Origin of the sequence: Cellulomonas shaoxiangyii, from assembly GCF_004798685.1 — a bacterium.
GTDB classification, from domain to species: Bacteria; Actinomycetota; Actinomycetes; order Actinomycetales; family Cellulomonadaceae; genus Cellulomonas; species Cellulomonas shaoxiangyii.
Window position 1 is genome coordinate 1,827,081 of the sequence record NZ_CP039291.1, and the last position, 461,373, is coordinate 2,288,453.

At 75.4% G+C, this 461,373-nt stretch carries 408 protein-coding genes, 4 tRNA genes, 3 rRNA genes, 1 pseudogene and 2 riboswitches (2 of these 418 running past the window's edge); of the genes and pseudogenes, 143 read left to right on the forward strand and 273 right to left on the reverse strand.

The window, feature by feature from the left end; translation table 11 throughout:
* The 4 genes from E5225_RS08320 to E5225_RS17510 all read left to right on the forward strand — a co-directional run.
* Window positions 1-728, forward strand: the 3' portion of a protein-coding gene (locus E5225_RS08320; protein WP_135971837.1) for an NAD-dependent epimerase/dehydratase family protein. It extends 166 nt beyond the left edge of the window; only the last 728 of its 894 coding nucleotides appear in the window; the start codon falls outside the window, past its left edge; its stop codon occupies window positions 726-728.
* Window positions 729-768: 40 nt separating this feature from the next.
* Window positions 769-3,174 carry a family 43 glycosylhydrolase gene (locus E5225_RS18125; RefSeq protein ID WP_279633247.1) on the forward strand — a complete coding sequence of 802 codons (2,406 nt, stop codon included), beginning with the start codon at window positions 769-771 and terminating at the stop codon, window positions 3,172-3,174.
* A gap of 177 nt (window positions 3,175-3,351) precedes the next feature.
* Complete coding sequence (locus E5225_RS08330; protein WP_166436069.1) at window positions 3,352-4,716, forward strand: serine/threonine-protein kinase; 1,365 nt, start codon at window positions 3,352-3,354, stop codon at window positions 4,714-4,716.
* Window positions 4,713-5,378, forward strand: coding sequence for a hypothetical protein (locus E5225_RS17510; RefSeq protein ID WP_167306017.1), 666 nt, complete (start codon window positions 4,713-4,715; stop codon window positions 5,376-5,378). Before E5225_RS08330 ends, E5225_RS17510 begins: the two co-directional genes overlap by 4 nt.
* On the opposite strand, the gene E5225_RS08340 is transcribed toward E5225_RS17510, so the two are convergent.
* Window positions 5,375-7,546, reverse strand: coding sequence for a SpoIIE family protein phosphatase (locus tag E5225_RS08340; protein ID WP_135972782.1), 2,172 nt, complete (start codon window positions 7,544-7,546; stop codon window positions 5,375-5,377). The genes E5225_RS17510 and E5225_RS08340 overlap by 4 nt on opposite strands.
* 219 nt (window positions 7,547-7,765) lie before the next feature.
* On the opposite strand from E5225_RS08340, the gene E5225_RS08345 reads away from it, so the two are divergent.
* Window positions 7,766-9,157: a UTP--glucose-1-phosphate uridylyltransferase gene (locus E5225_RS08345; protein WP_135972781.1), complete on the forward strand. Its 1,392-nt coding sequence runs from the start codon at window positions 7,766-7,768 to the stop codon at window positions 9,155-9,157.
* An 83-nt stretch (window positions 9,158-9,240) separates the two neighbouring features.
* Window positions 9,241-10,200 (forward strand): glycosyltransferase family 2 protein, encoded by a 960-nt coding sequence (locus tag E5225_RS08350; RefSeq protein WP_243738142.1) that lies wholly within the window; start codon window positions 9,241-9,243, stop codon window positions 10,198-10,200.
* A gap of 108 nt (window positions 10,201-10,308) precedes the next feature.
* Here E5225_RS08350 and E5225_RS17515 read toward each other — a convergent pair whose 3' ends face one another.
* Window positions 10,309-10,458, reverse strand: a complete 150-nt coding sequence (locus E5225_RS17515) for a hypothetical protein (RefSeq protein WP_166435923.1) — start codon at window positions 10,456-10,458, stop codon at window positions 10,309-10,311.
* A 257-nt stretch (window positions 10,459-10,715) separates the two neighbouring features.
* Between E5225_RS17515 and E5225_RS08355 the strand changes: the two genes are divergently transcribed.
* The 4 genes from E5225_RS08355 (at window position 10,716) to E5225_RS08370 (ending at window position 13,479) form a co-directional block, all read left to right on the forward strand.
* Window positions 10,716-11,945, forward strand: a complete 1,230-nt coding sequence (locus E5225_RS08355) for a glycosyltransferase family 2 protein (RefSeq protein ID WP_135972791.1) — start codon at window positions 10,716-10,718, stop codon at window positions 11,943-11,945.
* 121 nt (window positions 11,946-12,066) lie between these two features.
* On the forward strand, window positions 12,067-12,582 hold the full coding sequence (locus E5225_RS08360; protein ID WP_135972780.1) for an RNA polymerase sigma factor: 516 nt from the start codon (window positions 12,067-12,069) through the stop codon (window positions 12,580-12,582).
* Entirely contained in the window at window positions 12,579-13,196 is a 618-nt protein-coding gene (locus E5225_RS08365; protein WP_135972779.1) for a methylated-DNA--[protein]-cysteine S-methyltransferase, read from the forward strand. The genes E5225_RS08360 and E5225_RS08365 overlap by 4 nt, the downstream gene beginning before the upstream one ends.
* A 10-nt stretch (window positions 13,197-13,206) precedes the next feature.
* Window positions 13,207-13,479, forward strand: coding sequence for a DUF2277 domain-containing protein (locus E5225_RS08370; protein WP_135972778.1), 273 nt, complete (start codon window positions 13,207-13,209; stop codon window positions 13,477-13,479).
* Window positions 13,480-13,537: 58 nt separating this feature from the next.
* Here E5225_RS08370 and E5225_RS08375 read toward each other — a convergent pair whose 3' ends face one another.
* Both E5225_RS08375 and mqo read right to left on the reverse strand, forming a co-directional pair.
* Complete coding sequence (locus E5225_RS08375; protein ID WP_243738141.1) at window positions 13,538-13,864, reverse strand: hypothetical protein; 327 nt, start codon at window positions 13,862-13,864, stop codon at window positions 13,538-13,540.
* 5 nt (window positions 13,865-13,869) lie between these two features.
* Window positions 13,870-15,360 carry a malate dehydrogenase (quinone) gene (mqo, locus tag E5225_RS08380; protein ID WP_135972777.1) on the reverse strand — a complete coding sequence of 497 codons (1,491 nt, stop codon included), beginning with the start codon at window positions 15,358-15,360 and terminating at the stop codon, window positions 13,870-13,872.
* Window positions 15,361-15,565: 205 nt separating this feature from the next.
* Here mqo and E5225_RS08385 point away from each other — a divergent pair, with 205 nt between their 5' ends.
* A complete protein-coding gene (locus E5225_RS08385) occupies window positions 15,566-15,778 on the forward strand; it encodes a hypothetical protein (protein WP_135972776.1) in 213 nt (70 codons plus the stop codon).
* Window positions 15,779-15,865: 87 nt separating this feature from the next.
* Here the strand turns inward: E5225_RS08385 and E5225_RS08390 are convergent, their stop codons facing one another.
* The 3 genes from E5225_RS08390 to ligD form a co-directional block, all read right to left on the reverse strand.
* Window positions 15,866-17,044, reverse strand: a complete 1,179-nt coding sequence (locus E5225_RS08390; RefSeq protein WP_135972775.1) for an App1 family protein — start codon at window positions 17,042-17,044, stop codon at window positions 15,866-15,868.
* The gene (locus E5225_RS08395) at window positions 17,041-17,625 is read right to left on the reverse strand and encodes a Dps family protein (RefSeq protein WP_135972774.1); all 585 of its coding nucleotides are present in this window, start codon (window positions 17,623-17,625) and stop codon (window positions 17,041-17,043) included. Before E5225_RS08395 ends, E5225_RS08390 begins: the two co-directional genes overlap by 4 nt.
* Before the next feature lie 126 nt (window positions 17,626-17,751).
* Window positions 17,752-18,633 (reverse strand): non-homologous end-joining DNA ligase, encoded by an 882-nt coding sequence (gene ligD, locus E5225_RS08400; RefSeq protein WP_135972773.1) that lies wholly within the window; start codon window positions 18,631-18,633, stop codon window positions 17,752-17,754.
* Window positions 18,634-18,778: 145 nt separating this feature from the next.
* On the opposite strand from ligD, the gene ku reads away from it, so the two are divergent.
* From ku to E5225_RS08415, 3 genes are all read left to right on the forward strand, one after another.
* Window positions 18,779-19,765, forward strand: a complete 987-nt coding sequence (gene ku / locus E5225_RS08405) for a non-homologous end joining protein Ku (RefSeq protein ID WP_135972772.1) — start codon at window positions 18,779-18,781, stop codon at window positions 19,763-19,765.
* On the forward strand, window positions 19,762-20,817 hold the full coding sequence (locus E5225_RS08410) for a PHP domain-containing protein (protein WP_135972771.1): 1,056 nt from the start codon (window positions 19,762-19,764) through the stop codon (window positions 20,815-20,817). Before ku ends, E5225_RS08410 begins: the two co-directional genes overlap by 4 nt.
* Window positions 20,818-20,983: 166 nt before the next feature.
* Entirely contained in the window at window positions 20,984-21,265 is a 282-nt protein-coding gene (locus tag E5225_RS08415) for an HU family DNA-binding protein (protein ID WP_135972770.1), read from the forward strand.
* Between the two features lie 50 nt (window positions 21,266-21,315).
* Here the strand turns inward: E5225_RS08415 and E5225_RS08420 are convergent, their stop codons facing one another.
* On the reverse strand, window positions 21,316-21,936 hold the full coding sequence (locus E5225_RS08420) for a DUF6328 family protein (RefSeq protein ID WP_341867950.1): 621 nt from the start codon (window positions 21,934-21,936) through the stop codon (window positions 21,316-21,318).
* 157 nt (window positions 21,937-22,093) lie between these two features.
* Here E5225_RS08420 and E5225_RS08425 point away from each other — a divergent pair, with 157 nt between their 5' ends.
* Window positions 22,094-23,149, forward strand: a complete 1,056-nt coding sequence (locus tag E5225_RS08425) for a threonine aldolase family protein (protein ID WP_243738140.1) — start codon at window positions 22,094-22,096, stop codon at window positions 23,147-23,149.
* 93 nt (window positions 23,150-23,242) lie between these two features.
* Here the strand turns inward: E5225_RS08425 and E5225_RS08430 are convergent, their stop codons facing one another.
* The 3 genes from E5225_RS08430 to E5225_RS08440 all read right to left on the reverse strand — a co-directional run bounded on the left by E5225_RS08430 (window position 23,243) and on the right by E5225_RS08440 (window position 28,465).
* Window positions 23,243-25,030 (reverse strand): cellulase family glycosylhydrolase, encoded by a 1,788-nt coding sequence (locus E5225_RS08430; protein ID WP_135972768.1) that lies wholly within the window; start codon window positions 25,028-25,030, stop codon window positions 23,243-23,245.
* A 190-nt stretch (window positions 25,031-25,220) separates the two neighbouring features.
* On the reverse strand, window positions 25,221-27,128 hold the full coding sequence (locus E5225_RS08435) for a glycoside hydrolase family 6 protein (RefSeq protein ID WP_424945123.1): 1,908 nt from the start codon (window positions 27,126-27,128) through the stop codon (window positions 25,221-25,223).
* A gap of 197 nt (window positions 27,129-27,325) precedes the next feature.
* Entirely contained in the window at window positions 27,326-28,465 is a 1,140-nt protein-coding gene (locus E5225_RS08440) for a LacI family DNA-binding transcriptional regulator (protein ID WP_135972766.1), read from the reverse strand.
* A gap of 126 nt (window positions 28,466-28,591) precedes the next feature.
* Here E5225_RS08440 and E5225_RS08445 point away from each other — a divergent pair, with 126 nt between their 5' ends.
* Window positions 28,592-31,210: a substrate-binding domain-containing protein gene (locus tag E5225_RS08445; RefSeq protein WP_243738138.1), complete on the forward strand. Its 2,619-nt coding sequence runs from the start codon at window positions 28,592-28,594 to the stop codon at window positions 31,208-31,210.
* 58 nt (window positions 31,211-31,268) lie between these two features.
* Here E5225_RS08445 and E5225_RS08450 read toward each other — a convergent pair whose 3' ends face one another.
* Window positions 31,269-33,032, reverse strand: coding sequence for a DEAD/DEAH box helicase (locus E5225_RS08450; protein WP_135972788.1), 1,764 nt, complete (start codon window positions 33,030-33,032; stop codon window positions 31,269-31,271).
* A gap of 252 nt (window positions 33,033-33,284) precedes the next feature.
* Complete coding sequence (locus E5225_RS08455) at window positions 33,285-33,701, reverse strand: CoA-binding protein (protein ID WP_135972764.1); 417 nt, start codon at window positions 33,699-33,701, stop codon at window positions 33,285-33,287.
* A 132-nt stretch (window positions 33,702-33,833) separates the two neighbouring features.
* On the opposite strand from E5225_RS08455, the gene E5225_RS08460 reads away from it, so the two are divergent.
* From E5225_RS08460 to E5225_RS08495, 8 genes are all read left to right on the forward strand, one after another.
* Entirely contained in the window at window positions 33,834-34,442 is a 609-nt protein-coding gene (locus E5225_RS08460; RefSeq protein ID WP_135972763.1) for a CDP-alcohol phosphatidyltransferase family protein, read from the forward strand.
* A complete protein-coding gene (locus E5225_RS08465) occupies window positions 34,439-35,428 on the forward strand; it encodes a DUF881 domain-containing protein (protein ID WP_135972762.1) in 990 nt (329 codons plus the stop codon). The genes E5225_RS08460 and E5225_RS08465 overlap by 4 nt, the downstream gene beginning before the upstream one ends.
* Entirely contained in the window at window positions 35,425-35,757 is a 333-nt protein-coding gene (locus tag E5225_RS08470; protein WP_135972761.1) for a small basic family protein, read from the forward strand. Before E5225_RS08465 ends, E5225_RS08470 begins: the two co-directional genes overlap by 4 nt.
* A complete protein-coding gene (locus E5225_RS08475) occupies window positions 35,754-36,965 on the forward strand; it encodes a DUF881 domain-containing protein (protein WP_135972760.1) in 1,212 nt (403 codons plus the stop codon). The genes E5225_RS08470 and E5225_RS08475 overlap by 4 nt, the downstream gene beginning before the upstream one ends.
* A 144-nt stretch (window positions 36,966-37,109) precedes the next feature.
* On the forward strand, window positions 37,110-37,583 hold the full coding sequence (locus tag E5225_RS08480) for an FHA domain-containing protein (RefSeq protein ID WP_135972759.1): 474 nt from the start codon (window positions 37,110-37,112) through the stop codon (window positions 37,581-37,583).
* 124 nt (window positions 37,584-37,707) lie between these two features.
* Window positions 37,708-38,373, forward strand: coding sequence for a transcriptional regulator FtsR (ftsR, locus tag E5225_RS08485; RefSeq protein WP_135972758.1), 666 nt, complete (start codon window positions 37,708-37,710; stop codon window positions 38,371-38,373).
* 98 nt (window positions 38,374-38,471) lie between these two features.
* On the forward strand, window positions 38,472-38,996 hold the full coding sequence (locus E5225_RS08490) for a bifunctional nuclease family protein (protein ID WP_243738137.1): 525 nt from the start codon (window positions 38,472-38,474) through the stop codon (window positions 38,994-38,996).
* 153 nt (window positions 38,997-39,149) lie between these two features.
* Window positions 39,150-39,737 carry a MerR family transcriptional regulator gene (locus tag E5225_RS08495; protein ID WP_135972757.1) on the forward strand — a complete coding sequence of 196 codons (588 nt, stop codon included), beginning with the start codon at window positions 39,150-39,152 and terminating at the stop codon, window positions 39,735-39,737.
* A 99-nt stretch (window positions 39,738-39,836) separates the two neighbouring features.
* Here the strand turns inward: E5225_RS08495 and E5225_RS08500 are convergent, their stop codons facing one another.
* Complete coding sequence (locus E5225_RS08500; protein WP_135972756.1) at window positions 39,837-40,604, reverse strand: ParA family protein; 768 nt, start codon at window positions 40,602-40,604, stop codon at window positions 39,837-39,839.
* 146 nt (window positions 40,605-40,750) lie between these two features.
* On the opposite strand from E5225_RS08500, the gene E5225_RS08505 reads away from it, so the two are divergent.
* The 4 genes from E5225_RS08505 to E5225_RS08520 all read left to right on the forward strand — a co-directional run bounded on the left by E5225_RS08505 (window position 40,751) and on the right by E5225_RS08520 (window position 43,085).
* Window positions 40,751-41,404, forward strand: coding sequence for an MBL fold metallo-hydrolase (locus E5225_RS08505; RefSeq protein ID WP_135972755.1), 654 nt, complete (start codon window positions 40,751-40,753; stop codon window positions 41,402-41,404).
* Window positions 41,405-41,475: 71 nt separating this feature from the next.
* Entirely contained in the window at window positions 41,476-41,682 is a 207-nt protein-coding gene (locus E5225_RS08510; RefSeq protein WP_135972754.1) for a hypothetical protein, read from the forward strand.
* 35 nt (window positions 41,683-41,717) lie between these two features.
* On the forward strand, window positions 41,718-42,242 hold the full coding sequence (locus E5225_RS08515) for a GNAT family N-acetyltransferase (RefSeq protein WP_135972753.1): 525 nt from the start codon (window positions 41,718-41,720) through the stop codon (window positions 42,240-42,242).
* 210 nt (window positions 42,243-42,452) lie between these two features.
* The gene (locus E5225_RS08520) at window positions 42,453-43,085 is read left to right on the forward strand and encodes a hypothetical protein (protein ID WP_135972752.1); all 633 of its coding nucleotides are present in this window, start codon (window positions 42,453-42,455) and stop codon (window positions 43,083-43,085) included.
* Between the two features lie 41 nt (window positions 43,086-43,126).
* Here E5225_RS08520 and E5225_RS08525 read toward each other — a convergent pair whose 3' ends face one another.
* Window positions 43,127-43,999 carry an NAD(P)H-binding protein gene (locus tag E5225_RS08525; protein WP_135972751.1) on the reverse strand — a complete coding sequence of 291 codons (873 nt, stop codon included), beginning with the start codon at window positions 43,997-43,999 and terminating at the stop codon, window positions 43,127-43,129.
* A 184-nt stretch (window positions 44,000-44,183) separates the two neighbouring features.
* On the opposite strand from E5225_RS08525, the gene E5225_RS08530 reads away from it, so the two are divergent.
* Window positions 44,184-44,759 (forward strand): hypothetical protein, encoded by a 576-nt coding sequence (locus tag E5225_RS08530; RefSeq protein WP_135972750.1) that lies wholly within the window; start codon window positions 44,184-44,186, stop codon window positions 44,757-44,759.
* Window positions 44,760-44,801: 42 nt separating this feature from the next.
* Here E5225_RS08530 and E5225_RS08535 read toward each other — a convergent pair whose 3' ends face one another.
* On the reverse strand, window positions 44,802-45,752 hold the full coding sequence (locus tag E5225_RS08535) for an aldo/keto reductase (protein WP_135972786.1): 951 nt from the start codon (window positions 45,750-45,752) through the stop codon (window positions 44,802-44,804).
* A gap of 226 nt (window positions 45,753-45,978) precedes the next feature.
* On the opposite strand from E5225_RS08535, the gene E5225_RS08540 reads away from it, so the two are divergent.
* Window positions 45,979-46,323 carry an RNA polymerase-binding protein RbpA gene (locus E5225_RS08540; protein ID WP_135972749.1) on the forward strand — a complete coding sequence of 115 codons (345 nt, stop codon included), beginning with the start codon at window positions 45,979-45,981 and terminating at the stop codon, window positions 46,321-46,323.
* A gap of 170 nt (window positions 46,324-46,493) precedes the next feature.
* Here E5225_RS08540 and lnt read toward each other — a convergent pair whose 3' ends face one another.
* The 8 genes from lnt to E5225_RS08580 form a co-directional block, all read right to left on the reverse strand.
* On the reverse strand, window positions 46,494-48,059 hold the full coding sequence (gene lnt, locus E5225_RS08545) for an apolipoprotein N-acyltransferase (protein WP_135972748.1): 1,566 nt from the start codon (window positions 48,057-48,059) through the stop codon (window positions 46,494-46,496).
* Window positions 48,060-48,661: 602 nt separating this feature from the next.
* Window positions 48,662-50,293 (reverse strand): amidohydrolase, encoded by a 1,632-nt coding sequence (locus tag E5225_RS08550; RefSeq protein ID WP_135972747.1) that lies wholly within the window; start codon window positions 50,291-50,293, stop codon window positions 48,662-48,664.
* Between the two features lie 28 nt (window positions 50,294-50,321).
* On the reverse strand, window positions 50,322-53,165 hold the full coding sequence (locus tag E5225_RS08555; RefSeq protein WP_135972746.1) for a DEAD/DEAH box helicase: 2,844 nt from the start codon (window positions 53,163-53,165) through the stop codon (window positions 50,322-50,324).
* A 104-nt stretch (window positions 53,166-53,269) separates the two neighbouring features.
* Complete coding sequence (gene tatC, locus E5225_RS08560) at window positions 53,270-54,100, reverse strand: twin-arginine translocase subunit TatC (RefSeq protein ID WP_135972785.1); 831 nt, start codon at window positions 54,098-54,100, stop codon at window positions 53,270-53,272.
* 49 nt (window positions 54,101-54,149) lie between these two features.
* The gene (gene tatA, locus E5225_RS08565; protein ID WP_135972745.1) at window positions 54,150-54,443 is read right to left on the reverse strand and encodes a twin-arginine translocase TatA/TatE family subunit; all 294 of its coding nucleotides are present in this window, start codon (window positions 54,441-54,443) and stop codon (window positions 54,150-54,152) included.
* A 136-nt stretch (window positions 54,444-54,579) separates the two neighbouring features.
* A complete protein-coding gene (locus E5225_RS08570; RefSeq protein ID WP_135972744.1) occupies window positions 54,580-54,912 on the reverse strand; it encodes a hypothetical protein in 333 nt (110 codons plus the stop codon).
* Window positions 54,913-54,914: 2 nt separating this feature from the next.
* Window positions 54,915-55,922: a helix-turn-helix transcriptional regulator gene (locus E5225_RS08575; RefSeq protein ID WP_135972743.1), complete on the reverse strand. Its 1,008-nt coding sequence runs from the start codon at window positions 55,920-55,922 to the stop codon at window positions 54,915-54,917.
* Window positions 55,915-57,000 (reverse strand): helix-turn-helix transcriptional regulator, encoded by a 1,086-nt coding sequence (locus E5225_RS08580; protein WP_135972742.1) that lies wholly within the window; start codon window positions 56,998-57,000, stop codon window positions 55,915-55,917. The genes E5225_RS08575 and E5225_RS08580 overlap by 8 nt, the downstream gene beginning before the upstream one ends.
* An 86-nt stretch (window positions 57,001-57,086) precedes the next feature.
* Between E5225_RS08580 and E5225_RS08585 the strand changes: the two genes are divergently transcribed.
* Window positions 57,087-58,241 (forward strand): DUF3866 family protein, encoded by a 1,155-nt coding sequence (locus E5225_RS08585; protein ID WP_135972741.1) that lies wholly within the window; start codon window positions 57,087-57,089, stop codon window positions 58,239-58,241.
* Between the two features lie 27 nt (window positions 58,242-58,268).
* Here E5225_RS08585 and E5225_RS08590 read toward each other — a convergent pair whose 3' ends face one another.
* The 24 genes and pseudogenes from E5225_RS08590 to pyrR form a co-directional block, all read right to left on the reverse strand.
* Complete coding sequence (locus E5225_RS08590) at window positions 58,269-58,742, reverse strand: PH domain-containing protein (protein WP_135972740.1); 474 nt, start codon at window positions 58,740-58,742, stop codon at window positions 58,269-58,271.
* A 2-nt stretch (window positions 58,743-58,744) separates the two neighbouring features.
* Window positions 58,745-59,593, reverse strand: a complete 849-nt coding sequence (hisG, locus tag E5225_RS08595; RefSeq protein WP_135972739.1) for an ATP phosphoribosyltransferase — start codon at window positions 59,591-59,593, stop codon at window positions 58,745-58,747.
* Between the two features lie 71 nt (window positions 59,594-59,664).
* On the reverse strand, window positions 59,665-59,928 hold the full coding sequence (locus tag E5225_RS08600; protein WP_135972738.1) for a phosphoribosyl-ATP diphosphatase: 264 nt from the start codon (window positions 59,926-59,928) through the stop codon (window positions 59,665-59,667).
* Window positions 59,929-59,989: 61 nt separating this feature from the next.
* Window positions 59,990-60,688: a nicotinamide riboside transporter PnuC gene (gene pnuC / locus E5225_RS08605; protein ID WP_135972737.1), complete on the reverse strand. Its 699-nt coding sequence runs from the start codon at window positions 60,686-60,688 to the stop codon at window positions 59,990-59,992.
* 1 nt (window position 60,689) lies between these two features.
* Window positions 60,690-61,157: a 6,7-dimethyl-8-ribityllumazine synthase gene (gene ribH, locus E5225_RS08610; protein WP_135972736.1), complete on the reverse strand. Its 468-nt coding sequence runs from the start codon at window positions 61,155-61,157 to the stop codon at window positions 60,690-60,692.
* A complete protein-coding gene (gene ribB / locus E5225_RS08615; RefSeq protein ID WP_208012489.1) occupies window positions 61,154-62,512 on the reverse strand; it encodes a 3,4-dihydroxy-2-butanone-4-phosphate synthase in 1,359 nt (452 codons plus the stop codon). The genes ribH and ribB overlap by 4 nt, the downstream gene beginning before the upstream one ends.
* Window positions 62,509-63,152, reverse strand: a pseudogene (locus E5225_RS08620) (riboflavin synthase). The gene ribB and the pseudogene E5225_RS08620 overlap by 4 nt, the downstream one beginning before the upstream one ends.
* Entirely contained in the window at window positions 63,152-64,171 is a 1,020-nt protein-coding gene (ribD, locus tag E5225_RS08625) for a bifunctional diaminohydroxyphosphoribosylaminopyrimidine deaminase/5-amino-6-(5-phosphoribosylamino)uracil reductase RibD (protein ID WP_135972783.1), read from the reverse strand. Before ribD ends, E5225_RS08620 begins: the two are co-directional and overlap by 1 nt.
* 190 nt (window positions 64,172-64,361) lie before the next feature.
* Window positions 64,362-64,493: riboswitch (FMN riboswitch) on the reverse strand.
* A gap of 89 nt (window positions 64,494-64,582) precedes the next feature.
* Window positions 64,583-65,254, reverse strand: a complete 672-nt coding sequence (gene rpe, locus E5225_RS08630; RefSeq protein WP_135972734.1) for a ribulose-phosphate 3-epimerase — start codon at window positions 65,252-65,254, stop codon at window positions 64,583-64,585.
* Window positions 65,255-65,329: 75 nt separating this feature from the next.
* Window positions 65,330-66,844, reverse strand: coding sequence for an RsmB/NOP family class I SAM-dependent RNA methyltransferase (locus E5225_RS08635; RefSeq protein WP_135972733.1), 1,515 nt, complete (start codon window positions 66,842-66,844; stop codon window positions 65,330-65,332).
* Window positions 66,841-67,812 carry a methionyl-tRNA formyltransferase gene (fmt, locus tag E5225_RS08640; protein ID WP_135972732.1) on the reverse strand — a complete coding sequence of 324 codons (972 nt, stop codon included), beginning with the start codon at window positions 67,810-67,812 and terminating at the stop codon, window positions 66,841-66,843. Before fmt ends, E5225_RS08635 begins: the two co-directional genes overlap by 4 nt.
* A 78-nt stretch (window positions 67,813-67,890) precedes the next feature.
* Window positions 67,891-70,077, reverse strand: a complete 2,187-nt coding sequence (locus E5225_RS08645) for a primosomal protein N' family DNA-binding protein (protein WP_136225387.1) — start codon at window positions 70,075-70,077, stop codon at window positions 67,891-67,893.
* A gap of 51 nt (window positions 70,078-70,128) precedes the next feature.
* Window positions 70,129-71,328: a methionine adenosyltransferase gene (gene metK, locus E5225_RS08650; protein ID WP_135973707.1), complete on the reverse strand. Its 1,200-nt coding sequence runs from the start codon at window positions 71,326-71,328 to the stop codon at window positions 70,129-70,131.
* A complete protein-coding gene (gene coaBC, locus E5225_RS08655; RefSeq protein WP_135973708.1) occupies window positions 71,325-72,617 on the reverse strand; it encodes a bifunctional phosphopantothenoylcysteine decarboxylase/phosphopantothenate--cysteine ligase CoaBC in 1,293 nt (430 codons plus the stop codon). Before coaBC ends, metK begins: the two co-directional genes overlap by 4 nt.
* A gap of 10 nt (window positions 72,618-72,627) precedes the next feature.
* Entirely contained in the window at window positions 72,628-72,891 is a 264-nt protein-coding gene (gene rpoZ / locus E5225_RS08660; protein WP_135973709.1) for a DNA-directed RNA polymerase subunit omega, read from the reverse strand.
* A 160-nt stretch (window positions 72,892-73,051) separates the two neighbouring features.
* Entirely contained in the window at window positions 73,052-73,621 is a 570-nt protein-coding gene (gene gmk, locus E5225_RS08665; RefSeq protein WP_135973710.1) for a guanylate kinase, read from the reverse strand.
* Window positions 73,622-73,722: 101 nt separating this feature from the next.
* Window positions 73,723-74,034 carry an integration host factor, actinobacterial type gene (gene mihF, locus E5225_RS08670; RefSeq protein WP_135973711.1) on the reverse strand — a complete coding sequence of 104 codons (312 nt, stop codon included), beginning with the start codon at window positions 74,032-74,034 and terminating at the stop codon, window positions 73,723-73,725.
* 157 nt (window positions 74,035-74,191) lie between these two features.
* Entirely contained in the window at window positions 74,192-75,061 is an 870-nt protein-coding gene (pyrF, locus tag E5225_RS08675; protein ID WP_135973712.1) for an orotidine-5'-phosphate decarboxylase, read from the reverse strand.
* Complete coding sequence (gene carB, locus E5225_RS08680; RefSeq protein WP_135973713.1) at window positions 75,058-78,396, reverse strand: carbamoyl-phosphate synthase large subunit; 3,339 nt, start codon at window positions 78,394-78,396, stop codon at window positions 75,058-75,060. The genes pyrF and carB overlap by 4 nt, the downstream gene beginning before the upstream one ends.
* A complete protein-coding gene (gene carA, locus E5225_RS08685; protein WP_135973714.1) occupies window positions 78,396-79,607 on the reverse strand; it encodes a glutamine-hydrolyzing carbamoyl-phosphate synthase small subunit in 1,212 nt (403 codons plus the stop codon). Before carA ends, carB begins: the two co-directional genes overlap by 1 nt.
* Window positions 79,604-80,182: a PH-like domain-containing protein gene (locus E5225_RS08690; RefSeq protein WP_208012551.1), complete on the reverse strand. Its 579-nt coding sequence runs from the start codon at window positions 80,180-80,182 to the stop codon at window positions 79,604-79,606. Before E5225_RS08690 ends, carA begins: the two co-directional genes overlap by 4 nt.
* On the reverse strand, window positions 80,182-81,492 hold the full coding sequence (locus E5225_RS08695; RefSeq protein ID WP_135973715.1) for a dihydroorotase: 1,311 nt from the start codon (window positions 81,490-81,492) through the stop codon (window positions 80,182-80,184). Before E5225_RS08695 ends, E5225_RS08690 begins: the two co-directional genes overlap by 1 nt.
* Window positions 81,489-82,529: an aspartate carbamoyltransferase catalytic subunit gene (locus E5225_RS08700; protein WP_135973716.1), complete on the reverse strand. Its 1,041-nt coding sequence runs from the start codon at window positions 82,527-82,529 to the stop codon at window positions 81,489-81,491. The genes E5225_RS08695 and E5225_RS08700 overlap by 4 nt, the downstream gene beginning before the upstream one ends.
* Window positions 82,526-83,170: a bifunctional pyr operon transcriptional regulator/uracil phosphoribosyltransferase PyrR gene (gene pyrR / locus E5225_RS08705; protein WP_135973717.1), complete on the reverse strand. Its 645-nt coding sequence runs from the start codon at window positions 83,168-83,170 to the stop codon at window positions 82,526-82,528. The genes E5225_RS08700 and pyrR overlap by 4 nt, the downstream gene beginning before the upstream one ends.
* Window positions 83,171-83,303: 133 nt before the next feature.
* On the opposite strand from pyrR, the gene E5225_RS08710 reads away from it, so the two are divergent.
* A complete protein-coding gene (locus tag E5225_RS08710) occupies window positions 83,304-85,631 on the forward strand; it encodes a putative bifunctional diguanylate cyclase/phosphodiesterase (RefSeq protein ID WP_243738251.1) in 2,328 nt (775 codons plus the stop codon).
* Window positions 85,632-85,718: 87 nt separating this feature from the next.
* Here E5225_RS08710 and nusB read toward each other — a convergent pair whose 3' ends face one another.
* From nusB to E5225_RS08850, 27 genes are all read right to left on the reverse strand, one after another.
* The gene (gene nusB / locus E5225_RS08715) at window positions 85,719-86,135 is read right to left on the reverse strand and encodes a transcription antitermination factor NusB (protein ID WP_135973718.1); all 417 of its coding nucleotides are present in this window, start codon (window positions 86,133-86,135) and stop codon (window positions 85,719-85,721) included.
* Window position 86,136: 1 nt separating this feature from the next.
* Window positions 86,137-86,700 carry an elongation factor P gene (gene efp / locus E5225_RS08720; RefSeq protein ID WP_135973719.1) on the reverse strand — a complete coding sequence of 188 codons (564 nt, stop codon included), beginning with the start codon at window positions 86,698-86,700 and terminating at the stop codon, window positions 86,137-86,139.
* A 175-nt stretch (window positions 86,701-86,875) separates the two neighbouring features.
* Window positions 86,876-87,301 (reverse strand): hypothetical protein, encoded by a 426-nt coding sequence (locus E5225_RS08725; protein ID WP_135973720.1) that lies wholly within the window; start codon window positions 87,299-87,301, stop codon window positions 86,876-86,878.
* 15 nt (window positions 87,302-87,316) lie between these two features.
* Window positions 87,317-87,907 carry a hypothetical protein gene (locus E5225_RS08730; protein WP_135973721.1) on the reverse strand — a complete coding sequence of 197 codons (591 nt, stop codon included), beginning with the start codon at window positions 87,905-87,907 and terminating at the stop codon, window positions 87,317-87,319.
* 104 nt (window positions 87,908-88,011) lie between these two features.
* Window positions 88,012-88,923: a DUF559 domain-containing protein gene (locus E5225_RS08735; RefSeq protein ID WP_135973722.1), complete on the reverse strand. Its 912-nt coding sequence runs from the start codon at window positions 88,921-88,923 to the stop codon at window positions 88,012-88,014.
* 185 nt (window positions 88,924-89,108) lie between these two features.
* Window positions 89,109-90,263: a 3-dehydroquinate synthase gene (aroB, locus tag E5225_RS08740; RefSeq protein ID WP_135973723.1), complete on the reverse strand. Its 1,155-nt coding sequence runs from the start codon at window positions 90,261-90,263 to the stop codon at window positions 89,109-89,111.
* Complete coding sequence (locus tag E5225_RS08745; RefSeq protein ID WP_135973724.1) at window positions 90,260-90,829, reverse strand: shikimate kinase; 570 nt, start codon at window positions 90,827-90,829, stop codon at window positions 90,260-90,262. The genes aroB and E5225_RS08745 overlap by 4 nt, the downstream gene beginning before the upstream one ends.
* A gap of 69 nt (window positions 90,830-90,898) precedes the next feature.
* Window positions 90,899-92,089, reverse strand: a complete 1,191-nt coding sequence (gene aroC, locus E5225_RS08750; RefSeq protein ID WP_135973725.1) for a chorismate synthase — start codon at window positions 92,087-92,089, stop codon at window positions 90,899-90,901.
* Window positions 92,090-92,208: 119 nt separating this feature from the next.
* Window positions 92,209-92,985: a hypothetical protein gene (locus tag E5225_RS08755; protein ID WP_135973726.1), complete on the reverse strand. Its 777-nt coding sequence runs from the start codon at window positions 92,983-92,985 to the stop codon at window positions 92,209-92,211.
* Window positions 92,985-93,680: a fimbrial assembly protein gene (locus E5225_RS08760; RefSeq protein ID WP_135973727.1), complete on the reverse strand. Its 696-nt coding sequence runs from the start codon at window positions 93,678-93,680 to the stop codon at window positions 92,985-92,987. Before E5225_RS08760 ends, E5225_RS08755 begins: the two co-directional genes overlap by 1 nt.
* Window positions 93,677-94,738 (reverse strand): type IV pilus assembly protein PilM, encoded by a 1,062-nt coding sequence (gene pilM / locus E5225_RS08765; RefSeq protein WP_135973728.1) that lies wholly within the window; start codon window positions 94,736-94,738, stop codon window positions 93,677-93,679. Before pilM ends, E5225_RS08760 begins: the two co-directional genes overlap by 4 nt.
* Before the next feature lie 76 nt (window positions 94,739-94,814).
* Window positions 94,815-95,597: a prepilin peptidase gene (locus tag E5225_RS08770; RefSeq protein WP_135973734.1), complete on the reverse strand. Its 783-nt coding sequence runs from the start codon at window positions 95,595-95,597 to the stop codon at window positions 94,815-94,817.
* Between the two features lie 14 nt (window positions 95,598-95,611).
* Entirely contained in the window at window positions 95,612-97,618 is a 2,007-nt protein-coding gene (locus tag E5225_RS08775) for a hypothetical protein (protein WP_135973729.1), read from the reverse strand.
* Window positions 97,618-98,367 carry a type IV pilus modification PilV family protein gene (locus E5225_RS08780; RefSeq protein WP_135973730.1) on the reverse strand — a complete coding sequence of 250 codons (750 nt, stop codon included), beginning with the start codon at window positions 98,365-98,367 and terminating at the stop codon, window positions 97,618-97,620. Before E5225_RS08780 ends, E5225_RS08775 begins: the two co-directional genes overlap by 1 nt.
* The gene (locus E5225_RS08785) at window positions 98,364-100,247 is read right to left on the reverse strand and encodes a type IV pilus modification PilV family protein (protein WP_135973731.1); all 1,884 of its coding nucleotides are present in this window, start codon (window positions 100,245-100,247) and stop codon (window positions 98,364-98,366) included. Before E5225_RS08785 ends, E5225_RS08780 begins: the two co-directional genes overlap by 4 nt.
* 88 nt (window positions 100,248-100,335) lie before the next feature.
* Window positions 100,336-100,797, reverse strand: coding sequence for a prepilin-type N-terminal cleavage/methylation domain-containing protein (locus E5225_RS18210; protein ID WP_341765660.1), 462 nt, complete (start codon window positions 100,795-100,797; stop codon window positions 100,336-100,338).
* Window positions 100,798-100,950: 153 nt separating this feature from the next.
* The gene (locus E5225_RS08795) at window positions 100,951-102,180 is read right to left on the reverse strand and encodes a type II secretion system F family protein (RefSeq protein ID WP_135973732.1); all 1,230 of its coding nucleotides are present in this window, start codon (window positions 102,178-102,180) and stop codon (window positions 100,951-100,953) included.
* Window positions 102,180-103,727: a type IV pilus twitching motility protein PilT gene (locus E5225_RS08800; protein ID WP_208543842.1), complete on the reverse strand. Its 1,548-nt coding sequence runs from the start codon at window positions 103,725-103,727 to the stop codon at window positions 102,180-102,182. Before E5225_RS08800 ends, E5225_RS08795 begins: the two co-directional genes overlap by 1 nt.
* A gap of 96 nt (window positions 103,728-103,823) precedes the next feature.
* Complete coding sequence (locus tag E5225_RS08810; protein ID WP_135972332.1) at window positions 103,824-105,497, reverse strand: GspE/PulE family protein; 1,674 nt, start codon at window positions 105,495-105,497, stop codon at window positions 103,824-103,826.
* Window positions 105,498-105,670: 173 nt separating this feature from the next.
* Window positions 105,671-106,531, reverse strand: a complete 861-nt coding sequence (locus E5225_RS08815; RefSeq protein ID WP_135972333.1) for a shikimate dehydrogenase — start codon at window positions 106,529-106,531, stop codon at window positions 105,671-105,673.
* Window positions 106,528-107,754 carry an endolytic transglycosylase MltG gene (gene mltG / locus E5225_RS08820; RefSeq protein WP_135972334.1) on the reverse strand — a complete coding sequence of 409 codons (1,227 nt, stop codon included), beginning with the start codon at window positions 107,752-107,754 and terminating at the stop codon, window positions 106,528-106,530. Before mltG ends, E5225_RS08815 begins: the two co-directional genes overlap by 4 nt.
* Before the next feature lie 7 nt (window positions 107,755-107,761).
* Complete coding sequence (gene ruvX, locus E5225_RS08825) at window positions 107,762-108,367, reverse strand: Holliday junction resolvase RuvX (protein WP_135972335.1); 606 nt, start codon at window positions 108,365-108,367, stop codon at window positions 107,762-107,764.
* Between the two features lies 1 nt (window position 108,368).
* The gene (gene alaS / locus E5225_RS08830; protein ID WP_135972336.1) at window positions 108,369-111,062 is read right to left on the reverse strand and encodes an alanine--tRNA ligase; all 2,694 of its coding nucleotides are present in this window, start codon (window positions 111,060-111,062) and stop codon (window positions 108,369-108,371) included.
* A gap of 98 nt (window positions 111,063-111,160) precedes the next feature.
* Entirely contained in the window at window positions 111,161-111,547 is a 387-nt protein-coding gene (locus E5225_RS08835) for a hypothetical protein (RefSeq protein WP_135972337.1), read from the reverse strand.
* Window positions 111,544-111,903: a DUF948 domain-containing protein gene (locus E5225_RS08840; protein ID WP_135972338.1), complete on the reverse strand. Its 360-nt coding sequence runs from the start codon at window positions 111,901-111,903 to the stop codon at window positions 111,544-111,546. Before E5225_RS08840 ends, E5225_RS08835 begins: the two co-directional genes overlap by 4 nt.
* Before the next feature lie 168 nt (window positions 111,904-112,071).
* Window positions 112,072-112,698, reverse strand: a complete 627-nt coding sequence (rpsD, locus tag E5225_RS08845; RefSeq protein WP_135972339.1) for a 30S ribosomal protein S4 — start codon at window positions 112,696-112,698, stop codon at window positions 112,072-112,074.
* Window positions 112,699-113,009: 311 nt separating this feature from the next.
* Window positions 113,010-114,386, reverse strand: a complete 1,377-nt coding sequence (locus tag E5225_RS08850) for a replication-associated recombination protein A (RefSeq protein WP_135972340.1) — start codon at window positions 114,384-114,386, stop codon at window positions 113,010-113,012.
* Between the two features lie 90 nt (window positions 114,387-114,476).
* On the opposite strand from E5225_RS08850, the gene E5225_RS08855 reads away from it, so the two are divergent.
* Entirely contained in the window at window positions 114,477-116,720 is a 2,244-nt protein-coding gene (locus E5225_RS08855) for an MMPL family transporter (RefSeq protein WP_135972341.1), read from the forward strand.
* A 59-nt stretch (window positions 116,721-116,779) separates the two neighbouring features.
* Here E5225_RS08855 and E5225_RS08860 read toward each other — a convergent pair whose 3' ends face one another.
* From E5225_RS08860 to E5225_RS08885, 6 genes are all read right to left on the reverse strand, one after another.
* On the reverse strand, window positions 116,780-117,574 hold the full coding sequence (locus E5225_RS08860; RefSeq protein WP_135972342.1) for a GNAT family N-acetyltransferase: 795 nt from the start codon (window positions 117,572-117,574) through the stop codon (window positions 116,780-116,782).
* Window positions 117,571-119,367: an aspartate--tRNA ligase gene (gene aspS, locus E5225_RS08865; RefSeq protein ID WP_135972343.1), complete on the reverse strand. Its 1,797-nt coding sequence runs from the start codon at window positions 119,365-119,367 to the stop codon at window positions 117,571-117,573. Before aspS ends, E5225_RS08860 begins: the two co-directional genes overlap by 4 nt.
* 156 nt (window positions 119,368-119,523) lie before the next feature.
* The gene (locus tag E5225_RS08870) at window positions 119,524-120,597 is read right to left on the reverse strand and encodes an Rv2578c family radical SAM protein (protein WP_135972344.1); all 1,074 of its coding nucleotides are present in this window, start codon (window positions 120,595-120,597) and stop codon (window positions 119,524-119,526) included.
* Between the two features lie 45 nt (window positions 120,598-120,642).
* A complete protein-coding gene (locus E5225_RS08875; RefSeq protein WP_135972345.1) occupies window positions 120,643-121,278 on the reverse strand; it encodes a hypothetical protein in 636 nt (211 codons plus the stop codon).
* Between the two features lie 5 nt (window positions 121,279-121,283).
* Window positions 121,284-122,720 carry a histidine--tRNA ligase gene (gene hisS / locus E5225_RS08880; RefSeq protein ID WP_135972346.1) on the reverse strand — a complete coding sequence of 479 codons (1,437 nt, stop codon included), beginning with the start codon at window positions 122,718-122,720 and terminating at the stop codon, window positions 121,284-121,286.
* A 114-nt stretch (window positions 122,721-122,834) separates the two neighbouring features.
* A complete protein-coding gene (locus tag E5225_RS08885; protein ID WP_135972347.1) occupies window positions 122,835-123,557 on the reverse strand; it encodes an MBL fold metallo-hydrolase in 723 nt (240 codons plus the stop codon).
* A gap of 169 nt (window positions 123,558-123,726) precedes the next feature.
* On the opposite strand from E5225_RS08885, the gene E5225_RS08890 reads away from it, so the two are divergent.
* From E5225_RS08890 to E5225_RS08900, 3 genes are all read left to right on the forward strand, one after another.
* The gene (locus E5225_RS08890; protein WP_243738100.1) at window positions 123,727-124,500 is read left to right on the forward strand and encodes a peptidylprolyl isomerase; all 774 of its coding nucleotides are present in this window, start codon (window positions 123,727-123,729) and stop codon (window positions 124,498-124,500) included.
* Window positions 124,497-126,608 (forward strand): DUF349 domain-containing protein, encoded by a 2,112-nt coding sequence (locus E5225_RS08895; RefSeq protein WP_243738101.1) that lies wholly within the window; start codon window positions 124,497-124,499, stop codon window positions 126,606-126,608. Before E5225_RS08890 ends, E5225_RS08895 begins: the two co-directional genes overlap by 4 nt.
* A gap of 105 nt (window positions 126,609-126,713) precedes the next feature.
* Entirely contained in the window at window positions 126,714-127,391 is a 678-nt protein-coding gene (locus E5225_RS08900; RefSeq protein WP_135972349.1) for a type IV toxin-antitoxin system AbiEi family antitoxin, read from the forward strand.
* Here the strand turns inward: E5225_RS08900 and E5225_RS08905 are convergent.
* The 21 genes from E5225_RS08905 to E5225_RS09005 all read right to left on the reverse strand — a co-directional run bounded on the left by E5225_RS08905 (window position 127,378) and on the right by E5225_RS09005 (window position 149,366).
* A complete protein-coding gene (locus tag E5225_RS08905; RefSeq protein ID WP_135972350.1) occupies window positions 127,378-129,762 on the reverse strand; it encodes a RelA/SpoT family protein in 2,385 nt (794 codons plus the stop codon). The two genes, E5225_RS08900 and E5225_RS08905, sit on opposite strands and share 14 nt — an antisense overlap.
* A gap of 175 nt (window positions 129,763-129,937) precedes the next feature.
* Window positions 129,938-130,477 (reverse strand): adenine phosphoribosyltransferase, encoded by a 540-nt coding sequence (locus E5225_RS08910; protein ID WP_208012461.1) that lies wholly within the window; start codon window positions 130,475-130,477, stop codon window positions 129,938-129,940.
* Between the two features lie 5 nt (window positions 130,478-130,482).
* Complete coding sequence (gene secF / locus E5225_RS08915; RefSeq protein WP_135972351.1) at window positions 130,483-131,577, reverse strand: protein translocase subunit SecF; 1,095 nt, start codon at window positions 131,575-131,577, stop codon at window positions 130,483-130,485.
* On the reverse strand, window positions 131,577-133,463 hold the full coding sequence (gene secD, locus E5225_RS08920) for a protein translocase subunit SecD (protein ID WP_135972352.1): 1,887 nt from the start codon (window positions 133,461-133,463) through the stop codon (window positions 131,577-131,579). The genes secF and secD overlap by 1 nt, the downstream gene beginning before the upstream one ends.
* 138 nt (window positions 133,464-133,601) lie before the next feature.
* Window positions 133,602-133,994, reverse strand: coding sequence for a preprotein translocase subunit YajC (gene yajC, locus E5225_RS08925; protein ID WP_135972353.1), 393 nt, complete (start codon window positions 133,992-133,994; stop codon window positions 133,602-133,604).
* A 109-nt stretch (window positions 133,995-134,103) separates the two neighbouring features.
* Complete coding sequence (gene ruvB, locus E5225_RS08930) at window positions 134,104-135,168, reverse strand: Holliday junction branch migration DNA helicase RuvB (RefSeq protein ID WP_166435894.1); 1,065 nt, start codon at window positions 135,166-135,168, stop codon at window positions 134,104-134,106.
* A complete protein-coding gene (gene ruvA, locus E5225_RS08935; protein WP_135972355.1) occupies window positions 135,152-135,766 on the reverse strand; it encodes a Holliday junction branch migration protein RuvA in 615 nt (204 codons plus the stop codon). Before ruvA ends, ruvB begins: the two co-directional genes overlap by 17 nt.
* A gap of 94 nt (window positions 135,767-135,860) precedes the next feature.
* A complete protein-coding gene (gene ruvC / locus E5225_RS08940; RefSeq protein WP_135972356.1) occupies window positions 135,861-136,427 on the reverse strand; it encodes a crossover junction endodeoxyribonuclease RuvC in 567 nt (188 codons plus the stop codon).
* A gap of 97 nt (window positions 136,428-136,524) precedes the next feature.
* Window positions 136,525-137,280: a YebC/PmpR family DNA-binding transcriptional regulator gene (locus E5225_RS08945; RefSeq protein WP_135972357.1), complete on the reverse strand. Its 756-nt coding sequence runs from the start codon at window positions 137,278-137,280 to the stop codon at window positions 136,525-136,527.
* A 73-nt stretch (window positions 137,281-137,353) separates the two neighbouring features.
* Window positions 137,354-137,965, reverse strand: a complete 612-nt coding sequence (gene pdxT, locus E5225_RS08950) for a pyridoxal 5'-phosphate synthase glutaminase subunit PdxT (protein ID WP_135972358.1) — start codon at window positions 137,963-137,965, stop codon at window positions 137,354-137,356.
* Window positions 137,966-138,003: 38 nt separating this feature from the next.
* The gene (locus E5225_RS08955) at window positions 138,004-139,197 is read right to left on the reverse strand and encodes a pyridoxal phosphate-dependent aminotransferase (RefSeq protein WP_135972359.1); all 1,194 of its coding nucleotides are present in this window, start codon (window positions 139,195-139,197) and stop codon (window positions 138,004-138,006) included.
* Between the two features lie 73 nt (window positions 139,198-139,270).
* Entirely contained in the window at window positions 139,271-139,870 is a 600-nt protein-coding gene (locus tag E5225_RS08960; protein ID WP_424945118.1) for an NUDIX hydrolase, read from the reverse strand.
* The gene (gene pdxS / locus E5225_RS08965) at window positions 139,867-140,781 is read right to left on the reverse strand and encodes a pyridoxal 5'-phosphate synthase lyase subunit PdxS (RefSeq protein WP_135972360.1); all 915 of its coding nucleotides are present in this window, start codon (window positions 140,779-140,781) and stop codon (window positions 139,867-139,869) included. The genes E5225_RS08960 and pdxS overlap by 4 nt, the downstream gene beginning before the upstream one ends.
* A gap of 86 nt (window positions 140,782-140,867) precedes the next feature.
* Window positions 140,868-141,575, reverse strand: a complete 708-nt coding sequence (locus tag E5225_RS08970; RefSeq protein WP_135972361.1) for a hypothetical protein — start codon at window positions 141,573-141,575, stop codon at window positions 140,868-140,870.
* Complete coding sequence (locus tag E5225_RS08975; protein ID WP_166435897.1) at window positions 141,572-142,759, reverse strand: glycosyltransferase family 4 protein; 1,188 nt, start codon at window positions 142,757-142,759, stop codon at window positions 141,572-141,574. Before E5225_RS08975 ends, E5225_RS08970 begins: the two co-directional genes overlap by 4 nt.
* A 23-nt stretch (window positions 142,760-142,782) precedes the next feature.
* The gene (locus E5225_RS08980) at window positions 142,783-143,772 is read right to left on the reverse strand and encodes a phosphatidylinositol mannoside acyltransferase (RefSeq protein WP_135972363.1); all 990 of its coding nucleotides are present in this window, start codon (window positions 143,770-143,772) and stop codon (window positions 142,783-142,785) included.
* Complete coding sequence (pgsA, locus tag E5225_RS08985; RefSeq protein WP_135972364.1) at window positions 143,769-144,380, reverse strand: phosphatidylinositol phosphate synthase; 612 nt, start codon at window positions 144,378-144,380, stop codon at window positions 143,769-143,771. The genes E5225_RS08980 and pgsA overlap by 4 nt, the downstream gene beginning before the upstream one ends.
* A 7-nt stretch (window positions 144,381-144,387) precedes the next feature.
* A complete protein-coding gene (locus tag E5225_RS08990; RefSeq protein WP_243738102.1) occupies window positions 144,388-144,954 on the reverse strand; it encodes an HIT family protein in 567 nt (188 codons plus the stop codon).
* Between the two features lies 1 nt (window position 144,955).
* A complete protein-coding gene (gene thrS / locus E5225_RS08995; protein ID WP_135972398.1) occupies window positions 144,956-146,959 on the reverse strand; it encodes a threonine--tRNA ligase in 2,004 nt (667 codons plus the stop codon).
* Between the two features lie 126 nt (window positions 146,960-147,085).
* Window positions 147,086-149,137, reverse strand: a complete 2,052-nt coding sequence (locus tag E5225_RS09000) for an NAD(+) synthase (protein WP_135972365.1) — start codon at window positions 149,135-149,137, stop codon at window positions 147,086-147,088.
* 154 nt (window positions 149,138-149,291) lie between these two features.
* Window positions 149,292-149,366 (reverse strand) — tRNA-Val (locus E5225_RS09005).
* Window positions 149,367-149,727: 361 nt separating this feature from the next.
* On the opposite strand from E5225_RS09005, the gene E5225_RS09010 reads away from it, so the two are divergent.
* On the forward strand, window positions 149,728-150,156 hold the full coding sequence (locus E5225_RS09010) for an SsgA family sporulation/cell division regulator (RefSeq protein WP_135972366.1): 429 nt from the start codon (window positions 149,728-149,730) through the stop codon (window positions 150,154-150,156).
* A gap of 90 nt (window positions 150,157-150,246) precedes the next feature.
* Here the strand turns inward: E5225_RS09010 and E5225_RS09015 are convergent, their stop codons facing one another.
* Both E5225_RS09015 and E5225_RS09020 read right to left on the reverse strand, forming a co-directional pair.
* The gene (locus E5225_RS09015; protein ID WP_135972399.1) at window positions 150,247-151,110 is read right to left on the reverse strand and encodes an aminotransferase class IV; all 864 of its coding nucleotides are present in this window, start codon (window positions 151,108-151,110) and stop codon (window positions 150,247-150,249) included.
* A gap of 5 nt (window positions 151,111-151,115) precedes the next feature.
* On the reverse strand, window positions 151,116-152,237 hold the full coding sequence (locus E5225_RS09020; protein WP_135972367.1) for a chorismate-binding protein: 1,122 nt from the start codon (window positions 152,235-152,237) through the stop codon (window positions 151,116-151,118).
* A gap of 242 nt (window positions 152,238-152,479) precedes the next feature.
* Here E5225_RS09020 and E5225_RS09025 point away from each other — a divergent pair.
* The 3 genes from E5225_RS09025 to E5225_RS09035 all read left to right on the forward strand — a co-directional run bounded on the left by E5225_RS09025 (window position 152,480) and on the right by E5225_RS09035 (window position 152,764).
* A tRNA-Gly gene (locus E5225_RS09025) sits at window positions 152,480-152,551 on the forward strand.
* Between the two features lie 52 nt (window positions 152,552-152,603).
* Window positions 152,604-152,674 (forward strand) — tRNA-Cys (locus tag E5225_RS09030).
* An 18-nt stretch (window positions 152,675-152,692) separates the two neighbouring features.
* Window positions 152,693-152,764 (forward strand) — tRNA-Val (locus E5225_RS09035).
* A 120-nt stretch (window positions 152,765-152,884) separates the two neighbouring features.
* Here E5225_RS09035 and E5225_RS09040 read toward each other — a convergent pair.
* The gene (locus tag E5225_RS09040; RefSeq protein WP_135972368.1) at window positions 152,885-153,568 is read right to left on the reverse strand and encodes an SDR family NAD(P)-dependent oxidoreductase; all 684 of its coding nucleotides are present in this window, start codon (window positions 153,566-153,568) and stop codon (window positions 152,885-152,887) included.
* A 140-nt stretch (window positions 153,569-153,708) separates the two neighbouring features.
* On the opposite strand from E5225_RS09040, the gene E5225_RS09045 reads away from it, so the two are divergent.
* The 7 genes from E5225_RS09045 (at window position 153,709) to E5225_RS09075 (ending at window position 161,813) form a co-directional block, all read left to right on the forward strand.
* A complete protein-coding gene (locus E5225_RS09045; RefSeq protein ID WP_135972369.1) occupies window positions 153,709-154,593 on the forward strand; it encodes a helix-turn-helix transcriptional regulator in 885 nt (294 codons plus the stop codon).
* The gene (locus tag E5225_RS09050) at window positions 154,590-155,327 is read left to right on the forward strand and encodes an NADPH-dependent F420 reductase (RefSeq protein ID WP_135972370.1); all 738 of its coding nucleotides are present in this window, start codon (window positions 154,590-154,592) and stop codon (window positions 155,325-155,327) included. The genes E5225_RS09045 and E5225_RS09050 overlap by 4 nt, the downstream gene beginning before the upstream one ends.
* Before the next feature lie 295 nt (window positions 155,328-155,622).
* Window positions 155,623-156,666 (forward strand): LacI family DNA-binding transcriptional regulator, encoded by a 1,044-nt coding sequence (locus E5225_RS09055; protein ID WP_135972371.1) that lies wholly within the window; start codon window positions 155,623-155,625, stop codon window positions 156,664-156,666.
* A gap of 102 nt (window positions 156,667-156,768) precedes the next feature.
* Window positions 156,769-158,028, forward strand: a complete 1,260-nt coding sequence (locus E5225_RS09060; RefSeq protein WP_208012458.1) for a sugar ABC transporter substrate-binding protein — start codon at window positions 156,769-156,771, stop codon at window positions 158,026-158,028.
* 34 nt (window positions 158,029-158,062) lie between these two features.
* The gene (locus tag E5225_RS09065; RefSeq protein ID WP_135972372.1) at window positions 158,063-159,052 is read left to right on the forward strand and encodes a carbohydrate ABC transporter permease; all 990 of its coding nucleotides are present in this window, start codon (window positions 158,063-158,065) and stop codon (window positions 159,050-159,052) included.
* Complete coding sequence (locus tag E5225_RS09070; protein WP_135972373.1) at window positions 159,049-159,867, forward strand: carbohydrate ABC transporter permease; 819 nt, start codon at window positions 159,049-159,051, stop codon at window positions 159,865-159,867. Before E5225_RS09065 ends, E5225_RS09070 begins: the two co-directional genes overlap by 4 nt.
* Before the next feature lie 8 nt (window positions 159,868-159,875).
* Window positions 159,876-161,813 (forward strand): glycoside hydrolase family 127 protein, encoded by a 1,938-nt coding sequence (locus E5225_RS09075; protein WP_135972374.1) that lies wholly within the window; start codon window positions 159,876-159,878, stop codon window positions 161,811-161,813.
* 87 nt (window positions 161,814-161,900) lie between these two features.
* Here the strand turns inward: E5225_RS09075 and E5225_RS09080 are convergent, their stop codons facing one another.
* Entirely contained in the window at window positions 161,901-163,604 is a 1,704-nt protein-coding gene (locus tag E5225_RS09080) for a CBM35 domain-containing protein (RefSeq protein WP_135972375.1), read from the reverse strand.
* Window positions 163,605-163,843: 239 nt separating this feature from the next.
* A complete protein-coding gene (locus E5225_RS09085) occupies window positions 163,844-164,407 on the reverse strand; it encodes a TetR/AcrR family transcriptional regulator (protein WP_135972376.1) in 564 nt (187 codons plus the stop codon).
* Window positions 164,408-164,467: 60 nt separating this feature from the next.
* Between E5225_RS09085 and E5225_RS09090 the strand changes: the two genes are divergently transcribed.
* From E5225_RS09090 to E5225_RS09105, 4 genes are all read left to right on the forward strand, one after another.
* On the forward strand, window positions 164,468-165,922 hold the full coding sequence (locus E5225_RS09090; RefSeq protein WP_243738103.1) for an MFS transporter: 1,455 nt from the start codon (window positions 164,468-164,470) through the stop codon (window positions 165,920-165,922).
* 124 nt (window positions 165,923-166,046) lie between these two features.
* Window positions 166,047-167,105 carry a DNA polymerase IV gene (locus E5225_RS09095; protein WP_424945119.1) on the forward strand — a complete coding sequence of 353 codons (1,059 nt, stop codon included), beginning with the start codon at window positions 166,047-166,049 and terminating at the stop codon, window positions 167,103-167,105.
* Window positions 167,106-168,603: 1,498 nt separating this feature from the next.
* On the forward strand, window positions 168,604-169,467 hold the full coding sequence (locus tag E5225_RS09100; protein ID WP_135972378.1) for a helix-turn-helix transcriptional regulator: 864 nt from the start codon (window positions 168,604-168,606) through the stop codon (window positions 169,465-169,467).
* A 387-nt stretch (window positions 169,468-169,854) separates the two neighbouring features.
* Window positions 169,855-173,133: an NPP1 family protein gene (locus E5225_RS09105; RefSeq protein WP_243738104.1), complete on the forward strand. Its 3,279-nt coding sequence runs from the start codon at window positions 169,855-169,857 to the stop codon at window positions 173,131-173,133.
* Window positions 173,134-173,850: 717 nt separating this feature from the next.
* Here the strand turns inward: E5225_RS09105 and E5225_RS09110 are convergent.
* Genes E5225_RS09110 through E5225_RS09120 form a run of 3 tightly spaced genes read right to left on the reverse strand, consistent with a single transcriptional unit; the run spans window position 173,851 to window position 175,804 of the window.
* Window positions 173,851-174,768, reverse strand: coding sequence for a cation diffusion facilitator family transporter (locus tag E5225_RS09110; RefSeq protein WP_135972379.1), 918 nt, complete (start codon window positions 174,766-174,768; stop codon window positions 173,851-173,853).
* Complete coding sequence (locus E5225_RS09115) at window positions 174,765-175,418, reverse strand: cation diffusion facilitator family transporter (protein WP_135972380.1); 654 nt, start codon at window positions 175,416-175,418, stop codon at window positions 174,765-174,767. The genes E5225_RS09110 and E5225_RS09115 overlap by 4 nt, the downstream gene beginning before the upstream one ends.
* Entirely contained in the window at window positions 175,415-175,804 is a 390-nt protein-coding gene (locus E5225_RS09120) for an ArsR/SmtB family transcription factor (RefSeq protein ID WP_166435896.1), read from the reverse strand. The genes E5225_RS09115 and E5225_RS09120 overlap by 4 nt, the downstream gene beginning before the upstream one ends.
* Before the next feature lie 109 nt (window positions 175,805-175,913).
* Here E5225_RS09120 and arsB point away from each other — a divergent pair, with 109 nt between their 5' ends.
* From arsB to E5225_RS09135, 3 genes are read left to right on the forward strand one after another with little or no spacing between them, the layout of a single operon-like run.
* Complete coding sequence (arsB, locus tag E5225_RS09125) at window positions 175,914-177,023, forward strand: ACR3 family arsenite efflux transporter (protein ID WP_279536521.1); 1,110 nt, start codon at window positions 175,914-175,916, stop codon at window positions 177,021-177,023.
* Window positions 177,020-178,066, forward strand: coding sequence for a metalloregulator ArsR/SmtB family transcription factor (locus E5225_RS09130; protein ID WP_243738105.1), 1,047 nt, complete (start codon window positions 177,020-177,022; stop codon window positions 178,064-178,066). The genes arsB and E5225_RS09130 overlap by 4 nt, the downstream gene beginning before the upstream one ends.
* Window positions 178,063-178,503, forward strand: a complete 441-nt coding sequence (locus E5225_RS09135; protein WP_135972381.1) for an arsenate reductase ArsC — start codon at window positions 178,063-178,065, stop codon at window positions 178,501-178,503. Before E5225_RS09130 ends, E5225_RS09135 begins: the two co-directional genes overlap by 4 nt.
* Before the next feature lie 62 nt (window positions 178,504-178,565).
* Here the strand turns inward: E5225_RS09135 and E5225_RS09140 are convergent, their stop codons facing one another.
* Both E5225_RS09140 and E5225_RS09145 read right to left on the reverse strand, forming a co-directional pair.
* Window positions 178,566-179,072: a GNAT family N-acetyltransferase gene (locus E5225_RS09140; RefSeq protein ID WP_135972382.1), complete on the reverse strand. Its 507-nt coding sequence runs from the start codon at window positions 179,070-179,072 to the stop codon at window positions 178,566-178,568.
* Complete coding sequence (locus tag E5225_RS09145; RefSeq protein WP_135972383.1) at window positions 179,069-180,478, reverse strand: FAD-dependent oxidoreductase; 1,410 nt, start codon at window positions 180,476-180,478, stop codon at window positions 179,069-179,071. Before E5225_RS09145 ends, E5225_RS09140 begins: the two co-directional genes overlap by 4 nt.
* 81 nt (window positions 180,479-180,559) lie before the next feature.
* On the opposite strand from E5225_RS09145, the gene E5225_RS09150 reads away from it, so the two are divergent.
* The 4 genes from E5225_RS09150 to E5225_RS09165 all read left to right on the forward strand — a co-directional run bounded on the left by E5225_RS09150 (window position 180,560) and on the right by E5225_RS09165 (window position 183,708).
* On the forward strand, window positions 180,560-180,925 hold the full coding sequence (locus tag E5225_RS09150; RefSeq protein ID WP_135972384.1) for an ArsR/SmtB family transcription factor: 366 nt from the start codon (window positions 180,560-180,562) through the stop codon (window positions 180,923-180,925).
* A gap of 130 nt (window positions 180,926-181,055) precedes the next feature.
* Window positions 181,056-181,775 (forward strand): catalase family protein, encoded by a 720-nt coding sequence (locus E5225_RS09155; protein WP_135972385.1) that lies wholly within the window; start codon window positions 181,056-181,058, stop codon window positions 181,773-181,775.
* A complete protein-coding gene (locus E5225_RS09160) occupies window positions 181,772-183,136 on the forward strand; it encodes an APC family permease (protein ID WP_135972386.1) in 1,365 nt (454 codons plus the stop codon). The genes E5225_RS09155 and E5225_RS09160 overlap by 4 nt, the downstream gene beginning before the upstream one ends.
* Window positions 183,137-183,240: 104 nt before the next feature.
* Window positions 183,241-183,708 carry an SRPBCC family protein gene (locus E5225_RS09165; RefSeq protein ID WP_135972387.1) on the forward strand — a complete coding sequence of 156 codons (468 nt, stop codon included), beginning with the start codon at window positions 183,241-183,243 and terminating at the stop codon, window positions 183,706-183,708.
* A gap of 90 nt (window positions 183,709-183,798) precedes the next feature.
* On the opposite strand, the gene E5225_RS09170 is transcribed toward E5225_RS09165, so the two are convergent.
* The gene (locus E5225_RS09170; protein WP_135972388.1) at window positions 183,799-185,841 is read right to left on the reverse strand and encodes a thioredoxin domain-containing protein; all 2,043 of its coding nucleotides are present in this window, start codon (window positions 185,839-185,841) and stop codon (window positions 183,799-183,801) included.
* 170 nt (window positions 185,842-186,011) lie between these two features.
* On the opposite strand from E5225_RS09170, the gene E5225_RS09175 reads away from it, so the two are divergent.
* Complete coding sequence (locus E5225_RS09175; RefSeq protein WP_135972389.1) at window positions 186,012-187,325, forward strand: GAF and ANTAR domain-containing protein; 1,314 nt, start codon at window positions 186,012-186,014, stop codon at window positions 187,323-187,325.
* Here E5225_RS09175 and E5225_RS09180 read toward each other — a convergent pair.
* On the reverse strand, window positions 187,225-189,135 hold the full coding sequence (locus E5225_RS09180; RefSeq protein ID WP_208012460.1) for a CheR family methyltransferase: 1,911 nt from the start codon (window positions 189,133-189,135) through the stop codon (window positions 187,225-187,227). The two genes, E5225_RS09175 and E5225_RS09180, sit on opposite strands and share 101 nt — an antisense overlap.
* A 35-nt stretch (window positions 189,136-189,170) precedes the next feature.
* Complete coding sequence (locus E5225_RS09185) at window positions 189,171-190,211, reverse strand: chemotaxis protein CheB (protein ID WP_135972391.1); 1,041 nt, start codon at window positions 190,209-190,211, stop codon at window positions 189,171-189,173.
* A gap of 167 nt (window positions 190,212-190,378) precedes the next feature.
* Here E5225_RS09185 and E5225_RS09190 point away from each other — a divergent pair, with 167 nt between their 5' ends.
* On the forward strand, window positions 190,379-190,618 hold the full coding sequence (locus tag E5225_RS09190) for a hypothetical protein (protein WP_135972392.1): 240 nt from the start codon (window positions 190,379-190,381) through the stop codon (window positions 190,616-190,618).
* 216 nt (window positions 190,619-190,834) lie between these two features.
* The gene (locus E5225_RS09195; RefSeq protein WP_135972393.1) at window positions 190,835-191,647 is read left to right on the forward strand and encodes a GAF and ANTAR domain-containing protein; all 813 of its coding nucleotides are present in this window, start codon (window positions 190,835-190,837) and stop codon (window positions 191,645-191,647) included.
* A 59-nt stretch (window positions 191,648-191,706) separates the two neighbouring features.
* Here E5225_RS09195 and E5225_RS09200 read toward each other — a convergent pair whose 3' ends face one another.
* Complete coding sequence (locus E5225_RS09200) at window positions 191,707-192,516, reverse strand: glycosyltransferase family 2 protein (RefSeq protein ID WP_135974785.1); 810 nt, start codon at window positions 192,514-192,516, stop codon at window positions 191,707-191,709.
* 290 nt (window positions 192,517-192,806) lie between these two features.
* Between E5225_RS09200 and E5225_RS09205 the strand changes: the two genes are divergently transcribed.
* The 5 genes from E5225_RS09205 to E5225_RS09225 all read left to right on the forward strand — a co-directional run bounded on the left by E5225_RS09205 (window position 192,807) and on the right by E5225_RS09225 (window position 197,186).
* Window positions 192,807-193,688, forward strand: a complete 882-nt coding sequence (locus E5225_RS09205; RefSeq protein WP_135974784.1) for a manganese catalase — start codon at window positions 192,807-192,809, stop codon at window positions 193,686-193,688.
* Between the two features lie 395 nt (window positions 193,689-194,083).
* A complete protein-coding gene (locus E5225_RS09210) occupies window positions 194,084-195,100 on the forward strand; it encodes an iron-containing redox enzyme family protein (RefSeq protein WP_135974791.1) in 1,017 nt (338 codons plus the stop codon).
* Window positions 195,097-196,146, forward strand: a complete 1,050-nt coding sequence (locus E5225_RS09215; protein ID WP_243738369.1) for a glycosyltransferase — start codon at window positions 195,097-195,099, stop codon at window positions 196,144-196,146. Before E5225_RS09210 ends, E5225_RS09215 begins: the two co-directional genes overlap by 4 nt.
* A complete protein-coding gene (locus tag E5225_RS09220; RefSeq protein WP_341765690.1) occupies window positions 196,143-196,406 on the forward strand; it encodes a CDGSH iron-sulfur domain-containing protein in 264 nt (87 codons plus the stop codon). Before E5225_RS09215 ends, E5225_RS09220 begins: the two co-directional genes overlap by 4 nt.
* A 132-nt stretch (window positions 196,407-196,538) precedes the next feature.
* Window positions 196,539-197,186 (forward strand): ANTAR domain-containing protein, encoded by a 648-nt coding sequence (locus tag E5225_RS09225; RefSeq protein WP_135974782.1) that lies wholly within the window; start codon window positions 196,539-196,541, stop codon window positions 197,184-197,186.
* Between the two features lie 86 nt (window positions 197,187-197,272).
* Here the strand turns inward: E5225_RS09225 and E5225_RS09230 are convergent, their stop codons facing one another.
* The 8 genes from E5225_RS09230 to E5225_RS09260 form a co-directional block, all read right to left on the reverse strand.
* Complete coding sequence (locus E5225_RS09230) at window positions 197,273-198,055, reverse strand: GAF and ANTAR domain-containing protein (protein ID WP_135974780.1); 783 nt, start codon at window positions 198,053-198,055, stop codon at window positions 197,273-197,275.
* Complete coding sequence (locus E5225_RS09235) at window positions 198,052-199,446, reverse strand: extracellular solute-binding protein (protein WP_135974778.1); 1,395 nt, start codon at window positions 199,444-199,446, stop codon at window positions 198,052-198,054. The genes E5225_RS09230 and E5225_RS09235 overlap by 4 nt, the downstream gene beginning before the upstream one ends.
* Before the next feature lie 5 nt (window positions 199,447-199,451).
* Window positions 199,452-200,393 carry a carbohydrate ABC transporter permease gene (locus E5225_RS09240; protein ID WP_135974777.1) on the reverse strand — a complete coding sequence of 314 codons (942 nt, stop codon included), beginning with the start codon at window positions 200,391-200,393 and terminating at the stop codon, window positions 199,452-199,454.
* The gene (locus E5225_RS09245; protein ID WP_135974775.1) at window positions 200,393-201,361 is read right to left on the reverse strand and encodes a carbohydrate ABC transporter permease; all 969 of its coding nucleotides are present in this window, start codon (window positions 201,359-201,361) and stop codon (window positions 200,393-200,395) included. Before E5225_RS09245 ends, E5225_RS09240 begins: the two co-directional genes overlap by 1 nt.
* A 152-nt stretch (window positions 201,362-201,513) precedes the next feature.
* A complete protein-coding gene (locus E5225_RS09250) occupies window positions 201,514-202,812 on the reverse strand; it encodes a cytochrome P450 (protein WP_135974773.1) in 1,299 nt (432 codons plus the stop codon).
* A 92-nt stretch (window positions 202,813-202,904) separates the two neighbouring features.
* Entirely contained in the window at window positions 202,905-203,042 is a 138-nt protein-coding gene (locus tag E5225_RS09255) for a chromosome partitioning protein (RefSeq protein ID WP_135974771.1), read from the reverse strand.
* Entirely contained in the window at window positions 203,039-203,212 is a 174-nt protein-coding gene (locus E5225_RS17520) for a hypothetical protein (RefSeq protein ID WP_166436031.1), read from the reverse strand. The genes E5225_RS09255 and E5225_RS17520 overlap by 4 nt, the downstream gene beginning before the upstream one ends.
* Before the next feature lie 163 nt (window positions 203,213-203,375).
* Window positions 203,376-204,896: an aldehyde dehydrogenase family protein gene (locus E5225_RS09260; protein WP_135974769.1), complete on the reverse strand. Its 1,521-nt coding sequence runs from the start codon at window positions 204,894-204,896 to the stop codon at window positions 203,376-203,378.
* 240 nt (window positions 204,897-205,136) lie between these two features.
* Between E5225_RS09260 and E5225_RS09265 the strand changes: the two genes are divergently transcribed.
* Genes E5225_RS09265 through E5225_RS09305 form a run of 9 tightly spaced genes read left to right on the forward strand, consistent with a single transcriptional unit; the run spans window position 205,137 to window position 215,631 of the window.
* Entirely contained in the window at window positions 205,137-206,834 is a 1,698-nt protein-coding gene (locus E5225_RS09265) for a carbamoyltransferase family protein (protein ID WP_135974767.1), read from the forward strand.
* A complete protein-coding gene (locus tag E5225_RS18130; RefSeq protein WP_136225389.1) occupies window positions 206,831-208,501 on the forward strand; it encodes an HAD-IIIA family hydrolase in 1,671 nt (556 codons plus the stop codon). Before E5225_RS09265 ends, E5225_RS18130 begins: the two co-directional genes overlap by 4 nt.
* A complete protein-coding gene (locus E5225_RS09275) occupies window positions 208,498-209,604 on the forward strand; it encodes a glycosyltransferase family 9 protein (RefSeq protein ID WP_136225391.1) in 1,107 nt (368 codons plus the stop codon). The genes E5225_RS18130 and E5225_RS09275 overlap by 4 nt, the downstream gene beginning before the upstream one ends.
* Window positions 209,601-210,560: a glycosyltransferase family 4 protein gene (locus E5225_RS09280; protein WP_135974642.1), complete on the forward strand. Its 960-nt coding sequence runs from the start codon at window positions 209,601-209,603 to the stop codon at window positions 210,558-210,560. The genes E5225_RS09275 and E5225_RS09280 overlap by 4 nt, the downstream gene beginning before the upstream one ends.
* Window positions 210,557-211,801: a glycosyltransferase gene (locus E5225_RS09285; RefSeq protein WP_135974643.1), complete on the forward strand. Its 1,245-nt coding sequence runs from the start codon at window positions 210,557-210,559 to the stop codon at window positions 211,799-211,801. Before E5225_RS09280 ends, E5225_RS09285 begins: the two co-directional genes overlap by 4 nt.
* Entirely contained in the window at window positions 211,798-212,421 is a 624-nt protein-coding gene (locus tag E5225_RS09290; protein ID WP_135974644.1) for a D-sedoheptulose-7-phosphate isomerase, read from the forward strand. The genes E5225_RS09285 and E5225_RS09290 overlap by 4 nt, the downstream gene beginning before the upstream one ends.
* Window positions 212,418-213,941, forward strand: coding sequence for a PfkB family carbohydrate kinase (locus E5225_RS09295; RefSeq protein ID WP_135974645.1), 1,524 nt, complete (start codon window positions 212,418-212,420; stop codon window positions 213,939-213,941). Before E5225_RS09290 ends, E5225_RS09295 begins: the two co-directional genes overlap by 4 nt.
* Window positions 213,938-214,666, forward strand: coding sequence for an SDR family oxidoreductase (locus E5225_RS09300; protein WP_243738359.1), 729 nt, complete (start codon window positions 213,938-213,940; stop codon window positions 214,664-214,666). The genes E5225_RS09295 and E5225_RS09300 overlap by 4 nt, the downstream gene beginning before the upstream one ends.
* Window positions 214,663-215,631 (forward strand): glycosyltransferase family 9 protein, encoded by a 969-nt coding sequence (locus tag E5225_RS09305; protein ID WP_243738360.1) that lies wholly within the window; start codon window positions 214,663-214,665, stop codon window positions 215,629-215,631. The genes E5225_RS09300 and E5225_RS09305 overlap by 4 nt, the downstream gene beginning before the upstream one ends.
* A gap of 11 nt (window positions 215,632-215,642) precedes the next feature.
* On the opposite strand, the gene E5225_RS09310 is transcribed toward E5225_RS09305, so the two are convergent.
* Window positions 215,643-216,611: a UDP-glucuronic acid decarboxylase family protein gene (locus tag E5225_RS09310; protein WP_135974646.1), complete on the reverse strand. Its 969-nt coding sequence runs from the start codon at window positions 216,609-216,611 to the stop codon at window positions 215,643-215,645.
* Between the two features lie 277 nt (window positions 216,612-216,888).
* Between E5225_RS09310 and E5225_RS09315 the strand changes: the two genes are divergently transcribed.
* Window positions 216,889-217,533 carry a PAS and ANTAR domain-containing protein gene (locus E5225_RS09315; protein WP_166436025.1) on the forward strand — a complete coding sequence of 215 codons (645 nt, stop codon included), beginning with the start codon at window positions 216,889-216,891 and terminating at the stop codon, window positions 217,531-217,533.
* Window positions 217,530-217,949, forward strand: a complete 420-nt coding sequence (locus E5225_RS09320) for a hypothetical protein (RefSeq protein WP_135974648.1) — start codon at window positions 217,530-217,532, stop codon at window positions 217,947-217,949. The genes E5225_RS09315 and E5225_RS09320 overlap by 4 nt, the downstream gene beginning before the upstream one ends.
* Before the next feature lie 96 nt (window positions 217,950-218,045).
* Here the strand turns inward: E5225_RS09320 and E5225_RS09325 are convergent, their stop codons facing one another.
* From E5225_RS09325 to nirB, 6 genes are all read right to left on the reverse strand, one after another.
* The gene (locus E5225_RS09325; protein WP_135974649.1) at window positions 218,046-219,143 is read right to left on the reverse strand and encodes a YihY/virulence factor BrkB family protein; all 1,098 of its coding nucleotides are present in this window, start codon (window positions 219,141-219,143) and stop codon (window positions 218,046-218,048) included.
* A gap of 102 nt (window positions 219,144-219,245) precedes the next feature.
* On the reverse strand, window positions 219,246-220,043 hold the full coding sequence (locus E5225_RS09330) for a sirohydrochlorin chelatase (RefSeq protein WP_135974650.1): 798 nt from the start codon (window positions 220,041-220,043) through the stop codon (window positions 219,246-219,248).
* Window positions 220,040-221,149 carry a uroporphyrinogen-III synthase gene (locus tag E5225_RS09335; protein WP_135974660.1) on the reverse strand — a complete coding sequence of 370 codons (1,110 nt, stop codon included), beginning with the start codon at window positions 221,147-221,149 and terminating at the stop codon, window positions 220,040-220,042. The genes E5225_RS09330 and E5225_RS09335 overlap by 4 nt, the downstream gene beginning before the upstream one ends.
* An 8-nt stretch (window positions 221,150-221,157) precedes the next feature.
* Window positions 221,158-222,456, reverse strand: coding sequence for a uroporphyrinogen-III C-methyltransferase (gene cobA / locus E5225_RS09340; RefSeq protein WP_135974651.1), 1,299 nt, complete (start codon window positions 222,454-222,456; stop codon window positions 221,158-221,160).
* The gene (nirD, locus tag E5225_RS09345) at window positions 222,453-222,875 is read right to left on the reverse strand and encodes a nitrite reductase small subunit NirD (RefSeq protein WP_135974653.1); all 423 of its coding nucleotides are present in this window, start codon (window positions 222,873-222,875) and stop codon (window positions 222,453-222,455) included. The genes cobA (E5225_RS09340) and nirD overlap by 4 nt, the downstream gene beginning before the upstream one ends.
* Entirely contained in the window at window positions 222,872-225,469 is a 2,598-nt protein-coding gene (gene nirB / locus E5225_RS09350) for a nitrite reductase large subunit NirB (protein ID WP_135974655.1), read from the reverse strand. Before nirB ends, nirD begins: the two co-directional genes overlap by 4 nt.
* Window positions 225,470-225,691: 222 nt before the next feature.
* Between nirB and E5225_RS09355 the strand changes: the two genes are divergently transcribed.
* Window positions 225,692-227,356: a molybdopterin-dependent oxidoreductase gene (locus tag E5225_RS09355; protein ID WP_136225393.1), complete on the forward strand. Its 1,665-nt coding sequence runs from the start codon at window positions 225,692-225,694 to the stop codon at window positions 227,354-227,356.
* Window positions 227,357-227,376: 20 nt separating this feature from the next.
* On the opposite strand, the gene E5225_RS09360 is transcribed toward E5225_RS09355, so the two are convergent.
* Window positions 227,377-231,612 carry a bifunctional nitrate reductase/sulfite reductase flavoprotein subunit alpha gene (locus tag E5225_RS09360; RefSeq protein WP_135975119.1) on the reverse strand — a complete coding sequence of 1,412 codons (4,236 nt, stop codon included), beginning with the start codon at window positions 231,610-231,612 and terminating at the stop codon, window positions 227,377-227,379.
* Between the two features lie 38 nt (window positions 231,613-231,650).
* Window positions 231,651-233,024: an MFS transporter gene (locus E5225_RS09365; RefSeq protein ID WP_135975121.1), complete on the reverse strand. Its 1,374-nt coding sequence runs from the start codon at window positions 233,022-233,024 to the stop codon at window positions 231,651-231,653.
* Window positions 233,025-233,339: 315 nt separating this feature from the next.
* On the opposite strand from E5225_RS09365, the gene E5225_RS09370 reads away from it, so the two are divergent.
* The gene (locus E5225_RS09370; RefSeq protein ID WP_135975123.1) at window positions 233,340-233,681 is read left to right on the forward strand and encodes a cupin domain-containing protein; all 342 of its coding nucleotides are present in this window, start codon (window positions 233,340-233,342) and stop codon (window positions 233,679-233,681) included.
* Window positions 233,678-234,892 carry a ThiF family adenylyltransferase gene (locus E5225_RS09375; protein WP_135975124.1) on the forward strand — a complete coding sequence of 405 codons (1,215 nt, stop codon included), beginning with the start codon at window positions 233,678-233,680 and terminating at the stop codon, window positions 234,890-234,892. Before E5225_RS09370 ends, E5225_RS09375 begins: the two co-directional genes overlap by 4 nt.
* A gap of 24 nt (window positions 234,893-234,916) precedes the next feature.
* Here the strand turns inward: E5225_RS09375 and E5225_RS09380 are convergent, their stop codons facing one another.
* From E5225_RS09380 to E5225_RS09390, 3 genes are all read right to left on the reverse strand, one after another.
* Complete coding sequence (locus tag E5225_RS09380) at window positions 234,917-235,447, reverse strand: MogA/MoaB family molybdenum cofactor biosynthesis protein (protein WP_166436050.1); 531 nt, start codon at window positions 235,445-235,447, stop codon at window positions 234,917-234,919.
* Window positions 235,440-235,868, reverse strand: a complete 429-nt coding sequence (moaC, locus tag E5225_RS09385) for a cyclic pyranopterin monophosphate synthase MoaC (RefSeq protein ID WP_135975130.1) — start codon at window positions 235,866-235,868, stop codon at window positions 235,440-235,442. The genes E5225_RS09380 and moaC overlap by 8 nt, the downstream gene beginning before the upstream one ends.
* Before the next feature lie 62 nt (window positions 235,869-235,930).
* The gene (locus E5225_RS09390) at window positions 235,931-237,217 is read right to left on the reverse strand and encodes a molybdopterin molybdotransferase MoeA (protein WP_135975128.1); all 1,287 of its coding nucleotides are present in this window, start codon (window positions 237,215-237,217) and stop codon (window positions 235,931-235,933) included.
* A gap of 99 nt (window positions 237,218-237,316) precedes the next feature.
* On the opposite strand from E5225_RS09390, the gene moaA reads away from it, so the two are divergent.
* Complete coding sequence (gene moaA / locus E5225_RS09395) at window positions 237,317-238,471, forward strand: GTP 3',8-cyclase MoaA (RefSeq protein ID WP_136225395.1); 1,155 nt, start codon at window positions 237,317-237,319, stop codon at window positions 238,469-238,471.
* A 1-nt stretch (window position 238,472) separates the two neighbouring features.
* Window positions 238,473-238,826, forward strand: a complete 354-nt coding sequence (locus tag E5225_RS17925; protein ID WP_135975611.1) for a MoaD/ThiS family protein — start codon at window positions 238,473-238,475, stop codon at window positions 238,824-238,826.
* A 62-nt stretch (window positions 238,827-238,888) separates the two neighbouring features.
* On the opposite strand, the gene E5225_RS09405 is transcribed toward E5225_RS17925, so the two are convergent.
* The gene (locus tag E5225_RS09405; protein WP_135975609.1) at window positions 238,889-239,347 is read right to left on the reverse strand and encodes a molybdenum cofactor biosynthesis protein MoaE; all 459 of its coding nucleotides are present in this window, start codon (window positions 239,345-239,347) and stop codon (window positions 238,889-238,891) included.
* 130 nt (window positions 239,348-239,477) lie between these two features.
* On the opposite strand from E5225_RS09405, the gene E5225_RS09410 reads away from it, so the two are divergent.
* Genes E5225_RS09410 through E5225_RS09430 form a run of 5 tightly spaced genes read left to right on the forward strand, consistent with a single transcriptional unit; the run spans window position 239,478 to window position 242,974 of the window.
* On the forward strand, window positions 239,478-239,882 hold the full coding sequence (locus tag E5225_RS09410; protein ID WP_135975608.1) for a TOBE domain-containing protein: 405 nt from the start codon (window positions 239,478-239,480) through the stop codon (window positions 239,880-239,882).
* Window positions 239,879-240,676, forward strand: a complete 798-nt coding sequence (gene modA, locus E5225_RS09415; RefSeq protein ID WP_136225397.1) for a molybdate ABC transporter substrate-binding protein — start codon at window positions 239,879-239,881, stop codon at window positions 240,674-240,676. Before E5225_RS09410 ends, modA begins: the two co-directional genes overlap by 4 nt.
* Window positions 240,673-241,572, forward strand: coding sequence for an ABC transporter permease (locus tag E5225_RS09420; RefSeq protein ID WP_135974408.1), 900 nt, complete (start codon window positions 240,673-240,675; stop codon window positions 241,570-241,572). The genes modA and E5225_RS09420 overlap by 4 nt, the downstream gene beginning before the upstream one ends.
* Complete coding sequence (locus tag E5225_RS09425; RefSeq protein WP_166436018.1) at window positions 241,569-242,363, forward strand: ABC transporter ATP-binding protein; 795 nt, start codon at window positions 241,569-241,571, stop codon at window positions 242,361-242,363. The genes E5225_RS09420 and E5225_RS09425 overlap by 4 nt, the downstream gene beginning before the upstream one ends.
* The gene (locus tag E5225_RS09430) at window positions 242,360-242,974 is read left to right on the forward strand and encodes an NTP transferase domain-containing protein (protein WP_135974412.1); all 615 of its coding nucleotides are present in this window, start codon (window positions 242,360-242,362) and stop codon (window positions 242,972-242,974) included. The genes E5225_RS09425 and E5225_RS09430 overlap by 4 nt, the downstream gene beginning before the upstream one ends.
* A gap of 7 nt (window positions 242,975-242,981) precedes the next feature.
* Here E5225_RS09430 and E5225_RS09435 read toward each other — a convergent pair whose 3' ends face one another.
* The 3 genes from E5225_RS09435 to E5225_RS09445 form a co-directional block, all read right to left on the reverse strand.
* On the reverse strand, window positions 242,982-243,293 hold the full coding sequence (locus E5225_RS09435) for a DUF6457 domain-containing protein (protein WP_243738345.1): 312 nt from the start codon (window positions 243,291-243,293) through the stop codon (window positions 242,982-242,984).
* 68 nt (window positions 243,294-243,361) lie between these two features.
* Window positions 243,362-243,892 (reverse strand): hypothetical protein, encoded by a 531-nt coding sequence (locus E5225_RS09440; protein ID WP_135974414.1) that lies wholly within the window; start codon window positions 243,890-243,892, stop codon window positions 243,362-243,364.
* Window positions 243,893-244,034: 142 nt separating this feature from the next.
* On the reverse strand, window positions 244,035-245,246 hold the full coding sequence (locus tag E5225_RS09445) for a glycosyltransferase (RefSeq protein ID WP_135974416.1): 1,212 nt from the start codon (window positions 245,244-245,246) through the stop codon (window positions 244,035-244,037).
* A 158-nt stretch (window positions 245,247-245,404) separates the two neighbouring features.
* On the opposite strand from E5225_RS09445, the gene E5225_RS09450 reads away from it, so the two are divergent.
* The 4 genes from E5225_RS09450 to treZ all read left to right on the forward strand — a co-directional run bounded on the left by E5225_RS09450 (window position 245,405) and on the right by treZ (window position 252,862).
* A complete protein-coding gene (locus E5225_RS09450) occupies window positions 245,405-246,199 on the forward strand; it encodes a transglutaminase-like domain-containing protein (protein ID WP_135974418.1) in 795 nt (264 codons plus the stop codon).
* Window positions 246,200-246,313: 114 nt separating this feature from the next.
* The gene (glgX, locus tag E5225_RS09455) at window positions 246,314-248,506 is read left to right on the forward strand and encodes a glycogen debranching protein GlgX (RefSeq protein WP_135974420.1); all 2,193 of its coding nucleotides are present in this window, start codon (window positions 246,314-246,316) and stop codon (window positions 248,504-248,506) included.
* The gene (treY, locus tag E5225_RS09460; protein ID WP_135974422.1) at window positions 248,503-251,013 is read left to right on the forward strand and encodes a malto-oligosyltrehalose synthase; all 2,511 of its coding nucleotides are present in this window, start codon (window positions 248,503-248,505) and stop codon (window positions 251,011-251,013) included. Before glgX ends, treY begins: the two co-directional genes overlap by 4 nt.
* A 1-nt stretch (window position 251,014) precedes the next feature.
* The gene (gene treZ, locus E5225_RS09465; protein ID WP_135974424.1) at window positions 251,015-252,862 is read left to right on the forward strand and encodes a malto-oligosyltrehalose trehalohydrolase; all 1,848 of its coding nucleotides are present in this window, start codon (window positions 251,015-251,017) and stop codon (window positions 252,860-252,862) included.
* Between the two features lie 34 nt (window positions 252,863-252,896).
* Here treZ and E5225_RS09470 read toward each other — a convergent pair whose 3' ends face one another.
* Genes E5225_RS09470 through E5225_RS09485 form a run of 4 tightly spaced genes read right to left on the reverse strand, consistent with a single transcriptional unit; the run spans window position 252,897 to window position 257,901 of the window.
* Window positions 252,897-254,438, reverse strand: coding sequence for an ABC transporter ATP-binding protein (locus E5225_RS09470; RefSeq protein ID WP_135974426.1), 1,542 nt, complete (start codon window positions 254,436-254,438; stop codon window positions 252,897-252,899).
* Entirely contained in the window at window positions 254,428-255,336 is a 909-nt protein-coding gene (locus E5225_RS09475; protein ID WP_135974428.1) for an ABC transporter permease, read from the reverse strand. The genes E5225_RS09470 and E5225_RS09475 overlap by 11 nt, the downstream gene beginning before the upstream one ends.
* Window positions 255,326-256,351 (reverse strand): ABC transporter permease, encoded by a 1,026-nt coding sequence (locus tag E5225_RS09480; RefSeq protein ID WP_208012597.1) that lies wholly within the window; start codon window positions 256,349-256,351, stop codon window positions 255,326-255,328. The genes E5225_RS09475 and E5225_RS09480 overlap by 11 nt, the downstream gene beginning before the upstream one ends.
* A complete protein-coding gene (locus E5225_RS09485; RefSeq protein WP_244243657.1) occupies window positions 256,333-257,901 on the reverse strand; it encodes an ABC transporter substrate-binding protein in 1,569 nt (522 codons plus the stop codon). The genes E5225_RS09480 and E5225_RS09485 overlap by 19 nt, the downstream gene beginning before the upstream one ends.
* Before the next feature lie 247 nt (window positions 257,902-258,148).
* Between E5225_RS09485 and E5225_RS09490 the strand changes: the two genes are divergently transcribed.
* Window positions 258,149-258,646, forward strand: a complete 498-nt coding sequence (locus E5225_RS09490) for a DUF1269 domain-containing protein (RefSeq protein WP_135974432.1) — start codon at window positions 258,149-258,151, stop codon at window positions 258,644-258,646.
* A 51-nt stretch (window positions 258,647-258,697) separates the two neighbouring features.
* Here E5225_RS09490 and E5225_RS09495 read toward each other — a convergent pair whose 3' ends face one another.
* The 12 genes from E5225_RS09495 to E5225_RS09550 form a co-directional block, all read right to left on the reverse strand.
* Window positions 258,698-261,292 carry a LuxR C-terminal-related transcriptional regulator gene (locus tag E5225_RS09495; RefSeq protein WP_136225399.1) on the reverse strand — a complete coding sequence of 865 codons (2,595 nt, stop codon included), beginning with the start codon at window positions 261,290-261,292 and terminating at the stop codon, window positions 258,698-258,700.
* 38 nt (window positions 261,293-261,330) lie between these two features.
* Window positions 261,331-264,738 (reverse strand): FUSC family protein, encoded by a 3,408-nt coding sequence (locus E5225_RS09500; protein WP_136225401.1) that lies wholly within the window; start codon window positions 264,736-264,738, stop codon window positions 261,331-261,333.
* A gap of 71 nt (window positions 264,739-264,809) precedes the next feature.
* Window positions 264,810-266,903: a YhgE/Pip domain-containing protein gene (locus tag E5225_RS09505; protein ID WP_135974347.1), complete on the reverse strand. Its 2,094-nt coding sequence runs from the start codon at window positions 266,901-266,903 to the stop codon at window positions 264,810-264,812.
* The gene (locus E5225_RS09510; protein ID WP_135974348.1) at window positions 266,900-267,790 is read right to left on the reverse strand and encodes an ATP-binding cassette domain-containing protein; all 891 of its coding nucleotides are present in this window, start codon (window positions 267,788-267,790) and stop codon (window positions 266,900-266,902) included. Before E5225_RS09510 ends, E5225_RS09505 begins: the two co-directional genes overlap by 4 nt.
* Complete coding sequence (locus tag E5225_RS09515; RefSeq protein ID WP_166436015.1) at window positions 267,787-268,731, reverse strand: urea transporter; 945 nt, start codon at window positions 268,729-268,731, stop codon at window positions 267,787-267,789. The genes E5225_RS09510 and E5225_RS09515 overlap by 4 nt, the downstream gene beginning before the upstream one ends.
* A gap of 49 nt (window positions 268,732-268,780) precedes the next feature.
* The gene (locus E5225_RS09520) at window positions 268,781-269,836 is read right to left on the reverse strand and encodes an urease accessory protein UreD (RefSeq protein WP_208012593.1); all 1,056 of its coding nucleotides are present in this window, start codon (window positions 269,834-269,836) and stop codon (window positions 268,781-268,783) included.
* Entirely contained in the window at window positions 269,833-270,468 is a 636-nt protein-coding gene (ureG, locus tag E5225_RS09525) for an urease accessory protein UreG (protein WP_135974350.1), read from the reverse strand. The genes E5225_RS09520 and ureG overlap by 4 nt, the downstream gene beginning before the upstream one ends.
* A gap of 42 nt (window positions 270,469-270,510) precedes the next feature.
* On the reverse strand, window positions 270,511-271,203 hold the full coding sequence (locus tag E5225_RS09530) for an urease accessory protein UreF (RefSeq protein ID WP_243738340.1): 693 nt from the start codon (window positions 271,201-271,203) through the stop codon (window positions 270,511-270,513).
* 7 nt (window positions 271,204-271,210) lie between these two features.
* Window positions 271,211-272,935, reverse strand: coding sequence for an urease subunit alpha (ureC, locus tag E5225_RS09535; protein WP_135974351.1), 1,725 nt, complete (start codon window positions 272,933-272,935; stop codon window positions 271,211-271,213).
* Complete coding sequence (locus E5225_RS09540; RefSeq protein ID WP_135974352.1) at window positions 272,935-273,354, reverse strand: urease subunit beta; 420 nt, start codon at window positions 273,352-273,354, stop codon at window positions 272,935-272,937. The genes ureC and E5225_RS09540 overlap by 1 nt, the downstream gene beginning before the upstream one ends.
* Window positions 273,355-273,442: 88 nt before the next feature.
* Window positions 273,443-274,339, reverse strand: a complete 897-nt coding sequence (locus E5225_RS09545) for a sirohydrochlorin chelatase (protein WP_135974353.1) — start codon at window positions 274,337-274,339, stop codon at window positions 273,443-273,445.
* A gap of 3 nt (window positions 274,340-274,342) precedes the next feature.
* Window positions 274,343-274,648 carry an urease subunit gamma gene (locus E5225_RS09550; protein WP_135974354.1) on the reverse strand — a complete coding sequence of 102 codons (306 nt, stop codon included), beginning with the start codon at window positions 274,646-274,648 and terminating at the stop codon, window positions 274,343-274,345.
* 250 nt (window positions 274,649-274,898) lie between these two features.
* Between E5225_RS09550 and E5225_RS09555 the strand changes: the two genes are divergently transcribed.
* Both E5225_RS09555 and crcB read left to right on the forward strand, forming a co-directional pair.
* Complete coding sequence (locus tag E5225_RS09555; protein ID WP_135974355.1) at window positions 274,899-275,441, forward strand: fluoride efflux transporter FluC; 543 nt, start codon at window positions 274,899-274,901, stop codon at window positions 275,439-275,441.
* Complete coding sequence (gene crcB, locus E5225_RS09560; protein ID WP_135974356.1) at window positions 275,438-275,815, forward strand: fluoride efflux transporter CrcB; 378 nt, start codon at window positions 275,438-275,440, stop codon at window positions 275,813-275,815. The genes E5225_RS09555 and crcB overlap by 4 nt, the downstream gene beginning before the upstream one ends.
* A 199-nt stretch (window positions 275,816-276,014) precedes the next feature.
* Here the strand turns inward: crcB and zapE are convergent, their stop codons facing one another.
* Window positions 276,015-277,061, reverse strand: coding sequence for a cell division protein ZapE (zapE, locus tag E5225_RS09565; RefSeq protein WP_243738341.1), 1,047 nt, complete (start codon window positions 277,059-277,061; stop codon window positions 276,015-276,017).
* Window positions 277,062-277,412: 351 nt separating this feature from the next.
* Here zapE and E5225_RS09570 point away from each other — a divergent pair, with 351 nt between their 5' ends.
* Genes E5225_RS09570 through E5225_RS09600 form a run of 8 tightly spaced genes read left to right on the forward strand, consistent with a single transcriptional unit; the run spans window position 277,413 to window position 284,907 of the window.
* The gene (locus E5225_RS09570) at window positions 277,413-279,056 is read left to right on the forward strand and encodes a nitrite/sulfite reductase (protein WP_424945145.1); all 1,644 of its coding nucleotides are present in this window, start codon (window positions 277,413-277,415) and stop codon (window positions 279,054-279,056) included.
* Window positions 279,053-279,214 (forward strand): hypothetical protein, encoded by a 162-nt coding sequence (locus E5225_RS17525; protein WP_166436016.1) that lies wholly within the window; start codon window positions 279,053-279,055, stop codon window positions 279,212-279,214. Before E5225_RS09570 ends, E5225_RS17525 begins: the two co-directional genes overlap by 4 nt.
* A complete protein-coding gene (locus tag E5225_RS09575; protein ID WP_208012594.1) occupies window positions 279,211-279,930 on the forward strand; it encodes a phosphoadenylyl-sulfate reductase in 720 nt (239 codons plus the stop codon). The genes E5225_RS17525 and E5225_RS09575 overlap by 4 nt, the downstream gene beginning before the upstream one ends.
* Window positions 279,927-280,877: a sulfate adenylyltransferase subunit CysD gene (gene cysD / locus E5225_RS09580; RefSeq protein WP_135974359.1), complete on the forward strand. Its 951-nt coding sequence runs from the start codon at window positions 279,927-279,929 to the stop codon at window positions 280,875-280,877. The genes E5225_RS09575 and cysD overlap by 4 nt, the downstream gene beginning before the upstream one ends.
* A complete protein-coding gene (locus E5225_RS09585) occupies window positions 280,877-282,343 on the forward strand; it encodes a sulfate adenylyltransferase subunit 1 (RefSeq protein ID WP_243738342.1) in 1,467 nt (488 codons plus the stop codon). Before cysD ends, E5225_RS09585 begins: the two co-directional genes overlap by 1 nt.
* Window positions 282,340-283,569, forward strand: coding sequence for a uroporphyrinogen-III C-methyltransferase (gene cobA, locus E5225_RS09590; protein WP_136225403.1), 1,230 nt, complete (start codon window positions 282,340-282,342; stop codon window positions 283,567-283,569). Before E5225_RS09585 ends, cobA (E5225_RS09590) begins: the two co-directional genes overlap by 4 nt.
* A 4-nt stretch (window positions 283,570-283,573) precedes the next feature.
* Window positions 283,574-284,425, forward strand: a complete 852-nt coding sequence (locus E5225_RS09595; protein WP_135975399.1) for a dihydrofolate reductase family protein — start codon at window positions 283,574-283,576, stop codon at window positions 284,423-284,425.
* Window positions 284,422-284,907: a hypothetical protein gene (locus E5225_RS09600; RefSeq protein ID WP_135975401.1), complete on the forward strand. Its 486-nt coding sequence runs from the start codon at window positions 284,422-284,424 to the stop codon at window positions 284,905-284,907. Before E5225_RS09595 ends, E5225_RS09600 begins: the two co-directional genes overlap by 4 nt.
* A 25-nt stretch (window positions 284,908-284,932) precedes the next feature.
* On the opposite strand, the gene cuyB is transcribed toward E5225_RS09600, so the two are convergent.
* From cuyB to gndA, 3 genes are read right to left on the reverse strand one after another with little or no spacing between them, the layout of a single operon-like run.
* Window positions 284,933-285,643, reverse strand: coding sequence for a cysteate racemase (gene cuyB / locus E5225_RS09605; protein WP_135975403.1), 711 nt, complete (start codon window positions 285,641-285,643; stop codon window positions 284,933-284,935).
* Window positions 285,640-286,914, reverse strand: coding sequence for a carboxylate--amine ligase (locus E5225_RS09610; RefSeq protein WP_135975405.1), 1,275 nt, complete (start codon window positions 286,912-286,914; stop codon window positions 285,640-285,642). Before E5225_RS09610 ends, cuyB begins: the two co-directional genes overlap by 4 nt.
* Window positions 286,911-288,365, reverse strand: a complete 1,455-nt coding sequence (gndA, locus tag E5225_RS09615) for an NADP-dependent phosphogluconate dehydrogenase (protein WP_135975409.1) — start codon at window positions 288,363-288,365, stop codon at window positions 286,911-286,913. Before gndA ends, E5225_RS09610 begins: the two co-directional genes overlap by 4 nt.
* A 165-nt stretch (window positions 288,366-288,530) precedes the next feature.
* On the opposite strand from gndA, the gene E5225_RS09620 reads away from it, so the two are divergent.
* From E5225_RS09620 to E5225_RS09645, 6 genes are all read left to right on the forward strand, one after another.
* Window positions 288,531-289,112 carry a DUF3000 domain-containing protein gene (locus tag E5225_RS09620; RefSeq protein WP_135975407.1) on the forward strand — a complete coding sequence of 194 codons (582 nt, stop codon included), beginning with the start codon at window positions 288,531-288,533 and terminating at the stop codon, window positions 289,110-289,112.
* Window positions 289,113-289,263: 151 nt separating this feature from the next.
* Window positions 289,264-289,794, forward strand: coding sequence for a response regulator transcription factor (locus tag E5225_RS09625; protein WP_244243658.1), 531 nt, complete (start codon window positions 289,264-289,266; stop codon window positions 289,792-289,794).
* 102 nt (window positions 289,795-289,896) lie between these two features.
* Entirely contained in the window at window positions 289,897-291,159 is a 1,263-nt protein-coding gene (locus tag E5225_RS09630; RefSeq protein WP_135973468.1) for an HRDC domain-containing protein, read from the forward strand.
* Window positions 291,160-291,275: 116 nt separating this feature from the next.
* Window positions 291,276-292,493 (forward strand): thiolase family protein, encoded by a 1,218-nt coding sequence (locus E5225_RS09635; protein ID WP_135973467.1) that lies wholly within the window; start codon window positions 291,276-291,278, stop codon window positions 292,491-292,493.
* On the forward strand, window positions 292,490-294,613 hold the full coding sequence (locus tag E5225_RS09640; protein ID WP_135973466.1) for a 3-hydroxyacyl-CoA dehydrogenase NAD-binding domain-containing protein: 2,124 nt from the start codon (window positions 292,490-292,492) through the stop codon (window positions 294,611-294,613). Before E5225_RS09635 ends, E5225_RS09640 begins: the two co-directional genes overlap by 4 nt.
* A 77-nt stretch (window positions 294,614-294,690) precedes the next feature.
* Window positions 294,691-295,362, forward strand: coding sequence for a maleylpyruvate isomerase N-terminal domain-containing protein (locus E5225_RS09645; RefSeq protein WP_135973465.1), 672 nt, complete (start codon window positions 294,691-294,693; stop codon window positions 295,360-295,362).
* 3 nt (window positions 295,363-295,365) lie between these two features.
* On the opposite strand, the gene pflA is transcribed toward E5225_RS09645, so the two are convergent.
* The 4 genes from pflA to E5225_RS09665 form a co-directional block, all read right to left on the reverse strand.
* Entirely contained in the window at window positions 295,366-296,265 is a 900-nt protein-coding gene (gene pflA / locus E5225_RS09650; protein WP_135973464.1) for a pyruvate formate-lyase-activating protein, read from the reverse strand.
* A gap of 96 nt (window positions 296,266-296,361) precedes the next feature.
* Window positions 296,362-298,632 (reverse strand): formate C-acetyltransferase, encoded by a 2,271-nt coding sequence (pflB, locus tag E5225_RS09655; protein WP_135973463.1) that lies wholly within the window; start codon window positions 298,630-298,632, stop codon window positions 296,362-296,364.
* A 173-nt stretch (window positions 298,633-298,805) separates the two neighbouring features.
* Complete coding sequence (gene dxs / locus E5225_RS09660) at window positions 298,806-300,683, reverse strand: 1-deoxy-D-xylulose-5-phosphate synthase (RefSeq protein WP_135973462.1); 1,878 nt, start codon at window positions 300,681-300,683, stop codon at window positions 298,806-298,808.
* A gap of 118 nt (window positions 300,684-300,801) precedes the next feature.
* Entirely contained in the window at window positions 300,802-301,413 is a 612-nt protein-coding gene (locus tag E5225_RS09665; protein WP_135973461.1) for a DUF4126 domain-containing protein, read from the reverse strand.
* Window positions 301,414-301,483: 70 nt separating this feature from the next.
* On the opposite strand from E5225_RS09665, the gene E5225_RS09670 reads away from it, so the two are divergent.
* The 4 genes from E5225_RS09670 (at window position 301,484) to E5225_RS09685 (ending at window position 305,251) form a co-directional block, all read left to right on the forward strand.
* A complete protein-coding gene (locus tag E5225_RS09670; protein ID WP_135973460.1) occupies window positions 301,484-302,938 on the forward strand; it encodes a GuaB1 family IMP dehydrogenase-related protein in 1,455 nt (484 codons plus the stop codon).
* The gene (locus tag E5225_RS09675; protein WP_135973459.1) at window positions 302,935-303,648 is read left to right on the forward strand and encodes a type 1 glutamine amidotransferase; all 714 of its coding nucleotides are present in this window, start codon (window positions 302,935-302,937) and stop codon (window positions 303,646-303,648) included. Before E5225_RS09670 ends, E5225_RS09675 begins: the two co-directional genes overlap by 4 nt.
* 71 nt (window positions 303,649-303,719) lie before the next feature.
* Complete coding sequence (locus tag E5225_RS09680; RefSeq protein ID WP_135973475.1) at window positions 303,720-304,358, forward strand: NUDIX hydrolase; 639 nt, start codon at window positions 303,720-303,722, stop codon at window positions 304,356-304,358.
* Window positions 304,355-305,251, forward strand: coding sequence for an aminoglycoside phosphotransferase family protein (locus E5225_RS09685; RefSeq protein WP_135973458.1), 897 nt, complete (start codon window positions 304,355-304,357; stop codon window positions 305,249-305,251). The genes E5225_RS09680 and E5225_RS09685 overlap by 4 nt, the downstream gene beginning before the upstream one ends.
* A 102-nt stretch (window positions 305,252-305,353) precedes the next feature.
* Here the strand turns inward: E5225_RS09685 and E5225_RS09690 are convergent, their stop codons facing one another.
* Together E5225_RS09690 and E5225_RS09695 are read right to left on the reverse strand one after the other, a co-directional pair.
* Window positions 305,354-308,173: an aconitate hydratase gene (locus tag E5225_RS09690; RefSeq protein WP_135973457.1), complete on the reverse strand. Its 2,820-nt coding sequence runs from the start codon at window positions 308,171-308,173 to the stop codon at window positions 305,354-305,356.
* A gap of 311 nt (window positions 308,174-308,484) precedes the next feature.
* Entirely contained in the window at window positions 308,485-308,661 is a 177-nt protein-coding gene (locus tag E5225_RS09695; protein ID WP_135973456.1) for a translation initiation factor 2, read from the reverse strand.
* A 302-nt stretch (window positions 308,662-308,963) separates the two neighbouring features.
* Between E5225_RS09695 and E5225_RS09700 the strand changes: the two genes are divergently transcribed.
* Window positions 308,964-310,235 carry a pectate lyase gene (locus tag E5225_RS09700; RefSeq protein WP_135973455.1) on the forward strand — a complete coding sequence of 424 codons (1,272 nt, stop codon included), beginning with the start codon at window positions 308,964-308,966 and terminating at the stop codon, window positions 310,233-310,235.
* 135 nt (window positions 310,236-310,370) lie between these two features.
* On the opposite strand, the gene E5225_RS09705 is transcribed toward E5225_RS09700, so the two are convergent.
* Both E5225_RS09705 and E5225_RS09710 read right to left on the reverse strand, forming a co-directional pair.
* Window positions 310,371-311,633, reverse strand: coding sequence for a class I SAM-dependent RNA methyltransferase (locus E5225_RS09705; RefSeq protein ID WP_135973454.1), 1,263 nt, complete (start codon window positions 311,631-311,633; stop codon window positions 310,371-310,373).
* Complete coding sequence (locus tag E5225_RS09710; protein ID WP_135973453.1) at window positions 311,623-313,626, reverse strand: APC family permease; 2,004 nt, start codon at window positions 313,624-313,626, stop codon at window positions 311,623-311,625. The genes E5225_RS09705 and E5225_RS09710 overlap by 11 nt, the downstream gene beginning before the upstream one ends.
* A gap of 102 nt (window positions 313,627-313,728) precedes the next feature.
* Here E5225_RS09710 and E5225_RS09715 point away from each other — a divergent pair, with 102 nt between their 5' ends.
* Window positions 313,729-314,379 carry a potassium channel family protein gene (locus tag E5225_RS09715; protein ID WP_135973474.1) on the forward strand — a complete coding sequence of 217 codons (651 nt, stop codon included), beginning with the start codon at window positions 313,729-313,731 and terminating at the stop codon, window positions 314,377-314,379.
* Entirely contained in the window at window positions 314,376-315,050 is a 675-nt protein-coding gene (locus E5225_RS09720) for a potassium channel family protein (RefSeq protein ID WP_135973452.1), read from the forward strand. The genes E5225_RS09715 and E5225_RS09720 overlap by 4 nt, the downstream gene beginning before the upstream one ends.
* Here the strand turns inward: E5225_RS09720 and E5225_RS09725 are convergent.
* From E5225_RS09725 to dut, 4 genes are all read right to left on the reverse strand, one after another.
* On the reverse strand, window positions 314,983-315,747 hold the full coding sequence (locus tag E5225_RS09725) for a DUF3159 domain-containing protein (protein ID WP_341765643.1): 765 nt from the start codon (window positions 315,745-315,747) through the stop codon (window positions 314,983-314,985). The genes E5225_RS09720 and E5225_RS09725 overlap by 68 nt on opposite strands.
* A gap of 4 nt (window positions 315,748-315,751) precedes the next feature.
* Window positions 315,752-316,120, reverse strand: coding sequence for an OB-fold nucleic acid binding domain-containing protein (locus E5225_RS09730; protein WP_135973451.1), 369 nt, complete (start codon window positions 316,118-316,120; stop codon window positions 315,752-315,754).
* Entirely contained in the window at window positions 316,117-316,935 is an 819-nt protein-coding gene (locus E5225_RS09735; RefSeq protein WP_243738217.1) for a DUF3710 domain-containing protein, read from the reverse strand. The genes E5225_RS09730 and E5225_RS09735 overlap by 4 nt, the downstream gene beginning before the upstream one ends.
* 87 nt (window positions 316,936-317,022) lie before the next feature.
* Window positions 317,023-317,544 carry a dUTP diphosphatase gene (dut, locus tag E5225_RS09740; protein WP_208012534.1) on the reverse strand — a complete coding sequence of 174 codons (522 nt, stop codon included), beginning with the start codon at window positions 317,542-317,544 and terminating at the stop codon, window positions 317,023-317,025.
* A gap of 98 nt (window positions 317,545-317,642) precedes the next feature.
* On the opposite strand from dut, the gene E5225_RS09745 reads away from it, so the two are divergent.
* Window positions 317,643-318,161, forward strand: a complete 519-nt coding sequence (locus E5225_RS09745; RefSeq protein ID WP_135973449.1) for a DUF3093 domain-containing protein — start codon at window positions 317,643-317,645, stop codon at window positions 318,159-318,161.
* Window positions 318,162-318,270: 109 nt separating this feature from the next.
* Here E5225_RS09745 and E5225_RS09750 read toward each other — a convergent pair whose 3' ends face one another.
* Both E5225_RS09750 and E5225_RS09755 read right to left on the reverse strand, forming a co-directional pair.
* Window positions 318,271-318,570: a DUF4193 domain-containing protein gene (locus E5225_RS09750; protein ID WP_135973448.1), complete on the reverse strand. Its 300-nt coding sequence runs from the start codon at window positions 318,568-318,570 to the stop codon at window positions 318,271-318,273.
* A gap of 249 nt (window positions 318,571-318,819) precedes the next feature.
* Window positions 318,820-319,692, reverse strand: a complete 873-nt coding sequence (locus tag E5225_RS09755) for an inositol monophosphatase family protein (protein WP_135973447.1) — start codon at window positions 319,690-319,692, stop codon at window positions 318,820-318,822.
* A gap of 172 nt (window positions 319,693-319,864) precedes the next feature.
* On the opposite strand from E5225_RS09755, the gene sepH reads away from it, so the two are divergent.
* On the forward strand, window positions 319,865-320,935 hold the full coding sequence (sepH, locus tag E5225_RS09760) for a septation protein SepH (RefSeq protein ID WP_135973446.1): 1,071 nt from the start codon (window positions 319,865-319,867) through the stop codon (window positions 320,933-320,935).
* Between the two features lie 101 nt (window positions 320,936-321,036).
* Here sepH and E5225_RS09765 read toward each other — a convergent pair whose 3' ends face one another.
* The 4 genes from E5225_RS09765 to E5225_RS09780 form a co-directional block, all read right to left on the reverse strand.
* On the reverse strand, window positions 321,037-321,720 hold the full coding sequence (locus E5225_RS09765) for a thymidine kinase (protein ID WP_135973445.1): 684 nt from the start codon (window positions 321,718-321,720) through the stop codon (window positions 321,037-321,039).
* Window positions 321,721-321,782: 62 nt separating this feature from the next.
* Window positions 321,783-322,943 (reverse strand): alkaline phosphatase family protein, encoded by a 1,161-nt coding sequence (locus E5225_RS09770; RefSeq protein ID WP_135973444.1) that lies wholly within the window; start codon window positions 322,941-322,943, stop codon window positions 321,783-321,785.
* The gene (locus E5225_RS09775) at window positions 322,940-323,512 is read right to left on the reverse strand and encodes a DUF5998 family protein (protein ID WP_135973443.1); all 573 of its coding nucleotides are present in this window, start codon (window positions 323,510-323,512) and stop codon (window positions 322,940-322,942) included. The genes E5225_RS09770 and E5225_RS09775 overlap by 4 nt, the downstream gene beginning before the upstream one ends.
* Window positions 323,513-323,544: 32 nt before the next feature.
* Window positions 323,545-326,364 (reverse strand): bifunctional acetate--CoA ligase family protein/GNAT family N-acetyltransferase, encoded by a 2,820-nt coding sequence (locus tag E5225_RS09780; RefSeq protein ID WP_135973442.1) that lies wholly within the window; start codon window positions 326,362-326,364, stop codon window positions 323,545-323,547.
* A gap of 148 nt (window positions 326,365-326,512) precedes the next feature.
* Here E5225_RS09780 and E5225_RS09785 point away from each other — a divergent pair, with 148 nt between their 5' ends.
* Window positions 326,513-328,996, forward strand: a complete 2,484-nt coding sequence (locus tag E5225_RS09785) for a DNA gyrase/topoisomerase IV subunit A (protein WP_135973441.1) — start codon at window positions 326,513-326,515, stop codon at window positions 328,994-328,996.
* Window positions 328,997-329,053: 57 nt separating this feature from the next.
* Entirely contained in the window at window positions 329,054-329,812 is a 759-nt protein-coding gene (locus E5225_RS09790) for a hypothetical protein (RefSeq protein ID WP_135973440.1), read from the forward strand.
* Window positions 329,813-329,816: 4 nt separating this feature from the next.
* Here the strand turns inward: E5225_RS09790 and glgA are convergent, their stop codons facing one another.
* On the reverse strand, window positions 329,817-331,043 hold the full coding sequence (gene glgA, locus E5225_RS09795; RefSeq protein ID WP_135973439.1) for a glycogen synthase: 1,227 nt from the start codon (window positions 331,041-331,043) through the stop codon (window positions 329,817-329,819).
* Between the two features lie 108 nt (window positions 331,044-331,151).
* Between glgA and E5225_RS09800 the strand changes: the two genes are divergently transcribed.
* Window positions 331,152-332,393: a glucose-1-phosphate adenylyltransferase gene (locus E5225_RS09800; RefSeq protein ID WP_135973438.1), complete on the forward strand. Its 1,242-nt coding sequence runs from the start codon at window positions 331,152-331,154 to the stop codon at window positions 332,391-332,393.
* Between the two features lie 57 nt (window positions 332,394-332,450).
* Window positions 332,451-333,122 carry a phosphoserine phosphatase SerB gene (gene serB / locus E5225_RS09805; protein WP_279536539.1) on the forward strand — a complete coding sequence of 224 codons (672 nt, stop codon included), beginning with the start codon at window positions 332,451-332,453 and terminating at the stop codon, window positions 333,120-333,122.
* A gap of 94 nt (window positions 333,123-333,216) precedes the next feature.
* Here serB and E5225_RS09810 read toward each other — a convergent pair whose 3' ends face one another.
* The 3 genes from E5225_RS09810 to fabG form a co-directional block, all read right to left on the reverse strand.
* Window positions 333,217-333,738, reverse strand: coding sequence for a SixA phosphatase family protein (locus E5225_RS09810; RefSeq protein ID WP_135973437.1), 522 nt, complete (start codon window positions 333,736-333,738; stop codon window positions 333,217-333,219).
* Window positions 333,739-333,886: 148 nt separating this feature from the next.
* Window positions 333,887-334,654 (reverse strand): enoyl-ACP reductase FabI, encoded by a 768-nt coding sequence (gene fabI, locus E5225_RS09815; RefSeq protein ID WP_135973436.1) that lies wholly within the window; start codon window positions 334,652-334,654, stop codon window positions 333,887-333,889.
* A gap of 77 nt (window positions 334,655-334,731) precedes the next feature.
* Window positions 334,732-335,496 carry a 3-oxoacyl-ACP reductase FabG gene (gene fabG, locus E5225_RS09820; RefSeq protein WP_135973435.1) on the reverse strand — a complete coding sequence of 255 codons (765 nt, stop codon included), beginning with the start codon at window positions 335,494-335,496 and terminating at the stop codon, window positions 334,732-334,734.
* 112 nt (window positions 335,497-335,608) lie between these two features.
* Here fabG and E5225_RS17930 point away from each other — a divergent pair, with 112 nt between their 5' ends.
* Genes E5225_RS17930 through E5225_RS09835 form a run of 3 tightly spaced genes read left to right on the forward strand, consistent with a single transcriptional unit; the run spans window position 335,609 to window position 337,259 of the window.
* Entirely contained in the window at window positions 335,609-335,941 is a 333-nt protein-coding gene (locus E5225_RS17930) for a DUF3099 domain-containing protein (protein ID WP_243738216.1), read from the forward strand.
* Complete coding sequence (locus E5225_RS09830) at window positions 335,941-336,174, forward strand: hypothetical protein (RefSeq protein WP_135973434.1); 234 nt, start codon at window positions 335,941-335,943, stop codon at window positions 336,172-336,174. Before E5225_RS17930 ends, E5225_RS09830 begins: the two co-directional genes overlap by 1 nt.
* Complete coding sequence (locus E5225_RS09835; protein ID WP_244243659.1) at window positions 336,171-337,259, forward strand: SURF1 family cytochrome oxidase biogenesis protein; 1,089 nt, start codon at window positions 336,171-336,173, stop codon at window positions 337,257-337,259. Before E5225_RS09830 ends, E5225_RS09835 begins: the two co-directional genes overlap by 4 nt.
* Here the strand turns inward: E5225_RS09835 and E5225_RS09840 are convergent.
* Window positions 337,243-338,841, reverse strand: a complete 1,599-nt coding sequence (locus E5225_RS09840; protein WP_135973862.1) for an ABC-F family ATP-binding cassette domain-containing protein — start codon at window positions 338,839-338,841, stop codon at window positions 337,243-337,245. The genes E5225_RS09835 and E5225_RS09840 overlap by 17 nt on opposite strands.
* Before the next feature lie 182 nt (window positions 338,842-339,023).
* On the opposite strand from E5225_RS09840, the gene E5225_RS09845 reads away from it, so the two are divergent.
* The 4 genes from E5225_RS09845 (at window position 339,024) to ypfJ (ending at window position 342,072) form a co-directional block, all read left to right on the forward strand.
* Window positions 339,024-339,692, forward strand: coding sequence for a biotin transporter BioY (locus tag E5225_RS09845; RefSeq protein WP_135973861.1), 669 nt, complete (start codon window positions 339,024-339,026; stop codon window positions 339,690-339,692).
* Complete coding sequence (locus E5225_RS09850; protein WP_135973860.1) at window positions 339,689-340,468, forward strand: energy-coupling factor ABC transporter ATP-binding protein; 780 nt, start codon at window positions 339,689-339,691, stop codon at window positions 340,466-340,468. The genes E5225_RS09845 and E5225_RS09850 overlap by 4 nt, the downstream gene beginning before the upstream one ends.
* Window positions 340,465-341,121 (forward strand): energy-coupling factor transporter transmembrane component T family protein, encoded by a 657-nt coding sequence (locus E5225_RS09855; protein WP_135973859.1) that lies wholly within the window; start codon window positions 340,465-340,467, stop codon window positions 341,119-341,121. Before E5225_RS09850 ends, E5225_RS09855 begins: the two co-directional genes overlap by 4 nt.
* Window positions 341,122-341,196: 75 nt before the next feature.
* On the forward strand, window positions 341,197-342,072 hold the full coding sequence (ypfJ, locus tag E5225_RS09860; RefSeq protein ID WP_135973858.1) for a KPN_02809 family neutral zinc metallopeptidase: 876 nt from the start codon (window positions 341,197-341,199) through the stop codon (window positions 342,070-342,072).
* 69 nt (window positions 342,073-342,141) lie between these two features.
* On the opposite strand, the gene E5225_RS09865 is transcribed toward ypfJ, so the two are convergent.
* The 9 genes from E5225_RS09865 to E5225_RS09905 form a co-directional block, all read right to left on the reverse strand.
* A complete protein-coding gene (locus E5225_RS09865) occupies window positions 342,142-342,504 on the reverse strand; it encodes a metal-sulfur cluster assembly factor (RefSeq protein ID WP_166435976.1) in 363 nt (120 codons plus the stop codon).
* On the reverse strand, window positions 342,501-342,989 hold the full coding sequence (gene sufU / locus E5225_RS09870) for a Fe-S cluster assembly sulfur transfer protein SufU (protein WP_135973857.1): 489 nt from the start codon (window positions 342,987-342,989) through the stop codon (window positions 342,501-342,503). Before sufU ends, E5225_RS09865 begins: the two co-directional genes overlap by 4 nt.
* Window positions 342,989-344,308 (reverse strand): SufS family cysteine desulfurase, encoded by a 1,320-nt coding sequence (locus tag E5225_RS09875; protein ID WP_135973856.1) that lies wholly within the window; start codon window positions 344,306-344,308, stop codon window positions 342,989-342,991. The genes sufU and E5225_RS09875 overlap by 1 nt, the downstream gene beginning before the upstream one ends.
* 120 nt (window positions 344,309-344,428) lie before the next feature.
* The gene (sufC, locus tag E5225_RS09880; protein WP_135973855.1) at window positions 344,429-345,190 is read right to left on the reverse strand and encodes a Fe-S cluster assembly ATPase SufC; all 762 of its coding nucleotides are present in this window, start codon (window positions 345,188-345,190) and stop codon (window positions 344,429-344,431) included.
* Window positions 345,191-345,210: 20 nt separating this feature from the next.
* The gene (locus tag E5225_RS09885) at window positions 345,211-345,543 is read right to left on the reverse strand and encodes a non-heme iron oxygenase ferredoxin subunit (protein ID WP_135973854.1); all 333 of its coding nucleotides are present in this window, start codon (window positions 345,541-345,543) and stop codon (window positions 345,211-345,213) included.
* On the reverse strand, window positions 345,540-346,838 hold the full coding sequence (gene sufD, locus E5225_RS09890; protein ID WP_135973853.1) for a Fe-S cluster assembly protein SufD: 1,299 nt from the start codon (window positions 346,836-346,838) through the stop codon (window positions 345,540-345,542). The genes E5225_RS09885 and sufD overlap by 4 nt, the downstream gene beginning before the upstream one ends.
* A complete protein-coding gene (sufB, locus tag E5225_RS09895) occupies window positions 346,838-348,295 on the reverse strand; it encodes a Fe-S cluster assembly protein SufB (protein ID WP_135973852.1) in 1,458 nt (485 codons plus the stop codon). The genes sufD and sufB overlap by 1 nt, the downstream gene beginning before the upstream one ends.
* A gap of 74 nt (window positions 348,296-348,369) precedes the next feature.
* Complete coding sequence (locus E5225_RS09900; protein ID WP_341765664.1) at window positions 348,370-349,122, reverse strand: helix-turn-helix transcriptional regulator; 753 nt, start codon at window positions 349,120-349,122, stop codon at window positions 348,370-348,372.
* Window positions 349,123-349,297: 175 nt separating this feature from the next.
* On the reverse strand, window positions 349,298-349,900 hold the full coding sequence (locus tag E5225_RS09905; protein WP_135973850.1) for a hypothetical protein: 603 nt from the start codon (window positions 349,898-349,900) through the stop codon (window positions 349,298-349,300).
* 241 nt (window positions 349,901-350,141) lie between these two features.
* On the opposite strand from E5225_RS09905, the gene E5225_RS09910 reads away from it, so the two are divergent.
* From E5225_RS09910 to E5225_RS09920, 3 genes are all read left to right on the forward strand, one after another.
* Window positions 350,142-351,104: an ABC transporter ATP-binding protein gene (locus tag E5225_RS09910; RefSeq protein ID WP_135973849.1), complete on the forward strand. Its 963-nt coding sequence runs from the start codon at window positions 350,142-350,144 to the stop codon at window positions 351,102-351,104.
* Window positions 351,101-351,877 (forward strand): ABC transporter permease, encoded by a 777-nt coding sequence (locus E5225_RS09915; RefSeq protein ID WP_135973848.1) that lies wholly within the window; start codon window positions 351,101-351,103, stop codon window positions 351,875-351,877. Before E5225_RS09910 ends, E5225_RS09915 begins: the two co-directional genes overlap by 4 nt.
* Before the next feature lie 104 nt (window positions 351,878-351,981).
* Window positions 351,982-353,046, forward strand: a complete 1,065-nt coding sequence (locus E5225_RS09920; protein WP_135973847.1) for a COX15/CtaA family protein — start codon at window positions 351,982-351,984, stop codon at window positions 353,044-353,046.
* Between the two features lie 72 nt (window positions 353,047-353,118).
* Here E5225_RS09920 and E5225_RS09925 read toward each other — a convergent pair whose 3' ends face one another.
* From E5225_RS09925 to argC, 26 genes are all read right to left on the reverse strand, one after another.
* Complete coding sequence (locus E5225_RS09925) at window positions 353,119-353,739, reverse strand: NUDIX domain-containing protein (protein WP_135973846.1); 621 nt, start codon at window positions 353,737-353,739, stop codon at window positions 353,119-353,121.
* Window positions 353,736-355,403, reverse strand: a complete 1,668-nt coding sequence (locus tag E5225_RS09930; RefSeq protein ID WP_135973845.1) for a CTP synthase — start codon at window positions 355,401-355,403, stop codon at window positions 353,736-353,738. The genes E5225_RS09925 and E5225_RS09930 overlap by 4 nt, the downstream gene beginning before the upstream one ends.
* Window positions 355,404-355,501: 98 nt before the next feature.
* Window positions 355,502-357,205 (reverse strand): murein biosynthesis integral membrane protein MurJ, encoded by a 1,704-nt coding sequence (gene murJ / locus E5225_RS09935; protein WP_135973844.1) that lies wholly within the window; start codon window positions 357,203-357,205, stop codon window positions 355,502-355,504.
* Window positions 357,202-358,113 (reverse strand): hypothetical protein, encoded by a 912-nt coding sequence (locus E5225_RS09940; RefSeq protein ID WP_135973843.1) that lies wholly within the window; start codon window positions 358,111-358,113, stop codon window positions 357,202-357,204. Before E5225_RS09940 ends, murJ begins: the two co-directional genes overlap by 4 nt.
* Complete coding sequence (locus tag E5225_RS09945) at window positions 358,110-359,165, reverse strand: copper transporter (protein ID WP_135973842.1); 1,056 nt, start codon at window positions 359,163-359,165, stop codon at window positions 358,110-358,112. The genes E5225_RS09940 and E5225_RS09945 overlap by 4 nt, the downstream gene beginning before the upstream one ends.
* A gap of 133 nt (window positions 359,166-359,298) precedes the next feature.
* On the reverse strand, window positions 359,299-360,486 hold the full coding sequence (gene steA / locus E5225_RS09950) for a putative cytokinetic ring protein SteA (protein ID WP_135973841.1): 1,188 nt from the start codon (window positions 360,484-360,486) through the stop codon (window positions 359,299-359,301).
* A 6-nt stretch (window positions 360,487-360,492) separates the two neighbouring features.
* On the reverse strand, window positions 360,493-362,229 hold the full coding sequence (gene recN / locus E5225_RS09955; protein WP_135973840.1) for a DNA repair protein RecN: 1,737 nt from the start codon (window positions 362,227-362,229) through the stop codon (window positions 360,493-360,495).
* Window positions 362,226-363,089 (reverse strand): NAD kinase, encoded by an 864-nt coding sequence (locus tag E5225_RS09960; protein ID WP_135973839.1) that lies wholly within the window; start codon window positions 363,087-363,089, stop codon window positions 362,226-362,228. The genes recN and E5225_RS09960 overlap by 4 nt, the downstream gene beginning before the upstream one ends.
* Window positions 363,086-363,952 (reverse strand): TlyA family RNA methyltransferase, encoded by an 867-nt coding sequence (locus E5225_RS09965; RefSeq protein WP_135973838.1) that lies wholly within the window; start codon window positions 363,950-363,952, stop codon window positions 363,086-363,088. Before E5225_RS09965 ends, E5225_RS09960 begins: the two co-directional genes overlap by 4 nt.
* Window positions 363,949-364,176 carry a hypothetical protein gene (locus E5225_RS09970; RefSeq protein ID WP_135973837.1) on the reverse strand — a complete coding sequence of 76 codons (228 nt, stop codon included), beginning with the start codon at window positions 364,174-364,176 and terminating at the stop codon, window positions 363,949-363,951. Before E5225_RS09970 ends, E5225_RS09965 begins: the two co-directional genes overlap by 4 nt.
* Before the next feature lie 214 nt (window positions 364,177-364,390).
* Window positions 364,391-365,404, reverse strand: a complete 1,014-nt coding sequence (locus E5225_RS09975; RefSeq protein ID WP_135973836.1) for an HAD-IIA family hydrolase — start codon at window positions 365,402-365,404, stop codon at window positions 364,391-364,393.
* A complete protein-coding gene (locus tag E5225_RS17935; RefSeq protein ID WP_243738272.1) occupies window positions 365,401-366,513 on the reverse strand; it encodes a hypothetical protein in 1,113 nt (370 codons plus the stop codon). Before E5225_RS17935 ends, E5225_RS09975 begins: the two co-directional genes overlap by 4 nt.
* A 2,085-nt stretch (window positions 366,514-368,598) precedes the next feature.
* Window positions 368,599-368,715: ribosomal RNA gene (gene rrf / locus E5225_RS09985) — 5S ribosomal RNA — on the reverse strand.
* 102 nt (window positions 368,716-368,817) lie between these two features.
* Window positions 368,818-371,922, reverse strand: a 23S ribosomal RNA gene (locus E5225_RS09990).
* 492 nt (window positions 371,923-372,414) lie between these two features.
* Window positions 372,415-373,934, reverse strand: a 16S ribosomal RNA gene (locus tag E5225_RS09995).
* The 16S, 23S and 5S rRNA genes sit together here, the layout of an rRNA operon.
* An 808-nt stretch (window positions 373,935-374,742) precedes the next feature.
* The gene (gene tyrS / locus E5225_RS10000) at window positions 374,743-376,005 is read right to left on the reverse strand and encodes a tyrosine--tRNA ligase (protein WP_135973754.1); all 1,263 of its coding nucleotides are present in this window, start codon (window positions 376,003-376,005) and stop codon (window positions 374,743-374,745) included.
* A 91-nt stretch (window positions 376,006-376,096) separates the two neighbouring features.
* A complete protein-coding gene (locus E5225_RS10005; protein ID WP_135973753.1) occupies window positions 376,097-376,834 on the reverse strand; it encodes a DNA-3-methyladenine glycosylase in 738 nt (245 codons plus the stop codon).
* Window positions 376,831-377,496 (reverse strand): nucleoside/nucleotide kinase family protein, encoded by a 666-nt coding sequence (locus tag E5225_RS10010; RefSeq protein ID WP_243738257.1) that lies wholly within the window; start codon window positions 377,494-377,496, stop codon window positions 376,831-376,833. Before E5225_RS10010 ends, E5225_RS10005 begins: the two co-directional genes overlap by 4 nt.
* Window positions 377,496-378,941, reverse strand: coding sequence for an argininosuccinate lyase (argH, locus tag E5225_RS10015; protein WP_135973752.1), 1,446 nt, complete (start codon window positions 378,939-378,941; stop codon window positions 377,496-377,498). The genes E5225_RS10010 and argH overlap by 1 nt, the downstream gene beginning before the upstream one ends.
* On the reverse strand, window positions 378,934-380,175 hold the full coding sequence (locus E5225_RS10020; protein ID WP_135973751.1) for an argininosuccinate synthase: 1,242 nt from the start codon (window positions 380,173-380,175) through the stop codon (window positions 378,934-378,936). The genes argH and E5225_RS10020 overlap by 8 nt, the downstream gene beginning before the upstream one ends.
* A gap of 75 nt (window positions 380,176-380,250) precedes the next feature.
* The gene (locus E5225_RS10025; protein WP_135973750.1) at window positions 380,251-380,763 is read right to left on the reverse strand and encodes an arginine repressor; all 513 of its coding nucleotides are present in this window, start codon (window positions 380,761-380,763) and stop codon (window positions 380,251-380,253) included.
* Window positions 380,760-381,692, reverse strand: coding sequence for an ornithine carbamoyltransferase (argF, locus tag E5225_RS10030; RefSeq protein ID WP_135973749.1), 933 nt, complete (start codon window positions 381,690-381,692; stop codon window positions 380,760-380,762). The genes E5225_RS10025 and argF overlap by 4 nt, the downstream gene beginning before the upstream one ends.
* Window positions 381,689-382,975, reverse strand: a complete 1,287-nt coding sequence (locus tag E5225_RS10035; RefSeq protein WP_135973759.1) for an acetylornithine transaminase — start codon at window positions 382,973-382,975, stop codon at window positions 381,689-381,691. Before E5225_RS10035 ends, argF begins: the two co-directional genes overlap by 4 nt.
* Window positions 382,976-383,019: 44 nt before the next feature.
* On the reverse strand, window positions 383,020-384,006 hold the full coding sequence (gene argB / locus E5225_RS10040; protein WP_135973758.1) for an acetylglutamate kinase: 987 nt from the start codon (window positions 384,004-384,006) through the stop codon (window positions 383,020-383,022).
* A 17-nt stretch (window positions 384,007-384,023) separates the two neighbouring features.
* Window positions 384,024-385,250, reverse strand: coding sequence for a bifunctional glutamate N-acetyltransferase/amino-acid acetyltransferase ArgJ (gene argJ, locus E5225_RS10045; RefSeq protein ID WP_135973748.1), 1,227 nt, complete (start codon window positions 385,248-385,250; stop codon window positions 384,024-384,026).
* A complete protein-coding gene (argC, locus tag E5225_RS10050) occupies window positions 385,247-386,311 on the reverse strand; it encodes an N-acetyl-gamma-glutamyl-phosphate reductase (protein WP_208012553.1) in 1,065 nt (354 codons plus the stop codon). The genes argJ and argC overlap by 4 nt, the downstream gene beginning before the upstream one ends.
* Window positions 386,312-386,401: 90 nt before the next feature.
* Between argC and E5225_RS10055 the strand changes: the two genes are divergently transcribed.
* Window positions 386,402-387,385, forward strand: a complete 984-nt coding sequence (locus E5225_RS10055) for a quinone oxidoreductase family protein (RefSeq protein WP_135973746.1) — start codon at window positions 386,402-386,404, stop codon at window positions 387,383-387,385.
* Window positions 387,382-388,152, forward strand: coding sequence for a DsbA family oxidoreductase (locus E5225_RS10060; RefSeq protein WP_243738256.1), 771 nt, complete (start codon window positions 387,382-387,384; stop codon window positions 388,150-388,152). The genes E5225_RS10055 and E5225_RS10060 overlap by 4 nt, the downstream gene beginning before the upstream one ends.
* Before the next feature lie 93 nt (window positions 388,153-388,245).
* Here the strand turns inward: E5225_RS10060 and E5225_RS10065 are convergent, their stop codons facing one another.
* From E5225_RS10065 to infC, 17 genes are all read right to left on the reverse strand, one after another.
* Window positions 388,246-389,793 (reverse strand): bifunctional hydroxymethylpyrimidine kinase/phosphomethylpyrimidine kinase, encoded by a 1,548-nt coding sequence (locus tag E5225_RS10065; protein ID WP_243738255.1) that lies wholly within the window; start codon window positions 389,791-389,793, stop codon window positions 388,246-388,248.
* Window positions 389,790-390,458, reverse strand: coding sequence for a thiamine phosphate synthase (locus E5225_RS10070; RefSeq protein ID WP_135973745.1), 669 nt, complete (start codon window positions 390,456-390,458; stop codon window positions 389,790-389,792). The genes E5225_RS10065 and E5225_RS10070 overlap by 4 nt, the downstream gene beginning before the upstream one ends.
* A complete protein-coding gene (gene thiM / locus E5225_RS10075; RefSeq protein WP_135973744.1) occupies window positions 390,455-391,345 on the reverse strand; it encodes a hydroxyethylthiazole kinase in 891 nt (296 codons plus the stop codon). Before thiM ends, E5225_RS10070 begins: the two co-directional genes overlap by 4 nt.
* Window positions 391,336-391,434, reverse strand: a riboswitch (TPP riboswitch). Its footprint overlaps the gene before it by 10 nt.
* A 159-nt stretch (window positions 391,435-391,593) precedes the next feature.
* Window positions 391,594-396,531 (reverse strand): ExeM/NucH family extracellular endonuclease, encoded by a 4,938-nt coding sequence (locus E5225_RS10080; RefSeq protein ID WP_135973755.1) that lies wholly within the window; start codon window positions 396,529-396,531, stop codon window positions 391,594-391,596.
* Window positions 396,532-397,009: 478 nt separating this feature from the next.
* Window positions 397,010-397,858 (reverse strand): hypothetical protein, encoded by an 849-nt coding sequence (locus E5225_RS10085; RefSeq protein WP_135973743.1) that lies wholly within the window; start codon window positions 397,856-397,858, stop codon window positions 397,010-397,012.
* On the reverse strand, window positions 397,855-398,580 hold the full coding sequence (locus E5225_RS10090; RefSeq protein ID WP_135973742.1) for a hypothetical protein: 726 nt from the start codon (window positions 398,578-398,580) through the stop codon (window positions 397,855-397,857). Before E5225_RS10090 ends, E5225_RS10085 begins: the two co-directional genes overlap by 4 nt.
* A complete protein-coding gene (locus tag E5225_RS10095) occupies window positions 398,577-399,227 on the reverse strand; it encodes a hypothetical protein (RefSeq protein WP_135973741.1) in 651 nt (216 codons plus the stop codon). Before E5225_RS10095 ends, E5225_RS10090 begins: the two co-directional genes overlap by 4 nt.
* Entirely contained in the window at window positions 399,224-399,889 is a 666-nt protein-coding gene (locus tag E5225_RS10100; protein WP_135973740.1) for a signal peptidase I, read from the reverse strand. Before E5225_RS10100 ends, E5225_RS10095 begins: the two co-directional genes overlap by 4 nt.
* A 118-nt stretch (window positions 399,890-400,007) precedes the next feature.
* Complete coding sequence (locus E5225_RS10105; RefSeq protein ID WP_135973739.1) at window positions 400,008-400,598, reverse strand: alternate-type signal peptide domain-containing protein; 591 nt, start codon at window positions 400,596-400,598, stop codon at window positions 400,008-400,010.
* 114 nt (window positions 400,599-400,712) lie between these two features.
* Complete coding sequence (locus E5225_RS10110) at window positions 400,713-402,956, reverse strand: CshA/CshB family fibrillar adhesin-related protein (RefSeq protein WP_135973738.1); 2,244 nt, start codon at window positions 402,954-402,956, stop codon at window positions 400,713-400,715.
* Window positions 402,957-403,300: 344 nt separating this feature from the next.
* Complete coding sequence (pheT, locus tag E5225_RS10115; RefSeq protein ID WP_135973737.1) at window positions 403,301-405,880, reverse strand: phenylalanine--tRNA ligase subunit beta; 2,580 nt, start codon at window positions 405,878-405,880, stop codon at window positions 403,301-403,303.
* 1 nt (window position 405,881) lies between these two features.
* Window positions 405,882-406,952: a phenylalanine--tRNA ligase subunit alpha gene (gene pheS, locus E5225_RS10120; RefSeq protein WP_135973736.1), complete on the reverse strand. Its 1,071-nt coding sequence runs from the start codon at window positions 406,950-406,952 to the stop codon at window positions 405,882-405,884.
* A gap of 175 nt (window positions 406,953-407,127) precedes the next feature.
* The gene (gene thpR, locus E5225_RS10125) at window positions 407,128-407,769 is read right to left on the reverse strand and encodes an RNA 2',3'-cyclic phosphodiesterase (RefSeq protein ID WP_136225405.1); all 642 of its coding nucleotides are present in this window, start codon (window positions 407,767-407,769) and stop codon (window positions 407,128-407,130) included.
* Window positions 407,770-407,835: 66 nt separating this feature from the next.
* On the reverse strand, window positions 407,836-408,651 hold the full coding sequence (locus E5225_RS10130; protein ID WP_135975634.1) for a TrmH family RNA methyltransferase: 816 nt from the start codon (window positions 408,649-408,651) through the stop codon (window positions 407,836-407,838).
* Window positions 408,652-408,784: 133 nt separating this feature from the next.
* A complete protein-coding gene (rplT, locus tag E5225_RS10135; protein ID WP_135975630.1) occupies window positions 408,785-409,168 on the reverse strand; it encodes a 50S ribosomal protein L20 in 384 nt (127 codons plus the stop codon).
* A gap of 66 nt (window positions 409,169-409,234) precedes the next feature.
* Window positions 409,235-409,429: a 50S ribosomal protein L35 gene (gene rpmI, locus E5225_RS10140; protein WP_135975628.1), complete on the reverse strand. Its 195-nt coding sequence runs from the start codon at window positions 409,427-409,429 to the stop codon at window positions 409,235-409,237.
* An 85-nt stretch (window positions 409,430-409,514) separates the two neighbouring features.
* Entirely contained in the window at window positions 409,515-410,729 is a 1,215-nt protein-coding gene (infC, locus tag E5225_RS10145) for a translation initiation factor IF-3 (RefSeq protein WP_136225407.1), read from the reverse strand.
* Between the two features lie 340 nt (window positions 410,730-411,069).
* On the opposite strand from infC, the gene E5225_RS10150 reads away from it, so the two are divergent.
* From E5225_RS10150 to E5225_RS10165, 4 genes are all read left to right on the forward strand, one after another.
* On the forward strand, window positions 411,070-411,441 hold the full coding sequence (locus E5225_RS10150; protein ID WP_135974095.1) for a DUF1844 domain-containing protein: 372 nt from the start codon (window positions 411,070-411,072) through the stop codon (window positions 411,439-411,441).
* Between the two features lie 157 nt (window positions 411,442-411,598).
* On the forward strand, window positions 411,599-412,309 hold the full coding sequence (locus E5225_RS10155; RefSeq protein ID WP_135974094.1) for a hypothetical protein: 711 nt from the start codon (window positions 411,599-411,601) through the stop codon (window positions 412,307-412,309).
* Window positions 412,306-413,049: a S1C family serine protease gene (locus E5225_RS10160; protein ID WP_135974093.1), complete on the forward strand. Its 744-nt coding sequence runs from the start codon at window positions 412,306-412,308 to the stop codon at window positions 413,047-413,049. Before E5225_RS10155 ends, E5225_RS10160 begins: the two co-directional genes overlap by 4 nt.
* 85 nt (window positions 413,050-413,134) lie before the next feature.
* Complete coding sequence (locus tag E5225_RS10165; protein WP_135974092.1) at window positions 413,135-413,515, forward strand: spore germination protein GerW family protein; 381 nt, start codon at window positions 413,135-413,137, stop codon at window positions 413,513-413,515.
* A 79-nt stretch (window positions 413,516-413,594) separates the two neighbouring features.
* On the opposite strand, the gene E5225_RS10170 is transcribed toward E5225_RS10165, so the two are convergent.
* From E5225_RS10170 to E5225_RS10195, 6 genes are all read right to left on the reverse strand, one after another.
* Window positions 413,595-414,326, reverse strand: a complete 732-nt coding sequence (locus E5225_RS10170; RefSeq protein WP_135974091.1) for an SseB family protein — start codon at window positions 414,324-414,326, stop codon at window positions 413,595-413,597.
* Entirely contained in the window at window positions 414,323-415,069 is a 747-nt protein-coding gene (gene priA, locus E5225_RS10175; protein ID WP_135974090.1) for a bifunctional 1-(5-phosphoribosyl)-5-((5-phosphoribosylamino)methylideneamino)imidazole-4-carboxamide isomerase/phosphoribosylanthranilate isomerase PriA, read from the reverse strand. The genes E5225_RS10170 and priA overlap by 4 nt, the downstream gene beginning before the upstream one ends.
* A gap of 86 nt (window positions 415,070-415,155) precedes the next feature.
* Window positions 415,156-415,809 carry an imidazole glycerol phosphate synthase subunit HisH gene (gene hisH / locus E5225_RS10180; RefSeq protein WP_135974089.1) on the reverse strand — a complete coding sequence of 218 codons (654 nt, stop codon included), beginning with the start codon at window positions 415,807-415,809 and terminating at the stop codon, window positions 415,156-415,158.
* A gap of 67 nt (window positions 415,810-415,876) precedes the next feature.
* Window positions 415,877-416,437, reverse strand: a complete 561-nt coding sequence (locus E5225_RS10185; RefSeq protein ID WP_243738308.1) for a hypothetical protein — start codon at window positions 416,435-416,437, stop codon at window positions 415,877-415,879.
* Window positions 416,434-417,060 carry an imidazoleglycerol-phosphate dehydratase HisB gene (hisB, locus tag E5225_RS10190; protein ID WP_135974088.1) on the reverse strand — a complete coding sequence of 209 codons (627 nt, stop codon included), beginning with the start codon at window positions 417,058-417,060 and terminating at the stop codon, window positions 416,434-416,436. The genes E5225_RS10185 and hisB overlap by 4 nt, the downstream gene beginning before the upstream one ends.
* The gene (locus tag E5225_RS10195) at window positions 417,057-418,214 is read right to left on the reverse strand and encodes a histidinol-phosphate transaminase (protein WP_135974087.1); all 1,158 of its coding nucleotides are present in this window, start codon (window positions 418,212-418,214) and stop codon (window positions 417,057-417,059) included. Before E5225_RS10195 ends, hisB begins: the two co-directional genes overlap by 4 nt.
* Before the next feature lie 90 nt (window positions 418,215-418,304).
* On the opposite strand from E5225_RS10195, the gene E5225_RS10200 reads away from it, so the two are divergent.
* Window positions 418,305-420,467, forward strand: a complete 2,163-nt coding sequence (locus E5225_RS10200) for a RecQ family ATP-dependent DNA helicase (RefSeq protein WP_135974086.1) — start codon at window positions 418,305-418,307, stop codon at window positions 420,465-420,467.
* Window positions 420,468-420,474: 7 nt separating this feature from the next.
* Here the strand turns inward: E5225_RS10200 and hisD are convergent, their stop codons facing one another.
* The 4 genes from hisD to E5225_RS10220 form a co-directional block, all read right to left on the reverse strand.
* Window positions 420,475-421,797, reverse strand: coding sequence for a histidinol dehydrogenase (hisD, locus tag E5225_RS10205; protein ID WP_135974085.1), 1,323 nt, complete (start codon window positions 421,795-421,797; stop codon window positions 420,475-420,477).
* A gap of 9 nt (window positions 421,798-421,806) precedes the next feature.
* Entirely contained in the window at window positions 421,807-422,331 is a 525-nt protein-coding gene (locus E5225_RS10210; protein WP_135974084.1) for an SRPBCC family protein, read from the reverse strand.
* A complete protein-coding gene (locus E5225_RS10215; protein ID WP_135974099.1) occupies window positions 422,328-422,762 on the reverse strand; it encodes an ArsR/SmtB family transcription factor in 435 nt (144 codons plus the stop codon). Before E5225_RS10215 ends, E5225_RS10210 begins: the two co-directional genes overlap by 4 nt.
* A gap of 200 nt (window positions 422,763-422,962) precedes the next feature.
* A complete protein-coding gene (locus E5225_RS10220) occupies window positions 422,963-423,511 on the reverse strand; it encodes a DoxX family protein (protein WP_135974083.1) in 549 nt (182 codons plus the stop codon).
* Window positions 423,512-423,695: 184 nt separating this feature from the next.
* On the opposite strand from E5225_RS10220, the gene E5225_RS10225 reads away from it, so the two are divergent.
* On the forward strand, window positions 423,696-423,914 hold the full coding sequence (locus tag E5225_RS10225; protein ID WP_135974082.1) for an RNA-binding S4 domain-containing protein: 219 nt from the start codon (window positions 423,696-423,698) through the stop codon (window positions 423,912-423,914).
* Between the two features lie 63 nt (window positions 423,915-423,977).
* Here E5225_RS10225 and dnaE read toward each other — a convergent pair whose 3' ends face one another.
* From dnaE to mraZ, 20 genes are all read right to left on the reverse strand, one after another.
* A complete protein-coding gene (gene dnaE, locus E5225_RS10230) occupies window positions 423,978-427,511 on the reverse strand; it encodes a DNA polymerase III subunit alpha (RefSeq protein WP_135974081.1) in 3,534 nt (1,177 codons plus the stop codon).
* Window positions 427,512-427,598: 87 nt separating this feature from the next.
* Window positions 427,599-428,537, reverse strand: a complete 939-nt coding sequence (locus E5225_RS10235) for an RluA family pseudouridine synthase (protein WP_135974080.1) — start codon at window positions 428,535-428,537, stop codon at window positions 427,599-427,601.
* Window positions 428,534-429,238, reverse strand: coding sequence for a signal peptidase II (locus tag E5225_RS10240; protein ID WP_135974079.1), 705 nt, complete (start codon window positions 429,236-429,238; stop codon window positions 428,534-428,536). Before E5225_RS10240 ends, E5225_RS10235 begins: the two co-directional genes overlap by 4 nt.
* 20 nt (window positions 429,239-429,258) lie before the next feature.
* Window positions 429,259-429,711 carry a TraR/DksA family transcriptional regulator gene (locus E5225_RS10245; protein ID WP_135974098.1) on the reverse strand — a complete coding sequence of 151 codons (453 nt, stop codon included), beginning with the start codon at window positions 429,709-429,711 and terminating at the stop codon, window positions 429,259-429,261.
* A 235-nt stretch (window positions 429,712-429,946) separates the two neighbouring features.
* Window positions 429,947-430,630 (reverse strand): DivIVA domain-containing protein, encoded by a 684-nt coding sequence (locus tag E5225_RS10250; protein WP_135974078.1) that lies wholly within the window; start codon window positions 430,628-430,630, stop codon window positions 429,947-429,949.
* 148 nt (window positions 430,631-430,778) lie between these two features.
* Window positions 430,779-431,063, reverse strand: coding sequence for a YggT family protein (locus E5225_RS10255; RefSeq protein WP_135974077.1), 285 nt, complete (start codon window positions 431,061-431,063; stop codon window positions 430,779-430,781).
* Between the two features lie 3 nt (window positions 431,064-431,066).
* Window positions 431,067-431,546, reverse strand: coding sequence for a cell division protein SepF (locus E5225_RS10260; RefSeq protein WP_135974097.1), 480 nt, complete (start codon window positions 431,544-431,546; stop codon window positions 431,067-431,069).
* 168 nt (window positions 431,547-431,714) lie between these two features.
* Window positions 431,715-432,485 carry a peptidoglycan editing factor PgeF gene (pgeF, locus tag E5225_RS10265; protein WP_135974076.1) on the reverse strand — a complete coding sequence of 257 codons (771 nt, stop codon included), beginning with the start codon at window positions 432,483-432,485 and terminating at the stop codon, window positions 431,715-431,717.
* A 10-nt stretch (window positions 432,486-432,495) separates the two neighbouring features.
* Window positions 432,496-433,782, reverse strand: coding sequence for a cell division protein FtsZ (gene ftsZ, locus E5225_RS10270; protein ID WP_135974075.1), 1,287 nt, complete (start codon window positions 433,780-433,782; stop codon window positions 432,496-432,498).
* Window positions 433,783-434,031: 249 nt separating this feature from the next.
* The gene (locus E5225_RS10275) at window positions 434,032-434,922 is read right to left on the reverse strand and encodes a cell division protein FtsQ/DivIB (protein ID WP_244243660.1); all 891 of its coding nucleotides are present in this window, start codon (window positions 434,920-434,922) and stop codon (window positions 434,032-434,034) included.
* Window positions 434,923-435,137: 215 nt separating this feature from the next.
* A complete protein-coding gene (gene murC / locus E5225_RS18215; RefSeq protein WP_135975058.1) occupies window positions 435,138-437,870 on the reverse strand; it encodes a UDP-N-acetylmuramate--L-alanine ligase in 2,733 nt (910 codons plus the stop codon).
* Complete coding sequence (ftsW, locus tag E5225_RS10285; protein ID WP_243738383.1) at window positions 437,863-439,017, reverse strand: putative lipid II flippase FtsW; 1,155 nt, start codon at window positions 439,015-439,017, stop codon at window positions 437,863-437,865. Before ftsW ends, murC begins: the two co-directional genes overlap by 8 nt.
* A gap of 104 nt (window positions 439,018-439,121) precedes the next feature.
* Window positions 439,122-440,600, reverse strand: coding sequence for a UDP-N-acetylmuramoyl-L-alanine--D-glutamate ligase (gene murD / locus E5225_RS10290; RefSeq protein WP_135975056.1), 1,479 nt, complete (start codon window positions 440,598-440,600; stop codon window positions 439,122-439,124).
* The gene (gene mraY / locus E5225_RS10295) at window positions 440,601-441,683 is read right to left on the reverse strand and encodes a phospho-N-acetylmuramoyl-pentapeptide-transferase (protein WP_135975054.1); all 1,083 of its coding nucleotides are present in this window, start codon (window positions 441,681-441,683) and stop codon (window positions 440,601-440,603) included. It lies immediately after the preceding gene.
* Window positions 441,680-443,113: a UDP-N-acetylmuramoyl-tripeptide--D-alanyl-D-alanine ligase gene (locus E5225_RS10300; protein WP_135975052.1), complete on the reverse strand. Its 1,434-nt coding sequence runs from the start codon at window positions 443,111-443,113 to the stop codon at window positions 441,680-441,682. Before E5225_RS10300 ends, mraY begins: the two co-directional genes overlap by 4 nt.
* Window positions 443,110-444,729 carry a UDP-N-acetylmuramoyl-L-alanyl-D-glutamate--2,6-diaminopimelate ligase gene (locus tag E5225_RS10305; RefSeq protein WP_135975050.1) on the reverse strand — a complete coding sequence of 540 codons (1,620 nt, stop codon included), beginning with the start codon at window positions 444,727-444,729 and terminating at the stop codon, window positions 443,110-443,112. Before E5225_RS10305 ends, E5225_RS10300 begins: the two co-directional genes overlap by 4 nt.
* A 26-nt stretch (window positions 444,730-444,755) precedes the next feature.
* Window positions 444,756-446,849: a peptidoglycan D,D-transpeptidase FtsI family protein gene (locus E5225_RS10310; RefSeq protein ID WP_244243661.1), complete on the reverse strand. Its 2,094-nt coding sequence runs from the start codon at window positions 446,847-446,849 to the stop codon at window positions 444,756-444,758.
* 149 nt (window positions 446,850-446,998) lie between these two features.
* Window positions 446,999-447,412: a cell division protein FtsL gene (ftsL, locus tag E5225_RS10315; protein WP_135972474.1), complete on the reverse strand. Its 414-nt coding sequence runs from the start codon at window positions 447,410-447,412 to the stop codon at window positions 446,999-447,001.
* Window positions 447,409-448,413, reverse strand: coding sequence for a 16S rRNA (cytosine(1402)-N(4))-methyltransferase RsmH (rsmH, locus tag E5225_RS10320; RefSeq protein ID WP_135972475.1), 1,005 nt, complete (start codon window positions 448,411-448,413; stop codon window positions 447,409-447,411). Before rsmH ends, ftsL begins: the two co-directional genes overlap by 4 nt.
* 322 nt (window positions 448,414-448,735) lie before the next feature.
* A complete protein-coding gene (mraZ, locus tag E5225_RS10325; RefSeq protein WP_135972476.1) occupies window positions 448,736-449,209 on the reverse strand; it encodes a division/cell wall cluster transcriptional repressor MraZ in 474 nt (157 codons plus the stop codon).
* Between the two features lie 412 nt (window positions 449,210-449,621).
* Here mraZ and E5225_RS10330 point away from each other — a divergent pair, with 412 nt between their 5' ends.
* Genes E5225_RS10330 through E5225_RS10340 form a run of 3 tightly spaced genes read left to right on the forward strand, consistent with a single transcriptional unit; the run spans window position 449,622 to window position 454,203 of the window.
* Complete coding sequence (locus tag E5225_RS10330; protein WP_135972477.1) at window positions 449,622-450,620, forward strand: AAA family ATPase; 999 nt, start codon at window positions 449,622-449,624, stop codon at window positions 450,618-450,620.
* Window positions 450,620-451,885 carry a DUF58 domain-containing protein gene (locus tag E5225_RS10335; protein WP_135972478.1) on the forward strand — a complete coding sequence of 422 codons (1,266 nt, stop codon included), beginning with the start codon at window positions 450,620-450,622 and terminating at the stop codon, window positions 451,883-451,885. The genes E5225_RS10330 and E5225_RS10335 overlap by 1 nt, the downstream gene beginning before the upstream one ends.
* Window positions 451,882-454,203: a transglutaminase TgpA family protein gene (locus E5225_RS10340; protein ID WP_135972479.1), complete on the forward strand. Its 2,322-nt coding sequence runs from the start codon at window positions 451,882-451,884 to the stop codon at window positions 454,201-454,203. Before E5225_RS10335 ends, E5225_RS10340 begins: the two co-directional genes overlap by 4 nt.
* Before the next feature lie 164 nt (window positions 454,204-454,367).
* Here E5225_RS10340 and E5225_RS10345 read toward each other — a convergent pair whose 3' ends face one another.
* From E5225_RS10345 to E5225_RS10355, 3 genes are read right to left on the reverse strand one after another with little or no spacing between them, the layout of a single operon-like run.
* Window positions 454,368-454,772: a DUF3040 domain-containing protein gene (locus E5225_RS10345; protein ID WP_135972480.1), complete on the reverse strand. Its 405-nt coding sequence runs from the start codon at window positions 454,770-454,772 to the stop codon at window positions 454,368-454,370.
* Between the two features lie 36 nt (window positions 454,773-454,808).
* A complete protein-coding gene (locus E5225_RS10350; protein ID WP_135972481.1) occupies window positions 454,809-456,056 on the reverse strand; it encodes a DNA polymerase Y family protein in 1,248 nt (415 codons plus the stop codon).
* Complete coding sequence (locus E5225_RS10355) at window positions 456,053-456,499, reverse strand: SAV_6107 family HEPN domain-containing protein (protein WP_135972482.1); 447 nt, start codon at window positions 456,497-456,499, stop codon at window positions 456,053-456,055. The genes E5225_RS10350 and E5225_RS10355 overlap by 4 nt, the downstream gene beginning before the upstream one ends.
* Window positions 456,500-456,660: 161 nt before the next feature.
* Between E5225_RS10355 and E5225_RS10360 the strand changes: the two genes are divergently transcribed.
* Window positions 456,661-457,551 carry a spermidine synthase gene (locus E5225_RS10360; RefSeq protein WP_243738115.1) on the forward strand — a complete coding sequence of 297 codons (891 nt, stop codon included), beginning with the start codon at window positions 456,661-456,663 and terminating at the stop codon, window positions 457,549-457,551.
* Between the two features lie 100 nt (window positions 457,552-457,651).
* Here E5225_RS10360 and E5225_RS10365 read toward each other — a convergent pair whose 3' ends face one another.
* The 5 genes from E5225_RS10365 to E5225_RS10385 all read right to left on the reverse strand — a co-directional run.
* Window positions 457,652-457,855: a cold-shock protein gene (locus tag E5225_RS10365; RefSeq protein WP_135972484.1), complete on the reverse strand. Its 204-nt coding sequence runs from the start codon at window positions 457,853-457,855 to the stop codon at window positions 457,652-457,654.
* A gap of 295 nt (window positions 457,856-458,150) precedes the next feature.
* Window positions 458,151-459,086, reverse strand: coding sequence for a proteasome assembly chaperone family protein (locus E5225_RS10370; RefSeq protein WP_135972536.1), 936 nt, complete (start codon window positions 459,084-459,086; stop codon window positions 458,151-458,153).
* A gap of 109 nt (window positions 459,087-459,195) precedes the next feature.
* On the reverse strand, window positions 459,196-459,633 hold the full coding sequence (locus E5225_RS10375) for a response regulator (protein ID WP_135972485.1): 438 nt from the start codon (window positions 459,631-459,633) through the stop codon (window positions 459,196-459,198).
* Between the two features lie 20 nt (window positions 459,634-459,653).
* Window positions 459,654-461,228 (reverse strand): sensor histidine kinase, encoded by a 1,575-nt coding sequence (locus E5225_RS10380; protein ID WP_135972486.1) that lies wholly within the window; start codon window positions 461,226-461,228, stop codon window positions 459,654-459,656.
* Window positions 461,225-461,373 carry the 3' end of a PP2C family protein-serine/threonine phosphatase gene (locus E5225_RS10385; protein WP_135972487.1) on the reverse strand. 1,069 nt of this gene lie beyond the right edge of the window, so 149 of the gene's 1,218 nt are visible here — the last part of the coding sequence; its start codon lies beyond the right edge, outside the window — the gene reads right to left on this strand; its stop codon occupies window positions 461,225-461,227. Before E5225_RS10385 ends, E5225_RS10380 begins: the two co-directional genes overlap by 4 nt.

Genomic DNA, 461,373 nt, shown 5'->3' on the forward strand with positions numbered 1-461,373 from the left:
CGGGCGTGGACGACCAGCACGGCGGCCTCGACGCCGTCGTGCACCTCGCGGCGGTCCCCGCGCCGGGCATGCTGCCCGACGCCGAGACGTTCCGCGTCAACGTCCTGTCCACGTACCACGTGCTGCAGGCCGCCCGCCGGCTCGGCATCCGCACGGTCGTGCAGGCGTCGAGCGAGACCGTCCTGGGCCTGCCCTTCGACACGCCGCCGCCGTACGTCCCCGTGGACGAGGACTACCCGGGGCGGCCCGAGACGGCGTACTCCCTCAGCAAGCACCTGGGCGAGACGATGGCCGAGCAGATGACCCGCTGGGACCCGGCGCTGCGGGTCGTGTCGTTGCGGTTCTCCAACGTCATGGACCCCGAGGACTACGCGCAGTTCCCGTCCTTCGACGCGGACGCGGCCGGGCGCCGCTGGAACCTGTGGGGCTACATCGACGGGCGAGACGGCGCCACGGCCGTGCTGCGGGCGCTCGAGGGCCGGGCACCCGGGCACCACGTGTACGTCATCGCGTCGCCCGACACCGTCATGTCGCGCCCCAACGCCGAGCTGCTGGCGGAGCAGTTCCCCGACGTGCCCGTCCGCGGCGACGTCGGCACGCACGACACGCTGCTGTCCATCGACAAGGCGCGTCGCGAGCTCGGCTGGGAGCCCCGGCACACGTGGCGCGACGAGATCGGCGGGACGAGCGGCGACCAGGGGGTGGCGTCCGGCCCCGCGGAGGCGTAGAGAGGGGGCACCACCTCCCGTCGAAGGGCAGGTCGCTGCGATGGAGCAGAGCCGACGTCCCCCGCTGCGGCGGGCCGCTGTGGCGGCCCTCGTCCTGGGCCTCGTGGCGGCCGCCCCGCCCGGCGGGGCCGCAGCCGACCGGGGCCCCGGCTCCGGACCGCCCACCGGCGCGACGACGTACACGAACCCCGTCAGCGCGGGCGCCGCCGACACGTACGCCGACCCCGCGGTGGTCCGGGGCCAGGACGGCTGGTGGTACGCGTACGGCACGACCGACCCCCTGCGCGAGGGTGAGGGCGCGCGCCACCTGCTGCCGATCTCCCGCTCCCGGGACCTCGTCTCGTGGGAGCACGTCGGCGACGCCTTCACGGAGGACACCCTGCCGGCGTGGGCGGACGCCGACCCGGCCCGGCCCGCCGCGCTGTGGGCGCCCGACGTGCGGTACGTCGACGGCGAGTACCGCCTCTACTACGTCGTCACGCAGACCACCACGACGCCGGGAGCGGACGACAGCGCCATCGGCGTCGCGACCGCCCCCACCCCGACCGGTCCGTGGACCGACGCGGGCGACCCGGTCGTCGACCCGCGACCCGGCGGGGGCGGCCCGGACGACTTCCGGTGGACCTACGACCCGCACCACGTCGTCGCCCGCGACGGCACGCAGCACCTGTTCTACGGCTCCTACTACGGGGGCGTCTGGGTCACCCCGCTGGACGCGACCGGGACGGAGGCCGTCGGCGAGCCCGTGCAGGTCGCGGTCGACAACAAGTACGAGGGCGCGTACGTCGTGCACCGCGACGGGTACTGGTACCTGTTCGCCTCGTCGGCCAACTGCTGCGCGGGCCCCACGACGGGGTACGCCGTGCACGTGGGCCGCTCGCAGTCCCTGACCGGGCCTTACGTCGACCGCGAGGGCGTCCCGCTGCTGGCCTCGCGCGCCGGCGGCACGCCCGTGCTCGCACCCAACGGCAACCGCTGGGTCGGCACGGGCCACAACGCCGTGGTCACCGACCTCGCCGGGCAGGACTGGATCGTCTACCACTCCATCGACCGCACCGACCCCTACCTGGACGGCACGGACGGCATCAACGAGCGGCCCATGCTGCTCGACCGGCTCGACTGGGTCGACGGGTGGCCCGTCGTGCGCGCGGGCGACGGCGCGTCGGAGGGACGGCAGCCCGGCCCCACGACCGGCGGGCGTGCGGTCACCGGGTTCGAGCGGGGCATCCGCGACCCGTGGCAGGGGGACGCCTGGCGGTGGCGCGCCGAGGACCCGCAGGGTGGCGCGCACGTCGTCGCGCGGCGCCCCGGGGGGCTGCTCACCCGGCACCCGCTCGTGGGACCGGTACGGGTCGAGGCCGACGTGCGGCTCGACCCCGGCGCCGCGGGCGGGATCGCCGCCGGTGCAGGCCGCGGCGGGGGCGGTGGGCAGGGCCGGCGGCACGACGACGTCCTCGCCGGCGCCGGGACCGCGGGCGCCGGCGCCGGGCGCGGGCACGGCGGGTCCGCCGGCGATGCCGTCACCGCGGTGCTCGACCCCGCCGCGGGCGTCCTGCGGGTGCGGGCGCAGGGCACCGAGGCGACGGCACCGCTGCCCGTGGGCGTCGACTGGGGGACGTGGCACGCCGTCGTCCTCGAGGTCGACGGGCGCGCGGTCCGCGCCGAGGTCAGCCACGCCCGCCTCGGCGACCCGCTGGCCGTCGCCGCCCTCGAGCTGCCGCGGCGCGTGCGGGCCGGCGCGGCGGGCGCCGTCGCCCGCACGCCCGGCGTGCACGTCGACGACCTCAGCGCCGTCCCGCTCGCGCCGGCCCCGCCGGCCCCGCGCCCGCTGCCCACGGCCGGCACGCTCGTCGAGGACGTCACGTTCGACGACGGCACCGGCCCCGGGTGGACCGCGGTCCGGGACCCGCAGGTCACGACGGACGGCGGCGACCTGGTCTGGCCGGTCGAGCAGGCCGACCTCGTCGGCCCGGGCGGCACCGCCGGCCTCCTGCTGCGCGACGTGCCCGCGGGCGACTGGACCGCGGAGACGGTCGTGCGGCTCGACGTCGGCGAGGACGACGTGCGCAACTACCAGCAGGCCGGTCTCGTCGTGCACGCCCACGACGACCTCTTCGCACGCCTCTCCCACGTCGCCATCTGGAACACGCGTCAGACGGAGCACGGCTACGAGACGCCGTACGCGGGGCGCACGCAGTACGGCGGCACGATCGTCGGGCCTCCCGGTGACCGGACGTGGCTGCGCCTCGTGCACCGCACCGACGCCGGCGGGGAGCGCGAGGTCCAGGCCCTGACGAGCACCGACGGCGCGCGCTGGGTCGCCGGCGGCGTGTGGACCTTCCCGGCCGGCACGGGCCTGCGCGTCGGTCTCGCCGCGCACGGCTGGAACGGCACCGACCCGCGGGCCGTCGCGCGCTTCGAGCACCTGCGCGTCTGGCGGGACTGACGCCCGACCGGTCGGCGCGCGGGCGTGCCGTGGCCCGTGCGACGCCGCACCTGCCGCCGCACGGGGGAGTGCCGGCGCTCCGGCGTGCCCCACGCCCGTGCGTGACCTACCGTCACAGGAATGCGGGACGGTGCATCAGGTCGACCGCGGACGCCGCCGGCCGCCGGCGACGCCGACGTGCCTGTCGTCCTCGGCCACCGCTACCGCCTGCAGGAGGTCATCGGCCGCGGGGGCTCCGGCACCGTGCACCGCGCGCAGGACGAGCTGCTGGGCCGCGAGGTCGCCGTCAAGGTCCTGCCCGCCGTCCCCCGCGGCAGCGACGAGCTCGCGCGCCACGAGGCCGAGATCGCCGTCCTGGCGCGGCTGCGCCACCACGGGCTGGTCCGCCTGTTCGACGCCGACTCCGTGCCCTACGGCGGCGACCTCGTCCAGGCGTACCTCGTCATGGAGATCGTCCGCGGGCCCAGCCTCGCCGAGCGGTTCCGCGACGGGCCGCTCACGGTGCGGCAGACGGCCGCCGTCGGCCGCGCCGCGGCCGACGCGCTCGCGGTCGTCCACGCGCAGGGCATCGTGCACCGTGACATCAAGCCCGGCAACGTGCTGCTTGTCGACGCGCACTGCCTCGACGAGCCCGACGACGTGCACGAGTGGCTGCCCGCGCGGCTCGTCGACTTCGGCATCGCACGGCTGTCGGCCGCGACCCGGCTCACGCAGACCGGCACGGTGCTCGGCACCGTCGCCTACCTGAGCCCCGAGCAGGCCCTGGGCGGCGAGATCGGCGCCCCGGCGGACGTGTACTCGCTCGGCCTCGTGCTGCTCGAGGCCGTCACCGGGCGCCGCGCCTTCACCGGGACGACCGCCGAGGTCGCGGCAGCGCGCGTGATGCGCGACCCCGACGTGCCGGCGGACCTGGACCCGCGCCTGCACGCGCTGCTGCAGGCGATGACGACGCGCCGCGCCGAGGACCGCCCCGCGGCCGCGGACGTCGCGCACGAGCTGCTCGACCTGCTCGAGGGCGTGCCGTGGGAGGAGCCCACGCGAGCGTTCCCGGCGGCGGCCGCACCGGCACCGGGGAGCGCGGGAGGGGACGGCGCAGCACAGCACGGCCCGGCACCGGCGAGCGCCACCGACGACGCACCGACCGTCCCGGCACCTGCGGTCGTGCCGGTGGCAGAGCCGGGGGCGGCCCGGACCCCGGCCGAGCTGCGCGCCGCCGAGGCGCTCGCGGAGTGGGAGGCCACGACGACGGCGTCCGCCGACGCGCCGGGAGGGGCCCCGACCGGTCCCTCGGGGGCGACGGGAACCGGTTCGGCGGGCCCGGTCACCCCCCTGCCCGGCACGGTGGGACCCGACCGGCGGCCCCACGGGCGGCATCGCGCCGCGGTCGCCGTCGCCGCGGTCCTGACGCTCGCGGCCACGGGGGCGGCGATGCAGGGCGTCCGGGGGAGCGGGGCGCCGCCGGACGCGCCCGCCGACTACCCCGCGGTCGACGGCGCGCTCGGCGATGCGCTGACCCGGCTCCAGCGGAGCGTGACGCCGTGAGCCCGCGAGGCGCCCGTGGCGCGCTCGCGGCGGCCGTGACCGTGCTGGTCCTCGCCGGCTGCGCACCCGCCGACCTGGAGGCGACGCGCGCACAGCTGCTCCAGGACGACGTCCGTGCCGTCACGCAGGCAGCCTCGGAGGGGCGGCTCGACGCCGCCGCGGTCCTGCTCCAGCAGCTGCGCGTCGCGGTCGACGACGCGCGCGACGACGGTGACGTCTCGGCGGCCAGGTACACCGAGGTGAGCGCCGCGCTGGACGCCGTCGCGGCGCAGCTCGACGCCGACCTCGCAGCGCAGGCCGCGGCGGCGGAGGCCGAGGCGGCCGCCGTGCGGCAGGCCGCGGTCGACGCGGCCGTCGCCGAGGTGACGGCGCGGGAGGCCGCCGCCCGCGAGGCCGCGGCCCGCGAGGCCGCGGCGCGGGAGGCGGCGGCCCGTGAGGCGGCCGCCCAGGAGGCCGCGGCGCGCGAGGCGGCCGGGCCCGCGGACACGCCGCCCGGGGCGCGCGAGGCCCCCGGCGCGCCGGCGGAGCACGTCGAGGACCTGGAGAAGGCGGCCCAGAAGGCGGCCGAGAAGCTCCGCGACGCTGCTGAGAAGGCCGCCGAGAAGGCGCGCGAGGCCGGGCGGGGCGGCCCGAAGGGCGACGGCGCGAAGGGCGACGGCTAGGGGGACGGCGCGCGGTGACCGGCCGTCAGGACGGTGTCGCCGCTGCCGACCCCCTCCGGACGTCGCCGGCCCTCGGGGTGTGCACGGACCGCGAGCAGCGCCACGTCGTCGTCGCTGCCGGTCGCGAGGTCGTCCACGAGGCGGTCGCACAGCTCGCCCAGCGGGAGCGCGGCGAGGCCCTCCACGTGGACGCGCAGCCGCTCGAGCCCGGCGCTCAGGCGCTCGCCACGCCGCTCGACCAGGCCGTCGGTGTAGAGCAGGACCGTCGCGCCGGGCGGCAGGACGAGTGCGTGGTCACGCCGCTCGGTGTGGGCGCGCAGGCCGAGCAGCAGGTCGGACGGCCGGCGGAGCAGCTCGGCGCGCCCGTCCGGGTGCAGCAGCAGCGGCGGCAGGTGGCCGGCGTTCGCCCAGCGCAGCAGGCGCAGGCCCTGCGCGGCGAGGTCCGGGGGGTGCTCCACCTTCGCGAGCACGGCCGTGCTCATCGCGCCGACCGCGAGGTCGTGCATCGCCCAGTCCAGCGCCGAGAGGATCGAGGCGGGCGGCTGGACGACCGCGTGCGCCCCGCCGCGCAGCACGTTGCGGATCTGCGCCATCGAGACGGCCGCGCGCAGGTCGTGGCCGGTGACGTCACCGATGACGAGGCACGTGCCGCCGTCGCGGACGAGGAACGCGTCGTACCAGTCCCCGCCGATCTGCGCCGCCGTCGCCGCCGGCAGGTACCGGGCGGCCAGCTCGAGCTGGTCGGGCTCCGGCAGCTCGGTGAGGAGGCTGCGCTGGAGCTCCTCGGCGAGGTCGCGCCGCGCCGCGTGCAGGTGGGCGTTGTCCAGGGCGAGGCCGATCTGCGCCATCACCTCACGCAGCGACCGCAGCTCCGCACCCGTGAACTCGCCGCGCGCCTCGCCCCGGCCGAGCGTCAGGAGCCCACGCACGTGGCCGCGGCCCCGCAGGGGCACGACGACGCGCGCGTGCGGCGCGAGGCGCACGAGCGCGTCCTGCGCGGGACCCCCCTCGGACACCTCGCCCGCGACGGGCACACCGGTGGCGAGGACGCGGCGCCCGCCCGCGAGCGCCTGCGCGACGAGGGAGCTGCGCGTGAGCGCCGCGACGCGGGTGGCCCGGTACTCCTCGAGGACCGGCTGCATGGCGGGGTCGGCGTGGAGGGCGGCCACGTCGTGCAGCCGCTGCTGCCACGAGCCGTGCCCCTCGTCGAGCACGCTCGCGATGGCGAAGTCGGCGACGGACGGCACGAGGTGCGGCAGCACGGCCTCCAGGGCGGCCACGGGGTCGAGGATCTCCACGAGCGCTCCCGCGACGGACGCGACGAGCTGGGAGCGGGTGCGCGCCTGCTGCGCGACGTCGAGCGCGCGGCGCCGGTCGGTCACGTCGGTGAAGTACGCGGCGACGCCGCCGCGCTCCGGGACCGCGCGCACCTCGAACCACGTCTCGAGGGGCGCCGGGTACCAGGCGTCGAAGACGGCGGGCGCCCCCGTGCGTGCCACGCGCCGGTACTCGCGCTCGAACGCCGTGCCGACGACGCCGGGGAACAGCTCCCACATCACGCGGCCCAGCAGGCGCCCACGGCGCACGCCGAAGATCCGTTCCGCCTCGCCGTTGACGTACCCGAAGCGCCAGTCCGCGTCGAGCCAGCAGTACCCGACCGTCATGTCCTCGAGCACCTGGTGCACCCGCTCGTCGCCGGCGCGCAGGGCCGTCGTGTCGGCCGTCACCCCGACGACGTGGTCGGCCGTGCCGTCGGGGCCCGGCACCGCGCGCCCGCGCACCACGAGCCAGCGCGTCGTCCCGTCGGGGCGGTGCACCCGGAACTCGGCCTCGTACGCGCCGCACACGCCGACGGCGTCGCGCAGCGCCTGGCGCAGGTCGGGGAGGTCATCCGGGTCGATCCGGGCCTCCAGCGCCGCCATCGTCCCCGCGAAGGTGTCGGCGGCGTGGCCGAACGCCTCCAGCAGGCCCGCGTCCCAGTGCAGGCGGCGCGTGCCCAGGTCCCAGCGGAACGTCCCGAGGCCGGCCGCGTGCGCGGCGACGTCCAGGAGCGCGAGCCGCTCGGCGGCGGCGAGGGGCGACTCGGCCCCGTTCGCCTCGACCGGTGGCCCGTGGCCCGGCCCGGCGGGGCTCCGCACGCCGTCCTCGGTCACGGCACGCTCGTGCATCGACGCCCCCTCGCGGCCGGGCCCCTCCCGCCGTCCTCCGATCCTGCCCCCGCAGGTGGGTGCGGCGCACCGTCCTGGGGGCGACGCGCCGCCGCCGGTCCTGCCCGGCGCGGCGGACGACGAGCGGGGCGTCCGGCCGCGCGCCGACGGGCGCCGCCCGCCACCGGACGTGAGAGGCGTCACCGCACGTGAGCGCGCGGACCTCCTAGAGTCGGGTGCATGAGCGCCGACGGACTCGCCCGTGCCCAGCAGAAGATGCGCGACGCCGGGGTGCACGGCACCGCGGTCGACGTCTTCACCCGCTTCTACGGACTCCTCGAGTCGGGCCGCACCGGCCTGATCGCCGAGGCCGACGTCGCCCCGCTGGGCGACGTCCCGCACCTGGACAGGCTGGAGGTGGACGACGCGGCGGGCGCCGAGGCCCTCGCCGCCACGGTCGTCCTCAAGCTCAACGGCGGGCTCGGCACGTCGATGGGCATGGACCGCGCCAAGTCCCTGCTGCCGGTGCGCGGCGACCGCACGTTCCTCGACGTGATCGCCGGCCAGGTGCTCGCGGCGCGCGCCGCGACCGGGGCGCGCCTGCCGCTCGTGCTCATGAACAGCTTCCGCACCCGCGACGACAGCCTCGCGGCCCTGGCCGCCTACCCGGAGCTCGCCGTCGACGGGGTGCCGCTCGACTTCCTGCAGAACCGCGAGCCCAAGCTGCGTGCCGACGACCTGGCACCGGTCGAGTGGCCGGCCGACCCGTCGCTCGAGTGGTGCCCGCCCGGCCACGGCGACCTGTACACCGCGCTGCGGGCGTCGGGCGTGCTGGACGCGCTGCTCGCCGCGGGCTTCCGGTACGCGGCGGTCTCGAACTCCGACAACCTCGGCGCCACGCCCGACGCGCGGATCGCCGGCTGGTTCGCCTCGACGGGCGCGCCCTTCGCCGCCGAGGTCGCCCGGCGCACGCCGGCGGACCGCAAGGGCGGGCACCTGGTGGTCCGCCGGGCCGACGGCCGCCTCGTGCTGCGCGAGTCGGCACAGACGCCGACGGAGGACGCGGAGGCGGCCGGCGACATCGCCACGCACCGGTACTTCAACACCAACAACCTCTGGCTCGACCTGCGGGCCCTGGCGGACGAGCTGGACCGCACGGGCGGGGTGCTGGACCTGCCGCTGATCCGCAACGAGAAGACGGTCGACCCGACCGACCGGTCGTCGACGAAGGTCGTGCAGATCGAGTCCGCGATGGGCGCGGCCATCGAGGTGTTCGACGGCGCCGCGGTGCTCGAGGTCGGGCGCGAGCGCTTCCTGCCCGTGAAGACCACGAACGACCTGCTGGTGCTGCGCTCGGACGTCTACGACGTGGACGGCGCACACCGCCTCGTGGCGCAGGTCGACGCGCCGTTCGTCGACCTCGACCCGGAGCACTACGCGACCGTGGCGGCGTTCGACCGCCGTGTCGCGCACGTGCCGTCGCTGCGCGCGGCGACGTCCCTGCGCGTGCGCGGGGACTGGACGTTCTCGCCCGACGTCCGCGCGGCGGGTGACGCGGCACTCGCGGCCGTCGACGGGCCCGCCACCGTGCCCGCGGGCGCGACGGTCGGGCCCGACGGCGTCACCGGCTGAGGCCCCGTCCGGCGGTCCGTCCGGTGCCCCGGCGGCGCGCGCTCGACGCGCGCGTCCGCCGGGCGGCCGGTACAGATGGGCGGGTGGAGCTCGACGTCACCGCCGCCCTGCGCACCCCCGCCCCGGTCGCCCGCCGCGACGCACCCGGCGCCGACCCCCGGGTCGCCGTCGCCGTCATCACGCACCAGCGCCGCCCCGAGGTGCTGACGGCCCTCGAGCGCCTGCGGGACCTGCCCGAGCGTCCGCACGTCGTGGTCGTGGACAACGGCTCGACGGACGGCACCGCCGACGCGATCCGCGCCCAGCACCCGTGGGCCGAGCTCGTCGCGTGCCCGACGAACCTGGGCGCGATCGGGCGCAACGTGGCGGTCGACCGGCTGGACACCCCCTACGTCGCGTTCTGCGACGACGACACGTGGTGGGACGCGGGGTCACTGCGCGAGGCGGCGGACGTCCTCGACGCCCACCCGCAGGTCGCCGTGCTCACCGCACGGATCCTCGTCGAGCCCGGCGGCCGCGAGGACCCGATCGTCGCCGAGCTGCGCGACTCACCCGTCGTCGGGGCGCCGGGCCTGCCGGGTCCGGCGCTGGGCAGCTTCCTCGCCGGGGCGTCGGTCGTGCGGCGGTCCGCCTTCGTCGCCGCGGGCGGCTTCCACCCCCGCCTGTGGCTCGGCGGCGAGGAGGAGCTGCTGGCGGCCGACCTCGCCGCCGCCGGGTGGGAGCTCTGCTACCTCCCGTCGCTCACCGTGCACCACCAGCCGTCCCGCGCCCGTGACCCGCACGTGCGCCGACGCGACGGCATCCGCAACACCCTGTGGTTCACGTGGCTGCGTCGGCCGTTGCCCGCAGCGGTGCGCCGGACGGCGCACGTCGTGGCGTCCCTGCCGCGCGACCGCGTCTCGGCGGCGGGCGTCGCCCGGGCGTTCGGGGGCCTGCCGTGGGTGCTGCGCGACCGGCGTCCCCTGCCGCCGCACGCCGAGGCCCGGTTCCGCGCGCTCGAGGAGTCGCAGCGCCGCTCGACCGCCCGTCGCTACGTGAGCTGACTCCGCGCCGACCGCGGGGTACGGAGCGGACGTCGCGCCGGCGGCGTGGCGCGCGTGGCGCGGCCTCGGCACCGCTGCCGGTGCCGAGGCCGCCGTGCCGGTGCCGCGTCAGCCGACGTCGGGTGCGGCGTCCGGGTCCTCCTCGGGCTCCATGGTGTTCGGCTCGCCGCCGGCGCCCGCACCGACGCCGGTGTCCGACAGCTCGTCCGCGGTGGTGCCGCCGGTGCCCGTCGTCGGGCTCTCGTCCGTCTCGCTCATCCGAACCTCCCCTGTGGCTGGTCCCGCCAGCGTGCGACCGCGCGAGGGCGTCCGCAACCGTGCGGCGAGAGCGCGGGTCCGGACCGACGGGGCGGCGCCCTGCGCGGACCGTCCGGCGGGTGCGCCGGCGCCGTCAGGGTCCGGGGCGCGCTCGGCCCGGGGCGTCCCTAGGGTGGGGGCGCACCGCGCGCGCCCCGTTCGCGTCCCGGGCCGGCCGCCGGTCGACGCCCCGACCACTCGACCCTCCCGAGGTGACGATGACCGGCACGCCGTCGACGTCCGACGCCGCGTCCACGCCGACCGCCACGGCGGGTGCCCCCGCGCCGCGGGGCGCGGCCCCCGGTTCGGCGGAGGGGTGGGTGCGTCCGGTGGAGGACGAGCGCGTGAGCGTCGTCGTCATGAGCCGCGACCGCCGTGACGAGCTGCTCGGCACGCTGCGCCGGCACGCCGCGCCCGTCGTCCTGGTCGACAACGCGTCGGGCGACGGCACGACCCCCGCGGTGCGCGCCGCGGTCCCGGACGTGACGGTGCTGCCGCTGCCGGAGAACGTCGGGGCGTACGCGCGCACGCTCGGTGCGCGGGCCGTCACGACGCCGTACGTCGCGTTCGCCGACGACGACTCCTGGTGGGCGCCCGGCTCGCTGCGGGTCGCGGCTGACTGGCTGACGGCGCACCCCGACGTCGCGGCCGTGCAGGCGCACGTCCTGGTGGGAGCGGAGGACCGCCCGGACTCGTTCTGCGAGGTGCTCGCCGCGTCGCCGCTGCCCCGGCCGGCCGGCGTCGACCGTCCCGTGCTCCTCGGCTTCATCGCGTGCGCGGCGATGGTCCGCCGCGACGCCTTCCTCGACGTGGGCGGCTTCGACGACCTCGTGCGGTTCCCGGGCGAGGAGGAGCGGCTCTCGCTCGACCTCGCGGCGCGCGGCTGGTCGGTCGCCTACCTCGACACCGCCACGGTGCACCACCACCCGTCGCCGCGTCGTTCCGACCCCGCGGCGCGGCAGGCGGCGATCGTGCGCTCCGCGGTCCTGACCGCCGTCCTGCGGCTGCCGTGGTCGCGCGTCGCCCGCCGCGTCGCCGGCGCCTGGGCCGACCCGGCCGGCCGGCGTGGTCTGCGCCGGGCGCTGCGCGACGTGCCCCGCGCGATGCGCCGCCGTCGCGTCGTCCCGCCGCACGTGCGGGACCTGCTCGCGGTGCTCGACCGGGCCGACGCGGTGCCGGCCGCAGGCACCCCCGCTCCGGTGGCGGGCGGCGCGGGCGCCGGTCAGGGTGGGCCCATGAGCGAGGAGACCGTCCACCCGGCCCAGCAGCGTCCCGAGACGGACCTGCCCGAGAACCAGCCGATGCCCGGCAGCCGGGAGGACGCGGCCCAGCCGTCGCCCGGCGACACGCAGGACCAGGCGGTCCGGCGCATCTACCCGTCGGACCCGACCGGGCAGGACCCGGACCCGCTGGTCCACGACCCCCGCCCGGACGAGTCCGGGGCCTGACGGCGGGGCACGACCGGCCCGGCCCCGGCGCCGCGTCGGCCCGGGGCGGGCGACCACGTCCGCCACGCGCGTGGTTGCCACCTCACGCCTGCCCCCGTTCCGGCGTCTGCACACTGTGAGGGTGTCGGAGCCGTTCGAGCACGTGGTGCGGGCCCACGGGGCGACCGTGCTGCGCGTCTGCCGCGCGCTGCTCGGTGCCCACGACGCCGACGACGCGTGGTCCGAGACGTTCCTGTCCGCGCTGCGCGCGTGGCCGACGCTGCCCGCGGGCGTCAACGTGGAGGCGTGGCTCGTGACGGTCGCGCGCCGCAAGGCGCTCGACGAGCTGCGCCGGCGCGGGCGGCACGCGGTGCCGGTCGAGGCGCCGGACGTGCTCGGCGCCCGGCCGCTCGTCGCCGGCGCCCCGCGGCCGGGGGACCGCGACCTCGACCTGTGGGACGCGCTGCGCGTGCTCCCCGACAAGCAGCGCCGGGTCGTCGTGCTGCACCACATCGGCGGGCTCCCGTACGCGGACGTCGCGGACGTGGTCGGCGGCACCGACGCGGCCGCACGCAGGGCCGGGGCCGACGGCGTGGCGGCCCTGCGACGCAGGTTCGCGGTCGCGGCCGCCGAGGACGACCCGAGGAGGCGGTCATGACCACCACGACGACGGCGGACGGCGGCGCGCTGGCCCGGCTGCACGCACGCCTCACCTCCGACGCGGAGCGGGCGGGACTGCTCGACGTCGCGTACCGCGTCGCCGACAGCCCGGTCGGCCCGCTGCTCGTCGCGGCGGGGGAGCGCGGCGTGCTGCGCGTGGCGTTCGCGGTGCAGGGGCACGACGCCGCGATCGCCGAGCTCGCCGCGCGCGTCAGCCCCCGGGTGCTCGAGGGCGGGCGTCGCCTCGACCCGGTGCTGCGCGAGCTCGACGAGTACTTCGCCGGCACCCGCCGGGTCTTCGACGTGCCCGTCGACCTGCGCCTGCTCGACGGCTTCCGCCGCGAGGTCGTCGACACGCTGCCGCGCGTGCCGTACGGCGCCACCGCCTCGTACGCGGCGGTGGCGGCGCTCGCCGGCCGGCCCACCGCCGTGCGCGCCGTGGGCACCGCGTGCGCGCGCAACCCCGTGCCCGTCCTCGTGCCCTGCCACCGCGTGGTCCGGTCGGACGGCACTCCCGGCCGGTACGCCGGCGGGGACGCCGCCAAGGCGACGCTGCTCGCGCTCGAGCGGGCCGCCGCGCGGCCCTCGCCCGCGGCGGGGGACGGCGCGTAGCGTCGGGAGCATGTGCCGGAACATCACGACCCTGCGCGGCCTCGAGCCGCACGCCACCGACGACGAGATCGCCGCGGCCGCCCGTCAGTACGTGCGCAAGGTGACCGGCGTGCAGCAGCTCTCGGACGCGACGCGCGAGCCGTTCGAGGCCGCGGTCGCGGAGATCACCGCGATCACCGCGCGCCTGCTCGACGAGCTCCCCGAGCGGCGGCAGCCGCCGGCCACCGTGCCGCCGCTGCGCCGCCCGGAGGTGCAGGCGCGCATCGCCGCCCGCGGCGCCTGAGACCGCGCGCCGGCCCGCGGCGAAGGACCGCGCGTCGGTCCGCGAAGCCGCCGCGGGGTCAGGACGTCGCGCCCGACGGCGGGTACGGGACCAGCCGGGGGATGCCCTCGGGCGCCACCGCGGCGAGCGCGAGGAAGCGCGCCTCGGCGCGGTGCAGCCGGATGTGCTCGTCGAGGGACCAGCCGGGCCCGTTCGTGAGGGTCATGCCGCACGCGCAGCCGATCGTGACGCTGCCGCCCGGGCCGACCCGTACCTGGCCCACCGTGGTGTGGTCGGTGAACGCGCGCACCTTGGCGCGGCGCATGGGGGCGCTCACCGGCTCGGGCAGCGCACCGTCGTCGTCGGGCGCTCCTGCCGGTGCGGCGTCGTGCGAGGGGTCGGGCACGACGGTCAGTGTCCGCTCGTCAGCGTCCCGCCGTCGACCATCTGGTCGAGCTCGAACGCCGCGTCCCAGTCCTGGCCGCCGAGGCTCGGCATCATCCGGTGCAGCTGCGGCCCCCACGCCTCGGCGTGGTCGGGGAAGCAGCGCTGCAGCAGGTCGAGCATCGTCGCGACGGCCGTGGACGCTCCCGGCGACGCACCGAGCAGGCCCGCGATGGAGCCGTCGGCGGACGACACGAGCTCGGTGCCGAACTCGAGCACGCCGCCGCCCTTGCCGCGCTTGATCACCTGGACGCGCTGCCCGGCGGTGATGAGCTCCCAGTCGCGGGGGTCGGCGTCGGGCATGTACGAGCGCAGCGAGCGCAGCCGCTGGGTCTCGGTGGCCGTGACCTCGCGGACCAGGTAGGTGAGCAGGTCGAGGTTCCGCATGCCGACGGCGAGCATGGGCACGAGGTTGCCGGGCCGGACGGACCGCACGAGGTCGCCCCAGGAGCCCTGCTTGAGGAACTTCATGCTCCAGCCGGCGTACGGGCCGAACATCAGCGCCCGGCCCCCGTCGACCACGCGCGCGTCGAGGTGCGGGACGGACATCGGCGGCGCACCGATCGCGGCCTTGCCGTAGACCTTCGCGTCGTGCCGGGCGACGAGCTCGGGCTTCGTGGTGCGCAGGAACTGCCCGCTGATGGGGAACCCGGCGTACCCGCGGATCTCCTTGATGCGCGAGCGCTGCAGCAGGTGCAGGGCGCCGCCGCCGGCGCCGACGAAGACGAACCGTGCGGTGCGGGTGCGCTTGCCCCCGCCGTTCCAGCGGCGGTCGGCGACGCGGACGCGCCACAGGCCGTCGCGGCGGCGACGCAGGCCCACGACCTCGCTCTGCGTGTGCAGCGTGGCGCCGCGCGCGACGGCGTCGTCGAGCATGGCGCGCGTGAGGGCGCCGAAGTCGACGTCGGTGCCGGAGGTGGCGCGGGTGGCGGCGATCGGCTCGTCGGCGTCGCGGCCCGCGACGAGGAGCGGCGCCCACGACGCGATCGTCTCGCGGTCGGTGCTCAGCTCCATGTCCGCGAAGAGGCGGTGCGCACGGAGCGCCTCGTACCGGCGCCGCAGGTACTCGACGTCCTGCGCGCCGCGCACGAACGTCATGTGGGGCGTGTGCGTGACCGCGTGCTCGGCCCCCGGCAGCCGGCCGAGCCCCGCCAGGTGCGCCCACAGCTCGCGCGAGAGCTCGAACTGCTCGTTGATGGTGACGGCCTTCGCGATGTCGACCGAGCCGTCGGCCTTCTGCGGCGTGTAGTTCAGCTCGCAGAGGGCGGCGTGGCCCGTGCCGGCGTTGTTCCACGCGTTGGAGCTCTCCTGCGCCGGGCCGTCGAGGCGCTCGTGGATCTCGATGCGCCAGGACGGCTCGAGGGTCCCGAGCAGCGCCGCCAGCGTCGCGCTCATGATGCCGCCCCCGACGAGGAGGACGTCGACGTCTGCTGCCGTGTCGTGCGCACGCGTAGCCACCCGGCGATGTTAGGTCGACGTCGAGAGGTGTCCTGCACTCAGCGAATGTGACCTTGGTCTCCCGGGTCCGCGTCCGCGGCGGCCGGTCGGCGGTCCGCGGCCCCCGGCACGCGCGACCGCAGCGGAGCGGCCCGGAGGACGGGCCCGAGGCCGTGTCCCTCTGCCAGCGGGTGCGGGGGACCGCTCCGAAGCGGTACAAACGAGCATGACCCGCAACCGCACGCGCGACCTCGCGTCCGACCCCGCCGCTCAGCGCATCGCCGACCGGCAGCCCTCCGACGCCGACCTCGTCGGCGCCGACACCCGCTCGGGTGGCGACCCGGACGGGGGCCCGCGCTCGCTGCAGGCGTCCGAGCGCGAGGGCGGCGACGAGGCGCTCACCAGCAGCGAGGACTGGGACGACCCGTCGCGGCTCTGACGCCCAGGCACGACCGCGGCCCGGCTCGGGCACGCGACGCACGACGGCCCCCGCCGACCGGTGACGGTCGACGGGGGCCGGGTCGCGTCAGGCGCGGGCGGTCGCGGGCGTGAACCCGTGCTCGCGCGCCCGGGCGAGCAGCTCCTCGCCGTCGGCGCCCTGCAGCACCGGGATGCCGGGCCGGTCCGCCTCCGCCTCGGCCTCCTCCGACTGCGCGGTCGCCGTCGGCATACCGTGCGAGAGCACGTGCTCCGCGGCCGTCAGCTGGCGGATGAGCACCGCCTCCACCCGCTCGGGGTGGTGCTCCACGGCGCCGGCGTAGATCTCCGGGTCGTGCTGGCCGTCGTCGCCGACGAGCAGCCACCGGACCTGCGGCAGCTCGCTGAACAGGCGGCGCAGCTGGGTCACCTTGTGCTGCTGCCCGCTGCGGAACAGGCCGGTGTTGGTCGGTCCCCAGTCCGTGAGCAGCAGGGGGCCCGCCGGGTAGTCGTTGCGGCGCAGGAAGCGGCCGATCGCGGGCGCCGCGTTCCAGGCGCCGGTCGACAGGTACACGAGCGGCCGGTCCTCGTGGCCGGCGCGCAGCTCGCGGTACAGGCGGGACATGCCCGGGACCGCCTCGCGCGCGTTCTCGTGGCGGACCAGCGTGTTCCACGCCGCGACGAGCGGGCGCGGCAGGCGCGTGACCATCACGGTGTCGTCGATGTCGCTGACGATGCCGACCGTCGGCTCGGGCCCGACGACGCACACCTGTGCGACGGCCTGCGCGCCGTCGGCCGACGTGAGAGTCACGTCGTGCCAGCCCGGGGGGAGGTCGGACGGGACGACCGCGTCGACGTAGCCCGCGCGGTCCGTCGTCACGACGTGCGTCGCGTCCCCGACCCGCACCTCCAGGTCGGCGCCCGCGACGGGCGAGGTGAGGAAGGAGCGCCACCCGCGCACCGACGGCGCCGGTCGCTCCTCACCGGTCTGCGCGGCACCGCCCGCCCCGGGCAGGTCCGCGCCGGCCACCTGCGGCGAGGCGAGGAGGGTGCGCGCGAGCACCCGGACCCAGCCGTCCGAGCCGTAGCTCGCGTAGGCGACGATGCGGACCGTCCACCCCCGGGCGCGCAGCACGCGCGCCACCGCGGAGTCGAGCCGGTCCTCGACGCGCGCCGCGACGTGCACGCGCGGGCGGGTGGGGCCGTCGAAGCGGGGGGCGACACGACCCGCACGCAGCCCCTCCCCGTCGGCGGCGACGGGCTCCTCGTGGGTGGGGACGGCGGTCACGAGCGCGAGCCGTCGGCCGGGCCTGCCGCCTCGGCAGCCGCGGCGGCACCCTGCTCCGTGCTCTCGCCGGCGGTCGACAGCGCGCCGCCCGCGGACTCGAGGTGCGCACGGACGAACCAGTGGAAGAGCTCCAGCTCGTGCAGATGCCCGACGAGGAGGTCGTTCGTGACCGTGTCGAGCTCCTCGGTCGCGTCGGCCGCCGCGCGGTGGTCGGTGATGACACCGACGTAGACCTCGTCGAGCGCGCCGAGGTGGGCGGTCGTCGTGGCGCGTCCGATGCTGTAGTCGTCCCACGTGCGCGCCTTCACCAGGGCGCCGGGCGTGCCCTGCGGGGCGACGCCGAGGGTGGCGATGCGCTCGGCGGTCGCGTCGACCATCGCGCGCACGGCGTCGACCTGCGGGTCGATCATCTCGTGCACCGCGATGAAGTGCGGGCCGACGACGTTCCAGTGGATGTGCTTGAGCGTGAGCTGCAGGTCGTTGAGCGCGTGCAGGCGCCCCTGGAGGATCTCCGCGAGCTTCGCACCGTCCTGCGGTGTGAGGGACGGGACCGTGTACTTCGGCAGTTCGGCGCGAGCCATGACCGCTCCTTCGATGTCGTCGCCTGCCGGACCAGGCGGACCGGCGCTGGGCGTCCACGCTGCCAGCCCCGGTGGACGCCCGCCACAGGAGCACGTCCGCGCCCCACGCGCCCCGGACCTGCGGCGTCAGTCCTCGAACGGGTCGCCGTCGCGCTCCAGCCGCGTCACGGCGTCGGCGGCCGTGAGCTGGGTCAGACCGGGCTCGAGCTCCTCCCACCGGCGCGGCACGGCCGCCGTGGGACGGTCGCGTCCGCGCAGCGACCACGGCGTGATGGTCGTCTTCGCGGGGTGGTTCTGCGACCAGTCGATGAGGACGCGGTCGGGGCGCACGTCCTTGCGCATGACGTGCACCACGAGCCCCGGCTCGTCCCGCGCGATCGCCTGCGCGAGGTCGCGCGCGTACGCCCGGACGTCGTGCGGGGGCCGGGGGCGGGGGAGCGGCGCGTACAGCTGGAGGCCCTTGCTGCCGGAGGTCACGGGCACCGTGCGCACCAGACCGTCGTCGGCGAGCCGCGCGGCGACCAGGTGCGCCACGCGCACGCACTCGTCGAGGCCCGCGCCCGGCCCGGGGTCCAGGTCGACGACGAGCCGGTCCGCGTCGCGCACGCCGCCGCGCGGGCCGACCGTCCACTGCGGCGTGTGCAGCTCGAGCGCGCCCTGGTTCGCGGCCCACATCAGCCCCGCGAGGTCCTCCAGCACCGGCAGGTCGAGCACCGTGCCGTCCTCCTCCCCGCCGGGCGACGCGGGCACCCGGTGGTGGCGCAGCCACGCCGGCGCACCGCGGGGCACGTTCTTCTCGAAGAAGCGCTCCCCGCCGACCCCGTCGGGCCAGCGGATGCGCGTCACGGGGCGGTCGGCCAGCTGGCGCAGCAGGGCCGGCGCGACGCGCACGAGGTAGTCCATGACCTCCGCCTTGGTGGTGCCGGTGGCGGGGTACATGGTCTTCTCGAGGTGCGTCAGGCGCACCGGCCGGCCACCGACGTCGACGGTCCGTCGGTCGGCGCTCACGGCGCTGACCTGCGCTCAGGGGTGGCGGGCACGGGGTGCACGGGTCCATCCTGCCCGTGGACGGAAGCGGCGGCCGGGTATCGGCGCGCCGCCGGGCGTCGCCTCCTGGTGCGGCGTCCGCGGGCGAGGACGACGGGAGGCGGACGTGCGCGCGATCTGGAAGGGTGCGGTGGCGTTCGGCCTGGTCAACGTGCCGGTCAAGCTGTACGCGGCGACCGGGGAGCACGAGGTGCGCCTGCACCAGGTGCACCGGGAGGACGGCGGGCGCATCCGCTACAAGAAGGTGTGCAGCGTCGACGGCGAGCCCGTGGAGTGGGGCGAGATCGCCAAGGGCTACGAGACGGACTCCGGCGAGCTGGTCGTCCTCACCGACGAGGACTTCGACCGGCTGCCGCTGACCACCGAGCGCGAGATCGAGGTGCTCGAGTTCGTGCCGGCGGAGCAGGTCGACCCCATCCTGCTGCAGAAGACGTACTACCTCGAGCCCGACAAGACGGCGGCGAAGCCGTACGCGCTGCTGCGCGGGGCGCTCGAGCAGACGGACCGCATGGCGGTCGTCAAGGTGGCGCTGCGCCAGCGCGAGAGCATGGCCGTGCTGCGCGTGCGGGACAAGGTCATCGTCCTGCAGACGCTGCTGTGGCCCGACGAGGTGCGCGAGGCGGACTTCCCGGTGCTCGACGCCGAGGTCTCCGTGCGCCCCCAGGAGCTGACGATGGCGAGCTCGCTCGTCGAGTCCCTCGCCGCGGACTTCGACCCGTCGCAGTACACGGACGCCTACGTGACGGCGCTCGAGGAGCTCATCGAGCAGAAGGTGTCGTCGGGGGACACCCGGGCGCCCTCGGCGGCCGAGGAGGAGCCCGAGGAGGCGGCCGGCGAGGTCGTCGACCTGCTGGCCGCGCTGCAGCGCAGCGTCGAGAAGGCGCGCACCGCGCGGGGCGGGGCGCCCGACGAGACGCCCGCCGCGGCGACGAGCAGCGGGCGCGCGGCGCGCGGCGGGACGGCCGCGTCCGCGTCGGACGACGACGCACCCGCACCGAAGCGGCGCTCGCGCGCCAAGGCGGTCGCGTCCGGCGACGGTGACGGTGACGGCGCGAAGGCCCCGGCGAAGCGGACCCGCAAGAAGGCGTCGTGACCGCTGCGGACGACCGCGACCGCGCCGTCGCCACGCTGCGGCGCATCGCGTTCCTCCTGGAGCGCGCGCAGGCGAGCAGCTACCGGCCCGCGGCGTACCGGGCCGCGGCCCGCGCCGTCGAGCGCCAGGAGCCCGACCGGCTGCACGCGCTCGCGGCCGCCGGCGCGCTCACCGAGCTGCCGGCGGTCGGCGCGAAGACGGCGGACGTCGTCGCGCGGGCGCTCGCCGGCCGCCCCGTCGCCGTCCTCGACGGGCTCGAGCAGGAGGCGGCCGCCGCCGCTGCGGGTACACCGGACGACGCCGCTGGCGTGCTGCTGGCGGCCCTGCGCGGCGACCTGCACGCGCACACCGACGCGAGCGACGGCGCGACACCGATGCAGGAGATGGTGCTCGCGGCGCTCGAGCTGGGGCACGACTATCTCGCGATCACCGACCACTCGCCGCGCCTCACGGTCGCCAACGGGCTCTCCGCAGCGCGCCTGCGTGCGCAGCTCGGCCAGGTCGAGGCGCTGCGCCGGGCCGTCGCGCCGTTCGACGTCCTCACCGGCATCGAGGTCGACGTCCTCGACGACGGCGGCCTCGACCAGGACCCCGCGCTGCTCGACGAGCTCGACGTGGTCGTCGCGTCCGTGCACTCGAAGCTGCGGATGGACCGCGCGTCGATGACGGCCCGGATGCTCGCCGCCGTCCGCAACCCGCGCACGGACGTGCTCGGGCACTGCACGGGTCGCCGCCTCACGGGGCGTCAGCGCCCGCCCAGCGAGTTCGACGCCGAGGCCGTCTTCGCGGCGTGCGCGGAGCACGGGGTCGCCGTGGAGATCAACTCCCGGCCCGATCGGCTCGACCCGCCGCACGCGCTCCTGGACGTGGCCGTCGCGGCCGGCTGCGAGTTCACGATCGACTCCGACGCGCACGCACCCGGGCAGCTGGCCTGGTTGCGGGCCGGCTGCGAGCGCGCCGCGGCGCACGGCATCGGGCCCGACCGGGTCGTCACGACGCGCACCGCGGACGACGTGCGCGCCCGCGGTCACCGGGCCCCGGCACGTGCTTGAGCGCCCCCGCCGGTAGCCGCGCGACGCGCCGCCCGCGCGCCGCGTGCGGTCGCGGCGCCGTAGCGCGGCTAGTGTCGAGGGCCGTGCGTACGGGCGACGCCCGCAGCGCACGCCCGGTCCGTCGTCCGGTCCGGGCAGCGATCCGAACCCCCAAGGAGCACCCTACGTGAGCGTCAACCGCACCGAGCTCGTCCAGGCCGTCGCCGAGAAGGCGGGCCTGAGCAACGCCGAGGCCGACAAGGCCCTCAAGGCCTTCCAGGAGGTGCTCGTCGAGAAGCTCGCCGCCGGCGAGGACGTGACGATCTCCGGCTTCCTCTCGGTCGCGCGCGCCGAGCGCGCCGCGCGTACCGGCGTGAACCCGCAGACGGGCGAGAAGCTCGACATCCCCGCGGGCCACCGCGTGAAGCTCACGGCCGGCAGCGCCCTCAAGCGCGCCGTCCAGGGCTGAGCCACGACGGCCCCCGACCCAGACGGGTCGGGGGCCGTCGCGCACCTGGATCAGTCCGGGCCGGCGTCCTCGTCGGCCGTGGCCCGGCGCGCGATGACGTGCGGCAGCACGAGCCACGCCCCGGCGACCACCAGGAGCAGGCCGCCCCCGACGACGTACCCGGCCGTCCGCGAGAGCACGAGGTCGAACAGCAGCATCGTCGCGCCGGCGAGCGTCAGCGCGAGCGCCACCAGCCCCGCGCGCGCGAACCAGTGGCCGGCGTCGACCAGCTGCGGCTTGAGCCGGCGGCGGAAGAGCAGTCGGTGGAGGCTCACCGGTGCGATGAACAGGATCGTCGCGACGACGGCCATCACGACCAGCACCAGGTAGGTCGTGCGCTGGTGGTCGTCGAGGTCCCCGAACCGGGACTGGAACGGCACCGTGAGCAGGAACCCCGTGAGGATCTGCGCGCCCGTCTGCGTGACGCGCAGCTCTTGGAGCAGCTCGTTCCAGTTGCGGTCCATCCGCTCGATGTAGGTCTCGTCGCGGTCCGTGTCGGGCGCGTCGTCGCGCGGGTCGGCGGGCGCGTCGTCGCGCGGGTCGGCGGGCGCGTCGTCGCGCGGGTCGGCGGGCGCGTCGTCGCGCACCGGCGTCCTCTCCGTGACGCCGGCGTCGTGCGTGGGAGTCGGCATGTCGTCCCCACCTCCTCGTGTCCGGGGCTGCACGGATCATGCCCCCCGCGCCGGTGCGGTGCACGACTTGTCCGCGTTTCCGCCGGCGCGTCCCGGACGGACGTCCGGCACTGCGCCGGCGGACGAGGCGCACCACGTCGTGCGCGAGAATCGGCGGGTGACCACCGCGCACGACACCCGCCACTTCGCGTCCGACAACTACGCGGGGGCGCACCCCGAGATCATCGACGCGATCGCCGCAGCGAACGTCGGGCACGCACCCGCGTACGGCGACGACCCGCACACCGCGGGCCTGCAGGACGTGGTCCGAGCGCACTTCGGCGAGGCGGCCACCGCGTACCCGGTCTTCAACGGCACGGGGGCCAACGTCGTGGCGCTGCAGGCCATGCTGCCGCGGTGGGGCGCCGTCGTGTGCTCGGCGAGCGCCCACGTGAACACCGACGAGAACGGCGCGCCCGAGCGCGTCGGGGGCCTGAAGCTGCTCACCGTGCCGACGCCGGACGGGCGCCTGACGCCCGAGCTGGTCGCGCGCCAGGCGCACGGGTTCGGCGACGTGCACCGGGCGCAGCCGGGTGTGGTGTCGCTCACGCAGTCGACCGAGCTGGGCACCGTGTACCGGCCGGAGGAGGTCCGGGCACTCGCCGACCAGGCGCACGCGCTGGGCATGCGGGTCCACGTCGACGGCGCCCGCCTGGCCAACGCCGCCGCGCGGCTGGGGCTGCCCCTGCGGGCGTTCACCACCGACTGCGGCGTGGACGTCGTGTCGCTCGGGGGCACCAAGAACGGCCTGCTGTTCGGCGAGGCCGTCGTCGTGCTGGACCCGGCGGCGGTGGACGGGGTGGGCTACCTGCGCAAGTCGGGGATGCAGCTCGCGTCGAAGATGCGGTTCGTCTCCGCCCAGCTGGTCGCGCTGTACGAGGGCGACCTGTGGCTGCGCTCCGCGACGCACGCGAACGCCATGGCCGACCGCCTGCGCGCCGGCATCGACGCGCTCGGCGTGCTCGACGTCACGCTGCCCACCGAGGCGAACGCCGTGTTCGTGCGCCTGCCGGCCGACGTGGCGGCGGCGCTGCGCCGGCGGTGGCGGTTCTACGACTGGGACCCGTCGGACGGCACCGTGCGGCTCATGTGCGCCTTCGACACCCAGCCGCAGGACGTGGACGACCTCCTGGCCGCTCTCCGTGACGCGCTGAGCGGCCGCCCGGACGCCTGACGCCCCGCGGACGCCCGCCCCGGTTCGTGCCCGCCGCGGTGCGCTCGGGGACGAGCGCACCGCGGGGGACGTGCGGGCGGGCGTGCGGGCGGCTCAGCCCACCGTGCAGGCCGCGCCGTTGAGGGTGAACGCGGTCGGCGCCGCCGTCGTGCCGCCGTGGGTCGCGTTGAGGCCCACCTCGACCGACGCGCCCGCGGCGAGCGTGCCGTTCCACGCCGCGTTGGCGACGGTCACGCGCGTTCCGGACTGCGACCACGTCCCGCTCCAGCCCTGCTGCAGCGTCGTCCCCGCGGGGAGGTCGAACGCGAGCGTCCAGCCGGACAGCGGTGCCGTGCCGGTGTTCGTCAGGCGCACCGTGGCCGTCAGTCCGGCGCTCCACGAGCCGGCGGTCCACCGCACGCTGCACCGGCCCGGCGTCGCGGTGGGGGTGGCGGTCGGGGTCACGCTGGGGGTGGCGGTGGGGGTGCTGGTCGGGGTCACGGTGGGCGTGGCGGTCGGGGTGGCGGTCGGCGTCACCGTGGGCGTCACGGAAGGAGTCGGCATCACCGTCGGCGTCTGCGTCGGGCGCGTCCCGACCTGCGACAGGCTCTTGCCGGTCGTGCTCCCGGCGCCGCCGAGGGGCACGTCGTGGTCCAGCGAGACGAACCGGCCGCCGTCCTTCCACAGCGCGGGCTCGAGCAGCGCGTACTTCTCCTCGTCCCACGTCGCCCAGTCGTAGCCGACCAGGCCGCCGGTGTCCCCGGAGTTGGGGTTGAGCACCCAGAAGGTGTGGCTCAGCCGACGGTCGGCGATGAGGTCGCGCAGGGCGACCATCCACCGCTCGTTGCGCCCGCCGTCCATGAACCCGCCCCACTCGCCGATGAGCAGGGGAGCGATGCCCTCCTTGTGCAGGTAGAGCCAGTTCGGGTCCCACACGTCGCGCTCGAGGCTCGCGCGGTCGAAGTCGCCGGCGAACCACTTCTGCTCGTGCACGAGGGGCCCGTAGTCGTGCGGCGAGTAGACGAGCTGGTCCTGGTGCGCGCCGAGGTCGATGGGGTGCTCCCGCACCCCGCGCAGGTTCCCGCCCCACCAGGTGCCGTGGTAGTCCGTCAGGCCCGTCGACGTCCACGGGACGCCGTCCTTGGGGTAGACCTCGACGCCCTCGACGAGGATCAGCCAGTTCGGGTTCTGCGCGAGCACGCGCCGGGCCGCCTCCTCGGCGAAGTGCTTGAAGTTGTCCGGGTCGGTCGAGTCGTCCCACTTGGCGCGCAGCGTCGAGCCCTGCGTCCCGTGCGGCTCGTTCTTGAGGTCGGCGCCGACGATCGTGTCGTCGTCCGCCCACCGCGCCGCCACCCACTCCCACGCGTCGTAGGCGTCCTGCGTCGTGACGTCGCCCTTCCACCACACCGGGTGCACGTGCCCGGAGTTGTCGGCCTCGGCGCTGTGCACGTCGAGCACGACCTTGAGGCCGTAGTCGTCGCACATGTCGAGCCACGCCTCGAAGATCTGCAGGCTGTTCATGCCCTCGAGCTCGGGGTTGACGAACGTGTTCACGTTCGGCGCCGTGTGCTGCCCGGCCTGCCACTCCAGCAGCAGCTGGGTGGAGATCGGCACACGGACGACGTTGAGGCCCCGGTCGGCGACCGCCTTGGTGAGCGTGCGCATGTTCGCGGACCACAGGCCGTGGAAGACGCGTTCGCTGGCGTTGAAGCCGAACCAGTTGACTCCCGTGAGCCACACCTCGCGGCCGGCGGAGTCGACGATCTGGTTGCCGCGGACGTGCAGCCAGTCGGGCGTCTCCGCCGCGTGCGCCGGTGCGGCGGCGAGCGGGACGGTGAGGGCGCCGGCGGCGAGGGCGCCGACGAGGGCGACGCGCAGGGACCGCTTCGGGGTGGTGGGCACGGCTGCTCCTGGGGGAGGTGGCGAGCGGGCGCTGCGGCGGTTGCCGGCACGGTCGAACGGGCGGGGCGGTCGAACGGGCGGGGCGGTCGCACGGGACGCGGCCGCGGACGTGCCACGGGCCCTCCCGGGGGTGTTCCCCGGGAGGGCCCGCGCGGCCGTCAGACCGTCGGTCCGACGGCCAGGTCGCTCATCAGCTCACGGTGCAGGTCGCGCCGTTGAGCGTGAAGCCGGTCGGGGCGGGCAGTGCCGCCGAGCCGTTGGTGTGCGACCCGTTGAAGCCGATCTCCACCGAGGCGCCCGCGGCCAGCGTGCCGTTCCAGGCCGCGTTGGTGGCCGTCACGGTCTGGCCGGACTGCGACCACTGGGCGGACCAGCCCTGCTGCACCGACTGGCCGGAGCCGAGGGTGAAGCGCAGGTTCCAGCTGCTCAGCGCCGTGGTGCCGGTGTTGGTCAGGCGCACGGAGGCGGTGAAGCCGCTGTTCCAGCCGTTGGCCGAGTACCGCACCGAGCACGCGCCCGTTCCGGAGGTCGGCGTGGGCGTCGGCGTCGACGTGCGCGTCGGCGTCGCGGTCGGCGTGGGCGTCGGCGTGCGCGTGGGCGTCACGGTCGGCGTCGGCGTCGGGGTGCGGGTCGGCGTCACGGTCGGCGTCGGGGTGGCCGTCGGCGTGGGCCGGGGCGTCGAGCCGTCCGTCGGGATGATCGGGAACGCGTTCCGGACGAGGGTCCGGAACTGGTTCTCGAACCACTGGCCGGCGAGCGGCGCGTCCGGCGTGGCGCCCGTCAGCTGGTTGGCCAGCTTGGGCGACACGAAGGTCGGGTCGCACATGCGGTCGAAGCTCTTGCCCTGGTCGTTCGCGATCTCCTTGGAGGCGCCGTCGGACTCGCCCGGCGGCTTGATCCAGACGTACGCGTCGATGTGCGACTCCGCCGGTGCGGTGGACGGCGTCGCCCGCGGGAGCTCCCCGATGCCGGCGCCGAGCGGGTTGCACCACGCGCCGCGGTGCACGCGACGGTCGATCCGGGACTCGTTCACGTACGTGTTCAGGTCCGTGCTCGTCGACGCGGCCGTCGGACGGTCCGGGCCGCCCCAGCCGTTGCGCGAGGTGTCGATGAGCATGCCCGTGCTGGCCGGGAAGCCCTCGGCGACGAGCAGGCGGTGCAGGTGCGCCGTCCACGCGAGCTCACCGAAGTCGGGGTTCCACTCGTAGAACGACGCCGACCGGACCTGGCCGCTGCCGACCTGCTTGTTCGGGTCGGTGAGGAACGGCTCGGCCAGCGGGGTCGAGTTCGCCGTGTTCGTGATGAAGCCGTCGATCGAGGCGAAGCCCTTCTTCGTCGTCCGTGCCACCTCGGCGAAGAGCTTGGCCGCGGGGCCCGCGTTCGAGTCCCAGCCGAGCCAGCCGGAGTGCGCCGCGTCGATGTACGTGTAGACGTTGTCCAGCGTCTTCAGCTCGTCGAGCGCGTACTTGACGCCCTCGCGGTAGTACGGCGCCGACTGCTGGCACGTGGGCTCGGAGATGTTCGTGATGAGGTTCGGCAGCGAGTCGGGCTCGATCGTGGCCGAGATGCGGATGTCCTGGTACTTCGGGTCGGACAGCAGGTCGACGATCGGGTCGATGTACTCGGTCTTGTAGCGCGCGAGGCCGGCGTCGGTGGCCGGCAGCTCGCCGTTGGACGCGAGCGCGTAGCAGTCGCGCCCGGGCAGGTTGTAGATGACGAGGTTGAAGACGAGCGGCGTGCCGCCGGCCCGCTGCTTGACCGCCTCGTCCAGGTGGAACTTCAGGCCGTTGCCGTCGGCGTTGCCGGCGATCGCGCTGATGCGGTCCATCCAGACGGCCGTGGGCTGCTTCGCCACGGTGCGCATCTGAGCTGCCAGGGTGGCGTCGCCGGCGCGCGTGGCAGCGCTCTCAACCGTCGCGGCCCAGGTGGGGTTCACGTACTGCCGGGCGCCTGCGTAGGGGTTGTCGACGTGCGGCTCGGCCGCACTGGCCGCCGTGCTCGCCAGCGTCAGCGGCACCGCGACGAGCGCCATTGCCGTCGCTGCGGTCGCGGCGGCGCGTAGGCGCCGTCCGACCGTCCTCTTGCCGTGTGTGGACACGTGTGTCCTCCGGGTGTCGTTCTGGCGCACCCCGCCCTCGGCGGCACGGTGCGGGCCGCCGCAGGGGAGTCCACGACGACTGGCCTGGAATCCATCACGCGGCAAGGGCACCGGGGATCCTCGCGAACCGTTTAGGCTTCGTCGCGTTACCAGATCGTTACCATCGCCGCACGATGCCGGTGACGCGTTCCTGCAGGTCAGCGCGATCGTGGGCCGGTACTGCCGCGCACCGCCAGGCCGCCGACCGCGATGTGGCGCCCCAGCCCCGCGCGGCCGTCGAGGACCTGCAGCACGGCGTGCCCGACGGCCGTCCCCAGCTCGACCTGCACCGTGGGCAGCGCCGTGATGGAGGGTGTGGCGAGCCGGCACAGCGGCGAGTCCGTGAGCGACACGACCGACACGTCCCACGGGACGGCCAGGCCCGTGCGCCGGGTGACGTCGAGGGCGGCCACGGCCATGTGGTCGGTGTCGAAGACGAGCGCGGTCGGCGGCCGCCGGCCCGTGAGGAGCCGCCGGCACGCGGCGGCCGCGCCCTCGGGCGTCCCCGCCGTCGCCTCGTGCACCAGGACCCCGCCGCCGGTGGCGACGGCCTGCTCCAGCCCGGCGACCCGGGTGCGGGTGCGGTGCAGCGCGTCCGGGCCCGTCACGACCGCGACCTGCCGGTGGCCGAGCTCGATGAGGTACCGGCCCACGCGCTCCGTCGCCTCGGCGTCCTCCACCGCCACGGTCGCCATCTCGCCCGTCGGCTCGCCGCCCACGACGACGACCGACGGGATCCGCAGCCGGCGCAGCGCGTCCAGCCGCGGGTCCTCCGTCCGGACGTCGGTCACCACCATGACGTCGAACCGCCGCTCGGCCCACCACTCGCCGTAGAGCGCCACCGCCGCCGCGAGGTCGTCGACGACCTGCAGCACGAGGGCCAGCCCGCGCGTCCGCAGGACGTCCTGCAGCGCGACCACGAGCTCGAGGACGTCCGCGCCGTACCCGACCGGGCCCGTCAGGGTGCGGTCGAGCACGAGGCCGACGGCACGGGGACCGCTGCGCATGGAGCGCGCCGCGGCGCTCGGGCGCCAGCCGAACTCGTCGGCGACGCGCAGCACGCGTTCACGCGTCGCCGCGCTGACGCCGGGGCGCCCGTTGAGCGCGTAGGACACCACGGCGATCGACACGCCCGCTGCGCGCGCGACGTCCGTGATCGTCGGGCGTCGTGCCGCGGGACCTGGGACGACGGGGTGCGCACCCGTCGCCGGACCGGCCGGTGGCGCCGCTGGCGCCACCGCCGGAGAAGCCGTCGGAGATGCGGCGTCTTTGCCGCTGTCATGTGCAGGAGTGACCACGATCGCCTAGTGTTGCGCCCGATGTGGGTCGGTCGCATCAACTCGGCTCCGACGGCGTAGGCGAGGTTGCTCATGGTCACTGCTCGGCGCGGGGTCCCCGCCACGGTGCGTCGGACGATCGGTGTCTTGTCCCCGGTCGTCGGCGGCTTCTACTTCGGGGCCCTGATCGCCGGCGTCGCCCGGGCGGCCCGGGGCGCCGGCCACCGGGTCGTGGCGGTGCAGACGTACCCCGCCGGGCTGGACCGCGAGCGGTACCCGGAGGAGTCGGTGCTCGACACGCCGGTGGCGCTGGGCAGCGTCGACGGCCTCGTGGTCGTGGGCAAGTCGCTGAGCCAGGAGCGGCTCGCGGCGGTGCGCGAGTGGGGCGTCCCGGTCGTGCTGGTCAGCGAGGACCCCGTCCACCCGGACGACCCCGTCGTCGTCCCCGACAACGCCGGCGGGGTCCGCGAGGCGGTCGAGCACCTGATCTGGCACGGCCACACCGCGATCGGCTTCCTCGGCAACCTCGCGCAGCGGGACATGCGCGAGCGCTTCGCCGCCTACCGCACGACCCTCGCCGAGAACGGGATCGAGTCCGACGACTCGTGGTGGTACGAGGCGTCCGACAACCAGGAGCAGGGCGGCGTCGACGCGGCGGCGCGTCTGCTCGCGGCGGGCACGCCCACCACGGCGGTCATCGCGGCGACCGACCGCAACGCCGTCGGCTTCCAGCGCGCCCTGCGCTCCCACGGGCTCGTGCTGCCCCGCGACCAGGCCGTCGTGGCGTTCGACCACGCGGACTCCGGCGCGCGGGTGAGCCCCCGGCTGTCGACCGTGGACGCGCACTTCGGGCGCGTGGGGGAGCAGGCCGTCCACCTGCTCCTGGCGCGGATGCGCGGCGAGGACGTCGCGCCGGGCGAGCACCGTGTCGCCTCGACGCTCGTCGTCCGCGAGTCGTGCGGCTGCACCGAGATCACGTCGCCCGCCGGCGGCGACGACGACCTCGCGGGTTCGGACCTCGTGCGGCGGCTGGCCGACTCCGCGTTCGGCGGCCCGGCCGGCACGGCCTCGGCCCGCCGGCCGGGACCCGACGCGCGCGAGGCCTGGTGGCGCTCCGTCGTCGAGCCGGTCGAGGCGGCCGCAGAGCGCGGCGTGGGACCGGCGGCGGCCGCACTCGGACGCCTGGCGGACCTGACGGCCGCGCTGCAGCCCCACCCGGAGGCGCTCGAGCAGTCGGTCACGGTCCTGCGCGCGGTCGAGTGCCGACAGGTGGAAGCGCTCTCCGAGGCCCGCCGGCAGAACGCCCCCGCGGTCCGGCGCGCCGTCACCGACGTCCTGCTCGCGGTGACGAAGGGGTGCACGCGCGCGATGCTCGCCCGGAGCGGGCAGCTCGAGCGCACGATCGTCGACCAGTACGAGGTCGACATGGACCTCCTGCGCGGGGACAGCGCCAGCCCTCGTGCGCTCGGCTGGCTGCCCCGGGGCGTGCGCGGCCACGCGTGCCTCGGGCTGTGGGTCGGCACGGACCGCGGCCCCGGCGACCGCGAGATGGAGATCGTCGGCGTGCACGACACGACGGGCACGCTGTCCCGCCTGGTCGGCGTGCGCACCACCGCGAGCCAGTTCCCGCCGCCGGCGCTCACGCGGGCCGGCACGGTCGGCTCGAACGAGCTGACCTTCGTGGTGCCGGTCACGTTCGGCGGCAGCGACTGGGGCCTGCTCGCCATCGACGGCGTCGTCGAGACCCGCGCGACGCAGCCGCGCGACCGGTTCAACCACTGGGCCGCCCTGCTCGCCGTCGCCCTGGACCAGGAACGCCTCCTCGCCTCCCTCCGGGAGCAGCGCAAGGCCCTCGAGCAGGCGGCCGCGCGCGAGCGCGCCCTCGCCGACACGGTGCGCGAGAGCGAGGAGCGGTACGCGCTCGCGTCGATGGCCGCGCACGACGGCACGTGGGACTGGGACGTGTCCGCGGGCACCGTCTACTACTCGCCGCGATGGAAGCAGACGCTCGGCTACGCCGACGAGGTCATCGGCGACCAGCCGGCCGAGTGGCTCGAGCGGGTGCACCCGGGCGACCGCGACGAGCTGTCCGCCGCCATCGCCGCGCAGCTCGCCGGCTGCGGCACCCCGCTCGAGCTCGAGCACCGCGTCCGCACGTGCTCCGGGGACTACCGCTGGATGATGTGCCGCGCGGTCACGGTGCTGGACGACGCCGGCTGCCCCGCGCGGCTCGTCGGCACGCTCGTCGACGTGACGGAGCGCAAGGAGGCGGAGATCGCCCTGCAGCGGGACGCCCTGCACGACCCGGAGACGGGGCTGGTCAACCGGCTGCTCTTCCTCGACCGGGTCGGCGCCGCGCTGCTGCGCACCCGGCGGTCGCCCGCGTACGACTGCGCGATCGCGCTCGTGCGGGTCGTCGAGCAGGCCCACACCCCCGTGCGCGAGTCGTCGGACGTCGCACCCGACGTGCACCGCGAGGTCGTGCGCCAGCTCCGGCGCCCGTTGCGCGAGGGCGACACGACGGCGCGCATCGGCGAGGACGACTTCGCCGTGCTTGTCGACGACGTCGGGGCGGGGGGCATGCCCGACCGCCTGTCCGAGCTCCTCGAGCGGCTGCGCCGGGACATCGGACCGCGGATCGCGATCGGCGTGCTGGGCAGCGTGCGGGGGATGCGGGACGCGGCCGACGTGCTGCGGGAGGCGGACATCGTGCTCCTGCGCGAGCAGACGCGGCCCGACCCGCTGCGCGGCACCGTCCTGCGCTGACGCGCGGGGACGCACGACGGCCCGGCGACCGCGCAGGTCACCGGGCCGTCGGCACGCGTCAGGAGTGGGTGCGGTGCACCCGCTCGCCGCGGCTCGGGTGGTTCACCGGACCGGTGTCGACCCGGATGCGCAGGGGACGTCCCGCCACGCGGGCGCGGCCGAGCTTGTCGACCGCCTCGGGGGAGAGCCCCTCGGGGATGTCGACCAGCGCGAAGGTGTGGAAGATGTCGATCCGGCCGACGTCGGAGCCCTGCAGGCCCCCCTCGCCGGTGAGCGCGCCGACCAGCTGGCCGGCCTGCACGCCGTCCCGGTGCCCGACCGCCACGCGGTAGCGCGGGCGTCCGCTCGGGCCGCCGTTGTTCGTCCTGCGACGACCGGCGGACGCGTGTCCCGCACCGCCGGAACGGCTGTCGTCCGGCGTCTCACGGGCGCGGCGCATCGCGTCGTCGAGGTCCTCGCCGTCGGCGCCACGGGCGGTCGGGCCGTCGTCGCCGACCGCCAGTGCCGCGACCGCGGCGAGCAGCTCCGCCACGTCGACGTCGGGGTTCTCGTCCAGGTGCGTGCGTACCGCGTCGCGGTAGAGCTCCAGGCGGCCCCCGTCGATGCGTGCGGGCGTGCGGGCCAGCAGCTGGGCGACGCGGTGCGCCGACACCTGCGCCGGGGTGGGGATCGTCGTCTCGACCAGGGGGGAGCGCGTCATGCGCTCGATCTGACGCAGCTTGCCGCGCTCGGTGGGCGTGACGAACGTCAGGGCCGTGCCCGTGCGACCGGCGCGGCCCGTGCGGCCGATGCGGTGCACGTAGGTCTCCGCCTCGCGCGGCACGTCCATGTTCACGACGAGCCCGATCCGCTCGACGTCGAGACCGCGCGCCGCGACGTCCGTCGCCACGAGTACGTCGATCGCGCCCGAGCGCAGGCGCTCGACGATCCGCTCGCGATCGGACTGCGCGACGTCACCGGAGATGTGGGCGGCCGCGATCTGCCGCTGCACGAGCACGTTGCCGACCTCCTCGGCCGCCTCGCGGGTGCGGACGAACACGATCGCCGCGTCGGCGTCGCTCACCGCGAGGACGCGGGCGAGCGCGCCGGCCTTGTGCCGGTGCGGGACGACGGCGTACGACTGCGACACGGCCGCGACCGTCGAGGCCTGGCGTGCGACCGCCACCTCGACGGGCTTCACCAGGTGCTTCTCGGCGACCCGCCGGATCTGCGGGGGCATCGTCGCGGAGAACAGGGCGATCTGCCGCGGGGCGGGCGTCTGCGAGAGCACGCGGTCGACGTCCTCGGCGAAGCCCATGCGCAGCATCTCGTCGGCCTCGTCGAGCACGAGGAAGCGGACGTCCTGCAGCTTGAGGGTCCCACGGTCGAGGTGGTCGATCACGCGGCCGGGCGTGCCCACGACGACCTGGGCGCCGCGTGCGAGCGCACGCTGCTGCGGCAGGTAGGGGGACCCGCCGTAGACGGCGACGACCTGCAGGCCGGCGCGGTGCTGAGCGAACGACGTGATGGCGTCCGCGACCTGCATCGCGAGCTCGCGCGTCGGCGTCAGGACGACGGCCTGCACGGCGCGCAGCTCCGGGTCGACGTTCTGGAGCAGCGGCAGGCCGAACGCGGCGGTCTTGCCGGTGCCGGTCTGGGCGACGCCGACGACGTCGCGTCCCTCGAGGAGGGCGGGGATGGTGCGCGCCTGCACGGGGGTCGGCGCGGTGAAGCCGAGCCCCGTGCAGGCGGCGAGGAGCTCGTCGGACAGGCCGAGGTCGGCGAAGGACTGGACACCGTCCGTCGGCATCGTGGCGTCGGCGGGCAGGGGTGCGGACAGCATGGTGCTCAAGGGGGACCGTTCGGTCGGAGGGGTGGAGACGGGGCCGCCCGAAGGCGTCCTTCGACGTCGCTCACCCCGTAAACCCACACCTGGACCGCCGCACGGGCGGTCCGACACGCATCGGCGGCACACGGCGGCCCGGGGGCTCGCCGTCCCGCGCGGGGACGCGACACGACTCCTGTTGTCGGGGACCACACTACCGGTGCGGCGCCCGCGGCGGGCGGACGGGGGTCGGTGACGTCCCGCACACGCTCAGCCGAGGCCGCGGAGCCTGCCCTCGATGGCGGGGCAGCGGTCCATCACGACGTCGAGCCCCGCGGTGCGCGCCCGGGCCGCCGCGGCCTCGTCGACGACCCCCAGCTGCAGCCACACGGCTCCGGCGCCGGCGGCCACGGCCTCGTCGACGACCCCGCCCGCGATGCGGCTGTTGACGAAGATGTCGACGACGTCGGGCGGCGCGGGGAGGTCGGCCAGCCGGCGGACGCCCGGCACGCCGTGCACCGTCGGGGCGCTCGGGTGGACCGGCACGACGGTGTGGCCCAGCCGCTGCAGGTACGCCGCCACCCCGTACGCGGCACGCGCGGTGTTGGTGGAGAGGCCGACCACCGCCCACGTCGCGGGCGTGCGCAGGAGTCGGTCGACGACGTCCGGGTCCGCGGTGTGGCTCATCGTCCGAGCGTGCCACCGCCCTCGGCGGTGCGCGACGGGCGCACGGGTGCCCGGCCGGCGTCGCGGAGCGTCGCGGGAGGGCGTCGGTGCGGGTCGCATAGGATCACGGGACAGACGACGACGGGGGAGGGCGTGACGGAGGAGTCGACGGTCAGCACGCGCGTCCTCACCGTCCCCAACGTCATCAGCCTCGCGCGGCTGCTCCTCGTCCCCGTGTTCGCCGTCCTCGTCGCGAACGGCGCGGACGCGTGGGCGCTCCTGGTGCTCGCCGTGTCGGGCGCCAGCGACTGGCTGGACGGCGTCCTCGCGCGCCGCATGCAGCAGGTGACGCGCCTCGGGCAGATGCTCGACCCCGCGGCCGACCGGCTCTTCATCCTCGTCACGCTGCTCGGGCTCGCGTGGCGGGGCACCGTCCCCGTGTGGCTGGTCGTCGTCCTCGTCGCCCGTGACGTGGTGCTCGCCGTCATGCTGCTCGTGCTGGCGCGCGCCGGGTACCCGCCTCTGCGCGTGCACCTGGCAGGCAAGGCGGGCACGTTCGTGCTGCTCTACGCCTTCCCGCTCCTGTTCCTCTCGCAGTGGCCGTCCACGGTCGGTCAGGCCGCCGGCGTGCTCGGCTGGGCGTGTGCGCTGTGGGGCGTGGCGCTCTACTGGTTCGCGGGCGTGCTCTACCTGGCCCAGGCGTGGACGGTCCTGCGGCGGGAGCGTCGCGAGCGCCTGCGTGACCGGGCGACGGCGTCATGAACCGGCGGCACTCGGAGCCGGGGCCGCGGCGCGCCGCCGACGCGTCGATGACGCTCATCAACGAGACGTACCGCCGCCCCCTCGACCCCGGGTACCAGGAGGTGGCGGACCGCCGACGGGCGGGGACGGCCCCGCGCCGGACCGTCCGCGGCGGTGCCGCGCTGCTCGTCCTCGCCGTCGCGCTCGGCGCGTTCGCGACGTCCGCCGCCACGGCGCTGCGTCGTCCGCCGCCTGCGGTCCTCGAGGCGCGCGCCCTCCTGGAGACCGAGATCCGTGAGCGGATCGACCGCGCCGAGTTGCTGCGCGACGCGAACGCGCTCCTGGCGGCCGAGGTCACCGGGCTGCAGACCGCCGCGGCCTCGAGCGAGGACCCCGCCCTGCTCGCACAGCTGCAGCAGGACGCGGTTCCCGGCGGCCGCGTGCCGGTCGTCGGGCCCGGCCTGCAGATCGTCCTGACGGACTGGGTGCCGGGGCCGGGCGAGCAGGAGAACCCCGACAACCGTGTGCAGGACGTCGACCTCCAGCTGCTGGCCAACGGCCTGTGGGCGGCCGGCGCCGAGGCCATCGCCATCAACGGCGCGCGCCTGACCTCGACGACGGCCATCCGCAGTGCCGGTGCCGCCGTCCTCGTCGACCTGCGGCCGCTCGGCAGCCCGTACACCGTGGAGGCGATCGGTGACGCCGCCGGTCTGCAGACCGGGCTCGCCCGCGGGGTCGCCGGGCAGCGGCTGGCCAGCTTGCGCCAGCAGTTCCGCATCGGCGTGGAGGTCACCCCGGAGAAGGATCTCGAGCTGCCCGCCGCGGGCTCTGCCACGTTGCGCTCCGCGCGGGTGCTGGGCGACGCCGGTGCCACGGGCACGGTGCCCGATCCGACCGCCCGCTCGACGGCGGGTGCGGCCGCTCGGGGGAGCGCCGCAGACGCTCTTGGGCCCGTGTTGCGCGATGTGGCAGTGTCGTCGGGTCCGGACGGAGGGGAGCGCTCGTGATCGCGGTGATCGGACTCCTGCTCGGCGTGGTCGCCGGGCTGCTCATCGAGCCGACCGTGCCCGCGAACCTCCAGCCGTACCTGCCGATCGCCGTCGTGGCCGCGCTCGACGCGCTCTTCGGCGGGCTGCGCGCCTTCCTGGACGGCATCTTCGACGAGCGCGTCTTCCTCACGTCGTTCCTGTCGAACGTCGTCGTCGCCGCGCTGATCGTGTTCCTCGGCGACCAGCTGGGCGTCGGCTCGCAGATGACGACGGCGGTCATCGTCGTCCTCGGCATCCGGATCTTCTCCAACGCCGCGTCCATCCGGCGCCACCTGTTCAAGGCATGACCACCGAGGGACCGGGCATGGCGGCGGCCGGTGACGGTCGGTCCGCGGGGCGCCCTGCGGACCGTGGCGCCGACGGCGGCGCGGCCGACCGCGCGCCGGAGGAGGCGCCCGTCGTCGACCCCCGCGACCCGCTGGGCCTCGGTGACCTCGACGCGCCGGCCGAGCACGGGTCGCAGGGCGCGCCGGCGACCGCGGACGAGCCGCGCGACGCGGACCCGGCCGGCGAGACGGACCCGGGCGGGACCGCGGACTCGGGCGGCGACGCGGATCCGGGCGACGGCGCGGCGGTCCGCGAGGACGACCCCGACATGCCCCGGGCAGTCGCCGACGACCCGGTCGACGCCGGCCCGGACGGGAACGCCGACCCCGACGAGGCCGACCCCGACGAGGTGAGCCCGGTCGCCGCGGGGCCGGCCGCGGTGGAGCAGGACGCGCCCGACACGGCTGCGCCGCCCCCCGACACGACCGCTGCCCTGCCCGCGGCCGAGCGTCCGGCGTGGACCCGGCTCGCGCACGCGATGCGGCCACGGACCACCACGGGCCAGCTCCTGACGGCGGCCCTCTGCGCCCTCCTGGGCTTCGCTCTCGTCGTCCAGGTGCGCCAGACGACGGACACGCACCTCGGCGCCTTGCGGCAGGACGACCTCGTGCGTCTGCTGGACGAGACGACGACCCGCTCGGACGAGCTGACGCGCGAGGCCGCGGACCTGCAGCGGGAGCGCGACGAGCTGCTGTCCGGCTCGGACCGGCAGCAGGCCGCGCTCGACGCGGCGCGCCGCAACGCCGCCACGCAGGGGATCCTCACGGGCCGGCTGCCGGCGACCGGGCCGGGCGTGGAGATCACCCTGACCGAGGCCGAGCCGAGCATCCGTGCCGGCACGATGCTGCACGTCCTCGAGGAGCTGCGGAACGCGGGTGCGGAGGCGATCCAGCTCAACGACCAGCGCGTGACGGCGAGCAGCGCGTTCACGGGGTCGGCGGGTGCGGTCGTCCTCGACGGCGTCACGCTCAGCACGCCGTACCGCTGGCGGGTGATCGGCGAGCCCGACACGATCGCCACTGCGCTCGAGATCCCCGGCGGTGCGATCGCCACCGTCCGCGCCGACGGCGGGCGGGGGACGGTCGAGACCATGGACCGGGTGGACGTCACGGCGGTGCGCCGGCTGCCGGACCCGGTCCACGCCACGCCCGTGCCCGACGAGGGCTGACGGGGGTGGTCGCGCCGCGGCTCGTCACCCGGTCAGGTGCTCCGTGTGCTGCACGTACGTGCCGGGAGCACATAGGGTGAGAGCCGCGACGGCGGGGTCGAGGCGGGAGCGTCCACGTGCCTGCCACCGACACGGGAGGTGCACATGAGCGACGATCGACCGGCTCCGGCCGGAGGGTTGCCGACGTACCGCGGCGACGGCCCCGACACGACCGTCAGCTTCGGCTCGCTCGAAGCGGTGGACCAGGAGGCCCCCGCACGGGTCGGCCTGACGTCCGACGAGTCAGCCGCGGTGCAGGCGCTGCCGCCGACGTCCGCACTGCTGATCATGCAGCGCGGACCGAGCTCGGGAGCACGCTTCCTGCTCGACGCGGAGCGCACGACGGCCGGCCGCAGCACCCGCGCCGACATCTTCCTCGACGACGTGACGGTGTCGCGCAAGCACGCCGACTTCGTGCGTGAGGGCAACCAGTTCGTCGTCCGGGACATCGGGTCGCTGAACGGGACCTACGTCAACCGCGCGCGGATCGACCAGGCGGTCCTGCGAGCGGGGGACGAGGTGCAGATCGGCAAGTACCGCATGACGTTCCACCCCAGCCCGCACCGTGACGCCTCCTGACGGCGCCGCCGCGCGCGCGCTCGCGACCCGGCAGACCCGTCCCCAGGGCGGGGACACGGCCACGGACTCGAGCGCGGCGCCGGTTGCCGAGCCCTGGCCCCGCGGGCTGTCGCGGCGCGCGAGCATGCGGATCTCCGACGTGCTCGCCGCTCTGCGGCTCGAGTTCCCGGCCGTGACGACGTCGAAGCTGCGGTTCCTTGAGGAGCAGGGGCTCGTCTCGCCCGTGCGCACGCCCTCCGGGTACCGGCAGTACTCGCCGGCCGACGTGGAGCGCCTGCGGTTCGTGCTGCGCCAGCAGCGGGACAAGTACATGCCGCTCAAGGTCATCGGCGAGCGTCTGGCCGAGCTGGACGCGGGGGCGGAGGACGGGGACGCACCGCCGCGCGCCCGGCTCGCGACGAGCGACGGCGTCGCCAGGACGCCCGACCGCCTCACGGCAGACAGGCTCGCGCAGGACGCACGCGTCCCCCGGGAGCTGGTCGAGGACCTGGTCGCGCAGGGCGTCCTGCGACCCGACCAGCGCGGGGTGTTCGACGCGTGGGCGCGGGAGGTGGTCGTGGCCGCGGCTGCGCTCGCCGAGCACGGCATCGACCCTCGCCACCTGCGCGCGTTCCGCGCGGCGGCGGACCGTCAGGCGGACCTCGTCGACCAGGTGGTGGCGCCGTGGCGCGGCCAGCGCAGCGTGTCCGCACGGGCGCGGGCGTCCACGCTGGCCGCGGAGGTGGGGGAGCTCTGCGCGCAGATGCACACCGCGCTGCTGCGCTCGTCCGTGGCCGACCTGACGCCCTGACCCGTCGCCTGACCGCCTGCCCGACGCCGCCCCGGGGGGCCGACGCGCCGTGCCCGGCTCGGGCAGACGTGGCCGCTGCGGCGTCGTAGCGTGGAGGCGTGGCCGACGATCCCGAGCTGGTGCCGGTGGAGGTCGTCGGCGTGCGCACGCACCTGGCCGACGACGAGATCGTCGTGCTCCTGCTGGACCCGGACGCGGCGCTGCTCGTCCCCATCCTCATCGGCCCGAGCGAGGCCTCGGCGATCGCGGCCGCGCAGGCGGGCGTCGTCCCGCCGCGCCCGATGACGCACGACCTGCTGCGCGACGCGCTCGCCGCCGCGGGCGCCCCCGTGGTGCACGTGGAGATCACCAGCCTCGAGGACGGCGTGTTCCATGCGGCCCTCGTGCTGCACGGGGGGCAGCGCGTCGACTCGCGCGCGTCCGACGCCATCGCGGTCGCCCTGCGGTTCGACTGCCCGGTGCTGTGCTCGGCCGAGGTCGTGGCCGTCGCCGGCGTCGAGGTGCGGCCGGCCACGAGCGAGGAGGACCTCGCACAGTTCCGCGAGTTCCTCGACCAGGTGTCGGCCGAGGACTTCGAGACGGGGAACGAGCCGGGACCCGAGCAGGGCGGGCGCGACACCTGACCGGTGTCCGGCCAACCCTGCACCTCAGCCTGAAGGTAAGACATGCAGGGGCGACACGCCGGGCCCGTTCGTTGCGGTCCGGTCGGTGCGGGCCTAGCGTTGCAGCAGATCGAGAAGGAGCGCGCCCGCCCCGCGGACGCCGACGGAGGGCGCGTGGTGAGCAACGAGACTGCCGAGAACTCCGGACCCGTACCGCAGCGAGCGCAGGGTCTGCTGTTCGACGACGACCTCCCCGACCTCGACGTCGCGACGGGGTACCGCGGGCCGACGGCGTGCCGCGCGGCCGGCATCACCTACCGTCAGCTTGACTACTGGGCGCGCACCGGGCTGGTCGAGCCGTCGATCCGCCCCGCCACCGGTTCCGGCACGCAGCGGCTCTACAGCTTCCGGGACATCCTCGTCCTCAAGGTCGTCAAGCGGCTGCTGGACACGGGTGTGTCCCTCCAGCAGATCCGCGCCGCGGTCAGCCACCTGCGCGAGCGCGGCGTGGACGACCTCGCCCAGATCACGCTGATGTCCGACGGCGCGAGCGTCTACGAGTGCACGTCCGCCGACGAGGTCATCGACCTGGTGCAGGGCGGTCAGGGCGTGTTCGGCATCGCCGTCGGGCGTGTGTGGCGCGAGGTCGAGGGCACGCTCGCCGAGCTCCCGACCGAGCGGGCCGAGGACGACACCCCGGTGGCCGTCCCGAACCCGCGGGACGAGCTCGCGCTGCGGCGCCAGGCGCGCACCGCCGGCTGACGAGACCACGACGCACCACGACGCCCCGACCGGAGACCCGGTCGGGGCGTCGTCGTCGTGGTGGTGCGGACGAGCCGTCGCGCGGGCGCGACGGGGAGGTCAGCGCCGGGGCGCTCGGAGCGCGCGCTCGAGCAGCTGGTCGAACACGTCGGCGAGCTCGGCAGCGGCGGCACCCGGCCACGCGTGCACCGGCTGCGCGGCGCCCTGTGCCTGCTGCAGCGCTGCGCGCTCGGGGATGGTGGGGGAGAGGAGGAGCGGCCCGTACAAGGTCTGCAGCTCCTGCAGCCGGTACGCCTGCTCGACGGACCGGAGGCGGACGCGGTTCACCGCGATGCCGAGCGGCTGGAGCGCGGGCGCCGACCCGCGCCGCAGCTCGTCGATCGTGCGCATCGCCCGGCCGACGGCCATGACGGCGAACAGCCCCGGCTCGGTGACGACCACGGCGCGGTCGCAGGCCGTCAGACCCGTGCGGGTGAGTCCACCCAGCGACGGCGGGCAGTCGATGAGCACGAGGTCGTAGCCGGCGACCCACGACAGCGCGTGGCGCAACCGGTCGAGGTCGTCGTCGTCGACCCGGTCGTGCAGGACCGAGCGCTCGGAGCCGGCCAGCACGTCGAGGCCGCGCGCCGACCAGCTCGACGCGACGGTCGCAGCGGCGACGGTCGCGTCGGACGGGGCGTCGAGCACCGACGCCACGTCGCCCGCCGCGGCCCCCGTGGCGCCGAGCGCCATCGTCGAGTCGCCCTGCGGGTCGAGGTCGACGACCAGCGTGCGCAGGCCGCGCTCGAGGGCTGCGGAGGCCAGCCCGAGGGTCACCGAGGTCTTGCCGACACCACCTTTGAGGCTGCACACACCGAGGACGAGCACGGCGCCACGGTAGCCGGGCACGGTCGCCGGGCACGAGTCCGCCACGCGGTGTGGACGGTCCCCGTCGCGCTCCCGGTCCTCGGCTCGTTCCGCGGCCCGGGCATCCGGCCCGGGCGCTGCCGGCGTCCGTACGCCAGGATGGGCCGATGGTCCTCACCGTCACCCGGCACGGGCACTCGTGCGTCCGCATCGAGCGCGACGGGCGCGTCATCGTCGTGGATCCGGGCGTCTGGAGCGACGTCGCCGCCGCGCTCGAGGGTGCGGAGGCGGTCCTCGTCACGCACGAGCACCCCGACCACCTCGACGTGGGCGTGGTCGCCGACCGGGTCCGCGCCGGCACCGAGGCATGGGCACCGGAGCCGGTGCTCGCCGCACTCGAGGCGGCCGGCGCACCGCGCGACCGGCTCCATCCCGTCGCCGAGGGGGACGAGCCGGTGGTGGCCGGGGCCACGGTGCAGGTGCTGGGGGAGCGGCACGCCGTGATCCACCCCGACCTGCCCGTGCCCGCGAACGTCGCGTACCTCGTCGACGGCGCGCTGCTGCACCCCGGCGACTCCTACACGCGGCCGCCCGTCGGCACGGCGGTGGACCTGCTCCTGCAGCCCGTCGGGGCACCGTGGCTGCGGCTCGCCGACGCCGTGGACTACGTGCGCGCCGTGGGGCCGCGTCGGGTGGTCCCGATCCACGACGAGCTGCTCAGCGACAAGGGCCGCGCGAGCGCGGTCACCCTGCTGCGGAAGCTGCTCACCGCGGATGTCCTCGTCCTCGGCGCGGGGGAGTCGGTGACGGTCGGCGGCTGAGGGGCGACGCCGGCCCGGTCGCCGGGCCGCGACGCCCTCGCTAGCGTGGGCGCGTCGAAGAGGAGACACCCATGACCGAGAGCCACGACGTGCCCACGCTGGAGCAGGACGAGACGGTCCCGCCGCGCCCCGAGGAGGAGATCGCGGACCTCGCGCGCTCCGTGCCCGACCCCGCCGGCCACGGGGGCGAGCGGCGCGCTGCCGCCGACCTCGAGGGTGCCGACGGCCTGGGGGAGCAGCGCCCCGACGACGGTCCGACGGCGCGCGAGGTGGGCTGAGCCCCGGGGGTACCGGCGTAGGGCATCCTGGCCCGATGCAGATCCGCGCCGTGGCCGAGGACGACTGGCAGCTGGTCCGTGACATCCGGCTGCGGGCCCTGCGCGAGTCGCCGGAGGTGTTCGGGTCGTCCCTCGCACGCGAGGAGCGGTTCCTCGAGTCGCACTGGCGCATGCGGCTGCGCACCAGCCCGACGTGGGTGGCGGTCGAGGACGACGGGACGCCCCGCGGCCTGGTGTCGATGATCCGCGAGCCCGGCTCGTCCGAGGTGGACCGGCACGTGCAGCAGATGTGGGTGGCGCCCGAGGTGCGCCGCCGTGGGGTGGCGTGGGCGTTGCTCGACGCCGTCGTGCGGGCCGCGGCGCACGACGGCGCCGAGACCGCCTCGCTGTGGGTCGTCGAGGACAACGCGTCGGCCGTGGACCTGTACGTGCGTGCGGGCTTCGTGCGTACCGGCGAACGTCAGGTGCTGCCGCGTGACCCGGACCGCACCGAGGAGCGCTACGAGCGGCACGTCGACGTGGCGGGGCTCGACGCGAGCCCGCGCACCGACCAGGCCTGAGCGTGGCCGGAGGGGGCGCGACCCCTCTCGCTGGCGACGGTCTGACATAATGCACATTATCGGCGTTACGGAACGGGGTAGAGCAGCCGGGGTTCCGCGGGTGATGCAGCGCGCCGACGAGCCCGATGTCAGGGCCCGTCCGACACGTGGCCTCTGGCGCGCCCGTCGCAGCACACACGCCCGGCGGCGGCGATGCGACACCATGTGCGCGTGACCGAGCTCACCCTGACGCCGGACGCGCACCGTCGCGTCGTGCGGACCAACGTCGTCGGCGCCGTCCCGTACGCCCTGTTGCTCGCCGTGCCGGCCAGCAGCACCGCGATGCTCACGGGCCGCGGGTGGCTCGCGGCGGCAGCCGTGGCCCTGGCCGTCGCGCTCGTCGCGGCGACCGCCGTCTCCGCCGCGCGCATGGCGCGTCGGTCCCGCCTCGTCTTCGGCGACGGCACGTACGCCGTGGTGGGCGGCGGGCGGGCGCGCCGCTTCACCGCGGCGCAGGTGACGACGGCCGCCATGGTGACGCACATGTCCCTGGGTGCCGGCGCCACGCACCACCTGATCGTCGCGGGAGCAGCGAAGCCGCTCGTGCACCTGGTCGGCCAGGTGTGGGACCGCCAGCAGCTGACCGCGCTGGCGCACGACCTCGCGGCGCGCGGCGTCCCCGTCGCATCGGTCATCGAGCCGATCACGCCTCGTGCGCTCCGGTCCCGCGACCCGCGGCTCATGGCGGCGTGGCGGGCGCGTCCGCTGCTGACCGCGCTCGTCGCCGCCGCCGTGGGGGTCGCGGTGGCGGTCGTCGTCATCACCGTCGCCGCCTCGCTCGCGCTCGTCGCCACCGAGAACTGATCGCCGCACAGGCCGCCGGTGCCCGGGCCGGACGTCGCACGTCAGTCCCCCAGTGCCGGCACGAGGGTGTCGGCGGCCCATGCCCGGAACGTCGTGGTGGTCGTGCTGACCGCGTCGCGCGGGTCCTCGCCGCGGAACGCGGACCGGAAGCCGCGTGCCATCCCGACCGTCGCGTCCACCTGCGCCTGCGTCATGCCGAACGCGCGCAGCTGCTCTGCGACAGCCTCGTCAGGGACCTGCTCGGCGCGGAACGGGCGCCCGGTGAGCTCTGCCAGCGTCGCCGCGACGTCCTCGGCGGAGAGGTCCGCCGGCCCGAGCACGCCCTGCGTCGTGCGGCCGGTCCACCCCGTCGACAGCAGGCGCAGCGCCGCCACGTCGGCCACGTCGTCGGGCGCCACCCACGGGATCCGCCTGTCCACCTCGAGCTGGGTGGTAACCACCCCCGCCCGCAGCGTCTGCAGGTCCATCAGGAGGTTGCTGAAGAAGTAGCCGCAGCGCAGGTGCGTCACCGCGGCGTCCGTGGCGTCGAGGTGCTCCTCGGCCCGGCCCAGTCCGTCGATCTCGCCGAAGCCTCGTCGCGCCTCCGCGCCGACGCTGCTCTGCAGGACGACCCGGCCGATCCCGTTCTCGCGGACGGCGGTCGCCGCCACGGAGCCGAGGGTGTCGTACGCGGCCAGCGGGTCGGGGCCCGTCGACGGCGCGACCCAGTGCAGCGCGTCCGCACCACGCGTGGCCCGCACGACCGAGTCCACGTCCAGCAGGTCGACCGCGAGCACCTCACTGCGGCCGCGGACGGCGTCGGTCAGCCGCCCCGGGTCCCGGACGAGCAGCACCGGCCGGACCCCGGCGCGGTGCAGCCGCGCGACGACGCGCGACCCGACCAGGCCGGTGGGTGTGGCCACGACGATGCGCACGCGTGCCTCCCTCGGTCGACGGCGGACGGCGGACGGCGGACGGCTCAGGTGTACCGCGGACCACCGACACTCCCCCGCCGTGCCCCCCGCGAGCCGACCCCAGCCGCACGATGCCCGTCGCCCGTCCCCGGGCGGCGCGCCGGACGGCCGCACACGGGCCGCTCCCCCGTGACGCTGCACCGCCATGAGCGACCCGACCGGCGCCGACGCGCCCCGCCCGACCGACGACTCCGACGACCGTCTCCCCGACGACCTCCCCGACCACGGGAGCGGCGCCCTGCCCGGCGATGTGCCGCCCCACGTCGTCGACCCGCACGCGCCCCGGTGGGCAGCGCCGGGTCCCGACGACGACCTCGCCGACGCCGCGCCGCCGGGCGTCCGCGTGCTCGACGACGCGGCCGCGCTCGAGCTGATGCTCCGGCTGGTCGGGCCCGAACGGGCCGGTCCGCCCGCGGTGTGGTTCGCCCTGCTGGACGCCCATCGGCGCCTGCTGCCCGTGGTCCTGCCCATCACCGACGTCCCGTTGCGCCCCGACGCCGCCGCGGCACGCCAGCTGGTGCACGTGCTGGCCGTGGTCCTGGAGCGCGAGGCGCCCGGCGGCTCCGCCGTCGTGGCGGTCGTCCGGGCCGCCGGCGGCGACCGGGGCGCGTTCGAGCGCGCGTGGGCGCACGCCGTCGTCCTCGCGGCGACGGACCGGGCACTGCCCGTCGCCGCCGTGGTGGCGATCGGTGAGCACCGTGCCCGCGTGCTGGCGGTGTGAGACGCGGGGCGGGCCGCGGCGCCGCCGGCCCTGCGCCGGTGCTCAGGCCCCGGGCCCGGGCGACGCCTCGTCGATCGCCGCGAGCTGCTCGAGGTCCGGCTCCCACAGGGTGGCCGCGACGTTCGCGCGCACCTGCTCGGGCGTGCGCGCGCCGGCGATCACCGAGCCGACGGCCGGCTGCGCCGCGAGGCCGCCGAGGGCGACCGTCGGCAGGTCGACACCCCACGCGTCGGCCAGCGCCGCGAGGGCCTCGATGCGGTCGAAGTCGGCGCCCGCCATGCGCTGCGGCATGCGCTCGAGACGCGAGCCCGCCGGTGCCGCCTCGCCGCGACGGTACTTGCCCGTGAGCAGTCCCGACGCGAGCGGCACGTACGGCAGGATGCCCACGCCCACGTGCTCGGCGGCGGGCACGAGCTCCGCCTCCGCCTCGCGGTCCATGAGGTTGTAGCGGTTCTGCGCCGAGACGAACGGCGTCGTGCCGGCGGTGCGCGCGGCCCAGTCGGCGTCGACCAGCTGCCAGGCCGAGAAGTTGGACGACCCGAGGTAGCGGACCTTGCCCTCCGCGACGAGCTCCTCGAGGGCCGCCAGCGTCTCCTCGATCGGGGTCTCCGGCTCCGGACGGTGCAGCTGGTAGAGGTCGACGTGGTCCGTGCCCAGACGGCGCAGCGAGCCCTCGATGGCCCGGCGAACGTACCGGCGCGAGGCGCGCGCGCCCCAGTCGGCGCCGTTGAGCCCGCGCACGTCCATGCCGAACTTCGTCGCGACGACCACGTCGTCGCGACGCCCGCGCAGGGCGGCGCCGAGCAGCTCCTCGCTCTGGCCCGGTGTGCCGCCGTAGACGTCGGCGGTGTCGAAGAACGTCACACCGGCGTCCAGGGCGGCGTGGACGACGGCGGCGACGCCGTCGGGCTCCAGGGTCGCGCCGAACGTGTTGCAGCCGAGGCCCGCGGTCGAGACGGTGAGGCCGGAGTCGCCGAGTCGGCGGTAGGTCATGGTCACCATGGCAGCCTAGGACGGGCACCAGCCCCCGGCCTGTGCGGCCAGCCGCACGGACGCGTGCCGTTCCCCCGTCCGTGCTTCCGCGCGCGCTCCCGGCGCCGCTGCGTCAGAGTGGTTTCACCAGACCTTCACGGCTGCGCGGAACACTGACGTCCGCGTCCCCGTTGAGATCACCGGAAGCATCAGGTACGACGGCCGCACAACGGCACGGAGGTCCCACATGGCCAACAGATCCCTGCGCGGGATGCGCATCGGGTCCCACAGCATGGAGACGGAGGAGGGCGTCGACTTCGCTCCCCGTCTCCAGGCGCACTACGACTGCCCGAACGGGCACACCATCATCCTGCCGTTCTCGGTGGAGGCCGACGTGCCGGTGGTGTGGGAGTGCCGCTGCGGCACCGAGGCGCTGCTGCGCGACGCCTCGAAGCCCGAGCTCAAGGCGGGGAAGCCGCCGCGCACGCACTGGGACATGCTCCTCGAGCGTCGCACCGTGAACGAGCTGCAGGAGCTGCTCGACGAGCGGCTCGACCTGCTGCGAGCCGGCAAGCTGCGCCGCAGCGCCTGACCGCAGCACGACGCAGTACCCCGACGCCCCCGGTGGACATGATCCCGGGGGCGTCGCGCTGTCCGGATCGGCGCGCGAGGCGCCCCGCGTGGTGCCCGACGACGCCGCGCCGGACGATGCAGCGGCAGACGATGCAGCGGCCGACCGTGCCGGCGGCACCGGGTGCCGCGTCAGGCGCCGTCGGGCCGCTCGTCGCGGCGCAGCCTGCTCGCCCCCACGGCACCTGCCACCACGACGCACACGGCGAGGGCGGCCGCGATCCGCGCGGGCCAGTCCCCCATGCGTGTCGCGGGCGTCAGTGACGTGCGCAGCGGCAGCGACGCCACCATCTGCGCGGGGGTGAACAGCTCGGTGCGCTGCGTGACGGCGCCGTTCGGCGCGATGACGGCGCTCACGCCGACCGTGGAGATCTGCACGGTGGCCCGGCCGTGCTCGATGGCGCGCAGCCGGGACATCGCCAGCTGCTGCGTGGACTCGTCGGTCCAGCCGAACGATGCGTTGTTGGTCTGCACGACGAGGACCTCGCCGCCCTCCCGGACGGCCGCGCGGACGATGCCGTCGTACGCCACCTCGAAGCAGATGACGTCCCCGAGCGTGACCGTGCGACCGAGCCGTTCCGACACGAGGGGAACCACGCCGGGCTCCGTGCCGGCGACCATGTCGCGTGTGACGAGGTCGACCGCGGGCGAGAAGTTGCGCACGAACCCGCGCATCGGGATGTACTCGGCGAAGGGTGCGGGCCGTTGCTTGGAGTACGTCGCCACCACGCCGGTGCCGGGCTGCCAGAGGACTGCGGTGTTGAAGCGCCCGCCCTCGTCCGGGTACTCGACGGTGCCGACGAGCATCGGGGCGCCGACCTCGCGCGCGACCCCGTCGATGAGACCCGCCGCCTCGGCATCGACCTGCGGGTCGATGTCGGACCCGTTCTCGGGCCACAGCACGACGTCGAGCTCACCGGGCTCCACCTGCTCGAGCAGCGCGCGGGTGCCGGCGACGTGGTTGTCGAGGACCTGGCGCCGCTGGCCGAAGGCGTCCAGCCGGCCCGGCTCCGGGACGTTGCCCTGGACGGCGCCGGTGCGCAGCGTGCCGGCCTCCGCGCCGGTGTCGAGCGGGACGAGCAGCGCGACCAGCCCGACGGCGACCGCGCCCGCCAGCGCGCCGAGCGTGCGCCCGACGGCAAGGCGCCCCGCGGCGAGGACGGCGCGCGCCAGCAGCACCCCGATCGCCGCGACGACGGCGGTCAGCAGCGGCGTGCCGCCGAGCCACATGTAGGACGCCAGCGGCGAGTCGGCCTGGGAGAACGCGAGTCGGCCCCACGGGAAGCCGCCGAACGGCCACGCGCCGCGCAGCTCCTCGACGCCGACCCAGAGGATCACGAACACCACCAGCTGCCACGCGCTGCTGCGCCACACCGCGTGCCCCCGGCGTGCCCATGCCCACGCCGCGCCGAACAGGGCGACGTAGGCGGCCTCCAGGAGGCTGAGGGCGGCCCACGGGACGACGCCCACGGCCTCGTGCGCCCACGTGATCATCGGCGCGAAGCAGGCGAGCCCCCAGACCAGGCCCACCAGCGCGTTCCAGCGCGCGCTGTCGCGCCGCAGCGCGAGGTAGAGCAGCGCCATGCCGAGGTAGGCCGCACCCCACCAGCCCGGGTCGGGGAAGGCCATGCGGGTGAGCCATCCGCCGGCCCCGGCGAGCAGGAGCGTCGCCCAGCGGGCGGGGGGCGGGAGCGGCACCGCGTCAGGGTACGTCAGCCGCCTGGGTGCACCGAGGGACGACCTCGGTGTGCGGAAGGAGGAAGCGCCGGGGCCGCGTGCGGTGGTCAGCCGCCGGGTCCGCAGCCGGGGCGGAGCCACCGGTCGCGGGCCCGGGGCCGGGGAGTTGCCTCCCCGGCTCCGACCGACCGGCCCGTGCGCCCTTCGTACCGGCGAGGACGTCGTCCTGCCGTTGTCTGTTGAGCGCACGGGCCCGGTCGGAGCTCTGGCCGACGGCACCGGACGAGCAGTCTGTGGCCCCCCTACCGGTGCCCTCATCGGCAGGCCATTGGCGAACCTACTCCCGGCCGCGCGCAGGGTGTCAAGGTCGCGTACCGCCAGGTCACGGCACTCCCTCCAGGTCAGCGAGGTCGGTGCGCCGGCTCCGGGGTCGCGCCGCTCGGCGTGTCGTCCGCGTGTCGCTGCGTTGACGCGCGTGATGTGTCGGGCAGGTGACGCGCACGTCGCCGCGACGTGGCCGCGATGCGTCGAGCACCTGACGTTTTTCACCCGGACGGACCAGAGCCGCCGGCGGCCGTTCCCGTCGCGCGGCACCGGCGGCCCGCGCCGCCGCGGCCCCAGGATCAGCCGAGCTCGTCGTGCAGCACGACGCCCGCACGCACCGTGCGCAGGCACCGCGGCGCGGGCGCGCCCGGCGACAGGTCCGGCAGCAGCGGGGACCCGGCGCGGGGGTCGGCGCTCCACGACGAGGTCCGCGCGGCCTGCACGACGAGGTGCTCGGCGCGCCACACGGCGAGGTGCGCCGGCGCCCCCACGCGCAGCTCCCCCGCACCGGTGTGGTCCAGGTGCGCAAGCCGCCACCCGCCGCGGGTGGCGGCGCGGAAGGCGGCCCGCACCGAGATGCGCTGGTCGACCTGGTGGTGCTGGGCCGCCGCCCGCACGCCGGCCCACGGGTCGACCGGGGTCACGGGGGCGTCGGAGCCGAGCGCGAGCGGGACCCCCGCGGCCGCAAGGTCGGCGAACGGGTTCAGGGCGGCGGCACGGCCGCGTCCGAGCCGGGCGGCGTACATGCCGTCGGGCCCGCCCCACGCGGCGTCGAAGGCAGGCTGCACCGACAGGCGCAGGCCCAGCAGGACGATCTGCGCGAGGGACGGCGCGTCCACCATCTCGGCGTGCTCGAGCCGGTGGCCCGCACCGGCGACGGCGGCCGTGCCCTCGACGTCGGCGGCGGCGCGCAGGCCCAGGAGCACCTCGTCGAGCCCGCGGTCGCCGATGACGTGGAGCGCGGCGTGCGTGCCGGCACGCGTGACCGCGGTGATGTGGTTCGCGATCTCCTCCGCGCTGAGGTACAGGTGCCCGGAGGTGCCCGGGGCGTCGGCGTACGGGTGACGCAGCGCGGCCGTGCGCGACCCGATCGCCCCGTCGACGTTGAGGTCGCCGCCGATGCCGGCCAGGCCGGGGATGTCGGCGAGCAGCGCGCGGGCGTCGTCGGCAGTCACGCACCGCTCCCCCCGGTAGCCCACGACGAGCGGCAGGGCGGACGCCGGGTCGGCGGTCATGGCCAGCAGCTCGCGCAGACCGTCGCGGGTGTCGATGGACGGCGCCGACTTCTCGTGCACGGAGACGACGCCCGCGGCCGCGGCCGCGGTGAGCGCCTCCCGGTAGAGCGCCGTCCGCTCCCCCGGCTCCACCGCCCGCGCGAGCGTCCGCGCGGCGTGGTGCGCGTCGCGCTCGACGCGCCCGTCGTCCGACCATCCCGGCAGGCCACGCAGACCGGCGGCCTCGGCGAGGGCCGTGGACACGACCGCGGAGTGCACGTCGACGCGGGCGAGGTACACGGGCAGCCCGTGGGCGGCGGCGTCGAGCTCCTCCCGGGTCGGGGGGCGCCCCTCGGGCCAGTCCCGCTCGTCCCAGCCGTGCCCCAGCAGCGGCCGGCGGTCGCCGCCGGGTCGCGCGGCGGCGGCACGGGCCACGGCGGCGAGAGCGTCGGCGAGGCTGCGCACGCCCGCGGCTGCCGTGAGGTCGGTCCCCCGTGCCGCGAGCGCCGTCTCGAGCAGGTGCACGTGCGCGTCCGCGAACCCGGGCGCGACGAGCGCGCCGTCGAGTTCGACCACCTCGTCGACGCCCGCGACGAGCCCGTCCGCGGTGTCGTCCGAGCCCATCCAGGCCACGGTGCCGTCCTCGACGAGCACCGCCTCGGCGAACGGGTCGGACGGGGAGTGCACGACGCCGTGCCGGTACAGGGTCGAGGTCACATCGTGACAGCCTAGCCGGGGAGGACCGTCACACCGCCGAGTACGCCACCACTCCCCGGCGCAGGGCCGTCACGGCGCGGTCCGCCGTGGTCCGCAGCCGCGCGGTGGGCGCCGCACCGTGGATCTGGTCGAGCACGTCGACCACCTGCTTCACCCAGCGGACGAAGTCGCCGGCGGCGAGGTCACCGCCACGCAGGACCGCATCGAGGCTGCGCCCCGCCGCCCAGCGGTGGATCGGCTCGACCAGGCCGGTGTCGAGCGGCTGGATCGTCTCGAGGCGGTGGCCGTGCTCGAGGTCCTCCAGCTCCGACCACGCACGCACCGCCGCGTCCAGGGCGCGCCCCAACCGGCTCTGCGGCCCGCCCGGCACACGCGGCTCGATCTCCTCGTCGCGCCGCGACCGGTACACGAGCGCCGAGACGGCCGCCGCGAGCTGCGGGGGGTCCAGCTCCTCCCACACGCCGCGGCGCAGGCACTCCGCGAGCAGCAGGTCGTTCTCGGCGTAGATCCGCCGCAGCCACTGGCCGGCGTCGGTCACCGCGAGTGCCGTCCCGCCGGTCGGCGTGGTGGCCTCCGCCTCCGTGCGCTCCAGGTACCCGAGCGTGACGAGGACGTCGCAGATGCGGTCGAACACGGCGGCGATCGACCCGGTCCGCCCGGCGATGCGCGCGACGAGGGCGTCGTGCTCGCCCTTGAGCCGGTGCCAGCGGTCCGCCCACCGGGCGTGCTCCTCGCGGTCCGGGCAGCGGTGGCACGGGTGCGCGCGCAGCCGGCGCCGCATGCCCTCCAGCTCCGCGTCGTCCGCCGCGGCCGTGCGGCGGGCGTCGCGGCGGCCCGGCCGCCCGGGTGCGGGGGCGAGGTCGAGCTCGTCGAGGCGGGCCCGCAGGCGCGCGGCCAGGTCGCGCCGGGCGGCGGGCACGCGCACGTTGAACGACGACGGCACGCGCAGCGAGCCCACGGTGCGGGCCCCCGTGCCCACGTCCGCGACCGTGAGTCGGCGCACCTGGCGGTCGGTGGAGAGGACCGTGGGCCGAGGGCCGTCGAAGCCGGGGCGCCCGCCCGGGTCGACGACGACCGCGTACGACGCGCGACGCCCCGTGGGCACCTCGAGGACGTCGCCGACGCGCAGGCCCTCGAGCGTGCGTGCCACGTCGGCACGGCGGGCCGAGGCCGCCTGCTTCGCGAGGTCACGCTCACGCTCGCCGATGCCCCGGCGCAGCGCCGCGTACTCGGTGAAGTCGCCGAGGTCGCACGACATCGCCTCGGCGTACCCGTCGAGCGCCTCGGCGTGCGACTGGGCCTGCCGGGCGAGCCCCACCACGCCGCGGTCCGCCTGGAACTGCGCGAACGACGTCTCGAGCACCTCGCGGGCGCGGTCGCGACCGACCTGCGCGACGAGGTTCACCGCCATGTTGTACGTGGGCCGGAACGACGAGCGCAGCGGGTACAGCCGGCGCGACGCCAGGCCGGCGAGCTGCACGGGGTCGAGCCCCGTGTGGGCGACGACGACGGCGTGGCCCTCGGTGTCGATGCCCCGCCGCCCCGCGCGGCCGGTGAGCTGGGTGTACTCCCCCGGCGTGATGTCGACGTGCGACGACCCGTCCCACTTCACGAGCCGCTCGAGCACGACCGAGCGCGCCGGCATGTTGATGCCCAGCGCGAGCGTCTCGGTCGCGAACACCACCTTGACCAGGCCGCGCGAGAACAGGTCCTCGACGGTCTCCTTGAACAGCGGCAGCATGCCCGCGTGGTGCGCCGCGACGCCGCGCGCGAGGGCCTCCTCGAAGGAGTCGAAGCCGAGCACCCCCAGGTCCTCGGGCGGGATGGCCGCGCAGCGCTCCTCGGCGACGCGGCGGATCTCCGCCTGCTCGGCAGGGGTGGTCAGCCGCACTCCGGCCGACAGGCACTGCTGCACCGCAGCCTCGCACCCGGCGCGCGAGAAGATGAAGACGATCGCGGGCAGCAGGCTCTCCTGCGCCAGCGTGTCGACCACCGCGAACCGCGGCGCCTGCCGCACCCCGATGCCCGGACGCCGGCCACCGCGGCCACGGTCCCCCGGGCCCCGCCGGTCGCGCGGGTCGGCCGACTGCCGGCGCAGCACGTGCGTGAGATCGGGGTTGATGGGCGGGTCCACACCGGGGTCCGTCGGGTCGACGTGCCCGGCGTAGAGGTCGAGGAGGTCGTCGCCCACGAGGACGTGCTGACCGAGCGGCACGGGGCGGTGCTCGCTCACCACGACCGTCGTGTCGCCGCGGACGGTCGACAGCCAGTCGCCGAACTCCTCGGCGTTCGACACCGTCGCGGAGAGGGACACCAGCTGCACGTCGTCGGGCAGGTGGATGATCACCTCCTCCCACACGGGCCCGCGGAACCGGTCCGCGAGGTAGTGCACCTCGTCCATGACGACGTAGCCGAGCCCGGCCAGTGCCGGCGACCCCGCGTAGAGCATGTTGCGGAGCACCTCGGTCGTCATGACCACGACGTCGGCGTCGCCGTTGACGTTGGTGTCCCCGGTGAGGAGCCCGACGCGCTCCTGGCCGTGCACGCGGGCGAGGTCCGCGTACTTCTGGTTGGAGAGCGCCTTGATCGGCGTCGTGTAGAAGGCCTTGCGTCCGGACTCCAGCGCGAGGTGCACGGCGAACTCGCCGACGACGGTCTTGCCCGCGCCGGTCGGCGCCGCGACGAGGACGCCGCTGCCGCGCTCGAGCGCTGCGCAGGCCTCCACCTGGAAGTCGTCGAGCGGGAAGTCGAGCCGGGAGCGGAACGCCGCCAGGGCGCTGCGCTCCGAGGTCGCACGGCGCCGGGCCGCGGCGTAGCGCTCGGCCGGGGAGAGCTCGGGATCGCTGGTGCGGGGACGGGGGGAACGTGCCACTCGACCACCCTAGGCACGCGTCACGGCGCACGACGCGGCCAGCAGCGACAACACCCTCGGCGTGGCGGCGGGCGCCGCCGTCTCGCTGGACGTGCGAGTGGCGCTCAGTCCGCGTCGGCGGCGGCGTCTGCCGTGCGGGGTGCGCCGCCCCGGCGCTCCCGGGCCCGCTCCCCCGGCAGCGTGCCGTCGAGGCGCGGCAGTCCCTCCGCGACGAGCCGCCGGTCGACCCGGCGATCGTGCAGCAGGCAGACGCCCAGGGCGGCGCCGTAGAGCAGGCAGATGGGGAATGCCACGGCGAGCATCGTCACCACGTCGGGCGTCGGCGTGGCGACCGCGGCGAACGCGAACGCGATGACGACGGCCCACCGCCAGCCGTGCGCCCACGCGCGCGCCTGCACGAGCCCCGTCAGGTTCAGCGCGACCATGACCACCGGCAGGAGGAAGGCGGCGCCGAACGCGAGCATCAGCCGCATGACGAAGCTGAGGTACATCTGCCCGTCGGTCACGTTCGCGGTGCCCGCGGGCGTGAACTCCAGCAGCACGCGCACCGCGTTCGGGAGCACAGCCCACGCCAGTCCCGCACCGGCCAGGAACAGGGGCACGGCAGCGGCGACGAAGCCCACGGCGTACAGGCGCTCACGCCGCGTGAGCCCAGGGGTGATGAAGGCCCACAGCTGGTAGAGCCACCACGGGCTGCTCAGGAGGACCCCGAGGAAGGACGACACCTTGACCTGCATGTCGAATGCCGTGGCGATGCCGGCGAAGTTCAGCGTGACGACCTCGGACCGCGAGGCGGCGACCTGACGCACCGGCTCCTGGAGCAGGTGGAACACCGGCTCGTACAGGAACCACCCCGCGACGGCACCCAGGACCAGGCCGAGGGCGATGAGCACGAGGCGCCGCCGCAGCTCGCGCAGGTGCTCGCGCAGCGGCATGCGCCCGTCCGGATCGCGCGGACGGCGGGGGGACCTGCTCACGCCGGTGTCAGCCGCGCGGGGGTGCGGCCGGGTCCGGCGGCGTGTCCGCGAGGCGCTGGGCCGAGGCGTCGACCACCGGGTCGGGCGCGGGGGCCGTGGGACCGGGGACGGCCGGGCCGGTCACCGTGGTCTTCGTGGCGGCCGCGTCGGGACGGTCCTCGTCCGCGAGGTCCTTGACCTCGTTCTTGAAGATCTTCATCGACTGCCCGACCGACCGTGCGAGGCCCGGCAGACGGTTCGCCCCGAAGAGGAGGACCACCACCAGCAGCACGATGAGGATCTGGGTCCAGTGAGGACGCACGACGCACTCCTGCCTTCGACGGCGTTGACCCTCCGAATTGTACGGGTGGCGCCCTCCGGCCGGCGCACGTCGCCCCGAAGGGTCCGCGGCCGGCGGGGACGGTCCGTGAAGGACCGCCGGGGGCGCTGCGACCTCGTCAGCCCCACCAGCGGCGCGTGGCGTCCTGCACGGTCGCGCGGTGCCGGTCCTGACGCCCGGCGCTGCGGGCGCGCCTCGCCGCCCGCAGCTCCTGCACCCGCGACCCGAGCACCTCGACGTCCTGCCCGAGCGCCGGGCGCACGCGGACCTGCGCCGCGCGGGCCGCCTCCTCCAGCTGCTCGACGCGCTCCCCGAGCAGGTCGAGCGTCTCCGACGCCCGCCTCAGCTCCGCACCGAGCGCGACCGCCGAGCGCCACAGCCGGCGCCCGAGCAGGAAGGCGCCGACGAGCGTGGCGAGCACCAGCACGACCCACACGACGGTCCAGAGCACGGTCAGGCCTCCTGGGGGGTGGCGGACGCGACGGCGTCCGGGTTCGGCGCGCCCAGCAGCGGCGCGTACGCGGCCAGCGCGGCCCGGGCAGCCTCCGCGACCTCGCGGGCGACGTGGGCCGGGCGCACGTCACGGACCTCGTCCGCGACCTGCAGGAGCAGGTGGCGCAGCCACGCCGGCTGCACGACCCGCAGGTCCACCTCGAAGGAGCCGTCGGCGAGCTCGCGCGTCGCCTCCACGGGTACCGACTCCACGACCCACCGCGCCCGCCCGGCTAGCCGCACGGTCACGAGGTCGCCGCTCGCGTCGGGCGAGAAGTCCTCGGCGTCCGCGGGCAGCGCGTGCTCGTCCGCGGGTGCGTCGAGGACGGTCGCCGCGACGATCCGGTCCATGCGGAACCTGCGCTCGGCGTCCGCCTCGAGCGCCCAGGCGATGAGGTACGAGCGTTCGTCCTGCGTGACGAGGCGCAGGGGGTCGACCTCGCGCTCCGTCACCACGTCCGACGCGTCCACGTAGCGCAGCAGCAGCCGGCGCCGCTCCGCGAGCCCGGCACCCACGGCCGCGACGACCTCCGGGGGCGCGTTGACCTGCAGCTCGACGTCGACGCCCGCGGCCGCGTCGCCCGCGGCCGCCTGCACCTTGGCGAGCGCCGAGTCGAGCACGGCGACCCGCTCGGCGTCGAGGGCCGGGCGCAGCGCCGCGAGGGCGCGCAGCGCCGCGACCAGCGCGACCGCCTCCCGCGGGCCCAGCCGCAGGGGCCGGGTGACGCCGCGACCCTCGGTGAGCCGCACGACGCCCTGCTCGTAGGACGCGGCGTCGAAGTCGATGAGGTCGTCCGGCAGGTACCCGGGCGTGCCCGTCACCCACAACGTGTCCACGTCCGCCATCACCTGCTCCGGCGTGACGCCGAACTGCGCCGCGACGTCCTCGACGCGCACGTCCTCGTGCCGCTGGAGGTAGGCGATCATGCCCAGCATCCGCACGAGGCGGTCGCTCGCGCGCTCAGGCACCGCGCACCTCCTGCTCCGCGGTCGCCCACGCGTCGGCCGGGCCGCCCGCGCGGACGTCGGCGGCCCGCTCACCGGCGGGACGGTCCAGCTCGGACGCGACGCGCAGCAGCCGGACGACCTCGTCGCGCACGTCGGCGGGCTCGAGGACGACGACGGCGTCGCCGTAGCCGACGAGCTCCTCGGCCAGCTCCCAGCCCAGCCGGAACGGCACGGCCACCAGGTCGCGCCCGGCGAGCACGGCGTCGGCGCCGGCGGGCAGCACCACGTCGGCCGGCGGCTCCGTGCCGCGCGCGCGCACGGCGCCCGCCCGGTCGGGCGTGACGGCGAGCAGCGCCGTCCGCTCCGGCCCGTCGCCCGCCCACATGCGGGACGCCTCGGCCAGCTCCTCGGGCGTCGGCGGCGGGAACGCGCCCGGCTCCCCCACGGCCCGCACGGGCCCACGGATGCGGCTCAGGCGGAACGATCGGCTCGCGCCGCGGTCGCGGTCGCGCGCGAGGAGCACCCACCCGCCCCGGCGCGCCAGGAGCTTCCACGGCTCGACGTGGCGCACCAGCACCTCGCCCGTCGTGGCGGCGTGGTACGTGAAGCGGACCGCCTGCCGCGCCTGGACCGCGTCGACGAGCGGCGCGAACGCGTCCCCGCCGGCACGCACGCGCGGCGCGAGCCCGGCGACCAGGTCGCTCGCCTCCGGGGCGTGCCCGACGGCGCGGAGCTTGGTGAGCGCGCGCGAGCTGTCGGCACGCAGCGACTGGTCCTGCCACAGCTGCGCGGCGAGCGCGAGCACGCCCAGCTCGGCGGCGGTGAGCTCGAGCGGCGGCAGCGACCACCGTTCGGTGTCGATGCGGTAGCCGACGTCGTCGCCGTGCCCCGCGTGCGTCACCGTCAGCACGGGGATCCCGAGCTCGCGCAGCGTGTCCTTGTCGCGCTCGAACATCCGCTCGAACGCCTCGGTCGACGCGGCGTCCTGGTACCCGGCCACGGACGAGCGCACCTGCTCCTTCGTCATCCGCCCGGGCGTGTTGACCAGGGCGATGACGAGGTTGAGCAGGCGCTCGGCGGGAGGGATGGCGGTGGGCATCGGGACCACCGTAGTCGGCGTGCCGCCGCGTCGCGGCAGGGCGCGCGCGGCCGGCCCGGTGGCCACGCCCGGGTAGCGTGAGCCCCGTGATCGCGTGGCGTGCCGGGGTCGTGGTGGAGTGCGGGGCCCGGTGGGACGGTGCGCGCGAGGCGCGCGTCGCCCTCGAGGGCGAGGACCGGACGGTCCGTGCGCTGGCGTACCCCCACCTGGTCGGCGAGCTCGAGCCGGGCGCGCGCGTCCTGCTCAACGTGACGGCCCTCGTGCGGGGTCTGGGCACCGGTGGCTACGCGCTGGTCGTCGCGCGCACCGACGCCCTCCCCGCGGATGCGCCCGACGGCCCCGGCCACCTCGTGAAGGCGCGGTACACGCCCTTGCAGGCGATGGTGCTCGGCGTCGACGACCAGGAGTCGCCGCACCACGACGCGCTCCGGGACGCCGACGACCTCGGGGGGATGCCGGTCGTCGTGGCGGACCTGCACTCCGCGCTGCCGGCGGTGCTCGCGGGCGCGCGCGCGGAGGCGGTGCGCCGCGGGCGGGCGCTGCGCGTCGCGTACGTCATGACCGACGGCGGCGCGCTGCCCGCCTGGTTCTCCCGCGCGGTGGCGGGGCTGCGGGACGCCGGCTGGCTCGACGCGTGCGTGACCACGGGGCAGGCGTTCGGCGGGGACCTCGAGGCCGTCACCGTGCACACCGGGCTGCTGGCGGCGCGGCACGTCGTCGGGGCCGACCTCGCCGTCGTCGCCCAGGGCCCCGGCAACCTCGGCACCGGGACGCGATGGGGGTTCTCCGGCGTCGCCGCCGGCGAGGCCGTCAACGCGGCCGGCGTGCTGCGGGGGCGTCCGGTCGCGTCGCTGCGCGTCTCCGGCGCCGACGCCCGGGAGCGCCACCTCGGCGTCTCGCACCACTCCCTGACGGCCTACGGACGCGTGGCGCTGGTGCCCGCGGACGTGCCGGTCCCCGTCCTCGCCGGGCTGCCCGGCACCCCGGAGGACCTCGCCGCGGAGGGCGACGCCGGCGCGTGGTCGTCGCTCGCCCGCCGGGTGGCCGAGCAGGCCGCGGGGCTCGCCGAGCCGCACGGCCGGCACCGGGTGCACGACGTCCCGGCCGACGCCCCGCTGCTCGACGCGCTGCGCACGAGCCCGGTCCGCCTGTCGACGATGGGCCGCGGCCTCGACGCCGACCCGGCCGCGTTCATCGCCGCGGCCGTCGCGGGCGTGCACGCGGTGCGTCTGCTCGGCTGACGCCTCCGCCGCGGCGGCGGGCGGCCCTCAGGCGTCGTGCGGGGTCGCGCTGCGGCGCGCGACCAGGGTGGCCAGGCGCCGCGCCTCCTGCTCGGCGAACGTGCCGTCGGCGCGCTGCACGCCCATGACCGCGAGCGTGTCGCCGTCGGCGAGGTCCAGCTGGACCCACGGGCGCCCCTGGCCGAACCGGACCGAGACGACCTCGGCCCACGTCACGTGCCGGGTCAGGAGCAGGTTCCGCACCAGGAGCCCGCGCTCGTCGGGCACCGCGCGCACCGACGCCTGCCGCCAGCAGAACCACGCCACCGCGAGGCCGAACAGCAGGAAGCCGACGACGTCGCCCGGGCCGAGCCCCGGCATGACGAGCACCAGCACGACCGTCAGCGCGAGGAACGCCGCGCCGACCGTGAGCGTGACCCGACGCGCGAGGCGCGGGCGGAAGGGTGCGGCGAGCGCCGCGTCCTCCCCCGCCCCCTCGGGTGCCGTCCCTGCCGAGGTCATGCTCAGATCCGGCAGGCGTGGATCGACGTGACGAGGATCGCGCGGGCGCCCACGTCGTACAGGTCGTCCATCACCCGGTTGGTCTGGTCCCGGCGGACCATCGCGCGCACGGCGGCCCACTCGCCGTTGTGCAGGGGTGAGACGGTGGGCGACTCCAGCCCCGGCGTGATCGCGACCGCCTGGTCGACGAGCTCGAGCGGCACGTCGTAGTCCATCAGCACGTACTGGCGGGCCGTCAGCACGCCCTGCAGACGGCGCGTGAGCACGTCGAGCCCGGGCGGCTCGTCGACGTCGGAGCGGCGCGCGAGCACCGCCTCCGAGCGCAGGATCGGCTCCCCGAACACCTCGAGGCCGGCGGCGCGCAGCGTCGTGCCGGTCTCGACGACGTCGGCGATGACGTCCGCGACGCCGAGCCGGATGGCCGACTCCACCGCGCCGTCGAGCCGGACGATGCCGGCGGGCTCGATGCCCCGCTCGCGCAGGTGCACGGCGACGAGCTCGGCGTACGAGGTGGCGACCCGCTGGCCCGCGACCTGGCGGCTGTCGGTGAGCGTGCCCGCCGTCGTGGCGAACCGGAAGGTGGACCGCGCGAAGCCGAGCGGCAGGTGCTCGACCGCGGCCGAGCCGGAGTCGATGAGCAGGTCACGGCCCGTGATGCCGACGTCGACCGTGCCCGCGCCCACGTACACGGCGACGTCGCGCGGGCGCAGGAAGAAGAACTCCACGTCGTTGTCGGGGTCGGGCAGCACGAGCTCGCGGGCGTCACGGCGCTGGCGGTAGCCCGCCTCGCGCAGCATCTCGACGGCGGGCTCGCTGAGCGAGCCCTTGTTGGGGACGGCGATCCTCAGCACGGTGTCCTCGGGTGGTGCGGGCGCGCCGGGCGGCGCGGGAACGGGCGGGCGGGCAGCGGCGCGGCGACGCGTCAGAGGTGCGCGTACACGTCCTCGAGCGTGAGCCCGCGCGCGAGCATGAGCACCTGCAGGTGGTAGAGCAGCTGCGAGATCTCCTCGGCCGTCCGCTCGTCGCCCTCGTGCTCGGCGGCCATCCACACCTCGGCGGCCTCCTCGACGATCTTCTTGCCGATCGAGTGCACGCCCGCGTCCAGCTCCGTGACGGTGCGGGAGCCGACGGGGCGGGTCGCCGCCTTGTCGGAGAGCTCGGCGAACAGCGCGTCGAAGGTCTTCACGTCGCAGAAGCCTAGACGGCTCACCGGGCAGACCCGTCCGAGGTCCGCGGCGGGGGCGTCCTCACGCACCGACGAGGTCGTCCCGCGGCGACGCGGCTGCGGCCGCCTCGTCGCGGGCGCGCCACCACACGACGAAACCGTGCACGACGACGCCCGCGTACACGAGGTACAGCACGGCCGAGGGGTAGTAGCCCGCGGACAGCAGGAGCGGGACGCCGACCGCGTCGACCGCGATCCAGACGAGCCAGAACTCGATCCACCCGCGCGCCATCCCGTACGTGGCCAGCATCGAGCCGACGAAGATCCACGCGTCCGCCCACGGCCCCCAGGAGCCGAGCGCGGAGAACACGGCCGCGCACGCGACCGTGCCGACCACAGCGACCGACCCCATGAGGAGCCACCCCGACCTGCCGGCCCAGCGGGGCACGACGGCGGGCGCGTCGGCCGGTCCGCCCGCCTGCGCGGCGCGGCGGGCACCGCGCCAGCGCACCCACCCGTAGACGGACACGGCCACGAAGAAGACCTGGCGGGCCGCCTGCCCGTACAGGTCGGCCTGCTGCGGCGTGTGGAAGACGCCGCCGAGGAACACGGTGAACAGCAGCACGTTGCCGACGATCCCGACCGGCCACGCCCACACGCGCCGGCGCAGGCCGCCGACGGCCGACGCGATGCCGAACAGGTTGCCGACGACCTCCCGCCACAGCACCTCGTGGCCGGCGACCGTCAGCGTGGCGTCGAAGAGCCAGGCGAGCGGTCCCACGTCACAGGTCGCGCACGGCGAGCACGGTGGCGACCGCCGCCTCGGCGGCCTCCGCGCCCTTGTCCTCCTGCGAGCCCGGGAGCCCGGCGCGGTCCAGCGCCTGCTGCTCGTCGTCGCACGTCAGGAGGCCGAAGCCGACCGGCACGCCCGTGCGCAGGGCGACCTCCGCGAGGCCGGACGTCGCCGCCTGGCAGACGTACTCGAAGTGCGGCGTGCCGCCGCGGATCACCACGCCCAGCGCGACGACGGCGTCGGCGCCCGACGCGGTGGCGCGCTGCGCGGCGACCGGCAGCTCGAACGAGCCCGGCACGCGCACGACCGTGACGTCCGCCACGTGCGCCGCCGCGAGGGCGCGGCGGGCGCCGGCCAGCAGGCCGTCCATCACGACGGTGTGCCAGCTCGCGGCGACGACGACGACGCGCAGGCCGCTGCCGTCCAGGGTCAGGGTGGGTGCTCCGGCGCCGCTCATGCCAGCTCCTCCAGGGGGTCGAACGCGTGGTCGGTGGTGTCCGCGCCGGCGGGCGCGGGGGCGGCGTGCACGGGCTCGACCGGGATGGGGTCGCCCGTGACGGCGCCGGGAAGGTGCAGCCGGTGGCCCATGGTCGTGGCCTTGGTCCGCAGGTACGCCGCGTTGTGCGGCGTCCGGCCGACCTCGAGCCCGCGGACCTCGACGACGTCGACGCCGTGCGCGCGCAGGCCCGTGACCTTGGCGGGGTTGTTGGTCAGCAGACGCACGCGGGACGCGCCGAGGTCGACGAGGATCGCCGCGGCGGCGCCGTACTCGCGCCGGTCGGCCGGCCAGCCGAGGTCGAGGTTCGCCTCGACCGTGTCGCGGCCGCCGTCCTGCAGCGCGTAGGCCGCGACCTTCGCGAGCAGGCCGATCCCCCGGCCCTCGTGACCCCGCAGGTAGACGACCGCGCCGCCCTCCGTGGCGGCCAGCTCCAGGGCCGCCTCGAGCTGGGGTCCGCAGTCGCAGCGCGCGGACCCGAACGCGTCACCGGTGAGGCACTCGGAGTGCACCCGCACGGTCGGCACCTCCGCGAGGCCGGTGGTCGGCACGAGCGCCACGTGCTCGTCGCCCGTGCGCAGGTCGCGGTAGCCGTGGATCCGGAAGTCGCCGTGCCGCGTGGGCAGGTGCGCGGTGTGCGTCGCGTGCACGCGCGCCGCCGGTGCCGTGACGTCCTCGGGGACCGGCTCGGTGTCGCCGTGCGCGGTCCGCCACGCCCGCAGGTCGGCGATCGTCAGGAGCACGAGGCCCGCCTCGGCCGCCATCCGGGCGGCCTCCGTGAGGCGGACCATGCTGCCGTCGTCGTTCACGAGCTCCGCGATCGCACCGACGGGTGCCAGGCCGGCGAGGCGGCACAGGTCGACGGCGGCCTCCGTGTGCCCCGCGCGGTGCAGCACACCACCCGGGACGGCGCGCAGCGGCAGCACGTGGCCGGGCCGGATGAGGTCGTGCGGGCCCGAGGCCGGGTCGGCGAGGACCCGCAGCGTGCGGGCACGGTCCGACGCCGAGATGCCCGTGGTGACGCCCGCGGCCGCGTCCACCGTCACGGTGTAGGCGGTCCGCCGCGGGTCCTGGCTGTGCGGGACCATGAGCGGCAGGTCGAGGGCGTCCGCGCGCGCCGCCGGCATGGGCGCGCACAGGTAGCCCGACGAGTGCCGGATCGTCCACGCCACCCACTCGGGCGTCGCGGACTGCGCGGCGAGGATGACGTCGGCCTCGTTCTCGCGGTCCGGCGAGTCGGCGACGAGGACCGGACGGCCCGCGCGCAGCGCCTCCAGCGCGTCCTCGACCGTGCCGAGGCGGATCTCGCCGCTCACCGCGCCGCCCCGGCGCCGGCCGGCAGTGCGCCCGCCGCCGTGAGCAGGCGCTCGGTGTACTTCGCGAGCACGTCGACCTCCAGGTTCACGCGTGCACCCGGGGCGAGCGCCCCGAGCGTCGTCGCCGCCAGCGTCGTGGGGATGAGCGAGACGCCGAACGCGTCCTCCCCCACGTGCGTCACCGTCAGCGACACCCCCGACACCGTGATCGAGCCCTTCTCGGCGACGTACCGCGCGAGCGCGGGGTCGATGCCGATCTCGACGTCGTCCCAGCGCGGACCGGGCCGGCGCGAGCGGACCACGCCGACGCCGTCGACGTGCCCCTGCACCACGTGGCCGCCGTAGCGCCCGCCCACGGCGAGCGCACGCTCGAGGTTCACGGCGTCCCCCTCGCCCAGGTCGCCGAGGGCCGTCCGACGCAGGGTCTCGGGCATGACGTCGACGACGAACGTGCCGTCCCCCGGCAGGTCCGTCACCGTGAGGCACACCCCCGACACCGCGATGGAGTCGCCGTGCCGCGCGTCGGACACGGCCAGCGGCCCGCGGACGCGCAGCCGCGCGTCGCCCTCCCCCCGGGGGCGGGCGCGCCCGGCTCGAGCGCCACCACGGTGCCGATCTCCTCGACGATGCCGGTGAACATCAGTTCTCCTCCAGGGTGGGCGACGGTGCGAGCTCGGGTACGGCCACGACGAGGACGTCGGGGCCCAGGGGGACGACCTCGACGGGCCGCAGGCGGACCGCGTCGGCGATCGTGCGCACCCCCAGGTCGGCCACGGCGGCGGGGCCGGCACCGAGCAGGACGGGCGCGACGTAGGCGTGCACCTCGTCGACGAGACCGGCGGCGAGGAACGCCGCCGCGAGCGTCGGCCCGCCCTCGACCAGGACGTGGCGGACCTCGCGCGCGTGCAGCGCGCGCAGCACCTCGACGGGGTCGTGCGTGCGGACGGCCACCAGCTCGCCGCCCGGTCCGCGCAGGCGTGCGCCGGCCGGGACGTCGCGGTGGCCGACGACGACCCGCAGCGGCTGGTGCGTGGCGAGGCCGCCGTCGAGCGTGCGGGCCGTCAGCGACGGGTCGTCCGCCAGTGCGGTGCCGGTGCCGACCGCGATCGCGTCGACCTCGGCGCGCAGGCCGTGCGCGTGGGCGCGCGCCACCGGGGAGGTGATCCACCGGCTCGTGCCGTCCGGCGCGGCGACCCGCCCGTCGAGCGTCGTCGCGAGCTTGAGGGTGACGAACGGCCGGCCGCGGCGCACCGCGGGCAGCCACGCGCCGAGCGCGGCGACGCCCTCGTCGGCGAGGACGCCGGTGACCACGTCGACGCCCGCGCGGCGCAGGCGGTCCGCGCCGCCGGCGGCCACGGGGTTGGGGTCCTGCACGGCCACCAGCACGCGCGCGACGCCGGCCTCGAGCAGCGCGAGCGAGCACGGTCCCGTGCGCCCGGTGTGGTCGCACGGCTCGAGCGTCACGACGGCCGTCGCGCCGCGGGTCGAGGCGCCGCGCGAGCGGGCGTCGGCCAGCGCCGCCACCTCGGCGTGCGGGGTGCCGGCACCGCGGTGCCACCCCTCCCCCAGGACGCTCCCGTCCGGGCCGAGCAGGACGCACCCGACGCGGGGGTTCGGGCCGAGCGGGCCGCGGCCGGCGAGCTCGAGCGCGCGGCGCATCGCGTCGGCCTCGTGGGGGGCGACCGCGGGCGCGTCAGCGGGTGCCGGTACGCCGGGCGTGCCGGCGCGGGGGGTGCCCTCGACCGTCGTCCCGCTCATCTCGTCCACCTCCGTGCGCGCGGGCGCTCCGGGGCGGACGGTCGGCGCGGCGGACCACGCACACCCGTCACGGCACGCCGGGGCGCGCCGCCACGTGGCTCCTCCCATCCGGACTGTCACCGTCGGTCCCGGAGTTCCACCAGGTCAACCGCCGGGCCCGAGGGCCCTGCGGGTCGCGGACTGTCACCGCCGGCTCGGAATTGCACCGACCCCGGAGCACGTGTTTCTCGTGTTCGTACTGGCCAACGATCATGCCACAGCGGGAATTCCCGGCCGCGGGGCGTCCCGGTGGACGGGCGCGCGGGTCGCCGGTCAGGCCTCGAGGGGCGGCGCCTCGGCGAGGCGCCGCAGCGTGGCGATCTCCGCGGCGACGTCGTCGGCGCCGTAGACGGCGGACCCCGCGACGAAGACGTTCGCGCCCGCGCGCGCGATCCGCGCGACCGTGTCGCGCGTCACGCCGCCGTCCACCTGGATCCACGTCGGCAGGCCGGCCGCGGTGATCGCCTGCCGCGTGCGCCGGATCTTGGGCAGCGTGCCCTCGATGAAGGACTGCCCGCCGAAGCCCGGCTCGACGGTCATGACGAGCACCATGTCGACCTCCGCGAGCAGGTCGAGGAAGGGCTCGACCGGGGTCGCCGGGCGCAGCGCGACGCACGCCCGCACACCGCCGGCCCGCAGCTCGCGGGCGAGCCGGACGGGCGCCTGGGTCGCCTCGGCGTGGAACGTGACCGACGCCGCGCCGGCCTCGGCGTACTGCGGCGCCCAGCGGTCGGCGTCCTCGATCATCAGGTGCACGTCGAGCGGGACGGGGCTGACCTCGGCGATGCGCCGGACGACCGGCAGGCCGAGCGTCAGGTTCGGCACGAAGTGCTGGTCCATGACGTCGACGTGCACGTGGTCGGCGGTCGCGATCGCCTGCAGGTCCCGCTCGAGGTTGACGAAGTCGGCGGACAGGATGCTCGGGTTGATCTGCACGGGCGCCACGGGGTCCACGCTACCGACGACCCCCGTCCCCCGCCGCCGGCGCCCCGCGGGCGGACCCGCGCCGCCCGCGCGCTCTCAGGACCGGCGCAGGAGCGTCAGGTGCATCGCGTCCGTGCCGTGCACGTGCGGCCAGAGCTGCACGTCCGGCCGGTCGCCCGATCGCGTGGCGGCCCACGCCGGTGCCACCTCCGCGAGCACCGGCCCGGCGTCGACCACCTCGACGTCCGTGCCGGCCCGCGCGGCCGCGCGCAGGGCGTCCGTGACGACCAGCCGCGTCTCCGCGAGGTGCGGCGAGCACGTCACGTACGCCACGACGCCGCCCGGGCGGACGGCCGCCAGGGCCGAGCCCAGCAGCTCGCGCTGCAGCGCGCTCAGCGTCGCCAGGTCGGCCGGCGTGCGCCGCCACCGCGACTCGGGGCGCCTGCGCAGCGCGCCGAGCCCCGTGCACGGGGCGTCGAGGAGCACGCGGTCGTACCCTCCCGGCTCGTCGGCGCCGACCGTGCGCCCGTCGCCCGTGCGGACCTCCTCGACCGCGTCGGCCGGCACCGCCCGGAGCGCCTGCGCGACCAGCCGGCTGCGGTGCGGCTGCACCTCGTTCGCCACGAGGCGGGCACCGCGCTGCGCCGCGAGGGCGCCCAGCAGGGACGCCTTCCCGCCGGGGCCCGCGCACAGGTCCAGCCACCGGGCGTCCGGTCCGTCGATCGGCGCGGCGGCCAGCGCGAGCGTGACCAGCTGGCTGCCCTCGTCCTGCACCCCCGCGCGTCCGTCGCGCACGGCCCGCAGCGACCCCGGGTCGCCACCTCCCGTGAGCACGACCGCCGTCGGTGCGTACGCGCCGGCCGTGGCGTCCGCCCCCGCCTGCTCGGCGAGCTCCGCCGGGTCGACCAGGCCCGGGCGGGCCACCAGCGTCACGCGTGGCGGTGCGTTGTCCGCCGCCAGCAGGTCCGCGACGTCGCCGGCGGGCCGGCCGTCGCCGACGAGCGCCTCGCGCAGCGCGCGCACGACCCACGCCGGGTGGCTCTCCGTCACCGCGAGCCGTGCCGACTCGTCCGTGCCCGCGGGGTCCGCGGCGGCGCCGATGCGGGTGAGCCACTCGTCGAGGTCGCGCTCGGCGACCCGCCGCAGGACGGCGTTGACGAACTGCGCGGCGCCCGCGCCCACGCGGTCGCGCGCGAGCCCCACGGTCTCCGACACGGCCGCGTGCGGGGGCACGCGCATGCCGAGCAGCTGGTGCGCCCCGAGCCGCAGCACGTCCAGCACCGGCGGGTCCACCTGGTCGAGCGGGCGCGAGGACGCCTGCGCGAGCACGGCGTCGTAGCGGCCACGCAGGCGCAGCGTCCCGTACGCGAGCTCGGTCGCGAAGCCGGCGTCCCGGCCGGTGATCTGCCGGTCGCGCAGGAGCGGCGGCAGCACGAGGTTGGCGTAGGAGTCGGTGTCCGCGACGGCGCGGAGGGTGTCGAACGCGGCGGCCCGCGCGGCGTCGCCGGTCCGGGCGCGCTGACCGGGGGACGCGGCGGAGCGGTGGCCCCGGCCCTCCGCCCGGGCCGCACCGCGCTGGCGTCCGCGCGCGTCACGGCGCGGGTCGCTCACGACGGCACCCCGGCCGTGCTCGGCGCGTCGTCGGGCGTGCCACCCAGCACCGTCCCGGGCGCCGGACGTGCGCCTCGGGCCCAGTCCGCCGCCGCCATGGGACGACGGCCGGTGGGCACGACCTCGCCCAGGCGCACGGCGCCCGAGCCGGTACCGACGAGGACCTCCTGCTTCGTGGCGCGCAGCTCGCCGGGCGCGAGGTCGGCGACCTCCGGCACCGGGACGACGGGACCCAGCCCGAGGCGGGCACCGTCGGGCAGCGTCGTCCACGCGCCCGGGGCGGGCGTGCAGCCGCGGACGCGGCGGTCGACGACGTGAGCCGGCTGCCACCAGCGCACCCGGGCGTCCTCCGGGCCGAGCTTCGGGGCGTGGCTGACGCCCTCCGCCGGCTGCGGCACGGGGACGAGCACGCCGTCCTCCAGGGCGTCCAGGGTGCGGACCAGCAGGTCGGCGCCGGCCACCGCCAGCCGGCCCAGCAGCTCGCCGGACGTGTCCCGCGGGCGCACGACCTCGGTCAGGGTGCCGAGCACCGGACCGGTGTCGAGCCCTTCCTCGAGGCGGAACGTGGACGCGCCCGTCACCTCGTCGCCCGCCATGACGGCGTGCTGCACCGGCGCGGCACCGCGCCACGCCGGCAGCACGGAGAAGTGCAGGTTGACCCACCCGTGCCGGGGGACGTCGAGCAGGGCCGGCGGCACGAGGACGCCGTACGCGACGACGGGCGCGGCGTCGACCTCGAGCGCCGCGATCTCGGCCTGCACGTCCGCGTCGCGCAACGTGCGCGGCGTCAGCACGGGGATCCCGTGGGCGCGGGCCGCCGCGGCCACCGGCGACGGCGTCAGGGTGCGCCCGCGCCCGACCCGGGCGTCGGGGCGGGTGAGCACCGCGGCGACCTCGTGGCGGGACGCGAGCAGGGCCTCGAGGGACGGCACGGCCGGCGCAGGGCTCCCGGCGAACAGCAGACGCATGGGCCCGATCCTAGGTGCCGCTCGGGGCACCCCCCGCGGCGCGCGAGCACGAGGGCCCACCCCCGTGCCACGCGCGCGTCACGTCACGTCGGCGGGATCCACCTCGATCCGCACGGCGCCGCCCTCCCGCCGCGCGCTGCGGATCGCGACCGACGCGGCCACGGCGTGCGCCAGGGCCCGGCCGGCGCCGAGCGGCACGCGCAGCAGCGCGCGCACCTCGGGGTCGAGCGTCGCGGCGCCCTCGGGTGCGTCGACCGGGACGGGTCCGAGCACCTCGAGGCCCGGCACGTCCAGGCGCGCGAGCACGGCCGCGACCGCGTCGCGGACGCCCGTGACGGCGGCCACGCGCACGGCCGGCGGCAGGTGCAGCTCGGCCCGCTCGGCGAGCTCGCGGGACGCGAGCCCCGCCGGGTCCCACCGCACGAGCGCCTGCGTCGGACGCACCAGGCCGTCACCCACCAGCAGCACCTGCCCACCCTCCCCCGCGGGCCGGACCAGTGCGGCCGCCGCGAGCCAGCGTCGCAACGCGTCGGGCTCCGCGCCCAGCCCGCTGCCCGCGCTCGCGACCGCGGCGTCCAGCAGCACCGCCGCGGCGTATCCCGACGGTGCGTCCGGCTCTGCGCCCGGCGTGGCCACGACGAGCGCGGGCCGGTCCGGCACGCTCGCCAGCACACCGCCCTCGGCCCGCGCGCCCGAGACGCGGACCGTCGCACCGGGGAACGCCCGGCCGAGCTCCTCCGCCGTCCGCTCCGAACCGACGCGGACGGAGCGCAGTGCGGGCGCACCGCACTCGTCGCACTGCCAGCCCGTCGCCAGGCGCCCGCACCAGCCGCACGACGGGGTCGCCGCGCCGCGGGTCAGCCCCAGCGGGCCGTGGCAGGCCGTGCACCGCGCGGACGCGCGGCACCGCCCGCAGGCGAGCACCGGGACGTACCCGGCGCGCGGCGTCTGCACGAGCACCGGGCCCGACGCGAGCGCCTCCTTCAGCACGCGCCACGCGGGCCCCGGCAGGCGTGCCGCGGCCGCCGGGCCCTCCCGCGCGAGCTCGACCGAGGTCAGCGCCCGCACGCGCGGCGTCGAGGCGCGCACGACCGGCCGCTCGGCGGCGACCTCGTGCGCCCACCCGGTCTCCACCAGGTGCTGCGCCTCGACCGTGCGCCCGTGCGCGCCGACGAGCAGCGCGCAGCCCTCGAGCTCCGAGCGCAGCGCCAGCACCTCGCGCACGTGGGGGTACGGCGCCCGGGGCTCGGCGTGCTGGCCGTCGCCGTCGTCCCACACGACCGCGAGGCCCAGGTCCGCGACGGGAGCGAACGCCGACGCGCGCGTGCCGACCACGACGCGCGCGGTGCCGCGCAGCGCGGCGAGGAACGCGCGGTAGCGCGCGGCCGGCCCGTCGTCGGCGACGAGGCGCGCGACCGGCCCCCCGTCCGCCACGCCCGGTAGACCGGCCTTGGCGAGGGCGGCACAGACGCGGTCGACGTCGCGGGCGTCCGGGACGACGACGAGCGCACCCCGGCCCCCGGCCAGGCTCGCGACGACCGCCTGCGCGACCGCAGCGGACCAGCGGTGCTCCCCCACCGCCGTCAGGGCCGACCAGACCGCGCGCGGCGCCCCGCCGGCCGCGACGTGCCGGCAGAACGCGGGCCCGCCCCGGTACGGCGCCCACGCCGTCGGCTCCGGCGCGGGAGCCACGGGAGCGGGGGGCACGGGAGCGGGGGCCACCGGAGCGGGGGGCGCCGGAGCGGGCGGCGCCGCCGGGGTCGTGGGCTCGTCGGGCGCGGCCGGGGTCGCCGCGTCGGCCGCGTCCGCCGGTGCCGGGCGCCGCTCCCCCTCCACCCGCGCGTGCCGGGGCGGCACCGCGAGCCGCAGCACGTCCGCGAGGGTGCCGGCCCACCGGTCGGCCACCGCGCGGGCGAGCCGCGCGACGGCCGGCGTCAGCACCGGCTCGCCGGAGACGACGCGACGCAGCGGCAGCAGGCGGCCGGTGTGCTCCGCGTCCGCGACGCGCTCGAGCAGCCAGCCGTCCACGTCCTGCCCGGCGAAGCGCACCTTGACGCGCACCCCCGGGCGGGCGGCCGCGTCGAGCGACTCCGGCACCAGGTACTCGAACGTGCGGTCCAGGTGCGGCGGCGCCAGGTCGACGCACACCCGCGCGACGGGGAGCGTGGCCGCGGGCGTGAGCGTGGGCGGCGTCCGCGGGCGCCGGGGCGCGGGGACGGCGAGCCCGGCGAGCGTCGGCTGCTCGGGCTCGGTCGGTCCGCTCACTGCGTCATCCCACCACGCCGGACCCACAGGCCCGGCGCCGACCGGTCGGGATCAGCCGACGGCGGACAGCAGGTCGGCCGTGCGGTCGGTGCGCTCCCACGTGAACTCGGGCAGGTCACGGCCGAAGTGGCCGTACGCGGCGGTGCGCCGGTACACCGGACGCAGCAGGTCGAGGTCCCGGATGATCGCGGCGGGGCGCAGGTCGAAGACCTCCCGGATCGCCGCGGTCAGCCGCTCGACGGGGACCGTCTCCGTGCCGAACGTCTCGACGTACAGGCCGACCGGGTGCGCCTTGCCGATCGCGTAGGCGACCTGCACCTCGCAGCGGCGCGCGAGCCCCGCGGCGACCACGTTCTTGGCGACCCAGCGCATCGCGTACGCGGCCGAGCGGTCGACCTTCGACGGGTCCTTGCCGGAGAAGGCGCCGCCGCCGTGCCGGGCCATGCCGCCGTAGGTGTCGACGATGATCTTGCGGCCCGTCAGGCCGGCGTCCCCCTGCGGGCCGCCGATGACGAACTGCCCCGTGGGGTTCACGAGGAGCCGGTGCGCCGACACGTCGAGGTCGAGTCCGGCGAGCACCGGGCGGACGACGAGCTCGGCGACGTCCCGCGCCAGCGTGACCTCCTGCACGTCGGGCTCGTGCTGCGTCGACAGGACGACCGTGTCCAGCGCCACCGGCCGGTCGCCCTCGTAGCCCACGGTCACCTGCGTCTTGCCGTCGGGCCGCAGCCCCGGCAGCGTCGCGTCCTTGCGGACCGCGGCGAGCTGCTCGGCGAGGCGGTGCGCGAGCCAGATCGGCAGCGGCAGGAGCGACGGCGTCTCGTCGCTCGCGTAGCCGAACATCAGGCCCTGGTCCCCGGCGCCCTGCAGGTCGAGCGGGTCCATGTCGCCCGCGTCCTCGCGGACCTCGATGGCCTTGTCGACGCCGGCGGCGATGTCGGGCGACTGCTGGCCGATCGACACCGACACCCCGCACGAGTCGCCGTCGAAGCCGATGTGCGAGGACGTGTAGCCGATGCCCCGGACCACCTCGCGCACGATCTGCGGGATCTCGACGTACGCACTGGTCGTGACCTCGCCCGCGACGTGGACGAGACCCGTGGTCACCATCGTCTCGACGGCGACGCGCGCGTCCGGGTCCTGCTCCAGGATGGCGTCGAGGATGGCGTCAGAGATCTGGTCGCAGATCTTGTCGGGGTGGCCCTCCGTGACGGACTCCGAGGTGAACAGGCGGAGAGGCGCAGAGCTCATGCCCGCAGCGTACCGGCGGCCGGACCGCCGCCGGCGGGCCCGTCCACGTGGGCGCGCACGGCGTCCCAGACGGCGTGCGCGACGTCCTCCTTGGGGCCCGCGGCCGTCGCGACGACCTCGCCGGCGGCGTCGAGCACCGTGACGTCGTTGGTCGGGGTGCCGAACGCGCGACCGTCCCCCACCGGGTTCACGACGAGCAGGTCCGCGCCCTTGCGGCGCGCCTTCGCGCGTCCGTGCTCGAGCACGGAGCCCGTGACGTCCCCGGTCTCGGCCGCGAACCCGACGACCGTCTGACCCGGACGCGGGGGGTCGGTGACGAGCTCGCGCAGCACGTCGACGGTCTCGACGAGCCGCAGCGCGGCCGGTCCGCCGGTCTTCTTGAGCTTGGCGTCGGCCACCGTCTCGGGCCGGTAGTCGGCGACCGCGGCGGCCATGACGACCACGTCCGCGTCCTTCGCGGCGCTGCGCACGGCGTGGCGCAGCTCCTCCCCCGTCTCGACCGGGACGACGACCACGCGGTCGGAGCCCGTCGTCGCGCCCGCGACGACCTCGGCGGCGACGTTGGCGGCGACGAGCGTCACGCGGGCGCCACGGTCGGCGGCCGCGCGGGCCAGGGCGACGCCCTGCCGTCCGGACGACCGGTTGCCGAGGAAGCGGACGGGGTCGAGCGGCTCGCGCGTCCCTCCCGCCGAGACGACGACGCGGACGCCGTCGAGGTCGCGCGGGCGGGCTGCGGCGGGGCCGGTCGCGTCGGTGCCCGCAGCGCCCGGCACGAGCGCGAGCGCGGCGGCGGCGATGACGTCCGGCTCGGGCAGGCGACCGGGTCCCGTGTCGGCGCCGGTGAGGCGCCCGGAGTCCGGGTCGAGGACGTGCACGCCCCGCTCGCGCAGGGTCGCGACGTTGGCGACCGTGGCGGGGTGCTCCCACATCTCGGTGTGCATCGCCGGTGCCAGGAGCACCGGGCACCGCGCCACCAGGAGGGTCGCGGTGAGGAGGTCGTCGGCGCGGCCCGCGGCCGCGCGCGCGAGCAGGTCCGCCGTGGCGGGGGCGACGACCACGAGCTCGGCGCGCTTGCCGATCGCGACGTGCGCGACGCGGTCCACGTCCTCGAACACCTCGGTCGTCACGGGCTGCCCGGAGAGGGCCTCCCACGTCGCACGCCCGACGAACTCGAGCGAGGCGCGGGTCGGCACGACCCGCACCTCGTGGCCCTGCTCGCGCAGCTGCCGCAGGAGCAGGACCGCCTTGTACGCGGCGATCCCGCCCGCGACGCCGAGGACGATGCGCACGGCTGCTGCGTCAGCCCTCGGTCGCCTCGGACGTCAGGAGGCCCTGGTCGATCTCGCGCATGGCGATCGAGAGCGGCTTCTCCTGCGGGCGCGTCTCGACGAGCGGCCCGACGTACTCGAGCAGGCCCTCGTTGAGCTGGGCGTAGTAGGCGTTGATCTGGCGCGCGCGCTTCGCGGAGAAGAGCACGAGCGCGTACTTCGAGTCGGCGCGCTCGAGGAGGCGGTCGATCGGCGGGTCGGTGATGCCCGTGGGGGCGGCGACGGTTCCGGACACGGAGGACTCCCGTCCTAGAGGGGTGCTGGCTGCTGCGCCGACGGACGGACCGGGGCCCGCCGTGCGTCCGCGCGGCACGAGGCCGGACGGGCGGGCACAGACAGCGTCCATCGTACCGCCTCACCGGCAGGGCCCGGGGAGGCGCCCGGGGCCGCTGCCGTCAGCCGGCGGCGATCCCCATGAGCCGGACCAGCTCGTCGGTCGCCCGGTGCACGTCGTCGTTGACGACGACGTGGTCGAACTCCGGCTCGGCCGCGAGCTCCACCCGTGCGGTGGCGAGGCGGCGCTCGCGCTCCTCCTCGTCCTCGGTCCCCCGCCCGACCAGCCGGCGCACGAGCTCGTCCCACGACGGGGGTGCGAGGAAGACGAACCGCGCGTCGGGCATGGACGCCCGCACCTGCCGGGCGCCCTGCAGGTCGATCTCGAGCAGCGCGGGCTCCCCGGCGGCGAGGCGCTCCTCGACGGGCCCGCGCGGCGTGCCGTAGCGGTTGTGCCCGTGCACGACGGCCCACTCGAGCAGCTCGCCGCGCTCCACCATCTCCTCGAACCGCGTGGCCGAGACGAAGTGGTAGTGCACGCCGTCGACCTCGCCGGGCCGGGGCTCGCGGGTCGTCATCGACACCGACAGCCAGACCTGCGGGTAGCGGGCGCGGATGTCCGCCGAGACGGTCCCCTTCCCCACGGCGGTCGGTCCGGCGAGCACGGTCAGCCGTGCCGGCTGCGTCGTCATGGGGTGCGTGGTGCCTCTCGTGCGATGGTGCGACGCGCCCTGGTGGGCGCGCCGCGGCGCCCGCCCCTTGCGGAACGGGCGCCGGACAGCGGCGGAACGGCTCAGCCGAAGCGGTCGACGAGCGCCTTGACCTGGTGCGGGCCGAGGCCGCGGACGCGGCGCGTCTCCGAGATGCCGATCTCGGACATGATCGCGCGCGCCTTGACCTTACCGACGCCGGGCAGGGACTCGAGGAGCGCGGCGACCTTGAGCTTGCCGATCGTCTCGTCCTTCTGCCCCTGGTCGATCACCTCGGAGAGCGAGCCCTGCGAGTACTTCAGTCGATTCTTGACCTCGGCACGCGCCTGCCGTGCCGCAGCGGCCTTCTCGAGCGCTGCCGCTCGTTGTTCGGGAGTCAGCGGGGGGAGAGCCACGCGCGTCACCTTCTCGTCACTGGGCCGGGATCCTCGTCGGAATGCGCGGGATCGGTGGGTTCGAACCTAGCGACGCGATGGCACCTCGGCAACGCGGCGCGGGTCGCGTGTCGCGCCCCGACCTGCGATGACGGCGCGGACGGGCGACCACGGCGCCTCAGCGCAGCGCCGCGGCCGCCTCGTCCGCCGCCCGGCGCGCTGCCGCGCGCAGCCCGGCCACGTCGGGTCCGGCAGCCAGCACGCCGCGCGAGGACGACGCCAGCACCTGCCGCCGGGCGCCGCCGAACACGCGCGCGAGCTCCGCCGCACCGGCACCCTGCGCCCCGACGCCGGGCGCCAGCAGGGGCCCGTTGACGCGCACCAGGTCGACGCCGGCCCGCTCGGCCGCGTCCCCCACGGTGGCGCCTACGACGAGCCCGACCGAGCCGAGGGGACGCTCGCCTGCGTTGAGCGCCGCGGCGTGGGCCGCCATCGTCGCGGCGACCGTGGGACCGTCCTGCGTGCGCGCGTGCTGCACCTCGTGCCCCTCCGTGTTGGAGGTGAGGCACAGGACGAACAGCCCGCGCCCCGTGGCGTGCGCGAGGTCGACCGCGGGGCCGAGCGAGCCGAAGCCGAGGTACGGCGAGACGGTGAGCGCGTCGCCGGCCAGCGGTGAGCCGTCGCGCAGGAACGCGTCGGCGTACGCGCCCATCGTCGACCCGATGTCGCCGCGCTTCGCGTCGACCACGACCAGCGTGCCGGTCTCGCGCCCGGCCGCGACGACCTCCTCCAGCACCGCGAGCCCGGCGGACCCGTGCCGCTCGAAGAACGCCGCCTGCGGCTTGACCGCGGCGACGCGGCCGGCGACCGCGTCGAGCACCGTGCGGGCGAACGTCGCCAGCCCCGCCGCGTCGTCGGTCAGCCCCCAGTCGGCGAGCAGCGTGGCGTGCGGGTCGATGCCCACGCAGAGCGGCCCGTGGTCGTCCATGGCCGCGGCGAGGCGCGCCCCGAAGGGCGCGCCCGCACCGGCGGGGGGTCGTGCCGTCACGCCGCTCCCTGGGTCGCCACGACCAGCGCCTCGCGGCGCGCCCGGGCGGCGGCCGCGTGCTCCTGCAGGCTCGTCACCCGGAACGGGCCGAGGCGGGCCGCGTCGATGGCCTGCACGGCGGCGCCCAGCTGCTGCACCGTCGTGACGATCGCCTTGTCGGCGGCGGTCGTCGCGGCGCGGATCTCGTAGCCGTCGGCGCGCGCGCCCTGGCCCGACGGCGTGTTGACGACCATGTCGACCTCGCCCGCGGTGATGAGGTCGACGATGGTCGGCTCCCCCGCGGGTCCGCGGCCCCCGGAGTGCTTGCGCACCACGCGCGACGCGATGCCGGACCGGCGCAGCACCGCCGCCGTGCCCTCGGTCGCGAGGATCTCGAACCCGAGCTCCACGAGCCGCTTGACCGGGAAGACGATCGAGCGCTTGTCGCGGTCGGCGACCGAGATGAACACCCGGCCGGACTGCGGCAGGCCGCCGAACGACGCCGCCTGCGACTTCGCGAACGCCGTCGGGAAGTCCACGTCGAAGCCCATGACCTCGCCGGTCGAGCGCATCTCCGGGCCGAGGACCGTGTCGACGACCTGGCCGTCGGCGGTGCGGAACCGCTTGAACGGCAGCACGGCCTCCTTCACGGCGATCGGCGCGTCGAGGTCGAGCGTGCCGGCGTCGACGTCCGGCAGGATCCCCTCCGCACGCAGCCGGGCGATGGAGCGGCCCACCATGACCAGCGCCGCCGCCTTGGCCAGCGAGACGCCCGTCGCCTTCGACACGAACGGCGCCGTGCGGGACGCGCGGGGGTTCGCCTCGAGCACGTAGAGCACGTCGGACACGAGCGCGAACTGGATGTTGAGCAGGCCGCGCACGCCGACGCCCCGGGCGATCGCCTCGGTCGAGGTGCGGATGCGCTGCAGCTCCGCCGCCGACAGCGTGATCGGCGGCAGCGCGCACGCCGAGTCGCCGGAGTGGATGCCGGCCTCCTCGATGTGCTCCATGACGCCGCCGAGGTAGAGCTCGGTGCCGTCGTAGATCGCGTCGACGTCGATCTCGATGGCGTCGTCGAGGAAGCGGTCGATGAGCAGCGGCGGCAGCGACGCCCGCGTGCCCTCCGCGTCCGCCAGCGCGCGCTCCACGTACTCGGTGAGCTGCGGCTCGTCGTAGACGATCTCCATGCCGCGGCCGCCCAGCACGTACGACGGGCGCACGAGCACGGGGAAGCCGATGCGGCGCGCGGTCTGGCGCGCGCCCTCGAGCGTCGTCGCGGTGCCGAACGCCGGCGCCGGGAGCCCGGCGGCCGCGAGGACCTTGCCGAACTCCGCGCGGTCCTCGGCGGCGTCGATCGCGTCGGGCGGCGTGCCGAGGATCGGCAGGCCGGCGTCGGCGAGCCGCTGCGCGAGCGACAGCGGCGTCTGGCCGCCCAGCGTCACGATCAACCCTGCGACCGGTCCGGCCCGCAGCTCCGCCTCGTAGACCTCGAGCACGTCCTCGAACGTCAGCGGCTCGAAGTACAGCCGGTCCGACGTGTCGTAGTCCGTCGACACGGTCTCGGGGTTGCAGTTGACCATGACGGTCTCGAACTCGCCCTTGAGCGCCAGCGCGGCGTGCACGCACGAGTAGTCGAACTCGATGCCCTGACCGATGCGGTTGGGGCCCGAGCCGAGGATGAGGACCGCGGGACGCTCGCGCGGCGCGACCTCGGTCTCCTCGTCGTAGGACGAGTAGTGGTACGGCGTGCGCGCGGCGAACTCCGCGGCGCACGTGTCGACCGTCTTGTAGACGGGCCGCACGCCGAGCGCCCAGCGGGTGCGGCGCACCGCGTCCTCGCTCGTCTCCCGCAGGGACGCGACCTGGACGTCGGAGAGGCCGTGCCGCTTCGCGTGCGCGAGCACCTCGCGCGTCAGGACCGGCGCGGCGGCGGTCTCGGCCGCGACCTCGTTGACGAGCTGCACCTGGTCGAGGAACCACGGGTCGATCCCGGTGCGCGCGTAGACCTCGTCGACCGCGACACCCGCCCGCAGCACCTGCTGGACGTCGATGAGCCGGCCCTCGGTGGGGCGCGAGATCGACGCGACGAGACGGTCCAGCTCCGCGCCCTGCGCCGGCTCGCCGTCCCAGTGGAACGTCGAGCCCTTCTTGTCGAGCGAGCGCATCGCCTTGCCGAGCGCCTCGGTGAAGTTCCGCCCGAGGGCCATCGCCTCGCCGACCGACTTCATGGTCGTCGTGAGGGTCGGGTCCGCCGCGGGGAACTTCTCGAACGCGAACCGCGGGACCTTGACGACGACGTAGTCGAGCGTCGGCTCGAACGACGCGGGCGTGGACCCGGTGATGTCGTTGGGGATCTCGTCGAGGGTGTAGCCCACCGCGAGCTTGGCCGCGATCTTCGCGATCGGGAAGCCGGTCGCCTTCGACGCGAGCGCGGAGGACCGCGACACGCGCGGGTTCATCTCGATGACGATGATGCGGCCCGTGTCCGGGTGGACGGCGAACTGGATGTTGCAGCCGCCCGTGTCGACCCCGACCTCGCGGATGACCGCGATGCCGATGTCCCGCAGGCGCTGGTACTCGCGGTCCGTCAGCGTCAGCGCGGGCGCGACCGTCACGGAGTCGCCCGTGTGCACGCCGACCGCGTCGACGTTCTCGATCGAGCAGACGACCACGACGTTGTCGTTCTTGTCGCGCATGAGCTCGAGCTCGTACTCCTTCCAGCCGAGGATCGACTCCTCGAGGAGCACCTCGGTCGTGGGTGAGTAGTGCAGGCCCTGCCCGACGATGCGACGCAGGTCCTGCTCGTCGTAGGCGATGCCCGAGCCCAGGCCGCCCATCGTGAAGGACGGGCGCACGACCATCGGGTAGCCGAGGTCGTCGGCCGCCAGCAGGGCCTCGTCGACCGTGTGCACGATGGCGGACCGCGCGGACTCGCCGCCGGCGATCTCGACGACGTCCTTGAACTGCTGGCGGTCCTCGCCCTTCTGGATCGCCGGGATGTTGGCGCCGATCAGCTCGACGTCGTACTCCTCGAGCACACCCGCCTCGTCGAGCGCGATCGCCGCGTTGAGCGCCGTCTGGCCGCCCAGCGTCGGCAGGATCGCGTCGGGGCGCTCCTTGGCGATGATCGAGGTCAGCACCTCGGTCGTGATCGGCTCGATGTACGTGGCGTCGGCGAACTCGGGGTCCGTCATGATCGTGGCGGGGTTGGAGTTCACGAGGATGACGCGCAGGCCCTCCTCCTTGAGCACCCGGCACGCCTGCGTCCCGGAGTAGTCGAACTCGGCGGCCTGCCCGATCACGATCGGGCCGGAGCCGATGACGAGGACGCTGTGCAGGTCGTCGCGGCGGGGCATCAGGCGGCGCCCTTCTGGTCGTTGCGGTCGCCGGCGGGTGCGCCGTCGGTGCTGGTCATGAGGTCGAGGAAGCGGTCGAACAGGTAGGCCGCGTCGTGCGGGCCGGCCGCTGCCTCCGGGTGGTACTGGACGGAGAAGGCCGGCAGGTCGAGCGCCTCGAGGCCCTCCACGACGTCGTCGTTGAGGTCGACGTGCGAGACCCGGACGCGCCCGTAGCGGCCGCCGTCGAACGGCGCGACCGTCTCCGCGTCCAGCGGGGCGTCGACCGCGAAGCCGTGGTTGTGCGCCGTGATCTCCACCTTGCCGGTCGTGCGGTCCATGACCGGCTGGTTCACGCCGCGGTGCCCGTACTGCAGCTTGTAGGTGCCGAACCCGAGGGCGCGGCCGAAGAGCTGGTTGCCGTAGCAGATGCCGAAGAACGGGATGCGGCGGTCGAGCACGCCACGGAGCAGGTCGATCTCGTGCCGCGCCGCGGACGGGTCGCCGGGGCCGTTCGAGAAGAACACGCCGTCCGGTGCCACCTCGAGGACCTCGGAGATCGACGACGTCGCGGGCAGCACGTGCACCTCGACGCCGCGCTCGGCGAGCCGGCGCGGTGTCATCGACTTGATCCCGAGGTCCACGGCCGCGACGCGCGCGACCGGCTCGTCGAGCAGGGCCCCGTCGGGGCCGAGCGCCGGCACGACGTACGCCGTGTCCACGCTGACCTCGCCCGCGAGGTCGGCACCGGCCATCGCCGGCGCGGTGCGCACCTCGTCCTGCAGCTCGTCCACCGGGCGGCGGTCGCCGTCGGCCCCGAGGAGGGCGTCGCCGGAGAAGACGCCGGCGCGCATGACGCCGCGCTCGCGCAGGTGCCGCGTCAGGGCGCGGGTGTCGATGCCGCTGATCCCGACGACGCCCTGCTCCGTCAGCTCGTCGTCGAGGGTGCGGCGCGAGCGCCAGCTCGACGGGCGGCGCGCGGGGTCGCGGACGACGAAGCCGGCGACCCAGATGCGCCGGGACTCGGGGTCCTCGTCGTTGACGCCCGTGTTGCCGATGTGCGGCGCCGTCATGACGACGATCTGCCGGTGGTACGACGGGTCGGTCAGGGTCTCCTGGTACCCCGTCATGCCGGTGTTGAAGACGATCTCGCCGAGCGTCCGCCCGGTCGCGCCGTACGCGCGTCCGGGGAACGTCCGGCCGTCCTCGAGGACGAGGATCGCGTCGCTCATGCCTGCTCCTCCTGCGGTCGGGGCGCGCTGTCGGGGACGGCGCGGTCGTGGTCGGCGCCGGTCCCGCCGCCACCGGGCCGGACGAGGGCACGCGCGGCGGTCAGCAGCGGGTCCTTGTCGGCCTCGTGGCGCAGGCGCAGCGCGGTGTCGAGAGCGGTGCCCGTGGTCGGGTCGGGCACCCAGGTGAGGACGACGAGCCCGTCGGGGCCGACGAACTTGCCGGCCTGGCCGCGGGTCGTGCCGACGGCCGTGAGCCGGTCGGCGGGCACCCAGACGTCCCGGGCGCCGGTGCGGCGCACGAGCACGCCCGCGTCGTGCACCTGCACCTGTGCGGGGCTGCGGACGCCGAGGTCGTGCGCGACGACGCGGTCGAGCCAGTCGCCGGCGCGCGTGGAGGACACGTAGACCGCCTCGGCCGGCTCGGTGCGGGCGGCGCCGGGGTCGGCGGGGGCCGTGGGCAGCGCCGGCACGAGGAGGGCCGTGCGGCGGGCGCGGTTGCGCCACCCGGCGCGCATCCCCCACAGCGCGAGCACCAGCACGACGAGCAGGAGCGTGACGGAGAGCCAGGCCGGCATCAGGCACGCACCTGCGCGGGGTCCACGAGCACGCCGTCCAGCACCGTGGCCCGCCCCCGCAGGAACGTCGCGACGACCGCGCCGGGCAGCTCCGTGCCCGCGAACGGGGAGTTCACGCTCGCGGTCGCCTGCTGCGCGGGCACGACGGTCCGGCGCGCCGCCGGGTCGACCAGCGTGAGGTTCGCGGGCTCACCGACGGCGATCGGGCGGCCCTGCCCCGCCACGCGGCCGATCGCCGCGGGCGTGGACGACAGGACCCGCGCCACGTCGGCCCAGGTGAGGCGGCCGGCGTCGACCATCGTGGCCTGCACGACCGACAACGCGGTCTCCAGGCCCGTCATGCCGAACGCCGCCGCGGCCCACTCGCAGTCCTTGTCCTCGCGCGTGTGCGGCGCGTGGTCGGTCGCGACGACGTCGATCGTGCCGTCCTCGAGCCCCGCGCGGACCGCCTCGACGTCCTCCGCGGTGCGCAGCGGCGGGTTCACCTTGTAGCGCGGGTCGTAGCCCCGCACCCGCTCGTCCGTGAGGAACAGGTGGTGCGGCGTCACCTCGGCGGTCACCGCGATGCCGCGGCCCTTCGCCCAGCGCACGATCTCCACCGAGCCGGCCGTGGACAGGTGGCACACGTGCAGACGCGAGCCCACGTGCTCGGCGAGGAGGACGTCGCGGGCGATGATCGCCTCCTCCGCCACCGCGGGCCACCCCGTCAGGCCGAGCTCGGCGGAGACGACGCCCTCGTGCATCTGCGCGCCGTCCGTCAGCCGCGGCTCCTGCGCGTGCTGAGCGATGACGCCGTCGAACGCCTTGACGTACTCGAGCGCGCGCCGCATCAGGACCGGGTCGTGCACGCACTTCCCGTCGTCGGAGAACACCCGCACCGCGGCGGCCGAGCGGGCCATCGCCTGCAGCTCCGCGAGGCGCTCCCCCGCCAGCCCCACCGTCACGGCGCCGACCGGGCGCACGTCGGCCCAGCCGGCGTCACGGCCCAGCCGCCACACCTGCTCGACGACGCCCGCGGTGTCCTGCGTCGGCGACGTGTTCGCCATCGCGTGCACGGCGGTGAAGCCGCCCGCGGCCGCGGCGCGCGTGCCCGACGCGACCGTCTCGGCGTCCTCGCGGCCCGGCTCACGCAGGTGCGTGTGCAGGTCGACCAGCCCGGGCAGCAGCACGAGCCCGTCCCCGTCGACGACCGTCGCGCCGTCGGAGGACGCGTCGGCACCCAGCGCCGCCACGACCCCGTCCTCGACCCGCACGTCCGTGCGGTCGCCGCCCAGGGGCGCGACGCCCCGCAGCAGGTACGTCGTGCTCACGCGTGCATCCTCGTCTCGTCCGTGCGCATACCCGTGCGCGTCTCCCCGTCCCGGCCCGGCGCCGGTGCCGTGCGCCCCTCGCCGCCCGCGAGCAGCAGGTACAGCACCGCCATCCGGACCGCGACCCCGTTCGCGACCTGCTCCACGATCACGGCACGCGGCGAGTCCGCCGCGTCGGCCGAGATCTCCAGGCCGCGGTTCATCGGACCCGGGTGCATGACCACGGCGTGGTCGGGCAGCACCGCGAGCCGGCGCCCGTCGAGCCCGTACGCGCGGGTGTACTCGAGCGGGCTCGGGAAGAACCCGCCGCCCGCGCTCGACATCCGCTCGCGCTGGACCCGGAGCATCATGACCGCGTCGGGGCCGGTCGCGAGCGTCTCGTCCAGGTCGTAGGACACGTCCGCCGTCCACGCGTGCACGCCGACCGGCACGAGCGTCGGTGGCGCGACCAACGTCACGCGCGCTCCCAGCGTGTGCAGCAGCTGGACGTTCGAGCGCGCGACGCGGCTGTGCAGGACGTCCCCGACGATGGCGACGTGCACCCCGGCCAGGTCCCGGCCCGTCACGTCCGCGCGCCCGCCGTCGCCCACCAGGTGGCGGCGCAGCGTGAACGCGTCGAGCAGCGCCTGCGTGGGGTGCTGGTGCGTGCCGTCGCCCGCGTTGACCACCGCCCCGTGCGTCCAGCCGGCGTGCGCGAGCGTGTGCGGCGCGCCCGACGCCTGGTGCCGGACGACGACCGCGTCCGCACCCATCGCCTGCAGGGTCAGGGCCGTGTCCTTCAGGGACTCGCCCTTGGAGACGCTCGACCCCTTCGCGGAGAAGTTGATGACGTCCGCGGACAGCCGCTTGGCGGCGGTCTCGAACGAGATACGCGTGCGCGTGGAGTCCTCGAAGAAGAGGTTCACGACCGTGCGACCGCGCAGCGTGGGCAGCTTCTTGATCTCGCGGGCCTGCGTGGCCGCCATCTGCGCCGCGGTGTCGAGCACGAGGACGGCCTCGTCGCGGGTCAGGTCGCCCGCCGACAGCAGGTGCCTCATCGCGTGCCCCGCCCCGTGCCCTCGATGACCACGGCGTCCCGGCCGTCGGTCTCCGCTAGCAGCACCCGGACCCGCTCCGACGCCGCCGTGGGCAGGTTCTTGCCGACGTAGTCGGCCCGGATCGGCAGCTCGCGGTGGCCGCGGTCGACGAGGACGGCGAGCTGGACCGCGCGGGGCCGGCCGAGGTCGCTGATCGCGTCCAGTGCGGCGCGGATCGTGCGGCCGGAGTACAGGACGTCGTCGACGAGGACGACCACCTTGCCGTCCACGCCGTCGCGAGGCACCTGCGTCGTGCCGATCGCACGGATCGGCTGCCGCGCCAGGTCGTCGCGGTGCATCGTCACGTCGAGGCTGCCCACGAGACCGGCGGCGTCGACACCCTCGGCCTGGGCGAGCCGCGCGGCGAGGCGCTCGGCCAGCGGCAGGCCACGCGTCGGGATGCCCAGCAGGACGACGTCGTCGACGCCCTTGTTGCGCTCGACGACCTCGTGCGCGATGCGGGTCAGTGCGCGGCCGATGTCCGCGGCCCCGAGGACCTCGGTCGCGGCGCCGTCTGCTGGTGCGCCCTCTGCTGGTGCGCGCTGTGCTGCGGCGCCGCGGGGCGCGCCCGGGTCGGTGGGCGCAGGTGTGCCAGTGCTCATGCGTGTGCGCTCCTTCCCCGCCTCACGGGACGGGCTTAAAGGGGGTGGCGGTCACACCTTACCGGGCGCGCGCGGCACCCGACGTCACCCGGATGCCGTTCAACAGGGTGCGGCGGACGACCGATGCATCCGTGTGCTCGCCGACGTCCCGCTGTGGACCACCGTCCTGCAGCTCCTCGCTGCCGGCCTGGTGGGCGGCTTCTGCGTGCTCCAGTGGGTCTGGTGGCGGGGCTCGCTGCGCTCCGACGGGCCCGCGTGGGCGGTGTGGCTCTCGGCGGCCATGGCGCTCATGCTCCTCACGGCCGGCCTCCACGGCGTCACGCCGAGCCCGCTGGGCCGCGGCGTGCTCGGCTTCGTGCACGCCCAGCTCGTCGCCGCGGTGGTGCTGCTCTGCCTGCCCGCCACGCGGGCGTTCGGCGGGTCGCGCCTGCGCCTGGCGCCGTGGGTCGCCGTCACCGCCACGCTCCTCGCGGTGCGTGCGCTGCTGTGGGTCCTCGCGCCCCCCGGCACGGGGGCGGCCGGCGGGCCCACCGGCCGCGCGCTCGCCGTCGCCCTGCTCTTCGTGGCGCTCGGCGTCACCGTCGGGTACGTCGTCGCGTCGCTCGGCGCCGTGCGCATCACCCGGCTCGGCTGGCTCCTGGTCGCTGCCGGCTCGATGTCGCTCGTCCTCCTGGCGAGCGGCGTCCTGCTCGACGAGCGGCACGCGGGCGCGGCGCTCGCCGGCCTCTGGCCCATCCCGCTGGCCTTCGGGCTGGAGTCGCTCGCGCTCGTCCGCCTGCGCCGCGCGCAACTGACGGCGCAGCGGCGCGAGCTCATGCGCGACGCGCTCGCGGACCTCACCAACGCCGCGTGGTTCAGCCGCGACCCCGACACGCTGCTGGAGCACGCGCGGGACGTGGCGCGCACCGTCCTGGACGACCCGAGCGTCGAGGGCTCGCTGCGGCCGCTGCACCGCGAGCGGTTCGTGGCGGAGCTGTTCCCCGCCGCGCCGGAGCTCCTCGCCCAGCACGAGCGCACGTTCCTCGTCGACCTCGCCCTCGTCGTCGCCAGCGCCGCCGAGCGGTACGCGCTGACCGACCGGCTGTCCCGCGCCGCCGAGACCGACGCGCTCACCGGGCTGCCGAACCGGCGCGCGGCGGACCGCTACCTCGTCGACACCCTCGAGCGGGCCGCCGTCGAGCGGACCCGCGTGTCCGTCCTCTACTGCGACATCGACGGGTTCAAGGACGTCAACGACCGCGAGGGCCACGCGGCGGGCGACGACCTGCTGCGGCGCACCGCCGACTTCCTGCGCACGTACACCGACGCCGAGACGTACGTCGCGCGCCTCGCCGGCGACGAGTTCGCGGTCGTCGTCTCGCGCGCCCCGGCGGACGCCGAGCTCGCCGACCTCGCGCGCCGCCTGCGCTCGGGCTTCGACGCGCGCGTCGGCAACCCCGCCGGTCCGCGCCTGACGTGCGGCGTCGCGACGTGGAACCCCGAGGAGGTCGTCGACGCCGACGCGCTCCTGCGCCACGCCGACGACGCGATGCTCGACGCGAAGCGCTCCCGCAGCGGGCACCGCGTCTTCGACGCGACGCTGCGTGCGCGTGCCGAGGACTCGCGGCGGCTGCGCGCCGCCCTGGAGCGCGCGGTGGAGCAGGACCGCATCACCGCGTGGTTCCAGCCGATCGTCGACACGGGAACCCTCGAGGTGGTCGGCCTCGAGGCGCTCGCACGGTGGCAGGAGGGCGACAAGGTGATCCTGCCGGAGCACTGGCTGGCGCTCGCCGAGCAGACCGGCCTGATCGTGCCGATCGGGCACGCGATGTTCCGTCAGGCCCGGCGCGCGCTCGACCGCCACCAGATGCCCGTGGCCGTGAACCTGTCGGCGCGCGAGCTGCACGAGGCCGACGTGCTCGAGCGCATCGAGGAGGCGTGGGGCGGTGGCCCGTGGGAGCACCTCACCGTCGAGATCACCGAGAGCACGATGTTGCGCACGACGACGGCCGTGCCCGTGCTCTCCGAGCTGCGGGCCCGCGGTGCGCGCATCGCGCTCGACGACTTCGGCACGGGGTTCAGCTCCCTGGCCCGCCTCGCGCGGCTGCCCGTCGACGTGCTGAAGATCGACCGGTCGTTCGTGCGGGAGGTGCGCACGCCCCGGGGCGCGGGGCCGGTGCGCGCCATCGTCGCCCTCGCGGAGCACCACGGGCTCGACGTCGTCGCCGAGGGCGTGGAGTCCGCGGGCGACCTGCAGGTGCTCGTCGACCTGGGTGTGCGGCAGGCGCAGGGCATGTTCATCGGGCGGCCCGCACCGGGGCTGCCCGTGCGGGGCGCGCGTCCGGGGCCGCGCACCGACCTCCCCCGACGGGCCCGCGCCCGGATCGTGCCGCGGCCGCTGCGCGTCGTCACCGGCGGCGCCGACGCAGGCGACCTGTCTGCCGCCGAGGAGGCCAACCTCGGCACGTCGGAGATGCTCTGACGCCGTCGCGACGTCGTCCTGCCCTGACGACGACGCGGGCGGTGCGGCCCCGAGGGGTCGCACCGCCCGCGGTGGGTCGGCGGCGGCTCAGGCGAGCAGCGTCGGCTTCAGCTCGACGACGCGACCCAGCAGGCCGTTGACGAACGACGGCGACTCGTCGGTCGACAGCTCGCGCGCCAGGTTGACGGCCTCGTCGACCGCGACCGCGTCGGGCACGTCGTCGTTCCAGAGGATCTCCCACGTGCCGATGCGGAGCAGCGCGCGGTCGACCGCCGGCATGCGCGCGATGGTCCAGCCGTGGGAGTGCGTCGCGAGCACCTCGTCGATGCGCTCCGCGTGCGCCAGGACGCCCTCGACGATGTCGACGCTGTACTGCGGCAGCGCCGTCTCCGCGCCCGGCTCGACGACGCGCCGCGCGAGGAGCTCGCCGACCGCGACGCCGCGCTGGTCGGCCTCGAACAGCACGTCGAGCGCGCGCTTGCGCGCCTTGGTCCGGGCGCCCACGTCAGTCGTTCACGCGGCCGAGGTACGACCCGTCACGCGTGTCGACCTTGACCTTGGTGTTCGCCTCGAGGAACAGCGGCACCTGGATCTCGTAGCCCGTCTCGAGCGTGGCGGGCTTCGTGCCCGCGGACGAGCGGTCGCCCTGCAGGCCCGGCTCCGTGTACGTCACCTCGAGCACGACCGACGGGGGCAGCTCGACGTAGAGCGGCACGCCCTCGTTCGTGGCGACCATCGCCGTCTGCGACTCGAGCATGAAGTTCGCGGCGTCGCCCACGGTCGCGGCCGGCACGTTGATCTGGTCGTACGTGTCCGTGTCCATGAACACGAAGTCGTCGCCGTCCTTGTACAGGTACTGCATGTCGCGCTTGTCGACGTTCGCCGTCTCGACCTTGATGCCCGCGTTGAACGTGCGGTCGACGACCTTGCCGGACAGCACGTTCTTCAGCTTGGTGCGCACGAAGGCGCCGCCCTTGCCGGGCTTGACGTGCTGGAACTCGATGACGGTCCACAGCTGGCCGTCGATCTTCAGCACGGTGCCGTTCTTCAGGTCGTTGGTCGTCGCCACGAGCGTCGTTCTCCCAGTCGGTGGTCGAGGTGCGCCCGTTGCGGCGCGAGCGGCGCAGGGGCGCCGGCCGCCCGCGGCGGTCGCCATGACGGCCACCCGGCCGCGGGCCGTCGTCCATCGTACCGGGTCGACGGCGGTCGGTCCGGGTCCGTGCTCGTCCCCGTGCCTGGCGGCGTCAGGCGAGCAGCATCCGTCCGGTGAAGCCGACGAGCGACGCCCAGACGAGCGACGCGAGCGTCCCGATGACGAACCGCTCGGACGCGCCGGGGTTGTCCCGCAGCTCCGCGTACCGTCCGAGGCCCTTGACCGCCACGACGATGGCGGCGCCCTCGGGCATGCCCGCGAGGATGGCGGCCGTCACGCCGAGGCGCTCGAGCAGGCCGATCCACGTGCCGCCGCGCAGAACGCGCCGGGCGCCCGGGCCCTCGGGTCCGTCGCTCAGCGTGAGCGGACCGGCTGTCGCCTGCGCGGCCGGGGCGTCGCGCCCGGCGTCGGCGGAGCGGGACGCGAGGTCGAGGACGAGGCGGGTGGCGTACCAGCCGCCGCCGGCGGACACGGCGAGGGCGGCGACCCAGACGAGGGCCTGCAGGGCGGGATGCACGCGACGACCCTTGCGTCAGGCCTGGGCAGCCGTCAACAGGCGCGCCGCCACGGGTCGCACCGCCTGCTCCTCGGCCCACAGCGCGGCCCGCAGGCGCTGGCTGACGGCCTGCTGCGTCACGCCGAGCCCGTGGGCGACGACGTCCTGCCCCGCGCCCGCGCGCACGGCGTCGACGGCGTCCCAGCCGGCGGGCGTGCGGCGCACGAGCACGGCGGCGAGCAGGGTGAGCACCGCCTCGGCGTCACCGGCGGCCACGGTGCCGGCCCCGCGCACGGCCAGCGGCACAGGTCGCTGGCGGCTCTTGGCGGCGTCGACCGCGGCGCGCGCCAGGACGAACGCCTCCCCCGCGCCGGCGCGCGGGGACGCCGGCAGCGGCTCGACCACGGGTCCGGCGCCCACCCCGACGCTCCACCCGCCCAGCCGCACCAGGTCGAGCACCAGGTCGACGACCGCGTCGGCGTCGGCGAGCACACCCTGGACCTCGTCCCCCACCGTGCGCTCGAAGCCCCGGACCAGGTGCGGGGCGTCGGCGAGGTGGGCCAGGAGCTCCGGGACGAGGTCCGTCCCGCGGCGGCTGCCCCGCTGGTCCACCGTGAGCACGAACACAAGACAATGCTGCACCCTTGTTCAGCTGATAACAAGTCCGCAGCCTTGACCACCCGTCCGTCAGACCGTCATGTCGGGGGTCACCGTGCCCCGAGACGACGGTCTCACCGCCCGGCGGGCAGGAGCCGGGCGAGGGTGCGGCGGATCTCCCCGACCACGGCCGCGCCGCGGAGCGTCAGGTCCTGCCAGGTGTACCGGAGGACGGTGCAGCCCGCGCCGACCAGGCCGTTCTGCCGCGTGCGGTCCTGCTGGAAGCGGTCGGGCCCGTGCGCCGCACGGCCGTCGACCTCGACGACGAGCCGCGCCGCGGCGAACCACACGTCCGCGACCGCCGCGACGCCGGTCAGCGGACGCAGGTCCGCGTCCGCGACCCACCCCGTGATGCCGGCGCCGCGCAGGAGGTCGTGGAGCAGGTCCTCCGCCGGGCTGTACGCCCCGCGCCGCAGCCGGTCGGCCGCCCGCGCGAGCCGCACGTTCCCCCGATGGCCCGGGTGGCCCGCCCGCCACGCGTCGAGCACGTCGGCCGTGACGAGCCGCCGCGGTCCCGCCCACGCGAGCAGCCGGTCGCCGTCGCGCGGGGGGAGCTGCGCGAGGCAGTCGAGGAGCGTCCGGTCCGGGCGCGTGACCTGCACGTCCGCGAACGAGGTCACCTCCGACGGGTGCCACCGGTGCTCGTGGCTGCGCAGCCGGCCACGGGCGCGGCGGGGTGCGGGTACCAGGACGTGGACGGCGCCGTCGTCCGGGACGGGCATGCCGTGCAGCCGCGCGGCGGTCGTCAGGGTTACCACGGCGTCCGGCCACGTCAGCCAGGCGGCGTACGCGTCCGCCGCGACGGACCGCGGCGTGGCCGAGGCCGCCAGACCGGCACCCGCGACGGGCACCCACACACCGCGCTCGACCCGGTGGCGGACCTGATCCACGATGAGCCCTGCCGTGCGGGCCTGCCGCCGCGTGAAGACGCCGCACTGGTGCCGGGCGACCGGTGGCACCCAGTCGCGGTCGATGAGACGTGGCATGCCGGAACCGTGCCCACCCAGCCCCCGCCCGCCCCTCCGCTGCCCCCACACCGGGAGCCGCGGCATCGGTACGCCGGGCCGGGGACGGCTCACCCCGGCCGCGAGACCGTCGTGGTGGGGACCTCATGTCCCCGGTACGACGGTCTCGCGGCCGGGGTGAGGGTGAGCGGGCGGAGGGTGAGGGGTCAGAGGTCGATGGTGGCGGTGGGGGCGCGGTCGACCGAGATCTCCGCGTACGCGGCCGCCAGCAGCGCCGGGTCCGGGCCCTCCAGCCGGACGGGACGGCCGACGTCCTCCAGCACCACGAAGCGCAGCAGGTCCCCGCGCGTCTTCTTGTCGCGCCGCATCGCCGCCATCAGCTGCTCCCAGCGGTCGCCGCGGTACGTCACGGGCAGCCCGAGGGCCGTCAGCACCGACCGGTGGCGCGTGACGACCTCGTCGTCGAGCCGCCCGGCGAGCCGGGCGAGCTCCGCCGCGAACACCATCCCCACGGAGACGGCGGCACCGTGGCGCCACCGGTAGCGCTCGACGTGCTCCACCGCGTGGCCGAGCGTGTGCCCGTAGTTGAGGATCTCCCGCAGCCCGGCCTCGCGCAGGTCCTCCCCCACGACACGAGCCTTGACCGCCACCGCGCGCTCGACGAGCTCGAGCAGCACCGGCGACGCCGCCGCGGCCGCCGGGTCGGTGAGCAGCGCCGTGTTCTCCTCGACGAGCTCGAGGATCCGCGGGTCCGCGATGAACCCGGCCTTGACGACCTCGGCGAGACCGGCCACGAAGTCGTGCCGGTTCATCGACGCGAGCGCCGCGAGGTCGCACAGCACGCCCGCGGGCGGGTGGAACGCCCCGACGAGGTTCTTGCCCTCGGCGGTGTTGATGCCGGTCTTCCCGCCGACCGCCGCGTCGACCATCGCCAGCACGGTCGTCGGCACGTGCACCACCCGCACGCCGCGCAGCCAGGTCGCCGCGACGAACCCCGCGAGGTCCGTGGTCGCACCGCCGCCCAGGCCCACCACCGCGTCGCTGCGCGTGAAGTCGGCCTGGCCGAGCACCTGCCACAGGAACGCGGCGACCTGCGCCGTCTTCGCCTCCTCGGCGTCGGGGACCTCGGCGAGATACACCTCGTACCCCTGCGCGCGCAGGTCGTCGCGGACCGCGTCGGCCGAGGTCGCGAGCGTCGGCGGGTGCACCACGAGCACGCGGCGCACGGCGTCGCCCAGCAGCACGGGCAGGTGCCCGAGCAGGTGGTGCCCGATGACGACGTCGTACGGCTGCTCCCCCGCGACCCGGACGGTCCGCGCCCCGGGCGTGCCGGCGTCCGCGGCGGTCGTGCTGGTGCTCATCCCTGCTCCTCCTCCGTCGCACCGGCGACCCGCGGGCCGGCCAGCGCGGACTCGATCGCCTCGGCCACGTCCGCCGGACGCAGGCCGTCGGTCGGCACACGCACCGTGGCGACCTCCTCGTACACCGGCCGCCGGGCCTCCATGAGCGCCTGCCACCGCGCGCGCGGGTTGCCGAGCAGCAGGGGCCGCGACCGGTTCAGCCCGACGCGGGGCGCCGCGTGCGCGAGCGACACGTCGAGGAACACCACGACGCCGCCGCCGGCGCGGTACGCCGCCAGGGCGGCACGCGTCCCCGGGTCGAGCACCGCGCCGCCGCCCAGGGCCAGGACGCCGTCGTGCTCGGCGAGCGCCGCCTGAACCGCGTCGCGCTCGAGGGCCCGGAAGCGTGGTTCGCCGTCGTCGACGAAGATCTCGCCGATCGGCTTGCCGGCGGTCCGCTCGACGTCGGCGTCGGTGTCCCGGACGGTCAGCCGCCAGCGCTGGGCGAGGGCGGCACCGACCGTCGACTTGCCGGCCCCGGGGGGGCCGACGAGGACGACACGAGGACCGGGGGCGTCAGCGGGCACGGTCCGCAGGGTAGCCCGCGGCGCGCCGGCCGGCGGCGGGGGTCCGGCACCCCGCGGGGGCCGCGGGCGTCAGCGCAGCAGCTCGGGGACCGCGGCGAGGTAGGCGTCGAGGTTGCGCCGGACCTCCGCGACCGAGTCGCCGCCGGACTTCTCCAGCAGCGTCTGGGCCACGACCAGCGCGACCATCGCCTCGGCGACGACCGCCGCCGGCGGCACCGCGCACACGTCGGACCGCTGGTGCTGCGCCTTGGCGGCCTCGCCCGTCGCGGTGTCGACCGTGTCGAGCGCGCGCGGCACGGTCGAGATCGGCTTCATGGCCGCGCGCACGCGCACGACCTCACCGTTCGACATGCCGCCCTCGATGCCGCCCGCGCGGTTGGTGCGCCGCACGATCCGGCCCGAGGCGTCGCGCTCGATCTCGTCGTGCGCCTGCGACCCGCGCCGCGCCGCCGTGCGGAAGCCGTCCCCGACCTCCACGCCCTTGATCGCCTGGATGCCCATGAGCGCCGCCGCGAGCCGGGCGTCCAGCCGACGGTCGCCGTGCACGTACGTGCCGATGCCGGACGGCAGGCCGTGCACCAGCACCTCCACGACGCCGCCGAGCGTGTCGCCGTCCTTGTGGCACTCGTCGATCTCGGCGACCATCGCGGCCGACGTCCCCGGGTGGAAGCAGCGCACCGGGTCGGCGTCGAGCGCGGCGACGTCGTCCGGGGTGGGCGCCGGGGCGTCGTCCGGCACGGACACCGGGCCGATGCCGACGACGTGCGAGACGAGCCGCACGCCCGCGGCCTGCTCGAGGAACTGCGCGGCGACCGTGCCGAGGGCCACGCGCGTGGCCGTCTCGCGGGCGCTCGCGCGCTCGAGCACGGGACGCGCGTCGTCGAACGCGTACTTGCGCATGCCGACGAGGTCCGCGTGACCCGGGCGCGGCCGCGTCAGCGGCGCGTTGCGCGCCCGGCTGAGCAGCGCGGGGTCCTCCACCGGGTCGGCCGACATCACGTCGACCCACTTGGGCCACTCGGTGTTGCCGATCTCGATCGCGACGGGCCCGCCCTGCGTCAGGCCGTGGCGCACCCCGCCGAGCAGGCGCACCTCGTCCTGCTCGAACTTCATGCGGGCGCCGCGCCCGTAGCCGAGCCGGCGGCGGGCGAGGGCGGCCTGGATGTCAGAGGTCTGCACCTGCACACCGGCGGGCAGACCGTCGAGGATGCCGACGAGCGCGGGACCGTGCGACTCGCCGGACGTCAACCAACGGAGCATGAGGGGGATCCTCCCACGTGGGCGCGGAGGGTCGGCGCGGCGTCCCAGCGCTCACCCGGCGACAGCACGGCGGCCCGCACGGTCGGTACCGCGCGGGCCGCTTGTCGGACGGGTCCGGGTCAGCTGTCGACCGCGCCGGGTTCCCCCGCAGCCCCGGCCGGGTCAGCACCCCCAGCCGGTGCGGCGCCGGCGGGATCGTCGGCGGGCAGGACGTACGCAGTCGCGCTGAGCTGCACCTGGTAGTCCCCGAGGGCGGTCGCCGGCCGACCGCCGGACGCGCCCTCCTCCTGCGTCGTGACCAGGTTGACGCCGGTGACGAGCAGGAGCCGCTGCACGCCCTGCTGGGCCCCGTCGATGAACGCGTTCACGGCGTCGGGCGTGCCGACCACCGTGAGGGTGAGGTCCATCCCCACCATCCCCGCGGGAGCGCTCGGTCCGCTCGGTGCGGCCGCCCCGCCCTCCGCGGGTGCAGGGCCCTCCCCGCCCGCGGCCGCGGGGTCCGTCGGCACGGCCGCCGGGACCGCCTCGGGAACAGGCGGCACCGGCACCAGCTCGGTAGGAGTGAGGAACGTCAGGTCGAGCACGGTCACACCGTGCGTGGACGCGAGCGTGTCGAGCTCGCGCATCAAGGCGGACAGCCGGATGTCGGTCGGGAGCTGCTCCTGCAGCGCGGCCAGCTCGGTCTTGTACTGGTCGAGGTTCGCCGACGCCGCCTCGAGCGAGGCGATCTGCAGGGTCAGCAGGTCGTTCTGCTCGCGGGTAGAGGTGACCTGCTGCTCGGTGGAGGCCGTGTCGTCACGGGCGGGGCCGACGACGAGGAACCAGCCGCCCGCGCCGAGCGCCAGGGCAGCGGCTGCCGTGCCGCCGATCCAGGGGGCGGAACGTCGCCGGTCCATCAGTCCTCCTCCGCGGTGGGCGCGTACCGGCCCGCCAGCGCGGACTCGCCGTACTGCACCGTCCCGGTCAGCAGGTAGCCGGGGTTGTCCTCGTCGCTCTGCAGGACCATCGACTGGATCCGCGGGTCGGTGAGCCCGGGGATGGCGGCGAGCGCGTCGGCCAGAGCGGCGGCGTCCGGCACCGTCACCGTGGTCGCGGTGAAGCTGATCTGGCCCAGGCTCTGCGTCTGCAGCGGGTCACCCGGGGGTACCGCACTCACCACGGGCGTCGCACCCTGCGTCTGCAGCGTCTGGATCGCGGCGTCGGCCGGCAGCGCGGCGCGTACCTGGTCCAGGTACGGCTTCCACAGCACCTCGGTGGACGTGACGAGCTCCCGTGCCGAGCGCGCCGTGTCCAGCGCACCCATGACGCGCGGCACCTCCGCCAGCTCGTGCAGACGCCCCTGGAGGCGGACGGTGTCGGCCTGGGCCACCGTCAGGTCGTTGCGGGCGGCGGCCAGCTGGAACGCGCTCATCACGTAGGCGAGCCCCACGACGAGGACCACCAGGAGCAGGGAGAGCAGTGCCCATCGCTTGACCTTGCGCAGGCCGCGCTCGGCGCTGACCTCGGGCGGGAGGAGGTTGACCTGCGGGAGGCGGAGGGTCGTGGCCGGTGCACCGGTGTCCCTGCCTGTCGTTGCTGTCCCGGCGCTCATGCTGCAGCTCCGAAGGCGAGACCGATCGGGAGGGCCGCGACGGCCTGCTCCCCGTGGGGCGTGGCGCGCCGGCTGCCCTTGCGCACACGAACTCCGGCGAGCGGGTCCGCGAGGATGACGGGGAGCCGGGTGAGCGTCGCGAGGTACTGGCCGAACCCCGGCAGCGCCGCGCCGCCTCCTGTGACGAGGACCGCCTCGATCGGCGCCTCGCGGTGGTTGCCCGAATAGAACGCGATCGTTCCGCGCACGGCCTCGAGCAGCTTCTGTGCAGCCTCGTTGAGCGCGTCCGCCGCAGCGGCGTGCTCCGCCGGCGCCGCGTAGCCCAGTCCCAGGGCGCGCTTCGCCTCCTCGGCCTCCGGCCGGCCGATCCCCGCGGCGGCCGCCACGGCATCCGTGACCTGCTGGCCGCCCGACGGCAGCGTCCGAACCAGCCGGGGGACGCCGTGAGCCGACACCACGACGTGGGTCAGGTGCGCGCCCACGTCGACGACGGCGACGGTCTGTGAGGCCAGCTCGCCACGGCAGACGGACCGCAGCAGAGCAAAGGCGTTCAGGTCGACCTGCGTCGGCCGCAGCCCGGCGCCGACCACCGCCAGGACGTTCGCGTTGACGGTGTCACGCTGGGCGGCGACGAGCATGCCCTTGAGCGTCCGGCCGGAGCGGCCTTCGAACTCGGAGACGGGGAAGAAGTCGAGCAGCGCGTCGTCCGTCGACATGGGCAGCACGCCCTGGACGTGGAACGGCAGCGACTGCTTGATCTGGTTGTCGGGCAGCCACGGCAGGTCGAACTCGCGCACGAGCACGCGCTGGTTGCCGACGCCGATGACCACGTCCTTCGTGCCGAACTTCGCCTGGGCCCACAGCCGGCGCAGCGACGTCGAGACGACCTCCGCCTCTGTGACCTCGCCGTCGCGGACGGCGCCCGCCGGCAGCGGCGCCTCCCCGTAGCGGACGAGCGTCGCCGTTCCGCTCGCCGGGCCGCCCTTGCCGAACTCGACCTCCGCGGCACGCACCGTCGTGGTCCCGATGTCCAGCCCGATCACACGCGAGCTCGCCACGTCCTCGTCCCTCCGTCGCCGATCTGCACGTCCTGCTATCGGCGCATTTCCGTGGGTACTTGAGGCAGCCGGCAGGTCAGGTGAGCGCGTCGAGGTAGGCGCGGGCGATCGGCTCGCCGGCCACCACACCGACAGCGGCCCCGACGAGCATCCACGGACCGAACGGCACGCTCGTCTTGCGGCCGGCGCGCCCCACGAGCGTGAGAACCAGGCCGAAGACGCCCCCGAGCAGAAAGGCCGCGAAGGCGCCGACGCCGACCGCACTCCAGCCGACCCAGCCGAGGTAGAGGCCCAGCACGCCGGCCAGCTTGACGTCCCCGAAACCCATTCCGCGAGGGTGGATGACGGCGAGCAGGAAGTAGAAGGCGAAGAGCCCGGCGCCGGCGACGGCCGCGCGCAGGAGTGCTCCTGGGTCGGCGGTGCCGCCCGGGTTCCAGGCGGCCAGCGCGAGCAGCGCCCCGCCTACGCCGTACGACGGCAGCACGATGGCGTTGGGGAGACGGTGGACGTCGATGTCGATGAGCGTCAGGCAGACCGTGATCCCGGCGAGGTAGAGGAACGCCGGCACCTCCCACGACCAGCCGACGAGCAAGAACGTGCCAGCGAAGAGCAGGCCCGTCGCGAGCTCGACCACCGGGTAGCGCCACGAGATGGGCAGCTCGCACCGGCGGCACCGTCCTCGCAGCGCCAGCCACGAGATGACGGGGACGTTGTCGTACCAAGCGATCCGGGCGTGGCACCGGGGACAGGCGCTCGGCGGTGCCACAACGGACTCGCCGCGCGGTACCCGCCAGACGACGACGTTGAGGAACGACCCGACGAGCAACCCAAGGAGGCCGGTGACGACCACCCCGTACATCGTCAGGTCGACCACTACCCGTTCCTCACGTCGTCCGGCGTCTGCACGTCGCCCGAATAGCGCAGCGACCACTGGGCGTTCGCCCACCGCGGGAAGTACGGCGGTGAAGCGTACTGGAGCCGGTTGTCGTACCTGTAGTCCTTGGTATAGCCGTACTTGCGCGTCACGCCGCTCTCGGTGACCGAGCGCCCGACGATCCCGCGCCACCGCTGGGCGATGGAGCCGTAGACGAACAGGGTGCCCTGGTCGTTTCCGACCGCGTACTTCTGGACCAGGAACGAGTGCTGGAGCGTCTGGATCGAGCCGGCGATCTGCACGCCCGACGTGGGGAACCTGCCGCCCGTCGTCGGGTCGTTGTAGCGCTTGGGCCACTCCCCCGCTGCGGCCGACTCGCCCGACGGAGCGCCCCAGTACCAGGGGCCGTAGGAGGAGCAGCCGAAGACCGTGTTCCGCGTGCAGTCGCGCCGGGAAGTGACCGTGACCATCCGCGGGTGGAACACCTCGACGGAGTTCGTGGCGACGAGGCCCAGCAGGTCCGGTGAACCGTCGCCGCGTCCGCCGGCCAGCACGAGGTCACCGGTGACGATCACCGACTCCGCCGAAGCCAGCGTGACGCGCCCCTCGACGACGCCCTCGGCGTACAGGTTGCCGCGGGCACACATCTTTGTCGTCTCCGTCATGTTGGTGTCGTGCGAGTACGAGAGCGGGGCTCCGCTCGCCGTGGTGCCGGCTGCGGCGTTCGTGAACGTCCCGAGCGGCAGCTCGCGGCCGGTGGGACCTCCGAGCTCCTTCTCGCGGCACTCGCGCATTGTGCCGGCGGCGGTTGCGACGTACAGGACCATCTCGTCCGGCACCGGAACGGTGGCACCGGCGGTGCCGTCGAGCTGGTCGAGCGTGCCGCAGGTGGGGCTGACGCCGGCGGGGGTCGGAATCGCGACGGGCGCGGTGTTGTTGTTGACGCTCCGCTTGTTCCACACCGTCATGGTGCCGCCGGCGTTGAACACCACCCGAGTCGACCCGCGGTAGTGGCACCCTGGGTGGTTCGCGAACTCGGCCGATGTGTCGTCGAGGTACAGCGGCTCACCGTAGACCGGGGAGACGCCATTGAAGTTCGCCACGCTGCCGGGGCGCAGGCAGTTCGCCTCCCACTGCGTGTTCGTCGTGCCGGGCGTCCGGCAGCGCGCGTCGGAGGTGGTGACACGCTTCTCGAAGGACGGCTTCACCGTGCTGCCGGTGCGGCGACCGCTGAGGATCGTGTCGTTCGTGCGCACCGCGCCGTCGAGCACGTCGCCGCTGGTGAAGGTGATCTCCTGGCAGTTGTAGTCGTCGCGCGTCCGTCCGGCGCTGTTCGCCTCCCAGAAGTACAGCGCTCGGTCGTACCCGTTCAGGCCGCAGGCGTCCCTGCGCGCCGCCTTCTGCGCCCGCGTGGCGCTCGAGTCGCCAGGGGCGTCCGCGTAGTCGGCGGGGTCGTACGCCTGGAAGTTCGCGGGATCACCCGACTCGAAGTCGGTGTAGTAGACGTAGTCCGTGGACCCGCCCTTGCCGACCGCGGTCTCGATGGTCCGGTGCACGCCGTTCACGCGACCCGTGACCGTGAGGAGGATCGACCCTTCCGTCGTCTTGCGGGCGGCGTCCACCGAGTAATGGAAGTGGGCAGCCTCCGGGTCCGTCTCGCCCGGCACAACCGGCACCCACCCCACGGGCGTGGTGCCGGTCCAGCCGCACGGGTTCGCCACCGCGCTCGGCCCGCGCCACGCGACGTTCGTGCAGTCGATCGTGGAGCCGTAGGCGTCCGACCGGTTCATGCGGCTGATGAACTCCTCGACTCCGGACTGTGCCGCGGCGGCGGCCGCCGCCGTGTCCTGCGTCCGCCGCGCGAGTCCCTGGCTGACGCTCACCGACGCGAGCGCCGCGAGGGACATCATCATCAGCACCATCATGGAGCCGATGACCAGCACGAGTCCGGCGCCGTCGTCGTCGCGCAGTCGCGGGGCTCCTGCGGGCGCAGATCGGAAGAGCATCACGGCGTCGCTCCCGGGTTCGGGCGCAGGATGACCTGCGAGTTGGTCAGCAGGACGCGCTGGACGAAGGTCGTCGGACGGGGGGCGACACTGACGTCGCTCATCACGGTGAGGTGCAGCTCGACCGCCAGCACCCGCTTGAGGTCGGCCGACGACAGCGCTCCGGCGGTCAGCGGTAGAACCGCCCCGTTCTCGTCGTAGTACGTGAACAGCGCCGTGCCGGTCCCCCGCACGTCGCGGGCGAGGACCTGGCTCCGGAGTCGGTCCCGGCACACCGCCGACGCGCTGGCGGCTTCGGCGTTGCAGTACGTCCACCCCGAGCTGGTCGGCGTGGCCGAGTCCGGCCGCTGGACCCTCTCGGTGAGCACGGTGCGGCCCCCGGTCGTCGTGATCGCGTAGGTCACGCGGCTCGGGCCGATGGGTGCGCTCCGCGGGTTGTCGATGTTGGCGTAGAACTGCACCCCGAAGGCTGACCCGCTCACGAAGGTGTCGGCGGAGCAGGAGGTGCAGGACGCGGACAGCTGGCTCGGCTTGATGGCGACGCGCAGCGTGCGGGTGAGGCGGTCGATGGCGCTGCGGCCGGCGTCGATCTGGTCTTGGCGAGCCACGTTCTGTGCGTTGCTGCGTTCGAAACCGATCGTCAGCGTCAGCGTGGCGATCACCACGATCGACAGGATGAACATCACCACGACGAGCTCCGACATCGTCGTCCCCGCGTCCCGGCGCAGCGCCTCGCGCGCCCGGCTCACGGCGTCACCCCGGCGGCGTTGAAGCGGAGCGTGTAGGACGGGCCGGCGCCGAGGACGTAGGGGTTACCGGCCGCGGCAGCACACCGGTTCCCCGTGCCCCCCCCGCGGAACTGGTGGCGGTAGACGTACCACCTGCCCTGATCGACCGGCCCTTGCGCGGTCGACGAGTTGACGGTCGGCAGCGGCACCGCGCCGGCGGGCGTCGTCGTCGTGCAGTTCCCGACGACAGGCGTGCGCGTGAGGATGATCTGGTAGCCCGACGAGGTCCCGAGATTGGCCGCGTTCGTCACGCGCAGGGTCACCTTGGGGAGGGCCTCCGACCAGGCGATCACGTTCGCCTCGCCGTAGGTCAGGGCCTTGGGGTAGTTGCCGGCCGGCACACCGAGGCACGCGCCGGCTGCGGCGCCGTCGGTGCGGTAGACGAACCAGTCACCGGATGGCATGAGCAGGTCACCGGCACGCGCTGCGTCGACGTTGACGGCCGTCGCCGCCTGGGCCGGGGTCGGGCACGTGGCCAGGCCGGTCGCGCGCGACGCGCTGACGGCCCAGAGCACGCCGACCGGCGGTACCGCGTCCGCGCGCAGGGTCGTCGGTGCGAACGGCACCGCGCCGTTGTCGCCGGCGATGAGGGACTGGGCGGGTCCGGCCGCGCAGTCGAACCCAGGACCGGAGGCGTAGAACGCCCAGGGACCGGGCATGACCTCGACGCCGTCCGGGTCGACGTCGCGGGCCGACGGGTCCGTGCACGCGATGCCGCTCGGCACCGCCCGCAGCGTCGACGCACCGGGGGGGAGGCCAGTCACGACGGCGCGCGCGAGCTCCAGCACGACGTCGAGCTCACCGGATGCTCCGGGGGCGAGCGTCACGGTCGGGTACCCGTCGCTGGGCGGGGCGCTGCCGAAGTAGGCGCCGTAGAGGGTCGGCCACAGCCCGCTGAGCGTGGTGACGGCGCTCGACACGGGGATCGACCTGCTGGCCGACGCCCCCGTCGACTCGGTGGCAACCACCGTGATGGCGCGGTTGAGGAGGTCGCCGTCGGGGAACAGGCTGCCGTCGGGGCTGACGACGCGGACAGTCAGGGTGGCGGCGCGGTCGTACGCGAAGGGCACCGTGCTGCTCAGGCGGCCGGGCAGGAGCGAGCCGGTCGTCTTCTCGGGATTCGCCGAGCCGTTCACGTCGACGTAGCCGGTGTCCGTGAGGCGGACCGTGTAGTTGCTGCCCGTGGTCGACGGGTTGACCGCCACGACCGCGCAGCCGACGTCGTCGGTGAGGCCGCTGCGGGTCTCGGCGCCCCCGGTGACACGCACGGCACGGCCCGGGCTGACTCGTCCCTTCGAGTCGACGACCCTCACCGCGACGAAGGAGGCGGTGGTGGCGACGCCCGTGCCCTTGGGCGGCGCGAGCTGGATGTGCGACACGACCGGCTTCGTCGACCCCATGCCGACCCAGCTGACCGAGACCGTCACGCCGAGCGTCGGGTGGTCGACGAGCGAGCCCCCCTCGCACGCGGAGCGGCCCGGACCGGTGACGTTCCACGCCGCGGAGCGGGTGACGGTGTACCGCTGGCTGTCCACGACGAGTGGCTGGCCGGCGACCTGCCCCGGCAACGGGTGCGGGTTCGACACGACGCCGGCCGCGGCGAGCTCGATCGGCGCGGTGGTCGTCCGCGCGAACTCCTCGCGGACGAAGTCGATCTCCCGCGCGGCGAGGCTCGCCGCGGCGGTCCGTGACCGGCTGTCGACGTTGGCGTTCTGCGTCTGCATGATGACGCCGAGCACCGCGGTCGAGAGGATGCCGAGGATGACCGCCGCGATGACGACCTCGAGGAGGCTCATGCCGTCGTCGCCCGCGAGGCGGCGGTGCGGTCCCGTGCGTGCCATGCGCGCTCCCGGTGCTCGTCGTCGGTCATGCGGGTGGGGCGGGGGACGTCGTCCCCCGCCCCACCCGTCGTGCGCTACGTCGGCCGGATCACTCAGCAGCAGCTGTCGGGCCGGTGACACCCGTGGCGGCGTTGTAGACGTAGGTGGCGTTGTCACCCTCGGTACCACCGTCGAACGTCAGCGTGATCGAGAAGTCCGTGCCGTTCGCCGTCGCGGCGGGGCTCGTGACCTCGAACTCGTCGTTGCTCATCGGGACGATGATCGGCTCAGCGCCCTCAGCCGAGAGGTCGTCGCTCGCGAAGACGTACTGGCCCTCGGTCGGCGTGATGGTCACGGCAGCGTCGTTGTCGATGTAGTACGTCGCGAGCTGCTTCGCGATCGCCGAGACGTCCGCCTGGGCGGCCTGGTCCACAGCCTTGCGGCTCTGGTTCAGGAACACCGGGATGGCGATGGCCGAGAGGATCCCGATGATGATGATGACGACGAGGAGCTCGATCAGGGTGAAGCCCTGGTCGTTCTCCTGCTGGGCCTTGCGGATGCGTGCGATCACGAGTCGCTCCTGGCGTGAGTGAGGTTCAAGCGAAGTCGGCGAATGCCGGTTCGGGTCGTGCAACCGAGACATCGGTGCAGGTCAGCCAGCTCTTGAGTGCTTGCCCGATTCGCCCCGGGACTTCACCCGACCGGAGCAGCACCGTGAGGTGCGTCAGCCCACGAGGTCGAACATCGAGAAGATCGGCAGGTAGAGCGCCACGATCATTCCGCCGACGACACCGCCGATGACGACGATCATGAGCGGCTCGATGAGGCTCGTCAGCGCGTCGGTGGTCGCCTCGACCTCCTGGTCGTAGAAGTCGCTGATCTTCTCGAGCATGGTGTCGAGCGCACCGGTGTCCTCTCCGACCGCCATCATCTGCACGACCATCGGGGGGAACACGGGGTGCAGCGACAGAGGACCGGCGAGGGACTGCCCCGAGCGGACGGACTCCTGCACCGCGTGCGCGGCCCTCTCCAGGACGAGGTTCCCGCTCGTCTCACCGACGATGTCGAGCGCCTGGAGGATCGGCACGCCCGACTTGAGCATGGTGCCGAAGTTGCGCGCGAACCGGGACACGGCGACCTTCTGGAACAGCTTGCCGAACACCGGGATCTTCAGCTTCAGCGGGTCGAGCCGCTCGCGGATCGCCTTGTCGTTCTTGTGCTTCGACCACCACCACGCGAACACGCCGCCGGCGAGCACCAACGGTCCGACCGCCCACTTGAGGACGCCGGAGAGGAATACCAGCACCTTGGTGGGCCCAGGCAGCTCGCCGCCGAGCGACTCGAACATCCCCTCGAAGACGGGGACGATGAACAAGAGCATTCCGACCGTGGCGAGGATCGCGATGACGAACACGACGACGGGGTAGGTCATCGCCGACTTGATCTTGCTGCGGAGCTTGACCTCCGCCTCGAAGTTGTCGGCCACCGAGACCAGCACCTGGTCCAGGAAGCCGCCGACCTCTCCTGCCCTGACCATGTTGATCATCAGCGGCGGGAAGACGTGCGGGTGCTTACCGAGCGCCACGGAGAACGCGACGCCCTGCTCGACGTTGTTGCGCACCTGCGCCAAGGTCCGCGCGAGCGCCTTGTTCTCCGTCTGCTCCGCCACGATGCTCAGTCCGCGCAGCAGCGAAAGACCCGAGTTGATCATGGTCGCCAGCTGGCGACCCATGATCGCGAGGTCCTTCATGCCGATCTTGTCCCCGAGGCCGGGAATCCTGATCTCGGCGTTCATCCCCGAGGTCGAGACCTCGTTGATCGACACCGGCGCCACGCCGATCGACCGCAGCTTGTTGGCCACGGCCGCCTGGTCGGCGGCCTCGAGGCGGCCCTTGATGATCTTGCCCTCGCGGTCCCGGACCGCGTACTCGAACGTCTTCGTCCCCTTTTCCATCACATGCTCCCCGTGTCGCCCAAGTCGCCCATGTCGCCGGCCTCGCCCATGCCGCCGTACGCGCCCATGCCGCCCATGCCGGCCACCCCCTGGCTGCCGCCCGAGAACCGCCCGGTGAGGCGGCTGTAGTCCTCGACGTGGTGGCACGCCTCGAGGCCTGCCTCGTACGTGATGCGCCCGGTGCGGACCAGGTCCGCCAGGTGCTGGTCGAGGGTGTGCATGCCCTGCTGCGCGCCCGCCTGCATGGCGGAGTAGATCTGGTGCGTCTTGCCCTCGCGGATGAGGTTGCGCACGGCCGGCGTGGCCACGAGCACCTCGGTCGCGACCGCCCGCCCGGGCCCGTCGGCGCGCTTGCACAGGGTCTGGCAGACGACGCCCTGGAGCGCCCCCGCGAGCTGCGTGCGCACCTGCGCCTGCTGGTGGGAGGGGAACACGTCGATGATGCGGTCGATGGTCTGCGCGGCGTCCTGGGTGTGCAGGGTCGCGAAGACGAGGTGGCCGGTCTCGGCGGCGGTCAGGGCGACGGAGATGGTCTCGAGGTCGCGCATCTCGCCGACCAAGATGATGTCGGGGTCCTGACGCAGCACGTGCTTGAGGGCGTTGGCGAACGAGTGGGTGTCCGCGCCGACCTCTCGCTGGTTGACCACGCACTTCTTGTGCCGGTGGAGGAACTCGATGGGGTCCTCGACCGTCATGATGTGGTCCTCGCGCGTGCGGTTGGCGAGGTCGATGATCGAGGCCAGCGTGGTGGACTTGCCGGAGCCGGTGGGCCCGGTCACGAGGACCAGACCGCGCGGCATGCCCGCGAACGTCCCCACCACGGGCGGGACGCCGAGCTGCTTGAGCTCCTTGATCTCGTAGGGGATCACGCGGAACGCGGCCCCGACGGACTCCCGCTGCTGGTACACGTTCACGCGGAACCGGGCCAGGCCCCGCACGGCGTGGGAGATGTCCAGCTCGAGCGCGGCCTCGAACTTCTCGCGGTTCTTCTGCGTGAGCATCGCGTAGATGGACCGGCGCAGCGGCTCGGGCGTCATCGGCGCGAAGCCCTCCAGCGGACGCAGGCTGCCGGACACGCGGACCATCGGCGGTGCGCCGGTCGTCAGGTGCAGGTCGGACGCACCCAGCGCCACCATCGCGCGCAGGATGTCGTCGATGACGACGTCACCCTCCTCACGCTGCTGCCCGGTGCCCGACCGCGGTGCCGGCCGCGGGGCGCCGTGGGCGGCGAGCGACGATGGCTGGGGCGGCGCGGCCGGCGCCGGCGGGCCGGCCATCATCCGCGCGGACGCGGGTGCCGGCGGCGGCGCGGCGGGCGGCAGCGGCTGCGGGAGGAAGGCGGCCTGCGCCCCGTACGCGGCCGGACCGGCGGGCACCGACGGGACGGGCGGAGGCGGCGCCGGGGCGTGGGCGGCCGGCGCCGGCGGCGTCTGCGAGGGCATCGGGTGGAACATCGCGGTCGCCGCGAGTGCGGTGTCCGCACGGGCCGGCAGGTAGGGCGGGAGCGGCCGGGTGGGCCCGCCCTGCCCCTCGTAGCTGTCGCTCACTGCATCCTCCACGCCGTCGTCCCGGCACGCGCGGCCCCCGCTGGGCCCGCGTTCCTGACATCGGCGGACGCCCGACCGGACTTGAGGCGCGGCGCCTCACGCGACGACGCGGAGGATCTCCTCGATCGACGTGTCGCCGCTGGCCACCTTGTACCAGCCGTCCTCGCGCAGCGTCCGCATGCCCTGCTTCACGGCGGTCGCGGCGATGTCGGCGGACGACGAGTGCCCCACGGCGTGCCGCTCGATGTCCTCCGTCACGTTCATCACCTCGTGCAGCGCCAGGCGTCCCTTGTAGCCGGTGCGTGAGCACGCGGTGCAGCCCCGGGGGCGCACCAGCTCGGGCAAGGGCTCCCCCGGCACCCACGGGAACTGGGCGGCCTCCAGCTCCTGCGGCGTGGGCGTGTAGGGCTCCTTGCACTTGCTGCACAGGCGGCGCGCGAGCCGCTGCGCGACCACGCAGTCGAGCGCCGAGCCGACGAGGAACGGCTCGATGCCCATCTCCGTCAGCCGCGTCACGGCGGACGGCGCGTCGTTGGTGTGCAGCGTGGACAGCACGAGGTGACCCGTGAGCGCGGCCTCGATCGCGATCTGTGCCGTCTCGTGGTCGCGGATCTCACCGAGCAGCACCACGTCGGGGTCCGAGCGCAGGATCGAGCGCAGGGCGGCAGCGAAGGTCAGGCCGGCCTTGGGGTTGACCTGGACCTGGTTGATGCCCGGGAGCCGGTACTCCACCGGGTCCTCGACCGTGATGACGTTGATCTCCGGCTTCGACACCGCGTTGAGCGTCGCGTACAGGGTGGTCGACTTGCCCGAGCCGGTCGGGCCGGTGACGAGGATCATCCCGTACGGCTTGGTGTACGACTCCCTGTACCGCGTGTAGTTGTGCTCGAGGAACGACAGGTCGCGCAGGTCCAGGCTCGCGGTCGAGTTGTCGAGGATGCGCATGACGATCTTCTCGCCCCACACCGTCGGGAGCGTCGCCACGCGCAGGTCGATCTTGCGCCCCTGGTGGACGACCGACATGCGCCCGTCCTGCGGCTTGCGCTTCTCGGCGATGTCGATGTCGCTCATGATCTTCACGCGGCTGATCACCGCGCCGATGATGTTCTTCGGGGAGCGCTGCGTCTCGTGCAGGACGCCGTCGATGCGGTAGCGCACGCGCAGGTCGTGCTCGTTCGGCTCGATGTGGATGTCCGACGCCCGGTCGGTGATCGCCTGCGTGACCAGGAGGTTGACGAAGCGGACGATCGGGGCGTCGTCGTCGACGAGCCCGCCGAGCCGCGACAGGTCCATCTCGGGCGCGGGGGCCGCGTCCTCGAACGCCGAGGACAGGCCCTCCATCTCGTCGTCCGCGCGGCAGAACCGGTCGATCGCGCGCAGCACGTTGTCGTACGTGGCGACCACGGGGATCACGGGCATGCGGGACACCGTGCGGACGTCGTCGACCGCGACGACGTTGCCGGGGTCCGCGGTCGCCAGCACGATCGCACCGTCGCGCATGCCGACCGGCAGCACCGAGTACCGCCGGCACAGCGCCGCCGGCACGAGCCCGATCGCCGAGCGGTCCACGGCGTACTCGTCCAGGTCGACGAACTCCATGCCGACCTGCGCCGCCAGCGCCCGCACGAGCTGCGACTCGCTGAGCATCCCGAGCTCCACGAGGGTGCGTCCCAGGGACCCGCCGAGCGAGCTCTGCTGGTCGATCGCCGCGAGCAGCTGCGCCTCCGTCACGAGGCCTTCGTCGAGCAGGACTTCCCCGAGCTGCTTCACGTGCGTCCCTCCGCCTCACCGCGGGCGCCGGCGCGGCACCCACGGGGTCATCGGCAGACCGGCGGGGTGTCCTTGAGCCTCCGGACGCGTCCGGTCGGGGCCGACGCGTCCCCGGCAGGTCTCGTCACCCGGTCGGAGCGTCTGCGGGCGCGGCCCTTTCCCCGGGGGGAGGGTCAGCCGGCGACCGGCGCCAGCACCGCCTGCAGCGCGGCGTCCATCGCCGCGACGGGCGCCACGCGCCCGGTCATGAGCCGCACCTGCTCGGCCGCCTGGTGCAGGAGCATCCGCTCACCGCCGACGGTCCGCCCGCCGGCCCGCTCCCACGCCTGCGCCAGCGCCGTCGGCCGCGGGTCGTAGACGACGTCGAGGAGCACCCCGCGCACGGGCGCCGCCAGGGCCGCGGCGAGGGCGTCGGGCGCGTGGGCGGGGAGCGTCGAGACGACGACGTCCGCCGCGGCGACCTCGGGGGACGCCGCGTCGAGCGGGCGCAGGACCGGCTCGACGCCCATCCGGTGCGCGGCGCGCAGGAGGGCGCCGGCGCGGCCGGCCGAGCGCAGGTGCACCGTGGGCGTCGTGCACCCGAGCTGCGCGAGGGCGGCGAGCGTGGACGCCGCCGTGGCGCCGGCCCCGAGCACCGCCGCGCGGCGCACGCCCCCGGTCACGCCGGCCTCGCCGAGCGCCGCGACGATGCCGTGCACGTCGGTGTTCGCCCCGGTCAGGACGCGGCGCGGCCCCTCCCCCTGCGGCAGCACCGTGTTGACGGCACCGACCACCTGGGCGAGCGGCTCGACGTGGTCGAGCAGGCCGAGCACCGCGTGCTTGAGCGGCATGGTCAGGCTCAGTCCGGCCCACGAGGCGTCCAGGTCTGCCAGGAACGCGGGCAGCGTCTCCTCGGTGACGTCGTGCACCTCGTAGCGCCAGCCGTCCAGCCCGAGCGCCGCGTACGCGGCGCCGTGCAGGACCGGGGACAGCGAGTGCCCGACGGGGTGCCCGAGGACCGCGCAGCGGCGCACGTGGGCGACCGTGCCGGTCACCCCCCGTTCGCCGCCTGCCACTCGCGCAGGAGCTCGACGTTCGCGTCGTGCTCGTCGCTGGTGGCTGCGAAGCGGGTCTCCCCCGTCTCCAGGTTGATGGCCGTCCAGAAGATCCAGTCGCCCGCCTCGGGGTTCAGCACCGCGTCGATCGACTTCTCCCCGGGCGACGCGATCGGCGTCGGGGGCAGGCCCACGTGCCGGTACGTGTTGTACGGGTTGGACGCGTCGCGCGTCATCTCGGTCGTCAGCTCGGTGCCGTTGATGCCGAGGCCGTACGCGACGGCGGCGTCGATCTGCAGGATCATGTCGCGCTCGAGGCGGTTCTCGATGGCGCGCGCCATCTTCGGGCGGTCCGGGTCGTACCGCGCCTCGCGCTCGACGAGCGAGGCCTTGTTCAGCACCGTCTCCCACTGGTCCTGCGCGACGCCCTTCGCGCTGAGCACCTCGACGGTCTTGGCGACCATCTGGCGCAGCACGCCGGCGGCGTCGGTGCCGGGCTCCACCTGGTACGTCGACGGGAACAGCCAGCCCTCGACGTTGCCGCCGGCCTCGGCCGGCAGGCCGATCGCCGCCGGGTCGGCCGCGGCGGCCTGCAGCTGGTCGACCGGGATCAGCGTGACCTCCTTGATCCGCTCGTAGATCTGGGTGGCCGTGTACCCCTCGGGGATCGTGACCTTGGTCGAGACGCGGTTCTTGGCGTCGAGCAGCGCCAGCACGGCGTCGGACGCCTTCATCTCCAGGAGCAGCTGGTAGGTGCCCGGCTGGATGGAGGCCGCGTCCACGTTCGCCGTGTAGGCGTCGAGGAACGCGTCCTCGGTGGCCACGACACCCGCGCCGGCCAGGGTCGCGGCCATGGCCGCGCCGGTGTCGCCGGCGTTGACGACGACGGGGCTCGCCCCGGGCCGGCCGGGACCGGGGAAGTCCTCGACCTGCGCCTCCTGGGACCCGCCACGGGCACCGAAGAGGGCGGCCCCGCCGAGCACCGAGAACACGACGTAAGCGGCGCCCACCACCATGACCAGCGCGACGATCAGCACGGCGACGGAGCGACGGCGGCGCTGCTTGCGCAGGCGCTCCTCGCGCTTGCGCCCGGACGACCGGGACCGTCGCCGGGGTTCGCGCCCACCGGGCTCGCCCGTGCCGCCGACGCGCTCACCGCCGAACAGCTCGGCCACGCTCTCGTCGGACTTCACCGGGGCCCACCACTCCGTCTGGTTGCTCACCTGCGCGTCACTCCACAGTCGTCGTGCCGTCGCCCGCAGGCCCCTCCACGGCTCGGCGCGAGCTGCGCGGGTCGACGTCGACCCGTTCACCGGGACGCCGCCCCGTCGCCCTCTCGGCGTCGAGCGCGTGCTGCAGGATGACCACCGCGGCCGCCTGGTCGACGACCTGCCGGTGGCGGCGTCCGGATCGGCCGGATGCCTGGAGCGCCTGATGAGCGGTCACCGTGCTCATCCGCTCGTCGACCAGCCGCACCCCGACGGGGGCGACCTGGCGCGCCAGTGCGACAGCGTACGCGCGAGCGAGGTCCGTGGACGACCCCTCGGCCCCGGAGAGATGGAGCGGCAGCCCGACGTACACGACGCGGACGTCGCGCTCGCGCACCTGCGCGGCGACCGCCACGACGTCCGGCGAGCCCGGCTTGACCTTCCCCGGGGCGCGCTGCAGCGTCGTCACCGGCGTCGCCAGCATGCCGTCGGGGTCGCTCGCGGCCAGGCCGACGCGCACGGTCCCGACGTCGACGGCCAGCCGGGCGCCGCGCGTCACGGCGTCCGGGTCGCTGCCGCCGCCCGGGCCGGACGGATCCGGGCCGGACGGCGCGTCGAGCTCGGGCACGTCAGCCGCGGACCGCGGCGACGACCGCGTCCAGCGCGGCGGGCAGGCGGCTCGCGTCCGCACCACCGCCCTGCGCCACGTCGTCCTTGCCGCCACCGCCGCCGCCGAGCACGCCCGTGGCCGTGCGCACCAGCGCACCCGCCTTCAGGCCGCCCTCGCGCGCGGCCGCGTTGGTCGCCACGACGACGACGGGCCGGCCCTTGCTGGTCCCGCCGACCGCGACGACCGACGGCGACGCCTCGCCGAGACGCCCGCGGACGTCGAGCGCGAGCGTGCGCAGGTCGTCGGGCGCCGCGACGTCGCCGGCGTCGTGCGTGACGACGAGCGTCGTGCCGACCTGCTGCGGCGCCGCGGCCAGCGAGCCCGCGGCCGCGAGCAGCTGGCCCTGGCGCAGTGCCGCGAGGGCCTTCTCCGACTCCTTCAGCCGCGTCATGAGGGACGAGACGCGGTCGGAGAGCTCGTCGGGGCGGGCGCCGAGCAGGCCCGAGAGCTGGCTGACGAGCGCGCGCTCCTTCGCCTGGTAGCCGTACGCCTGGTCGCCGACGAGCGCGTCGACGCGCCGCACGCCCGAGCCGATCGAGGACTCGCCGAGCAGGGTCACGAGACCGAGCTCGCCCGAGCGGCGCACGTGCGTGCCGGCGCACAGCTCGCGCGACCAGTCACCGCCGATCGAGACGACCCGGACCTCGTTGCCGTACTTCTCGCCGAACAGGGCCATCGCGCCGAGCGCGCGCGCCTCGTCGATCGCCATGGTGCGGTCGGTGACCTCGAGGTCGTCCTGCAGACGCTCGTTCACGCGGCCCTCGATCTGTGCCAGGGACGACCCCGGGACGCTCGCGCCGGAGCGGAAGTCGAACCGCAGCCGGCTCGGCGCGTTCTCCGACCCCGCCTGCGTGGCGGTGTCCCCGAGCTCCTCGCGCAGCGCCTTGTGGACCATGTGCGTCGCGGTGTGCGCGCGGGCGATCGCCCGGCGGCGCGCCGTGTCGATCGCGGCCGTGCCGGCGTCGCCGAGCGTGACCGTGCCGTCGACGAGCCGGCCGTGGTGGACCGACAGGCCCTTGATGGGCGCCTGCACGTCGTCCACCTCGAGCAGGCCGCCGCCGTCGAGCGCGATCGTGCCGGTGTCGGCGAGCTGTCCGCCCGACTCGGCGTAGAACGGGGTCACGTCGAGCACCACCTGGACGTGCGCGGGCGCCGTGGCCGACGGCGCGGGGACGCCGTCGACGAGCAGGCCCACGACCTTCGCGCGCGCGGTCGTGTCCGTGTACCCGACGAACTGCACGGGCGCGCCCGCCTCGCCGGACAGCGCCGCGTGCAGCTGCTGGTACGCGGACGTGTCGGCGTGGCCCGTCTTCTTCGCCAGCGCGTCGGCGCGCGCCCGCTCGCGCTGCGCCTGCATGAGCGAGCGGAACGCGGTCTCGTCGACCGAGACGCCGTGCTCGGACGCCATCTCGAGCGTCAGGTCGATCGGGAACCCGTACGTGTCGTGCAGCGCGAACGCCTGCTCGCCGGTGAGCACCGCCGGGCCGGTGCCCGCCGCGGTGCGGGCGCGGCCGACCGCACCCTCGAAGATCGTCGTCCCGGCCGACAGGGTGCGCAGGAACGCCTCCTCCTCGCCGTAGACGACCTGCGCGATGCGGTCGAAGTCCGTGGCGACCTGGGGGTAGGAGACGGCCATCGCGTCCCGGCTCACCGGGAGCAGGTGCTGCAGGGTCGGCTCCTCGACCCCCAGCAGACGCATCGAGCGGACGGTGCGGCGCAGCAGGCGGCGCAGCACGTACCCGCGGCCCTCGTTCGACGGCGTGACGCCGTCCGCGACGAGCATCAGGCTCGAGCGCACGTGGTCGCCCACGACGCGCAACCGGACGTCGTCCGGCTCGACCGCGCCGTAGCGCCGGCCCGTCAGGTCCTGGGCCCGCTCGATGACGGGGAAGACCTCGTCCGTCTCGTACAGGTTGTTCTTGCCCTGGAGCAGGTACGCGATGCGCTCGAGGCCGGCCCCGGTGTCGATCGCCTTGCGCTCGAGCTCGCCGAGCAGCGGGTAGCTCTTGCCGCGTCCCTCGCCGCGCACGAACTGGTCGAAGACGAGGTTCCAGATCTCCAGGTAGCGGTCGCCACCGGGGTCGACCGTGCCGCCCACCGCCTCGGGCCCGAACTCGGGACCGCGGTCGTAGTGCCACTCCGCGCACGGACCGGCGGGCCCGGGCTGGCCCGTGTCCCAGAAGATCTCCTCGCGCGTGAGCCGCACGATGTGCTTCGGGTCCACCCCGACGCGCACGAGCGCGTCCGCCGACTCGGCGTCCTCGTTCCAGATCGTCACCCAGAGGCGGTCGCCGTCGAGGCCGTAGCCGCCCTGGTCCTGCGGCGTCGTCAGCAGCTCCCACGCGAGCTCGATCGCGCCCTGCTTGAAGTAGTCGCCGAACGAGAAGTTGCCCATCATCTGGAAGAACGTGCCGTGCCGCGTCGTGCGGCCCACGTTCTCGATGTCGTTCGTGCGGATGCACTTCTGCACGCTCGCGACCCGCGGCCACGGCGCGTCCTGCGTGCCGAGGATGTAGGGGATGAACGGCACCATGCCGGCGATCGTGAAGAGGATCGACGGGTCCGGGGAGATGAGCGGCACGGACGGCGCGATGGCGTGGTCCTTGCTCGCGAAGTAGTCGAGCCAGCGCTGGCGGATCTCGGCGGTGCGCATGTCGTCCTCGTCGTGGTCGGCCGACGCCGTGCGGCGGCGGGTCTCGCGGTGGTGCGGGGCCGGCGGCGCGGTCGGGCCGCGGGGCCGGTGGCGCCCGGTCAGAAGAAGGGGGCGCGCTCGTCGTCGTCGGGGTCCTGCGTGGGGGCGTCGTCCCAGCCGCGCTCGCGCAGGTCGCCGGAGAGGCCACCGGCGCGCGGGGCCCCGCCGAACGTCGCGCGGAGCTCGTCCTTGCGCCGGGGGGCGGAGGCGCGCAGGTCGTCGACGTCGACGTCGCCGACGAGCGCCTCGAGCAGCTCCGCCTCGCGTGCCGCCACGCCGGCGCGGAAGTCGTCGCGGGCGGCGTGCAGCGCGCGGGAGACGCGCGTCGCGCCCTCGACCGCGTCGACCGTCCCGGCCGGCGCCCACGTCTCGACGACGCGTCGGCCGTTGCGCACCACGACCGCGGTCAGGGCGACGCCGACGCCCACCCAGAACAGGCGCTTCACCGCCCGCCCCCGCGCAGCCCGGCGAGCGCGCGGCGCACACCGTAGGAGAAGGCGGCGACGCGCACGAGCGGGCCCCCGACCGTCGCGGTGACCAGCGAGGTCAGGGCGGAGACGTTCTCGCCCACCTGGGCGGCGGCGGTCGTGACGGTGTCGACCTTGTCGAGCTGCGTCGACGACGAGGCCACGAGCTGGGCGGTCTCGTCGAGCACGGGCAGGCTGTGGTCGGTCAGCCGGCGCACGGATGCGCCCGCCTCGTCCAGCACCCGGCCCAGCTTCACGAGCGGCACGGCGAGCACGCCCACGAGCAGCACGAACGCGATGGCGGCGATGAGCCCAGCGATGTCCCCGACGGACATGCCCGTTCCCCTCTCGACACAGGTGGGACGCGTCGGCCGACGGCCGCGCGACCGGGCCACCCTACCCGCGCGGCGGGCGGTGGCCGCGTGCACGAACGCCCCGCGGCGCGGCGCGCGGCGGGGCGTTCGTGCACGACCGGGCCGTGGCCCGGCCGGACTGCAGGTGGGTCAGCGGGCGTAGTACTCGACGACCAGCTGGACCTCGCACGTGACCGGGACCTCGGCGCGCTTGGGGCGACGCACGAGGACGGCCGACAGCTTCTCGAGCTGCACGTCGAGGTAGCCCGGGAGCGTCGGCAGGACGTCGCGGTGCGCGCCGGCGGCGGCGACCTGGAACGGCGTCGTGGCCTGGCTCTTGGGCTTGATCTGGATCGTCTGGCCCTCCTTCACGCGGAAGGACGGACGGTCGACGATCTTGCCGTCGACGAGCACGTGACGGTGCACGACGACCTGACGGGCCTGGAGGATCGTGCGGGCGAAGCCGGCACGCAGCACCAGGGCGTCGAGACGGGTCTCGAGGTCCTCGACGAGGGCCTCACCGGTCAGGCCCGGGGCCTTGCGGGCGTTCTCGTACGCCTTGGCGAGCTGCTTCTCGCGCAGCGCGTACTGGGCGCGCAGACGCTGCTTCTCACGCAGACGGACGGCGTAGTCCGACTCGGTGCGGCGACGGGCGCGGCCGTGCTCACCGGGCGGGTAGGGACGCTTCTCGAAGTGCTTGACGGCCTTGGGCGTCAGGGCCAGGCCGAGGGCGCGGCTCAGGCGGACCTGGCGGCGCGAACGGGTCACACTGCTCACAGCGGTACTTCCTGTCGTGTCTCGTTGACGATCACACCCGCACACCGGAGCAGGGCTCCGGACGGGACGGACTCCCGGCGGGCGTGGGGCCGACCACGGTGCGGCGCGCGTCCCCACCGGGCTGCGGTGCAGACGGGCTGCAGGTGCAGGCGGTGCGGCAGGCGGTGCGTCGCGGGCTAGGGCCCCAGGCGGCCGTCCGCACGCGGCGGACGACCTGCCCACCTTACCTGCTCACCAGGCCCCACCCCAACACGGCGCGGGACGTCGGGCCGCGGCAGCCGCCACCGCGATCCCCGGGGAGGCGCGTCGGGTCACGCCTGGTCGAGGATGCCGCGGATGCGGGCCAGCCGCTCCTGCACCGAGCGCTCGAACCCGCGGTCGCTCGGCTCGTAGTAGCGGGTGCCCGCGAGCTCGTCGGGCAGGTACTGCTGCGGGGCGACGCCGTGCGGCTCGTCGTGCGCGTACCGGTAGCCCTTGCCGTGCCCCAGGGCCTTCGCGCCGGTGTAGTGCGCGTCGCGCAGGTGCGTCGGCACGGAGCCGAGGCGTCCCGCGCGCACGTCCTCGAGCGCGCGGTTGATGCCGACGTAGGCCGCGTTGGACTTGGGCGCGGTCGCGAGGTGCACGACCGCCTCCGCCAGGATGATCCGCGCCTCCGGCATGCCGATGAGCGCGACGGCCTGCGCGGCCGCGACCGCGGTCTGCAGGGCGCTGGGGTCCGCCATGCCGACGTCCTCGGCGGCGGCGATGACGATGCGCCGCGCGATGAAGCGGGGGTCCTCCCCCGCCGCGACCATGCGCGCCAGGTAGTGCAGCGAGGCGTCGACGTCGGAGCCGCGCATCGACTTGATGAACGCGCTGATGACGTCGTAGTGCTGGTCGCCGTCCCGGTCGTAGCGGACGGCGGCGACGTCGATCGCGCGCTCCACCGTCGCGAGGTCGATGTCGGCCGGGGTCTCCACCGTCGCGTCGGGCGCGTCGCCGAGGGCGGCGCCGGCGGCGGCCTCGAGGATCGTCAGGGCCTTGCGCGCGTCGCCACCGGCGAGCCGCAGCAGGTGGTCCAGGGCGTCCTCGGCGAGGCTCACGGTGCCGCCGAGCCCGCGCTCGTCCTCGACCGCGCGCAGCACGAGCGCCCGGACGTCGTCGGTCGTCAACGGCTGCAGCGTGAGCAGGAGCGAGCGGGACAGCAGCGGCGAGTTCACCGAGAACGACGGGTTCTCGGTCGTCGCGGCGACGAGCGTCACCCACCGGTTCTCGACGCTGGGCAGGAGCGCGTCCTGCTGCGCCTTGGTGAAGCGGTGCACCTCGTCGATGAACAGGACGGTCTCGGCGCCCGCGGTCGCGAGCCGGCGGCGGGCGTCGTCGACGACGGCGCGCACGTCCTTCACCCCCGCGGTGACGGCCGAGAGCTCGACGAACCGGCGGCCCGACGTCGCGGCCACGAGGTACGCGAGCGTCGTCTTGCCCGTACCGGGCGGCCCCCACAGCACGACCGACGACGGCGCGGCCCGGCGGGTGGCGTCGTCCGCCGGCTCGACGAGCCGGCGCAGGGGCGAGCCGGGCACCAGCAGGTGCGCCTGCCCGGCGACCTCGGTGAGCGAGCGCGGCCGCATGCGCACCGCGAGCGGGGCGCCGGCGGCGGGGGCCGGCACGCCCTGCGCGGTGGAGGTCGCCGCGTCGAACAGGTCCATGCGACGAGCCTACGGGCGCCCGCCGACGCACCCGTCCCCGGTGGCGGTGTCCGCCCGGGGGACGTGCCGCCGGCCCGCCGACCTGCGACGATGGCACCTGTGTTCGCTCGCCTGGGCCGGGTCGTCGCCCACCACCCCCGCCTCACCGTCGTCCTGTGGCTCGTCCTGACCGTGGCGGGGTACGCCCTGGCCGTGCTAGGCGTGCACGGCCAGGGACTCTTCGACCGGGTCGGCACGGGTGACCCCGGCGTCAGCGGGTCCGAGAGCTCGCAGGGGCAGACGATCCTCAACGACGCGCGGACGTCCGGGCCCGCGGTGACGCTCGTGCTCGACGGCGTCGACCCCGCGGCGCCCGACCTCAGCGCCGCGCTCGACCCCGCCCGGGCGGACCTCGCGGCGGTGGACGGCGTCGCGACGGTGATCGACCCCCTGGTCCTGCCGGGCGGACCGGAGAACCCGGCCGCCGCGCCCCTGCTCGCGGAGGACGGCGAGGGGCTCCTCGTAGTGGTCGAGCTGGAGCCCGACCTCACGGAGAGCGCCGAGACGGCCGCCCTGGACGCGGTCGAGGAGCGGCTGCGCGAGGTCCCGGGCGAGCTGGTCGCCGTCGCCCCCGACGCCACGGGCGTCGTGGGCGCCGAGCACCTCATTGTCGACGAGATCACCCACCAGGTCGAGGAGGACCTGCGCACGGGCGAGGTCGTCGCGCTCCCCATCGCGCTGGCGGTCATGGTGCTCGTGTTCGGCGGGTTCCTCGCCGCCGCGATGCCGATGGCCGGCGCGCTCGCCTCGATCGGCGGCGGCCTCGGCACCGTCCTGGCGCTCACCTACGTCATGGACGTCGACGCGGCGGTCGTGAACGTCGTCACGGTGCTCGGGCTCGGCCTGTCGATCGACTACGGGCTGCTCGTCGTCTCCCGGTTCCGCGAGGAGCTGCACCGCCTCGTCGACGCGGACGGCGGCGCGGGGAGCCGGCGCCGGCGCGGCGACGGCGCGGTGGTGCGGGCCGTCGAGACGACGATGGCGACGGCGGGGCGCACGGTCGCCTTCTCCGCGGTGACGGTCGCGATCGCGATCAGCGGGCTGCTCGCGTTCCGCCCCGAGATCCTGCGCGCCATCGCCGCGGCCGGCGTGCTCGTCCTGGTGGTCGCGGCCGCCACGGCACTCACGCTCGTGCCCGCGCTGCTCACGCTGTCGGGACGCCGCCTCGCACGCCCGGGCGTGCTGGCGCGCGTGCCCGGCGTGCGCCGCCTGCTCGCGCGCGCGTCCGACGTCGACCGTGCGGAGGGTGCGTTCTCGTCGCTCGCCGCGCGCGTCCAGCGCCATCCGTGGTGGGTCATGCTCGGCTCCGTCGCGCTGCTGACCCTCCTCGCGCTGCCCGTGCTGCGCATGGAGCTGCGCATCAGCGGCATCGAGCTCCTGCCCGCCGGCACCGCCCAGCGCGAGTACGTCGCCGCGCTCGAGGAGGACTACGCGGCCGCCGCCTCCCCGCCCGTCACGGTCGTCGCCGCCACCACCCTCGACGAGGCCGCGGCCTGGTCGCAGGAGGTCGCGGCGCTCGACGGGGTGGCCTCGGTCGACCCGCCCGCACCCGCGGGCTCGTACGTGGTCGTCGGCATCCGGCCCGACGCCGACGACCCCGGCGGCGACGTCGCGGTCGACGTCGTGCGCGAGGTGCGCGGGCTCGACGCGCCCTTCGACCGGTGGGTCGTCGGCCAGGCCGCGAGCCAGATCGACTTCACGGACGCGCTCGTCGAACGGGCGCCGCTGGCGCTGACCGTCGTCGCCCTCGCCACGCTGCTGCTGCTGTTCCTCATGACCGGCTCCGTGGTCATCCCCCTCAAGGCGCTGCTGACCAACACGCTCTCGATCCTCGCGTCGCTCGGCGTGCTGGTGTGGGCGTTCCAGGACGGCCACCTCGAGGGGCTGCTCGGGTTCCAGTCGACGGGGGGGATCGAGACCTACGTGCTCGCCCTCGTGGCGGCGTTCGCGTTCGGCCTCGCGATGGACTACGAGGTGTTCCTGCTCGCGCGCGTGAAGGAGCTGCACGACAGCGGCCTGCCGACCGACGAGGCGGTCCGGCTGGGGCTGCAGCGCTCGGGCCGGATCATCACGTCCGCGGCGGCGATCATCATCGTGGTCTTCGCCGGCTTCGTGGCCGGCGACCTCATCGTCATCAAGCAGGTGGGCTTTGCGCTGGCGGTCGCCGTGCTCATCGACGCGACCATCGTCCGCATGCTGCTCGTGCCCGCGACGATGACCGTGCTGAACCGCGCGAACTGGTGGGCGCCGAAGCCGCTGCGGCGGGTGTACGAGCGGTTCGCGATCCTGCACTGAGCGGAGCCTGCACCGAGCGGAGTCTGCTCTGAGCGGAGGCGCCGACCGCGCCTGCGGGCTCAGCGCCGGAAGCCGCCGTCGAAGCCCGGGCGGGCGTACGAGGCGTTCTCCTCGTCGACGCTCAGACCCAGCCGCAGGTACAGCCGCCGGGCCACGTCGTTGTCGGCGTACATGCCGAGCGAGACCCACGCCAGCCCCGAGCCGAGGCCCGCGCGGAGGGCCGTCGCGGCCAGCGCCGCGCCCAGGCCCCGGCCGCGCGCCGACGGCACGACGCCGAGCGCGTGCAGGTGCCACGACCCCCGCCCGTCGAGCGACCCCAGCCGGCGCGTCGCGCCGATGACGCCCACGAGCCGGCCACCGTCGCGCACGCCCCACCAGCCGGCGTCATCCGGCGCCCCGGGCAGCGACCGGGTGCCGGGGTTGGCCTCGGCGAGGCAGGCGACGACCTCGTCGGTCGCGGAGGCGTCGAGCGGGACGACCGCGTCCTCCCCCGCCACCGGCGGGGGCGGCGTGTCGGTCGACATGCGGTCCCACGTCGAGAAGGGCGCGACGCCGAGCGCCGCGAGCGTGCCGGGGTCGACGTCCACGCTGCGCGGCGCCGTCAGCCACGCGAGCGACTCCCCGTCGGGCGCGTCGATCCCCCGGGCCAGCTCCGCGAGCAGCCGGGGAACCCCGGCGCCGTCGCCCGCGCACATCGCGACGAGGCCCGCGTCCGTGCTGCGCACGAGCAGCACGTCGCGGTCGTCGCCGAGCACGCGGGCGTCGCACCAGCGGTCCCGGTCCGCGAGCAGCCAGCGGCGGCTCCGGAACGCGCCCGGCAGCCGGTCGACCAGCCCGTCGGTGGCCGCGATCACGCCGTGGCGGCGGCCGGCCCAGCCGTGTCGCCCGCGGCCGGCCTCGGCTTGGTGTCGACGCCCGTCTCACGCCGCTGCTCGGGCGAGATGGGCGCCGGGGCACCCGTCAGCGGGTCGTACCCGCCGCCCGACTTCGGGAACGCGATGACCTCCCGGATCGACTCCGAGCGCGTGAGCAGCGCCGTGATGCGGTCCCAGCCGAACGCGATCCCGCCGTGCGGCGGCGCACCGAACTGGAACGCGTCGAGCAGGAAGCCGAACTTCTCCTGCGCCTCGTCCGGGCCGATCCCCATGACGGCGAAGACGCGCTCCTGCACGTCGCGCCGGTGGATACGGATCGAGCCGCCGCCGATCTCGTTCCCGTTGCAGACGATGTCGTACGCGTACGCCAGCGCCCGGCCCGGGTCCTCCTCGAAGCGGTCGATCCACTCCGGCGTCGGCGACGTGAACGCGTGGTGGACCGCGGTCCAGGCGCCGCCGCCGACCGCGACGTCGTCGTCCTCGCCCGTCGGCTTGAACAGCGGGGCGTCGACGACCCACACGAACGACCACGCGTCCTCGTCGACGAGCCCGCCGCGGCGCCCGATCTCGAGCCGCGCCGCGCCGAGCAGCGCGCGCGCCTCGGACGGCTTGCCGGCCGCGAAGAACACGGCGTCGCCCGGCTGCGCCCCCACGGCGGCAGCGAGACCCGCGCGCTCCTCCTCGGTGAGGTTCTTGGCGACCGGCCCGCCGAGCTCGCCGTCCGCGCCGACCGTCACGTACGCCAGACCCTTGGCGCCGCGCTGCTTGGCCCAGTCCTGCCAGGCGTCGAACCCGCGCCGCGGCGTCGAGGCACCACCGGGCTGGACGACCGCGCCGACGTACGGCGCCTGGAAGACGCGGAACGGCGTGGTGGCGAAGTAGGACGTGAGGTCGGTCAGCTCGAGCCCGAAGCGCAGGTCGGGCTTGTCCGTGCCGTAGCGCTCCATCGCGTCCGCGTACGTCATGCGGGGCACGGGCGTCGGCACGGTGTAGCCGATGAGCTCCCAGAGCGCGACGAGCACCTTCTCGCCGAGGGCGATGACGTCGTCCTGGTCGACGAAGCTCGCCTCGACGTCGAGCTGCGTGAACTCCGGCTGCCGGTCGGCGCGGAAGTCCTCGTCCCGGTAGCAGCGGGCGATCTGGTAGTACTTCTCGAGCCCGCCGACCATGAGCAGCTGCTTGAACAGCTGCGGCGACTGCGGCAGCGCGTACCAGCTCCCGGGGGCCAGGCGCGCCGGCACGACGAAGTCGCGGGCGCCCTCGGGCGTGGAGCGCGTCAGCGTGGGCGTCTCGACCTCGACGAACCCGTCCGCGTCGAGCACCCGCCGCGCGGCCGCGTTGGCCTTGGCGCGCAGCCGGAGGGCGTGCGAGGGGGCCGGCCGCCGCAGGTCGAGGTAGCGGTGGCGCAGGCGCGCCTCCTCGCCGACCGGCTCGTCGAGCGACGTCGAGACCGGGAACGGCAGCGGCGCGGACTCGTTGAGCACGACGACCTCGTGCGCGACGACCTCGACCTCGCCCGTGGCGAGGTTGGTGTTCTCGTTGCCCGCGGGCCGCCGGCCGACCTCACCGGTGACCTGCAGCACGTACTCGGCACGCAGCCCGTGCGCCACCGCCTCGTCGCGCACGACCACCTGGGCGATGCCCGACGCGTCCCGCAGGTCGACGAACGCCACCCCACCGTGATCGCGGCGGCGGTCCACCCACCCGGTGAGGGTGACGGTGGTGCCGATGTGCTCGGCTCGCAGCGAGCCGGCGGTGTGGGTGCGGAGCACAGCGTGGTCCTTCGTGGTCGAGGGGTACGGGAGCGCCCGACGGACGCCCGCACGATCCTAGTGCGCCGGGCCCCGCTCACCTTCCGGCGACGACGCCGGCGCGGAACGGTGCGCGGACCGGTGCACGGCGACGGTGCGGCACCGCCGGCGCCGCCCTCAGAACAGCGTCGGCACCGCCGGTGCCGGCTCCGGAGCGCCCTCCGGGGACGACGGGCCGCCCGACGCCGCCGGCCACGGCGTCCCCGCCGCCCGCCACGCGCGGTGCTCGCGCGGGTCCGCGAAGCCGTGCCGCGTGAGCAGCGGCGCGACCCGGGCGTCGAGCCAGTGCCGGTACTCGTCGGAGGTGTACGCGCTCCCGCCGTACAACCGCCGGTAGCGCGCCAGCAGGCCCGGGCGGTGCGCGCGCAGCCAGTCCTCCATGAGGGGCTTCACGGCGCCACGCAGGTGCAGCGCCATGACGCTGACCCCCGTCGCACCGGCCTCGGCCAGGGCGCCGAGCAGCGCGTCCAGGTGCTCCTCGGAGTCCGTCAGCCACGGCAGCACGGGCGCGACCAGCACGCCGCACGTCAGCCCCGCGTCCCGCACGGCGCGGATCAGCTCGAGCCGCGCACGGGGCGTCGGCGTGCCCGGCTCCAGGACGCGCTGCAGCTCGTCGTCGACCGTGGCGAGCGAGATGCTGACCGCGACGGACCCACCGCCGGCGGCCACGTCCGCGAGCAGCGGCAGGTCGCGGCGCAGCAGCGTGCCCTTCGTCAGCACCGACAGCGGGGTGCCGGTCGACGCGAGCGCCTCGAGGATGCCCGGCATGAGCCGGTAGCGGCCCTCCGCGCGCTGGTAGGGGTCGGTGTTGGTGCCGAGCGCCACGTGCTCGCGCCGCCACGTCGCGCGGCCCAGCTCGGCCCGCAGCACCTCGACCACGTTCGTCTTCACCACGATCTGGTTCTCGAAGTCGCGGCCCGCACCCAGGTCCAGGTACTCGTGCGTGGGTCGGGCGAAGCAGTAGGCGCACGCGTGCAGGCAGCCGCGCATCGGGTTGACGGTCCAGCGGAACGGGACCGACGACGCCTCGGGCACCCGGTTGAGCGCGCTGCGGCACAGCACCTCGTGGAACGTCACGCCCGCGAAGTCGGGGGTCCGCACGCTGCGGACCAGACCCGGGAGCAGTCGCAGGTCCATGCCGGGCAGCACGCCGTCCGACGCCGCCCCGACCTTCTGACCGTCCCATCGCATGCATGAAGTCGAACACGTGTTCGAACGGGTGTCAACGGGGCCGCGTCAGCCGATCACCACGTGCACGGCGGTCACTGCCGGCTGCGCCGGGACCGACGAGAAGCCGAACCGGACCGCCGGCTCCACGGGGCGCAACGCCCCGAGCAGCCGGTCGCCCCAGCGCGCGTCGACGCCGACCACCGCGTGCTGGTCGTGGGCCGCGTAGCGCTCCGGCGTGCCGTCGTCGCCGGTCCCGCGGGTACGGACGCCCGGCAGCACGACGCCGGCCACGGCCGCCACGACGCCGGCGGTCGCCCCGGCGCGCGTCACCGCGCGGGGCAGCCCGTGGAGCAGGTGCCCGATCGGCGTCCGCGGGCCGATCTCGATCCGGGCGTCCAGCGGACCCGCCTCGACCGTCCAGGTCCGCGCCGCGCGGTCCGCCGCGACGCGCACGTCCACGACGTGCACGGCGTCGAACGTGTACAGCCGCGTGACCAGAGCGGCCACGTCGTCGCTCGGCGCCAGCAGGACGCGCGTGCCGTCCGCACGCTCCACCATGACGTCCGCGAACGCGCCGAGCGGCGAGCTGAGCCAGCGCCCCACGACGAAGCGCGTGCCCTCCTGCGTGCCGACGCCGGCGATGTGCCCGTCGAGCGTCACCCGGTCCGCGGGCGACGGGGGCGCGGAGGAGGCGTGCGTCATGTTCGTCACGCTAGGGCCGTGGGGCGCTCCGCGCTCGGGCCGACGGGTCCGTCAGCCCGCCGCGACGGCACCACGCGGGGCCACAGGTCCTCCGCGGGCGGCGTCCAGGTGCCGGCGTCGGCGGGCACCTGCTCCCCCGACCGGATGTCCTTGACCTGGTCCGCCGCCGACTGCCCCTCGGCCCCGTCCTCCCCGACGAACCACACGTACGGGATCCCCCGCCGGTCGGCGTGCCGGATCTGCTTGCCGAACTTCGCCGCGCTCGGCGCGACCTCGACCGGCACGCCGCGCGCGCGCAGGGCCGCCGCGACGGCGTCCGACCGACCGCGGCGGTCCTCCGAGGTCACAGCGACGAGCACGGCCGACGGGACGGACCGCGTCGCACGCACGAGCCCCGCGCCGAGCAGGCGCGACACGAGCCGCGAGACGCCGATCGACAGGCCCACCCCGGGGTACGTCGTGGCGCCGTCCGACGCCAGCGTGTCGTACCGCCCGCCCGAGCAGATCGACCCGAGCTCCTCGTGCCCGACGAGCACCGTCTCGTACACGGACCCCGTGTAGTAGTCGAGGCCGCGCGCGATGCGCAGGTCGGCGACGACGACGCCCGGGGCGCGCTCGGCGGCCGCCGCCACCAGCGCGCCGAGCTCGGCGAGCCCCTCCTCGAGCAGGTCGGTCGTCGCGCCGTGCTCGGCGGCGAGCGCGCGCACGCGGTCGACGACCCCCGCGTCGTCGCCGCGCACCTCGGCCAGCGCGAGGCACGCCTCGGCCTGGGCGCCGGTCGCGCCCGCCTCGGCGGCCAGCAGCTCCGCCACGACCTCGGGCCCGACCTTGTCGAGCTTGTCGATCGAGCGCAGGACGGCGTCGACGTCCGTCAGCCCGAGGCCGCGGTAGAACCCCTCGGCGACCTTCCGGTTGTTGACGAGGATGCGCACGGCCGGCATGCCGATCGGTCGCAGCGCCGCCAGGGCGTCGGCCATGACGAGCGGCAGCTCGACCTCGTAGTGGTACGGCAGCGCACCCGCCCCGACCACGTCGATGTCCGCCTGCACGAACTCACGGAAGCGGCCGTCCTGCGGGCGCTCGCCGCGCCACACCTTCTGGATCTGGTAGCGCCGGAACGGGAACGCGAGGTGCCCGGCGTTCTCCAGCACGTACCGCGCGAACGGCACCGTGAGGTCGAAGTGCAGGCCGAGCCGGCGGCCCGGGTCCTGCGCGTCGGCGTCCGCGTCGGCGTCCTCCTGCAGCCGGCGCAGCACGTAGACCTCCTTGGAGGTCTCGCCCTTGCGCAGCAGCTGGTCGAGCGGCTCGACCGCCCGCGTCTCGATCCCGGCGAACCCGTGCAGCTCGAACGTGCGCCGCAGCGTGTCCAGCACGTGCTGCTCGACGAGCCGCCCGTCGGGCAGCCACTCGGGGAATCCGGACAGGGGTGTGGGTCGCGCCATGGCCCCGATGATCCCAGACGTGCCGGCCCACCTGCGGCCGCGGCCCGCCCCACGTCCACCTGCCGCGACCGCCGACTGCCGCGACCGCCGACCGGCCGCGCCTGGCGCCGTGCGTCAGCGGGGCCGGACCAGGTACGGGTTCGTCGCGAGCTCGGTACGCACGTCCGTGCCCGGTCCGTGGCCCGGAAGGACGACCGCGTCGGGCGGCAGCGTCGCCACGACGTCGCGCAGCGTCGTCGCCATCGCCGCGTCGTCCCCGCCCGGCAGGTCGGTCCGCCCGATGCTGCCGGCGAAGAGCACGTCGCCGGACAGCACCGTCGGTGCCGCGCCGTCGGTCTCGAGGAGGTAGAGCGTCGAGCCCTCGGTGTGCCCGGGCGCGTGGCGGGCCACGAGGCGCACGTCGTCCCACACCAGCTCCACGTCCGGGGAGCGCGGGCCGGACGACGAGCCGAACACCTCGACGCGCTCCGGCGCGCGCCACGCCGCCACGTCGACGCCGGCACCGGCCAGCGCCTGGGCCAACGGGCCCCGCGGGTCGTGCCGCGGGTCGAGGACACCCAGCGTGCCGAACGGGTCGTCGAGCCGGTACGCGTCGGCGGCGTGCAGCACCACCGGCACGTCCCACGCCGCCGCCAGCCCCGGGGCGTCCCAGGTGTGGTCGGCGTGGCCGTGGGTCGCCAGGACCGCACGGGGCCGCAGGCCGCGCTGCGCGACGAGCGCGCGCACCTGCGGCCCGACGCCCGCACCGGCGTCGACGACGACGCACGACCCGTCCGCGCCGACCACGACCGAGCAGCGCGCGCCGAACACCGGTGCCACCACCGTGAGGATCTCCATGCCTCGCACGCTAGACCGGGCGGGGGCCGCCGTGCGCCGTCCGTGCGACGCTCGTGCCGCACGGCGTATGCGGTCGCCGCGCCGCGCCGCGCCCTGCCTAGACTGTCCCGGGTCCGGCGCGGGTCCGGACGGCGGTGCGGCCACGGGGCCGCCGGCACGACGACGAGGGGTGGCGGTGAACTCCAAGCGCGAGTACGAGCGGCGCCGGTACGAGAAGTGGCAGGCCCGGCAGGCCGCCGCGGACGCACGCCGCAAGCGTCAGCGGGTGATCGCCGCGTCCCTCGTGGGAGCGCTCGTGATCGGCACCGGCGTCGTGGCCGCGTTGACGCTCACCCAGGACGACGCGGCGCCGCAGACCGCGGAGACCGCCACGACGGCGCCGACGCCCGCTCCCACGTACCCCGCCCGCACCGGCAACGGCGGCGTGGTCCCGGACGCGGCCACGGCCGAGGGGCGCACCTGGACCGGGACCATCACGACGTCGGCCGGTCCGGTCGAGGTGGAGCTCGACGGCGCCGCCGCGCCACAGGCCGTCGCCAACTTCGTGACGCTCGCCGCCGAGGGCTACTTCGACGGCACCCTGTGCCACCGTCTCGTCCCCGCGGGCATCTTCGTGCTCCAGTGCGGCGACCCGACGGCGACGGGCACGGGCGGGCCGGGGTACAGCTGGGGCCCGGTCGAGAACGCGCCGGCCGACGACGTCTACCCCGCCGGCACCCTCGCCATGGCGCGCGTCGGCAACGACGCCCAGTCGATGGGCAGCCAGTTCTTCCTCGTCTACGAGGACTCGACCATCCCGTCCGACACGGCGGGTGGCTACACCGTGTTCGGCCGCATCACGTCCGGGTTGGACGTCGTGCAGGCCATCGCTGACGCCGGGACGCAGCCGGGCTCCGAGCGGCCCGTCCAGGACGTCATCATCGAGGGAGTGGAGATCCAGTGACACAGCAGCACACGACGCCGTCCTCGGACGACGCCGACCAGGGTCCCGCCCCCACGGACGAGGCAGCCGACGGGACGTCGACGGGCGCGCAGGTGGCCGCCGACGCCCCGCAGGAGCAGACCGCGACGCCGCACGAGGACGACGGCGACGACACCGCGCAGCCGGCGACCGCCGACCTCGTCACGGACGAACCGGTCGTCGAGGACGCCGCTGCCGCTCCGGTGGACGAGCCCGTCGAGGACGCCGCGCCCGACGCCGTCACGCACGGCTCGCTCGCCGCCGAGATCGACGAGGCGCCCCCGACGCCCGACGACGCACCTGCCGCCGACGCGGCCGAGCCCGCCGACGCACCCGAGCCCGCCGACGCACCTGCCGCCGACGCGGCGGAGCCGGCCGAGGCGCCCGAGCCCGCCGAGGCGCCCACCGCCGACGCAGCTGCCGCCGACGTGGCCGAGCCCGCTAACGCACCCGAGCCCGCCGAGGCGCCCACCGCCGACGAGGCCGAGCCCGCCGACGCACCCGAGCCCGCCGACGAGGCCGAGCCCGCCGACGCGGCCGAGCCCGCTGAGCAGGCGGACGCCGGTGCGGCCGCCGAGCCCACGGACGAGGCAGCGGAGTCCGCCGACGAGGTCGCCGGAGCCACCGACGAGGCAGCCGAGCCCACCCAGCCGACGGACGGCGCGAGCACGGAGCCGGGCGCGTCCGACGACTCCCCCGCGACCCCGACGGCCCCGCGCCCCTCGCCCGCCTCGCTCCGCCACGTCGCGCGTCCCTCGGCGCGTCCGGTCGCCGCGGGCGCACCGGCGGCCGCACCCGTCGCACCGGTGGGCCCGCCGGTCGACCCGGCGGAGGCCGCGCGGGCGGCCGAGTTCGGCCGCGTCGACGAGGACGGCACCGTCTACGTCCGCGAGGCGGCCGGCGAGCGGGTCGTCGGGCAGTTCCCCGGCGCCACCCCGGAGGAGGCGCTGGCCCTGTACGTCCGCCGGTTCCTGGACCTGCAGGCGAAGGTCGTGCTGTTCGAGACCCGGCTGTCGGCCACCGACCTGGCGGTCAAGGAGATCGACCAGACGCTCACCAAGCTCGGTCAGGAGCTGACGGAGCCGGCGGCCGTGGGCGACCTCGACGCGCTGCGCGCCCGCCTCGACGCGCTGCGCGAGCGCGCCGCGGAGCGTCGCGTCCAGGCCGAGGCGGAGCGGCAGGCGGCGCGGGAGGCGGCCGTGGTGGCCCGCACGCAGATCGTCGAGGAGGCGGAGAAGATCGCCTCGACCGACCCGAGCCGGATCCAGTGGCGGCCCGCGGGCGAGCAGCTGCGGGCACTGCTCGAGCAGTGGAAGGACGCGCAGCGCCAGGGCCCGCGCATCGACCGGCCCACGGAGGAGTCGCTCTGGAAGCGGTTCAGCCACGCGCGGACCACGTTCGACCGGGAGCGGCGCCACTTCTTCGCCGAGCTCGAGTCGCGCAACGCCGAGGCCAAGGCCGCCAAGGAGGCGCTCGTCGCCGAGGCCGAGGCGCTCTCCGGCAGCACCGACTGGGGCGCCACGTCGGCGGCGTTCCGCGACCTCATGACGCGCTGGAAGGCGTCCGGCCGCGCGAACCGCCAGGTCGACGACGCCCTGTGGGCCCGGTTCCGTGGCGCGCAGGACGCGTTCTTCGCGGCGCGCGACGCCGCGAACCAGGCGGTCGACGCCGAGTTCCGCGCGAACCTCGAGGTCAAGGAGGCGCTGCTGGTCGAGGCGGAGGCGATCCTGCCCGTGCGCGACCTGACGGCCGCGAAGTCGGCGCTCCGCTCGATCCAGGACCGCTGGGAGACCGCGGGCAAGGTGCCGCGCGCGGACCTGCAGCGGGTCGAGGGACGCCTGCGCGCGGTGGAGTCCGCCGTGCGCGACGCCGAGAGCACGCAGTGGCGGCGCAGCAACCCCGAGACGCGCGCGCGCGCCGAGGGGGCCGCCGCGCAGCTCGAGCAGGCGATCGCCGCGCTCGAGAACGACCTGACGGCGGCGCAGGCCGCTGGGGACCAGCGCCGCATCGCGGAGGCGCAGGCCGCGCTCGACGCGCGCCGCGCGTGGCTCGAGCAGGTCCAGCGCGCGGCGGACGACGCCCGCGGCTGAGCCGCACGGTCCCGGCAGCCGACCGGGGCCACCGTGGGAGGGCGCCCGTCCACAGGACGGGCGCCCTCGGCGCGTCACGACCGTGCGGCGCGCCATCCTGGCGACGTGACGACCTCGCCGCCCCGCCCGCCGCTCGACCGCACGCAGACCGGCGCACGCGCCACCCGCACCGCCCCGGCGGTTCCCCGGGCGCTCGCGCGGCTGCGGCCCCGGCCGCTCACGCTGCCGGCGGTCGTGCACCGCGCCGACGTCGGTCCGCTGGCGTGGGCGGGCATGGTGGCCGACGGCCTCCTCGTGCCGCTGTGGGGGTCCGCGGCGCGGACCGCCGGCACGGCGGAGACGGCGCCGGCCCGCGCTGCTGCCGTGGCGTCGCTGGTCCCGGCCCGCGGCGCGGTGGGTCGCCTGACGGCTGTCTGGGTGCACACCGGCGGCACCGCGCCGCGCCGGGTGGACGTGCTGGTGCCCTCGGGCGCGCGCCGCCCCGACCCGCACCCGGACCGACGGATCGCGGAGGCCGCGCTCCCGACGACCGACCTCGCCGTGCTGGGGTCCGTCCGCGTCACGGCCCCGCTGCGGACCGTGTTGGACGTCGCCCGGTGGGAGGAGCGGGAGGCCGCCCGGGCGGCGGTCGCCCGGCTGGTCGTGCACTGCGGGGTCGACCTCGACGCGGCGGCCGCCGCTCTGGACCGGCTGGACGGGCACCGCGGGGTCCGCCGCGCACGCGAGCTGGTGCGCGAGGTGGCCGCCGTCGACGGCCGGCGCGCCGCCGTCAGGCCCGGATGACGGGCTCCTCGGCGGCGCGCGACCCGGTCACGCGGTAGACGTCGAAGACGCCCTCGACCTTGCGCACGGCCGCCAGGACCGACGCCAGGTGCGACGGCTCGGCCATCTCGAAGACGAACCGCGACAGCGCCACCCGGTCGCGCGACGTGGACACGGACGCCGAGAGGATGTTGACGTGGTGGTCGGACAGCACGCGGGTGACGTCCGAGAGGAGCCTGCTGCGGTCGAGCGCCTCCACCTGGATCTGCACGAGGAACAGCTGCGAGCTCGTGTGCGACCAGGCGACGTCGACGAGCCGCTCCGGCTGGCGGCGCAGCGCCTCGACGTTGATGCAGTCGGTGCGGTGCACGGAGACGCCCTGCCCGCGCGTGACGAACCCCAGGATCTCGTCGCCCGGCACCGGCGTGCAGCACTTCGCGAGCTTGACCCACACGTCGTCCACGCCCTTGACGACCACGCCGGGGTCCCCCGTGCGCACGCGCCGGGCGGGCTGGCCGGGGCGTGCCGACTCGGCGAGGTCCTCCTCGGCCGCCGGCTCGCCGCCGAGGGAGTGCACGAGCCGCTGCACGACGGACGCCGCCGACGCCTGCCCCTCGCCGACCGCCGCGTACAGCGCCGACACGTCGGCGAACCGCATCTCGTGCGCGAGCGCCAGGAGCGCCTCGTGCGACATGAGCCGCTGGATCGGCAGGTTCTGCTTGCGCATCGCCTTGGCGATGGCGTCCTTGCCGTGCTCGATCGCCTCCTCGCGGCGCTCCTTGGTGAACCACTGCCGGATCTTGTTGCGGGCGCGCGGGCTCTTGACGAAGCCGAGCCAGTCGCGGCTGGGCCCCGCCGTCTCGGAGCGCGAGGTGAAGATCTCGACGACGTCGCCGTTCTCGAGCGTCGAGTCCAGCGGCACGAGGCGGCCGTTGACGCGGGCGCCCATCGTGCGGTGGCCGACCTCGGTGTGCACCGCGTAGGCGAAGTCGACGGGCGTCGAACCCGCCGGCAGCGCCTGCACGTCACCCTTCGGCGTGAAGACGTAGACCTCGGCCCCGGCGATCTCGTCCCGGAGCAGGTCGAGGAACTCGGTGGGGTCGGACGTCTCGCGCTGCCAGTCGACGAGCTGGCGCAGCCACTGCATGTCGTTGCCGTCCTGCGCGCCGTCCTTGGCGTTCTCCTTGTACTTCCAGTGCGCCGCGACGCCGTACTCCGCGCGCCGGTGCATGTCGTGCGTGCGGATCTGGATCTCGACGGGCTTGCCGCCCGGGCCGATCACGGTCGTGTGCAGCGACTGGTACAGGTTGAACTTCGGCATGGCGATGTAGTCCTTGAACCGGCCGGGGACCGGGTTCCACCGCGCGTGCAGGGCACCGAGGGCCGCGTAGCAGTCGCGGACCGTGTCGACCAGGACGCGGACGCCCACGAGGTCGTAGATGTCGGCGAAGTCGCGGCCGCGCACGATCATCTTCTGGTAGATCGAGTAGTAGTGCTTGGGCCGGCCCGTCACCGTCGCCCGGATCTTCGCGCTGCGCAGGTCGGCGCCGACCTGGTCGCGGACCGTGGCGAGGTACTCCTCGCGCGCGGGGGCGCGCTCGGCGACGAGGTGGACGATCTCGTCGTACACCTTGGGGTAGAGCGTCGCGAACGAGAGGTCCTCGAGCTCCCACTTGATGGTGTTCATGCCGAGCCGGTGCGCGAGCGGCGCGTAGATCTCGAGGGTCTCGCGCGCCTTCTTCTCGGCGGAGGCCGCCGCGACGAACTTCCAGGTGCGGGCGTTGTGCAGCCGGTCGGCGAGCTTGATCACGAGGACCCGGATGTCGCGCGACATCGCCACGACCATCTTCCGGACGGTCTCCGCCTGCGCGGCGTCGCCGTAGGCCACCTTGTCGAGCTTCGTGACGCCGTCGACGAGCATGGCGACCTCGGGCCCGAACTCGCGGCGCAGCTGCTCCAGCGAGTAGTCCGTGTCCTCGACCGTGTCGTGCAGCAGGGCGGCGACGAGCGTGGACGGCGTCATGCCCAGCTCCGCGAGGATCGTCGCGACGGCGACGGGGTGCGTGATGTAGGGGTCGCCGCTCTTGCGCATCTGGCCGCGGTGCGCCCGCTCCGCGACGACGTACGCCTGCTCGATCGCCGAGAGGTCGGCCTTCGGGTGGTTCATGCGCACGGCCTGCAGCACCGGCTCCAGGGCCGGGTAGGTCGCCGCCGACCGGCCCGACAGGCGCGCGAGGCGTGCCCGGACGCGGCTGGTGGACGACGCCGCGCCGTCCCCGCCCTCGCCGGCCGCCGGTACCCCCGTGCCGGGCGTCTGCCCGGTCGCGGGCGACTCGCCCGCGGGAGTGGGCGCGGCCGCGTCCGGCGGCCCGGCCTTGACCTTCTCGTTCACGGCACCCCCTCCCCTGACCCGTCGCCACGGACCGGCGCCGCCCGCCGTCCTCGGACGGCAGACGGTGCGGTCCTGGTCGAACGAGTCTACGTCCGCAGGTCACGACACCCGCACGCGGGCGGTCCGCACGGGTGACCCGCGGTCGCGGCCGCGGGTCGCAGCCGCGCTCCGCGGGTCAGAGCGTGAGGAGCACGTCCACGGCGCGGCCCGGCAGCAGGTCGCGCCCGCGCAGCGCCCCGAGCTCCACGAGGAAGCTCAGGCCGACGACCTCGGCACCGCAGCGCTCCAGGAGGTCGACGGTCGCGGCGGCGGTGCCCCCCGTGGCGAGGACGTCGTCGATGACCAGCACGCGGGAGCCGTCCGGGACGGTGAACGGCTGCACCTCGACCGTCGCCGTCCCGTACTCGAGCGCGTACGTCGCCGAGGCGACCGGACCGGGGAGCTTGCCGGCCTTGCGGACCGGCACCACGCCGGCACCGAGCGCCATCGCCACCGGTGCCGCGAGCAGGAACCCGCGGGCCTCCATGCCCGCGACGAGGTCGATCGGGCCCGGGGCGTCCGCCGCCAGCGCGGCCACCACCTCCGCGAAGACCACCGGGTCGGCGAGCAGCGGCATGATGTCGCGGAACAGCACGCCCGGCTCCGGGAAGTCCGGCACCGTCCGCATGAGGCCGTCGACGCGGCGCACGAGGTCCGCGCGTGCCCCCTCGGTCAGCGCGCTCACCGCTGCTTCCGCCGGGGCTGCGCCGCCTGACCCAGGTGTCCTCCGGGGCGCAGCGCCGCCGTGGCACGCGGTGCGCCCGCGAGGACGCCCTCGTGCTCGCCGCCCTCCGTCGCCGCGGCCGCGCGCCGCGCCAGCACCTCGGCGGTGTGCTTGCGCACCGCGGGCTCGCGCTCACGCAGCGACACCTCGAGCGGCGTCGCGAGGAAGATCGACGAGTACGTGCCGACGAGCATGCCGACGAAGAGCGACAGCGCGATGTCACGCAGCGTCCCCGCGCCGAGGATGAACGCGCCGACGACGAGGATCGACAGGACCGGCAGCAGCGCCACGACCGACGTGTTGATCGACCGGACGAGCGTCTGGTTCATCGCCAGGTTCGCCTTCTCGGCGTACGTGAACCGGGTCTGGACCAGCGCGTCCGCGGTGTTCTCCCGCACCTTGTCGAAGACCACGACCGTGTCGTAGATCGAGTAGGCGAGGATCGTCAGGAACCCGATGACGGTGGCGGGCGTGACCTCCCAGCCGACGGCGGCGTAGATGCCCATCGTCACGATGAGGTCGTGGAACAGCGCGATGATCGCGGCGGCGGCCATCCGCCAGTTCCGGAAGTACAGCGTCATCGCGCCCATGACGAGCAGCAGGAACACGCCCAGGCCGGTGATGGCCTTCTCGGACACGTCCTGGCCCCACGTCGGGCCGATGAACTCGCTCGTCACGTCCTCGGTCGGCACGTCGTACGCGGCGGCCAGCGCGTCGCGCACCTCGGCGACCTCCGAGGACGCGAGCTGCGCGGTCTGGATCCGCAGCGAGTCGCCACCGACGGTGGTCACGCGGGCCACCTCGTCCGGGGCGACGGACTGCACCGTCTCGACGGCGAGGTCCTGGTCGAGGTTCGCGGCATCCGACACCGTGAACTGCGAGCCGCCCCGGAAGTCGATGCCGGGGTTGAGCCCCGGGCGCACGAGCAGCACGAGCGAGACGAGGACGAGCAGGCCGGAGAACAGGTAGAAGCGTCGGCGGTTGCCGACCACGTCGTACGAGCGCTTCCCGGTGTAGAGGTCGTTGCCCCACTGGGCGAATCCGGAGGCCATCAGTGGTCGCTCCCCTCGGGGCGCCCGGAGGGCGCGTCGGTCGTGGACCTGCCGGCGTCGGGCCCGTCGTCGGCGTCGGCCGGCCCGCTCGGATCTGCCTGCGCGGCACGGGCGGCCGCCCGGCGCTCGGCGATGGTGAGGCCTCCGACGCCGGCCGCGACGGGCTGCTCGCGGCGGACGGGCGCCTTCGGGTCGGCCGGCGCGTCGAGCGCGCCCACCCGGGTGCCGGCGGGGGTCGGTCCGGCGGCGCCGGTACTCACGCGGCCACGGCCGGTGTAGCGCACGCGCGGTGTGTCGACGCCGAGGCGGCGCGGGTCGAGCCCGGAGGCGGGGTGGCCCTCGGCGAAGAACCGGGTCCGCGCGAGCAGCTGCATGAGCGGGCGCGTGAACCAGAAGACGATGAGCAGGTCGACCAGCGTCGTCAGGCCCAGCGTGAACGCGAAGCCGCGCACGCCGCCCACGGCCAGCACGTAGAGCACGACGGCCGCGAGGAAGTTCACGGCGTCCGACGCGATGATCGTGCGCCGCGCGCGCTCCCACCCGCGGTCGACCGCCGCGGCGAGCGAGCGCCCGTCACGCAGCTCGTCGCGGATGCGCTCGAAGTAGACGATGAACGAGTCGGCCGTGACACCGATGCCGACGATGACACCGGCGACGCCGGGCAGCGAGAGCCGGTACCCCTGGGTCCAGGACATCAGCGTGATGACGCCGTAGGTGAGGATCGCCGCGACCACGAGGGACGCGACGGTCACCAGACCGAGCGCGCGGTACTGGAAGAGCGAGTAGACGACGACGAGGAGCAGGCCCAGCAGACCGGCGAGCAGGCCGTTGCGCAGCTGCTCGGCACCGAGCGTCGCGGAGATCTGCTGCACGCTCTGCTCCTCGAAGCTGATCGGCAGGGACCCGAAGCTCAGCTGGTTGGCGAGCGCGGCGGCCGAGTCGCGCGTGAACGTGCCGGAGATCTCCGCCTGGCCGTTCGGGATCACCTCGTTGACCGAGGGGGCGGAGATGACGAGCGCGTCGAGCACGACCGCGAACTGGTTGAGGGGCTGCTGCTGCGTCGCGAGGCGCGTCGTCGTCTCGGTGAACTTCGGCGTGCCGGCCGACGTGAACTCGAGGTTGACGACCCACTCGTTCGTCGTCGCGCCGCTCTGCAGGGTGCGCAGCCCCGACGTGGCGGTGTCGATGTCCGAGCCCTCGATCTCGACCGGTCCGAGGATGAACTTCGCCGTGCCGGTCTGGTCGCACGTGACGAACGCCTTCTCCGGGTCACCCGGAACACCGCCCGTGCGGTTCTCGGGGAGCGTGCAGTCGAGCTCCTCGAACTGCTTCTGCACCGCCGGCGTGACGTAGTACGCGAGGTCGCTCGGGCTCGTCGGCTCGGCGGTGGCCGGCTCGTCCGAGGGCTCCTCCGCCTCCGCCGCCGGGTCCGCCGGCGCGGCGGGGTCGGCCGGTGCGGCCGGGTCGGCGGGTGCCGCCGTCTGCCCGTCCGTGGCGCCCTCGGCCGCCGGGTCGGCGGACGCCTCCGGGTCCACGGTCGGCGTCGGCGCGCCGACCGCCAGCACGGGACGGAACTCCATCTGCGCGGACGTGCGGACGAGGGCCAGCGTCTCGTCGCTCGGCCGGCCCGGCAGGGAGACGACGATGTTCGAGCCGCCCTGGCTGGTGATCTCCGCCTCGGCGACACCCGACGCGTCGACGCGCTGGCGGATCACACCGATCGCCTGGTCGATCGTGTCCGCCGTGACGGCACCCTCGGCCTCGGCGACGGGCTGCAGGATGACCTGCGTCCCGCCCTCGAGGTCCAGCGCGAGGCTCGGCGTCAGCTCGGCGTCGCTCCAGCGGCTGCCGGCGAGGAGCGTGGCGAAGATCGCGCCGATCAGCACGCCGAGCGCTACGAGCGTACGGATCGGCCGTTCACGGCGGGGAGGAGGAGGAGCCAACGCAGTTCTTCTCTCGTGCGCGCACCGGCCGGTGGGCGGCTGGTGGGATCCAGGCCCGGGCGTCGTCGCCCGGGCCGACGGTCACTTCCTGTCGGTGTCGTCGTCGCGCCGCGGGTTCTCCGGCGGCAGCGACGACAGGTCGTCGGGGACCTCGATGACCCGGTCGCGCTCGTCCGCGTCGCTCGGGTCCTCCTCCGCCACCTCGACGTCGTCGACGACGGGCGGGTCGACCCGGCGCGCGATCGCGGCCTTGAGCCACCGGGTCTCGGAACCCGGCGTGGACTCGAGCGTCACGACGTCGCCCTCGACGGCCGTGACGGTGCCGAACAGCCCCGAGCCCGTCATCACCTCGTCGCCGACCTGGAGGTTGGTGCGCAGGTCAGCCATCTCGCGCTGCTGCTTGCGGGTGCGGCTCGACATGAACCACAGCGCCGCGAAGGCGACGAGCAGGATGATGAGGAACGAGTAGTCCATGAGGTCGGGATTCTCCGCATCGGTGTCGACGTCCGCCGCAGTCTAGGCGCCGCGGCCGGAGCCTCCAACGTCCGTCCGCCGGCGAGGGTTCCCGCGGGCCCCCGCGCCGCTAGCCGAACAGCGTGTCGGCCGGGGCCGGGCGCTCCAGACCGAGGTGGTCCCACGCGGCGGGCATGGCCACGCGACCGCGCGGCGTCCGGCCCACGAGCCCCTCGCGGACGAGGAACGGCTCGGCGACGGTCTCGACCGTCTCGGGCTCCTCGCCCACCGCGACCGCGAGCGTCGTCAGGCCGACCGGTCCCCCGCCGAACCGCAGGCACAGCGCCTGCAGCACCGACCGGTCGAGCCGGTCCAGCCCGCGCTCGTCCACCTCGTAGACCTCGAGCGCGGCGCGCGCGGCGCTCAGGGTGAGGCGGCCGTCGCCCCGCACCTCCGCCCAGTCCCGCACGCGCCGCAGCAGGCGGTTCGCGATGCGGGGGGTGCCGCGCGAGCGGGACGCGATCTCCGCCGCGGCGCGCCCCTCGAGCGGGACGTCCAGCAGGCCCGCCGACCGCATCAGCACGCGCTCCAGCTCGTCGTCGGCGTAGAAGTCCAGGTGACCGGTGAAGCCGAAGCGGTCGCGCAGCGGTGCCGGGAGCAGGCCCGCGCGCGTCGTCGCCCCGACGACCGTGAACGGCGGCAGCGACAGCGGGATGGCGCTGGCCCCGGCGCCCTTGCCGACGACGACGTCGACCCGGAAGTCCTCCATCGCGACGTACAGGAGCTCCTCGGCGGGGCGCGCGAGTCGGTGGATCTCGTCGATGAACAGCACCTCGCCCTCCTCGAGCGAGGACAGCACCGCGGCGAGGTCGCCCGCGTGCTGGATCGCGGGGCCGCTCGTCACGCGCAACGACGCGCCGAGCTCGGCGGCGATGATCATCGCGAGGGTCGTCTTGCCGAGCCCGGGCGGACCGGACAGCAGGACGTGGTCCGGTGCGCGACCCCGGTTGAGCGCCGCCTGCAGCACGAGCGAGAGCTGGTCGCGCACGACGCGCTGCCCCACGAACTCCTCGAGGCGGCGTGGGCGCAGCGCCGCCTCGGCGGCACGCTCGAGCTCGTCCGCGCCCGCCCGCACGAGCGACTCGGGGACCGCGTCGTCACCGGCCGGCGGCGGCGCCTCAGGCACGCGAGCCACCCAGCACCCGCAGCGCCGCACGCAGCACGCCCGGCACCTCCTCGGCGCCGACCGGCTCGCTGCCGCCGTCGAGCACGCCCGCGACCGCGTCCTGCGCGGCACGCAGCGGCCAGCCGAGCCCCACGAGCGCGTCGACCACCTGCTCGCGGTGGTCGGCTGCGGCGGCGGAGCGCGCGGGCCCACCGGCGGCCGGCGCGGGCGCACCCAGCCGGTCCCCCAGCTCCAGGACGATGCGCTGGGCGCCCTTGCGGCCGATGCCCGGCACCCGCATGAGTGCGGCAAGGTCCTCCTCCGCGACGGCGCGGCGCAGGCCGTCCGGCGTGTGCACCGCGAGCATGGCCAGGGCCAGGCGGGGTCCGACGCCCGTCACCGTCTGCAGGACCTCGAAGACGTCGCGCTCGTCCGCGTCGGCGAAGCCGAACAGCGTGAGCGAGTCCTCCCGCACGACGAGCGACGTGAACAGCCGGGCGGCGGTGCCGACGCGCAGGCCGGCCAGCGTGGTGGGGGTCGCCTGCACCAGCATGCCGACGCCGCCGACCTCGACGACCGCGGCGTCGAGCCGCACCGTCAGCACCGTCCCGTGCACGGACGCGATCACCGCACGCACCTCCCGTTCCCGCGCGCGGCCGACGAGCCGCGCGCACCGCCGGACACTGTGCCACAGGAGGCGAACACCTGTACGAACGACACGCTCATGCGCGGCGCCGGGCCGCCTGCTCGGCGGCCGCCCACGCCCGCTGGGCGGCGGTCAGCGACCCGGGGGCGCGCTGCGGCGCCCCGAGGGCACCGGCGGGCCGCCACAGGTGGCAGATGGCGAGGGCGAGGGCGTCGGCGGCGTCGGCGGGGCGCGGGGCGACCTCCAGCTCGAGCAGCCGCCGGACCATCTCCTGGACCTGCGCCTTCTCGGCGCGCCCGCTGCCCGTGACAGCGGCCTTGACCTCGCTGGGCGTGTGCATCGCGACCGGTATCCGTCGCCGCGCGGCGGCGACGAGCGCGAGGCCGGCCACCTGCGCGGTCCCCATGACGGTGCTGACGTTGTGCTGCGCGAACACCCGCTCGACGGCGACCGTGTCCGGTGCGTGCTCCTCGAGGTACTCCTCGATCCGCCGCTCGATCAGCAGCAGGCGCTGGTCGACGTCGAGGCCCGGCTCCGACGTCGCGACGTCGACCGCGACCATCCGCAGGCGGCGACCCGGCAGCCCGTCGACGACGCCGAGGCCGCAGCGGGTGAGACCGGGGTCGACTCCGAGGACGCGCACGCGCACATCGTCGCAGGCGCGGGCGCCCGCCCCGCGCAGGCGGCCCCGGACACGGCGACGCGCCGGCCCCGTGCGGGTGCCGGCGCGTCGCGGTGCGTCACTCGGCGTCGAGCTGCGCCATGACCTCGTCAGAGGCGTCGAAGTTCGCGTACACGTTCTGCACGTCGTCGGAGTCCTCGAGGGCGTCGATGAGCTTGAGGATCCGGCGGGCGCCGTCGGCGTCCACCTCGATCTGCGTCGACGGCCAGAACACGACGTCCGCGGAGTCGTACTCGATGCCGGCGTCCTGCAGCGCGCTGCGCACGGGCACCAGGTCGGTCGCCTCGGACAGCACCTCGAACTGGTCGCCGAGGTCGGTGACCTCCTCGCCGCCGGCCTCGAGCACCGCCTCCATGACGGCGTCCTCGTCGGTGCCCTCCTTGGGCACGATGACCACGCCCTTGCGGCTGAAGATGTACGACACCGACCCGGGGTCGGCCATCTGCCCGCCGTTGCGCGTGAACGCGACGCGCACGTCCGAGGCGGCCCGGTTGCGGTTGTCCGTGAGGCACTCGACCAGCACCGCCACGCCGCCGGGGCCGTAGCCCTCGTACATGATCGTCTGGTAGTCGGCGCCGCCGGCCTCCTGGCCGGAGCCGCGCTTGAGCGCGCGGTCGATGTTGTCGTTGGGCACCGACGACTTCTTCGCCTTCTGGATGGCGTCGAACAGCGTCGGGTTGCCGGCGGGGTCACCCCCGCCCGTGCGCGCCGCGACCTCGACGTTCTTGACCAGCTTGGCGAAGAGCTTGCCGCGCTTCGCGTCGATCACGGCCTTCTTGTGCTTCGTGGTGGCCCACTTGGAATGTCCCGACATGCCCCGTCTACCCTCCGTCTCGGCCGGCCTGCGTGACGCGCTCCCCTGCACCGCGGCGGTGCGGGCCCGCGGCCTAGAGGCTGTCGCGGACGATCTGCACGAACAGGCGGTGCACCCTGGTGTCCCCGGTCACCTCCGGGTGGAACGAGGTGACGAGCACAGGCCCCTGGCGCACCGCGACGATCCTACCGGCGGCGGCGCCCTCCCCCACCCGGCCGACGACGGTCGCGGCGGGCCCGACGTCCTCCACCCAGGGCGCCCGGATGAACACGGCGTGCACGGGGTCGTCGGCGGAGTCCTCGACGCCGTCGATGACCAGGTCGGTCTCGAAGGAGTCGACCTGCCGGCCGAACGCGTTGCGCCGCACCGTGATGTCCACGCCCCCGAGGGTCTGCTGCCCGTCGATGCCGCCGATGATGCGGTCGGCCAGCAGGATCATGCCGGCGCAGGAGCCGTAGGCCGGCATGCCGGCGCGCAGGCGCTCGCGCACCGGCTCGTGCAGGTCGAAGGCCCGCAGCAGCTTGTCCATCGTCGTCGACTCCCCGCCGGGCACGACGAGCGCGTCGACCGCGTCGAGCTCGCTCGGTCGGCGCACGCCGACCGCCGTCGCGCCCTCGTGCCGGAGGGCTGCGACGTGCTCGCGCACGTCGCCCTGCAGGGCCAGGACACCGATCGTGGGGCTCACGGGCGTCGATCCTAGGTCGCGCGTGCGGCAGCGCAGCGTCAGCGTGCCGCAGCGAGACCCGCCGGCCCGGCGGCGCCGCCGCGGCCCGTCGCGACCTGGTCGGCCAGCCGCGCGAGGCCCTCGAGCAGGTCGCCGCGCGGCGCGGCGAGGGACACGCGCACCATCCCGGCCGCGGCGTCGCCGAACGTCGCCCCCGGAGCGACCGCGACGTGCCGCTGCGCGAGCAGGTCGAGGGCGAAGGCCTCGGTGTCCGCGCGGCCCACGTCGACCATCAGGTAGAACGCCCCGTCCGGGACGACGTGCCGGACGCCGCGCTGCCGCAGGAGCGTCACGGCGGCGTCGCGTCGCTCGCGGTACGACGCGACGGCGGACGCCACGCCGTCCTGCGGCCCCGTGAGGGCGGCGAGCGCCGCCAGCTGACCGGTCGTGGACGGGCACGCGACGGTCGCCTCCGCGAGGTGCCCGATCGCCTCGACCACCGCCGGGTCGGGCACCACGGCGTAACCCGCTCGCCAGCCCGTGAGGGCGTAGGTCTTCGACAGGCTGTGGAACACGAGGACGCGGCCGTCGGTGTCGAAGACCGCCGGGCTGACGTGCGGGACGCCGTAGGTGATCGCCTCGTAGCACTCGTCGGAGAGCACCCACAGGTCGTGCCGTCGCGCGAGGTCGACGAGCCGTGCGAGCACGTCGGGCGGGTACACCGCACCCGTGGGGTTGTTCGGCGAGCAGAGCAGGAGCGCGCGGGTTCGCGGGGTGATGCGGGCCTCGACGTCGGCCGGCCGCGGCACGAAGCCCGCCGCGGCGTGCGTGCGGTAGCGGCGGGGACGCGCGGACGCGGCGACGGCCGCCATCTCCCAGTTGGGGAACACGGGGTCGGGCACCAGGACCTCGTCGCCGGGACCGAGGAGCGTGGCCAGCGCCATCGCCAGGCCGTGCATCGCCCCGTGCGTGACCACGACCCGGTCGGGGGTGACCTCCCGGCCCTGCCGCGCCGTGACGCGCTCGGCGGCGACCTCGCGCAGGCTCGCCATCCCGATGCTGGACGTGTAGCCCGTGAGCCCGGCGGCGGCGCTCGCCGCGACCGCGTCGACCACGTGCGCCGCCGGGCGGGCGTCGGGCTCCCCGATCTCCAGGTGGATCGCCTCGGGGTCGCGCAGCGCGAGGTCCATGACGGTGCGGATGCCGGAGCGCGGGATGCGCGCCACGGGCGACGAGGGGGCGGGTCGCGGCATGGCCGGGACGGTAGCCCCGTCAGGTCACGGGGACGTTACCGACGGGTACGCACAGGCGAGGCGGCGGAGCGCGTCACTCGCGCGTGAGCCCGAGGTGCCGCACGCGCCCGTCCCACACCAGCACCGAGCGGACCAGCTCGGCCAGGTCCTCGGGGAACACCTCGAGGTCCACCGCGGCCAGCGCGTCGAGGTCCCACCAGCGCAGCTCGTCGATCACGTCCTGCTCGACGTCGGTCCAGCCGGCGCGCGACAGGGCCCCGACGTCCGCCGAGCTCACGCGCGCCAGGAAGATCTCCTCGTCCTGGCGGCAGTGCTGCGCGAAGAAGTCGAAGATCGCCGAGCGCGTGAACACCGGGCCCACCAGTGCGTCCACCGCCAGCGCGATGCCCGTCTCCTCGCGGACCTCGCGCACGGCGGCCGCGCGCACGTCCTCGCCGTCGTCGAGGCCGCCGCCGACGGTGAACCACCACGACCGCTCCGGCTGGTCGGCGTCGTGCCCGCGCACGAGCAGCACCCGGTCGTGCTCGTCGAGCAGGATGACGCGCGCCGCCCGGCGGAACAGCAGGCCGTCCTCGCCGCGCCGCCACTCCGGCCCGAAGCCGCGGACGGCGCCGCCCCCGGCCGCGCTCGGGCCGGGGGCGGCGCCGTGGTCCTGGGGGTCGGTCGTCGTCACCAGCCGCGCTCGGAGAGGCGGTGCGGCACCGGCACGTCGTCGACGTTGATGCCGACCATGGCCTCGCCCAGGCCGCGCGAGACCTTGGCGATGACGTCCGGGTCGTCGTAGAACGTCGTGGCCTTGACGATCGCGGCGGCACGCTCGGCCGGGTTGCCGGACTTGAAGATCCCCGAGCCGACGAACACGCCCTCGGCCCCGAGCTGCATCATCATCGCCGCGTCGGCCGGCGTCGCGATGCCGCCCGCCGTGAACAGCACGACGGGGAGCCGGCCCGCGGTCGCGACCTCCTTGACGAGGTCGTACGGCGCCTGCAGCTCCTTGGCCGCGAGGTACAGCTCGTCCTCGGGCAGCGACGTCAGGCGGCGGATCTCGTCCCGGAGCGTGCGCATGTGCGTCGTCGCGTTGGAGACGTCGCCCGTGCCGGCCTCGCCCTTCGAGCGGATCATGGCCGCGCCCTCGGTGATGCGGCGCAGGGCCTCGCCGAGGTTGGTGGCACCGCACACGAACGGCACCGTGAAGGCCCACTTGTCGATGTGGTGCGCGAAGTCGGCCGGCGTGAGCACCTCGGACTCGTCGACGTAGTCGACACCGAGGCTCTGCAGGACCTGGGCCTCGACGAAGTGCCCGATGCGGGCCTTCGCCATGACCGGGATCGAGACGGTCGAGATGATCCCGTCCACCAGGTCGGGGTCGCTCATGCGCGCGACACCGCCCTGTGCGCGGATGTCCGCCGGGACGCGCTCGAGCGCCATGACGGCGACCGCACCGGCGTCCTCGGCGATCTTCGCCTGCTCGGGCGTGACGACGTCCATGATGACGCCGCCCTTGAGCATCTCCGCCATGCCGCGCTTCACGCGCGCGGTGCCGACCTCGCCGGCGGGGGCGCTGTGCTGGGTGTTCTCGGTCACTGCGGGCCTCTTCGGTCGGGGTGCGGGACGAGACGCTCCGGGGCGCGCACTCGAGCGCCGGCCGCCGTGGTCAGGACCCGCCCATCCTAGGTCGTCGCACCGGCGCCGGACCCGCGCGTCCCACCACCACGTGCGGCGGCGTTCTCGCCCGGGCGGGCGAGCCCCTGGGGCCAGGCGTCGTCGAGCTCGAGCGTGCGCGGCTCCCGCGCGTGCCCGGCCAGCCGGAGGGTGCGCACGACGAGTCCGCGGCGCACGCGCTGCGTCTGCGCGACCGCCTCGTTGTGGAACCGCCGCGCGAGCTGGACGCGGTACCAGGCGGCGGCGAGGGAGTCGAGGAGCTCCTCGCCGGCGGGCTCGGCGGCGATCGCGGCGACCTCGTCCGCGTCGTCGAGCACCTCGTCCAGCGCGGCCGTCAGCTCGCTCTCCGCCTGACCGCGGTCCTCGCCCGACGACGGTCCGGGAGCCGGCGCGCCGGGGTCGGCGCCCAGCAGGGCGCGCAGGTCGGCCGGCAGCAGGTCGACCGGGACGTCGCCCGCGGACCCGCTCGCGCTGAGGGACGCCCGTGCGGCCTCCCCGACGACCACCGCACTGGCCGGGTCGAGGAGCCCGCTCGTCGCGAGCTCGGCCGCCACGGTCGCGCGCCGCACGAGCTGCGCCTCCACGACCGCGCGCGACGCCCCGACCTTGCGGTGCAGCCGGTCGAGCCGGCTCGCACGCACCCACACGAGCCATCCGAGCAGCGCCAGGACGGCGACGACGACCAGCGCGACGTCGGTCCACGCGCCGCCGCTCATCCCCGGCTCCGACGCAGGTCGAGCAGGCGCGCGCCGCGCAGCGAGGACGGGTCCTCGCCGACCGGGGCGTCGCCGCCCGCGACCGCCATCTCGTACACGGCGAGCACCTGGTCCGTCACGGCCGACCAGTCGTACCGGTGCACCACGCGGGACGCGTGCGCGGTCACGCGCGCCCGCCGTGCCGGGTCGGCGAGCACCGACAGGAGCGTGCGCGCGAGGTCGGCGGGGTCGCCGGTCCGGAACAGCACGCCGGCCTCGCCGTCGTCGAGGACGCGGGTGAACGCGCCGAGGTCGCTCGCGACGACGGTCGTCCCCGCGGACATGGCCTCGACCAGCACGATCCCGAAGCTCTCGCCGCCCGTCTGCGGCGCGCAGTACACGTCGACCGACGTGAGCAGCCGTGCCTTGTCCTCCTCGCTGACGGAGCCGAGCAGCTCGACCGCGCCCGCGCGCGGCCCGAGGGCCTCGCGGACCTGCTCCTCGCCGGTCTCGCCACTGCCCGCGACGAGCAGCCGGGCACCCGGGTGCCGGTCGAGCACGGCCGGCATGGCGCGCAGCAGCACGGACAGGCCCTTGCGCGGCTCGTCGAGCCGGCCGAGGAAGGCGATGGTCGGCGCCTCCGGCGTGCCGGTCCACCGCGGGTCGCGGGGCGCCGCCGCGAACGGCTCGACCCACACGCCGTTGGGGATGACGACCGCGTCGCCGCCCATGTGCTCGACGAGCGTGCGGCGGGCGTCCTCCGAGACGGCGATGCGCAGCGAGATCTTCTCGAGGGACTGCCGGACCAGCGGGTACGCCGCCTGCAGCGACCGCGACCGCACGAGCGAGGTGTGGAACGTGGCGACGATCGGCCCGTCGGCGATCCACAGCGCCAGCATGCCCAGGCTGGGGGTGACGGGCTCGTGCAGGTGCAGCACGTCGAAGCGGCCCGCGGCCAGCCACCGGCGCACGCGGTTCGCCGTCACGGGACCGAAGGTCATGCGTGCGACGGCACCGTTGTAGCGCACGGGGACCGCGCGACCCGCGGGCACCAGGTACGGCGGGACGGGCGTGTCGTCCGCCGCCGGCGCGAGCACGGAGACCTCGTGACCGCGTGCGATGAGCGCCTCCGCGAGGTCGCGGACGTGGAACTGCACACCACCGGGCACGTCGAACGAGTACGGGACCACGATCCCGACGCGCAGCGGGCGTCCGGGCGCGGGCGCGCTCACGGCGCAACTCCCCCGGTCGTCGTCGCCGCCGGGGGCGCGGCGTCCCCGCGGACGGCCGCGTCGCGGGCAGGGTCGAGGTCCGCGACGAACACGCGCTGCAGCATGTGCCAGTCCTGCGGGCGCGCGCGGATCGCCTCGGCGACCTGGTCGACCCACGCCTGCGTCGCCGCGCGCACCTGCTCGCTGCGCGGCACGCCGGCCTGCAGCTCGACCGCGGGCAGGAACGAGATGACGACGCCCCACGGCCCGCCGGCGGCACGCCGCCGCGCGCCGCGCAGCCGCTCGTACGTGACGGCGGTCGGCACCAGGGGGGCGCCGCTGCTCACCGCCAGCGCGGCCGGCCCCGCCGCGACGCGCGCCCGGTGGCCGAACAGGTCGACCTCGACGCCCCGGGCGGTGAGGTCCCGGTCCGCGAGCAGCGGCAGCAGCCCGGGCCCGGTGCGCACCACGCGCATGAGCTCGCGGAAGACGTCACCGCCACCCGTCAGCGGCAGGATGGCCAGCCCGAGGCTCTCGCGGAAGGCGACGAACTCCTCGAACAGCTCCTCGGGCTGCAGGCGCTCCGCGACGGTGGTCACGGGCGCCAGGTGCTGCGTCGACCAGGCGCCGGCGAGGTCCCAGTTGCCCATGTGCGCGAGCGCGAGCACCACCTGCCGCCCCGCGTCGAGGTGCGGCAGGACGTTGTCGGCGCCCGTCACGCGCACGCGCGCGGCGAGCTGGTCGGTCGTCAGCCGGCGCAGGGTGAAGACCTCGCCGAAGTACCGCAGGTAGGAGCGCATCCCGGCGCGGGACAGGCGCCGGAGCGCACGCGGGTCCAGGTCGGGCCGGACCCGCGCGAGGTTGGCCTCGAGGCGCCGCACCCCCGCGCCGCGGCGGGCCCACGTCGCGTCGGCGGCCACGGTGGTCACGGCGCGGACCACCGGCCCCGGGACCCGGTGCCCGTACCGCCAGGCCAGCTGGTAGGCCCGGGCGACGTCGATGCTCATCGGGCGCCCTCCCGGACCTGCCGGTGCACGGCGGCGACCCGCTGTGCGACCGTCACCGCGGACGCGAGCGCGAGCAGCGCGAGCACGACCGTCATGACCGCGGTCGGCGCCCCCAGGCCCACCACGAGCGCGGCCACCAGCACGGCGAACAGCCGGTCGGCGCGCTCGGCGATGCCGCCGCTCGCGGTCATGCCGAGGCCCTCGGCACGCGCCCGCGCGTAGGGCACCACCGACCCGAGCACGAGGCACGCGAGGGCCAGCGCCGCGGTCGTGCGGTCGTCACCGCCGCCGGCGTACCAGACCACCAGGCCGGAGAAGACCGCCGCGTCCCCGAAGCGGTCGAGCGTCGAGTCGAGGAACGCGCCCCACGGGCCGGACCGGCCCGCGCGGCGCGCCATGACGCCGTCGAGGGAGTCCGTCAGCGAGAACACGGTGATCACGAGGGCACCCAGCAGGAGGTGTCCCGTCGGGAAGGCCCACAGCGCGGTCACGACCACACCGACGGTGCCGACGACCGTCACGGCGTCGGGCGAGACGCCGGCGCGCAGGAGCGCGTCGGCGAGAGGTGTCCACAGGCGCGTCATGGCGCCCCGCAGTCGGCTCAGCACGTGCTGGTCACTCCTTCGCAGCGCCCGGCCACGCCGCCGCCAGCCGGTCGCGCGTGTCGGCGAGCAGCTCGGGCAGCGCACGGGTGCGCGCGACGATCGGCAGGAAGTTGGCGTCGCCGCCCCAGCGGGGGACGACGTGCTGGTGCAGGTGCGCCCGGATGCCGGCCCCGGCGACCTGGCCCTGGTTCATGCCCAGGTTGAACCCGTGCGGCGCCGAGACCGCGCGCACCACGCGCATGGTGGTCCGCGTGAGCTCGGCGACCTCGGCGACCTCCGCGTCGGTCAGCTCGGTGTAGTCGGCGACGTGGCGGTACGGGCAGACCAGGGCGTGCCCCGCGTTGTACGGGTACAGGTTGAGCACGACGTAGGCGACCTCGCCGCGCGCGACGACGAGTCCGTCGGCGTCCGGCAGGCCGGGGGCACGGCAGAACGGGCAGCCCTCCCCCGCGGCGTCGTCCGCCGGCTTGTCCTGCCCGCCGATGTACGCCATCCGGTGCGGCGTCCACAGCCGGTCGAAGCCGTCCGGCTCGCCGGCGAACCCGGCGGCGTCCTCCGGGGCGTCCGACCCGGTCACGTCAGACCTGCACGCGGTCGCGCACCGCGGCCACGATGCGCTCGACCGCCTCGTCGACCGGCACGCCGTTGTCCTGGCGGCCGTCGCGGTAGCGGAAGGACACCGCGCCGGCCTCCGCGTCCTCGCCGCCGGCGATGAGCACGAACGGGATCTTCTGCGTGCTGGCGTTGCGGATCTTCTTGCCGAAGCGGTCGTCGGACCGGTCGACCTCGGCGCGGATCCCCTCGGCCCGCAGGCGCGCGACGACCTCGTCGAGGTACGGCTCGAACGGCTCGGCGACGGGCACGGCGAGCACCTGCACGGGCGCGAGCCACGCGGGGAAGGCACCGGCGTAGTGCTCGGTGAGCACGGCGAAGAACCGCTCGATCGAGCCGAACAGGGCGCGGTGGATCATCACGGGGCGCTGCCGCGTCCCGTCGGGCGCCGTGTACTCGAGCTCGAACCGCTCCGGCAGGTTGAAGTCGAGCTGGATCGTGGACATCTGCCACGTGCGGCCGATCGCGTCCTTGGCCTGCACCGAGATCTTCGGGCCGTAGAACGCCGCGCCGCCGGGGTCGGGCACGAGGTCCAGGCCGGAGGCCTCCGCGACCGCGCGCAGCGTCTCGGTCGCCTCCTCCCACACCTCGTCGGAGCCGACCGACTTCTCGGGGTTGCGGGTCGACAGCTCGAGGTAGAAGTCGTCGAGCCCGTAGTCCTTGAGCAGGTCCAGGACGAAGGTGAGCAGGCTCGTGAGCTCGTCCTGCATCTGCTCGCGCGTGCAGTAGATGTGCGCGTCGTCCTGCGTGAAGCCGCGCCCGCGGGTCATGCCGTGCACGACGCCCGACTTCTCGTACCGGTACACGGTGCCGAACTCGAACAGCCGCAGCGGCAGCTCACGGTAGGAGCGCCCGCGCGAGCGGAAGATCAGGTTGTGCATCGGGCAGTTCATGGGCTTGAGGTAGTAGTTCTGCCCCGCCCGCTTCACGTGCCCGTCGGCGTCGCGCTCCTCGTCGAGCTGCATCGGCGGGTACATGCCGTCGGCGTACCAGTCGAGGTGTCCGGAGACCTGGAAGAGCTGCTCCTTGGTGATGTGCGGGGTGTTCACGAACGAGTACCCCGCCTGCACGTGCCGGCGGCGCGAGTACTCCTCCATCTCCATGCGGATGATCCCGCCCTTGGGGTGGAACACCGACAGCCCGGAGCCGATCTCCTCCGGGAAGGAGAAGAGGTCGAGCTCGCTGCCCAGGCGCCGGTGGTCGCGCCGCTCGGCCTCGGCGATGCGCTCGAGGTGCGCCTTGAGCTCGTCCTTGCTGGGCCAGGCGGTGCCGTACACGCGCTGCAGCTGCGGGTTCTTCTCCGAGCCGCGCCAGTAGGCCGCCGCCGACCGGGTCAGCTGGAAGCCGTTGCCGATCAGCCGGGTGCTGGGCAGGTGCGGGCCGCGGCACAGGTCCTGCCACACGACCGTCTCGGACTCGCGGCCCGCGCCGCGGACGTTCTGGTAGATCGACAGCCCGCCGAGCCCCACCTCCACCGAGGCGCCCTCGGCCGCGTCGCCCGCCTCGCCCTTCAGCCCGATCAGCTCGAGCTTGTACGGCTCGTCGGCGAGGACCTCGCGCGCCTGCGCCTCGGTGACGTCCCACCGCCGGAAGGTCTGCCCCTCCTTGACGATGCGGTTCATGACCTTCTCGAGGGCCTTGAGGTCCTCGGGGGTGAAGGGGGTCTCGACGTCGAAGTCGTAGTAGAAGCCGTCGGTGATGGGCGGGCCGATGCCCAGGCGCGCCTTCGGGTTGACCTCCTGCACCGCCTGCGCGAGCACGTGCGCCGCCGAGTGCCGCAGCACCGCGAGCCCGTCCGGGGAGTCGATCGTGACGGCCTCGACGCCCGCGCCCGCGGGCAGCGGGAGCGCGAGGTCCCTCAGCTCGCCGTCCACGCGCACGACGACGACCTCGCGGCGGTCGCCGAACAGGTCGGTGCCCGTCGTGCCCGCCTCCACCTGTCGTGCGACGCCGTCGACGGTGAGGTCCATGAGTTCGGGCACGGGTGCAGGCTCCTTGTCGTGCGCCCGCACCGCGGTGCGGCAGGTCGGCGGTCGCCGAGCGGGCGTGTCGATGCTACCGACCCGGCCCGGGCGAGCCGTACGGCGCACGAGGGCTCAGGGCAGCCGCTCGGGCACGTGCGCCTCGATCTCGGCGAGCCACGCCGCGGCGCTGGCGTCCGACGGCATGCGCCACTCGCTGCGCGGCGACAGCGTCCCGCCCGCGCTGACCTTCGGGCCGTTGGGCAGGGCGGAGCGCTTGAACTGGTGCGCGAAGAAGCGGCGGACGAAGACCTGCAGCCAGCGCCGGATCTCCGGCAGGTCGTACTCCGCGCGGCGCTCCGCCGGGAAGCCGGGCGGCCAGGCCCCGGACGCCGCGTCGTGCCAGGCGTGCCACGCGAGGAACGCGATCCGCGAGGGCCGCATCCCGTGCCGCAGCACCTGGAACAGCGTGAAGTCCTGCAGCCCGTACGGGCCGACGACGTCCTCGGTGCTCTGCATCCGCTCGCCCTCGCGCACGGGGACCAGCTCCGGCGAGATCTCCTGGTCGAGCACGCGCAGCAGCACCGCGTTCGTGGCGTCGTCGAAGTGGCGCTCCCCGACCACCCAGCGGATGAGGTGCTGGATCAGCGTCTTGGGCACGCCGGCGTTGACGCCGTAGTGCGACATCTGGTCCCCGACGCCGTAGGTGCACCAGCCGAGGGCGAGTTCCGACAGGTCGCCCGTGCCCAGCACGATGCCGCCGCGCTGGTTCGCGGCCCGGAACAGGTAGTCGGTGCGCAGACCTGCCTGGACGTTCTCGAACGTCACGTCGTAGACGTCGGCCCCCTTGCCGGCGGGGTGCCCCAGGTCCGTGAGCATCTGCAGCGCCGCCGGGCGGATGTCGATGGTCTCGTACGTCGTGCCCAGCGCCGCCATGAGCGCGAGCGCCGACGCCTTCGTCGTCTCGCTGGTGGCGAAGCCGGGCATGGTGAACGCGAGGATGTCGCTGCGGGGGCGGCCGAGCCGGTCCATCGCGTTCGCGGCGACGATGAGCGCGTGCGTCGAGTCGAGCCCGCCGGACACGCCGATCACGATCTTCGGGTCGCCGATCGAGCGCAGCCGCTGCTCGAGCGCCGACACCTGGATGTTGTAGGCCTCGTAGCAGTCGAGCGCGAGACGCTCGGGGTCGTCCGGCACGAAGGGGAAGCGGTCGACCACGCGGCGCAGGCCGATGTCCCCGGCGGGCGGCTCCAGCGTGAACCGGACCGTGCGACGGTCCTCGCCCGCCGCTGCCATGCCGAGCGCGCGGCGGTTGTCGTCGAACGTGCCCATCCGCAGGCGCTCCTGGCGCAGGCGCGTGAGGTCCACGTCCGCCACCGTCAGCAGCGCTCCGTCGGCGAAGCGCTCGCCCTCGGCGAGCACCTCCCCCAGCTCGTAGACGAGCGTCTGCCCGTCCCAGGAGAGGTCGGTGCTCGACTCGCCCTGCCCGGCCGCCGCGTAGACGTACGCCGCGAGGCACCGCGCCGACGCGGAGCGCACGAGCAGGCGCCGCTCCTCGGCGCGCCCGACCGTGATCGGGCTGCTCGAGAGGTTCGCCAGCACCGTCGCGCCCGCCAGGGCGGCCGTCGCGCTCGGCGGCACGGGGACCCACATGTCCTCGCACACCTCGACGTGCAGCACGAGGTCGCGCACGTCGGTCGCCGCGAACAGCAGGTCGGTGCCGATCGGGGCCTCCTGGCCGGCGACCCGGGTCGTGCCGCGCACGTCGTCGCCGGGCGCGAACCACCGGCGCTCGTAGAACTCCCGGTACGTCGGCAGGTGGGCCTTGGGCGCGACCCCGAGCACGCGCCCGCGGTGCACGACGACGGCGGCGTTGAGCAGCCGCGTGCCGTGCACGAGCGGCGCGCCGACGACCAGGACCGGGCGCAGGTCCACCGAGGCGGCGACGACGTCGCGCAGCGCGGCGTCGACCGCGTCCAGCAGCGTGTCCTGGAGGAAGAGGTCGTCGATCGAGTACCCCGAGAGGCACAGCTCGGGGAACACGGCGACGGCCACCCCGTCGGCGTCGCAGCGGCGCGCGGCCTCGAGCACGGCCGCCGCGTTGGCGGCCGGGTCGGCGACGCGCACCGGAACCGTGCACGCCGCCACGCGGGCGAAGCCGTGGGCGTAGGCGGAGAGGAAGTCCACGTCGGGAGTCTTCCACGCGGTCGCCGAGGCGCAGGTCGGACGGTGATCCGCGGCGGGACGGCCGGAGCGCCCACGCCCGCCCGGCGACGGGTGGCCGCCGACGCGCCGGGGACGACGACGGCCCCCGACCGTGGGGTCGGGGGCCGTCGCGGGGTGGTGGGCGATACTGGGTTCGAACCAGTGACCTCCTCGGTGTGAACGAGGCGCTCTACCACTGAGCCAATCGCCCGGTGCCGCAGCCCGTGGGCCGCTGCGGTGCACGATGCTAGCCGACGTCCCGGGCAGTTGGCGAAACGCGCCCCGGCTCCCCCGGCCCGCGCCCCACCGGTCGTCGGGTCGCGGCCGCCACGAGCGGACCGCGGAGCGCACCGACGGCGCCGCCCGGCGTGCAGACGACGCCGCGACGGGGCACCCTCTGGTCACCCGGCGGCGACGGCACTAGCCTGCGCGAGGGACGGCGGGGGGAACGCCGCGCCTGCCGCACGCCCGGGCGGGTGAACTGTGCGCACGGACCGGTCCAATCGGGCATGTGGCCTGCCATGATGTGAATTCCCCAGCCCCCCGCGGGCGTCAGTCACCAGGAGGACCCGATGACGGATTCGTCGTACGACGCCGTCGAGGTCGTCGCCATGCAGCTGATCGGGTCCGACGCCACTGTCATCCCGGTGTCCGCGGAGCTGTCGTTCCGTACCGCCGACCCCTACACCGTGCGTGCGGTCTTCACCGGCGCCCACACGATGTCGACGTGGCTGCTCGGCCGCGAGCTCCTCGCGCAGGGTGTGCACGCGACGGCCGACGCGCCCGCGGGCGACGGCGACGTCCAGGTGTGGCGCGACGACGACCCCGACTACACCCTGGTCTCGCTCAGCGGGGTCGAGGGCAGCGCGCTGCTGGCGGCGCCGACCGAGCCGCTCGTGCGGTTCCTCGCCGCGACCGAGTCGCTCGTCCCCACGGGGTCGGAGTCCGACCGCATGGAGAGCGAGATCAGCGCCCTGATCGCCGCGCTGCTGACGGCCTGACGCACGCGCCACCGCCCGACCCACGCACCGAACCACGGCCGGTCCCGCCTCGCGGGGCCGGCCGTCGTCGTCCCCCGTCCCGGGGCGCCCTCAGGGGTCGATGTCCGCAGCCGCACGCTCCTGGAAGACGCGCTGCGCCTCGAGGGAGAGCGGCCCCGGTGCGACGTCCGCGTCGTCGAGCCGGACGACCGGTGACACGTTGCGGATGGACCCCGACAGCGTCAGGTGAGCCCGGCCCGCGGCGACCTCGTCGAGCACGGCCCACGGCAGCTCGTCCGGCGCCGCCTCCCGGACCGGCAGCCCCGCCTCGGCGCCCCACTCGAGCAGGAGCGCCCGCGTGATCCCGGCGAGGCAGCCGGTCTCGAGCGACGGCGTCAGCAGCTCGCCCCCGATCTCGACGACGACGTTCGAGCCGGTCCCCTCGCACAGCAGGCCACGCGTGTTCGCGAGGACGGCCTCGTCCGCGCCCGCGGCGCGCGCACGCGCGAGCGCCACGACGTTCTCGGCGTAGGACGTCGTCTTCAGGCCTGCCACGGCCGACCGCTCGTTGCGCACCCAGGGCACCCGCACGACGCGGGAGGTCTCGGCGCGGCCGGCCGGTCCGGCGACGACCACGACGGTCGGCCGCTGCTCGTCGGAGGGCGCGCGGTTCGAGCCCATCGGCCCGGGCCCGCCCGTCACCGTGATGCGCAGGCGGCCCGCCTCGGCGCCGGCGGCGGCGAGGGTCTCGTCCACCGCCCGCCGGACGACGTCCATCGGCACGGGCGGCAGCCCGAGGCCCTGTGCGGAGCGCTCGAGGCGGGCGAGGTGCCGGGTGAGCGCGAACGCGCGACCGCCGTAGACGGCGCACGTCTCGAAGACGCCGTCCCCCACCGTCAGGCCGTGGTCGACCGCCGTGAGGACGCGGTCGTCGGGTCCGTGCAGGCCGCCGTCGGCCCAGATGACGTGCTCCACGTCACTCATCCTCGCACCGGGACGCCGCCCGCGCGTGGTGGGTGGGCCGCGGACGCGAGGCCCACCAGGCGGGCCGCCTTGAGCTCGGTCTCGTCCCACTCCCGCAGCGGGTCGCTGTGCCACGTGATGCCGGCACCGGTGCCGAACCGCAGCACGTCGTCGGCCCACCAGAACGTCCGGATGCCGACGGCGAGCTCGGCGCGCACGTCACCGTCGTCGCCGACGTGCACCCAGCCGACGACGCCGCAGTACGGGCCCCGGGGCACGGTCTCCAGCGCGTCGATGACGCGCAGCGCCGAGCTCTTGGGGGCTCCCGATACCGACCCCGGCGGGTACGTGGCGTCCAGGACGCGCGCCACGAGGTCGGGCGCGGCGCGCACGTCGTCCGCGAGCGTCCCGGTGACGGTGGAGACGAGGTGGGCCAGGCCCGGGTGGTGCTCGACCTCCAGCAGGCTCGTCACGCGGACGGTGCCCGGCCGGCACACGCGCTGCAGGTCGTTGCGGACGAGGTCGGTGATCATCACGTTCTCGGCGCGGTCCTTGGCGGTGAGCCCGTCGGCCGTGGCCGCCGTGCCCTTGATCGGCGCGGACGTGAGCTCACCGTCGCGCAGGCGCAGGTAGAGCTCGGGCGACGCCGTGACCACCCAGCACGCCGGGTCCGCTCCCCCGCCCGGCACGTGGACGCCGCCGGCGTACGGCGCCGGGTTGCCGGCCTCCAGGCGCGCCGCCAGCGCCCCCGCGTCCGGCCCGGCCGGCCCGGCCGGGAGCGGCGCCGCGAGCACCCGGCAGAGGTTCGCCTGGTAGACGTCCCCCTCGCGGACGTGGTGGCGCACGCGGTCGACGGCCGCGACGTACGCCTCCCGGTCGAGGGACGTGCGCCAGCCGCCGGGCTGCGGGCCCTGCCACGCGGCGGGGTCACCGACGGGCGCGTCGGCCCCGGCACCCGTGACGACCTCCGCGAAGCGCCACGCGTCGACGCGGCCCTCGAACGTGCCGACGACCGCCCACCAGCCCGGTGTCGTGAGCGCAGCCGGGTCCGTGCGGACGTCCGCGTGCTCGACGACGCCGCTCGCCCGGACGCCGGCGAACCAGGCCCGGCCGGGGCGGGGGGCGACGGGCGTGGGCACGGCGTCAACCTACCGAGCGGGGCCGCCCGGGCGGCCGTCCCGTCCGCGCCGCGAGTGCCCGACCTGCGGCGACGCGTCGGTGACCGTGCCGCGGGGATTCGTCCGCCCGCCGTCCGCCCGCCGCGACGGCGTGCCCGGGCACGTGGTCCGCGGCACACGGGAGCCGGTTGGACTCCTGCGTCGAACCTGGTCTAGAGTCTTCGACGCACCCCGGAACGCCGGAAACGGCGGGACGGAGATGTGCGGACGTGGCTCAGTGGTAGAGCATCACCTTGCCAAGGTGAGGGTCGCGGGTTCGAATCCCGTCGTCCGCTCGGAGAATCATCCCCGCCGGCTTTCCGAGCCGTTGTGGACTCCGGTTCCACCGGTGGAGTGGCCGAGAGGCGAGGCAGCGGCCTGCAAAGCCGTATACACGGGTTCGAATCCCGTCTCCACCTCGTAGCAACTCCCCCAAGGGGCGATTGGCGCAGCGGTAGCGCGCTTCCCTGACACGGAAGAGGTCACTGGTTCGATCCCAGTATCGCCCACCCGCAAGGCCCCAGGTCATCGACCTGGGGCCTTCGTCGTACCCGGGGAAGCGCCCGCCGATGCCCCTGGCCGCGGTGGAGCCCGAGGGCGAGGAACCTGCCGCGCACGCGCCAGAGCGCTCACCACGGGAGGAGGCCGTCCTCGTCCGAGAGGGTGCCGGTGGGACCGTCCGGGCCCAGCGTCGCCAGGCGCACGACGACCCGGGCGCTCTCCGCCGCCGGGCGCCCGATGCCGAAGGCGGCGGTCATGTCGGTCGCCGTGGTGCCCGGCTCGACGGCGTTGAACCGGATGCCGGGCTCGGCCTTGGCGTACTGCACCGTCAGCATGGTGGCCGCCGCCTTGGACGCGGAGTACAGCGCGAGCGACAGGTCGAACTCCGGCCGCTCGGGGTTGGTCACCGCCCAGAACGAGCCGGCGCTGCTCGAGATGGTGACGACGTTGGCGTTCTGCGACCGACGCAGCAGGGGCAGCGCCGCCTGCGTGACGCGCACGATCCCCACGGCGTTCGTCTCGAAGGACCTCGACGCCGCGGGCCCGTCGAGCCCCGTCTCCAGGACGCCCGCGCTGTGCACCAGCACGTCCAGCCTCCCCTCGGCCGCGTCGATCGCCGCCAGGGCGCTGGTCACGGAGGCGTCGTCGGTGACGTCCAGCTGCACGGTGCGGGCGCCGAGCACCGCGGCGGCGGCCTCCCCCCGCGCGGCGTCGCGCGCGCCGACGTACACGACGTGCCCCGCTGCCACGAGCTGGCGGGCGGTCTCGAACCCGATGCCCTTGTTGGCCCCGGTGATCAGTGCGACGGTCATGTCGTCCCTCTCGACTCGATCGGCCCGGTCGGGCCGTCGAGGACGCTAGGAGCGGCGCTCCCGCCCACCCAGGGCCCTGCGCAGCCGGGGGTGTGACGGGACCCCCGCTGACCGGTGGGCAGGGGCCTACGCTCGCCCCCGTGAGTGAGTCGACGAACGCGCTCGGGGCGTTCCTGCGGGCCCGGCGGGAGCTGGTGACGCCCGCGCAGGCGGGCATCCCCGACGTGGGTGTGCGGCGTGTGCCGGGGCTGCGCCGGGAGGAGGTCGCGATGCTCGCCGGCATCAGCGCCGACTACTACCTACGGCTCGAGCGGGGCCGTGACCGCCGTCCCTCGGTCCAGGTGCTCGAGTCCATCGCCCGTGTGCTCCAGCTCGACGACGACCACGTCGCCCACCTGCTGACGCTGGTCGCCGAGCTCCCCCGGCACCGGCGGCGCCGGCCGCGGACCCAGACGCCGCCCGCGGGGGCACTCAAGCTCCTGGACTCGCTGGCGCAGCCCGCCTTCATCGAGGACCGGCACTTCGACATCCTCGCCGCGAACGCCATGGCCACGGCGCTCTCGCCGCGCCTCGCCGTCGGAGGCAACCAGCTGCGGGACCTGTTCGTGGACCCGGCCGAGCAGGCGCTGCACGTGGAGTGGGAGGGCGTCACGGAGTGTTTCGTCGCCAACCTGCGGCAGGCGGTGGGGACCGACGTGGACGACCCCCGCTTCATCGAGCTGACGGGCGAGCTGTCGCTGGCGAGCCCCCGGTTCCGCGAGCTGTGGGCCCGCCACGAGGTGCGCGGGCAGCGGGGCACTCCCCTGCGGTTCGACCACCCCCAGGTCGGGGAGATGACCCTCAACCGCGAGCGGTTGACCATCAACGGCACCGACGGCCTGATGCTCGTCGTCTACCACCCCGACGCCGCGTCCGCCGATGCGCAGAAGCTCGCCCTCCTGGCCTCCGCCGCCCTGCCCACCGCGAGCCGCGACCGCGACGTGGCGAGCGCGCCGTCGACCACGACGCGAGGAGCAGCGCTGTGACGACCATCGGCATCCTCGGTGCCGGCCAGGCAGGGAGCACCCTCGCCCGGGCGTCGATCGCGGCCGGGTACGACGTCGTGATCGCGAACTCCCGCGGACCGGAGACCCTCGGCGGCCTGCTCGACGAGCTGGGCCCGCGGGCGCGCGCCGCGCACGTGGCGGAGGCGGCGGCGGAGGCCGACTTCGCGGTCACCGCGTTCCCGTACGCGCCCCACGCCCGGCTACCGGTCGAGGAGCTCCGGGGAAAGGTCGTGCTCGACAACAACAACTACATGGCCTGGCGCGACGGGAACATCCCCGACGTCGACCTCGGGCGCACGACGATCCACGAGCTGCGTCAGGAGCAGCTGCCGACGTCGAAGCTCGTGAAGGCGTTCACCCACATCCAGTTCCACGGACGTCACCCCGTCCGGGTCCCGGGCGACCGGATGCCCGCCCTGCTCCGGCTGGCCAGGCCGGCCGGCGCCCCCGATCGCACGGCGCTGGTCGTCTCGAGCAACTTCCCGGACGCCGTCGAGCTCGTGACCCGCTACTACGACGACCTGGGTTTCGACGCCGTGGACAACAGCCCGCTCAGCGAGTCATGGCGAAGCGCCCCCGGAACGCCGATGTGGCGCCATCACGTCGACGGGCAGACCCGGGAGGAGCTCGTCGAGAACCTGCGGCGCGCGGAGCGGGTCGTCGGCCCGTCACGTCGAGGCGCACCCGGGGCGGCACGGCACGACGTCCGCTAGGCCGAGGTCGACCGGCCCACCTCGACGGCGTCGGGCGTGGCCGCGTCGGTGCGAGGGGGTCCCGGCGGCGTGGCGGCCGTCGGTTCGCGAGCGTCATTGCGGCGGGTCTCCGGATCCGTGCCATCCGAGGTTCCTCGTCTCGGCGACCGGCGGCCGAGCGCGCACGATCGAATCGGTTCGCCTCGGTGCGGGCCACCCGGACGTGCGATATGTCTGGATTCTGCGGATGTTCGCTGCTACCTTCGAACCGGTTCGACACCCGACACCGTGGTCGGGCGGTTCGAGAGGAGGCGCAGTGGCCACCATCGGTGACGTCGCGAAGCTCGCGGGGGTCTCCCGCAGCACCGCGTCGTACGCACTCTCGGGCAAGCGCGCGATCTCGGACGAGGTCCGGGACCGCGTCTACGCCGCCGTGCGCCAGCTCGGGTACACGCCCAACGCCGGCGCCCGCGCGCTCGCGACGTCGCAGACGATGGTGATCGGGCTGCTCGCCCAGTTCCTGCCCGACGAGTTCGCGCCCGCCATGCTGCAGTACATCCTCGGGGTCTCCGACAGTGCCCGGGAGCTCGGCTACGACATCCTGCTGGTCACGGAGGAGGACGGGACCCGGGCGCTGAAGCGGATCACGGACTCGCGCGCCGTCGACGGCGTGGTCCTCCTCAACGTCGCCGAGGACGACGAGCGGCTCCCGATCCTGCGCGAGGCGGCCCAGCCCGGTGCGCTCGTCGGGCTGCCGGCGGACTGCGCCGGCGTGGACGTCTTCGACCTCGACTTCGAGGAAGCGGGCCGCATGATGGTCGAGCACCTCGTGCGACTGGGCCACCGCGAGCTGGTGCTGGTCTCGCAGCCCGAGCACGTCGTGCAGCGCGGCGGGGCCTACGTCTGGCGCCTGCAGAACGCCGCTCTGGAGGCCGCTGCGCTGCGCGGCGTCGTCCTGCACACGTACTTCGGCGCCTCGCGGCAGCCCGAGATCGGGCGCCAGCTGACGCAGCTCCTCGACGCGCACCCGACCGCGACGGGTCTGCTGCTGAACAACGAGGCGGCAGCCGCCGCGCTGCCGTCGGTGCTGAGCGGGCGCGGCCTGCGCGCGCCCGAGGACCTGTCCGTCGTCGGACGCTACTCCGACGAGTTCGCGCGCACGTTCTCCCTGCCCTACTCGTCGATCGAGAGCGCGCCCGACCGCCTCGGCCGCATGGCCGTGCGCACGCTGGTGGACCGGATCGAGCGACGGGCCGGTGGCCCGCACGTGGTCCGGTTCATCTCGCCGGACTTCGCCGAGCGGCACAGCACGGCCCCGCCACGGGCGGCAGGGTCGCCGGCGCCGCGCCGGGACCACTGACACCTCGGTCGGTGGCGCGCCGCCGAGCCGCCACCACGTCGTCGTCGACGACCGCACCGGGCACCCCCTGTCCGGCTGTTCCGCGATTCAAGGAGGAATCACGTGAAGCGAATCTCCCTGCCGGTGCGCGTCCTCGGCGTCGCCGGCGCCCTCGCGCTCGGCCTGGCGTCCTGCTCGTCCGGCGGTGCCGGCGGTGACGAGACCGGGTCGGGTGCCGGCGGCGGCACGTACACCTGGTGGGACCCGTACCCCCAGCACGAGGACGGCTCCGAGTGGGCGAACCGCGTCCAGGCGTGCGGCGACGAGGCCGGGGTCACCATCGAGCGGACGGCGTACGACACCACGGCGCTGACCAACCAGGCGCTGCTCTCGGCCCAGGAGGGCACGTCACCCGACATCATCCTCATCGACAACCCGGCCGTCTCCACGCTCGCCGACACCGGCATGCTCAGCACGATGGAGGAGCTCGGGTTCGACACCGAGGGGATCGACGCGAACCTGCTCGCCGCCGGCGTCGTCGACGGCTCGACCTACGGCATCCCGATCGGCGCCAACACGCTCGCGCTCTACTACAACAAGGCGATCCTGGACGCGGCCGGCGTCGACCCCGCCACCGTCACCGACTGGGCGAGCCTCGAGGACGCGCTGGCGAGGGTGAGCGCGACCGGGAGCAAGGGCATCACGTTCGCGGGCATCGGGACCGAGGAGGGCTCGTTCCAGTTCCTGCCCTGGTTCTGGGGGGCCGGCGCCGACCTGCGTGACCTCGACTCGCCGGAGGCGGTGGCGGCCCTGACGCTGTGGACGTCGTGGCTCGAGCAGGGGTACGCGCAGCAGTCGGCGATCAACAACTCCCAGAACACGACCTGGGAGGAGTTCCTGACGGGCACCTTCGCGTTCGCCGAGAACGGGACCTGGCAGGTCGACAGCGCCGCGGAGGCCGACTTCGAGACCGGCTACATCCAGATCCCGGCCCAGGACGGCGGGGGCGCACCGGCGCCCACCGGCGGCGAGTTCATCGTGGCCCCCGTGCAGACGAGCACGGACCGCTACGAGGTGACCACCCAGATCGTCGAGTGCATGACGACGCCCGAGGGCATGGTCGAGACCGCCGAGACCTTCGCGTACTACGTGCCGCCGACGCAGGAGGGCCAGGCCGTGCTGGTCGAGGCGCACCCCGAGCTCGAGACGTGGGTGGAGGCCGTCCGTGCCGCGAAGGGCCGCACCTCCGACGACCTCGGGACGGACTACCCCCTGGTCTCCGAGCAGCTGTGGACCGCGGTGCAGCAGGCCCTGTCGGGGGCCGCGACGCCCCAGGAGGCCCTCACCGACGCGCAGGCGGCCGCCGAGTCCGCGACCAGCTGACCCTCCCGTCCCAGCTCCCCCGGGTGACCACGTCATGACCTCCACCCCGACGACCGTCGGGCGGGCCGGCGTGACCGGAGGGGCGTCCGGTGCAGTACCGGCCGGCGCCCCTCCGGTCCACCGCGCGCGCCGGCCGCGACGGACCTCGACCTCGTGGGCAGCGCTCGCGTTCGCCGCGCCGCTCCTGGTCTACCTCGCGGTGTTCTACGCGTTCCCGCTGTACCGCAACGTCGAGCTCAGCCTGCACGACTACACGGTCCGCGCGTTCGTCCGCGGCGACGCCGAGTTCGTCGGTCTGGACGTCTTCCGGGAGGTCGTGACGTCGTCGACGTTCCCGGTCGCGGTCCGCAACACCGCGATCTTCGTCGTCGTCTCGCTCGTGCTCCAGTACACGATCGGGCTGGCGCTCGCGGTGTTCTTCCGGGGCACCTTCCGGCTGTCCGCGGTCCTGCGCGCGATGTTCCTCGTCCCGTGGCTCCTGCCGCTCATCGTGTCCGCGTCCACGTGGGCCTGGATGCTCAACAGCGACAACGGGATCGTGAACGCGGCGCTCGGTGCCTTCGGCGTGGATCAGGTCAACTGGCTGACGTCGCCCGACCTCGCCATCTGGGCCGTCACGATCGCCAACGTCTGGCTCGGCATACCGTTCAACCTGGTCGTCCTGTACTCGGGGCTGCAGAACCTGCCCGGCGACGTGTACGAGGCGGCGTCGCTGGACGGCGCCGGTGCCTGGCACACCTTCCGGCGCATCACGTTCCCGCTGCTGCGTCCGGTCTCCGCGATCACGCTGCTGCTCGGGTTCATCTACACGCTCAAGGTCGTCGACGTGATCTGGGTGATGACCACCGGCGGTCCCGCCACCTCCTCGACGACGCTCGCCGTGTGGTCCTACCGCGAGGCGTTCGGGACCGGGCAGCCGGACTTCTCCCCCGCCGCAGCGGTCGGCACCCTCCTCATCCTCGTCGCCGTCGTCATCGGCTTCCTGTACCTGCACCTCCAGCGCCGCGAGGAGACGAGCTCATGACCGCGCGCCGCAGCCGGTGGAGGACCGCGATCGGCGTCGTCCTCACCGCCGTCATGCTCTTCCCGGTCTACTGGATGGTGAACGTCTCGCTCACCCCGACGAGCGCCCTGCGGCTCGACCCGCCGCGGCTGTTCCCGGTCGCCCCCACGCTCGAGGGGTACCGGGCGGTCCTGCAGCAGCAGCTCCCTGCGCTCGGCACGAGCCTGCTCGTGGGGCTCGGCTGCGTCGCCGTGACCCTGCTCGTCGCCGCGCCCGCGGGGTACGCGATCGCGCTCCTGCGACTGCGCGGTCGCGGTCCCCTGAACTTCCTCCTGCTCGTGGCGCAGATGATCCCGGCCGTCGTCATGGCGATGGGGTTCTACGCGATCTACGTGCGGCTCGGCCTGCTCAACAGCCTCCCGGGCCTCATCGTCGCCGACTCGACGGTCGCCGTGCCCTTCGGGGTGCTGCTGTTCTCGGCGTTCATGTCGGGGATCCCGAGGGAGCTGGTGCAGGCTGCGACCATCGACGGCGCGGGCGTCTGGCGCGTGTTCCGGTCGATCGTGCTGCCGATGAGCCGCAACTCCGTCCTGACCGTGTCGCTGTTCGCGTTCCTGTGGGCCTGGTCCGACTTCATCTTCGCCTCCACCCTGAACCGCAACGGCGAGCTCGTGCCGATCACGCTGAGCATCTACACGTACATCGGCAACAACACCACCCAGTGGAACGCGATCATGGCCACCGCCGTCATCGCGTCGATCCCCGCGGCGATCCTCCTGGTCGTCGCCCAGCGCTACGTGGCCGCCGGCGTGACCGCCGGAGCCGTGAAGGACTGACAGCGACCATGACGACAGCCGCGCCGCCCCTCGGCCCCGACCGACGAGCGGCCGCACCGGTGGTGCCGGGTGCCGGCACCCGCCGGGGCGTCGCCCTCCCCGAGGTCGCGCTCCGCGCCGGGTTCTGGCAGCGCCTGCAGGACGTGAACGCGAACGCCACGCTCGACCACTGCCTCCACTGGATGGAGCGCCTCGGGTGGCTCACCAACTTCGACCGCGTGGCCCACGGGACGACCGGTGGCGAACGGCCGGGGTGGCAGTTCTCGGACTCCGAGGTCTACAAGCTGATCGAGGCGCTGGCGTGGGAGCACGGCCGGACCGGCGACCCGGGCGCGGACCGGCTGGTCCGCGCGCTCACGGCCCGGGTGGCAGCGGCGCAGGACGAGGACGGCTACCTGAACACGTGCTACGGCCACGCGGGGCAGGCACCGCGCTACCGCGACCTCGAGAGCGGCCACGAGCTCTACTGCACGGGACACCTCCTGCAGGCCGCCGTCGCCCGGCTCAGGACGCACGGTCCCGACCTCCTGGTCGAGGTCGCGCACCGGGCGGCCGACGAGGTGTGCCGGACCTTCGGCGCCGAGGGTCTGGACGCCGTCTGCGGCCACCCGCAGATCGAGCTCGGGCTCGCCGAGCTCGGTCGCGCGCTGGGCGAGCCGCGGTACACGGACCAGGCCCGGCTGTTCGTCGAGCGACGGGGGCACGGCCGGCTGCGACCGCTGCCGCTGCTCGCCCCCTCCTACTTCCAGGACGACGTCCCGGTCCGGAGCGCGGAGTACTGGCGCGGGCACGCGGTGCGGGCGCTCTACCTGACGGCCGCGGCCGTCGACGTCGCCGTCGACACGGGCGACCACGAGCTCCTGGACGCGGTGGAGCGGCAGTGGGACCGCTCGGTCGAGCGGCGCACGTACATCACCGGCGGCATGGGCTCGCGCCACCAGGACGAGGGCTTCGGGGAGGACTGGGAGCTCCCGCCCGACCGCGCGTACTGCGAGACGTGCGCCGGTGTCGCATCGGTCATGGTCTCCTGGCGCCTGTACCTGGCCACGGGCGACGTGAAGTACGCCGATCTCATGGAGCGCACCTTCTACAACGTCGTCGCGACGTCGCCGCGGGAGGACGGCCGCGCCTTCTTCTACGCCAACCCGCTGCAGCAACGGGTCGCCGGGACGGACGTCCCGGCCGACGCGGAGAACCCGCGCGCCGAGGGCGGCGTCCGTGCCCCGTGGTTCGACGTCTCGTGCTGCCCCACGAACGTCGCGCGCACGCTCGCGTCGTGGACCGCGTACCTCGCGTCCGTCGACGGCACCGAGGTGACGCTGCTGCAGTACGCGTCCGGGGTGCTGTCGCTCGACCTCGCCGACGGCAGCCGCGTGGTCCTCGACGTCGAGACCTCCTACCCGCACGCGGGGACCGTGGCGGTGCGCGTCGTCGAGGGCCCGGACGTGCCGGTCGACCTGCGCCTGCGCGTGCCGGCGTGGGCGTCCGGCGCGATGGTCCGGCGGGGAGGCGTCGCGTCCGCGGTCGAGCCCGGCTGGACGACCCTGGACGGGGTCCGCGCCGGCGAGCGGGTGGATCTGGTGCTCCCGGTGGGTCCCCGCCTCACCTGGCCCGATCCGCGCATCGACGCGGTGCGCGGGTGCGTGGCGGTGGAGCAAGGGCCCGTCGTGCTGTGCGTCCAGGACACGGACGTGCCGGAGTGGCTCGACCTCGACCTGCTCGTGCTCGAGCCGGCGGCGCCGCTCGTCGGGGACGGCGACGGCGCCCTCGTCACCGTGCGCCCCGTGCGCACGCCCGAGCGCGGCCGCACCTACCGCAGCGCCCGCCCGGACCTCGAGCCCGGTGAGGCCGTCCGGGTGCGGTTCGGCCCGTACCACGCGTGGGCGAAGGAGCCGACGACCATGCGGGTCTTCGTACCGGTCGCCCCGGCGCGGGACACCGACTGACCGGCGCAGCACCTCCGGGCGCGGACGCGGCCCCGTGGAGCTCACGCTCCGCGGGGCCGCGCCGCGCCGCCCGGGCGCCGCCGCGCGTCAGCGCAGCGTGATGCTGTCCAGCTCGGCGTAGCCCACGCCGCCGCCGAAGGACGGCGCCCCCTTCGCGAGCCGGATGACGTTGTAGCCCGCGCGCAGCTGCACCGTGACGTTCGCCGTGGCGAACTGTGCCCACCCGGCCGTCGGGGCGTACGACACCGTGCTGAACGCGCCGCCGTTGTAGGCCAGGCCGTGCGTCGACGTGGCACCCGTGCCGTTGGCGTAGCGGACCGCCATCGTGTAGCTGCGTGCCGTGGGCACGTTCACCACGAAGTCGACGAAGCTGTGCGAGCGCATGTCCGCCACCCCGTCGATGCCGCCGACGTACGCCCCGTTGGACGCCGCGGAGGACGTGCGCGTGGCCGCGTTCACCACGGTCGCGTTCTCGGCCTCGTACACCTGCTGCCACGAGGTCGTCGGACCGGCCGCCGGCGTCACGAGCACCTGGTAGACGCCCTCGGCCGTCATGCCGTTCACCGGCACGGTGACCGACCCGTTCGTCACCGGCACGGTCGAGCTCGACAGCACGGTGGGTGCCGCGACCGCGGTGCCGCGACCGGTGCCCGGGGTCGACGACACGGTGACCCGGACCGACGACCCGAAGGCCCCCAGGCCCGTCAGCCGCACGGCGTTGTTGCCGCTGTCACCGCCGAGCACCACGTTGACGATCCGCCGCGTGGAGTCGTAGGACGCCACGCCGTCCAGCCAGCTCTGCGGGACGTTCCGGACGATGTTGCCCGCCATGTCGCCGTACCACCGGTACGCCCAGTAGGACGCAGTCGGCCGGCCGGACGTCGTGAACAGCCCGTTGAACGTGCCGGCCTCGAACCAGTAGGCGCGGTGGGCGTCACGTGCGCCGTGCCGCTCGAGTACCGCCATCCAGTGCAGCGCCACGCTCGGGATGTCCATCTGCCTGAGCGAGTTGTACTCGTTGATCGAGATCTGCCGCGGCGAGATGCCGAGCGACCGCTCGAGGGCACGGTAGTCCGCCACGTGGGCGGCGAAGTCGTTCCACCCCATGTCGCCGAGCTCGTGCCAGACGATCACGTCCGGGACGGTGCCGGTGTCCCGCGCGTGGGTGAGGAACGCACGCATCCGGGCGGGGTCGTACCAGGACCAGCTCGGCCCGACGATCGGCGTCACCGGGTCGAGCGACCGCACGAGACGGAAGGTCCTCGTCCAGCCGTCGTGGAACGACCCCGCAGCGGCGGTCTCCCACGTCCAGTCCGGCTCGTTCCAGAGCTCCCAGCCCATGATGTTCGTGGTGGTGGTGGCGGCCAGGCGCGCCCGCACCATGGTCCGCACCTTCTGCTCCCAGTCCGGCCAGCCCGCCCAGCGGTAGGGGAACGTCGGGTAGATGTCGGGCATCCGGATGAGCTGCTGCCCGCCGGCGCGCGTGATGTTCCCCGCGACGGAGAGCGCGTCGCAGCAGGGCTGGGTGGCGCCGTTCCCCAGGTGCGTCGTACCGGGTGGCGGCTGCGTGAAGCCGTTCACGCTCAGCGGGAGCAGCTGGTCGGTCGTCGGCCGGCTGTCGCTGCCGACTGCGTACAGGCCCCCGGCGGCCACGTGCGTCACCGGGCGCACGACGGTGCCCACGTCCACCGTGAGCGTGTTGCCCGCGGCCGTGGCCGGGCCCGCGGGCACGAGCAGGGCGGCCACCGCGAGGGCGGCGGCGCTGAGAACTGCGGTCGTCTGTCGTCGCACTGCGTCTCCCTGAAGAATCGTCCTGCTCGTCGTCGAGCAGCGAGGAATCGCACTGCGCACGGGGTACCACCGCACGCACGGGAATGACGGCACGTCGGTGTGCACGCCATTGACGGGCCCGTGGGACAAGGATGTCGAACCGGTTCGGCGACGGGCGTAGATCGGAACCTAGAATCGAACGCCGTCACATGCAAGGCCCCTTCTTCTCCGTTCGCGCGCCCGCTCGGAGGGCCCCGTGCTCAGGTCGCGCGGCTCGGCCGGAGCTGGGTCGCCAGGTGCAGCACGAGGTCGCGTCGGCGCGCACGGGCCGGGTCGCCGGTCCGCGCCGGGACGGATACCGCGTCCTCCGGTGCGCACAGGCTGATGAGGACGACGAACACGTCCTCCGGGGTCCAGCGCGGGTCGATCCCGCCTGCGGCGGCGATCTCCCGCACGCGTCGCAGCGGGTCCGTCCCGGACGTGGAGATGAGCTCGCGGAGGTCGTCCTCGATCTCGAGCCGGGCCCAGGTGAGGATGCGCGGGTTGTGGGGGTCGCGGGAGATGTGGTCGAACATCCGACCGGCGAGCGTGACGAGGTCGTCCGCGTCGTCGCCGATGGCCGCGTCCAGGTTGGCGACCGCGTCGAGGACGCACGCCCGGAACAGGCCGGCCTTGTCGGAGTAGTAGGCGTAGATGCGCTGGACGTTGGCGCCCGCCGCCTTCGCGATGCGGTCGACGCGCGCCCCCGCGAGCCCGTAGGCCGCGAACTCGACGTGCGCAGCGTCACGGATGTTGGCCCGCGTCCGGGCACCGTCGTCACGCATGTCCGCACGGTAGCGTGCACAAGCCAAATGCCTGCTTGCCCACCGTGAAGGATGCACCACGTGACCCTGCAGTCCCCGCCGTCCCCGACCGGCACCGAGGCGCCCACCGCGAAGCACCGGTGGTGGATCCTCCTGGTCGTCGCGCTCACCCAGCTCGTCGTCGTCCTCGACGGCACCATCGTCAACATCGCGCTCCCCCAGGCACAGCAGTCGATCGGTCTGTCCGACCTCGAGCGTCAGTGGGTCGTCACGGCGTACGCCCTGTGCTTCGGGGCGCTCCTCCTGCTCGGCGGTCGGATCGCCGACTACTGGGGCCGCAAGCGCACGTTCCTGGTCGGGATGATCGGCTTCGGCATCGCCTCCGGCTACGGCGGTCTCGTCGACAGCGGGGCCGAGCTGATCGTCGCCCGCGGCCTCCAGGGCGTCTTCGCCGCGCTCATGGCGCCGGCCGCGCTGGCCATCCTCACCACCACCTTCCCCGGCGGCAAGGACCGCATCACGGCGTTCGCGGTCTTCGGCAGCATCGCCGGTGCGGGCGCCGGCGTCGGGCTCGTCCTCGGCGGCGTGCTCACCGAGTTCGCCAGCTGGCGCTGGTGCCTGCTCGTGAACGTCCCGATCGTCGCGGTCGCCGTCGTCGCCGGTGCCTTCCTGCTCACCGAGTCGCGCGCCGACGGGGACAAGACGTACGACTGGATCGGCGCGGTCCTCGTCGTCCTGGGCCTCGGCTCGCTCGTCTACGGCTTCACGCGGGCCGAGCACGGCTGGGGGCACGCCGACGTCATCGGCTTCATCGGCGGCGGGGTGGCCCTGCTCGCCCTGTTCGTCCTCAGCCAGACGAGGGTCGCGCACCCGCTCCTGCCGTTGCGGGTCGTCCGGCACCGGGTCCGCGCGGGCGCGCTCCTCCTCCAGGCGGTGGCCGGGAGCGTCATGATCGGCGCGATGCTGTACGTGACCCTCCACCTGCAGATCGTGCTCGCGTTCAGCCCGCTGCAGGCCGGGCTCGCCTCGCTCCCCCTCACGGTGGTCATCGGCGTCGTCGCCCCGCTCCTCGCCCGCTTCCTCCCGGTGACCGGGCCGCGCGTCATCATGATCCTCGGCCCGCTCCTCGGCGCCGCTGCGATGCTCTACCTGAGCCGGCTCACCGCCGACGGGTCCTACGTCGTGCAGGTCCTGCCCGCGCTCGTCCTGCTGGGCGTCGGCATGGCGATGATGTTCGTCCCGATGCAGAACCTCGCCCTGGTCGGGGTCGAGCCGCACGACGCCGGCGTCGCCAGCGCCGCGACCAACGCCGCCATGCAGATCGGCGGGTCGATCGGCCTCGCCGTGTTCACCGCGGTCTACGCGGCGGCCGGCGGCGACGGCAGGACCCCGGACGCGCTCGTGGACGGGTACTCCGCCGCGTTCGTCGCGACCGCCGTCGCGCTGCTCGTCGGCATGGTCGTCGCCGTCGTGTGCATCCGGGGCACGAAGGACGAGCTCATGCCCCCGGGCGACGGCATCGTCCACACGGGCTGACCGCCCGTCACCGCAGGTCGGGGAGCCGTTCCGGGATCCGGGGCGGCTCCCCGCCTGCGTGGGGCGCGTCCATGTGCGCGCACCGCACCGGCGGGCACACTCGTGCCATGGACGCAGGCACGGCATGGGTGCTGCACGTCGACCTCGACCAGTCGTCGCGGCCGTCGAGGTGCTGCGCCGACCCGAGCTGGCGGGCCGGCCCGTCGTCGTGGGCGGTCGGGGCGACCCGAGCGAGCGCGGGGTCGTGTCCACCGCGTCGTACGAGGCGCGGGCGTTCGGCGTGCGCTCCGGGATGCCGTTGCGCGTCGCCGCGCGCAAGCTGCCCGACGCCGTCTTCCTCCCCGTCGACGCTCCCGAGTACGAGCGTGCGTCGGAGCAGGTCATGACCGCGCTGCGGTCGCTGGGGGCCGTGGTGGAGGTGCTCGGCTGGGACGAGGCCTTCCTCGGGGCGGTGACCGACGACCCCGAGGCGCTGGCGCACCGGGCGCAGCAGGCGGTCCTGACCGCGACCCGGCTGCGCTGCTCGGTCGGCATCGGCGACAACAAGGTCCGCGCCAAGATCGCGACGGAGCACGGCAAGCCCGCCGGCACGTTCCGCCTCACCGCCGAGAACTGGTCGCAGGTGATGGGCGCGCGCCCGACGATCGAGCTGTGGGGTGTCGGCACGAAGGTGTCGCGACGGCTGGAGACGCTCGGGGTCAGGACCGTGGACGAGCTCGCCGCGGCGCCCGTCGACGCCCTGGTGACGGAGTTCGGGCCCCGGATGGGCGTCTGGTACCACGAGCTGGGGCAGGGCCTCGGGCCCACGACGGTGGACGACCGGCCCTGGGTGCCGCGGGGTCACGGCCGCGAGACCACGTTCCAGGAGAACCTCACGACGCCCGCGCAGGCACGCGAGGCGGTGCGCACGCTGGCGGGCCAGGTCCTCGAGGACGTCGCGCAGGACGGGCGTGCGGTCGTCCGGGTCGCGCTCAAGGTGCGCTACGCGCCCTTCGTCACGACCGGCGCGAGCCGCACGCTCGACGCGCCGACGCGCGACCCGGCGACGATCCTCGCCGCCGTGCTGGCGCTCGCCGACAGGCTCGAGGACCGTGAGATCCGGCTCCTGGGCGTGCGCGCGGAGATGCTGATGCCCGACGACGCCGACCCCGCGGCGCGCACGCCCGTGCGCGGCCGCATCTGAGTCGCAGCGCGCCGGTCGCGTCCGGACGGGTCGGGCCGGTCCTAGGGCGTGTCTCCCAACCAGTCCCGCTGCTCTCCCCCGTGTAGCGGGGCCTCCCAACGTCGACGCGCGCCGCATGGTCGTGCGGGAAGGTGGTCGCCATGTGTGGCAGGTACGCCAGTGCGCGCAGAGACGCCGACATCGCCGGTGCCCTAGCGGTGCAGGAGATCGTCGACGAGGAGACGCCGCCGTCGTGGAACGTCGCCCCGCAGCCGAAGGGCTGGTCGCGTCCCTGCCCGGCCTAGGCCTGGCGATGAGCGAGTGCGCCGGGACCCGACACTGCCGGGTGTCGTCGCCTACAGGAACAGCTTGAGCGTGTCCTCGTCGATGTCGAACGGCCCGGTGACGTAGACGCCCTCGTAGTTGCCCATGGGGAACTTGTGGTCGCGGACCACGAGGACATCCCCGCCCGCGATGATCCCCAGCGTCCGTGTCTTTCGAGTGCGCCGGCTGGACCTCCGCCAGGATGGCCGTCGACTCGACGAGGGTGACCTCTCCGCGGTCTACCGCCGCCAGCAGCGACTTCAGGCACTCAAAGTCTGGGTCACCCTGGATGACGCCGATGAGAGCAGAGGCGTCCAAAGGGCGCTCTCGATCTTGCTAGGCGGGCCGCGGTCGGCCCGAGCAGGGTCCGGGCGAACCGGTCCTCCACGTAGAGGGAAGCCTGCGGCGCGAGCGCTGCCGGGACCGTCAGTGCGTCTCCGACGGGTACCGCCACGAACACCGAGACTGCTGCGGATGCGATTTTGCCGCCCTCCGCGGTGGGCAGCGGCAGGTACGGGGATGCGACGCGGGACGGCACCCGGCGGCGCTGCACGTCGGGCACAGCCAGCCCCGATGTACGCGCTGACCACGAGGTGCCCGGCGTCTCGGAGCCAGCCGCGCAGGGCCCTGTGGACGCTGACGGCGGCACGGGTGGGCGCGCGGACCGGCGCCACGATGAGGAGCGGGTCCACCGTCGACCCCGTCGGGGAGACGGTCGCCGGGGACCGGTCATGACTGTCCAGCCTGCAGATCTCCTCGCGGTCGACCCCGACCCGACGAGCCGGGGCCGCGGCGGCTCGAGGGTGCCTGGACATGGGCCGTGGTAGTGCTCGCACCACCACGGTCGGGGTGCACGCACCATCGTGGCCGCACCGGACCCGAACCTAGCGTTGCCGACATGGACACCCCGTCGACAACCACCCCGTCCCGCGCCGCACGATCGGCGTCACCCTCACGTCCCTCGCCGTCCTCGGCGGTCTCGTCCTGACGGGCACGCAGTCGGTGCTGGCCGACAACCGTCCCTCGCCCCGAGCACCTCGCCGACATCGGACCCCGCACACCCGGGCCCGCGTGAACCCCAGACCGGAACGGGTGAACGGGTGAGCTGATCACGACGTCTCGAACCGAGAAGCACTCGACAGCCGTGCGCTGCACAGCCGACAGACACGCGGCGCCCGACCTGCAGAGGAGAGCAATGAGCAGCTCGAACACTCTCGGAGAGTTCCTTCGGGCGCGCCGAGCCCAGCTCGTCCCGGACCCGGCATCACCGTCCGACCGCCGCCGCGTCCCGGGTCTGCGACGCGAGGAGATCGCCCGCAGCGCCAGCATCAGTGTCGACTACTACGCCCGGATCGAGCAGGGACGGGCGGGCGTCGTCTCGGACGAGGTCCTGCAGGCCCTCGTCGATGCTCTGGCGCTCAGCGTCGAGCAGCGGACTCATCTGTTCGCGTTGGCTCGTCCACGCCACGTCGTCCCCGTCACGCCGGGAGAGGGCATCGCGATCACCGGCCTGCGGACGCTGGCGGAGCTGACTGCTGCACCAGCGATGGTGGTCGATCGGCGGTACACGATCGTCGTGGCGAACACCCTGCTCCAGATCCTGATCTCGCCGCCAGACGTGGTTCCGAGCGCGACCTCGGTGCCCGGCAGCATGGCTGAGTTCGTCTTCCTGGACCGGCGGTCCTCCGAGGTCTTCGCCGACTGGCCGGTGGCGGCACGAGGTGTCCTGACCCGGTTGAGGTTCCAAGCAGCCCGTCATCCGCGGGACGACGCACTGACGGAGCTCATCACCGACCTCCACGGTCGGAGCCGGTGGTTCGCAGACCACTGGTCCGACCCGCACATGGACGGCCTGTGGGCCGAGTCCGGCAGCATCGTGCACCCCCGGTGGGGCACCTATCGGTACAACCTGCTCACGCTGACCTCCCCGGCCCATGAGGAGTACATGGTCCACGCCTACGTCCCCTCCGACGCACCCGCTGTCGAGGTCGCTCACCACCTTCGTCACGCGCACCTGCGTCGATCGTCCTCGTCTGCGTCCCACAACCGATCCACCTGACCGCAGGCGCATGACCCCGAAGGTGGTTGCGGGAGTCCTCGGTAGCACAGGGTCTGGCTGCTCGACCGGCGTCGCTGGAAGGATCGACGCGCCAGGCTGATGCTCACGCAAGGTAATCGACAGCGCAGCCACCAGCCGAGGCCGGTTCCGTTCCTGGCACGAATCTCACGTCCCTGCGAATCTCGGCGACATCCGACGCGGGCAGCTTCCTCGATCACGCGCCGACCTCGGTGGTCGATCCTCTCGACTCAAACGGAGGCACCAGTGCGCATTCTGAAGATGAGGGCACAGCCCGGCGGTCCGAGACCCGCCACGCGGCCGAGGTCGATCGGCTCACGGCGGCGCGGTGTCAGGCGAAAGGCGAGGGTCCCACTGACCGCCGCCCTGGTGACCATCGTCACCGGGCTCGGCCTGGTTGTGCCTGCCGCCAGCGCGACAGCAGCAGAGCCGGACCCGCCGCGGGCGCTTCCGCAGAACGCCTCAGCGGACGAGCTGAAATGGCAACCGGTTCTCGACTACGACACCGACGGGTGTTACAACGTCCCGGCCATCGGACCTGACGGCACCATCGCGCAGGGCCTGCCGCACAGCAACGTCGGGCTCGCGGCCGATTGCCGCGACCAGTCCGACCTGGACAACACCAATACCTACTCGCGGTCGCGGTGCAACTCGGGGTGGTGCGTCTACCTCTACGCGTACTATTTCGAGAAGGACGTCGCTACGGGCGACACTCCTGCCAGCGCGGGGCACAGGCACGACTGGGAGCACATCGCGGTCTGGGTCAAGGACGACAAGGCTGAGTACGTGTCGACGTCGGCTCACGGCAAATACGATCCCGAGCCGGCCGACAACATCCGCTGGGAGGGCACTCATCCCAAGATCGTGTACCACAAGGACGGGGGCCGGACCCACGCCTTCCGCTTCGCCGCTGCCGGCGACGAGCCGCCGGAGAACCACTACCACAACTGGCGTCGGTCCGCGCTCGTGGGTTACGACGGCTTCCCGGCGGGCCTGCGGGACAAGCTCGTCAATCACGCCTTTGGCTCGGCGACGCTAGCCATCAAGGATTCGCAGTTCGCGTCTAACATCGAGTCGTCCATTCCCAGGTCCTGGCAGTGCACGCCGCGCCAGGGCGGCGACTTCTGCAACCCCGACGGAGGGGGACCCGCCTTCCCGTTCGACGCGAACGTCGACGACAGGCCGCCACCTCCGCAGGACGTCCCCGCGCTGCCCAACGAACCGCCGCCGAACCCGTACCCGTCGGACGCCAGGACCTTCACCGTCGAGGCGGGCGGGACGTCCTTCTCCGCGACGCAGCCGAGGAACTCGGTGGCGACCTACACCTGGACCGACGGCGAGCACCCGGAAGAGTGGCTGACCAGCGCCAGCGGCAGTGAGCTGAACCGGACGATGACCAAGATGACGGTGGCCGCCTACGGCGCAGCGACGGAGACCATCTCCGTCGATGCGGGGCGCACCCATCAGACGATCGACGGGTTCGGTGGTGCGATGACCGACTCTGCGGCCGCGCTCATTCTCGGTTCCCCGAACCGTGACGACGCCATGAACCGTCTGTTCGGCACCGGCCCTGGGCAGGCCGGTCTGACGATGGTGCGTTCGCCGATGGGTTCGAGCGACCTGATGGCGGACGGCAACGACTTCCACACCTACGAAGACGTGCGGGGCAGCTTCTCCGTCGATGCGTTCGCGAGTGACAGGCGCCAGATCGAGGCGCTGCAGCAGGCGAAGAGGATCGTCGGGAGCAAGGACTTCAAGCTCATCGGCACGCCGTGGAGCGCGCCGGGCTGGGCCAAGCGCGGGGGATCGCTGAGAGCCAGAGGGTGTGGGATCGAGGCGAACGAGCTCGACGTGCGGCAGGCGGGCGCGTATGCCGACTACTTCACGAAGTACGTCGCCGCGTACGACGCGAAGGGGATCAAGCCGTGGATGGTGTCGCTGCAGAACGAACCGCAGAACTGCAAGACCGCGATGCCGACCACGCTGCTGTCGGCGAGCGACTCGGTCGTTCTGGGCAAGGAGCTCCAGGCACGCCTGCCCGGTGACGTGAAGGTGCTGGGCTGGGACCACAACTGGAACGACAAGCACTACGTCGACGCCCTGACCGCCAGCGGCAGCGTCGACGCGGTCGGCTACCACTGCTACGACGGCAACCACTACGCCAACCAGACCACCGCGGTCGCGACCTACATGACGGAGTGCTCCGGGTTCACCGACTCCAGCGCCAACGTGGAGCAGAACCTCGGGTGGGAGGTGGCGAACATGCTGATGGGCCCGCTGCGGCACGGTTCCAAGGGCTCGATCTACTGGAGCCTGGCCCAGGACCAGAACGGCAACCCGCGCCTGAACGGTCCCGACGCGTGCGGCACCTGCCGCGGCATGCTCACCAAGAACGCCGCCGGTCAGATCGAACCGAGCCAGGACTTCTACTACTTCGCACAGTTCTCCGCGTTCGTACGCCCCGGCTCGGTGCGCATCGAGTCCACCAACTCCGGCGACGTGTCCACCGTCGCGTTCCGCAACGGCAACACCACGACGCTGGTGGCTCTGGTCTCCTCCCACCACGCGGACGGCGGAAAGGCCGGCTCCGACGAACGGGACCTCCGGCGGCACATCGTGCAGTTCGACGGAGAGAACGTGGCGCAGAAGACCGCCTGGCTCGTCGGCGCCGACGGGTACCGCCGGTGGATCAGTGACGGCTCGACCTTCAACTGCCTGAAGTACGACGCTGGCATGCAGGGTCCCGACAGCCTGCCCGGTGGCGCCCTGGACAAGCACATCAACCTCGAGCACGTGTGGGCGGTCTGCGGTGCCTACACCATGGGCGCCCGAAGTCAGCTCGAGGTCGGCACGTACATCAAGTCCGGCGGCGGGGCCCGCCTGACCCTGACCGCCGACGGGCTGCGCGCGCTCGACACCCTCGGGGAGACCCGGTGGACGCCACCGGGGTCCGGTGACCGGCTCATCCTCGAAGAGGACAACAACCTGGTGCTGTACGCCGGCAGCCGGGTGGTGTGGGCGAGCAACACGGTCGGCTCCGGAGCGGCCTGGCTGTCGATCCGCGACGACGGGACATTCGTGCTGACCGACAAGGCCAACAAGGTCGTGTGGGTCAGTGACACCGGCACCCGGGACTACCGGCGCAGGATCGTGCAGTACGACGGTGACGGCGCCGCCCAGAAGACCGCCTGGTTCGTCGGCAACGACGGGAACCGTCGCTGGATCCCCGACCTGCCCACCTACGAGTGCCTGCGCGACGCCGGCTCCGGCAACGCCGTCTCCCTCAGCAGCGACGTACTCGACAAGGTGCCCAACCTCACCGACGTGTGGGCGGTCTGCGGCGGCGACCGGATCGGCGCCGACAGTGCGCTCGAGGCGAAAGGACACCTCAGGGCCGGGGACTACCGGCTCACCCTCAGCGCCACCGAGCTGGTCCTGACCCGCAACGGCACCCGCGTGTGGGCCGCCGGGCAGGGCGGCGAGCAGCTCAAGCTCCAGACCGACGGCAACCTGGTCATGTACGACAAGGAGGGTCGCTCGACCTGGGCCACCAACACCAAGGGCACGAGCGCCGGGTGGCTGGTCCTGGGCACGGACGGATCTCTTCGCCTCTACGACGACGGCGGGAAGCAGGTGTGGAGCCGCTGACCCCTGCGAACCCACCCAGGACGGGCGTGCCCCTCGCGAAGGGCGCGCCCGTCCCGGCCCCCCCGCGCGGTCGTCACGAGGCGAGGTCGATCAGCGCTGCAGCAACTGCAAGTCGCACGCTGTCAGCATGCTTTCCATCAGCGAGTTCAGCCAGATGTGCCCACTGTCGCCGTCCGGTGGTGGTCAGTGACCATGTTGTCGATCGCTTTCAGATCGAGGTCGGGACGGCCTTTCAGGACGTCGTGAGAGCGCCCCTCGGCAAAGCTGGCACTGTCGCCTGAGCCGTGTCTCTCGAATCTGCGCGCGGGTCACCCGCGCGCAGGGACGGGCTCCACCACCCCAGCTTGCTTCCCGGCCTCCTCCAGCCAGGCCAGGTAGCGCGTTCGGAGGTCGGGAGCGACGGGGAGAATTTCGTCTCCGCCCAGCCGCACCGCGCCGCGCAGCGGACCCGAGACGATGAGCCACTCGAACCATCCACAGCCTCGGTGGCGAGCGGGATGGACCCCTGCCGCCGGGGCTCTCAGGCCTCATCGTCGGCTTGCTTCCACGCCTGCAGGGCCGCCGTGTGCTCCTCGACGCTGGGTGCGGGAAGGTGCAGCCGGTCGAGGTCCGCGGCACGGAGCCGCTCGGCCCACCCGGAGGATCTGCTCGTCGAGTCCAAAACGTGCGAACCTATCCCGCCTCGGTTTCGACTCGAACAGGATTGGGATACGCGTCCTAGTCGTGCGCCGCGCCCTCGTGCCCACGGTGGCCGACGGGTTCGAGCTGCAGCGTGCAGTGCCGCATCGCGAAGTGCTCGCCGAGGCACTCGTCGAGGGCGTCGAGGACCACCCCGGGGCGGCCCTCGACGATGCACTCGTCGTCCACGACGACGTGCGCGGACAGCGCGGTGACGCCGCTGGTGATGGTCCACGCGTGCAGGTCGTGCACGTCCACGACGCCGGGGACCCGACGCATGTGGTCCCGGACGCGGTCGAGGTCGAGCCCCTTCGGGGTGGCCTCGAGCAGGACGTCGACGACGTCGCGCAGCAGCGACCACGCCCGCGGGACGATGAACACCCCGATCGCGACGGACGCGACGACGTCGGCCCGCGCGTACCCGGTCGTGGCGATGACGATGCCGGCGGCGATGACCGCGACGGAGCCGACCAGGTCGCCGAGCACCTCGAGGTAGGCGCCGCGCACGTTGAGGCTCTCGCGCCGGCCGGCCCGCAGGATCACGAGGCAGACGAGGTTCGCGACGGCGCCGGCGGCCGCCACGGCGAGCATGAGCCCGGTCTCCACCTCGGGCGGGTCCGTCCACCGCTGCACCGCCTCCACGACCACCCAGATCGCGAGCCCGGCCAGGAGCAGGCCGTTGGCCAGGGCCGCGAGGATCTCCGCGCGCTGCAGCCCGTAGGTGCGGGTGTTCGTCGCGGGCCGCGCCGCGAGGGTGCCGGCCACCAGGGCGAGGGCGACGCCGCTCGCGTCGGTGAGCATGTGCCCCGCGTCCGCGAGCAGGGCCAGGGACCCCGAGAGCAGCCCACCGACGACCTGGGCGCCGACGACACCGAGCGTGATGACCAGCACGAGGACCAGGCGCGAGCGGTACCGGCCCGTCGCGGTGCCGTGCGCGTGGCCGTGCCCGGCGCTCATCGTGCGTCCTCGTCCTCGTCCTCGACGAGCTCGCCCTCCCAGGCCTCCCTGCCCTCGTGGATGGCGAAGGCCGCGATCACGAAGGCCGCGACGGGGTCGAGCCACGCGGCGCCGGTCAGGGCGTGCAGCGCGACGCCCGCCAGGGTGGAGATGCTCAGCAGCACGCAGATCCGCGTCTCGGCGGCGTCCGCGAGGATCAGGTCGTCCTTGAGGCGCCGGCCCACGTCGCGCTTCATCGCCGCCAGCACGGGCATGACGACGACGGAGGTCACCAGGAGACCGATGGCCACCGGCGAGCTCTCCGGCGGCTGGCCGTCGAGGAGGCTGCGGACGCCCTCGACCGTGACGTACGCGGCGAGCACGAAGAACGTGACGGCGACCGCCTTCAGGGTCAGACGCTCCTTGCGCTCGTCCGCCTCGCCGTCGCGCAGCCGGGCCGACAGGCGCACCGCCACCAGGACCGCGGCGATCGACTCGATCGCCGAGTCCACCCCGAACCCCACGACCGAGACGAGGCCGGCCAGCAGTCCGGCGGTGACGGCGACGGCGCCCTCGAGGACGTTGTACGCGACCGTGAACCGGGCCAGCCGCAGCCCCCGGCGCGTCAGCCGCTCGACCTCCACGGCGTCGAGCTCGCCGGTCGCGGTCACGAGGCCGTCGCCCCGGCGTGCGTGGCGGCGGCACCCGACGCCGGGCACAGCGTGACCGCGTCTCCCGTGCGGGCCAGCAGCCTCTCGGCGGCACCGAGCAGGTCCGTGAGCGCCTCGGGGTGCGCCAGCGTGAACACGGACGCGCGCCCCTCGCGGCGCGAGCGGACCAGTCCGCAGTCGCGCAGGCAGGCCAGGTGCTGGGACACCGTGGACTGCGCGAGGCCGAGGTGCTCGGTCAGGTCGACGACCCGGTGCTCGCCGAGGGCGAGGTGGCGCAGGATGGTCAGCCGCGAGGGGTCGCCGAAGCCGCGGAAGAGGCACGCGGCGGCGTCGAGCGCGGTCTCGTCCAGCAGCACGGCGTCGCGCGGTCCCGCTGTCATCGTCATACGCCGATGTTAACCACGTTCCCGGCGGGGCGACGCGGGACCGCGGTGTTCACCGCGCGTTCACCGGCCCGGGCCTTCCAGCTGTCTCGAGGCCTGTCAATATAGAGACGTGTCGAAGCAGACCCTCGCGGTGCCCCAGCAGCTCGCCGGACGCAGGCTGTCCGCCCTGGACCGGTGGCTGCCCGTCTGGATCGGCACCGCCATGCTGGCCGGCCTCGCGCTCGGGCGCTTCGTCCCGTCCCTGGCCGACGGGCTCGCGCGCCTCGAGGTGGGCGGGATCTCGCTGCCGATCGGGCTCGGGCTGCTGGTCATGATGTACCCGGTGCTGGCGAAGGTCCGCTACGACCGGCTCGCCGCGGTGACCGGCGACCGGCGGCTGCTGGTGAGCTCGCTGGTGCTGAACTGGCTGGTCGGGCCGGCGCTGATGTTCGCCCTGGCGTGGGTGTTCCTGCCCGACCTGCCGGAGTACCGCACCGGCCTGATCGTCGTCGGCCTCGCCCGCTGCATCGCGATGGTCGTGATCTGGAACGACCTGGCCTGCGGCGACCGCGAGGCCGCCACCGTGCTCGTGGCGATCAACTCCGTCTTCCAGGTCGTGGCGTTCTCGCTGCTCGGCTGGTTCTACCTCACCGTCCTGCCCGGGTGGCTCGGCCTGGACACCCAGGGCCTGGACGTCTCGGTCGGGCAGATCGCGCTCAACGTGCTGGTGTTCCTCGGGGTGCCGCTCGTCGCCGGGTTCGCCTCCCGCCGGATCGGGGAACGCACCAGGGGCCGCGAGTGGTACGAGTCCTCGTTCGTCCCCCGCATCGGGCCCTGGGCCCTGTACGGGCTGCTGTTCACGATCGTCCTGCTGTTCGCGCTGCAGGGGGACGCGGTCACCCGCAACCCCCTCGACGTCGCCCGCATCGCCCTGCCCCTGCTCGTCTACTTCGCCGTGATGTGGGGCGTCGGCCTGGCCACCGGCAGGACGCTCGGCCTGGGCTACGCCCGCTCGACGACGCTCGCGTTCACCGCCGCCGGCAACAACTTCGAGCTCGCCATCGCGGTCGCGATCGGCACCTTCGGCGTCACCTCCGGGCAGGCGCTGGCCGGTGTCGTCGGGCCGCTCGTCGAGGTCCCCGTGCTCGTCGGCCTCGTCCACGTCTCCCTGTGGGCCGCACGCCGGTGGTTCGCCACCGATCCGCACGCCGCCCCGCTCGACCAGGAGGTCCGTCCGTGAGCACCCTGTCCCCCGAGCGCCCCGCCGCGCCGACCGGCTCCGACTGCGGACCCACCCCCGAGGGGCACGCGATGGGCACGGAGGCCGCCCACGGGGTCGCGGCCGTGCTGAAGGCGCTGGCCGACCCGCTGCGGCTGCGGATGCTGTCGTTCCTCACGACGAGCCCGACCGGCGAGGCGTGCGTGTGCGACATCGCCGGCGTGGCCGACGTCTCCCAGCCCACCGTCTCGCACCACCTCAAGGTGCTCAAGGACGTCGGCGTCCTGACCTCCGAGCGGCGGGGGACGTGGGTCTGGTACCGCGTCGCCCCGGACGTGCGCGGTGCGGTCACCGCGCTGCTGGACTCCTTCGCCCCCGCCGCCCTCGACGCCGGCCGGCACCGCGACAGGCCGCTGGCCGGGCTCGTCGACGCCGACGCCACGCTGACCCGGGTCGCCGAGGGCCTGGCGTCCCGCTTCCCGGACCTGGCGCCGGACCTCGTGCTGCGCACGGTGCGCGAGTCCTACGCGGCCCTGGCCCGCGGCGCCGGCGTGACCGCGCACCTGGTGCCGACCGCGCAGCGGTTCGCCGTGCAGCGGCTCACCGACATCACCCGCACCGCTGCGGGCGGCTCGCACGTGCCGCAGGTGCTCTTCGTGTGCGTCGCCAACGCCGGCCGCTCGCAGCTCGCCGCGGCGCTGCTGCACCACCACGCCGGCGACGCCGTCATCGCCCGTTCGGCCGGGTCCGCACCCGCGGGGGCGGTGCACGCGACGGTCCGACCGCTGCTCGAGGAGCTCGGCACGGACGCCGAGGCGGTGTTCCCCAAGCCGCTGACCGACGACGCCGTCCGCGCCGCCGACGTCGTCGTCACCATGGGCTGCGGCGACACGTGCCCGATCCTGCCCGGCACGCGCTACGAGGACTGGGTCGTCGGCGACCCTGCCCTCGCCTCGCCCGAGGGCGTCGCGGCGATCCGCGACGACATCGACGCGCGCGTGCGCGCCCTGCTCGCCGACCTGCTGCCGTCCACCACCGACCGACCCGAGGAGCACCCCCGATGACCGACACCGCGGCCCACACCGTGCCCGCCACGCCCAGCGTGCTGTTCGTCTGCGTGCACAACGCCGGCCGCTCGCAGATGGCCGCCGGCTGGCTGCGGCACCTGTCCGGCGGGGCCGTGGAGGTCCGCTCGGCCGGCTCGATGCCCGCCGACCAGATCAACCCCGCGGCCGTCGAGGCGATGCTCGAGGAGGGCGTCGACATCCGCGCCGAGCGGCCCAAGGTGCTGACCACCGAGGCGGTCGAGGCCTCCGACGTCGTGGTCACCATGGGCTGCGGCGACGCGTGCCCGTTCTACCCGGGCAAGCGGTACGAGGACTGGAAGCTCGAGGACCCCGCGGGGCAGGGCGTCGACGCGGTCCGTCCGATCCGCGACGAGATCCGCGCCCGGGTCCTCACCCTGCTCGCCGAGCTCGGGGTGCGGCCGGTCGACGCCTGACCCTGCCTGACCCCGCACGCGACGGCGGCCCGGATGCTGTGGCGTCCGGGCCGTCCGTGCGTTCACGCCCCCGGCAGGCTCTTCTGCAGCAGGGTCGTGCCCAGCCACCGGTCGAACTTGCGGCCCACCCGCTCGAGCCGCCCCGCCGGGACGAATCCGGCGCGGCGGTGCAGCGCGAGCGAGGGGGCGGTGTCGCCGTCGGCGACGACCGCGATCACCTCCCGGGCGCCGGCTGCCGCCGCCGCGTCCAGCACGGACGCGAGCAGGCGGCCGCCGATGCCGCGCCCGGTCGCCGCGGGGTCGAGGTAGATCGTGTCCTCGACGGTGTGCGCGTACGCGGGCCGCGCACGCCACGGCCCGACGTACGCGAACCCGGCCACCTGCCCGTCGAGCAGTGCGACGTGGAACGGCCACCCGGCCGCGGTCAGGGCGTCGAGCTTGTCCGCCCACACCTGCGCACCGGGCGGGTCGAGCTCGAACGTCGCGGTCGACGTGGCGACGTAGTGGTCGTAGATCCGCGCGATGCCCGCGACGTCGCCCGGCAGCGCGGGGCGCAGCTGCACGCTCACGCCGTGGTGCCGTTCGCCGGCTGGTCGCCCGAGCGGCCGTGCACCACGCCGGTGGCGAACCCGATGCCCGCCGGTGCCCCGACACCCAGGGTCACCAGCTGCGGCTCGGGTGCCGTGCCGCAGCACGAGCCGCCGTCGGCCTCGAGGTCGGTCGAGCACACGCCGGTCTCGGGCAGGTCGAGCTCGACCGCGTCCGCGGCCGCGCGGTCCCCGGCCAGCGCCGCGGCGATCGAGCGGACCTGCTCGTACCCCGTCGCCAGCAGGAACGTCGGGGCTCGCCCGTAGGACTTCGTCCCGACCAGGTAGAACCCGTCGTCCGGGTGCGACAGCAGCGCCTCCCCGTGCGGGGGGACCGTGCCGCAGGAGTGTGCGTTCGGGTCGATGAGCCCGGCCAGCCGCGCGGGGGACTCGACCACCGGGTCGAGGTCGAGGCGCACCTCGCGCAGCATGTCGAGGTCCGGGCGGAACCCGGTCGCGTTCACGATCGCGTGCACCTGCAGGTCCAGCACGTCCTCCTGCGCACGGCCCAGCACCCGCACGCTCTCCCCCGCCGGCACGAGCCGCTCGATCGACACCCGGGTCACCAGGGTCAGCCGGCCCGCGTCCACGGCCTCCCTCAGGCGGGTGCCGAGGAGCCCGCGCGCGGGAAGCTCGTCGTCGGCTCCCCCGCCGAACAGCCGGCGTGCCGAGCCGCCGCGGATCGCCCACGTGATCGTCGTGCCCGGCTCCGACCCGGCCAGCTCCACCAGGCTCAGCAGGGTGTTCGCGGCCGAGTGCCCCATGCCGACCACGAGCGTGTGGCGGCCGGCGAACCGCTCCCGCTGCGCGCCCAGCACGTCGGGCAGCGGCCCGGTCACGTAGACCGCGGCCTCCCGCTCGCCGTCCGCCGGCAGCCCGCTCGAGCCCAGCGGGTTCGACGTCGCGTACGTGCCCGACGCGTCGATCACCGCGCGGGCGCAGACGTCCTGCACGCGCCCGTCCGGCGTCAGCGTGCGCACCCGGTACCCGCGACGCTCCCTGCCCAGGGTGCGGGTCTTGTCCGCGCCGTCCCGCGCCACCGCCAGCACCCGCGTACCGGTGCGCAGCCGGGAGGCGATCGCGGGCGTCGCGGCCAGCGGCGTGAGGTAGTCGCGGACCACGTCCGCACCGGTGGGCAGCGCGTCGCCGTCCGGCGCGACCCACCCGGTGGGCTCGAGCAGGCGGCGCGCCGCGGCGTCGACGTCGTAGCGCCACGGCGAGAACAGCCGCACGTGGCCCCACGACGACACGGCCGCTCCGGCGTGCTCGCCGGCCTCGAGCACCAGCGGCTCGAGGCCTCGCTCCAGCAGGTGGGCCGCCGCGGCCAGCCCGACGGGTCCGGCGCCGATCACGACGACCGGCAGCTCCTCACGTGCGGCCGCGGTCATGGGCCCTCCTCGCATCGAGATGTGTCGATAGGTGTGGGTGCCAACGTATCCACATTCATCGATGCATGACAAGATGCGCTCATGCTCACAGCGCCCGCCCTGCCGTCGCCGGCCCCGGCGCCCGCCGCCGGGTGCTGCGCGCCACCGGCCGCCGCGGAGGCCGACGCCGAGACCGCACGCCGGCTCGCGCGCGTCTTCAAGGCCCTGGGCGATCCCACCCGCGTGCAGCTCCTGGCGATCGTCGCGGCGCACGACGGCGGCGAGGCCTGCGTGTGCGACCTCACCGGGCCCGTCGGGCTCGCGCAGCCGACCGTCAGCCACCACCTCAAGATCCTCGTCGACGCGGGCCTGCTCACGCGCGAGCAGCGCGGGCGCTGGGCGTACTACTCGCTCGTCCCCGGGGCGCTGGACCACGTCGCCCACAGCCTCCGGGACGTGGTCGGCTAGCCACGTGGCCGGCGGAGCGCGCCGCGGACGTCGGCGGCGACGTCCGCCTCGGCGCGCACCCGCCCGCGGCGCTCGCCATGCTGGGCACGCGACGCCGGGCCGCCGGCCCGCCGCACCCCAGGGAGGGCGCATGCCTGCACCCGCCGGTCCCCCGGCCGTCCGCGCCGCCCGCGCCGCCGGTCTTGCGCTCGGCGCGCTGTTCGGCCCGCTCGCCACGCTCCGCCGGGGGCGCCCCCTGCACCCGCGCGGCACCGTCCTGCGGGGCACGCTGCGCCTCGGTGACGACCCCGACGCCCCCGGTGGCGAGCTGCGGTACGCGGGCCCCGCCGTCGTGCGGCTCTCCCGGTCGGTCGGGCTGCCACCCGGTGTGCCGGACGTGCACGGCGTCGCGGTCCGCTGGGAGGTGGACGGGCGCCCGCAGGACCTGCTGCTGTCGGGCACGGGGACGGGGCGCCTCACGCGGTTCGTGCTCGCGCCGCGCCTGACCCCGTGGGGCGGGACGCTCGGCTCCCTCATGCCGTTCCGGACCGCCGACGGTCCCGTGCTGCTCGGGGCGGCGCCCGTGGCGGGCGCGCGCGGCGACGCCGGCGGGACGGACGTGCGGGTCGACCTGGTGCTGCTCTCCGCCCGCGCCGGGGGGCCGTGGCACCGCGTCGGCCGGCTCGTCGCCGAGGACGTCGACCCCGGTGCCGACGTGCGCTTCGACCCGGTCCTGCACGTGCCGGCGCCGTACCGCACCTACGGCTGGGCGGCCGCGCTCCGGCTCCCCTCGTACGCCGCCGCCCGTCGTCGCGGGCCGCTGCGACCGACGCGCGCGGACCGGGCGCCAGGCGAATACTCGACCGGGTGACCCGCACCGACAGCGGCGCCGAGGCGCCCACCCGGCTGAACCGGTCCGTGACCGGACCGCTGCTGTTCCTGTTCATCCTGGGCGACGTGCTCGGTGCCGGCGTGTACGCCCTCGTCGGCGAGCTCTCCGCCGAGGCCGGCGGCATGGTGTGGCTGCCGCTGCTCGTGGCGCTCGTGATGGCGCTGCTCACGGCCGCGTCGTACGCCGAGCTCGTCACCAAGTACCCCCAGGCGGGCGGGTCGGCGGTGTACGCGCAGCGGGCGTTCGGCCGGCCGATGATCTCGTTCCTCGTGGGCTTCTCGATGCTCGCCGCCGGCGTCACGTCGGCGGCAGGTCTCTCGCTCGCGTTCGGCGGCGACTACCTCGGCGTCTTCCTCGACGTGCCGGCGATCCCCACCGCGATCGTCTTCCTCGCCCTGGTGGCGGCGCTCAACGCGCGGGGCATCAAGGAGTCGATGCGCGCCAACCTGGTCATGACGGCCATCGAGGTGGGCGGCCTCCTCCTCGTCGTCGTGCTGGGCGCGATCGTCCTCGGGCGCGGCGACGGCGACCCCGCGCGGCTCCTCGAGCTGCCCGCGGGCACGTCCGCCGCCGCAGCCACGCTGGGCGGGGCGCTGATCGCGTTCTACTCGTTCGTCGGCTTCGAGACCTCCGCCAACGTCGCGGAGGAGGTCCGCGACGTGCGCCGCGTGTACCCGCGTGCGCTGTTCGGCGCGCTCGTGACGGCCGGCGTCGTGTACCTGCTGGTCGGGATCGTCGCGCCCGCCGTGGTCGCACCCGAGGACCTGTCCGCCTCCAGCGGCCCGCTGCTCGAGGTCGTCCGTGCCGCCGGTGGCGTGCCGCTCCAGCTCTTCTCGGTCGTCGCGCTCATCGCCGTCGCCAACGGCGCGCTGCTCACCATGATCATGTCGAGCCGGCTCGCGTACGGCATGGCGGAGGAGGGTCTGCTCCCCGCACCGCTCGCGCGCGTGCTCCCGAACCGCCGCACGCCCGTCGTCGCGATCGTGGTCACCACCGCCGTGGCCATGGTCCTCACGGCCACCGGCTCGCTCGTCGACCTGGCCTCCACCGTGGTGCTCCTGCTCCTGCTCGTGTTCCTCAGCACCAACCTGGCCGTGCTGGTGCTGCGCAAGGACCACGTCGACCACCCCCACTTCCGGGCGTGGACGCCGGTCCCGGTCCTGGCCATCGGCACGTGCCTGGGCCTGCTGACGCAGCAGGAGGCACGGCACTGGCTGCTGGCCGGCGCGCTGCTGGCCGCAGGGGTCGTGCTGCACCTGCTCACCCGGCGCCGCTCCCAGGAGTCGGCGGCCGAGCGCCGGGCCAGCACGCCGGACGCCGGCACGGACGCACGGTCCTGAGCAGGCGCTGAGCACCCCCGCCGGCGGGACGTTCGCCGCGCGGGCGCCGGCGGCTCCCCCTAGCCTGACCGCGCACGACCCCCGATCACGCAGGAGGAGACGGCATGCCCACGATCGAGCAGACGATCGACGTCGACGTCCCGGTGCGCACCGCGTACGACCAGTGGACGCAGTTCGAGGACTTCCCGCACTTCATGAACGGCGTGGAGCAGATCACGCAGGTCAGCGACACGCTGACGCACTGGACGACCTCGATCGGCGGTGTCCACCGCGAGTTCGACGCCCAGATCGTCGCGCAGGAGCCGGACCGGGTCGTCGCGTGGCGCAGCGTCGACGGCACCGCGCACGCGGGGCACGTGTCCTTCGAGCAGCTGAGCCCCACGTCCACGCGCGTCACGACGAAGATCGACTGGGAGCCGGACTCCCTCGTGGAGAAGGTCGGCGCCGCCGTGGGCGTCGACGACCGGCAGGTCAAGAAGGACCTCGAGCGCTTCAAGGAGTTCATCGAGAGCCGCGGCACCGAGACCGGCGCCTGGCGCGGCACGGTCCAGGGCGGCACGCCGCCGCTCTGACGGTCCCGCTGGACCGGCCCCGCCCGACGACGGCCCGGCACCCTCCGCACCGGAGGGCGCCGGGCCGTCCGCGTACGCCGCGGCGGCGCCTCAGGCCCTCAGCTGTGCCGCCAGCTCGGTGGGGTCGGTGGTGGGGCGCTCACAGACGAAGCCGCGGCACACGTACGCGGCCGCCCGCGTGTCGACCAGCGGCCGGTCGCGCAGGAGGGCCGGGGCCTCGTCGTCGAGGTCCGCGGGGTCGCCGAGCGCGACGACGAGGCCCGGCGCGGGCGACCTCAGCGCGGCCAGGTGCAGCGCCCGGGTGGCGGCGTCCCCCCGCGACCCCACCACGGCGACCTCGCGGGGACCGTCGAGGAGCGCCTCGACCGCGGCGAGCGCCCAGCCCGCCGCGCGCGGGTACCGGGCGGCGAGCTGGAGCGGGACCCGCAGCGCGGCGACCGCCGCCTCACGGTGCGCGAGCGACCCGGTGGCCGCCGCGAGCGTGACGAGCGCGGCCGCGGCCGCCGGCTGTCCGCCGGGCGTCGGGCCGTCGGTCGGGTCCTGCGGCCGGCGCAGCGCACCCAGCACGGGGTCGGTCTCGTCGTCGGCCGTGTCGAAGAGGCCGCCCTCGCCGTCGCCGAAGTGCGCGAGCACGGTGGCGAGGAGCCGCTCCGCGCGCGCCGACCACTCCGACTCCCCCGTCACCGCGGCCAGGGCGAGATAGCCCTCGGCGACGTCCGCGTAGTCCTCGAGGACGCCCGGCGCCGCCCCCGCCACGCCGTCGCGCGACGTGCGCACGAGCCGGTCACCGCCGTCGGGCGCCCGGCGGGTGTGCAGGTCCGCGAGCAGGCGCGCGCAGCGCCGCGCCGCGTCCACCCAGTCCGGTCGGTCCAGGAGCGCACCGGCCTCCGCGAGCGCCGCGATCGCCAGGCCGTTCCACGCCGAGACGACCTTGTCGTCGCGCGCCGGCCGGGGGCGCTGCTCGCGCGCGGCACGCAGCCGCGACCGCACGGCGGCGTACCGCTCGGGGTCGTCGGGCTCGGCCTGCCGCTGGAGCACCGACTCGCCGTGCTCGAACGTGCCCTCCTCGGTGACCCCGAGGACACCCGCGGCCCAGGTGCCGTCCTCCGCGCCGAGGACGTCGCGCAGCTGCGCCGGCGTCCACACGTAGAAGGCGCCCTCGCGGCCCTCGCTGTCGGCGTCGAGCGCGGAGGCGAGACCCCCCTGCGGCGTGCGCAGCTCGGCGAGCAGCCAGTCCGCGGTCTCCTCCGCGACCCTGCGGTCGAGCGCGTCCCCCGTCAGCCGCCACGCGTGCAGGTGCACCCGCAGGAGCAGGGCGTTGTCGTAGAGCATCTTCTCGAAGTGCGGGACCGTCCACGTGGCGTCCACCGAGTACCGCGCGTACCCGCCGGCCAGCTGGTCGTACACGCCGCCCCGCGCCATCGCGTCGAGCGTGCGGCGCGTCATCGCCAGGGCGTCGGGGTCGCCCGTGCGTGCGTGGTGGCGCAGCAGCCACTCGAGGACCATCGACGGCGGGAACTTCGGCGCACCGCCGAACCCCCCGTCGTGCGTGTCGAACGACGCCCCGAGCGCGCCGAGCGCCCGCGCGACGACGCGCTCGTCGACGACCTCGCCCCCCGGGCCGCCGGGCGAGGGGCGCTGCCCGAGCGCGTCGGCGATGGTGGCGGCACTGCCGAGGACCTCCTCGCGCCGGGTGCGCCAGGCCGCGGCGAGCGCCGCAAGCACCTCCGGGAAGGACGGCATCTGCTGCACGCGGCGCGGCGGGAAGTAGGTGCCGCAGAAGAACGGGCGCCCGTCCGGCGTGGTGAAGACCGTCATCGGCCAGCCTCCGCTGCCGGTCATCGCCTGCGTGGCGGCCATGTACACCGCGTCGACGTCGGGGCGCTCCTCGCGGTCCACCTTCACGCACACGAAGTGCTCGTTCATGAACGCCGCGGTCGCCGGGTCCTCGAACGACTCGTGCGCCATCACGTGGCACCAGTGGCAGGCGGCGTACCCGACGGAGACGAGCAGCGGGACGTCGCGGCGGCGCGCCTCGGCGAAGGCGTCGTCACCCCACTCCCACCAGTCGACGGGGTTGTCGGCGTGCTGGAGCAGGTAGGGGCTGGTGGCGGTGGCGAGTCGGTTCGGCACACGTCCACCCTGGGTCAGCCGGGCGGCGCGTGCGAGCCGGAGGGGCGGCGCGGGTCGCCGGAGGGCGCGGTCGCGCGTGGGACGCCGACGTGCGACGGTGGACCGCGCCCGCACCGCGCCGAGCCCGTGCACGCCCACCGCCGGCGCGGCCACCCCCCACCGGAGGCACCATGGCGACGATCGACGAGACCCAGGGCAGCGCGGCGTGGGCGTCGCCCGACCTCGAGGCTCTCCACGACCTGCTGGGCCGCGTCGACCCTGCCCTCGGCGCGGACGGGCTGCTGGTCCTGCAGCAGGAGCTCGAGACCGCCACCGAGGAGCTCCGGGTCGCCGACGCGCAGATGCACGCCCACCGCGCCGAGCTCGACGAGCTGCTCACCGTCCACCACCAGCACGCGGCCCAGCGCGAGTGGATGGCGTCCCAGCTGCCGGTCCCGTTGCTGGTGACCGACCGCAACGGGCTCGTCGAGGCCGCCAACGCCGCCGCGGCGCGTGGCCTGAACATCGCGCACGGGCACCTGCTGCGCAAGCCGCTCGTGAGCTTCGTCGACGACGCGGAGCGGCCGGCCGTGCGCCGCCTGCTCTCGAGTGTCGGGAGCACCCCGGTGCGGCTGCACACCCGCCTTCGGCCGCGCCGTTCCCCGCCTGTCCCGGTCGAGGTGGTCGTGGTCGCCGACGGCGCGCCCGGGACGGACGCCCACCTGACGTGGACGGTCGTCACCACCGGGCCGGACGACGCGGACCCCGACCGTGCGCGGGAGGCCCTGCGGCTCGCGACGGCGTTCGTCACGCTCGGCTGGCTCGCCACCGCGGAGCTCGGGGAGCGCGCGCTCCTGGGGCGCATCGCCGAGGTCATCACCGCGGCGCTGCCCGGGCAGGTCGACGTGAGCGTCGACCTCGGCTCGCCCGCGGCACCGACGGTCGTGGCGTCCTCGGGCCTGCTCGCCGCGACCGGGGACGGGCTGCAGATCCGGGCCGGAGAGGGCCCCTGCATCACGGCGTTCGACACCGGCGAGTCCGTCGTCAGCCCCGACATCACCACGGACGCCCGCTGGACCCGGCTCGCCGACGCGGCCCGCGGCGAGCAGGTCCGGTCCGTGATGGCCGTCCCGGTCGTGGTCGAGGGCGCCAAGCTGGCGTGCCTGAACTGCTACAGCACCGAGATCGGCGCGTTCCGGGACCACGACGTGCGCAGCGCCGAGCTGCTGGCCACCAGCGCGGGCGCCGTGCTCGTGGGCGTGCAGCAGAAGGAGCGACTGCGTCAGCTCGGCGAGCAGCTGAGCGAGGCCCTCACCTCACGCGCCGTCATCGACCAGGCGAAGGGCATCGTGATGGCGGCGCGCGGGGGCACCGCCGACGAGGCGTTCCGGTACATGTCGCAGATCAGCCAGCGTCAGAACGTCCGGCTCCGTCTGATCGCGCAGCGGATCGTGGATCAGGCCCAGGCGCGGAAGCCGGCTCTGCCGGACCGACCACGTCCATGAGGAGGATGACGCCGGGTCCGGCGTCGGTGCCCTGCAGCCGGCTCGCCGTCACGTCCACGTCGATGGAGCGACCCCGGCGGTTGACCGCCGGGAGACGCACGGTGCGGTTTCCCGGCACGCCGTCGAGCTGGCCCGCCACGAGCGGCTGCAACGGCTCGACGGGCAGCCCGATGTCGAGGTCGTCGAGGCTGCGCCCGAGCGCCTCGTCCTCGCGCACTCCCCACAGGTCGACCGCCCGCGAGTTCCACGCGAGCACCCGCAGGCCCGCGTCCACGACGGCCACCCCGACGCCCAGGCTGGCGAGGACCGACTCCATGAGCCGGTTGAGCTCGTCGACCTCGAGGGTGCGCACGCGCAGCTCCTCGTTGCTCGCGTTGAGCTCGTCGTTCATCGACTGCAGCTCCTCGTTCATGGTCTCGAGCTCCTCGTTCGTCGACTGGAGCTCCTCGTTCGTCGTCTCCAGCTCCTCGACGGTCGACTGGAGCTCCTCGTTCGTCGTCTCCAGCTCCTCGTTCGCCGACTGCAGCTCCTCGTAGGCCGACTCCAGCTGGCGGTTGGCGTACTGCAGCTCGTTCTGCAGCTGCCGGTGGCGCGTGACGTCGTTGAAGATCACCGTCGTGCCCAGCGGTGCGGAGTCGGGGCCGATGAGCGGCACGACCTGGACGTCGAGCCCGACGGTGTCCGCGTCGGGGCGCTCCCACTCGACGTCGCGGATCCACACGACGCGACGCTCGCCGAGCGCCTGCTCGATGTACGAGCGCAGCTCCACCGGACGGTAGGAGACCTCGAGGTCCTGGAAGAGCCGGCCGACATCACGCTGGCCGATGCCGAACAGCGTGTCGGCGCGCCGGTTCGACGCCACGAGCACGCCGTTGGTCGCGACGACGACCTGCGCCGCAGGCGCGGACAGCAGGGCCTCGTCCCGCAGCCGTGCCGCCGTCGTCCCCAGGTCCTGCTCGGCCGGCCGCACGGGCTCCCGCGGTGTCCGGCGCTCGGGTGCCGGCGTCCCGAGCTTGCGGAAGAACCGCCGCTTGAGCTCGAGCGGCTGGAACAGGTGCGGGTGCGAGAGGAGCATCTCCGCCTTGCCCAGGAACAGCACCCCCTGCGGGGCGAGCGCGAAGTGCAGGCGGCGCACGATGTCCGCCTGCGCCTCCGCGTTGAAGTACATCAGCGTGTTGCGGCACACCAGCAGGTCGACGTGCGAGATGGGTGCGTCCTGCACCAGGTCGTTGCGGCCGAAGATGACGGCGCGGCGCAGGTCCTTGCGGATCACCCAGCGGTCCCCGACGCGCTCGAAGTACGAGGTCAGGTACCGCTCGTCGAGGCCCTGCACCTGCCGGTCGGTGTACGCGCCGGCGCGCGCCACCTGCAGGGCGGCCTCGTCCACGTCGGTGGCGTAGATCTTCACGCGCTCCCGGAACGCCGTCGGCCCGAGCGCCTCGGACAGCTCCATCGCCAGGCTGTAGGGCTCCTCGCCCGTCGCGCAGCCGGCGCTCCACACCCGCACGCGCGCGCCGTCCTCCGCGAGCAGGGCCGGGAGCACGTGCTCACGCAGGTACTCCCACGACTCCGTGTCCCGGAAGAAGCTCGTCACGTTGATCAGGACGGTGTCGAACAACGCGGCGTACTCGTCCGGGTGCAACGCCAGGTGGTCCTGGTACTCGTCGAACCCCTCGATGCCGACACCGGTCATCTGCCGGCGCACACGGCGCACCAGGCTCTGCCGCTTGTACCCGGTGAAGTCGAAGCCGCGCTGCTCCTTCAGGTACTCCAGCAGGGACTCGAACCGCGGGTCCGGCTCCTCGTCCACGTGCACTCCTTCTCACCGGCCCGGCGAGCGGGCGTTCACGCCGACCGGGGGGCGTCCTCCGTGAGCAGGTCGTCGGTCACGTCGAGGGCGACGGTAGCAGTGCCGGCGATGAGTCCCCGGATCACGAGTGCCGACGACCGGGCCTCGGACGCCTGCTCGGTGAACTTGTCGGCCGTGACGGCGTGCCCCCGGTCGGCCGCGTTGCGCGCCATGCGCTCGCTGAGCGCGACGCGCTCCTCGAGCGTGCGCAGCGCGAGCCACAGCGCGCCCTCGACCGCGACGCCCTGCTGGGCCGCCAGGCTCGCGGGCGACCACGCGTGTCCGACCCGGCACCGGAACCGGTGCAGGCGGCCCTCGTGGATCTCGGAGAGCGGTCCGTTGCAGTCGGGGCACGCGAATCCCGCCGGGACGCCCACCTGCTCGTCCGGCGACGTGCTGTGCTGCGCGTCGGCGGCGATGTCGACCTCGACGCGCAGCAGCTCGGTGGGGTGCGCGGCACGCTCGTCGACGGGCACCCCCACCAGCTCCTCGAGCACCGCCGCGACGCGCTCGAGCGGGACGACGCGGGCAAGCTGGTCGGCGGCCATCGCCGCCGACGGCATGCCGGGGTAGGCGGCGGTCGCGGGATCCTCGACCACGCCGATCCCGCCCTGCTGGTGCACGGCCACCATGCCGGCGGCGCCGTCGTCGAGCGTGCCCGACAGCACGACGGCCACGACGCGGGGCCCGAGCTCGCGCGCGGCCGAGCGGAAGAGCGCGTCCACGGAGGGCCGGTGGCCGTTCTCGCGGGGGCCGCGGGAGAGCAGCACACGATCGCCGTCGACCACCAGGTGCCGGTCGGGCGGGGCCACGAGGATCCGGCCGGGGAGCAGCGCGTCCCCCTCCGCCGCCTGCGCGACCGGCAGCGGCCCGGACCGGGAGAGGATCGCCGCGAGGGCGCTGCGTGCCGTCGGCGCGGTGTGCAGCACCACGAGCACCGCCGCCGGGAAGTCGGCGGGCAGACGCGACGCGACGTCCTGCAGCGCGCGCACCCCGCCCGCCGAGGCTCCTACGACGACCACGTCACGGCGGCTCATGCCTCTCCCTCCGGCCGGTCCTGCCCACGCTAGTAGCGCCGGGCCGAAGCTGCCGGTCGGCGTCGCGATCGGCGGTCCACGGTGACGCCCGGCGCGCGGCGTGCGAGGATCGGACACGTCGGGCACCGTGGAAAAGACGCGGACCCGCTCCCCGCAGGGATGCCGCCATGACGGTCCTGTCCCACGTCGCTCGGCCTGACGTCCAGACCGAGTTCGTCCGGCTCTCGCTGGTCCGCATGGACGCGGCGACACAGATGGAGCGCGACCGCGCGGCGCTCGCCATCCTCGCGCTCGTGGCCGACGCCGGGGACGTTCCCCCACGGAGCTCGGTCCCGCGCCAGCACCGGGCGGTCGGCTTCTCCGCCGTGTCCGCGGCCCTGTCACCCCGGCGGGCACGCCGCCGCTGACCGGGCCGGTGCCCTCGCCGGGGGTCTCCCCCGGTGCCCGCGCACCGCGGGAGGGTCCCGCGCGCCACGTGACGGTCCCGCCTGCCGCACCGAGCCGCGGTGGGATGGTGGACCGTGGCCGTGGTCCGTGCCACAGTGGTGGCCCGGTCGCCCTCGGGACGACCGGTACGCGGTGGCTGCCGTCCGACGGGGGACGGCGCACGGGCGGGGGCTCACATGGGCATGCAGGACGTCAAGGACGGCCGGGCGGCACGACCGGCAGGCGCGCGGGCAGCGCCCGACGGCGCAGTCGCGGCCGCACCCGAGCCCCGACGCCTCGAGTCGGCGTTCGTCGCGCTCGCCTGGCTCGCTGCGTCGGACCTGCCCGAGCGGGCCCGCCTGGAGCGGCTGGCCCACGTCGTGGCCGGTGTGCTGCCGCCGACCGCGTCGGTCGGCGTCGCGCTCGGCGCCCCCTGGGCCCCGGACGCCGTCGTCACCACCGGTCTGCGGGCGTCGGCAGCCGACCGCGTGCAGATCGGCGCCGGGTACGGCCCGTGCGCGAGCGCGTGGACGCACGGCACCTCCGTGCTCGTCGGCGACCTCGGGGCGGACCCGCGGTGGCCCCGCCTCGCCACCGCCGCGGCGCGCGAGGGCGTCCGGTCGGCGATCGCCGTCCTGGTGCACGCGGACGCCGGCGCTGTCGGTGTCGTCGGCTGCTACGCCGCCGGTACCGACGTGTTCGACGAGGAGCACGTGCGGACGGTCGAGCTGCTCGCGTCCGCCGCGGGCGCGACCCTGACCGCGCTGCGGCTGCGGGCGCACAGCGACGAGGTCGTCGGGCAGCTCAACCGTGCGCTCACCTCGCGTGCCGTGATCGACCAGGCCAAGGGCGTCGTCATGGCCGTGCGCGGCGGCACCGCGGACGACGCGTTCGCCTACCTCGCCCGAGTCAGCCAGGCGCAGAACGTCCGGCTCGGCCTGACCGCGCGGCGGGTCGTCGAGCAGGCGCGCACGGGAACGCTCGTCCTGCCGGAGGGGCCGCACGGCTGACGGCGTCGTCCCGCCGGCGGGTGGTCGCGGGTCACGCGCCGCCGGTCACGCGCCGCCGGTCACGCGCCGCCGCGCGCCGGGCGTCCCCCGGCCACGGGCGCCGGGCGCCACCGCGCCGCCCAGCGCTCCCACGGCGGCAGCACCCGCCACTGGCGGCCGAGGGTCCGGAACGCGCGCCCCAGGCGCGGCCCCCACTGCCGGTCCAGCCGGACGGACCGTGCCGAGACGCCGACCGACCAGCCGCGGTCCACGACGACGTGCACGCGGGGGCCCAGCGCGAGCGCCAGGTCGAGGTCGTCGTGCACGTCGTCGACGCGCGTCACCGCGTCGCGCACGCGGCGCCACCCCTCGGCACGGAAGCCCATGGACGAGCCCCAGAGCACCGGGTGCCCCGCGGCGAGGTGCCCCAGCGCGTAGTACGCGCCCAGGTACAGCCGGGCCACCCAGCGGCCGCGCGCGCCGGGCAGGTCGAAGCGGCCCGTCCCGGTCACCGCGTCCACGCGCGGGTCCGCCAGCACGTGCAGGGCGTGCGCCACCCAGTCGTCGCCCGGGCGGGTGTCCGCGTCGAGGCGCAGCAGCACGTCGCCCCGCGCGGCGTCGTAGCCCGCCGCCGCGGCGGCGGGGATGCCGACGCGCGGCTCCGCCACCACCCGCGCACCCCAGCGGCGCGCGACCTCGGCGCTGTCGTCGCGCGAGTCGTTGTCCACCACCACGACCTCGTCGGGGACGACGGTCTGGCGGGCCAGCCGGCGCAGGCACGCCTCGAGGTGCGCCGCGTCGTCCCGGACGGGCACGACGACCGACACCACGACGGGCCGGTCGGCGTCAGCCGGTGCGGCCGGCGTCGGGCGGGGGCGGGTGGCGGTCACGCGGCTCCTCGGTCGGCTCGGGGCGCGCGGCGGGTGCCGGCGCGTCCTGGGGGCGATCGTCCCCGCCGGACCGACGCACGGCGACCCGGGAGGCGCGCGGGGAGGCACGTCGGCGCCGGGGCCGCGGCCCACGGCCGTCCGACCCGGGCGCGTGACCGGTGCGCACGCTCCGGGTGCGGGTCCGGGGGCGGGTTGTGAGACTGGCTGGACCACCGCGCGTCGAGCAGAGAGCGCGTGCCGGCGGGTCGGCCCGCGCGTCGGGCCGATCCACGCCAGCGAGAGGGATCCCCATGTTCTTCCACCGCCAGGAGCTGCAGTTCCACGCGAAGCCCGAGAAGCCCGACGCCGTGTTCGCCCGCAAGCTGCAGGAGGTGCTCGGCGGCCAGTACGGCGAGATCACCGTGGCCATGCAGTACGGCTTCCAGTCCTGGAACGCCCACATCCCCGGCAAGTACCGCGACCTGCTCTACGGGATCGGCGCGGAGGAGTTCGGCCACGTCGAGATGCTCGCCACGATGATCGCGCAGCTGCTGGAGGACGCCCCCATCGGCGTCGTCGAGGGTGCGGCGCAGGACGACCCGACGGTCGCCGCCATCATCGGCGGCACGGACCCGCAGCACGCGATCGTCGCCGGCGCCGGCGCGCGCCCGGTCGACTCCAACGGCAACCCGTGGACGGCCGGCTACGTCACGGCGAGCGGCAACCTGCTGGCCGACTTCACGTCCAACGCGAACATCGAGATGCAGGGTCGCCTCGCGGTCGCGCGGCTGTACCACATGACCGACGACAAGGGCGTGCGCGACCTGCTCGCGTTCCTGCTCGCGCGCGACACGATGCACCAGAACCAGTGGATCGCCGCCGCCAAGGAGCTGCAGGAGGAGGGCCACGAGCTGCTGCCCGTGCCGTCGAACTTCCCGCTCTCCAAGGAGCACCGCGAGGTGTCGTACCAGTACATCAACTTCTCCGACGGCGAGCACGCGAGCGAGGGCAGCTGGGCGTCCGGCCCCACGCCCGACGGCAAGGGCGAGTTCACCTACGTCGCCGAGCCGCCGGCCGGCGTCCCGGCCCCGCCGCCCACGCGCCCGGACTCGCGCCTGTACGGCACGACCGACGTGCCGAACGCGGTCGAGAAGGTCGCCGGTCGCGTGCAGGACAAGCTGCACCGCGAGTGACGTCGCGCACGCACGACTGCTGACCGTGGCGGCGCTCGGTGCGAGCGCCGCCACGGCGGTCTCGCTCCGGCGCAGCCGCCGCGCCCACGGCTCGGCCGGTGCCACGGGCGCGCGGGCCCGGCCGGGGGCCCGCGCGAGTCCCGGCTCGGTCGCGGACGCGCAGGTGGGAGCGCGACGGACCTCACGTCGCAGCGGTGGCAGCGCCGTGCGAGCGGGTCCACGATGGACCCGCGTCCAGCCGCGGCGCACGGCCCGATGGAACGAGAACGATGACCACGACGTCAGTGCCGACGGACGCACCGACCGGGCCCACTCAGCCCACGCAGACCCCGCCCACGCAGGCGCAGCCCCCGCAGACCCAGCCCCCGCAGACCCAGCCCACGCCGACCCGTCCCATGCCGCTGCCCCGCGCGCGCGGGCCGCTCGGCACCGCGCTCCTGCGGGTGCTGACCGGCGCGGCGGACGACGCGAGCGGGCTGCACGCCGCGGTCGCAGATCTCGTGGCGGCCCCGCCGCCCTCGTGGGTCGACGACGACGACGTGCAGCTCGCGCTGCTCTGCCTCTACGAGCTGCACTACCGCGGCCTCGAGGGCGTCGACGACGCCTGGGAGTGGGACGTCGACCTGCTCACGGTCCGCGCCACGCTCGAGCGCCTCGTCGAGGAGGAGCTCCGCGCCCGCGTGCCGGTGCCCGACTGCACCGACCGGAGCCGCACGGGGGTCGCCGCGCGCCTGTTCCGGCTCACCGAGGAGGACGACTCCCCCAGCCTGGCGCGGTACGTGGCGCGCCGCGCGACGCAGGAGCAGGTCCGGGAGGTGCTGGTCCACAAGTCGGTCTACCAGCTCAAGGAGGCCGACCCGCACACGTGGGCGGTCCCGCGCCTCGGCGGGCGCGCCAAGGCGGCCCTCGTGGAGATCCAGGCCGACGAGTACGGCGGCGGCGACCCCGAGCGCATGCACCACGCGCTGTTCGCGTCGTCGATGCGCGGCCTGGGCCTCGACGACACGTACGGCCGGTACGTCGACCACGTGCCGGCGTCGACGCTCGCGTCGGTGAACGCCATGTCGCTGTTCGGCCTGCACCGCCGCCTGCGGGGCGCGATCGTCGGCCACCTCGCCGCGTTCGAGATGACGTCGTCGCTGCCCAACCGCCTCTACGGCAACGGCCTGCGCCGACTCGGCCACGACGACGAGGCGACGACCTGGTACTTCGACGAGCACGTCGCCGCGGACGCGGTGCACGAGCAGATCGCGGCGCGGGACCTCGCCGGGAACCTCGCCGAGGAGGAGCCGGCCGTCGTCGACGACGTGCTGTGGGGTGCCGCCGCGTGCCTCGCCCTCGAGGGCTGGGCCGCCGCGGGGACCATCGAGCGGTGGGAGGCCGGCGAGTCCTCGCTGCGCCGCCCGCTGTGACCGCCCGCGCACCCGTCCTCGACCACGCGGCGGCCATCCGCGACCGTGCCGCGGCCGAGGTGCCGCGGCGCGTCGAGGACGCCGTGTACCTGCTGCCCCTGCGCACGGCGGACCCCGCCGACGCGGACACCTGGACGTACCTCGCGCGGGTGGCGCCGGTGCTCGACGTGGTGGTGGTGGACGGCTCGCCCCCGGACGTCGCCGACGTGCACGCCCGCCACCTGCCGACCGGCGCGCGGCACGTGCGCGTCGGGCCGCCGCCGCCCGGGACGAACGGCAAGGTCGTCGCCGTGCGGCACGGTCTGCGCGCCACCACCCAGGAGCGCGTGGTCGTCGCGGACGACGACGTGCGCTGGGAGGCCGGGGACCTCGTGCGCGCGCTCGCGCTGCTCGACCACGCCGCCGTCGTGCGGCCGCAGAACGTCTTCGTGCCGGCGCCGTGGCACGCCCGCTGGGACACCGGCAGGTCGCTGCTCAACCGCGCGCTCGGCGGGGACTGGCCCGGCACGCTCCTGGTGCGCCGGTCCGCGCTCCCGCCCCACGGCTACGCCGAGCACGTGCTGTTCGAGAACCTCGAGCTCGTCCGGACCGTGCGGGCCGGCGGCGGGCGCGAGCACGTGGCGCTCGACGTGCTCGGCGACCGACGCCCGCCGAGCACACGGCGCTTCCTCGACCAGCGGGTCCGCCAGGCGTACGACAGCCACGCCCAGCCGCTGCGGCTCGCGGCCGAGCTCGCGGTGCTGCCGCTCGTCGCGGCGGCGCTCCTGCACCGCCGGCCGGCACGGGTCGCCGTCGCCGCGGTCGCCGTCGCCGGCGTGGCCGAGGGCGGTCGACGCCGGGCGGGCGGCCGCCACCGCTTCCCCGCGACCGCGGCCCTGTGGGCACCGCTCTGGTGCCTCGAGCGTGGCCTCTGCGCGTGGGCGGCGCTCGCCCTGCGCGCCGCCGGGGGCGTCCCGTACGCCGGCACCCGCCTGCGGCTCGCCGCGCACCGTGAACGTGATCTCCGCCGCACCGCGGCGGCCCCGGACCCGAGGAGCATGACGTGACGCAGCACCCGCACCCGACGGACGAGGCGCTCGGCGGGGCGCCGACGGGCGTACCGCGCACGCTGCCGGCCCGCGTCTCGGTGACGTTCTGCCCCGACGGGCCGGTGCTCGTGCGCGGCGACGTCGACCTGCACGACGAGGACGGGACCCCGATCGAGAAGCCGCGGCCGACCGTCGCGCTCTGCCGCTGCGGCGGGTCGGCGATCAAGCCGTGGTGCGACGGGACCCACAAGGTGAACGGGTACCGCTCCCGGGACTGACCGCTCCCGCGACCGACCGCTCCCGGCACCGCCCGACGAGCCGGCGCTTTGCTTCAGCCCGTCCCGTCACCTACCTTTCACCACGGGTCAGGACACGGCCCTCGGATCTTGCTCGACAGGGGTCATGCGCTCGTGTCCACCACCATCCGCGACGACCGCCCGGTCGGTCGCGACGTCCCCGCACCGCTCTCGCCCCGCCTCCGGTACGTCCCCTCGGACGGCTCCTGGTGGTGGTCGCCCGAGTGCTGGGCGCTGCACGGCTTCCAGGCCGGCGAGGTCGTGCTGACGACCGAGCTCGTCCTCGCGCACGTGGACCCGCAGGACCGCGACCGCTGGTGGGCGACCCTGTCCGGTGCGACGGACCAGCCGGTCCCCGGCCGGTTCCGCATGCGCGACGCCCAGGGCGCGGAGCACCACGTCGCGGCGGTGTGCCGCCGTACGGACGACGGCGCGCTCGAGGCGGACCTGGTGGACGTGACGGCGCTCGTCGCCGCGGAGGGCAGCCGCCTCGCCAGCGCGCAGATCGCCGCGTCCGCCGCCTCGCGCGCGACGATCGAGCAGGCCAAGGGCCTGCTGTCCGCGGCGTTCGGCGTGCCACCGGAGGTCGGCTTCGCCGTCCTGCGCGAGGCCTCCATGCGCAGCAACGTCAGCCTGCGCACCATCGCCGAGGGGATCGTCGAGCACGTCGTGCACCGCGCCGTGCGGGTCGAGTCGCTCGCCGCCGCGCTCGAGCCGTACCTGCTGGGCGTCGGCCCCGGGGACGTGCGCGACCCCGCCTGAGACGGTCCGCGCCGTGGGCGCGGGGACGCCGAAGGGCCGGGCGGTCGACCGCCCGGCCCTTCCTCGTCCCGCCGGCTCCCCCGGCGTCAGCGGTGCCGCGGCTCGAACGTCGAGGCGGGCGGCTCCGCCCCGCCCACGTGGCGCACCATGTCCTGCGCGAGGTCCCGCAGCTTGACGTTGCGCGCCTGCGACGCGCGCCGCAGGATCTGTACCGCCTCGTCCGCCGGGCACCTGTTCTGCGCCATGACGATCCCGATGGCCTGGTCGATGACGGCGCGCGACTCGAGCGCCGCCTGCAGGTCCGACGTGGTCGTGGTGAGGTCCACCAGACGCAGCGAGTACTCCAGCACGCGGCCCAGGTCGGCGGCGAGCTTCTCGGCCAGCGCCACCGACGTGTCGTCCCAGCAGCCCGCGCGCTCGGAGTAGACGTTGAGCGCGACCTGCACGTCCGACGTCGCGCGCACCGGGAAGGCCGCGGAGCACGCGAAGCCCTCGGCGAGGGTCGCGTCGCGCCACGCCGGCCAGCGGTCCTCGCGGGCGACGTCCTGCACCAGGATCGTCACGCCCTCGTCCACGGCGGACAGGCACGGCCCGGCACCCGTGGCGTACTCCACCTCGTCGCAGCGGCGCGACCGCTCCCCCGTCCACGCCACCGCCGTGGCAGGGGCGCCGCGGCCACCGCGGCGCAGGGTCACGCTGGTCTCACCCGCGTCACCGGCGAGCAGGGCCGCGGAGGCGTGCGCCACGGCCGACACCACGCTCTGCACGTCGGTGGCCTGCACGAGCGCACCGTGCAGGCGCTCCATCGTCTCGGCGACCGGCTCGGCGGTCAGGTCGACCGCGCCGGGCGCTGCCCCGCGCGCCGTCATCCTGCCGCCGTGACGTTGTCGTAGGCGCGCTGGGCCGCGTGCTGGGCGTCGGCGAGAGCCTCCTCCGCGGTGGCGTCACCGAGCAGCACCGCCGTGACCGCGTTGTTCAGCGCGTTGCCGATCTCCTGCCCGGCGGGCGAGGCGCCGAACGTCTTCCCGTAGTCGAGGACCTCGTAGTACGTGGCGATGACCTGGTCGAACCCCGGGTCGCCGGACTCGACGACCCACCGGTCGCGGACGAGCTGGTCGGCGTCCGGGGAGCCGGTGAAGAGACCGGTGTTGATGCCGCCGTCCTCCTCGCGCGTCGCGGCGCGGGCCTCGCCCGCGGCCTCCCACGCGCCGATCTCGGTGAGCTCCAGCATCCAGGCGCACGCGGCGTCCGGGTTCTTCGCGCCGGCCGGCACGACGAACGCCGTGCCGCCCGCCACGGAGAACGGCTGCCCCTCCGCGTCGAGGAACGGCACCGCCCGCACCTGGACGTCGCCGACGTACGGCGACAGGACGTTGGGGTACCACTGCGCGTTCACCTGGGCGGCGACCTGGTCCGTCGCGTACTGGTTCGCGTCGCCGAACGTGTCGAACGCGTCGGTGAACGACTTGACCTGCGCGTACCCGCCCTGCGCGTCGGTGATCTGCTTGAGCAGCTCGACGCCCGCGACGTTCGACGGGTCGTCCAGCGTCGGCACCCCGTCCTCGTCGGTGAGCTGCCCGCCCATGCCCAGCACCCACAGCCCGGCCTGGCCGGCCGCGACCGGGTCGAGCCCGAGCCGGGTCGGCGAGCCGCCCTCCTCGGTGTACGTCGCGGCGATCGCCTGCAGCAGCACGTCCGGCTGCGACGTGTCGATCTGCTCGTCGGTGATGCCGGCGGCCTCGAGCACGCGCGTGTTCAGCAGGATCGCGGGCGGCTGGTAGAACTGCGGCACCGCCCAGAGCTGGTCGTCCCACTGCACGTCGTCCACGACGAAGTCGTAGAACCGCTCGTCCGCGACGACGCCGTGCGCGTCGTAGCACGCGTCGAGCGGCTGGATGAGGCCCTGCGCGGCGTACGTCGGCACGAACCGGCGGTCCATCTGCACGACGTCGGGCACCTGCCCGCCTGCCACGCGCGTCGTGAACTTCTGCGCGTCGAACGACGTCTGGTCCATGGTGATCTCGACGTCGCCGAGCTGCTCCTCGGCGTACGCCATGCGCGCCTCGCCGACGTCGTCCGCGTTGTCGAAGGCCCAGGCGGCGAGCTCGCCGGTCGGAGCGGTCGTGAAGTCCGTCGGCCCGTCGCCGCCGGCGGCGCCGCCGCCCCCGGGGCCGCACGCGGCGAGGGTGGCGGTCGCGGTGACGAGCGCGAGGCCGCCGAGCAGTGGTGAGCGTCGCGTGGTGCGCCGTGTGGTGCTCATGAGGGTCATCCCTTGCGTCCGGTCGTCGCGATGCCGTCGACGAAGTAGCGCTGCCCGAAGGCGAACAGCGCGAGCATCGGCAGCGTCACCAGGAGGGACGCCACCATCACGTACTGGTAGTCGCCCTGACCGCCGGCGGTCGGGCTGTAGCGGGTCATCGCGTAGGCGATCCCGAGCGGGGCCGTGAACTGCTCGACGGTCCCGGCGTTGAGGTAGATCAGGGCCGACTGCAGGTTGTTCCACGAGGCCTGGAACTCGAAGAGCAGCACGATGACGAACGACGGCACGGCGAGCGGCATGGCGATGCGCCAGAACTGCTTCCAGTAGCTCGCGCCGTCGATGAGGGCTGCCTCGAAGATCTCGCGGGGCAGACCGAGGAAGAACTGACGCTGCAGGAAGATGTAGAACGCCGAGCCGAACAGGTTCGCGCCCCACAGCGGCACCCACGTGCCGAGCAGGCCCGTCTCCTTCCAGATCAGGTAGACGGGGATCATCGTCACCGCGCCCGGCAGCATCATCGTCGCCAGGACGAGGCCGAACAGCAGGCTGCGGCCCGGGAACCGGAACCACGCGAAGCCGAACGCGACCAGCGAGCTCGACACCGCGACGGCCACGGCCGCGAGCACCGCGATGCACACGCTGTTCGTCAGCCAGCTCAGCAGCGGCAGCTCCTGCCACACCGTGACCCAGTTGTCCCACCGCACGGGCGACGGGATCAGCGAGTTGTCGAAGACCTGGCCGCGGCCCTTGAGGCTCGCGGCGACCAGCCACAGCAACGGGTACAGGAACAGCGCGGTGACCGCGAGGAGCGCGACCCAGCGCAGGACGCGTCCGACACCGCTGAACCGGCCGCGTCGCCAGCCGGGCGTCGCCTCGTCCAGGCCACGGGCGCGCGGGGCGACCGGCACCTGCGCCGGGGCGCCGAGGGGGGTGGTCGTCGTGGCCATCAGCGGTCCGCCTCGTAGTAGACGAAGCGGTTGCCGAACCGCATCTGGACGAACGTGACCAGCATGACGATCACGAACAGCAGCCACGCCATCGCGGCGGCGAACCCGAAGTTGAACTGCCGGAACGCCTGCTGGAAGAGGTAGATCGCGTAGAACAGCGACGCGTCGGGGGCGGTCGACCCCTGGTCGCGCCAGAACAGGAGGTACGCCTGGTCGAAGATCTGGAACGCGGCGATGGTCAGCACGATCGTGTTGAAGAAGATCGCGCCCGAGATCATCGGCACCGTGATGTGCCGGAACAGCCGCCACGGGCCGGCGCCGTCGAGCGTCGCCACCTCGTACAGCTCCCGTGGCACCGACTTCAGCGCGGCGAGGAAGATCACCATCGTGCCGCTCACGGCCCAGAGCGACATGAGCACGATCGACGGCTTGATCCAGTCCGGGTCGACGAGCCACTGCGGGGCCGGGAGGCCGAGGGCGCGCAGGAACCGGTTGACGGCGCCGTTGGACCCGTTCAGCAGCAGGAAGAAGATCGCCGCCGTGGCGACGGCCGGCGTCATCTTCGGCAGGTAGAAGATGGTGCGGAAGATCCCGGCGCCCTTGCCGACGCGGTCGAGCAGCACCGCGAGGAAGAGCGCGAACGCGATCTCGAGCGGCACGGCCAGGACGGCGTAGAAGAGCGTGTTGCCGAGCGCGGTCGCCACGCGCGGGTCCTCGAACAGCTCGCGGTAGTTGGCGAGCCCGACCGGCGTCGCGGTCCCCGTCGCGAGGTTGTACCGCGTCAGGGAGATGTACAGGCTCCAGGCCATGGCGCCCGCGGTGAACACGAGGAAGCCGATGACCCAGGGCGTGATGAAGAGGTACCCGGCGATCGCCTCGCGGTCCAGCCGGCGTCGGCGTCGCAGCGGTGGAGCCGTGCCCGCCCCGCTCGGGGGGCCGCCCGCCACGGCGGGCGCAACCTGCGTCATCGCCGGCTCCCGTCGTCCGTCGGTGCCCGGGTGCGCCGGGTCCCGCCCCTCGCGCCGTCCACCTGCTGGAACGTGTCGAGGACGGTTCGGACGATAGAACCGCTTCTCCGGCGGCGCGACTTCTCGCGCCCCACGAGCGCGTGGGCCTCGTCTCAGTCGGTGCCGGCGCCCAGCCGCAGCCCGGTGTGGGAGAGCGTCGGCGGGAGCGGGTCGTCGGCCAGCGCCGGGTGGCTCACCGGGCGCCACGCCACGTCGCGCACCAGGTCGGACAGGAGCGTCGACGCCGTCAGCAGGACGACGTCCGCGCCCGGGCACACCACCGGTCCCGCGCTGAACGGCACGACCAGCCAGCCGTCGTCCTGGCCCGACGGCCCGACCCACGTGGTGCCGTGCCAGAACGCGGGGCCGAACGTGTCCGCCGCGGGTCGCCGCTCGCGGTCGCGGTGGAACCACGAGCTCACGACCGAGACGCCGTGGCCCGCGGGGAGCACGACGTCGCCCCACGCGGTCGGCGCGACGGTCTCGCGCAGGATCACGAGCGTCGTCGGCCACAGCCGCAGGCTCTCGAGCACGGCGGCGCGGGCGAGCGGGAGCTCGTGGACCCCACCCGCCGCGGCGGCGTCGACCGCCTCCGCGCGCATCGCGTCCTGCAGGCCCGGTCGCGCCGCGACGACCGCCAGCGCACGCCACAGCGCGATGCGGGCCGCGTCGAACGCGAACATCCAGTGGGGCACCTGCGTCGCGGCGAGCACCGGGGAGCCGCCGCGGACGACGCCCGCGCCGGCGAGGCTGTCGAGGGGTGCGCGCCGCACGTGGTCGAGGACGCGCCGGGTGAAGCGGGCCCGCAGCGCGCGGTCCTGCGGCACGGCGAAGGCCCAGTTCGCGCGCCGGCGCAGCGCCGTGAGCTCGTCGACGAGCGTCGCGTCGTCCTGCGCGCCGGGGCCGAGCGTCACGGTGCGGGCGGCCGCCCACAGCGCGTCGTCGACGTCCTCGAAGCCGAGCGCGCCGCTCGCGCGCGCGCTGCGGGCCACGCCGTCGGCGATGGCGTGCAGCGCCCCCACGACGCCGGCCCCTGCGGAGTGCACGGGTCGCCCGGTCTCGAGCGCGCGCTCGTTCCAGTCCCGCAGCACCGGGCGCTCGTCCAGGGGGCTGATGAGGACGGCGCGCGGCTGGAAGTGGCGCAGCGCGGCGCGCTTCTCCGCCGACGCGGGCGAGAACGGGTCGGGCGAGAGGTCCAGGACGGCGCGGCCGTCGTCGTGGTGCAGGGGCAGCACCATGCGGCGCCGTCCGAGCGTCACCGCGACCGGCCGGCGCTCGTACCGCTCGGCGAGGCCGGCGAGCACGTCCGCGGCGCGCGCATCCGCGCCGAGCCGCTCGGCGGCGGCGCCCACCCGGGGTCGGCGCACGATCGGGCCCCGGGCCAGCATCGGCGCCAGGACGGTCGTCAGCACGCGGGCCTGCTCGGCAGGCCCGAGGGTCACGAGGTCGCGCGGCCCCGCCCGGTGCTCCCGGGCGGGACCGGCGGCCCGCGACGGTGTCGTCGTCAGGACGGGTCCTCGTCGAGCGGCTCGAGCGTCGGCGCCTCACCGTCGTGCCCCTCGGGCACGGGGTCCGGGTCGACCCCGAGGCTCGGCAGGTCCGGCTGCTTCGGGTCGAAGCTGTCGGGCAGCTGCTCGGTCACGCCGTGCCGTCCTCGGTGCTGCGCGGGTTGAGGTTGTTCGGGTCCGCGTCGGGGTCGCCGCCCGCATCCTCGCCCTCGTCGGACGCCGCGGCGCCCGCACGCGGGTTCAGGCTGCTCGGGTCGGTGTCGGGGTCCTGGTCCGGGTCGTAGCCCGTGGTCTCCTCAGTCATACGTCCACCGTGGCACCGGTCCGCCGGCCTCGCACGCCGGGGACACGATCCGCGGCGCCGGACCGGTGCGGTGGGTTCGGCGCGCGCGTCGGCGCAGGTCACGGGCAGTATGCCGGCGGCAGCACGCCGACCGGGCGCCCGCCGGCCGCCCCGGGCCGACGCGTCAGGCCGGGGGCCGGACGGCCGTCTCCAGGTGGACCGCCTTGAGCACGGTCATGGCCGCGAGCAGGTCGGGGCCGTAGCCGGCGCCGGCGCCGGACTCGCGCCGCGGGTCGGCCGAGCCGCCCGGCGCGCCCCCGAACACGGCGTTGATCTTGACGGTGCCCACCTCGAGCGTCTCCGCGGCCTCGAGCGCGTGCTCGAGGCTCGGCGTCAGCACCGTCGCGGCCAGCCCGTACGCGCCGCTGCCGGCGAGCGCGAGCCCGGTGGCGAAGTCCGGGACGCGGGTCACGGCGGCCACGGGGCCGAAGGTCTCCTCGGTGAGGACCGCCATGCCGGCCGTGCAGCCGTCGAGCACGGTGGGCGCGAAGAATGCCCCCGGCCGGTCGAGGCGCGTGCCGCCCGCGAGGACGCGCGCGCCCGCCGCGACGGCCGCGTCGACGTGCTCCTCGACGACGGTGAGCTGGGCCTCGTCCACGAGCGGCCCCAGCTGCGTGGCGGGGTCGCGCGGGTCGCCGACGCGCATCTCGCGCGCGGTGGCCGCGAGGACGTCGAGCACCGCGTCGGCCAGCTCCTCGTGCAGGTACACACGCTCGACCGAGGTGCACAGCTGCCCGGTGTTCGTGAAGGCGCCGATCGCGATCTGCTCCGCCGCCCACGCGGGGTCGACGCCGGCGTCGACGAGGATCGGGTCCTTGCCGCCGTTCTCCCGCAGGACGCGCGCACCCCGGGCCCCGGCGGCGGCCGCGATCGCACGGCCCGTCGCCGAGCTGCCGACCTGGGCGACGAGCGCCACGCGCGGGTCGGCGACGATCGCCGCGCCCGTCTCCCCGTCGCCGTTGACCACCTGCAGCACGCCGGGCGGGAGGGCCTCGGCGACGAGCCGACCCAGCGCCCAGCCGGCGCGCGGGCTGCGCTCCGACGGCTTGTGCACGACCGTGTTGCCGGTCACGAGCGCCGCCGCCAGGAGCCCAGCGGCGGCCGGGAACGGGTCGTTCCACGGCGTGATGACGGCGACGACGCCGTGCGGCTCACGGCGCACCACGTCGAGCGCCGACGGGTCGCCCGCGAGCGTGCGGCCGGTGGCGCCGAGCCCCGTCGTCGCCGCCTCCTCCAGGATGTCCGCCGCGACCCGCGCCGACTCGACCGACGTCGTGAGCAGCCGACCCGTGTCCGCGGTCAGCAGCGCGCCGAGCTCGTCCGCCTGCTCGCGCACGCGTGCCGCCGCGGTGCGCAGGGCGGCGGCGCGCCCGCCCGGAGCGGTCCGCCGCCAGGCCGGCCGCGCGGCGTGCGCGGCGGCGACCGCGTCCGCCACCTCGTCCGCACCCGCCGGCACCAGGACGACGGTCGGGGCGCCGTCGACCGGGGACAGCCGGACCACCTCCCGGGCGCCGCGGGCGTCGACGACGCGTCCGCCGACGACGTGCGCGGCGAGGCGCTCCGGCGACGCGTCGTGACCGGGGGACGACGCGGCGGCCTGCCCGTCGGTGGGCGCGACGGCGGTCGGTCCGGAGGTGGTGGTCATGGCTCTCCGATCAACGGGACGGCGGGACGGGCCGTCGCAGGGTGCGGGAGAAGGATGCGGGACGCGGCGGCGGCGGACAAACCGGGGCGAGGCAGGTGCAAACGGTTCAAGGTGCACGAGCGGGTGAAGTGCTCCAAGGTGGGCGCGGGACCCCTCCCGCCGGAAGAAGCCCGGATGCGTACCGGTCCGGGGCCGGACCACGTCCGGTCGCGGCACGACACACGGAAGGTCGGCCACCCCATGCGCGTGCTCGGCGTCAACGCCATCTACCACGACCCGTCGGCAGCCCTCGTGATCGACGGCGAGGTCGTCGCCGCGGCCGAGGAGGAGCGGTTCAGCCGCCGCAAGCACGGCAAGCGGCCCGTGCCCTTCTCGGCGTGGGAGCTGCCCGAGCTGTCGATGCGCTGGTGCCTCGAGCAGGCCGGCCTGACACCGGCCGACGTGGACGTCGTCGCCTACTCGTTCGACCCCGAGCTCTCGAAGTCCGCCGAGGACCTCGGGCTGCACGACCCGTGGGACCACCTGCGCACGACGTACGCGCAGAACGTCGGCGGGTTCCTGCGCAGCGCCCTGCCGGGGATCGAGCACGCGCGCCTGCACCACGTCCCCCACCACGTCGCGCACGCCGCGTCGGCGGCGCTCGCGTCGCCGTTCCCGACGAGCAGCGTGCTCGTGCTCGACGGCCGCGGGGAGCGCGCGTCGCACCTGGCGGGGCGGTACGAGGACGGGCGCATCGAGGTCTTCACCACCCAGGAGCTGCCGCACTCGCTCGGCCTGCTCTACGAGTCGCTGACCGAGCACCTGGGCTTCCTGCGCGCGTCCGACGAGTACAAGGTCATGGCGCTCGCGTCCTACGGGCAGCCACGCTTCCTCGAGCAGCTGCGCGAGCACGTGTACGCCACCGACGACGGCGGGTTCGTCGCGGAGATCCCCGACTGGACGCGCTTCGCGCCGGTGCGCGTCGACGACGGCACGTGGGGCGGTGACCACGCCGACCTCGCCTCGTCCGTGCAGGTCCGGCTCGAGGAGGTCCTCGTCGACCTCGCGCGCCGGCTGCACGAGCGCACGGGCGACCGCGTCCTGACCATGGCCGGCGGCATCGCGCTGAACTGCGTCGCGAACTCGCGCGTCTGGCGCGAGAGCGGCTTCGACGAGGTGTGGGTGCAGCCGGCCGCCGGTGACGCCGGCACGTCCCTGGGGGCGGCGCTGCAGGCCGCGGCGGAGCTCGGCGAGCACGTGCGTCCTATGCCGGGCGCCGACCTGGGCCGCGCGTGGAGCGACGACGAGCTCGCGCAGCGGCTGCGCACGGCGCGCGTGCCGTTCACCACGCCGGCACCGGAGGCGTTCGCGGGCGAGGTCGCCGACGTGCTCGCGTCGAACGGCGTCATCGCGTGGTTCGACGGCCGCAGCGAGTTCGGCCCGCGGGCGCTCGGGCACCGCTCCCTGCTGGCGCACCCCGGCCACAGCGAGAACCTCGAGCGCATGAACGACGTCAAGGGTCGCGAGCAGTTCCGGCCCGTGGCGCCGATGGTGCTGCTCGACCGCGCCCCGGAGATCTTCTCCGAGGGCCCCATCCCGAGCCCCTACATGCTGTTCGTGCACCGGGTCGCCGACGAGTGGCGCGACCGGATCCCCGCGGCCGTGCACGTCGACGGCACGGCCCGGATCCAGACGGTCGACCCCGGCACCCAGCCCCGCCTCGGCGCCACGATCGAGGCGTTCGCGGAGCGCACCGGGCTGCCCGTCGTCATCAACACGAGCCTGAACACCGCGGGACGCCCCATGGTCGACGACCCGCGCGACGCCCTCGAGCTGTTCGGCTCGGCGCCCGTCGACCTGCTCGTCCTCGGCCCGCACCTCGTGCGCCGCACCGACGTCTTCGCGGCCGGCGGTCCAGCCGGCGACGGACGTCCGGCCGGCGACGGGCGCGCGGCGTGAGCGCGGGCTCCCCCGCCGCGCTCCCCGCCTGGTCGGTCGTCGTCCCGACGATCGGCCGGCCCTCGCTGCGCGCGCTGCTCGACACGCTCGCCGCGCAGCCGTTCGGTGCGGCGCTGCCCGCCCCCGAGGCGGTCGTCCTCGGCGACGACCGGCCGCTCGGCACGACACCGCTCGACGTCGCGGACGTGGCGCTGCCCCTGCGAGTGGTCCGGGTGGGCGGGCGCGGTCCGGCCGCGGGCCGCAACGCCGGGTGGCGGCTCACGCGCACGCCCTGGGTGCTGTTCCTCGACGACGACGTGCTGGTGCCGGCCGGCTGGGCCGAGGCCTTCGCCGCCGACCTCGCCGCGGCGGACGCGCAGGGCGACGTCGGCGCGACGCAGGGACGCCTGCGCGTCCCGCTGCCGGCGCACCGCCCGCCCACGGACTGGGAGCGCAGCACGGCCGGGCTCGAGGGAGCCCGGTGGGCGACCGCCGACATGGCCTACCGCCGCGCCGTGCTCGAGGCGGTCGACGGCTTCGACGAGCGCTTCCCGCGGGCGTACCGGGAGGACGCCGACCTGGCGCTGCGGGTGCGCACGGCGGGTTGGCGGCTCGTGCCGGGTGAGCGCGTCACGACGCACCCCGTGCGCCCGGCGGACGCCCGCGTCAGCGTGCGCGTGCAGGCGGGGGCGCGCGACGACGCCCTCATGCGTGCGCTGCACGGGCCGCGGTGGCGCGACCGGGCCGAGACCGGGCGCGGCCGCTTCCCGTGGCACGTCGCGACGGTGGCCGCGGCGGCGGCCGGCGCGGGCGCCCTCGTGGCGGGGCGGCCGCGGCTCGCGGCCGCGGCCGGGACCGCGTGGTTCGCCCTCACCGCCGACTTCGCCCGCCGGCGCATCGCGCCCGGCCCGCGTCCCGGGGACGCGGGCTGGCGCACGGAGTGGGCGCGCATGGCGTGGACGTCCGCGGTGCTGCCGGCCGCCGCGGTGCGCCACCGGGTCGCGGGCAGCCTCGCGCACCACGCCGGTGCCCCGGCGTGGCGCCCGCCCGTCCGTGCGGTCCTGCTCGACCGCGACGGCACGCTCGTGCACGACGTGCCGTACAACGGCGACCCGGGGCTGGTGCGCCCCGTCGACGGCGCGCGGGAGCTGCTCGACGGGCTGCGCGCCGCCGGCGTCCGCGTCGGGCTGGTGAGCAACCAGTCGGGCATCGGGCGCGGGCTGCTCACCCGCGCGCAGGTGGACGCCGTCAACGCGCGCGTCGCCGACCTGCTCGGCCCGTTCGACACGGTGCAGGTGTGCCCGCACACGGACGCCGACGGCTGCGCGTGCCGCAAGCCGGGGCCCGGCATGGTGCTCGCGGCCGCACGCGAGCTCGGCCTCGCGCCGTGGGAGTGCGCCGTGGTCGGCGACATCGGCGCCGACGTCGGCGCGGCGCTGGTGGCCGGTGCCCGCGCGGTGCTCGTCCCCACGCCCCTGACACGCCCGGACGAGGTGGACGCGGCCCCCGCGGTCGCGCCCGACCTGCGCGCGGCGCTCGCGCTGCTGCTGCCCGCGGTGCTCGGCACGCCCGCCGGCGGCCCGGCGGCGCAGGACCCCGCCGCACCGCCGCACGACCCTCCGCACGACCCTCCGCACGACCCTCCGCACGACCCGGTCGGGGGCACCGACGCGGAGCTCGCCGCGTGACGCGCGTGCTGGCCGTGCGCCTTGACAGCGACGGCGACGTGCTCCTGACCGGGCCGGCGGTGCGCGCGCTCGCGGCGACCGCCGGCACGCTCGACGTGCTCGCCTCGCCCGCCGGGGCCGGGGCGGCCGCGCTGCTGCCCGGCGTCGCGGACGTGCTCGTCTTCGACCCGCCGTGGAGCGGGTACGCGCCCCCGGCGGTCGATGCGGCGGCCGTCGAGGACCTCGTCGCCACCCTGCGCGCGCGCCGGTACGACCGCGCGGTCGTGTTCACGTCCTTCCACCAGAGCCCGCTGCCCGCCGCGCTCGTGCTGCGGCTCGCAGGCGTCGCGTTCGTCGCCGGCACCAGCGCCGACTACCCGGGTTCGCTGCTCGACGTGCGGCACCACCGCCCCGACGGGCTGCACGAGGTCGAGGCCGCGCTGGACCTCGCGGTCGCGGCCGGCGGCGCCCTGCCCCACGGCGACGCCGGCCGCCTCGCGGTGCGCCGGCCCCTGCCGGACCTCGCCGACGCCCTGCCGGCCGGCGCGCTCGCGCAGGTCGGCGGCGGGTACGTCGTCGTCCACCCCGGGGCGTCGGTGCCGGCGCGCGCACCGGCTCCCGACCACGCGCGGGCGGTCGCGGCCGCGCTGGCCGGCGCGGGCCGCACGGTGCTGGTCACCGGCGGGCCGCGCGAGCGCGAGCTGGCGGCGCACGTCGCGGCCGGCACCCCGCGGGTCGTCGACGTCGCGGGCCGCACGTCGCTCGCCGGCCTCGCGGCGGTGCTCGCGGGTGCGCAGGCCGTCGTGGTCGGCAACACCGGTCCCGCCCACCTGGCCGCCGCCGTCGGCGCTCCCGTGGTCTCGCTCTTCTCCCCCGTCGTCCCGGCCGACCGGTGGGCGCCGTGGGGCGTGCCGAGCGTCGTGCTCGGCGACCAGCAGGCGGCGTGCGCGGGGTCGCGGGCGCGCGAGTGCCCCGTCCCCGGCCACCCGTGCCTGTCGGCCGTCACGCCGGCGCGGGTGATGGCGGCCGTCGACGCGCTCGCCGTCACCGCGGTGCCGGCCGCCGAGCACCCGGTCGGTCCGGTCGCCGACGTCCCCGCCGCACCGCAGGAGGTGGTCGCATGAGGATCCTCGCCTGGCACGTGCACGGCTCGTGGATGACGTCGTTCGTCCAGGGCGCGCACGAGTACCTGGTCCCGGTCGACGCGGAGCGGTCGGCCGACGGCCTCGGTCGCGCGCGCACGTGGGACTGGCCGCCGAGCGTGCGCGAGGTCCCGCTCGAGCGGCTGCGCGACGAGCCGTTCGACCTCGTGCTGCTGCAGCGCCCGCGCGACCTCGAGCTGCTCGAGCGGTGGGCGGGCCTGCGCGCGGGCGTCGACGTGCCGGCCGTGTACGTCGAGCACAACACGCCCGTCGAGCACCCCGTCGCGACGCGCCACCTGCTCGCCGGCCGCGACGACGTCGCGCTCGTGCACGTCACCCGGTTCAACGCGCTGGTGTGGGACAACGGCCGCGCCCCCGTGACGGTCGTCGAGCACGGGGTGCCCGACCCCGGCCACCTGTGGACCGGGGAGCGCGAGCACGTCGCGGCGGTCGTGAACGAGCCCGTCCGGCGCTGGCGCGTCGCCGGCACGGACGTGCTGCTGCACGTGGCCGCCCACGTGCCCGTCGAGGTGTACGGCATGGGCACGGCGTCCCTCGCCGAGCACCTGCCGGCGCACGCCGAGCACCTGCACGACGACGTGCCGCAGGCGGCGATGCACCAGCAGCTGGCCGGCGCGCGCGCCTACCTGCACCCGTACCGGTGGACCAGCCTCGGGCTGTCCCTGGTCGAGGCGATGACCCTCGGCATGCCGGTGCTCGTGCTCGCGACGACCGCCGCGCCGGAGTCGGTGCCGGCCGCCGCGGGCGTCGTCAGCAGCGACCCCGCCGACCTCGTGGCCGCCGCCCGTCGCTGGCTCGCCGACCCCGCCGAGGCGAAGGAGCGCGGGCTCGCGGCGCGCGAGCACGCGCTGCGCCGGTTCGGCCTCGACCGGTTCCTGTCCGACTGGCAAGAGGTCATCGAGGGGGTGACGCGATGAGGATCGCGATGGTGTCGGAGCACGCGAGCCCGCTGGCGGTGCTGGGCGGCGTCGACGCGGGCGGCCAGAACGTCCACGTCGCGGCGCTCACCGGCGCGCTGGCCGAGCGCGGCCACGACGTGACCGTGTACACGCGCCGTGACGACCCGGCACTGCCCGAGCGCGTCCGCACGGCGCCGGGCGTCGAGGTCGTGCACGTGCCCGCGGGCCCGCCGGCGGCCGTGCCCAAGGACGACCTGCTGCCGTGGATGCCCGACCTCGGGGCCTGGGTCGCGGCCGACTGGGCGACGCGCGGGGCCCCCGACGTCGTGCACGCGCACTTCTGGATGTCCGGCCTCGCCGCCCTGCACGCGGCCGAGCCGCACGGCGTGCCGACCGTGCAGACCTACCACGCGCTCGGCTCCGTCAAGCGCCGACACCAGGGCGCGAAGGACACGAGCCCCGCGGGCCGCGTCAGCGCCGAGGCAGCGATCGGCCGGCGCGTCGACGCCGTCGTTGCGACGTGCAGCGACGAGGTGCGTGAGCTCACGCGCCTCGGCGTGCCCCCCGAGCGCGTCCGGACGGTGCCGTGCGGTGTCGACGTCGACCACTTCCGCCCCGTGCCCGGAGCCGCGGGCCCGTTCGCGCGCACGCGCCGGCACCGTCTCGTGTGCCTGGGCCGGCTGGTCGAGCGCAAGGGCGTCGACACGGTGCTGCGGGCCCTCGCCGGGCTGCCGGACGCCGAGCTCCTGGTCGCCGGCGGCCCGGACCCGGGGGCGCTCGCCGACGACGCGGAGGCGACGCGCCTGGCGCTGCTCGCCGAGCGCCTGGGCGTCGCCGGACGCGTGCACCTGCTCGGCCGCGTGGGGCACGCCGACGTGCCCGCGCTGGTGTCGTCGGCCGACCTCGTCGTCGCGACGCCCTGGTACGAGCCGTTCGGCATCGTGCCGCTCGAGGCCGCGGCGTGCGGCGTGCCGGTCGTGGGCAGCGCGGTCGGCGGTCTGCTCGACTCGGTCGCCGACGGCGTGACGGGCGTGCTCGTGCCGGCGCGCGACCCGGACGCGCTGGCCGCGGCCGTGCGCGGCCTCCTCGACGATCCCGCCCGCCGCCGGGCGATGGGCGCCGCGGCCCGGCACCGGGCGCTCGCGCGCTACTCGTGGCGGGGCGTCGCGGCGCAGACCGAGCTGGTGTACCGGTCCCTGACGTCCCCGGCCCGCGCCGCGGAGCGGGTCGAGGACCGGGTCGAGGAGGTGGCGGTGTGAGCGCACGCACGTGGATCGAGACGCACGACGGCGAGCTCGCCGACGGGCTGCGCAGCCTGCGCCGGCAGGCCGGCACGGTCGAGCGCTGGGGCGCGACGCTCGCCCAGCGCCTCGCCGACGGGTCCCGCCTCATGGCCGCGGGCAACGGCGGCAGCGCGGCCGAGGCCCAGCACCTCACGTCGGAGCTCGTGGGCCGGTTCCTCGGGGAACGGCGGCCACTGTCGGCGCTGTGCCTGTGCTCGGAGAGCTCGAGCGTCACCGCGATCGTGAACGACTACGGGCTCGAGGAGATGTTCGCGCGGCAGGTGGAGGCGCACGGGCGCCCGGGCGACGTGCTCGTGCTCCTGTCGACGTCGGGCCGCAGCCCCAACGTGCTGCGCGCGGCCGAGCGGGCGCACGAGGTCGGGGTCGCCGTGTGGTCGATGACCGGCCCGCGCCCGAACCCGCTCGCGGGCCTGTCCGACGAGGTCCTCGCGGTCGACGCCCCGACGACGGCCGCGATCCAGACGGTCCACCTGGTGGCGGTGCACGCACTGTGCGCGGCCCTCGACGAGCACCTCGCGCTGCGCCCCGCGGCCGGTGCCCGCCCCGGGGTCGCCGCCGTGGAGGTGCCCGCGTGAGCGGGCGGGCCGAGGCCGCGGGGCGTCCGCACGTCGTCGTCGTCGGCGACGTCGTGCTCGACCGCGACGTCGAGGGGCGCGTCGACCGGCTGTGCCCCGACGCCCCGGCACCGGTGCTCGACGTGACGCACGTGCGCGAGAGCCCCGGCGGCGCGGGCCTGACCGCGCTGCTCGCCGCCGAGGGCGCACGCGTCACGCTCGTCGCACCCGTCGCGGACGACGCGGCCGGGCGGCGTCTGACCGAGCACCTGGGCGGCGTCCTCGACGTGGTGGCCCTGCCGCACGCGGGAGGGACACGGCGCAAGGTGCGGGTCCGCAGCGCCGCGCACTCGCTCGTCCGCATCGACGACGGCGGCCCCGGCACGCCCGGTGCGGTGCCGGTCGACGCGGTGCGGCGCGTGCTCGCCGACGCGGACGTCGTGCTCGTCTCCGACTACGGCGCCGGGGTCACCCGGGACGCCGACTTGCGGGCCCTGCTCGCCGAGGCGGCCGCCGCGCGACCCGTCGTGTGGGACCCGCACCCCCGGGGCGGCTCGCCCGTGCCGGGGGTGACGCTCGTGACACCGAACCTCGGCGAGGCGCGCGACGCGCTGCGCGACGCACCCCCCGGCGCCGACGGCCCGCGCGACCAGCTGGCGCAGCGCCTGCGCGAGCTCTGGCACGCACGCGCCGTCGCGGTCACGGCGGGCGCCGACGGCGCGTTCGTCGCGGCGGGCGGTGAGACGCAGTACGTCCCGGCCCCGCACGTCGCCGGCGGCGACCCCTGCGGCGCCGGCGACCGGTTCGCCGCGTCCGCGGCCCTCGCGCTCGCGGCGGGTGCGCTGCCGGCGGAGGCCGTCGGTCGCGGCGTCGCGGACGCGAGCGCGTGGGTCGCGGCGGGCGGCGCCGAGGCGTACCGCCGGCGCGCGGACGAGGCGCGCGGGCCTGTCCACGCGCCGGACGACGCGACGGCGACCCGGACGGACGCAGCGGCGACCCCGGACGGAGCGCGCACCGCCCGTCCCGGCCGGACGCACGCCGCCGACGGCGTCCCCGCCGACGAGCTCACCGCCCTCGCCGCGCGCCTGCGTGCGGGCGGCCGGTCGCTCGTCGCCACGGGCGGCTGCTTCGACATCGTGCACGCCGGCCACGTCGCGACGCTGCAGGCCGCCCGCCGCCTCGGCGACGCGCTGGTCGTGCTGATGAACTCCGACGCGTCCGTGCGCCGGCTCAAGGGCGAGGGGCGCCCGGTCGTCACGGCGCCCGACCGCGCCCGCGTGCTGGAGGCGCTCGACTGCGTCGCCGCCGTCGTCGTGTTCGACGAGGACGACCCGCGGTCCGCCCTCGACCGCCTGCGCCCCGACGTGTGGGCCAAGGGCGGCGACTACGGCGGCGCGCCCCTGCCGGAGGCGGCGACCGTGCGCGCGCACGGCGGCCGCGTCGTGCTGCTCCCCTACCTCGACGGCCGCTCGACGACGTCGATCATCGCGCGCTCGGGCGCCGTCCTGGCGCCCGCCACCACCACCGAGGAGACCGTGTGACCAGCACCGCCACGTCCGAGTCCCCCGCCCTGCTCGCCCCGCGCGAGCTCGGCACCGTCCTGGTCACCGGCGGTGCGTCCGGCCTCGGCGCCGCCGTGGTGGACGCCGTGCTCGCCTCCGGCGGGAAGGTCGGCGTCCTCGACCGCGTCGCCCCGGCCGCCGACGTGCCCCACGTCGAGGTGGACCTGTCCGACTCGACGGCCGCCGCGGCCGCCGTCGAGGAGCTCGTCCGCCGGGTCGGCGAGCCGACAGCCGTCGTCACGGCCGCGGGTACCGACGCGTGCGGCCGCCTCGTCGACGTCGACCCCGCGACGTGGGAGAAGGTCGTCGCGGTGAACCTGTTCGGCACGGTCGCGGTCGTGCGCGCCGCGATCCCGTACCTGGCGAAGGTGCGCGGCACGGTCGTCACCGTCGCCTCGACGCTCGCGCTGCGCGGTATGAGCGACGCGACGGCGTACAGCGCCTCCAAGTTCGCGGTCCGCGGGTTCTCGCACGCGCTGGCCGCCGAGCTGGCGGGCAGCGTCGGCGTCACGTGCCTCGTCCCCGGCGGCATGCGCACCGCGTTCTTCGACGGCCGCACCGAGCAGTACAGGCCCGGCCCCGACGCGGACCTCAACGACCCGCGCGCCACCGCCGGCGCGGTGCTGACGGCGCTGCGCCAGCCCGTCGGCTCGGAGATCCGCGAGCTGCTCGTCATGGCGTCCGGGGAGAGCTCCTGGCCGTGACGGGTGACGTCCTGGTCCTGCGTGCCCTCGGGCTCGGCGACGCGCTCACCGGCGTCGCCGCGCTGCGCGGGGTGCGCCGCGCCTGGCCGGACCGGCGGCTCCGGCTCGCCGGTCCGGCCGCCACCGGCTCGTGGCTGCGGGCCCTCGGCGTCGTCGACGAGGTCCTGGTCACCGACGGCCTGTCGCCGCTCGACTGGCACGGCACCGGCCACGTGGCGGTCAACCTGCACGGACGGGGCCCGCAGAGCCACGCGGCCCTGGCCGCGACCCGCCCCGAGCGCCTCGTCGCCTACGCGACGCTTGAGCACGCGGACGGGCCGGCGTGGCGCGCGGACGAGCACGAGGTGGCGCGCTGGTGCCGGCTCGTGACCGCCGCCGGCGGTCCCTGCGACGCCGCGGACCTGCGCCTGCCGGTCGCACCCGACACCACGACGGCGCCCGGCACGGTGCTGCTCCACCCCGGCGCGGCATCGGGCTCGCGCCGCTGGCCCGCCGACCGCTGGGGCGCCGTGGCGCGTGCCCTCGTGGACGCGGGCCACGACGTGTCCCTCACGGGCGGCCCCACCGAGCGGGACCTGTGCGCGACCGTCGTCCGCCACGCGGCGCGTCCGGTCCGCGTGCTGGCCGGCACGCTCGACGTGCCCGGGCTGGCCGCCGTGGTCGCGTCCGCCCGGCTCGTGGTGTGCGGCGACACGGGCGTCGCGCACGTCGCGACGGCGGTCGGCGCACCGTCGGTGCTGCTGTTCGGCCCCACGCCGCCGCGGTGGTGGGGGCCCGCCGTCGACGTCGACCGGCACGTCGTGCTGTGGCACGGCGACCCGGCGCGCCCGGGCGACCCCCACGGCACGGCGGTCGACGCTGCCCTGGCGGCGATCACCGTGGACGAGGTGCTCGCGGCCGCCGCTCCCCTGCTCGCCGCGCCGGTCGAGCCGGGCCGGCGTGCGGGCCTGCGCGTCGGGCCGTAGGAGCCTGCGCGTCAGGCCGTGCGGGCCAGCGCTCCCGCGAACCACTCGACGGTGCGCTCCAGGCCCTCCTGCCACGCGACGGCCGGGGCCCACCCGAGCTCGCGCTCGGCGAGGGCGGTGTCGGGCCGCCGCACCTGCGGGTCGTCCACGGGCCGCTCGACGTACTCGATGCTCGAGGTCGAGCCGGTCGCGGCGACGACGTCCTCGGCGATGCGGCGCACGCTCAGCTCGGTGGGGTTGCCGATGTTCATGGGGCCGGGGTGCCCGCTGTCGGCCAGCGCCAGGATGCCGCGCACGAGGTCGTCGACGTAGCACACCGACCGCGTCTGGGTGCCGTCCCCCGCCACGGTGAGCGGCTCGCCGGCGAGGGCCTGGCGGACGAACGTCGGGATGGCGCGGCCGTCGTGCGGGCGCATGCGCGGGCCGTAGGTGTTGAAGATGCGGACGATCGCCGTGTCGACGCCGTGCGCGCTGCGGTAGGCGGTCGTGAGCGCCTCGGCGTACCGCTTCGCCTCGTCGTAGACGCCCCGCGGACCCACGGGGTTGACGTTGCCCCAGTACGACTCCGGCTGCGGGTGCACGAGCGGGTCCCCGTACACCTCCGACGTCGACGCGAGCAGGAACCGCGCCCCCTTCTCCATCGCCAGGCCCAGTGCGTGGTTGGTGCCGATGGACCCCACCTTCAGCGTGTGGATCGGCAGCTGGAGGTAGTCCACCGGCGAGGCCGGCGAGGCGAAGTGCAGGACGAGGTCGACGTCGCCGGGCACGTGCACGAAGTCGGTCACGTCGCACCGCTGGAGCCGGAACCGGGGCGAGTCCATGAGGTGCGCCACGTTGGCCGGCGAGCCGGTGAGGAAGTTGTCGAGCGCCACCACGTGGGCACCGCGGTCGACCAGCGCCGTGCACAGGTGGCTGCCGAGGAATCCTGCTCCGCCGGTGACGACCACCCGGCCCGCCGTCGCGCTGTCCGATCGTGCCATGCGCACCTCCGCGTGCGTCGGTCACGCGGGCGCGCGTGACGTCGTCCGTGCTCCTGGGGCGGGCACATCACGAGGCGCGCACCGCCGCGCGCCGGTCCCCGACGCGTTGCACGGCGACCCTCCCACGGGGCGGTGGCGGCCACCACCGGAGCACGGAGGCGGCGCCGCCGGCCCCCGCGCCCTGGGACCGCTCGCCTCGCACGTCCGACGCTCCGGGGGTAGCGTGGACGCGGGTCAGGGCGTGGCCCACGAAGAGTCCTTTTCGTGGAGGAAGCCCGTGCACAGCGCACCGGAGCACCCGCACACAGCGTCCCTGCGGACGCGCCCCAGGGTCGGCCTGTTCACCTACGACGTCCGTGACGACGCCTGGTGGTGGTCCGACGACGTCTACCGCCTGCACGGCTTCCAGCCGCACGACGTCGTCCCGACCACGGCGCTCGTCCTCGCGCACAAGCACCCCGACGACCGGGACGCGTCCCGCCTGCTGCTGCAGGACGCCGTCGTCACGGGTGCGCCCGTGGCCAGCGTGCACCGCATCATGGACGCCACCGGGCGTGCCCGCGTCGTCGCCTTCCTCGGCCAGAGCCGGACCGGCGACACGGGCGCGCCGACGCTCACCGGGTACTTCCTGGACCTGACGGACGAGGTCGGCGAGCGCTCACGCGACGAGGCGAACCGGGACATCGCCGCCTCCGCCGCGCACCGCGCGCAGATCGAGCAGGCCAAGGGCATCGTGGCGTTCGCGTACGGCGTGGACGCGGAGAGCGCCTTCGGCGTCCTGCGCGCTGCGTCGAACAACGGCAACGTGCCGATCCGCGAGCTCGCGTCGCAGGTGGTGGCGCGAGTCCGCTCCTTCCGTGGTGACCCGTACCGCGTGTGCGAGTACCTGGCCGAGGCCGCCGGCCTCCCCCTGCCGCGATGAGCCGGTCCCGGATCACCCGCCCCGAGACGCGGATCATCCCGCGCGCGGGTGGTCACGTGACCGTGCGGGTCGAGGGGTTCCACGAGGGCGACGCCGTGCTGCCCCGGCCCGACCGGCTCGGACGCTTCAAGGTCGAGGTCGCCCGCGACGAGCAGGGGCTGCGCCTGCTCGACGCGCACCGCCGGCCGATCGGACGCCTCGGGGCGTCCTGGAGCCGCACGCTGGGCGACGAGCTGGCCGCGTGCGAGCGCGACGGCGTCGTCCCCGTCGTGCGCGCCTCGCTGGTGGGCCCGCGCGGTGAGCGGGACATGTTCGTCCTGCTCGCCTGGCCGAGCCGGCGCACCGCCGTGCCGACGCAGGCCCGGCCGGTGCGCACCGCCGTGGGCGCGTCCGCATCGGGCTCCGGCGGACGCTGACCCGCTGACCCGGCGCGCGGACGCCCCCGGACCCGTCGGGTCCGGGGCGTCGCGCTGTCGTCGGCGCCGGGTGGGCGTCGCGGTGCGGCCGACGGCTCAGCGGCGGGGGGCGCCGCCGTCCGTCGCCTCGTCCGCGTCGTCCTGCGCCTGCTCGCGCCCGGCGGCCTCGCGCACCTCACGGCCGCGGCGGACGTCCTCGTCGGCCTTCTCCTTCTTCTTGTCGCTCGCCTTGGTGTCGCGGGGCGGGAGCTGGATGCTGCGCTCCGCCTCGATGCCGCCCTGCAGCTCGCGGCCGCGCTCGAGCTCCGCGTCCAGCTCCGCGCCGAACAGCAGCGCGAGGTTGGAGATCCAGAGCCACAGCAGCGCGACGATCACGCCGGCGAGCGACCCGTAGGTCTCGTTGTAGCTGGAGAAGTTGGCGACGTAGAACGCGAACCCGAGCGACGCGATCACCCACACGAGGATGGCCACGAGCGCGCCGACGCTGACCCAGCGGAACTTCGGCTGCTGCACGTTCGGCGTCGCGTGGTACAGCAGCGCGATGGCGACGGCGACGAGCGCCAGGACGACCGGCCACTTCGCGATGTTCCACACGGTCACAGCGGCCGCGGACAGGCCGACGGCGTCGCCGATCGCCTCCGCCACCCCGCCGGACAGCACCAGCGCCGCGACGACGACCACGGCGATGACGACGAGCGCGATCGTGACGAGGAGCAGGATCGGACGCAGCTTCCAGATCGGCCGGCCCTCGTCGATCTCGTAGATGCGGTTCATCCCGCGGCTGAACGCGGCCACGTACCCGGAGGCCGACCACAGGGCCGTCACCAGGCCGACGACCAGCGCGAGCCCGGCCGCGGGCGCCTGGGTGAGGTTCTCGAGGATCGGCTGGATCGTGTCCGTGCCGCCGGGTGCGATGCCCTCGACGAGGTCGAGGATGCGCTGCACGGTCCGCTCGGGGTCCGACACCAGGCCCAGCAGGGACACGATCGCCAGCAGAGCCGGCGCGATGGCCAGCACGCTGTAGTACGTGAGCGCGGCAGCGAGGTCGGTGCACTGGTCCTTGCCGAACTCGCGGACCGTCTTGCGCAGCACGTACTTCCAGGACCGGGCCTTGAGGTCGCCGGGCGAGTCGGGCTTGCGCGGGTCGTCGGGCGCGGGGGCCGTGGCGGCCTTGGACCTCGAGGACGTGTTCATCGCCGCACCTCCGCGGGGGCTGTCGGGGGGTGGGCCGGTCGTGCGGCAGTGCCGCACGGCGGGCGCCCGCCGACCAGGGAGCTCCGGTCGGTACGAGCGACGCTAGGCGCGGGCGGGGGGCCCCGCCACCGCAGGTGAGGAGCCGGCGGACGGCTCCCAGGCGGCGGACGCGGCGGCGCGGGAACCGGCGTACCGGTCGAGCACGACGTCGGCGAGCCGGTGGTCGGGGGCGAGCGGTGCGCTCACGACGTCGGCACCCGCCTCGAGCACGCGGTCCAGGAAGTAGCCCGGCGCCAGCAGGTACGACGCGACGACGACGCGCCCGTCCTGCGCGAGCGTGCCGCGCGCCTCCGCGACGGCCACGGGGACGCGCGGGTGCGCACCGGCCCCGAAGCCGACGTGCACGGGCCGTCCCAGGTGCTCCTCGAGGCCGGCGGCGGCGGCTCGTACCGCATCGGCCGCGGCCGGGTCGCTGGACCCGGCCGCGGCGAGCACGACCGCGTCGGCGTCGGCGAGCCCCGCCTCGGCGAGCCGGTCCGCCAGGATCGCCACGAGCCGCGGGTCCGGCCCGAGCGGGACCGATGCGGCGGCGCCCGGCCGGTCCACGGCCGCGGCGACGTCCACCCGGGTGTGGAAGCCGACCGACAGCAGCAGCGGGACGACGACCGCGGGGGCGTGCGGGAGCACGTCCGCCACGACGTCCGCCACCTCGGGCTGCTGCACGTCGACGAACGCCTCGCGCACGTCGAGGTCGGGGCGTACCCGCGCGACGTCCGTCAGGATCGAGCGAATCGCCGCGCGGCCCGCGTCGCTGTCCGTGCCGTGGGAGCACCCGACGAGCACGGGCGCGGGGCGCTCGGGGGCGCCGTCGGGCGCGGCGGACGGGACGGGGACGGTCATGACTGCTCCTGCAGCTCGAGGCGGTAGCCCCGCTTGACGACGGTGCGGATGAGCTCCCGGCTGCCCGTCGCCTCGCGCAGCCGCGCGACCGCGACCTCGGCGGCGTGCGGGTCGGCGGACTCGCCGGGCAGGGCGGCGAGCACCCGGTCCCGCGGGACCACGGAACCCGCGGCGGACGCCAGCAGACGGAGCACCTCGAGCCCCGTGCGCGACAGCGGCAGCACGCGCCCGTCGAGGACGGCGGCGGCGCGGTGCACGCGCAGGGGGCCGGCGACGGTGTCGAGCGCCTCGAGCCCGCCGTAGTGCGTGACGATCGCCCGCACGAGGGAGCCGAGCCGCCCGCGGTCGGGCACGAGCGGCACGATGCCGCGCTCGTCGAGCGGCTTGGCCGTCACCGGGCCCACGGCGGCGAACACGACGGTGCCCGCGCGGTGGCGCTCGACCACCCGCGCGGTGACCCCCTCCGCGTCGGCTGCGCCGAGCCACGCCGCCGCACCCGGCGCGGACGTGAACACGACGGTGTCGACCTCGCCGTCGGCGACGGCCCGCGCCGACGCGGCGACGACCGCCGGGTCGGGTGGCGGGCCCCACCGGTACACGACGAGGTTGCGGACGCGGGCGCCGGCCACCGCGAACACCTCGTCGAGGCCGTCCGCACCGGCGCCGTGGTGCTGGATGACGATGTCGCGGCCCACGACGCCCTCGTCGAGCAGCACCTCGGCGATCTCGGCGCTCGTCTCGGACTCGGCGACCCAGTCGGCGTTCAGCCCCGCGGCCTGGATGGCGCCGCGCGCCTTGGGGCCGCGGGCGATCAGCCGCGTGCCGCGCAGGGTGTCGACCAGCCGGTCGGCGAGGCCGGCGGCGTCCGCCGCCTCCACCCAGCCCCGGAATCCGATGCCCGTGGTGACCACGACCGTGTCGGGCGGGTCCGCGAGCACCCGCCGTGTCTCCTCCAGCAGCAGGGCGTCGTCGGTGTGCGGCACCATGCCGAGGGACGGCGCGTGCCGGATCGTCGCCCCGCGCCGCTGCAGGGCGGCGGACAGCTCGCCGGCGCGCCGGTCGGCCGTCACCAGCACGACGCACCCGGCGAGCGTCTGGTCGATCATCGCGGCCGTCACCGGACCATTGTCGCGTGCGGCGCGGGCTCGTGCGTCGACGACCCCGCCGGCGTGGCGCCGACGCCGTCGGACGCGGACGGCCCGGGTTCCAGCAGCCCGGGCGCGGCGACCGCCCCCAGGACGACCACGGCCGGTGCACGCACGCCCGCCTCGGCGGCGGCCCGCACGACGCGGTCCAGGGGTGCGCGCGTCACGCGCTGCCCGACGAGCGTCGCCTCCTCGACGACGGCCACGGGCGTCGACGGCGGCACCCCGTCCGCGAGGGCGTGCGCAGCCAGCCCCGGCAGCGCGGCGACGCCCATGAGGACGACGACGGTGCAGGACCCGTCCCGCAACCCGGTGAGCGCGGCGGCGGACCAGCCGTCGGTGCCGTTCATGACGTGCACGGCACCGACCGTGCCGCGGTGGGTGAGCGGGATCCCGGCCGCCGCGGGTGCGGCGAACGCGCTGCTCACGCCGGGCAGGACGGTCACGGGCACGCCTGCCTCCCGGCACGCCAGCACCTCCTCGCCGCCCCGCCCGTAGACGAACGGGTCGCCGCCCTTGAGCCGCACGACGACGTGGCCGCGCTGCGCCCGCTCGACGAGGATCCGGTTGATCTCGGCCTGCGGCACCGGGTGGTGCCCCGGGGCCTTGCCGACGTCGACGACCTCGACGTCGTCGGGCAGCTCGTCGAGGACGGCGGTCGGCCCCAGGCGGTCCGTGACGACGACGTCCGCCTCGGCGAGCGCGCGCCGGCCGGCGACGGTCATCAGGTCGACGTCCCCCGGTCCCCCGCCGACGAGCACGACGCGGCCCTGCCCCGCCGTCCGCCGCCGGCCGCGCAGGTCGACGCGGCCCTCGCGCAGCGTGGTGGCGAGCGCGTCGCGGACCTGCACCGAGCGGCGCGGGTCGGCGCCGCCGGTGGAGACGACGCCGACGAGGACGTCACCGGCACGCGTGGTCGCCGGGGTACGCGCCGTGCCGCGGGCGGGGCGGCGAGGGCCGCCCGCGTCGACGCAGAACACCCGGCGCGCCGTCGCCCACGCGACGACCGCCTGGTCGGTCGACCGGTCCCCCGTCGCGGTCTGCACGAGCCACGCGTCGTCCAGGTCCGACGGGACGACCTCGCGGTCGACCCAGTGCACGGCCCCCGCGACCACGAGGTCGGCGACCGGCTCGCACACGGCCGGGGCCACGACGCGCACGTGGGCACCCTCGGCGAGCAGCGCGTGCACGCGGCGCGCGGCCACGGGGCCCCCGCCCGCGACGACGACGGTCCGCCCGGCGAGCTCGACGCCGAGCAGCGCCGTCACGGCGTGCGCCCCGCGAGCGCGGCGACCTGCACGGCGCCGCCGACGACGCGCACGGGCCACGTGCGCAGGTCGGCCGCGAGCCCGGGCACGGGCTGCTTGCCCGCGGGGTCGAGGCACGCGCCGGTCCGCAGGTCGAAGACCTGCTTGTACATGGGCGACGCGACGGTGGGCACCTCGTCGCCGTCCACGGACCGTGAGCCGACGATGCCCCGCGCCAGCACGTGGGCGTCGCTGAAGGGGTCGTGCTGCTGGACGGCGAGCACGCGGTCGTCGACGAGGCGGAACAGGGCGACCTGCTCGAGCCGCCCGTCGGGGCCGTCGGGGACGAGGGCGGCGACGCCGCGCTCGCGCGCGAGGTCGTCGAGGCGGCAGACGGTCAGCCACGTGCGCTGGGGTGTGGGTGCGTCGAGCGCGGTCATGACCGGACCTCCAGGGTGGTGCCGGCGACGAGGACCGGTGCGCCGCTCGCGGCGGCGGCCCGCTCGGCGGCGGTGGCGGGGCGGGCCTGACCACGCTCGGGCACGTAGGCCAGGGACGGGTCGGGCACGTCGGGGGCGTTGACGAAGGACGCGAAGCGCCGGAGCTTCTCGGGGTCGTCGAGCGTGGCGCGCCACTCGTCCTCGTACTCGTCGACGTGCTGGGCCATCTGCGCGTCGAGGTCGGCGCAGATGCCGAGGGCGTCGTCCATGACGACGGCGCGCACGCCCTCGAGGCCGCCCTCGACCTCCTCCATCCAGGGGGCGGTGCGCTGCAGGCGGTCGGCGGTGCGCACGTAGTAGAGGAGGAAGCGGTCGATGGTGCGCACGAGGGTGTCGGTGTCGAGGTCCTCGGCGAGCAGCTTCGCGTGCCGGGGCGTGAAGCCGCCGTTGCCGCCGACGTAGAGGTTCCAGCCCTTGTCGGTGGCGATGACGCCGACGTCCTTGCCGCGGGCCTCCGCGCACTCGCGGGCGCAGCCCGAGACGCCGAGCTTGATCTTGTGCGGTGAGCGCAGGCCGCGGTACCGCAGCTCGAGCATGACGGCGAGGGCGACGGAGTCCTGCACGCCGAACCGGCACCACGTCGACCCGACGCACGACTTCACCGTCCGCAGCGACTTGCCGTACGCGTGGCCGGACTCGAAGCCGGCGTCGACGAGCCTGCGCCAGATCAGCGGCAGCTGGTCGATGCGGGCACCGAACAGGTCGATGCGCTGCCCGCCCGTGATCTTCGTGTACAGGCCGAACTCGCGGGCGACCTCGCCGATCACGATGAGCCCCTCGGGGGTCACCTCCCCGCCGGCGATGCGCGGGACGACGGAGTAGGAGCCGTCCTTCTGGAGGTTCGCCATGACGTGGTCGTTCGTGTCCTGCAGGGCGGCGCGCTCGCCGTCGAGCACGTGCCCGGGGGCCGTGGTCGCGAGGATCGAGGCGACCACGGGCTTGCAGATGTCGCAGCCGCGGCCCGCGGCACGGGTGCCGAACCGCTCGACGACCTCCGTGTAGGTGCGCACCCCCGCGACGCGGACGGCGTCGTAGAGCTGCGCGCGGGACAGGGCGAAGTGCTCGCACAGCGCGGTGCTGACGGTGACGCCGAGCTTCGCCAGCTCGGTCGACATGAGCTTCTTCACGAGCGGCAGGCACGAGCCGCAGCTGGTGCCGGCGCGCGTGCAGGCCTTGACGGCGCCGAGGTCGTGACAGCCCTGCTCGGTGACGGCGTGGCGGACCTGCCCGGCGGAGACGTTGTTGCACGAGCACACGCCGGCGTCGTCGGGCAGCTCGAGGTCGGGGGCGCCCCCCGTCCCCTCCGGGAGGAGGAACGCCGACGGGTCGCCGGGCAGCTCGCGGCCGAGCATGGGCCGCAGGCTCGCGTACGCGCCGGCGTCACCGACGAGGACGCCACCGAGCAGGGTGCGGGCGTCGTCGGACAGGACGAGCTTCTTGTAGACGCCGGCCACGGGGTCGGCCCAGACGATCTCGAGGGCACCGGGCGTGCGCCCGAACGCGTCGCCGAAGCTGGCCACGTCGACGCCCGCGAGCTTGAGCTTGGTGGCGGTGTCGGCACCGGGGAAGGTCGCGCCGGCGCCGCCGAGCAGCCGGTCGGCGGTGATCTCGGCCATCGCGTACCCGGGGGCGACGAGCCCGATGCAGGCGCCCTGGATGCAGGCGACCTCGCCGACGGCCGACACGTGCGGGTCCTGCGACAGGCACGTGTCGTCCACGACGACGCCGCCGCGGGGTCCGATCGGAAGGCCGGCGTCGCGCGCGAGCTCGTCGCGCGGCCGGACGCCCGCGGCGACGACCACGACGTCGGCGTCGAGGCGCGTGCCGTCGGCGAGCTCGACGCGTCCGACGCCGCCGCGGCGGTGCTCGTGCACGCGGGTCGTCGTCGCCTGCGTGCGCACCCCGATGCCGATGCGGTTGATGAGCCGGCGCAGCGCCTCCCCGCCGCCGAGGTCGACCTGGGCCGACATCAGGTGCGTGGCGACCTGCAGCACCGTGGTGCGCGCGCCGAGCGCGTCGAGCGCACCGGCGGCCTCGAGCCCGAGCAGCCCGCCGCCGAGGACCACGCCGCGCACGGGGTGGGTGCGGCCCTCCTGCAGGCCCTGGACGTACCCGCGCAGCGCGGCGACGTCGTCCAGCGTGCGGTAGACGAACACGCCGGGCAGGTCGGCGCCCTCCATCGGGGGCACCCACGCGTACGAGCCCGTGGCGAGGACGAGGTGGTCGTACGCGTACGTCCGGCCCGAGGCGGCGGTGACGGTGCGGGCCTCGCGGTCGACGGCCGTCACGGCGTCGCCGCGCACCAGCGTGACGAGCGGGTCGTCCCACAGCGCGGGGTCGCCGAGGGCGAGGTCCTCCGGGTTGCGGCCCGCGAAGAAGCTCGTGAGCGCGACCCGGTCGTAGGGGCGGCGGGGCTCCTCCGCGAGGACCGTGACGCGCCAGGCGCCGGCGGCGTCGCGGTCGCGCAGGGCCTCGACGAGACGCTGGGCGACCATGCCGCCGCCGACGACGACGAGGTGGCGGGGTGCGTCCATGGGGAGCCTCCGTGGCTGGGGGACGGGTGCGGCCCCCGGGCGGCGGGGCGCGCGTCGGGGCGTGCCCCGACGCTACGAACTGCGTGTTTCGGGCGGTGGCACGCCCGCGTTTCCCGGGCGGAACCTTTCGCGCACAGCGCCGCGCACGGTCGTGTGAGGTGGCGGCGACGGGCGGGGCGGCGGCGCCGGGACCGCCGTCGGGCGGGGACGTACCGTGGGCGGATGGGACCCGAGGACGACGAGCCCTCCCCGCCCGGGGACGCGCGTGAGGGTGCGGCGCCGGCCGCGCCGGCCGCGTCCGGCACGCGGTGGGACGAGCCCTCCGCGACCCTGGCCGCGGCCGCGTCCGGGGTCGCCGCGGGAGCCGTGACGGTCGGCGTCGGCGCGGTCGCGGCCGCGGTGACCGGGGCCTCGTCGGACCCGCTCGTCGCGGTGGGCGCGGCGTTCGTCGACCTCACCCCGCCGTGGCTCAAGGACTGGGCGGTGGCCGCGTTCGGCACGGCCGACAAGGCCGTCCTGGCGGTCGGGCAGGCGGTGGTGCTCGCGCTGCTCGCCGGGCTCGCGGGGGCGCTCGCGCGGCGCCGGTGGTCCTGGGGTGCCGTGCTCGTCGTCGCGCTCGGGGGCCTCGCGGGGGTCGCCGCCATGACGCGCCCCGACGCGGGCCTGCTGGCGCCGCTGCCGAGCGTGCTGGGCGCCCTCGCGGGCCTGCTCGCGCTCCGCGCCCTGCTGGGCCGGGTGCCTCCGCCGCCGTCCGCGTCGGCACCCGCGCCGCCGGCTGCCGACGTCCCGGCCGTGCCGCGCCCCGCCGCCCGACCCGGTGCCTCGCGCCGCGGCTTCCTGCTCGCGGCGTCGCTGGCGACGGCGCTCGGCGTCGTCGCGCTCGCCGCCGGGCGCGTGGCGGGCGCCGCCGGCCGCGGCGTGCAGGCGGTGCGCGACGCCGTGCGGCTGCCGGCGCCCGCGCGCCCCGCGGCCGCTCCCCCGGCCGACGTGCAGGTCGACGTCGACGGCGCCGAGCCGTGGGCGACGCCGCCGGCGACGTTCTACCGGATCGACACCGCGCTGGTCGTGCCGCAGGTGGACCCCTCGACGTGGCGGCTGCGCCTGCACGGCCTCGTCGAGCAGGAGGTCGAGCTCACGTGGGACGAGCTGCTCGGCGCCGGGCTCGTCGAGGCGTGGGTGACGCTCGCCTGCGTCTCCAACCCCGTCGGCGGGGACCTCGTCGGCAACCAGCGCTGGCTCGGGCTGCCCGTGCGGGACCTGCTGGCCCGCGCCCGGCCCACCGCCGGCGCGGACATGGTGCTCTCGCGCAGCGTCGACGGCTTCAGCGCCTCCACGCCCCTCGAGGCGCTCACGGACGACCGGGACGCGCTGCTCGCGGTCGCGATGGACGGCGCCCCGCTGCCGCCGGAGCACGGCTTCCCCGTCCGCCTCGTCGTCCCCGGTCTGTACGGGTACGTCTCCGCGACGAAGTGGGTCACCGAGCTCGAGGTCACCCGGTTCGACGCCGCCGAGGCCTACTGGACGCGGCGCGGCTGGTCCGAGCGGGGCCCGGTGAAGACGCAGTCGCGCATCGACGTCCCGCGCGGCGGCACGACCGTCCCGGCCGGGGACGTCGTCGTCGCCGGTACGGCGTGGGCGCAGCACCGCGGGATCACCCAGGTGCAGGTGCGCGTCGACGACGGCCCGTGGCGCGACGCCGACCTGGCGGGCGACGGCGGCGTGGACACGTGGCGGCAGTGGCGATGGACGTGGCGGGGTGCGAGCGCCGGGTCGCACCGGCTGCACGTGCGCGCGTGGGACCCGCAGGGGCCGCAGACCGGCGCGCCGCAGGGCGTGGTGCCCGACGGCGCGACGGGCTACCACCGGGTCGACGTCACGGTCGCCTGACCCGCGGGCGGGCACCGGCGTCAGTACACGTCGCGCGCGTACCGGCGCTGCTCCGACAGCCGCTTGACGTACGCGGCCGCGTCCCGCTCCGCCAGGCCGCCGTGCCGCGCGACGACGTCCCGCAGCGCCCGGTCGACGTCCGCCGCCATGCGCGACGCGTCCCCGCAGACGTAGACGTGCGCGCCGCGCTCGAGCCACGCCCACAGCTGCGCCCCCTGGTCGCGCATGCGGTCCTGCACGTACACCTTGGTGCGCTGGTCCCGCGAGAACGCCGTGTCGAGGCGCGTCAGGACGCCCTCGGTGCGCAGCGCGTCGAGTTCCTCGCGGTACCAGAAGTCCGTCGCGGCGTGCTGCTCGCCGAAGAACAGCCAGCTCTCGCCGCGGTCACCCCGCGCCCGCCGGTCGGCGAGGAACCCGACGAACGGCGCGACGCCGGTGCCGGGCCCGACCATGACGACCGGCACGTCGCCGTCGTCGGGCAGGTGGAAGTGCGTCGTCGGCTGCACGTGCACCGTGACCTCGGCGCCGTGGGCGGCGTCGGCGAGGAAGGCGGAGCACACCCCGGTCCGGGCGGCGCCGCCCGGGCCGGCGTACCGGACCACGGACACGGTCAGCCGTACCCGGTGCGGGTCGACGCGCGGGCTGGACGAGATCGAGTACTGCCGCGGCTGCAGCCGGCGCAGCACGCCCACCCACTCCTGCGCGTCCGCGCGGACACCGAGCTCCGCCACCACGTCGACCGCCTGACGACCCCAGAGCCACTTCGCGAGGTCGTTGCGGTTGTCCGGGCGCAAGCGCCGCCGCAGCTCCGCGCTGCCTGCCCGCTCGGCGAGGAACCGCAGCAGGGCCGTCGACGGGCGCGTCACGTCGAGCTCGGTGCGCAGCGCGTCGACGAGCGGCAGCGCGCCGACGCCGTCGACGGTCACGGGTGCGTCGGCGTCGAGGCCCGTGACGTCGAGCCACTCGGCCACGAGCCCGGCCGCGTTGACGGGGCGCACGGCCAGCGCGTCACCCGCGCGGTACGGGACGGGCAGCGGGCTGTCGCTCGTGTCGAGCACGAGCTCACGCACCTCCTTGCCGGACCCCGGCGCACCGAGGCGCCGGTTGACGACGAGACGGGCACGGCCGGGGTGCGTGCGCGTCGCCGTCACCGGCGCCGGGGGCGCGACCGGAGCCGCGACGGATGCGGTCCGGCCCGCGGCCGGCGCCGGACCCGCCGTCGTGGGCCCCGGGCCCGCCGTGGCACCCCCCTCCGCGAGAGCGGTGACGAGCGCGTCGAGCCACGGGTGCACCGCGTCGTCGTCGCCGGGTTCGCGGTCCAGGCGCGGCACGAGGCGCTGCGCGCCCAGCTCTGCGAGCCGCCGGTCGAGGCGGCGGCCGTGCCCGCAGAACTGGTCGTACGCGGGGTCGCCGAGTGCGAGCACGGCGTACCGGGCGCCGTCGAAGGTGGGTGCGGCGGGGTCGGCGAGCACCTCCCACAGGGCCGCGCCGTTGTCCGGGGCGTCGCCGTCGCCGGTGGTGCTGGTCACGAGGACGACGTCGGCGCGGCGGGGCAGCCGGTCGAGGGCGTCGTCCATGCCGGCGACGCGGGGCGTGCGCCCGGTCGCGGCCGCCAGCCGGGCGGCGACGTGCGCCGCGAGCTCCTCGGCCGTGCCGGTCTGGGAGGCCCACAGGACGACGAGCTCGCGTGCGGGTGCGGCGGCGGGTGCGGCGGCCCGACCCGGGCCGCCGGGCGCCCGCGAGAACATGCCCGCGAGCACGCCGTCGACCCACAGGGCGGCGGCACCGTCGAGCGGGGCCGTCGGGGGCAGGACGGGTGTGCCCGGCGCGCCGCGCCCGAGGCCCGCGAGGAAGCCGGCGAGGTAGCGCTGCTCGGCCGGGCCGAGGGCGGGTGGGCCGACGTCCTCCAGCCCGAGGGCGGCCGCGAGCGCCTGCATGGTCGCGGGACCGTCGAGCACCGGCGACCGCGCGGCCTCGGGTGCGACGGCCGGGACGGGCGCGGAGGAGCCCGCGTCGCCCGCCAGGTCCCCCGCCGCGACCCGTTCGTCGCCCTCCGGCGCCGCCACGGGCGTGAGCGTGACGGCGCAGGCCTTGAGCTCGGGCTGGAACGACAGGGGGTCGACCGCGTCGTTGGTGACGGCGTTGACGGACAGGTACTCGCCGAACAGGTCGTTCCAGTGGAACGGCGCGAACAACGTCCCGGGCCGCATGCGGTCGGTGACGACCACGGGCAGCACGGCGCGCCCGCGGCGGGACGCGACCTCGACCGGCGCGCCCGCGACGAGGCCGAGGCGGTCCGCGTCGTCGGGGTGGACCTCGACGAACGGTCCCGGGTTCAGCCGGTTGAGCGCGGGCACCTTGGCGGTCTTGGTGAGGGTGTGCCACTGGTGCTGCACGCGGCCCGTGGTGAGCACGAACGGGAAGTCGTCGTCCGGCATCTCGGCGGGGTCGAGGTGCGGGCGGGCGTGGAACACGGCACGCCCGCTCGGCGTGGGGAACACGAGCCGCGGGCGGGTGCCGTCGGGGCGCACGTGCAGCGGCTGGTGCACGCCGTCGTTGCGGTACCGGACCGGGTTGCGCGCGGGGCCGTCGGGCGCGGCGGGCCACTGGACGGGGCCCTGCCGGAGGCGCTCGTAGCTAACGCCGCGCAGGTCGTAGCCGGTGCGGGGGTTGGTGCTGCGGCGGATCTCGGCGAACACCTCGTCCGACGACGCGTACGCGAACCCGTCGAACCCCATGGCGGTCGCCACGCGCGCGATGAGCTGCCAGTCGGGCAGCGCGTCGCCGGGCGGGTCGAGGGCGCGGCGGGCGAGCGTCATCGTGCGCTCGCTGTTGACCATGACGCCGTCCGACTCCGACCACAGCGCGGCGGGCAGGACCACGTCGGCGTAGGCGTTGGTCTCGGTGTCGGCGAACACGTCCTGCGTGACGACGAGCTCGGCGCGCTCGAGGCCCTCGATGACGGTCCGCCGGTTGGCGACCGACGCGACCGGGTTGGTGCAGACCACCCAGCAGGCCCTGATCTCGCCGTCGGCCATGCGCCGGAACATGTCGATCGTGCCCGTGCCCACGCCGTCGGGTCGCAGCGTGCCGGCGGGCAGGTCCCACAGGTCCTCGACGAACGCCCGGTCCCCCGGGTCGAGCACGGACCGCTGGCCGGGCAGCCCGGGGCCCATGTAGCCCATCTCGCGCCCGCCCATCGCGTTGGGCTGACCGGTCAGGGAGAACGGGCCGCTCCCCCGCCGGCAGATCGCCCCGGTGGCGAGGTGCAGGTTGACCAGCGCGTTCGTGCTCCAGGTGCCGTGCGTCGACTGGTTCAGGCCCATGGTCCAGCAGGACACCCACTCGCCGGCGCCGGCGATGAGCGCGGCGGCGGCCCGCAGGTCGTCGGCGGGCACGCCCGTGAGGTCCTCGACCACGTCCGGCGGGTAGTCGGCGAGGAGCGCCGGCATCTGCTCCCAGCCCTCGGTGTGCTCGGCGACGAACTCCTCGTCCACCGCGCCCGCCTCGACCAGCAGGTGCAGCAGGCCGTTGAGCAGCGCGAGGTCGGACCCGGGACGCACCTGCAGGAACAGGTCGGCCTTGTCGGCGGTGGCGGTGCGCCGCGGGTCGACGACGATGAGCTTCGCGCCCGCCTTGACCCGGTCGAGCAGGCGCAGGAAGAGGATCGGGTGGCAGTCGGCCATGTTGGCGCCGATGACGAGGAAGACGTCGGCGTGGTCGAGGTCCTCGTACGACCCCGGCGGGCCGTCCGCGCCGAGCGAGAGCTTGTAGCCGGTGCCCGCGCTGGCCATGCACAGGCGTGAGTTCGACTCGATCTGGTTGGTGCGCAGGTAGCCCTTGGCGAGCTTGTTCGCGAGGTACTGCGCCTCGATGCTCATCTGCCCCGACACGTACAGCGCGACCGCGTCGGGCCCGTGCGCGTCGAGGACCTCACGCAGCCGCCGCGCGACCGTGGCGATCGCGTCGTCGAGCAGCACGGGCACGGGCTCGGCCGTCCGCTCGGTGCGGACGAGCGCGCTCGACAGGCGCCCGCCCGCCGCGAGCATGTCGGCGCTCGTGGCGCCCTTGGTGCACAGCCGCCCGCCGTTGGCCGGGTGGCTGCGGTCGCCGGAGGCCTTGCGGACGCGCCGGCCGCCCGCGTCGTCCTCGACCACGTCGAGGACGATGCCGCAGCCCACGCCGCAGTACGAGCACACGGTCGCGACCTGCGTCGTGGCCGTGTGCTCGTGCTGCGCCGTCGTGGTCGCGGTCACGCGGGTGCCCTCCGGGGTGTCGTGCGTCGGGTGCCCGGTCAGATGACCGTCGTGCCGAACCGGGACCCGCGGCGCTGGTACACGACCCACGTGGTGGTGGCCATGACCGCGTACAGCCCGACGATCACCCACAGCGCCGCCTGGATGGAGCCGGTCATCGACGTCGAGATCGCGAAGCCGCGCGGGATCAGGAACCCGCCCACCGCACCGACGGCGCCCGCGATGCCGATGCACCCGGCGGCGGCCTTGGCGCGGCGCGCACGGTCGGCGTCGTCCCCGGCGCCGAACCGGAAGACGGCGGGGATCATCCGGTACACCGAGCCGTTGCCGGCGCCCGTGGCGAGGAACAGCAGCAGGAACGAGGCGAAGAACAGCGCGAACGCCTGCGCCCGCAGGGCGAGGATCGCCCCGACGGTGCCGATCGCCATCACCGCGAACGCCAGGACGGTGACGCGTGCGCCGCCGAACCGGTCGGCGAGCGCACCGCCCGCCGGTCGCGCCACGGAGCCGACGAGGGCACCGAGGAACGCGATGGAGAGCGTGACCTCCGGGAACTGGTTGCTCAGCAGGGTCGGGAACGCGCCCGAGAACCCGATGAACGAGCCGAAGGTGCCGATGTAGATGAACGAGATGATCCAGGTGTGCCGGGCGCGGGCCGCGACCCCGTAGGCGCGCGGGTCCGACTTCGCGTTCGACAGGTTGTCCATGTACCGCCACGCGAGGACCGCCGCGACGAGCACCAGGGGGATGAACATGTAGCCCGCGCGCTCGAGCGAGATCACGGCACCGAGGGTCACGACGGTGGGGACCGCGAGCTGGACGGCCGCGGTGCCGATGTTGCCGCCCGCCGCGTTGAGACCGAGGGCCTTGCCCTTCTCCCGCTCGGGGTAGAAGAACGAGATGTTGGCCATCGAGGACGCGAAGTTGCCCCCGCCGATGCCGGCGAGCGCGGCGACCGCCAGCATCACGCCGAACGAGGTGTCGGGGTCCTGCACGACGACGGCGAGGGCGATCGTCGGGATCAGCAGGAGCAGGGCCGAGACGATGGTCCAGTTGCGCCCCCCGAACAGCGGCACCGCGAAGGTGTACGGGATGCGCAGCGTCGCGCCGACCAGGCTGGGGATCGCGATGAGCCAGAACATCTGGTCGACGGTGAGCGTGAAGCCGGCCAGCGGCAGCCGCGGCACGACGATGCTCCACAGCGCCCACACGGCGAACCCGAGGAACTCGGCGAACACGGACAGGCCGAGGTTGCGGCGCGCGATCGCCCGCCCGACGGTGCGCCACTGCTCGCCGTCCTCCGGGTCCCAGCCGTCGATCCAGCGGCCGCGGCGGAACGTCAGGGCACCGGCGCTCGGGGGTGCGAGCGCCGGGTCGGCGGGTGCCGCCTGGGGGGTGGTGGTCTGGGTCACGGGGGCCTCCGGGCGTCGGGGTGCGCGACGGGCGCGGCACGGGTGGGGCGTCCGGGCCGCAGGCGGGGCCTGGGCCGTGTGCGTGGTGCGGGGCTGCAGTGCAGGGGCTGCGGTGCGGGGGCTGCGGTGCGCGGGCGACGGTCCGGTGCGGTCCGTGTACCGACGACGCTAGGGATGTCGTGTTTCGCCCGACCACGACCTGGCGTAACCCGCTGCGAACGTCTTCCGCACACGGCCCCCGGCCGGGGTGTGAGAAGTGCCGCCGACGGGTGCACCCCGACGGGCAGGTGCGGCAGCGGCTGCCAGGATGGGCACATGCCCGACCTGGACGCCCTCGTGACCACCCACCTCGACCTGGCGCGCGCCGACGCGCACGGGCGCAGCGCTGAGCTCGTCGTGCACGACGGCGAGCTGCGGCAGACCGTCATCGCGCTGACCGCCGGCTCCGAGCTCGGCGAGCACGCGTCGCCGCCCGCGGCGAGCCTGCAGACCCTGCGCGGGCGCGTGCGGGTGCACGTCGGCGACGAGGTGCAGCAGGAGGTCGGCGCCGGCGAGCTGTGGGCGCTCACGCACGAGCGGCACTCCGTCCTCGCCCTCGAGGACTCCGTCGTGCTGCTGACGACCGTGACCAGCGTCGCGCGCCACCCCCACGGATGACGTCGCCCCTCGCGCCGCTCGTCGCGCCCGGCCCGCCCCTCACGCCCGGGCAGGTCGACCGGTACGCGCGGCACCTCGCCCTCGCGCAGGTCGGCGAGGTCGGGCAGCGGCGCCTGCTGGCCGCACGGGTCCTCGTGCTGGGTGCGGGCGGCCTCGGCTCCCCCGCGCTGCTGTACCTGGCGGCCGCGGGCGTCGGGACGATCGGCGTCGTGGACGACGACGTCGTCGAGGCCTCGAACCTGCAGCGGCAGGTGGTGCACGACCTGGCCGCCGTCGGCCGGCCGAAGGTGGTGTCGGCGGCCGAGCGCCTGCGCGGGCTGAACCCCGACGTCGAGGTCCGGACGCACGCGCTGCGCCTCACCGCGCACAACGCCGACGAGCTGCTGCGCGGCTACGACCTGGTGGTGGACGGCACCGACAACTTCGCCACCCGGTACCTGGTCAACGACACGTGCGCCCGCCTCGGGCTGCCGTGGGTGTGGGGGTCCGTCCTGCGCGGCCACGCACAGGTCAGCGTGTTCTGGGCCGCCGCGCCCGGCGGCGGTGTCGACCTGCGCGACGTGTTCGGGGAGCCGCCCGCGCCGGGCACCGTGCCGTCGTGCGCCGAGGACGGCGTGCTGGGCGCGGTGTGCGCGGCCGCGGGCGCCGCGATGGCGGTCGAGGCGGTCAAGCTCGTGTGCGGGACGGGGCGCACCCTGCTCGGGCGGGTCGCGGTGCTCGACGCGTTCGACGCCACGTGGCGCGAGGTCCCGGTGCGGCCACAGCCCGCCCGCCGCACGCCGCCGCCGCCGGAGGGTAGCGTCGACGTGGTGACCGATCCCCGCCCCGACAGCGCCCGCACCGACAGCGCCCGCACCGACACCCCCGGCACCCCGGCCGGCGAGCTCACGCCCGCCGGCCTGCGCGACCTGCTCGCGGCTCGCGACGCCGGGGCCGCCGACGTGGACGTCGTGGACGTCCGCGAGCCGGGCGAGACCGCTGCCGGCACGCTGCCCGGCGCCCGCCTCGTGCCGCTCGGCGCCTGGGCGGACGGCTCCGCGCTGACCGGCCTCGACCCCGACCGCACGCTCGTGCTGGTGTGCCGGTCCGGGATGCGCTCGGGGCGGGCGGCGGCCTACGCGCGCGCGGCGGGCGTGCGGGACGTGCGCAACCTCGACGGCGGCCTCGTCGCGTGGGCGCGCGAGGTGGACCCCGGGCTCGTCGTCCCCTGACCGGGGCGCGGGCGGGCGGGCGCGTCAGCCGTGGTCGGCGCCGCGCAGCTGCTGCACGGCGTGCACGAGCACGGGTCCGAGCAGGTCCGCGGCGTCCCGCGCGGCGCCCGTCGACCCCGCGACGTTGACCACGAGCGTGCGGCCGGCGACACCCGCGACGCCGCGGGACAGCATCGCCGCCGGCACGCCGCGCGCCGCCCCGTCGGCGCGCAGCGCCTCCGCGATGCCGGGCACCTCCCGGTCCAGCACGCGCCGCGTCATCTCGGGCGTGCGGTCCCGCGGCGACAGCCCCGTCCCGCCGCTCGTCAGCACGAGCGACGCCCCGGCGGCGACCGCGTCCCGCAGCGCCGCCTCCACCGGTGCCCCGTCCGGCACGACGACCGGGTCGCCCACGGCGAAGCCGAGCCGGCGCAGCGCCTCCACCAGCACGGGCCCGGAGCGGTCCGGGTACTCCCCCGCGGCGGCGCGGTCCGACGCGGTGACGACGACGGCGCTGCTCGTCCGCGGACCGGGCGCGATGGCCGACCCACCCGCGGCCGCGGGTCCCTCAGGCACGGTGCCAGGCACCGCTGCGCCCGCCCTCCTTGGCCTCGACGCGGACGTCGGTGATCGACGCGGCGCGGTCGACGGCCTTCACCATGTCGACGAGCGTGAGCCCCGCGACGGCGACGCACGTGAGCGCCTCCATCTCGACGCCCGTGCGGTCGGCGGTGCGCACGCGCGCGTCGATCCGCACGCCGTCGTCCTCGACGGTCAGGTCCACCTCGACCCCGTGGATCGCGAGCGGGTGGCACAGGGGCACCAGGTCGGGCGTGCGCTTGGCCGCCTGGATGCCGGCGATCCGCGCCACCGCGAGCGCGTCGCCCTTCGGCACCCCCTCGCCGCGCAGCAGCGCCACCACCTCCGGCGTGGTCACCAACCGGCCGGACGCGTGCGCGCTGCGCACCGTGACCGGCTTGTCCGCGACGTCCACCATGCGCGCCGCACCGCGCTCGTCCACGTGCGTCAGGCGCACGGGCGCCCCCTTCTCCGCGTCGCTCACGCGTCCGCCTCCCTCAGGTCCACCACGGTCACCGTCTCCCCCGCGCCGACGTGCGTCGCCTCCGCGGGGACGTCCACGAGCGCGTCGGCCCGCGCGAGCGCGCCGAGCAGGTGCGAGCCGGGACCCCCGACGGCCGTGGCGACCGGCGTGCCCCCGGACCAGTCGAGCCGGGCGCGCAGCAGCTGCCGGCGGCCGGCGGGCGAGTCCACGTCCGCGGCGAGCGTCGCCCGGACGCGACGGCGGTGCACGTCGCGCGCGCCCAGCAGGCGGCGCAGCAGCGGCCGCACGAACACCTCGAACGACACGTGCGCGCTCACGGGGTTGCCGGGCAGGCTCAGCACGGGCGTGCCCGACGGGAGGCGCCCGACGCCCTGCGGCTTGCCCGGCTGCATCCGCACGTGCACCAGCTCGCCGTGCCCGCCGGCGACGAGCGCGTCCCGCACCACGTCGTAGGCGCCGACCGACACCCCGCCCGTCGTCACGACCACGTCCGCGCGCGCGCCCAGCTCCTCGAGGACGCGCAGCACGTCCGGCACGTCGTCGCCCAGGACCCGCACGTCGACGACGTCGGCCCCCGCGGCGCGGGCGGCCGCGGCGAGCTGCACGCCGTTCGACTCGTGGATCTGACCGTGGGCGAGCGGCCCGCCGCCCGTGACCAGCTCGCTGCCGGTGGACACCACGGCGACGCGCGGGCGCGCGTGCACGGGCGCGTCCACGTGGCCGGTCGCCGCGAGCAGACCGAGAGCGGCAGGTCCGAGCACGTCGCCGGCCCGCAGGACGACGTCGCCCGCGCGCACGTCCTCGCCGCGCCGGCGCACGTGCGCACCGGGCGGCACGACGTCGTGGAACGTCACGCGGTCGGTCCCGCCGTCGGTCCGCTCGACGGGCACCACCGTGTCGGCGCCCGCCGGGACCGGTGCGCCGGTCATGATCCGCACCGCGGCCCCCGGCGGGACGGTCACGGCCCGCGTCTCCCCGGCCGGCACGTCGTCCGCGACGCGCAGGACGGCCCCGGCGCGCAGGTCCGCGGCGCGCAGCGCGTACCCGTCCATGGCGGAGCTGTCCCAGGGCGGCAGGTCGACGGCGGACACGACGTCGGCGGCCAGCGCGGTACCCAGCGACTCGGCCAGCGGCACGCGACGAGCGGGCAGCGGCGCGCCGAGCGCCAGCACGGCCGCGGCGTGCTCGTCGAGCGTGCGGACGACCCGGCCGGGGCCGCTCCGGTCGGGGCCGGTCGCGTCCCGGGCCGGCCCGGCGGCACGGGGGGCGGGTGCGTCGGGCATGCGGCCAACCTAGTGCCGTCGCGGCCGGGCCCGGCGCGCCCGGCCTCCGGGGCCGGCCGCCGGGGCGCCGCCGCGGCGGCCGTCCGTATGATCGGCCCGATGGAGCCCGTCACGCCCCGCGACCCGGTGCCGGTCGCGATCGGGCCGGTGCCCGCCCGGGGCGGCCCGCCGGACCGGCCGTCCGCGCGGCCGGAGCGCACGCGGGCCACCGGGTCGTCGCGGGCGCCCACCGCGCGGCTGCGGGGCGACGGCCTGGTCGACCCCTGGGGGCGCGCCGCGACCGACCTGCGGGTCTCCCTGACGGACCGGTGCAACCTGCGGTGCACGTACTGCATGCCGGCCGAGGGGCTGCCCTGGGCGCCCGACGAGAGCGTCCTGACCGACGCCGAGGTCGCACGCCTCGTGCGCGTCGCGGTCGAGCGGCTCGGCGTGCGCGAGGTCCGGTTCACGGGCGGCGAGCCGCTGCTGCGGCGCGGGCTCGAGGGCATCGTGGCGGCGACCGCCGCGCTGCGCACCCCCGACGGCGCGCCGGTCACCACGGCCCTGACGACGAACGCCCTCGGCCTGGACAAGCGGGCGCGCGCGCTGGCCGCGGCCGGCCTGGGCCGCGTCAACGTCTCGCTGGACTCCCTGCAGCCGGCGCGGTTCGCGGCGATCACGCGCCGCGACCGGCTCGCCGACGTGCTGGCCGGGCTGCGCGCCGCGCGCGACGCGGGCCTGGGCCCGGTCAAGGTCAACACCGTCCTCGTGCGGGGCGTCAACGACGACGAGGCGGTGCCGCTGCTCGCCTGGGCGCTCGAGCACGGGTACCACCTGCGGTTCATCGAGCAGATGCCGCTCGGGCCCGCGGGCTCGTGGGACCGCGGCGACCTCGTGACGGCCGGCGAGATCCTCGACGCCCTGACCGCGGTGTTCGACCTCGTGCCCGAGCCCGTCGACGCCCGCGGCGGCGCACCCGCCGAGACGTGGACGGTGCGGGGGCGTCCCGGCGCGACCGTGGGCGTCATCGGCTCCGTCACCCGGCCGTTCTGCGGGGCCTGCGACCGCACGCGCCTCACCGCCGACGGCCAGGTCCGCAGCTGCCTCTTCGCGCGCGAGGAGCGCGACCTGCGCGGCCTGCTGCGCGGCGGCGCGGACGACGACGCCGTCGCCGACGCGTGGCGCGCCGCGATGTGGGGCAAGAAGCCCGGGCACGGCATCGACGACGTGGGCTTCCTGCAGCCCGCCCGGACCATGAGCGCGATCGGAGGATGACGTGACCACCACCGACCCGGCCCGCACCCACCCCGCCGGCACCGCGCCGTCCCCTGCCACCCCGGCAGCGGCCACGGTCCCCGCACCCGCCGGCGGGGCCGCCCGCAGCGTCGCGGTCCGCTACTTCGCCGCCGCGCACGAGGCCGCGGGCGTGGCGGAGGAGCGCGTGGACGTCGCGGCCGACGCCACGGTGGGGTCGTTCCTCGACGCCCTCGCGGCCCGCCACGGCGGGCGCCTGCGCGACGTGCTCGCGGTGTGCGCGCTGCTCGTGGACGGCGCCCTGCGCCGCGACCGCGACGAGCCGCTCGGGGCGCCGGCGGTCGTGGACGTGCTGCCGCCGTTCGCGGGCGGCTGAGCGACGCGGCCGCGTCGCGGGGCACGTCGCGGTCCACGTTCGCGGGGCACCGGGCGCCGCGGTCAGGCGCAGTTGACCCACTCGTGCGTGCCGTCGGCGAACACCTGCCGCTTCCACACGGGCAGGTGCTCCTTGACCTCGTCGACGAGCAGCGCCGCGGCCGCGAACGCCTCCTGGCGGTGCGCCGCGCTCACCGCGACGCCGAGGGCCGCCTCGCCCACGGCGAGCGCGCCCACGCGGTGCACCACCGCGACGGCGTCGACCGGGGTGCGAGCCGCGACGTCCGCGGCGACGCGCGCGAGCACGGCACCCGCGTCCGGGTGCGCGACGTACTCGATGCCCGTGACCGCGCGCCCGTGGTCGTGGTCGCGCACGACGCCCGCGAACGTGACGACCGCCCCGGCCGCGGCGTCGGCGACCGTCGCGGCGAGCGCGTCGACGTCCACCGGGCCGGTCGTGACCTCCGCGCCGACGACGCGCCGCCCGGGGGCGGTGGTGCGGGAGGAGTCGCGCGCGGTCACGGCGCCACCCTAGGCGGGCGCCGCGCGCCGCGCCGCGGCGGTCCTGCCCCGGTGGCGCGCGCGCCGCATCCGCGGCGACCGGGCCGCCCCAGCGCCGCACGCGCGGCGTCTGCTCGCGTACCGTGGCGCCATGCGGTACCGCGTGGGCGAGGCGGCGAGCCTCCTGGGAGTCAGCGACGACACCGTCCGCCGGTGGGTCGACGCGGGACGGCTGCGCTCGACGCGGACGGCGTCCGGCCGGCACGAGATCGAGGGCGCCGACCTCGCCCGGCTCGCGCAGGAGGTCGCCGACGAGCAGAGCGCCGACGACACGGGCCGCACGCGCCACTCCGCGCGCAACCGCCTGCGGGGCATCGTCACCCGGGTCGTGCGCGACGGCGTCATGGCGCAGGTCGAGCTGCAGGCGGGGCCGTTCCGCGTGGTGTCGCTCATCAGCCGTGAGGCGGCCGACGAGCTCGGGCTCGAACCGGGCGTCGTCGCAGTGGCGTCGGTGAAGGCGACGAACGTCGCGGTCGACCACGTGGAGCGCGCGTGAGCACCCGGCGTGCGGCGTGCGCGGCGGCCGCCGTGGGCGCGTTGCTCACGGGCCTCGCGGCGTGCGCGGGCACCGGTGCGGGGGCGGCGCCCCGGGACGCGCCGGCCGGCGCCGGCGGCCCGCCCCGCGGCACGGTCGTCGTCCTGGCGGCGGCCTCGCTCACCGACGTGCTCGCCGACGTCACGGAGGACCTGGAGGAGCGGCACCCGGGGCTCGACGTCCGCACCGGCCTCGCCGCCAGCTCGACGCTCGCCGCCCAGGTCGTCGCCGGCGCGCCCGCGGACGTCCTGGTGACGGCGAGCGAGGGCACGATGGCCACGGTGACCGACGCGCTCGGCGGCACCCCGGTCCTCGTCGCTGCGAACACGCTCCAGATCGCGGTGCCGGCGGGCAACCCCGGCGGCATCACCGGCCTGGCGGACCTCGCCGACCCGGACCGGACGATCGCGCTGTGCGACCCGTCCGTGCCGTGCGGCGCCGTGGCGGCCGAGGTCCTCGCGTCGGCGGGCGTCACCGCGTCCCCCGACACCCTCGAGCAGGACGCCCGCGCCACGCTCACCAAGGTGCGGCTCGGCGAGGTCGACGCGGCGCTCGTCTACCGCACCGACGTCCTGGCCGCCGGTGCGCAGGTCGAGGCCGTCGACGTGCCGGCCGCGCGCCGGGTCACCACCCGGTACCTGGCGCTGGCCGTGCCCGGCGCCCCCAACCCGGCCGCCGCCCGCGCCGTCGTCGCGCACCTGAGCGGACCCGACGGTGCCGCCGCGCTGCAGGCCGCGGGGTTCACGACGCCGTGACGCGCCGCCGCCCCGCACCCCTCGCGCTGCTGGTCCCGGCGGGCCTCGGGCTCGCCCTGCTGCTCGCGCCGCTGCTGGCGCTCGTGACCGCCACGCCGTGGGCGGACCTCGGCGCCCGCGTGCTCGACCCCGCCGTCATCGACGCCCTGCGGCTGTCCCTCACGACCGCGGCCACCAGCACGGTGGTGTGCCTGGTCGTGGGCGTGCCCCTCGCGTGGGTGCTCGCGCGGGCCGACCTGCCGGGGCGTTCGCTCGTGCGGGCGCTGGTGACCGTGCCGCTCGTCCTGCCGCCCGTCGTGGGGGGTGTGGCGCTGCTCCTGCTGCTCGGGCGGCGCGGACCCGTCGGGCAGCAGCTGGAGGCGTGGTTCGGCGTCAGCGTGCCGTTCAGCACGCTGGCGGTGGTGCTCGCGCAGACGTTCGTCGCGCTGCCGTTCCTCGTGCTGGCCGTCGAGGGCGCGATCAGCGGCACGGACCCCCGCCGCGAGGCCGCCGCCGCGACGCTCGGCGCGTCCCGGTGGTACGTCGTGCGGCGCGTGACCCTGCCGGCCGCCGCCCCCGGCATCGCCGCCGGGACCGCCCTGTGCTTCGCCCGCGCGCTCGGCGAGTTCGGCGCGACGCTCACCTTCGCCGGCAGCTTCCCCGGCACGACCCGCACGATGCCGCTCGCCGTGCACCTCGCGCTCGACACGGACCCCGATGCCGCGGTGGCCATGTCGCTGCTGCTCCTGGTGCTGTCCGTCGCGGTGCTGCTCGTCATGCGCGGGCGGTGGGTCGGCGGCCTGACCGGCGCACTCACCGGGGCGCGGGGCGATGCGCGTCCCGACGCGCAGCCCGGCGACCACCACGACGCACGGCGGCCGGCGGCCGCGGTCCCCGACGCGGCGGGCACCCCGTGACGCCGGCGTCCGGTCGCCGGCACCGGCACCTCGCCCCCGCGCCGACGGGGCCCCTGGACGCGCACGTCGTCGTCCGGCGCGGCGCGTGGACCCTCGACGCGGTGCTCGGGGTGCCCGCGGGCACCGTGCTGGCCGTCCTCGGGCCGAACGGCGGCGGCAAGTCGACCGCCGTCGCGGCGCTCGCCGGCCTCGTGCCGCTCGACGGCGGCCACGTGCGTCTCGGCGACCGCACGCTGGCGGAGGCGGCCACGGGGGTCGACGTGCCGCCGGAGCGCCGCCGCCTCGGTGTCGTGCTGCAGGACGTGCTGCTGGTCCCGCACCTGACGGCGCGCGAGAACGTGGCGTTCGGCCGCCGCGCCGCGGGCGAGCGGGCCGCGGACGCCCGCCACCACGCCGACCGGCTGCTCACCTCGCTCGCCGTCGACGCCCACGCACGCACCCGGGCGCACCGCCTCTCGGGCGGCCAGGCGCAGCGCGTCGCGCTCGCGCGCGCCCTGGCGGTCGAGCCGGCCGCGCTGCTGCTCGACGAGCCGTTCGCGGCCCTGGACGCGCCCGGCCGGGCGACCGCCCGCGACGTCGTCCACCGGTACGTGCGGACGGCCGGGGTGCCGGCCGTCCTCGTGACGCACACCCTCGCCGACGCCCTCGCGGTCGCCGACGACGTCGCGGTGGTGGAGCACGGCCGGGTCGTGCAGCGGGGTGCACCCCGGGACGTCGCCGCGGCGCCCGCGACCGCCTACGTGGCCGGCCTGGTGGCGGCGCTCGACGCCCGCCCGGGGGCCGCCGCGTGACCGGCGCTCCCGACGTCCTCGTCGTCGTCCCGGCCGGCGGTACGGCGCACCGCCTCGGCGGCGGGGACAAGACGGCGCTGGTCGTCGGCGGCCGCACCGTGCTTCGGCGGCTGCTCGCCGACCTCACCGCGTGGCCGACCGTGGTCGTCGCCGACCCGCCCCCGGCGGCCGCGCGCGCCGACGTCCCGCACGCCCGCTGGTGCCGCGAGGACCCACGCGGGGCCGGCCCGCTCGCCGCGCTCGCCGCCGGCCTGGCCACCGCACCGGGCGCCCGCGTGCTGGTCGCCGTGGCCGGCGACCAGCCCTTCGCGGGCCGCGCCGTGCCGGCCCTCCTGGCGGCTCTCGACGGCGCACCCGAGGCCGACGCCGCCCTCGCCGCCGGGCCGGACGGGCGCGTGCAGCCCCTGCTCGGCGCGTACCGCACCGCGGCGGTCGGCGCGGTGCTGCGCGGCCCGGTCGCCGACCGGCCGGTCCGCGCGCTGTGGGCGCACCTGCGGATCGTGACCGTGGACCTGCCCGCCGTGCACGTCCTCGACGTCGACGACGCGGCCGACCTCGCCCGTGCACGCGCGGCGGCGCGCCGGGAGGACGGTCCGGGCGCGCGCTCCTGAGCCGGCGTCAGTGCGCGCCGTCGCGCCGCCGCAGCTCGTCCTCGACGTCGGCGAGCGCCTCACGCACCCGGGCCTCGACGCCGGGCAGGTCCGCGCCCGCGGCGCCGGCGCGTCCGGCGACGACGCCCACGAGGAACGCGGTCATGGGTCCCGCGGGCCGGACCACACCGTGCGCGACGTCCCGCACCATGTCGAGCACGGGGTCGGAGAGGTCGGCCACGAGCGCGGGGTCGACCTCGAGCACGGCCGCCGCGTGGGCGAGCCACTCGTGCAGGGGGTCGCGGCGTGCGTCGCGGTGGAGGTCGGTGTCCGGCGGCATGCATGGTCTCCCGTCGTGCGCGCGTGCGGGGAGCCCGCCCGGCGGTCGAGGAGCCTACGCGCGACGGCTCAGTCCCGGTCGGCGGACGTCGTGCCGAGGTGCGGGGCGAACGCGCGTTCGCGCGCCGTGGCGGCGAGGCCCTCGATGCGGTCGGCCTGGTCGCGCGAGCGGGTGATGAAGTGCTCGATGCGCGCCTCGTCCAGCCCGAGCGCGTCGGCGTGCTCGCGCAGCGTGAGCCAGCCCATCCGCTTGCCCTCGAGCCCGGAGCGGACGACCTCGAGCTCGAGCACCAGGGACAGCGGGGAGCGCCCGGCCACGCGCCCGTTCGGCTTGAGCCGGGCGACGCGCTCGCCCACCAGGGCGCCGACCCGCTTGACGCGCGAGAGCGACAGCTCGAGCGCGCGCGCGGTGGCCAGGTGCGCGGCGCGCTCCTCGCGCAGCTCGGCCGCGAGCCGCCCGAGCGGCTCGCGCATCACGCCGAGCTCCTCGACCCGGCTGAGCCGCTCCAGCCGGGAGATGACGCCGGTCGCGCCGGCGACGTGGTCCTCGATGTAGGTCGTCAGCAGCGTCCGGTCGATCTCGGGGTGGTCGGTGCTCATCGGTCCTCCGCCTCGCGCCGTGGTCCGTCGCGGTCCGTGCCCGCAACCGCGCGGTCCTCCGATGCTCCTGGACGAGCGGGCGCCGCGCCACGCGAGGCGCCCGGGCCGCTCCACGCGAGCGCACCCGCCCGCGCGCCGCCGCTCAGAGCCGGTCGGACGGCACGACCGCGTCCGGCTCCTCGAGCCCGGGCGCCGCGCCGTCGCGCCGGTCGCCCGTGGGGCCGGCGGGCCCGGAGGAGCTCAGGTGCACCCGGCGACGGCTCTCGCGCGGGCGGTAGACGATCCGGGAGTGGAAGGTGAACCGGGCGACGAAGGCCACGACGAGGGTGATGGCCGTCGCGAGCACCGCGGCGACGTGCATGGTCTCGACCAGCAGCGCCATGACCGGCATGCGCACGAGCGTCTCGACGTTGTTGAACGTGAAGGACTGCCCGAACCGTGCCCACGCGCCCTTGCCCTCGTGCCGCAGGTCGCGGAACACGAACCGCTCCTGGAGCAGGAAGTTGCCGACGATCGTCAGCTCGGCCGCGACGAGGGCGGCGAGCAGCCAGCCCGCGCCGAGGGAGGTCAGCAGCGCGACGATCGCGACGTTCACGACGGCGCCCAGCCCGCCGATGATCGCGAAGCGGGACATGCGCCCGAACCGCAGACCGCCGAGCTGCCAGAGGAAGTGCAGTCCCTGGGCCACGTTCGCCTTGGACCGGCCGGCGAACCGCTCGCCGAACACGAACGGCACCTCGACGACGCGCATGGGGTGCCGCGCGAGGATCTCGAGCAGGATCTTGAAGCCACGCGGGCGCAGCACGTCGAGGTCGACGGCGCTGCGGCGCACGAGGAAGAACCCGGTCATGGGGTCCGAGCAGTCGCGCAGGCGCACGGGGAACATCGCGCGGGTGACCGCGGTCGACGTGGAGGAGACGGCCTGCCGCGCGACCCCCGACAACCCCGCGCTGCTGCCGTCGCCGACGTAGCGCGACGCGACGACGACGTCGACGTCCTCCTCGTCGGCGCGCGCCACCATCGTGGGGATGAGCTCCGGCGGGTGCTGCAGGTCGCCGTCCATGACGAGGCAGAGCTGTGCGTCCGACGCCCGCAGCCCCTCCGCCACGGCGCCGCCGAGGCCACCCGTCGGCTCGTCGCGGTGCAGCACGCGCACGGGCAGGCCGGCGGTCGGTGCGACGGCGCGCACGACGTCGGCGGTGCCGTCGGTGGAGTCGTCGACGAACAGCAGCTCGGCGTCGATGCCGCTCGTGGCGGCGGCGACGCGGCGCACGAGCTCGGCGACGTTCGGCGCCTCGTTGAACGTGGGGACGATGACGGTGAGGCGGGGGCCGCCTCGCGACGCATCCGTCATCCGGTCCTCGTTCTCTCCTCGTCGGTCCGCCGTCGGGAGGTCCGCGGCGACTGTCGTCACGGTAACCGACGCCCCGGCGGGGACAGAAGCGACCGATCCGGCGAAACCTTTCAGCCCGGCCCCTCGCGGGCGGGGCCCCGGACCGGCACGATGGCCCCGTGCAGCGCGACGTCACGGCCCACCTGTCCCTCACCGTCCGCTCCGCGGCGACCCTCGTGCTCGAGGTCGCGGTCGCGCTCGCCCACGACCCCGAGGAGGCGCTCGCCGTCACACTCGACGGCGCGCCGCTGACCGTGCGGGAGCTCGCGGGCCCGCACGGGACGCGGCTGCACGTCGTCGACGCGGACGCCGGCACGCTCGTCGTCGACTACCGCGCGACCGTGCACGGCACGCAGGCGACCGTGCCCGGCGGCACGGAGGCCGACCGCCTGTGGTTCCTGCGCCCGAGCCGGTACTGCGAGTCCGACGCGCTCGGGCCCACCGCGCGTGCGCAGTTCGCGGGCCTGCGCGGGGTCGACCTGCTGGCGGCGGTGTCGTCGTGGGTCGGCACGCAGCTCGCGTACGTCCCGGGCTCGAGCCAGGTGACCGACGGCGCCGTGCGCACCCTGCTCGCACGCCAGGGCGTGTGCCGCGACTACGCGCACCTCGTCGTCGCGCTGCTGCGCGCGCTGGACGTGCCGGCGCGGGTCGTCGCGGTGTACGCGCCGGGTCTCGCGCCGATGGACTTCCACGCCGTCGCGGAGGCCTGGGTGGACGGCGCGTGGCGCGTCCTCGACGCGACGACGCTCGCACCGCGGCCCTCCCTGGTGCGCGTCGCGACCGGGCGTGACGCGTCCGACACCGCGTTCCTGACTGTCCACCGCGGTGTCGCGGTCCTCGACACGGTCCGCGTCGGAGCGGTGGCCGACGTCCTGCCCGACGACGACGTGCGCACCCTCGTCACACTGGGCTGACGGCACGGCTGACGGCACGCGCGGGGCCGCGCAGCGCTGTGACCTTGGTCGTCATCGCCGCGGAGGGCCCCGCTCGGCAGGCCGAGCCGCCTCCTCGCTGGCACGCTGTGCACCATGCAAATCTGGCCCGGACGCCCCTACCCCCTCGGCGCCACGTACGACGGGACCGGCACGAACTTCGCCCTGTTCTCCGGCGTGGCTGAGCGCGTCGAGCTGTGCCTCTTCGACGCCGACGGCACCGAGACCCGTCTCGACCTCCCCGAGGTCGACGCCTTCGTGTGGCACGGCTACGTGCCCGGACTCGCCCCCGGGCAGCGGTACGGGTACCGCGTGCACGGCCCCTACGACCCCGCGCAGGGCCACCGCTGCGACCCCTCGAAGCTGCTGCTGGACCCCTACGCGAAGGCGATCGACGGGCAGATCGACGGCGACGCGTCGCTGTTCTCGTACCGCTTCGACGCCCCGGACGAGCGCAACGAGGACGACTCGCGCGGCCACACCATGACCTCGGTCGTGGTGAACCCGTTCTTCGACTGGGGGCACGACCGCCCGCCGCAGCACGAGTACCACGAGTCGGTCATCTACGAGGCTCACGTCAAGGGCCTGACGCAGCTGCACCCGGCGGTCCCCGAGGAGCTGCGCGGCACGTACGCCGGCCTCGCGCACCCCGCGGTGATCGAGCACCTGACGAGCCTCGGCGTGACCGCCATCGAGCTCATGCCCGTGCACCAGTTCGTCAACGACCCGACGCTGCAGGAGCGCGGGCTGTCGAACTACTGGGGCTACAACACGATCGGCTTCTTCGCACCGCACAACGCCTACGCCTCGCTCGCGAGCTCCGGGCAGCAGGTGCAGGAGTTCAAGTCGATGGTCAAGGCGCTGCACGAGGCGAACATCGAGGTCATCCTCGACGTCGTCTACAACCACACCGCCGAGGGCAACCACCTGGGCCCGACGCTGAGCTTCCGCGGCATCGACAACGCCAGCTACTACCGGCTCGTCGACGAGGACCCGGCGCACTACTTCGACACCACGGGCACCGGCAACTCGCTGCTCATGCGGTCGCCGCACGTGCTGCAGCTGATCATGGACTCGCTGCGCTACTGGGTGACCGAGATGCACGTCGACGGCTTCCGCTTCGACCTCGCGGCGACCCTGGCCCGCCAGTTCCACGAGGTGGACCGCCTGTCGGCGTTCTTCGACATCGTCCAGCAGGACCCGGTCATCTCCCAGGTCAAGCTGATCGCGGAGCCGTGGGACCTCGGCGACGGCGGCTACCAGGTCGGCGGGTTCCCGCCCCTGTGGTCGGAGTGGAACGGCGACTACCGGGACACCGTGCGCGACTTCTGGCGCGGCGAGCCGTCGACGCTCGGGCAGTTCGCGAGCCGGCTGACGGGGTCGTCCGACCTCTACGCGCACACGGGACGACGCCCGATCGCGAGCATCAACTTCGTCACGGCGCACGACGGCTTCACGCTCGCCGACCTCGTCTCGTACAACGAGAAGCACAACGAGGCGAACGGCGAGGAGAACCGCGACGGCGAGAGCCACAACCGCTCGTGGAACTGCGGCGCGGAGGGCCCCACGGACGACCAGGCGATCCGCACGCTGCGCGGGCGCCAGCAGCGCAACTTCCTCGCGACGCTCCTGCTGTCGCAGGGCGTGCCGATGATCGCCCACGGCGACGAGATCGGGCGCTCGCAGGGCGGCAACAACAACGGGTACTGCCAGGACAACGAGATCACCTGGGTCGACTGGGACCTCGACGAGGACGGCATGTCGCTGCTCGAGTTCACGCGGCGCCTCGTGCACCTGCGGCGCGACCACCCGGTGTTCCGGCAGCGCCGGTTCTTCGCGGGCTCGGCCGACCACGGCGGCGAGTCGGACCTGCACGACATCGCCTGGCTCACGCCCACGGGCGGGCCCATGGAGGACTCCGCCTGGGACTCGGAGCACGCGTTCGCGGTCCAGGTGTTCCTCAACGGCGACGCGATCGACGAGCCCGACATGCGCGGCCAGGACATCGTGGACGACAGCTTCCTGCTGCTCTTCAACGGGCACTGGGAGAAGTCGCAGTTCCAGCTGCCCGGCGCGGACTACGGGGCGGTGTGGACGGCGGTGCTCGACACCGACGCGACGGTGCCGGCCGGCAAGCAGATCAAGGCCCGCGGCAAGGTGCAGCTCGCGCCGCGCTCGATGGTCCTGCTGACGCGTCCGCCGGTCACCGAGCGGCCGACCGCCTCCGGTGGCGGCGTCGCCGCGGGTGCGTCGAGCGAGGCCGCGCGGATCGTCCGGGCGACCTCGTGACCGAGACCCGCAGCACCCCCGAGCGCCGGCTGGTGCGTCCCCCGCACCGCGTGCCCGTCTCGACGTACCGCGTGCAGCTCGGCGCGGACCTCACGTTCGACGACGTGGCCGCGCGCGTGCCGTACTACGCCGGTCTCGGCGTGACGCACGTGTACCTGTCCCCCGTGCTGACGGCCGCCCCCGGCTCGACGCACGGCTACGACGTCGTCGACCACGACGAGGTCTCCCCCGTGCTCGGCGGCGAGGACGGCCTGCGCCGCCTCGCGGACGCCGCGCACGACGCGGGCCTCGGCCTCGTGCTCGACATCGTCCCGAACCACATGGCCGTGCCCACGCCCGTGTGGCACAACCGCGCGCTCTGGTCCGTGCTCACGCACGGGCCGGAGTCGCCGTTCGCGACGTGGTTCGACGTCGACTGGTCCGCGGGCGACGGCGCGGTGCTCATGCCCGTGCTCGGCGACCGCATCGGTGCCGTCCTGGCCCGCGACGAGCTGCGGCTCGTCGAGGAGGACGTGCCGGGCGTCGGCACGACGTGGGCGCTGCGCTACCACGACCACGTCTTCCCGGTGCGGGCGGGGACCGAGGCGCTGCCGCTCGCCGAGCTCGTCGAGCGTCAGCACTACCGGCTCGCGTACTGGAAGGTCGCGGACGAGGAGCTGAACTACCGGCGCTTCTTCGACGTCGGCACGCTCGTCGCGATCCGCGTCGAGGACCCGGAGGTCTTCGACGCGACGCACGCGCTCGTGCTGCGGCTGCTGCGCGACGGCGTGATCGACGGCCTGCGCATCGACCACCCCGACGGCCTCGCGGACCCGTCCGGCTACCTCGCGCGCCTGCGCGAGGCCGCCGACGGCGCGTGGGTCGTGGTCGAGAAGATCCTCGCGGGCGAGGAGGAGCTGCCGGCCGACTGGGACACCGCCGGCAGCACCGGCTACGAGGCGCTGTGGCGCATCCAGCAGGCGTTCGTCGACCCCGGCGGCGCCGCGCCGCTCGGCTCGGTCATGCACCGGTTCACCGGCGACGTCTCGGACGCGTTCGAGACCGTCGTCGACGAGGCCAAGCGGCAGATCGTCGACGGCCCGCTGTACGCCGAGGTGCACCGCCTGACCAACATCGCGGCGGAGATCTGCCACGAGGACCTGCGCCTGCGCGACCACACGTGGCGATCGATCGAGGAGTGCCTCGTCGAGCTGCTCGTGGCGTTCGACCGGTACCGCGCCTACGTGGTCCCCGGCGAGACCGCGGCACCCGACCAGGTCGCGGTGCTGCAGGCCGCGGCCGACCGGGCCCGGCGCCGGCTGCCCGGCGAGCGGCACGAGACGATGTCGGTGCTGGTCGACCTCCTGCTCGGGCGCGAGGTCGGCTCCGCGGGGCGCACGCGCGACCCGCGGCGCGACGAGCTGATCATCCGCTTCCAGCAGACGTGCGGGGCCGTCATGGCCAAGGGCGTCGAGGACACCGCGTTCTACCGGTGGACCCACCTCGTGGCGCTGTGCGAGGTCGGCGGCGAGCCCGAGCGGTTCGCGACCACGCCGACCGACCTGGCGGCGTGGGCGTCCCGTGCCCAGACCGCGGCGCCGCTCGGCATGACGACGCTGTCGACGCACGACACGAAGCGCGGCGAGGACACCCGCTCGCGCATCGGCGTGCTGTCGGAGCGTCCGCTCGAGTGGTCGCGGCTCGTCGAGGACCTGCGCCGCACGTCGGCGCCGTACCGCGGCGCGCTGCTCGACGGCCGCACCGAGTACCTGCTGTGGCAGACGCTCGTCGGCACGTTCGACGGCGAGGCGCCCATCGACGAGGACCGCCTGGTCGACTACCTCACCAAGGCGATGCGCGAGGCGAAGTCGCGCACCGCGTGGACGGCGCCCGACGAGGCGTACGAGGAGACGGTGCTCACGGCGGCGCGGCGCGCGGTGGCCGATCCGCGCGTGCGTGAGCTGCTGGCGGAGTGGGACGCGTTCACGCGCGAGTCGGTGCGCGCGGCCACGCTCGGCACCAAGCTCGTGCAGCTGACGGTCCCCGGCGTGGCGGACGTCTACCAGGGGACGGAGGTGCCCGTGCTGTCCCTCGTGGACCCGGACAACCGCCGCCCGGTCGACGCCGACGCGCTCGCCGCCCGGCTCGCCCGCCTCGACGCCGGCGCGGGACCCCGCACGCTCGCCGACGAGAAGATGCTCGTGACGTCGCGCGCCCTGCGCCTGCGCCGCGACCTGCCCGAGGCCTTCGTGGGCCCCGAGGCCGGGTTCGTCCCCCTGCCGCACTCGTCGGGCCACACGCTCACGTACGCGCGCACCGTCGCGGGTCAGCCGCGGGTCGCCGTCGTGACGACGCGGCTCGCCGCCGCGGTGGAGCGGCTCGGCGGGTGGGCCGACCACACGGTCGCGCTGCCCGAGGGCACGTGGCACGACGTCCTGACCGACCGACCGGTGCCGGGCGGTGTGCAGCGGGTCTCCGACCTGCTGGAGCGCCTGCCCGTCGCCCTGCTCGTGCACGACGAGGAGTGACATGACGTACGTCCCCGAGGTCTGGGCGCCCCACGCGGCGCGCGTCGACCTCGTGCTGCCCTCCGGGGCCCCCGACGGCCTCGACGTCGCCGGCGCGCGCGCCGACGCGCACGGCCTCGGCGTCCGCGTCCCCATGGACGCGGCCGGCCAGGGCTGGTGGCGCGCCGACGTGCGGCTGCCGCACGGCACCGACTACGCGTTCGCGCTCGACGGCGGGCCCGCCCGCCCCGACCCGCGGGCGGCGTGGCTGCCGGACGGCGTGCACGGCGCCGCGCGCGTGTTCGACACCGGCCGGTTCGCCTGGACCGACACCGGCTGGAGCGGCGTCGACGTGCGGGGCAAGGTGTTCTACGAGCTGCACACCGGCACGTTCACGCCGCAGGGCACGCTCACGTCCGCGATCGAGCGGCTGGACCACCTGGTGTCCCTCGGCGTCGACGTGGTCGAGCTGCTGCCCGTGGCCGGGTTCAACGGCCGGCACGGCTGGGGGTACGACGGCGTCGCGCTGTGGGCCGTGCACGAGCCGTACGGCGGCCCCGAGGCGCTGCAGGCGTTCGTCGACGCCGCGCACGCCCGGGGGCTGGCCGTCTGCCTCGACGTCGTGCACAACCACCTGGGCCCCTCCGGCAACTACCTGCACGAGTTCGGCCCGTACTTCACCGACGAGCACCACACGCCGTGGGGCGCCGCGATCAACCTGGACCAGGACGGCTCCGAGCACGTCCGGCGGTGGATCCTCGACAGCGTGCTGCGCTTCGCGCGCGACTTCCACGTCGACGCGTTCCGCCTGGACGCGGTGCACGCGCTGATCGACGAGTCGCCCCGGCACCTGCTCGCGGAGCTCTCGGACGAGGTGGCGGCGCTGTCGGCCGAGCTGGGCCGCCCGCTCTCGCTCGTCGCCGAGACCGACCTCAACGACGTCGTCTCCGTGACGCCGACGTCCGAGGGCGGGTGGGGCATGACGGCCCAGTGGGCCGACGACGTGCACCACTCGGTGCACGCGCTCGTCACGGGTGAGCGGCACGGGTACTACGTCGACTTCGGCGACCCCGAGACGCTCCGCACGGCCCTGACCGGCGCCTTCGTGCACACCGGCGAGCTGTCGACGTTCCGCGGCGAGCCGTGGGGGCGCCCCGTCCCCGACGACGTCGACGGGCACCGGTTCGTCGTGTTCGACTCCAACCACGACCAGGTGGGCAACCGCGCGCTCGGCGACCGGCCGTCGTCGCGCGTCGACGCCGGCGGGCTCGCGGCGCAGGCCGCGCTCGTGCTGCTCTCCCCCTTCACGCCCCTGCTGTTCATGGGCGAGGAGTGGGGCGCCCGCACGCCGTGGATGTTCTTCACCGACCACCCCGAGCCCGAGCTGGCCGAGGCGGTCCGCGAGGGCCGGACCAGGGAGTTCGGCGGCCACGGCTGGGAGGCGCTGTACGGGGGCGACATCGAGGTGCCCGACCCGGGTGACCCGGCGACGTTCGAGCGGAGCAGGCTCGACTGGTCGGAGCCCGCGCAGCCCGAGCACGCGCGCCTGCTCGACTGGTACCGCGAGCTGGTCGCGCTGCGCCGGTCGGTGCCCGACCTCGCGTCGGGCGACCGCGGCCGGACCGCGCTCGACGTGCACGCGGTCGAGGGCGCCGGCGACGGACCGTGGCAGGGCGCCCTCGTCCTGCACCGCGGCGACGCGCGCGTCGTGCTCAACCTCGCGCACGAGCCGGCTGCCGTGCCGGTCCCGGTCGGGCGCCCGGTGGAGGTGGTCGCGGCCTGGGACGGCGGCGTCGTGCAGCCACCCGGCGGCGCCGACGAGCCGCTGGTCGTCGAGGTGCCCGCGCGGTCGGTCGTCGTGCTGGCCTGAGCCCCCGCGCCGCGCGTCGCCGGCGGCGGGCGGCTCAGCCCGTCACCGGCGACGCGTCCTCGACGTGGACGCGTCCTCCCGCCACGACCGTGACGACGTCGGCGTGGGCGCGCAGGAGCGTGCGGTCGTGCGACACGAGCAGCACCCCGATGCCGCGCTCGTGGGCGATCCGGGCGACGAGCGCGACGAGGTCGGCCGCGGAGGCCGCGTCCAGCATGGCGGTGATCTCGTCGCACACCAGCAACGCCGGCCGCAGGGCGAGCGCGCGCGCGACGGCGGCCCGCTGGAGCTCGCCGCCCGACACGTGCGCGGGGCGGCGGTCGAGCAGGTGCGGCTCCAGCCCGACGGCGCGGGCCAGCTCGACCACGGGCTCCGGCCGGGCGCCGTCGCGCCACGGTGCCAGCCGCTGCGGGAGCGTGACGGCACGCCGCAGCGTCAGCCGCGGGTCCATGGCCTGCCGCGGCTCCTGCTGCACCCAGCCGACCCGTCGGCGCAGGGCGGCCGGCACCCTCGCGCCGACGCCCGCCACGACCGCACCCGCGACCTCGACGTGACCGGCGTCGGGGCGGTGCACCAGGGCGGCGACGGCGGCCAGCGTCGACTTGCCCGCACCCGACGCGCCCGTCACCCCGACGACCTCGCCGGCCCGCACGCTCAGGTCGACACCGTCCAGGACGACCTGGCGGCCGTACCCCGCCCGCACGCCGCGCAGCAGCAGCACCGGGGCGCCGGCCGCGACGGGACCCCGCACCCCGGCGGCGGGGCGACGCGCCGCCACCAGGGCCCGGGTCACCGCCGCCTGGGGCCGGTCCAGGACGGCCGCCGCGGGCCCGCGCTCGACCACGCGGCCGTCGGCGACGACGCTCAGCGTGTCGCCGTACTCGCGCGCCAGCTCGACGTCGTGGGTCACGAGCAGCGCGGCGTGCCCGGCCCGCGCGTACGTGCGCAGCATCTGCGCCAGCAGGCCGGCGGCGCCCTCGTCGAGCCCGCTCGACGGCTCGTCGGCGAGCAGCAGCGGCGGGTGCCCCGCCAGCGCGGCCGCGACGGCCGCACGTCGCAGCTGTCCCCCGGACAGCTCGTGGGGGTACCGGTCGAGCAGCTCCGGCTCGAGGCCCACGGTCGCGGCCAGGTCCGCGAGGTGCTCGCGCACGCTCGGCAGCGCGAGGTGCGGGTGCCCGGGCAGCAGGCGACGCGCGGGCGGGGCGAGCGTCGTGACCGCCTCGGCGAGCTGCGCGCGGACGGTCCGCACGGGGGTGAACGACGTCGCCGCGGCCTGCGCGACCACCCCCACCAGGCGCCCGTAGACCCGCCGAGCGAGCGTCGCGCCGTCGGCGGACAGCAGGTCCACCTCGCCGTCGTCGACCGCGAGCGACGCGCTGCCCGCCACCACGCTCCCCCCCGGCAGCATGCCGGTCAGCGCCCGCAGGAGCATCGACTTGCCGGCGCCCGAGGGCCCGAGGACCACGTGCAGGGCGCCGGGGTCGAGCTCGAGCCCGACCCCCCGCAGCACGTGCTGGTCGCCGACACGCACGCGCAGGTCGCGTGCGCGCAGCAGGACCCGCTGGTCAGAGGGCACGGCCGGCCTCCCGGTGCAGCGCGGCGCCGATGCTCACGGTGGCGAGCACGAGCAGCCCTGCCGGAGCCGCGAGCGTCCACCACGCCCCCGACAGCACGGACTGCTGCGCCAGGTCGATGAGCGACCCGAGCGACGCACGGTGCGGCGGCAGCCCCAGCCCGAGGAAGGTCAGCGTCGTCTCGTGCCAGATGGCGTGCGGCACGAGCAGCGCGGTCGCCACGCCCACCTGCGCGCCCACGTGCGGCAGCACGTGCAGCCGCAGGACCTGGCGGCGGGTGTACCCCTGCGCCGTCGCCGCGCGCACCCACGCGCGCTCGCGCAGGGACAGGACCTCGCCGCGCACCAGGCGCGCGGTGCCCGTCCAGTGCGACAGGGCGACCACGAGGACCACGGTCCACAGGCTGCCCCGGTACACCGAGGCGATGATGATGCCCATGAGCAGGTGCGGCACCGCGGCGAAGCCGTCGACGCCGCGCATGAGCAGGCGGTCCACGCGGCCACCGACCATGGCGCTCACGGCGCCGAGGAGGGTGCCGGCGAGCGCCGACGCGCACGCGCCCACGACGGCCGCGAGCAGCGAGACGCGCAGCGCGGCCGCGCTCCGGACGAACAGGTCGCGCCCCGCCACGTCGGTCCCGAACGGGTGCGCCCACGACGGGGCGACCGTGCCGGTCACGTAGTCGACCGCGTCGGGCGCCGCACCGCCCCACCAGCCGGTCCGCGCCGCGACGACCGGGACGAGCAGCGCGTAGAGGACGACGAGCGCACCGGCTGCCCACGGCCACCGCGGCGCGCGCGCACGGGCGCCGGACGCCGACGAGCCGTGGACGCTGCCGGGCAGCCGCCACGCGGTGCCACCGCCGAGGGCGCGTCCGGCGACCCCCTGCTCAGAGGTCATCGCCGGACACCCTCGGGTCGGCGGTCACGAGGGCGACGTCGGCCACGAGGTTGCCCACGAGCACCAGGACGGTGAGGCACACGGTCGTGCCGGCCAGCAGCGCGAGGTCACGCCCGATCGCCGCGTCGACCAGGGCCTGCCCGAGCCCCGGCCACGAGAACACCGTCTCCACCAGCACCGCGCCGACGACGAGCTCCGGCAGGCGCGTGCCGAGCAGCGCGAGCAGCGGCACGACCGCCACGGGGAGGACGTGCCGGCGCGTGACCGTGCGCGGCGCCAGGCCCCGCATCCGTGCCGCGAGGACCGCGTCCGACGAGCGCGCCCCGACGAGCCCCGCGTGCAGGTGCAGCGCGATCCATGGCACCTGCGACAGCGCGACCGCGAGCGAGGGCAGCACCGCGTGCGCCGCGACCCCGCGCACGGTCAGCGGCTCCCCCGGCGCCGTCAGGCCTCCCGCCGGCAACCAGCCGAGCCCGAGCGCGAGGACCAGCATGAGGGCCAGGCCCACGACGTACGCCGGCGCCGCGGACAGCACCCAGGCGAAGCCCGTCAGCGCGCGGGCGGCGAGCCCGCTGCGGGCACCCGCCGCCCCGACGGCGAGCGGCACCGCGATCAGCACCGCGAGCACCAGCCCGGCCGCCATGACGAGGACGGTCCACGGCACCCGGCCGGCCAGCGCGTCCGCGACGGGGGCGCGCAGCACGGTCGACGTCCCCCAGTCCCCGCCCAGGGCGCCCTGCCACCAGGCCAGGCACGCCTGCCACCAGCTGCCCTGGTCGAGCATCCGCTCCACCGCGGTGCGCGTCGTCGCGTCCACGAACTCGCCGCGTGCGCCGAGGAAGCCCGCGGTGCCGTCGGTCGGCGTCCGGGACGCCAGCAGGAAGACGACGGCGCTGACGCCGAGGACCAGCGGCACGGCCCAGGCGACGCGCCGCAGCACGAGCACCCCGACCGCGCGGCGCCGTCCGGCGCCGGCGGTGCGCGTCGCCTCCTGCGTCACGGACGGGCCCGCCACTCGGCGACGTTCCACCACGGGCCCCACGCCACGCCGTGCTCGTGCGGCTCGACGACCTCCTCGACGCCCGTGTACCGCTCGAGCCCTCGCGCCACGTACGTGTGCTCCAGCACGACCAGCGTGATCATCGGCGGGTCCGCCAGCAGGACACGCTGGACGTCCCGGTAGGCCTGCGTGCGCGCCCCGGCGTCGGTGCTGCGGCGCGCGGCGTCGAGCAGGCGGTCGACCTCCGGGTCGGCGTGCTCGGACGGGTTGGAGTACGCGTCCTGCGGGTCGTACGGCGCGTACGCGGAGTGCAGCGCGGAGTACACCTGCGTGTCCGGGTCGTACGGCTGGTCCCCGCCGCCGAGCACGAACGCCTTGGTGTGCATGCCCGCGCTCGCCCCCGCCCGGTCGACGGCCTCGACCGTGACGTCGGCCCCGATCTGCGACAGGTCGGACGCGACCGCGAGGGCCAGGTCCCGGCGCAGGGTGTCCTCCGCGAAGTACATGAGCGTGAACGCGAGCGGCACGCCGTCCTTCGCCCGCGTCCCGGTGGGCCCGGTGCTCCAGCCCGCGGAGTCCAGCAGGGCCGCCGCCGCGGCCGGGTCCCGGGCGTAGCCGACGTCGGGGTCGAACGCGTCGCCCTGGGCGGGCGTGAACGGCGTCGCGGCGGGGCTGCCGTAGCCGCGCAGGATGCCGTCGACCATCGCCTGGCGGTCGACGGCGAGGTTGAGCGCCAGGCGGACCGCCGGGTCGCGGAACGCCGGGACGCCCGGGGGCAGCGTCACGGCGCGGTAGTCGGCCGACGGGTTCGCGACCACGGTGAGCCCCTCGGTGCCCGCGAGGGCCTCCGCGGCGCGCGGGGAGAGCTGTGCGCCGTCGAAGTCCCCGCCGCGCAGCCGCTGGGCACGCACGTTCTCGTCCGGCACGAACGCGACGACGAGGCGCTCCACGTCGGGCCGCTCGCCGCGGTAGGTGTCCGACGCGACGAGCGTCAGCGACTCGCCGGCGCGCCACTCGGAGAGCCGGTACGGGCCCGAGCCGACCGGCTCGCGGTTGAGCGGCGAGTCCAGCACCGTGCCCGTGAGCCGCTCGGCGGGCGCGACGCCCACGGTCAGCGTGCTCGGGAACGGCGCGTACGGCTCGGACAGCGTGAACGTCACGGTCGTCGCGTCGACGGCGGCGACGTCGGTGAGGAACGGGAAGGACGAGACGAGCGGGGACGCGTACGCCGGGTCCACGAGCGTCGCGTAGGTCGCGACGACGTCGGCGCTGTCGAGCGCCGTGCCGTCGCTGAACTCGACGCCCTCCTGGAGGCGGACCGTCCAGCTCGTCAGGGTCGCGTCGGGCTCGGGCGGCCCGGTCGCGAGGTCCGGCCGCACCGTGCCGTCGGCGCCGACGGCGTACAGGCCGTCGTAGAGCTTCGAGGTGATCCCGAACATCGTCTCGAGGGGGTTGAGGGTCGCGTACTCGGCCGTCTCGGCCAGCCGCAGCGTGGTGCCCGCGCTCGTGTCGCTTCCCGGTGCGCCCGTCGGACCGCCGCACGCCGCGACGAGCGCGACGGCCACGGCGACGGTGACGGCACGCGGAGCCGCACGTCGTCGTGGTGCCGGTGCCTGCATCGGTGCGGTCCCCCCCTGTGCACGGGCCATCCCTGGCCCGAGTGTGGTCCACGACGCGTGGGGGCGCTCAGGCGTGATCACCCCCGCGGGGTGAGGCGTGCGCGGCAGCGTGCAACGGAACCTGGTCGGGCGGCGGTCCCGGCGGGCGACCAGCCCGGTCAGGGGGACGGACGTCGCGGACGAGGAGACGACGGTGGCCATTCTCAGCGTGTGGAAGTTCGAGACCCCGGAGGGGGCCGAGGAGGCGGAGCAGGCCGTGCTCGACCTGCAGAAGCAGCACCTGATCGAGGTGCAGGACGCGGCGACGGTGTCGTGGCAGGCCGACAAGAAGAAGCCGAGGACGCGCCAGGCGCACAACCTGACGGCCGTCGGCGCGCTCGGCGGCACCTTCTGGGGCCTGCTGTTCGGGCTGCTGTTCTTCATGCCGCTCGTCGGCGTGGTGGTCGGCGCGGCCGCCGGCGCCATCGGGGGCGCCCTGACGGACGTCGGCATCGACGACGACTTCATCCGGTCGGTGCGCGAGAAGGTGACGCCGGGGACGTCGGCGCTCTTCCTGCTGGCCTCGAGCGACGTGCCGGACCGCGTCGTCGCCGGGCTGAAGGAGCGCGGGATCCACGCCGAGCTGATCCAGACGAACCTGTCGACGGCCGACGAGGAGAAGCTGCGGGAGGCGTTCGAGGAGAACGTCTGAGCACGACGCACGACGCACGACGCACGACGCGCACGCGGCCGTGCGGCAGGGTCAGAGCAGACCCCGCCGCACGGCCGTCCGCACGGCCTCGCGCCGGCTGTCGACCCCCAGCTTGCGGTAGATGGACCGCACGTGGGTCTTGACGGTGTTGGCCGAGACGAACAGCGACGCGGCGATCTCCTGCACCGTCATCCGCGAGGGCATGCAGGTCAGCACCTGCAGCTCCCGGTCCGTCAGGGCCCAGGCGGACGGGCGCGGGACCGGCGCGTCCTGCTGCGCGACGAGCAGGCGGGTCACGAGCGGCTCGTGCGCGCTCCCCCACCCGAGGTGCTCGACCAGCAGGGGACGCAGCGCGGCGGCGCGCTCCCGCAGCGGGCGCAGGACACCCTGCGCCGCGGCGGCGTCCAGGGCGGCCTCGAGGGCCCGGTGCGCGGACGCCGGGTCACGCCGCAGCAGCGCGTGCGCCGCCCGGAAGGTGACGCGCTCGACGTCGTGGCACCCCTCGACGCTGCCGCGCTCGCGCAGGGCCCCCAGCGCGGCCCCGCGGTCGCCGACGCGCCGGTGCAGGTCGCTGCGCCAGCACGCGCCGAGCGGCGACGTGAACGCCGGGTCGGAGGTGTCCACGAGCGCCAGCGCGTCCCGCGTCCGGCCCTGCGCGTCCTGCCGCAGCGCCGCCAGGTACGCGCGGGACACGCCGAGGGCCTCGACGCCGCGGGCGGCGCCCGCCGCGTCGAGTCGTGCGAGGGCCCGCGCCGCGCCGGCGGGGTCCCCCTCCGCCAGGCACACGGTCACGAGGACGGCCGCGGCGCGCACCGCGAGCTCGGGGCGCGCACCGCCCGCGTCCAGCGCGGCGCCGAGGTGCCGGCGGGCCGCCGCGAGGTCGTCGCGCCAGTAGGCCACGAGCCCGGCCGCCAGGTGCGCCGCCGTGACGAGCGGCGCGCCGGTCGGCCCGCTCCGGGCGGCGTCCGCGAGCACCGCGGCGGCACCGGCGCGGGCCTCGTCCAGCCGGGCGGCGCGCGCGCACGCGAGCGCGTGCTCCGCCCGGCACGCGAGCGCCAGCGCTGGCCAGCCGCGGGCGGCCGCCACGTCGGCGGCGTCGGCCAGCCGTGCCGCCACGGCACGGTCCGGCGGGCGCGGCGGCCCGGGGCGCTCGCCCGGGACGCCCGCGGGGGGCGCGTCGGGCGCGTTCAGCGCGGCGCGCCCCGCCAGGAGGTGGACCACCGTGGCGGTCGCCTCGTCCGCAGGTGGCGGCGCGTGCAGCGGGTCGCGCGGGCCCGTCGCCGGGCCCGCGGCGGCACCGCCCGCCGGCATCAGCGCCGCGACCACGACGGCGGCGACCGGGTCCACCGCCCCGGCGGGGCCGCCCGAGCGCAGCGCGCGCACGACCGCGGTGGCCGGTGACGGGCCGGGTGCGTCCGCACCGGACCCGGCGAGCGCGGCGCACAGCCGCTGCGCGGCCCCGAGCTGGTCCCGCACGAGCAGCTCCGGCCACTGCCCGGCCAGCACCTGCGCGGCGACGTCGGGCGCCCGGCCCTCCACCGCGTGCACGATCGCCGACGCGGGGTCGCTCGACGCGAGGTGGCGCGCCACGACGCGGTGCACCGCGCGCGTGGTCCCGGGTCGCGTGCGCGCGACCAGCACCCGCACGTGCGCCGCGAGCACCGCGTGCCACACCGGCTCCGCCGGGGCCTCGGCCAGGGCGGGCGTCCGGACGACGAAGCCGCGCGCGACGCACTCGTCGAGCAGCTGCGCCCCCCCGGGCACGAGCGCCTCCGCGAGCACGGGGTCGACCACCTGGGCGACGCACGCGCGCCGGACGAAGTCGGCGAGCGCGGGCGGCAGCGTCCCCAGGACCTCCTCGCGCACGTAGTCCGTCAGGGGCACGTCCTCGGGGCGCAGCGCGCGCTGCGGGCGGCCGCGGTGCAGCAGCCCCGCGCGCAGCGCGGCGCGCACGGCCACGGGCCAGCCGAGCGTGACGCGCCACAAGTCCTGCACGGCCGCCGCGTCGGGCCCCGGGCCCCAGGCGCGGACGAGGTCCCCCGTCTCCTGCGGCGTGAGCGCCAGGGTGGCCGGACCGAGGTCGCCGACGTCGCCCTCCACGCGGCCCGGGCCGAGGGCCAGGCCCCGGACCGCGCGCCCGAGCAGGACGAACCGCGGCCCGCGGGCACCCAGCACGGCGGTGAGGGCGTCGCGCCCCGCCGCCGAGGTCACGTGGTGCACGTCGTCCAGCACGACCGGGGTGCCGGCGGGCAGGGAGCCGAGCAGCTCCGCGACCGCGTCGAGCTGCGCACCGGGGCCCGCACCGGCGGAGCGGACCGCGCCGGTCCCACCGGTGTCCGGGTACGCGCGCGCCACCGCCCCCGCAAGGGTGCGCAGCAGGCGGACCGGGTCGTCGTGGAACGCGTCGAGCGACACGCGCACCACGGGACCGCCGCGCGCCGACGACCACTGCGTCACGAGGGTCGTCTTGCCGAACCCGGCGGGCGCGTCGACCACGAGGACGCGGTGGACCTCGACGGCGGACCCGAGGGCCGCGACGCAGCGCGGCCGGTCGACGGGCGGCCGAGGGGCACCCAGGACGGTGCGCCCGTCGGGTGCGGCACCCGGCGCGACGTGCCCGTCGGCCGTGCGTGCGGTCGTCCCCACCGGTCCCCTCCCCTCCGTGGTCACCTGCGTCCGGCCGCTCACGTCGGCGTCCGCACCGTCGCGGGCTGCTCGACCACGTCGGGCGCGAGGTCGCTGACGAGCAGCACGAGCGTCTGGTTGATGCGGTCGAGACGCCGCAGGACCGCCAGCCCGTGGCTGGTCGGGGGTGCCGTCGGGTCGTAGCCGTCCGCGAGGCCGATGTCCTGGTGGACCGCCGGCGTCGCGCGGTGCTCCAGCACCGCGAGCAGGGCGGCGAGGTTCTCCTCCAGGGCTCCGCGCACCGCGGCCCAGTCCTGCGCGCCGAGGTCCTCGTCGCCGCCCGCGACCGCGTCGAGCGCGCGCACGAGGTACCGGACGTCGTAGGCCATCGACCACACGGCGGTGAGCCGCGCCTCGACGTCCCCGGTCACGAACGTCCCGCCCGACCGCCGCAGGGGTGCCGCCGTCGCGCTGACGCGCCGCACGTCCTGGTCGACCACGAGCATGCGCTGCTCGAGGGCCGCCGTGGGTACGTTCGTGCTGCCGTCGAGCCGGGCGAGGACCGCGTCGACCACCACGCGCAGGTCACGCACGAGGCGCGCCAGGTCCGTGTCGACCAGGGCCCGCGAGCGCGTCGGCAGCACCAGGGCGGCGATGAGGAGCGCCACGCCCGCTCCGACGGCCGTCTCCAGGACGCGCAGCTCGACGGTGGCCGTCGTGAGACGGCCGAGCGACTCGTACACGACCGCGAAGATCATCATGGTGAAGAACGTCTGCACCGCGGTGGACACCGGGCGGAAGTACGTGGCGCCGAAGACGCCGACGGCCAGCAGCGGGACCATGACCGCCGGGTCGCTCCCGGTGGCGATCGCCACGCCGAACCCGACGAGCGCGCCCAGCACGGTACCGAGGACGCGCTCGCTGCCACGCACGAACGTCTCCCCGTCGGAGCCGCCCAGCGCCTGGTAGGACGCGAGCATCGCCCAGTACTGGTGGGTCGGGGACAACGCGTCCCCGAGGACGAGCCCGGTCCCGACGGCGAGGGCCGCCTGCACCGTGCGCCGCGTCGACGGGCGCAGCCGGCCGCCGCCCGCCTCGACCGCGGGGGCGGGCGGCGGCAGCTCGTCGGCGGCGCCGGACGCGTCGCCGGCCTCGACGGCCGCGCCCGTGCCGCCGGCCACGCCGCCGGACGCGGGGTCCGACCCGGCGTCCGACCCGACGCGGTCGAGGGCGGCGAGCGCGGCCGCCAGCTCGCTCGTCGCCCGGTGCACGGCGCGCGCCGCCTGGGGCCACTCGTCGGGCGTCGGCTCGGCCCGCCACGTCACGGCGTCGCCCTGCGCGACCGCCACCCGCAGCCGCTCCACCGTCCCGGCGAGCCGGCCCCGCAGCTCGAGCGAGACCGTCGTGCCCGTCAGCGCGCGCGCCGCGGTCACGAGGTGCACCTCGGCGAGGTGCGCGCTGAACAGGTGCAGGCGCAGCTCTCCCGCCTCGCGCGGGTCCACGCCCGAGGGCTGCTCGCCGCCGCCCAGCCGGCCTGCGAGGAACGCGCTGCCGCGGTTGAGCCGGCGCTGGTCGACCGCCACGCGGCGGCGGACGCCGGCGTCCCAGCTCCCGCGCGACACGGCGTCGACGAGCACGTCCAGGGAGCTCGCGACCTCGCGACGGAACGCCGCGAGCCCCGCGTGCAGCACCCGGTCGGGCCGGTCGGGCAGGACGACGGCGACGAACAGGTACGCCCAGGCGACCCCGAGGACTGCTCCCGCGAGGTACAGCACCACGTCGGCCACCTGCATGCGCATGAGGAGCGCGAAGTAGCACGCCATGAACACGGCGGTGCCCAGGCGTGCCCACCGCGCGCCGAACCGCCCCGACCAGGCCCCCGCTGCGGCGACGGCGACCGCCAGCACCCCCGTCCACACGTGCGAGCGGCCCGCGTACGCCGCGAGCACGACCACGGCGACGACCGGCGCCAGCGTGACCAGGGCGGCACGGGCGCGGGCGGGCGCCGTCGGGCCGCTCACGGCGCCGGACGCGAGCATGCCGACGAACCCGCCGAAGATCGCCGGGCGGAGCAGGTCGTCCGGGGCGGCGCCCGTGGCGCGCACGACGACGTAGGTGGTGAGGCCCGCGGCGACGGCGGTCAGCAGCGCACGCGCGGCCGAGCGCAGCCGGGCGTAGCCGGGGTCGGACAGCGACACGTGCTCCTCGAGCCACCGGCGCGCGAGTCCCGCAGGATGCGTCGCGCGCGCGTCCCCGGCCGCCGGCGAGGGGTCGGTGAGGTAGCCCTCGACGTTCCCCAGCGCGACCGGGTCCGCGTCGTCGAGCAGCGAGACGGGCACGTCGGAGACGATGACGGGCTGGTAGTCGAGGTCGCGGCCGACCCCGAGCGTGATCTCCTCGGCGCGGTGCGCGAACGGCAGCCACCGCGTGTACCGGCGGTAGGCGTCGTCGAGGTCCGCGAGGGGGTCCGCGCCCGCGAGCGGCGCCAGCTGGTGCTCGGTCTGCAGGAAGCGCGCGACCCAGGCGTCGCGCTCGCCGGCGCGCGCGGTGCCGCGCGCGAGCCGCGCGAACCTGGCGGGGTCCACGGGGTCCGGCGTCGCCAGGCTCGTGCTCCACCCGGCCGTGTCCTGCAGGTACTGGCCGAACTCCAGGTACTGGAAGGTGAGGGTCTCGAGCGTGGGGAGCGTCGACGCGGGGTGCCCCGACGGCAGGCCCCAGCGCAGGGCAGCCAGGGTGCCGCCGATCATGCGCAGCGCGTAGGGCAGCGCGAACCGGTCGCGGCCGCTCTGGAAGTAGTAGGCGGCGTGGTTCAGCCGCACCCCGTCGGTGTAGGACGAGAAGGCGTCGGCGACCGCGTCGAGGTGCCCGTCGAGGCCGACCGGCTCGCCGTCGCGCAGGTAGGGCCGCAGCGTCGCCACGGGCGAGCCGGCACCGCGCTCGGCGGTGACGAACCGCGTGCACAGGGCGTTCAGGTCGGCGATCACCGAGTACACGCCCAGCAGGAACGTGAGGATCAGGGAGATCAGGACGACCCCGGTGAGCGACTCCGCGATGCTCAGGAAGCGCAGCACGTCCGTCTCCGCGGTGAGCGACGAGCCCCCGACGGTCGCGAGCTGGGCGGCGCTGAAGTAGAGCGCGCTGAACAGGTCGAGCGACGCGCCGGTCCCGCTGACGGAGAACGCGGTGGACGTCATGAGCCCGTAGTAGACGAGGCCGTACCCGAGGATCGTGCCGAACAGCCACATCAGCACGATCGAGACGATCTGCAGGCCCGTGACCTGCCGCAGCGCCAGCGGGCGGCGGCGGCGGGGCAGACGCCGCGTCACCGACCGCAGCGCGCGCCACTGCAGGCGCGCCAGGCGTCCCGCGAGGTAGCCGGACTCGTCGTAGTTCAGCGCGGTGAGGAAGACGTCGAGGAGCGTGGCGGCGAGGACCAGCACGCCCAGCACCCACCAGATGGTTCCCACCGGGGCCCCTCCCCTCCTCGTCCCGACCTGTCCGTGCCCGGCGCCGCCGGGGCCCGGCTACGGCTCGCGCGTCACAGGACCAGCTCCGGCTGCAGACCGGCCGGCGTCCACGTCCGCTGCCGGCGGGCCGCCCAGGTGGTCGCGGCCAGCGCCACGACGAAGACCGCGGCGAGGACGGCGGCGTCGCGCGCGGCGATCGCGAGGCTCCCGCCGTACAGGGTCTGGCGCAGGCCCTCGACCGTGTACGACATGGGCAGCAGGCGGTGCAGCGACAGCAGCGGCTCGGGGATCGTCTGCCACGGGAACGTCCCGCCGGCGGTCACGAGCTGCACGAGCATGAGCACGAGACCGAGGAACTCGCCCACGGCGCCGAACCACACGTTGAGCGCCTGCAGGATCGCGACGAACGCGGCGGAGGCCAGCAGCAGCAGCAGGATCGTCGCGACGCCGTAGACGGGTGCGATGTCGAGGGCGTACGTCACCAGCAGGTACATCAGGGCGACCTGCCCCGCCCCCAGCAGCACGCCGGGCAGCCATCCCCCGACGGCCGTCTGCCACGCCGAGCCCCCGGCCGCGAGCGCCCGGCGGGACAGGGGCTGGACGAGCAGGAACAGGACGTAGCCGCCGATCCACGTGGCCAGCGACATGAAGAACGGGGCCAGGCCGGCACCGTAGCTGCCGGCCCTCGCGAGCTGGTCCTCGGCGACGCGCACGGGGTCGCCGATCGTGCGCGCCGTGGCACGCGCGGTCTCCTCGTCGGGGTCGGGGATCGCGCCGAGGCCCTCCTGCAACCTGTCGCGCAGCTCGGTGACGCCGCCCTGCAGCTCGGTCGTGCCGTCCCGGACGGTCTGCGTGCCGGTCGCGAGCTCCTCGGCCCCGGAGGACACCTCGGCCGTGCCCGTGCGCAGCGCGCGCAGGTCCCCGACGAGCGTGTCCGCGGCGCCGTCCAGCGCGGCGGTCCCCGCGGCGAGCTGGTCCGCGCCCGACGCGGCCGCCGCGATGCCGCTGGTGAGCGCCGGCGTCGCGTCCGCGAGCTCGGCGGCGCCGCCCGCGACCTCGGCGGCGCCCGCGCTGAGCTGGTCGAGGCGCCCGGACGCGTCCCCGAGCGCCGTGCTCAGGGCGTCGGCGGCCTGCGTCGCGTCCGCGGCCAGCGTCGTGATCGCGTCCGCCTCCGGCTGGCTGAGCCGCCCCTCGGCCACGAGCGCGGCCAGCTGTGCCGCGAGCGCCGCGCGGCCGGTCTGCGCCCGGGCGGTCACGTCGCGGACCGTCGTCACGGCCTCCCGCGCGACCGTCGCGACCTCCGCGGTGCCCGCGGCGACCTGCTGCGCACCGGTGGCGAGCTCGCGCGTCTGCGCGGGCAGCGCGCGGGTCCGCTCGTGCAGGGTGTCGAGCCCGCGGGACAGCGTGGCGGCGCCCGACGCGAGCCGGGCGGACGCCGCCGGCAGCTCCTCGGCACCGGCGGCCAGCTCGGCCGCTCCCTCGGCGGCCTGCAGCGCACCGGTGGCCAGCCGCCCGGCGCCCTGTGCGAGGTCGGCCGTCCCCGACGACAGCCGGTCGACGCCGTCGACGAGCTGCGTGGCGCCCTGCACGCCCTCCCCGAGCTCGGTGTGGATGGAGCCGAACCCCTGCAGGAACCTGTCGGCCGCCTGCGTGCCGACCTGGACCGCGATCGCGTCGCGGACGTCGTCGACGACGGTGTCGGCGATCGTCGTGGCGAGGTAGTTGTTGGCGTCGTTGGTGACCAGCGTCAGGCTCGCCTGCCGCGGCCGGAACTCGCCCGAGGAGACCAGGTCGGCCGAGAAGGTGCGGCCGACCAGCAGCGCCGCGTCGTACCGCCCGGACCGCACGCCGTCCTCGGCGTCCCGCTGCGAGGTCTGCACCCAGCGGAAGCCGGCGTCCCCGTCGAGCAGGCGGCGCGCGACCTGCTCGCCGTAGTCGACCCGCCGCGTCGTGCCGTCGGCGGCGTCGGTCGTCGTCGCACCCTCGTCGCTCACCACCAGTGCGGCCGGCACCTCGTGCAGGCGCCCGTAGGGGTCCTCGTTCGCGAACAGGTAGAGGCCCGAGTACAGCGACGGGATCACCACGAGGGCCAGCAGCGCGAGCCGCGGCAGCGTGCCCGCCGCCAGCCGCCGCAGCTCGGACGCCGCGAGCCGGACGGCGATCACGAGGCCTCCCGGCTGCCGGTCCGCGGCCCGTCCGTGCCCGCCGTGAGCTCGACCAGCGGCACCTCGTCCGCGCCCCCGCGCAGGGCCTCGACCGGCCTCGAGCGTGGGGCGACGCCGCCGCGGGCGGGGGGCAGCGTGGCGCCCAGGTCCCGCGCGGAGGACCGGTTGCTCTGCACGAGCACGCCGTACCCGCGGTGCGCGAACGCCTGCGCGAGGGCCCACCACGCGGCGGGGTCGCCGCCGTGGCGGTCGGGCAGGCTCAGCACGAGGAAGCGCACGCCGGGGCGCTCGGCCGCCAGGGACGCCAGCAGCGCGGTGCGCACGGGGCCCGGCAGGTCGTCCATCCGGTCGGCACGGTGGTCCCAGAGCTGGTGCGCCTCGAGCCAGCGACGGACCGCGGTGCGCCCCGACGCCGCGCGTGCCAGCGCCAGGTCCTCCGCCACGACGGTGGCGGTCGTCAGGGTGTCGTCCGGCTCGGACACCCCCGGCAGGTCCACGACCGCCGTGACCGCGCGCAGCGCCTCGGGCGACGTCGTGGCGGAGCCGTCGGACGCCGTGAGCGTCACCGTGCCCGTGTGGGGCGCCAGCCGGCCGGTCGCGACGAGCGCCAGGGCCGTGTGCCCCTGCCCCGGCTCGCCCGCCAGCAGCACGCACTCCCCCGACACCAGGGTGAAGCGGTCCACGTCGAGCATCGCCGCACGCCGCCCCTGGACGTGCACGTCGGTCATCGTGATGCGCAGCGGACCGGGCGTGCGCCAGGCCGGGTCCGCGGCGGCGGACCCGCCGTGCCGACGCCCGGGCACGACCGGTGCCGACGCCCGCGCCTGCACCGCCCGTCGGGGTCCGCCGGCCTCGGCGCGGCTCGTCGAGGCCTCCCCCGGCGTCATGCCGTTCCCGCCGGCTCCGGTCGCCGCAGGGCCGGGACCGCCGTCGCGACGACCAGCAGTGCCCACGTCGTGAGGATGTAGGGCCAGGTGTAGTGCGGTGCGTCCGTCGCGTCGTTGAGCGCGAGCGTCACGACGGCCGTGATCGCCGTGCCCAGGACGGCGTACAGCCACGACGCGACGCTGCTGCGCAGGAACACGACCGACAGCGCGATCGCCGTCAGCACGCCCGAGTAGCCGGCCAGGCCCTCGCCGAGGTCCGCCTGCGACCAGCCCAGGGCGAGCGCGCACAGGCTCCCGACGACGCTGCCGAGGACGGCCGCGAGGCCCACCTTCCACGACGCCACGAACAGGCCGAGGAGGATCAGCGCGCCCGCCCACACGCTGCTGACGAGCACGACCTCCGACACGTTCGTCAGCAGCGAGCGCACGAAGGTCGCCACGGCCCCGTCGGTGGTGTGCACGGCTGGCGAGCGCACCTGCAGGGGCGCGGTCGTGGCGTGCATGACGCCGGCGACGAGGCAGAACGGCGCCGTCGTGGCGGGCAGCGCGAACCGGGCGAGCGGGCGCGAGCCGAACAGCCGGACGAACGCGAGCGTCACCGGCGCACACAGCACGCCGCCGACGAGGGCGATGAGGTACGCCCACCCCTGCCCACCGAGCGAGACGTACACGGCGGCGCCGACGAGCGCACCGCAGAAGCCCTGCATCCCGTCGCGCACGTCGGTGGCGCCCAGCAGGGCACCGGCGACGGTCGACGCCACGGCGCCGATCGCGACGAGCAGCGCCATGCGCCAGTCGGCCACGACGAACGCCGCGAGGATCAGCAGGCCGGTCCAGGTGTTGCGCTGGAAGAAGATCTGCGACAGCCCCCGCGCGAGCGACGGGCCCTGGAGGGCGGGGCCGAGCCGTGCGGAGGACGGGTCGCCGTGGGTCGTGGTCACCGGGGTCTCCTGACGTCGGGCGTGCACGGCGGCCGCGGGGCCGCACGGTTCAGGTCCTGCGCAGCACGGGGGCCGGCGTGCCCGTCAGACGCAGGCGGAGCGCCTGCCACGCCAGCCGCAGGGCGTGCGCGACCGGCGGGGTCGTCGCGCCGAGGACGCGCAGCCACGCACCGGCCTCGCCGGGGAGCACGCTGACGCCGAGCACCACACCCGGCACGGTCCCGTCCAGCTCGGCGTGCAGCAGGTCCGCGAGCTCGGCCGCGGGCGCCAGCGGCGTGACGACCACGAGCGTCGCCAGGACGTCGTGGCCGTGCAGCACCGCGAGCCCGCCCGTCGCCCCGTCGTCGGGGACGAGGCGCACGCGGTCGACCGCCACGGGGGTGCCGTCGGGCCGGCGCACCTCGAGGTCCGCGGCCAGGACGGCGTACCGGTTCCGCTCCTGCCGCGCGAGCCGGCCCGCGACGACGGTGTCGGCGACGAGCAGCGTGCCGGACGGGGCGACGGCCGCCCGCGTGCGCTGGTACAGCCGGGCGTCGCGGAACAGGATGAGCGGCTCGGGCAGGTACTCGACGTAGGCGTCGTCGCCCACGTCGACGTCGACCTGCGCCACCGCGTAGTCGTGCTCCATCCGCAGGGCGCGCGTCGACGCCGTGGTCGTGACGTGGCCGCTCGACCCGGGACCGAACACCAGGTGGGTCCGCAGCCGGTCGCCCTGCAGGATGCCCGCCCCGGTCGAGATCAGCTGCGTGTACGGCATGTCGGGGCGCAGCGGGTCGTAGTACAGGGGGCGCATGATCTGCAGCGGCGCCTTCTGGTAGTGGTGCACGAGCTCGGTACCGTGCACGGTCCGGGCGTAGCCCAGCTCCAGCACGCCGACCTTCGCCGGGCTCCCGACCGGGAGCGTGTCCGGCGTGCCGCTGTACCGCGCGACCTGGTCCGGCACCCGGTCCGGCTCGTAGTACGCGGGCTGGAGCCGGTGGCCGCCGTAGGGCGCGGGCGGTCCCGCGCCCGCGTCGGCGGGCACGCCGCCGTCCGGCCGGGTGCCCACCGCGTCCTGCCGCGGGGGCACCTGCTCGGCCGGCCGGGCGGCGACGTCGGCGCTCACGGGACCAGCGCGCCCGTGCGCTCGCCCCACAGCGTCAGGATCCGGTCCTGGAGCTCGTCGACCCCCTCCCCCGTGAGGGAGTTGGTCAGCACCACCGGCTTGTCGTCGCGCACCCGCAGCGCGTCCGACCACATGACGTCGATGTTCGTGCGCACGTACTGCGCGATGTCGATCTTGTTGATGACGAGGATGTCGGAGTCCGTGATGCCCGGGCCCCGCTTGCGCGGCATCTTCTCGCCCTCGGACGTGTCGAGCACGAAGATGAACACGTCCACGAGCGCCGGCGAGAACGTCAGCGTCAGGTTGTCCCCGCCGGACTCGTACAGCAGCGTGTCGACGTCGGGGAAGCGGTCGAGCAGCTCCGCCCCGGCGGCCAGGTTCATCGTCGGGTCGTCCCGCACCGCGGTGTGCGGGCACGCCCCGGTCTCGACCCCGACGACCCGCTCCGGGTCGAGCACGCCGGCGAGCTCGCGGCGCACGTGGCGCGCGTCCTCCTGCGTGTAGATGTCGTTGGTGATCACCGCGGGCCGCCGCCCGATGGCGATCAGCCGCGGCACGAGCGCCTCGGTGAGGGCCGTCTTGCCCGACCCCACCGGTCCGCCGATACCGACCCTGAGCACGTTCTCGGCCATCGTTCCCCCTCGTCCCCGCGGCGCTGCGCCGCGGCGTTGCGTCTAGCTCGTGAACAGGCGCGCATCCGCGCGCTCGTGCTGGGCGGACATGGCGTCCACCATCGGCACGCACCCGCCCATGTCGGCGACGTCGCGTGCGACGGCCTCCTCCGTGACCTGCGCGATCACCGGGCCGAGCGCGTGCAGGAGCACCTGCACGTCCCGGTGGTCGACGAGTCGCAGCCGCAGCGCCGCACCGAGGAAGCTGACCGCGAAGGCCGACAGGTCGGCCGCCACGGCGTGCCGCGTCCCCACCCCGCTCGCGGCGTACACGACCGCGGTGGCGACCGGCTGGCACCCCGGCGTCTCCTTCGCCGCCAGCAGGCCGGCCCACCGCTCGAGCTCGGGTCCGCCGACGGCCACCCGGGCGACGTCCGAGAGCTGGTGCCCGCTGCGCACGGACGCGCGGCGGGTCTCGGCGTTGAGCTTGGTCGCGTACAGCAGCCGGTCCACCTCGCGCACCCGCGCCCAGTCGTCCGCCGTGACGGCCTCGTGCGCCCGCGCGAGCGCGGTCGCGTCCCCCGGTCCCACCGCGTGCAGCAGCATGCCCCGGAGCAGCTCGTCGACCCCCCTGCGGTCGACGAGCCGCGCCTGGCTGTACCCCTCGAGCCCGTGCGACATCGTGTAGAGGCCGCTCGGGAACGCGGAGTCGGAGAACTGCAGCGTGACGAGCAGCTGCTGCACGTCGGTGAGCACGGCCGCCTCAGGTGAGGAAGAAGAGCTGCGTGAGCGGCAGCGAGGCCGCGGGTTCGATGTGCGCGGGCTCCCCGTCGACCGTGACCTTGTACGTCTCGGGGTCGACGGTGACCACGGGGGTCCGGTCGTTGCGCAGCAGGTGCGCCTTGCCGAGCTGGCGCGTGCGCCGCACGGGCAGGACCTGGCTGTCCAGCCGCAGCAGCTCCGGCACGCCCGCGTCGATCGCCGCCTGCGACATGAAGGTCACGCGCGTGCTCTGCTGTGCCCGGCCGAACGCGCCGAACATCGGCCGGAAGTACACCGGCTGCGGCGTGGGCAGCGACGCGTTCGGGTCGCCCATGAGGGCCCACGCGATCATGCCGGCCTTGAGCACCATCCTCGGCTTCGCCGCGAACGACCCGATCGGCCAGATCGCGATGTCGGCGATCTTGCCGGGCTCGAGCGTCCCCACGTAGTCGGAGACGCCGCACGTGATGGCCGGGTTGATCGTCATCTTCGCCAGGTAGCGCAGGACGCGGAAGTTGTCGTTGCCCGGTGCGTCCTCGGGCAGCTTCCCCCGCTTGTCCTTGTTGTGGTGCGCCACCTGGAAGCAGCGGGTCACGGACTCCCCGATGCGGCCCATCGCCTGCGAGTCCGACGACATCATCGAGATCACGCCGAGGTCCTGCAGCACGGTCTCCGCCGAGATCGTCTCGGCACGCACGCGCGAGTCGGCGAACGCGACGTCCTCGGGGATGTCGTGCGACAGGTGGTGGCAGACCATCACCATGTCGAGCAGCTCGTCGACCGAGTTGACCGTGTACGGCAGCGTCGGGTTCGTCGAGGACGGCAGCACGTTCGGGTACCCCGCGAGGCGCATGATGTCGGGTGCGTGCCCGCCGCCGGCCCCCTCGGTGTGGAACGTGTGGATGGTGCGGCCGTCGATCGCCGAGATCGTGTCCTCGACGAAGCCGGACTCGTTGAGGCTGTCGGTGTGGACCGCGACCTGGATGTCGTACTCGTCGGCCACCGACAGCGCCGTGCTCAGGGCCGCCGGCGTGGCACCGAAGTCCTCGTGCACCTTCAGGCCGGCCGCGCCCGCCTTGATCTGCTCGATCAGCGGCTCGGGGCGCGACCCGTTGCCCTTGCCGTAGAAGCCCATGTTCACGGGCAGGGCCTCGGCCGCCTCGAGCATCCGGTTCAGGTACCAGGCGCCCGGCGTCGTCGTGACGCCGTTGGTCGCGTCGCTGGGCCCCGTGCCGCCGCCGAACAGCGTCGTGATGCCGTTGATCAGCGCGGTCTCGCACTGCTGGGGCGAGATGTAGTGGACGTGGGCGTCCAGGGCGCCGGCGGTGGCGATGCAGTGCTCGCCCGCGATGATCTCGGTGACGCTGCTGACCACCAGGCGGGGGTCGACGCCGCGCATGAGGTGCGGGTTGCCGGACTTGCCGATGCCGGCGATGCGCCCGTCCTTCACGCCGATGTCGCCCTTCACGACGCCCAGCACGGGGTCGAGGATGATCACGTTCGTGATCACGAGGTCCAGGGCGCCCTGGGCGCCCGTGGTGGCGGGGTCGGCGCCCATGCCGTCACGCGCGGTCTTCCCGCCGCCGTAGACGATCTCGTCGCCGTAGAAGCCCTCGTTGTAGTCCTTCTCGATCTCGATGACCAGGTTCGTGTCGCCGAGCTGGACCTTGTCGCCGACCGTGGGGCCGAACAGGTCCGTGTACTGCCTGCGCGAGATGATCGCCATCAGTGGTCCCCCTCGTCCTGGGTGCCGGTGCCGGAGGACCCCTCCGGCGTGCCGACCTGGAAGCCGTGCTCCCGGAGGCGCCGCTGGGCGGCCCTGCGGCTCTCGTTCGTGTCGAGCCCGCCGTTGACGATCCCGTTGAAGCCCCACACGCGGCGGCCGCCGCCGTAGGCGCTCAGCGTGACCTCGCGCGTGTCGCCGGGCTCGATGCGCACCCCGGTCCCCGCCGGGATGTCGAGGTGCATCCCGTACGCCTTCTCCCGCTCGAACAGCAGGGCGCGGTTCACCTCGTAGAAGTGGAAGTGGGAGCCGATCTGCACGGCACGGTCCCCGGTGTTGCTGACCGTGAGCGTCACCTTCTCCAGGCCGGCGTTGATCTCGATCTCGTCGCCGGTGTGGTCGTACTTCGGGCTGCCTAGCATCGTGTCGCCTCCGCGTGGTGCAGGGGACCCCGGGCCTGGGTGCCAGGGCCGGAGCCGTCGGTCGGGCCGACCGGTGGTCGTGGGTGGGTCAGGCCGGGTGGCTGTGCACCAGGCCCGGTGTACGGGTGCCGTCCTCGTGGTGCGCGTGCGGGTGCGCGTGCGGGTGCGCGTGCCCGTGCTCGTGCGGCGCGCCGGGCCCGTGCTCGTGCGGATGACCGCCCCCGCCCGGCACGCCGGCGTGGGAGTGGGCGTACCCGTGGTCGTGGTCGGCGAGCAGGCCGTCGGCCACGCCGTCGTCGCCGTGCTGCAGCGCGTGCTCGGCCGCGGCCACGCGCTCGCGGACGATGCGGGCCACCGCCGGTCCGGCCACGAGCGGCCCGTAGGACGTCGCGTCGTCGAGCGCGTCGGCCAGCGGGTCGCTGGTCGCGAAGCCGGCGGGGACGACCACGACCTCCGGTGCCCCGAGCGCCCTGGCCCGGTGCACCGCGCGGGCCAGGTCCGCCGGCGCGGCCACGCACGCCACCTCCACGTCCGGCCCGGCCCCGTGGGTGCGGACGAGGTGCGCCACCCGGTGCAGCTCCGCGTCGTCGAACGGGCCGCCGGTCGGTGCGGACACCACCACCGCCGCGCCCGGGTGGCGTGCCGCCGTCTCCGTCGCAGCCCGGCGCAGCAGCGCGACGAGGTGGTCGGCGGTGCCGAACGGTGCGCACAACGCGATGCGCCCCGCGCCCGGTCCGCGGGCGAGCCAGTGCAGCGTCCGTGCCGAGTCGGCGACGAGCCGCGGGTCGCGCCCCCACGTCATCGGCAGCACCGCGACCGGTGCGTCGTCCGCCGCGAGCAGGGTGGTCACGACGTCGTGCAGAGGCCGGCCGGACGCCGTCACCACCGCGCCTGGCAGGTCCCGCAGCAGCGGCTGGAGGTCGGCGCCGTTCCTGCTCTCGTGCCCGCCCACGAGCACCGCTCGGGCCCCCCCGGACACCGTCATCGCTCAGACGGCCACGGGGTCGTGGCACGAGACGAGCTTGGTCCCGTCGGGGAATGTCGCCTCCACCTGCAGCAGGGCGACCCGCTGCCGGACGCCCGGCATGCAGTCCTGCTCCGAGACGACGTGCTTGCCGAGCTCCATGCACTCGGCCACGGACCTCCCGTCGCGGGCCGCCTCGAGGATGGCCTCGGTGACGAGGGCCTGCGCCTCGCTCACGTTGAGCTTGGTCCCGCGCTGGCGGCGTCGCCGCGCCAGCTCGGCCACCTGGTAGACGTACAGCTTGTCGATTTCACGCGGCGTCAGATCCATGGTCGACGTGACCTTTCACGAAGCGACGAAGGAAATCCCCGGAACACTGGCCACACTACCCGCCGATCGCCGGGTCACAACCTCAGCGCAATTCTGGGGTCCCACCAGGACCTTCACCACCGCACCCGTGGGCCGGTCCCGTCGCGGCGGCGACGACGGCACTTCAGATGGACAATTGTCCAGGGTTTCACGATGGGTGAGATGTCGGTGCCCGCCGACAAATTCCCGGTACTTCTCGTAGCATCCGAGGATGGCCACAGGAGCGAGCGCCGCGCACGAGGGACCTGACCCCGCGCGCCACAACGGGGGCGGTGCGGCCGGCTCCGCGCGGCACGGCCCCCACCTGCGTCCGAGCGGCCTGTCGCTGGTCTTCGCCGGCGGGCTCGTGGGCGTCGCGGCCCGCGAGGGACTGTCGCTCGCGGTCCCGGACGCGGACGGGGTGCCCGTCGTCGTGCCCCTCGTCAACCTCCTCGCCGCCTTCCTGCTCGGCTACCTGTACGAGGCCCTCGCCCGGGTCAGTCCGGGCACGGCCCTGGCAGGACGCGTGAAGCTGCTGGTGGGGACGGGGTTCTGCGGCGGGCTCAGCACGTACAGCTCGTTGGCCACCGACACGGCGACCCTGCTCGTGCAGGACCGTGGCGGCACGGCCGCCGCCTACGCGCTGGGCACGCTCGTGCTCGGGGCGGTCGCCACCCTCGCCGGCATCGCGCTGGGCAGCCGGCTGCACCCCCACGAGCCCGACCGGCACGAGCTGCGCCGGATCGAGGGTCACGCGACGGGAGGACGGGCATGAACGCCGGCGAGTTCCTGCTGCTGGTCGTCGCCGGTGGCGTCGGCGCCACCGTGCGGTACGTCGTGGACGCCCTCATCCGCTCGCGGACCACGTCGGCGTTCCCCTGGCCGACGGCCGTCATCAACCTCACCGGCTCGCTGCTGCTGGGGCTGCTGACCGGGCTCGTCGCCGACCGGATCGCGTCCGACGAGCTCAGCGCCGTGCTCGGCACCGGATTCCTCGGCGGCTACACCACGTTCAGCACGGCCAGCTACGAGACCGTCCAGCTCGTGCGGGAGCGGCACTGGGGAACCGCGCTCGCGTACGGCGTCGGCATTCTCGTCGCCTCGGTGGCGCTCGCCTATCTCGGATATCGCTGGGGCGACTCGGCATAGCGTTCGTGCACGTTGTTGCACGCCCTGCCGCAGCGCGTTCGTGCACGTTGTTGCACGCCCTGCCGCGGCGCTGCCACCGGCCGTTGTCGCGAATGCGCAGGTGGGCGCGTCGTTCGTGATCTGGACGCATTTCCTGGTCGGTCGACCAGAATGCACGGATGCGCACCGCCACAGGCGGCGACGACCGGGCGCGGTGCGGTCAGGCGGCGGACCGGTCCGCCGCGAGCGCGGCGCCCTCGGCCGCCAGCGCGCCGAGCCGCGACAGCGCGCGGTAGTACTTCTTGCGGTACCCGCCGCTCAGCATCTCGGGCGTGAACAGGTCGAGCCCGGCGTCGGTGAGGCCCTCGCGCTCGACCACCACGGGCACGTCGCGGTCGTAGAGCCGGTCGACCAGCACGACCAGCCGCAGCGCGACGTCCTGGCGGTCGACCGGCGCGACGCCGGTGAGGGCGACCAGCCCGACGCCGTCGAGCAGCGCGCCGTACCGGCTGGGGTGCACGCGCGAGAGGTGCTCGAGCAGCTCACCGAGGTCGTCGGTGGTGGCGTCCGCACGTGCGGCGACGACCTCCCGCAGGCGGGCGGCGGGCACGGTGGCGGCATGGGTCGTGGCGGCCCGGTGGCGGTGGTCCTCGCCGTCGATGCGCAGCACCTCGAACCGGCCCGCGAGCGCCTGGATCTCGCGCAGGAAGTCCTCCGCCGCGAACCGGCCCTCGCCGAGGGAGTCCGGCAGCGTGTTGGACGTGGCCGCGAGCGCGACGCCGCGGTCGGCGAGCTCGCGCAGGAGCCGCGACATGAGGACCGTGTCGCCGGGGTCGTCCAGCTCGAACTCGTCGATGCAGACGAGGCGCTTCGCGCCGAGCTGCTCGACCGTGGGCCCGAACCCGAGCGCCCCCACGAGGTTGGTGTACTCGACGAACGTGCCGAACGCGGCCTCGTCGGTCCCGACCTCGCGCGCGAGGGACGCGAGCAGGTGGGTCTTGCCGACGCCGAAGCCGCCGTCGAGGTAGACGGCGGGCGCCTGCGCGCTGCGGCGGCGGCCGAACCACCCGGACCGGCCGGCCGGCCGGGAGAGGGTGCCGGCGACCTCGCGGAGCCGGGCCAGGGCCTGCGCCTGCGACGCGTGGTCGGGGTCCGGCCGGTAGGTGTCGAACGACTCGCGCGCGAAGTGCCGCGGCGGGACGAGCTCCGCCAGCAGGCGGTCCGCCGGGACGTGCGGCTGCCGCGCGGTCAGCGAGGGGGTGGGCACGGCGTCGAGGATACGGGCGCGGGTGCGGCGCCCTCGCCCGGGGCGGCGGCCCTGCCGCGCCGGCCGTCCGGGGGGTGGACGCCCGTTCCGTCATGCGGACGCCCCGTGACCTGTCACGCGCGGGCATGACACCCTCGGCAGGTGATCTTCCACGGGACCCCCACGTGTCGGCGCTGTCGCGCCGCCGCGGTCCCGTGCGCGTGCTGTCCGCGGAACCGCTGACCCGCCCCGTCCCTTCCTGCACGGGTGCGTGGTCCGCGTCCGGTGCACACGACCATCCCGTCGTGCGGACGCGTGAGCACGCCCCGAGATCCCCCCGAAAGGCGGCGCCCCGTGGCGCAGACACCCGTCGTGGCCCCTCCGAAGCGGCCCGAGGGCCAGTGGGCGTTCGGCGAGCGCGAGCCGCTCAACGCGAACGAGCGCTTCAAGCTCGAGGACGACGGCCTCAACGTCCGGCACCGCATCGAGACGGTCTACGCCCGCGAGGGCTTCGCCTCGATCCCCGGTGAGGACCTGCGCGGCCGCATGCGCTGGTGGGGCCTGTACACCCAGCGCAAGCCCGGCATCGACGGCGGCCGGACGGCGACGCTTGAGCCGCACGAGCTCGACGACGAGTACTTCATGCTCCGCGTGCGCTGCGACGGCGGCGCGCTGTCGGTGCCGCAGCTGCGGGCGATCGCCGACGTCTCGACCGCGTTCGGGCGGGGCACGGCCGACATCACCGACCGCCAGAACATCCAGCTGCACTGGGTGCGCATCGAGGACGTGCCCGAGATCTGGCGACGCCTCGAGGCCGTCGGCCTGACCACCCAGGAGGCCTGCGGCGACACGCCGCGCGTGGTCCTCGGCTCCCCCGTCGCCGGCGTCGCGGCCGACGAGATCCTCGACGGCACGCCCGCGATCGACGAGATCACGCGCCGCTTCGTCGGCGACCCCGCCTTCTCCAACCTGCCCCGCAAGTTCAAGACGGCGGTGAGCGGCTCGCCGCACCACGACGTCGCGCACGAGATCAACGACGTGTCGTTCGTCGGCGTGGTGCACCCGGAGCTCGGCCCCGGGTTCGACCTGTGGGTCGGCGGTGCGCTGTCCACCAACCCGCGCCTGGCCGTGCGGCTCGGCGCGTTCGTGACGCTCGAGCAGGTCCCGGCGGTGTGGGCGGGCGTCGCGGGGATCTTCCGGGACTACGGCTACCGACGCCTGCGCAACCGCGCCCGCCTGAAGTTCCTGGTCGCCGACTGGGGGGCCGAGGTGTTCCGGGAGGTGCTCGAGCGCGAGTACCTCGGCCACGCCCTGCCCGACGGCCCGGAGCCGCCCCCGCCGCCGTCCGGCCGGCGCGACCACGTCGGCGTGCACGAGCAGGCCGACGGCCTGCGCTACGTCGGTGCGGCGCCGACCGTGGGACGCGTCTCCGGCCCGCTCCTCGCGCAGGTGGCGGACCTCGCGGCCGCGGCGGGCTCCGACCGCGTCCGCCTGACCGTCGAGCAGAAGCTCGTCGTGCTCGACGTGGCGCCCGAGCGCGTCGACCCCCTCGTCGCCGGGCTCGAGGCCGTGGGGCTGCGCGTGCGCGGGGCGTCGACCTTCCGGCGCGGCACGATGGCCTGCACGGGCATCGAGTACTGCAAGCTCGCGATCGTCGAGACGAAGGCCCGCGCCGCGGACCTCGTCGACGAGCTCGAGCGGCGGATGCCCGACTTCGACCAGCCGATCAGCATCAACGTCAACGGCTGCCCCAACTCCTGCGCGCGCATCCAGGTCGCGGACATCGGCCTCAAGGGCGTGCTGGCCCCGGACGGGTCCGACGCGTACCAGGTGCACCTGGGCGGCGGGCTCGGCCTGACGAGCGGGCTCGGCCGGACGCTGCGCGGTCTGCGCGTCCCCGCGTCCGAGCTGCCCGACTACGTCGAGCGCGTCACGCGCCGGTTCGACGAGCAGCGCCTCGACGGCGAGCACTTCGCCGAGTGGGCGCACCGCGCGACCGAGGAGGACCTGCGATGAGCGGCGACGGCTCCGGGCAGCGGGCGGTGCCCTACTACTGCCCGTTCTGCGCCGGCGAGGACCTCTTCCCCGCCGGGGAACGGCACGGCGAGTGGGAGTGCCGCACCTGCGCGCGCGTCTTCGCGCTGCGGTTCGTCGGCCTGGTGGGCACCCGGTGAGCGCCGCGACCCGCGCGCTGGCGGACCTCTCCCCCGACGAGCTGCGCGCCCTGGCGGAGCAGGCGGGCCGCGAGCTCGAGGGCGCGCACCCGGCGGACGTCCTGCGCTGGGCGGCCGACCGGTTCGGCCGCGACCTCGTCGTCGCGTCCTCGATGGGCGACGAGGTGCTGGTCGACCTCGCGGCGAAGGTCGTGCCGGGCATCGACGTGATCTTCCTCGACACGGGCTACCACTTCGCCGAGACGATCGGGACGCGCGACTACTACGCCGACTTCACCGACGTGCGGCTGCGCACCGTGCTGCCGCTGGTGACGGTCGAGCAGCAGGACGCCGTGCACGGACCGCGTCTGCACGAGCGCAACCCCGACCTGTGCTGCGCGCTGCGCAAGGTGGAGCCCCTCGAGCGGGGGCTCGCCCCGTACACGGCGTGGGTGACCGGGATGCGCCGCGAGGACGCGCCGACTCGCAGCGACATCCCCGCCGTCGGCTGGGACGCCAAGCGGTCGAAGGTGAAGCTCAACCCCATCGCCGCGTGGACGCAGGACGACGTCGACGCGTACGTCGACGAGCACCACGTGGTGCTCAACCCGCTGCGCGAGGCGGGGTACGCGTCGATCGGCTGCGCGCCGTGCACGCGGCCCGTCGCCGCGGGCGAGGACGCGCGGGCAGGGCGCTGGGCAGGCAGGAACAAGACGGAATGCGGGCTGCACACATGAGCACGAGCACCAGCACGAGCACCCTCCCGGCGGGCACGGCGGCGCCCGCCGGCACGCACCTGACCCAGCTCGACGCGCTGGAGTCCGAGGCGGTCCACGTCATGCGTGAGGTCGCCGGCGAGCTCGAGCGCCCCGTGCTGCTCTTCTCGGGCGGCAAGGACTCGATCGTCATGCTGCACCTGGCGCGCAAGGCGTTCTGGCCCGCGCCCGTGCCGTTCCCGGTGATGCACGTCGACACGGGCCACAACTTCCCCGAGGTGATCGCGTACCGCGACGCCACGGTCGCCGAGCACGGGCTGCGGCTGGTCGTGGCGAGCGTCCAGGACGCCATCGACGACGGTCGCGTCGTCGAGGCGCCCGGCGGGTCGCGCAACCCGCTGCAGACCGTCCCGCTGCTCGACGCGATCACGGCGCACCGGTTCGACGCCGTGTTCGGCGGCGGCCGGCGCGACGAGGAGAAGGCGCGCGCGAAGGAGCGGATGTTCTCCCTGCGCGACGAGTTCGGGCAGTGGGACCCGCGCCGGCAGCGGCCCGAGCTGTGGGACCTGTACAACGGCCGGCACAGGCCCGGCGAGCACGTGCGCGTGTTCCCGCTGTCGAACTGGACCGAGCTCGACGTGTGGCGCTACATCGAGCGTGAGCGGATCCCCCTGCCCGAGATCTACTTCGCGCACGAGCGCGACGTGTTCGCGCGGGACGGCATGTGGCTGACGGCGGGCGACTGGGGCGGTCCGCGCCCCGGCGAGGTGGTCGAGCGACGCACCGTGCGGTACCGCACGGTCGGGGACATGAGCTGCACGGGTGCGGTCGACTCGCACGCCGCGACGGTGGCCGAGGTCATCGCCGAGGTCGCGTCGAGCCGGCTGACCGAGCGCGGGGCGACCCGCGCGGACGACCGGGCCTCCGAGGCCGCCATGGAGGACCGCAAGCGCGAGGGGTACTTCTGATGGGCACGCAGACGGCACCGCAGCTCGGCACCGGCCCCCGCACCGCGACGGCGACCGCCACGCCCGGCGCCGCCGACCACGCGCAGCGTGACCTGCTGCGGCTCGCCACGGCCGGCTCGGTCGACGACGGCAAGAGCACGCTGATCGGCCGCCTGCTGTACGACACGAAGTCGGTGCTCGCCGACCAGCTCTCGGCGGTCGAGCGCGCCACCGCCGCCCGCGGGGGGCACGCGACCGCGGTCGACCTGGCGCTGCTGACCGACGGCCTGCGGGCCGAGCGCGAGCAGGGCATCACGATCGACGTCGCCTACCGGTACTTCTCGACCGCGCGGCGCGCGTTCGTCCTCGCGGACACGCCGGGGCACGTGCAGTACACGCGCAACATGGTCACGGGGGCGTCGACCGCCGAGCTCGCGATCGTCCTGGTCGACGCGCGCAAGGGCGTGCTCGAGCAGACCCGCCGGCACGCGGCGCTGACCGCGCTGCTCGGCGTCCCGCACGTCGTGCTGGCGGTGAACAAGATGGACCTCGTCGGCTTCGACGAGGCGACCTTCGCGGCCATCGCCCGGGAGTTCACCGACTACGCGCGGGTGCTCGGGCTGCCGGCCGTGCACGCCGTGCCGCTGTCCGCGCTCGACGGCGACAACGTCGTCCTGCGCTCGGGCCGCACGCCCTGGTACGACGGCCCGACGCTGCTGGACCTGCTCGAGCGGGTCCCGGTCGGCCGGGACGCGGGCGCCGAGCCGCTGCGCCTGCCGGTGCAGTACGTCATCCGGCCCCGCACGCCCGAGCACCCCGACTACCGCGGGTACGCGGGCAAGCTCGCGTCGGGGGTCGTCCGGGTCGGCGACGAGCTGCGCGTGCTCCCGTCGGGGCGCACGAGCCGCGTCGTCGGCATCGACACGTTCGACGGGCCGCTCCAGGCCGCCGAGGCCCCGCGGTCGGTCACGGTGCGGCTCGCCGACGACCTCGACGTCGCGCGCGGCGACGTGCTCGCCCCGGCGGGCGAGGACGTGCGGACCGGCCAGGACCTCGTCGGCACGGTCTGCTGGCTCACCGAGCGCCGCTCCGTCGCGGGCGCGCGTGTGCTCGTGCGCACCGGCACCCGGACCGTCCGCGCGCTCCTGCGCGAGGTCGACGCGCGCCTGGACGTCGACACGCTCACCGTCGAGCGGTGGGACCCGGTCGACACGGTCCGCACGATCGACGCGACCGACACCTCGTCCGACGCCGCGCCGCGCTCGCTCGGCCTCAACGCGATCGGCCGCGTCCGCGTGCGGCTCGCGGAGCCGGTCGTGCTCGACGACTACGCGACGCACCGCCGCACGGGCGGGTTCCTCCTCGTCGACCCCACCGACGGCGGCACGCTCGCGGCCGGCATGGTCGGGCCCACCCTGCTCGACCGGCTGGTCCCCGTGCGCTCGGACGAGCGGGACGACGACTGGCTCGCGGGGGCGGGCATATGACGGCCCGGCAGCCGCTGCTCCTCGACGTCGCCGGCCGGCGCGTCGTGGTCGTCGGCGGCGGGCCGGTGGCGGCCCGCCGCGTGCGCGGCCTGCTCGTGGACGGGGCGGACGTGCACGTCGTGGCGCCTGCCGTGTGCGAGGACCTGCGCGACCTCGCCGCGGCGGGCGGCGTGACGTGGCACGCGCGCGAGTACGCGGCCGGTGACCTCGACGGCGCGTGGCTGGTGCACACCGCGACGGGCGACCGCTGCACCGACGACGCCGTCGCGGCCGCCGCGGAGTCCGCCCGCACCTGGTGCGTGCGCGCCGACGACGCGTCCGCCTCCGCCGCGTGGACGCCGGCCGTCGCGCGCGCGGGCGACGTGACCGTCGCCGTGACCGCCGGCGGCGACCCGCGCCGCGCCCGCGCCGTGCGCGCCGCCGTGCAGGGTCTGCTCGACGCCGGCGCGCTCCCCGTCCGCCGGCACCGCGCGGGGCCCGGACGCGTCACCCTCGTCGGCGGTGGCCCCGGGGACCCCGGCCTGATCACGACACGCGGACGGCGCGCGCTCGCGGAGGCCGACGTCGTCGTCGTGGACCGCCTCGCGCCGCGCGCGCTGCTCGACGAGCTCGAGCCGGGCGTCGAGATCGTCGAGGCCGGGAAGTCGCCCCACGCGCACACGCTCACGCAGGAGGAGATCAACCGGCTCCTCGTCGAGCGGGCGCGGGCGGGCCAGCGCGTCGTGCGGCTCAAGGGCGGCGACCCGTTCGTGCTCGGGCGCGGCGGCGAGGAGCTGGCGGCCTGCCGCGAGGCGGGCGTCGAGGTCGCGGTGGTGCCCGGCGTGACCAGCGCGATCGCGGTGCCCGCGGCCGCGGGCGTCCCGGTGACGCACCGGCACGTCGCCCGGCAGGTCACCATCGTCTCCGCGCACGACGCCGAGACCGACTGGGAGACGCTCGCCCGGCTGCGCGGCACGCTCGTGCTCCTCATGGGCGTCGCGCGTCTCGGCGAGCACATGGCCCGGCTGCGCACCCACGGCCTCGACCCCACGACGCCCGTCGCGGTCGTCGAGGACGGGACGCTCCCGGGCCAGCGCACGACGCTCGGCACGGTCGCGGACATCGCCGCCCGGGCCGCCGAGGTCGGCGTGACGAACCCCGCCGTCGTCGTCGTGGGCCACGTCGCCGCGCTCGCGGCGGTGCTCGGCGGCCCGGCCGTCGCGCGGCCCGCCGACCCCCTAGCCTGACCGCGTGCCGCCCGCCCTCCCCGCCTACGACCTGCTGCTCCCCCGCGACCGCGCCGGCGTGCTGCCGCCACGGGACGGCGAACCGGACCTGCTCGCCCTCTTCGCCGACGCCGAGCACGCCGGGCGGCGGCACGTGCGCGGCAACATGGTGGGCACGCTCGACGGCGGCGGCGTCGGCCCGGACGGCCGCTCGAACTCCCTCAGCAGCCCCGCGGACCGGCGCCTCTTCCGGGTGCTCCGGGCGCTGGCCGACGTGGTGCTGGTCGGCGCGGGGACGGTGCGCGCCGAGGGCTACCGCGAGCTGCCCGTCGCCGTCCACCTGCGGGACGCGCGCGCGGCGCTGGGCCGTGCCCCGGGCATCGCGCTCGCGGTCGTCACGCGGCGGGGGCACGTGCCGTCCGACGTGCGGCCCGGCGGGGAGCCTCCCCTCGTGGTGACGGGGACCGCCGGGCGGGACGCCGCCGCGCGGGCCGTCGGCGCGGGCCGCGTCGTCACGGTGCCCGTGCGGGACGGCGCTCTGGACCTCGCCGCGGGGCTCAACGCGCTCGCCGCGCGCGGCCTGCACCACGTCCTCACCGAGGGCGGGCCGTCGTTGCTCGGCGACCTGCTCGGCGCCGGGCTCGTCGACGAGCTCTGCCTCACGACCACACCGCTGCTCGCCGGCCCGGGCGCACCGGGCCTGCTGCACGGCGGGTGGCGCCCGGACCCGCCCGCCGGCGCGGTGCTGCGGCACCTGCTGCACGCGGACGGCACGCTGCTCGCCCGCTGGGACCTCGCGGCAGGCCGCACCACCCGCCCCACCGCCACCCCAGCGTCCGACGACGGGCCGCTCACGCCCGTAGGCTCGGACACGTGACCGACACCATCCTGGTCCTCACCGAGGACACGCTCGCCGACGCCGACGTCCACCACATCCTCGACCTGCACGGTGACGAGGAGCTCGCCTACCGCGTGCTCGTGCCCGCCGACACCGACCGGCCGCTCGTGCCGTGGATCGTCGACGCGCTGAGCCTCGGCGAGCTGCGGGAGGCGTGGGACCGCGCGCTGGGACGCGAGCCGAGCCGGACGCAGGCCCGCGCGACCGCGGAGGAGCAGATCGCGGGCAGCGTCGCCGCCTTCCTGGCCGCCGGGCGCACGGCGACCGGGCAGGTGACCGACGACGACCCGCTCCCCGCGCTGCGCACCGCGGTGGCGGCGGGCGACGTGCGCGAGGTCGTGGTCGTCACCTACCCGCACCTCGTCGAGGACACGTTCCACACGGACTGGGCGTCGCGCGCACGCGACGAGCTGCACGTGCCGGTGCTGCACCTCTACAGCGGCACGAGCGAGCTCGGCTGACGCCGGCGAGCCGGTTCCGGCGGGGTCAGCCCCCGCGCAGCGGGCGACCCGCGCGCACGACGGTCCGCCGGGCGAGCACGTCGAGCGAGTCGACGAACAGCGGCTCGGCGAGCAGGCCGTGCTCGAGGGCGACGACGGACAGCTCGGTGCACCCCAGCACCACGACGTCGGCCCCGCGTGCGGCCAGCCGGTCGGCGACGGCGCGCAGCGCCGGCACGTCGGCGGGCCGGCCGGCCTTGACCTGGTCGTAGATGATCCCCATGACGACGCGCTGGTCGTCCGCGTCGGGCTCCACCACCGCGAGCCCGCGCTCCTGCGCGGCCCGCTGGTACACGCCCGACGCGAGCGTGCCGCTGGTGGCGAGCAGGCCCACGCGCGTCGTGCCGGGCCGCGCGGCGACCTCGTCCACCGTCTCGTCGACGATGCTCAGCACGGGCACCGTCACGGCGGCCGCCACCTCGGCCGTGAAGTGGTGCGCGGTGTTGCAGGGCACCACGACGAACTCGACGCCCAGGGCCTCGAGGCGGCGCGCGTCGGCGGCCATCACCGGCCCGGGGTCGTCCGGCGAGTCACCGAGGATGTAGGCGGTCCGGTCCGGGATGGACGCGTGCTGCAGCACGACGAGGTCCACGTGGTCCTGGTCCCGCGCGGCGTCCGTGTGCCGGACGACGAGGTCGAGGAAGCTGACGGTGGCCGCCGGGCCGACGCCGCCGATCACCCCGACCTCGCCGCTCACGCGGCCGCCCCCCGCGCCGGCCACGGGTGGTACCGGCGGTACTTGCGCACCTGGTTGGCCTGGGCCGCCGCGAGGTAGGCGAGGCGGCGCGGGTGGTTCTCCGCCGCGTACCACAGCGGGTTCGTCACCTGCCCGGAGCGCTGCAGCCCGCGCACCTGCGCCCGCACGGCGGGGTCGGTGACGTAGCGCAGCAGGAGCTCCATCGGCAGCACCGTGTACAGGTGCGGCGCCGTGAGGTGGTCCGCCGAGCCGTCCGGGAGCGGGTCGAGGCCCTGCACGTGCTCGCGCACGTACAGCTCGGCCGTGTTGCGCCCGCCGGCGGTGATGTAGAAGTTGGACCGCCCGAGCCGCGGGTTGAGCTCGAAGAACACCGTGCGCCCGTCGCGGGGGTCGTACTTGAGGTCGAAGTTCGCGTACCCGCGCCAGCCGATGTGCTCGAGGAGCCGCCGCGCCTGGTCGGCGATCTGCGCGTCGTGCCCCGTGACGATCCCGGCGGGGTTGCCCAGCGCGCCGGGCGTGTGCTCCTCGAGCAGCACGTGGCCGAACGCCGAGAAGCGGACCTTCCCGTCCTGGTCGACGTAGCACGTGAGGATCCGCATGCCGGAGTCGTCGCCGGGGATGAGGTCCTGCACGACGAACCGGCCCTGGTAGCCCGACTCCCGCACCCGCCCGAGCAGGTCCGCGAGCTCCTCGGGCGAGCCGACCGTGAACACCTTCGCCTTCCCGGGGAAGTCGACGAGGTGGTAGGCCGCGGTGTCGGCGGCCTTCGCGATGACGGGGAAGCGCAGCGCGGAGGTGTCCGGCGTCCCGCCCGCCTGCACGTCGTGCACGACGGTCGCCGGGTGGTCGATGCCCAGCTCGGCGCACAGCTCGCCGAACAGCACCTTGTCGGTCACGCGGTCCAGCGTCGCCACGTCGACGTACGGGATCGTGTAGAGGTCCTCGAGCTGCGCCCGGTTCTCGACGATCGTCCGCACGAGCCAGTCGGCGCTGCCGAGCAGGAGGCGCGGACGGTCGGGGTGCTCGGCGGCGATCGCGCGCAGCCGCGCCACGACGGTGGGGCCGTCGTCGATGCCCGGCTCCACGACCGCGTCGAGGATGCGCGAGTGCCGCGTCAGACCCGTGGACACGGACGGCACGACGACCGACCGGACGCCGTACGCCTCGTGGAACGTGCGCGCGAGGCTGTAGGCGCCGATGTCGCCGCCGAGGATCACGGGCAGCAGGTCCGCCAGCGGCACCTGCGCGCCCGTGGGACGTCGCCGGCTCACTCGGCGGTCTCGGAGCGGTCGCCGGACCACTCGGTGTGGAAGACGCCCTCGCGGTCGACGCGGCGGTAGGTGTGGGCGCCGAAGAAGTCGCGCTGCGCCTGGATCAGGTTGGCCGGCAGCCGCTCGGCGCGCACGCCGTCGTAGTAGGCGAGCGAGGACGAGAACGCGGGCGTGGGCACGCCGTGCGTCGCCGCGGCGGCCACGACCCGCCGCCACGCGGCGACGCCGTTGCCGACCGCGCCCGAGAAGTAGGGGTCGGCGAGCAGCAGCGGCAGCTCGGGGTCGCGCGCGTACGCCTGCGTGATCCGGTCGAGGAACCGGGCGCGGATGATGCAGCCGCCGCGCCAGATGCGGGCCATCGCGCCGCGGTCGATGTCCCAGCCGAACTGGGCGGAGGCCGCGGCGATCTGGTCGAAGCCCTGCGAGTACGCGACGACCTTCGACGCGTACAGCGCCAGGCGCACGTCCTCGATGAACGCGCCGGGCTCGGGCACGTGCCACGCGACCGTGTCGGCGGGCAGGACGCCCCGCGCGGCGGCACGCTGCGGCGCGGAGCCCGACAGGGCGCGCGCGAACGTGGCCTCGGCGATGCCCGTGATCGGCACGCCCAGGTCGAGCGCGTTCTGCACCGTCCAGCGGCCGGTGCCCTTCTGCTCCGCGGCGTCGGCGACGACGTCGACGAACGGCCGGCCGGTCGCGGCGTCGACGTGCTGCAGCACGTCGGCCGTGATCTCGATGAGGAACGACTCCAGGTCGCCCGTGTTCCACGCGGCGAAGACCTCGCCGATCTCGCCCGCGGACGCGCCCAGGCCGTGGCGCAGGAGGTCGTACGCCTCGGCGATGAGCTGCATGTCGGCGTACTCGATGCCGTTGTGCACCATCTTGACGAAGTGGCCTGCGCCGCCGGGACCCACGTAGGTGCAGCACGGCTCGCCGTCGACCTTCGCGGAGATCGCCTCGAGGATCGGGCCGAGGGACGCGTAGGACTCGCGTGTGCCGCCGGGCATGATCGACGGGCCGTTGAGCGCCCCTTCCTCGCCGCCCGACACGCCCGTGCCGACGAAGTGCAGGCCGAGGGCGCGCAGCGCCGCCTCGCGGCGCACGGTGTCGGGGAAGTGCGCGTTGCCGGCGTCGACCACGATGTCGCCGGGCTCGAGCAGCGGCACGAGCTCGTCGATGACGGCGTCCGTGGCGGGACCCGCCTTGACCATGATCACGACCTTGCGCGGCCGCTCGAGCGCCGCGACGAAGTCGGCCATCGACTCGGCGGCGACGAACGTGCCGTCCGCCGCGTGCTCGGCGACGAGGGACTGCGTGCGCGCGAACGTGCGGTTGTGCACGGCGACCGTGTAGCCGTGGCGAGCGAAGTTCCGCGCGAGGTTGCGGCCCATCACCGCCAGGCCGGTCACACCGATGTGCGCGGTGCCCAGGTCGGACGCGGGGACAGACATCACGGGACTCCTTCGACACGGGGGTGCAGCCGCGCCCGCCGGCACGGTGGCCGGCGCCGCGACGCGGACGTGCGGTGACGGGAGTCGAGACTAGTCGGACGAAGGCCGCGAGCCGTCCGGCGTGCCGGACGTCGAGACGCCCGGCACGCCCCTACTGTCACCGGCGTGACCCCCGCCGGACCCGACGACGTGCCAGCCGAGTTCGTGCGGGCGCTCCGCTCGCTGCGCGGCGTCCCGGTCCGCGCCGAGGTCGTCCTCGACGAGGTGCCCGGCCCGGCCCGCATCGCGCCCTACACCGCCGCGCTGACGGGTGAGGTCCGCACCGCCCGCCGGTCCGTGGCGGCCGAGGACCTGGCGTCGGGCCGGTTCGTGGTGCTGTACGACCCGCAGGGCCAGGAGGCCTGGGACGGGTCGTTCCGCCTCGTCACGCTCGTGCGGGCTGCGCTCGAGCCCGAGGTGGGCGCCGACCCGCTGCTCGCCGAGGTCGCCTGGACGTGGTTCGGCGACGCCCTGGCGTCCGCCGGCGTCGACCCGCACGCCACGGGCGGGACCGTCACGCGCGTCCTGTCGCAGAGCTTCGGCGCGCTCGAACGGCGCGAGGAGCAGACCGAGCTCGAGATCCGCGCGTCGTGGACGGCGTTCGACGAGGACCTCGCGCCGCACCTGACGGCGTGGACCACCCTGCTGTGCACCGCCGCGGGCCTCCCCCCGCTGCCCGACGGCGTCGTGCCGCTGCCCCGTCGCTGAGGCTCCCCCGGGCGCCGGCGTCCGCGGTACGGACGCGACGCCGGGCGCAGACCGTCCCAGACCCGCCGCAACCGCCCGCCCGCCGGGCGGACCACGGTCCCGCGCGCCGACCGGGCTCAAGTCCCCCCGACCAGGTGCCGATCCACACGACGTGACCATCGAGCCCCTGCGACGCGACGTCCGCGAGATGTCGGCCCGCCGCGCGCCCGGCGCGGCCGGGGTCCCCACCGTCCGCCGGCCGCCGCAGGCCGCCGCACCGCGGGCCCCCATGTGCGTCGTCGTGACGCAGATCGGCGACGGCGAGGGCGAGGCGCTCGTGCGCACGCTGCGCCGCCGCGGCGCCGCGCGCGTCGTCGTCCTGGCCCGGCGCGCCGGGCGGGCCGAGCTGCGCACCCTGCTCGCCGGCGGCCTGCGCGGTGGCGTCGCCGCGAGCACCGACCTGGCCGCGCCCGCGCGGCCGGCGCCCCCGCTGCCGCCCGCGCCCCTGGCCGACCTGTCGGCGCGCGAGCTCAGCGTGCTGGCGCGCGTCGCCGAGGGCCGCACGAACCGGCTCATCGGCGAGGAGCTCGGCCTGTCCGCACTCACGGTCAAGAGCCACCTGGCCCGGATCTCCCGCAAGCTCGGCACCGGGGACCGCGCCGAGCTCGTCGCCATCGCGATCCGCCACCGGCTGATCGACTGAGTCGCCGGCGCGGGCGACCGGGCACCGGCGGTGACGTACGACGCACGCGACGCGTCGCCGACCTGCGCAGTACCCCGCCCGCCGTCGCCTACGGTGGTCCGCATGGACCCCGACGCGTCGCCCGGCGTGCCCGGTCCGGACGACGAGCGGCCGGACCCCGACGCACGTCCCGTCGTCCCGCTGCTCGAGCCGGCCGACGGCGTGCCCCCGGTCGTGGACACCCCGCGGGCGCTGGCCGCGGTCGTCGAGGCGTTCGGCGCCGGCACCGGGCCGGTGGCCGTCGACGCGGAGCGCGCGTCCGGCTACCGCTACGGGCAGCGCACCTACCTCGTGCAGCTGCGCCGCGAGGACGCCGGCACGGCGCTCATCGACCCCGTCGCCCTGCCCGACCTGTCGGCGCTGTCCGACGCCCTGGTGGGGGTCGAGTGGGTGCTGCACGCCGCCTCGCAGGACCTGCCCGGCCTCGTCGAGCAGAACATGCGCCCGAGCCGGATCTTCGACACCGAGCTGGCCGCGCGCCTGCTCGGCATGGAGCGCGTGGGCCTGGCGGCCGTCGTCGCCGACACGCTCGGGCTCGGGCTCGCGAAGGAGCACTCGGCCGTCGACTGGTCGACCAGGCCCCTGCCGGCGGAGTGGCTGCGGTACGCGGCGCTCGACGTCGAGGTGCTCGTCGAGGTGCGGCAGGTGCTCGCCGAGCGGCTCGCCGAGCAGGGCAAGGCCGAGTGGGCGCGCCAGGAGTTCGAGGCCGTGCGCCTCGCGCCGCCGCCCGCGCCCCGCGCGGAGCCCTGGCGACGCGTGTCGGGCCTGCACACGCTGCGCGAGCCGCGGCGCCTGGCCGTGGTGCGCGAGCTGTTCGAGGCGCGCGACAAGAGCGCGCGGGAGCGGGACATCTCCCCCGGCCGCGTCCTGCCCGACGCCGCGATGGTGGCCGCCGCCCAGGCGCTGCCGCGCACCGTGGGTCAGCTCGTCGCGCTGCCGCCGTTCGCCGGGAAGGGGACGCGCCGGCGCGCCGCGCTGTGGCAGTCGGCCGTCGACCGTGCGCTGGCGCTGCCCGACAGCGCCCTGCCGTCCCCGCGCGGCCCGGCCGGCGACGGCCCTCCCCCGCCGCGCGCGTGGGCGGAGCGCGACCCCGCGGCCGCCCGGCGGCTCGCGGCGGCACGCGCCGTGGTCACCGGCCTGTCCGAGCACTGGTCCGTGCCCGTGGAGAACCTCCTCCAGCCGGACCTGCTGCGCCGCCTGTGCTGGTCGCCGCCGCAGCCCGCCGACGCCGACGCGGTGGCTGCCGCGCTGCGTGCCGGCGGTGCACGGGAGTGGCAGGTCGAGCTGGTCGCGGACCGCCTCGCGGAGGCGTTCGCGGCCTCCTGACGCCGGCCCGCCCCGCTGTTACTGTTCAGTAACCTCGCGCGTCCAGGGATGATCGTCCCGCGCGCCCGGGGCCCCGCCGGGCGCCCCACGGACACCGCCGTCCCGCTGGAGGATCGATGCCCACCTCGTCCCCGCCCTCCGTCCGCCGCGTCGTCTTCGTCGACGGCGTGCGCACCCCGTTCGGCCGCGCCCGCAAGGACGGCCTGTACGCCCACACCCGCGCCGACGACCTGGCCGTCAAGACGGTCCGCGAGCTCCTGCGCCGTCACCCCCAGCTGCCGCCCGGCCGCGTCGACGACGTCGCGCTCGCCGCGACCACGCAGCAGGGCGACCAGGGCCTGACGCTGGGCCGCACGGTCGCCATGCTCGCCGGGCTCCCGCCGACCGTGCCCGGCTTCGCGATCGACCGCATGTGCGCGGGTGCGATGACGGCCGTCACCACGACCGCGGCCGCGATCGCCATGGGCGCGCAGGACGTGACGATCGCCGGCGGCGTGGAGCACATGGGCCACCACCCGATGGGCTTCGACGCCGACCCCAACCCCCGCTTCATGGCGGAGCGGCTCGTCGCCGCGGACGCGCTCAACATGGGCGTCACCGCCGAGAACCTGCACGACCGGTTCCCCGCGCTGACCCGCGAGCGCGCCGACGCCTACGGCGTGGCCAGCCAGGAGAAGTACGCGGCCGCCCTCGCGGCCGGGCAGATCGACCCGGACCTCGTGCCGGTCGCGCTGCGCGACCCCGAGCGCGGCTGGGGGCTCGCGACGGCCGACGAGCCGCCGCGCCCCGGCACGACGGTGGAGGCGATCGCCGCCCTCGCGACGCCGTTCCGCCCCGCCGGACGCGTCACCGCCGGCACGTCGGCGCCGCTGACCGACGGCGCGGCCTCCTGCCTGCTCGCGGGTGAGGACGTCGCCGCGCAGCTGGGCCTGCCCGTGCGCATGCGGATGGTGACGTTCGCGTACGCGGGCGTCGAGCCCGAGGTCATGGGCCTCGGCCCCGTCCCCGCGACGGAGAAGGCGCTCGCCCGCGCCGGTCTGACGATCGAGGACATCGGCCTGATCGAGATCAACGAGGCGTTCGCCGTGCAGGTGCTCTCGTTCCTCGACGCCTTCGGGATCGCCGACGACGACCCGCGCGTGAACCCGTACGGCGGCGCGATCGCCGTCGGCCACCCGCTGGCGTCGTCCGGGGTGCGGCTCATGACGCAGCTCGCCCGGCAGTTCGAGGAGCACCCCGAGGTCCGCTACGGGCTGACGACGATGTGCGTCGGGCTGGGGCAGGGCGGCACGGTCGTCTGGGAGAACCCGCACTTCACGGAGGACGCGCGATGAGCACGAGCACCCCCGCACCCCGCCCCGAGCGCGTCACGCACGCGCACGTGCGCGACGTCCGCCTGCCGGGCGGCCTCGGCACGCTGGCGCTCGTCACGGTCGACAACGGCCTGGACCACACGAAGCCGACGACGTTCGGCCCGCAGGGCGTCGCGGAGCTCACGGCGACCCTGACCGCGGTGCGCGAGCGCGCCGCCGCCGGCGAGCTCGCCGCCGTGGCCGTCACCGGCAAGCCGTACTACCTCGCCGCCGGCGCCGATCTCACCCAGGTCGCGAGCGTGACGACGCGCGAGCAGGCGCTCGAGCTCGGCCGCGGCGGGCACGCGGCGTACCGGCTGCTCAACGACATGGGCGTGCCGACGTTCGCGTTCGTCAACGGCGCCGCGCTCGGCGGCGGCCTCGAGCTCGCCCTCGCGTGCGACTACCGCACCGCGGGCGCCGACGTGCGCGCGCTCGCCCTGCCGGAGACGACGCTCGGCCTCGTCCCGGGCTGGGGCGGCGCGTACCGCGTCCCGCGGATCGTCGGCATCGAGCGGGCCCTCGACGTCGTCCTGGCCCGGCCCGCGGCCAACAAGCCGTTCACCGCGGCGCAGGCGGCCGAGATCGGGCTCGTCGACGTCGTGCTCGACGCGGCGGACTTCCTCGAGGAGTCGGTGCGCTGGGCAGCGCGCGTGCTCGACGGCTCCGTCGTCGTGACCCGCCCGCCCCTCGCCGACGCCGCCACGTGGCAGGCCGTCACGGCGGCCGCCCGCGAGCGGCTCGACGCGACCGTCCACGGGTCCCGGCCCGCGCCCTACCGGGCGCTCGACCTCCTCGCCGCCGCGCGCGACGCCGACGTCGAGACCGCGTACGCCGCCGAGGACGAGGCGCTCGCCGACCTGATCATGACCGACGAGATGCGCGCGAGCGTGTACGCGTTCGGGCTCGTCTCCGGCGGCAAGCGGCCCGAGGGGGCGCCCGACCGGTCGCTCGCGCAGCCCGTCACGCGCGTCGGCGTCGTCGGGGCGGGCCTGATGGCCGCGCAGATCGCGCTGCTCTTCGCGCAGCGGCTGGGCGTGCCCGTGGTGATGCGGGACCTGGACCGGGCGCGCGTCGACGCCGGGCTCGCGGCGGTGCACCGACAGGTCGAGCGGCTCGTCGCGACGGGGCGCATGACGTCCGACGCCGGCGCGCGGATCACGGCCTCCGTCACGGGGTCGACCGACCTCGCGGTCTTCGCCGGCTGCGACCTGGTCATCGAGGCCGTCACCGAGGTGCTCGACCTGAAGAAGCGCGTGTTTGCCGAGCTCGAGCAGGTCGTCACGCCCGACACCGTGCTCGCCACGAACACCTCGGCGCTGTCGGTCAGCCGCATGGCGGCGGACCTGCAGCACCCCGAGCGGGTCGTCGGGCTGCACTTCTTCAACCCGGTCGGCGCGATGCCGCTCGTGGAGGTCGTCCGGGCGGAGCGGACGTCGGACGCCGCCCTCGCGACCGCCTTCGCGGTGACGCAGCAGCTGCGCAAGACCGCGGTGCTCGTGGCCGACCGCCCCGGGTTTGTCGTCAACCGGCTGCTGGTCCTGCTGCTCGGGAAGATCGTCGAGGCGGTCGAGAACGGCACACCGGTCGAGGTGGCGGACCGCGCGCTCGACCCGCTCGGCCTGCCGATGCCGCCGTTCGAGCTGTTCGACCTCGTGGGCCCGGCCGTCGGGCTGCACGTGCTGACGTCCCTGCGCGCGGACCTCGGTGACCGCTTCCCGCGCTCGCCCGGGCTCGAGAAGCTCGTCGCGGACGGCGCGTCGGTCGTGCGGCCCGCCCCCGCCAAGGGCCTGCCCAAGCGCGTGGACCCCGCGGTCCAGGCGGTGTTCGACTCCGCGCGCGAGGCCACGGGCGACGCACCGCTCGACGAGGCCGGCGTGCTCGACGCGGTCCTCACCGCCCTCACGGTCGAGATCGGGCACATGCTCGACGAGGGCGTCGTCGCGACGCCGCAGCAGATCGACCTGTGCATGATCCTCGGTGCCGGCTGGGGCTTCCACCTCGGCGGGATCACGCCCTACCTGGACCGCACCGGGTACGGCGAGCGGGTGCTCGGGCGGCGCCTGCTGCCCGACGGGGTCGCGAACGTCCCGGGGCGCTGACGCCGCGGGGCGCGGCGCCCGCCCGGGCGCGCGCCGGGTGCTTGCCCGCGCGCGCCCGGCTGCGCCAGGGTGACGCCGTGCCCACGCCGCTGCCGCCCCTGACCTTCGCCGACGCGCTCGACCGGTCGGCGGTCGTCGGCGCCACCCGCGTCGTCGCCGACCTCGTCGCGCGCCCGGAGGTGAGCGCCGCGTGGGACGCCGAGTCGTCCTGCGCCGGCATGAGCGTGGGCGCGCTCGCGTACCACCTGGCGCTGCAGCCGCGCCGGGTCGTCGAGGTGCTCGGCGCGCCCGCGCCCGCGCCCCACGCGCCGCTCGTCACCGTCGACGCGCACTACGCGCAGGCCGCGTGGATCCGCGAGGACCTCGACGGGCCGTCGAACGTGGGCGTGCGCACCCGCTCGCAGGAGGCGGCCGCGGAGGGGCCCGAGTCGGTCGACGGCCTGCTCGTGGCCACGCTCGCCGGGCTCGACGACGCCCTCGCGCGGGCGCCCCGCGCCGTCCTGGTCCCCTGGACCGGCGCGGCGATGGCCACGGACGACTTCCTCGTCACGCGGCTGCTGGAGATGGTGGTGCACGCCGACGACCTGGCGTCGAGCGTGGACCTGCCGACGCCCGAGCTGCCGCCGGGCGCCGTCGTGCCCGTGCTGCGCGTGCTCACCGACCTCGCGGTCCGCCGCCACGGCCAGGCCGCGCTCGTGCGGACCCTGTCCCGCCCGCAGCGGGCCCCGCGCGACGTCAGCGCGCTCTGACGCTCAGAAGGTGGTGAGCCCGCGGGCGCGGAAGACCTCGCGGACCGCCTCGGTGGCCTCGGGCGACGGCGGCTCGGTGTCGGTGAGCTCGTACCGCATGCCCAGCTCGTCCCACTTGTCGCGGCCCATCTGGTGGAAGGGCAGCACCTCGACGCGCTCCACGGCCGGCCCGAACGACACGACGTGGTCGGCGACGGCGGCGACGTTCTCGGGGTCGTCGGTCAGGCCCGGGACGAGCACGAACCGGACCCACATGCGGGTGCCGCGCGCACCGAGCCGGCGGCCGAGGTCGAGGGTGGGCTGCAGCTCGCGGCCCGTGACGCGCCGGTAGGTGTCCGGCAGCCCGGACTTCACGTCCAGGAGCACGAGGTCGACGTCGTCCAGCAGCTCGTCGTCGGCGTGGGCGCCCAGGAAGCCGGACGTGTCGATCGCGACCGGCACGCCCATGGCCGCCGCGCCCCGGACCAGCCGGCGCACGAACGCGGGCTGCATGAGCGGCTCGCCGCCGCTGATGGTCAGCCCGCCGCCCGTCGCGCGGAAGACGCCGCGGTAGCGGGCGACCTTCGCGAGGATCTCGTCCGCCGACACGTCGGTGCCGCGGCGCATCTCCATCGTGTCGGGGTTGTGGCAGTACAGGCACCGCAGCGGGCACCCGGACAGGAACACCGTCAGGCGGGTGCCCGGGCCGTCGACCGCCGTGACGAGCTCCCACGAGTGCACCGAGCCGAGCCGGCCCTCGCGGACGGCCGCGAGACGCTCGGCGCGCTCGGCCTCGACGGCCTCGAGGCCGGCGGTGCCGTGGCCGTGGGTGCGCGTGTGCGAGCCGCCGACGAGCGGCGTCCCGAGGGCGACGACGGGGGCGCCGGTCGGCTCGCTCGTCGTCGTGGTCGGCGTGGTGCTCACGTCCGGACCTCCTCGGGTGTCGTCGCGGGGGTGGTGCAGGAGCGGTGCAGCGGCCCCGGTCCGGTCGTCAGCGGACCGGACCGGGGCCGGTCGGGGTCAGACCGCGCCGTGGAAGGTCCGCGACAGCACGTCGAGCTGCTGCTCGCGGGTGAGGCGGACGAAGTTCACGGCGTAGCCCGACACGCGGATCGTCAGCTGCGGGTAGTTCTCCGGGTGCTCCATGGCGTCCACGAGCGTCTCGCGGTTCAGCACGTTGACGTTCATGTGGTACCCGGAGGACAGCACGTACGCGTCGAGGAGGCCGACGAGGTTGCCCACCTGCTCGTCCTTCGTGCGGCCGAGGCCGGACGGGACGATCGACGAGGTCAGCGAGATGCCGTCCTGCGCCTCCGAGTAGGGCAGCTTCGCGACGGAGAGCGCCGAGGCGAGCATGCCGTGCGTGTCGCGCCCGTTCATCGGGTTGGCGCCGGGGGCGAACGGCTCGCCGGCCTTGCGCCCGTCGGGCGTGGAGCCGGTCGACTTGCCGTACACGACGTTCGACGTGATCGTCAGCACCGACTGCGTGTGCACCGCGTTGCGGTACGTCGGCTGCGCGCGGAGCTTCTCCATGAACCGGCGCACGATCCACACCGCGATGTCGTCGGCGCGGTCGTCGTCGTTGCCGTACGTCGGGAAGTCGCCCTCGACGGCGTACTCGGTGACGAGGCCGTCGGCCGTGCGCAGCCCGCGCACCGTGGCGTACTTGATGGCCGACAGCGAGTCCGCCACGACCGACAGGCCGGCGATGCCGCAGGCCAGCGTGCGCAGGACCTCGCGGTCGTGCAGCGCCATCTCGATGCGCTCGTACGCGTACTTGTCGTGCATGTAGTGCACGCAGTTCAGCGCGTCGACGTACGTCTCGGCGAGCCAGTCCATCGTCCGGTCGAACTTGGCGAGCACGTCGTCGTAGTCGAGCACCTCGCCCTCGACGGGCGCGCTGACCGGGGCGACCTGCTTGCCCGTGACCTCGTCGCGGCCACCGTTGATCGCGTAGAGGAGCGCCTTGGCGAGGTTGACGCGCGCACCGAAGAACTGCATCTGCTTGCCCACGCGCATCGGGGACACGCAGCACGCGATGGCCGCGTCGTCGCCCCACGAGGCGCGGATGAGCTCGTCGGACTCGTACTGCACGGCCGAGGTGTCGATGGACACCTGCGCGCAGAACCGCTTGAAGCCCTCGGGGAGCCGGTCGCTCCAGAACACCGTCATGTTCGGCTCGGGCGCCGGGCCCAGGTTGTACAGCGTCTGCAGGTAGCGGAACGACGTCTTGGTGACGAGCGGCCGGCCGTCCTCGCCGATGCCGCCGATGGACTCGGTCACCCACGTCGGGTCGCCCGAGAAGAGGGTGTCGTACTCCGGGGTGCGCAGGAAGCGCACGATCCGCAGCTTGATGACGAAGTCGTCGATGAGCTCCTGCGCCTGCTCCTCGGTGAGGACGCCCGCGTCGAGGTCGCGCTGCAGGTACACGTCGAGGAACGTCGACGTGCGGCCGAGCGACATCGCGGCGCCGTTCTGCTCCTTCACCGCGGCCAGGTACGCGAAGTACAGCCACTGCACGGCCTCGCGGGCGGTCGTCGCCGGCTGCGAGATGTCGTACCCGTAGGACGCGGCCATCTGCTTGAGCTCGCCGAGGGCACGGATCTGCTCCGCGAGCTCCTCGCGGTCACGGATGACGTCCTCGACCGACCGCTCCATGTCGAGCGAGGCCTTCTCGAGCTTCTTCTGCGCGATCAGCGCGTCGACGCCGTAGAGGGCGACGCGGCGGTAGTCGCCGATGATGCGGCCGCGGCCGTAGGCGTCGGGCAGGCCCGTGATGATGTGGGAGCTGCGCGCGGCGCGGACGTTCGGCGGGTAGACGTCGAAGACGCCGGCGTTGTGGGTCTTGCGGTACTTCGTGTAGATGTCGACGATCTCCTGCGGCGCCTCGTAGCCGTAGGTCTCGAGCGACGTCTGCACCATGCGCCAGCCGCCGTTCGGCATGATGGCGCGCTTGAGCGGCGCGTCGGTCTGCAGGCCGACGATCAGCTCGCTGTCGTGGTCGATGTACCCGGGCGCGTGGGACGTGATCGTCGACGGCGTGCTCGGGTCGACGTCGTAGACGCCCTTCTCGCGCTCGGCGGGGAACATCGCGCTGAGCTTCTCCCAGATGCCCGTCGTGCGGGCGGTGGGGCCGGCGAGGAAGCTCGCGTCACCGGTGTACGGCGTGTAGTTGCGCTGGATGAAGTCGCGGACGTCGACGGCGTCGGTCCACGGCCCGGTGACGAAGCCCTGCCATGCCGCGGGTACGGCGGTGTCGCTGCGGTCGCTGGGCACGGCGGTGATGGTCATCTGACGCTCCTGGTGTGGCGGGGTCGATACCTCGACGCTACGAGCCAAGTCGTGGGATGTCTCGGGACCTCCGTCCCGCGTCCCGCGTGGGTCGCCCGGGGCCGTGGTGACGGTCGACACACCCCGGGCGCGGCGCGCGGCGCCCGGTCCGGTCCGGGCGCGTCCCCCCGGGGTCAGCCGCGCGCGGCGAGCGCCGTCAGGACGTCCGCGGCGACGTCGTGCGGGCGGAGGCGCAGCGCGTCGACGATCTCGTCGCGCGACGCGTGGTCGAGGAAGCTCGACGGCACGCCGACCGACTGCACGGGCGTCGCGACGTTGGCCTCGCGGCTGCGCTGCCCCAGCAGCGCGCCGACGCCGCCGTCGACGAGCCCGTCCTCGAGGGTGACCACGTGGTCGTGCTCGCCGGCGAGCTTGACGAGCGCGGCCGGCACGGGCAGCACCCAGCACGGGTCGACGACGGTCACGGCGAGCCCGTGCCCGGCCAGGATCTCCGCGGTCGCGAGTGCGGTCGTGGCCATGGGCCCGACACCCACGACGAGCACGCGCCGGCCCTCGCCCTCGTGCCGCGCCAGGACGTCCACGCCGTCGACGTCGTCGAGCGCCGGGATCGCGTCGCCCATCGCGCCCTTGGGGTACCGCACGACCGTCGGCGCGTCGTCGACGTCCACCGCCGTGCGCAGGGCCGCCCGCATGGTCGCCTCGTCGCGGGGCGCTGCGAGCCGCAGACCGGGCACGACGGCCAGCATCGCCATGTCCCACATGCCGTTGTGGCTGGCGCCGTCGTCACCCGTGATGCCGGCGCGGTCGAGCACGAACGTGACGCCGGCACGGTGCAGCGCGACGTCCATGAGCACCTGGTCGAACGCGCGGTTGAGGAACGTGGCGTAGACCGCCACGACGGGGTGCAGCCCGCCGTACGCCATCCCCGCCGCGGACGTCGCCGCGTGCTGCTCGGCGATCCCGACGTCGAACACGCGGTCGGGGAACTCCTGCGCGAACGGCGCGAGGCCCACGGGCTGCAGCATCGCCGCGGTGATCGCGACCACGTCCGGGCGGCGGCGGCCGATGCGGACGATCTCGTCCGCGAACACGCTCGTCCAGCCGAAGCGCGACGGCGCCAGCGGCAGACCCGTCTCCGGGTGGATCCGCCCGACGGCGTGGAACCGGTCCGCGACGTCCTGCTCGGCCGGCGTGTATCCCCGGCCCTTCTCCGTGATCACGTGCACGATCACGGGCCCGCCGAACGCCTTGGCCCGCCGCAGCGCGCGCTCGACGCTCGCCTCGTCGTGCCCGTCGACCGGTCCGACGTACTTCAGGCCGAGGTCCTCGAACATGCCCTGGGGCGCGACGACGTCCTTGATGCCCTTCTTCACGCCGTGCAGCGCCTCGTACGCGAGCCGGCCCGGCGGCCCCGAGCGGTGCAGCGTCGACCTGCCCCACGACAGCAGCGACTCGTACCGGCGCGTCGTGCGCAGGACGTCGAGGTGCTGCGCGAGCCCGCCGGTCGTCGGCGCGTACGAGCGGCCGTTGTCGTTGACGACGATCACGAGCCGGCGCTCGGAGTCCGCCGCGATGTTGTTCAGCGCCTCCCAGGCCATGCCGCCCGTGAGGGCGCCGTCGCCGATCACCGCGACCGTGTGCCGGTCGGGCTCGCCGCGCAGCTGGCGCGCCTTGGCGATGCCGTCCGCCCAGGAGAGCGCCGTGGACGCGTGGGAGTTCTCGACCACGTCGTGCTCGGACTCCGCGCGGCTGGGGTAGCCCGACAGCCCGCCGCGCCGGCGCAGGGCCGAGAAGTCCCGGCGGCCGGTCAGCAGCTTGTGCACGTAGGACTGGTGCCCCGTGTCGAAGACGAGCGTGTCGTGCGGCGACTCGAACACGCGGTGCAGCGCGATCGTCAGCTCGACCACGCCGAGGTTGGGACCGAGGTGCCCGCCCGAGCGGGACACCTGCTCGACCAGGAAGTCGCGGATCTCCGCGGCGAGACGGTCGAGGTCACGTGCCGGCAGGGCGCGCACGTCCTGCGGCGACGTGATGCGGTCCAGCAGTCCCACGAGGTCTCCTCCCGGTACGGCGACCCAGCCGTGCGGCGACGGGGCGTCTCAGTGACCGACCAGTCTAGGCGCCGCGCACCGGAGCGGCGTCCCGACCGGCGTCGGGCTCAGCGCGCCCTCAGAACCTGCCGCGCACCGGGCCCGGCGTCGCGGCCGGGCCCGGGCGGCGTCGCCGCCGACGGCGCAGGACCACGACGAACCCCCACACCAGCAGCCCGAGCACGACGACCACGAGCACCGGCACGAACACCGCCAGGAGGCTCAGCCCCACGGACACGCCGTCCTCCACCGCGGACACCACCGGGCCGCCGGTACCGGCCGTGGCCGCGTTCACGAGCGGCCGGGCGGTCGCCTTGCCCGCGTGCACGAGCGCCGCCACGACCACGCCGGCCGTCACCGCGACCCACGGGTGGTCCTGCACCCACGTGGAGCCCTCGAGGTCCTCCGCCGCGGCCGTCGCCGCGAAGACGACGCCGCCCGTGGCGGGCCGGATCACGGTCTGCACCGCGTCGTTCACGGTGTCCACGAGAGGCACCTTGTCGAGCACGACGTCCGTCAGCAGGAGCACCGTCCCGACGCCGATGGCCCACCAGCTCTCCATCCACGTCAGGGCGGACGGCAGCGTGACGACGTCCGTCAGGCGGGCCAGCAGCGCCACCACGAGAAAGGGGACGTACGCGTTGAGCCCGGCGGCCGCCGACAGGCCGATCCCGGTGAGCGCCACGAGCATGCGCGCGACCCTACCGCCGCCGGTCGCCGGCGGGTGCCGCCGGATAGGATGCGCCGGAAAGGGGATCCCCATGCGCTTCCTCCCGGGCCACGCGCCCACCTCCGACCTCACCTACGGCGACGTGTTCCTCGTGCCGTCGCGCTCCGAGGTCACCTCGCGCTTCGACGTGGACCTGACGAGCGTCGACGGCACCGGCACGACCCTCCCGCTGGTGGTCGCCAACATGACGGCCGTCGCCGGCCGCCGCATGGCGGAGACGATCGCGCGGCGCGGCGGCATCGCGGTGCTGCCCCAGGACACGCCGACCGACGTCGTCGCGACCGTGGTCGCGAGCGTCAAGGCGCGCCACCCGGTCGTCGAGACCGCGACCGTCGTCGGCCCGCACGACACCGTGCACGCGGCCCTGACGCTCATCGCCAAGCGCGCGCACGGCGCCGCCGTGGTCGTCGACGACGGGCGCCCGGTCGGCGTCGTCACCGAGGCCGACTGCCGCGGCGTCGACCTGTTCACGCAGGTCGGCCAGGTGATGACGCCCGAGCCGACGACGCTCGAGCTCGCGGTCGTCGAGGAGCACGGCGTGCACGGCCTCGAGGAGGCCTTCGAGAAGCTGCACCGCGAGCGGCGCCGCTTCTCCCCCGTGGTCCACGACGGCCGCCTCGTCGGCGTGCTCACGCGCGTCGGCGCCCTGCGCTCGTCGATCTACACGCCCGCGCTCGACGCGCGGGGACGCCTGCGGATCGCCGCGGCGGTCGGCATCAACGGCGACGTGAAGGCGAAGGCGGCGGAGCTGCTCGAGGCCGGCGTCGACGTGCTCGTCGTCGACACCGCGCACGGCCACCAGCGCAGGATGCTGGACGCGCTCGCCGCCGTGCGCGCGGTGGACCCGCAGGTGCCGGTCGTCGCGGGCAACGTCGTGACGGCGGCCGGGGTACGGGACCTGGTCGAGGCCGGGGCGGACATCGTCAAGGTCGGCGTCGGTCCCGGTGCCATGTGCACGACGCGCATGATGACGGCCGTCGGGCGGCCGCAGTTCTCGGCGGTGCTCGAGTGCGCCGCCGAGGCCCGGCGCCTCGGCCGGCACGTGTGGGCGGACGGCGGCGTGCGGCACCCCCGCGACGTCGCGCTCGCCCTCGCCGCCGGCGCGTCGCAGGTGATGGTCGGGTCCTGGTTCGCCGGGACCCACGAGTCCCCGGGCGACATGCACACCGACAGCCAGGGGCGCCTGTACAAGGAGAGCTTCGGGATGGCCTCCGCGCGGGCCGTCGCGGCGCGCACGCGCGGCGGCTCGGCGTTCGAGCGCGCCCGCAAGGCGCTGTACGAGGAGGGCATCTCGTCCTCGCGCATGTACCTCGACCCGCGGCGCCCCGGCGTCGAGGACCTCGTCGACCACATCACCGCCGGCGTGCGGTCCGCCGCGACGTACGTCGGCGCGACGAACCTCGAGGAGCTCCACGAGCGCGCGGTCGTCGGCATCCAGTCCGCCGCGGGCTACGACGAGGGCCGGCCGCTGCCGGACGGCTGGTGACCGGGCCGCGCCGGGTCCTCGTGCTGACGCACGCACCGCACGAGGGACCCGGCCTGATCGGGCGTGCCCTCGGCGGCGTGCCGTACAGCGTGCGGACGGTGCTCGACCGGCCCGAGCCGCAGCTGCCGGCGGTGAGCGAGCTCGCCGGGCTCGTCGTCATGGGCGGGCCGATGGACGCCGACGACACCGCGGGCCACCCCGGTCTCGCGGCCGAGCGCGCGCTCCTGCGTGCCGCCGTGGACGCGGACGTCCCGGTGCTCGGCGTGTGCCTCGGGGCGCAGCTGCTGGCACTGGCCCTCGGCGCCGCGCTGCACCGGCGGACCGCGCGCGAGGTGGGCTTCGGACCGGTCGAGGTCCTCGCGGACGACCCGGTGCTGGGCGCGCTCGGTGCGGTCGGCACCGCGCCGACGGTCCTGCACTGGCACTCCGACGAGGTCGACCTGCCGGCCGGTGCGACCCTGCTCGCGTCGTCCGCGGTCACGCGCGTGCAGGCGTTCCGCGCGGGCAGCGCGGTCGGGCTCCAGTTCCACCCGGAGCTCGACGCGGCGATGCTCGACCTCTGGCTCGCCACGCCCGACATGGTGGGCGACCTCGACGAGGGCGAGGCCGACGCGATCCGTGCGGCCGGGGCACGGCACCTGCCGGCGCTCGTGCCGGCGGCCGGGGCCGCGTTCGGGGCGTTCGCCGACCTGGCGCGGGACCGCACGTGAGCGCACGGGACGGGGCGGTCGCCGGCCGGGGCGGCGACGCCGCCGCGGGCGCGCGCGAGGAGCTGCGCCGGATGGTCGCCGCGGGCGTCCGCTGGCCCGGCGACCCGACCGGCCTGCGGCTCGACCCCGCCCGGGTCCGGCGCGCCGCGGTGCTGGTCCTCTTCGGCGTGCTCGACTCGGTCCCCGCCCACGAGCGGAACGACGGCCACGTCCCCGCCGACCTCGACGTCCTGCTCCAGCGGCGCGCCACGACGCTCGGCCACCACCCGGGCCAGGTCGCCTTCCCCGGCGGCGGCATCGACGCGGACGACGACGGGCCGGTCGGCGCCGCGCTGCGCGAGGCCGTCGAGGAGACCGGGCTCGAGCCGGGCGGCGTGGAGGTCCTCGGCACCCTCGGCGACGTCCCGCTGCCCGTGAGCAACAACGTGGTGACCCCGGTCGTCGGCTGGTGGACCACCCCCTCCCGCGTCGCCGCGGTCGACCACCGCGAGGCCGTGGACGTCTTCCGCGCACCCGTGGCGGACCTCCTGGACCCGGCGCGGCGCGCGGTCGTGGTCCACCCCGTGCCGCGCGGCCGCACCCGCACCCCCGCGTTCGAGCTCGACGGCGGCGTGCTGGTCTGGGGCTTCACGGCGATCGTCCTGTCGGGGATCTTCGACGCCCTCGGCTGGACGGTGCCCTGGGACGAGGGCCGTACGGTCACCCCGTGACCGCCGCGCCGCTCCCCCGCCACCCCAAGATCGAGGTCGACGTCGACGCGGACCTGGCGCGCGCCCTCCTCGCCGAGCAGCACCCCGACCTCGCGCACCTGCCGCTGCACGGGCGCACCCACGGCTGGGACAACCTGACGTGGCGGCTCGGTGACGACCTGGCGCTGCGGTTCCCCGTGCGTGCCGTCTCCGCCGAGCTCGTCGAGCGCGAGCAGCGGTGGCTGCCGCTGCTCGCGGACCGCGTGCCCGTCCCGCTGCCCGTACCGCTGCGGGTCGGGCGCCCGGGCGCCCGCTACCCGTGGTCGTGGAGCGTCGTCCCGTGGCTGCGCGGCGACACGGTCGCCGCCACCGAGCCGGCGTCGCGCACGGCGTGGGCGGCGCAGCTCGCCGACGCGCTGTCGGCCCTGCACACGCCCGCGCCGCGCGACGCCCCGCCCAGCCCGCACCGCGGCGTCCCGCTCGCGGACCGTCACGACGTCGTGACCGCGCGGTTCACGGCCGCGACACCGCACGTGGACGCGCTGCGCGCCGCGTGGCGGGACGGGCTCGCCGCCGCGCCGTGGGCCGGGCCGGCGGTGTGGCTGCACGGCGACCCGCACCCGGGCAACCTCGTCAGCCGCGACGGCGCGCTCGCCGGCCTGCTCGACTTCGGCGACCTCACGTCCGGCGACCCGGCGAGCGACCTCGCGACCGCGTGGCTGACGTTCGACGCCGACGGCCGGGCCGCGTTCCGTGCGCGCTGCGACGCCCTGCGCGGCTGGGACGACGCGACGTGGCTCCGCGCCCGCGCCTGGGCCGCCGCGCTCGTCCCGGTCCTGCTCGCCCACCCCGACGAGTACCCGCTCATGGCGGCCGTGGGCCGCCACGCCGCGGCACAGCTCGCCCCCCGCTGACCTCGGTCCGACCCGCACCCGCGCCGGGCGCCGAGCTGTCCCGGACGCACGACGGCCCGCCGGCACCCGAGGGTGCCGACGGGCCGTCCGCCTGCCGCTGCGTCAGCCGACGAGCGAGCGCAGGACGTACTGCAGGATGCCGCCGTTGCGGTAGTAGTCCGCCTCGCCCGGGGTGTCGATGCGCACGACCGCGTCGAACGCGACGACCGAGCCGTCGACCTTGGTCGCGGTGACCCGCACCGTGCGCGGCGTGGTGCCCTCGTTGAGCGCCGTCACACCCGCGATGTCGAAGGTCTCCGTGCCGTCGAGCCCGAGCGAGTCCGCGGTCTCGCCCTCGGGGAACTGCAGGGGCAGGACGCCCATCCCGATGAGGTTGGAGCGGTGGATCCGCTCGAACGACTCGGTGATCACCGCGCGCACGCCCAGCAGGCTCGTGCCCTTGGCCGCCCAGTCGCGCGACGAGCCCGACCCGTACTCCTTGCCGCCGAGGACGACGAGCGGGACGCCCGCCTCCTGGTAGGCGACCGACGCGTCGTAGATCGACGACTGCTCGCCCGTGAGGTGGTTGACCGTGAAGCCGCCCTCGACGCCCGGCACGAGCTGGTTGCGCAGGCGGATGTTGGCGAACGTGCCGCGGATCATGACCTCGTGGTTCCCGCGGCGCGAGCCGTAGGAGTTGAAGTCGCGGCGGTCGACGCCGTGCTGGGCCAGGTAGAGGCCGGCCGGGCTGTCCGCCTTGATCGAGCCCGCGGGGCTGATGTGGTCGGTCGTCACCGAGTCGCCGAGCTTCGCCAGCACCCGCGCGCCGGAGATGTCCGTGACCGGCTCCGGACGGGCGCCCATGCCGTCGAAGTACGGGGGCTTGCGCACGTAGGTCGACTCGGGGTCCCACGCGAACGTGTCGCCCTCGGGCGTCGGCAGCGCGCGCCACCGGTCGTCGCCGGCGAACACGTCCGCGTAGTCGTCCGAGAACATCTGCCGGTCGATCGACGCGTCGATCGTCGCCTGCACGTCCTCGGGCGCGGGCCAGATGTCCCGCAGGAACACGGGCTCGCCGGCCTCGGTCGTGCCGAGCGGCTCGTTCTCGAAGTCGAAGTCCATCGTCCCAGCCAGCGCGTACGCGATGACGAGGGGCGGCGACGCGAGGTAGTTCATCTTCACGTCGGGGTTGATGCGGCCCTCGAAGTTGCGGTTGCCCGAGAGGACCGAGACGACCGAGAGGTCGTGCTCGTTCACCGCCGCGGAGATCTCGTCGGCGAGCGGGCCGGAGTTGCCGATGCAGGTGGCGCAGCCGTAGCCGACGAGGTGGAAGCCGAGCTTCTCGAGGGACGGCCACAGGCCGGCCTTCTCGTAGTAGTTGGTGACGACCTGCGAGCCCGGCGCCATCGACGTCTTGACCCACGGCTTGGCCGTGAGCCCCTTCTCGACCGCGTTCCGGGCGAGCAGCGCCGCCGCGAGCATGACCGACGGGTTCGACGTGTTGGTGCAGCTCGTGATCGACGCGATGACGACGTGCCCGTGGTCCAGCTCGGTCGTCGTGCCGTCGGCGAGTGTGACGGGGACGCGGTTGTGCGGGCGCCCCGCCGTGTCCCCGCCCTCGACCTGCGAGGGCTTGTCCGAGCCGTCCGCGTGCTCACCCGCGGCGATCGGGTCGGAGGCCGGGAACGTCTCGACGACCGACTCGTCGAGACCCGTGAGCGCCGGCGTGCCGTGCACGTCGACGTAGTCGAGGATCGACGTCGCGAACGACTCCTTGGCCGCCGACAGCTCGATGCGGTCCTGGGGGCGCTTGGGCCCGGCGATCGACGGGACGACCGTCGACAGGTCCAGCTCCAGGTACTCGGAGAAGACGGGCTCGACGTAGCCGGGCGCCTGCGGGTCGTGCCAGAGGCCCTGCTCCTTGGCGTAGGCCTCGACGAGCGCGAGCTGCTGCTCCGAGCGGGCGGTCAGGCGCAGGTAGTCCATCGTCACCTGGTCGACCGGGAAGATCGCCGCCGTCGAGCCGAACTCGGGGCTCATGTTGCCGATCGTGGCGCGGTTGGCCAGCGGCACGGAGGCGACGCCGTCGCCGTAGAACTCCACGAACTTCCCGACCACGCCGTGCTGGCGCAGCATCTGCGTGATCGTGAGGACCACGTCGGTCGCGGTGACGCCCGCGGGGATCGTCCCGGTGAGCTTGAAGCCGACGACGCGCGGGATGAGCATCGACACCGGCTGCCCGAGCATGGCGGCCTCGGCCTCGATGCCGCCGACGCCCCAGCCCAGCACGCCGAGGCCGTTGACCATCGTCGTGTGCGAGTCGGTGCCGACGCAGGTGTCCGGGTAGGCGCGCAGGGTCCCGTCGACCTCGCGGGTCATGACGCCGCGCGCGAGGAACTCGATGTTCACCTGGTGCACGATGCCGGTGCCGGGCGGGACGACCTTGAAGTCGTCGAACGCCGTCTGGCCCCACCGCAGGAACTGGTAGCGCTCACGGTTGCGCTCGTACTCGAGCTCGACGTTGCGCTCGAACGCGTCGCGGCGACCGGCCACGTCGATCTGCACCGAGTGGTCGATCACGAGCTCGGCCGGCGCGAGGGGGTTGATGCGGGACGGGTCGCCGCCGAGGTCGCCGACGGCCTCGCGCATCGTGGCGAGGTCGACGACGCAGGGCACGCCGGTGAAGTCCTGCATGATCACGCGGGCGGGCGTGAACTGGATCTCCGTGTCGGGCTGGGCCTGCGGGTCCCACCCGGCGACGGCGCGGACGTGGTCCGCGGTGATGTTCGCGCCGTCCTCCGTGCGCAGGAGGTTCTCGGCGAGGATCTTCAGGCTGTACGGCAGCCGCTCCACACCGGGGACCGCGGAGAGTCGGAAGATCTCGTACGAGTCGTCACCGACCTCGAGCGTTCCCTTCGATCCGAAGCTGTCGACGCTGCTCACGTGGGCTCCTTCGCTGGCGAGTGGCCGGGCGGTCTGGGAGGCCCGGCGAGGGCGGCCGGCGTCCGGCCAGGACCGGGCGGCACGGCCTCGGGACGGCGCGGCCGCTGCCACCGGCAGCGGGCAGCCGTCCAGATATCTTGATGTCGAGATACATCTTACCCGCTCCGCGCCGGGACGTGCACGCACACGCGCGGGCGGAGGCCGCACCGGCGGCGCGCCACCCCGCGCACACCCTGAGACGCCACGACGGGCGACCCGCGGCGCGGGCCGCCCCTCGGCGTGGCGCGTGCCGGCCGCAGCCGGCATGCGGCTCAGCGGGACTCGGACTCGGCCGCGAGCCGGACGGCCTCGGCGGCCCGCCGCTCCGCCTCGACCGCGCGCTCGTGCGCCCGGTGGTCGTACTCGGGCGTGCCCTGCTTGTGCAGCTCCTGCGTCACGATCCGGCTCGCCTCCGCGAGGCGCTGCCGCGGGTCCTGGCTCTCGCTCATCGTGCACTCCGTCCCGGCCGGTCCGCGCCGCCGCGGACGTCACCCCCACGCTAGGACCGTCCCGGGTGATTGGCGAGGGCGCCGGGACGGGCCGGCCGCACCGCCGCGCCGGGCCGCGTGCGCCAGTACAACGATGAATGGTTTCGGGCCCGTTGGCCCTCTTCCCGCGGCCGGAGCGCGTTCCCTACGGTGCGACCCGAGGCGGAAAGCGCTTCCGCGCAGCATGGGCCGCCGGCCCGCGCCGCCCCCGGCGGGCCGCCGGACGGCGCCGACGCGCGCGCCCCAGGAGGAAGGGATCGCCGATGATCCAGCACAGCAGGGTCCGATCGCGCCTGCACCGCACCCTCGCGGCCGCCGCCACGGCGCTCGCCGTCGGTGCGGCGGCACTCGTCGGGGCCGCCCCGGCCAGCGCGGCGAGCGTCGACACGAACGCGTGGTACGTCCTCGTGAACCGCCAGAGCGGCAAGGCCATGGAGGTCCGCGACTTCTCGACCGCGGACGGCGGCGTCGTCCAGCAGTGGACCCGCAACGACGGGGCCTGGCAGCAGTTCCGGTTCGTCGACGCCGGGAGCGGCTGGTACCGGCTGCAGAACCGGCACTCGGGCAAGGTGCTCGACGTGTGGGAGTGGTCGACGCAGGACGGCGGACAGATCCGCCAGTTCACCGACCTGAACGCCACCAACCAGCACTTCCGGCTGAGCGACTCCGAGGGCGGGCGGGTCCGCCTGCTCAGCCGGCACTCGGGCCGCGCGGTCTCCGTCACGAACCGCTCCACCACGGACGGGGCGACCATCACCCAGGTCGCGGACGGCAACCAGTACAACCAGCAGTGGCAGCTCGCGAAGGTCGGGGCGGACGGCGGCACCACGACGCCGCCGCCGAGCGGCGGAGGCACCTTCCCTGCGTGGCCCTCGGCGGCCGGGCAGGTCAAGGTCTCCTCGACCATCAGCGTCTCGGGCACCCGCGACCTGGGCCTCGTGCGGCACTACGGCATCTCCTCGGGGGACCAGGACGAGTCCCAGCCGCCGATGTTCCTGCTCGAGGACGGCGCGGTGCTCAAGAACGTCATCATCGGCACCGGCGCCGGGGACGGCGTGCACTGCACGGGCACCTGCACCCTGCAGAACGTCTGGTGGGAGGACGTCGGCGAGGACGCCGCCACGTTCAAGGGCACCTCCGCGTCGCAGACCATGACCGTGGACGGCGGCGGAGCGCGCGGCGCCTCCGACAAGGTGTTCCAGCACAACGGCCCCGGCACCTTCGTCATCAGGAACTTCCAGGTGAGCGACTTCGGCAAGCTCTACCGGTCGTGCGGCAACTGCTCGAAGCAGTACGCCCGCACCGTCCGGGTGGAGAACGTCCAGGTCACGGCGCCGGGCAAGTCGCTGGTCGGGATCAACTCCAACCTCGGCGACCGGGCCACGCTCTCGGGCGTGACGATCCGGAACGACTCCTCGAGGAAGATCGTCATCTGCGAGGAGTACCGGGGCGTGACCTCCGGCGAGCCGTCGAAGATCGGCTCGGGCCCCAGCTCCGCGTGCGGCTACAGCGCGTCGTCGATCACCTACCGGTGACGTCGCGCCCGCACCTGCCGGCGCGCTGACGGGGCACGGCGGCAGGTCGCGGGGGGACCCGCAGCGCACGAGGGGACGGCGGACAGGGTGTCCGCCGTCCCCTGCGCACGGCACCCTCGCCGGTCCCCCGGGGCCTCAGCGGGTGAGGACCGCGACCGCCTCGAGGTGGTGGGTGTGCGGGAACAGGTCGTAGCCGGTGACCTCGAGCCCGGTCCAGCCGTGCGCCGCGAACAGCGCCACGTCACGCGCGAGCGCCGCGGGGTCGCACGCGACGTACACGATCCGCTCCGGCCGCAGCGCGGCGACGGCGTCCACGACCCCGCGCCCCGCACCCGTGCGCGGCGGGTCCAGCACCACGACGTCGGCGCGGGCCGCCACGGGCGCTCCCCCGCGCCCCCGCAGGGCGTCCGCGACGTCGCCGGCGTGCAGCTCCACCTGCGGGCGGTCGTGCGCGTTGCGGCGCGCGTCGCGCACCGCGCGCGCGTCGCCCTCGACGCCGACGACGCGGCCCGACCCGCCCACCGCGTCGGCCAGCGGGAGCGAGAACAGCCCGGCACCCGAGTACAGGTCCAGCACGGTCGCGCCCTCGACGTCGCCGACGCCCCGCAGCACCTCGCGGACCAGCAGCGCGGGCCCCTCGCGGTGGACCTGCCAGAAGCCGGCACCGGCGACGCGGTACTCGTACCGGCGGTCGTCGAGCAGCACCTGCTCGCGCACGGCGGCGCGTGCGTTCGGGCGCGTGTCGGGTCGGCCGCGCTGGCGGTCGAACGGCGCGCCGTCGACGAGGACGAGCGCCGAGGAGCCGTCCGCCGGCGCGACCGCCTCGATGCGGCTGCCCGCCGGCCAGCGGGCGGAGAACAGGTCGAGCGCCGCGATGTCGTCGCTGGCGAGCGGCATGCTCGTCAGCGGCACGACGTCGTGCGACCGGTGCCGGCGCATGCCGGCGCGCCCGCTCGCGTCGGCCACGAGCTCGATGCGCGTCCGCCAGCCGAGACCGCCACGCCCGTCGTCACCGGGCGCGGCCAGCACCTCGGGCGTCAGGTCCAGCCGGGCGAGCCGCTGGAGCTGCTCGGCGAGCACGGTGGCCTTCCACGCGCGCTGCGCCGGCAGCGCGACGTGCGCCAGCTCGCCGCCGCCCACGCCGCCGGGGCCGGCCTCGGGCCACGCCGACGGCACCCGGTCGGGCGACGCCTCCAGCACCTCCACGGCGTCGGCGCGCCAGAACTTGGCGGTCTCGCCGGCGTCCGTCAGTCGCGCGCGCACGCGTTCCCCGGGCAGGGTGTGCCGCACGAACACGACGCGGCCCTCGTACCGGGCGACGCAGTGGCCGCCGTGGGCGACGGGCCCGACCTCGAGCTCGACGACGTCGCCCGTCGCGGGCGTGATGTCAGATGACACGCTTCACCGGTCCTCGCACCGTGTCCTCCAGGCCTGTCTGCCCCTCGCTCGACGCGAGCTGCCACGGCACGGAGGCCACGACCACGCCCGGCGTGAACAGGAGGCGGCTCTTGAGCCGCAGCGCGCTCTGGTTGTGGAGCAGCTGCTCCCACCAGTGCCCGACCACGTACTCGGGGATGTAGACCACGACCAGGTCGCGGGGGCTGTCGCGCCGGATGGAGCGCACGTACGTGAGCACCGGGCGGGTGATCTCGCGGAAGGGCGAGTCGAGCACCTTCAGCGGCACGGGCACGTCCGCGGCGTCCCACTGGGCGCGCAGCGCCGCGACGTCGTCCGGGTCCACGCCCACGGTGACCGCCTCGAGCACGTGCGGCCGCGAGGCGCGTGCGTAGGCGAGGGCCCGCATCGTCGGGCGGTGCAGGTGCGAGACGAGCACGACCGCGTGCACGCGGCTCGGCAGCGCGCGCGCCGCCTGCATGTCGTCGCCGAGCGCGAGCTCCTCGCGCACCCGCTGGTAGTGGCTGTGCACGCCCTGCATCGCGACGAAGACGACGCCCATCGCCAGGATCGCGATCCACGCGCCCAGCATGAACTTGGTGGCCAGCACGATCACCAGGACCGTGGCCGTCATCGCCAGGCCGACCGCGTTGATGAGGCGTGAGCGGACCATGCGGGCACGCGCGCGGGGCTCGGGCTCCGTGCGCAGCGCGCGGGTCCAGTGCCGCACCATCCCGAGCTGCGACAGGGTGAACGAGACGAACACCCCGACGATGTAGAGCTGGATCAGGCGGGTGACCTGCGCGTCGAAGACCCAGATGAGCGCCACCGCGGCCGCCGCGAGCGTGACGATGCCGTTCGAGAACGCGAGCCGGTCGCCCCGGGTGTGCAGCTGGCGCGGCAGGTAGCCGTCGCGCGCCAGGATCGAGCCGAGCACGGGGAACCCGTTGAACGCCGTGTTCGCCGCCAGCACGAGGATGAGGCCCGTCACGGCCGCGACGAGCACGAACAGCACGTCGAGCCCCTCGAACACCGAGGCGGCGAGCTGGCTGATCACCGGGTGCTGCACGTAGCCCTCGCCCACGGGGACGCCGTCGCGCAGCAGCTGCTCCGCGGGCCGGTCGGCGAACCGCACCCCGGTCGCCTGGGCCAGCAGGAGGATCGACATGATCATCGTCGTCGACAGCGCGCCGAGCAGCATCAGGGTCGTCGCCGCGTTGCGCGACTTCGGCTTCCGGAACGCCGGCACCCCGTTGCTGATGGCCTCCACGCCGGTCAGGGCCGCGCAGCCGGAGGCGAAGGCGCGCAGCACGAGGAACCCGCCCGCCAGCCCGACGAGCCCCTGCTCGAAGCCCGCCTCGGCCGCGACCTCCAGCCCCGCGCTCTCGGCGGGCGGCAGCGTGCCGGTGAAGTAGCGGAACGCACCGACGACGGCCAGCGAGCCCATCGCGGCCATGAACAGGTAGACCGGGATCGCGAACATCGAGCCCGACTCCTTGACGCCCCGCAGGTTCACGAGCGTCAGCAGCACGACCAGCGCGATCGCGAACGAGGTCTCGTGCCCCCGCAGCGCAGGGATGGCGGTGGCCGCGTACTGCGCGCCGGACGAGATGGAGACCGCCACCGTCAGGACGTAGTCGACGAGCAGGGCGCTCGCGACCGTCACGCCCGCCTTCGGCCCGAGGTTGACGGACGCGACCTCGTAGTCGCCACCACCGGAGGGGTAGGCGTGCACGTTCTGGCGGTAGGACAGGACCACGGTGACGAGCACGGCGACGACGCCCAGACCCACCCACGGCGAGATGGTCAGCGCGGCCAGGCCGGCGATGGACAGCGTCAGGAGGATCTCGTCGGGTGCGTACGCGACGGACGACAGGGCGTCGGACGCGAACACCGGCAGCGCGATGCGCTTGGGCAGGAGCGTGTGGCCGAGCCGGTCGCTGCGGACCGGACGGCCGAGCACGAGCCGCTTGGCGGCGTCTGCGAGGTCCGACACGAGGAGCGATCGTATGCCCCGTACGTGATCGGCACGCACCGGGCGGGGAGCGGTCGCCGCGGGCGGGCGGGTATAGCGTGACCAGCTGTGCACTTCGTGATCATGGGCTGCGGCCGCGTCGGGGCCACTCTGGCGCAGTCGCTGGAGTCCCGCGGGCACTCCGTGGCCGTCATCGACCAGTTCCCCGACGCGTTCCGGCGCCTCGACTCCGAGTTCACCGGCAACAAGGTGACCGGTCTCGGGTTCGACCGGGACACCCTGCGCACGGCCGGCATCGACGAGGCGTACGCGTTCGCGGCGGTCTCCGACGGCGACAACTCGAACATCCTCGCGGCGCGCGTCGTGCGCGAGACGTTCGGCGTGCAGAACGTCGTCGCGCGCATCTACGACCCGCACCGCGCGGAGATCTACCAGCGCCTCGGCATCCCCACGGTCGCCACCGTGCGCTGGACCGCCGACCAGGTGCTCCGGCGGATGCTGCCGATGGGCATGACCGACGAGCACCGTGACGCGTCCGGCCAGATCCAGCTCTCGCAGGTGGACCTGCACCCCGGCTGGTACGGCCTGACGGTGCGCGCGCTCGAGGACGCGTCCGGCGGCCGCGTCGCCTACCTCACCCGCTACGGCGACGGCGTCCTGCCGACCGCCTCCACCGTCCTCCAGGAGAACGACACCGTGCACATGCTGCTGCGCGCCGACGACGCGCCCGCCGTCGAGCGCGTGCTCACCACCGCCCCGGCGGTGACCGCGTGAGGGTCGTGATCGCCGGCGCCGGATCGGTGGGGCGCTCGATCGCGCGCGAGCTGCTCGCGCACGACCACGAGGTGACCCTCGTGGACCGGCAGCCGTCCGCCATGCGGATCGCGCAGGTGGCCGAGGCGGAGTGGCTCCTGGCCGACGCGTGCGAGCTCCCGACGCTGCGCCAGGTCCGCGCCGACGAGTGCGACGTCATGGTGGCCGCCACGGGCGACGACAAGGCGAACCTGGTCATCTCGCTGCTCGCGAAGACGGAGTTCGGCGTGCCCCGCACGGTCGCGCGCGTCAACAACCCCAAGAACGAGTGGATGTTCGACGGCGCCTGGGGCGTGGACGTCGCCGTCTCGACCCCGCGCATCATGACGGCGATGGTCGAGGAGGCCGTCGCCGTCGGGGACCTGGTGCGGATCTTCACGTTCCACCAGTCGAAGGCCGACATCCTGGAGCTCACGCTGCCCGAGGACTCGCCGCTGGCCGGCGTGCGCGTCGGTCAGATCACGTGGCCCGCGGACACCGTGCTCGCCGCGATCGTCCGCGACACGCGGCCCCTCGCACCCAGCGCGGACGACACGCTCGAGGGCCGCGACGAGCTGCTGATCGTCACGGGTGCGGACGCGGACGAGGAGGCGCTGGAGCGCCTGCTGACCCGCGGACCAGCATCCAGCTGAGCCACAGCGTGAGGGCCGTCAGCGGCAGGCCCATCGCGAGCTTCGCCGTGCCCAGCCAGGCGACCTCGCCCGCGAGGAACAGCGGCAGCTGCACGGCCAGGCGCAGCCCGAACATGCCCACCCACGGCCACGTCGCGAGCGCGTAGCGGCGACGCCGCACCGGGTCGCGGCGCCAGTCCACGACGACCGACCAGGGGCCGCCCGTCAGGGGACCGTCGTTGCGGAACATGCCCACGACGAGCCCGACGAGCGGCCAGCCCACGAGGACGGTCACGAGCGTGCCCACGAGGTACGCGCCGTTGACCCACAGGCCGTACGCGAAGTAGTCGGTCGCGTCGCCGGTGCGCCACGCCCACACCACGCCGACGCCGACGCCGAGGACGCCCGAGAACGCCTGCGTCACCGGCGTGCGCTGCACGAGCCGGGCCAGCACGGCGAGGACCGCCGCGCCGCCCGCGGCGACGAGCGCGGGCGTCAGCTGCTGGCCCGTGACCAGGTAGACGACGACGAACAGCAGGCCCGGCGCGATCGTCTCGACCATCCCGCGGACGCCGCCCAGGGCGTCCAGGGCGGAGAACTGCTCCGCCGTGATCGCCCGCATGCCGCGCGCGCCGCCGTCCTCGGGCGGCACCAGGTCGTCGACGGCGTCGAGCAGGGGCGCCTGGTCCGCGGGCCGCTCGTGGGGCGTCTCGCTCACGCGGTCACTCCCCCGGCCGGGGACGCAGCTCGTAGCGGGGGTTGAACAGCGTGCGACGCCCGTTCACGCGGCACACCAGCCCGTCGACGCGCAGGCGGCGCCCCGGCTCGATGCCGGTGATCTGCCGCCGGCCGAGCCACACCAGGTCGAGCGTGCCCGACCCGTCGTAGAGCTCCGCCTGGAGCGCCGGCACGCCCTCGCGGGGGCGCAGCGTCACCGAGCGCAGGACGCCCGACACCGACGCACGCGTGCGGTCCGTCAGCTGGTCGACCGCACAGCAGCCCGGCACGGCGAGGGCGTCGGCGCGCTCCTCGTCGGCCTCGATCTCCGCCTGGGAGGCGAGCGCCTTGTGGACCCGGTCCTTGAGCGTCATCGGATCTCCGTGATCTCGGGGCCCCGTGCGGGGGGCTGGAACCGCGGCGCCGGGGGCGACGCCGGTGCGGCCGGCGTCGGGGCGCCCTCCGGCAGCCTGAGCGCGAGGAGGTCCCGCGGCGGGCGGGGGTCCTGCCCGCGCACCACGACGATCTGCCCGAAGAGGTCCTCGAGCGCGCGGGCGGCGTCGGGCTCGACCGCGGCCTTGCCGGTGATCACGCCGCGCAGGAACCAGCGCGGGCCGTCGGCCCCGATGAACCGCGCGGGCCGGTGCCCCGTGCGCCCCTCGGGGGTGCGGACGGGCAGCCGCGCGAGCAGCTCGCGCCCGAACGGACCGGGCAGGTCGTCGACGGTGCCGCCCTGCTGCGTGACGGACTGCGCGATCTCCTCGCGGATCTCGTCCCAGATGCCCTCGGTGCGCGGCGCCGCGAACGCCTGGACCTGCAGCGACGAGCCCTCCAGCAGCACGGACGCCGCCGACACGACGTTGGTCGCCTTGTCGATCTCCAGCCGGACCTCCATGCCGGGGACCCCGGGCAGCAGGATCGCGCCGAGGTCCACGCGCGGGAGCTCCGGCAGGGCGTCGGCCGCGTCCCAGGGGCCGACCCGCGCGGAGTCGCCCGCCGCGACCTGTGCGCCACCGGACGGCGCGCCACCCGACTGCGGACCGGGGGCCGGGTCCGGCCCGTCCGACGGCTCGACGTCCCCCGGGGCGTCAGCCTCGGCGCCGTCCGGCGCCGGCGTGCCCGGGTTCGCGGCGACGTCGGCCGCGTCGGCCCCCTCGGCCTTCTTCGGCCCCCGACGGAACAGACCCACGATCCCCACTCCTTCGACCGGCGCGTGCGCGCCCTCGTCCATGATCAACGTCGCCGACGACGACGGTAGTTCCGTCTCAGGCGATCCTCAGGCCGACGGCGTCGCCGCGCCCCACCCGCCGCTCGACCCGAACCCGCCGGTGCCGCGCACCGACGCGGGCAGGTCGTCCACCTCGACGAACTCCGCACGCTCGACGCGCTGCACCACGAGCTGGGCGATGCGGTCGCCGCGGCGCAGCTCCACGGCGTGCGCGGGGTCGGTGTTGTGCAGCGTGACCGCGATCTCCCCGCGGTACCCGGCGTCGACCGTGCCGGGCGCGTTGAGCACCGTGAGCCCGTGGCGGGACGCGAGGCCCGAGCGCGGGTGCACGAAGGCGGCGTACCCCTCGGGCAGGGCGATCGCCACACCCGTCGGCACGGTGTGCCGCCCCAGCGGCGGGAGCACCACGTCCTCGCGGGCGACCAGGTCGGCGCCCGCGTCACCGGGGTGCGCGTAGGCCGGGGCCGGCAGGTCGGGGTCCAGTCGGCGCAGCAGCACCGGCACGGCGGCGACTGCCCGCGCCGGCCCGTCGTCCGCTGTCGCCGCGTGCTCGCGGGCGGTCTCCGTCACGGGGGCCGACCCTACCCCCCGGCCGCCGGGCGCCACACCCACGGGCGCCACCCCGTGCACCCCGCCACGTCGCGGGTCGACGATGAGATCCTGGGGTCATGCCCGCACCTGCCGACCGCCCCGCCTCCACCGACGCCCCCACGACCCGTCCCGCCTTCCGCGAGCGGCTGTGGCCCGGCCCGCTGGGCTGGGTGGGGGTCGTGCTGTTCGGCACCGTCCTGGGCGTGGCGATGCTGCCGGTCGACGACCTGCTCGCCATCGTCGTCGCGGTGCTGGCCGTCCTCGGCGGGCTGGCCGTCGCCGTGCTGACGACGCCGCTCGTCCAGGTGGAGCGCGGCACCCTGCGCGCCGGCACCGCCCGCATCCCGGTGCGCCTGCTCGCGCAGCCGCGCGCGCTGACGCGCGAGGAGCTGCGCGTCGAGCTGGGACCGGCCCTGGACGCCCGCGCGTACGCGTGCCTGCGGTCGTGGATCGGCACCGCCGTGCGCGTCGAGGTGCGCGACCCGCAGGACCGGACGCCCTACTGGATCGTCTCCACGCGGCGACCGCAGGACCTCGTCGCCGCGCTCGGCGGCCGTGCGTCCGACGGCACGGCGTCCGACGGCACGGCGGGCTGAGCGGGCCGCACGCCGGACCCGCCCGGAGCGGGCAGCACGCTCGGCGAGAACGCAGTCGGCCGGTCACCCCGTGAGGGTGACCGGCCGTCGACGTCGGGCGTGGTGCAGGTCAGGCGGCGCACTCCGAGCAGACGGGCTGGCCGTCACGCTCGTAGGCGAGCTGGCTGCGGTGGTGGACCAGGAAGCACTTGGAGCACGTGAACTCGTCGGCCTGGCGGGGAAGGACGCGGACGGAGAGCTCCTCGCCGGACAGATCTGCTCCGGGCAGCTCGAATCCCTCGGCGGCCTCCGTCTCGTCCTCGTCCACCACGCCCGAGTTCTTGTCGGAGCGCCGGGCCTGGAGCTCCTGCAGCGAGTCCTCGCTGAGGTCCTCCTCGGTCTTGCGCGGGGCGTCGTAGTCGGTTGCCATGTGTGGCGTCACACTCCGTCTTCTGCCGTGGGGTCGTGTACGCGGGCTCAATGCCTCACGGCACTTTTTTGTTCCCCCGCGGGGACGGATTGTGCCCCACCCGGAGGGCCGATGCGACACGGACACGTGACCATGTCGCCGCAGGTGACACGGGCCACAGGCCGGAAAGCGCACCCACGCGCCGGGGCGCCGGCGCGTGGCCCCTCGCCGGCTCGCGGGTGGCCGGCGTAGGCGCACCCCGGGGGCACGTCAGGCGTCGTCGTCGCGGTCGGCGCCGAGCTCCTCGAGCAGGGCGACCAGGTCCGCCACGCGCTCCGCCGGGCCGGCGACGGCCATGGCGCTGCCGGCGGGACGCCCGCGCAGGCCTCGGACCTCGCCCCCGGCCTCGAGGACGACGAGCGCCGCCGCCGCCATGTCCCACGGCTGCAGGCCGCGCTCGTAGTGCAGGTCCAGCCGGCCGTCGGCGACGGCGCACAGGTCGAGCGCCGCGGAGCCGGCACGGCGGATGTCGCGCACCCGGGGCAGCAGCTCGACGAGCACGCGCGCCTGCGCCCGGCGGCGGGCGGCGACGTAGCCGAACCCGGTCCCCACCAGGCACTCGGCCAGCGGGGCCGGCGGGCCGAGCCGCAGCGGCCGGCCGTTCGCCCGGGCCCCCCGGCCGCGACCGGCCGTGTACGTGCGGGCCTCGGCCGGCGCGTGCACGCACCCGGCCAGCACGGTCCAGGTGGCCGGGTCGGGCGCCGTCCCCGCCGCGGCGGCCTGCGGGTCGACCACCGCCGCGAGGCTCACCGCGTACGCGGGGATGCCGTACAGGTAGTTCACCGTGCCGTCGATGGGGTCCACCACCCACGTCACGCCCGAGCCGCCCGCCCGGTACCCGCCCTCCTCGCCGAGCACGCCGTCGTCGGGCCGCAGCTCCGCCAGCGCCGCACGGACCAGCTCCTCGCTCGCGAGGTCCATCGCCGTGACGACGTCGACCGCGCTCGACTTGGTCGCGGCCACCCGCAGGTCCGCCGGCCGCCCCCCGTGCACGAGCGCGCCGGCACGGCGGGCCACGTCCGCGGCGACCGCCACCAGCGCGTCGACCTGCTCGGGCGTGGACACGGGACTCGTCGCGGTCATCCGCCCATCCTGCCGCAGGCGTTCGCGGCGACCGGGCGGGCCTCGTCCGGGGACGCACGCCCGCCCCGCCCCGCCGCGATGTGACGCAACCGGGTGACGGCGCACCGGGGCGAGGTGCACGCCCCCGCGTCTGATCGGTGGCAGTCTCCTCCGTGGAGCCCGGGGAGGTCGGATGGGTGAGCTGGAGCTGGTCGGTCTGCACGAGGACGGGGAGCACCTGGTCCTCGTCGCGCCCGACGGGCAGCGCTACCGCGTGCGCATCGACGAGCCGCTGCGCGCGGCCGTGCGACGCGACCGCCCGCAGCTGGAGCAGCTGCGCGCGGAGCAGGCGGGGACGCTGACGCCGCGCGAGATCCAGGCGCGCATCCGCGCCGGCGCGACCGCGCAGGAGGTCGCCGAGTCCTCGGGCGTGCCCGTCGAGTCCGTGCGCCGCTACGAGGGCCCCGTGCTCGCCGAGCGCGAGTGGGTCGCCGAGCAGGCGCGCGCCACGCGCGTCGGCCGCGACGCCGACGCGCCCGTGCTGGGCGACCTCGTGACGGACCGGCTCGCGGCGCGGGGGGTCGACCCGACCTCGCTCGCCTGGGACGCCGCCCGCGACGGCACCGGCCCGTGGACCGTCGTCGCGAGGTTCGTCGTCGCCGACGCGCCGCGCGAGGCCCGGTGGACGTACGACGCCGTGGGCCGCGCCGTCGTGGCCGTCGAGGACGAGGCGCGGTGGCTGTCCGAGACCGAGCTCGACGAGCCGGTGTCGCGGCGCCACCTGGCGGCCGTGCGCGACGTCGTGTTCGACATCGACGCGATGTCGCCGAGCACCGAGCCCGCACCGCCCCTCGAGGCACCCGAGCCGACGCACGTCCTGCTCGACGAGCTGCGCTCGCGGCGCGGCGTCCGGCAGCCGCTCGAGACCGACGGCGAGGACGACGAGGAGTTCGAGGGCTTCGGCCCGCAGCACGCGTTCGACTTCTCGGGCGCGGGCCCCGACGACGCGTCCGCCCCCGGAGCGCACCCGCTCGACGCCGACCCGGACCGCGAGGCCGTCGTGCTGACGCCGCCGCGCCCGGAGCGTCGGGAGCCGCCCGCCCTCGCCGGGCCGGCGCCGACGGCGCCCGGACCCGTGCCGGCGTCCGAACCCGTGACGCAGGCGGACGCGGCGGAGCGGCCCACGCCCGAGCGCCGTGCGCGACGCACGCGCGCGAAGGTGCCCAGCTGGGACGAGATCGTCTTCGGCGCGAAGCCCGAGTAGAGCGGGCCGCGGGCGGCGACCCTGCCGGGCGGCGACCAATTGCGCCCGGCGCGCAGCGCGGCTGCGGCGGCGTGCGCCCGGCCCGCCCGCGGGCCGGTGCGTCAGGCGTCGGTGCGGTGCGGCGACGTCTCCTCGAAGAGCGCGTGCTCGGCCGGGCCCGCCACGGCCCGCGCGGTGGCGACCGTCATGCGCCGCACGTGGTGCCGGCGGCACAGGACCTCGTAGGCGACCTCGGCGGCGTGCTCGCGGTCGTCGGCCTCCACGTCGCCGACGACGACCTGCTCGCCCTCGACGACCATGACGCCGCCGACCGTGCGCGCGTTGTGGGTCGCCCGCGCGCCGCACCAGCACAGCGCCCGCACCTGCAGCACCTCGACCCGGTCCGCGAGCTCGACGAGCCGTGCGGACCCAGGGAAGAGCCGCGCCCGGAAGTCGGTCGTGATGCCGAACGCGAAGACGTCCGCGGACAGCTCGTCGACCACCCGGGCGAGCTGCTCGACCTGGGCGGCCGTGTAGAACTGCGCCTCGTCGACGACGAGGTAGTCGACCGGGCGGCCGCGGGTGCGGCGCGTGACGACCTCGGCCCAGAAGTCGGTCCGGTCGTCGACCTCCTCGGCGGTGCGGCGCAGGCCGAGCCGCGAGGAGATGGTCGCCGTGCCGGCGCGGTCCTGCCGGGTGAACAGCACGCCGTCGCGCCCGCGGGCGGCGTGGTTGTGGTGCATCTGCAGCGCCAGCGTCGACTTGCCGCAGTCCATCGTGCCGGAGAAGAAGACCAGCTCGGCCACGCGTCAGCCCTCCCCTCGTCGCGTCGCCCCGCGCGCCGTGGCACTGCCGGCGGTCGCACCGGTCATGCGTGCACCAGGAGGGGCACGAGCATCTCCCGCGCGGTCAGGGACCCGTGCACCCCGACGAGCGCGATCGAGGCGGGCGTCTGCGTGCGCGAGTCGACGACCGTCGCGGCGCCGGTCATCGCCACCACCACGTCCCCCACCACGGGCCGCACGTGGTCCGCGACGGGCCCGAACCAGCCGGCCCGCACGGCGTCGTCGCGCGTCGTGACGATCGCGTCGTCCGCGAGCGCGGTCCGCCACCGGTCGGCCACGGCGGCCGGGTCCGCGCCGGGCTCCAGGTGCAGGTGCAGCGCGCGCGGCTCGCCCGCGGTGAGGGCGACGCCCTCGCGCAGCAGGGGGTCGGTGCCGACGTCGCGGCGCAGCGCCGGTTCGACGTCGACCATGCCGTGGTCGGCGGTGACGACGAGGAGCGTGCCCCGGGGCAGCGAGCGCGCGAGGCGCGCCAGCGCGGCGTCGAGCTCGGCGAGCGCGTCGCCCCACTGCCAGGAGCCCCAGCCGTGGTGGTGCCCGGCCTTGTCGACCTCGCCCCAGTAGAGGTACGTGAGCCCGGGTGAACGCAGCGAGCGCACGGCGGCGTCGACGCGGTCGTCGAGCTGCTCGGCCGCGACGTACGCGGGCCCGCGCAGCGCGGCGTTCGTCAGCCCGGAGCCGGCGAACCGCGCGGGACCGACGCTCACCACCGGCAGGCCGGCCGCCACCGCGCGCTCGAGCACGGTCGGCTCCCGCTGCCACGTGCGCGCGTCCGGCAGGTCCGTCCAGGAGACGAGGTTGCCGAGCCGGCCGGTGGCGGGCACACGCACCGTGTACCCGAGCATGCACGTCGCGCCCGGCCCCGCACCCGTGCCGAACGTGCCGAGCGCCGTGGCCGTCGTCGACGGGAACGTCGTCACGAGCGGCTCGGTGCCCGGCAGCAGGGAGCGCAGGAACGGGGCGTGCCCGCCGCGCTCGACGAGGTTGAGGTGGCCGAGGCCGTCGACGAGCACGACGCACGCGCGCTCGACCAGCGGCAGCCCGAGCGCGTCGCGGGCGGCCGCGCCCCCCGGCAGGTCCGTGCCGAGGGCTGCCACGACGGCGGGCAGCACGTGCGCCAGCGACCGCGTGCCGGACCCGGGGAGGACGAGCTCCTCGGCGTCCCGTGTGACGGGCCCCGCGCTCACCGGCGCGCCGACGCGGCCGACAGCGTCCGCCCGAAGGCCATGGCGGCACGCACCGCGTCACGCCCCTCGGCCGCTGCGCTGACGCGCACGACGACGTCGTCGGGCGTGAGCGTGCCGGTCAGGCCGTGGTCCGCGTCGCAGGAGGGGTCCGGGCAGCTCGCGGGCTCGAGGTCGACGCGCTGCACGGCCCCCCAGCCGATGGCGAGCGTCAGCTCGGTGGCACCGTCGCCCCGGCGGTGCTCCTGCGGGTTGGGCACGACGTGCGTCACCGCCACCGAGCGCAGCTCGGACAGCGGGACCGCCTCCGTCGTCGCCGACGCGCTGGCCGACGGGTGCTCGGAGTCCGCGGGGTGGTCGTCCACGTGCGCCACGACGAGCCGCGTCGGGGTCAGCGCCAGCACGGTGACGTGCCGGCGGACCTCGTTCGCGTCGAACGTGGTCTCGGGATGCACCAGGTGGGCCACCACGTCCTCGCCGGCGAGGGCGAGGTCGAGGACGTCGCTCACGAGCTCCGGGTAGTAGCCGGCGCGGTGCAGGTCGTGCTGGAGGGTCGTCGACGGAGCGGGCACGGGTCCATCCTCCCACTCCCGGCGGCGTCGCCTCACGTCCGCGCCAGGCGGCGCAGCGTGTCGGCGCGGTCGGCGGGTGCGACGGACGCGGTGGCGCCGAGCACGGCGAGCCCCGACGTCGACACGACCACGGGGGCGAGCTCCAGCGAGCGCAGGTCCGGCAGGGCGTCGGCGAGCACCGACACGCGGGCCACGAGGTCCTCCACCGCCGCGACGTCGAGCGGCGGCAGCCCGCGGTAGCCGAACAGGCGCGGGGCGGCGCGCGGGCGGCGGACGATGTCCGCCACGTCGACGTCCGTGAGCGGCGGCACGCCGTAGGCCACGTCACCCAGCAGGTCCGTCGCGTCACCCGACAGGCCGAAGCTGATGACGGGACCGAACAGCGGGTCCTCGGCCGACCGGACGACGCAGGGCACCCCGTGCGGGGCCATCGCCTGCACCTCCAGCGGCGGGGTGTCCGGGCCGAGGTCGTGGTCGGCCGCGAGCGCGAGGATACCCGCGACGTCCGCGCGCATCTCGGCGGCGTCCGCGACGTCGAGCCGCACGCCCCCGAGGTCCGCGCGGTGGCGCAGCGCCGGCACCGTGGTCTTCACCGCGACCGGCCAGCCCAGCCGCTCGGCGGCGGCGACGGCCTCGTCCAGGTCCTGCACGCGCACCGACGGCTGCACGCGCACGCCGACGGTGGCGAGGAGCTCGGCGACGTCCGCGGGCGACAGCGGGACGGGCGCGCCGTCGGTCGCGTGCCCGTCGGCCAGCCGCGCGGCGACGAGCCGCTCGGCGGCGCGGGTGTCGACGCCCTCGGGACGCACGGGCCGGCCGCGGTCCGTGCCGCGCCACGCGGCGTACCGGGCGGCGTGGCCGAGCGCCACGACGGCGTCCTCGGGGGCGCTGTAGGCCGGCACCGTCCGCAGCCGGCCCGTGGGGTCCGGCGCGGTGAGCTCGGCGGTGATGCCGCGCAGGCCGACCATGCACGCGACCGTCGTCCGGCCCGTCTCGGCCGCGGCCCGGGCCACCTCGCGCGGCACGACGGGGTCACCCGCGCCGAGCGTGGGCAGGCGCACCGCCACGACGACGTCCGTCTGCGGGTCCGCGTACAGCCGGTCCACGGTGTCCCGGACCTCGTCGGCGCGCGCGTCCTCGACGAGGAGCTCGACCCGACCCGTCACGACGAGCCCGGCCGCGGCCGCGGCCTCGGCGACGAGCGCCGCGACGCTCGCCGAGCTCGCGAGGATCGACGTGCGGCGGCCGGCCGGCAGCGGCTGGTGCGCCAGCACCTGCACCACGTCGAGCAGCTGGTGCTGGTTCTCGACGCGGACCACGCCGGACTGGCGCATGACCTCCTCGAGGGTGCGCCGCGGCGCACGGGTCGGGCGCACGGCGTGGCCGGGCGGCACGACCTGGCCCGAGCGCCCGGCCGTCACGACGACCACGGGCTTGTGCGCCGCGAGCCGGCGCGCGACCCGCGAGAACTTGCGCGGGTTGCCGATCGACTCCAGGTACAGCCCGACGACGTCCGTGCCGTCGTCCTCGCCCCAGAACTGCATCAGGTCGTTGCCCGACACGTCGGCGCGGTGCCCGGCGGACACGAAGTGGGCGAGGCCGAGGCCCCGGCGGTCCACGGCGGCGAGCAGCGGCACGGCGAGGGGCGCCGACTGGCAGAACAGGCCGATCCGGCCGGGGCGTGGCGGGTGCTCCGCGAGCGACACGTCGAGGGTCGTGCCGTCGGGCTGGCTGATGATGCCGAACGACGCCGGGCCGACGAGGCGCATCCCGGAGCCGTGCACCACCCCGAGCAGGAGCCGCAGACGCGCGAGGCCCTCGGGGCCGGCCTCCGCGAAGCCCGACGACAGCAGCACGAGCCCGCGCACGCCGAGCGCGCCGAGCCGGCGGGCGACGTCGAGGACCTGCTCGGGCGGCAGCACGACCACGGCCAGCTCGACGGGCCCCGGGACGTCGTCGACGTGGGCGTGGTGGTGCACGCCGTCGCGCTCCCCCGGGCCGGTCCCGACGCCGACGGCGTGGACGGTGAGCGCACCCTCGCGGGCACCCGGCACGAGGCCCGCCAGCACGCGCTCGGCGTGCGCCCGGTGCAGCGCCCGGGCGGGCCGGGGCCCGGGGCCCACGACGAGCACGGACCGGGCGGCCAGCAGGGCGCGCATCGACCGCGCCTCGGCGCGGTGCTCGCGGTCCGCCATGACGGCCAGCGACCGCTCGGTCGGGTCGATGTCGAAGATCACCTGGACGACGCCGTCCTCCGTGCGCTGGCGCACCTCGTACCCGGCGTCGCGGAACACGTTCAGCATGCGGCCGTTCTGCGGCAGCACCTCGGCGACGAAGCGGCGCACGCCCCGCTCGCGCGCGGCGGCCGCGAGGTGCTCCAGCAGCACCGACGCCAGACCCTTGCCCTGGTGCGCGTCCGCGATGTTGAACGCCACCTCCGCGGTCTCCCCCTCGACGCGGTCGTAGCGCGCGACGCCGATGATGCGCTCGGGGGCGTCGACGGGCGCCGGTGCGGCGGCGCCCTCGTCGGCGCCCGCCGCAGCGGGCCCGGCGCCGGGCGCGGCGGTCACCGCGACGAGCGCGACCCGGTCGACGTGGTCGACCGAGACGAGCCGGGCGAGGTCGCGCTCCGGCAGGCGCTCCAGCGCGGCGAAGAACCGCAGGAACGTGGAGCGCTCGGACTGCGCGACGTGGAACGCCTGCAGGGCGTCGGCGTCACCGGGCCGGATGGGGCGCAGCCGGGTGGTCGACCCGTCGTGCAGCACGACGTCCGCCTCCCACGCGGCGGGGTACGAGGGGGCGCCCGGCTCCGCCGGCACGCCGTGGGGCGGGCGGGGGACGACGTCGGCCATGCCCGCCAGGCTAGCGGGGCCCCGCACCTGGCTCGCCCCGGCGCCGACGTCCGCGGGCGTGCCGTGGCCCCGGCGGACGCCCGTGCGCGCGAGAATGGGGCGTCGCGGCGCCCGCCGCGTGCCCGCACCCCGAGGAGCAGACCACCCCATGGCGCGTCGTCCCGCGACCCCCGACCTGCCGCCCGAGGACCTCGTCGAGAAGATCGTCGACATCGACGTCGCCACCGAGATGGAGGGGTCGTTCCTCGAGTACGCGTACTCGGTCATCTACTCGCGGGCGCTGCCGGACGCGCGGGACGGCCTCAAGCCGGTGCAGCGGCGCATCGTCTACCAGATGGCCGACATGGGGCTGCGGCCGGACCGGCCGTACGTGAAGTCGGCGCGCGTCGTCGGCGAGGTCATGGGCAAGCTGCACCCGCACGGCGACGCGCCGATCTACGACGCGATGGTCCGCCTCGCGCAGGCGTTCTCCCTGCGCCTGCCGCTGGTCGACGGGCACGGCAACTTCGGGTCGCTCGACGACGGTCCCGCCGCGTCCCGGTACACCGAGGCGCGCATGGCGCCGTCGGCCATGGCGATGACGCAGGGGCTCGACGAGGACGTCGTCGACCTCGTGCCCAACTACGACAGCAAGCTGACCCAGCCGTCGGTGCTGCCGGCGGCGATCCCGAACCTGCTGGTCAACGGCGCGACCGGCATCGCGGTCGGCATGGCCACGAACATGGCCCCGCACAACCTCGTCGAGGTCGTCGCCGCGGCGCGCCACCTGGTGCTGCACCCCGACGCCACCCTCGAGGACCTCATGCGCTTCGTCCCGGGGCCCGACCTGCCCACGGGCGGCAAGATCGTGGGGCTCGACGGCGTGCGCGACGCGTACCGGACCGGCCGCGGGGCGTTCCGCACGCGCGCGACGGCACGCATCGAGAACGTCACCCCCAAGCGCAAGGGCATCGTCGTCACGGAGCTGCCCTACCTCGTGGGCCCCGAGAAGGTCATCGAGAAGATCAAGGAGGGCGTGCAGTCCAAGAAGCTCTCGGGCATCTCGGACGCCGTCGACCTCACCGACCGCCAGCACGGCCTGCGCCTCGTCATCGAGATCAAGACCGGGTTCCACCCCGAGGCGGTGCTCGAGCAGCTCTACCGCTACACGCCGATGGAGGACTCGTTCTCCATCAACAACGTGGCGCTGGTCGACGGCCAGCCCCGCACGCTGGGCCTGCGCGAGCTGCTGCAGGTGTGGGTCGGCCACCGCATCGACGTCGTGCGGCGGCGCTCGCGGTACCGCCTGCGCAAGCGGCAGGAGCGGCTGCACCTCGTCGAGGGCCTGCTCGTCGCGATCGTCGACATCGACGAGGTCATCCAGGTGATCCGCACGTCGGACGACTCCGACGAGGCGCGCACGCGCCTGCGCTCGGTCTTCGACCTGTCCGAGCCGCAGGCCGAGTACATCCTCGAGCTGCGGCTGCGCCGCCTGACGAGGTTCTCCCGGCTCGACCTCGAGCGCGAGCAGCAGGAGCTGCGCGAGGAGATCGCCCGGCTGGAGGCCCTCCTCGCCGACGAGGCGCTCCTGCGCGGCCTGGTGTCCGACGAGATGGCCGAGGTCGCGGCGACGTACGGCACACCGCGCCGCACGATCCTGCTGGAGCACGCGGGCGGTGCCAGCGTCGCCGGCGCCGCCGCCGTGCCCGCGGGCCGCGGGCGGGCCGCCGCACCGCTGGAGATCCCCGACGCGCCGTGCTGGGCGCTGCTGTCCGCGACGGGGCTGCTGGCCCGCACCGGCGACGACGACGCCCCCGGTCGTGGGGACGGGACCCGGCGCAGCCGGCACGACGTCGTCGCGTCGGCCGTGCCGACGACCGCCCGGGCGGAGGTCGGCGCGCTGACGTCGCGCGGCCGCGTGCTGCGCGTGCCCGTCCTCGACCTGCCCTCGCTGCCCCCGACGGACGGTCCGCCGACGCTGTCGGGCGGGCTGCCGGTCGGGGAGGCGGTCACGTTGGAGAAGGACGAGCGCGTGGTCGCCCTCGTCCCCCTGACCGCCGACGCACCGCCGCTCGCGCTGGCGACCGCGCAAGGCGTCGTCAAGCGCGTCACGCCCGGCGACGTGCCGGGCAACCGGGACGCCTGGGAGGTCATCGGGCTCAAGGACGGCGACGAGGTCGTCGGCGGCGCGGCCGCGCGGGACGAGGACGAGCTCGTCCTGGTCTCGACCGACACGTCGCTCCTGCACTTCCCCGCCTCGCACGTGCGCCCGCAGGGGCGCGCCGCCGGGGGGATGTCCGGCATGAAGCTGGGCGCCGGCGCGCGGGTCGTCGCGTTCTCGGTCGTGCGGCCGGAGGACCCGGACCCGGTGGTCGTCACCGTCGCCGGCGCGTCGTCGGCGCTGCCCGGCACGCAGACCGGCTCGGCCAAGGTCACGCCGTTCGCGCTGTACCCGGCGAAGGGCCGCGCGACCGGAGGCGTCCGCTCGCACCGGTTCCTCAAGGGTGAGGACGCGCTGATCCTCGCGCACGTGGGCGCCGCGCCGGCCCGCGCGACCGGCTCCGGCGGGCAGCCCGTACCGCTGCCCGAGCCCGACCCCCGGCGCGACGGCTCCGGCACGCCGCTGGCGGCGCCGGTGCACGCGATCGGCTGACGCGCGGCACCCTGCCCCGTGTCGTCGGCGGGGCCGGGGCCGTCCTACCGTGGGCGCGTGGCACCCGCGCTCCAGCTCCCCCGGTCCGTCCTGCTCGCGCTCTGGCTCGCCGCCCCGGCGGACGCGCGGCGCGCGACCCTCGCGGTGCAGGGCGAGGACGAGCCGCACGTCGTGCACCGCGGCGAGGACGACGTCGTCCCGCTGGTGCAGTGGCTGACCGACTCCCCGCCGGCGGTGGAGGTCGGCGTGGCGCTGCCCGTGCCGGGCGACCCCGTGGCCGTCCCGCCGCCCGCCTCGGGGCCGGCCGCGCAGTCGGGCGAGTGCGTCCTGGTGGCCCGCGGCGACGGCGCGACGGCCGTCGCCGTCCCGCACGTGCAGCGGTTCGGGTCGGAGTACGAGCCGGGGCACCTCGTGCGGTGGGACGTCGTCGAGGTGGCGGACTGGCGGCCCGCCGCGCACGCCCAGGTGGGGTCCCTGGAGGAGGCCGAGCGCGCCCTGCGGGACGGCCTACGCACCGCCACGGAGGCGCTGGTCGAGCTCGACGTGGCGAGCTGGCGCGCCGACGCGGCGGACGAGATCGCGACCGTGCGCGACGGTGCGCTCACCCCCTCCCGCCTCCCGACCGGTCTCGAGGGTCAGCGCCTGCGGGTGCTGACCAGCGCCGCGCGGCTGCGCGCGATCGTCCGGCTGGCGGCCCGCGACGACGGCGGCGCCGTCAACCTGTGGCAGGCGGACCAGCGCTCGACGGCGCTGCGCGAGGTCGACCGGGTGGCGCGGCGCGCGATGGCGGCGGCCGCGACGCGGCTGACCCGCTGAGCCGTCAGGCGCCCAGCACCGCGCGGTACACCTCGAGCGTGCGCTCGCCGACGGCGCGCCACGAGAAGTGCTCCTCGACCCGGCGGCGGGAGGCCACGCCGAACGCCCTCGCCCGTTCCCGGTCCGCCACCGCGTCCGCGAGCGCCGCACCGAGGTCGGCGACGAAGCGGTCGGGGTCGACGGGGGTGCCCGTGCCGTCCTGCACCTGCTCGATGGGCACGAGCCACCCGGTCACGCCGTCGTCGACGACCTCCGGGATGCCGCCGGTGGCCGTGCCGACGACGGGCAGGCCGACGGCCATCGCCTCGAGGTTGACGATGCCCAGCGGCTCGTAGACCGACGGGCACACGAACACCGTGCCGTGCGCGAGGACCGCCACGAGGTCCTCGCGCGGCAGCATCCGCTCGATCCACACGACGCCCGTGCGGCGCCCCTGCAGCGCCTCGACGAGGCCGCTGACCTCCGCCATGATCTCGGGCGTGTCGGGGGCGCCGGCGCACAGCACGAGCTGCACGTCCGCGGGCAGCGCCTCGGCGGCCCGCAGCAGGTACGGCAGGCCCTTCTGCCGGGTGATCCGCCCGACGAACACGACCGCGGGGCGGTCCGGGTCGATGCCGAGGCCCTCGACGACGGCGCGCGCCCGCGCGGTGGCCTCGGGCCCCTCGGGGCGGCGCCACCCGTCGAGGTCGATGCCGTTGTGCACGACGTGCACCCTCGCGGGGTCCACCGCCGGGTACGCGCGCAGGATGTCGGCACGCATGCCCGCGCTGACCGCGATCACGCCCGCGGCCGCCTCGTACGCGGTGCGCTCGACCCACGACGACAGCGCGTACCCGCCGCCGAGCTGCTCGGCCTTCCAGGGGCGCAGCGGCTCGAGGCTGTGCGCGGTCACGACGTGCGGCACGCCGTACAGCAGTGACGCCAGGTGCCCGGCGAGGTTCGCGTACCAGGTGTGCGAGTGCACCAGGTCGGTGGGCCCGCCCGCGTCGTCACGCGCGATGCCGTCGACGATCGAGAGGTCCACGCCCATCGTCGCGAGCGCCGGGTTGGCGTCCCGGAGCGCGTCCGGGACGGCGTAGCCGTGCGTGCCCGGCTCCGCGACGGGCACGTCGAACGCGTGCACGCGCACGTCGACCAGGTCGCGCAGCACGGCCGTCAGCCCCGCGACGTGGACGCCCGCGCCCCCGTACACGTGCGGCGGGTACTCGCGGGTCAGCAGGTCGACGCGCACGGGGAGCCTCCAGGTCGTGACAGGCCAGGTCAGCCGGTCGTGGACGACACGCTAGCGCGCACGCCGCGTCGCCTCGCTGCGAGCGGCCGGCGGCCCTAGGTTGGGTCCATGCCAGCGCCGCGTGTCCTCGCCATCGTCCTCGCCGGGGGGGAGGGCAAGCGCCTGATGCCGCTGACCGCGCACCGCGCGAAGCCCGCGGTCCCGTTCGGGGGCATCTACCGCCTCATCGACTTCGCGCTGTCGAACGTCATCAACTCGCACTACCTGCACGTGATCGTGCTCACGCAGTACAAGTCGCACAGCCTCGACCGGCACGTGTCGCGCACGTGGCGCATGTCGCCGCTGCTGGGCAACTACGTCGCCGCCGTCCCGGCGCAGCAGCGCGTGGGCAAGCACTGGTACCTCGGCAGCGCCGACGCGATCTACCAGTGCCTCAACATCATCGACGACGAGCGCCCCGACATCGTGGTCGTGGTCGGCGCCGACCACGTCTACCGCATGGACTTCTCCCAGATGGTCGACTCGCACATCGAGTCGGGCGCCGAGCTGACCGTGGCGGGCATCCGGCAGCCGATCGGCATGGCGGACCAGTTCGGCGTCATCGAGACCGAGCCGTCCGACCCGACCCGCATCGCCGCCTTCCGCGAGAAGCCGTCGGACCCGACGCCGGTGCCCGGCTCGCCGACGGAGATCCTCGCGTCGATGGGCAACTACGTGGCGGACGCGGACGCGCTGGTGCGGGCCGTGACCGCCGACGCGGAGGACGTGAACTCCCGGCACGACATGGGCGGCGACATCGTGCCGTGGTTCGTCGAGCGCGGGACCGCGGGCGTGTACGACTTCATCCGCAACGACGTGCCCGGCTCGACCGACCGCGACCGCGACTACTGGCGGGACGTCGGCACCATCGACTCCTACTACGACGCCAACCAGGACCTGATCTCGATCGAGCCGGTCTTCAACCTCTACAACGGCGAGTGGCCGCTGTTCACGGGGTACACCGGCCTGCCGCCGGCGAAGTTCGTGCACGCGGGTGCCGGGCGCCTCGGGCACGCCGCGGACTCGATCGTGTCGCCGGGCGTCCTCGTCTCGGGTGCCACGGTGTCCTCGTCGGTCCTGTCCCCCGGCGTGCGCCTGCACTCGTGGGCGCAGGTCACGGACTCGGTGCTGATGGACGGCGTGCAGGTGTCGCGCTACGCGCAGGTGCACCGGGCGATCCTGGACAAGAACGTGATCGTCCCGGAGCGGGCGCGCGTCGGCCTCGACCACGAGCACGACCGCGCGCGCGGGTTCACCGTGACGGACAGCGGCATCACGGTGGTGCCGAAGGGCTCGGTCATCGACGACTGACCGCCGCCTGGCGGACGCCCCACCGTGCCGGCGGTGCCCCGCACTAGCCTGCCGGGCGTGGACAGCACCCCCGCGCGCCCCGCCGTCGCGACCGACACCCGCCGGCTCGTCGTGATGGACGTCGACTCGACGCTCATCACGGGCGAGGTCGTCGAGATGCTCGCGGCGCGCGCCGGGTCGCTCCCCCTCGTCGCGGCGATCACCGAGCGGGCGATGCGCGGCGAGATCGACTTCGGGCAGTCGCTGCGCGAGCGCGTCGCGACGCTGGAGGGCCTGCCGGTCGCCGTGTTCGACGAGGTCCTGGCCGAGGTGGAGCTGACCCCGGGCGCCACCGAGCTGGTGGCGGAGCTGCGGGCGCGGGACTGGCCCGTCGGGCTGGTCTCGGGCGGCTTCCTGGAGGTCGTGCGCCCGCTGGCGGCGCGCCTGGGCATCACGCGCGTGCACGCGAACCGGCTCGAGGTCGCCGAGGGCCGGCTCACCGGGCGCGTGGACGGCCCCGTCGTCGACCGGGCCGCGAAGGCGGCGACGCTCGCGGCGTGGGCGGCCGAGCTCGGCGTGCCGATGGACCGCACGGTCGCGATCGGTGACGGCGCGAACGACCTCGACATGCTGGCCGCCGCCGCCACGGGCATCGCGTTCAACGCCAAGCCGGTCGTCGCGCGCGCCGCGGACGCCGCCGTCGACGGACGGCTCGACGCCGTGCTGGCGCTGGAGCCGTTCGCCCGCTGACGAGCCAGGCCCGACGCACGTCGCAAGCTGCGCCGTGCCCGACGCGCGTCGGGACCTGCGCCGTGCCCGACGGGCCCGCGGGTCCGCCCGGGCCTCAGTCGCCGGCGGCGACGCGCACGAGCCGCAGGGCGCCGGGCGCGGTCGCGTCCCAGGGGCCGTCGAGCTCGAGCACGGACCACGCAGCCGTCGGCACGCCGCGCTGCACGCGGGCCAGGACCTCCGCGTCGGACCCCTCGCCCGCGAGGGTCGCGGCGGCGTGCGACATGGTCGGCTCGTGGCCGACGACGAGCACGGTCGCGGCGTCGGCGGGCACCTGCTGCACGGCCGCGGCCAGGTCGCCGGTCGTCGCGGCGTACAGGTCGTCGCTCACCGTGACGACCGCCGCGGGCGCGCCCGCGGCGGCCAGCGCGGTCCGGACGAGCTCCCACGTCTGCCGGGTGCGCAGGGCCGACGAGCAGAGCACGTGCGTCGGCGCGAGGCCGGCCGCGGCGAGCGCCGCACCGGCCGCGGACGCCTGCCGGCGGCCCACGAGCGCGAGCGGGCGGTCGTGGTCGGCCAGCGCACCGGCGGGCTCGGCCTTGGCGTGCCGCAGCAGCACGAGTCGGTGGGAAGTCACGTCACCAGCGTCCCACCGCGCACGGCCGGTGCGTCGCGCCGTCCGCCCGCGGCGGGCGTGACGTGCGCGACGTCCGGCGTCGTGCGTCCGTGCTCACGGCCCGCAGGTCACGGACACCGAGGTCACAGGCCCGAGGTCAGGCCCGAGGTCACAGGCCCATCGCGTGGACGCCGCCGTCGACGTGCACGATCTCCCCCGTCGTCGCGGGGAACCAGTCCGACAGGAGCGCCGCGACGGCCCGGGCCGTCGGCTCGGGGTCCGTGACGTCCCAGCCGAGGGGTGCGCGCTCCGGCCAGCCGCCCTCCATCGCCTCGAAGCCGGGGATCGACTTCGCGGCCGTCGTGCGGATGGGGCCGGCCGAGACGAGGTTGACGCGGATCCCCCGGGGGCCGAGGTCGCGTGCGAGGTACCGGGCGGTCGACTCGAACGCCGCCTTCGCCACGCCCATCCAGTCGTAGACCGGCCACGCGTAGCGGGCGTCGAACGTGAGGCCGACGACCGACCCGCCGGGGCCCAGGAGCGGCAGGGTCGCCACCGCGAGCGACTTCAGCGAGTACGCGCTGATCTGCACGGCCGTCGCCACGTCGTCCCACTCCCCCGCGAGGAAGTTGCCGCCCATGACGGACTGCGGCGCGAAGCCGATGGAGTGCACGACGCCGTCGAGGTGGTCGACGTGCTCGCGCACGCGGTCCGCGAGGGCCGCGAGGTCGTCCGCCGACGTGACGTCGAGCTCGACGACCGGCGCCGGCTTCGGCAGCCGCCGCGCGATCGCCTGGGTCAGGCGCAGCTGGCGCCCGAAGGACGACAGGACCACGTGCGCACCCTGCTCCTGCGCGAGCCGCGCGACGTGGAACGCGATCGAGCTGTCCGTGAGGACCCCGGTGACCAGGAGCGTCTTGCCCTCGAGCAGTGCCATGAAGGTTCCTTCCGTACGGGAACGATGGGGCCGCGTGCGCGCGGCGGCGTGGGGGGGTGGGCGGGGATGCCGGGGCGTCAGTGCCCCATGCCGAGGCCGCCGTCGACGGGCACGACGGCGCCCGAGACGTACGCGGCGCCGTCGGACGCCAGGAACTCGACGACGCGGGCCACCTCGTCGGCGTGACCGAACCGGCCGGCCGGGATGGCGGCGAGGTACGCGTCCTGGCGGTCCTGCGGGAGCGCCTTCGTCATGTCGGTGTCGATGAACCCGGGGGCGACGACGTTCGCGGTGATGTTGCGCCCGCCCAGCTCCCGCGTGATCGAGCGGGCCATGCCGACGAGCGCCGCCTTCGACGCGGCGTAGTTCACCTGGCCCGGCGAGCCGTACATGCCGACGACCGAGGAGATGAGGACGATGCGGCCGCGGCGCAGCCGGATCATGCCCTTGCTGGCGCGCCGCACGACGCGGAAGGAGCCGGTGAGGTTGACGTCGAGCACCTCGGCGAACTCGTCGTCGGTCATGCGCATGAGGAGCTGGTCGCGCGTGACGCCGGCGTTCGCGACGACCACCTCCACCGGACCCTGCGCCGCCTCGACCTGCGTGAACGCGGCGTCGACGGCGGCGGTGTCGCGCACGTCGGCGCGGACCTCCAGGACACCGTCGGGCGCGCTGCCGGACCGCACGATCGTGGCGACCGCGTCACCGGCGGCGACGAACCGCTCGGCGATGGCCCGCCCGATGCCCCGGTTGGCGCCCGTCACGAGGACGCTGCGCGGGGCCCGGACCGGGGCGGCGGTGCCGGGGGTGGCGGCGGTGGGCTCGGGTGTCGTCGCAGGCACGGGTCACGACGCTAGCCCACGGCCCCCGGCCCGCAGGGGGTGCCGGCGCGCACGAGTTGCCCCGCCCCCGTTGTGGGAGCCCCACAACGACGGACGGCGCCTACCATGGGGTGTGAGCACCCGACGGCGCCGCGACCTCCCGCCGGAGGAGGTGCACCGCATCACGTCCGCCCCCGAGCCGCTGGCCGACGACCTCGCCCGGCGGCAGCGCCGGTACCTGTGGCAGATGGGGATCCGCGTCCTCTGCTTCCTCGCGGCGGGGCTGCTGTGGGCGCACGTGCCCGTCGCGGTGCCGCTGGTGCTGCTCGCGGCGGCGGTGGTGCTGCCCTACGTCGCGGTGCTGCTCGCCAACGCGGGCCGCGAGCGACGCGTCGAGGGTGACGTCTACCTCACGCCGCGGGAGCTGGGCGCCGCCCCGCGCGGCGGTGACCTGGGAGGGTCCTGATGAGCACGGCCGTGCCGGACGTCGTCGACGAGCTGGTGTGCAGCGCCCGGGGGTGCCGCGGCGAGGCGACGTGGGGCGTGCTGTGGAACAACCCACGCCTGCACACGCCCGAGCGGCGCAAGGTGTGGCTCGCGTGCGACGAGCACCGCACGCACCTCGGGGAGTACCTCGAGGTGCGGGGCTTCCTCAAGGACGTCGTGCCCGTCACCGACCTCGAGCGGGCGGCCCCGTGAGCGGCGCGCCCGCGCGCACGTCCGTCCCGGTGCACGGTGAGGCCGCCGGCCCCGGAGGCGCCGGCCCTGCCGGCGCCGACCTCGGGCCCGTCCGCCCCGGACCGCCGCCCGGCGCCGCCCCGCGCGAGGCGCGCGCCGACGCCCGCCGGCGCGCCCTGGGCCTGCTCGCACTCGCCGTGGTGGTCGCCGTCGTGTGCACGTTCCTCGGCCGCTGGCAGTGGCACCGCCACGTGGCGCGGTCGGAGGCGATCGCGGTCGTCGAGGCCAACTACGCCGCGGCCGCGGTCGACCTGGACGAGGTGGTCCCGGACCCCGACGCCCCGCTGCCCGCCGACGACGCGTGGCGCGCGGTCACCGTGACGGGCCGCTACCTCCCCGACGCGACGGTGCTGCTGCGCAACCGGCCCGTCGCCGGCTCCCCCTCGTACCACGTGCTCGTGCCGCTGCTCGTCACGGACGCGGCACCCGACCGCTTCGGCACGCCCGCGGGCGCCGGACGCGTCCTGGTCGTCGACCGCGGCTGGGTGCCGACCGGTCAGGACGGGTCCGCGGGCGTCGACGTGCCGGCCCCGCCCGCCGGCGACGTGCGGGTGACCGTCCGCCTGCGCCCGGGCGAGGCGGCGAGCGACCGCGACGCCCCGGCCGGGCAGGTGCAGGCCATCGCGCCGGCCCAGGTGCTCGCGGCGGGCGGCGACGCCGTGCCCGCCGACGCCGCGCCGTACGCCGCGTACGGCGGCCTGCTCGAGGAGCAGCCCGCACCCGCGGAGACCCTCGGTGCCCTGCCGGCGCCCAGCACGGCCCCCGGCTCGCACCTGTCGTACGCCTTCCAGTGGTGGGTGTTCGCGCTGGGCGGCCTGGTCGCGTTCTCCGTGGCGGCGCGGCGGGAGTGGCGCGACGCGGCGGGCCTGCCCGACGGCTCGCCCGACGCCGGCGGCCCCGCGGACCCGGCAGCCCCGGCGCCTGCCGCGGCGCGGCGCCGGCGGCCACCCGGGCGCGACGAGGTCGACGAGGACGCCGAGATCGACGCCCAGCTGGCCGCGGGCGGGCCGCCGGGTCAGACCGGCGCGGTCACGCCAGCGCGATGAGGTCGAGGTAGTCGGGCCCCCAGAGGTCCTCGTCACCGTCGGGCAGCAGCAGCACCCGCTCGGGCTCGAGCGCGGCCACGGCGCCCTCGTCGTGGCTGACGAGCACGACCGCGCCCTTGTACCCGCGCAGCGCCGCGAGGATCTCCTCGCGGGACGCCGGGTCCAGGTTGTTCGTCGGCTCGTCGAGCAGCAGGACGTTCGCGCTCGACACGACGAGCGCCGCGAGCGCGAGACGTGTCTTCTCGCCGCCGGACAGCACCCGCGCCGGCTTGTCCGCGTCGTCGCCGGAGAACAGGAACGAGCCGAGCACCGAGCGCACCTGGGTGTCGGTGAGGTCGGGCGCCGCCGTCCGCAGGTTCTCCACGACCGTGCGGTCGAGGTCGAGGGTCTCGTGCTCCTGCGCGTAGTACCCGAGCTTGAGGCCGTGGCCGGGCTTGACCTCGCCCGTGTCCGGCTTCTCGATCCCGCCGAGCATGCGCAGCAGCGTCGTCTTGCCGGCACCGTTGAGGCCCAGCACGACCACCTTGCTGCCCCGGTCGATCGCGAGGCTGACGTCGGTGAAGACCTCCTGCGAGCCGTACGACTTCGACAGGCCCTCGGCGGTGATGGGCGTGCGCCCGCTCGGCGCGGGGTCGGGGAACCGCAGCTTCGCGACCTTGTCGGAGACGCGTGCGGCCTCGAGGCCCGAGAGCATGCGCTCGGCGCGGCGGGCCATGTTCTGCGCGGCGACGGCCTTCGTGGCCTTGGCGCGCATCTTGTCGGCCTGCGCGTGGAGCGCGGCGGCCTTCTTCTCCGCGTTGGCGCGCTCGCGCCGGCGCCGCTTCTCGTCCGTCTCCCGCTGGAGCAGGTAGGCGTCCCAGCCGAGGTTGTACTGGTCGAGCTGGGCCCGGTTGGCGTCCAGGTGGAACACCTTGTTCACCGTCGCGCGCAGCAGCTCGACGTCGTGGCTGATGACGAGGAAGCCGCCGGGGAACGCCTTGAGGTAGTCGCGCAGCCAGACGATCGAGTCGGCGTCGAGGTGGTTGGTCGGCTCGTCGAGCAGCAGGGTGTCCGCACCCGAGAACAGGATGCGGGCCAGCTCGACGCGGCGGCGCTGACCGCCCGAGAGCGTGCCGAGCTCCTGCCCGAGCACGCGCTCGTCGAGACCGAGGGCCGCGGTGATGCGGTGCGCCTCGGACTCGGCCGCGTAGCCCCCGGCGGCGGTGAAGCGCGCCTCCAGCTTCGTGTACCGCTCCATGGCGCGGTCGCGCGTCGCGTCGTCCGCGGACGCCATGGCGCCCTCGGTCTCCCGCATCGCGGCGAGCACGGCGTCGAGACCGCGGGCCGAGAGCACGCGGTCCATCGACAGCTGCGTGAGGTCGCCCGAGGCCGGGTCCTGTGGCAGGTAGCCGACGTCTCCCCCGAGCGAGACCTGCCCGCCGGTCGGCTGGGTCTGGCCCGCGAGGGTCTTGGTGAGGGTCGTCTTGCCGGCGCCGTTACGGCCGACGAGACCGATCCGGTCGCCGGCGGCGATGCGGAAGGTCGTGGGTTCGAGCAGGACGCGTGCGCCCACGCGGAGCTCGACGGCCGAGGCGGTGATCACTGGTGGTTTCCTCCGACGACGCCGGGAGGGTTCTGGAGCCCGGCACAAACGCCCCCAGTCTACCGAGCCGCTAGCGTGACGAGCGGCTCAGGGGCCCCACGGCCGACGACGGTCCGGTCACACCGGCCACCCGAGGGGTGCCGCGACTGCGGCGCCCCGACACTCCCCGCGGAAGGCGACCCATGTCCAGCGCTTTCGACGAGACCACCACCGCGCCGCCCACCCCGGCGTCCGGCACGCCCGCGCTGCCGGCGCCGCGCACGCACCGCCGGCCGGCCACGGACGTGGCGCTCGTCGCCACGTTCGCCGCCTTCGTCGCCGCCTGCACGCTCGTGCCCTCGATCCCGACGGGTGCCGGCGTGCCCATCACCCTGCAGACGTTCGGCGTGATGCTCGCGGGCCTCGTCCTGGGGCCGCTGCGCGGCTTCCTCGCGGTCGCGCTGTACCTCGTCGTCGGGCTGGCCGGCGTCCCGGTCTTCGCCGACCTCAGCAGCGGGCTCGGCACGCTCGGCAAGCCGTCCGTCGGCTACCTGCTGGCGTTCCCCCTCGCCGCGCTGGTGGCGGGCCTGCTGTCGCGCGTCGCCCTGCGCGCCCCCGTGCGCCGGCGCTGGGCGGCGCTCGCCGCGGCCGGGCTCGGCGCGTCGTTCCTCACCGTGCACCCGGCCGGCGTCGCCGGCCTCATGTGGCTCCGCGAGGTCGACCTGCCGGCCGCGCTCGCCATCGACGTCGTCTACTGGCCCGGCGACGTCCTGAAGAACCTGCTCGCCGGTGCGGTGACCGTGGCCGTGCTGCGGGCGTTCCCCGACCTGCGTCCGGACGTGCGCCCTCGGCAGGCCGCACAGCCGTCGTGATCGCTCTCGAGGACGTCGAGGTCACGGCCTGGGCGCCGGACCCGGACGGCGGCCCCGACCGCGTCGTGCGGCTGCTGGGTCCGGTGTCGCTGCGGCTCGACGAGCGCCGGGTCGCTGTCGTCGGCGCCAACGGGTCCGGCAAGTCCACGCTCGCGCGGCTGCTCAACGGCCTCGTGCTGCCGTCCGCGGGTCGGGTGAGCGTCGACGGCCTCGACACCGCGGACGACGGCGCGGCGGTGCGGCGCCGGGTCGGGTTCGTCTTCACCGACCCCGACGCGCAGATCGTCATGCCGACGCCCGTCGAGGATGTCGCCCTGTCCCTGCGCCGCACGGTGCCCGACGCGCGCGAGCGCACGGCGCGGGCGCTCGACGTGCTCGCGCGGTTCGGCCTGGCCGAGCGCGCGCACGTGCCCGTGCACTCCCTCTCCGGCGGGCAGCGCCAGCTGCTCGCGCTCGCCGCGGTGCTCGCGACCGAACCGGCCGTGCTCGTGTGCGACGAGCCGACGACGCTGCTCGACCTACGCTGGCGCACGCGCGTCGACGACCTGCTCGCGTCGCTCGACCAGCAGGTGGTCGTCGTGACGCACGACCTGGACGCGGCTGCGCGCGCCGACCGCGTGCTGGTGGTGGACGGCGGGGCCGTCGCGGCGGACGGGCCGCCCGGGTCGGCGCTCGCGCGCTACCGGGAGCTGATGACGCGGCCCGACGCCGCGGGCACCGCGACGCACCACGAGGCGCGCGTGGGCCCAGTGCCGGCGCCGGAGGCGCGCGCGTGAGCCGCGCCGGGCGCACCGGACCCGGACGGCCGCAGCGGCCGCCGTGGGCCGGCCCGCTGGGCCTGCACCATCCGGGGCACAGCCCGCTGCACCGCGCGCCCGTGGCGGCCAAGCTGCTCGGGCTGGCGGCCCTCGGCCTCGCGGTCGTGCTCGTGCGGGGCGTCGCGGCGGCCGCCGTCGGCCTGGGCGTGGTCGTGGGCGCGACGTGGCTCGCCCGCGTGCCGTGGCACCGCACCACGCGCGGTCTGCTGCCCGTGGCAGCCACCGCCCTCGTGCTGGGCGCGTACCAGACCTGGGTCGGCGACCCGGCGCGGGGGGCCGAGGCCGCGCTCGACCTGCTGACGCTCGTGCTGGCCGGCAGCCTGGTCACGGCCACGACGCGCGCCGACGACCTGCTCGGCGCCGTCACGCGGGCGGCGCGCCCCCTGCGGCACGTCGGCCTGCCCCCGGAGACGGTCGGCCTCGCGGTCGGCCTGTTCCTGCGGACCGTGCCCGTGCTCGTGCACACGGTCACCGAGACGCGGGACGCGGCCCGCGCCCGCGGCCTCGCGCGCGACCCGCGCGCCCTCGTCGTGCCGGCGGCCGTCCGGATGGTCGGGCGCGCCCGCACGACGGGCGACGCCCTCGCGGCGCGGGGCCTCGGCGAGGCCTGACCCGCCCTGGACGGCCGCCCATATCGGGCATCCGCTCGCCGGGCGACGCACGACCGCGCGGTCTACGGTGACGCCGTGACATTCAGCGAGGGTGGCAACTTCGAGGGCGGCCGCGTCCGCCGACGCTCCGGCGGACGCACGGCGGCGGCCGGTGGCGGCCTGGTCGGCGTGATCGCGCTGGCGATCTTCCTGTTCACCGGGCAGGACGTGTCGCCGCTGCTGGGCGGGAGCGCCGGCGGTGGCGAGGGCGGCCCCGCACAGGACGTCGCCGGGTGCACCGCCGAGCAGGCCAACGCCGACCCGACGTGCCGCTTCTCGGCGAGCCTGCAGGCTCTCGACACCTACTGGGCCGCGACGCTGCCCGCCGCCGGGGCACAGTTCGCACAGCCGGCGGGCGAGATCTTCGAGGGCGGCGTGCAGACCGGCTGCGGTGCCGCGTCGTCGTCGACCGGGCCGTTCTACTGCCCGCCCGACCAGGGGATCTACCTCGACCTCGGCTTCTTCGACGTGCTGCAGTCGCAGTTCGGCACGGAGGGCGGGCCGCTGGCGGAGATGTACGTCTACGCGCACGAGTACGGCCACCACGTGCAGAACCTCACCGGCGTCTTCGAGCGCGCCGACCGCAGCGGCGGCGGCGCCGAGTCCGACTCCGTGCGCGTCGAGCTGCAGGCCGACTGCTACGCCGGCATGTGGGCGGGCGACGCCGCGACCCGCGTCGACCCCGACACCGGCGTCACCTTCCTCCAGCCGATCACGCAGGAGCAGCTCGCCACCGCCCTCGACACCGCCGCGGCGATCGGCGACGACCACATCCAGCAGCAGTCCGGCGGCGGCGTCGACCCCGACACCTGGACGCACGGGTCCAGCGAGCAGCGCCAGCGCTGGTTCACGACCGGCTACGAGCAGGGCTCGATGGAGGCGTGCGACACGTTCGCCGCCGCCACGCTCTGACGTCCGACCGCGGGAGCACGACGGCCCGGTCCCCTCGCGGGGGCCGGGCCGTCCTGCTCGTGCCGTGGGTCAGATGTTGAAGCCGAGGGCCCGCATCTGCTCGCGGCCGTCGTCGGTGATCTTCTCCGGGCCCCACGGCGGCATCCACACCCAGTTGATGCGGAAGCCGTCGACGAGTCCCTCGAGGGCCTGCGCCGACTGGTCCTCGATGACGTCGGTCAGCGGGCACGCCGCCGACGTGAGCGTCATGTCGATGACCGCGGTGCTGCCCTCGAGCGCGATGCCGTAGATGAGGCCGAGGTCGACGACGTTGATCCCGAGCTCGGGGTCGATGACGTCGCGGAGCGCCTCCTCGACGTCGGCGACGTTGGCGGGGGCCGCCGTCGCGGCCGGCACGGCAGCGGCGGGCGTGGTGGTGTGGTCGGTGGTCATGCGTCCTCCCGGGCGCGTGCGCCGGACGTGATGAGGGCGTCGGACAGGGCGGTCCAGCCGAGCAGCGCGCACTTGACGCGTGCCGAGAACCGCCCGACGCCCGTGAAGGCGGTGGCGTCGCCGAGGAGGTCCTCGGCGTGCTCGTCGTGCAGCCCGGCGCCCTTGGACTGCATGAGCGCACGGAACGTGGCGGCCACCTCGTCGACGCCCGCCAGGTCCCGGTCGACGACGAGGTCGTGCAGCACCGAGACGGAGGCCTGCGAGATGCTGCAGCCCTGCCCCTCCCAGCGCACGTCGCGCACGACGCCGGTGTCGTCGAGGTCGACCTGGAGGGTCACCTCGTCACCGCACGTCGGGTTCACCTGGTGCGACTCCCCCGTGCGTGCCGCGGCGTCGCCGGCACCCCCGAGGCCCCGCCCGTGCGGGTGCTTCGCGTGGTCCAGGATGACCTGCTGGTACAGCTGCTCCATCGATCCGGTGCTCATCACGCTCCCTCCGCACCGAAGAACGCCCGGACCCCCGCCAGTGCTTCCCGGAAGGCCGCGACGTCCTCGGCAGTCGTGTACACCCCGGCCGACGCGCGCGTGGTCGCGGCGACGCCGAAGCGCCGGTGCAGCGGCTGCGCGCAGTGGTGGCCGACCCGGACGGCGACGCCCGCGTCGTCCAGCACCTGGCCGACGTCGTGCGCGTGCACGCCGTCGACGACGAACGCGACGTTCGCCAGGCGGTCGACCGTGTCGGTCGGTCCGATGACGCGCACGCCGGGCACGGACGCGACCGCGTCGAGCAGCAGCGCGGCCATCTCGGTCTCGTGCGCGTGCACGGCCACCATGCCGAGCTCGTCGAGGTACTGCGCGGCGGCGCCGAGCGCGACCGCCTGCGACACCATCTGCGTGCCCGCCTCGAAGCGCTGCGGCGGCGGCGCGTACGTCGTGGCCTCCATGGTGACGACCTCGACCATGGACCCGCCGGTCGCCACGGGCGGCATCGCCTCGAGCAGCTCGCGCCGCCCGTAGAGCGCGCCGACGCCCGTGGGCCCGTACATCTTGTGGCCCGAGAAGGCCGCGTAGTCGACGCCGAGCGCAGCCAGGTCGACCGGCAGGTGCGGGACCGACTGGCACGCGTCGAGCACGGTCAGCGCGCCGACCTCGCGGGCGCGGGCGACGAACCGGTCGACCGGCGTGACGGCACCCGTGACGTTCGACGCGTGCGAGAACGCCAGCACCTTGGTGCGCTCGGTGACGACCGTGTCGAGCTCGTCGACCCGCAGCCGGCCGTCGTCCGTGACGCCGATCCAGCGCAGCGTCGCGCCCGTGCGTGCCGCGAGCTCCTGCCACGGCACGAGGTTGGCGTGGTGCTCGAGCTCGGTGACGACGATCTCGTCCCCCGGGGCGAGCGCGAACCGGCGGGCGGCCTCTCCCCCGCGCCCGAGCGACGCGTTCGACATGGCGTACGCCACGAGGTTGAGCGCCGCGGTGGCGTTCGACGTCCACACGAGCTCGCCCGGCGAGGCGCCGACGAACCCGGCGACCCGCGCGCGGGCGTCCTCGAACGCGTCCGTCGCCTCCTCGGCGAGCTGGTGGGCGCCGCGGTGCACCGCCGCGTTCCGCTGGACGTAGAAGTCCTGCTCGGCGTCGAGGACGACCTCGGGCTTCTGGGCGGTCGCCCCGGAGTCGAGGTAGACCAGCGGGCGCTCGTCCCGCAGGGTCCGCGCGAGCAGCGGGAAGTCGGCGCGCACCGCGGCGAGCTCGGTCGCGGACAGCCGGCCGGCGGGTGCGGCGACCGGCTCCAGCGTGCTGGTCATGGGAGGTCCCTCCGGACGACGGTCCGGACGACGGCGGTCGTCCGGTGGCCCCGGGTTCCGGGGCCCCGCCGGGACGCGACCGCGAGGGTCGCGTCCCGGCGTGCGGTGGTCACCGCGGGCTCACGCCGTGGCGGACGTGAGGAACCGGTCGTAGCCCTCGTTCTCGAGGCGGTTCGCCAGCTCGGGGCCACCCTCCTCGGCGATGCGGCCGTCGACGAAGACGTGCACGAAGTCCGGCGTGATGTAGCGCAGGATGCGCGTGTAGTGCGTGATGAGCAGCACGCCGACGTCGGTCTTCTCGCGGACGCGGTTGACGCCCTCGGAGACGACCCGCAGCGCGTCGACGTCGAGGCCGGAGTCGGTCTCGTCGAGGATCGCGATGCGCGGCTGGAGCAGCTCCATCTGGAGGATCTCGTGGCGCTTCTTCTCGCCGCCCGAGAAGCCCTCGTTGACCGAGCGCTCGGCGAACGTCGGGTCCATGCGCAGTGCGTCCATGGCGCCACGCACGTCCTTGACCCACGTGCGCAGCGGCGGGGCCGTGCCGTCGATGGCCGTCTTGGCGGTGCGCAGGAAGTTCGACACCGACACGCCCGGCACCTCGACGGGGTACTGCATGGCGAGGAACATGCCCGCACGCGCACGCTCGTCGACGCTCATGGCGAGCACGTCGGCGCCGTCGAGCAGGACGGTGCCGGACGTGATCTGGTACTTGGGGTGGCCGGCGAGCGAGTACGCGAGCGTGGACTTGCCGGAGCCGTTGGGCCCCATGATCGCGTGGGTCTCGCCGCTGTTCACGGTCAGGTCGACGCCGCGCAGGATGGGCTTGGCGCCCTCCTTCGTCTCGACGCTGACGTGCAGGTCGCGGATCTCCAGGGTGGACATCTCGGGTACTCCTCGGGGTTTCAGAGCGGGGCGTCGACGTCGACGAGCACACGCTCGCCGTCGACGGTCACGGGGTAGACGGGGACGGGGCGGACGGCCGGCGGCGAGAGGGGCTTGCCGCTGCGCAGGTCGAACCGCGACCCGTGCAGCCAGCACTCCACCGAGCAGTCCTCGACCTCGCCCTCGGAGAGGGAGACGGCGCCGTGCGAGCAGACGTCGCTGATGGCGTGCCACTCGCCGGACTCGTCACGGACGACGGCGACCTCGACGGGTCCCGCCTCGCCCTCGAGCTCGACGCGCAGCGTGCCGGCGACGGGCACGTCGTCGGTCATGCAGGCGAGCTGGGCGCTCATGCCTGCTCCGCCGGGGCGACCGCCTCGGACTCCTCGATTCGCGGGGTGGTCCCGAGGATCTCGCTCATGGACTTCTCGAGCTCGGCCTCGATGGAGGCGATCAGGCGCTCCTCGACCTCCGGCACGCCGATCTCGTGGATGAGCTCGGCGAAGAAGCCGCGCACGACGAGGCGGCGCGCGTCGGCCTCGGGGATCCCCCGCGCGCGCAGGTAGAACAGCTGCTCGTCGTCGAACCGGCCGGTCGCGCTCGCGTGGCCGGCGCCCTCGATGAGGCCCGTCTCGATCTCGAGGTTGGGCACCGAGTCGGCACGAGCCCCGTCGGTGAGGACCAGGTTGCGGTTGAGCTCGTAGGTGTCCGTGCCCTCGGCGGCCGCGCGGATCAGCACGTCGCCGACCCACACCGTGTGCGCCCCGGCGCCCTGCAGCGCGCCCTTGTACGTGACGCGCGAGACGCAGCTCGGCACCGCGTGGTCGACGAACAGGCGGTGCTCCTGGTGCTGGTCCGCGTCGGCGAAGTACGCGCCGAGCAGCGTGACGGACGCGCCCTCGCCCACGAACTCGGCGTCGGGCGTGATGCGCACGGCGTCGCCGCCCAGCGTGACCACGATGTGCTTGACGGACGCGTCGCGGCCGATGCGCAGCCGGTGGCTGGACGCGTGCACCGAGCCCTCCGACCAGTCCTGCACGGACACGACGGTCAGGTGCGCACCGTCCTCGGCGACGATCTCGAGCGTCTCCGTGAGGTTCGCGTGCCCGACGTGGTCGATGACGACGACGCCCTGCGACAGCGGCTCGGCGTGCACCAGCAGGTGCGTCGCCGTCGGCTCCTCGGCGACCTCACCGTGCGCGGCTCCCTCGACGACGATCGACGTCACCTTGGACGACACCGACTCGCGCGGCAGCGTCAGCACCGTGGAGCGCTCGAACGACGCCCACGACGTGCCGGCCGTCCGGTCGCCCGGCTTGCCCGCCTGCCCGAGGCGCACGTCGTCGCGGTCGACGATCTCGACCCGCGCCTCCGGCGACTCGACGACGGTGGTCAGCACGCCGTGACCGGACAGCACGCCGCCGGTCGCGGCGCCGAACAGCGGCGCGAACCGGTCGACGGGTGCGAACCGCCACTCCTCCTCGCGGCCCGTGGGCACGGGGAAGTCGGCGACGTCGAAGCTCGTCGGGCGCGACGCGCGCGACGACTCGGGCACGACGTCGCCGTGCGTGTGCGCGCCGTCGGCGACGGCGCGCGAGTGGTCGGTCGAGAGGCCGGTGCCGGCGCCCTCGTTCGTGGTGGTCGTCATCAGCCGACGGCCCCTTCCATCTGCAGCTCGATGAGGCGGTTCAGCTCGAGGGCGTACTCCATGGGCAGCTCGCGCGCGATGGGCTCGATGAACCCGCGCACGATCATCGCCATGGCCTCGGTCTCGGCCATGCCCCGGGACATCAGGTAGAACAGCTGGTCCTCGCTCACGCGCGACACGGTCGCCTCGTGGCCCATCGACACGTCGTCCTCGCGGACGTCGACGTACGGGTACGTGTCGGAGCGGGAGATCTGGTCGACCAGGAGCGCGTCGCACAGCACGTTCGACGCGGAGTGCGAGGCCCCCTCGAGGATCTGCACGAGCCCGCGGTAGGACGTGCGGCCACCGCCGCGCGCGACCGACTTCGAGACGATCGAGCTCGAGGTGTGCGGGGCCGCGTGCACCATCTTCGAGCCGGCGTCCTGGTGCTGGCCCTCGCCGGCGAACGCGATGGACAGCGTCTCGCCGCGGGCGTGCTCGCCCATGAGGTAGATGGCGGGGTACTTCATCGTGACCTTGGAGCCGATGTTGCCGTCGACCCACTCCATCGTCCCGCCCTCGGCGACCGTGGCGCGCTTGGTCACGAGGTTGTAGACGTTGTTCGACCAGTTCTGGATCGTCGTGTAGCGCACGCGGGCGTTCTTCTTCACGACGATCTCGACGACGGCCGAGTGCAGCGAGTCCGACTGGTAGATCGGCGCGGTGCAGCCCTCGACGTAGTGCACGTACGAGCCCTCGTCCGCGATGATCAGGGTCCGCTCGAACTGGCCCATGTTCTCCGTGTTGATGCGGAAGTAGGCCTGCAGCGGGATCTCGACGTGCACGCCCGGCGGCACGTAGACGAACGAGCCGCCCGACCACACGGCGGTGTTCAGCGACGCGAACTTGTTGTCCCCGGACGGGATCACGGAGCCGAAGTACTGCTCGAAGATCTCCGGGTGCTCGCGCAGGCCCGTGTCGGTGTCGAGGAAGATGACGCCCTGCTCCTCGAGCGACTCCTGGATCTGGTGGTACACGACCTCGGACTCGTACTGCGCGGCCACGCCCGAGACGAGGCGCTGCTTCTCCGCCTCCGGGATGCCGAGCCGGTCGTACGTGTTCCTGATGTCCTCGGGCAGGTCCTCCCAGCTGGTGGCCTGCTTCTCCGTGGAGCGCACGAAGTACTTGATGTTGTCGAAGTGGATGCCGGACAGGTCGGCGCCCCACCACGGCATGGGCTTCTTGTCGAACAGGCGCAGCGCCTTCAGGCGCGTCCTGAGCATCCACTCGGGCTCGTTCTTCAGCCGCGAGATGTCGCGCACGACGTCCTCGGACAGGCCGCGGCGCGCGACCGCGCCGGCGACGTCCGGGTCGTGCCAGCCGTAGGTGTAGTTGCCGAGGGAGGCGATGGCCTCGTCCTGGCTCAGCGGCTCGGTGGCCGCCGGCCGGGTGGCCGTCTCGTCCGTGGGTGCGCTCATGGTGTCGGTCCTTCCGTCGAGTGCACGTGCGGGGGTCGGGGGGTGGGGTACGGGTGCGGGTGGGGCGGCCGGTGTCACGGTCCGCCCGTCGGTCTGCGGGTGGGCACGCTCGTGGTGCACACGTGCCCTCCGGACGGGAGGGTGGACAGGCGCTGGACGTGCACGCCCAGGAGCCGGCCGAACGCGCGCGTCTCCGCCTCGCACAGCTGCGGGAACTCGGCGGCGACGTCCTGCACGGGGCAGTGGCCCTGGCACAGCTGCAGTGCGCCCGTGCCGGGGACGGGGCGCGCCGACGCGGCGTACCCGTCCCGCGCGAGCGCGTCGGCGAGGGCGTGCGTGCGCGCGGTGACGTCGTCGCCGGCGGCCGCGACGGCCGCGGCGTGCCGGGTCTCGAGCTCGCGCACGCGCTGCTCCGCGAAGCGCTCCACGGCCTCCGGACCGGCCGCGTCGGCGAGGAAGCGCAGCGCGTCCGCCGCGATCTCGGCGTACCGCTGCGACAGCGTGCCCTGGCCGTGCCCGGTGACGACGTAGCGCCGGGCGGGCCGGCCGCGACCCCTGGCCCCGCCGCCGCCCACGTGCACGGTGACCTGACCGGCGTGCTCGAGCGCCGCGAGGTGGCGGCGGACGCCGGCGGCGGCGAGGTCGAGCGCCGTCGCGAGGTCGGCGGCGCTGACCGGGCCGTCGGTGGCCACGATCTGCAGCACGCGACGGCGCGTGCCGGCGTCGTGGTCGGCGCTCGTCCCCGCGGCGTGGTCCGCGGCGGGACCCGCACCGGGCTCGGCCACGAGCACGGGTCCGGGGCGCGCGGACGCGGTGGGTGTGACCACGGGCAGCAGGCTGGCCACGTGCACCTCCGCGGAAGAGTCGACCGGCGCACCGGGCGGCGTGACGACGCATCCGGCGGGTGTGCCCGCGCGAGGGCGCGGGCTTCTGATATCGGCAACATACTTGTTGCCGAAATCCATCCCCGCAAGCAAGGCGACCCTTGGTGAGTCGCGCGCCTCACACCCGGCTCGGGGCCACCCCCGCGTGCCGCCGGCGTGCTGCCGCGAGCGCCTGCCGGCTGGAGGCGACCTGGTCCGCCGGCGCCCCCTCGCACTCGCGCCGCTCGAGCGCCGCCGCGAACAGGGCCGCGGCCTCGGGGTACCGGCCCTCGTCGTAGCGCACGCGGCCCTGCTGCTGGTCGGCGAACCCGAGGACGGCGGCGCAGTCGCGTCGCACCGGCTCGTCACCCGCGGCGGTCGCCTGCTCCGCGGCCGCGCGGGCGGAGCACCGGACCGCGTCGACCACCGCGTCGGCGTCGCCGTACCGGCGCTGCCAGTGCAGCACGTGCGCGAGCCGCAGCAGCGGGCGGTACGCCGTGCGGGGCAGCGCGGCCGCGGCCGTGGGCAGCGCGTCGAGCGTCGCCGGCCCGCCGTGGCGCGCGACGTCCGCCCACGCGAGCAGCTCCGCCGACGTGAGCGCACCGAGGATCCGCAGCCACGCGACCCGCTCGCCGTCGCCGTCGCTCCCCCGCTCCTCGAGCGCCTCGACGTGCGCCCACCCGGCGGTCACGTCGCGGGGCACCTCGCGCAGCGAGTCGGGGTCGATGCGGTACGTGGCCACGGGCTCTCCCGTCGTCGGGGGTGGGTCGTTCGGTGGTCCTGCAGCGGGCCGGGCGGCGTCCGCGGACGCCGCCGCGTCACCCTAAAGGCACACCCGACGGCGCGGCCGCGTCGTCCATCTGGGGGACAAGTCGCAGCGCGTGCGCACCGCAGTCACGGGCCACGCTGCAGCCCGGCCGCCGCCCGCGTGCCGCCGGCCGGCGGCCCGTCGGGGCCCGCACGACGACCTAGACTCCCCCACCGTGGTGCACTCCCCCGCCGTCGAGGTCCGCGGCCTCGTCAAGAGCTACGACGGCCGCACCGTCGTCGACGGCCTCGACCTCACCGCGCAGGCCGGGAGCGTCACCGCGGTCCTCGGGCCGAACGGCGCGGGCAAGACCACGACCGTCGAGTGCTGCGAGGGGCTGCGCAGCCCGGACGCCGGCCGCGTGCGCGTGCTCGGGCTGGACCCCGTGGCGGACGCCGCCGCCCTGCGGCCGCGGGTCGGCGTCATGCTCCAGGACGGCGGCCTGCCCTCGGGCGTGCGGGCGCGCGAGATGCTCGACCACGTCGCCCGCATGTACGCCCACCCGCTCGGCACCGACGCCCTCGCGGCCCGCCTGGGCCTCGACGCCTTCGCGCGCACGACCGTGCGCAGGCTGTCCGGCGGCCAGCGCCAGCGCCTCGCGCTGGCGGTCGCCGTCGTGGGACGTCCCCGCGTCGTGTTCCTCGACGAGCCGAGCGCCGGCATGGACCCGCAGGCGCGGCTCGCCGTCTGGGAGCTCGTGCGCGAGCTGCGGGACGAGGGCGTCGCCGTGATCCTCACCACGCACGTCATGGAGGAGGCCGAGGACCTCGCCGACCACGTGGTGGTCGTCGACCACGGCCGCGTCATCGCGCAGGGGACGGTGGCCGACCTGCTCGCGGGCGGGGGCGGGGGCCCCGCCGGTGGCGCGGGCGCGGCGGGCGGCCCGCGCGTGACGCTCGTCGTGCGCACCGAGCGCGCGGTCGACGTCGCCGACCTGCGGGGCGCGCTGGACGACGCCCTCGCCGTCGAGCAGCGGTCGGCGACGACGCTCGCCGTCACCGGCGCGGTCGGACCGCGGACGCTCGCGGACGTCACCGCCTGGCTGGCCGCCCGCGACGTGCTCGCGACGCGGCTCGACCTCGGTCGGCGCACGCTCGAGGACGTCTTCCTCGACCTGACCGGACGGAGCCTGCGATGAGCCGGCCGACGGCCGCACCCGCGGACGGCCTCGCGGCGCCGCCGCTGCGCCGGGTCCTCGCCCAGGCGGGCTTCGAGACCCGGACGATCCTGCGCAACGGTGAGCAGCTGCTGGTCGCGGTGGTCATCCCCGTGCTGGCGCTCGTCGGGCTCGTGCAGGGCACGTTCGTGGGGATCGACACGGCCGGCGCGGCGCGCGTCGACTTCCTCACACCCGGCCTGCTCGCCCTGGCCGTCATGACGGCCTCCTTCACGTCCCAGGCGATCGCGACGGCCTTCGACCGCCGCAACGGCGTCCTCCGGCTCATGGCCACCACGCCGCTGGGACGCGGCGGGCTGCTCGCCGGCAAGGTGCTCGGCGTCCTCGCGGTCGAGCTCGTCCAGGTCGTGCTGATCGGGACCGTGGCGGCCGCGCTCGGCTGGCGCCCCGACGCGGCGGGCGTCGCGCTCGCCGCGGTCGGGATCGTGCTCGGCACGGGCGCGTTCACCGCACTGGCGCTCGTCGTCGCCGGCACGCTGCGGGCCGAGGCCGTGCTCGCGCTGGCCAACCTCCTGCTGCTCGTGCTGGCGCTCGGCGGCGGCGTCATCGTCCCGGCGGCCGACCTGCCGGCGCCCGTCGCGTCGGTCGCGGCGTGGCTGCCCTCGGGCGCGCTCGGCGACGTGCTCCGCGGCACGCTGATCGACGGCACGCTCCCGCTCGTCCCGGCGCTCGTGCTCGCCGCGTGGACGGTCGGCCTCGGGGCGCTCGCGGCGCGCGTCTTCCGCTGGCACTGACGGCGCGCGGCGCGTCGCGGACGCACCGCGGCACGCTCGCGCGCACGGTGTGACGCCCGCCTCCCGGTGCCGGCGCCGCCGTTCGGCGCGCCTACCCTGGACGCGTGAGCACGACTTCCACCACGTCCCCCGTGGCCCCGCCGTCGCCGTCCCTGCTGCAGCGCCTGCGCCCCCGATGGACGGTGCCGGCCGTGGTCGCGAACCTCGTCGCGCAGGTGGTGATCGTCGTCACCGGCGGCGCCGTGCGGCTCACCGGGTCGGGCCTCGGCTGCTCGACGTGGCCGCAGTGCGAGCCGGGGCAGTTCGCGCCCGTGTTCCACGAGGCGATGTCGGTGCACACGGCCGTCGAGTTCGGGAACCGGACGCTCACCGGTCTCCTGGTCGTCCTCTCCGCCGCGGTGGCGCTGCTCGCCGGGCTCGACCGCTCGCGGTCGCGGTCCTACCGCGCCTGGGCGTGGGCACCGTTCGCCGGGGTCGCCCTCCAGGCCGTGATCGGCGGGATCACCGTGCTCGTCCACCTGCACCCGGCGGTCGTCGGCTCGCACTTCCTCATCTCCATGGCGCTCGTCGCGGTGTCGGCGTGGCTCCTGGTGCGCACGCGCGAGGGCGACGGCGCACCCGTCGCCGCCGTGGACCGCACGACCCGGGTGCTCGCGGCGGTCCTCGGCGCGATCGGTGCGGTCGTGCTCGTGCTCGGCGTCGTCGTGACGGGTGCGGGGCCGCACTCCGGCGACGAGGAGGTCGGCTACCGGTTCGCCGTCGACCCGTACGCCGTGGCGCGCGTGCACGCGCTGTCCGTGTGGGCGTTCGTCGCCGTGCTCGTGGTCCTGCTCGTGCGCGTCGCACGCGCGGGCCGGGCGTCCGCCGCGCCGGCGTACCCCTCGCCGGACGGCACGGTGCAGCCGGCGCGGGGCACCGCACCGGTGCATCCGCACGCACCGGCCGACGCGCTCGGCCGGGTCCGCCGCGCCGGCCTCGCGCTGCTCGTCGTCACGCTCGCGCAGGGCGGCATCGGCTACGTGCAGCTGTTCACCGGCCTGCCCATCGCCCTGGTCAACCTGCACATGTTCGGCGCGGCCGTCCTGACCGCGGCCCTCGCCCTCGTCCTCGGCACGCTGCGCGTCCGCGGCGCCCCCGCCTCGGCGCTGCCCGCGACGGCACCCGCCTGAGGCTCCGGCGCACGGACGACGACGGCCGCTCCCCGGGACGGGGAGCGGCCGTCGTGCGTGCGGCGCAGGGGCTCAGCCGTCGAGGTGGACCTCGGTGAGCGTCGACCACCCCGCCGCCCGCGCGGCGGCGGCGGCGAGCACGCCCGCGACCGTCGTGGGGCAGCGCAGCCGGCCCTCGAGCACCGCCGTCACGGCGTCGTCGAGCGGCACCCAGGCCGGCACGATGTCGGCCTCCTCCTCGGCCCGCGCGTAGCGGCCCTCCGCGGGCACGGGACGCAGGTCGCGCGCGAGGAAGACGGTGATGCGCTCGTCGTTGCCGCCGGGCGTGCTGAAGAAGTCCACGAGGCGCCACCAGCGGCCCGCCTCCAGGTCCGCCTCCTCGGCCAGCTCGCGCGCCGCCGCGACGACGCGCTCCTCGCCCTCGACGTCGAGCAGCCCGGCCGGCGGCTCCCACAGCACGTGCCGCACGGGGTGGCGGTACTGCGCCTGCAGGAGCACGCGGTCGTCGTCGTCCATCGCCAGCACCGCGACGGCACCCGGGTGGGCCACGTACTCGCGCACGGCCGGGCCGTCACCGAGCTGCACGGTGTCGCGCACGACGTCCCAGACGCGGCCCCGGAAGACCGTCTCCTGCGCGACGACGTCCCGCTCCTGCGGGACGTCGACGAGAGGGCCCGGATCGGTGACGCTCACGCGCCGGCCCGCTGCCTGAGGGCCGCGCCCACGAGACCGGCGAACAGGGGGTGGGAGCGCGTCGGACGCGACTTGAACTCCGGGTGCGCCTGCGTGGCGACGTAGTACGGGTGCGTCTCGCGCGGGAGCTCGACGAACTCCACCAGCGACGTGTCGGGCGAGACGCCCGAGATCACGAGGCCGGCGTCCTCGAGCTTGTCGCGGTAGGCGTTGTTCACCTCGTACCGGTGCCGGTGCCGCTCGGAGACCTGCTCGCTGCCGTACGTCTCGGCCACGACGGACCCCGGCGTCAGGCGCGCGACGTACGCGCCGAGGCGCATCGTGCCGCCGAGGTCGCCGTCGCCGCCGACGATCGCGAGCTGCTCCTCCATCGTCGCGATGACCGGGTGCGGCGAGTCGGGCTCGAACTCGGTCGAGGACGCGTCCTCGAGGCCCACGACGTTGCGCGCGTACTCGATGACCATGCACTGCAGGCCGAGGCACAGGCCGAGCGTCGGCACCTTCTGCTCGCGGGCCCAGCGCAGCGCGCCGAGCTTGCCCTCGATGCCCCGCACGCCGAACCCGCCGGGCACGAGCACGGCGTCGACGCCGCCGAGCGCCTCCTGGGCGCCCTCGGGCGTCTGGCAGTCGTCGGACGTGACCCACCGGATCGTGACCTTGGCGTCGTGGTGGAAGCCGCCCGCGCGCAGCGCCTCGGTGACCGAGAGGTAGGCGTCGGGGAGGTCGATGTACTTGCCGACGAGCGCGATCTCGACCTGGTTCGCCGGCTTGTGGACGCGCCGCAGCAGGTCCTCCCAGCCGCTCCACTCGACGTCGCGGAACGGCAGGCCCAACCGCTGCACGACGTAGGCGTCGAGGCCCTCGCTGTGCAGCACGCGCGGGATGTCGTAGATGCTCGGCGCGTCCTTCGCCGTGACGACGCCCTGCTGCTCGACGTCGCACATGAGCGCGATCTTGCGCTTCGTGGACTCCGGGACGTCGCGGTCCGCCCGCAGCACGATCGCGTCCGGCTGGATGCCGATGCTGCGCAGCGCCGCCACCGAGTGCTGCGTGGGCTTGGTCTTCAGCTCGCCCGACGGGCCGATGTAGGGCACGAGCGAGACGTGCAGGAAGAAGACGTTGTCGCGGCCGAGGTCGTGGCGCACCTGGCGCGCCGCCTCGAGGAAGGGCTGGGACTCGATGTCGCCGACGGTGCCGCCGATCTCCGTGATGATCACGTCGACGTCCTCGCCCGCCTGCGACCGCATGCGGCTCTTGATCTCGTCCGTGATGTGCGGGATGACCTGCACGGTGTCGCCGAGGTACTCGCCGCGCCGCTCCTTGGCGATCACGTGGGAGTAGACCTGGCCCGTCGTGACGTTCGCGGAGCCGACGAGGTCGACGTCGAGGAAGCGCTCGTAGTGGCCCACGTCGAGGTCCGTCTCGGCGCCGTCCTCGGTGACGAAGACCTCGCCGTGCTGGAACGGGTTCATGGTGCCCGGGTCGACGTTGAGGTACGGGTCGAGCTTCTGCATCGTGACCCGCAGGCCGCGGGACCGCAGGAGCCGACCGAGGCTGCTCGCCGTCAGGCCCTTGCCGAGGGAGGACGCCACCCCCCCGGTGACGAAGATGTGCCGGGTCGAGATGTCCGACCGCCCGGAGAGTCGATACGCGCGCTCTGTCACGGGCTTCCACCCTACCGGACGTCGGGGCCGGCGCCGCGGGACCGCGCCGCGGACGGGCGTGTCCCCGCGCACGTCCGGCCCGTGCGTCGCGTCCGCCGTCAGGGGGTGCGGGTCCCGAGGTCGTTGTCGCCGGCGTCGGCCGGTCGGGGCGCGTCGGCGCGCACGGGGACGGCGGGCCCCTCGACGGATGCACGCTCCGCATGCAGCACCCCCGTGACGGTCCCGCGGTCGAGCAGCGCGACCGCCGCGGCGACCACCGTGGCGGCGAGCACCGCACCGCCCGCCGCCGCGCCGGTCGCCGACCACCCGCCGTCGCCGACGAGCAGCAGCACCGAGTCGGCGACCCACCGGCCCGCGCCGGCCCCGAGCGCGGCGGCGGCCAGCGCGACCACGGACGTCCGCGCGAGCCCCGTGAGCGCACCGCGACCGGCGGACCGGCGCAGTGCCAGCAGCGCCACCACGGCGCCCGCGGTCATGCCGACCGTCGTCGCGGTGCCGAGCGCCCCCAGGACGCGGTCGCCCCCCGTGCCGACGACGACCACGAGCACGACCGCCGTGAGCGACACCACGCCCCACCCGACGACGTTCGCCGCCACGGCGGCGCGCGAGCGCTCCAGCGCGTACAGGCAGCGCGAGACGTGGAACAGCACGCCGAGGCCCACCACGCCGGGCGCCATGGGCACCAGGGCGGAGGCGAGCCCGTCGGCGACGCCGGGGTTCTCGGCGAGCGCGGCGAACACCGTCGCCACCGCGGGGCCGCCCGCGAGGACCGCCGCACCGCCCAGCGCCGCCGCCACCAGCACGCCGCGCGTGGTCACCGCCGCGAGCCGCGCGAACGCCTCGCGCTCCGCCGCGGCCGCGTGCGCCGCCACGCGCGGGAAGGTCGAGGTCGCCAGCGGCACGACCAGCACGGCGTAGGGCAGCAGGTAGACCTGCTGCGCGAAGACGAAGGCCGTGTACCCCTCCCCCTGCCCCGGCGCGTACCGCAGCGCGAGGCGCAGGATGAGGAAGACCGCGAGCTGCTGGGCGGCGACGGACCCGATCCCCGCCAGCGCCAGCGCACGGAAACGGGCGCCCGTGTCCCCGTCGAACCGCAGCGTGGGGCGCAGCCGCACACCGAGCCGGCGCACGGGGACGAGCATCGGCAGGCACATCGCCGCCACGCCCGCGGTGGTCCCCCAGGCCAGCACCTCGAGCGCGCCGGGGTCGAGCGCCGACGGGTCGTTCGCCTCACCGCCCGCGAGGGCCCCGTAGCCGAGGTACGCGCCCATGACGACGAGCGAGTTCAGCACCGGCGCGAACGCGGGCCAGAAGAAGCGTCGGTGCGCCTGCAGCACCCCGTAGAGCAGCACGGCGACGCCGTACAGCGGCACCTGGACGGCGAACACGAGGGTGAAGAAGCGGATGAGGGCGACGGTGGTCTCGTCCGGCCCGCCGAGGAACGCCGCGAGCGGCGCGGCGCACACCGCGAGCAGCACCCCGAGCGGCACGAGGACGAGGAGCGTCCACCCGAGCGCGGCCGACGCGATGCGGTCGACCCCCTCCTTGTCCGCCCGGGCGAGGGGGGCGGCCAGCATCGGCACGACGGCGCCGGCGAGCGCCCCGCCCGCGGCGGCCTCGAACAGGATGTTGGGCAGCATGTTCGCCGCGTTGTAGGCGTCGCCGATGCGCTCGGCCCGCACCGTGCCCGCCAGCACCAGGAAACGGCCGAGCCCCAGCACCCGGGAGAGCAGCGTGACGACGGTGATCATCGCCGCCGCGCCGAGGAGCCCCTGGACGGCGCGGCGCGCGCCGGGGCTCATGCGGGTGCGGCGCCCGGTCGTGCGCCGTCGGCGCCGTCCGCCGCCGGCTCGACCGGTGCCGCGGGGCGACGCCCCCACGCGTCGAGCTCGCGCAGCACGGGCGTGCGCTCGATGACGCGCGTGAAGCTGATCCGCTCGCTCGCGACCGTGAGCGCGACGACACCGGCCAGCGCGGCGAGCCGCACGGGCCGGGGCGCACCGAGGACGAGCGCCGTGCCGAGTGCCGCGCCGAGCGCGTTGGCGCCGCCGTCGCCGAGCATGTCGACCTCGGCGAGGTCCTGCTCGGAGGCGGCGCCGCCGGTCCCGAGGACCGCCGCCGCCGTCCCCGCGCCGTCCCCGCCGGCGAGCAGCAGCGGCACGGCGGCGAGCGCGGCGGCCTTGAGCGCACGGCCCGGGCGCAGGTCGAGGAGGTTGAGCAGGTTGGCGGTGCCGGCGATCAGCGCGCCGGACGCGAGCGTGTCGGCCGCGCGCGCGGCCGGACGCACGGCGTGCCCGCCCGCGGGGCGTGCGACGGCGGCCGCGGCCAGCGCCGTCGCGCCGATGCCGAGCACCTTCAGCCCGCCCGTGGTCAGCCGGCCGTGGGCGAGCGCACCGAGGTGCCCGCGCAGCCCCTTGGTGCGGGTCGCGGCGTCCTCGCGCAGGTCGTCGACGAGCCCGAAGGTGGCGGCGCCGGCCACGGCAGTAGCCGTGGCGAGCGCCGCACGCGGCGACCCCGCGCCGACGAGAGAGCCCGCGACCAGGCCGGCCGCGACGGCCGGACCCTCGAGCATGCTCACCGGCTCACCCCGGTGGTTGGTCCGCGTCCACACGCCCGGTCCGCCGGGAGGGCTGGTGTCCAGGACGCCGCGGACGACGGCCGTGGTCGCGGCCGCGACGGCGGCGGTCGCCAGGCGGCGTCCCGCGCTCATCCCTCGCCCTCCGTGGCGCCCTCCGTGGCGGTGCCGGCGCCCGCGTCGGCCGCGGGGTCGCCGACGGTGGCCGGCGTGCGGTCCACGGGCGGCAGCTGCACGGCCGGCGGCAGCGGCTCGAGGTCGTCGCCGTACCCGTAGTGGCCGTTCTCGCCCGCGATGCGCGCGGCGAGCGCGAGCGGCACGGCGACCTGCCCCGCGACGTCGTCGGTGGCGGACACCGTGGTGACCCGCTCGGCCCGGTCGCCGTCGTCCAGCAGCGCGGACGTGAGCGACTCGGGCGTGCGGGGGCCGTCGGCGAGCACCGCGCCGGTGGACAGCCGCTGCGCCGCGTCGATCACGGCGAGCGCGGCGTCCTGCGTGGTCGGGGTGGACGCGGCGCTCGGCGACGCCTCGTCCTGTGCGACGGGCGGCGCGGCGATGACGACGACCGCGTCCGCGGGCGTCGTGATCTCACCGGTCACCGCGAGCAGGGGGTTGTCGCCGGAGGAGAGCAGCTCCAGGAGCGTCGCGGCGTTCTCCGACAGCACGTCGGGCGCCGTCGCGTCGGCTCCCACGAGGCCTTGCACCAGCGCGTCGGCGAGCTCCGCCTCGGTGCCCGCGTCGGCGGGGGGCGGCGGCTCGAGGTAGGACACGAGCGTGCCGGCGAGCGCCTGCCGGTAGGAGCGCAGCGCAGGGTCGGTCCAGGCGTCGGTCAGCCGGACCGTGGCGGACACGGAGGCGCCGGCCTGGCCGAGCCGCTCCGCGATCGCGGTCACCTGCTCCTCGGGCACCTCGTCGAGCAGGACGAGGGCGACGCGGCGGTCCGCGAGCGCACCGGCGAGCATGCGCTCGCCGGCGGCGGAGACGATCGCCTCCGCGGCAGCCTGGTCGGCGGCCGCGGCGTCGAGCTGCGCACGCAGGTCCTCCTTCTCCGCGCGCAGCTGCTCCACCTGTCCCGTGAGGGTGTCGCCGATCGTCTCCTTGAGCGGCCCGGCGCCGAGGGCGATGCCGACGGCGAGCGCGAGGAAGACGGAGATGAGCGAGACGATGTGGTACCGGAAGTCGATCACGACAGGAGCTCTCGGTCGGGTGCGCCCGGGACTGCGGCGCGAGGGGCGGGGAACGTCGGGAGGGGGCGCGCGGGCGCGCGGGTCGCCGTCGTGCGACCGGCGGCGCCGGGGCGCGCCCGCCCGGGGGGCGGCGTCACGGCGAGCCGCCGACGAGCGAGCCGAACCACGACACGACGTCGTCGAGACGCGCCCCGAGCAGGCCGATGAGCGTCTGCCCCGACGCGGTGGAGGCCAGCGCGACCCCGAGCGCCAGCAGCCCGGCGAGGACCAGCAGCGTGAGCTGGACGTTGGAGATGCGGTGCTGGTAGAGCCGGGACACCCCCTTGGCGTCGACCAGCTTGCCGCCCACGCGCAGGCGCGTGAGGAACGTGCTCGCCATGCCGGAGCGCCCCTTGTCGAGGAACTCGACGAGCGTGGCGTGCGTGCCCACGGCGACGATGAGCTCGGCGCCCTTGTCGTCGGCGAGCAGCATCGCGACGTCCTCGCTCGTGCCCGTCGCGGGGAACACCACGTGCGGCACCCCGAGCTGCTCGACGCGGGCCAGACCGGGCGCGCGGCCGTCGCGGTAGGCGTGCACGACGATCTCGGCGCCGCACTGCAGGGACCGGTCGGAGACGGAGTCCATGTCCCCGACGATCAGGTCGGGGCGCCAGCCGGCCTCGATGATCGCGTCGGCGCCGCCGTCCACCCCGATGAGCACCGGCCGGTACTCGCGGATGTACGAGCGGAGCGTGACGAGGTCCTCCTTGTAGTGGTACCCCCGGACCACGATGAGCACCTGGCGGCCCTCGAGGCGCGTGTCGATGTCGGGCACGCCGACGCCGTCGAGCAGCAGGTCACGCTCGCGTCGCAGGTAGTCCATCGTGTTGGCGGCGAAGGACTCGAGCTGCACGGACAGGCCCGCGCGCGCCTCCTCCATCGCCGCCGCGACGGACGCAGCCGTCTGTGCGACGCCCTCCGCGACCAACGCGTCGCCGTCGTACACGGCGCCGTCGACGACGCGCAGCGTGCGCCCCTCGGCCACGGCCATCACGTCGGCGCCGAGGTCGTCCACGAGGGGGATGCCGGCGGACACGAGGATCTCGGGCCCGAGGTTGGGGTACCGGCCCGACGTCGACGGGGCCGCATTCAGCACCGCCGCGGGCTGGCACCGCACCAGCGCCTCGGCCGACACGCGGTCGAGGTCGAGGTGGTCGATGACCGCGACGTCACCTGGCCGCAGCCGCTTGGTCAGGGACTTCGTTCGGCGGTCGACGCGTGCGGGCCCGACCACCTCACCGGTGTCGGGCGCGGTCGTACGCCTGCGCAGGGAGACTCTCATCGTCGCTCATCGTCCCACGGACTGGGCCAGCAGCTCCGCCGCGTGCGCGCGCGCCGTCTCCGAGTCGTCCTGGCCGGACAGCATCCGGGCCAGCTCGCGCACGCGGTCCTCGCCGTCGACCGTGCGCACGTCGGACTCCGTGACGACGTCGACGCCGTCCGCGACCGACTTCGTGACGACGAGGTGCTGGTCCGCGAACGCCGCGACCTGCGCGAGGTGCGTCACGACCAGCACCTGCGTCCCGCCGGCGAGCCGTGCCAGCCGTCGCCCGACCTCCGTGGCGGCCCGTCCGCCGACGCCCGCGTCGACCTCGTCGAACACGAACGTGCCGGGCCGGGCCGCGCCCGAACCCTCCGCGGTCGCGAGCGCCACCTCGAGCGCGAGCATCACGCGCGACAGCTCGCCGCCCGACGCCCCCTTGCCGAGCGGGCGGGCGGGCGCGCCCGCGTGCGGCACGAGCAGCATCTCCACCTGGTCCGCGCCGTGCGCGGCCGGCTCGTCCGCGGGCCGGACGTCGACGACCAGGCGTGCGCCGGCCATCGCCAGGCCCGCCAGCTCGTCGCTGACCGCGTCGGCCAGCCGGTCGGCGGCGTCCGTCCGCGCGGCGGTCAGGGTCGCCTGCAGCTCGCGCAGCTCGGCGTCCAGCGCGTCCCGCCGCTCCCCCAGCGCCGCGATCCGCTCCTCGCCGCCCTCGAGGTCGAGGAGCCGGTTCGACGACTCCTCGGCCCACCGCAGGACGGCGGCGACGTCCGCGCCGTAGGACCGGGTCAGCGTGGCGAGCTCCGACCGGCGTCGCTGCACCGCGTCGAGCCGCGCTGGGTCCGCCTGCAGGTCCTGCACGTACGCCGCGAGGTCCGCGGCCACGTCGGCGAGCAGGTAGCCGGCCTCGGCCACGCGGGTGGCGAGCACGGCCAGGGCAGGGTCGTGCGCACCCACCTGCTCGAGCCGGCGCCGCGCGTCCTCGACCAGCAGGGTCGCCGCGGCCGTCTCCCCCGCGCTGTCGTCGTCGCCCACCAGCGCGCCGTGCGCGCCGCCGGCGGCGGCGCGCAGGTCCTCCGCGTTGCCGAGTCGCTCCGCCTCCGCCGTCAGCTCGGCGTCCTCACCCGGCTGCGGCGCGACGCGCTCGACCTCGGCCAGGCCCAGGCGCAGCAGCTCCGCCTCCCGCGCACGCTCCTGCGCGCGCGCCACGAGGTCGTCGAGCTCGGTCTGCACCCGCGCACGCTCGGTCCAGACGGCGCGGTGACGCGCCAGCACGGCGGCGTGCTGCGGGCCCGCGAACGCGTCCAGGGCCGCGCGCTGGTGCGCGGGTGAGCGCAGCCGGGCCTGGTCCGCCTGGCCGTGCACGGTCACCAGCTCCTCGGCGATGTCGGCGAGGACGCCCTGCGGCACGCTCCGCCCACCGAGATGGGCGCGCGAGCGCCCGGCGGTCCCGTCGGTGCCGGCCGTCACGGTGCGCAGCACGACGAGGCTGCCGTCGTCGTCGACCTCGGCCCCCGCCTCGCGGGCACGCTCGAGCGCGGGCGAGGCGTCGGCGAGGACCACCCGGCCCTCCACGGCCGCGGCGCGGGCGCCGGTGCGCACCGCCGCGGGGTCCGCACGGCCGCCCAGCAGCAACGACAGCGCGGTCAGCACCATCGTCTTGCCGGCGCCGGTCTCGCCGGTCAGCACGGTCAGGCCAGGGCCCAGCCGCACGTGCGCGCGGCCGATGACGCCGAGGTCGTCGATCCGGATCTCCTCGATCACCGTCCACCGTCCTCGCGGGCACCGCGCCAGCCGACGACCGGCAGGTCGAACTTCTGCACGAGCCGCGTCGTGAACGGCGCGGGCGTCAGGCGCGCGAACCGCACGGGCGTGTCGCTCACGCGCACCTCGAGGCGCGCGCCCCGGTCGAGGGCGAGCTGACGGCGGCCGTCGCACGTGACGACGGCCGTCGACGGGGACCGGTCGATGAGCTCGATCGCGAGCACGCTGCCCGGGCCCACCACGAGCGGACGCGCGAAGAGCGAGTGCGCGGCCAGGGGAACGAGGACCGTGCCGGCGACGTCCGGCCACAGGACGGGGCCTCCGGCCGAGAACGCGTGCGCGGTCGAGCCCGTCGCCGTGGCGGCGACCAGCCCGTCGCAGCCGAAGGACGACAGCGGCCGGCCGTCGACCTCGACCACCACCTCGATCATCCGGGCCGGGTCCGTCTTCTCGAGCGCCGCCTCGTTGAGCGCCCAGCCCGACTCGGTCCGCCCGTCCGGGTGCACGACGAGGACGTCGAGCGTCGCACGCTCCTCGACGTCGTGGTCGCCCGCCGTGAGGCGCGCGACGGCGGTGGCCACGGCCTCGGGCTCGATCTCGGCGAGGAAGCCGACGTGCCCGAGGTTGACGCCGAGCAGCGGCACGTCCGTCCCGCGCGTCAGCTCCGCGGCGCGCAGGATCGTGCCGTCGCCGCCGAGCACGACGGCGAGCTCGAACGGGGGCAGGTCCTCGGGTGCGACGTCCTCGGACGCCGCGAACGCCTCGACCCCCGCGAGCTCGAGCGCACGCAGCACGTCGTCCGCCGCGGCGACCGCCTCCGGGCGGCCGCTGTGCCGCACCACCAGCGCGCGCCGCGTCATCGGGCCGCTCCCGGTCGCGCGTGCCCGGGCACCGTCGCGCCGAGCGCGGTCGCCGCGGCGACGGCGGTGTCGACCGTCGCGGCGACATCGACGTCCTCGTGCCGCTCGCGCCCGGGTGCGGCGAGGCGCAGGACGAACTCGACGTTGCCGTGCGTGCCCGGGAGCGTGCTGGGCCGCACGTCGACGACGCGCGCGCCGAGGTCGGTCGCCGTGGCGCAGACGTCGAGCAGGGCGGCGCGCCACAGGGCCGGGTCCCGGACCACCCCGTGCGCACCCAGCCGTTCGCGGCCGACCTCGAACTGCGGCTTCACGAGCAGCACGAGATCGGCCCCGGGTGCCGCGACCGCGAGCAGCGGCGCCAGCACGAGGCGCAGCGAGATGAAGGAGAGGTCCCCCACCACGACGGTGGGCGCCGGCGCGACGTCGCTCGCGCGCAGGTCACGCACGTTCACCCCCTCGCGGACCTCCACGCGCGCGTCCTCGCGCAGGCGCCCGACGATCTGGTCGTGACCGACGTCGACGGCCACGACGTGGGCCGCTCCGCGGCGCAGCAGCACGTCCGTGAACCCGCCCGTGCTCGCCCCGGCGTCCAGGCACACCGCCCCCCGCACCTCGAGGTCGGGCCACGCGTCCAGCGCGTCCGCCAGCTTGTGCGCCGCGCGTGACGCCCACCCGGGATCGGCCGGGTCGGCGTGCACCGCGACGTCCTGCGCGGCGTCCACGGAGGTCGCCGCGCGGGCGGCGGGGACGCCGTCGACGCGCACGCGGCCGTCGGCCACGAGCCGCGCGGCCTGCGTGCGCGAGCGCGCGAGCCCCCGGCGGACGAGCTCGGTGTCGAGGCGTGCCGTCACCGTCGGGCTCATCCCTCGGCGTCCGCGAGGCGGTCCTGGAGGGCCCCGTGCACGGCCTCGAACGTCACCAGCTGCGCGCGCAGGTCGAGCTCCGCGACACCGTCCAGCCGGCCGAGCGCCTCGTCGACGGCGTCGTCCCCGGTTCCCGCAGGAGCGGACCCGTCACCGGTCGGCGGCTCGACGGCCGTCGGGGGGACGCCGGCCGAGGGCGGCGTGCCGGGCGCGCTGTCGCTCACGTACGGTCCTCTCGTTCGTCTCCGGTCGGTCGGTCGCACGTCACGGGTGCGGGTCGCGCCGCCGGCCACCACGGGCCCGGCCGGCGCGACGCACCCGACGCGACGCGCCCGACACGCGAGGGGCGCCGGGCGCCACCACGCTACCTGCCGACCGGCCGCCACGACGGGCGCGACCCACAAGGGCCGGTCGGCGCGACCGCGCGGCCGCCCCCGCTCAGAGCTCCGGCACGCCGGCCGCATCCACGGGCGTCCCGCGGTCGGCCGCGTCCCACGCAGCGGCGCACGCGGCGCGGACGAGGTCGAGCCGACCTTCCGTGCCGCCGTGCGGGCGCAGCTCCAGGGCCCCGCCGACGACCCGTGCCGCGGCGCCGCGGCACGCCCACCAGCCCCCCTCGGCGACGGGCGCCGGGTGCGGCTCGAGCAACGACAGCAGGTCCGCACCGATGAAGTGCGGACGCTCGCCCGGGACGGCGAGGACGTCGTCGCGGGCGCTGCTGACACCCGTGAGCACGTGCAGCCCGGGGATGTCCCCGGAGCGGGCACCCGCGAGGTCCGTGTCGAGCCGGTCACCGACCACGAGCGGGGCCCGCGCCCCGGCGCGCTCCACAGCGAGCCGGTACATCGTCGGCGAGGGCTTCCCGGCGCTGGCCGGCTCCACACCGGTCGCCGCGCGCACCGCCCCGACCAGCGACCCGTTCCCGGGCGCGAAGCCGCGCGCCGTGGGCAGGCTCAGGTCGAGGTTCGACGCGACGTGCCACGCGCCGCGCTGCACGGCGTACGCCGCCTCCGCGAGCTGCGCCCAGCCGAGCTCGGGCGCGAACCCCTGCACCACCGCGACGGGACCGTCGTCCGCCGACCCGACGACCTCGTAGCCCTTGGCGCGGACCGCGGTCAGCAGGCCGGCTCCGCCGACCACCAGCACCGGCGAGCCCGGCGGCACGCGCGTCGCCAGCAGCTCGGCAGCCGCCTGCGCCGCGGTCATCACCTCGTGCGGCGCCGTCGGGATGCCGAGCCCGACGAGCTGGTCCGCCACCTGCTCCGGCTCGCGAGAGGCGTTGTTCGTGACGAAGACCACCCGCATCCCCGCCGCGCGGGCGGCGTCGAGGCCCTCGGCCGCCCCGTCGATGGGCTCGTGACCGCGGTACGCGACCCCGTCGAGGTCGACGAGGGCCAGGTCGTACCGCGTGGCGAGCGGCTCGTCGCAGGCGAGCAGACCTGCTCCGCTCACCGTGCGTCCTCGCCGTCCGCGCCCTGCGTCGCCGACGCGGCGTCCTCGACGGGGGCGTCCGTCGTGGCGTCCTCGACGGGGGCGTCCGTCGTGGCGTCCTCGACGGGGGCGTCCGTCGTGGACGTGTCCTCACCCTGCGACGCCACGTCCTCCGGCGCCTCGTCCTGAGGCGCCACGTGCTCCGGCGCCAGGCCGCGGGCCCCGTGCACCACACCCTCGCCGTCCGGGACGGCGCCGTCGTCGACCGACACAGGGTCGCCAGACTCCTCGTCGTCCTCGTCGCCCACCTGGCCCTCGTCCACGCCGACCTGGCCGTCGTCGTCCCCGACCCGACCCTCGTCGTCCCGCACGTCGTCCGCGGTGCCGTGGTGGGCGTCCGCGTCCGCGGCGTGCTCGCGGTCGGCCGACTCCTCGGCCTCCGCCGCGTCGTCCTCGAGGTCGTAGACCAGCACCTCCTCGTCCACCTCGACGACCCCGGCCGCCTCCTCCAGCTCACGCTCGGAGTAGGGAGCCAGCTCGGCCGCCGCCTCCGCGTGCCGGCCGGCTGCCTCGAGGGCCGCGGCGCGCGCCTGCGCGACGCGCACGGCCAGCACGCCGCCGGCACTGCGGACGAGGTCCGTGGAGAGGGCGGCGACCGCCGCCTCCGGCTGGCCCATGTCGAGCCGTGCGCCGCTGACGACCATCGCCAGCTCCACGCGCGTCGGGGCCGGCAGCGCCTCCGCCTCGGGGTCCTGCGCGAGGGCGATGGCACGCTCGGGCCGCCCCAGCCCGCGCTCGGCGTCGGCCATCACGGCCAGGTGCTCGGAGGACCCGTTGAGCCGGCGGACGGTACGGAGCTCGCGGAGCGCCTCGGCGTAGCGGCCGGTGCTGTAGGCCGCGATGCCCGCCGCCTCGCGCACGACGTCCACACGTCCGGCACGCCGCACCGCGGCAGTCGCGTGCTCGTAGGCGCGCTCCGGGTCGACGTCGAGCAGACGCCCGACCATCACCAGGTGCCGTCCCACGCGCTCGGCGTTGTCCTTGCTGAGGGTGCGCAGCGGCCGGCGGGCGTCGCGGTCGAGGTCCGAGAAGGTCACGTCGTCGGGGATCTCCGGCTCCGGCACGCGCACGCGCTCGGGGTCGTGCCGGTCGGCCGCACGAGGCGGTCGATCCTCGCCGGCGTGCCCGCGGTGACCGGCGGGACCGGCCCCCCGGGCGTCGGCGCGACCGCCGTCGTCCCCGCGGCGCGGGGCTCGCGGCCCGGCGGACGCACGACCACCCGAGCGGTCGTCGCCACGCGGCGCGGCCCGCTCGCCCTCGCGGCGCTCCCACGGACGGCCCCCGTCGGCAGGCCGCTCGGGGCTCCGGCCGGTCGCCGGATGCTCGGCACCACCGGGGCGCCCGCCGGAGCGCTCACCACCGCCCTGCCGGGCGCCGCGCTCGTCCGTCGAACGGCCGGTCGGCCGCCGGTCCTCGAACCGCTCGCGGGCCGGCCGGTCGCCGAAACGCGCGCCGCCCTCCCCACGACGGTCGTCAGCACCACGGGTGTACCCGCCACGCTCCTCGAACCGTGCACCGCCCTGGCGGTCGCCCGCCGGCCGCTGCCCGCCGGACGACGGGCCGAAGGAGCGGCGGTCGTCACGCTGACCGGCACCCCGACGCTCGTCAGCGCCGCGCCGGTCGTCAGCACCGCGCCGGTCGTCGGGCCGCGACCCGCCACCGCGGCGGTCCTCGGACCACGGGCGTGCCGGCCGGTCACCGAAGCGGGAGCTCCCCTGCTGCTCGTCACGTCCGCGCCCGTCGCCGGAACGCCCGCCGGCCGGCCGCCCGCTGCCCGACCACGGGCCGCCCGAGCGCTCGGGACGTCGGTGGTCGGCAGCGTAGGGACGGCGCGGCCCGACCTCGTCGCCTCGATCGGGGCGGCTCCACGCACCACCCGAGGAACGCGGGGCGTCCCCACGCCCTCCGGAGCTCGCACCGCGCACCGGTGCCGCGTCGTCACGACGCCACGTGCCGGAGCGGGGCCCGTCCTCGCGGCGGGGCCGAGCGTCACGCTCGCCCCGGTCGTCACGCCAGCCGCCGCCGCGCTCGGCCGCCGACGGGCGATCGTCCCGACGGCCTGCACCCGCGGGCCGCGAGAACCCGCCGCTGCGTGCGCCGCCCGGCGCTCCACGGTCACGGTCGGGGCCGTTCGACGACCCGCCGGCCCAGGGACGCTGCGGGGAGCCCCCGCGCTCGTCGCGCGCACCGCGCCACCCCGCCACACGCGGGGCGCCGGGGCGCGAGTCGCCGCCGCGTCGGTCGTCGCGCGGACCACTGCCGCCGCGCTCCGCCGAGGGACGTGCGCCACCGACCGCGCGGGCATCGCGAGCGCCGCCGAACGTGCGCGGACGCGCACCCCGGTCGTCGCCACGGCCCGACTGCTCACGGCGGTCCCCACCCCACGCAGGACGCGCACCACGGTCGTCGCCACGGCCCGACTGCTCACGGCGGTCCCCACCCCACGCAGGACGCGCACCACGGTCGTCGCCACGGCCCGACTGCTCACGGCGGTCCCCACCCCACGCAGGACGCCCACGGTCGTCGCCGCCGTGCGGGCGCGCGCTCCGGTCGTCGCTGCGACCCGGCCGCGTCGTCCGCGCGTCGCCACCCGACGGGCGCCCACGGTCGTCGCCACGGCTCGGTCGACCACTGCGGTCGGCGCTGCGGTCGGCGCTCCAGCCGGACCGCGGGCCCCGGTCGTCACCACGGTCCCGGCCCGCCGGAGCACCCCGGTCGTCGCGGCCCACAGAGCCGTACCGGGATCCGCCGCGCGGCGCACCGCCGCGCGGGCCGCCCCCGCTCGTGCGGGGGCGTGTCGAGTCGTCGCCCTGTCGGCGCTGGTAGGGGCGTCGCTCGTCCGAGCCGTCGCTGTTCATGTGTGTACTCCTCGTCGTACGTCGACGCCCATGGTCTCATCACCGCGTTGCGCGGGTAGGCGTTCACGCCGTCACAGACGTCACGGCGGATCGGTCGGGGATGTGCCGTCGACCACGCCGGCACACGCGCAGCCGGTCGGGCCGCTTCGCTCGTGCTGCATCGGGCGGGATCGGCGCGAGCCGCACGACATCCACGAGGAGGGCCCGAGCGGGCCGACGTGGACTCGTGAATGGCGGAAAGTGCCGTGGAACGCACGAAGGCCCACCCCTGGTGGGGTGGGCCTTCGTGGAATGGTTGTCCGGCGGCGTCCTACTCTCCCACACCCTGGCGGGTGCAGTACCATCGGCGCTGAAGGGCTTAGCTTCCGGGTTCGGAATGGGACCGGGCGTTTCCCCTTCGCTATGACCGCCGTAACTTCGTCGAGATGACGAGCAGGCCCTCCCGCACACGAAGGTGGGGAGGGGGCCCGTTGGTTTCTCGGGAACCGCACAGTGGACGCGTAGCAATGAATGGTGTTAGTCAAGTTGTCGGCTTATTAGTACCGGTCAGCTGCGGCAGTCTTTCGTCCTGCCTTCCACATCCGGCCTATCTACCCAGTGGTCTAGCTGGGAGCCTCTCACCCCGTAGGGCATGGAAACCTCATCTTGAAGCAGGCTTCCCGCTTAGATGCTTTCAGCGGTTATCCCTTCCGAACGTAGCCAACCAGCCGTGCTCCTGGCGGAACAACTGGCACACCAGAGGTTCGTCCGTCCCGGTCCTCTCGTACTAGGGACAGCCCTTCTCAAGTTTCCTGCGCGCGCAGCGGATAGGGACCGAACTGTCTCACGACGTTCTAAACCCAGCTCGCGTACCGCTTTAATGGGCGAACAGCCCAACCCTTGGGACCTACTCCAGCCCCAGGATGCGACGAGCCGACATCGAGGTGCCAAACCATGCCGTCGATATGGACTCTTGGGCAAGATCAGCCTGTTATCCCCGGGGTACCTTTTATCCGTTGAGCGACGGCGCTTCCACAAGCCACCGCCGGATCACTAGTTCCGACTTTCGTCCCTGCTCGACCTGTCAGTCTCACAGTCAAGCTCCCTTGTGCACTTGCACTCGCCACCTGATTGCCAACCAGGCTGAGGGAACCTTTGAGCGCCTCCGTTACATTTTAGGAGGCAACCGCCCCAGTTAAACTACCCACCAGGCACTGTCCCTGATCCGGATGACGGACCGAGGTTAGATATCCAGAGCGACCAGAGTGGTATTTCAACGTTGACTCCACCGACACTGGCGTGCCGGCTTCACAGTCTCCCACCTATCCTACACAAGCCGCACCGAACACCAATACCAAGCTATAGTAAAGGTCCCGGGGTCTTTCCGTCCTGCTGCGCGTAACGAGCATCTTTACTCGTAGTGCAATTTCGCCGAGTTCGCGGTTGAGACAGCGGAGAAGTCGTTACGCCATTCGTGCAGGTCGGAACTTACCCGACAAGGAATTTCGCTACCTTAGGATGGTTATAGTTACCACCGCCGTTTACTGGGGCTTAAATTCTGAGCTTCGCCTTGCGGCTGACCCGTCCTCTTAACCTTCCAGCACCGGGCAGGCGTCAGTCCGTATACATCGTCTTGCGACTTCGCACGGACCTGTGTTTTTAGTAAACAGTCGCTTCTCCCTGGTCTCTGCGGCCCTCCACGCTTCCCGGGCAAGCCGGTACACGCTTGAGGCCCCCCTTCTCCCGAAGTTACGGGGGCATTTTGCCGAGTTCCTTAACCACGATTCTCTCGATCGCCTTGGTATTCTCTACCTGACCACCTGAGTCGGTTTGGGGTACGGGCGGCTAGAACCTCGCGTCGAGGCTTTTCTTGGCAGCATAGGATCACCCATTTCCCGCATACGCGGTACCCGTCGGTTCTCAGGCTGATGAGGTGCGGATTTGCCTACACCTCGCCCTACGGCCTTGGACGTGGACTACCATCGCCACGCTGGGCTACCTTCCTGCGTCACCCCTGTTAATACGCTTACCTACTACCGGTTCGGGTCCCGTGCTCCGACCCGCGATGTCCCCGAAGGGACGGTGCGGACCATCGGACGGTTAGCATCACCGGACTCGGTATGGGCGGTTCTTCGCCGGTACGGGAATATCAACCCGTTGTCCATCGACTACGCCTGTCGGCCTCGCCTTAGGTCCCGACTTACCCAGGGCGGATTAGCCTGGCCCTGGAACCCTTGGTCATTCGGCGGACGGGTTTCTCACCCGTCTTTCGCTACTCATGCCTGCATTCTCACTCGTGTGGGCTCCACCACTGGGTTCCCCCGCGGCTTCACTGCCCACACGACGCTCCCCTACCCATCCACACGACTGAACCACGAAGGCTTGTCTCGAGTGTGAATGCCACAGCTTCGGCGGTGTGCTTGAGCCCCGCTACATTGTCGGCGCGGAATCACTTGACCAGTGAGCTATTACGCACTCTTTCAAGGGTGGCTGCTTCTAAGCCAACCTCCTGGTTGTCTGTGCAACTCCACATCCTTTCCCACTTAGCACACGCTTAGGGGCCTTAGCTGGTGGTCTGGGCTGTTTCCCTCTCGACTACGGAGCTTATCCCCCGCAGTCTCACTGCCACGCTCTGGCTTACCGGCATTCGGAGTTTGGCTAACGTCAGTAACCTGGTGGGGCCCATCGGCTATCCAGTAGCTCTACCTCCGGCAAGAAACGCGTGACGCTGCACCTAAATGCATTTCGGGGAGAACCAGCTATCACGAAGTTTGATTGGCCTTTCACCCCTAACCACAGGTCATCCCCCAGGTTTTCAACCCTGGTGGGTTCGGGCCTCCACGCGGTCTTACCCGCGCTTCACCCTGCCCATGGCTAGATCACTTCGCTTCGGGTCTAGAGCACGCGACTGAAACGCCCTGTTCGGACTCGCTTTCGCTACGGCTTCCCCACACGGGTTAACCTCGCCACGTACCACTAACTCGCAGGCTCATTCTTCAAAAGGCACGCCGTCACCCCTGCTAGGGAGGCTCCGACGGATTGTAGGCACACGGTTTCAGGTACTATTTCACTCCCCTCCCGGGGTACTTTTCACCTTTCCCTCACGGTACTTGTCCGCTATCGGTCACCAGGTAGTATTTAGGCTTACACAGTGGTCTGTGCAGATTCACTCCGGGTTTCTCGGGCCCGGAGCTACTTGGGATCCCCATCGGGAGGCCACGCCATTTCGTCTACGGGGGTAACACCCTCTGTGCCGGGCCTTTCAAGACCCTTCGACTATGACGCGACTTTCTGACTCCCTGTCAGTTCGGCAGAACCAACTGACGGGTCCCACAACCCCGTACGTGCAACACCTGCCGGCTATCACACACGCACGGTTTGGCCTGATCCGCTTTCGCTCGCCACTACTCACGGAATATCTCTTCCTGCCGGTACTGAGATGTTTCACTTCCCGGCGTTCCCTCCACACACCCTATATATTCAGGTGCGGGTCACCACACATGACTGTGGCGGGGTTTCCCCATTCGGAGATCCTCGGATCACGGTTCGTTTGCCAACTCCCCGAGGCTTATCGCAGGCTACAACGTCCTTCTTCGGCTCCTGGTGCCAAGGCATCCACCCTGTGCCCTTATAAACTTGACCACAAAAGATCATTCAAAGATGCTCGCGTCCACTGTGCAGTTCTCAAGCAACCACCGGACCCCGCCGGCACCCGGGCACGCCTACCCCCACGCTCAACAAGCGCGGGAGAGGTTCACACCCACCGACGGACCCGAAGGTCCCTCCAGCCCCCACCCCTCCCATCCCACCCACACACGTGGACGGACAAGAAGCAGCAGGGACCTTCACGACCCCGAAGCAACACCCCGAACCGGGCTGTTCCCTCAGGACCCAACAGCGTGCCAGGCCAACCCTTCCACCAGCAGGACATCCGTTCCCTCCCACCCGGCGCACACCCCGAGCAAGCTCGAGACGCAACACCAGGCGGCGTACTAGGCACCCACCAGCCTCCAGGCCGGCCGTAGTCGATGTTCCACCCGTGAGCACCACCCCCCACACGAACGGTGAGGGCATGGGCCTGGACACCGACCGCCCACCCATGACAGGCGGACCCCGATGCCAGATGCTCCTTAGAAAGGAGGTGATCCAGCCGCACCTTCCGGTACGGCTACCTTGTTACGACTTAGTCCTAATCGCCAGTCCCACCTTCGACGGCTCCCCCCAAAAGGTTGGGCCACCGGCTTCGGGTGTTACCGACTTTCATGACTTGACGGGCGGTGTGTACAAGGCCCGGGAACGTATTCACCGCAGCGTTGCTGATCTGCGATTACTAGCGACTCCGACTTCATGGGGTCGAGTTGCAGACCCCAATCCGAACTGAGACCGGCTTTTTGGGATTCGCTCCACCTCGCGGTATCGCAGCCCTTTGTACCGGCCATTGTAGCATGCGTGAAGCCCAAGACATAAGGGGCATGATGATTTGACGTCATCCCCACCTTCCTCCGAGTTGACCCCGGCAGTCTCCCATGAGTCCCCGGCATAACCCGCTGGCAACATGGGACGAGGGTTGCGCTCGTTGCGGGACTTAACCCAACATCTCACGACACGAGCTGACGACAACCATGCACCACCTGTGCACCGACCTTGCGGGGCACCCATCTCTGAGTGTTTCCGGTGCATGTCAAGCCTTGGTAAGGTTCTTCGCGTTGCATCGAATTAATCCGCATGCTCCGCCGCTTGTGCGGGCCCCCGTCAATTTCTTTGAGTTTTAGCCTTGCGGCCGTACTCCCCAGGCGGGGCACTTAATGCGTTTGCTGCGGCACGGAATCCGTGGAATGGACCCCACACCTAGTGCCCAACGTTTACGGCATGGACTACCAGGGTATCTAATCCTGTTCGCTCCCCATGCTTTCGCTCCTCAGCGTCAGTTGCGGCCCAGTGACCTGCCTTCGCCATCGGTGTTCCTCCTGATATCTGCGCATTCCACCGCTACACCAGGAATTCCAGTCACCCCTACCGCACTCTAGTCTGCCCGTACCCACTGCAAGCCCCAGGTTGAGCCTGAGGTTTTCACAGCAGACGCGACAAACCGCCTACGAGCTCTTTACGCCCAATAATTCCGGACAACGCTTGCGCCCTACGTATTACCGCGGCTGCTGGCACGTAGTTAGCCGGCGCTTCTTCTGCAGGTACCGTCACTTGCGCTTCTTCCCTGCTGAAAGAGGTTTACAACCCGAAGGCCGTCATCCCTCACGCGGCGTCGCTGCATCAGGCTTGCGCCCATTGTGCAATATTCCCCACTGCTGCCTCCCGTAGGAGTCTGGGCCGTGTCTCAGTCCCAGTGTGGCCGGTCGCCCTCTCAGGCCGGCTACCCGTCGTCGCCTTGGTAGGCCATTACCCCACCAACAAGCTGATAGGCCGCGAGCCCATCCCCCACCGATAAATCTTTCCAGACGCTCCAGATGCCCGGGCGCCTCGTATCCGGTATTAGACCTCGTTTCCAAGGCTTATCCCAGAGTAGGGGGCAGGTTGCTCACGTGTTACTCACCCGTTCGCCACTGATCCGGTCAGCAAGCTGACCTTCACCGTTCGACTTGCATGTGTTAAGCACGCCGCCAGCGTTCGTCCTGAGCCAGAATCAAACTCTCCGTAAATGTCACACAGCCACCCACCAGGCGAACCCGGCAGGCAACAGACACAACAAAGAACCCCAAACCAATGGGGCCGAAACTGGTCTCTACCCCAGACCACCACCCACAGGGGCGCGGATGCGAGATCTGGGCTCGACACCAAATAAATGGCATCGACTACTTGGCACACTGTTGAGTTCTCAAGGAACAGACGCTCATCCTCGATCAGCCTTTCGGCATCCCGCAGGAGGCTCGTTCACCATCGTAGCGGAACATTTCCGCTTCCCTGACCACCGGAGTGGCAGTTCCGCAATTCCGCCGCGGCGTTAACCGTAGCTCAGTTCTCGGAGTTCTTCGACCACCATCGGTGATCATTTCCCCTCGTCGTCCCGACCACGCTCTGCGCCGTCGTGACCCTCCCGCTGCCGGCCACCGTGGTGACCGCCAGCCGTTCGGGCCGGGTCCCGCACCTTACACCCCGACGCAGCGAGCGCCGAGGAGGTACGTGCGAGTTGTTGCCCTGCTCCGCGGGACCGTCCGCCGATCGTCTCGGCGTCCGTTCCTCCCTGCTGGGCGGGCCTTGAGTACGTTACGCCGCCCGAGCGGCCGGCGCAAACCGCGTCGGCCGTGACCGTGGTCACCGCTCGAGACGCGCCCCGGCAGGGTGCGTCGACGGCCGGGCGCGTGCCGCGGCCGACCTGCCCGTTCCCCGGCCGACCCACGCACCGCTCCGCCGGGGGCCGTCCGCGGCGGGCAGGGGTTGCCGTCCGCGCCGGGCACCGCCCGCTGCACGGGCCGGCCGGGCCCGGTGCAGCGGGGCGGTGTGCGCCGGTCAGGCCTGGGCGTCGACGACCGCGAGCGTGCGCTTGCCGCGCCGCAGCAGCGCCCACCGCCCGTGCAGCAGCTGGTCCGCGGTGAGCACCGCGTCCGGGTCGGCGACCCGTGCGTTGTTCACGGACGCACCACCCTCGGCGACCGCACGGCGCGCCGCCGCCTTGCTGGGCACCAGCCCGGTCGCCGCCATGAGGTCGACCACCGCGTCGCCCGCGGTCCCGCGCGCCGTCGGCAGCTCGGCCACCGCGGCGGCGAACGTCCCCGCGTCGAGGTCCTCGAGCGCGCCCCGGCCGAAGAGCGCCTGGCTCGCCGCGACGACCGCGTCGGCGGCGGCCGTGCCGTGGACCAGGGCCGTCACGTCGTACGCCAGCGTGCGCTGCGCCTCGCGCGCGGCCGGCCGTGCCCGCACGGCCTCCTCGAGCGCGGCGATCTCGTCGCGCGTGCGGAACGTGAACACCTTGAGGTAGCCCACGACGTCGGCGTCGTCGGTGTTGACCCAGAACTGGTAGAAGGCGTACGGCGTCATCATGTCGGGCGCGAGCCACACGGCCCCGCCCTCAGACTTCCCGAACTTGGTGCCGTCCGCCTTGGTGATGAGCGGGGTCGTGAGCGCGTGCACCGCCGTCCGCTCGGTCTTGCGGATCAGGTCCACGCCGGACAGCAGGTTCCCCCACTGGTCGTTGCCGCCGGTCTGCAGCGTGCAGCCGTGGCGACGGAAGAGCTCGCGGTAGTCCAGCCCCTGCAGGATCTGGTAGCTGAACTCGGTGAAGGAGATGCCCTCGTCGCTCGCGAGCCGGCGCGCCACCGTGTCCTTGGCCAGCATCGTGCCGAGGCGGTAGTGCTTGCCCACGTCGCGCAGGAAGTCGATGGCCGAGAGGCCCCCGGTCCAGTCGAGGTTGTTCACCATCACGGCGGCGGCGGGGCCCTCGAAGTCGAGGAAGTGCTCGATCTGGGCGCGCAGCCGGCCGACCCACTCGGCCACCGTCTCGGGCGTGTTGAGCACGCGCTCCCCCGACATGCGGGGGTCGCCGATGAGCCCCGTGGCGCCGCCGACCAGGGCGAGCGGGCGGTGGCCCGCGAGCTGGAGGTGGCGCATGAGGACGAGCTGCACGAGGTGGCCGTGGTGCAGGCTCGGTGCGGTCGGGTCGAAGCCCGTGTAGAACGTGACGGGACCGTCGGCCAGGGCCTGCGCCAGTGCGTCGCGGTCCGTGGTCTGGGCGACGAGCCCACGCCACTCGAGCTCGTCGAGGATGCTGCTCACGTCTGTCTCCTCCTCGCGGGCGCCGCGAGGCGCCCGGGGTCCGGTCGTGCGGTCGGCAGGGTCCGTGGTGGTGGCGCCGTGGGCACCGGTCTCAGGCCGACGTCGTCGCCCCGCGCGGGGCGTCTGGCGACGTCGGCGACCGATACGCCGGGCGGTACGCCGACACCGTGCGCTCCCCCGTCAGCCACAGGCGCCACGGGTGCGCCGAGGCGTCGCCGCCCGGGCCGGACACGCCGACCCGCGGGCCGGTCACGACGGCAGGCAGCACCGTGCCGGCGTCGCGGCGGCGCACGACCACGGGGCCGCTCGGCTCCGTGACGTCGCAGCCGTTGGCCGCCAGGTCCAGGCCGAGGCACACGGCGAGCCGGGCCGGGCCGCGCGCGAGCTGCCGGGCGCTGTCGACGACGCCGGACCGCGCGCGGCGTGCCCAGGCGACGTCGGCCCCCTCGACCACCTCACCGGCGCGCAGCAGCACGGCGGACGCGCGACCCGCGGGCTGCGTCACGACGTTGACGCAGTGGTGCAGGCCCATGTGGCGGTACACGTACAGCCGCCCGGGCTCCGCGAACATCGCCGCGTTGCGCCCGGTCCGGCCGCGGTGCGCGTGCGACCCGGGGTCGTCCTCTCCGCCGTACGCCTCCAGCTCGGTCAGTCGCACCGTCACGGTGCCCTCGGGCGAACGCGTCGTCACGTACCCGCCGAGCAGGTCGCGCGCGACCTGCAGGACGTCGCGTGCGAACCAGGTCCGCGCGGGCACCGGTCCGAGGCCGAGGACGCCGCCCGGGGGCGGTGCGTCCCCCGGCCCGGTCCCCGGCGCGACGGTGGTCACGGCGTCATCATGCCAAAGGCGTCGAGGTGGACGTCGGCGCGTCCGCGCGTGCCCTCCCGCGCGAAGTGCTCCTGCTCGTCGGCCATCCACGCGAGCCAGTGCGCCCGGGCGGCCTCGCCGTCGCGCTCGAGGCCGCGGCGCAGACGCAGGTCCCGCGGGGCCTCGACCCACACGCGCAGCGTCGCGTGCGGGTCCGCGGCTCGGGGCGCGGACCCGCAGCCCTCGAGCACGAGCACGTCCGGCACGGGGACGTCCACCCAGCCGTCGAAGCGGTCGGACGCCCAGTCGAAGCGCTCGTAGCGCCCGGGCCGCCCGCGCCTCAGCTGCTCGAGCACCTGGACGGACAGCCGCGCCCACAGCGAGCCCTCGAGGCCACGCCAGCCGGCGTACAGGTCGTCGAGGTGGAGCACGGCGGCACGCACGCCGCGGTCGTGCAGGCACCCCGCGAGGCGGCCGGCCGCCGTGGTCTTGCCCGAGCCCGCGGGACCGTCGACGCAGACGAGGCGGACGGGCCCGAGCCGGCGCGGGCCGGCCAGCACGCGCACCGCCAGCAGGTCCGCGACCCGCGTCGCTCCCGGCGGGCCGTCACCCGACGCGTCCCGTCCGCCCTGCGGCCCGCAGTCCTGCCGCCGGCCCGTCGAGGCCCCGGGCGGCAGCTCCATCAGGAGGCGCGGGAGGCGCGGAGCGTGGCGGCCGCGTCCCGCGCGCGGACCAGCTGCTCGCGGACGCGCACCGGCGCCGTGCCACCGTGGGCGGACCGCGACGCGAGGGAGCCCTCCACGGACAGCACCGCCCGCACGCCCGGCGTCAGGTGCGGCGAGATCGCGGTCAGCTGCTCGTCCGTGAGGTCCCACAGCTCGAGCGGTGGCTCGTGCTGCTCGCAGGCGCGCACGCACTCGCCGGCGACCTCGTGCGCGACGCGGAACGGCACGCCCTCGCGGACGAGCCACTCGGCGACGTCGGTCGCGAGCGAGAAGCCCTGCGGCGCGAGCGCCGCCATGCGCGCGGTGTCGAACGTCAGCGTCGCGACCATCCCGGCGAACGCGGGCAGCAGGACCGTGAGCTGGTCGACCTGGTCGAAGACCGGCTCCTTGTCCTCCTGCAGGTCGCGGTTGTACGCGAGCGGCAGGCCCTTGAGCGTCGTCAGCAGGCCGGTCAGGTCGCCGACCAGGCGGCCGGCCTTGCCACGCGCCAGCTCGGCGACGTCGGGGTTCTTCTTCTGCGGCATGATGCTCGACCCGGTCGAGTACGCGTCGTGCAGGCGCACGAAGCCGAACTCCTTCGTCGACCAGAGGACGACCTCCTCGGCCAGGCGCGACAGGTCGACCGCGACCATCGCCGCGACGAAGGCGAACTCCGCCACCACGTCGCGCGCCGCGGTGCCGTCGATCGAGTTCTCGACCGGTGCGTCGAAGCCCAGCTCGGCGGCGACCGCGGCCGGGTCCAGGCCGAGCGACGAGCCCGCCAGCGCGCCCGACCCGTACGGGGAGACCGCGGCGCGGCGGTCCCAGTCGGCCCAGCGCTCGACGTCGCGCAGCAGCGGCCACGCGTGGGCGAGCAGGTGGTGCGCGAGCAGCACGGGCTGCGCGTGCTGCAGGTGCGTGCGTCCCGGGACCGGCGCGTCGCCGGCCGCCTCGGCCTGCGCGACGAGCGCGTCGACGACGTCCAGCACCATGCCGGACAGCACGCGCGCCTGCCGGCGCAGGTACATGCGCACGAGCGTCGCGATCTGGTCGTTGCGCGAGCGGCCGGCCCGGAGCTTGCCCCCGAGGTCCGCGCCGGCACGCTCGATCAGCCCGCGCTCGAGGGCGGTGTGCACGTCCTCGTCGTCGGGAGTCGGCGCGAAGGCGCCGGACGCCACGTCGGTGCGCAGGCGCTCGAGGGCGTCCTCCATGGCCGCGACCTCGGCGTCCGTCAGGAGGCCCGCCGCGTGCAGGACGTGCGCGTGCGCGACCGACCCGGTGATGTCGTCGTCGGCCAGGCGCCAGTCGAACTGCGTCGAGCGCGACAGCTCGGTGAGGGCCGCCGCGGGGCCGGACGCGAAGCGCCCGCCCCACAGCGCGATCGGGCCCCCGCCGGCTGCCGCTGCCGGGCCCTGCTCAGCCACGCGCGATCCCGCCCTGGTGCCCCAGGTCGGGGGCGTTGCCGAACTTCACGTCGCGCGCCGCGGCCAGCTTCGAGCTCAGGCCGTAGATCTCGATGAAGCCCTTCGCGGCGGACTGGTCGAACGTGTCGCCCGTGTCGTACGTCGCGAGGTTGAAGTCGTACAGGCTCGTGTCCGAGCGGCGGCCGGAGACGGTCGCGCGGCCGCCGTGCAGGACGAGCCGGACGTCGCCGGACACGTAGCGCTGGGTGTCGTCGACGAACACGTCGAGCGAGCGCTTGAGCGGGCTGAACCACTGGCCGTCGTACACCAGCTCGGTCCAGCGCTGCTCGACGCCCCGCTTGAACCGCGCCTGCTCGCGCTCGATCGTCACGTTCTCGAGCTCCTGGTGCGCGGCGATGAGCGCGATGGCACCCGGGGCCTCGTAGACCTCGCGCGACTTGATGCCGACGAGGCGGTCCTCGACGATGTCGATGCGCCCGACGCCCTGCGCACCGGCGCGGCGGTTCATCTCCTGGATGGCCTGCAGCGGCGTGACGGGCACGCCGTCGAGCGCCACCGGGACGCCCTCGGCGAACGTGACGACGACCTCGTCGGCGACCGGCGGGAACGTCGGGTCGTCCGTGTACGTGTAGACGTCCTTGGTCGGGCCGTTCCAGATGTCCTCGAGGAACCCCGTCTCGACCGCGCGGCCCCACACGTTCTGGTCGATCGAGAACGGGTTGTGCTTCGTCGTCGCGATCGGCAGCTGGTGCTTCTCGGCGTAGTCGATCGCCTTGTCGCGCGTCAGCGCGAGGTCGCGGACCGGTGCGAGGCACTTGAGGTCGGGCGCGAGGGAGGTGATGCCCACCTCGAAGCGGACCTGGTCGTTGCCCTTGCCGGTGCAGCCGTGGGCGACGGTCGTCGCGCCGAACTGGCGGGCCGCGCGGACGAGGTGCTTGACGATGACCGGGCGCGAGAGCGCCGAGACCAGCGGGTAGCGGTCGAGGTACAGGCCGTTGGCCTTGAGGGCCGGCATGCAGTACTCGGTGGCGAACTCGTCGCGCGCGTCGGCGACGTACGCCTCGACGGCGCCGCAGTCGAGCGCACGGCGGCGGATGACCTCGAGGTCCTCCCCGCCCTGGCCGACGTCGACCGCGACGGCGATCACCTCGGCGCCGGTGGCCTCGGCGATCCAGCCGATGCCCACCGAGGTGTCCAGCCCCCCGGAGTACGCGAGGACGACGCGATCGGTCATGTCAGGTTCTCTCCTTCTCGGCAAGGTCAACGTGCATGAACATACACGCCCCCGCGGACATATGCATAAACGGTCTCAGCCCTCGCCCGCGAGCGCGAGGAAGCGCGCCGCGACGGCCTCGCCGCCGTCGGGCCCGCGCGCGATGACCAGGACCGTGTCGTCGCCCGCGATGGTGCCCATGACCTGCGGCAGCACCGAGTGGTCGATCGCGGAGGCCAGGAACTGCGCCGCACCCGGCGGGGTCCGCAGGACGACGAGGTTGCCCGACGCCTCGGCCGTGACCAGCAGCTCCGCGCACAGGCGCGCCAGGCGCGCGGCGAGCATCTCCGTGCCCGTGGTGGCCGGGGTCCGGTCCCCGCCCTCCTGCGGCACCGCGTACGCGAGCGCACCCGACGGCGTGCGGATCTTCACGGCGCGCAGCTCCACGAGGTCGCGGGACAGCGTCGCCTGCGTGACGTGCACGCCCTCGTCCGCGAGCCGCTCGGCCAGCTCCCCCTGGGAGTGCACCGAGCCGCGGGACAGCAGGCTCGTGATGAGCGCGTGCCGCGCCGCCTTCGTCGACGGGATGGCGCCCGTGGGGGTGCTCACCGCTCCGCCAGCAGGAACGTCAGCAGCGCCTTCTGCGCGTGCAGCCGGTTCTCCGCCTCGTCCCACACGACCGACTGCGGGCCGTCGAGCACGTCGGCGGTGATCTCCTTGCCGCGGTAGGCGGGCAGGCAGTGCAGGACGAGCGCGTCGGGTGCGGCCAGCGCCAGCGCGTCGCCGTCGAGCCGGAACGCCGTGAACCGGCCCGCGCGCTCCCCCGCCTCGTCCTCCTGGCCCATCGAGACCCACGTGTCCGTCGCGACGACGTCGGCTCCCGCGACGGCCTCGTCGCGGTCGTGCAGCACCGCGACCGAGCCGCCGGTGCGGGCCGCGACGGCGCGGGCAGCGGCGAGGACCTCGGGGTCGGGCAGGGCGTCGGCCGGGGTGCCCACGCGCACGTGCAGGCCGGCCGTCGCACCGCCCAGCAGGTACGAGTGCGCCATGTTGTTCGCACCGTCGCCCACGTACGCGAGCGTCGTGCCCGCCAGACCCGCCACGCCGCCGCGGTGCTGCGCGATCGTCGTCAGGTCCGCGAGCACCTGGCACGGGTGGAACTCGTCCGTGAGCGCGTTCACCACCGGGACGCCCGCGACCGCCGCCATCTCGTCCAGGCGCGTCTGCGCGTGGGTCCGCCACACCACGGCCGCGACCTGCCGGCCCAGCACGCGCGCCGTGTCCGCGATCGACTCGCGGACGCCGATCTGCGCGAGCGTGCCGTCGACGGCGAGCGGGAAGCCCCCCAGCTCGGCGATGCCGGTGACGAAGCTGACCTGCGTGCGCAGCGTCGGCTTGTCGAAGATCACGGCGACCGCCCGCGGGCCGGACAGCGGGGTACGCAGGAACCGGTCGGCGCGGAACGCGAGCGCGAGCTCGAGGACGTCCGCCTGCTCCTGCGGGGTCAGGTCGTCGTCGCGCAGGAAGTGCCGGGTCACGGGGTCTCCTCGACGGGCTCGGGGGGCAGTGCTGCCACGAAGTCGACGAACGGCTGCGCCTGCTCGTCGGTGAGGACGTACGGCGGTGCGATCCGCAGCGTCGTGGGCGTGCACGGGTTGACGACGATGCCGGCGTCGAGCGCGTCCGCCGCGACCCGCACCGCGACGGGCGCCGCGAGCTCGACCGCGATGAGGAGGCCCTCGCCCCGCACCTCGCGCACGAGGGGGTTGCCGGTCGCGGCCAGCCGCGCGCGCAGCCGCTCCCCCAGCGCCGTGACGTGGGCGAGCAGACCGTCCCGCTCGATCACGCCGATGGTCGCCAGGGCCGCCGCCGCGGCGACCGGGTTCCCGCCGAACGTCGTCCCGTGCTGGCCGCGGCTGAGCAGCGACGCCACGTCCGGCCCGAAGGCGATCAGGCCGCCCACGGGGAAGCCGCCGCCGAGGCCCTTGGCGACCGTCACGACGTCCGGCACGACGCCGCCACCCAGGTGCGGGTGCTGGTACGCGAACCAGCGGCCGGTCCGGCCCATGCCCGACTGGACCTCGTCCAGCACCAGCAGCGCACCGTGCGCACGCGTCAGCTCGCGGGCGCGGGCCAGGTAGCCGGGCGGCAGCGCACGGACGCCGGCCTCGCCCTGGAGCGGCTCGACCACGAGCCCGGCGACCTGGTCGCCCCCCTCGGCGAACGCCGCCTCGAGCGCCTCGGTGTCGCCGAACGGCAGGAACTCCACACCACCCGGCAGCGGCTCGAACGGCGCGCGGTACGCGGGCTTGTGCGTGAGCGCCAGCGCACCCATGGACCGCCCGTGGAAGCCGCCCTCGAGGGCGAGCACGCGCGGGCGGGCGCCGTCCGAGTGGCGGCGCAGCAGCTTGAACGCGGCCTCGTTGGCCTCCGTGCCGGAGTTCGTGAGGAACACGCGGGAGCCGCCCGGCGCGCCCGCGAGCGCGAGCAGCCGCTCGGCGAGCGCGATCTGGGTCGGGCTCGCGAAGAAGTTGGAGACGTGACCCAGCGTGCCCAGCTGCGCGCTGACCGCGGCGGTGAGCGTGGGGTGCGCGTGCCCCAGCGAGTTGACCGCGATGCCACCGAGCAGGTCGAGGTAGCGGCGACCGTCGGCGTCCCAGACGTACGGGCCCTCGCCGCGCACGAGGACGCGCTGCGGCGGGCCGAACGTGTCCATCACGGCGTGGGTGTAGCGGTCGGTCCACTCGGCGACGGACCCGGCGCCGGCCGGCAGCGGCAGCGCGTCGTCGGGGGCGTCGGCGCGGTGCCGGCCGGGCGTCACGGCGGGCGCGGCGGCGTGCTCGGTCGGTGCGGCGGTGTGCTCGCTCACGGGGTGTCCTCCTGAGGGGCACGGACCCGGGGCACGGGCACCGTGGAGGGGTTGTCGGCCGGGTCGACGTCGGGCAGCACCATCGTCCCCACGCCGTCGGACGTGAAGACCTCGACGAGGATCGAGTGCGGCTCGCGGCCGTCGATGACGTGCGCGCGCGGGACGCCGCCCTCGACGGCGCGCCAGCAGGCCTCCATCTTCGGCCGCATGCCGGCGTCCAGGCGCGGGAGCAGGTTCGCGAGGTCGGCCGCACGGATGCGGCGCACGAGGCTCTCGCGGTTCGGCCAGTCGGTGTACAGGCCCTCGACGTCGGTCAGCACGATGAGCTTGCGGGCGCCGAGGGCCACCGCGAGCGCCGCGGCCGCGGTGTCGGCGTTGACGTTGAGCACCTGCGTCGGGTCCTCGATGTCCGGCGCCACGGTCGACACGACGGGGATGCGGCCGGCGTCGAGCAGGTCGAGCACCGCGCCGGGGTTGACCTGGACGACGTCGCCCACCAGGCCGACGTCCACCTCCTGGCCGTCGACCACCGCGGTGCGGCGCCGGGCCTGGAACAGCGCGCCGTCCTCGCCCGACAGGCCGACGGCGTGCGGGGCGTGGGAGTTGAGCAGGCCGACGAGCTCGCGCGAGACCTGCCCCGTGAGCACCATCCGGACCACGTCCATGGCCTCGGGCGTGGTCACGCGCAGCCCGCCGCGGAACTCGCTCTCGATGCCGAGCCGGTCCAGCATCGCGTTGATCTGCGGGCCGCCGCCGTGCACCACGACGGGGCGCAGCCCGACCTGGCGCAGGAAGACCATGTCCTCGGCGAACGCGCGCTTGAGGGTGTCGTCCACCATCGCGTTGCCGCCGTACTTGACGACGACCAGCGCGCCGGAGAACTGCTGCAGCCAGGGCAGCGCCTGGATCAGCACCTCCGCCTTCTGGTCGGGGCGCAGGTCGGTGCGCGTGTCGAAGTAGAAGTCCGTCGGCACGGGGGGCATCTCGGGCGTGGTGTGGCTCATGTGGAGTACGCGCTGTTCTCGTGGACGTAGTCGTGCGTGAGGTCGTTGGTCCAGACGGTGGCGGACGCGTCGCCGGCGTGCAGGTCGACCGTGACGTGGACCTCGCGGGCCGCGGCCAGGTCGAGCCGCGCGGGGTCCTCGTGGGCGCCGCCGGCGCGGCAGACCTGCAGGCCGTTGATCGTGACGTCGAGGGCCGACGGGTCGAACGGCGCGACGTCCTCCGGCACCGTTCCGACCTGGGCGATGATGCGGCCCCAGTTCGGGTCGTTGCCGTACATCGCGGCCTTGACGAGCGTGGAGCGCGTCACCGCCCGGGCCACCGCGACCGCCGCGGCCTGCGTGGTGGCACCGTGCACGTGCACCGCGACGTCGTGCGACGCGCCCTCGGCGTCGGCCACGAGCTGGCGGGCGAGCGACGCGCACACGCGCAGCACCGCGTCGGCGAGGACGTCGGCGCGGGGCGTGACGCCGCTCGCGCCGGACGCCAGGAGCGTGACCGTGTCGGAGGTCGACATGCAGCCGTCGGAGTCGACGCGGTCGAACGTCGCCGCGGTCGCGGCGCGCAGCGCGGCGTCGGCGGTGGCGGCGTCGACGTCGGCGTCGGTCGTGAGCACCGCGAGCATCGTCGCCATGGCCGGGGCGAGCATGCCGGCGCCCTTGGCCATGCCGCCGACCGTGAAGGTCCCGCCGGGCGTCTCGACGCGCACGTGCGCCGTCTTCGCGACGCTGTCCGTGGTCAGGATGGCGGTGGCGGCGTCGGGGCCCGCGGCGTCGCCCAGCGCGGCCACGGCGGGTGCGACGGCGGCGAACAGGCGCTCGCTCGCGAGCGGGACGCCGATGAGGCCGGTGGAGCACACCACCACGTCTCCCGCCGAGACCCCGAGGGCGTCGGCGACCTTCTCCGCGGTCGCGTGCGCGTCCTGGAAGCCGCGGGGGCCGGTCCCGACGTTGGCGCCGCCGGAGTTGAGCACGACGGCGGACACGACACCGTCCGTGACGGCCTGGCGCGACCACAGCACGGGCGCGCCGACGACCCGGTTCGTCGTGAACACGGCCGCCCCGGCCTGGCGCGGCCCGTCGTTGACGACGAGCGCCAGGTCGGGCTTCCCGGACGCCTTGAGCCCGGCGGTCACGCCGGACGCGCGGAACCCGGCGGCGGCGGTCACGCCCGGTGACGTACCCGCGGACGTGCCCTCGAGCGCGCCCGCGAGGTGGTCGGTCACGGGGCGACCCCGTTCCGCGGCAGGCCGAGCGTCTCGGGCAGGCCGAGCGCGAGGTTGAGGGACTGCACCGCACCACCGGCCGTCCCCTTGACGAGGTTGTCGATCGCGGTGACGGCGACGACCCGGCCAGCGCGCGCGTCGAGCGCGACCTGCACGTGCGCGGTGTTGGCGCCGGCCGTCGCGGCCGTCGTGGGCCAGCGGCCGTCGGGCAGGACGCGCACGAACGGCTCGTCGGCGTAGGCGGCCCGCCACACGGCGCGCAGCTCGTCGTCGGACACGTCGACCCCGGGTGCCAGGCGCGCCGTGGCGGTCGCGAGGATCCCGCGCGACGTCGGGACGAGGACCGGCGTGAAGGACGTGCGCACCTCGGCCGCGCCGGCGCTGCGCAGGTTCTGCGCGATCTCGGGGACGTGGCGGTGCGTGCCGCCGACGGCGTACGGCACGGCGGAGCCGAGCGCCTCGGACGCGAGCAGGTGCGGCTTGAGCGACTTCCCCGCGCCCGAGTAGCCGACCGCGAGCACGGTGACGAGGTCGGTGGTGTCGAGCAGACCGGCCGCGACGCCCGGCTGCAGGGCCAGGGTGACGGCGGTGACGTTGCAGCCCGGCACGGCGATGCGACGCGCGCCGGCGAGCCGCTCGCGCTGGCGGCCGACCGTCTCGGCGACGACGAGCTCGGGCAGCCCGTACGTCCACGTGCCGGCGTGCGGGCTGCCGTAGTAGGCCTCCCAGTCGGCCGCGTCGACGAGGCGGTGGTCGGCGCCGAGGTCGACCACGACGGGGTCCTCCCCGAGCGCCTCGAGCTCGGCGGCGACGGCGCCGCTGGCGCCGTGCGGCAGCGCCAGGACGACGACGTCGTGGCCGGCGAGCACCTGCGCGCTCGTCGGCTCGAGCACCCGGTCGGCGAGGTCGACCAGGTGCGGGTGGTGGTCACCGAGCGAGGTGCCCGCGTTGCTGTGCGCCGTGAGCGCGCCGATGCGTGCCTGCGGGTGGTCGAGCAGGAGGCGCAGGATCTCGCCACCCGCGTACCCGCTGGCGCCGGCGACCGCGACGGAGAAGCTCATGTGCATGACTATACATTCGGGTGCAGATCGATACCAACGAGAATCGGCACCCGGCGGAACACCGCAGCGGCCGCGACGGTTGTGCCGGCCATGCGTGCTGTCGTCGCCACCCGCGCGGGCGGGCCCGAGGTCCTCGACGTCGTCGACCGCCCGGAACCGGTACCCCGGCCGGACGAGGTGCTCGTCCGGGTCGCCGCCGCGGGGGTCAACTTCATCGACACCTACCTTCGTACCGGGACCTACCCGACGCACTACCCGCACGTCGTCGGCTCCGAGGGGGCCGGTGAGGTCGTGGCCGTCGGTGCGGACGTGACGACGCTCGCGCCCGGCGACCGCGTCGCGTGGGCCGACGCCCCGGGCTCGTACGCGGAGCTCGTCGCCGTGCCGGAGCGGTCGGCGCTCGTCGTGCCGCCCGGGCTGGACGACCGCGCCGCCGCCGCGCTGCCCCTGCAGGGCATGACGGCGCACTACCTCACGGCGTCGACGTTCCCTCTCGAGCACGGTCACGACGTGCTGCTGCACGCGGCCGCCGGCGGCGTCGGCCTGCTGCTCACGCAGCTCGCGGCCGCGCGGGGCGCGCACGTGCTCGCGACCGTCGGCTCCGCGGAGAAGGAGACGCTCGCGCGCGCCGCGGGGGCGGCCGACGTCATCCGCTACCGCGAGCTGTCGGACCTCACCGCCGAGCTCCCCGCGCTCGTGCGCGACCGCACCGGGGGGCGCGGCGTGCACGTCGTCTACGACTCGGTCGGCAAGGACACGTTCGAGGCGTCGCTCGCCTCGCTGCGCACGCGCGGCACGCTCGTGCTGTTCGGCGGGTCGTCCGGCCAGGTGCCGCCGTTCGACCTGCAGCGCCTCAACGCCGGCGGCTCGCTGTTCGTCACCCGGCCGACGCTCGGCCACCACACCGCGACCCGTGACGAGCTCGAGTGGCGCTGGCGCGAGGTCGCCGACCCGGCCGCGGCCGGCGCGCTGGACGTCCGCGTCGGCGCCACGTTCCCCCTGGCCGACGCGGCCGACGCCCACCGCGCCCTCGAGGGGCGCGCGACCACCGGAAAGGTGCTGCTGCTCCCGTGACCACCCCCTCGGTCTCCACCACCCCGTTCACGCCCCTGGCCGCCCCGCCGCGCACCATCCGCGTCGAGGTGTGGTCCGACGTCGCGTGCCCGTGGTGCTTCATCGGCAAGCGCCGGTTCGCCGCCGCGCTCGAGCGCTTCGAGCACCGCGCGCACGTCGACGTCGTGTGGCGCTCGTACCAGCTGTCCCCCGAGACCCCCGCCGGCCCGGGCCGGCCCGAGGTCGAGGCGCTGGCGCGCATGAAGGGGCTCGACCCGGCGCAGGTGCGCCAGATGTTCGCGCAGGTGACCGCCGTCGCGGCGGGCGACGGGCTGCGGTACGACTTCGACCGGACGCTCGCCTTCAACACGTTCGACGCGCACCGGCTGCTGCACCTGGCGGCGCGCGCCGGCGGTGCACCGCTGGCCGACGCGACGATGGAGGCGCTGTTCTCCGCGCACTTCGAGCAGGGCGCCGACCTGGGTGCCGACGGGGCGCTCGTGTCGCTCGCGGCGCGGGTCGGGTTCGCCGACCACGGCTGGGACGAGGACCGCGTCGCCGCGGCCCTGGCGGGCGACGACGAGGCGGCGGCCGTGCGGGCCGACATCGACGAGGCACGGGCCCTCGGCGTCACCGGCGTGCCGTTCTTCGTGGTCGACCGGAAGTACGCCGTGTCCGGTGCGCAGCCGGCTGAGGTGCTTGCGCAGCTGCTCGACGCCGGGTGGCGCGAGGCGAACCCGCTGACCACGCTCGCGAGCGGCGACGCCTGCACCGACGCGACCTGCTGACCCGATCCGCGCGGCCCCGCGGTCGCGGCACCGCCACCGCCGCGCTACCGCGGTGCCGGCGGCCCCGCCCCCTGAGGGGCCGCCGGCACCGGATCAGGGGGCGGCGCGCCCGGCGGCCGCGAGCGCGGCCGGACCGCGCGGCGCCGGCGCTGCGGCGTCGACCTGGTCGAAGAACGCCACCTCGTGCTCGCAGGACCGCACGAACGCCGCGAGCATCCGTGCGCGCGTCGCCGCGCCCACCTCGCGGGCCGCCTCGTCCGTCAGGCGGCGCGCCTCGTCCGCCGCCGCGGCGAACCCCGGGTCGCCGTACGTGCCGATCCAGTCCCCGTACGGGTGCGCGCCCAGGTCGCCGGCGCGCGCGAGGACGCGCGCCCCGATGTCGGCGTACAGCCAGTAGCAGGGCAGCACCGCCGCGGTCAGCTCGGCGTACGAACCGCGGGCGCCGACCGCCAGCAGGTGGTCCGTGTACCCCGTGGTGACGGCCGACGCCGGACCGCCCCACGCGCGCCCCGCCCGGTCGAGCCGGTCGCGGTGCAGCTCCGCCTCGACGTCGAGGCACCGGCTCGCACCGCGCGCCCAGAACGCCTGCGCCGCACCGTCCGGCGCGAGCTCGCTCGCGCGGGCCAGCACGCGCGAGTACGCCGCGAGGTAGAGCGCGTCCTGGTGGAGGTACGCCTCGAAGGCGTCGGTGCGGAGGGTGCCGTCCGCGAGCGCCCGGACGAACGGCAGGTCGTCGCACGCCGCGCGCACGTCCGCGACGGCGTCCCACGCCTCGTCGCCGAAGGGCGGGGCGCCGAGCGTCGCCGCGTGGTGCAGGTGGTCGACGGGCCCGCGTCCCGACCCGACGGCGAGCGCCTCCCCCGCGGCGATCGCGCCCGTGAGCCACGCCTTCGCCTCACGCACCGCGGTGACCCAGTCGGGGCGGCGGGGGCGCAGCGCGGCGACCGCGGCGGACAACGAGCAGCCCGTGCCGTGCGTGGCGGTCGTGGCGACGCGGACGGCGTCGAGCTCGACGACGGTCGTCGCGTCGACGACCGCGTCCGGGCTCGCGTCGCCGTCGAGGTGACCCCCCTTGAGCAGCACCGTCACGGCCGACGCCCGCGCGAGGCGGCGCGCCTGGTCGACGGCGGCGCGCCACGTGCGGGCGGCCGGCTCACCGAGCAGGACGCCGAGCTCGGGCAGGTTGGGGGTGACGAGGTCCGCGTGGGCGACGAGGCGGCGCACGGCCTCCTCGGCGTCGCGGTCGAGCAGGCGGTCGCCGCTGGTGGCCACCATGACCGGGTCGAGGACGACGACCGGCGGACGGGTGCGCGCGAGCCAGGCGGCCACCTCGTCGGCGACCGCCCGGGTGCCGAGCATGCCGATCTTCACGGCGTCGACCGTGACGTCGTCCGACACGGCGTCGAGCTGGGCGCGCAGGAACGCGACGTCGGGCACGTGCACGGCACGGACGCCGTGCGTGTTCTGCGCGACGAGCGCCGTCACCACGGCCATCCCGTACGCGCCGTGCGCGGCGAAGGACTTGAGGTCGGCGTGGATGCCCGCACCGCCCGTCGGGTCGGTGCCGGCGACGGACAGCACGCGGACGCGCGCCGGCCGGACGCGAGCCGGCGACGCCGTGGGGCCCGGCACGGCGCTCACCGCGTCACCGCCGGCGCCTCGGCGCGGGCCCACGCGGCGACGAGCGCGGCCGCCGCACCTCCGGGGTCCGGCGCCGAGCACACGGCCCCCACCACGGCGAGCGCGTGCGCCCCGGCGGCCCGCACCGCGGGTGCGTCGTCCGCCGTCAGCCCGCCGATCGCGACGACCGGCAGCGTCGTCGCGTCGACCACCGCCCGGACGCCCGCGGCGCCGAGCGCCGGACCGGCCTCCGGCTTGGTGGCCGTGAGTCGCACCGGCCCGCTGCCGACGTAGTCGGCGCCACCCGCGGCGCGCAGCAGCGCGGGGCGTCCGGCGGTGACCCCGACGACGGCGTCGGGCCCGAGCAGCGCCCGGGCGTCGGCGACCTCGAGGTCGTCCTGACCGACGTGCACGCCGTCGACCCGCGCACCGCGGGTGCGCGCCGCGAGCGCGACGTCCACGCGGTCGTCGACGAGCAGCACGGCGGGCGGCGCGTCGTGCAGCGCCTGCGCCACGGCGACCGTGAGCGCGACCTGGTCGCGCACGCCGGCGCCCTTCGCGCGCACCTGCACGGTCCCGATCCCGGCGCGCACGGCCGCGACCGCGACGTCGGCGGGCGCGTGCCCGGCGGCGACGCACACGTCCGCGTCGAGGACGAGGTAGACCCCGCGGGGCAGCCGGCTCACGCGAGCACCGCCACGTGTGCCGCGCGGCCCACGTGCGCCGCGAGGTCGTCGCTCGTGAGCGCGTGCAGCTCGTCGAGGAGCGCCGCGGGGAACGAGCCGGGGCCGCGGGCGACCTGGGCGGCGCGCTCGGCGGCGAGCCCGAGCGCCGTGGTGGCGCCGACGCCCGCGGTCAGCGGGTCGGTCACCGCGGCGAACGCCGCGACGAGCCCGCCGAGCGCGCAGCCGGCGCCGGTGATGGTGGTCAGCAGCGGGTCCCCGACGGCGAGCCGCACGTGCGTGCGGCCGTCCGTGACGAGGTCGACCGGTCCGGACACCGCGACGGCACCCCCCGTCCACCGCGCGACCGCGTCGGCGGCGTCGGCGGCCGCGTCGACGTCGTCGCCGGCGTCGACACCGCGTCCGGCCGCGGCCAGGCCCGCGAGCGCGAGCACCTCGCTCGCGTTGCCCCGCACCACGGCCGGCCGCTCGGCCAGGAGGCGTCCCGCGAGGCGGGTGCGCACGGACAGCACTCCCACGGCGACCGGGTCGAGCACCCACGGCGTGCCGGCACCGGACGCGACCGCGACGGTCGGCTCGACGGCCGCGCGCTGGTCCGGGCCGAGCGTGCCGAGGTTGACGAGCAGGGCGCCGGCGAGCCCGGCGAGCTCCTCGGCCTCCCCGGGCGCGGACGCCATCGCGGGTGACGCCCCGATCGCGAGCAGCGCGTTGGCGACGAGGTTGGTCGTCACCTCGTTCGTGAGGCACTGGACGAGCGGGGTGCGGGCGCGCAGGTCGTCCAGGGCGTGGGCTGCGGACGCGGCGAAGGGATGGGCCGCGGAGGCGGCGAAGGGGTGGGCGGTGGAGGCGGCGAGGGAACCGGGTGGGGTGGGGACGGCAGGCGTCGTCATCGCGACATCCCTTCGCTCGTGCTAACGAGATCAGGTTCGACGGGTGTGATCTCAGCCCTGCCTGGTGCAGGGCACCCCGTGTCGCCGGCCACCGTAGCGCAACGGTGCCCGTACCCGGACGTAACGGACCACCACGCGGACCGTGACGGGTCCACGCGGACGGCGGGTGCGCGGGCGGGACGACGACGGGGGCGGACCCGGCTGGGTCCGCCCCCGTCCCGTACAGCCCTGCGGCGTGCGGCTGCGCCTCAGCGGCGCACCGTCACCGTCCGGCTTGTGCTGCCCGCGACGTTCGCGGCGTCGGCGGGCACGAACACCGCGGTGAGGCGGTGCGTGCCGCGGCCCAGGTCGCGCGGCAGCGTGCCGATCGCGACGCCGAGCACGACGTCGGCCTCGGCCACCACGCGGTCACCCTCGCGCAGCTCGACCGTGCCGGCGGGCAGCCGGAGCGTGTCGAGCCGGACCGTGGCCACCCACGGGGACGGCAGGAACGAGAACGGCGAGGAGACGACGTCCAGCGTCGTGCTGCTGCGCGCCTTCTCGACCGTGACGGTCACCGGCTCCGACTGCGAGCCGGCGACCGCGTCCGTGCCCGCGTACCGCGCGACGACGTCGTACGTGCCCGCGGGCGTCCCCGCGGGCAGCGTGAGCCGCGCCTGGCCGCCGCGCAGGGCCGCCGTGCCGAGCACGGTCTCCCCCGCGACGAACTCGACGTCGCCCGTGACGGGCGCGTCGGCCGTCACGCGTGCCGTTAGCACGACCCGCCGCGCCAGGCCGCCGTACACCTGGCTGTCGGGGCGCGCCGTGAGCGTCGTCGTGGACGACGGCACGCCCGCCTCGACGACGAGCGGCAGCGTCACCGTGGTGCCGCTGGGCTGCGCGACGAGCGTGAGCGTCCGGGTCCCCGGCGTGGTGCCCGCGGGCACGGTGACCGTCACCGTCCCGGCCGCGTCGGGGCCCTCCCCCCGGGTGAGCGTCGCCGTGCCGAGCGCGACGTCGTCCAGGCGCACGTCGAGCGACGTGTTGTCCGGCGCGCCGAGGCTCGTGAGGTTGAGCCCGGTCACGGGGAAGGTCAGCTCCGCGCCCGCCTCGACGGGGCCGAGCTCCGGCACGCCGACCGCCCGCTCGCGGAAGTCCGGCGTGAGCCCCGGGTTCGCCTGCAGGTACGCGATCCACGCGTCCCGGTCGACGAGACCGGAGTCCGCCGCCCGGGCGCCGTCCTGGAACACGCGGAAGTTGTCGCCGCCCTGCGCGAGGAAGGAGAACGTGCCGATGCGGTACTCGGCGGCCGGGTCGACCGGCACGCCGTCGACCGTCACGGACGTGATGCGGTCGCCCTGCGGCCGCGACGCGTCGTAGGTGTACGCGACGTTGTCCGAGAGGCCCAGCTGGAGGTACGGGCGGCTCGGCACCGTGCCGTCCGCGGCGGTCTGCCACTGCTGCTCGAGCATCGTGCGGACCTGCGCACCCGTCAGCGTCGTCGTCCAGAGGTTGTTGACGAACGGGAGCACCGCGTTGGCCTCGGCGTACGTGACCGTGCCGTCGGGTGCGTGGAACAGCTCGTTGCGCAGCCCGCCCGGGTTGACCACGCCGATCTGCGCGCCGCCGCGCTCGGGGGCGTCGAGCGTGTCGAGCAGGGCGTCGGCGACCAGGTTACCGAGCGTCGACTCGCGGCTGCGGTCGTCCCGGCCCGTGCCGGGCAGCGGTCCCGGGCCGACGTACCGGCCGTCGACGAAGGTGCCGCCGGTGTAGGCCGTCGTGATGTCCGCCGTCACCGAGCCGACGGGCTGGTTGCCGACCTCCGCCGCGTGGGCGAGCGCCGCCGCGACGATGGCCTGCACCGCCGCGACCCGCGGGTACGCGGCGACGAGCTCGGCGTCGGCCGTGGTCGTGCGCGGGACGTTCTCCGCGGTGGACGCCGTCACCTCGCCGCTCTCGCGGTCGTAGGTCAGGACGACCTTGCCGAGGAGCTCGCCGTACGAGCCGGTCTGCAGCACCGGGCGCGTGCCGTCCTCGCCGGGCACGGGTGCCTGCCACGCGTACTGCTTGTGCGTGTGGCCGGTGAAGATCGCGTCCACCGCGGCGGACGTCTCCGTGACGATGTCGGCGAAGGCGCCGCCGGCGGCCACCTCCTCCTCCAGCGTCGCGCCGTCGGGCGCGCCCGCGCCGGCGCCCTCGTGGTACTCGGCCACCAGCACGTCGGCCTCGCCGTTCGCCTCGTCGCCGTCGGTGAGCCGGACCGCGACGCGGTTGACGGCCTCCACCGGGTCCCCGAAGTCGAGCGACGCGACGCCGTCCGGCCGCACGAGCGTCGGAGTCTCCTGCGTGACCGCGCCGATGACGCCGACCGTCACGCCGGCCATCTCGAGCAGCGCGTACTCGTCGAGGGCGGGCGTCGTGGTGCCCGCCTCGTAGACGTTCGCCCCCAGGTACGGGAACCGGGCGTTCGTGCCGCCGGCGAGCACGCGGTCGACGAGGTCGTCGTAGCCGCCGTCGAACTCGTGGTTGCCCACGGCCGACGCACGCAGCTCGAGCGCGTTCAGCACGTCGATCGTCGGCTGGTCCCGCTGTACCGACGACGCGAACAGCGACGCGCCGATGTTGTCGCCGGCGGACAGGAACGCGGCCGCGCCGCCCGCGGCCTCCGCCGCGGCGCGCTGCTGCTCGATCGTGCCCGCCACCTTGACGGTGTTGGCGTCGATGCGCCCGTGGAAGTCGTTGACGTTGAGGAACGTCAGGTCGACCGGGCCGGTGTTCGCGTCGCCGGCCGTCAGCCCGACCGTCACGGGGTCGTGGTCGGAGGACCGGTACGGGCCGGGGTCGTGGTACGTCGTGCCGTGGTAGCCGTAGCGGCTGTACTCGAGCGCGATCGACTCGCCCGCGTTGATCTCCCACACGTCGGCGCCGGTCGCGCGGCCGGCGGCCGCCTCGTTGAGCAGCACGTGGTCGAGGGAGCCGGACAGGCCCTGGAACGAGTAGCTCCACTGCCCCGGCGCGAGCGCGTCCACGGCGTCGACGTAGCCGGCGTCGTACAGGACGTGCAGCGGGTCCTCCTGCGTGTAGGCGTTGAAGTCGCCGACGAGTGCGACCGCCTCGGCGTCGCCCTGCACGGTCGGCACCCAGTCGCGCAGCGCGGTGGCCTGGCGCACGCGCGACTCGTTCGACGCGCCCTGCCCGTCGCCCGCGTCCGCGTCGCCGGGCCACGGGCCGGCCGAGCCCTTCGACTTGAAGTGGTTGACCACCACGAGGAACGGCTCGCCGCCGCCGACGGGCGCGAAGGCCTGCGCGATCGGCTCGCGCGCGTTCTGGAACGCCTCGCCGTCGTCGCTCTGGTCCCCCAGCGCACGGGAGGCGCCCGTCGGCTCGACGGCCGCGGGCTGGTAGATCAGCGCGTTGGTGATGACGTCCTGACCGGAGGCATCCGGCAGCTCGGCGGACGAGGGGACGAAGGCCCAGCGCTCCTCGCCTGCGGCCGCGTTGAGCGCGGCCACGAGCGCCGCCGACGCCTCGTCCGGCACGCCGTCGACGCGCGCCGAGTTCTCGATCTCCATGAGGCCCACCACGTCGGCGTCCAGGCCGTTGATCGCGGCGACGATCTTCTCCTGCTGGCGCGCGAGGTCGTCCGGGTCCCAGGCGCCGCGCTGGTCGCAGCCCTCCGCGACGGTGACGGGCTCACCCGACGGCGTCGTGTACGCCTCGCACGACGCGCCCTGCGCACCGAGCGTCGTGAAGTAGTTGAGGACGTTGAACGACGCGACCGACAGGTCCCCGCCGACGTCCTCGGGAGCGGCCGTGCGGTCGTCCTCGAACGTCGCGGGGACGGTCGCGCCGGCCGCGAGCGGGGCCGTCGGGTTCAGCTTCCAGGTGTCGTTCCGGTAGTCCACGACCACCGGCTCGACGACCTGCACGGCCGCACCCACGCGCACCGGGTTCTCGGTCGAGACGTACGGGGGCGTGAGGCCGCCGGCGTCCTGGCCGAGGAAGTTCGTCGTCGCGCCGTCGTCCAGCGTCACGCGGCGGGCGGCGTTGTCCGCCGCGACGGCGGCCGCCTCCGGCGTCCCGGGTCGCGCGACCTCCGTCGGCTGCAGGAGCGGCGTCGTGCCGGTCGCCAGGCCCACCTCGCCGTACTGGTTCGTGGCGTACGTGTTCGAGACGGTGAGGTCACCGGTCGGCAGCAGCAGCATCGACTCGAGCGCCTCGCGCGTCGCGTCGTCGGCCGGCCAGGCGCCCGTGACGGGCACCGGAGCCGGTGCCGGGTCGAGGACCGTCACGTCGGCGGGTGCGTCGACCGTGAGCTGCGTGAGGCCGTGGAACTCCGCCACCTCGCCGGTGACGCGCAGGTGCTGGCCGACCTGCACCGCGGCGACCGTGGCCGCCGAGTAGACGAAGACCGCGTCGGAGGCGGTCCGGCCGGCGGGTGCGCCGCCGCCCGTGCCCGGCGTCTGGAGCACGTAGCCGCGCAGCCCGCCCGTCGGGTAGGCCGCGGTGACGACGCCCTCGGTCACGACCACCTCACCCAGGTGCGGGGACGCCGGGCCGGTGCCCTGCACCTCGGCGATCGTGCGCGCCGTCGGCTCGGTGGGCTCCGGCTCCTCGCCGGGCGCGTCGCCGGAGGCGGTCGGCGTGGGGACGCCCACCGTGAAGTCCGCCGCGTTGTCCGCGGTGTTGGTGCCGCCCGCGACGCGCGACGCCGACGTCGCGTTCCCCGTGCCGGGCGCCGGGCCGGAGCCCGCGAACGAGGACGCGTTCGCGCCGTACCCCACGAGGTCCACGACCGCGGGCACGTCCGCGCAGCCCGTGCCGCACGTGAGCGCCTGCGTGCCGGCCGTGAGCGCGACCTTGCCCGCGGACCCGCTCATCGCGGTCGTACCGGTGACGTCCGGCGTGATGTCGACGCTGCCGCCGGCCCCCCGCGCCTGCCCGACGAGCAGGTGCCCGCCGGCGGGCACGCTCGCTCCCGTCAGGCGCGTGACCTGCCAGGTCGCGCCGCCCGCGGACGCGTACTGCACCGCCCAGCCCGACACGTCGACGGGCGCGTCGCCCGGGTTGTAGAGCTCGACGAAGTCCTGCGTCAGGGTGGCCCCGCTGTTGCCGCCGCCCCCGTAGACCTCCGAGATGACCACCGGCGCGTCCGGTGAGACGGCGGCGTGGGCCGCCCCTGCCGTGACGACGCCACCGGTGAGCATCAGCCCGAGCGCGGTCAGCGCCCCGGTGGTCGTCCGTCCTCGTGCGTGCACGCGGGTCTCCTTCGTCGGGGCGCGGGGCGCGCGGCGCTGCGTCGTGCGGGGTCCGGCTCGTGCCGGTGCGGCGGCGACGCCGTCCCGACGGGTGCTGCGCGACGCTGCGCAGCGAGAACGGCCGCTCGTGGCGGCCGTGGTCCACCCTGCGCGGTTCGTCCGGTCCGCCGCAACTACCCGACAGTAACCATTCGGTGAACTCGTCCCATGAGCCGGCTGCGCGTCCGCCGCCTGCAGACGCGGCCGTCGCCGGCGGACGCAGCCGTCGCCGTTCGCCCCCGCCGAGACGCCGCGGCCTCGGCGACGCCTGAGCGTCGCCGAGGCCGCTGCGACCCACGTGCTCGTCTCGACACGCCGCCGGCGGGCGGTGGGCAGGCGGGCGTCGGCAGGTCGGTCGACCGCAGCCGTTCGACGCCGCCGGGCGCCTTCACGCCGTCGGCGGCCCCTCCGCGCCGCGCGCGGACCGCCGACGACGACGCGTCCCCGCGAGCAGCAGGGATCCGACGCCGACCGCGCCGACCGCGAGCAGCGCGGCCCGCAGCAGGTCCGCACCGGTCATGGCGAGGACACCCGGACGTCCGGCCGGCTGCTGGGCGCCCGTCCCGGCGGGATGGTCGCCGGGGGTCTCCCCGCGGATCTCCAGGTGCACGACGAACGACGCCGCCCGCGCGCCGACCTCGGCGCGGTTGCCGCTGGTCGACGACGCCGGGAACGTGTAGCCCACGGTGAGGGGCGTGCTCTGGCCCGGGGCCAGCTCGACCTGCGCGACCTGGGTCCGCCCCGCCTCGGCGAGCGCGCGGAAGGAGGCCGCGCCGCTCGCCGACGCGGAGGTCCAGTCGAGCTGGAGGTCGTCGTAGAACTCGTCGGTCACGGGCCCCTGGAGGTCGACCTCCTGCACCCAGGCGCGCAGCGTGCCGGTCGTCGGGCCGTCGTTGCGCACGCTGACGGTGCGCACGGCGCGGTCCCCGGGCACGGTCACGGGCACGCCGACGAACGACCTGTCGGCGGTCGTGTACGTCGTGCCGTCCCACGCGAGGGCGACCGTCTCGCCCGCCCACCGGGTGTCCAGCGCCCCCGCACCGACCCCGGGGGCCGCAGGCGCGGGATCGGCCTGACCCGCCGCGGGTGCTGCGGCCGACCCTGCTGCGGCCGAGCCTGCCGACCCGGCCGTCGCGGTCGTCTCGGCCGTCTCGGGAGCCGCGGAGGTCGGCTGCACCACGATGAGCGCCCCGACCAGGGCCAGGACGGCGACGACACCGGTCCGGGCGCGCCTCATGCCTCCTCCTCTCCGGGGCGGAAGGTCCGGAACGAGAACGTCAGCGTGTGGTCGGGCTCGTCGGCAGGGTCGACGTCCTCCCCGACGGTGGCGGACCACGTGTCGGAGCCCGTGACCTCCACGGGGGCGTCGAGTCCCGGGACGACCGCGCTTCCGGCGGCCGTCACGGTGTCGGTGTGCTCACCGGAGACCGGTGCCCACGTCGCGACGAGGCACCAGTACTCCGAGGTGGGCGTGACGGCGTCGCTGTACCCGGCCGTCCACGGCGTGGAGGTGAGCGAAGACTCGGCCGTCGCCGACGCCGTGCACGCCGCCGGGGACTCCACCTGGGTCAGGGTCCACGTCGACGCCCCGAAGAGCCCGCCGGCGACGGCCGGCTCCACCGTGTAGGCCAGGCCGCGGTTGCCCTGCGCCAGGGAGTCCACCTGCACCGGGATCGCGACGGTGCCGCCCTTCCCGTCGTTGTACAGCTCGGCCGCCTCGGCGGCGCCGAACGTGAACACCGCCCGGTCGGGGTGCTGGTCGCCGGACGTCGTGTAGGTGACCTCGCCGGGCGCACCGGCACCGAACACGACCGCGCCGAGCGGGATGCGGGCGTCGACGGCCTCGGCGTCGCGCCACAGGGCGAGCGAGGCGCCCGCACCGAGGCCGAGGGCCACCGCGAGCAGCAGGACCAGGGCCGTGACGGCTCGTCGCGGCACGGCCGCACGCGTGCGCGTCATGACGTGAACCCCTTCCCGTCGCGCACCTGCGCGAGCTCGATCCGGATGCCGCCGAGCGAGGCCGCGACCGCCTCCCGGACGCCGGGGACCTCGCCCGACGCGTCGGGCTCCGCCAGCGGGACGTCGCCCGTGAGCGACGCCGTCACGACGATCCGCCACGGTGCGTCGCCCCACGCGGCGACCTCGGCCGGCGTGAGGTTGTCGGCCGGGGACTGCAGGACGACGGCGCTTCCCAGGGGTGCCGGCTCGGTGGCCGCACCGTCGGGGTCCACCACGACGTACGTGGCCTCGACGCCCGCCGGGGCGGAGAACCCGTCGTCCCACGAGACCGTCAGGCGGGCGGCGAGGTTGTCGCCCACGAGCCGCGGCCGGAACTCCTGCGTGAGGGTGAGGGAGTCGCCCGGTGTCGCGAGGTGGTCGACCGTGCCGTCGTCGAGGACCTCCCCGGCGCGCGGCGCGGCGACGTCGGGGCTGGTCTCCTGCCAGGCGGCGGCGCCGACGAGCTCGACGTCCAGGTCGCCGTGGCGGACCAGACCGCCCACGCCCTCGCTGTCGCGCCCCCAGAGGGCGTAGGTGGGCCCGGCGACCAGGGCCGCGACCACGACGCCCGTGATCGCGAGCCTCGTCGCGTCGCGGCGGCGGCTCATGGTGCACCTCCTGGGCTGGGGACGCGGGCCGTCAGGGCCTCGTCGGGTCGGTGGTCGGGTCCGTGGTCGGGTCGGTGGTCGGGTCGGTCGTCGGTCGGGTCGGGGGCAGGGGTCCGGTCGTCGCTCGTGGCAGTGGCACGGTCCGGGCGCAGGAGCATGAGGACCGCGTAGACGAGCAGCGCCGCGGCGACGGCGACCACGACGGTCCCCCGGTGGCCGCCGAGCCACAGCGACACGTGCCCGACAGCGGGCACGTGGTAGAGCGCGACGCCCTTGATCTGCTCGGGCACCAGCGGGTCGTCGTCCGCGCCGTTGGCGTCGCCGCGGGTGACGAACCGGACGCCGTCGCCCGTGAACTGCTTGTCGACCACGCGGTGCGTGACGAGCGTCGGGTCGTCGGACACCGGCTGGAACGTCACGACGTCGCCGACCTGGACCTCGGCCGCGGCGTCCTGCACGCCGCGCACGACGACCACGTCGCCGGGCTCGTACGTCGGCACCATCGACCCGGTGAGGACGGTCAACGCGGCCCCGTCGAGCGCCCGGGGGACGACGACGAGCGCGCCGGCGAGGGCGAGCACCGCGACGAGCAGCGCGGTCGTCACCGCCGAGAGCAGGCCCGCGAGCGCGCTGTCGCCGCGTGCACCGTCGGGTGTGCCCACGGTCGCCTCCTCCTCCTCGTCGGTCCGGGATGTCGGTCAGGGATGTCTGTCAGGGATGTCGAGCGGGTGCGATGGGGCGGGTGGGGCGGGCGCGACGGCGCCCGCCCCACGCCACCGGTCAGCGACGGATCTGCTCCAGCGTCACCGAGAGGCCGGAGAGGGTCGACGTCTCCAGCACCTGGTCGCGGTTGTCGGCGTCGAAGCTCACGCGCACGACGACCGAGAGGTCCGCGACGCCGTCGAGCGTCTCGCCGACCTCGGTGCGGCCGAGCTCGTCCGGGTTGTCGATCGACTGCAGCTCGACGGGGACGGGCGTACCGAGGGGGGCCGTCGCGAGGACCTGGTCCCCCTGGACGACGTCGTACTGGACCGTGACCCCGGGCGGCAGCGTGCTCGCGCCGGTGTCGGCGAGGGTCAGGTTGGCGACGAGGTTGTCACCGTCGAGCGCCACGTCGAAGCCCTGCGTGCCCTCGATCGTGTCGCCGGGCACCATCTGCCACGTGGCGAGGTCGATGTCGTGCGGGGAGTCCGCGCGGTCGTACGACACGTCCTTCCACGTCGTCTGCAGAGCGGCGACGTCGAGGTTGCCGTTCGTGATCGTGCCGCCGTCGAGGTCGTCGCTGTCGCTCCACAGCGCGAACGTCGTGCCACCGGCCAGGAGCGCGACGCCTGCCACGCCGGCGACGGCGCCCTTGGTCCTGTTCTTCATGGTTGCCTGCCTCTCTCTGGTTGGCGCCCGGGACGGGCGGCACAGGCTCCGCGAGGGAGACCTGCGGGTCTGTTCTCGTCGGGAGGTCGGACGGCGCACGGCGCGCCGTCCGGGTCAGGGTCGCGGGACGACCTGCCGCGTCGCGGTGCAGGTGACCTGCTCCCCCGCGGCGAGCTCGCCGAGCACCACGTCGGTGCCCGCGCCGTGCGCGCCGCAGTCCAGGTGGGCCGGGTCGTCGGTGACGAGCGGGGAACCGTCCCGCGTCTCGGTCACCAGGTCGACCACGGACACGTCGCGCAGCGGCACCGAGCCGGTGTTCGTCACGACGTAGGTCCAGGTGACGGGGGTGCCGGGGGTGAGCCGCGCACCGTCGTCGAGCGGCGCACCGTCGGCGGCGGCGGTCTTGTCGACCGTCAGGCCGAGACCGACCAGGTCGACGCTCGCGCACAGCCCCGCCGCCTGGGACGCGGGCTCGCAGCCGAGCGGTCCCGCAGCCGGGGGCGTCGCCGACCCGACCGCGACGTTGCGCATCGCGGCGCCCGCCGTGCCCGGCACCTGCGTCACCGTCATGCGGTACGTCAGGGTCACCGAGGCCCCGACGTCGAGCGGGCCGGACCACGTGATGCGGTCCGCCGTCACCGACGCCGTCCCGGTGGACGCCGTGACCTCGCCGAGCGTCGCGTACGGGAGCGCGCCGGTCAGGTCGTCGACGACGTACGCCGGACGGTCGTGCGTGAAGGCGACGTTCCCGGTGTTGCGGAGCGTCACGGTGTAGGCGACCGTCCCGGTGCCGTCGGTGAGGTACGGCACGTCCGCGCTCTTGGCGACCGTGAGCTGCGTCGCCAGGATCTGCACCTGCCAGTCCTCGACGTCGCCCGCGACGGCCGGACCGGTCGCGGACGCCAGGTCCGCGGGGTCCGTCGACGCGCGCAGCCGGAGGAACGACGTGCCGCCGCGGGTGTCCGCCGGGACCTGCGACCAGGTGAGCGTCACGACGTCACCGGCGGCCGACCCGCCGGGGCAGGCCACCGTGTCCGACCGCTCGTCGTCGTCGTACGTCCCGTTGCCGTCCCAGTCCAGCCAGGCCGCGACGTGGGCACCGCTCCCGCGGCACCGCGCGGTCGCCAGCGTGTACGGCGCCACGGCGGGCTCCACCTCGACCGCGGCGGGGCTGCCGCCCGCCCCGAAGGCGTCCTCGTCGGGGACGTCCGCGGTGGCGTCGGCGCTGAACGGCACGGTGGTGTTGGCGCGCACGTCCGCACCGAGGCTGACGTCCGGCGCACCGCGCGTCGCGACCGCCGTGCCCACCTGGTAGCAGGCGCCGTCGCACACGGTCCCGGCCAGGCGCGTCCGCCCGGGGGGCAGCTCCCCGCCCGACCACGTCGGCCGCACGACCGCCCCGGCCACGCCGTAGCTCTCCGGTGCGTCGCCGTGGTCGACGCCGAGCACGTAGCCCACCGCCGCGGCGCTGAAGCCCTGGCCCACCAGCTCGACGTCGAGCGTGTCCACGTCCTGCGCGAGCAGGACCGCGGTGGCCGAACCGTCACCGCACTGCACCGACTCGTTGAAGAGCCGTGCCGACCAGCCGGCGGCCTCCTGGGCGATGTCGACGGTCGCCGTGTGGGTCTGCCCCGCACAGGCACCCTGGTAGCGGTCGATGACGCGCCACGGCGAGGCGGCCGACGCCGCGGTCGCCTTGACGTGCTCGATCATCCAGGCGTCGTTGGGACCGGGGCCCTGGTTGAGCGACTCCGGCTCGGCGAACACCAGGCCGCCGAGCTCGACGGGGTCGCTGCCGATCCGGTTGCCTCCTGCCCGTCCCTGCTCGTCGTACCGGACGACCTCGGCGTCGCAGGAGACGGTGAACGTCGTGGTGTCGTCGTCGACCACCTGGCGGACTCCCGCGGGCGGCATCCCGGGGTAGAGCTGGCCGAGCCCGTCCGTCGAGCGGCCCACGGTCCCGTCCGGGTTCTCCCAGCTGTTCGCGCGCGGCGCGTACGCCGTGACGGGACCGCCCGACGTCAGGTCCGAGAGCGTGCAGGTGACCTCGAGCCAGGCGTCGTCGCCCAGCTCGTGCCAGTTGGTCACCGTGGTGCCGTCGGTGACGGTCTCGTTCTCACCGGCCCAGGTGATCCACGCGATGTCGGGGACCGCCGCGTCCTGGTGGGCGCCCGTCGCGTAGACCCGGGCCCCGGTCGAGCTGCCGGCGGCCGAGTGGTCGGTCGCGGCCGCTCGCGTGGCGCCCGTGACGGGCACGAGTGCGAGCGCGAGCCCGACGGCCACGGCACCGGCGACGACCCGCGCGATGCCGTCACGCCCGGGTGCGTCCGCCCGGGGACGGCGTGCGTTCGTGTGCATCCTCGTGCCTCCTGCCGAGTCCTTTCCCTGGCGGCACCCCCAGGGCAGGGAGGGGAGGCCGTTCCTTCTTCCGAGTGGACGGGCTCCAGGAAAACAACCCAGATGGACGAACGTCCAACTGGGCGAACGGGACACACGGGCGCCATCCGGGACGAACCCGGCGTGGCGATCCCGCGCCGCGGGGGCGCCGATCGCCGCACCGGGGACCTTCGTCCCGGCCGCCGGCGTGCTGTCGACCTCGTCGTCGGCGCCGGTGCATGACGTCCACGACGTCGACGGCGGCGGTGCGAGGACGTCCTCGCACCGCCGCCGTCACGGGGTCCCGGCCGGGGCCGGGTGCGCGATCAGGACCGCAGCTGCGCCCCCACGCGGGCGTGCGCCTCGGCCACCACGGCCTCGCGCACCGCGGCCGTCTCGTCGGCCGTGAGCGTCCGGTCGGGCGCGCGCAGCCGCAGCGCGAACGCGAGCGACCTGCGCCCCTCCCCCACCTGGTCGCCCGTGTACACGTCGAACAGGCGCACGTCCTCGAGGACGTCCCCCGCCGGGCTCTGCGCGGCACCGGCCCGCACGGCGGCGAGCACGTCGGCCGCCGGCACGTCGGCGTCGACCACGAGCGCGACGTCCTCCTTCGCCACCGGGAAGGTCGAGACCGGCACGGCCTGGACCGGCCCGGACGACGACGCCGCGAGCAGCGCGTCGAGGTCGAGCTCGAACGCGACCGTCCGGGCGGGCAGGTCGAGAGCCGACACCACGTGCGGGTGCAGCTCGCCGGCGTGACCGACGGGCGTGCCCGACGCCGTCGCCAGCGCCGCGCACCGGCCCGGGTGGAACGGCGCCCGCCCGCTGTCGGCCGACGCGACCAGCTCGACGCCGGCGACCTGTGCCACCCGCCGTGCGAGGGCGATCGCGTCCGTGTGGTCGGCGCGACGTCCGGCGCCCCACCACCCGGCCGGCTCGAGGTGACCCGCGAGGACGCCCGCGACGTGCAGCGGCTGCGCCGGGACCGCCGCCTCGAGCGCGGCGAGGTCCGCGTCCGAGGGCCGGGCACCGCCCGGCAGGCGCGGGGCGACGCCCGACCCGGGCGCCGGCAGCGTCACGAGGCCGGCCTCGAACACCGCGAGGTCGGTCGTGCCCCGGCTGACGTTGCGCCGCGCCGTGTCCAGCAGCGTGACGAGCAGGTCCGTGCGCATCAGCGGCTCGGAGTCGGTCAGCGGGTTGACGAGCCGCACGGCACGCCGGCGCTCGTCGTCCGCGCCCAGGCCGAGCGCGTCGACCTGCGCGGCGCCGACGAACGGGTAGCTGAGCACCTCGACGAGCCCGGCCGACGCGAGCGCGTCCGCGACCGCCCGGCGCACGCGCTGGCCGCGGGTGAGCCCGCGACCGGTCGGCGCCGGCGGGACCACGGACGGGATCGCGTCGTAGCCGCGCAGGCGCGCGACCTCCTCGACGAGGTCGACGCCGTGCTGCAGGTCCGGCCGCCACGTCGGCACGTGCACGGTCCACGTCTCGCCGGCGTCCTCGACCGTGCACCCGATCGCCTCGAGCGTCTCGCGCACCTCCTCGGCCGTGTAGGGCACGCCGACGAGCCGCGCGGGGTGCGTGGGGTCGAACGTGACCGGTGCCGGCGGGGTGGTCGTGTCGACGTCCGTCACGGCGTCCTCGACCGTGCCGCCGCCGTACTGCACGAGCAGCGCGGCCGCGCGCGCCGCGGCCACACGCGGCAGCCGCGGGTCGACGCCCCGCTCGAACCGCTTGGACGCCTCCGACGAGAGGCGGTGCCGCCGCGCGGAGCGCGCCACCGACACGGGGTCGAAGTGCGCGGCCTCGAGGAGCAGGTCCGTCGTGGCGGGCCCGACCTCGGTCTCGGCGCCGCCCATGACACCGGCGATGCCGAGCACGCGCGCGCCGCGCCCACCGGTCGAGTCGGTGACGAGCAGGTCCTCGGGGTCGAGCGCGCGGTCGACGCCGTCGAGCGTCGTCAGCCGCTCCCCCGGGCGCGCACGCCGCACCACGACGGGCGCGGTCAGCGTCGCGAGGTCGTAGGCGTGCATCGGCTGCCCGAGGTCGAGCATCACGTAGTTCGTGACGTCGACCGCGAGGCTGATCGGCCGCATGCCCGCACGCGTCAGCCGCTGCTGCATCCAGGCGGGCGACGGCCCGTGCGCCGCGACGCCCCGCACGACCTGCGCGACGAACCGGTCCGCCCCGGGCACGCCGTGCACCGGGCGCTCGTCGTCGACCTCGACCGCGAAGCCCGCCGGCCGCGCCTCGTCCTCGTCGCCCGTCGGCAGGCCCGGGTCGGTGAACGCCGCACCGGTGGAGTGCCCGTACTCGCGGGCGACGCCGCGCATGGAGAAGCAGTACCCCCGGTCGGGGGTCACGTTGATCTCCAGGACCTCCTCGCCGAGGCCCAGCAGCTCGAGCGCGTCCGTGCCCGGCGCCGTGACGTCCGCGCCGTACCCGAGGCGCTCGAGCACGATGATGCCGTCGTGGTCCTCGCCGAGCCCCAGCTCGCGGGCGGAGCAGATCATCCCGTCGGACACGTGCCCGTACGTCTTGCGCGCCGAGATCGGGAACGGCCCCGGCAGGACGGCACCGGGCAGCGCGACGACGACGCGGTCGCCCGCGCCGAAGTTGTGGGCACCGCAGACGATGCCGCGCGGCACGGTCGGGTTCCCGTCGCCGTCGAGGTCGTTGTGCGCGCCGACGTCGACGTGGCACCAGTTGATCGTCTTGCCGTTCTTCTGCGGCTCGGGCGTCAGGTCGACGACCTGACCGACGACGAGGGGCCCGGTGACGCCGGACGCGTGGACGGCCTCCTCCTCGAGCCCGACGCGCACGAGGTCGGCGGCGAGCTGCTCGGCCGTGAGACCGGCGGGGAGCGCGACGTGCTCACCGAGCCAGGACAGCGGGATGCGCGGCATCTCAGACCACCGCCCGGAACTGCGTGGAGAAGCGGACGTCGCCCTCGACCATGTCGCGCATGTCGGCGATGCCGTGGCGGAGCATGAGCGTGCGCTCGATGCCCATGCCGAACGCGAACCCGGAGTACCGCTCCGGGTCGACGCCGCACGCACGCAGCACGTTCGGGTTGACCATCCCGCACCCTCCCCACTCGATCCAGCCCGGCCCGCCCTTCTTCTGCGGGAACCACAGGTCCATCTCGGCGCTCGGCTCCGTGAACGGGAAGAACGACGGGCGCAGTCGCGTACGCGCGTCGGGCCCGAACATCGCCTTCGCGAAGTGGTCCAGGGTGCCCTTGAGGTGCGCCATGGTCAGGCCCTCGTCGATCGCGAGACCCTCGACCTGGTGGAACACCGGCGTGTGCGTCGCATCGAGCGCGTCGGTGCGGAACACCTTGCCCGGGCACGCGATGTAGACGGGCACCCCCCGCTCGAGCAGCGTGCGCGCCTGCACGGGCGAGGTGTGCGTGCGCAGCACGAGGCCGGACGCGTCGGCCGGCACGTCGGGGTCCTGCGGCGCGACGAAGAACGTGTCCTGCATCTGCCGGGCCGGGTGGTCGACGCCGAAGTTCAGCGCGTCGAAGTTGAACCACTCCGCCTCGAGCTCCGGCCCCTCGGCGATCTCCCAGCCCATCGCGACGAACACGTCGGCGATGCGCTCCGACAGGGTCGTGAGCGGGTGACGGGCGCCCGCGGCGTGCCGGTCGGCGGGCAGCGTGACGTCCACCGCCTCCTCGACGAGGACGCGGGCGTCCCGCTCGGCCTCGAGCTCGGACGTGCGCGCGGCCACCGCGGCGTTGACGCGTCCGCGCGCCTGGCCGAGCAGCTTGCCGGCCGCCGCCTTGTCGGCGCCGGGCAGGCCGCCGATCGCACGGTTCGCCCGTGCGAGCGCGCTGTGCTCGCCGGTGTGGGCGAGGCGCGCCGCCTTGAGGGCGTCGAGGTCGCCGGCGGCGGCGACGTCGGCCAGCGCGGCGTCGACCGCGGCGGCGACGCCGTCGGCGTCGAGCGGGGACAGGGGTGTGTCGTCGGTCATCAGGACCTTCCAGGACGGTGCCGGGCGGCCGTCACCCGCGCGGGCGCGAGGGGTGGCCGGCGGTCGCGCCGCGCAGGGGCACGGGTCGACCGGTCGAGAAGTCTAGTGGCGCCCGTCCCGGGGCCGGTGGCGCCGTCCGCTCCCGCGCGCGTCGCGCGGCGTCGTGGCCGCGGTCTCAGCCGCGCAGCCTGTACTCGCCGACGGGCGTGTACAACGGCCCGCCGCCGCGGCCCTCACCCGGTCGCGACTCGACGAGCGTCACGGCCTGCACCCACCACGTGGGCCCGTCGTACACCGCGAGCGCGTGCGCGGCCACGTCGACCGCGTCGGGCGCGACCCCGGCCGACGCCCGCTCCCCCGGTCCGCGCGCCCCCCGGGCCGACCCGCGCCGGCGCGGCGGCCGCGACCCGGGCCGGGCGCGACCGACGGTCAGGTGGGGGCGGTTGCGTGCGCGGTCGTCGGGCCGGGCGCCCGCCGCGTCGCCGACGTCGCGCGCGCCGGCCGCGAGCCGCGTCATCGCCTCGACGTCACCGCCGACGCCGACCCAGAGCGTGCGGTGCGAGAACACGCCGGCGCCGCGAAGCGCCAGCTCGAACGGCGCCGACCCTGCCGCGAGCCCGTCGAGCCCTTCGGCGAGGTCGTCGGCGAGGGCGTCCGGCACCGAGCCGTAGAACGCCGCCGTGAGGTGCCACGCCTCCCGCGCCGTCCACCGCAGACCCTCCTCACCGCCCGGCCCACGGGGGCGCACCGACGCGAGCGCGAGGTCGAGGTGGTCGAGGACGTCGGCCGGGGGCCACACCGCGGCGAACAGACGCATGCGGTCAGCCTGCCAGGCCGCGGCACCCCGCGTCGGCGGCGGTGCGGCGGGCGGCCCCCCGGGACGTCAGCGCTGCGCGCGGGCGGAGGCGAACAGGCACACGGCGGCCGCCGTGGCCAGGTTGAGCGACTCCGCCCGCCCGCGGATCGGAACCCGGACCACCGCGTCGGCGAGCGCGCGGTCGTCGTCGGACATGCCCCACGCCTCGTTGCCGAAGACCCACGCCGTCGGCGCCGTGAGGTCCGGGACGCCGGCCGGCGCGTGGCCCGCGACGTCCAGGAGGTCGTCGAGGTCGTGGCTGCCGCGGCCGTCCGCTGCCAGCACGGTCAGGCCGGCGGCGCGCAGGTCCACGACGACGTCGGCGAGCTCGCCGCCGGTCGCCACGGGCAGGTGGAACAGCGAGCCGGCGGTCGAGCGCACCACCTTCGGGTTGTGCAGGTCGACGCTCGCGCCCGTGAGCACGACGCCCCCCGCGCCCGCCGCGTCGGCGGCCCGCACGACCGTGCCGGCGTTGCCCGGGTCGCGGACCTGGGAGAGCACGGCGACGAGCCGCGGGCGGGCCGCGAGGACGTCGGCGCGGTCGGGCACGACGGCGTCGACCACCGCGACGAGCTGCTGCGCGTCCGGGCTCATCGCCTCGAGGACGTCGGCCGTGCCGGGCCGCACGCGCACGCCCGCGTGCCGCGCGGCGGTCACCAGGTCGGGGTACCGGTCGGCGGCGTCGGGGCCGACGTACAGGTCGCGCACGTGCTCGGCCGCCTCCGCCACCGCCTCGCGGACGGACTGGGGTCCCTCGACGAGGAACGCGCCGGCCCGGCGCCGCACCGCGCGCTGCGCGAGCGCGCGGACCTGCTTGACCCGCTCGGCGCGGGGGTTGGTCATGATCTCGTCGGACACAGCGTCCCTTCTCGTGCCTGGTCGGCCGTGTCACACCGGGCGGGTGCGCCCGGGCCCGGACGCGGCGCCGCCCCCGCCGTCACGAGGACGACGGGGGCGGTGCGAGGAGTGCGGCTGCTCAGGCGGCGGCCGGCGCGTTGACGTCCTCGGGCAGCGCGGCCTTGGCCACCTGCACGAGCGCGGCGAACGCCGCGGCGTCGTTGACCGCCATGTCGGCGAGGACGCGACGGTCGACCTCGACACCCGCGGCCTTGAGGCCCTGGATGAGGCGGTTGTACGTCAGGCCGTTCGCGCGCGACGCGGCGTTGATCCGCTGGATCCACAGCTTGCGGAAGTCGCCCTTGCGCGCCTTGCGGTCGCGGTAGGCGTAGACGAGGGAGTGGGTGACCTGCTCCTTCGCCTTGCGGTACAGGCGCGACCGCTGGCCGCGGTAGCCGCTGGCCTTCTCGAGGGTCGAGCGGCGCTTCTTCTGGGCGTTGACCGCCCGCTTCACGCGTGCCACGTGATGCTCCTTGCTTGGGGTCCGGGGCCGGGTGCTCCCGCGGCGCCTCGTGAGGCGCCACGCGGGTCAGCGACCGAGCAGCTTCTTGATCTTGGGGGTGTCGGCGGGCGAGACGACGACGTCACCGGCGATGCGGCGGGTCCGGCGGCTCGACTTGTGCTCGAGCAGGTGACGGCCGCCGGCCTGCTCACGCATGATCTTGCCGGTACCGGTGACCCGGAACCGCTTCTTGGCACCGGAGTGCGTCTTGTTCTTCGGCATGGCTGCCGTGTCTCCTTGTCGTTCGCATCGCACGGTCGTGCGACTCGGGGTCAGCGGGCGCCCTGGCGGACGCGCCGGGGTGGGGTCAGCCGGCGTCCTCGTCCGATGCCGGGCGGGGGCCCGGCCGCGGGGCCGGCTTGGGCGCACCGCCCGGGCGGGGGCCCGGACGGACGCCGGTCGGCGCGGGAGCCGGCGGGCGGGGTGCGGCCGGACGCGGCGCCGCCTCGGGGGCGGCAGGACGCGACGCCGGTGCGCTCCGCGGTGCGGCGGCCGGCCGGGCAGCCGGCGACGGCGCGGGCCGCGACGCGGTGGACGGAGCGGGCCGCGACGCGGTCGAGGGAGCCGGACGCGACCCGGTCGAGGAGGCCGGACGCGACCCGCTCGACGAGGCCGGGCGCGTGGTCGCGGCCGGGCGCGCCGGTGCCGACGGGGCCGTGCGGGCCGGTGCGGTCCGGGCGGGTGCCTCGGCTCGCTCGGGAGCCGGACGCTCGGAGGCCGCGGGCGGCGCCGTCTCGGCGACCGGCGCAGGGGCCTGCGCCGCGGGCGCCTCCGTCGGTGCAGCAGGCGCGGTCGGCTCCGCCGCAGCATCCGCCGGCACGAGGGCCGGCGCAGCCTCGGGCGCCTCGTCCGGGGTGACGTCGTCGATCTCGTCGATCTCGTCCTGCTCCGGGCGGTCGTCCCGCGGGTGCGTGGCGGCCGCGCGCCGCTGCTCCTTCTGCTGGTCCGCCTTCTTCTTCGTCGGGCCCAGCACCATGATCATGTTGCGGCCGTCCTGCTTCGGCATGCTCTCGATGAACCCGAGCTCGGCGACGTCCGCGGCGAGCCGCTGGAGCAGGCGCACGCCCATCTCCGGGCGCGACTGCTCGCGGCCGCGGAACATGATCATGACCTTGACCTTGTCGCCGGCGGCGAGGAACCGCTCGACGTGGCCCTTCTTGGTGCCGTAGTCGTGCGGGTCGATCTTGAGCCGGAAGCGGATCTCCTTGAGGACGGTGTTGGCCTGGTTCCGCCGGGCCTCACGCGCCTTCATGTCGGCCTCGTACTTGAACTTGCCGAAGTCCATGATCTTGCACACGGGCGGACGTGCGGTCGGGGCGACCTCGACCAGGTCGAGGTCGGCGTCCTGGGCCAGACGCAGCGCGTCCTCCACGCGGACGATGCCGACCTGCTCGCCGTTGGGTCCGACGAGTCGGACCTCGGCGACGCGGATCCGATCGTTGATGCGGGGCTCGCTGATGTGGTGCTCCTCGGGTTCGTCGTGGCGGACCCCAGGAACGAGGAAGGCCCCCGTCCTGGGCACAGGAGGAGGCCACGTCCGTACGGCGGGCGCACACGGCAACCACCGGCCAGGCCGACAGGATTTCCCGTCGACCTGAGGACTGGGACCCGGTCCCTGTCGTCGGCGCGGCCGACGGGCGGGACCCAGGTGGGAAGGACTCCACTTGTGCACCCGCCCCACCGCGTGACCCCGACTCCGGCACGGACCCCGGGGTGCGGGGGCCGTGCGGCGGGACGGGAACGCGCGACGGCGCGGGTCAGTCGAGGACCAGGCTACCACCCGCCCCGGTGAGCGCGGCAACGGCGCCGTCGCACACGGCGCGGCCGCGGCGGCGTCCGGCCGCGATGAGAGGATCGGCACCATGACGGACCCCACCGACGAGCAGGACCAGCGCGCCGCCGAGGCGGTGCGCGACATCGCCGACGTCGCCGCGGTCGAGGTGATCACGGCCGCCGCCGTGCACCTCATGAGCGCCGCCGCGGTGAAGTGCGGCCTGGCGGAGGACGGCCCCGACGGGCCGGGTGCACGGCACCGGGACCTCGACGAGGCCCGCAAGCTCATCACGGCGCTCGCCGCCCTCGTGACGGCCTCCGCGCCCGACATCGGCAACCAGCACGCGCGCTCCCTGCGCGACGGGCTGCGGTCCCTCCAGCTGGCCTTCCGCGAGGCGTCGCCCTTCCCCGACGCGCCCGGCGACGGGCCCGGCGAGAAGTTCACCGGTCCCGTCTCCTGACGGCACCACCCGGCGTCGGCCCGCGCCCGACCGCTCGGGCCGCCCCCGCCGCACGTGACGTCGGCCGCGGGCGCCCGGCCACCGCCGTCCGTGTGGTCCCCGCAGACCCGCCGCCGCACCACGCCGGGGACGGTGGCCCGCCGCCTATCCTGGCGCGATGACCGGCCCGAGCGGACCCGCACCCTCCCCCGGACCCCAGCAGCCGCCCGACGGACCCGCGTGGTGGACCCCGGCCGCGGCGCCCCTCCCCGCCGCACCGGGTCCGTCCGCACCGCACGGGCCGGGACCCCACGCCCCCGGACCGCACGCGTCCGCGCCGCGCACGCCGGTGCCGTTCCCGGTCGAGACCCCGCCGCGCCGGCGACGCGCGGTCGCGGTCCTGTCCGTCGTGCTCGTGGCCGTGCTCGTCGCGGCCGGGCTCGTCGGCGCGCGCCTGTGGACCACGACGCGCGAGTGGGAGCGCGCCGCGGCCGAGTGGGAGGCGCTGGCCCGCACGCACGGCGACCAGCTCGCGCAGGCGACCGCCGAGCTCGAGGCCACGACCGGCGACCTCGCGGCGACGCGTGACCAGCTGGCCACCGCCCAGGCCCGCATCACCGAGCTCGCCGACGAGAAGGCGCAGCTCGGCGACACGACCGCCGCCCAGCAGCAGCTCGCCGACTACCAGGCCCGCGTCTCGGAGGCGGCCGGTGAGGTCGCGACCGCGCTGGCCAACTGCATCGACGGGCAGGAGGCGCTCATCGGCTACCTCGGCGAGGCGGACCGCTACGACGCCGCCGAGCTGGCGCGCTTCCGGGCGGACGTCGAGCGCGTGTGCGGCGCCGCGAGCGACGCCAACGCCTCGCTCCAGCGGGAGCTGGCGCGGTGACGTCGCGCCGGCACCACGCCGCCCGCACCGGCGCGCTCGTGGCGGCCGCGGTGGTCCTCACGGCGTGCGCCGCGCTGCCCGCGCCGCCGGCCCCCGTCCCCACGAGCGTCGTCCCGAGCACGGTGCCGGCGCCGGCCGCGACGGACGACGGCTCCCAGCTGTCCCCCGACGGCTTCGACGCGGCGCAGCGCATGGCCGTCCGCATCCGGAACATCGGCTGCGGCGCGCTGTCGACCGGGTCCGGCTTCGCCATCGACGAGCACACCCTCGTGACGAACAAGCACGTCGTCGCCGACTCGGCGCAGCTCGAGCTGAGCACGTACGACGGCCGCGACGTGGCGGCCGAGGCGGCCAGCACCGCCGCGCTGGCGGACCTCGCCGTCGTGCGGACCGTCGACGCCCTGCCCGCCGCACCCGTGCTCGCCGACGCCGACCCCGCGATCGGCGACCCCGTCACGGTGGTCGGCTACCCGCTCGGGCGGCAGCTGACCGTGACGGACGGCCGCATCATGGGCGCCGTCACCGACCCCCTGCACGCCAACCTCGGGGAGGTGCTGGTCACCGACGCGCCGGTCGAGCCGGGCTCGTCCGGGTCCGCGGCGCTCGACGCGTCGGGGCGCGTCATCGGCGTCGTCTACGCCAAGAACGCGACCGGCATGAGCTTCGTCGTGCCCGTCAGCACCCTGCGCACCCTGCTCGCCGACGCCGCCGCCTTCGCACCCGCGCCGACGTGCGGCTGACGGGCGCACACCGGGCCGCCCGGCTCGCCACAGCACCGCCGACGACCCCCCGCCCGCCGCGGGGGCACGACCACCGGGAGACGCCATGACCGAGCGCACGTTCGACCCCGCCGCGCTGCTGCGGGCGGCCGCCGACACCCTGTCCGTCCGCCGTGCGTTCGGCGAGGCGTACGAGCACGACGGCGTGCTCGTGGTGCCCGTCGCGCGGGTGTCCGGCGCGACGGGCACCGGTGCCGGCGGCGCGCTGGGCGACACGTCGGTCGACGGCGCGCGCGCCACGGGGGACGGCGGCGGTGGCGGCTGGGCCACGCACGTGCGGCCGCTCGGCGTCGTCGTCGTCGACGGGCGCGGCGCGCGCTGGTCGCCCGTCGTGGACGTCGACCGCGCGATCCTCGGCGGACAGGTCGCGCTCGCGGCGGTCGCGAGCGCGTGCGCGTTCGCGTGGGCCGTGCGGCGACGGCGCTGACGACCGCGGGGGTCCCACCCGTGGGCGCCCGCCCGGCGTCGGTCCGCCCGGCGTCGGTCCGCCCCGCGTCGGTCCGGCGTCAGTCCGCCGCGTGCAGCTTCAGCTCGAGCGAGTCGACGCGCGCCGTGACGACCGGGTCGGCCGCGAGCGCCGCGTTGACCTCCGCGAGCACGCGGTCGAGCGCGGCCCGGTCCAGGCCGGGCAGGAGCCCGAGCCGCACGGCCACCTCGGCGCGCACCCCCGGCACCGCGTCGACCGTGCGCACGAGCCGGACACCGGCCAGGGCCGCCGCGACGGCACCCCCCACCTCGGGGTCGACCCGTCCGCCGGCGACCGCCGGGCGCCACGCCTCCCCGCGGGCCAGCGCCTCCACGGCGGTGCGCGGCAGCACGACGGGCACCGGGCCGGCCGGGTCCACGACCAGCACCTCCCACCCCTCGGCGACCGCGGACAGGGCGGCCCGAGGGACGTCGCTCGGGACGGGGCGGGCGTCGGCGCGCCAGCGGCGCATCGCGTCCACGCCCGTGAAGACGGGCAGCGCGGTGCGCCCGTCCGGCGTCCGCAGCGCGACGACCCCGGCGGACGCCTCCTTGTCGACGGTGTGCGCGTGCCCGTCGTGCTCGACGACGTCGGCGACCTCGAGCTCGGCGAGCACGGGGACGAGCACGCGCGTCGGCGCGAGGGCGGCGACGACCTCGGCGACGTCCGCGTCGCCGCCCGCGTGGCGCGCGAGCACCGCGGTCAGCGCGGGGTCCGCGGAGCCGTCGTCGCCGGCGAACGGCGACGACGGCGGCAGGGCGCGCCCGGTCACGGCCGCCCGGCGACGTCGAGGGCCTGCGGAAGCGTGAACGCGCCGGCGTAGAGCGCCTTGCCGACGATCGCGCCCTCGACGCCCACGGGCACGAGCGTGCGCAGGGCCTCGAGGTCGGCGAGGCTCGAGACGCCGCCCGACGCGACGACGGGAGCCGACGTCCGCGTGCAGACCTCCCGCAGCAGCTCGAGGTTGGGGCCGCGCAGCGTGCCGTCCTTCGTGACGTCCGTGACGACGTAGCGGGCGCACCCGGCCTCGTCCAGGCGCGCGAGCACCTCCCAGAGGTCGCCGCCGTCCTGGGTCCACCCGCGGGCGGCGAGCGTCGTGCCGCGCACGTCCAGGCCCACGGCCACCTGCTCGCGGTGGGACGCGATGACCCGCGCGGTCCACTCCGGGTCCTCGAGCGCCGCCGTCCCGAGGTTGACGCGCGTCGCACCGGTGGCCAGCGCGCGCTCGAGCGACGCGTCGTCGCGGATGCCCCCGGACAGCTCGACCTTGACGCCCCGCCCGGCGAGCTCCCGCGTCACGTCCGCGAGCAGCGGCGCGTTGGAGCCGCGCCCGAAGGCGGCGTCGAGGTCGACGAGGTGGATCCACTCGGCGCCACCGTCGTACCAGTCGAGCGCCGCGGTGAGCGGGTCGCCGTAGGACGTCTCCGACCCGGCCTCCCCCTGCACCAGGCGGACGGCCTGGCCGTCGGCGACGTCGACGGCGGGCAGCAGCTCGAGCCGGGGCGTATCGGGCATGGGACCTCTTTCGGGCGCGGGGCACGCCGCTGCGGGTCGCGCCCGGGACGTGCTCGGGTGGGGGACGTGCTCGGGCGGTGCGCCGCTCAGCGCAGCGCGCCGACCCAGTTCGACAGCAGCTGGGCGCCGGCGTCGCCGGACTTCTCGGGGTGGAACTGCGTCGCGGCCAGCGGGCCGTTCTCGACCGCGGCGACGAAGCGGTCACCGTGCTCGGACCACGTCACGAGCGGCGCCGGCATGGGGTGCTCACCCGGCGCGGGGGCCTCGGCGAGCGGGAACGACCGTGCCGCGTAGGAGTGCACGAAGTAGAAGCGCTCGTCCTGCAGGCCGTCGAACAGCACGGTGCCCTCGGGGGCGTCGACCGTGGACCAGCCCATGTGCGGGACGACGTCGGCCTCGAGCCGGTCGACCACGCCGCGCCACTCCCCCAGGCCCTCGGCGCGCACGCCGTGCTCGACCCCCTCGTCGAACATCACCTGCATGCCGACGCAGATGCCGAGCACCGGACGTCCGCCGGCGAGGCGGCGGTCGACGACCTGGTCGCCGCCGACGCCGCGCAGCCCGTCCATCACCGCGCCGAACGCACCGACGCCCGGGACGACGAGGCCGTCGGCCTCGAGCGCGGCCTGCTTGTCACCGGTCAGCTCGACGTCCGCACCGACGCGCTGGAGGGCGCGGACGGCCGAGCGCACGTTGCCGAAGCCGTAGTCGAGGACGACGACGCGAGGGGACGTGGGCACCCCCCCAGCCTACCCGCGTGCGCCGGCGCACCCGCAGCGCGCGGCGACGGGCACGGGCCCCGCGGCGTCAGCGGCGGTGCTGCGCGAGCAGACGCATGGCCTTCCAGCGGGAGAGCCCGACGGACGTCACGACGCCCTCCAGCTCGCCGACCGGCACGTCCCCGAGGAGCAGGTCCTCGAGCGCGGGCGGGGCGCCCGAGAGCACGAGGCCCGCGGGGAGGTCCTTCTCACGCTCGCCGCCGACCCACTGCGACGCGTCGATCTTCTCGGCGCGCCGCTCGAGCAGCACCACCGGCACGCCGCGCAGCATCTGCGACACCGCCGCGGCACCCTGCTGACCCTCCGTGGGCCTGCGCAGGACCGCGAGCGCGCCGACGGGCGAGGGCACCGCGTCCACGTCGAGCCGCGCGATCGCGCACGCCGCGGCGAGCGCCTCCGCGGTGGCGACCTGCGTGACCACGACCGCGAGGGTGGGTGCCTGCGGCGTGGTCAGGGACGACAGGTCGTCCGGGACCTCGAACGCGAGCTCCTGGGCACCCTCGGGTCCGGGCTCGTCCCCACGCGGCTCGTCGGGACGCGGCTCGTCCGGACGCGGCTCGTCGGGGCGGCGCTCGCCCGGGCCGCTCACAGCGCGCCCTTCGTGGACGGCACGCCGTCGACGCGCGGGTCCAGCGCCACGGCCGCCCGCAGCGCGCGCGCCAGCGCCTTGAACTGCGCCTCGACGATGTGGTGCGGGTCGCGGCCCGCGAGGACGCGGACGTGGACCGTGAAGGCCGCGTGGTGCGCGATCGACTCCAGCACGTGGGCCGTCAGGGAACCCGTGAAGTGCCCCCCGATCAGGTGGTACTCCTGCCCCGGCGGCTCTCCGGTGTGCACCAGGTACGGCCGGCCGGAGACGTCGACGACCGCCTGCGCGAGCGCCTCGTCCAGCGGGACCGTGGCGTCGCCGTAGCGCGCGATGCCCCGCTTGTCACCGAGCGCCGCCCGCAGCGCCTGCCCGAGCACGATCGCGACGTCCTCGACCGTGTGGTGCACGTCGATGTCGGTGTCGCCGCTCGCGCGGACCGTGAGGTCGATGAGCGAGTGCTTGCCCAGCGCGGTGAGCATGTGGTCGTAGAACGGCACGGTCGTGTCGATGTCGACCCGTCCGGTTCCGTCGAGGTCGAGCTCGACCACGACGGTCGACTCGCTGGTCGTCCGCTCCACGCGGGCCGTGCGCCGGGCCACCGGCGCGTCCTGCTGCGGGCTCATCGTCCCGTCACCTCCACCAGGGCGGCGCGGAACGCCGCCGTCTCCGCCGGGGTGCCGACCGACACCCGCAGCCATCCCTCCGGACCCGTGACGCGCACGAGCACGCCCCGGTCGAGCAGACCCTGCCAGACCGCCTGGCGGTCGTCGAACGTGCCGAACAGCACGAAGTTCGCGTCGGAGTCGCACGCGACGAAGCCGCGCGCACGCAGCCACGCGACCAGGCCGTCGCGCTCCTCGCGGAGCGAGCCGACCTGCGCCATCAGCTCCGGCGCGTGCGCGAGCGCGGCCCGCGCGACGGCCTGCGTGACCGCCGACAGGTGGTACGGCAGCCGCACCACGCGCAGCGCGTCCACGAGCGCGGTGCTCGCCGCGAGGTAGCCGACGCGCGCCCCGGCCAGACCGAACGCCTTCGACATCGTGCGGCTCACGGCCAGGTGCGGGTGCTCGGCGAGCAGCTCGAGCGCGGAGGGGGTGCCGGTCCGGCGGAACTCGCCGTACGCCTCGTCGACGACGACGACGCAGCCGCCCGGCACCCGCGCGGCCGCGTCCAGCACGACGCGGACCGTCCCGGCCGGCAGCGCCGTGCCCGTGGGGTTGTTCGGGCTCGCGAGCAGCACGACGCTCGGCGCGTGCTCGGCGATCGCCGCGCGGGCGTGCTCCGGGTCGATCGAGAAGTCCTCGCTGCGCCGGCCGACGACCCACGCCGTCGACGTGTCGCGCGCGTACTCCGGGTACATCGAGTACGTCGGCGCGAAGGACAGCGCGGTACGCCCCGGCCCGCCGAACGCCTGGAGCACGTGCAGCATGATCTCGTTCGAGCCGTTCGCGGCCCACACCTGCGCGGGGTCGAGCCGCACGCCGGACTCGGTCGCGAGGTAGTCGGCGAGGTCGGTGCGCAGCGCGACGAAGTCGCGGTCGGGGTACCGGTTGAGCCCGCGCGCCGCCTCCGCGACGGCGGCGGCCACGTCGGCCACGACCTGCTCCGACGGCGCGTAGGGGTTCTCGTTGACGTTGAGCAGGACCGGCACGTCGAGCTGCGGCGCGCCGTAGGGCTCGAGGCCGGCGAGCTCGGGCCGCAGCGGGAGCGCCGCGGCGGCGCGGCCGTCGGCGCGGTCCGGGGCGCGGTCCGGGGCGCGGTCTGGGGCGGAGGTCACGGTCCCCGAGTCTAGGGAGCCGCCGGCGTCCCGCGGTCCACGTGCCCGCCGCCGCCGCGGGTGTCGGACGCGACGCCTACGCTGCCGGACGTGCCCGCCTCTCCCCCGCCCGACGCCGCGGCCCCCGCCGCGGCGACCGCCGTCGACCGCGTCGCGCTGCGCGCGCAGGCCGAGGAGGTCCTGCGCCGGCTCGTCGGCCGGGACGACGCACGCCTGCACGACGACCAGTGGCAGGCGATCGAGGCGCTCGTCGCCGACCACCGCCGGGTGCTCGTCGTGCAGCGCACCGGGTGGGGCAAGTCGGCGGTGTACTTCGTCGCCACCGCCCTGCTGCGCGCCGGCGCGGGGGGCGCCCGCCGCGGGCCCACCGTGATCGTGTCGCCGCTCCTGGCGCTCATGCGCAACCAGGTCGAGTCCGCCCGGCGTGCGGGCATCGCGGCCGAGACGCTGAACTCGGCGAACGTGCAGGACTGGGCGGACGTGCACGCTCGCGTCGCCGCGGGCGAGGTCGACGTGCTCCTCGTCTCGCCCGAGCGGCTCAACAACCCGGGCTTCCGGGATGAGGTGCTGCCCCGCCTCGCGCAGGACGCCGGCCTCGTCGTCGTGGACGAGGCGCACTGCATCTCGGACTGGGGCCACGACTTCCGGCCCGACTACCGCCGGATCCGCACGCTGCTGGGCGACCTGCCCGGCGGCGTCCCCGTGCTCGCCACGACCGCGACGGCGAACGCCCGCGTCACGGCGGACGTCGCCGAACAGCTCGGTGGTGACGACGACGCCCCGCCGCTCGTGCTGCGCGGCTCCCTCGACCGCCCGAGCCTGCGGCTGCAGGTCACGCAGCTGCCCGACGTGGCGACGCGCCTCGCGTGGCTCGCCACGACGCTCCCCGCGCTCGAGGGGTCCGGCATCATCTACTGCCTCACCATCGCCGCGGCGGAGCAGGTCACGGAGCACCTGCGTTCCGCCGGCCTGGACGTGCGCACGTACACGGGCCAGACCGACCCGGCGGAGCGCGAGACCGCGGAGGCCGACCTGCTCGCCAACCGCGTGAAGGCGCTCGTCGCGACGTCCGCGCTCGGCATGGGGTTCGACAAGCCGGACCTCGCGTTCGTCGTGCACGTCGGCGCCCCGTCGTCCCCCATCGCGTACTACCAGCAGGTCGGACGCGCGGGCCGCGCGACGGCGCGTGCCGACGTCGTCCTCCTTCCCGGGCAGGACGACCGGGCCATCTGGGAGTGGTTCGCCTCCACGGCGTTCCCGCCGGAGCAGGAGGTCCGCGCGACGCTCGCCGCGCTGGACGCGCACGGCACGTTGTCGACGGCACATCTCGAGACCTTCGTGAGCCTGCGCCGCACGCGGCTCGAGGGGATGCTCAAGGTGCTCGACGTCGACGGCGCCGTGCGGCGCGTCCGCGGCGGCTGGGAGTCGACGGGCGAGCCGTGGTCGTACGACGCCGAGCGCTACGCGCGCGTGACCGCCGCCCGCCGCGCCGAGCAGGCCACGATGCTGACGTACCTCACCACCGACGAGTGCCGCATGGCGTACCTGCGCGCGGCGCTGGACGACCCGGCGCTCGAGGACGGCTGGCGCTGCGGGCGGTGCGACACCTGCACCGGCACGACGGTCGGCGAGGTCCCCGCCGAGGACGCCGTCGCGTCGGCGCGCGACCTCCTGGCAGTCCCCGGGGAGCCCGTCTCCGCCCGCCGGCAGTGGCCGACCGGTCTCGCGTCGCTCGGTCTCGACCTGCGCGGGCGCCTGCCCGCCGGCGAGCAGGTCGGCGAGGGACGTGCGGTGGGGCGGCTCGACGGGCTGGGCTGGGGAGGTCCGCTGCGTGCGGCGCTGCGCGACGAGGTACCGACCGAGCTGCCCGTCGGGCTGCGCGGACCGGTGCGGGACGTGCTCGAGGCCTGGCGTCCGGGCGTGGACGTCGTCGTCGCCGTCGGCTCGGCCGGCCGGGGCGCACTCGTCGCCCACCTCGCAGGCGGGACGGCGCGGCTGCTGGGCGTGCCGTGGGCAGGCTCGCTCACCGCGGTCGGCACCCCGCCGCGGCACGACGTGAACTCGGCCCAGCGGCTCGCCGACGTGATCCGCCACGTCGAGCTGCCGGACGAGGTCGCGGAGGCCGTCGCCGGCCGTCGCGTGCTGCTCGTCGACGACCGCACCGACACCGGCTGGACGCTGACCGTCGCGGGCCGCCTGCTGCGTCGTGCGGGCGCGACCGAGGTCCTGCCGTTCGTCCTCGGCGTCGGCTGACGCCGGGTCAGAACCGCGCGCGGACCGCCTCGCCGTGCGCGGGCAGCCCCTCGGCGTCGGCGAGCGCGACCACCCGGTCGGCCACCTCGGCCAGGGCGTCGGCGTCGTACTCGATGACCTGCACCGCCCGCACGAACGAGTGCACGCCGAGCCCGCTGGCGAAGTGCGCGCACCCGCCGGTCGGCAGCACGTGGTTCGACCCGGCCATGTAGTCCCCGAGCGACACGGGTGACCAGGGGCCGACGAAGATGGCACCGGCGCTCGTGACGCGGTCGGCCCACGCGCCGGCGTCGACGGTCTGGACCTCGAGGTGCTCGGCGCCGTACGCGTTGACGACGTCGAGCCCCGCCTCGAGGTCGTCCACCAGGACGATGGCCGACTGGCTCCCGCGCAGGGCGGTGACGACGCGCTCGCGGTTCATGGTGACCTCGCTGCGGTCGACGAGCTTCGCCTCGACGGCGCCCGCGAGCTCGACCGACGGCGTGACGAGCACCGCCGCGGCGAGCGGGTCGTGCTCGGCCTGCGAGACGAGGTCCGCGGCGACGTGGGACGCGTCCGCGGTGCCGTCGGCGAGGATCGCGATCTCGGTGGGCCCGGCCTCCGCGTCGATGCCGACGAAGCCGCGGACGAGCCGCTTGGCGGCGGCGACGTAGACGTTTCCCGGGCCGGTGATCACGTCGACCGGCTCGCACAGGGTCTCGCCGTCGACCTCGTCGCTGCCCGCCGCGCCGTACGCGAGCATCGCGACCGCCTGCGCACCACCCACCGCGTACACCTCGTCGACGCCGAGCAGCGCACAGGTGGCGAGCACGACCGGGTCGGGCAGGCCGTCGCGCTCCTTCTGCGGCGGCGAGACGACGGCGAGCGAGCCGACGCCGGCCTCCTGCGCCGCCACGACGTTCATCACGACCGACGACGGGTACACGGCGAGGCCGCCGGGCACGTACAGGCCGACGCGGCGCACGGGCACCCAGCGCTGCCGGACGCGCGCGCCCGGCGCCACGTCGACCGTGAAGTCCTGCGGGCGCTGCGCGCCGTGCACCTGGCGGACCCGGCGGATCGTCTCCTCGAGCGCGGCACGGACCCGCGGGTCGAGCACGGCGAGCGCGTCCTCGATCGCGGCCGCCGGCACGCGCACGTGCTGCGGCCGCACGCCGTCGAACCGCTCGGACAGGTCCCGCAGCGCGCGGGCCCCGTCGGCGCGCACCTGCGCCAGGATCGGCGCGACCGCCGCAGCGGCGTGCTCGACGTCGAGCTCGGCGCGCGGCAGCACCGCGAGCAGCTCGCGACGGGACGGACGGCGGCCGCGCAGGTCGATGCGGGAGATCACGACCCGAGTCTAGGCGGGCTCCCCCGGCCGGGCGTCCGCGTACGCGGGGGCCGCGGCCGCGTAGACCACGTCCCACGCACGGACGGGACGACCGGCGACGTGGTCGTCGAGCTGGTCGAGGCACGCGTGCCACCCGCCCCCGTAGCCGCGGGCGGCGTCGTCCGCGAGCCCGGTGTGGCGCAGCCGCAGAAGGGTGCCGGCGCCGTCGACGGCGAGCTCCACGTCGACGCGCGTCACGGTCTCGTTCGGGAAGACCCACGTGACGGCCAGCGCGCGGGGCGGCTCGCACACCAGCACCTCCCCGGTCGCGGTGTCGTCCGCGCCCGGGACGTCGTCCCCCATCCGCAGCTCGTAGGCCCCGCCGACACGCAGGTCCCCGTACAAGGGCCCCAGCCACCGGGCCACGCGCGCCGGCTCCGTCACCGCCGCCCAGAGGTCCTGCGGGGTCGTGGGGTACCACCGGTCGAAGCGCACCTCTACCCCGTCGGAGCGCGCGGTGAGCACGCCTCGCACATCGTCCGTCGATCGCGTCATCGTCCGCCTCCGTCGTGGTCGTCCTGCCGTCCGCCGTCGTGCCCGGCGCCGTCGTGCCCGGCGCCGCCGTCGTCCCGTGCGCCGTCGAGCCGCGCGCCGTCGTGGTGCCCGCCGCGCCGCGCGGCCCGGCGGCCGCGCGCCACCTCCGTGGCGAGCGCGTCCAGGCCGGTCCGCCAGTACCGCGTCATGTCCCGCGCCCAGTCGCCGACCGCGTCCAGGGCCTCGGCACGGACCGCGTACAGCCGCACCGGCCCCTCCGCGCGCGCCGTCACGACGCCCGCCTCGCGCAGCACCCGCAGGTGCCGGGAGACGGCCGGCTGGCTGATGCCGCGCTCGGCGCCCACGGCTGCGGCGAGCTCGCCGGCCGTGCGCTCGCCGTCGCCGAGCAGCTCCACCAGCCGGCGGCGGACCGGGTCGCCGAGCGCGTCCATCGGGTGCACGAGCCCACGTTTTCACGAACGGTTATATAACGCAAGGGTTACGTGGTTCGCCCCGGCGCACCACTCCCGGGGCGCACGGACGGCTGCCCGGGCGGAGGGCCTCACCACCCGGGCAGCGGACCGCCGGCGCGCACCCCCAGGGGCGGGGGTGCGCACGGCCGGCCGCCGCGGCTGCGGGGCCGCGGCCTCGCTCAGCGCAGCCAGCTGTTGCCGACCATCCGGCCCCAGATCCGACCGACTCCCCACGTGTCACCGGCGAGGGTGACGGCGGAGATGATCAGCAGCAGCGCCTCGTGCCAGTGCGAGTCCACGATCGGGTTGGTGCCGCCGAGGACGAGCGGGAACTGCGCCAGGTACATGAGCAGCATCAGCAGCGTGCCGGTCACCGCGGCGATCTTCAGGCCCGCGCCGAAGATCAGCGCGACGCCGATGCCGAGCAGCCCGAGCATGAACAGCCAGTCACCGAAGGGGTTGGCGAACAGCTGGAAGAAGCCCGCGAACGGACCCTCGATGCCGCCGATGAACCCCTGCGCCGGGGTGCCGCCGTTGATCCAGGCGCGCTCGGCGGGCGTGGCGTAGCCCAGGCCGAAGACCTTGTCGATGAAGGCCCAGAAGAACGTGAAGCCGATCGTGATGCGGGCGACCGCGAGGACCTTGCGAGCAGCGGAGCTCGTGACGATCTGCTCCTGGTAGACGGTGTCGGTCGTCGTCCCCCCGGACGTTCGAGCAGTGGTGGACATGGTGTCTCCCCGAGGCGTGGACCGGGGCCGCGTCGTCGCTGGACCCGTGAGCCGGGCGATCTGCCCGGTTCCCCACCATCGTGCGCCGCGCGCGGTCGGGGCGCATGAACCTTTGGTCCCCCTTCGACGAGCCACGCCCGGCCCCGAGGAGGTCCGGGGGCCCGCCGTGGGTGATCATGGCCGCATGGACGTGGTGCACGTGCGTGACGAGGTCATCCGGCTCGGCCAGCTCCTCAAGCTTGCCGGCGTCGCGGACTCGGGGGCGCAGGCACGGACGCTCCTGGAGGACGACGCCGTCACGGTCGACGGCGAGCCCGAGAACCGGCGCGGACGTCAGGTGCCGCGGGGCGCCGTCGTCGAGGTCGACCTGCCGACCGGGAAGGTCGCGTTCACCGTCGAGTGACGGGCGCCACCGGGCCGCGCGCCGCCGTCCGAGGACGCACGGCGCGCACCCCGAGCGGCGCGGTCACGCGGACAGGCAGCTCGGTCCCAGCAGGGCCTTGAGGTCGCCGTACAGCGACGGCGACCGCTCCACCCGGAGCCCGTCGTCGAGCCGCATCACGGTGACCTTGCCCGGGTTCGTCAGCCGCAGGTGCACCTCGGTGACGCCCGGGTGCGTCGACAGCACCTCGCGCAGGCGCTCGACGACCGGCGGGGTGCAGCGTGACTCGCTGAGCGAGACGACCACCGGGGCGTCGGCCGCCTGCGACACGTCCGGGATCGACACCTCCATCGCCTGCAGCTGCATCGTCTCGTCGCGTCGGCGCACGCGCCCACGCACGACCAGCACGGCGTCCTCCGCGAGCGCGGTCGAGTACGCCAGGTAGGTCTCGCCGAAGAACATGATCTCGACGGACCCCTCCATGTCCTCCAGCGTCACGGCGGCCCACGGGTTGCCCTGCTTCGACATCTTGCGCTGCAGTCCCGTGACCAGGCCCGCGACGACGACCGTCGAGCCGTCCGGGCGCGCCTCGTCCGCGTTGAGCGTGGCGATGGAGACGTCGGCCGCCGCGGACAGCACGTGCTCGAGGCCCGACAGCGGGTGGTCGGACACGTAGAGACCGAGCATCTCCCGCTCGAACGCGAGGCGCTGCTTCTTGTCCCAGTCGGGCAGCTCGGGGATGGCGACGCTCACGCCGCCCTCGTCGTCGCCGCCGAGGTCGGCGAACAGGTCGAACTGGCCCTCGGCCTCGCGCCGCTTGACGCCGATCACCGAGTCCACGGCCTGCTCGTGCACGAGCAGCAGCGCGCGGCGCGGGTGCCCGAGCGAGTCGAACGCCCCCGCCTTGATGAGCGACTCGATCGTCCGCTTGTTGCAGACCACCGCCGGCACCTTGTCGAGGAAGTCGGTGAACGACGCGAACGCGCCCTTCTGCTCGCGCGCCGCGACGATCGCGTCGACCACGTTGGCGCCGACGTTGCGCACGGCCGTCAGGCCGAAGCGGATGTCCTTGCCGACGGCGGTGAAGTTGGCCGACGAGGAGTTCACGTCGGGCGGCAGGACGGTGATGCCCATGCGCCGGCACTCGTTGAGGTAGAGCGCCGACTTGTCCTTGTCGTCGCGCACGCTCGTGAGCAGCGCCGCCATGTACTCGGTCGGGTAGTTCGCCTTGAGGTAGGCGGTCCAGTACGAGACGACGCCGTACGCGGCCGAGTGCGCCTTGTTGAACGCGTAGTCGGAGAACGGCAGCAGGATGTCCCACAGCGTCTGCACGGCGGCCATCGAGTAGCCGCGCTCCTGCATGCCGGCCGAGAAGCCCGCGAACTGCTTGTCCAGCTCGGACTTCTTCTTCTTGCCCATCGCGCGCCGCAGGATGTCGGCCTGTCCGAGCGAGTACCCGGCGACGCGCTGCGCGATCGCCATGACCTGCTCCTGGTACACGATCAGGCCGTACGTCGTGCCGAGGATCTCCGCGAGCGGCTCCGCCAGCTCCGGGTGGATCGGCGTCACCTCCTGCGCGCCGTTCTTGCGCAGCGCGTAGTTGGTGTGCGAGTTGGCGCCCATCGGGCCCGGACGGTAGAGCGCGCCGACGGCGGAGATGTCCTCGAAGTTGTCGGGACGCATGAGGCGCAGCAGCGTGCGCATGCCGCCGCCGTCGAGCTGGAACACGCCCAGCGTGTCACCGCGGCTGAGCAGGTCGTACGTCGCGCGGTCGGTGAGCTCGAGCTCCTCGAGCACGACCGGGTCCTTGCCGTTCATCACGATGTTCTCGAGCGCGTCGTCGAGGATCGTGAGGTTGCGCAGCCCGAGGAAGTCCATCTTGATCAGGCCGAGGCCCTCGGACGTCGGGTAGTCGAACTGCGTGATGACCGCGCCGTCCTGCGGGCGGCGCATGATCGGGATGATGTCGATCAGCGGCTCGCTCGACATGATCACGCCGGCGGCGTGCACGCCCCACTGCCGCTTCAGGCCCTCGATGCCCTTGGCGAGCTCCACCACGCGCTGCGCGTCGGGGTCCGCGGCATGGATCTGCCGGAACTCCTCGGCCTCGTTGTAGCGCTTGTCCGCCGGGTCGAAGATGCCCGTGAGGCTGATGTCCTTGCCCATGATCGCGGGCGGCATCGCCTTGGTGAGCTTCTCCCCCATCGCGAACGGCATGCCGAGCAGCCGCGCGGAGTCCTTGAGGGCCTGCTTGGCCTTGATGGTGCCGTAGGTGACGATCTGCGCGACGCGGTCCTCGCCGTACTTCTCCGTCACGTACCGGATGACCTCGCCGCGCCGGCGCTCGTCGAAGTCGACGTCGAAGTCGGGCATCGAGACGCGGTCGGGGTTGAGGAACCGCTCGAAGATCAGGCCGTGGCGCAGCGGGTCGAGGTCGGTGATCTTCATGGCGTAGGCGGCCATGGAGCCGGCACCGGAACCACGGCCCGGGCCGACCCGGATCCCGTTGTCCTTCGCCCAGTTGATGAAGTCGGCGACCACGAGGAAGTACCCCGGGAAGCCCATCGTCGTGATGACCTCGGTCTCGAACTCCGCCTGCTTGCGGACCTCGTCCGGGATGCCGGCGGGGTAGCGGTGGTGCAGGCCCTTCTCGACCTCCTTGATGAACCAGCTCGTCTCGTCCTCCCCGGCCGGGACCGGGTAGTTCGGCATGTAGTTCGCGGAGGTGTTGAACGAGACCTCGCACTGCTCGGCGATGCGCAGGGTGTTGTCGCACGCCTCGGGCAGCTCGGCCCAGATGCGCCGCATCTCGGCGGCCGACTTCACGTAGTAGCCGTCGCCGTCGAACTTGAACCGGTCCGGGTCCGAGAGGGTCGATCCCGAGTTGATCGCGAGCAGCGCCTCCTGCGACGCGCTGTCCTCCTGCCGGACGTAGTGCAGGTCGTTGGTCGCGACGAGCGGCGCGCCGATGTGCTCCGACAGGCGCAGCAGGTCCTTCAGGACGCGGGTCTCGATGTCGATCCCGTGGTCCATCAGCTCGACGTAGAAGAACTCCTTGCCGAAGATGTCCTGCAGCTCGCCCGCCACCCGGACGGCCTCGTCCCACTGGCCGAGCCGCAGGCGCGTCTGGATCTCGCCCGACGGGCACCCGGACGTCGCGATGAGGCCGCGGCCGTACCGCTGCAGCAGGTCGCGGTCCATGCGGGGCCACTTGCCCATCTGCCCCTCGAGCGACGCCAGCGAGCTCGCCCGGAACAGGTTGTGCAGACCCTCGTTGTTGCGGGCCAGCAGCGTCATGTGGGTGTAGGCGCCGCGCGCGGAGACGTCGTCGGACTCCTGGCCCTGCGTGCCGAACCGCACGCGCGTCTGGTCGAACCGGCTGGTGCCCGGCGTGACGTACGCCTCGATGCCGATGATCGGCTTCACGCCGGCGGCCGTGCCCTTGGACCAGAAGTCGTACGCGCCGAACAGGTACCCGTGGTCGGTCGTGGCGATCGCCGTCTGCCCCTGCCGCTGCACCTCCGCGAAGAGGTCGCCGAGGCGGGCCGCGCCGTCGAGCATCGAGTACTCGGTGTGCACGTGGAGGTGGACGAAGTCGGAGCCTCCGGCAGGTGCCATGCGGGCGATCCTACGTCGCCCCGGCGACACCTCGGCGGGCCCCTCGGCCGTGTCGGGGGGACACGCCGGGGGCGCCCGTGAGGCTGCTCACGCGTACGCGGCGCGCAGCCTCTCGAGGCCCTCCGCGAGGTCGGCGGGGTACTCGCTCGTGACCTCCAGCCACTCGCCCGTGCCCGGGTGCTCGAAGCCCAGACGCATCGCGTGCAGCCACTGCCGCTGGACGCCGAGGCGCGCGGCGAGCGACGGGTCCGCGCCGTAGGTCAGGTCACCCACGAGCGCGTGGCGCAGCGCCGCCATGTGCACGCGGATCTGGTGCGTACGGCCGGTCTCCAGGTGGATCTCGACGAGCGACGCGCCGGGAAGCATCTCGAGCACCTCGTAGTGCGTCACCGACGGCTTGCCGTCCGCCACGACCGCGAACTTCCAGTCCGACGACGGGTGCCGGCCGATCGGCGCGTCGATCGTGCCCGTGGTCGGGGACGGGTGCCCCTGCACGAGCGCGTGGTAGACCTTCTCGACCGTGCGCTCCTTGAACGCCCGCTTGAGGACGGTGTACGCGTGCTCGCTCTTCGCGACGACCATGAGCCCCGTGGTCCCCGCGTCGAGGCGGTGCACGATCCCCTGCCGCTCCGCCGCGCCCGACGTCGAGATCCGGTAGCCCGCCGCCACGAGCGCGCCCACCACCGTGGGACCGGTCCAGCCCGGCGACGGGTGCGCCGCCACCCCGACGGGCTTGTCGATCACGACCACGTCGTCGTCGTCGTGGACGATCCGCATGCCCGGCACCGGTTCGGCCACGACGGCGACCTCGGGTGCGGGCGTGGCCGCGACGACGTCGACCTCGAGCCACGCACCGGCGTGCAGCCGGTCCGACTTGCCGACCTCGCGGCCGTCCACCCGCACGCCCCCGGCGGCCGCGATCTCCGCCGCGCGCGTGCGCGAGAGCCCGAGCAGGCGGGACAGCGCCGCATCGACCCGCTCGCCCGCGAGGCCGTCCGGCACCGGCAGCGCACGCGTCCCGCTCATGCCGCACCCCCGTCGCGCCGCGCCGCCGCGGCGTCGTCGGCCGTCGCGGCGTCGTCGGCCGTCGCGGTGCGGTCCGGCCCGACGTCCTGGTTCTCGCGCGCGTCCCCGCGGGACCCGTCGCCCGGGTCGTCGTCGCGCGTGCCGTCCAGGTGGACGCCGCGCGCGGAGAGCAGCACGACCAGCAGCGCCGCCGTGACGATGGCGATGTCCGCGACGTTGCCGACGAACAGGTCGCCGTACGCGAGGAAGTCGATGACGTGCCCACGCGCCGGCCCGGGCTCGCGGACCATCCGGTCGACGAGGTTCCCGAGCGCGCCGCCCAGCAGCAGGCCGAGCGCGACGGCCCAGCCGGTCGAGCCGATCCGCCGCGACGCGCGCACCACGACGACCACGACGACGACCGCCACGAGCGTGAGCACCCACGTCATGCCCGTGGCGATCGAGAGCGCCGCGCCCGGGTTGCGCACGAGCTGCAGCCCGAAGAGGTCCCCGAGCAGCGCGACCCGCTCACCGGGAGCGAGCGTCGCGACCGCCCACACCTTCGTGAGCTGGTCGACCACGAGCACGCCCCCGGTGAGCCCCGCCAGCAGCGTCAGGAGGCGGCGCCGTGGGGCGCGCTCGGCGCGCGTCCACGGGAGCCGCCCCCCGGCGGACCCCCCGGTCTGGTCGGGCTGGGCGGTCGTTCCGTCCGTCGTGGGCACCGCAGGAGTCTACGGGCGGGTCAGCGACGCTCCTCCCGCTGCTTGCAGGCCACGCACAGCGTCGCGCGTGGGAATGCCTGCAGCCGTGCCCTCCCGATCGCGCGCCCGCACGCCTCGCAGACGCCGAACGTGCCGGCGTCGAGGCGCTCGAGCGCGTGCGCGGTCTGCTCGAGCAGGTCCCGCGTGTTGTTCACCAGGGTGAGCTCGTGCTCGCGCTCCAGCGCCGACGAGCCCGAGTCGGCCTGGTCGTCCCCGGCGCCGTCGCCGGAGTTGCGCAGGAGCTCGGACAGCTCGGCGCCCGCCGCGAGCAGCTCGCCGGCGAGCCGTTCACGGTCGGCGGTGAGCTCGTCCGCCACCTCCCGGAGCTGTGCCTGGGTCCACGGCTCCTCCCCGTCACGGACCGGGAGCGCAGGCTGTGCGCCCCGGGTCCCCCCCTGTGTGCCTACCGTCAGTGTCGTCGGTGCGTCGTTCATGCTCACGGACGTCCCCCCCGTCTCGAGTGCGGCGACTGTATGCGCGTCCTCGTCCGGGCACAACAGGACGGACCGGGCAGGACGGACACCGGCCGGGGCGGCGGGGCCGCGGGGCCTCACGCGTGCTGGGCCGGTCGGCGCCGGCCCTGCCCCGGTGCACGTACGCACGGGGCGGGCAGCACGACGCCGCCGGTCGCACGCCCACGACGAGGGCGGCGACCGGCGGCGCGAGAGGTCAGATGCCCTGCTTCTCCGCGACCTGCTGCCCCTGGCCGGAACGCGGCGGCAGCGCGTTCCCGCGGTTCTCCAGGTCGCCGAGCAGGTTCTCCAGGTAGCTCTTCAGGCGCGTGCGGTAGTCGCGCTCGAAGACCCGCAGCTCGTCGATCTTGCGCTCGAGGAGCGACCGCTCCTGCTCGAGCTGCCCGAGCGTGCGCTGCGACGTCTCCTCGGCCTCACGGACGATGCGGTTGGCGCGGGTCTTCGCCTCCGTGATGAGGCGGTCCGACTCCTCCTGGCCGCTGCGCACGTAGTCGTCGTGCAGCTTCTGCGCCAGGGCGAGCATGCCCGTCGCGGACTCGGGCTCGTTGCCGCGGGCGGCGGGGGCGGGCACCGGCGCCTGCACCACGGGCGGCTGCGGAGCCACGGCCGGCACGGGGGCGGGCTGCGGCTCCGGCGCGGGGGCCGGCTCCGGCTTCGGCGCGGGGGCGGCCTGCTGGGCACCGGCACGGCTGAGCTCGGCGATGCGCCGCTCGGCCGCCGCGAGCTTCGTCTTGAGGTCCTCGTTCTCGCCCTGCAGGTCCCGCAGGGTGTTGACGACCTCGTCCAGGAAGTCGTCGACCTCGTCCTGGTCGTAGCCCTCGCGGAACTTCGTCGCCTGGAACTTCTTGTTCAGGACGTCGTCTGCGGTCAGCAGTGCCATCGTCGTCACCTCTGTCGATCGTGCTGGCTCTGGCCGGCGGCAGTCAGTCCACCGACCGCCTCGGGCCACCGTAGCGGAGAAAACAAGCGTCGCACGTCCCGCGCCGGACACCCCACGGGGCGGCCGGTCGGGGTCGTGGGGACCCTCGTCACACCCGTCCCAGCACCGACAGCAGCACCGAGCAGCCGAGGGCGAGGACGAGGAATGCCAGGTCGAAGCGGACCGATCCGAACCCCACGGGGGGCAGCACGCGGCGCAGCGCGCGCAGCGGCGGATCGGTCACGGAGTACGTCACCTCGGCCACGACGAGCGCGATGCCCGACGGCCGCCAGTCACGCGCGAAGAACTGGACCCAGTCCAGCACCAGCCGCACGAGCAGCAGGAGGAAGAAGACGAGGACGACGAGGTAGAGCAGGTTGGCCAGGAGACGCACGCGTCAACTCTGGTTGTAGAAGCCGGCACGTGTCGAGGCGTCGGGCGGTGCCGAGTCCCCCGCCAGCTCGACGTGCGCGGGCGAGAGCAGGAAGACCTTGCTCGTCACGCGCTCGATCGCGCCGTGCAGGCCGAAGATCAGGCCCGCGGAGAAGTCGACGAGACGCTTGGCGTCCGCGTCGTCCATGTCCGACAGGTTCATGATCACCGGCGTGCCCTCGCGGAACGCCTCGCCGATCTTGCGCGCGTCGTTGTACGAGCGCGGGTGGATCGTGGTGATGCGGCGCAGGTCCGCCTGCTCGCGGGGCGCGGGTGCGGACTGCACGCGCGCCGTGCGGTGCAGCGGCGTCACCTGTGCCTCGTAGGGCTCCTCGTGCACGTCGACCACCTCCGGCTCCTCGTACTCGTCGAGGTAGTGCTCGTGCTCGGTCCGGTCGTCGGCCAGGCCGAGGTACAGCATCGTCTTGCGCAGCGCTCCGGCCATCGCGTCGTCTCCCATCCGCCGGACCACCCGGCTGCCTCGAGCCGCACACCCACCCGGCGACGAGGCCGACGGGACGTGTGTGCGCTGGTGACGCTAGCAACGGGCGGGGCGCCACGGCGCTGCGACACGCGGGCGTGTCGCAACTCCTCCTGCGCGCGTCGCGGCTGGTCAGGACGGCAGGAGCCGCACGACGCCGGCGAACCGACCCGTGCGCGGGCCCGCGGGGGCCGCGTGCACGGCACGGCGGTGGGAGTACAGCTCGGGATCCGCGTACGTGTCGCGCCGGTCGACCTGCACCGACGCGACCCCGCACCGCGCCAGCACCGCCAGGGCGCCGGCGCGCAGGTCCACCGCCGGGGCGCCGTCGCGCGTGCGGGCCGCCGCCTCGGGCACGACCGCGGCGACCTCGGCGCGCATCCCGGCAGGCACCTCGTAGGACTCCCCCGCGATGCACGGGCCCAGCACGGCCCGGACGCGCTCCGGACGCGCTCCGAGCGCCACCATCGCGGCCACCGTCGCCTGCAGGACGCCGGCGACCAGGCCCGGGCGCCCCGCATGGGCGGCGGCGACCACGCCCGCCGCGCGGTCCGCGAGCAGGACGGGGACGCAGTCCGCCACGTACACGCCCACCGCCACCTCGGGCGACGTCGTCACGACCGCGTCGGCCTCGGCGACGCCGGCCGCGGCCGCGCCGCCCGCCGCGGCGCCGTCCACCACCACGACCCCGCGCCCGTGCACCTGTGTGGCGAACACCACGGGCGCGCCCACCCGGTCGGCGAGCAGCCGCCGGTTGCGGACGACGGCGGCGGGGTCGTCACCCACCGCGAGACCGACGTTGAGCCCGTCCCACGGCGGTGCGCTGACCCCGCCACCGCGGCGGGTGAACCCGGCGCGGACGCCGGGCCCGAGGTCGACCGCGTCGAACGCGACGGTCGCCACCGCGATCGCCCTACTTGAGGAAGTCGGGCACGTCGAGCTCGTCGCGGTCCCGCCGCGTGGGCTCGTCCGCGAAGACGCGCGGCACGTCGAGCGGACCCGTGTGCGGCGTCGGCTCCGGCTGCGTCGAGAGGAACGCCGGCACCTCGCCGCGGGGCTCCGGCGCGGGCGCCGCGCGCAGCGTGCCGAGCGGCACGAGATCCTCGTCCTGGACCTGCACGGGGCGGGGCGTCGGCAGGTAGTCCACCGCGTGCGCCGCCGGGGCGGGCGCGACGGCCGGGACGTGACGCGCGGGCGCGCCGAGCTGACCGAGTCCGCGCTGGTCGTGCCCGCGCTGGTCGTGCCGCGAGGGGCCGCCGCTGTCGAAGCCGGCGGCGATGACCGTCACGCGGACCTCGTCACCCAGCGCGTCGTCGATGACCGCGCCGAAGATGATGTTGGCCTCCGCGTGCGCCGCCTCCTGGACGAGTCGGGCCGCCTCGTTGATCTCGAAGAGACCGAGGTCCGACCCGCCCTGGATCGAGAGCAGCACGCCGTGGGCGCCGTCGATGCTCGCCTCGAGCAGCGGCGACGAGATCGCCATCTCGGCCGCCTGCACCGCCCGGTCCTCGCCGCGTGCGTAGCCGATGCCCATGAGCGCGGACCCGGCACCCTGCATGACCGACTTCACGTCGGCGAAGTCGAGGTTGATCAGACCCGGGGTGGTGATGAGGTCCGTTATGCCCTGCACGCCGGACAGCAGCACCTGGTCGGCGGAGTGGAAGGCGTCGAGCACCGACACCGAGCGGTCGGAGATCGACAGCAGGCGGTCGTTCGGGATGACGATGAGCGTGTCGACCTCGGCGCGCAGCGCGTCGATGCCCGCGTCGGCCTGCACCGAGCGACGCCGGCCCTCGAAGGTGAAGGGGCGCGTGACGACACCGATCGTCAGGGCGCCGAGCGACCGCGCGATGCGCGCGACCACGGGCGCGCCGCCGGTGCCGGTGCCGCCGCCCTCGCCGGCGGTGACGAAGACCATGTCGGCGCCGCGCAGGACGTCCTCGATCTCCTCCGCGTGGTCCTCCGCGGCCTTCTTGCCGACCTCGGGGTCCGCACCGGCACCGAGGCCGCGCGTGAGCTCGCGGCCGACGTCGAGCTTCACGTCGGCGTCGGACATGAGCAGGGCCTGGGCGTCGGTGTTGACGGCGATGAACTCGACACCCTTGAGGCCGACCTCGATCATGCGGTTCACGGCGTTGACGCCGCCACCGCCGATGCCGACGACCTTGATGACCGCCAGGTAGTTCTGGGGAGCTGCCACGGTGGGTGCCTCTCGTTCGTGGGTCGCGGCCCCGGGGTGCCGCTGCTCGGTGCTGGTGCGCGACCCGCGACGTGCGGGTCACGCGAACTCTCAACCTTCACCCTCAGGTCGAGGGTTAGAGTTATGTCAGGTGCGTTGTCGGTCGTGACGCTAGGTGGCGCCCTCCCTGCGATCAACGACCACCGCGCGCGTGTCGCGCTCCGGCCGCGACGACGTGCGTCACGGCGCGGCGCCACGCGCCGTGACGGGTCAGCGGGTGATCGGCATCCGGGGGGCCGACACGTCGTAGACGACCGCGCCCGCGGCGACCGGCGCGGCGCGCAGCGCCGCGAGCACGGCGACCTTGAGCGGCGTCTCGTCCGCGCTCCCCCACTCCACGCGCGGGCCGTCCCGCAGCTGCATCGCCACGGTGTCCCGGGTCTTCGCCGACACGCCCTCGACCTGCGCGAGCAGGTCCGGCGGGAGCTGCTCGAGCACGTGCAGCACCGCCGTGAGCGTCCGCTCGTCCCCCACCGGCACGTCGACGACGGGGAGCCCCGCCGGCGGCGCCTCCGCGCGGCCCACCTGCACGCCCTCCTGGTCGAGCAGGGCGAAGCCCGGTGCGCCGTCGGACGCCGGCGCGTCGGGGGCCGTGGCCTCGGGCACGGCGGCCACCGGCTCGCGCGACACGAGCTGCACCGCGACACCCCGGGGCCACTCCCGCACGACGCGCGCCTCGCGCACGCCCGGCACCTCCAGCACGTCGTCGCGCAGCCGGACCGTGTCGAGGCGCGGCAGGGGCGTCCCGTGGTGCTGCGCGACGACCGCGAGCACCTGGTCGACGGCCACGACCGTGCCGGCCCCGGCGACCTCGACCTCCGCCGGGTCGAGCGCGAGCACGGGCGACAGCAGCAGCAGCCAGCCGAGCCCGCCCGCGACGAGCACCCCGGCGGCGATGAGCAGCACCTGCCGGTGCGCGAGCGCGCGACGCGCCCGGGCGCGCTCGGCGAACCGCTCCCGCGAGGTGGTCGACACGACGGCCGGCCGGACCGGGCCGGAGAAGCGGCCGCCGACCGTGTAGGTGGTGACGTTGCGCGTCGGCCCGGTGGCGGTCGTCGGGCCGGGCACCGCGCGCGACGTGCCGCCCGTGGTCGTCGGCACCGGTCCGGTGCGAGGCGGCCGGGCGGCTGCGGCGTCCGCCGGCGCGGCACGCACCGGGCGCGACGGTGGCGCCGCCGCGTCCCGCGCCGCCGGGACGGAGGGTCCTGTCGGGGCCGCGCTCGGCCGGTCGGCCCTCCGCGGAGCCGTCCTCGCCGGAGCGGTCCGCTGCGGAGCGGCCGGACGGCTCGGACGGGGTGCCGGCGGCCGGTCGGGGCTCACGGCAGCGCACCGTCCGCGGCGGTGCCGCCGGTGGCCGCACCCTCGTCGCGTCCCCGTGCGCCGCGCTGCTCGAGGGCGGCCAGCACGACGGCGCCGAGCTCCGTGACGTCGCCGGCACCGACCGTGAGGACGAGGTCCCCCGCACGCGCCAGCTCCGCCACGGCGTGCGCGGCCGCGACCCGGTCGGGCACGAAGCGCGCCTTGCCGGGCGTCGGCACGGCGTCGGCGACGAGGCCGCCCGTGACGCCCGGGGCGGGGTCCTCGCGCGCCGCGTACACGTCCGTGACGACCACGACGTCGGCCAGGTCGAAGGCCGTGCCGAACTCCGTCGCGAAGGTGCGCGTGCGCGAGTACAGGTGGGGCTGGAACAGCGCGACCACCCGGCCCTCGCCGGCGACCTGGCGGGCTGCCGTCAGCAGCGCCGCCACCTCGGTGGGGTGGTGCGCGTAGTCGTCCACGACCCGCACGCCCGCGACCGTGCCGCGGTCCTCGAACCGGCGTCCGGTCCCGGCGAAGTCGTCGAGCCCGGCGGCGGCCGCGGCGGGCGCGACGCCCAGACGGCGCAGCACGCACCACGCCGCGGCGGCGTCGAGCGCGTTGTGCGCGCCCGGCACGCGCAGGTGCAGCGTCACCGCCTCGCCGTCGGTGGGCGTGAGCACGACCTCCCAGCGGCCGTCGTCCGTCGGGCGGCTCGCCCCCACGTGCACGTCCACGCCCTGCCCGACGCCGTAGGTGACCACGTCGACGTCGCGACCGCGCAGCTCCGCGCCCACGCGGGCCACGAGCCGGGACGCACCGGGGTCGTCACCGCAGGCGACCAGCAGCCCGCCGGGGCGGATGCGCCCGGCGAAGTGCACGAACGCGTCCTCGAACGCCTCGCGCGAGCCGTAGTGGTCCAGGTGGTCCGGCTCGACGTTCGTCACGACCGCGACCAGCGGCTCGTACGCGAGGAACGAGCCGTCGGACTCGTCCGCCTCCGCCACGAACGGCCCGTCGCCGTGCCGCGCTCCCCCGAGCGTGCCGCCGGCCGAGCGGACGACGCCGCCGATCGCGAACGCGGGGTCGGCACCCGCGTGCAGGAGCGCCGTCGCGATCATCGCGGACGTCGTCGTCTTGCCGTGCGCGCCGGCCACGGCCACCGCGTCACGACCCGCCATGAGCGACGCGAGCGCCTCGGACCGGTGCAGCACCGGCAGGCCCCGGGCCCGCGCGCGGACGACCTCCGGGTTGGACGCGCGCACCGCGGAGGAGACGACGAGCGAGTCGACGTCCTCGACGTGCGCGGCGTCGTGCCCCACGTGCACGTGCACGCCGGCCGCGCGCAGACCCGCCAGCGCGGGCCCGTCGTGCGCGTCGGAGCCGCTCACCGCCAGGCCGCGCGCCGCGAGGAGCGGCGCGATGGCGGACATGCCGGCGCCACCGACCCCCACGAGGTGCACGCGGCCCAGGTCCGCGAGGGCCACGGCGCCGCGCGTGCCGGGGTGCGGCACGGCGGGACCGGTCGCGGGTGGCACGGCACCGGTGACCGGGTCCTGCGTCGTCCCGACCACCGGCGTGGCGTCACCCGCCGGGGAGCCGCCGGCGACGCCGCCCGGGACGTGGCCCCGGAGCTGCGCCTCGACGAGGGCCGCGACGCGCGCCGCCCCGTCGCGCACGCCGACGCCGGCGGCGGCGGCGCCCATCCGCAGCCGTGCCTCGCCGGCGTCGCCGGTGGCCAGCAGGACGGGCAGGTGCGCGCGCACCCAGTCGGGGGTCAGCTCGGCGTCGTCCACGAGGACGCCGCCGCCGGCCGCCACGACCGGCGCGGCGTTGAGGCGCTGCTCACCGTTGCCCACGGGCAGCGGCACGTACACGGCGGGGATGCCGAGCGCCGCGAGCTCGCACACGGTCCCGGCCCCGGCGCGGGCCACCACGACGTCGGCGACGGCCAGGGCGTGCTCCATCGCGGTCAGGTACTCGAGCACGTGGTACCGCTCGGCACCGGGCACGGCCGCGACGGCGGCACGGACCTCGGCGTCCTTGCCGCGGCCGGTGAGGTGCAGCACCTGGGCACCGGTGGCGAGGAGGTCGGCCGCCGCACCGGAGACGGCACGGTTGACGCTCACGGCGCCGAGCGACCCGCCCGTCACGAGCAGCGTCGGGGCGTCGGGGTCGAGGCCGAGCACGGCGGCCGCCGCGCGACGCGTGCCCACCGGGTCCGTCGCACGGGCGTGGACGAGGTCCTGCACCGGGCGGCGCAGCGGCAGGCCGGTCACCTGCGCACCGGGCAGCGGCGTGCCGGGGAAGGTCACGGCGACCGCGGCGGCGCCGCGCGCACCGAGACGGTTGGCGAGTCCGGGGCGCGCGTTCTGCTCGTGCACCACGACGGGCACGCCACGTCGGCGGGCCGCGAGGTACGCGGGGGTCGCGACGTAGCCGCCGAACCCCACGACCACCTGGGCCCCGATCGCGTCGATGGCGGACTCCGCCGCGGCGACCGCCGCGCGCAGCCGCCCGGGCAGCCGGAACCAGTCGGCGGTGGGGCGCCGCGGCAGCGGCACCCGGGGCACGACGGCCAGCGGGTACCCGTGCTCCGGCACGAGCCGCGCCTCGAGCCCCTCGGCGGTGCCGAGCACGGAGAGCCGGGCGCCCGGGTGGCGTCGGCGCAGCTCGTCGGCGACGGCCAGCAGCGGGTTCACGTGCCCCGCCGTGCCGCCGCCCGCGAGGAGGACGGCGGGCGCGTCAGCCACGGGTCCGTCCGATCACCGCGAGCGAGCGACGCACGACCGAGGGGCGGGCGGCGAGCGCCTCGGCGGCACCCGGCTCGGAGCGGGCGAAGGAGATGAGGACGCCGAGCGCGGCCATCGTCACGATGAGTGCGGACCCTCCTGCGGAGACGAGCGGCAGCGGCACGCCGATCACGGGCGCGAGCCCGATGACGACCGCGATGTTGATGGTGGCCTGACCCACGACCCACGCGCAGATGCCGGCCGTGGTGATCTTGACGAACGGGTCGGGGTGCCGGCGGATCACCCGGATCATGGCGAACGCCAGCAGCGCGAACAGGCCGAGCACGAGGAGCGTGCCGACGAGCCCGAGCTCCTCCCCGAGGATCGCGAAGATGAAGTCGTTGTGCGCGGCGGGCAGGTACGACCACTTCTCCCGGCTCTCGCCCAGCCCCAGCCCGCCGAACCCGCCCGTGGCCAGCCCCCAGCCGCCGTGCAGCGTCTGGTAGCACTCGTTCGTGACGTCGCAGGTGGCCGAGAGCCAGGACATGATGCGGTTCACGCGGTTGTCGCTGCCGAGCGCGAGCACTGCGACGCCCCCCGCCGCGACCACCCCGGCGAGCGCGAAGATCCGCAGCGGCACGCCCGCGACGAACATCGCGCCGGCCACCAGCAGGACCAGCACCAGCGCGGTGCCCAGGTCGTGGCCGAGCAGGACCGCGCCGATGGCGAGGCCCGCCACGGGCACCGCGGGGACCAGCGAGTGCTTCCACTCGTGCAGCAGCGCGAGCTTGCGCGTGAGGACCGCCCCGAGCCACACGGCCAGGGCGAGCTTCACGGTCTCGGACGGCTGCGCGGAGAAGCCCGGCAGGCAGACCCAGTTGCGGTTGCCGCCCGCCCCGCAGCCGAGCGGCGTGAACACGAGCATCTGGAAGACGACCGCTGCGCCGAGGGCGGGCCACGCGGCCGCGCGCAGGAACCGCACGGGCAGGCGCGAGAGCAGCAGGAGCGCGGGCAGGCCGATGAGCGCGTACTTCGCCTGGTCCAGGAAGACCGCGTACGGGGAGTCGCCGTCCGCGAGCGACTCGACGCTCGAGCTCGACAGGACCATGACCAGCCCGATCACGACGAGCAGCGTGCTCGCCCCGACGAGGACGTAGTAGCTCGTCACCGCCGAGTTCCACGCGCCGAGGAACGACGGCTCACGGCCCGCGAGCGGCGTCCCGCCGGCGGGGGTCCGCGTGCCGACCGCGGGGCCTGCGCCCACGGTCGCCGTCACGGCGTGGCCTCCGGGCCGTCGTCGCGCGGGCTCACCCCGTCCGCCCCGAGTGCCCGCACGGCCGCCGCGAAGGCGTCGCCGCGGGCGGCGTAGGACGCGAACTGGTCCATCGACGCGCTGGCCGGGGCGAGCAGCACCGTCACAGGGACGCCCGCGGGCGCCCCGGCGGCCAGGCGGCGCGCCTCCTGCACGGCACGGGTCATCACCGGCTCAGTCTCACCGGCGGCCACCTCGATCACCGGGACGTCCGGGGCGTGTCGGGCCAGGGCGTCGCGCAGCGGGGCGCGGTCCACACCGATCAGCACGACGCCGCGCAGGCGGTCGCGGCGCGCCCGCACGAGCTCGTCGAACGTCGCCCCCTTGGCCAGACCGCCGGCGACCCAGACCACCGACGCCTCGCCGAACGCGGCCAGGGACGCGGCGGCGGCATGGGCGTTCGTCGCCTTGGAGTCGTCGACGTACGCGACGCCGTCGACGCGCCCGACGGTGACGATCCGGTGGGCCCCGGGCGCGAACGCACGCAGCCCGTCACGCACGTGCACCGGGTCGACCCCGTGCGCGAGGGCGAGCGCCGCGGCCGCGAGGGCGTTGCGGACGACGTGCGGCGGTACCGCCCCGTCAGGTCCCGCGAGCTGCGCGAGGTCGGCGAGCGTGCCGAGCTCGGCGGCGTGCGTGTGCCGCAGGCGCGCGAACCCGCGGTCGACGAGCACGTCGTCCACCAGGCCCACCTGCCCCACCGCCGGCGTGCCGAGCGTGAAGCCGACCGCGACCGCGCCGTCGACGACGTCGGCCTCGCGGACGAGCTCGGCCGTCAGCGGATCCGCCGCGTTGTAGACGCACGCGACCTGGGTGCGCTCGAAGATGCGGCCCTTGTCGGCCGCGTACGCCTCGAGCGACCCGTGCCAGTCGAGGTGGTCCGGCGCGACGTTGAGCACGGCCGCCGCCTGGGGCGACATCGAGTGCGTGAGGTGCAGCTGGAAGCTCGACAGCTCGACGGCGAGCACGTCGACCTGCGGGTCGACCGCCGCGAGCACGACCGGGGTGCCGACGTTGCCCACCGCGGGCGCGCGCCGCCCCGCTGCGCGCAGGATCGACTCGAGCATGCCGACGGTGGTCGTCTTGCCGTTCGTGCCGGTCACCGCGAGCCACGGCGCGGCCTCGCCACCGCCGCCGTCGCGGGGCACCCGCACCTGCCACGCGAGCTCCACCTCGCTCCACGCGGGCACGCCCCGCTCGCGCGCGGCCGCCAGGAGGGGGTGGTGCGGCGGCAGGCCCGGCGAGGCGACGACGAGGTCGACCTCCGCGAGGCCGTCGCCGGCGAGGAAAGCGGCGACGTCCCGGTGGTCCGCCTCCGGGGCGCGGTCGTCGAACGTGACGACGTGCGCGCCGCGGTCGGCCAGCACCTGGGCCGCCGCACGGCCCGAGACGCCGAGGCCGGCGACCAGGACGGTGCGGCCGTCGAACCGTGCGTCCACCTAGCCCGCCACCCACTCCGCGTAGAAGATCCCGACCCCGAGGGCGACGAACAGCCCCGCGATGATCCAGAACCGGATGACGATGGTGACCTCGCCCCACCCGGACAGCTCGAAGTGGTGGTGCAGCGGCGCCATCTTGAACACGCGCTTGCCGGTCATCTTGAAGAAGCCGATCTGGATGACGTCGGACAGCACGATGAGCACGAAGAGCCCGCCGATGATCGCGCCGAGGATCTCGGTGCGCGTGAGGATCGTCAGGGCGGCGAGCGCACCACCGAGCGCCAGCGACCCGGTGTCCCCCATGAAGATCTTCGCGGGGCTCGCGTTCCACCACAGGAACCCGAACAGCGCGCCGGTGATCGCGGCCGCCACGACCGCGAGGTCGAGCGGGTCGCGGGTCTCGTAGCAGCGCGGCCCGGCGGTCAGGACCGACTGGCACGTCTGGTTGAACTGCCACACGCCCACGAGCACGTACGCGCCGAAGACGATGAGCGAGACGCCCGTCGCGAGGCCGTCGAGCCCGTCGGTGAGGTTCACGGCGTTCGACCACGCGGTGATGAGGAAGTTCGCCCAGACGACGAAGAGGATCAGCCCGACGGTCGTGCCGGCGAACGCGAGGTCGATGTTCGTGTCGCGGATGAACGAGATGCGCGTCGACGCCGGCGTGCGGAACTGCTCGTTCGGGAACTGCAGGGCGAGCACCGAGAACGTCACGCCCACGATCCCCTGGCCCACGATCTTCCACAGCGGGGACAGCCCCAGGCTGCGCTGGCGGGAGATCTTGATGAAGTCGTCGAGGAACCCCACCACCCCGAGCCCGGTCATGAGGAACAGCGCGAGCAGGGCCGACGCGCTCGGTGTGGTGCCCGTCAGCACCAGCCCGCACAGCCAGCCGACCAGCGTCGCGCCGATGATGACGACGCCGCCCATCGTCGGTGTGCCGCGCTTCGTGAAGTGCGCGGTCGGGCCGTCCTGGCGGATGAACTGGCCGTACTGCCGCTTCACGAGGAAGCGGATGAACAGGGGCGTGCCGAGCAGCGCGACCAGCATCGCGATGCCGCCCGAGATGAGGACGGCCCTCATGCGCCGGCCTCCACGAGCCGGTCGCCGAGCCGCCACAGGCCCGCGCCGTACGACGACTTCACCAGCACGACGTCACCGGGCCGCAGCTCCTCCTCGAGGAACGCGGCGGCGGCCTCGACGTCGTCGGCGAGGACGACCTCGTCGCCCCAGGACCCCTCGTGGTTCGCGCCGTCCCGGATGGCCCGCGCGCCGTCCCCCACGACGACCGTCAGGCCGATGTTGAGGCGGACCACGAGCCGGCCGATCGCGTCGTGCGCCGTGCGGTGCTCGTCACCCAGCTCGAGCATCTCCCCCAGGACGGCCACCGAACGGCGCGTCCGCCCCGCGATGACGGCCAGCGCCTTGAGCGCGGCGCGCATCGAGTCGGGGTTGGCGTTGTAGGAGTCGTCGACGACCGTGACGCCGTCGGGGCGCTCGACGACGTGCATGCGGTGCGGCGAGAGCGCGTCCGCGGCGCTCAGCCCGGTGGCGACCTCGTCGATCGTGAGGCCCACCGCCAGGGACGCGGCTGCCGCGGCCAGCGCGTTGTGGACGTGGTGCTCGCCGACGAGGCGGAGCGTGACCTCGCGGTCCTCGCCCGACGGCACGTGCTGCAGCCGGAAGCGTGCCCGCCCGAGCGCGTCGAGGCGCACGTCGACCGCACGCACGTCGGCGTCCGGGGACGCGCCGAACAGCACCACGGGGCCGGGCGCCGCCGCCGCCATGGCGCGCACGCGGTTGTCGTCGGCGTTGAGCACCGCGGTGCCGCCCGGGACCAGCCCGGTGACGATCTCCGCCTTGGCCCGCGCAACCGCCTCGATGCCGCCGAAGCCACCGAGGTGGGCCTGCCCCACCACGAGGACGATCGACACGTCGGGCGGGGCGATGTCCGTCAGGTAGGTCAGGTGCCCCGGCCCGCTCGCGCCCATCTCCAGGACGAGGAACCGGGTCGCCTCGTCGGCGCGCAGCACCGTCAGCGGCAGGCCGATCTCGTTGTTGAACGACCGCACGGGCGCCACCGTGGGCCCGGCCGCGCCGCACAGCTGCGCGAGCAGGTCCTTGGTGGAGGTCTTGCCCACGGAGCCGGTCACGCCGATGACGCGCAGCCCGCTGCCCCCGGGCTCGACCGCGGCCTCGCGCAGCCGGGCCAGCACGTCCCGCGCCAGGTCGCCGAGCGCGCGCTCCACGTCCGGGACGACGACGCACGGCAGCGGGCCGTCGGGCCCGTCCAGGGGTCGGGCGGCGAGCACGAGCGCCGCGCCGGACGCCACCGCGCCCGCGGCGTAGTCGTGGCCGTCGACGTGCTCACCGGGGAGCGCGACGAACAGCCCGCCGGGCAGCACCTCCCGGGAGTCGACGACGACGGGTCCGGTGACGACCGTCGCCGGTGCGGTCCCGGACAGGGCTCCGCCGGTCGCGGCCGCGATCTCGGCCGCCGTGAGGGCGATCACGCGTGCTGCTCCTGGCGTCGGTCCTGCTCGCGGTGGGCGGCGAGGAACACGTCGCGGTCGTTGTAGCGGTGGAACACCCCGGCGATCTCCTGGGTCGGTTCGTGGCCCTTGCCCGTGACGATGACCGTGTCCTGGTCACCGGCGAGGGCGAGGGCGTCGCGGATGGCCTGCGCGCGGCTGGTCGCCTCGTGCACGTCGGCCAGGTCGGGTCGAGCCTCGCGCACCCCGTCGAGGATCGCCGCCCGGATGGCGGCAGGGTCCTCTGAGCGGGGGTTCTCGTCCGTGACGACGAGGACGTCGGCGAGGCGGGCGGCGACGGCACCCATGATCGGGCGCTTGCCCTGGTCCCGGTCGCCGTCGGAGCCGAAGACGATCAGCAGCCGCCCCGGCGTGATCGGGCGCACGGCCTCGAGCGCGAGCTCCAGCGCGTCGGGCGTGTGCGCGTAGTCCACCAGGCACAGCGGCCAGCCGTCGCCCCGCTCGACGACGCGCTCCATGCGCCCGGGGATGGCGTGCGCGGTCCCGACGGCGGCGACCGCCACGTCGAGGGGGACGCCCGCCGCGTGTGCGAGCACGACGGCGAGGGCCGCGTTCGAGACGTTGACGAGGCCGGGCAGCGGGCTCGCGGCCTCGTGCTCCGCGCCGTCGGGGCCCCGCAGCGTGAACCGCGAGCCGACGCCGTCGAGCCCGACGTCGGCCGACACGACGGCCCAGTCGGCGCCGGCGGCCTCCGGCGCACCGACGTGGGTCGCGACGGTCTCGACCGGGACGGGGGCCTCGGCGGCGAGGCGACGGCCCCACTCGTCGTCCACGACCACGACGCCGCGGCGGGCCTGGCCGGCCGCGAACAGGCGGGACTTGTCGCGGAAGTAGCCCTCCATGTCGCCGTGGAAGTCGAGGTGGTCGCGCTGCAGGTTCGTGAAGCCGACGACGTCGAACTCGACGCCCCCGACGCGGCCCAGCGCGAGCGCGTGCGACGACACCTCGGTGGTCAGGGCGGTCGCGCCGCGCTCCAGCGCGAGCGCGAGCAGGTCCTGCAGCACGGGGGCCTCGACCGTCGTGCGCGGGCTCTCGACCGCGTCGTCGCCGATCCGCAGCTCGACCGTGCCCAGCACCGCGGTGCGCTCGTGGTGCGCGCGCAGCGCCGCGTCGACGAAGTACGTGGTCGTCGTCTTGCCGTTGGTGCCGGTGACGCCGACCGTGACCAGCCGGCGCGCCGGCTCGTCGTGGAACCAGGCGGCGACCGGACCGGCCGCGGCGCGGACGTCCGCGGTGACGACGACGGGCACGGCGTCGCCCACCAGCTCGTGCACGAGCCGGGCACCGGCGGGGTCCGTCAGCACGGCCACCGCACCGGCGGTGACGGCGTCGTCCGCGAACCGGGCACCGTGCACCTTCAGGCCCGGGACGGCGAGGAACAGGTCACCCGCGACGACGTCGCGGCTGCTCATCGTGACGCCCGTGAATGCCACGTCCTCGTCCGCGCCACCGGGGTGCGACGAGCCGGGCGCGGAGGCCGGGGACAGGCCCAGGGAGGGCGCCAGCGCGGCCACGAGATCGCCGACCCTGCGGACCGGCGGGTGCTCGGGGCGCAGCCGGCCGAGGGGGGACGTCATGGGGAGGAATCTACCCCGGTCGGTCGTCACCACGTGGTCGGGTGCAGCGTCGCCGGGGCCCCTGACGGCGCCACGCCGAGCTGCTGCAGCGCGTACTGGGTGATGGAGCTGAACAGCGGTGCGGCGACCGTGCCGCCGTAGATCGACGTCTTCGGGTCGTGCAGGATGACGGCCGTCACGACCTGGGGGTCGTCGGCCGGCGCGACGCCGATGAACGACGACGTGTACCCGCTGGGGTTGAACTTCTGCGCCGTGCCGGTCTTGCCGCCCACGCGGTACCCGGCGATCGCGCCGCTCGACCCCGTGCCGGCGGCGACGGTGCTCTCCATCATCGACAGCACGGTCGCGGCGGTCTCCGGGGAGACGACCCGCGTGCCCTCCGGCTGCGCCTCCGGCACGTACGTCCCGTCGGCCCGGGTCCACCCCGCGATGAGGTGCGGCTCCGCGCGCACGCCGCCGTTCGCGATGGTCGCGAAGACGTTCGCCGCCTGCAGCGCGTTGACCGAGAGCGCCTGCCCGAAGAGCACGGCGAACTCGTCGCGTCCCTGCCAGTCCTCGGGGGCGCGCAGCAGACCCGCGGACTCGCCGGGCAGCTCGATGCCGGTGCGGGACCCGAAGCCGAAGGCGGTCATGTACCGGTGGCGCTGCTCCTTGGTCAGCCGCTGGCCGATGAGGATCGTGCCGACGTTCGACGACTCGGCGAAGATGCCGGTCGACGTCAGCCGCTGCACCGCGTGGTCGTGCGAGTCCTTGATCGTCTCGCCGTGCGGCGTCCGCCACCGGTCGGCGACCTCGAACTGGTCGGTCGGCGCGACGAGGCCCTCCTCCAGCGCCGCCGCCATGGTGACGACCTTGCTCGTCGACCCGGGCTCGAACACCTGGGTGAGAGCGGGCGACAACGCGTCCGCGGCGCGCTCGCCCGGGTCGTTCGGGTCGATCGACCCCGAGTCGGCCAGCGCGAGCACCTCGCCGTTCGGCCGCATGACGACGAGTGCGCCGCCGGTCGCGCCCGTCGCGGCGACCTGCGCCTCGAGCTCTGCCTGTGCCTTGTACTGCAGGTCGGACTTGATCGTGAGCTGCACCGAGTCGCCCTCACGCGCCGGCGTGCCCTCGGACACACCGCCGGGGATCGGCTGACCACCGCGCCCGCGCTCGTAGCTCTCGTGGCCGGGGACGCCGCGCAGGCGCTCGTCGAGCGTGAGCTCCAGGCCCTGCAGCCCCGTCCCGGACGAGTTCACGAAGCCGATCATGTTCCCGGCCACGGCACCCTTGGGGTAGACCCGGTCGGCGACCTTCTCGACGTTGACGCCGTCGATCCGCAGCGCGCGGATCTCGCGCGCCACGTCGGGCAGGACGTTCTTCTGGAGGACGACGTAGGGGCGGTCGCCGACGAGCGTGCCGCCGAGCTCCGCGGCGTTGCCGCCCAGCAGCGGCGCGAGCCGTGCCGCGACTCCCGCGGGACCGTCGAGGCCGTCCGAGCCGCGGGCCACGTACTCCGCGATCTTCGGCTGGTTGACGGAGATGGTGTACCGCTCGACCGACGTCGCGAGCACCACGCCGTCCGCGTCGGTGATCTCGCCCCGCGCACCCAGCACCTGGTAGCTCGCCATGCGCGCGGCGCGCGCCTGCTCGGCGATCTCCGGGCCCTTGAGGACCTGCACGTACACGAGGCGTCCGGCGAACAGCACGAGGAGCAGCACGAAGGTCATGACGAGCGCCAGCACGCGGCCCCGCGACGCGGGCTGCACCGGCTCCGCCGGCGGGAGGCGCAGACCCGACACGGTGGCCGGCGGGCGCGTCGACGTGGCGCGGGCGGGCGTGCGGGGCACGGGGCCGCGCGTCGTGGCCGGGGTGGCGGCCCCGCGGGCGGCGGAGCCGCGCGCGGCAGTAGCGCGCGGGGCGGCGGAGCCGCGCGCGGCAGTAGCGCGCGGGGCGGCGGAGCCGCGGGCGGCAGTAGCGCGGGGGGCGGCGGAGCCGCGCGGGGCGGTGGCGCGCGCGGACGCCGTCCCACCGGCGGGGACGGAGCCTCGCGGCACGCGCGGCGGCACCGCAGCCGCGCGGCGGCCGTTCGGGTCCTGCACCGGCCCGCGACGCGGGGTCGTGCCGGTGCGCTCGCTCACGCCGCCCACGGTGCCACGCACTGCTGCGCCGTCCCGGGCGACGCGCCCGGGCGTCGCCCGGGCGGCGGTCGGGCGTGCGACACCCGGGCGCGGAGCCCGCGTGCGGGCGGCCCCCGTGGGGGTCGCCGCGCCGGGGCGCGCGTCCGTGCTCATCCGCCCGCGGGCGCCGGCGCCCCCTGGACGCTGCCGTCCGCCAGGCGCAGCCAGCCCGTCCCGTTGGCCTCGACCATGCCGAGCGCGGTGGCCGCCTCGGCGAGGCGTGCCGGCGAGGACCGGGAGTCGAGCGCGGCGACGAGGTCCTTGCGGTCCTGGTCGAGCCGGCCGAGCTCGTTGGAGAGCTCGTAGCGCTCGAACGCGAGGGACGCCATCTGCGTGTTCAGCAGGAGCGCCGTCAGCAGGGCACCGGCGAGGACGGCCATGCAGGCGATCACGAACGGCACGCGGGAGCGCGCCTGCTCGGGGGCGCGCACGACCCGGAGCCGGGGCGCCGGCGCGGCCGCCGGGCGGGCGGGCAGCGGGTACGCACGCGCGGTGCGTGCGGCGCTGGCAGGCAGGGCGCTCATGCGGCTCTCCTCGCGGTACGCAAGTGGTCGGGCGTGGGACGGGTGCGCTCGGCGGCGCGCAGGCGGACGGACTGGGACCGGGGGTTGCGCGCGAGCTCCTCGGCGTCGGCCTCCTCGGCGCCCCGGGTCAGCAGGCGCAGGTAGGGCGCGTGCGTCGCGGGCTCCACGGGCAGGTCGGGCGGGGCGCTGGACGTGGCGCCCACGGCCAGCGCGCGCTTGACCAGGCGGTCCTCGAGCGACTGGTAGGACTCGACGACGATCCGGCCTCCGACCGCGAGCGACTCGATCGCGGCCGGCAGCGCGCGCTCCAGGGCGGCGAGCTCGCCGTTCACCTCGATCCGCAGCGCCTGGAAGGTGCGCTTCGCCGGGTGCCCGCCGGTCTTGCGGGTGGCGGCGGGGATGCACGCGCGGACGATGTCCACGAGCTCGGCGGTCCGGGTCAGCGGCGCCTGCGCGCGGCGACGGACGACCGCCTCCGCGATGCGACCCGCGAACCGCTCCTCGCCGTAGACGTGCAGCACCCGTGCGAGGGCGCGCTCGTCGTACGTGTTGAGCACGTCCGCGGCCGTCAGGCCCCGCGTGGGGTCCATCCGCATGTCGAGGGGCGCGTCGTGGGCGTAGGCGAATCCGCGCTCGGTCTCGTCCAGCTGGAGCGAGGACACCCCGAGGTCCATGAGCACGCCCTGCACGGACGGCAGCCCGAGGCGGTCGAGCACGTCCGGGATCTCGTCGTACACCGCGTGCACGGGCGTGAACCGGTCGCCGAACGGCGCGAGCCGTTCGCCGGCCAGCGCGAGCGCCTGCGGGTCCCGGTCGATGCCGACGACGCGGACCTCGTCGAACGCGCGCAGGACGCCCTCCGTGTGACCGCCCATGCCCAGGGTGGCGTCGACCATCACCGCCCCCGGCGCCGTCAGGGCCGGGCCCAGCAGGTCGAGGCAGCGCTGCAGGAGGACGGGCGTGTGGCGGGACGACGCGTCGGCAGCGGTCGGCTCGCCCATGGCGCTCCTCCTCCTGCTCGTGCCTGCGTGTGTGGTGCGCTGTCGTCGATCGCTCGTGCGGGCGTGCTGTGCCGCGGACCGGGGTCCGCGAGGTGTCGGACCGAGAGGTCTCGGTCCGCGAGGTGTCGGCCGGGCGGACCCTCCTCCGTCCGGCCAGATCCCCCACCGACCTCTCTGGCGCCGGGGAAGTGCGTCAGAGCGGACGGGAGGAGGTCTCGTCGGGCGGAGCAGGGTGTGCGGGGCCGCGCCACCGGCGGGAGTCGTCGGCGGCGGGGTGCGTGCGGGTCGGGTGGGGCGGGCGCTCGGTGGGTCGGCGGACGGCTCAGAACGGGCCGTTCGGGAAGACCTCCTCCGTCGTGTCGGCGTATCCCGCCTCCTGCTCGGACAGGTAGGTCTCCCACGCGGTGAGGTCCCAGATCTCGACGCGGGTGCCGGTGCCGATGACGGCGACGTCCCGGTCCAGGCCCGCGTACTTGCGCAGGACCGGCGGGATGGAGATGCGTCCCTGCTTGTCGGGGAGCTCGTCGCTGGCCCCGGACAGGAAGACGCGGAGGTAGTCACGGGCCTGCTTGCTCGTGACCGGCGCCGTGCGGAGCTGGTCGTGCATCCGGCGGAACTCGTCCATCGGCAGCAGGAACAGGCACCGCTCCTGGCCGCGCGTCATGACGAGCCCCGGCGCGAGCTGGGGCCGGAACTTGGCCGGGAGGATGAGCCGGCCCTTGTCGTCGAGGCGCGGCGTGTACGTCCCGAGGAAGGGCGCGAAGGAACCGAAGGCGCCGGTCGAGTCATGCGACACCTCACTCCCTTCCTCGGCCCGTCCGTGGGTTCCCCGATGCGGGTGAACCGGTGCGGAGAACCGGTCGCTCCCGGTCTCTCCATGTGCCTCCACGGTACTCCACTTCGCTCCACACGGGCCCCGTGAAAGTGCCAAGTTCACCCTGATGACGGACGTCGCCCCAGGTCACACGCGTGGAGCGAAGTGGAGGTGAAAGCGCATCCCCGACGTGTCGCACATCCGCGACGCGTTCGATCGCGTGGACGAACCGGGCGAACGGCGGGCGATCCGGGCACCGGCGACGCGGACGCGCGGGCCCCGTGGAGGGAGGTGGAGGGCACGGGCCGCCGACGGTGGAGGGAAGTGGGGCGGACCACCACCGGATGTGGCGTGCGCCACGTACGCTCGTGCCAGTCCGTCGAGGGAGTCGCACATGCAGGCACTGCCGTCACCGGACGAGCTCGACGGGCTCGTCGCGGTCACCAGCCGGCTGCGGGCCGGCATCGAGTCCGTGGTCACCGGCCGGCCGGAGCTCGTCCGGGTCTCGCTCGCCGTCCTGCTCGCCGAGGGCCACCTGCTCCTCGAGGACGTCCCGGGCGTCGGGAAGACGACGCTGGCCAAGGCGATCGCGCGCAGCATCGACGCGCCCGTCGGGCGCATCCAGTTCACGCCCGACCTGCTGCCCAGCGACCTGACCGGCGTCAGCATCTTCCGGGCCCAGACCCACGAGTTCGAGTTCCGGCCCGGCCCCGTCTTCGCGCACGTCGTCATCGGCGACGAGATCAACCGCGCCTCCCCCAAGACCCAGTCCGCACTGCTCGAGTGCATGCAGGAGGCGCAGGCCACGGTCGACGGGCGCACGTACCCGCTCCCCCGCCCGTTCCTCGTCGTCGCGACGCAGAACCCGGTGGAGATGGAGGGGACCTACCCCCTCCCCGAGGCGCAGCGCGACCGGTTCATGGCCCGGCTGACCGTCGGCTACCCGAGCGTCGACGCCGAGATCGCGATGCTCGACCAGCAGGAGACCGCCGATCCGCTCGAGCGGCTGCGGCCCGGCACCGACGCCGCCGAGGTGGGGCGCCTGATCGACGTCGCACGTCGCCTCTACGCCGCACCGGGGCTCAAGCGCTACGTCGTCGACCTCGTCGCCGCGTCCCGCCAGGACCCGGGCCTGCGGCTGGGTGCGTCCCCGCGTGCGGCGATCCAGCTCCTGCGCGCCGCCAAGGCGCTCGCGGCGATGGGCGGGCGCAACCACGTGCTCCCCGACGACGTGCAGGAGCTCGCCGTCCCGGTGCTCGCCCACCGCCTGCTGCCCAGCACCGAGTCGCGGCTGTCGGGCCGCGCGACGCAGGACGTCGTCTCCGACATCGTGGCCCGCACCCCCGTGCCGTCGCTCGACGCGCCCGCCCGCGTGCGGCGCGCACTGGGCTGATGCGCCTGCGGCCGACCGTGCGCGGCTGGGCACTGGCAGCGGCGGCGCTCGTCTCGCTCCAGCTGGGCGTGTCGCTCGGCTCGCTCGACCTCGTCCGCGCGGGCGTCCTCCTGCTGCTGCTCGTCGGCGCAGCCTTCGCGGCCGTCGCGCTGGGCGACCCCGCACGCGGCCGACGGCGGCTCGACGTCGTCCGCGAGGTCGCCCCGAACCCCGTGCACGCCGGTGCGGAGGCGCAGGTGCGCGTCGACGTCCGCGCGCTCGACGGGGGCGGACGGGCGCGGCTCGCGGGCCTGCGGTTCGCCGAGCAGGCCGCCGTCGAGCTCTCGGGAGGGCGCGCGCTGCGCGCACGCGTGCGCCGGGCGGCCGACCACGTCGCCGTGACCTACCCCGTGCGGACCACCCAGCGCGGCCGGTGGCCCCTCGGGCCGCTCGTCGTGACCCGCACCGACGTGTTCGGCGTCGTGCGGGCGCGCACGACGCTGGGCGAGGAGTCCGAGGTGGCCGTGTGGCCCGCCGTCTCGGCCCTGCCCGCACCCGGCGACGTGCTCGTCGGCGAGCCGGACCGCGTCGCGCTCGGCGCACGCTCGCCCTCCACGGACGACGCCAACCTTCGTGACTACCGGGAGGGCGACGACCTGCGGCGCGTGCACTGGCGGTCGAGCGCACGGCGCGGCGCGCTGGTCGTGCGCTCGGACGAGCGCGCAGGCATGCGGCCGGTGACCGTGCTCATCGACCTGCCGGTACGCCAGAGCACCGTGGAGTGGACGATCTCCGTCGCCGCGTCCATGGCGCTCGCGATGCTCGACGGCGGGCACCCGGTGCGGCTCGTCGGCGCGGGCATCGCCACGGGGTCCGGTCCGGGAGCCGCCGGCGCATCGGGCTTCGTGCACGCGCGCAGCGGGCCGGAGGCGCGCGCCGCGCTGCTCGACGCCACGATCGACCTGGAGCCCGCGCGCTCGTCGGCCGCGGCGGACGCCCACCTGCTCGACGCCGCCCGCCTGCTGCACACGGCCGGAACGGACGGCGAGATCGTCATCGCGGTGCTCGGGCCCCTGTCGGCGCCCGCGCGCGCCGCGCTCGCGCACGTCGGCGACGCCGCACACGGCTGGGCGCTCGTGCAGGCGGACGGCCGGCACGCCGCCGACAGCCGCGACGCGCAGCACACGCAGGCCGCACTGGTGCGCGCGGGCTGGCGGGTCGCTCCGGCGACGACGGGCGAGGACGCCGTCGCGTGCTGGATGCGCCTGCTCGGGAGCGCACGGTGAACCGGCCGCAGGGACCGGAGCAGGGCCTGCGCGCCGTCGTCGGCTCCGCGCTGTGCGTGGCCGCCACGTGGGCGAGCCTCCTGGCGCTGGGCGGCCTCGTCGTGGGGCGACGCTGGTTTGTCGTCGCCTGCGTGGCCGTCCTGCTGGTGGGCGCCGCCGCGGCCGCCGCCCGGGCGCTCACGCGCGTGTGGTGGGCGCCGACCGCCGTGGGCGCCGCCGTCGCCGCCGTCGGCGTCGCGCTGCGCTACGGCGCACCGCCCGGACGCCCGCAGTTCCTGCCCGACCCGGGCGCGTTCCGCCGCGCGTGGGCGCTCGCCCGCGAGGGCGTCGCCGTCGTCAACGACTCGTTCGTCCCCATGCCGGACGTGCGCCCCGGCGAGATGCTCGTCGTCGTCGGCGCCATCGGCGTCCTGCTGCTCGTCGACCTCGCCGTGCTGGGCCTGCGCGTGCCGGCGGTCGCCGGCCTCGCACTGCTCGCGCTGTGGGTGCCCGCGATCGTGCTGGGCTTCCCCGCCGGCGCGGCACCGGTGTTCTGGACCGGCGTGGTGTACCTCGCGCTGCTGGCGTTCGGCGCCGCCCCGCAGCACGCCCACGCGGGGCGTCGCCGTCGCATCGCGACCACCGGCGCGGGCGCCGGTCTGCTCGCCACCGTCGCGCTCGTCGCCGGACCACCGCTCATGGACGTCCCCGGGTGGGCGTCCGTGCGCCTCCCCCAGCTCGGGGCGGCGCCCGTGGGCCCGCTCGAGCTGAGCGACCAGCTCGACCTCCGCGAGAGCCTCGGCGCACGCTCGGCGCAGGAGGTGCTGCGCTACCGCGTCACGGACCCCACCGCGGGGCCCGACGAGGCGGCGGAGGGCGGCGCGGACGACACCGGACCCGTCCCCACCGCCTCCGCGAGCGGCCCGGCCGCGCGAGCCGTGGACGCACGGCTCGTCGGTCCCTTCCGGGCGTTCACGCTCGCGTCGTTCGACGGACGCACGTGGGACCGCGTCGAGCCGGAGGAGCTCCGGGAGTGGGACCGGTCCCTGCTGCTGTCGTCGGACCCCGAGGTCGCCGGCACGGTCCCCGACGCCGCGGCCGGCACGCTGGCCGAGGTCGACGTGGTCGTCGGGACCCTGGGCGAGCGGCGGCTGCCGGTCAGCACGCACCCGCGGACCGTCCAGGTGCCGGGCGTCTGGGGCTGGGACGCCGAGCGTGACGAGGTCGTCGGCGAGGACGCCACGGACGCGGACCTGGCGTACTCCATGCTCGTGCAGGTCCCCGAGCTCACCGCGGACGAGCTGCGCGCCGCCCCGGTCGGCAGGCCGCGGGACGCCGACCTGTACACGGCGGTGCCCGAGACCGAGCACCGCGAGGACGTCGAGCGCGTCGTCGCCGAGATCACCGCGGAGGCGCAGACCCCGTACGCCCAGGCGATGGCGCTGCAGGGCTGGTTCCGCTCCGCGACCAACTTCGCGTACGACACGCGCGTGCCACCGGCCCGGACCTCCGACGCGGTCTGGGACTTCCTCGAGTCGCGGCGCGGGTACTGCGTGCAGTTCGCGACGGCGATGACCGTCATGGCGCGGATGCTCGACATCCCCGCCCGCGTGGGCGTGGGCTTCCTGCCCGGCGAGCGGGCCGAGGACGGCACGTACGTCGTCACCGGGCGCCTCGCGCACGCGTGGCCCGAGCTCTACTTCGAGGGGCAGGGCTGGGTCCGGTTCGAGCCGACTCCCGCGTCGCAGACGGGGGCCCCACCCGCGTGGGCGGACCCGTTCACGGGCGTCCAGGCCCCGAGCACGATCCCGGAGGAGTTCGCCGGCGGTCGCGCGACGCCCGGGCCGGCCGCCGGCGCGACCGCGCCCGCGGCGCCGGCGCCCGCGACGCAGGACGAGGGGGTCCCGTGGCAGGCGGTCGCCCTGACCGTCGCCCTCGGCGTCCTCGTGCTCGGCGGGGCCGCGACGCTGCTCGTCATGTCGCGGCGCGGACGCCGCGCGCTCGCGACGACGCCCGAGCACGCGTGGTCGACGCTGCGGCGGGAGCTCGCCCGCCTCGACGTGGAGTGGTCCGACGCGACGACGCCACGCGGGGCGCTGCACGACGTGCAGCGGACGCTGGTCCTGCGCACCGAGTCGACGCTCGACGGCGCGGCGCTCACGGCGTTCGAACGGCTCGTGGCCGCGGTCGAGGGCAGCCGTTACGCCCCGGCACCGCCTGCCGTCGACCCCGCCGAGCTGGACGGGTGGGTGGCGACGGTGCGCGGCCGGGTGGCGGAGCTCGTCGGCGACCGCCCGCCAGCCGGCGCTGGGGCCCGATCGGCACGCGGCCGCTCCTGACCGGTCCACCCGGACGAACGCGGGCGGCCTCTGCGGTGGCGTCCCGACGGGTGCCCTGACGCGACGACGCCGTCGGCTCGGGAGCCGACGGCGCACCACGGGCAGGCCGACCGGGACTCGCCGGTCACGCCCGGTCGGGTCCGGTCAGGACGTCAGGTGGACCGTCAGCGACCACCCTCGTTCCGGCGGCGGTCCCAGCGCTCCTCGAGGCGGGACATGAAGCCCTGCTTGCGGCCCGCCGGCCGCCTGGCGGCCGCGGGCCGGACGGTCCCGTCGGGCCGGACCGCGCCCTGTGGTCCCGACCGCGGGCTCCGCGGGGTGGCGAAGGCGAAAGCCACGGCGGCGAACATCACGACGAAGCCGATGGCACCGAGCCACGGCAACGACGACGCGGCACCGACGACCAGCAGCAGGAGGCCGACGACGGCACCAGCGCCGGCGACGACGTACCGCGTGACCGGGCGACGGCCACCGCGGTTGGTCAGCGTGTTCGCGAGCCGAGGGTCGTCAGAGGTCAGCTGACGCTCCATCTGCTCGAGAACGCGCTGCTCGTACTCGGAGAGAGGCATGGCGACCCCCGTCGCACTCCGGTGGACTATGGGTGTTCAGGATATGTCGGCTATGACGATGGTGGTAGTCGAGCGCTGCGCCGGGCGAGCGACCGGAGCGGGTGAGACTCGCCACGCCGCCGGGCCGAGGGCCCCACGAGCACCCGTCGGCGGCACCCGGACCGACGGCACCGCCTCGTCCGCCTCCCCCGCGCGGGGTGCGCGGACCGTCGACGGGACGTCCGTCAACCCGCACACGGAGACGGCGAGGGACACCGGGACGGCGTCCCAGGCGACGCCCGCGAGCAGGGCGCGCGCGACCAGGTAGAGCTCCCGGGCGCTCCCGGACGGGGTGTCGAGCGTGCGGGAACGGGTGAGCTCCGCACCGTCCGACGTCCGGACGGTGAGCACGACCGTCCGGCCGGCCTGCCGCCGCGCGTCCAGCGCGCGGCCGCACGCGCGTGCCGCCTCCCGCACGTGCTCCTCGAGCGCGGCCCGGCGCCCCGCCGCGTCCGCGCACGCGACGGCCGCACGGACCACCGGTTCCGCCGGTGCGCGCGGCGTCGGCACGACCGGACGGGGGTCACGGCCCCAGGCCAGGTCCTGCAGCCACCGCGCGGTAGCCGGCCGACCCAGGCCCCGCAGGCTCGCGGGCGACGCGTCGGCGAGCTGAGCCAGACCGCGGATGCCCTGGGCGGCCAGCGCCGCCTCCAACGGGCCGTCGACCTCGGCGAGCGCCGCGACGGGGTGCGCGCGCAGGAACCGGGCGGTCGCCGCACGCGGCACGAGCAGCACGCCGTCGGGCCGGGCGGACCGCCCGGCGAGCCGCGCGACCACCTTGGTCGCGCCGATGCCGACGGACGAGCCGACGCCGTACCGCTCGCGGAGGCGGTCACGGACGGTCCAGGCGATCCGGGTCGGCGGCCCGAGCCGCCGCCGGGCGCCGCCGACGTCGACGTAGGCGGCGGCCGTCGTCCCGACCGGCTCCACGAGCGCCGTGACCTCCTCCAGCACGGCGAGCAGACCGTCCCGCACGGCCGCGACCGCGACCGGGTCCACCGGGACCACCACGGCGTGCGGGCAGCGCGCCAGCGCGGCACCGAGGTCGTCGCCTCGCCCGACGCCGAACGCGCGGGCCTCGGGCGACGCGTCGTGCACCATGCCCCCCGCGCCGACGAGCACGGGCAGTCCCGTGAGCTGCGGCCGGCGCGCGAGCGCGACCTGGACCGCGGGCGCGTCCACCTCGACGTGCAGGACGTGGCAGCCGTCCTCCGCGGGTACCGCCCGCGCCGGGGCGCCCGTCACCGGGACGCCGCTGCGTGCGCCGGCACGTCACCCGCGCGGTCCGCGAGCAGCGCACGCGCCGCGTCGACGAGGTCCTCGGCAGCGCACAGGGCGCGCTCCGCACGCGCGTCGGACACGAGCTCGAACCGGCCCGCGTCCACCGCCGAGCGCAGCGCCGCCGACTGGGCGAAGAGGGCCGAGTGCGCGTGCAGCTCGGGGGCCACCGCGTCGAGCATCCCCCACACCGTGCGCGGCGCCCCGCGCCCCGACGGCCGCCCGCGAGCGGCGACCACGGCCGCACCGGCCCGCAGCGCGGCGAGGTGCGCGTGCGAGAACATCTCCCACGGCTCACCCGAGAACTGGGCGGCGAGCAGCTCGGCGTCCGCCCGCGCCAGCAGGTCGGCGGTCTGGGGCGGCAGCACGGTCGTCGCTCCGGGCCGCAGGACGCTCACCGGTCCGGCCATCGCACCCACCTCCCGTCGCGGCGGAACACCCGCCGACACCATGATCGAACAAGTGTTCGATCGACGCAAGACCCTGCACGGCCGGCGTCAGCCGCCGGTTACCGTGAGCCGTGGCCCGTCGTCCCGCATCCTCCCGCCGACCACCGACACGCGAACCCGACGTGGCGCCCTGGCCCGTCGGGCCCGTCGCCGTCGCGACCGGCACGGCGCAGGTGGTGCCCGAGCCGGGCCGGCCACGTGCCGCCACCCTGCTCGTCAACGGCGTGCCCAGCTCGTTCGTCGACCTCGACGACCCCGACCTGCTCGACTTCGAGTACATGCAGCAGATGGCGGCCGTCGTCGACACGTTCGCCGCGCGGCGCCCTGACCCGGCCGTCCTGCACCTCGGCGCGGGCGGCTGCGCGCTCGCGCGGACGCTCGCCCACCGGCACCCCGGTGCGCGCCAGCTCGCGGTGGAGCTCGACGGCGAGCTCGCGCGGCTCGTGCGGGCGTGGTTCGCGCTGCCACGTGCGCCACGGCTGCGCCTGCGCACCGGTGAGGCGCGCACGGAGCTGGCCGGCATGGCCGACGCCTCGTGGGACGTCGTCGTGCGCGACGTGTTCGCCGGGGACCGGACGCCCGAGCACCTGACGTCCGCCGAGGTCGCGCGTGACGTCGCGCGCGTGCTCCGGCCGGGCGGCCTGTACCTGGCCAACTGCGCCGACCGTCCGCCGCTCGCGCTGGCGCGCGCGGAGGCCGCGACCCTCGCGACCGTCTTCCGGTACGTGGCGGTGGTCGCGGAGCCCGGGCAGCTGCGCGGCCGGCACTACGGCAACCTCGTCCTGGCGGGGACCGACGAGGACGGGCTGCTCGACGACCCCGGCCTCGCGCGGACGCTGCGCACGCTGCCCGTGCCCGCGCGCGTGCTCGTGGGTGCCGACGCGCGCGCGTTCGTCGGCCGGGCGGCACCCCTGCGGGACGCGGACGTCGCGGCGCCGCCCGTCGACCCCGGCGCGGAGGCGGGCGACGTCGCCGCACCGGACGCACCGGCGGCCGCGGACGTCTGCGCCTGACCCGCCCCACCGCGCGGGACGACGACGGGGCCGCACCCCGTGGGTGCGGCCCCGTCCTCACGTCGCCGGGCGGTGCCCGGTACCGCTCACGACGCTCCGGTCACAGCGGACGGACGTTCTCCGCCTGCGGACCCTTCGCGCCCTGCGTGATCTCGAACTCCACGCGCTGCCCCTCGTCGAGCGAGCGGTAGCCCTGCGAGTCGATGGCCGAGTAGTGGACGAAGACGTCGGCGCCGCCGCCGTCCTGGGCGATGAACCCGTAGCCCTTCTCGGCGTTGAACCACTTGACCGCACCCTGTGCCATGTCGTGCTTCCTTCGCGTCCCACCGGTGACCGACGCGAGCCTTCGTGCCCGCGCCGCGCCGCAATGCCTCACGTCCTGCACCGGGTGGTCCGACCCAGGGGGCCGGCGGTTCCGCACTGCGCCCCGACGGGCGACCACGGGCCCGGTCGAGCGTCCGTACGTCACTGCAACGGCTGCATCCTTGCACCAACGGTGTGGCGTACGCCACGTCGTCGGACGCCCGTCCGCATCCGAACCGCAACGATCCGGTCACGACGGCCGCGTGCGGCGCCGCACGCCGGCGACGCTCCGCGCGTCAGCGCTCCGGGCCGTCGTCCGTCTGCTCGGCGAGGAAGCGCTCGAGCTCCGCGCCGATCTCCTCGGCGGTCGGCAGGTCCGTCGCCTGCGCGAGCAGGCTCGTGCGACCGATGCTGCGGGTGAACGCGTCGTACTGCTCCTCGAGCGCCTCGACGACGGACGCAACCTCGGGCGCCTGCGCGACCTGCCGCTCCACCTCGCGCATCGCCTCCTCGGCCGCGGGCTGCAGCGCCGCGACGGCCAGGTCCAGGCCCGTCGCACGCTCCACCTGCCGCAGGGCGGTGACGCCCGCCGTCGGGTACGCGGACTGCGCCAGGTAGTGCGGGACGTGCACCGCGAACCCGACGGCGTCGTGGCCCTGCTCGCCGAGGCGCAGCTCGAGCAGCGCGGCCGCACTGGCGGGCACCTGGACGGTGCCGAAGAACGACTGGTGGTCGGCGACGAGCTCGGCGCGGGTCGCGTGCGCGGTGACCGACGTCGGTCGCGTGTGCGGCACACCCATCGGGATCCCGTGCACGCCCACGACGAGCGGCACCTCGAAGCGCTCGACGACCTGGCGGACGGCCGACGCCCACCGCTCCCACTGCGTGTCCGGCTCGACGCCGTGCAGCAGGAGGAACGGCACGCCGGCGGCGTCCTCGAGCACGTCCACGACCAGCTCGGGCGCGTCGTACTCGGTCCACGTGTCACCGTCGAACGTCATCACCGGACGGCGCGACCGGTAGTCGAGGAGCTGGTCGACGTCGAAGGTGACGAGCCGCTCGCCCGTGCCGGCCGACAGCAGGTGGTCGGCCGCGACCTGACCTGCCTGACCGGCGTCGACGAAGCCGCGGACCGCGTGCAGCAGCACCGGGCCCGTGCCGCCCGCCGTGCGCGCGTCCAGGCGCTCGGCGACCTGCGCGTCCACGTCGTAGATGCCCCGGGGGTCCAGCATGTCGCTCCACTCACTCACGTCGTCGTCCTGTCACGGGGTGCAACGCCGCAGGGCCCGCGGCTCTTCCCGCGGCGGGCACGTCGACGCCCCGAGGCCTCGACGGGCGCGCTCAGCGACCCGGCAGCCGCACGACCTCGACGAAGAACTCGTCGATCTGGCGGACCACGTCGATGAACCGGTCGAAGTCGACGGGCTTGGTGACGTACGCGTTCGCGTGCAGCGAGTACATCCGCAGCACGTCCTCCTCCGCCTCGGACGTCGTGAGGACGACGACGGGGATGGACCGCAGCGCCGCGTCGGACTTCAGGGCCTCGAGGACCTCGCGCCCGTCCATCCGCGGCAGGTTGAGGTCGAGCAGGATGAGGTCGGGCGTAGGGGCGTCGGCGTGCTCCCCCTGCTTGCGCAGGAACTCGAGCGCGCTGACGCCGTCGGAGACGACCGAGAGGCGGTTGCGGACCTTGTTGTGCTCGAACGCCTCGCGCGTCATGAGCACGTCGCCCGGGTCGTCCTCGACGAGGAGCACCTCGATCGTCTTCTGGTCCGCCACGTTCCGCTCCGTCCGTCCCCTCACGGGGTGTCAGCCCCGGCGGCCGCGGGCAGGGTCAGCCGGATGGTGGTGCCCTCCCCCGCCGTCTCGGGGATCCAGATGCGACCGCCGTGGAACTCGACGATCTTCTTGCACAGCGCGAGGCCGATGCCGGTGCCCTCGTAGACGTCCTTGGCGTGCAGCCGCTGGAAGATGACGAACACCCGCTCGGCGTACTGGGGGTCGATGCCGATGCCGTTGTCGCGGCACTCGATCTCCCAGGAGTCTTCCACGCGGCGCGCGCTGACGTGGACGCTCGGCACACGGTCCGGGTGCCGGAACTTGACCGCGTTCCCGACGAGGTTCTGGAAGAGCTGGACGAGCAGCGGCTCCTCGCCGCGCACCACCGGCAGGTCGTCGTGCGTCACCACGGCGCCGGCGTCCTCGATGCGCTCGTCGAGCTGGTCGACGGCGCGCTCGAGCGCCTTGCCGAGGTCGACGTCGACGACCTCCCCACCCAGGCGGCCGACGCGGGAGAAGCCGAGGAGGTCCTGGATGAGGCGCTGCATGCGCTTGGCGCCGTCCACGGCGAACTCGATGTACTGGTCGGCGCGCTCGTCGAGCTGGCCGCCGTAGCGCTTCTGCAGGAGCTGGGTGAAGCTCGCGACCTTGCGCAGCGGCTCCTGCAGGTCGTGCGAGGCGACGTAGGCGAACTGCTCGAGGTCGCGGTTGGACCGGCGCAGCTCCTCGGCCTGCTCGGTGAGCCGGTCGTGCGCGTCGGCGATCTCCGTGCGCGAGCGGCGCAGCTCGGCGAGCTGCGCCACGAGCGCCACGCGCATCTGCTCGACGTCGTGCGCGAGGGCCTCGATCTCTCCCGGGCCGTCCGAGGCGACGTGGTGCTCGAGGTCCCCCTCGGCGACCGCCCGCGCGTCCGCGGCGAGCGCGTCCACGGGGGTGACGACCCAGCGCCGCAGCGCGACCCAGATCAGCACGCTGACGACGACCGACGTCAGCACGACGGTCGTGATCAGGGCGGCGGACAGGTTGGTGAGGCGCTCGAGCTCGGAGACCGCGTCGGCGCGCACGCCCCGCAGCCGGTCCAGGTACCCGCCGACGCCGGCGCGCACCTCGTCGAAGTAGACGCGCCCCGCCTCGATCTGCGCGGGCGTGACGGACGCCGGGCCCTCCGCCTCGATCTGCGCGATGAGCGGCTCGGCGTACTCCGAGTACCAGGCGCCCGCCGCTGCCACCGCGACCTCGTACGCGTCGACGATGCCGTCGTCGCCGGAGATCTCCGCGACGGCGAGCGCGGTCGCGCCGAAGTCGGAGTCCGACTCGAGGGAACGCTCGTACGGCTCGAGCGTCACCGGGTCGCCCGTGAGCGCGTAGCCCCGCAGCCCGGTCTCGGCGTCCACGAGGGAGACGAACGCACGGTCCGTCTCCGTCACGGCGTCGAAGTACTCCTCCGTGACCGCGCCCTGCAGGTCCAGCGTGCGGACGAACACCGTCGCCGTGAGCAGGACGACCAGGCCGAGCACGAGGCCCGCGGAGGCGAAGAGCCCGCTGAGCCGCCGGCGCAGCGTCATCGCGGGCTGCGCCGTGACGGCGGCGCTCATGCGCCCCACCCGACCAGCACGACGGCGGCGTCGTCGACGAGGTCGCCGCCGTGGCGCGCACGGACGGCGCCGATCAGGTGGCCGAGCACGGGGTCCTCCTCCTGGCCGCGGACCGGCACGGGCGCACCGCTCGTGGCACGCAGCG

Bases quoted from the DNA above. Each gene is read 5' to 3' on its own strand.
- E5225_RS18125 (WP_279633247.1), top strand. From the start codon at position 769: ATGGAGCAGAGCCGACGTCCCCCGCTGCGGCGGGCCGCTGTGGCGGCC.
- E5225_RS08340 (WP_135972782.1), bottom strand. From the start codon at position 7,546: ATGCACGAGCGTGCCGTGACCGAGGACGGCGTGCGGAGCCCCGCCGGG.
- E5225_RS08345 (WP_135972781.1), top strand. From the start codon at position 7,766: ATGAGCGCCGACGGACTCGCCCGTGCCCAGCAGAAGATGCGCGACGCC.
- E5225_RS17515 (WP_166435923.1), bottom strand. From the start codon at position 10,458: ATGAGCGAGACGGACGAGAGCCCGACGACGGGCACCGGCGGCACCACC.
- E5225_RS08355 (WP_135972791.1), top strand. From the start codon at position 10,716: ATGACCGGCACGCCGTCGACGTCCGACGCCGCGTCCACGCCGACCGCC.
- E5225_RS08365 (WP_135972779.1), top strand. From the start codon at position 12,579: ATGACCACCACGACGACGGCGGACGGCGGCGCGCTGGCCCGGCTGCAC.
- E5225_RS08370 (WP_135972778.1), top strand. From the start codon at position 13,207: ATGTGCCGGAACATCACGACCCTGCGCGGCCTCGAGCCGCACGCCACC.
- E5225_RS08385 (WP_135972776.1), top strand. From the start codon at position 15,566: ATGACCCGCAACCGCACGCGCGACCTCGCGTCCGACCCCGCCGCTCAG.
- E5225_RS08395 (WP_135972774.1), bottom strand. From the start codon at position 17,625: ATGGCTCGCGCCGAACTGCCGAAGTACACGGTCCCGTCCCTCACACCG.
- E5225_RS08420 (WP_341867950.1), bottom strand. From the start codon at position 21,936: ATGCCGACTCCCACGCACGACGCCGGCGTCACGGAGAGGACGCCGGTG.
- E5225_RS08450 (WP_135972788.1), bottom strand. From the start codon at position 33,032: ATGCTGTCCGCACCCCTGCCCGCCGACGCCACGATGCCGACGGACGGT.
- E5225_RS08455 (WP_135972764.1), bottom strand. From the start codon at position 33,701: ATGAGCCACACCGCGGACCCGGACGTCGTCGACCGACTCCTGCGCACG.
- E5225_RS08465 (WP_135972762.1), top strand. From the start codon at position 34,439: ATGAACCGGCGGCACTCGGAGCCGGGGCCGCGGCGCGCCGCCGACGCG.
- E5225_RS08475 (WP_135972760.1), top strand. From the start codon at position 35,754: ATGACCACCGAGGGACCGGGCATGGCGGCGGCCGGTGACGGTCGGTCC.
- E5225_RS08480 (WP_135972759.1), top strand. From the start codon at position 37,110: ATGAGCGACGATCGACCGGCTCCGGCCGGAGGGTTGCCGACGTACCGC.
- ftsR (WP_135972758.1), top strand. From the start codon at position 37,708: ATGCGGATCTCCGACGTGCTCGCCGCTCTGCGGCTCGAGTTCCCGGCC.
- E5225_RS08505 (WP_135972755.1), top strand. From the start codon at position 40,751: ATGGTCCTCACCGTCACCCGGCACGGGCACTCGTGCGTCCGCATCGAG.
- E5225_RS08510 (WP_135972754.1), top strand. From the start codon at position 41,476: ATGACCGAGAGCCACGACGTGCCCACGCTGGAGCAGGACGAGACGGTC.
- E5225_RS08515 (WP_135972753.1), top strand. From the start codon at position 41,718: ATGCAGATCCGCGCCGTGGCCGAGGACGACTGGCAGCTGGTCCGTGAC.
- E5225_RS08530 (WP_135972750.1), top strand. From the start codon at position 44,184: ATGAGCGACCCGACCGGCGCCGACGCGCCCCGCCCGACCGACGACTCC.
- E5225_RS08535 (WP_135972786.1), bottom strand. From the start codon at position 45,752: ATGACCTACCGCCGACTCGGCGACTCCGGCCTCACCGTCTCGACCGCG.
- E5225_RS08540 (WP_135972749.1), top strand. From the start codon at position 45,979: ATGGCCAACAGATCCCTGCGCGGGATGCGCATCGGGTCCCACAGCATG.
- tatC (WP_135972785.1), bottom strand. From the start codon at position 54,100: ATGCCGCTGCGCGAGCACCTGCGCGAGCTGCGGCGGCGCCTCGTGCTC.
- E5225_RS08580 (WP_135972742.1), bottom strand. From the start codon at position 57,000: ATGCCCACCGCCATCCCTCCCGCCGAGCGCCTGCTCAACCTCGTCATC.
- E5225_RS08590 (WP_135972740.1), bottom strand. From the start codon at position 58,742: ATGACCTCGGCAGGGACGGCACCCGAGGGGGCGGGGGAGGACGCGGCG.
- ribH (WP_135972736.1), bottom strand. From the start codon at position 61,157: ATGAGCGGCGCCGGAGCACCCACCCTGACCCTGGACGGCAGCGGCCTG.
- ribD (WP_135972783.1), bottom strand. From the start codon at position 64,171: ATGCGCCGCGCGCTCGAGCTCGCCGGCCGCGGCCCGCTCGGCCCGAAC.
- fmt (WP_135972732.1), bottom strand. From the start codon at position 67,812: ATGCGTCTGCTGTTCGCCGGGAGCCCTGCGCCGGCCGTGCCGTCCCTC.
- metK (WP_135973707.1), bottom strand. From the start codon at position 71,328: ATGAGCTCTGCGCCTCTCCGCCTGTTCACCTCGGAGTCCGTCACGGAG.
- gmk (WP_135973710.1), bottom strand. From the start codon at position 73,621: ATGACGACGCAGCCGGCACGGCTGACCGTGCTCGCCGGACCGACCGCC.
- carB (WP_135973713.1), bottom strand. From the start codon at position 78,396: ATGCCCCGCCGCGACGACCTGCACAGCGTCCTCGTCATCGGCTCCGGC.
- carA (WP_135973714.1), bottom strand. From the start codon at position 79,607: ATGAGCGACGCGATCCTCGTCCTCGAGGACGGCCGGACGTTCCCCGGA.
- E5225_RS08690 (WP_208012551.1), bottom strand. From the start codon at position 80,182: ATGCCGGCCTGGCTCTCCGTCACGCTCCTGCTCGTCGTGCTGGTGCTC.
- E5225_RS08700 (WP_135973716.1), bottom strand. From the start codon at position 82,529: ATGAGGCACCTGCTGTCGGCGGGCGACCTGACCCGCGACGAGGCCGTC.
- pyrR (WP_135973717.1), bottom strand. From the start codon at position 83,170: ATGAGCACTGGCACACCTGCGCCCACCGACCCGGGCGCGCCCCGCGGC.
- E5225_RS08735 (WP_135973722.1), bottom strand. From the start codon at position 88,923: ATGCCACGTCTCATCGACCGCGACTGGGTGCCACCGGTCGCCCGGCAC.
- aroB (WP_135973723.1), bottom strand. From the start codon at position 90,263: ATGAGCACCAGCACGACCGCCGCGGACGCCGGCACGCCCGGGGCGCGG.
- aroC (WP_135973725.1), bottom strand. From the start codon at position 92,089: ATGCTCCGTTGGTTGACGTCCGGCGAGTCGCACGGTCCCGCGCTCGTC.
- E5225_RS08755 (WP_135973726.1), bottom strand. From the start codon at position 92,985: ATGGACCGGCGACGTTCCGCCCCCTGGATCGGCGGCACGGCAGCCGCT.
- E5225_RS08760 (WP_135973727.1), bottom strand. From the start codon at position 93,680: ATGAGCGCCGGGACAGCAACGACAGGCAGGGACACCGGTGCACCGGCC.
- E5225_RS08770 (WP_135973734.1), bottom strand. From the start codon at position 95,597: ATGTACGGGGTGGTCGTCACCGGCCTCCTTGGGTTGCTCGTCGGGTCG.
- E5225_RS08775 (WP_135973729.1), bottom strand. From the start codon at position 97,618: ATGCTCTTCCGATCTGCGCCCGCAGGAGCCCCGCGACTGCGCGACGAC.
- E5225_RS08785 (WP_135973731.1), bottom strand. From the start codon at position 100,247: ATGGCACGCACGGGACCGCACCGCCGCCTCGCGGGCGACGACGGCATG.
- E5225_RS08795 (WP_135973732.1), bottom strand. From the start codon at position 102,180: ATGGAAAAGGGGACGAAGACGTTCGAGTACGCGGTCCGGGACCGCGAG.
- alaS (WP_135972336.1), bottom strand. From the start codon at position 111,062: ATGCGCACCGCCGAGATCCGCCAGCGCTGGCTCGACTACTTCGCGAGC.
- E5225_RS08840 (WP_135972338.1), bottom strand. From the start codon at position 111,903: ATGTCCGTCGGGGACATCGCTGGGCTCATCGCCGCCATCGCGTTCGTG.
- E5225_RS08850 (WP_135972340.1), bottom strand. From the start codon at position 114,386: ATGGACCTGTTCGACGCGGCGACCTCCACCGCGCAGGGCGTGCCGGCC.
- E5225_RS08855 (WP_135972341.1), top strand. From the start codon at position 114,477: ATGGCACCTGTGTTCGCTCGCCTGGGCCGGGTCGTCGCCCACCACCCC.
- E5225_RS08870 (WP_135972344.1), bottom strand. From the start codon at position 120,597: ATGCGATGGGACGGTCAGAAGGTCGGGGCGGCGTCGGACGGCGTGCTG.
- E5225_RS08875 (WP_135972345.1), bottom strand. From the start codon at position 121,278: ATGACGCACGCCTCCTCCGCGCCCCCGTCGCCCGCGGACCGGGTGACG.
- hisS (WP_135972346.1), bottom strand. From the start codon at position 122,720: ATGGCGCGACCCACACCCCTGTCCGGATTCCCCGAGTGGCTGCCCGAC.
- E5225_RS08885 (WP_135972347.1), bottom strand. From the start codon at position 123,557: ATGGAGATCCTCACGGTGGTGGCACCGGTGTTCGGCGCGCGCTGCTCG.
- secF (WP_135972351.1), bottom strand. From the start codon at position 131,577: ATGGCCTCCGGATTCGCCCAGTGGGGCAACGACCTCTACACCGGGAAG.
- yajC (WP_135972353.1), bottom strand. From the start codon at position 133,994: ATGGACTACTCGTTCCTCATCATCCTGCTCGTCGCCTTCGCGGCGCTG.
- E5225_RS08945 (WP_135972357.1), bottom strand. From the start codon at position 137,280: ATGTCGGGACATTCCAAGTGGGCCACCACGAAGCACAAGAAGGCCGTG.
- E5225_RS08955 (WP_135972359.1), bottom strand. From the start codon at position 139,197: ATGCCGCGACCCGCCCCCTCGTCGCCCGTGGCGCGCATCCCGCGCTCC.
- E5225_RS08970 (WP_135972361.1), bottom strand. From the start codon at position 141,575: ATGAGCGGCGGCGCGTGGACCGACGTCGCGCTGGTCGTCGTCGCCGTC.
- E5225_RS08980 (WP_135972363.1), bottom strand. From the start codon at position 143,772: ATGAGCATCGACGTCGCCCGGGCCTACCAGCTGGCCTGGCGGTACGGG.
- thrS (WP_135972398.1), bottom strand. From the start codon at position 146,959: ATGGACCTCACCGTCGACGGCGTCGCACGACAGGTGGAGGCGGGCACG.
- E5225_RS09010 (WP_135972366.1), top strand. From the start codon at position 149,728: ATGACGGATTCGTCGTACGACGCCGTCGAGGTCGTCGCCATGCAGCTG.
- E5225_RS09040 (WP_135972368.1), bottom strand. From the start codon at position 153,568: ATGACCGTCGCACTGATCACCGGGGCCAACAAGGGCATCGGGTTCGAG.
- E5225_RS09065 (WP_135972372.1), top strand. From the start codon at position 158,063: ATGACCTCCACCCCGACGACCGTCGGGCGGGCCGGCGTGACCGGAGGG.
- E5225_RS09070 (WP_135972373.1), top strand. From the start codon at position 159,049: ATGACCGCGCGCCGCAGCCGGTGGAGGACCGCGATCGGCGTCGTCCTC.
- E5225_RS09075 (WP_135972374.1), top strand. From the start codon at position 159,876: ATGACGACAGCCGCGCCGCCCCTCGGCCCCGACCGACGAGCGGCCGCA.
- E5225_RS09085 (WP_135972376.1), bottom strand. From the start codon at position 164,407: ATGCGTGACGACGGTGCCCGGACGCGGGCCAACATCCGTGACGCTGCG.
- E5225_RS09095 (WP_424945119.1), top strand. From the start codon at position 166,047: ATGGGTGCTGCACGTCGACCTCGACCAGTCGTCGCGGCCGTCGAGGTG.
- E5225_RS09100 (WP_135972378.1), top strand. From the start codon at position 168,604: ATGAGCAGCTCGAACACTCTCGGAGAGTTCCTTCGGGCGCGCCGAGCC.
- E5225_RS09110 (WP_135972379.1), bottom strand. From the start codon at position 174,768: ATGAGCGCCGGGCACGGCCACGCGCACGGCACCGCGACGGGCCGGTAC.
- E5225_RS09120 (WP_166435896.1), bottom strand. From the start codon at position 175,804: ATGACGATGACAGCGGGACCGCGCGACGCCGTGCTGCTGGACGAGACC.
- E5225_RS09135 (WP_135972381.1), top strand. From the start codon at position 178,063: ATGACCGACACCGCGGCCCACACCGTGCCCGCCACGCCCAGCGTGCTG.
- E5225_RS09145 (WP_135972383.1), bottom strand. From the start codon at position 180,478: ATGACCGCGGCCGCACGTGAGGAGCTGCCGGTCGTCGTGATCGGCGCC.
- E5225_RS09150 (WP_135972384.1), top strand. From the start codon at position 180,560: ATGCTCACAGCGCCCGCCCTGCCGTCGCCGGCCCCGGCGCCCGCCGCC.
- E5225_RS09155 (WP_135972385.1), top strand. From the start codon at position 181,056: ATGCCTGCACCCGCCGGTCCCCCGGCCGTCCGCGCCGCCCGCGCCGCC.
- E5225_RS09165 (WP_135972387.1), top strand. From the start codon at position 183,241: ATGCCCACGATCGAGCAGACGATCGACGTCGACGTCCCGGTGCGCACC.
- E5225_RS09175 (WP_135972389.1), top strand. From the start codon at position 186,012: ATGGCGACGATCGACGAGACCCAGGGCAGCGCGGCGTGGGCGTCGCCC.
- E5225_RS09185 (WP_135972391.1), bottom strand. From the start codon at position 190,211: ATGAGCCGCCGTGACGTGGTCGTCGTAGGAGCCTCGGCGGGCGGGGTG.
- E5225_RS09190 (WP_135972392.1), top strand. From the start codon at position 190,379: ATGACGGTCCTGTCCCACGTCGCTCGGCCTGACGTCCAGACCGAGTTC.
- E5225_RS09195 (WP_135972393.1), top strand. From the start codon at position 190,835: ATGGGCATGCAGGACGTCAAGGACGGCCGGGCGGCACGACCGGCAGGC.
- E5225_RS09205 (WP_135974784.1), top strand. From the start codon at position 192,807: ATGTTCTTCCACCGCCAGGAGCTGCAGTTCCACGCGAAGCCCGAGAAG.
- E5225_RS09210 (WP_135974791.1), top strand. From the start codon at position 194,084: ATGCCGCTGCCCCGCGCGCGCGGGCCGCTCGGCACCGCGCTCCTGCGG.
- E5225_RS09230 (WP_135974780.1), bottom strand. From the start codon at position 198,055: ATGACGGCGCGCGGGGCAGCGCCCGGCGCGGTCGACCTGACCGCCGAG.
- E5225_RS09235 (WP_135974778.1), bottom strand. From the start codon at position 199,446: ATGAGCACCACACGGCGCACCACGCGACGCTCACCACTGCTCGGCGGC.
- E5225_RS09240 (WP_135974777.1), bottom strand. From the start codon at position 200,393: ATGGCCACGACGACCACCCCCCTCGGCGCCCCGGCGCAGGTGCCGGTC.
- E5225_RS09245 (WP_135974775.1), bottom strand. From the start codon at position 201,361: ATGACGCAGGTTGCGCCCGCCGTGGCGGGCGGCCCCCCGAGCGGGGCG.
- E5225_RS17520 (WP_166436031.1), bottom strand. From the start codon at position 203,212: ATGACTGAGGAGACCACGGGCTACGACCCGGACCAGGACCCCGACACC.
- E5225_RS09260 (WP_135974769.1), bottom strand. From the start codon at position 204,896: ATGACCACCACCTCCGGACCGACCGCCGTCGCGCCCACCGACGGGCAG.
- E5225_RS09265 (WP_135974767.1), top strand. From the start codon at position 205,137: ATGCGCGTGCTCGGCGTCAACGCCATCTACCACGACCCGTCGGCAGCC.
- E5225_RS09280 (WP_135974642.1), top strand. From the start codon at position 209,601: ATGAGGATCCTCGCCTGGCACGTGCACGGCTCGTGGATGACGTCGTTC.
- E5225_RS09285 (WP_135974643.1), top strand. From the start codon at position 210,557: ATGAGGATCGCGATGGTGTCGGAGCACGCGAGCCCGCTGGCGGTGCTG.
- E5225_RS09310 (WP_135974646.1), bottom strand. From the start codon at position 216,611: ATGGCACGATCGGACAGCGCGACGGCGGGCCGGGTGGTCGTCACCGGC.
- E5225_RS09320 (WP_135974648.1), top strand. From the start codon at position 217,530: ATGAGCCGGTCCCGGATCACCCGCCCCGAGACGCGGATCATCCCGCGC.
- E5225_RS09325 (WP_135974649.1), bottom strand. From the start codon at position 219,143: ATGAACACGTCCTCGAGGTCCAAGGCCGCCACGGCCCCCGCGCCCGAC.
- E5225_RS09330 (WP_135974650.1), bottom strand. From the start codon at position 220,043: ATGACCGTCCCCGTCCCGTCCGCCGCGCCCGACGGCGCCCCCGAGCGC.
- E5225_RS09335 (WP_135974660.1), bottom strand. From the start codon at position 221,149: ATGATCGACCAGACGCTCGCCGGGTGCGTCGTGCTGGTGACGGCCGAC.
- nirD (WP_135974653.1), bottom strand. From the start codon at position 222,875: ATGACCGCGCTCGACGCACCCACACCCCAGCGCACGTGGCTGACCGTC.
- nirB (WP_135974655.1), bottom strand. From the start codon at position 225,469: ATGGACGCACCCCGCCACCTCGTCGTCGTCGGCGGCGGCATGGTCGCC.
- E5225_RS09355 (WP_136225393.1), top strand. From the start codon at position 225,692: ATGGGACCCGAGGACGACGAGCCCTCCCCGCCCGGGGACGCGCGTGAG.
- E5225_RS09370 (WP_135975123.1), top strand. From the start codon at position 233,340: ATGCCCGACCTGGACGCCCTCGTGACCACCCACCTCGACCTGGCGCGC.
- E5225_RS09375 (WP_135975124.1), top strand. From the start codon at position 233,678: ATGACGTCGCCCCTCGCGCCGCTCGTCGCGCCCGGCCCGCCCCTCACG.
- moaC (WP_135975130.1), bottom strand. From the start codon at position 235,868: ATGGTGGACGTCGCGGACAAGCCGGTCACGGTGCGCAGCGCGCACGCG.
- E5225_RS09390 (WP_135975128.1), bottom strand. From the start codon at position 237,217: ATGCCCGACGCACCCGCCCCCCGTGCCGCCGGGCCGGCCCGGGACGCG.
- moaA (WP_136225395.1), top strand. From the start codon at position 237,317: ATGGAGCCCGTCACGCCCCGCGACCCGGTGCCGGTCGCGATCGGGCCG.
- E5225_RS09410 (WP_135975608.1), top strand. From the start codon at position 239,478: ATGCGGTACCGCGTGGGCGAGGCGGCGAGCCTCCTGGGAGTCAGCGAC.
- E5225_RS09435 (WP_243738345.1), bottom strand. From the start codon at position 243,293: ATGCCGCCGGACACCGACCTCCACCGCGACGCACGCCGCGACCCCCTG.
- E5225_RS09440 (WP_135974414.1), bottom strand. From the start codon at position 243,892: ATGAGCACCGACCACCCCGAGATCGACCGGACGCTGCTGACGACCTAC.
- E5225_RS09445 (WP_135974416.1), bottom strand. From the start codon at position 245,246: ATGACGGATGCGTCGCGAGGCGGCCCCCGCCTCACCGTCATCGTCCCC.
- glgX (WP_135974420.1), top strand. From the start codon at position 246,314: ATGCAAATCTGGCCCGGACGCCCCTACCCCCTCGGCGCCACGTACGAC.
- treZ (WP_135974424.1), top strand. From the start codon at position 251,015: ATGACGTACGTCCCCGAGGTCTGGGCGCCCCACGCGGCGCGCGTCGAC.
- E5225_RS09475 (WP_135974428.1), bottom strand. From the start codon at position 255,336: ATGACCTCTGAGCAGGGGGTCGCCGGACGCGCCCTCGGCGGTGGCACC.
- E5225_RS09510 (WP_135974348.1), bottom strand. From the start codon at position 267,790: ATGACGCCGGGGGAGGCCTCGACGAGCCGCGCCGAGGCCGGCGGACCC.
- ureG (WP_135974350.1), bottom strand. From the start codon at position 270,468: ATGGCCGAGAACGTGCTCAGGGTCGGTATCGGCGGACCGGTGGGGTCG.
- ureC (WP_135974351.1), bottom strand. From the start codon at position 272,935: ATGGCGATCATCTCGCGCAGGCAGTACACGGACCTGTTCGGCCCCACG.
- E5225_RS09540 (WP_135974352.1), bottom strand. From the start codon at position 273,354: ATGCTAGGCAGCCCGAAGTACGACCACACCGGCGACGAGATCGAGATC.
- E5225_RS09545 (WP_135974353.1), bottom strand. From the start codon at position 274,339: ATGACGGTGTCCGGGGGGGCCCGAGCGGTGCTCGTGGGCGGGCACGAG.
- E5225_RS09550 (WP_135974354.1), bottom strand. From the start codon at position 274,648: ATGGATCTGACGCCGCGTGAAATCGACAAGCTGTACGTCTACCAGGTG.
- E5225_RS09555 (WP_135974355.1), top strand. From the start codon at position 274,899: ATGGCCACAGGAGCGAGCGCCGCGCACGAGGGACCTGACCCCGCGCGC.
- crcB (WP_135974356.1), top strand. From the start codon at position 275,438: ATGAACGCCGGCGAGTTCCTGCTGCTGGTCGTCGCCGGTGGCGTCGGC.
- E5225_RS17525 (WP_166436016.1), top strand. From the start codon at position 279,053: ATGAGCGGCGACGGCTCCGGGCAGCGGGCGGTGCCCTACTACTGCCCG.
- cysD (WP_135974359.1), top strand. From the start codon at position 279,927: ATGAGCACGAGCACCAGCACGAGCACCCTCCCGGCGGGCACGGCGGCG.
- E5225_RS09585 (WP_243738342.1), top strand. From the start codon at position 280,877: ATGGGCACGCAGACGGCACCGCAGCTCGGCACCGGCCCCCGCACCGCG.
- cobA (WP_136225403.1), top strand. From the start codon at position 282,340: ATGACGGCCCGGCAGCCGCTGCTCCTCGACGTCGCCGGCCGGCGCGTC.
- gndA (WP_135975409.1), bottom strand. From the start codon at position 288,365: ATGTCTGTCCCCGCGTCCGACCTGGGCACCGCGCACATCGGTGTGACC.
- E5225_RS09630 (WP_135973468.1), top strand. From the start codon at position 289,897: ATGGACCCCGACGCGTCGCCCGGCGTGCCCGGTCCGGACGACGAGCGG.
- E5225_RS09635 (WP_135973467.1), top strand. From the start codon at position 291,276: ATGCCCACCTCGTCCCCGCCCTCCGTCCGCCGCGTCGTCTTCGTCGAC.
- E5225_RS09640 (WP_135973466.1), top strand. From the start codon at position 292,490: ATGAGCACGAGCACCCCCGCACCCCGCCCCGAGCGCGTCACGCACGCG.
- pflB (WP_135973463.1), bottom strand. From the start codon at position 298,632: ATGACCATCACCGCCGTGCCCAGCGACCGCAGCGACACCGCCGTACCC.
- E5225_RS09665 (WP_135973461.1), bottom strand. From the start codon at position 301,413: ATGCTCGTGGCGCTCACCGGGATCGGCCTGTCGGCGGCCGCCGGGCTC.
- E5225_RS09670 (WP_135973460.1), top strand. From the start codon at position 301,484: ATGCGCTTCCTCCCGGGCCACGCGCCCACCTCCGACCTCACCTACGGC.
- E5225_RS09680 (WP_135973475.1), top strand. From the start codon at position 303,720: ATGGTCGCCGCGGGCGTCCGCTGGCCCGGCGACCCGACCGGCCTGCGG.
- E5225_RS09695 (WP_135973456.1), bottom strand. From the start codon at position 308,661: ATGAGCGAGAGCCAGGACCCGCGGCAGCGCCTCGCGGAGGCGAGCCGG.
- E5225_RS09700 (WP_135973455.1), top strand. From the start codon at position 308,964: ATGATCCAGCACAGCAGGGTCCGATCGCGCCTGCACCGCACCCTCGCG.
- E5225_RS09715 (WP_135973474.1), top strand. From the start codon at position 313,729: ATGGGCTGCGGCCGCGTCGGGGCCACTCTGGCGCAGTCGCTGGAGTCC.
- E5225_RS09730 (WP_135973451.1), bottom strand. From the start codon at position 316,120: ATGACGCTCAAGGACCGGGTCCACAAGGCGCTCGCCTCCCAGGCGGAG.
- E5225_RS09745 (WP_135973449.1), top strand. From the start codon at position 317,643: ATGCCCGCACCTGCCGACCGCCCCGCCTCCACCGACGCCCCCACGACC.
- E5225_RS09750 (WP_135973448.1), bottom strand. From the start codon at position 318,570: ATGGCAACCGACTACGACGCCCCGCGCAAGACCGAGGAGGACCTCAGC.
- E5225_RS09755 (WP_135973447.1), bottom strand. From the start codon at position 319,692: ATGACCGCGACGAGTCCCGTGTCCACGCCCGAGCAGGTCGACGCGCTG.
- sepH (WP_135973446.1), top strand. From the start codon at position 319,865: ATGGGTGAGCTGGAGCTGGTCGGTCTGCACGAGGACGGGGAGCACCTG.
- E5225_RS09780 (WP_135973442.1), bottom strand. From the start codon at position 326,364: ATGGCCGACGTCGTCCCCCGCCCGCCCCACGGCGTGCCGGCGGAGCCG.
- E5225_RS09785 (WP_135973441.1), top strand. From the start codon at position 326,513: ATGGCGCGTCGTCCCGCGACCCCCGACCTGCCGCCCGAGGACCTCGTC.
- E5225_RS09800 (WP_135973438.1), top strand. From the start codon at position 331,152: ATGCCAGCGCCGCGTGTCCTCGCCATCGTCCTCGCCGGGGGGGAGGGC.
- fabI (WP_135973436.1), bottom strand. From the start codon at position 334,654: ATGGCACTGCTCGAGGGCAAGACGCTCCTGGTCACCGGGGTCCTCACG.
- E5225_RS09830 (WP_135973434.1), top strand. From the start codon at position 335,941: ATGAGCACGGCCGTGCCGGACGTCGTCGACGAGCTGGTGTGCAGCGCC.
- E5225_RS09845 (WP_135973861.1), top strand. From the start codon at position 339,024: ATGTCCAGCGCTTTCGACGAGACCACCACCGCGCCGCCCACCCCGGCG.
- E5225_RS09865 (WP_166435976.1), bottom strand. From the start codon at position 342,504: ATGACCACCGACCACACCACCACGCCCGCCGCTGCCGTGCCGGCCGCG.
- sufU (WP_135973857.1), bottom strand. From the start codon at position 342,989: ATGAGCACCGGATCGATGGAGCAGCTGTACCAGCAGGTCATCCTGGAC.
- E5225_RS09875 (WP_135973856.1), bottom strand. From the start codon at position 344,308: ATGACCAGCACGCTGGAGCCGGTCGCCGCACCCGCCGGCCGGCTGTCC.
- sufC (WP_135973855.1), bottom strand. From the start codon at position 345,190: ATGTCCACCCTGGAGATCCGCGACCTGCACGTCAGCGTCGAGACGAAG.
- E5225_RS09885 (WP_135973854.1), bottom strand. From the start codon at position 345,543: ATGAGCGCCCAGCTCGCCTGCATGACCGACGACGTGCCCGTCGCCGGC.
- sufD (WP_135973853.1), bottom strand. From the start codon at position 346,838: ATGACGACCACCACGAACGAGGGCGCCGGCACCGGCCTCTCGACCGAC.
- sufB (WP_135973852.1), bottom strand. From the start codon at position 348,295: ATGAGCGCACCCACGGACGAGACGGCCACCCGGCCGGCGGCCACCGAG.
- E5225_RS09915 (WP_135973848.1), top strand. From the start codon at position 351,101: ATGAGCCGGCCGACGGCCGCACCCGCGGACGGCCTCGCGGCGCCGCCG.
- murJ (WP_135973844.1), bottom strand. From the start codon at position 357,205: ATGAGCCCCGGCGCGCGCCGCGCCGTCCAGGGGCTCCTCGGCGCGGCG.
- E5225_RS09940 (WP_135973843.1), bottom strand. From the start codon at position 358,113: ATGAGCGCGGGACGCCGCCTGGCGACCGCCGCCGTCGCGGCCGCGACC.
- steA (WP_135973841.1), bottom strand. From the start codon at position 360,486: ATGAGAGTCTCCCTGCGCAGGCGTACGACCGCGCCCGACACCGGTGAG.
- E5225_RS09960 (WP_135973839.1), bottom strand. From the start codon at position 363,089: ATGACGCGGCGCGCGCTGGTGGTGCGGCACAGCGGCCGCCCGGAGGCG.
- E5225_RS09965 (WP_135973838.1), bottom strand. From the start codon at position 363,952: ATGAGCCCGACGGTGACGGCACGCCTCGACACCGAGCTCGTCCGCCGG.
- E5225_RS10010 (WP_243738257.1), bottom strand. From the start codon at position 377,496: ATGGAGCTGCCGCCCGGGGCCTCGACGGGCCGGCGGCAGGACTGCGGG.
- E5225_RS10020 (WP_135973751.1), bottom strand. From the start codon at position 380,175: ATGACCGATCGCGTCGTCCTCGCGTACTCCGGGGGGCTGGACACCTCG.
- argB (WP_135973758.1), bottom strand. From the start codon at position 384,006: ATGCCCCCCGTGCCGACGGACTTCTACTTCGACACGCGCACCGACCTG.
- argC (WP_208012553.1), bottom strand. From the start codon at position 386,311: ATGAGCTTCTCCGTCGCGGTCGCCGGCGCCAGCGGGTACGCGGGTGGC.
- E5225_RS10055 (WP_135973746.1), top strand. From the start codon at position 386,402: ATGCGTGCTGTCGTCGCCACCCGCGCGGGCGGGCCCGAGGTCCTCGAC.
- thiM (WP_135973744.1), bottom strand. From the start codon at position 391,345: ATGACGACGCCTGCCGTCCCCACCCCACCCGGTTCCCTCGCCGCCTCC.
- E5225_RS10080 (WP_135973755.1), bottom strand. From the start codon at position 396,531: ATGCTCACCGGTGGCGTCGTCACGGCAGGGGCGGCCCACGCCGCCGTC.
- E5225_RS10085 (WP_135973743.1), bottom strand. From the start codon at position 397,858: ATGAGGCGCGCCCGGACCGGTGTCGTCGCCGTCCTGGCCCTGGTCGGG.
- E5225_RS10090 (WP_135973742.1), bottom strand. From the start codon at position 398,580: ATGACGCGCACGCGTGCGGCCGTGCCGCGACGAGCCGTCACGGCCCTG.
- E5225_RS10095 (WP_135973741.1), bottom strand. From the start codon at position 399,227: ATGAGCCGCCGCCGCGACGCGACGAGGCTCGCGATCACGGGCGTCGTG.
- E5225_RS10105 (WP_135973739.1), bottom strand. From the start codon at position 400,598: ATGAAGAACAGGACCAAGGGCGCCGTCGCCGGCGTGGCAGGCGTCGCG.
- E5225_RS10110 (WP_135973738.1), bottom strand. From the start codon at position 402,956: ATGCACACGAACGCACGCCGTCCCCGGGCGGACGCACCCGGGCGTGAC.
- pheT (WP_135973737.1), bottom strand. From the start codon at position 405,880: ATGCCGCGCATCCCGCTGTCCTGGCTCGGTGAGCACGTCGCGCTCCCC.
- pheS (WP_135973736.1), bottom strand. From the start codon at position 406,952: ATGACCGACGACACACCCCTGTCCCCGCTCGACGCCGACGGCGTCGCC.
- thpR (WP_136225405.1), bottom strand. From the start codon at position 407,769: ATGCGTCTGTTCGCCGCGGTGTGGCCCCCGGCCGACGTCCTCGACCAC.
- E5225_RS10130 (WP_135975634.1), bottom strand. From the start codon at position 408,651: ATGACCAACCCCCGCGCCGAGCGGGTCAAGCAGGTCCGCGCGCTCGCG.
- rpmI (WP_135975628.1), bottom strand. From the start codon at position 409,429: ATGCCGAAGAACAAGACGCACTCCGGTGCCAAGAAGCGGTTCCGGGTC.
- E5225_RS10150 (WP_135974095.1), top strand. From the start codon at position 411,070: ATGACGGACCCCACCGACGAGCAGGACCAGCGCGCCGCCGAGGCGGTG.
- E5225_RS10155 (WP_135974094.1), top strand. From the start codon at position 411,599: ATGACCGGCCCGAGCGGACCCGCACCCTCCCCCGGACCCCAGCAGCCG.
- E5225_RS10165 (WP_135974092.1), top strand. From the start codon at position 413,135: ATGACCGAGCGCACGTTCGACCCCGCCGCGCTGCTGCGGGCGGCCGCC.
- priA (WP_135974090.1), bottom strand. From the start codon at position 415,069: ATGCCCGATACGCCCCGGCTCGAGCTGCTGCCCGCCGTCGACGTCGCC.
- hisB (WP_135974088.1), bottom strand. From the start codon at position 417,060: ATGAGCCCGCAGCAGGACGCGCCGGTGGCCCGGCGCACGGCCCGCGTG.
- E5225_RS10210 (WP_135974084.1), bottom strand. From the start codon at position 422,331: ATGACGCGATCGACGGACGATGTGCGAGGCGTGCTCACCGCGCGCTCC.
- E5225_RS10215 (WP_135974099.1), bottom strand. From the start codon at position 422,762: ATGGACGCGCTCGGCGACCCGGTCCGCCGCCGGCTGGTGGAGCTGCTC.
- E5225_RS10220 (WP_135974083.1), bottom strand. From the start codon at position 423,511: ATGTCCACCACTGCTCGAACGTCCGGGGGGACGACGACCGACACCGTC.
- E5225_RS10225 (WP_135974082.1), top strand. From the start codon at position 423,696: ATGGACGTGGTGCACGTGCGTGACGAGGTCATCCGGCTCGGCCAGCTC.
- dnaE (WP_135974081.1), bottom strand. From the start codon at position 427,511: ATGGCACCTGCCGGAGGCTCCGACTTCGTCCACCTCCACGTGCACACC.
- E5225_RS10235 (WP_135974080.1), bottom strand. From the start codon at position 428,537: ATGAGCGGGACGCGTGCGCTGCCGGTGCCGGACGGCCTCGCGGGCGAG.
- E5225_RS10245 (WP_135974098.1), bottom strand. From the start codon at position 429,711: ATGAACGACGCACCGACGACACTGACGGTAGGCACACAGGGGGGGACC.
- E5225_RS10250 (WP_135974078.1), bottom strand. From the start codon at position 430,630: ATGGCACTGCTGACCGCAGACGACGTCCTGAACAAGAAGTTCCAGGCG.
- E5225_RS10260 (WP_135974097.1), bottom strand. From the start codon at position 431,546: ATGGCCGGAGCGCTGCGCAAGACGATGCTGTACCTCGGCCTGGCCGAC.
- mraY (WP_135975054.1), bottom strand. From the start codon at position 441,683: ATGAGGGCCGTCCTCATCTCGGGCGGCATCGCGATGCTGGTCGCGCTG.
- E5225_RS10305 (WP_135975050.1), bottom strand. From the start codon at position 444,729: ATGACGTCCCCCCTCGGCCGGCTGCGCCCCGAGCACCCGCCGGTCCGC.
- ftsL (WP_135972474.1), bottom strand. From the start codon at position 447,412: ATGAGCGCCCTGCCTGCCAGCGCCGCACGCACCGCGCGTGCGTACCCG.
- rsmH (WP_135972475.1), bottom strand. From the start codon at position 448,413: ATGGGCGAGCCGACCGCTGCCGACGCGTCGTCCCGCCACACGCCCGTC.
- E5225_RS10330 (WP_135972477.1), top strand. From the start codon at position 449,622: ATGCAGGCACTGCCGTCACCGGACGAGCTCGACGGGCTCGTCGCGGTC.
- E5225_RS10335 (WP_135972478.1), top strand. From the start codon at position 450,620: ATGCGCCTGCGGCCGACCGTGCGCGGCTGGGCACTGGCAGCGGCGGCG.
- E5225_RS10345 (WP_135972480.1), bottom strand. From the start codon at position 454,772: ATGCCTCTCTCCGAGTACGAGCAGCGCGTTCTCGAGCAGATGGAGCGT.
- E5225_RS10355 (WP_135972482.1), bottom strand. From the start codon at position 456,499: ATGGCCGGACCGGTGAGCGTCCTGCGGCCCGGAGCGACGACCGTGCTG.
- E5225_RS10365 (WP_135972484.1), bottom strand. From the start codon at position 457,855: ATGGCACAGGGTGCGGTCAAGTGGTTCAACGCCGAGAAGGGCTACGGG.
- E5225_RS10370 (WP_135972536.1), bottom strand. From the start codon at position 459,086: ATGCTGGACCCCCGGGGCATCTACGACGTGGACGCGCAGGTCGCCGAG.
- E5225_RS10380 (WP_135972486.1), bottom strand. From the start codon at position 461,228: ATGAGCGCCGCCGTCACGGCGCAGCCCGCGATGACGCTGCGCCGGCGG.